The organism is Emticicia fontis (genome assembly GCF_054779675.1).
In genome coordinates this window covers 287681-749053 of the sequence record NZ_BAAGXU010000037.1, presented here as the reverse complement: position 1 = coordinate 749053, position 461373 = coordinate 287681, and the positions used below count along the sequence as shown (strand labels likewise).

At 40.0% G+C, this 461373-nt stretch carries 409 protein-coding genes, 1 tRNA gene and 1 pseudogene (1 of these 411 running past the window's edge); 199 read left to right on the top strand and 212 right to left on the bottom strand.

Annotated features, from left to right (window positions below; genetic code table 11):
- Positions 1-25: 25 nt before the first annotated feature.
- Positions 26-1156, bottom strand: a complete 1131-nt coding sequence (locus tag ACYVFA_RS19100) for a tail fiber domain-containing protein (protein ID WP_460473452.1) — start codon at positions 1154-1156, stop codon at positions 26-28.
- A gap of 617 nt (positions 1157-1773) precedes the next feature.
- Here ACYVFA_RS19100 and ACYVFA_RS19095 point away from each other — a divergent pair.
- A complete protein-coding gene (locus ACYVFA_RS19095; protein WP_460473451.1) occupies positions 1774-2271 on the top strand; it encodes a hypothetical protein in 498 nt (165 codons plus the stop codon).
- 309 nt (positions 2272-2580) lie between these two features.
- Here ACYVFA_RS19095 and ACYVFA_RS19090 read toward each other — a convergent pair whose 3' ends face one another.
- Entirely contained in the window at positions 2581-3909 is a 1329-nt protein-coding gene (locus tag ACYVFA_RS19090; RefSeq protein WP_460473450.1) for a DUF4041 domain-containing protein, read from the bottom strand.
- Between the two features lie 141 nt (positions 3910-4050).
- Positions 4051-4239 (bottom strand): hypothetical protein, encoded by a 189-nt coding sequence (locus ACYVFA_RS19085; RefSeq protein ID WP_460473449.1) that lies wholly within the window; start codon positions 4237-4239, stop codon positions 4051-4053.
- 108 nt (positions 4240-4347) lie between these two features.
- Here ACYVFA_RS19085 and ACYVFA_RS19080 point away from each other — a divergent pair, with 108 nt between their 5' ends.
- The 21 genes from ACYVFA_RS19080 (at position 4348) to ACYVFA_RS18980 (ending at position 26884) form a co-directional block, all read left to right on the top strand.
- On the top strand, positions 4348-5094 hold the full coding sequence (locus ACYVFA_RS19080; RefSeq protein WP_460473448.1) for an HK97 family phage prohead protease: 747 nt from the start codon (positions 4348-4350) through the stop codon (positions 5092-5094).
- 293 nt (positions 5095-5387) lie between these two features.
- A complete protein-coding gene (locus ACYVFA_RS19075) occupies positions 5388-6608 on the top strand; it encodes a phage major capsid protein (protein WP_460473447.1) in 1221 nt (406 codons plus the stop codon).
- 164 nt (positions 6609-6772) lie between these two features.
- Entirely contained in the window at positions 6773-7180 is a 408-nt protein-coding gene (locus tag ACYVFA_RS19070; protein ID WP_460473446.1) for a hypothetical protein, read from the top strand.
- A gap of 166 nt (positions 7181-7346) precedes the next feature.
- Positions 7347-7880: a hypothetical protein gene (locus tag ACYVFA_RS19065; protein ID WP_460473445.1), complete on the top strand. Its 534-nt coding sequence runs from the start codon at positions 7347-7349 to the stop codon at positions 7878-7880.
- Positions 7877-8065, top strand: coding sequence for a hypothetical protein (locus ACYVFA_RS19060; protein WP_460473444.1), 189 nt, complete (start codon positions 7877-7879; stop codon positions 8063-8065). Before ACYVFA_RS19065 ends, ACYVFA_RS19060 begins: the two co-directional genes overlap by 4 nt.
- A 2-nt stretch (positions 8066-8067) precedes the next feature.
- The gene (locus tag ACYVFA_RS19055) at positions 8068-8391 is read left to right on the top strand and encodes a hypothetical protein (protein ID WP_460473443.1); all 324 of its coding nucleotides are present in this window, start codon (positions 8068-8070) and stop codon (positions 8389-8391) included.
- Between the two features lie 160 nt (positions 8392-8551).
- Complete coding sequence (locus ACYVFA_RS19050; protein WP_460473442.1) at positions 8552-8995, top strand: hypothetical protein; 444 nt, start codon at positions 8552-8554, stop codon at positions 8993-8995.
- A 1-nt stretch (position 8996) separates the two neighbouring features.
- Positions 8997-9449, top strand: a complete 453-nt coding sequence (locus ACYVFA_RS19045; RefSeq protein ID WP_460473441.1) for a phage tail protein — start codon at positions 8997-8999, stop codon at positions 9447-9449.
- A 162-nt stretch (positions 9450-9611) separates the two neighbouring features.
- Positions 9612-10013, top strand: a complete 402-nt coding sequence (locus ACYVFA_RS19040) for a hypothetical protein (RefSeq protein ID WP_460473440.1) — start codon at positions 9612-9614, stop codon at positions 10011-10013.
- A 53-nt stretch (positions 10014-10066) separates the two neighbouring features.
- Entirely contained in the window at positions 10067-10315 is a 249-nt protein-coding gene (locus ACYVFA_RS19035; protein WP_460473439.1) for a hypothetical protein, read from the top strand.
- Complete coding sequence (locus ACYVFA_RS19030; RefSeq protein WP_460473438.1) at positions 10308-13010, top strand: phage tail tape measure protein; 2703 nt, start codon at positions 10308-10310, stop codon at positions 13008-13010. Before ACYVFA_RS19035 ends, ACYVFA_RS19030 begins: the two co-directional genes overlap by 8 nt.
- Positions 13011-13012: 2 nt before the next feature.
- Complete coding sequence (locus ACYVFA_RS19025; RefSeq protein WP_460473437.1) at positions 13013-15514, top strand: hypothetical protein; 2502 nt, start codon at positions 13013-13015, stop codon at positions 15512-15514.
- Positions 15515-15517: 3 nt separating this feature from the next.
- Positions 15518-16516 (top strand): hypothetical protein, encoded by a 999-nt coding sequence (locus tag ACYVFA_RS19020; RefSeq protein ID WP_460473436.1) that lies wholly within the window; start codon positions 15518-15520, stop codon positions 16514-16516.
- A 46-nt stretch (positions 16517-16562) separates the two neighbouring features.
- A complete protein-coding gene (locus ACYVFA_RS19015) occupies positions 16563-21386 on the top strand; it encodes a beta strand repeat-containing protein (RefSeq protein ID WP_460473435.1) in 4824 nt (1607 codons plus the stop codon).
- Positions 21387-21428: 42 nt separating this feature from the next.
- Complete coding sequence (locus ACYVFA_RS19010) at positions 21429-21716, top strand: hypothetical protein (RefSeq protein ID WP_460473434.1); 288 nt, start codon at positions 21429-21431, stop codon at positions 21714-21716.
- Positions 21717-21718: 2 nt separating this feature from the next.
- On the top strand, positions 21719-23983 hold the full coding sequence (locus ACYVFA_RS19005; RefSeq protein ID WP_460473433.1) for a hypothetical protein: 2265 nt from the start codon (positions 21719-21721) through the stop codon (positions 23981-23983).
- A gap of 349 nt (positions 23984-24332) precedes the next feature.
- A complete protein-coding gene (locus ACYVFA_RS19000; protein ID WP_460473432.1) occupies positions 24333-25142 on the top strand; it encodes a hypothetical protein in 810 nt (269 codons plus the stop codon).
- A gap of 4 nt (positions 25143-25146) precedes the next feature.
- Complete coding sequence (locus tag ACYVFA_RS18995) at positions 25147-25611, top strand: lysozyme (protein ID WP_460473431.1); 465 nt, start codon at positions 25147-25149, stop codon at positions 25609-25611.
- Positions 25612-25783: 172 nt separating this feature from the next.
- On the top strand, positions 25784-25906 hold the full coding sequence (locus tag ACYVFA_RS18990; protein WP_460473430.1) for a hypothetical protein: 123 nt from the start codon (positions 25784-25786) through the stop codon (positions 25904-25906).
- Positions 25907-25983: 77 nt separating this feature from the next.
- A complete protein-coding gene (locus tag ACYVFA_RS18985; RefSeq protein WP_460473429.1) occupies positions 25984-26508 on the top strand; it encodes a phage holin family protein in 525 nt (174 codons plus the stop codon).
- The gene (locus tag ACYVFA_RS18980; protein ID WP_460473428.1) at positions 26498-26884 is read left to right on the top strand and encodes a hypothetical protein; all 387 of its coding nucleotides are present in this window, start codon (positions 26498-26500) and stop codon (positions 26882-26884) included. The genes ACYVFA_RS18985 and ACYVFA_RS18980 overlap by 11 nt, the downstream gene beginning before the upstream one ends.
- A gap of 86 nt (positions 26885-26970) precedes the next feature.
- On the opposite strand, the gene ACYVFA_RS18975 is transcribed toward ACYVFA_RS18980, so the two are convergent.
- From ACYVFA_RS18975 to ACYVFA_RS18965, 3 genes are all read right to left on the bottom strand, one after another.
- On the bottom strand, positions 26971-27717 hold the full coding sequence (locus tag ACYVFA_RS18975) for a hypothetical protein (RefSeq protein ID WP_460473427.1): 747 nt from the start codon (positions 27715-27717) through the stop codon (positions 26971-26973).
- 183 nt (positions 27718-27900) lie between these two features.
- Positions 27901-28302, bottom strand: a complete 402-nt coding sequence (locus tag ACYVFA_RS18970; RefSeq protein WP_460473426.1) for a hypothetical protein — start codon at positions 28300-28302, stop codon at positions 27901-27903.
- Between the two features lie 177 nt (positions 28303-28479).
- Positions 28480-28788, bottom strand: coding sequence for a winged helix-turn-helix transcriptional regulator (locus tag ACYVFA_RS18965; protein WP_460473425.1), 309 nt, complete (start codon positions 28786-28788; stop codon positions 28480-28482).
- A 147-nt stretch (positions 28789-28935) separates the two neighbouring features.
- On the opposite strand from ACYVFA_RS18965, the gene ACYVFA_RS18960 reads away from it, so the two are divergent.
- The gene (locus ACYVFA_RS18960; protein ID WP_460473424.1) at positions 28936-29331 is read left to right on the top strand and encodes a DoxX family protein; all 396 of its coding nucleotides are present in this window, start codon (positions 28936-28938) and stop codon (positions 29329-29331) included.
- Between the two features lie 20 nt (positions 29332-29351).
- Here the strand turns inward: ACYVFA_RS18960 and ACYVFA_RS18955 are convergent, their stop codons facing one another.
- A complete protein-coding gene (locus tag ACYVFA_RS18955) occupies positions 29352-29993 on the bottom strand; it encodes a Crp/Fnr family transcriptional regulator (RefSeq protein WP_460473423.1) in 642 nt (213 codons plus the stop codon).
- A gap of 214 nt (positions 29994-30207) precedes the next feature.
- On the opposite strand from ACYVFA_RS18955, the gene add reads away from it, so the two are divergent.
- Positions 30208-31227 (top strand): adenosine deaminase, encoded by a 1020-nt coding sequence (gene add, locus ACYVFA_RS18950; RefSeq protein ID WP_460473422.1) that lies wholly within the window; start codon positions 30208-30210, stop codon positions 31225-31227.
- 153 nt (positions 31228-31380) lie between these two features.
- Here add and ACYVFA_RS18945 read toward each other — a convergent pair whose 3' ends face one another.
- The 6 genes from ACYVFA_RS18945 to ACYVFA_RS18920 form a co-directional block, all read right to left on the bottom strand.
- Positions 31381-34146: a COR domain-containing protein gene (locus ACYVFA_RS18945; RefSeq protein WP_460473421.1), complete on the bottom strand. Its 2766-nt coding sequence runs from the start codon at positions 34144-34146 to the stop codon at positions 31381-31383.
- 90 nt (positions 34147-34236) lie between these two features.
- Complete coding sequence (locus tag ACYVFA_RS18940; protein WP_460473420.1) at positions 34237-35298, bottom strand: hypothetical protein; 1062 nt, start codon at positions 35296-35298, stop codon at positions 34237-34239.
- Positions 35299-36234: 936 nt separating this feature from the next.
- The gene (locus ACYVFA_RS18935) at positions 36235-36480 is read right to left on the bottom strand and encodes a hypothetical protein (protein ID WP_460473419.1); all 246 of its coding nucleotides are present in this window, start codon (positions 36478-36480) and stop codon (positions 36235-36237) included.
- A complete protein-coding gene (locus ACYVFA_RS18930; RefSeq protein ID WP_460473418.1) occupies positions 36467-36730 on the bottom strand; it encodes a hypothetical protein in 264 nt (87 codons plus the stop codon). Before ACYVFA_RS18930 ends, ACYVFA_RS18935 begins: the two co-directional genes overlap by 14 nt.
- A gap of 223 nt (positions 36731-36953) precedes the next feature.
- Complete coding sequence (locus ACYVFA_RS18925; protein ID WP_460473417.1) at positions 36954-37172, bottom strand: hypothetical protein; 219 nt, start codon at positions 37170-37172, stop codon at positions 36954-36956.
- Positions 37173-37243: 71 nt separating this feature from the next.
- A complete protein-coding gene (locus ACYVFA_RS18920) occupies positions 37244-37513 on the bottom strand; it encodes a hypothetical protein (protein ID WP_460473416.1) in 270 nt (89 codons plus the stop codon).
- 123 nt (positions 37514-37636) lie between these two features.
- Here ACYVFA_RS18920 and ACYVFA_RS18915 point away from each other — a divergent pair, with 123 nt between their 5' ends.
- The 3 genes from ACYVFA_RS18915 to ACYVFA_RS18905 all read left to right on the top strand — a co-directional run bounded on the left by ACYVFA_RS18915 (position 37637) and on the right by ACYVFA_RS18905 (position 43695).
- Positions 37637-38422 carry a hypothetical protein gene (locus ACYVFA_RS18915; RefSeq protein ID WP_460473415.1) on the top strand — a complete coding sequence of 262 codons (786 nt, stop codon included), beginning with the start codon at positions 37637-37639 and terminating at the stop codon, positions 38420-38422.
- 245 nt (positions 38423-38667) lie between these two features.
- A complete protein-coding gene (locus ACYVFA_RS18910) occupies positions 38668-41850 on the top strand; it encodes a leucine-rich repeat domain-containing protein (RefSeq protein WP_460473414.1) in 3183 nt (1060 codons plus the stop codon).
- Between the two features lie 324 nt (positions 41851-42174).
- Positions 42175-43695 (top strand): NHL repeat-containing protein, encoded by a 1521-nt coding sequence (locus ACYVFA_RS18905; RefSeq protein ID WP_460473413.1) that lies wholly within the window; start codon positions 42175-42177, stop codon positions 43693-43695.
- Positions 43696-43854: 159 nt separating this feature from the next.
- Here ACYVFA_RS18905 and ACYVFA_RS18900 read toward each other — a convergent pair whose 3' ends face one another.
- A complete protein-coding gene (locus ACYVFA_RS18900; protein ID WP_460473412.1) occupies positions 43855-44238 on the bottom strand; it encodes a VanZ family protein in 384 nt (127 codons plus the stop codon).
- A 455-nt stretch (positions 44239-44693) separates the two neighbouring features.
- Here ACYVFA_RS18900 and ACYVFA_RS18895 point away from each other — a divergent pair, with 455 nt between their 5' ends.
- The 10 genes from ACYVFA_RS18895 to ACYVFA_RS18850 all read left to right on the top strand — a co-directional run bounded on the left by ACYVFA_RS18895 (position 44694) and on the right by ACYVFA_RS18850 (position 56547).
- A complete protein-coding gene (locus ACYVFA_RS18895) occupies positions 44694-46178 on the top strand; it encodes a hypothetical protein (protein WP_460473411.1) in 1485 nt (494 codons plus the stop codon).
- Positions 46179-46189: 11 nt separating this feature from the next.
- Positions 46190-46540: a hypothetical protein gene (locus tag ACYVFA_RS18890; protein WP_460473410.1), complete on the top strand. Its 351-nt coding sequence runs from the start codon at positions 46190-46192 to the stop codon at positions 46538-46540.
- Between the two features lie 3 nt (positions 46541-46543).
- Complete coding sequence (locus tag ACYVFA_RS18885) at positions 46544-47284, top strand: Ig-like domain-containing protein (RefSeq protein WP_460473409.1); 741 nt, start codon at positions 46544-46546, stop codon at positions 47282-47284.
- A gap of 259 nt (positions 47285-47543) precedes the next feature.
- On the top strand, positions 47544-48791 hold the full coding sequence (locus tag ACYVFA_RS18880; RefSeq protein WP_460473408.1) for an efflux RND transporter periplasmic adaptor subunit: 1248 nt from the start codon (positions 47544-47546) through the stop codon (positions 48789-48791).
- Positions 48792-48830: 39 nt separating this feature from the next.
- A complete protein-coding gene (locus ACYVFA_RS18875) occupies positions 48831-50297 on the top strand; it encodes a TolC family protein (protein WP_460473407.1) in 1467 nt (488 codons plus the stop codon).
- Between the two features lie 155 nt (positions 50298-50452).
- Positions 50453-51118: an ABC transporter ATP-binding protein gene (locus ACYVFA_RS18870; RefSeq protein WP_460473406.1), complete on the top strand. Its 666-nt coding sequence runs from the start codon at positions 50453-50455 to the stop codon at positions 51116-51118.
- Positions 51119-51296: 178 nt separating this feature from the next.
- Positions 51297-52550: an ABC transporter permease gene (locus ACYVFA_RS18865; RefSeq protein WP_460473405.1), complete on the top strand. Its 1254-nt coding sequence runs from the start codon at positions 51297-51299 to the stop codon at positions 52548-52550.
- A gap of 36 nt (positions 52551-52586) precedes the next feature.
- On the top strand, positions 52587-53744 hold the full coding sequence (locus tag ACYVFA_RS18860; RefSeq protein WP_460473404.1) for an ABC transporter permease: 1158 nt from the start codon (positions 52587-52589) through the stop codon (positions 53742-53744).
- A gap of 132 nt (positions 53745-53876) precedes the next feature.
- A complete protein-coding gene (locus tag ACYVFA_RS18855) occupies positions 53877-55250 on the top strand; it encodes a sigma-54-dependent transcriptional regulator (protein ID WP_460473403.1) in 1374 nt (457 codons plus the stop codon).
- A complete protein-coding gene (locus ACYVFA_RS18850; protein WP_460473402.1) occupies positions 55231-56547 on the top strand; it encodes a sensor histidine kinase in 1317 nt (438 codons plus the stop codon). Before ACYVFA_RS18855 ends, ACYVFA_RS18850 begins: the two co-directional genes overlap by 20 nt.
- Before the next feature lie 76 nt (positions 56548-56623).
- On the opposite strand, the gene ACYVFA_RS18845 is transcribed toward ACYVFA_RS18850, so the two are convergent.
- Entirely contained in the window at positions 56624-58510 is a 1887-nt protein-coding gene (locus tag ACYVFA_RS18845) for a 3-coathanger stack domain-containing protein (RefSeq protein ID WP_460473401.1), read from the bottom strand.
- Positions 58511-58791: 281 nt separating this feature from the next.
- Here ACYVFA_RS18845 and ACYVFA_RS18840 point away from each other — a divergent pair, with 281 nt between their 5' ends.
- Positions 58792-59568 carry a hypothetical protein gene (locus tag ACYVFA_RS18840; RefSeq protein WP_460473400.1) on the top strand — a complete coding sequence of 259 codons (777 nt, stop codon included), beginning with the start codon at positions 58792-58794 and terminating at the stop codon, positions 59566-59568.
- A 22-nt stretch (positions 59569-59590) separates the two neighbouring features.
- Here the strand turns inward: ACYVFA_RS18840 and ACYVFA_RS18835 are convergent, their stop codons facing one another.
- Both ACYVFA_RS18835 and ACYVFA_RS18830 read right to left on the bottom strand, forming a co-directional pair.
- Positions 59591-60160 carry a Crp/Fnr family transcriptional regulator gene (locus ACYVFA_RS18835; RefSeq protein WP_460473399.1) on the bottom strand — a complete coding sequence of 190 codons (570 nt, stop codon included), beginning with the start codon at positions 60158-60160 and terminating at the stop codon, positions 59591-59593.
- Positions 60161-60167: 7 nt separating this feature from the next.
- Positions 60168-60980 carry an oxidoreductase gene (locus tag ACYVFA_RS18830; protein WP_460473398.1) on the bottom strand — a complete coding sequence of 271 codons (813 nt, stop codon included), beginning with the start codon at positions 60978-60980 and terminating at the stop codon, positions 60168-60170.
- A 753-nt stretch (positions 60981-61733) separates the two neighbouring features.
- Here ACYVFA_RS18830 and ACYVFA_RS18825 point away from each other — a divergent pair.
- From ACYVFA_RS18825 to ACYVFA_RS18815, 3 genes are all read left to right on the top strand, one after another.
- A complete protein-coding gene (locus ACYVFA_RS18825; protein WP_460473397.1) occupies positions 61734-63266 on the top strand; it encodes a tyrosinase family protein in 1533 nt (510 codons plus the stop codon).
- Positions 63267-63368: 102 nt separating this feature from the next.
- On the top strand, positions 63369-64034 hold the full coding sequence (locus tag ACYVFA_RS18820; protein WP_460473396.1) for a copper chaperone: 666 nt from the start codon (positions 63369-63371) through the stop codon (positions 64032-64034).
- 284 nt (positions 64035-64318) lie between these two features.
- Positions 64319-65998 (top strand): Hint domain-containing protein, encoded by a 1680-nt coding sequence (locus tag ACYVFA_RS18815; protein ID WP_460473395.1) that lies wholly within the window; start codon positions 64319-64321, stop codon positions 65996-65998.
- 107 nt (positions 65999-66105) lie between these two features.
- Here ACYVFA_RS18815 and ACYVFA_RS18810 read toward each other — a convergent pair whose 3' ends face one another.
- Entirely contained in the window at positions 66106-67044 is a 939-nt protein-coding gene (locus ACYVFA_RS18810) for a sugar phosphate isomerase/epimerase family protein (protein ID WP_460473394.1), read from the bottom strand.
- 134 nt (positions 67045-67178) lie between these two features.
- Here ACYVFA_RS18810 and ACYVFA_RS18805 point away from each other — a divergent pair, with 134 nt between their 5' ends.
- Entirely contained in the window at positions 67179-68006 is an 828-nt protein-coding gene (locus ACYVFA_RS18805) for a hypothetical protein (protein ID WP_460473393.1), read from the top strand.
- A gap of 39 nt (positions 68007-68045) precedes the next feature.
- On the opposite strand, the gene ACYVFA_RS18800 is transcribed toward ACYVFA_RS18805, so the two are convergent.
- Positions 68046-68459, bottom strand: a complete 414-nt coding sequence (locus ACYVFA_RS18800) for a hypothetical protein (RefSeq protein ID WP_460473392.1) — start codon at positions 68457-68459, stop codon at positions 68046-68048.
- A gap of 659 nt (positions 68460-69118) precedes the next feature.
- Positions 69119-69841 carry a porin family protein gene (locus tag ACYVFA_RS18795; RefSeq protein ID WP_460473391.1) on the bottom strand — a complete coding sequence of 241 codons (723 nt, stop codon included), beginning with the start codon at positions 69839-69841 and terminating at the stop codon, positions 69119-69121.
- A gap of 478 nt (positions 69842-70319) precedes the next feature.
- Here ACYVFA_RS18795 and ACYVFA_RS18790 point away from each other — a divergent pair, with 478 nt between their 5' ends.
- On the top strand, positions 70320-71645 hold the full coding sequence (locus ACYVFA_RS18790; RefSeq protein ID WP_460473390.1) for an alpha-L-fucosidase: 1326 nt from the start codon (positions 70320-70322) through the stop codon (positions 71643-71645).
- A 103-nt stretch (positions 71646-71748) separates the two neighbouring features.
- Here ACYVFA_RS18790 and ACYVFA_RS18785 read toward each other — a convergent pair whose 3' ends face one another.
- Positions 71749-72288, bottom strand: a complete 540-nt coding sequence (locus tag ACYVFA_RS18785; RefSeq protein ID WP_460473389.1) for a YciE/YciF ferroxidase family protein — start codon at positions 72286-72288, stop codon at positions 71749-71751.
- Between the two features lie 266 nt (positions 72289-72554).
- Here ACYVFA_RS18785 and ACYVFA_RS18780 point away from each other — a divergent pair, with 266 nt between their 5' ends.
- Positions 72555-73178 (top strand): hypothetical protein, encoded by a 624-nt coding sequence (locus tag ACYVFA_RS18780; RefSeq protein ID WP_460473388.1) that lies wholly within the window; start codon positions 72555-72557, stop codon positions 73176-73178.
- Positions 73179-73369: 191 nt separating this feature from the next.
- Here the strand turns inward: ACYVFA_RS18780 and ACYVFA_RS18775 are convergent, their stop codons facing one another.
- Positions 73370-74068: a TMEM175 family protein gene (locus tag ACYVFA_RS18775; RefSeq protein WP_460473387.1), complete on the bottom strand. Its 699-nt coding sequence runs from the start codon at positions 74066-74068 to the stop codon at positions 73370-73372.
- A gap of 110 nt (positions 74069-74178) precedes the next feature.
- On the opposite strand from ACYVFA_RS18775, the gene ACYVFA_RS18770 reads away from it, so the two are divergent.
- The gene (locus tag ACYVFA_RS18770; protein ID WP_460473386.1) at positions 74179-74853 is read left to right on the top strand and encodes an SMI1/KNR4 family protein; all 675 of its coding nucleotides are present in this window, start codon (positions 74179-74181) and stop codon (positions 74851-74853) included.
- Between the two features lie 185 nt (positions 74854-75038).
- Positions 75039-75923 (top strand): hypothetical protein, encoded by an 885-nt coding sequence (locus ACYVFA_RS18765; protein ID WP_460473385.1) that lies wholly within the window; start codon positions 75039-75041, stop codon positions 75921-75923.
- 309 nt (positions 75924-76232) lie between these two features.
- On the opposite strand, the gene ACYVFA_RS18760 is transcribed toward ACYVFA_RS18765, so the two are convergent.
- Complete coding sequence (locus tag ACYVFA_RS18760; RefSeq protein ID WP_460473384.1) at positions 76233-78707, bottom strand: zinc-dependent metalloprotease; 2475 nt, start codon at positions 78705-78707, stop codon at positions 76233-76235.
- Between the two features lie 299 nt (positions 78708-79006).
- Complete coding sequence (locus tag ACYVFA_RS18755; RefSeq protein ID WP_460473383.1) at positions 79007-79597, bottom strand: DUF1684 domain-containing protein; 591 nt, start codon at positions 79595-79597, stop codon at positions 79007-79009.
- Positions 79598-79775: 178 nt separating this feature from the next.
- Here ACYVFA_RS18755 and ACYVFA_RS18750 point away from each other — a divergent pair, with 178 nt between their 5' ends.
- Both ACYVFA_RS18750 and ACYVFA_RS18745 read left to right on the top strand, forming a co-directional pair.
- Entirely contained in the window at positions 79776-80408 is a 633-nt protein-coding gene (locus tag ACYVFA_RS18750; RefSeq protein WP_460473382.1) for a riboflavin synthase, read from the top strand.
- A gap of 2 nt (positions 80409-80410) precedes the next feature.
- Positions 80411-80932: a hypothetical protein gene (locus tag ACYVFA_RS18745; RefSeq protein WP_460473381.1), complete on the top strand. Its 522-nt coding sequence runs from the start codon at positions 80411-80413 to the stop codon at positions 80930-80932.
- A 115-nt stretch (positions 80933-81047) separates the two neighbouring features.
- On the opposite strand, the gene ACYVFA_RS18740 is transcribed toward ACYVFA_RS18745, so the two are convergent.
- A complete protein-coding gene (locus ACYVFA_RS18740) occupies positions 81048-82331 on the bottom strand; it encodes a type II citrate synthase (protein ID WP_460473380.1) in 1284 nt (427 codons plus the stop codon).
- A gap of 439 nt (positions 82332-82770) precedes the next feature.
- Between ACYVFA_RS18740 and ACYVFA_RS18735 the strand changes: the two genes are divergently transcribed.
- The 4 genes from ACYVFA_RS18735 (at position 82771) to ACYVFA_RS18720 (ending at position 88286) form a co-directional block, all read left to right on the top strand.
- Positions 82771-83514 carry a LytR/AlgR family response regulator transcription factor gene (locus ACYVFA_RS18735; protein WP_460473379.1) on the top strand — a complete coding sequence of 248 codons (744 nt, stop codon included), beginning with the start codon at positions 82771-82773 and terminating at the stop codon, positions 83512-83514.
- A gap of 267 nt (positions 83515-83781) precedes the next feature.
- Positions 83782-85695 carry a histidine kinase gene (locus ACYVFA_RS18730; RefSeq protein ID WP_460473378.1) on the top strand — a complete coding sequence of 638 codons (1914 nt, stop codon included), beginning with the start codon at positions 83782-83784 and terminating at the stop codon, positions 85693-85695.
- Complete coding sequence (locus tag ACYVFA_RS18725) at positions 85696-87732, top strand: histidine kinase (RefSeq protein WP_460473377.1); 2037 nt, start codon at positions 85696-85698, stop codon at positions 87730-87732.
- A 203-nt stretch (positions 87733-87935) separates the two neighbouring features.
- Complete coding sequence (locus ACYVFA_RS18720) at positions 87936-88286, top strand: LytR/AlgR family response regulator transcription factor (protein ID WP_181841263.1); 351 nt, start codon at positions 87936-87938, stop codon at positions 88284-88286.
- A 106-nt stretch (positions 88287-88392) separates the two neighbouring features.
- Here ACYVFA_RS18720 and ACYVFA_RS18715 read toward each other — a convergent pair whose 3' ends face one another.
- From ACYVFA_RS18715 to ACYVFA_RS18685, 7 genes are all read right to left on the bottom strand, one after another.
- The gene (locus ACYVFA_RS18715; protein WP_460473376.1) at positions 88393-89016 is read right to left on the bottom strand and encodes a hypothetical protein; all 624 of its coding nucleotides are present in this window, start codon (positions 89014-89016) and stop codon (positions 88393-88395) included.
- Positions 89017-89223: 207 nt separating this feature from the next.
- Positions 89224-89379 carry a hypothetical protein gene (locus ACYVFA_RS18710; RefSeq protein ID WP_460473375.1) on the bottom strand — a complete coding sequence of 52 codons (156 nt, stop codon included), beginning with the start codon at positions 89377-89379 and terminating at the stop codon, positions 89224-89226.
- 20 nt (positions 89380-89399) lie between these two features.
- Positions 89400-89852, bottom strand: coding sequence for a nucleoside deaminase (locus tag ACYVFA_RS18705; protein ID WP_460473374.1), 453 nt, complete (start codon positions 89850-89852; stop codon positions 89400-89402).
- Positions 89853-89878: 26 nt separating this feature from the next.
- Entirely contained in the window at positions 89879-90364 is a 486-nt protein-coding gene (locus ACYVFA_RS18700; protein WP_460473373.1) for a hypothetical protein, read from the bottom strand.
- Between the two features lie 5 nt (positions 90365-90369).
- Positions 90370-91050: a hypothetical protein gene (locus ACYVFA_RS18695; RefSeq protein ID WP_460473372.1), complete on the bottom strand. Its 681-nt coding sequence runs from the start codon at positions 91048-91050 to the stop codon at positions 90370-90372.
- Between the two features lie 103 nt (positions 91051-91153).
- Positions 91154-91537, bottom strand: coding sequence for a hypothetical protein (locus ACYVFA_RS18690; RefSeq protein ID WP_460473371.1), 384 nt, complete (start codon positions 91535-91537; stop codon positions 91154-91156).
- 96 nt (positions 91538-91633) lie between these two features.
- A complete protein-coding gene (locus tag ACYVFA_RS18685; protein ID WP_460473370.1) occupies positions 91634-91936 on the bottom strand; it encodes a hypothetical protein in 303 nt (100 codons plus the stop codon).
- A 204-nt stretch (positions 91937-92140) separates the two neighbouring features.
- Here ACYVFA_RS18685 and ACYVFA_RS18680 point away from each other — a divergent pair, with 204 nt between their 5' ends.
- The 3 genes from ACYVFA_RS18680 (at position 92141) to ACYVFA_RS18670 (ending at position 93468) form a co-directional block, all read left to right on the top strand.
- Entirely contained in the window at positions 92141-92467 is a 327-nt protein-coding gene (locus ACYVFA_RS18680; protein ID WP_116982384.1) for an ArsR/SmtB family transcription factor, read from the top strand.
- Positions 92464-92970: an SRPBCC family protein gene (locus ACYVFA_RS18675; protein ID WP_460473369.1), complete on the top strand. Its 507-nt coding sequence runs from the start codon at positions 92464-92466 to the stop codon at positions 92968-92970. Before ACYVFA_RS18680 ends, ACYVFA_RS18675 begins: the two co-directional genes overlap by 4 nt.
- A 66-nt stretch (positions 92971-93036) precedes the next feature.
- Complete coding sequence (locus tag ACYVFA_RS18670) at positions 93037-93468, top strand: DUF1801 domain-containing protein (RefSeq protein WP_460473368.1); 432 nt, start codon at positions 93037-93039, stop codon at positions 93466-93468.
- A gap of 27 nt (positions 93469-93495) precedes the next feature.
- Here ACYVFA_RS18670 and ACYVFA_RS18665 read toward each other — a convergent pair whose 3' ends face one another.
- Positions 93496-94371: a LysR family transcriptional regulator gene (locus ACYVFA_RS18665; RefSeq protein WP_460473367.1), complete on the bottom strand. Its 876-nt coding sequence runs from the start codon at positions 94369-94371 to the stop codon at positions 93496-93498.
- Positions 94372-94497: 126 nt separating this feature from the next.
- Here ACYVFA_RS18665 and ACYVFA_RS18660 point away from each other — a divergent pair, with 126 nt between their 5' ends.
- On the top strand, positions 94498-94902 hold the full coding sequence (locus ACYVFA_RS18660; RefSeq protein WP_460473366.1) for an EthD domain-containing protein: 405 nt from the start codon (positions 94498-94500) through the stop codon (positions 94900-94902).
- Positions 94903-95105: 203 nt separating this feature from the next.
- Here ACYVFA_RS18660 and ACYVFA_RS18655 read toward each other — a convergent pair whose 3' ends face one another.
- The 5 genes from ACYVFA_RS18655 to ACYVFA_RS18635 form a co-directional block, all read right to left on the bottom strand.
- Positions 95106-95792: a hypothetical protein gene (locus ACYVFA_RS18655; protein WP_460473365.1), complete on the bottom strand. Its 687-nt coding sequence runs from the start codon at positions 95790-95792 to the stop codon at positions 95106-95108.
- A gap of 3 nt (positions 95793-95795) precedes the next feature.
- Positions 95796-97088 carry an AAA family ATPase gene (locus tag ACYVFA_RS18650; RefSeq protein ID WP_460473364.1) on the bottom strand — a complete coding sequence of 431 codons (1293 nt, stop codon included), beginning with the start codon at positions 97086-97088 and terminating at the stop codon, positions 95796-95798.
- Positions 97089-97320: 232 nt separating this feature from the next.
- Complete coding sequence (locus ACYVFA_RS18645; RefSeq protein WP_460473363.1) at positions 97321-99888, bottom strand: TonB-dependent receptor; 2568 nt, start codon at positions 99886-99888, stop codon at positions 97321-97323.
- A gap of 386 nt (positions 99889-100274) precedes the next feature.
- Complete coding sequence (locus ACYVFA_RS18640; RefSeq protein ID WP_460473362.1) at positions 100275-100487, bottom strand: helix-turn-helix domain-containing protein; 213 nt, start codon at positions 100485-100487, stop codon at positions 100275-100277.
- A gap of 82 nt (positions 100488-100569) precedes the next feature.
- Entirely contained in the window at positions 100570-101112 is a 543-nt protein-coding gene (locus ACYVFA_RS18635) for a DUF2975 domain-containing protein (RefSeq protein ID WP_460473361.1), read from the bottom strand.
- A gap of 367 nt (positions 101113-101479) precedes the next feature.
- Between ACYVFA_RS18635 and ACYVFA_RS18630 the strand changes: the two genes are divergently transcribed.
- The 5 genes from ACYVFA_RS18630 (at position 101480) to ACYVFA_RS18610 (ending at position 107230) form a co-directional block, all read left to right on the top strand.
- Positions 101480-102070, top strand: a complete 591-nt coding sequence (locus ACYVFA_RS18630) for a transposase (protein ID WP_460473360.1) — start codon at positions 101480-101482, stop codon at positions 102068-102070.
- A 26-nt stretch (positions 102071-102096) separates the two neighbouring features.
- Positions 102097-102720, top strand: a complete 624-nt coding sequence (locus ACYVFA_RS18625) for a hypothetical protein (RefSeq protein WP_460473359.1) — start codon at positions 102097-102099, stop codon at positions 102718-102720.
- A 38-nt stretch (positions 102721-102758) separates the two neighbouring features.
- Positions 102759-103421, top strand: coding sequence for a hypothetical protein (locus tag ACYVFA_RS18620; RefSeq protein ID WP_460473358.1), 663 nt, complete (start codon positions 102759-102761; stop codon positions 103419-103421).
- Between the two features lie 43 nt (positions 103422-103464).
- Positions 103465-105492 (top strand): glutamine-dependent NAD(+) synthetase, encoded by a 2028-nt coding sequence (gene nadE, locus ACYVFA_RS18615; RefSeq protein WP_460473357.1) that lies wholly within the window; start codon positions 103465-103467, stop codon positions 105490-105492.
- A gap of 256 nt (positions 105493-105748) precedes the next feature.
- Complete coding sequence (locus ACYVFA_RS18610) at positions 105749-107230, top strand: Kelch repeat-containing protein (protein ID WP_460473356.1); 1482 nt, start codon at positions 105749-105751, stop codon at positions 107228-107230.
- 42 nt (positions 107231-107272) lie between these two features.
- On the opposite strand, the gene ACYVFA_RS18605 is transcribed toward ACYVFA_RS18610, so the two are convergent.
- Together ACYVFA_RS18605 and ACYVFA_RS18600 are read right to left on the bottom strand one after the other, a co-directional pair.
- Positions 107273-108175, bottom strand: coding sequence for a LysR substrate-binding domain-containing protein (locus tag ACYVFA_RS18605; protein WP_460473355.1), 903 nt, complete (start codon positions 108173-108175; stop codon positions 107273-107275).
- A 61-nt stretch (positions 108176-108236) separates the two neighbouring features.
- The gene (locus ACYVFA_RS18600; RefSeq protein ID WP_460473354.1) at positions 108237-108443 is read right to left on the bottom strand and encodes a hypothetical protein; all 207 of its coding nucleotides are present in this window, start codon (positions 108441-108443) and stop codon (positions 108237-108239) included.
- A 280-nt stretch (positions 108444-108723) separates the two neighbouring features.
- Here ACYVFA_RS18600 and ACYVFA_RS18595 point away from each other — a divergent pair, with 280 nt between their 5' ends.
- From ACYVFA_RS18595 to ACYVFA_RS18565, 7 genes are all read left to right on the top strand, one after another.
- Positions 108724-109656, top strand: a complete 933-nt coding sequence (locus tag ACYVFA_RS18595) for a fatty acid desaturase family protein (RefSeq protein ID WP_460473353.1) — start codon at positions 108724-108726, stop codon at positions 109654-109656.
- Positions 109640-110269: a GNAT family N-acetyltransferase gene (locus ACYVFA_RS18590; RefSeq protein WP_460473352.1), complete on the top strand. Its 630-nt coding sequence runs from the start codon at positions 109640-109642 to the stop codon at positions 110267-110269. The genes ACYVFA_RS18595 and ACYVFA_RS18590 overlap by 17 nt, the downstream gene beginning before the upstream one ends.
- A gap of 216 nt (positions 110270-110485) precedes the next feature.
- Positions 110486-111181: a YceI family protein gene (locus ACYVFA_RS18585; protein WP_460473351.1), complete on the top strand. Its 696-nt coding sequence runs from the start codon at positions 110486-110488 to the stop codon at positions 111179-111181.
- A gap of 170 nt (positions 111182-111351) precedes the next feature.
- Entirely contained in the window at positions 111352-111774 is a 423-nt protein-coding gene (locus ACYVFA_RS18580; RefSeq protein ID WP_460473350.1) for a hypothetical protein, read from the top strand.
- A gap of 113 nt (positions 111775-111887) precedes the next feature.
- Positions 111888-112946, top strand: a complete 1059-nt coding sequence (locus ACYVFA_RS18575) for a ligand-binding sensor domain-containing protein (protein ID WP_460473349.1) — start codon at positions 111888-111890, stop codon at positions 112944-112946.
- Between the two features lie 126 nt (positions 112947-113072).
- Positions 113073-114005, top strand: coding sequence for an SDR family oxidoreductase (locus ACYVFA_RS18570; RefSeq protein ID WP_460473348.1), 933 nt, complete (start codon positions 113073-113075; stop codon positions 114003-114005).
- Positions 114006-114018: 13 nt separating this feature from the next.
- Positions 114019-114945 (top strand): helix-turn-helix domain-containing protein, encoded by a 927-nt coding sequence (locus ACYVFA_RS18565; protein WP_460473347.1) that lies wholly within the window; start codon positions 114019-114021, stop codon positions 114943-114945.
- Positions 114946-114970: 25 nt separating this feature from the next.
- Here the strand turns inward: ACYVFA_RS18565 and ACYVFA_RS18560 are convergent, their stop codons facing one another.
- A complete protein-coding gene (locus ACYVFA_RS18560; RefSeq protein ID WP_460473346.1) occupies positions 114971-115495 on the bottom strand; it encodes a hypothetical protein in 525 nt (174 codons plus the stop codon).
- Positions 115496-115754: 259 nt separating this feature from the next.
- Between ACYVFA_RS18560 and ACYVFA_RS18555 the strand changes: the two genes are divergently transcribed.
- Positions 115755-116279, top strand: coding sequence for a hypothetical protein (locus tag ACYVFA_RS18555; RefSeq protein ID WP_460473345.1), 525 nt, complete (start codon positions 115755-115757; stop codon positions 116277-116279).
- Between the two features lie 131 nt (positions 116280-116410).
- Here the strand turns inward: ACYVFA_RS18555 and ACYVFA_RS18550 are convergent, their stop codons facing one another.
- Positions 116411-116797, bottom strand: coding sequence for a VOC family protein (locus ACYVFA_RS18550; RefSeq protein WP_460473344.1), 387 nt, complete (start codon positions 116795-116797; stop codon positions 116411-116413).
- Between the two features lie 32 nt (positions 116798-116829).
- On the opposite strand from ACYVFA_RS18550, the gene ACYVFA_RS18545 reads away from it, so the two are divergent.
- A complete protein-coding gene (locus ACYVFA_RS18545) occupies positions 116830-117288 on the top strand; it encodes a hypothetical protein (RefSeq protein WP_460473343.1) in 459 nt (152 codons plus the stop codon).
- A gap of 88 nt (positions 117289-117376) precedes the next feature.
- Here the strand turns inward: ACYVFA_RS18545 and ACYVFA_RS18540 are convergent, their stop codons facing one another.
- Together ACYVFA_RS18540 and ACYVFA_RS18535 are read right to left on the bottom strand one after the other, a co-directional pair.
- A complete protein-coding gene (locus ACYVFA_RS18540) occupies positions 117377-118324 on the bottom strand; it encodes a 3-keto-disaccharide hydrolase (protein ID WP_460473342.1) in 948 nt (315 codons plus the stop codon).
- A 312-nt stretch (positions 118325-118636) separates the two neighbouring features.
- On the bottom strand, positions 118637-119062 hold the full coding sequence (locus tag ACYVFA_RS18535) for a hypothetical protein (protein WP_460473341.1): 426 nt from the start codon (positions 119060-119062) through the stop codon (positions 118637-118639).
- A 177-nt stretch (positions 119063-119239) separates the two neighbouring features.
- On the opposite strand from ACYVFA_RS18535, the gene ACYVFA_RS18530 reads away from it, so the two are divergent.
- Positions 119240-119755, top strand: a complete 516-nt coding sequence (locus ACYVFA_RS18530; RefSeq protein WP_460473340.1) for a hypothetical protein — start codon at positions 119240-119242, stop codon at positions 119753-119755.
- A gap of 79 nt (positions 119756-119834) precedes the next feature.
- On the opposite strand, the gene ACYVFA_RS18525 is transcribed toward ACYVFA_RS18530, so the two are convergent.
- The 4 genes from ACYVFA_RS18525 to ACYVFA_RS18510 form a co-directional block, all read right to left on the bottom strand.
- Positions 119835-121367: an NHL repeat-containing protein gene (locus ACYVFA_RS18525; RefSeq protein ID WP_460473339.1), complete on the bottom strand. Its 1533-nt coding sequence runs from the start codon at positions 121365-121367 to the stop codon at positions 119835-119837.
- A 214-nt stretch (positions 121368-121581) separates the two neighbouring features.
- Positions 121582-123096, bottom strand: a complete 1515-nt coding sequence (locus ACYVFA_RS18520; protein WP_460473338.1) for a porin family protein — start codon at positions 123094-123096, stop codon at positions 121582-121584.
- An 11-nt stretch (positions 123097-123107) separates the two neighbouring features.
- Positions 123108-123656, bottom strand: coding sequence for an RNA polymerase sigma factor (locus ACYVFA_RS18515; protein ID WP_460473337.1), 549 nt, complete (start codon positions 123654-123656; stop codon positions 123108-123110).
- A gap of 218 nt (positions 123657-123874) precedes the next feature.
- Positions 123875-124822, bottom strand: a complete 948-nt coding sequence (locus ACYVFA_RS18510; protein ID WP_460473336.1) for an Ig-like domain-containing protein — start codon at positions 124820-124822, stop codon at positions 123875-123877.
- 415 nt (positions 124823-125237) lie between these two features.
- Here ACYVFA_RS18510 and ACYVFA_RS18505 point away from each other — a divergent pair, with 415 nt between their 5' ends.
- The 3 genes from ACYVFA_RS18505 (at position 125238) to ACYVFA_RS18495 (ending at position 129937) form a co-directional block, all read left to right on the top strand.
- Complete coding sequence (locus tag ACYVFA_RS18505; RefSeq protein ID WP_460473335.1) at positions 125238-126719, top strand: tail fiber domain-containing protein; 1482 nt, start codon at positions 125238-125240, stop codon at positions 126717-126719.
- Between the two features lie 384 nt (positions 126720-127103).
- Positions 127104-128540 carry a tail fiber domain-containing protein gene (locus ACYVFA_RS18500; RefSeq protein ID WP_460473334.1) on the top strand — a complete coding sequence of 479 codons (1437 nt, stop codon included), beginning with the start codon at positions 127104-127106 and terminating at the stop codon, positions 128538-128540.
- 155 nt (positions 128541-128695) lie between these two features.
- Entirely contained in the window at positions 128696-129937 is a 1242-nt protein-coding gene (locus tag ACYVFA_RS18495; protein WP_460473333.1) for a hypothetical protein, read from the top strand.
- Between the two features lie 80 nt (positions 129938-130017).
- On the opposite strand, the gene ACYVFA_RS18490 is transcribed toward ACYVFA_RS18495, so the two are convergent.
- From ACYVFA_RS18490 to ACYVFA_RS18325, 34 genes and pseudogenes are all read right to left on the bottom strand, one after another.
- A complete protein-coding gene (locus tag ACYVFA_RS18490; RefSeq protein ID WP_460473332.1) occupies positions 130018-130899 on the bottom strand; it encodes a glycosyltransferase family 2 protein in 882 nt (293 codons plus the stop codon).
- A gap of 140 nt (positions 130900-131039) precedes the next feature.
- Positions 131040-132791 (bottom strand): T9SS type A sorting domain-containing protein, encoded by a 1752-nt coding sequence (locus ACYVFA_RS18485; protein ID WP_460473331.1) that lies wholly within the window; start codon positions 132789-132791, stop codon positions 131040-131042.
- A 393-nt stretch (positions 132792-133184) separates the two neighbouring features.
- Positions 133185-136268, bottom strand: a complete 3084-nt coding sequence (locus ACYVFA_RS18480) for a T9SS type A sorting domain-containing protein (protein ID WP_460473330.1) — start codon at positions 136266-136268, stop codon at positions 133185-133187.
- 33 nt (positions 136269-136301) lie between these two features.
- Positions 136302-137429, bottom strand: coding sequence for a hypothetical protein (locus ACYVFA_RS18475; protein WP_460473329.1), 1128 nt, complete (start codon positions 137427-137429; stop codon positions 136302-136304).
- A gap of 352 nt (positions 137430-137781) precedes the next feature.
- Positions 137782-138375 (bottom strand): bL17 family ribosomal protein, encoded by a 594-nt coding sequence (rplQ, locus tag ACYVFA_RS18470; protein ID WP_460473328.1) that lies wholly within the window; start codon positions 138373-138375, stop codon positions 137782-137784.
- A 157-nt stretch (positions 138376-138532) separates the two neighbouring features.
- A complete protein-coding gene (locus tag ACYVFA_RS18465) occupies positions 138533-139522 on the bottom strand; it encodes a DNA-directed RNA polymerase subunit alpha (RefSeq protein ID WP_460473327.1) in 990 nt (329 codons plus the stop codon).
- A 121-nt stretch (positions 139523-139643) separates the two neighbouring features.
- On the bottom strand, positions 139644-140249 hold the full coding sequence (rpsD, locus tag ACYVFA_RS18460) for a 30S ribosomal protein S4 (RefSeq protein ID WP_460473326.1): 606 nt from the start codon (positions 140247-140249) through the stop codon (positions 139644-139646).
- Between the two features lie 228 nt (positions 140250-140477).
- Positions 140478-140873, bottom strand: coding sequence for a 30S ribosomal protein S11 (gene rpsK / locus ACYVFA_RS18455; protein ID WP_116982355.1), 396 nt, complete (start codon positions 140871-140873; stop codon positions 140478-140480).
- A gap of 110 nt (positions 140874-140983) precedes the next feature.
- Positions 140984-141358 (bottom strand): 30S ribosomal protein S13, encoded by a 375-nt coding sequence (rpsM, locus tag ACYVFA_RS18450; RefSeq protein WP_460473325.1) that lies wholly within the window; start codon positions 141356-141358, stop codon positions 140984-140986.
- Between the two features lie 6 nt (positions 141359-141364).
- Positions 141365-141481, bottom strand: a complete 117-nt coding sequence (rpmJ, locus tag ACYVFA_RS18445) for a 50S ribosomal protein L36 (RefSeq protein ID WP_015027349.1) — start codon at positions 141479-141481, stop codon at positions 141365-141367.
- Between the two features lie 141 nt (positions 141482-141622).
- On the bottom strand, positions 141623-141841 hold the full coding sequence (infA, locus tag ACYVFA_RS18440) for a translation initiation factor IF-1 (RefSeq protein WP_460473324.1): 219 nt from the start codon (positions 141839-141841) through the stop codon (positions 141623-141625).
- 56 nt (positions 141842-141897) lie between these two features.
- Positions 141898-142719, bottom strand: a complete 822-nt coding sequence (map, locus tag ACYVFA_RS18435; protein WP_460473323.1) for a type I methionyl aminopeptidase — start codon at positions 142717-142719, stop codon at positions 141898-141900.
- Positions 142720-142735: 16 nt separating this feature from the next.
- Positions 142736-144070, bottom strand: a complete 1335-nt coding sequence (gene secY / locus ACYVFA_RS18430) for a preprotein translocase subunit SecY (protein ID WP_460473322.1) — start codon at positions 144068-144070, stop codon at positions 142736-142738.
- A 428-nt stretch (positions 144071-144498) separates the two neighbouring features.
- A pseudogene (gene rplO / locus ACYVFA_RS18425) lies at positions 144499-144936 on the bottom strand (50S ribosomal protein L15); the annotation flags it as partial.
- A gap of 151 nt (positions 144937-145087) precedes the next feature.
- Positions 145088-145267, bottom strand: coding sequence for an uL30 family ribosomal protein (gene rpmD, locus ACYVFA_RS18420; RefSeq protein ID WP_460473321.1), 180 nt, complete (start codon positions 145265-145267; stop codon positions 145088-145090).
- A gap of 71 nt (positions 145268-145338) precedes the next feature.
- Positions 145339-145842: a 30S ribosomal protein S5 gene (gene rpsE / locus ACYVFA_RS18415; RefSeq protein WP_460473320.1), complete on the bottom strand. Its 504-nt coding sequence runs from the start codon at positions 145840-145842 to the stop codon at positions 145339-145341.
- An 18-nt stretch (positions 145843-145860) separates the two neighbouring features.
- A complete protein-coding gene (gene rplR, locus ACYVFA_RS18410; protein ID WP_460473319.1) occupies positions 145861-146208 on the bottom strand; it encodes a 50S ribosomal protein L18 in 348 nt (115 codons plus the stop codon).
- A gap of 55 nt (positions 146209-146263) precedes the next feature.
- Positions 146264-146824: a 50S ribosomal protein L6 gene (gene rplF / locus ACYVFA_RS18405; RefSeq protein WP_460473318.1), complete on the bottom strand. Its 561-nt coding sequence runs from the start codon at positions 146822-146824 to the stop codon at positions 146264-146266.
- A gap of 130 nt (positions 146825-146954) precedes the next feature.
- Entirely contained in the window at positions 146955-147356 is a 402-nt protein-coding gene (gene rpsH, locus ACYVFA_RS18400) for a 30S ribosomal protein S8 (protein WP_460473317.1), read from the bottom strand.
- 193 nt (positions 147357-147549) lie between these two features.
- Positions 147550-147819: a 30S ribosomal protein S14 gene (rpsN, locus tag ACYVFA_RS18395; RefSeq protein ID WP_116982346.1), complete on the bottom strand. Its 270-nt coding sequence runs from the start codon at positions 147817-147819 to the stop codon at positions 147550-147552.
- Between the two features lie 38 nt (positions 147820-147857).
- Complete coding sequence (rplE, locus tag ACYVFA_RS18390) at positions 147858-148412, bottom strand: large ribosomal subunit protein uL5 (RefSeq protein WP_460473316.1); 555 nt, start codon at positions 148410-148412, stop codon at positions 147858-147860.
- 75 nt (positions 148413-148487) lie between these two features.
- Positions 148488-148826 carry a 50S ribosomal protein L24 gene (gene rplX, locus ACYVFA_RS18385; protein WP_460473315.1) on the bottom strand — a complete coding sequence of 113 codons (339 nt, stop codon included), beginning with the start codon at positions 148824-148826 and terminating at the stop codon, positions 148488-148490.
- A 104-nt stretch (positions 148827-148930) separates the two neighbouring features.
- The gene (gene rplN / locus ACYVFA_RS18380) at positions 148931-149299 is read right to left on the bottom strand and encodes a 50S ribosomal protein L14 (RefSeq protein ID WP_116982343.1); all 369 of its coding nucleotides are present in this window, start codon (positions 149297-149299) and stop codon (positions 148931-148933) included.
- 52 nt (positions 149300-149351) lie between these two features.
- Positions 149352-149609 carry a small ribosomal subunit protein uS17 gene (rpsQ, locus tag ACYVFA_RS18375; RefSeq protein WP_460473314.1) on the bottom strand — a complete coding sequence of 86 codons (258 nt, stop codon included), beginning with the start codon at positions 149607-149609 and terminating at the stop codon, positions 149352-149354.
- 41 nt (positions 149610-149650) lie between these two features.
- Positions 149651-149833, bottom strand: a complete 183-nt coding sequence (rpmC, locus tag ACYVFA_RS18370) for a 50S ribosomal protein L29 (RefSeq protein ID WP_253533536.1) — start codon at positions 149831-149833, stop codon at positions 149651-149653.
- Between the two features lie 75 nt (positions 149834-149908).
- A complete protein-coding gene (gene rplP, locus ACYVFA_RS18365) occupies positions 149909-150337 on the bottom strand; it encodes a large ribosomal subunit protein uL16 (RefSeq protein WP_460473313.1) in 429 nt (142 codons plus the stop codon).
- A 110-nt stretch (positions 150338-150447) separates the two neighbouring features.
- Positions 150448-151338: a small ribosomal subunit protein uS3 gene (rpsC, locus tag ACYVFA_RS18360; RefSeq protein ID WP_460473312.1), complete on the bottom strand. Its 891-nt coding sequence runs from the start codon at positions 151336-151338 to the stop codon at positions 150448-150450.
- Positions 151339-151417: 79 nt separating this feature from the next.
- Complete coding sequence (rplV, locus tag ACYVFA_RS18355) at positions 151418-151777, bottom strand: large ribosomal subunit protein uL22 (protein ID WP_460473311.1); 360 nt, start codon at positions 151775-151777, stop codon at positions 151418-151420.
- 20 nt (positions 151778-151797) lie between these two features.
- Complete coding sequence (rpsS, locus tag ACYVFA_RS18350) at positions 151798-152076, bottom strand: 30S ribosomal protein S19 (RefSeq protein ID WP_116982338.1); 279 nt, start codon at positions 152074-152076, stop codon at positions 151798-151800.
- A gap of 26 nt (positions 152077-152102) precedes the next feature.
- Positions 152103-152927 carry a large ribosomal subunit protein uL2 gene (rplB, locus tag ACYVFA_RS18345; RefSeq protein WP_460473310.1) on the bottom strand — a complete coding sequence of 275 codons (825 nt, stop codon included), beginning with the start codon at positions 152925-152927 and terminating at the stop codon, positions 152103-152105.
- 76 nt (positions 152928-153003) lie between these two features.
- Positions 153004-153291 (bottom strand): 50S ribosomal protein L23, encoded by a 288-nt coding sequence (gene rplW, locus ACYVFA_RS18340; RefSeq protein WP_460473309.1) that lies wholly within the window; start codon positions 153289-153291, stop codon positions 153004-153006.
- Positions 153292-153326: 35 nt separating this feature from the next.
- Positions 153327-153953 (bottom strand): 50S ribosomal protein L4, encoded by a 627-nt coding sequence (gene rplD, locus ACYVFA_RS18335; protein ID WP_116982335.1) that lies wholly within the window; start codon positions 153951-153953, stop codon positions 153327-153329.
- A gap of 102 nt (positions 153954-154055) precedes the next feature.
- Entirely contained in the window at positions 154056-154676 is a 621-nt protein-coding gene (gene rplC, locus ACYVFA_RS18330; protein ID WP_460473308.1) for a large ribosomal subunit protein uL3, read from the bottom strand.
- A gap of 961 nt (positions 154677-155637) precedes the next feature.
- On the bottom strand, positions 155638-156870 hold the full coding sequence (locus tag ACYVFA_RS18325; protein WP_460473307.1) for an exo-beta-N-acetylmuramidase NamZ family protein: 1233 nt from the start codon (positions 156868-156870) through the stop codon (positions 155638-155640).
- A 262-nt stretch (positions 156871-157132) separates the two neighbouring features.
- Here ACYVFA_RS18325 and ACYVFA_RS18320 point away from each other — a divergent pair, with 262 nt between their 5' ends.
- The 3 genes from ACYVFA_RS18320 to ACYVFA_RS18310 all read left to right on the top strand — a co-directional run bounded on the left by ACYVFA_RS18320 (position 157133) and on the right by ACYVFA_RS18310 (position 161445).
- Positions 157133-158026 (top strand): thioredoxin family protein, encoded by an 894-nt coding sequence (locus ACYVFA_RS18320; RefSeq protein ID WP_460473306.1) that lies wholly within the window; start codon positions 157133-157135, stop codon positions 158024-158026.
- 302 nt (positions 158027-158328) lie between these two features.
- Positions 158329-159819: a TlpA family protein disulfide reductase gene (locus ACYVFA_RS18315; protein WP_460473305.1), complete on the top strand. Its 1491-nt coding sequence runs from the start codon at positions 158329-158331 to the stop codon at positions 159817-159819.
- A 138-nt stretch (positions 159820-159957) separates the two neighbouring features.
- A complete protein-coding gene (locus ACYVFA_RS18310; RefSeq protein WP_460473304.1) occupies positions 159958-161445 on the top strand; it encodes a TlpA family protein disulfide reductase in 1488 nt (495 codons plus the stop codon).
- Between the two features lie 18 nt (positions 161446-161463).
- Here the strand turns inward: ACYVFA_RS18310 and ACYVFA_RS18305 are convergent, their stop codons facing one another.
- Positions 161464-162288 carry a DNA/RNA non-specific endonuclease gene (locus tag ACYVFA_RS18305; RefSeq protein WP_460473303.1) on the bottom strand — a complete coding sequence of 275 codons (825 nt, stop codon included), beginning with the start codon at positions 162286-162288 and terminating at the stop codon, positions 161464-161466.
- A 100-nt stretch (positions 162289-162388) separates the two neighbouring features.
- Positions 162389-165106, bottom strand: coding sequence for a hypothetical protein (locus tag ACYVFA_RS18300; RefSeq protein WP_460473302.1), 2718 nt, complete (start codon positions 165104-165106; stop codon positions 162389-162391).
- Positions 165107-165278: 172 nt separating this feature from the next.
- On the opposite strand from ACYVFA_RS18300, the gene mnmE reads away from it, so the two are divergent.
- A complete protein-coding gene (gene mnmE / locus ACYVFA_RS18295) occupies positions 165279-166649 on the top strand; it encodes a tRNA modification GTPase (protein ID WP_460473301.1) in 1371 nt (456 codons plus the stop codon).
- Positions 166650-166689: 40 nt separating this feature from the next.
- Here the strand turns inward: mnmE and ACYVFA_RS18290 are convergent, their stop codons facing one another.
- The 3 genes from ACYVFA_RS18290 to ACYVFA_RS18280 all read right to left on the bottom strand — a co-directional run bounded on the left by ACYVFA_RS18290 (position 166690) and on the right by ACYVFA_RS18280 (position 169529).
- Positions 166690-167610 carry a helix-turn-helix domain-containing protein gene (locus ACYVFA_RS18290; RefSeq protein ID WP_460473300.1) on the bottom strand — a complete coding sequence of 307 codons (921 nt, stop codon included), beginning with the start codon at positions 167608-167610 and terminating at the stop codon, positions 166690-166692.
- Between the two features lie 111 nt (positions 167611-167721).
- The gene (locus ACYVFA_RS18285; RefSeq protein WP_460473299.1) at positions 167722-168603 is read right to left on the bottom strand and encodes an SDR family oxidoreductase; all 882 of its coding nucleotides are present in this window, start codon (positions 168601-168603) and stop codon (positions 167722-167724) included.
- A gap of 317 nt (positions 168604-168920) precedes the next feature.
- Positions 168921-169529: a hypothetical protein gene (locus ACYVFA_RS18280; RefSeq protein ID WP_460473298.1), complete on the bottom strand. Its 609-nt coding sequence runs from the start codon at positions 169527-169529 to the stop codon at positions 168921-168923.
- A gap of 301 nt (positions 169530-169830) precedes the next feature.
- Between ACYVFA_RS18280 and ACYVFA_RS18275 the strand changes: the two genes are divergently transcribed.
- Complete coding sequence (locus ACYVFA_RS18275; protein ID WP_460473297.1) at positions 169831-170316, top strand: hypothetical protein; 486 nt, start codon at positions 169831-169833, stop codon at positions 170314-170316.
- A 47-nt stretch (positions 170317-170363) separates the two neighbouring features.
- Positions 170364-170807, top strand: coding sequence for a hypothetical protein (locus ACYVFA_RS18270; protein WP_460473296.1), 444 nt, complete (start codon positions 170364-170366; stop codon positions 170805-170807).
- Positions 170808-170825: 18 nt separating this feature from the next.
- Here ACYVFA_RS18270 and ACYVFA_RS18265 read toward each other — a convergent pair whose 3' ends face one another.
- The 7 genes from ACYVFA_RS18265 to ACYVFA_RS18235 form a co-directional block, all read right to left on the bottom strand.
- Entirely contained in the window at positions 170826-171248 is a 423-nt protein-coding gene (locus ACYVFA_RS18265; protein WP_460473295.1) for a cupin domain-containing protein, read from the bottom strand.
- An 84-nt stretch (positions 171249-171332) separates the two neighbouring features.
- Complete coding sequence (locus ACYVFA_RS18260; protein ID WP_460473294.1) at positions 171333-171842, bottom strand: hypothetical protein; 510 nt, start codon at positions 171840-171842, stop codon at positions 171333-171335.
- A gap of 104 nt (positions 171843-171946) precedes the next feature.
- Complete coding sequence (locus tag ACYVFA_RS18255) at positions 171947-172636, bottom strand: 3-keto-disaccharide hydrolase (protein WP_460473293.1); 690 nt, start codon at positions 172634-172636, stop codon at positions 171947-171949.
- A gap of 138 nt (positions 172637-172774) precedes the next feature.
- Positions 172775-173941 carry an FG-GAP repeat domain-containing protein gene (locus ACYVFA_RS18250; RefSeq protein ID WP_460473292.1) on the bottom strand — a complete coding sequence of 389 codons (1167 nt, stop codon included), beginning with the start codon at positions 173939-173941 and terminating at the stop codon, positions 172775-172777.
- Positions 173942-174140: 199 nt separating this feature from the next.
- Positions 174141-177023, bottom strand: coding sequence for a PVC-type heme-binding CxxCH protein (locus ACYVFA_RS18245; RefSeq protein ID WP_460473291.1), 2883 nt, complete (start codon positions 177021-177023; stop codon positions 174141-174143).
- Between the two features lie 282 nt (positions 177024-177305).
- On the bottom strand, positions 177306-177941 hold the full coding sequence (locus tag ACYVFA_RS18240; protein ID WP_460473290.1) for a 3-keto-disaccharide hydrolase: 636 nt from the start codon (positions 177939-177941) through the stop codon (positions 177306-177308).
- Positions 177942-178075: 134 nt separating this feature from the next.
- Positions 178076-179173 (bottom strand): PQQ-dependent sugar dehydrogenase, encoded by a 1098-nt coding sequence (locus ACYVFA_RS18235; protein ID WP_460473289.1) that lies wholly within the window; start codon positions 179171-179173, stop codon positions 178076-178078.
- A gap of 326 nt (positions 179174-179499) precedes the next feature.
- Between ACYVFA_RS18235 and ACYVFA_RS18230 the strand changes: the two genes are divergently transcribed.
- The 4 genes from ACYVFA_RS18230 to ACYVFA_RS18215 all read left to right on the top strand — a co-directional run bounded on the left by ACYVFA_RS18230 (position 179500) and on the right by ACYVFA_RS18215 (position 183431).
- Positions 179500-181197: a serine hydrolase gene (locus tag ACYVFA_RS18230; RefSeq protein WP_460473288.1), complete on the top strand. Its 1698-nt coding sequence runs from the start codon at positions 179500-179502 to the stop codon at positions 181195-181197.
- A 337-nt stretch (positions 181198-181534) separates the two neighbouring features.
- Positions 181535-182041, top strand: a complete 507-nt coding sequence (locus ACYVFA_RS18225) for an RNA polymerase sigma factor (RefSeq protein WP_460473287.1) — start codon at positions 181535-181537, stop codon at positions 182039-182041.
- Between the two features lie 7 nt (positions 182042-182048).
- A complete protein-coding gene (locus ACYVFA_RS18220; protein WP_460473286.1) occupies positions 182049-182711 on the top strand; it encodes a hypothetical protein in 663 nt (220 codons plus the stop codon).
- A 72-nt stretch (positions 182712-182783) separates the two neighbouring features.
- A complete protein-coding gene (locus ACYVFA_RS18215; protein WP_460473285.1) occupies positions 182784-183431 on the top strand; it encodes a hypothetical protein in 648 nt (215 codons plus the stop codon).
- Between the two features lie 268 nt (positions 183432-183699).
- Here ACYVFA_RS18215 and ACYVFA_RS18210 read toward each other — a convergent pair whose 3' ends face one another.
- The 5 genes from ACYVFA_RS18210 to ACYVFA_RS18190 all read right to left on the bottom strand — a co-directional run bounded on the left by ACYVFA_RS18210 (position 183700) and on the right by ACYVFA_RS18190 (position 189969).
- Complete coding sequence (locus ACYVFA_RS18210; RefSeq protein ID WP_460473284.1) at positions 183700-184005, bottom strand: hypothetical protein; 306 nt, start codon at positions 184003-184005, stop codon at positions 183700-183702.
- A gap of 635 nt (positions 184006-184640) precedes the next feature.
- Positions 184641-185891: a tail fiber domain-containing protein gene (locus tag ACYVFA_RS18205; protein WP_460473283.1), complete on the bottom strand. Its 1251-nt coding sequence runs from the start codon at positions 185889-185891 to the stop codon at positions 184641-184643.
- A gap of 102 nt (positions 185892-185993) precedes the next feature.
- Positions 185994-186067: transfer RNA gene (locus tag ACYVFA_RS18200), tRNA-Ala, on the bottom strand.
- A 66-nt stretch (positions 186068-186133) separates the two neighbouring features.
- A complete protein-coding gene (locus ACYVFA_RS18195) occupies positions 186134-189256 on the bottom strand; it encodes a tolB protein precursor (protein ID WP_460473282.1) in 3123 nt (1040 codons plus the stop codon).
- 134 nt (positions 189257-189390) lie between these two features.
- Positions 189391-189969 (bottom strand): C40 family peptidase, encoded by a 579-nt coding sequence (locus ACYVFA_RS18190; RefSeq protein ID WP_460473281.1) that lies wholly within the window; start codon positions 189967-189969, stop codon positions 189391-189393.
- Between the two features lie 247 nt (positions 189970-190216).
- On the opposite strand from ACYVFA_RS18190, the gene msrB reads away from it, so the two are divergent.
- From msrB to ACYVFA_RS18165, 5 genes are all read left to right on the top strand, one after another.
- Positions 190217-190723, top strand: a complete 507-nt coding sequence (gene msrB, locus ACYVFA_RS18185) for a peptide-methionine (R)-S-oxide reductase (RefSeq protein ID WP_460473280.1) — start codon at positions 190217-190219, stop codon at positions 190721-190723.
- A gap of 285 nt (positions 190724-191008) precedes the next feature.
- Complete coding sequence (recN, locus tag ACYVFA_RS18180) at positions 191009-192667, top strand: DNA repair protein RecN (RefSeq protein ID WP_460473279.1); 1659 nt, start codon at positions 191009-191011, stop codon at positions 192665-192667.
- A gap of 18 nt (positions 192668-192685) precedes the next feature.
- Complete coding sequence (locus ACYVFA_RS18175; protein ID WP_460473278.1) at positions 192686-193078, top strand: hypothetical protein; 393 nt, start codon at positions 192686-192688, stop codon at positions 193076-193078.
- A 53-nt stretch (positions 193079-193131) separates the two neighbouring features.
- The gene (locus ACYVFA_RS18170) at positions 193132-193737 is read left to right on the top strand and encodes an SCO family protein (RefSeq protein WP_460473277.1); all 606 of its coding nucleotides are present in this window, start codon (positions 193132-193134) and stop codon (positions 193735-193737) included.
- Between the two features lie 4 nt (positions 193738-193741).
- On the top strand, positions 193742-194218 hold the full coding sequence (locus tag ACYVFA_RS18165) for a c-type cytochrome (protein ID WP_460473276.1): 477 nt from the start codon (positions 193742-193744) through the stop codon (positions 194216-194218).
- Between the two features lie 185 nt (positions 194219-194403).
- Here ACYVFA_RS18165 and ACYVFA_RS18160 read toward each other — a convergent pair whose 3' ends face one another.
- From ACYVFA_RS18160 to ACYVFA_RS18095, 14 genes are all read right to left on the bottom strand, one after another.
- Positions 194404-196179: a Kelch repeat-containing protein gene (locus ACYVFA_RS18160; RefSeq protein ID WP_460473275.1), complete on the bottom strand. Its 1776-nt coding sequence runs from the start codon at positions 196177-196179 to the stop codon at positions 194404-194406.
- A 7-nt stretch (positions 196180-196186) separates the two neighbouring features.
- Positions 196187-198736, bottom strand: a complete 2550-nt coding sequence (locus ACYVFA_RS18155; RefSeq protein ID WP_460473274.1) for a hypothetical protein — start codon at positions 198734-198736, stop codon at positions 196187-196189.
- Positions 198727-200073, bottom strand: coding sequence for a hypothetical protein (locus ACYVFA_RS18150; RefSeq protein WP_460473273.1), 1347 nt, complete (start codon positions 200071-200073; stop codon positions 198727-198729). Before ACYVFA_RS18150 ends, ACYVFA_RS18155 begins: the two co-directional genes overlap by 10 nt.
- Positions 200074-200081: 8 nt before the next feature.
- On the bottom strand, positions 200082-200579 hold the full coding sequence (locus ACYVFA_RS18145; protein WP_460473272.1) for a hypothetical protein: 498 nt from the start codon (positions 200577-200579) through the stop codon (positions 200082-200084).
- 15 nt (positions 200580-200594) lie between these two features.
- On the bottom strand, positions 200595-201599 hold the full coding sequence (locus tag ACYVFA_RS18140) for a hypothetical protein (protein WP_460473271.1): 1005 nt from the start codon (positions 201597-201599) through the stop codon (positions 200595-200597).
- Positions 201600-201664: 65 nt separating this feature from the next.
- Entirely contained in the window at positions 201665-205192 is a 3528-nt protein-coding gene (locus ACYVFA_RS18135; protein ID WP_460473270.1) for a hypothetical protein, read from the bottom strand.
- 8 nt (positions 205193-205200) lie between these two features.
- The gene (locus ACYVFA_RS18130) at positions 205201-206751 is read right to left on the bottom strand and encodes a hypothetical protein (protein WP_460473269.1); all 1551 of its coding nucleotides are present in this window, start codon (positions 206749-206751) and stop codon (positions 205201-205203) included.
- Between the two features lie 32 nt (positions 206752-206783).
- Positions 206784-207218 carry a hypothetical protein gene (locus tag ACYVFA_RS18125; RefSeq protein ID WP_460473268.1) on the bottom strand — a complete coding sequence of 145 codons (435 nt, stop codon included), beginning with the start codon at positions 207216-207218 and terminating at the stop codon, positions 206784-206786.
- Positions 207219-207223: 5 nt separating this feature from the next.
- Complete coding sequence (locus ACYVFA_RS18120) at positions 207224-208735, bottom strand: hypothetical protein (protein ID WP_460473267.1); 1512 nt, start codon at positions 208733-208735, stop codon at positions 207224-207226.
- Between the two features lie 765 nt (positions 208736-209500).
- Positions 209501-210106 (bottom strand): LPS export ABC transporter periplasmic protein LptC, encoded by a 606-nt coding sequence (gene lptC / locus ACYVFA_RS18115; RefSeq protein ID WP_460473266.1) that lies wholly within the window; start codon positions 210104-210106, stop codon positions 209501-209503.
- A 5-nt stretch (positions 210107-210111) separates the two neighbouring features.
- Positions 210112-211410, bottom strand: a complete 1299-nt coding sequence (locus ACYVFA_RS18110) for a hypothetical protein (protein WP_460473265.1) — start codon at positions 211408-211410, stop codon at positions 210112-210114.
- Positions 211385-212227: a type III pantothenate kinase gene (locus tag ACYVFA_RS18105; protein ID WP_460473264.1), complete on the bottom strand. Its 843-nt coding sequence runs from the start codon at positions 212225-212227 to the stop codon at positions 211385-211387. The genes ACYVFA_RS18110 and ACYVFA_RS18105 overlap by 26 nt, the downstream gene beginning before the upstream one ends.
- Before the next feature lie 2 nt (positions 212228-212229).
- Positions 212230-213021, bottom strand: a complete 792-nt coding sequence (locus tag ACYVFA_RS18100) for a tRNA threonylcarbamoyladenosine dehydratase (protein ID WP_460473263.1) — start codon at positions 213019-213021, stop codon at positions 212230-212232.
- A gap of 64 nt (positions 213022-213085) precedes the next feature.
- Positions 213086-213391, bottom strand: a complete 306-nt coding sequence (locus ACYVFA_RS18095; RefSeq protein WP_460473262.1) for a hypothetical protein — start codon at positions 213389-213391, stop codon at positions 213086-213088.
- A gap of 250 nt (positions 213392-213641) precedes the next feature.
- Here ACYVFA_RS18095 and ACYVFA_RS18090 point away from each other — a divergent pair, with 250 nt between their 5' ends.
- Positions 213642-214652, top strand: coding sequence for a hypothetical protein (locus tag ACYVFA_RS18090; protein ID WP_460473261.1), 1011 nt, complete (start codon positions 213642-213644; stop codon positions 214650-214652).
- Positions 214653-214769: 117 nt separating this feature from the next.
- Here the strand turns inward: ACYVFA_RS18090 and ACYVFA_RS18085 are convergent, their stop codons facing one another.
- The gene (locus ACYVFA_RS18085) at positions 214770-215183 is read right to left on the bottom strand and encodes a DUF6157 family protein (protein WP_460473260.1); all 414 of its coding nucleotides are present in this window, start codon (positions 215181-215183) and stop codon (positions 214770-214772) included.
- 167 nt (positions 215184-215350) lie between these two features.
- On the opposite strand from ACYVFA_RS18085, the gene ACYVFA_RS18080 reads away from it, so the two are divergent.
- From ACYVFA_RS18080 to ACYVFA_RS18070, 3 genes are all read left to right on the top strand, one after another.
- Complete coding sequence (locus ACYVFA_RS18080; RefSeq protein ID WP_460473259.1) at positions 215351-218122, top strand: 3-coathanger stack domain-containing protein; 2772 nt, start codon at positions 215351-215353, stop codon at positions 218120-218122.
- A gap of 122 nt (positions 218123-218244) precedes the next feature.
- Positions 218245-219624 carry a DNA/RNA non-specific endonuclease gene (locus ACYVFA_RS18075; RefSeq protein ID WP_460473258.1) on the top strand — a complete coding sequence of 460 codons (1380 nt, stop codon included), beginning with the start codon at positions 218245-218247 and terminating at the stop codon, positions 219622-219624.
- 31 nt (positions 219625-219655) lie between these two features.
- Positions 219656-221296: a CotH kinase family protein gene (locus ACYVFA_RS18070; protein WP_460473257.1), complete on the top strand. Its 1641-nt coding sequence runs from the start codon at positions 219656-219658 to the stop codon at positions 221294-221296.
- Positions 221297-221299: 3 nt separating this feature from the next.
- On the opposite strand, the gene ACYVFA_RS18065 is transcribed toward ACYVFA_RS18070, so the two are convergent.
- Positions 221300-221767, bottom strand: coding sequence for a GNAT family N-acetyltransferase (locus tag ACYVFA_RS18065; protein ID WP_460473256.1), 468 nt, complete (start codon positions 221765-221767; stop codon positions 221300-221302).
- A 36-nt stretch (positions 221768-221803) separates the two neighbouring features.
- On the opposite strand from ACYVFA_RS18065, the gene ACYVFA_RS18060 reads away from it, so the two are divergent.
- From ACYVFA_RS18060 to ACYVFA_RS18020, 9 genes are all read left to right on the top strand, one after another.
- On the top strand, positions 221804-222475 hold the full coding sequence (locus tag ACYVFA_RS18060) for a TatD family hydrolase (protein WP_460473255.1): 672 nt from the start codon (positions 221804-221806) through the stop codon (positions 222473-222475).
- A 432-nt stretch (positions 222476-222907) separates the two neighbouring features.
- Positions 222908-223705 (top strand): HipA family kinase, encoded by a 798-nt coding sequence (locus tag ACYVFA_RS18055; RefSeq protein WP_460473254.1) that lies wholly within the window; start codon positions 222908-222910, stop codon positions 223703-223705.
- A complete protein-coding gene (locus ACYVFA_RS18050) occupies positions 223683-224066 on the top strand; it encodes a DUF3037 domain-containing protein (RefSeq protein WP_460473253.1) in 384 nt (127 codons plus the stop codon). Before ACYVFA_RS18055 ends, ACYVFA_RS18050 begins: the two co-directional genes overlap by 23 nt.
- Positions 224067-224263: 197 nt before the next feature.
- Positions 224264-225637 carry a Gfo/Idh/MocA family protein gene (locus tag ACYVFA_RS18045; protein ID WP_460473252.1) on the top strand — a complete coding sequence of 458 codons (1374 nt, stop codon included), beginning with the start codon at positions 224264-224266 and terminating at the stop codon, positions 225635-225637.
- Between the two features lie 159 nt (positions 225638-225796).
- Positions 225797-226024 carry a DUF3820 family protein gene (locus ACYVFA_RS18040; RefSeq protein WP_460473251.1) on the top strand — a complete coding sequence of 76 codons (228 nt, stop codon included), beginning with the start codon at positions 225797-225799 and terminating at the stop codon, positions 226022-226024.
- Between the two features lie 63 nt (positions 226025-226087).
- On the top strand, positions 226088-226813 hold the full coding sequence (locus tag ACYVFA_RS18035; RefSeq protein ID WP_460473250.1) for an SDR family oxidoreductase: 726 nt from the start codon (positions 226088-226090) through the stop codon (positions 226811-226813).
- A 267-nt stretch (positions 226814-227080) separates the two neighbouring features.
- The gene (locus tag ACYVFA_RS18030; RefSeq protein ID WP_460473249.1) at positions 227081-227890 is read left to right on the top strand and encodes a DoxX family protein; all 810 of its coding nucleotides are present in this window, start codon (positions 227081-227083) and stop codon (positions 227888-227890) included.
- Between the two features lie 64 nt (positions 227891-227954).
- A complete protein-coding gene (locus ACYVFA_RS18025) occupies positions 227955-229061 on the top strand; it encodes a hypothetical protein (protein ID WP_460473248.1) in 1107 nt (368 codons plus the stop codon).
- 2 nt (positions 229062-229063) lie between these two features.
- Complete coding sequence (locus tag ACYVFA_RS18020) at positions 229064-229930, top strand: hypothetical protein (protein WP_460473247.1); 867 nt, start codon at positions 229064-229066, stop codon at positions 229928-229930.
- A 22-nt stretch (positions 229931-229952) separates the two neighbouring features.
- Here the strand turns inward: ACYVFA_RS18020 and ACYVFA_RS18015 are convergent, their stop codons facing one another.
- Together ACYVFA_RS18015 and ACYVFA_RS18010 are read right to left on the bottom strand one after the other, a co-directional pair.
- Positions 229953-230339 carry a DUF1398 domain-containing protein gene (locus tag ACYVFA_RS18015; protein WP_460473246.1) on the bottom strand — a complete coding sequence of 129 codons (387 nt, stop codon included), beginning with the start codon at positions 230337-230339 and terminating at the stop codon, positions 229953-229955.
- 2 nt (positions 230340-230341) lie between these two features.
- Entirely contained in the window at positions 230342-231265 is a 924-nt protein-coding gene (locus ACYVFA_RS18010; RefSeq protein ID WP_460473245.1) for an SMP-30/gluconolactonase/LRE family protein, read from the bottom strand.
- Between the two features lie 120 nt (positions 231266-231385).
- Between ACYVFA_RS18010 and ACYVFA_RS18005 the strand changes: the two genes are divergently transcribed.
- The 5 genes from ACYVFA_RS18005 (at position 231386) to ACYVFA_RS17985 (ending at position 236072) form a co-directional block, all read left to right on the top strand.
- Positions 231386-232243 (top strand): helix-turn-helix domain-containing protein, encoded by an 858-nt coding sequence (locus ACYVFA_RS18005; protein ID WP_460473244.1) that lies wholly within the window; start codon positions 231386-231388, stop codon positions 232241-232243.
- 97 nt (positions 232244-232340) lie between these two features.
- Positions 232341-233513, top strand: coding sequence for a pectin acetylesterase-family hydrolase (locus ACYVFA_RS18000; RefSeq protein ID WP_460473243.1), 1173 nt, complete (start codon positions 232341-232343; stop codon positions 233511-233513).
- Between the two features lie 93 nt (positions 233514-233606).
- Positions 233607-234710: a Rossmann-fold NAD(P)-binding domain-containing protein gene (locus ACYVFA_RS17995; protein ID WP_460473242.1), complete on the top strand. Its 1104-nt coding sequence runs from the start codon at positions 233607-233609 to the stop codon at positions 234708-234710.
- Positions 234711-234874: 164 nt separating this feature from the next.
- Positions 234875-235264, top strand: a complete 390-nt coding sequence (locus ACYVFA_RS17990; RefSeq protein WP_460473241.1) for a ribosomal maturation YjgA family protein — start codon at positions 234875-234877, stop codon at positions 235262-235264.
- A gap of 13 nt (positions 235265-235277) precedes the next feature.
- The gene (locus tag ACYVFA_RS17985) at positions 235278-236072 is read left to right on the top strand and encodes an oxygenase MpaB family protein (protein ID WP_460473240.1); all 795 of its coding nucleotides are present in this window, start codon (positions 235278-235280) and stop codon (positions 236070-236072) included.
- Between the two features lie 3 nt (positions 236073-236075).
- Here the strand turns inward: ACYVFA_RS17985 and ACYVFA_RS17980 are convergent, their stop codons facing one another.
- Positions 236076-237485, bottom strand: a complete 1410-nt coding sequence (locus tag ACYVFA_RS17980; protein WP_460473239.1) for a TlpA family protein disulfide reductase — start codon at positions 237483-237485, stop codon at positions 236076-236078.
- A gap of 193 nt (positions 237486-237678) precedes the next feature.
- On the opposite strand from ACYVFA_RS17980, the gene ACYVFA_RS17975 reads away from it, so the two are divergent.
- Positions 237679-239613, top strand: a complete 1935-nt coding sequence (locus ACYVFA_RS17975; RefSeq protein ID WP_460473238.1) for a M1 family metallopeptidase — start codon at positions 237679-237681, stop codon at positions 239611-239613.
- A gap of 288 nt (positions 239614-239901) precedes the next feature.
- On the opposite strand, the gene ACYVFA_RS17970 is transcribed toward ACYVFA_RS17975, so the two are convergent.
- Both ACYVFA_RS17970 and ACYVFA_RS17965 read right to left on the bottom strand, forming a co-directional pair.
- Positions 239902-240324 carry an rRNA adenine methyltransferase gene (locus ACYVFA_RS17970; protein WP_460473237.1) on the bottom strand — a complete coding sequence of 141 codons (423 nt, stop codon included), beginning with the start codon at positions 240322-240324 and terminating at the stop codon, positions 239902-239904.
- A 73-nt stretch (positions 240325-240397) separates the two neighbouring features.
- On the bottom strand, positions 240398-240964 hold the full coding sequence (locus ACYVFA_RS17965) for a Crp/Fnr family transcriptional regulator (protein WP_460473236.1): 567 nt from the start codon (positions 240962-240964) through the stop codon (positions 240398-240400).
- A 169-nt stretch (positions 240965-241133) separates the two neighbouring features.
- On the opposite strand from ACYVFA_RS17965, the gene ACYVFA_RS17960 reads away from it, so the two are divergent.
- Positions 241134-241901, top strand: a complete 768-nt coding sequence (locus tag ACYVFA_RS17960; RefSeq protein WP_460473235.1) for a hypothetical protein — start codon at positions 241134-241136, stop codon at positions 241899-241901.
- 87 nt (positions 241902-241988) lie between these two features.
- Entirely contained in the window at positions 241989-243077 is a 1089-nt protein-coding gene (locus ACYVFA_RS17955; RefSeq protein ID WP_460473234.1) for a hypothetical protein, read from the top strand.
- On the opposite strand, the gene ACYVFA_RS17950 is transcribed toward ACYVFA_RS17955, so the two are convergent.
- A complete protein-coding gene (locus tag ACYVFA_RS17950) occupies positions 243064-245295 on the bottom strand; it encodes an ATP-binding protein (RefSeq protein ID WP_460473233.1) in 2232 nt (743 codons plus the stop codon). The two genes, ACYVFA_RS17955 and ACYVFA_RS17950, sit on opposite strands and share 14 nt — an antisense overlap.
- A 288-nt stretch (positions 245296-245583) precedes the next feature.
- Here ACYVFA_RS17950 and ACYVFA_RS17945 point away from each other — a divergent pair, with 288 nt between their 5' ends.
- From ACYVFA_RS17945 to ACYVFA_RS17935, 3 genes are read left to right on the top strand one after another with little or no spacing between them, the layout of a single operon-like run.
- Positions 245584-246360 carry an SDR family oxidoreductase gene (locus ACYVFA_RS17945; protein ID WP_460473232.1) on the top strand — a complete coding sequence of 259 codons (777 nt, stop codon included), beginning with the start codon at positions 245584-245586 and terminating at the stop codon, positions 246358-246360.
- A 16-nt stretch (positions 246361-246376) separates the two neighbouring features.
- Positions 246377-246730: a hypothetical protein gene (locus ACYVFA_RS17940; protein ID WP_460473231.1), complete on the top strand. Its 354-nt coding sequence runs from the start codon at positions 246377-246379 to the stop codon at positions 246728-246730.
- 8 nt (positions 246731-246738) lie between these two features.
- Positions 246739-247644, top strand: a complete 906-nt coding sequence (locus ACYVFA_RS17935) for a helix-turn-helix domain-containing protein (protein WP_460473230.1) — start codon at positions 246739-246741, stop codon at positions 247642-247644.
- Positions 247645-248024: 380 nt separating this feature from the next.
- On the opposite strand, the gene ACYVFA_RS17930 is transcribed toward ACYVFA_RS17935, so the two are convergent.
- The 4 genes from ACYVFA_RS17930 to ACYVFA_RS17915 all read right to left on the bottom strand — a co-directional run bounded on the left by ACYVFA_RS17930 (position 248025) and on the right by ACYVFA_RS17915 (position 255231).
- A complete protein-coding gene (locus ACYVFA_RS17930) occupies positions 248025-249305 on the bottom strand; it encodes an amidohydrolase family protein (protein WP_460473229.1) in 1281 nt (426 codons plus the stop codon).
- Between the two features lie 131 nt (positions 249306-249436).
- A complete protein-coding gene (locus ACYVFA_RS17925) occupies positions 249437-249892 on the bottom strand; it encodes a DUF4920 domain-containing protein (RefSeq protein ID WP_460473228.1) in 456 nt (151 codons plus the stop codon).
- A gap of 123 nt (positions 249893-250015) precedes the next feature.
- A complete protein-coding gene (locus tag ACYVFA_RS17920; RefSeq protein ID WP_460473227.1) occupies positions 250016-253567 on the bottom strand; it encodes a DUF7948 domain-containing protein in 3552 nt (1183 codons plus the stop codon).
- Between the two features lie 227 nt (positions 253568-253794).
- Entirely contained in the window at positions 253795-255231 is a 1437-nt protein-coding gene (locus ACYVFA_RS17915; RefSeq protein ID WP_460473226.1) for a sensor histidine kinase, read from the bottom strand.
- A gap of 19 nt (positions 255232-255250) precedes the next feature.
- On the opposite strand from ACYVFA_RS17915, the gene ACYVFA_RS17910 reads away from it, so the two are divergent.
- The 6 genes from ACYVFA_RS17910 to ACYVFA_RS17885 all read left to right on the top strand — a co-directional run bounded on the left by ACYVFA_RS17910 (position 255251) and on the right by ACYVFA_RS17885 (position 262263).
- Positions 255251-256084 carry an MBL fold metallo-hydrolase gene (locus ACYVFA_RS17910; RefSeq protein ID WP_460473225.1) on the top strand — a complete coding sequence of 278 codons (834 nt, stop codon included), beginning with the start codon at positions 255251-255253 and terminating at the stop codon, positions 256082-256084.
- 53 nt (positions 256085-256137) lie between these two features.
- Complete coding sequence (locus ACYVFA_RS17905; RefSeq protein WP_460473224.1) at positions 256138-256896, top strand: patatin-like phospholipase family protein; 759 nt, start codon at positions 256138-256140, stop codon at positions 256894-256896.
- A gap of 394 nt (positions 256897-257290) precedes the next feature.
- Positions 257291-259468, top strand: coding sequence for a type IX secretion system periplasmic lipoprotein PorW/SprE (gene porW, locus ACYVFA_RS17900; RefSeq protein WP_460473223.1), 2178 nt, complete (start codon positions 257291-257293; stop codon positions 259466-259468).
- A 277-nt stretch (positions 259469-259745) separates the two neighbouring features.
- Positions 259746-259895, top strand: a complete 150-nt coding sequence (locus tag ACYVFA_RS17895) for a hypothetical protein (RefSeq protein WP_460473222.1) — start codon at positions 259746-259748, stop codon at positions 259893-259895.
- Positions 259892-261613: a sodium:solute symporter family protein gene (locus ACYVFA_RS17890; protein WP_460473221.1), complete on the top strand. Its 1722-nt coding sequence runs from the start codon at positions 259892-259894 to the stop codon at positions 261611-261613. Before ACYVFA_RS17895 ends, ACYVFA_RS17890 begins: the two co-directional genes overlap by 4 nt.
- Positions 261568-262263 (top strand): response regulator transcription factor, encoded by a 696-nt coding sequence (locus ACYVFA_RS17885; RefSeq protein ID WP_460473220.1) that lies wholly within the window; start codon positions 261568-261570, stop codon positions 262261-262263. Before ACYVFA_RS17890 ends, ACYVFA_RS17885 begins: the two co-directional genes overlap by 46 nt.
- A gap of 68 nt (positions 262264-262331) precedes the next feature.
- Here the strand turns inward: ACYVFA_RS17885 and ACYVFA_RS17880 are convergent, their stop codons facing one another.
- Positions 262332-263018, bottom strand: coding sequence for a response regulator transcription factor (locus ACYVFA_RS17880; protein WP_460473219.1), 687 nt, complete (start codon positions 263016-263018; stop codon positions 262332-262334).
- Positions 263019-263195: 177 nt separating this feature from the next.
- A complete protein-coding gene (locus tag ACYVFA_RS17875; protein ID WP_460473218.1) occupies positions 263196-264830 on the bottom strand; it encodes a sensor histidine kinase in 1635 nt (544 codons plus the stop codon).
- 161 nt (positions 264831-264991) lie between these two features.
- On the opposite strand from ACYVFA_RS17875, the gene ACYVFA_RS17870 reads away from it, so the two are divergent.
- A complete protein-coding gene (locus tag ACYVFA_RS17870; RefSeq protein WP_460473217.1) occupies positions 264992-265741 on the top strand; it encodes a GLPGLI family protein in 750 nt (249 codons plus the stop codon).
- Positions 265742-265820: 79 nt separating this feature from the next.
- On the opposite strand, the gene nhaD is transcribed toward ACYVFA_RS17870, so the two are convergent.
- The 3 genes from nhaD to tilS form a co-directional block, all read right to left on the bottom strand.
- Positions 265821-267095, bottom strand: coding sequence for a sodium:proton antiporter NhaD (nhaD, locus tag ACYVFA_RS17865; RefSeq protein ID WP_460473216.1), 1275 nt, complete (start codon positions 267093-267095; stop codon positions 265821-265823).
- A 170-nt stretch (positions 267096-267265) separates the two neighbouring features.
- Entirely contained in the window at positions 267266-267817 is a 552-nt protein-coding gene (locus ACYVFA_RS17860; RefSeq protein ID WP_460473215.1) for a hypothetical protein, read from the bottom strand.
- 37 nt (positions 267818-267854) lie between these two features.
- Positions 267855-269222 carry a tRNA lysidine(34) synthetase TilS gene (gene tilS, locus ACYVFA_RS17855; RefSeq protein WP_460473214.1) on the bottom strand — a complete coding sequence of 456 codons (1368 nt, stop codon included), beginning with the start codon at positions 269220-269222 and terminating at the stop codon, positions 267855-267857.
- Positions 269223-269247: 25 nt separating this feature from the next.
- Between tilS and ACYVFA_RS17850 the strand changes: the two genes are divergently transcribed.
- From ACYVFA_RS17850 to ACYVFA_RS17840, 3 genes are all read left to right on the top strand, one after another.
- The gene (locus tag ACYVFA_RS17850) at positions 269248-270897 is read left to right on the top strand and encodes an OstA-like protein (RefSeq protein WP_460473213.1); all 1650 of its coding nucleotides are present in this window, start codon (positions 269248-269250) and stop codon (positions 270895-270897) included.
- Positions 270898-271104: 207 nt separating this feature from the next.
- A complete protein-coding gene (locus ACYVFA_RS17845) occupies positions 271105-271725 on the top strand; it encodes a T9SS type A sorting domain-containing protein (protein ID WP_460473212.1) in 621 nt (206 codons plus the stop codon).
- Between the two features lie 114 nt (positions 271726-271839).
- Entirely contained in the window at positions 271840-272823 is a 984-nt protein-coding gene (locus ACYVFA_RS17840; protein ID WP_460473211.1) for a glycosyltransferase family 2 protein, read from the top strand.
- Between the two features lie 118 nt (positions 272824-272941).
- Here ACYVFA_RS17840 and ACYVFA_RS17835 read toward each other — a convergent pair whose 3' ends face one another.
- The 6 genes from ACYVFA_RS17835 to ACYVFA_RS17810 form a co-directional block, all read right to left on the bottom strand.
- Positions 272942-274267 (bottom strand): spinster family MFS transporter, encoded by a 1326-nt coding sequence (locus ACYVFA_RS17835; RefSeq protein WP_460473210.1) that lies wholly within the window; start codon positions 274265-274267, stop codon positions 272942-272944.
- A 72-nt stretch (positions 274268-274339) separates the two neighbouring features.
- On the bottom strand, positions 274340-274936 hold the full coding sequence (locus ACYVFA_RS17830; RefSeq protein WP_460473209.1) for a DUF4126 domain-containing protein: 597 nt from the start codon (positions 274934-274936) through the stop codon (positions 274340-274342).
- Positions 274937-275262: 326 nt separating this feature from the next.
- Positions 275263-276510 carry an MFS transporter gene (locus ACYVFA_RS17825; protein ID WP_460473208.1) on the bottom strand — a complete coding sequence of 416 codons (1248 nt, stop codon included), beginning with the start codon at positions 276508-276510 and terminating at the stop codon, positions 275263-275265.
- A gap of 6 nt (positions 276511-276516) precedes the next feature.
- Positions 276517-276732: a hypothetical protein gene (locus tag ACYVFA_RS17820; protein ID WP_460473207.1), complete on the bottom strand. Its 216-nt coding sequence runs from the start codon at positions 276730-276732 to the stop codon at positions 276517-276519.
- A gap of 57 nt (positions 276733-276789) precedes the next feature.
- Entirely contained in the window at positions 276790-277380 is a 591-nt protein-coding gene (locus ACYVFA_RS17815; protein ID WP_460473206.1) for a TetR/AcrR family transcriptional regulator, read from the bottom strand.
- Between the two features lie 51 nt (positions 277381-277431).
- Positions 277432-277938 (bottom strand): DUF1905 domain-containing protein, encoded by a 507-nt coding sequence (locus ACYVFA_RS17810; protein ID WP_460473205.1) that lies wholly within the window; start codon positions 277936-277938, stop codon positions 277432-277434.
- A 238-nt stretch (positions 277939-278176) separates the two neighbouring features.
- On the opposite strand from ACYVFA_RS17810, the gene ACYVFA_RS17805 reads away from it, so the two are divergent.
- A complete protein-coding gene (locus tag ACYVFA_RS17805; RefSeq protein WP_460473204.1) occupies positions 278177-279937 on the top strand; it encodes an ABC transporter ATP-binding protein in 1761 nt (586 codons plus the stop codon).
- Positions 279938-280099: 162 nt separating this feature from the next.
- On the opposite strand, the gene ACYVFA_RS17800 is transcribed toward ACYVFA_RS17805, so the two are convergent.
- Positions 280100-280291: a cold-shock protein gene (locus ACYVFA_RS17800; RefSeq protein ID WP_116982241.1), complete on the bottom strand. Its 192-nt coding sequence runs from the start codon at positions 280289-280291 to the stop codon at positions 280100-280102.
- A gap of 228 nt (positions 280292-280519) precedes the next feature.
- Here ACYVFA_RS17800 and ACYVFA_RS17795 point away from each other — a divergent pair, with 228 nt between their 5' ends.
- On the top strand, positions 280520-283288 hold the full coding sequence (locus ACYVFA_RS17795; protein WP_460473203.1) for a TonB-dependent receptor domain-containing protein: 2769 nt from the start codon (positions 280520-280522) through the stop codon (positions 283286-283288).
- Between the two features lie 198 nt (positions 283289-283486).
- Here ACYVFA_RS17795 and ACYVFA_RS17790 read toward each other — a convergent pair whose 3' ends face one another.
- Genes ACYVFA_RS17790 through ACYVFA_RS17780 form a run of 3 tightly spaced genes read right to left on the bottom strand, consistent with a single transcriptional unit; the run spans position 283487 to position 285299 of the window.
- Positions 283487-283717: a VF530 family protein gene (locus tag ACYVFA_RS17790; protein ID WP_460473202.1), complete on the bottom strand. Its 231-nt coding sequence runs from the start codon at positions 283715-283717 to the stop codon at positions 283487-283489.
- Positions 283714-284958: a DEAD/DEAH box helicase gene (locus ACYVFA_RS17785; protein ID WP_460473201.1), complete on the bottom strand. Its 1245-nt coding sequence runs from the start codon at positions 284956-284958 to the stop codon at positions 283714-283716. Before ACYVFA_RS17785 ends, ACYVFA_RS17790 begins: the two co-directional genes overlap by 4 nt.
- Entirely contained in the window at positions 284955-285299 is a 345-nt protein-coding gene (locus tag ACYVFA_RS17780; protein ID WP_460473200.1) for an RNA recognition motif domain-containing protein, read from the bottom strand. The genes ACYVFA_RS17785 and ACYVFA_RS17780 overlap by 4 nt, the downstream gene beginning before the upstream one ends.
- A gap of 270 nt (positions 285300-285569) precedes the next feature.
- Here ACYVFA_RS17780 and ACYVFA_RS17775 point away from each other — a divergent pair, with 270 nt between their 5' ends.
- The 6 genes from ACYVFA_RS17775 to ACYVFA_RS17750 all read left to right on the top strand — a co-directional run bounded on the left by ACYVFA_RS17775 (position 285570) and on the right by ACYVFA_RS17750 (position 292551).
- Positions 285570-287885: a carboxypeptidase regulatory-like domain-containing protein gene (locus tag ACYVFA_RS17775; protein WP_460473199.1), complete on the top strand. Its 2316-nt coding sequence runs from the start codon at positions 285570-285572 to the stop codon at positions 287883-287885.
- Between the two features lie 226 nt (positions 287886-288111).
- On the top strand, positions 288112-288657 hold the full coding sequence (locus tag ACYVFA_RS17770; protein ID WP_460473198.1) for an RNA polymerase sigma factor: 546 nt from the start codon (positions 288112-288114) through the stop codon (positions 288655-288657).
- Positions 288647-289228, top strand: coding sequence for a hypothetical protein (locus ACYVFA_RS17765; protein ID WP_460473197.1), 582 nt, complete (start codon positions 288647-288649; stop codon positions 289226-289228). Before ACYVFA_RS17770 ends, ACYVFA_RS17765 begins: the two co-directional genes overlap by 11 nt.
- 25 nt (positions 289229-289253) lie before the next feature.
- Positions 289254-290402 (top strand): BAR domain-containing protein, encoded by a 1149-nt coding sequence (locus tag ACYVFA_RS17760; RefSeq protein ID WP_460473196.1) that lies wholly within the window; start codon positions 289254-289256, stop codon positions 290400-290402.
- A 27-nt stretch (positions 290403-290429) separates the two neighbouring features.
- Entirely contained in the window at positions 290430-291284 is an 855-nt protein-coding gene (locus tag ACYVFA_RS17755) for an alpha/beta hydrolase (RefSeq protein WP_460473195.1), read from the top strand.
- A gap of 196 nt (positions 291285-291480) precedes the next feature.
- On the top strand, positions 291481-292551 hold the full coding sequence (locus ACYVFA_RS17750; RefSeq protein WP_460473194.1) for a M42 family metallopeptidase: 1071 nt from the start codon (positions 291481-291483) through the stop codon (positions 292549-292551).
- A gap of 153 nt (positions 292552-292704) precedes the next feature.
- Here ACYVFA_RS17750 and ACYVFA_RS17745 read toward each other — a convergent pair whose 3' ends face one another.
- From ACYVFA_RS17745 to ACYVFA_RS17730, 4 genes are all read right to left on the bottom strand, one after another.
- Entirely contained in the window at positions 292705-293586 is an 882-nt protein-coding gene (locus ACYVFA_RS17745; RefSeq protein ID WP_460473193.1) for a helix-turn-helix domain-containing protein, read from the bottom strand.
- The gene (locus tag ACYVFA_RS17740; RefSeq protein ID WP_460473192.1) at positions 293579-294202 is read right to left on the bottom strand and encodes a pyridoxamine 5'-phosphate oxidase family protein; all 624 of its coding nucleotides are present in this window, start codon (positions 294200-294202) and stop codon (positions 293579-293581) included. Before ACYVFA_RS17740 ends, ACYVFA_RS17745 begins: the two co-directional genes overlap by 8 nt.
- Before the next feature lie 12 nt (positions 294203-294214).
- Positions 294215-294718, bottom strand: a complete 504-nt coding sequence (locus ACYVFA_RS17735) for a nuclear transport factor 2 family protein (protein ID WP_460473191.1) — start codon at positions 294716-294718, stop codon at positions 294215-294217.
- A 62-nt stretch (positions 294719-294780) separates the two neighbouring features.
- Complete coding sequence (locus tag ACYVFA_RS17730) at positions 294781-295311, bottom strand: carboxymuconolactone decarboxylase family protein (protein WP_460473190.1); 531 nt, start codon at positions 295309-295311, stop codon at positions 294781-294783.
- Between the two features lie 221 nt (positions 295312-295532).
- On the opposite strand from ACYVFA_RS17730, the gene ACYVFA_RS17725 reads away from it, so the two are divergent.
- Together ACYVFA_RS17725 and ACYVFA_RS17720 are read left to right on the top strand one after the other, a co-directional pair.
- On the top strand, positions 295533-297065 hold the full coding sequence (locus ACYVFA_RS17725; protein ID WP_460473189.1) for a glycosyltransferase family 39 protein: 1533 nt from the start codon (positions 295533-295535) through the stop codon (positions 297063-297065).
- A 297-nt stretch (positions 297066-297362) separates the two neighbouring features.
- Entirely contained in the window at positions 297363-297689 is a 327-nt protein-coding gene (locus ACYVFA_RS17720; protein WP_130020063.1) for a HesB/IscA family protein, read from the top strand.
- Positions 297690-297959: 270 nt separating this feature from the next.
- Here the strand turns inward: ACYVFA_RS17720 and ACYVFA_RS17715 are convergent, their stop codons facing one another.
- The 3 genes from ACYVFA_RS17715 to ACYVFA_RS17705 form a co-directional block, all read right to left on the bottom strand.
- Positions 297960-299195: a M16 family metallopeptidase gene (locus tag ACYVFA_RS17715; protein ID WP_460473188.1), complete on the bottom strand. Its 1236-nt coding sequence runs from the start codon at positions 299193-299195 to the stop codon at positions 297960-297962.
- Positions 299196-299310: 115 nt separating this feature from the next.
- On the bottom strand, positions 299311-302091 hold the full coding sequence (locus ACYVFA_RS17710; RefSeq protein ID WP_460473187.1) for a CHAT domain-containing protein: 2781 nt from the start codon (positions 302089-302091) through the stop codon (positions 299311-299313).
- 49 nt (positions 302092-302140) lie between these two features.
- Positions 302141-303283, bottom strand: coding sequence for a hypothetical protein (locus ACYVFA_RS17705; RefSeq protein ID WP_460473186.1), 1143 nt, complete (start codon positions 303281-303283; stop codon positions 302141-302143).
- A 619-nt stretch (positions 303284-303902) separates the two neighbouring features.
- Here ACYVFA_RS17705 and ACYVFA_RS17700 point away from each other — a divergent pair.
- The 3 genes from ACYVFA_RS17700 (at position 303903) to ispF (ending at position 305877) form a co-directional block, all read left to right on the top strand.
- Positions 303903-304508 carry an RNA polymerase sigma factor gene (locus tag ACYVFA_RS17700; RefSeq protein WP_460473185.1) on the top strand — a complete coding sequence of 202 codons (606 nt, stop codon included), beginning with the start codon at positions 303903-303905 and terminating at the stop codon, positions 304506-304508.
- Positions 304509-304522: 14 nt separating this feature from the next.
- Entirely contained in the window at positions 304523-305152 is a 630-nt protein-coding gene (locus ACYVFA_RS17695; protein ID WP_460473184.1) for a hypothetical protein, read from the top strand.
- A 245-nt stretch (positions 305153-305397) separates the two neighbouring features.
- Complete coding sequence (ispF, locus tag ACYVFA_RS17690; protein WP_460473183.1) at positions 305398-305877, top strand: 2-C-methyl-D-erythritol 2,4-cyclodiphosphate synthase; 480 nt, start codon at positions 305398-305400, stop codon at positions 305875-305877.
- A 56-nt stretch (positions 305878-305933) separates the two neighbouring features.
- Here ispF and ACYVFA_RS17685 read toward each other — a convergent pair whose 3' ends face one another.
- Positions 305934-306575, bottom strand: coding sequence for a SanA/YdcF family protein (locus tag ACYVFA_RS17685; protein ID WP_460473182.1), 642 nt, complete (start codon positions 306573-306575; stop codon positions 305934-305936).
- A 200-nt stretch (positions 306576-306775) separates the two neighbouring features.
- Here ACYVFA_RS17685 and ACYVFA_RS17680 point away from each other — a divergent pair, with 200 nt between their 5' ends.
- The 5 genes from ACYVFA_RS17680 (at position 306776) to ACYVFA_RS17660 (ending at position 312400) form a co-directional block, all read left to right on the top strand.
- Positions 306776-307822 (top strand): SDR family oxidoreductase, encoded by a 1047-nt coding sequence (locus tag ACYVFA_RS17680; protein ID WP_460473181.1) that lies wholly within the window; start codon positions 306776-306778, stop codon positions 307820-307822.
- Positions 307823-308072: 250 nt separating this feature from the next.
- Complete coding sequence (locus ACYVFA_RS17675; RefSeq protein ID WP_460473180.1) at positions 308073-308879, top strand: helix-turn-helix domain-containing protein; 807 nt, start codon at positions 308073-308075, stop codon at positions 308877-308879.
- A gap of 179 nt (positions 308880-309058) precedes the next feature.
- Positions 309059-310201 (top strand): amidohydrolase family protein, encoded by a 1143-nt coding sequence (locus tag ACYVFA_RS17670; RefSeq protein ID WP_460473179.1) that lies wholly within the window; start codon positions 309059-309061, stop codon positions 310199-310201.
- A gap of 26 nt (positions 310202-310227) precedes the next feature.
- The gene (locus tag ACYVFA_RS17665; RefSeq protein ID WP_460473178.1) at positions 310228-311847 is read left to right on the top strand and encodes a zinc-binding metallopeptidase family protein; all 1620 of its coding nucleotides are present in this window, start codon (positions 310228-310230) and stop codon (positions 311845-311847) included.
- 154 nt (positions 311848-312001) lie between these two features.
- Positions 312002-312400 (top strand): DUF2177 family protein, encoded by a 399-nt coding sequence (locus ACYVFA_RS17660; RefSeq protein ID WP_460473177.1) that lies wholly within the window; start codon positions 312002-312004, stop codon positions 312398-312400.
- A 3-nt stretch (positions 312401-312403) separates the two neighbouring features.
- On the opposite strand, the gene ACYVFA_RS17655 is transcribed toward ACYVFA_RS17660, so the two are convergent.
- The 3 genes from ACYVFA_RS17655 to ACYVFA_RS17645 all read right to left on the bottom strand — a co-directional run bounded on the left by ACYVFA_RS17655 (position 312404) and on the right by ACYVFA_RS17645 (position 314213).
- A complete protein-coding gene (locus ACYVFA_RS17655) occupies positions 312404-313150 on the bottom strand; it encodes an NIPSNAP family protein (RefSeq protein WP_460473176.1) in 747 nt (248 codons plus the stop codon).
- Between the two features lie 103 nt (positions 313151-313253).
- Positions 313254-313523, bottom strand: coding sequence for a hypothetical protein (locus tag ACYVFA_RS17650; protein ID WP_460473175.1), 270 nt, complete (start codon positions 313521-313523; stop codon positions 313254-313256).
- Between the two features lie 99 nt (positions 313524-313622).
- Positions 313623-314213 (bottom strand): hypothetical protein, encoded by a 591-nt coding sequence (locus ACYVFA_RS17645; RefSeq protein WP_460473174.1) that lies wholly within the window; start codon positions 314211-314213, stop codon positions 313623-313625.
- Positions 314214-314477: 264 nt separating this feature from the next.
- Between ACYVFA_RS17645 and ACYVFA_RS17640 the strand changes: the two genes are divergently transcribed.
- From ACYVFA_RS17640 to ACYVFA_RS17625, 4 genes are all read left to right on the top strand, one after another.
- The gene (locus tag ACYVFA_RS17640; RefSeq protein ID WP_460473173.1) at positions 314478-315662 is read left to right on the top strand and encodes a hypothetical protein; all 1185 of its coding nucleotides are present in this window, start codon (positions 314478-314480) and stop codon (positions 315660-315662) included.
- 311 nt (positions 315663-315973) lie between these two features.
- The gene (locus tag ACYVFA_RS17635) at positions 315974-316891 is read left to right on the top strand and encodes a carbohydrate kinase family protein (protein WP_460473172.1); all 918 of its coding nucleotides are present in this window, start codon (positions 315974-315976) and stop codon (positions 316889-316891) included.
- A gap of 118 nt (positions 316892-317009) precedes the next feature.
- On the top strand, positions 317010-317585 hold the full coding sequence (locus tag ACYVFA_RS17630) for a Crp/Fnr family transcriptional regulator (RefSeq protein ID WP_460473171.1): 576 nt from the start codon (positions 317010-317012) through the stop codon (positions 317583-317585).
- 64 nt (positions 317586-317649) lie between these two features.
- Positions 317650-318393 (top strand): SDR family oxidoreductase, encoded by a 744-nt coding sequence (locus ACYVFA_RS17625; protein ID WP_460473170.1) that lies wholly within the window; start codon positions 317650-317652, stop codon positions 318391-318393.
- 69 nt (positions 318394-318462) lie between these two features.
- Here ACYVFA_RS17625 and ACYVFA_RS17620 read toward each other — a convergent pair whose 3' ends face one another.
- Together ACYVFA_RS17620 and ald are read right to left on the bottom strand one after the other, a co-directional pair.
- On the bottom strand, positions 318463-319098 hold the full coding sequence (locus ACYVFA_RS17620; protein ID WP_460473169.1) for a ribonuclease H1 domain-containing protein: 636 nt from the start codon (positions 319096-319098) through the stop codon (positions 318463-318465).
- 136 nt (positions 319099-319234) lie between these two features.
- Complete coding sequence (gene ald, locus ACYVFA_RS17615) at positions 319235-320347, bottom strand: alanine dehydrogenase (protein WP_460473168.1); 1113 nt, start codon at positions 320345-320347, stop codon at positions 319235-319237.
- 290 nt (positions 320348-320637) lie between these two features.
- Here ald and ACYVFA_RS17610 point away from each other — a divergent pair, with 290 nt between their 5' ends.
- A complete protein-coding gene (locus ACYVFA_RS17610) occupies positions 320638-321093 on the top strand; it encodes an Lrp/AsnC family transcriptional regulator (protein ID WP_460473167.1) in 456 nt (151 codons plus the stop codon).
- A 95-nt stretch (positions 321094-321188) separates the two neighbouring features.
- Here the strand turns inward: ACYVFA_RS17610 and ACYVFA_RS17605 are convergent, their stop codons facing one another.
- On the bottom strand, positions 321189-322046 hold the full coding sequence (locus ACYVFA_RS17605) for a hypothetical protein (protein WP_460473166.1): 858 nt from the start codon (positions 322044-322046) through the stop codon (positions 321189-321191).
- An 87-nt stretch (positions 322047-322133) separates the two neighbouring features.
- Complete coding sequence (locus ACYVFA_RS17600) at positions 322134-322988, bottom strand: hypothetical protein (protein ID WP_460473165.1); 855 nt, start codon at positions 322986-322988, stop codon at positions 322134-322136.
- A 304-nt stretch (positions 322989-323292) separates the two neighbouring features.
- Here ACYVFA_RS17600 and hemL point away from each other — a divergent pair, with 304 nt between their 5' ends.
- The 3 genes from hemL to ACYVFA_RS17585 all read left to right on the top strand — a co-directional run bounded on the left by hemL (position 323293) and on the right by ACYVFA_RS17585 (position 326330).
- A complete protein-coding gene (gene hemL, locus ACYVFA_RS17595) occupies positions 323293-324588 on the top strand; it encodes a glutamate-1-semialdehyde 2,1-aminomutase (RefSeq protein WP_460473164.1) in 1296 nt (431 codons plus the stop codon).
- 165 nt (positions 324589-324753) lie between these two features.
- Positions 324754-325074, top strand: coding sequence for a hypothetical protein (locus ACYVFA_RS17590; protein WP_460473163.1), 321 nt, complete (start codon positions 324754-324756; stop codon positions 325072-325074).
- Positions 325071-326330, top strand: coding sequence for a hypothetical protein (locus ACYVFA_RS17585; RefSeq protein WP_460473162.1), 1260 nt, complete (start codon positions 325071-325073; stop codon positions 326328-326330). Before ACYVFA_RS17590 ends, ACYVFA_RS17585 begins: the two co-directional genes overlap by 4 nt.
- Before the next feature lie 15 nt (positions 326331-326345).
- Here ACYVFA_RS17585 and ACYVFA_RS17580 read toward each other — a convergent pair whose 3' ends face one another.
- A complete protein-coding gene (locus ACYVFA_RS17580; RefSeq protein ID WP_460473549.1) occupies positions 326346-326552 on the bottom strand; it encodes a terminase TerL endonuclease subunit in 207 nt (68 codons plus the stop codon).
- 172 nt (positions 326553-326724) lie between these two features.
- Between ACYVFA_RS17580 and ACYVFA_RS17575 the strand changes: the two genes are divergently transcribed.
- Positions 326725-327624, top strand: a complete 900-nt coding sequence (locus ACYVFA_RS17575; RefSeq protein ID WP_460473161.1) for an outer membrane protein assembly factor BamD — start codon at positions 326725-326727, stop codon at positions 327622-327624.
- An 89-nt stretch (positions 327625-327713) separates the two neighbouring features.
- Positions 327714-328019, top strand: coding sequence for a DNA-directed RNA polymerase subunit omega (locus ACYVFA_RS17570; RefSeq protein WP_116982195.1), 306 nt, complete (start codon positions 327714-327716; stop codon positions 328017-328019).
- Between the two features lie 116 nt (positions 328020-328135).
- Here the strand turns inward: ACYVFA_RS17570 and tamL are convergent, their stop codons facing one another.
- Together tamL and ACYVFA_RS17560 are read right to left on the bottom strand one after the other, a co-directional pair.
- A complete protein-coding gene (tamL, locus tag ACYVFA_RS17565) occupies positions 328136-330505 on the bottom strand; it encodes a BamA/TamA family outer membrane protein (protein WP_460473160.1) in 2370 nt (789 codons plus the stop codon).
- Positions 330502-335457 (bottom strand): translocation/assembly module TamB domain-containing protein, encoded by a 4956-nt coding sequence (locus ACYVFA_RS17560; RefSeq protein ID WP_460473159.1) that lies wholly within the window; start codon positions 335455-335457, stop codon positions 330502-330504. Before ACYVFA_RS17560 ends, tamL begins: the two co-directional genes overlap by 4 nt.
- A 136-nt stretch (positions 335458-335593) precedes the next feature.
- Between ACYVFA_RS17560 and coaBC the strand changes: the two genes are divergently transcribed.
- Both coaBC and porD read left to right on the top strand, forming a co-directional pair.
- On the top strand, positions 335594-336790 hold the full coding sequence (gene coaBC, locus ACYVFA_RS17555) for a bifunctional phosphopantothenoylcysteine decarboxylase/phosphopantothenate--cysteine ligase CoaBC (RefSeq protein ID WP_460473548.1): 1197 nt from the start codon (positions 335594-335596) through the stop codon (positions 336788-336790).
- 161 nt (positions 336791-336951) lie between these two features.
- Complete coding sequence (gene porD / locus ACYVFA_RS17550; RefSeq protein WP_460473158.1) at positions 336952-337857, top strand: DUF4835 family protein; 906 nt, start codon at positions 336952-336954, stop codon at positions 337855-337857.
- 74 nt (positions 337858-337931) lie between these two features.
- On the opposite strand, the gene ACYVFA_RS17545 is transcribed toward porD, so the two are convergent.
- Positions 337932-338153, bottom strand: a complete 222-nt coding sequence (locus ACYVFA_RS17545; protein ID WP_460473157.1) for a hypothetical protein — start codon at positions 338151-338153, stop codon at positions 337932-337934.
- A 1352-nt stretch (positions 338154-339505) separates the two neighbouring features.
- Positions 339506-340534, bottom strand: a complete 1029-nt coding sequence (locus ACYVFA_RS17540) for a sialidase family protein (protein ID WP_460473156.1) — start codon at positions 340532-340534, stop codon at positions 339506-339508.
- 205 nt (positions 340535-340739) lie between these two features.
- Here ACYVFA_RS17540 and ACYVFA_RS17535 point away from each other — a divergent pair, with 205 nt between their 5' ends.
- Positions 340740-342299: an FMN-binding glutamate synthase family protein gene (locus ACYVFA_RS17535; RefSeq protein ID WP_460473155.1), complete on the top strand. Its 1560-nt coding sequence runs from the start codon at positions 340740-340742 to the stop codon at positions 342297-342299.
- Between the two features lie 70 nt (positions 342300-342369).
- On the opposite strand, the gene ACYVFA_RS17530 is transcribed toward ACYVFA_RS17535, so the two are convergent.
- Together ACYVFA_RS17530 and ACYVFA_RS17525 are read right to left on the bottom strand one after the other, a co-directional pair.
- Positions 342370-342780, bottom strand: coding sequence for a Dabb family protein (locus ACYVFA_RS17530; protein ID WP_460473154.1), 411 nt, complete (start codon positions 342778-342780; stop codon positions 342370-342372).
- A 31-nt stretch (positions 342781-342811) separates the two neighbouring features.
- On the bottom strand, positions 342812-343684 hold the full coding sequence (locus ACYVFA_RS17525; protein ID WP_460473153.1) for a 3-keto-disaccharide hydrolase: 873 nt from the start codon (positions 343682-343684) through the stop codon (positions 342812-342814).
- A 115-nt stretch (positions 343685-343799) separates the two neighbouring features.
- On the opposite strand from ACYVFA_RS17525, the gene ACYVFA_RS17520 reads away from it, so the two are divergent.
- Positions 343800-344636: an AraC family transcriptional regulator gene (locus tag ACYVFA_RS17520; RefSeq protein ID WP_460473152.1), complete on the top strand. Its 837-nt coding sequence runs from the start codon at positions 343800-343802 to the stop codon at positions 344634-344636.
- An 85-nt stretch (positions 344637-344721) separates the two neighbouring features.
- Here ACYVFA_RS17520 and ACYVFA_RS17515 read toward each other — a convergent pair whose 3' ends face one another.
- On the bottom strand, positions 344722-345759 hold the full coding sequence (locus ACYVFA_RS17515) for a PKD domain-containing protein (protein WP_460473151.1): 1038 nt from the start codon (positions 345757-345759) through the stop codon (positions 344722-344724).
- Positions 345760-345969: 210 nt separating this feature from the next.
- Here ACYVFA_RS17515 and ACYVFA_RS17510 point away from each other — a divergent pair, with 210 nt between their 5' ends.
- On the top strand, positions 345970-347697 hold the full coding sequence (locus ACYVFA_RS17510) for a DUF885 domain-containing protein (protein WP_460473150.1): 1728 nt from the start codon (positions 345970-345972) through the stop codon (positions 347695-347697).
- A 198-nt stretch (positions 347698-347895) separates the two neighbouring features.
- On the opposite strand, the gene ACYVFA_RS17505 is transcribed toward ACYVFA_RS17510, so the two are convergent.
- Positions 347896-349293: a chloride channel protein gene (locus ACYVFA_RS17505; RefSeq protein WP_460473149.1), complete on the bottom strand. Its 1398-nt coding sequence runs from the start codon at positions 349291-349293 to the stop codon at positions 347896-347898.
- A gap of 125 nt (positions 349294-349418) precedes the next feature.
- Complete coding sequence (gene hemF / locus ACYVFA_RS17500) at positions 349419-350315, bottom strand: oxygen-dependent coproporphyrinogen-III oxidase (RefSeq protein ID WP_460473148.1); 897 nt, start codon at positions 350313-350315, stop codon at positions 349419-349421.
- Positions 350316-350475: 160 nt separating this feature from the next.
- On the opposite strand from hemF, the gene ACYVFA_RS17495 reads away from it, so the two are divergent.
- Together ACYVFA_RS17495 and hisC are read left to right on the top strand one after the other, a co-directional pair.
- Complete coding sequence (locus ACYVFA_RS17495; protein ID WP_460473547.1) at positions 350476-351243, top strand: 3-hydroxyacyl-CoA dehydrogenase; 768 nt, start codon at positions 350476-350478, stop codon at positions 351241-351243.
- A gap of 210 nt (positions 351244-351453) precedes the next feature.
- Positions 351454-352500, top strand: a complete 1047-nt coding sequence (gene hisC / locus ACYVFA_RS17490; RefSeq protein WP_460473147.1) for a pyridoxal phosphate-dependent aminotransferase — start codon at positions 351454-351456, stop codon at positions 352498-352500.
- A 136-nt stretch (positions 352501-352636) separates the two neighbouring features.
- Here the strand turns inward: hisC and ACYVFA_RS17485 are convergent, their stop codons facing one another.
- From ACYVFA_RS17485 to ACYVFA_RS17475, 3 genes are all read right to left on the bottom strand, one after another.
- Entirely contained in the window at positions 352637-353341 is a 705-nt protein-coding gene (locus ACYVFA_RS17485; protein WP_460473146.1) for a hypothetical protein, read from the bottom strand.
- A 189-nt stretch (positions 353342-353530) separates the two neighbouring features.
- Positions 353531-355417 (bottom strand): M61 metallopeptidase family protein, encoded by a 1887-nt coding sequence (locus tag ACYVFA_RS17480; RefSeq protein ID WP_460473145.1) that lies wholly within the window; start codon positions 355415-355417, stop codon positions 353531-353533.
- Between the two features lie 287 nt (positions 355418-355704).
- Positions 355705-356820: a DUF2911 domain-containing protein gene (locus ACYVFA_RS17475; RefSeq protein ID WP_460473144.1), complete on the bottom strand. Its 1116-nt coding sequence runs from the start codon at positions 356818-356820 to the stop codon at positions 355705-355707.
- A gap of 217 nt (positions 356821-357037) precedes the next feature.
- Here ACYVFA_RS17475 and ACYVFA_RS17470 point away from each other — a divergent pair, with 217 nt between their 5' ends.
- Together ACYVFA_RS17470 and mtgA are read left to right on the top strand one after the other, a co-directional pair.
- Positions 357038-357922, top strand: coding sequence for a PhzF family phenazine biosynthesis protein (locus ACYVFA_RS17470; protein ID WP_460473143.1), 885 nt, complete (start codon positions 357038-357040; stop codon positions 357920-357922).
- A gap of 58 nt (positions 357923-357980) precedes the next feature.
- Positions 357981-358763: a biosynthetic peptidoglycan transglycosylase gene (gene mtgA, locus ACYVFA_RS17465; protein ID WP_460473142.1), complete on the top strand. Its 783-nt coding sequence runs from the start codon at positions 357981-357983 to the stop codon at positions 358761-358763.
- A gap of 266 nt (positions 358764-359029) precedes the next feature.
- Here mtgA and ACYVFA_RS17460 read toward each other — a convergent pair whose 3' ends face one another.
- The 3 genes from ACYVFA_RS17460 to ACYVFA_RS17450 all read right to left on the bottom strand — a co-directional run bounded on the left by ACYVFA_RS17460 (position 359030) and on the right by ACYVFA_RS17450 (position 366878).
- Complete coding sequence (locus ACYVFA_RS17460) at positions 359030-360229, bottom strand: hypothetical protein (RefSeq protein WP_460473141.1); 1200 nt, start codon at positions 360227-360229, stop codon at positions 359030-359032.
- 176 nt (positions 360230-360405) lie between these two features.
- On the bottom strand, positions 360406-365961 hold the full coding sequence (locus ACYVFA_RS17455; protein ID WP_460473140.1) for an ELWxxDGT repeat protein: 5556 nt from the start codon (positions 365959-365961) through the stop codon (positions 360406-360408).
- Positions 365962-366350: 389 nt separating this feature from the next.
- A complete protein-coding gene (locus tag ACYVFA_RS17450) occupies positions 366351-366878 on the bottom strand; it encodes a DUF2911 domain-containing protein (protein ID WP_460473139.1) in 528 nt (175 codons plus the stop codon).
- A 143-nt stretch (positions 366879-367021) separates the two neighbouring features.
- Here ACYVFA_RS17450 and ACYVFA_RS17445 point away from each other — a divergent pair, with 143 nt between their 5' ends.
- The 5 genes from ACYVFA_RS17445 to ACYVFA_RS17425 all read left to right on the top strand — a co-directional run bounded on the left by ACYVFA_RS17445 (position 367022) and on the right by ACYVFA_RS17425 (position 373251).
- Positions 367022-368344 carry a hypothetical protein gene (locus ACYVFA_RS17445; RefSeq protein ID WP_460473138.1) on the top strand — a complete coding sequence of 441 codons (1323 nt, stop codon included), beginning with the start codon at positions 367022-367024 and terminating at the stop codon, positions 368342-368344.
- A 37-nt stretch (positions 368345-368381) separates the two neighbouring features.
- Complete coding sequence (locus ACYVFA_RS17440; RefSeq protein ID WP_460473137.1) at positions 368382-369503, top strand: DmpA family aminopeptidase; 1122 nt, start codon at positions 368382-368384, stop codon at positions 369501-369503.
- Between the two features lie 142 nt (positions 369504-369645).
- Positions 369646-371364, top strand: coding sequence for a GMC family oxidoreductase (locus ACYVFA_RS17435; RefSeq protein ID WP_460473136.1), 1719 nt, complete (start codon positions 369646-369648; stop codon positions 371362-371364).
- Between the two features lie 220 nt (positions 371365-371584).
- Positions 371585-372289 carry a hypothetical protein gene (locus ACYVFA_RS17430; RefSeq protein WP_460473135.1) on the top strand — a complete coding sequence of 235 codons (705 nt, stop codon included), beginning with the start codon at positions 371585-371587 and terminating at the stop codon, positions 372287-372289.
- 260 nt (positions 372290-372549) lie between these two features.
- Entirely contained in the window at positions 372550-373251 is a 702-nt protein-coding gene (locus ACYVFA_RS17425; RefSeq protein ID WP_460473134.1) for a hypothetical protein, read from the top strand.
- 60 nt (positions 373252-373311) lie between these two features.
- Here ACYVFA_RS17425 and ACYVFA_RS17420 read toward each other — a convergent pair whose 3' ends face one another.
- From ACYVFA_RS17420 to ACYVFA_RS17395, 6 genes are all read right to left on the bottom strand, one after another.
- The gene (locus tag ACYVFA_RS17420; protein ID WP_460473133.1) at positions 373312-373482 is read right to left on the bottom strand and encodes a hypothetical protein; all 171 of its coding nucleotides are present in this window, start codon (positions 373480-373482) and stop codon (positions 373312-373314) included.
- A gap of 8 nt (positions 373483-373490) precedes the next feature.
- Positions 373491-375023, bottom strand: a complete 1533-nt coding sequence (locus ACYVFA_RS17415) for an FG-GAP repeat domain-containing protein (protein ID WP_460473132.1) — start codon at positions 375021-375023, stop codon at positions 373491-373493.
- Positions 375024-375211: 188 nt separating this feature from the next.
- Complete coding sequence (locus tag ACYVFA_RS17410) at positions 375212-376930, bottom strand: GMC family oxidoreductase (protein ID WP_460473131.1); 1719 nt, start codon at positions 376928-376930, stop codon at positions 375212-375214.
- Between the two features lie 37 nt (positions 376931-376967).
- On the bottom strand, positions 376968-377498 hold the full coding sequence (locus tag ACYVFA_RS17405; RefSeq protein WP_460473130.1) for a gluconate 2-dehydrogenase subunit 3 family protein: 531 nt from the start codon (positions 377496-377498) through the stop codon (positions 376968-376970).
- A 196-nt stretch (positions 377499-377694) separates the two neighbouring features.
- Complete coding sequence (locus ACYVFA_RS17400; protein WP_460473129.1) at positions 377695-378573, bottom strand: alpha/beta hydrolase; 879 nt, start codon at positions 378571-378573, stop codon at positions 377695-377697.
- 17 nt (positions 378574-378590) lie between these two features.
- Positions 378591-379466, bottom strand: coding sequence for an alpha/beta hydrolase (locus ACYVFA_RS17395; protein ID WP_460473128.1), 876 nt, complete (start codon positions 379464-379466; stop codon positions 378591-378593).
- Positions 379467-379696: 230 nt separating this feature from the next.
- On the opposite strand from ACYVFA_RS17395, the gene ACYVFA_RS17390 reads away from it, so the two are divergent.
- The 3 genes from ACYVFA_RS17390 to ACYVFA_RS17380 all read left to right on the top strand — a co-directional run bounded on the left by ACYVFA_RS17390 (position 379697) and on the right by ACYVFA_RS17380 (position 381142).
- On the top strand, positions 379697-380059 hold the full coding sequence (locus ACYVFA_RS17390) for a VOC family protein (protein ID WP_460473127.1): 363 nt from the start codon (positions 379697-379699) through the stop codon (positions 380057-380059).
- Positions 380060-380247: 188 nt separating this feature from the next.
- Positions 380248-380685: an EVE domain-containing protein gene (locus ACYVFA_RS17385; protein ID WP_460473126.1), complete on the top strand. Its 438-nt coding sequence runs from the start codon at positions 380248-380250 to the stop codon at positions 380683-380685.
- Positions 380678-381142, top strand: a complete 465-nt coding sequence (locus ACYVFA_RS17380; protein ID WP_460473125.1) for a MarR family winged helix-turn-helix transcriptional regulator — start codon at positions 380678-380680, stop codon at positions 381140-381142. The genes ACYVFA_RS17385 and ACYVFA_RS17380 overlap by 8 nt, the downstream gene beginning before the upstream one ends.
- A 215-nt stretch (positions 381143-381357) precedes the next feature.
- Here ACYVFA_RS17380 and ACYVFA_RS17375 read toward each other — a convergent pair whose 3' ends face one another.
- Positions 381358-383019 carry a carboxylesterase/lipase family protein gene (locus ACYVFA_RS17375; RefSeq protein ID WP_460473124.1) on the bottom strand — a complete coding sequence of 554 codons (1662 nt, stop codon included), beginning with the start codon at positions 383017-383019 and terminating at the stop codon, positions 381358-381360.
- Between the two features lie 483 nt (positions 383020-383502).
- Between ACYVFA_RS17375 and ACYVFA_RS17370 the strand changes: the two genes are divergently transcribed.
- Positions 383503-384243 (top strand): NUDIX hydrolase, encoded by a 741-nt coding sequence (locus ACYVFA_RS17370; protein ID WP_460473123.1) that lies wholly within the window; start codon positions 383503-383505, stop codon positions 384241-384243.
- Positions 384244-384305: 62 nt separating this feature from the next.
- Here the strand turns inward: ACYVFA_RS17370 and ACYVFA_RS17365 are convergent, their stop codons facing one another.
- The 9 genes from ACYVFA_RS17365 to ACYVFA_RS17325 form a co-directional block, all read right to left on the bottom strand.
- Positions 384306-387911 (bottom strand): VCBS repeat-containing protein, encoded by a 3606-nt coding sequence (locus ACYVFA_RS17365; protein WP_460473122.1) that lies wholly within the window; start codon positions 387909-387911, stop codon positions 384306-384308.
- A gap of 96 nt (positions 387912-388007) precedes the next feature.
- Entirely contained in the window at positions 388008-389804 is a 1797-nt protein-coding gene (locus ACYVFA_RS17360; protein ID WP_460473121.1) for a RagB/SusD family nutrient uptake outer membrane protein, read from the bottom strand.
- A gap of 47 nt (positions 389805-389851) precedes the next feature.
- Positions 389852-393028 carry a SusC/RagA family TonB-linked outer membrane protein gene (locus tag ACYVFA_RS17355; RefSeq protein ID WP_460473120.1) on the bottom strand — a complete coding sequence of 1059 codons (3177 nt, stop codon included), beginning with the start codon at positions 393026-393028 and terminating at the stop codon, positions 389852-389854.
- Positions 393029-393987: 959 nt separating this feature from the next.
- Positions 393988-397542, bottom strand: a complete 3555-nt coding sequence (locus ACYVFA_RS17350) for a VCBS repeat-containing protein (protein ID WP_460473119.1) — start codon at positions 397540-397542, stop codon at positions 393988-393990.
- A gap of 79 nt (positions 397543-397621) precedes the next feature.
- A complete protein-coding gene (locus ACYVFA_RS17345) occupies positions 397622-399343 on the bottom strand; it encodes a RagB/SusD family nutrient uptake outer membrane protein (RefSeq protein WP_460473118.1) in 1722 nt (573 codons plus the stop codon).
- Between the two features lie 25 nt (positions 399344-399368).
- A complete protein-coding gene (locus tag ACYVFA_RS17340; protein ID WP_460473117.1) occupies positions 399369-402626 on the bottom strand; it encodes a SusC/RagA family TonB-linked outer membrane protein in 3258 nt (1085 codons plus the stop codon).
- Positions 402627-403420: 794 nt separating this feature from the next.
- Positions 403421-404647 (bottom strand): dipeptidase, encoded by a 1227-nt coding sequence (locus tag ACYVFA_RS17335; RefSeq protein ID WP_460473116.1) that lies wholly within the window; start codon positions 404645-404647, stop codon positions 403421-403423.
- Between the two features lie 32 nt (positions 404648-404679).
- Positions 404680-405786, bottom strand: a complete 1107-nt coding sequence (locus tag ACYVFA_RS17330) for a glycosyltransferase family protein (protein WP_460473115.1) — start codon at positions 405784-405786, stop codon at positions 404680-404682.
- Between the two features lie 69 nt (positions 405787-405855).
- Positions 405856-406842, bottom strand: coding sequence for a hypothetical protein (locus ACYVFA_RS17325; protein WP_460473114.1), 987 nt, complete (start codon positions 406840-406842; stop codon positions 405856-405858).
- 2 nt (positions 406843-406844) lie between these two features.
- On the opposite strand from ACYVFA_RS17325, the gene ruvC reads away from it, so the two are divergent.
- Together ruvC and ACYVFA_RS17315 are read left to right on the top strand one after the other, a co-directional pair.
- Positions 406845-407405 (top strand): crossover junction endodeoxyribonuclease RuvC, encoded by a 561-nt coding sequence (ruvC, locus tag ACYVFA_RS17320; protein ID WP_460473113.1) that lies wholly within the window; start codon positions 406845-406847, stop codon positions 407403-407405.
- Between the two features lie 52 nt (positions 407406-407457).
- Entirely contained in the window at positions 407458-408303 is an 846-nt protein-coding gene (locus tag ACYVFA_RS17315) for a hypothetical protein (RefSeq protein ID WP_460473112.1), read from the top strand.
- 257 nt (positions 408304-408560) lie between these two features.
- On the opposite strand, the gene ACYVFA_RS17310 is transcribed toward ACYVFA_RS17315, so the two are convergent.
- From ACYVFA_RS17310 to ACYVFA_RS17295, 4 genes are all read right to left on the bottom strand, one after another.
- The gene (locus tag ACYVFA_RS17310) at positions 408561-408944 is read right to left on the bottom strand and encodes a hypothetical protein (protein WP_460473111.1); all 384 of its coding nucleotides are present in this window, start codon (positions 408942-408944) and stop codon (positions 408561-408563) included.
- Positions 408945-409633: 689 nt separating this feature from the next.
- Entirely contained in the window at positions 409634-410455 is an 822-nt protein-coding gene (locus ACYVFA_RS17305) for a polysaccharide deacetylase family protein (RefSeq protein WP_460473110.1), read from the bottom strand.
- 118 nt (positions 410456-410573) lie between these two features.
- Positions 410574-411689, bottom strand: a complete 1116-nt coding sequence (gene hisB, locus ACYVFA_RS17300) for a bifunctional histidinol-phosphatase/imidazoleglycerol-phosphate dehydratase HisB (RefSeq protein WP_460473109.1) — start codon at positions 411687-411689, stop codon at positions 410574-410576.
- A gap of 277 nt (positions 411690-411966) precedes the next feature.
- Complete coding sequence (locus tag ACYVFA_RS17295; RefSeq protein WP_460473108.1) at positions 411967-412929, bottom strand: ABC transporter ATP-binding protein; 963 nt, start codon at positions 412927-412929, stop codon at positions 411967-411969.
- A gap of 144 nt (positions 412930-413073) precedes the next feature.
- Between ACYVFA_RS17295 and ACYVFA_RS17290 the strand changes: the two genes are divergently transcribed.
- Positions 413074-413781, top strand: coding sequence for an NUDIX hydrolase (locus tag ACYVFA_RS17290; protein WP_460473107.1), 708 nt, complete (start codon positions 413074-413076; stop codon positions 413779-413781).
- Between the two features lie 2 nt (positions 413782-413783).
- Here the strand turns inward: ACYVFA_RS17290 and ACYVFA_RS17285 are convergent, their stop codons facing one another.
- The 3 genes from ACYVFA_RS17285 to ACYVFA_RS17275 form a co-directional block, all read right to left on the bottom strand.
- Positions 413784-415766, bottom strand: coding sequence for a hypothetical protein (locus ACYVFA_RS17285; protein ID WP_460473106.1), 1983 nt, complete (start codon positions 415764-415766; stop codon positions 413784-413786).
- 224 nt (positions 415767-415990) lie between these two features.
- Entirely contained in the window at positions 415991-416473 is a 483-nt protein-coding gene (locus ACYVFA_RS17280; RefSeq protein WP_460473105.1) for a hypothetical protein, read from the bottom strand.
- A gap of 108 nt (positions 416474-416581) precedes the next feature.
- A complete protein-coding gene (locus ACYVFA_RS17275) occupies positions 416582-417988 on the bottom strand; it encodes an AAA family ATPase (protein ID WP_460473104.1) in 1407 nt (468 codons plus the stop codon).
- A gap of 140 nt (positions 417989-418128) precedes the next feature.
- Here ACYVFA_RS17275 and ACYVFA_RS17270 point away from each other — a divergent pair, with 140 nt between their 5' ends.
- Complete coding sequence (locus ACYVFA_RS17270) at positions 418129-418728, top strand: CDP-alcohol phosphatidyltransferase family protein (RefSeq protein WP_460473103.1); 600 nt, start codon at positions 418129-418131, stop codon at positions 418726-418728.
- 67 nt (positions 418729-418795) lie between these two features.
- Here ACYVFA_RS17270 and ACYVFA_RS17265 read toward each other — a convergent pair whose 3' ends face one another.
- Together ACYVFA_RS17265 and ACYVFA_RS17260 are read right to left on the bottom strand one after the other, a co-directional pair.
- A complete protein-coding gene (locus tag ACYVFA_RS17265) occupies positions 418796-420085 on the bottom strand; it encodes a Gfo/Idh/MocA family protein (RefSeq protein ID WP_460473102.1) in 1290 nt (429 codons plus the stop codon).
- Positions 420086-420232: 147 nt separating this feature from the next.
- Positions 420233-420673: a PBECR3 domain-containing polyvalent protein gene (locus tag ACYVFA_RS17260; protein ID WP_460473101.1), complete on the bottom strand. Its 441-nt coding sequence runs from the start codon at positions 420671-420673 to the stop codon at positions 420233-420235.
- Between the two features lie 70 nt (positions 420674-420743).
- On the opposite strand from ACYVFA_RS17260, the gene ACYVFA_RS17255 reads away from it, so the two are divergent.
- From ACYVFA_RS17255 to ACYVFA_RS17235, 5 genes are read left to right on the top strand one after another with little or no spacing between them, the layout of a single operon-like run.
- Positions 420744-422051, top strand: a complete 1308-nt coding sequence (locus ACYVFA_RS17255; protein WP_460473100.1) for an NCS2 family permease — start codon at positions 420744-420746, stop codon at positions 422049-422051.
- A 10-nt stretch (positions 422052-422061) separates the two neighbouring features.
- Complete coding sequence (locus ACYVFA_RS17250) at positions 422062-423066, top strand: 5'-methylthioadenosine/adenosylhomocysteine nucleosidase (RefSeq protein ID WP_460473099.1); 1005 nt, start codon at positions 422062-422064, stop codon at positions 423064-423066.
- Between the two features lie 13 nt (positions 423067-423079).
- On the top strand, positions 423080-424225 hold the full coding sequence (locus ACYVFA_RS17245) for a MalY/PatB family protein (protein ID WP_460473098.1): 1146 nt from the start codon (positions 423080-423082) through the stop codon (positions 424223-424225).
- 21 nt (positions 424226-424246) lie between these two features.
- Positions 424247-424453 (top strand): hypothetical protein, encoded by a 207-nt coding sequence (locus ACYVFA_RS17240; protein ID WP_460473097.1) that lies wholly within the window; start codon positions 424247-424249, stop codon positions 424451-424453.
- A 29-nt stretch (positions 424454-424482) separates the two neighbouring features.
- A complete protein-coding gene (locus ACYVFA_RS17235) occupies positions 424483-425049 on the top strand; it encodes a hypothetical protein (protein ID WP_460473096.1) in 567 nt (188 codons plus the stop codon).
- Positions 425050-425060: 11 nt separating this feature from the next.
- On the opposite strand, the gene ACYVFA_RS17230 is transcribed toward ACYVFA_RS17235, so the two are convergent.
- The 3 genes from ACYVFA_RS17230 to ACYVFA_RS17220 all read right to left on the bottom strand — a co-directional run bounded on the left by ACYVFA_RS17230 (position 425061) and on the right by ACYVFA_RS17220 (position 426630).
- Positions 425061-425354: a type II toxin-antitoxin system RelE/ParE family toxin gene (locus ACYVFA_RS17230; protein ID WP_460473095.1), complete on the bottom strand. Its 294-nt coding sequence runs from the start codon at positions 425352-425354 to the stop codon at positions 425061-425063.
- Positions 425351-425572: a hypothetical protein gene (locus ACYVFA_RS17225; RefSeq protein WP_460473094.1), complete on the bottom strand. Its 222-nt coding sequence runs from the start codon at positions 425570-425572 to the stop codon at positions 425351-425353. Before ACYVFA_RS17225 ends, ACYVFA_RS17230 begins: the two co-directional genes overlap by 4 nt.
- 140 nt (positions 425573-425712) lie before the next feature.
- The gene (locus ACYVFA_RS17220) at positions 425713-426630 is read right to left on the bottom strand and encodes an alpha/beta hydrolase (protein ID WP_460473093.1); all 918 of its coding nucleotides are present in this window, start codon (positions 426628-426630) and stop codon (positions 425713-425715) included.
- A gap of 132 nt (positions 426631-426762) precedes the next feature.
- On the opposite strand from ACYVFA_RS17220, the gene ACYVFA_RS17215 reads away from it, so the two are divergent.
- Positions 426763-427341: a Crp/Fnr family transcriptional regulator gene (locus ACYVFA_RS17215; protein ID WP_460473092.1), complete on the top strand. Its 579-nt coding sequence runs from the start codon at positions 426763-426765 to the stop codon at positions 427339-427341.
- Between the two features lie 9 nt (positions 427342-427350).
- Here the strand turns inward: ACYVFA_RS17215 and ACYVFA_RS17210 are convergent, their stop codons facing one another.
- The gene (locus ACYVFA_RS17210) at positions 427351-428442 is read right to left on the bottom strand and encodes a serine hydrolase domain-containing protein (RefSeq protein ID WP_460473091.1); all 1092 of its coding nucleotides are present in this window, start codon (positions 428440-428442) and stop codon (positions 427351-427353) included.
- Positions 428443-429148: 706 nt separating this feature from the next.
- Between ACYVFA_RS17210 and ACYVFA_RS17205 the strand changes: the two genes are divergently transcribed.
- From ACYVFA_RS17205 to ACYVFA_RS17165, 9 genes are all read left to right on the top strand, one after another.
- A complete protein-coding gene (locus tag ACYVFA_RS17205) occupies positions 429149-430330 on the top strand; it encodes a parallel beta-helix domain-containing protein (protein ID WP_460473090.1) in 1182 nt (393 codons plus the stop codon).
- Positions 430331-430399: 69 nt separating this feature from the next.
- Entirely contained in the window at positions 430400-431470 is a 1071-nt protein-coding gene (locus ACYVFA_RS17200; RefSeq protein ID WP_460473089.1) for an SO2930 family diheme c-type cytochrome, read from the top strand.
- Positions 431471-431770: 300 nt separating this feature from the next.
- The gene (locus ACYVFA_RS17195) at positions 431771-432319 is read left to right on the top strand and encodes a hypothetical protein (RefSeq protein ID WP_460473088.1); all 549 of its coding nucleotides are present in this window, start codon (positions 431771-431773) and stop codon (positions 432317-432319) included.
- Between the two features lie 25 nt (positions 432320-432344).
- Entirely contained in the window at positions 432345-432698 is a 354-nt protein-coding gene (locus tag ACYVFA_RS17190; protein ID WP_460473087.1) for a hypothetical protein, read from the top strand.
- A gap of 1 nt (position 432699) precedes the next feature.
- Complete coding sequence (locus ACYVFA_RS17185; protein ID WP_460473086.1) at positions 432700-433179, top strand: hypothetical protein; 480 nt, start codon at positions 432700-432702, stop codon at positions 433177-433179.
- A 6-nt stretch (positions 433180-433185) separates the two neighbouring features.
- Complete coding sequence (locus ACYVFA_RS17180) at positions 433186-433695, top strand: hypothetical protein (protein WP_460473085.1); 510 nt, start codon at positions 433186-433188, stop codon at positions 433693-433695.
- Positions 433692-434759, top strand: coding sequence for a sensor histidine kinase (locus tag ACYVFA_RS17175; protein WP_460473084.1), 1068 nt, complete (start codon positions 433692-433694; stop codon positions 434757-434759). The genes ACYVFA_RS17180 and ACYVFA_RS17175 overlap by 4 nt, the downstream gene beginning before the upstream one ends.
- On the top strand, positions 434756-435511 hold the full coding sequence (locus tag ACYVFA_RS17170; RefSeq protein WP_460473083.1) for a LytR/AlgR family response regulator transcription factor: 756 nt from the start codon (positions 434756-434758) through the stop codon (positions 435509-435511). Before ACYVFA_RS17175 ends, ACYVFA_RS17170 begins: the two co-directional genes overlap by 4 nt.
- Positions 435512-435683: 172 nt before the next feature.
- Positions 435684-436283 (top strand): dioxygenase family protein, encoded by a 600-nt coding sequence (locus ACYVFA_RS17165; protein WP_460473082.1) that lies wholly within the window; start codon positions 435684-435686, stop codon positions 436281-436283.
- Positions 436284-436359: 76 nt separating this feature from the next.
- Here the strand turns inward: ACYVFA_RS17165 and ACYVFA_RS17160 are convergent, their stop codons facing one another.
- From ACYVFA_RS17160 to ACYVFA_RS17140, 5 genes are all read right to left on the bottom strand, one after another.
- Positions 436360-436656 carry an Rdx family protein gene (locus tag ACYVFA_RS17160; protein ID WP_460473081.1) on the bottom strand — a complete coding sequence of 99 codons (297 nt, stop codon included), beginning with the start codon at positions 436654-436656 and terminating at the stop codon, positions 436360-436362.
- 181 nt (positions 436657-436837) lie between these two features.
- Complete coding sequence (locus ACYVFA_RS17155) at positions 436838-439846, bottom strand: PVC-type heme-binding CxxCH protein (protein ID WP_460473080.1); 3009 nt, start codon at positions 439844-439846, stop codon at positions 436838-436840.
- An 86-nt stretch (positions 439847-439932) separates the two neighbouring features.
- Positions 439933-441057, bottom strand: a complete 1125-nt coding sequence (locus ACYVFA_RS17150) for a C40 family peptidase (protein ID WP_460473079.1) — start codon at positions 441055-441057, stop codon at positions 439933-439935.
- Positions 441058-441135: 78 nt separating this feature from the next.
- Positions 441136-442158 carry a thiamine-phosphate kinase gene (gene thiL / locus ACYVFA_RS17145; RefSeq protein ID WP_460473078.1) on the bottom strand — a complete coding sequence of 341 codons (1023 nt, stop codon included), beginning with the start codon at positions 442156-442158 and terminating at the stop codon, positions 441136-441138.
- Between the two features lie 103 nt (positions 442159-442261).
- On the bottom strand, positions 442262-442699 hold the full coding sequence (locus ACYVFA_RS17140; RefSeq protein ID WP_460473077.1) for a hypothetical protein: 438 nt from the start codon (positions 442697-442699) through the stop codon (positions 442262-442264).
- Positions 442700-442946: 247 nt separating this feature from the next.
- Between ACYVFA_RS17140 and ACYVFA_RS17135 the strand changes: the two genes are divergently transcribed.
- Entirely contained in the window at positions 442947-443174 is a 228-nt protein-coding gene (locus ACYVFA_RS17135; RefSeq protein WP_460473076.1) for a cytochrome b5-like heme/steroid binding domain-containing protein, read from the top strand.
- Positions 443175-443292: 118 nt separating this feature from the next.
- On the top strand, positions 443293-443541 hold the full coding sequence (locus ACYVFA_RS17130; RefSeq protein WP_460473075.1) for a hypothetical protein: 249 nt from the start codon (positions 443293-443295) through the stop codon (positions 443539-443541).
- Here ACYVFA_RS17130 and ACYVFA_RS17125 read toward each other — a convergent pair.
- Together ACYVFA_RS17125 and ACYVFA_RS17120 are read right to left on the bottom strand one after the other, a co-directional pair.
- Positions 443528-444352, bottom strand: a complete 825-nt coding sequence (locus ACYVFA_RS17125; protein WP_460473074.1) for a hypothetical protein — start codon at positions 444350-444352, stop codon at positions 443528-443530. The genes ACYVFA_RS17130 and ACYVFA_RS17125 overlap by 14 nt on opposite strands.
- An 89-nt stretch (positions 444353-444441) precedes the next feature.
- Positions 444442-445251: an MOSC domain-containing protein gene (locus ACYVFA_RS17120; protein WP_460473073.1), complete on the bottom strand. Its 810-nt coding sequence runs from the start codon at positions 445249-445251 to the stop codon at positions 444442-444444.
- 185 nt (positions 445252-445436) lie between these two features.
- On the opposite strand from ACYVFA_RS17120, the gene ACYVFA_RS17115 reads away from it, so the two are divergent.
- A complete protein-coding gene (locus ACYVFA_RS17115; RefSeq protein WP_460473072.1) occupies positions 445437-447458 on the top strand; it encodes an OmpA family protein in 2022 nt (673 codons plus the stop codon).
- 266 nt (positions 447459-447724) lie between these two features.
- Positions 447725-448474, top strand: a complete 750-nt coding sequence (locus ACYVFA_RS17110) for a DUF5602 domain-containing protein (RefSeq protein ID WP_460473071.1) — start codon at positions 447725-447727, stop codon at positions 448472-448474.
- A 134-nt stretch (positions 448475-448608) separates the two neighbouring features.
- On the opposite strand, the gene ACYVFA_RS17105 is transcribed toward ACYVFA_RS17110, so the two are convergent.
- Positions 448609-449664: a 3-oxoacyl-ACP synthase III family protein gene (locus ACYVFA_RS17105; protein WP_460473070.1), complete on the bottom strand. Its 1056-nt coding sequence runs from the start codon at positions 449662-449664 to the stop codon at positions 448609-448611.
- A gap of 278 nt (positions 449665-449942) precedes the next feature.
- Between ACYVFA_RS17105 and ACYVFA_RS17100 the strand changes: the two genes are divergently transcribed.
- Together ACYVFA_RS17100 and ACYVFA_RS17095 are read left to right on the top strand one after the other, a co-directional pair.
- The gene (locus ACYVFA_RS17100) at positions 449943-450779 is read left to right on the top strand and encodes a helix-turn-helix domain-containing protein (RefSeq protein WP_460473069.1); all 837 of its coding nucleotides are present in this window, start codon (positions 449943-449945) and stop codon (positions 450777-450779) included.
- A 100-nt stretch (positions 450780-450879) separates the two neighbouring features.
- A complete protein-coding gene (locus ACYVFA_RS17095) occupies positions 450880-451431 on the top strand; it encodes a cupin domain-containing protein (protein ID WP_460473068.1) in 552 nt (183 codons plus the stop codon).
- A 74-nt stretch (positions 451432-451505) separates the two neighbouring features.
- Here ACYVFA_RS17095 and ACYVFA_RS17090 read toward each other — a convergent pair whose 3' ends face one another.
- The 4 genes from ACYVFA_RS17090 to ACYVFA_RS17075 form a co-directional block, all read right to left on the bottom strand.
- Positions 451506-451913 (bottom strand): hypothetical protein, encoded by a 408-nt coding sequence (locus tag ACYVFA_RS17090; RefSeq protein WP_460473066.1) that lies wholly within the window; start codon positions 451911-451913, stop codon positions 451506-451508.
- Positions 451914-451937: 24 nt separating this feature from the next.
- The gene (locus tag ACYVFA_RS17085; RefSeq protein WP_460473065.1) at positions 451938-452864 is read right to left on the bottom strand and encodes a DUF4349 domain-containing protein; all 927 of its coding nucleotides are present in this window, start codon (positions 452862-452864) and stop codon (positions 451938-451940) included.
- A 103-nt stretch (positions 452865-452967) separates the two neighbouring features.
- The gene (locus ACYVFA_RS17080) at positions 452968-454530 is read right to left on the bottom strand and encodes a hypothetical protein (RefSeq protein ID WP_460473063.1); all 1563 of its coding nucleotides are present in this window, start codon (positions 454528-454530) and stop codon (positions 452968-452970) included.
- Between the two features lie 66 nt (positions 454531-454596).
- Positions 454597-456057 (bottom strand): TonB-dependent receptor, encoded by a 1461-nt coding sequence (locus tag ACYVFA_RS17075; protein ID WP_460473062.1) that lies wholly within the window; start codon positions 456055-456057, stop codon positions 454597-454599.
- A gap of 351 nt (positions 456058-456408) precedes the next feature.
- On the opposite strand from ACYVFA_RS17075, the gene ACYVFA_RS17070 reads away from it, so the two are divergent.
- The 5 genes from ACYVFA_RS17070 to ACYVFA_RS17050 form a co-directional block, all read left to right on the top strand.
- Entirely contained in the window at positions 456409-456759 is a 351-nt protein-coding gene (locus ACYVFA_RS17070) for a hypothetical protein (RefSeq protein ID WP_460473059.1), read from the top strand.
- Between the two features lie 128 nt (positions 456760-456887).
- A complete protein-coding gene (locus ACYVFA_RS17065; protein ID WP_460473058.1) occupies positions 456888-458180 on the top strand; it encodes a TolC family protein in 1293 nt (430 codons plus the stop codon).
- Positions 458181-458214: 34 nt separating this feature from the next.
- Positions 458215-459318 (top strand): efflux RND transporter periplasmic adaptor subunit, encoded by a 1104-nt coding sequence (locus ACYVFA_RS17060; protein ID WP_460473057.1) that lies wholly within the window; start codon positions 458215-458217, stop codon positions 459316-459318.
- A gap of 31 nt (positions 459319-459349) precedes the next feature.
- A complete protein-coding gene (locus ACYVFA_RS17055; protein WP_460473055.1) occupies positions 459350-460639 on the top strand; it encodes a carbohydrate porin in 1290 nt (429 codons plus the stop codon).
- A gap of 57 nt (positions 460640-460696) precedes the next feature.
- Positions 460697-461373, top strand: the start of a protein-coding gene (locus ACYVFA_RS17050) for an efflux RND transporter permease subunit (protein WP_460473053.1). The gene runs 2434 nt beyond the window's last position; 677 of the gene's 3111 nt are visible here — the first part of the coding sequence; it begins with the start codon at positions 460697-460699; its stop codon lies off the right edge, out of view.

The window sequence follows — 461373 nt, the reverse complement described above, 5'->3', positions numbered from 1 at the left end:
TATTTACTTCTTATAAACTATCTGATTATCTTTTCCCCCCTTTCACCAACCTCTTCAATTCCTCCATTTCAGCTTTCAACGTATCAATCGCTTTTACCTGCTCTTTCAGGCTATTGATTTCTCTCTGTTGCTTCACAATAATCGTTTGCTGTTCCTGAATCGCCTTGATGGCCAGCACGCCAATCCTTGAATAATCCATGCTATAATATTGTTCGCCCCGCTCATCTTTATTACTATAAACAATTTCCGGAAAATACTGCATCGTTTGTTGCGCCATCAGACCCACTTCCGTTTTATCCGAATTCAATAGCTGATAAGCCTTTACATCAATTTTCATGATATTTTTCAGCGTACCCGCATAATTGCTGATATTCTTTTTCAGACGTACATCTGATGTAGCCGTATAAGCACCAGTAGAAGCATTAAATGAGCCTCGCTTCTCATTCTTGGCATATAAAAACAAAGCTCCGTCAATACCATTCGTATGCAATGTCCAGGCATAGTAGTTCTCATTTGTATTCATTATTCTCAAGCCGGTCATACCAAAAGTCCCTGCTGCATGCCTCACTTCAAGTTCGACATTAGGCTCTGCCGTATAGCTACCCAGATAACCATTGGTTTTCTGCACAACCAGACCTGCTCCATTCCCATTAGTATTCACTTTTCTGAAAAATGCTCCCGGCCCTGACCCGAATAGGGTAGCGTCTATTCCCGCACCATTTCCCTGGGTAGATATTTCAACAACAGCATAACCGTTATCAGGATTTAGTATCTGAAATCTCCCGGCAACATTCCCGTTGGATATGCTATAAAGCCCCAGCCCGCTTACGCCATTAGCCGAAATAGCCGTACCGCTGGTTGTTGTCCCATATACGCCCGTACCATACGGCGACTCCCCTTTCACCCCAATACCACTCGAAACATGCGAGCCATACACCCCCGCACCATTCTGACTAAAACTACTACTATGCCCCCACACGCCTTTAGAATTTGCCCCACCCACATAATTAGTGATAGTCCCTTTCAGGGCATAGGCATCTTCCTCATTAGAATGGTTAAAGAAATCAGAAGATTGTGGAAGCACAGTAGCAGATTGTGCATAAGTAAAATGAATTGAGCCTGTAATCAGACCCAGCATCAGAAGTTGTTTTTTCATAAAAAATAAATTGTTAGATTGTTTGATTATAAATAAAGATGGTTCCGGCTGGCCGGTTTTATAGCTTCACAGCGGTTTATGATGAACTGGTGATATGCGAAATGGAAGCAGCAATAAATAGCAGAAGCAGGTGTTTTTTCATGGTCATAACAGGCTAGTAATTAACTAGTCAAATATAACTAATTTCCAAAGATTTTTGACCAGAAAAATAAACTTATTTATACAACCCCGGCACACCCATAAAAACGGAGGTCAGCAACAAAACATTATGGCTTTCACAAAGCCATTCAATACACTGATAATCAAAATATTAACAAACAAAACCAGAAAAACTTCGCTCAAAAAGATCAGGCTCTCAGCCTCATGCTGCAAGGGGATTTATTTTTCAAAAATCAGGTTATTGGCAAATGGTATTCAAGACTCCATTCAACTTCTGTTTTTCATGCTCTGGCATATCCAATGATTCTATTTTCTTGGTAAGGGGACGCCCAGTCTAGGCCAAATCACGATAATATCCAACAAATATTAAACCATATAATAAATTGGCTTTGTGTAATTCAGCAATTTTATGAATCTTTGTCTGGCTACCATCATTTACTTATCCAGAAACCTGTTGTATGAAAAAGATTTTATGTTTTTTGCTTGTGCTATCCGTTTCTTCCGCTTCATTTGCTCAGTGTAAATTCATGACTACTAAAAGCGTGGTCGATAAAACAACAACCATCAAAAATCTGGAAATAAAGAAGAGTATACATGAATTTTTTGCAATTATGAGTGTAAAAGATACGGTCTATATGCTGAAAACTGCGTTTCTCATTAATTATCCCAAAAAAGCATCTTTAGAAAGCCTTGAACTAAAGCTATTAGCGAAAGACGAAGAGCTCAGACAGTTTACCTGCAAGATAAACCAGGAAAATACTTTTGGCCTTTTGATTGAATGCCCGATTAATAAACAGGATTTCCCGTTTTTAACAAAGCCTATGAGTTATGTTAAGCTAGGTGACGATAATAGATTTGAGTATTCACTAGAAAAAAAATCTAATTGGAGCGACTGGTACGATGGCATACAAAACTCTGCCAATTGCATAGCAACTGAGTTGAAATTACCGCATTAAGTCTGGCGGTTTCGGCAGAGTCTCCCGTGTGCGTGAGCCTATACCAGGCAAGGGGACTCTGCCGCTAGGGCCTATATTTTACGAAAGCGCCCCACCAATACTACCCAAAACTGCATTTGAGGTTTCGGCAGAGTCTCCCGTGTGCGCTAGCCTATACCTATCAAGGGGACTCTGCCGCAAGGGTCTTTGAGGAGGTAAAAATCGTCTATTTCGAGGAGGGTCAGTGACAGCTCTTGCCAAACTAAGCTAAGGCAGTTACCTCGCCTAATTCTTTTGCTGTTTATACTTGAAACTCTGCAAAAACAACATTTACACCAAAATATCAGGGAACTCTTCTTTAACTAAATCTTCAACTGTTTTCATTCCTGTTTTGCTTTTCATTTTTTCTAATAGCGCAAGAGTTTCTCTATACTCCATTGCCTCTGGTAGTAATGTAAATTCTGCATCAAACCCTAGTTCTTTAATTTTAGCCTCAATTTCCTCAAGTGTTACCCTAAAAAATTCCCTCCTATAATTAAGCATATTTACTTTTTTCTCAGAAAAAGCCTTATGTAGTTCATATTCTAAAGTTCTTGCTTCATCAGAATATATCATTGCATGTACATCAAATAAGAAAGGAACTGAGGCATCTCCTAATTCTCTAACTCTATCCATTGGCTCTAGTCTTCTTGTCATTCCGATTTTATATACACTCTCTCCAAAAGAACCAATATTGGAGATTATATAAACATACCCTCTTTTTGTTTGCTGAGCCATTGAAATTGCTCTTTCTTTTTTCTCTTGAGCCTCAAAAAGTTCTGATTCGAGTTTATCAATTTTTTCTTGTAGCTGCCTTTGTTTGTCTCCGGTAACTAACATGATTTCCTGATATGCCTTATGTAGCGCTTTTTGATAGTTAGCTTCAGCTTTTTCTGCCTCTTTTTGTGCTTGCTCAAATTCTCTTCTCGCTTTTTCTTCTTCTCTTAGCTCTTCTTGGATAGCACGCATTTCTTCTTTTTCTTTTTGCCTTTTAAGATGATATTCATGTTCCAAAACAAGTTCTTTTTCTTTTAAGGCTAAATATTTTTTATTTATATGTACATGAGTTGATTCACCTAACTTATTAATAGCATCGAAAGACTTTTGTGTTCTTTGTTTCATTTGCTCAATGTTGTTCCATTTTACTTTAGAAACAAAAGAATCACATTCGCCATTGAAAGCCCTAAGCATCAATTTTTTATATCTATTGACCATTGCAACCCCTTTAGCTTTACTATTTTCGACTGTCCAGCTTGTAGTGCATATGGCAGCAGTATCCTCCTTAATGAGCTGCTTTTGTTGTTCAATAATTTTAGCTTGTTCAATTCTATAATCTTCTGATTTTTCAAAATCGTATTCTGGTTGATAAAGCCCAAATTCAGACATTTCAAGTCTAGATTCATAAAGACTTATTTCTTTCTTAAGTTTTGCATAAATATCTCTAAAACTTTTATAATCAACATTTAAGGTATTTATTTCTGATTGTACAGAATCAAACTCTTTCTTTTTGTTAGAAACCTCATCCTCTATACTTATCAGATTGCTATACCGTTCTAATTTCTTCTTAAGTTCAGAGATTTCAGCAAGTTCTTTACGTTTTAAAAAATCAAGCAGCGCCATAATAATATATTCAAGTTAACAATTCTTAAAAATAATATCCAGTCCTGAAATAGGTTTGTATAAACCTATTTCAGGACTGGATAAATAAAGAAATTCTTTTGAAAAAAATCAAATAATTCTATTAAACGGTACATTTACCCCCTACAACCCAAAAACCCCCTTAACCTGCTTCAAGGTAATAGCCCCGCCGCCCTTCTTTCCATCTTTATTAACAGGCTTGCCTAAAGCCTCCCGCACCTGGCGCATTTTGATTTTGGCGGTGCGCTCTGAGCATTGAAATAGCTCCTGTACGTCTTTTACTCTTACTACCGAATTTTCTGAAAGTGTCATAAAGTGCATTATCGTGTTGTTATGTGTGGATTGGTGTTGCAAGTTAGTTTCTTACTTTTTATTGCCATAATTTAGCTGTCGCAAAGTTAAAATATCATACTTTCAGCCATGCACACACAACAGCTGCCGACTAAAATGTACACTAAAGCCATCAGCGCATCCGTCGATTTCGGAGAGGCCGATAAGACCGTCAAGGTGGTTTTCAGTACCCTCGATATGATTGATTTCGACAACGAAGTCATCCTCAGCGGGGCCTATACCAAGACCATCGCCGAGAACGGCCCAAAAAGCCGTAGCTCAAAAATATACCACCTCAAAGACCATATCTGGCGCACCGACAGCATTGTCGGTAAGCTACAGGATTTATATGTAGAAGGCTCTCAGCTCATCGGCATCACTCGTTTCGATGAGTCAGACCCTATCGAGATGCTCAATTATTCCAAATACAAACGCGGCTATTTCAATCAGCATAGCGTGGGTATAATCCCCATCAAATTTCAAGATTTCGACACCCATCGCGAAATCTCGGAAGTAAAGCTATTAGAGGGTTCGGTGGTACTTTGGGGCGCCAATCCCGAAACCCCGACCCTCGCCGTAAAAACGGCTGCCGTACAAACCGCCTATCAGGAGAATCCGCAGCTATTATACAATGAGATAATAGCCGACCTCTCGGCACTCAGATACAACCTCAGAAAAAATCTGTCGGAGCAGGATTTGCTGTTTACCACACAAAACCTCGAAGACAAAATCAGTCAGTTCAAAACCCTGCACACCAACACTCAGCCGGGCGCTCCCGCACCCACTAAGCCGTTATCTGTCAGGCAGGAAATTGATGCGTTTTTATTTGATAATTAATAGGTTATTTGGTTTCTGGGAATAAATATTGTTTCAAAATTTGCCTATACCTGCAATAATTTGGCTAAAGCCAATAGGACGTCAACAATTTATCAAACCTCCAGCTAAAGCAGGAGGCAATTGACAAAATAAACCATTCAATAGACCCCATTTTAAATCCGCAATGGAATTGGGGGGTAACAAGTAAAGAAAATCCTATTGGCTTTAGCCAAATATTACTATCAATTCTGGCATTTTTTAATATGCAATTATTCCCTGAATCCAAATTAACCAATACAACACACAACACTCAAATGGCTCAACTTTCAGAAGCAGCAGTAAAAGAAATTGGCGGATTAATTGACGAACGACTACGGGGTATCTCTTTAGACCCCGCCACCGCCACCAAAAAAGAGATAGCCGAGCAACGTCAGCTCATTGAAATGCTATCGGCACAGAACGACGATTTATCAGCAAAAATCAACGGCCAGACACAGACCAAAGCCAGCAATTATGTATCGCTGGAAGATGCACTCTGGAGCGCCGCCAAAGCCAAAAAGACCGAAATCGAGGCAATTGTGAAAGCAAACGGCCGCCAGACAGAGCCTTTGGTTTTTCAGGTAGGCACTAAAGCCGCAGTTGATCTGACAACAGCCAACACCATTGGCGCAGGTGCTACCCAATATTCACTCGTGCAGAATACCGGACAAATCTCCAAAATCCGTCAGCGTGAAGAGCGTTACCTGAGCGTAGCCGCTCCCGGTACCATCGGTGCCCCTCGCGCCTTATGGGTAGAAGAAACCGACGAACAAGGAGTGCCGGTATTCATTGCCGAGGGTGAAACCAAAACCAGAGTATCGGTCAAATACGTAGAGAAAATCGCCGAAGTACGCAAAATTGCGGTTTATGGCAAAGTAACTACCGAAATGCTGGCCGATTTACCACAGCTAATCTCCTACATTCAGAACAACATGGCCAAGCGTCTATCTGTAAAAACAGAAGACCAGTTGATTGACGGAGATGGCGCCGATGATAACCTATACGGCCTGACACACTATGCCACTCCTTTCAGCGCCGGAGACCTGGCCGCACAAATCCCGATGGCTAATGAGCTGGATGTTATCAGAGCAATCGCCTTGCAGGTAGAGCTGGCCTATGGTATCGGCAATGCCCTATTCGTAAACTCGGCGGACTGGGCAAAAATCCAGCTAATCAAAGATACCGACGGACACCCGATCTGGAAAGAATACGAAGTAGCCGGCACAGGCCGCGTAGTGATCAGTGGTCTGGAGATTATCCCAACCACAGCCATTGCCTCTGGTGAATTCGTAGGTGGCGATATGTCGGTAGTGAATGTACTCTACCGCGAGGGCTTAACGGTACAGATTGGTTTGTCGGGCGATGACTTCATCAACAACAAAAAAACCATTCTGGTCGAGCAACGTTTAGTGCAGTTCGTTAGCGGCAATGATACGCAGGTTTTAGTAAAAGGAAGTTTCGCGGCAGCGGTTGCGGCGCTGAATAAGGTAGGGTAACGAAACCCCACCCTAGCCCTCCCCAACTGTGGGGAGGGAACAAAAAACATAATACCTCCTCTTAAGATATTCTTTCCAATCTTGGAATTTATATAACCCCCTCCCCACAGTTGGGGAGGGTCGGGGCGACCGTCGCACGGTGGGGTTTAACACAAAAACAAACAATGAAAAAACTACTCACAACCATAATATTTCTGGTGATTTCGATAGGTGTGATGGCACAGGCAAAACTAAAGCCCACACCAGCCACGGGCTTGCTGACCAATGCTTCTTATGCTTATGCCAGTGTCTATGCACCTATCAAATCAACCAGTTTTAGCCCTACGGCCGTCACGATTCAGTTGAATCTGGCTAAAGGTACAGGCACTCCCGCCGGATATGCCAGTATCCACGGCAGTGTAGATGGGATCACCTACGAAAAAATAGGTACCGATAGCGTAGCCATCAGCAATACCACCACCCAGCTAAAAATCTGGAAACTGACCAGCCACACCTATCCCTATTATCGTGTCAGGCTGATAGGCTCCGGCACACAATCAACGGCATTTAATGCCTGGATTCATGTGAATTAGAAGAACCCCTCCCTAACCCTCCCCAACAGTGGGGAGGGGACAAAATCCAAAAATGTGGCGAAGAGTAAAAGTCCCTCTCCCCACTGTTGGGGAGCGGCCGCCGCTGCGGAGGGATTTAGGGAGAGGGGTCGTAGCGTAGGGAAATTTTAAATACCAAACAAAAACAATGAAATCTGAAATCACTGAAAGAATCACCCGAGGCATGTCGGTACAACTCACCGATGCCGATAGCTTTGAAGAGCCTGTAAGCCTTTCAGAAATCAAACGATTTATCAGCATGGATGCCAGCCTTGGCGTGCATGACGATACACTGAATGCCTTAAATACCGCCTGCAGAAGGCTGGTTGAAGATAAACTGGGTATATCACTGATACCGCGGTCGGTTGTAGTCTCCTGGAGAGAGTTCTACGATTTCTCAAAGCTCCCCTACCTGCCTGTGCAAGCGGCAGGTGCTATCAGCGTAACCGATTTATCGGATACCGAAATAGCCGCCGAAACCTATTCATGGGAAGGCGTGGGGGGCTTTTTTACAATCGTGGGAGATTTTGCAGAAGGCGTAAAAATCAGCTATCAGGCCGGAGGACAAGACATTGACCCAATCCACCAACAAATGATTAAAAGCATGGTGCATGAAGTATTCGTCAATAAAACACCCATGCAAAAAGCATTAGCCATGCACGTAAACGCATTACCTATATGAATGCTGAAACACTCATTGAAACCACCAGCCGCACCGGCCAAAAGCAAGCCGCCGGCACAAAGGTGAAACTCTCAGCCGAGGTATTGAAAAGCTATGTTGAGCGAGGCATCGTAAAAGAACTCAAAGGCAAGCCTCGCACCAAACAACTGAAAATGGAGGGTGTACAAACCAAAACACTTGTATAATTATGGCAGGTTTAGCATTCACCGAAGAAATACGGTTTTATACGGCAACGGTATCGACCGATAATCAGGGCGGTAAAACCCGCACAGGCGAAACCCTGATTTTAAGCACATTGGCTGATATTCAGGAGAAGACCCTGCCCAGAACAAACACCGACGGGCAGCTCACTTTCAACCAGATGCTGACAGCCGAAATATGGAAAAATCCCGCTTTTACCCCAACCGAAACCACACAGGTAGAATGGCAGAACAAGCGGTATACCATACAGACTATTGCCGAAAACGATACCCATACCAAGCAGGTATTGACTTTGGTAGCGAGAGTGTAGGGCTCAAATAAATGGCGAATTAGTGAATCCTACATTAGCGAATAACTCTTTGCCATATAGTACTTAAAGGTTCACGATATAATACAATTATTCAATACATAGTGGGCTGATTGCCAATTTACAATTCGCTAATTCGCCATTCACTAATTCGTAATTAAAAATGAAAGACGCTACTAATTATATTCTCAGCGAGTTTTTCAGCGTGCTCAACGGTGCTATCAGCTATGAAGGCACGCCTGTAAACGTATTTGCATTGGAGCAGGATGAGGCAGATACCGATACCCTTTTCGTCAGGTTATACGCGGCTAATACGACTGAGTTTAATACCAAAACCAATTTTGGCAGCAAGGTTTATATCAATCTTGAGATAGTCAACCGGCTGACAGGTGGTGAGCGCACTGAGCATAAAATAAATGATGTTGCGGATTCTATTGGCCGGTTGATTCTACCATCACCTTCTACAACCTCGTTGTCTGGCAATACTGATTTTCAGTTAGTTAATGTAAAGTCCGGTGGGCCATCCACCCATTTTAACGAGAGAAGCAACACCGACTTAATTGTCCGTAAAATTATCACATTTGAAGTAATCGTAAACCAATTATAATATGTCACAACTCATAGGTCAAAAGTACAGATTGGAAATCAACACTGGCACATCCGGCTCACCAGCCTGGAAAAAATTCAAACACGAAATCAGCTTTGATATCTCCCATTCGTCAGAAAAGGTAGAGACCTCAAGCAAAGACACAGGCAAGCATAAAGATTATATCAAAACTTTGCTTGATACGACTGTCAACTGCACAGCCAGAGAAGATACTGCGCCGGGCTCAGGCTATGTTTCTTATACCGATGTATATGGCTACTGGCTCAACACACAGGCCGATGCCAACGGTGGCAAATACGGCATGCGTATATTCACTGACGAAGAAGGCGGCTACACGCTTGCATTCGATGCATTCTTTGAGAGCATCGGCAACAAGTACGAAAACAACGGTATAGTAGAGTATACTTTCACTTTACAGGTTGTTACCTTACCTGAATTGACGCCTGTGGCGTAGAAAAATTGAGTGATTGTGTGATTTGTGATTGAGTGATTATGATATAAACTCAGATTATATAATTTACTGCATAAGGGTTCAATCACTCATTCACAAATCACGATTAATTATTCACTCAATCACTCATTCACTAAATCAATAAATCACTAAATTCCCAAAAGTATGATCATCGAACTAAAACACGGAGAACTTCAATGCAAGCTGCAGGTCTGTAACGAATCGCTGGAGCTGGCTATCCCCAAATTTGAATCTGATACCGAAACCGAAATCAGTGCTTTGTTCAGTGGCGTAGGCAGTTTTGCCGTCTTTGCCCGTTATTACGCCTATTTCTCTTATAAAATCTATTGCCAGCGCAATCCGGGTGCGCAGACACAGAAATATACCATTGGTCAATTCATGGAGCTGATTACCAAAGACGGCGTATTGACCGAAGAATCAAACATTGCCGAAGCCTATGAAAAGATGGGACAGACGATTGTAGACAGAGTTGAAAAAAAAATGAAACAGATCAAAGAGAATCCACAAATGCTGGAAGCTATGAGCGGCCCGGCCGAGACGAACTAGAGGAATTCTTTTGTGGTGAAATCGGCTTATCGCCCGATGTATTCTGGTATGAAATGACCAGGCGACAGGCCATGAATATCCGCCGGGGATACATCAGAAGAATCGATAGTGAATTCGAGCGAAATATCTGGACAATGCGGGAGATGTATGCCCTGGTTTACAACATCGTTGCCCGAAACCGTATTACTCCACAGCAGGCTTTTCCTTTAAGTTTTGATAAAAAACCGGAAACCAGAAATATGCCGTTAGCTGAGTTCGCTAAAGTTTTACAAGCAAATTTTAAAGCACGTACCGATGAATGACCAGAATAAAAACTCAGTAACAGATATTGCGGCTATTGAGCAAGATGCTAGTAAAAAAATACAGGATGGCGTTGATAAAGTAAATAAAGCACTCGAAGATTTTAAAAAACTGCTTGACTCATTCAGCACTGCGTTTATTTCTTTCGGAAACGAAGCTGTTAAATATGCTAACGAATTGAATGGGGCTTTAGGAAATGTAAATAATACCTTTGGCGAAAGCAGCGAGATTGTAAAAAACTTTGCTAAGTACTCCCTCAATTCATTTGGCATGGCCGAGACCTCTGCCTTAAAAATGGTTTCGAGCTTTGGTAATATGGGTTTAATGATGGGGCTAAACCAGAAAGAAGCTGCCAATATGGGTGCGAGTCTAACGGCACTTTCCGCAGACCTGGCTTCCTATAAAAACGTAGAAGTAGACGTGGCCGGCTCGGCACTGAAAGATATTTTTACAGGCGATGCGGATGCACTAAAAGAATTAGGCATTGCCATGACCGATGCCAATCTGCAGGATTTTGCAGAAAAATCAGGCTTTCAGGAGACTTATGCACATATGGAAGAGGCAGAAAAAGCTGCTTTACGTTATGGATTCGTGTTGAATGCAACTGCTGGTGCGCAGGGAGATTTTGCTAAAAACGGTGATGATACTGCCAGCCAGATGACTATCTTCACCGAGTCGGTTAAAGAACTATACGCTTCTTTCGGAGAGTTACTTCTACCCGTTTTAAACAGTGGGCTCAGTATCCTGAATGATGTTATTCAGTTCTTTAAAGACCTGAGTCCGAGTGTAAAAACAGCTATCCTCGCGGTGGGCGGTGTAGCAGCGTCTATTAGCCCTTTGTTAGCCGGTTTTGATAAATTAAAAACCCTCTTTGAAGGAACTATGGCTGTCTTTGGCAAGTTAGGCGGTGTCTTTCAGAGTGTAGGCAGTACTATCATTTCGGCGCTTAGCGCCACTTTTAGTTTCATTAGAACCGTTGTTGCATCCCTTATAACGACTCTAGGTCCTATTGCAGTCCCTTTGATTGCCGTTGGAGTTGCGGTGGCGGGTGTAGCCATTGCAGTTGCCTACAACTGGGATAAAATCAGTAAAGTACTAAAAGAGACAGGCATATGGGAGACAGTAACCAATATTGCCAAATATGCTTTAGGGCTTATTGTTGAAATATTTGATGCTTTCGGTAATCTTCTCTCAGGCAATTGGTCGGGTTTGTGGGGAAATATTAAAAACATTGTTGCAGGCGGCTGGAATTGGATTATTGATAAAATGGCCAGCGGAATCAAGTCTGTGCTAAAACTTCAAGTCAAAGTTTCTGATGCGCTTGGTCTGGATGGGCTCTCTATGCTTGGTAAAAAGGGCCTTGCGTCAATTGATGAATTTGCCGATGGCTACAAGATAAAATCAGAGGGTTTGGTTAAAACCGGAGAGAAGTTTGCCCAAAAACTGTCAAATCTAAGTTTTGATTTTAGCTTCGGTGGCGGGAAATCTGACAAAAAGATTTCAGGAAAAGATTATGGTCTCGACTGGCAGGGTAAAATAGATAATAATACAGATCCTAAGAAAGGAAAACCGCAAGAAAAACCGAAACCTAAACCTAGGTATCAACCAAAAGTACTTACCAAAGCTTTGGGAGACGTTGATGCCTTACAGCCTAAAAACAGCCTTTTGGGCATGGTGATAGGAAACGAGAACGAGGCGACATCACTGCAAGCAAGAGTAGATGCCCTGAAATCGACATTCAGCGATGTATTCGGAGGGAGTAAAGAAGAATTTGTCAGTATCATGTCTGATGCAGTGAATGGGTATGATTTCGGAGCTAATCTGCAAAAGAAATTCGACGGTATTCAGATAAAAATGCCAACCCATATTCTCTCCAATGCAGAAGAAATCAATCTGGAGATTAGCAATACTTTCGACCGAATCAGAGAAAAATTCGGCGAACAGAGCGATGCTACCTTTAGTCTCTTAGGTGAGCAAATGAAGCAGTCTATTGCCAATGGCATGAAGCCCGAAGAGGCTGGCCAAAGCATTTTCGAAAGTTTTCAGAAGATTGTCGAGAAGATTAAAGCAGTTTTTGGCGAAAACGCCACTATGGCCGATTTCTCGGCCTATGGAGAACAAATCTTACAATCGGTAGTAAATGGGCTAAGTCTTGAAAAAGCATCAGGCGAAGTGCTGGATAAAATCGCAACCATGAGTAAAGCACTTACAGATGCTATTCAGAATTCTCTTAAGGCTGCTGTCAGTGCCGTTGGTGATGTAATTTCAGGTTTATTTGAGCAAGCTGTCGGAGGTAAAAAATTAAATGTCAAAGCTATTGCAGGCGGCCTGCTCTCTACTTTAGGTGGTATTGCAATGGATTTAGGAAAAACCGCACTTTCAGTTGGTTTAGGTATTGAAGCCATCAAAACTTCATTAAAAACATTGAGTGGCGCGGGCGCCATTGCAGCAGGTATAGGTTTATTAGCACTGGGAGGTATTCTTAAAGGTGTTGGGGGCAAACTTTCAGGCTCTGCTTCAATGGGTTCAACAGGTGGGGCTAATGGGAGTGCTTCTTCTCCGGGTTTTAAATATGCCAATGCGCCTTCTTATGCCATGCAAACACAATCATCATCACAATCAAGCAACGAGAGCGTGCTACGCGGGGGCGATGTATTCTGGTCGGGTCAACGATACGAAGTAATCAGAGGATTTTAATTATGGCATATCAATTAAAATATTTCGCAACTGCCTACGGGCAATCGCCCGTTGAATGGAAAGTTGAACTACTCGAAAAAGATTATTCGGGCAGTACAACTGAACTCATCCTGATGGGCAACGGTATCCGTATCGGCCACGACAGGGAAGAAGACAGATATGCTCCTATTTTAAGTCGTTATGCCGAAATGAACCTGAAAGGCACCGATTCTTTTCAGCTGGATGATTTACAATTTGATGACGAGCGGAAATACCAGGTAAAAATCTATAAAGATAATGCCCTGGAATTTACGGGCTGGTTAGTGCCTTTTTATTCGTCGCAAGAATTTGAAGACATCAGCGTCATCATCATCAAGATAATGGCAAAAGACGGCATCAACCGACTGAAAGACCTCAACTTTATTGACTTCCATCCGAATGTAGCCTCAAAAAAACAATCAGTCAGAAGCCTGCTCCAGCAAGCATTAGCCCAAACCGGGCATGATTTGCCCATGCTTGTTTATTATAATAAGTATGATACAGCAATGGACCAGTCATCTGCCAGTTGTCCGTTATCGCAGTTGTATATTGATGTGCGGTCTTTATTAAGTAAAGACAATACCTATATCAATTATTATCAGGTACTTGAAAGGCTTTTAACTGCACATGATTTGAGGCTTTTTCAGTCAGGGGGTCATTGGATTGTTACTTCAGCTATCGAGGCTACTGATGGTTTTTTACAGGGAAGAGGTTTTACGGCCGATGGTACACCCACAGGTTCCACTATTTTCAATACTGAGGTAGTGATACATACCGGTGGCTTAAAGGTACTTAAAGGAGCCATTAACCGCAAAGATATTCCGTATCAGGAATTCTCTTCCTATTATGAAGTGGGTTTACAATCGAACCTGCTACCCAATGGTGATTTTGGTAGTTTTTCAGGTGTGACGACTCCATCTAACTGGACAAAAGTTGGCATATGGGGCATTACAGAAATTCAACAGGATTTTCGTGGCGGTATTATATTTGATAATACATATACCTCAAGCGACGGTCTGGACAGTAAATATCTTGAATCGGAAGCCATTGATATTACAGAATATTCGTCCTTTCAGTTTAAAGCGGAAGTCTCTGCGCAATTAGGTATTGATAAAGTTAAAATTGCTATTATCCTCTATAAATCAACTAATGCATCTATCAGATACTATATTGATACGTATGGGAGCATTAAGAAGACCGAACAGGTTTTATTAATTGATACGGCCTCAGTTGATAAAGCCATTGGCATTGATTGTAAGTTTACTACCAATAGCAATACCAAGTATTTTGATGCGGTCGACAGAATAAAAATCAGGATTTATCCCGGGGTCAAACTAGGTTCCGGTACACCCATTAATAAAAAAGTAAGATACCGCAATTTGCAGTTGTTAGGGTATCGAAGCAATTATGATGAAAACTATACGGGCAGAGAGTATAGATTGGCAAATACCAACTTACCTAATTCAAAAAAAGCACAGAAGAAAACCATTTATTATCAGGATAATATTGGCGCCGTTAGTTTAAGCTTTAAAAATAGCTTCTATGTTGGTGATACCTCTACCCTGACAACGGCCTGGAAAAGAAACTCGGAAACCTTGGCCTATACGCTGGCAGAATCGGTGTTAATAGACCGATTGGCAACAAATAGCCGATTCGGGGATATTTTTGAAGGAAAAGTAAAAGGTTTCATTAGCCTTCTGGATACACCCTTTCTGACCAATCATACCAAACGCTTCATGGTGCTTTTCTGCGAATACAGTTTGCAGACCGATATGACGGAATTGCTATTGACAGAACTGTATGTTGACGAAATAAGCATCAATAGAAAAGTACTCGACCGATTTAAAGACGACAAGACCATTGATGTAAGTAATGGTGAAATTGCCTCCAGCATCAATCTGAATAATGATTTTGATAGCCCTATCACGGCGGGTGGCGGAGGCTCGATTTTCGGCAATATATTTTCAGATGGAGGCATCGATGCCTTACCCGAAGATAGTAATAATCCTCAGGCGCAAAATAAAGGGCTTTTAAAATTAGGTTCTTCTCTGGCTAAAAAACTTCAATTAGGGAATCTGGAAAGCTTAACTGAAGTCATTGGTCGGCTCGGGCTCAAAAACACAAACAATTTCTTAGGCGAATTTCTGATTGGAGATAACACCGAAGACCGTGCTTATAGCTTCCCCGACCGCGACATTGAAGTAAACCAATGGAACGACCTAAGCGACGTACCGGAGAGTTTTCCGCCCGATGCCAGCTATTTCAAAACCGATTATGGGTTGATTGGCACGCGCAATGGGCTCAACACAGTTTTTCAGACCTCCGAGCCATTTATAACAGATACTACCAGAGTATATGTCAATGGTGTCCGGCAATTTAAAGGCATAACAGCCGATTACCAGGAACTGAGCAACCAGTCAATTGAATTGATAGTGGCTCCGGAAGCAGACGATAGATTAATCATAGATTACATAAAATTCACATAACAAATGGCAGCTTCAAAAATTAAAAAACGGCAGATAGAAAACCTGACTATCGTAGATGCCGATGTAGCAACAGGCGCAGCAATTGCTACAGCTAAACTGGCCGACGGGGCAAACTTTATTCAGCGTGATGGTAGTGTACCCTTCACGGCCAATCAGGACATGGGTGGCTTTAAAATCACTGGTCTGGGTGTACCGGCATCAGCTAATGATGCCGTTCGCCTGGTAGACCTCCAAAATACACAAGCCGGGCTCTCAGGCAAAGACAGCGTAAGAGTTGCTACTACCGCAAATATTTCTTTGTCTGGTGCACAAACTATCGACGGAATATCAGCTGTGGCAGGCGACAGAGTACTCGTAAAAAACCAGACAACTGCTACCCAGAATGGCATCTATGTATGCGCCACTGGCGCCTGGACACGCGCTACCGATGCCGATTCAGCCGGAGAATTAAAAGCAGGTTCGTTCGTATTCGTCACCGAAGGCACCACCAATGCCGATTCGGGTTGGATTTTAAGTACAGATGGTGCAATTACCATTGGTTCAACGGCCATCAACTGGACACAGTTTTCTGGTGCCGGGCAAATCATTGCAGGGGCTGGGCTGACCAAATCAGGCAATACAATTGATATTGTCTCGGCTAGTGCAGCACGTATTGTGGTCAGTGCTGATAGCATTGACCTGGCAGGTTCGGGCGTTAGTGCCGGGACTTATAACAGCGTAACAGTTGATTTATATGGCCGAGTAACGGCAGGCTCAACCAATGCTTATATAACCGTTGCCAATAATCGTGTCACCCGCGAGGCACCTGCGGGTGTAAAAAACGGCACCAATACCACATTTACACTGGCATTTACACCAACCACAGGTACAGAGGAGATATTTCTGAACGGCATCTTGCAGGAGCCGGGTGCAGGAAACGATTATACAATTTCGGGAGGTACCATCACAATGCTGACAGCCCCGGTATCAGACGATAAACTGGTGGTTTGCTACTTTAAATAAGGGTAAATCGAACAATCACTTAATCAATCACTCAATATTCTGAGTCATGGCTAGAACAAACGTCAAAGGGACACAAGTATTGGATGGCTCTGTAGGTAGAGTTGATCTGAATACAACTACTTCTGGCAATGCCGTTATTACCAGGCTTATCGCCGGAAACGGCTTTGCCATTACCAACGATACTGGCGCAGATAGTGGTACAGGCGATGTAACCGTAGCAGCCGACTTAGCTTTTTTAGACACAAAATACCCTTCTATCACTGCAAGCCGCACACAGAACTACGTCTTGGCAGCTCCGGCAGCTGGAAGTGGTACAGCAGCTTTCAGAGCATTGGTGGCAGGAGATATTCCAGCTATCGGAATTTCAGGTATCACAGGTCTACAAACCAGTTTAGATAATAAATGGACTTTAGGAGGAAACTCGCTTTCAAATACAGGTGTATTAGGAAGCACTAACGACCAGAATATTCAGTTAATACGAAACTCTGTAGTTGGTCTGACTTTAAAAGCAGATGGTATTACAGAGGTAAAGAAACTAGCCGTTGGCCGTATCAGCGGTCAGTCGGGCACTTCATGGGACAGCCTGGCAGTGTTCGGAGGAAACGTAACTATCGGTGGCAGGGATTCAGCCACACAAGGTAGCTATGACCTGAATTTAGTAGCGCATACGACAAACGATAATCCGGGCAATGCCTCTCGCAAATCCAGAATCAAATTTGGTTATTTTGATGCAACCAATCTGGTAGATAAGTTCAAACGAACTATCGAATACTGGCGTGCTACTGATGCGCTCGTTATTGGCTCACATAGCACGTTAATAACCGACACAGCCACAACAGCACCTATAGAAGGGAACTCCATTTATTTTGGCTCAGACGGTAGTGTAGGTATAGGCAGTTCTGGCCTGGCTGCTTCCTCATTAAAGATAAGTAAAATCATCACAGGTGACGGACAAGACTCCGGTTACGGGATACTCAATAATGGTATAATACAACCAGATATTTCTGTTACGGCTTATTATAATAATACATTTGCGAGTACGGCTGCTTCGGCTTCAGTTTATAACATTCCCGGGCTTATCCACTATTCAGCCAGACAATTGTCATTTGGTAATAACAGTAGTGTGAGCAATCAGTATGCTTTTTATGCTGATGCAACATTAATAAGCGCGACAAACAACTATGGATTTTATGGAGCTATTGTTGCCAGTACCGGCGATTGGAATGTTTATATGGCTGGTTCAGCTAACAACTATTTCAGTGGCAATGTCTGGATTGGAACCAATGCAGGAGCTTATAAACTGGATGTTATCGGCACGGGACATTTCAGTCAGAATGTTACTTTTGATGCTAATGCCATTTTATCAACCGCACCAACTTCAGGAAATCATCTGGTAAACAAAACCTATGCAGACACCAAACTGTCAGGAACAGGCACAACCAACTATGTGTCCAAATATACTGCAAGCGGTACTCTCGGAAATAGCAGTATTTTTGATAATGCCCAAGGAGTCGGGATAGGGTCAAGTGTTCCTGGCATCAGCACACTGAAAGTCAGCAAGGATATTTCCACTTCAGGACTAGGTGGAGGCTTGGCTATTGGAATCCGGTCAGATGGTCAGGTAGCAAATGATGTAAACGCCACCGCCTATTATTTCCGCTCTGATGCCAGCACAGCAGCAGCAGTAACGAACGTAATGCATTACTCAGCTAATCAGGGCATTTTTGGCGGAACAGTAGGAACACAGACAGGCTTTTATGCCGATGCTTTTACAGGTGGGAGTGCAAATATAGGCTTCAGAGGAAACCTTGCTGCGGCCACTAACAATTGGAATCTCTATATGTCAGGTACGGCCAACAATTACCTCTTGGGTAACCTGGGCATAGGAACGGCAGCTCCGACCACACGCTTATCCTTTGGCTCATTCTGGAACTCAAGTGCAGAAACTGTAGGAATCAATCTAAGAGAAGGTTCAATTGCAGGCACTTTACCAGCTTATGGTATCGGCTTCGGTCCATCCTCAACCGAGGGATACATAAATTATCGTTCAGGAACAAGCAGCAGCGCTCTTTATGGGCACAAGTGGTTTGTAAATGACCTAGAAGTAATGCGTATAAATGGATTGGGGAGTTTGGGGGTAGGAACGATAAACCTGTCAGGATATAATGCGAGGATAATACGAGATTTTAATACGGGAACTGGATACGGAGTTTCGAGTGAAGGTCTGGCTTCTACAGACTCAAGCACTATTACAAATTTCAACTCCGTAATAGGTACAGGAGTAGATGCGAACCCTTCTACTATTCGACATTATTACGCACAACAGAGTTCGAACTGGCAAGGATTGGCTACTACAGTAATAGGCTTTGGCGTAAGCAGTAGTTTGACTGCTTCTACAAATACTTATGCGTTTAGATCAGATTTAACAGCAGGCTCAGGCCAATGGAATATTTTTATGATAGGAACTGCCCCAAATTACATGGCTGGAAGTCTTGGAATTGGTGCAAGTTCGTTATCTAATGTTAACCTTGGTGTAGCCAAAAACATAACAGGCGGGACAACGAGTATGGGTATTTGGTCAACTGGACAGATTCAATCAGATGTTACAGGAGCCGCCTATTATTATCGTTCTGGTTCTAATGTTCAAGATGCAACGTTTACTTTAACAGATTTGTATCATTATGGAGCGTTGCAGGCCAATTTTGTAACATCCGCGACCTTGACACGCCAAACTGGATTTTTTGTTGGAAATCTTACAGCAGCACAAACAAACATTGCAGTTCGAACCCAAGTTGCCTCAGCGGTAAATTCATGGAATATATATGCAGATGGGACTGCAAATAATCACTTTGCCGGGAAGATTGGGATTGGTACAACAACTTTGTCAAGTGCAAATATTATGATAACCTTGCCAATTACTGGATCTGGGACCTATTATGGAATACAAAATTCTGGTATTGTTCAACCAGATGTATCTACCTTAGCAGTATATTTTCGTACAAATGCTATTACTGCAGCTTCAACGTCTTCTTATACAATATCAAACCTAGTGCATTTCGGAGCATACAGGGGCACGTTAGGCTCAAATAGTAATGTTACCAATCAGGTTGGTTTTTTTGTAGATAGTTCATTGGTTGGAGCTGTAACTTCTAATATTGCTTACTACTCTGGTATAGGTGCAGGCATTACAAACTGGGGATTTTACAGTGCCGGCAGCGCCAACAATTACTTCAACGGAAACGTCTGGATTGGTACTACAACCGGAAGTTATAAACTAGATGTCAATGGAACTGCCAGATTTTCAGGAGCAACTCAATTTGATGCAATTCCCTCCTGTGCAGCTGTTGCTACCTCAGGAAGCCATTTGGTAAACTTAACAACATTGCTCCAATATGCTTCCGGTATCCGTTACGACCAGAATAAGGTAAAAACCGTTGCCATGTCTAATATCTCCCTAAGTGGGCATCAGACCATTGCGGGTGTGACAACCTCTGGAAGTGACCGCGTTTTGGTGATGGGACAAACAGACCAGACCAAAAATGGCATATATCTATCAAGTAGTTCAACCTGGGTTCGAGATTCCAACTTCAACGTCGATAGCGAAATGCGTGGTGCTATTCATACCGTTGAATTAGGTACTTATGCTGGTTATAAGTTTGTAAATACAAATAACTCGGCAATGACAGTGGATGGTGCTGGTGCTTCTAATATCACTTATACCGAATTCTCTAACCTTGTTGAAACTGACCCGGTCTTTACCGCTCATGCAGCCTTTGGTGTTACCTCCGGAAGAATAGCTAACTGGGATAATGCCTACACCCTCATTTCAGGATTCACCACAACTAATAATCTGAATGAAGGTACAAACAACCTCTATTTTACCACAACACGCGTATTAGCAACCGCACTTACTGGCTATTCTGTAGGTACAAATGCAGCTCTGGCAGCAACGGATAGCATTCTGCAAGGATTTCAGAAAGTGCAAGGACAACTCAACAATCGGCTGGCTCTGGGTGGAAATTCCGTTAGTAGCGCTATCACAGTAGGTACCAACGACAACTTTGATTTTTCACTCGAAAGAAATAATACTACGCATTTATCTTTACAAAGTGGGGTCTCGAAGTTTTTCTTTGACATTGATGTAGTGGGCAAGGTAAAACTGAATGGAAATACCGGTTCTGACCACCAGTTCATCAAATTCAACGGAACAGTCAATGAATGGGCTACTTTAAATACAGGGGAGTTATCAGACAAAAACGACATTGCTCTATTCAAAGATTATGGAGGTGAAAGAGGCTTTCAGCTATATTCTGACAGCACTAATGCCTATGCCAATGCACTTGTATTCTCAAACCAGGATGCTGGTATCGCCCTGGCGTTACACGGTTTTTCTGTAGATTCTTCTGATACAATCAAAGAATTCGGACTTCAACTTGATACAGATGGTCTTCTTTATCATAAAAAACTAGATGGTTCTCGTAAACAGATTGCTACTGTTGATATGATTTCAGGAGGTGGTGGAAGTAACAGCTGGAGTGGTGGGGCAATAAGTGGTGATATATATGTTCCGTTTGGGAAAAGCATCTGGTGGGATTTTGAAAACACCGGAAGTTTTATCACTATGTATGAAGCCGGGCAATTGCCTATTTCAAGTGCAAAAACAATGTTGATTAATAGTAATAATCACCTAAGTCTCATTGCCTCGCAAACGTTGAAAATAGGCGCACAAAAAATATTATTCTACTCAACTAATTCCGCACCAGTAGAAGTTGACTTTAGCAATGCTAACTCTTTTTCTGATGGACACTACCTGAGATTTCAGAAGTCTACTTCTGGCGGCTTAACCAAATTAACAATAATATCTGCTTAATTATAACAATCGCGGCGGCGAACCGCCAAAAAATAAACAACAATGAAACTTGATTTTAATCAGCCAATCATCGGCTTAGACGGAACTGTAATCGAAGGCTCAAACATGGGCAAAATCCTGGCCGACCAGATGGCTATCAGCACCAAAGGCAATGCTCTGAAAAACTGGGAATGGGCCTTAAAACTCCATAAAGGAGAGATTATTGATCTTGATACCTCAGACCAGACTACAGTAAAAGAATTCATCGAAAAGCATGAATCTCTGCCCAATCTTACCAAAGCCCAGCTATTGCTGGTATTTATCGAAACCGAAAAGAAAACCAAGGCTTAAAAATGGCAACTTCAAAACCCGTATATCAAAATTATGTCTATCAGAATGGTAACCTGTTTTGTGCCTTGTACAATCGCAGGGTAGTAAATACCAGTGGTGTCGCTACGACTCAATGGTATTGGATGCCGAGCAACAAAAGTGGAGACATAATTGACTTCCGGGCAAATGCTTTGAATACCGGGGCAACATATAATTCAGAAGCCAGTGCGCTTCTGAATATACCCTCGGGTTATGGTACACTGGTGGTTGATAGATGGCAGAGCGACAAGTATATTTCAATTATGCCAGGGTTTCCTTTTGAAAATACTGCTTCGACACAAAAAGCCATGTCGGAATTTGTTGCGCTAGGTGCAAATAACATTTATGTACAGGTCGAATATTCTGATATATACAAATCCGCAGCTGCTCAGGCCAATCCACCCCTTAACGCCTGGGACAAGGTAGATTCGATGATTACAATTGCCAAATCATTTGGAGTGAAGGTAAGTTTGATTATCAACCTGGACATGGATGACGATTGGGTTGGCAGTTTCTGGGGATTGGCTGACAATGAAATGGATGAGTGGGGTAAGCCACTCAGAATCGGATATGGTGGCGGACACCCATCATTAGCCAATACCTCTGCAATGGCTACTATCAAGGATTTTTTCACCCAGTTTGTCACAAGGTATGCTGATAGCAGTTTTTTAGGAAATCAGTTCCTGCAGATCATTCCTACGCTCACCGTTCATAAAGAGTTTGGTTATAATTTCACGAATCAATACTATCCTGTTGGCTCCAGCGATCCGGTCAAAGAATATTTTGCGCTGAGCGGTTATTCAAGTGCAACTATATCGGGTTTCAGAACCTGGCTGAACTCACCGTCCAATCCTGATAAATATAATGATAAAGACGCTATGAATGCCGCATGGGGAACAACTTTTGGTAGCTTTTCGGTTGTGACTCCTCCAACCACTGGTAAAGGAGTGCAACAAGCAACATTGGATGACTATGCAATCATGTTCTCAACCAATAGAGGGAAAGACTGGTATAAGTACCTCTCAAGCCTGATGTACAACTTTGCCAATGATCTGAGGAATATTGTCGCCAACATAAACGCTGCAAAGAATACAAATATCAAATTTGTGCTCAAATTTGGAGGTAATTCGCCTAATGATAGTCAATGCCTTTTGAGGTTGACATGGGATGTAGTGAAATGGGGAGATTATTGCGATGGCCTGCAAACGGCTTTTGGAAAAGATAATAGAAACGGTGATGCTGCTATCACACTTGATTATATTCAGAATTATCCTAACAAAAAGCTAACCGAACTCAATCATGGAGATTTTGACAAAATCAATGATACTGTCATCCCTATTGATCAGGTAAAGACTAATATGATTGCCTCTGGAACAGCAGCTATACAGAATGGAGCCAGAGAAATTATATTTATTACTATGGAGAAGTTCAGTGACTATTACAAAATGACAAAAGAAATATTTGCTGAATTGAAACCTTTATTGGCTCAGAATAATGAAAATACCCGAACCGGAATAACGAAAAATACTTTTGTAACGCTCGGAGAATTATTGAGCACTTCAGGAAAAAAAGGAGTTGAGAGATGGACATCAGTTGGAGGCTCTTCTAATAGTAGAGCTAATATTGTACTCAATAATTCCTTAAACGCATCTACAAGCGATCTGCCTTATTCATTATCGCTCACTAATATTTCTACTTTTTATTTCAGGCAATTGGATATGAAAAATAGTGTATATGGTAGGCGATTAGATACTGACACTAGTCCTTATACAGATGTACAGGTTGACTATAATACAAACCGAGTAGGAATGATTGTCTCAACCCATGGTATCACCTATAAGGCAGGTGCTAAGACAAAAAGCACTATTACAATCAAAAGTAAAACTGTTAATCCGAATGTGGTGTGGTTGAAAATGGAACAGACGACTGGCGTTACAGATACGGAAAGTAACGGTGATTATAGAAACAATCATCCTGAGCTCAGATATATTCCGAATATCACTGAAGATTGTCGGTTCTGGTTTCCATTAGATGATTATGATATTATTATAGATGTGCAGGATGCCGGATGTCTTTTTAGTGTAATGAATCCGAATACTTTAGCGCCCAATAGGTTTGTATCAGAAAATAACGTTTCGGCAGGTTCGCAGTCAACAGTTACGGTTCTGAAATCAACTATGTTGACACAAACCAATCCGGATCATCGATTAATCAAGATTAATAATAACCGCAACAGTGATACTCCTTAGAGAGTATAGAAACAAGTTTTATCTATAAAACAGACATTTCCCCAAAACCCCTAAATCTGCCATAATCAACATTGGGTAATAAGCACAAGAAACAGGAACCGAAAAATAAAAATACCTGCTTCTGATACCGAATTATACATAAATTGGTAACGGCAGCGGAGGAATTTAGTGATTTAGCGAATTAGTGATTGAGTGATTATAGAACTCAAGTAATCAGCTGAAACAGTTACTATATTTTAATAATTATCAATTACTTATCATTCACAAGAGCAATAAATCAATTGATTAATCACTAATTCACTCAATTCTCCCCTCCCTTACATATTTATTAACTTTAAAAATTAACCCAATGCCAGACACAGATTTAGTCCGCAAAGATGCAAGTAATGCCTTTTTAGTATTCAGAAGAGGAGATGGAATTGACACCTATTACAAAATTAACAGTGTATCCGTTTTGGTTGATGTTGAAACCATCGGCCGGAATATCGAAGCTAACAGCGCAATCGACCTCGTTGGTTTTGCTCGTACTCAGCAAATCTCGCCCAATATCTTTGATTTTGTGCCACACCCTGAGAGCACTCCCTTACCAGACTTATTGCCACCGCCAGTTGAAACTGCGCCACAAGGCATGGTAAGGCTGAATATCGATGGCTATGCTGATGTTTCCGATATTTTTCTGGATAACGAAAGCTTAAAACAAAAAGATGAAAACAAACTTAATATTCAGCTGGCAACGCATAGCATCAGCCTTGGTGAAAACCTCGGCAATAAACGGAGTAGTGTTGATTATGAAATTATCGACCATGAGGGCAAAGTATGGGTGCGTGTAATACAGAAAGAAGTAACGATAGAAGGTCGATTGGGCGGTCGCTTCGGCAACAATCATCCAGATAAACAATACCTGGCAGGCCTGAACGAAGATTGCAATATCTACCTGCCACTCGATAGGGCTTATAAAATAAAAGCCACCAGCCAAGGCAATATGGACGTAGATTTCTGGATTCATCATCCCTGGAGTCTGGATGGACAGGAAAGAAGAATTTATCGGAGAGATTTAGGTGTAGGACAGTCAGACTCCTTTATCATTAATGCGAATGATTTAAGAAATATGCTTTCTTACCAGAGAGCAATCAAGATTAATATCAACGGAAAACTGTAAAAATATGGAACTATCAGAAAATGGGCTGAAAGAGCTGAAATCATCAGAGGCTTTCAGGGCAAGACCTTATCAGGACAGCGTGGGCGTCTGGACCATCGGCTATGGCAGCACTTATTATCTCGACGGCAAAAAAGTAGCTAAAACAGATAAACTCATAACCGAGCCAGAAGCTGCTCAGCTATTGCTTGATGTATTTAATACGAATTTTGCCAGACATATTCCTGCTCATCTCAATCAGAATCAGTATGATGCACTGGGTTCTTTTATATACAATGTAGGCACAAAGGGTTTCAACCTCTCGACGCTAAAGAAAAAGGTACTGGCTGATCCGAATGACCCAACAATCAAAGCAGAGTTCCTGAAATGGAACAAAGGAACTATAGATGGGAAAAAAGTAGTAATTGCCGGCCTCACCAACCGACGAAAAAGAGAAGCTAAACTCTATTTTACTGCACCCGAACAAGCCTGAGTTGAGTTTCAGCAATGACCAGTTCTGATAAGTTTCTGGCCTCATAAGCCAGGTTTTTAGGTTAAACTACTATCCACACAACTTAAACTCATGTAAACATTCAACACGCTTGCCTCACTCCGGCATTTGCTGTGAGAATCTTTTTACTCCTTATCGGCTCTATTAGGTCGCCATGCTCCAATATAAGAACGCCTGTTTTACTGACGAAATTTACGAGGTAATTGATTTAAAAGGCCCTATCTCTACTATGCGCACCATTAACGATGGTTTTATCAGAGATTGGGCCATTCATTAAATCTTTTCACACACCAAAACTACCTTTTGCTCAACAAAAACAAATCCACACAGAAACTAAAACACAATACAATATCCATGAAATCAACACTCGTAGCACTCAAAGACCAGCTCATGAACCATCCATATGTGGTTTCATTTCTGGCATTACTTTCGGCATTGCTCAAATTCATCCTGCAATCGTGGCAGGTAGATGGCGTGCTTTTTATTTTTCTGTTTGTAATGATAGCCATTGATACCTGGACGGGCTTCAAACTAGCCAAAACCCGCCAAAATTACGATTACAAAATCCTGAAAGACAAATTTCTGAAGAAAGTACTGGGTTACATTATCTTTCTGATAGCGCTCTGGATATTTACAATGATGCTCTTTCTGATGAATTTTAAAGACGGGCAGACCGTCATCCACAGTTATTATCTCAACGTACCCATGATGACCACCATCCTCTTTTTTGCCGGCATCGAATTTCTTTCTATCAAAGAAAACATAACCCAGACATTCGGCATCCGGACACCCGCCTCGGTTGTTGAAAAAGTAGAAAGTTTTATAGGCAGTGGTGGCAAAAATCCGGAAACATTAACCGAACAAAAGAATGCTGAATAAATTGAAACTAATCCTGGCAGGGATAGGCATCATAGGTGTAGTAACAGCCACACTCTGGGTCCAGCATAGCCTTAAAAAAATAAAAGAGGGCGACCAGTTTGAAAAACAGAACAAAGCCCTGCAAGCCACAAACAAGGTATTGACCGACTCGCTCCTGTTACACAAAGAATGGCTCGCCAAAAGCCTGATAGATACCCGCAATGCCACCGAGCTTTATACGCTCACCCGGGGCATGACGGCCTCGTTTCAGTCGGTAATCAAAGTGATGCGTGATAGTGTCATCAGCATCAATCAAGACCGTGTTGCCTTAGAAGCCCGCGTATTGGAATTGGAAAAAGACCTGACAAAGGCACGCAAAAAACGAAAGTTATTATAGATTTTACTTTTTGGGTTTTCAGAAAAAGCCACTTCCTTTGGAGGTGGTGTTTTTTTAGCCAAAGATTCTATTATTAAATTATTCATTCAGGAACCTGACAGATGATTGCGCTTATCCCGCCGGACAGGTCCGAAATAGTAGCCAAACAGAAATGAGTAAGCATAATATTGGTTATCTATATAGGGCTTCGAAGAAGGTTCATATATCCTATTTAATCGCATAACTAATTCCTGATAATCAGGATGCTCTAGCATATAATGATGTCGTATAAAATATTTCGATTGCCTGATACGCTCACACTCTTCTATCAATTCTTTTTTGAATTTCTCTTTATCCTTTTCAAGATGCTCAACGAAATTCAGTGCACACAAAAATTTCGGCTCCGAATATCGTTTATCACAATCAATAATAAATTTTCTTCCTTGTCTGAACAAATCTCCTAACATGACATACAATGTAGCCTTCAAGGCTTTCACAGATTTTTTGAATCGATAACTCGAATCAAATACCTGAGAAGGATCAAGTTCGGTTTGCTTATAGACTTCCGATTTGCTATTGAACAAATAAGTATGTCTATCAAAAAAACCTCCGACGTACTTATCAATTTTTTGGTCTAATCTTGATTGTAGCTCGCAAGAGATCACACCTTTAGTAAAATAAACGCAAATAACCATCAGATCTATCGCTCCGGGAAAAGGTGATTCCCGTTTGAAATAATAATAGCGACCATTTGACTTTACAAATACATATCCCGCTATATTCAGAGATAGAGTAGCTTTAATAGTTTCTGCCAACTGGCCTTTACTTAGTGCTGATTGAGTAGTAGTATTCATTTCATTATAAAGATTTTACACAAAATAATTTAATCACTATGCAGCCTACTTGCGTAGTACTAAGATTATTTGTAAAATCTATAAATTAAACGTCCATAGAATTTCAGAGCACATTTCGTAGTGGCAAAAAACAAAAAAATCCACCCCATCAGGAGTGGATTTCATCATCTATACATTTCGTTTTTAACTAATCGCGCGTTTAATAATTGAGCATTTCTCGAAAAGCTCCAGTTGCTCGAAGGCTCTCAGAAGCGCATCGGCATTTTTTCTGTTCATGGTTTTTAATTTGTGGATATTCGTCGTCAGTTCATCTTCCGGCAGATTATTCCACCATTCAATGCATCTCTCCCAACGTTTATTCGACATCGGTATCTCAACCGGAGGCAGGTAAAACCCATCTACTGAAGCCGTTTTAATAGCTATCAGTGTGCAGGTAAACAGAAAAATCAGAATCACAATTTGCAGAACTGCTTCAAAGTATATTCCTTTAAACATAAAATAAGAAGCAGCAGCACAACAGGCGCAAAGCAGATACGTATATAATATAGTATCTGAAGCTCTTTCGGTTATATAGTCTGTCTTCATGTGTGGAAATATTTACGTATCGTGAATACTAAAAAATTATACCACTTCATCTTTTTGGGTATTTAACTGGTTAGGTTATGATATTTATTTTGTGATTGAGTGAATGTGTGATTGAGTGATTAATTTATCTGACTTTTGATAATTACTCAATCGCTCATTCACTCAATCACTCAACTCTTACTTCCCAATCACCTGCTTGCGATGCGATAGACCCCAGAAATGAAGTTCTTGTAACACCCTTTCCAGCGATAATCCATGCTCGGTGATAGAGTACTCAACCGTTGGCGGAAATGTATCATATACTTCCCGCTTGATGAGGTCGTTGGCTTCCAGATTCTTCAATTCTCTCGAAAGAGTCTTGTCTGTTATCCCGATTACCTCTTTAGTTAGCTGTTTAAAGCGTTTCGGCCCTGTCGATAAAGTAAACAATATCAACAGTTTCCATTTCCCCTCGAGTGCTTCCAGTGCATCTTTAATTGAAAGCATACTCTTAGGACACGTACCATTTTTAAGCATTTCTCGTGTTTTTTGTGATACTATCATTTCTGACAGTGCTATCCATCAGGATAGTACTATCATATGGATAGTAAATATCTGTAATCTTGCACAAAAAAACAAGCAATATTGTATTTTATGAAACAGCACCAGAAACCCTCAAAAATCCTGAACATAATCACCTGGATTTGTCAGATTCTCTTAGCACTCACTTTCGTATGGGCAGCAGGCATGAAACTATTCCAGCCCATCAATCAGCTAGCCGAAATGTGGCCCTGGACAGGCGATAACCCGACACTCACCAGGGTAACAGGCATCTTTGATTTACTCGCTGGCCTGGGCTTGATTTTACCCGCAGCACTCCGCATAAAACCCGTGCTTACTACCTATGCTGCTTACGGAACCATCGTATTAATGGTAGCAGCCAGTATCTTTCATATTTCAAGAGGAGAAGCCCCGCAGATAGGCTTTAATCTATTTGTATTAGTATTAGCTATATTTATTGCGTGGGCAAGAGGCCAAAGGCAAGTATAAAGCAATGAGGCATCAATGCCTCAACCTCTGTCAAACGAGTTCAGCAATTGTAAAATCGCTTGTGGTTCTACCAGCAAATCCATCGTTTCGGTATGGATAATGTTCTGGTTAGAGAGCGACAACAAAGTGCGGTTGAGGCTACGGGTAGAGATACCCAGATAATCAGCCAGATCAACCTTTCTGAGTTTGAGCGGCTGATTGGAAAACAAATAAACCAGTTTCAATATAGAATATTCGAGCGGATAATTTTGCTGATAGGATGCCCGGCTGGCCGTTTGAATCAGGCGGGTAGCCAGGGCTTTCAACACCAGTTCGTTGAAATCCCAGTATTTTTTCAGCATTTCCATAAAATATCCGCTAGGTATTCTATACATCTTTACTTCCGTAATACTCACCACATTCGATAGGCTTGTGGTCTTTTTCAATACCTCCAATTCGCCTATAATCTCTCCTTCACCCAGAAACTCCAGTATAAAATCCTTCCCGTTGTTTTCGGTAATATAGCATTTAACCACCCCGCTCTTCAACACGTATACATAGAATATCCTTTCATCTTGCAGAATAATGGTCTCATTCGGCGCATAGGCTTTTTCAATAATCACCTGCTCTGTCTGAGCCAGTTCCGAAATCAGTTTCAGTAAATCGCTATTGTATCGTATCATTTTCTTTGTGTCGGGACAAATGTCCTTTTAATACTTTCCAAATACCAAGACCTTTGTATCATTCAAGGGCAAAGATAAAAAAAAGAGGCTTTTTTGATAGAATCCACCACAGCCTTTGATGAAGGTATACAGGAACCCTTCCGACACCAGTTCCTGATTTTTAAAGATTAAAGAATGTATGATGTTTAAAATGTTTTTTTCTATTGCGGGGTATATGATGCTCCCACTGTTCAGCGTAAAAAAGACCGATTATGCCCAATTACCCAAAGTAGAGCTGCACCTCCACCTCGATTGTTCGCTGAGCTATGAGGTAGTGCACCAGATTGCTCCCCACATAAGCTATGCCGAATATAAAGAGTCGTTTATTGCACCGGCCAAATGCCATAATCTGGCCGACTACATCAAGCGCGCCATGAAAAGCCTCGAACTGATGCAAACCAAAGAACAACTCCGTCTGGTAACGCTCGACCTGATGCAACGCCTGAAAAAAGACAACGTAATCTATGCCGAAATACGCTTTGCCCCATTGCTACACATCGAAAAAGGCTTAAGCCCCGAAGAGGTAGTGAGCGCCGTGAATGATGCCGTAAAAGAAGGCACAGCCCAGACGGGTGTCGAGGCGGGTATCATCTTGTGCACACTCAGACATTATACAGCGCAGCAAAGTATGCAGACCGTAAAACTGGTAGAGCAATTCAAAGGAACCCACGTAGTTGGCTTTGATATAGCTGCCGACGAAGCTGGTTATCCCATCGATAACCATGTGGCGGCCTTTGTATATGCCAAAGAAAATCAACTCAACGTAACCGCACATGCCGGAGAGGCCAGAGGCGCTGAGAGTGTATGGGAAACACTGAAACACCTGCATCCGTCACGCATTGGTCATGGCGTAAGAAGCGTGGAAGACCCTGACTTGCTGGCTTTCCTGAAAAAGGAAGACATTCATCTCGAAATATGCCCCACCAGCAATGTACAAACCAACGTGATTGCAGATATATCGCAGCACCCGGCCGATAAAATTTATAAAAGCGGCGTTTCGATGAGCATCAACACCGATGCCAGAGCCATATCAAATGTCACATTACAAGACGAATACGAGACCCTTGAACGCCTCTTCGGCTGGAAGAAAGCAGAGTTTCTCCGCTGCAATCTCGAAGCCGTAAAACACGCCTTTATATCAGAAGATAAAAAAGCCAAATTGCGGAAAAAATTGCTGGCGGCGTATAGTGAATAGTCTCAAAATACACCAACGTCCTCCCCACCGTCCAGATAAGCGAAGTAGTGCGTTAACAAGCACTGTGTCACCCCTATACTCGCACTAGAAAGGGGGTGGCACGGTTAGCAGGGGAAAGATGGTCAAACTCCAAAATAGCTCTACGCCCCAAGCCTACTTATCCTTCACAATAAGCCCCTTGATGGCATTTACCACCCCTACCCACATAGCATCCCTCTCTATTTCAGTATATTCTCTAGGTGCAACTCTTCCATTTGTATAATCTTCTAGCAAGCTAATGGCCATTCCTTTATTATGAGCATTAAGAGTTCCAAATGTCAAATTAGTACCTTTGATAGGTGTATTCATCCACTCGCAAGGTTTAATGATAACAGGAATTATTCTTTTACCTTGTTTAATAGCCCTAGGTATTTCATCCTCATAAATATAATCCACATTCAAAAATCCCCTACTAATCAAACAAACAAAATAATCACATTCATCAATTTTTTGTTTCAATATATCATCCCATTGAACGCCTAACTCTATTTGCCTATCATCAAAAATTTCGGCTAATCCTTGTCTTTTTAAAGTTACCATATGTTGTTTAAACTCCTCCTTATACACGTCATCAAATTTAGAATAGGAGACAAATATTTTCTTCATAGGCTTTAAATCCGATAATTCTTTACTTTCAACATTTTCTAAAAGTTCCTTTACATTTACCTCATGATATGGTGGATTGCCACATTCAATTGTCTTCTTATTTAGACTATCTCTTTCTATTAAATTTCCATAATCATAAAAAGTCAGTTTTTTGCTGTTTTTACAGGCTTCACAAATACAAGGCACATATTTTCTAGGTTTGCTACGTTCTGAAAAATAATATTTGCTGTTAATCTCATCAATTTCATCTGTAATGAGGTTAATCAGATAGGATGGTTTATACCCTTTAGCATAAATTTCAATTCGGTTTTTATTTGGCCTTGATAACCATACATTTCTTCCTTTATCTTCAAAAATTACGCCTTCTCTCCAAAGAAACTTACTTTCCTTATCAATGAGTCGATTTAATCTAACAATTAATCGGCTAATAATTCCTTTCGGCATAAAATCATACTCGTAATACAGGCAGACACTTTTTTCTTTATCCCATTCAAAACCCTTGGGTAAGTCTTTAGATAAAAGACTTGGAACTAAATATTGTTCCATCGATTCACTTGTTTTATAACATAATTCAAATTTAAGCATCAAAGCCAATAACTCATCTTGTACATCATTAAATTCTGGTCTTTCCCAAACACTTAATAATTCATCTTTAGTAAATAGTCCATTATTATGCTCACGTGTATGATCGAGCACTTTATAGATAGCATCCAAAGCCCATTGCGGATTGAGAAAAATCATTTTATTAAGTAGGGCATCGTCTCTAAAACGTAGAATAATACCTAAATCATGCAGATAATCACTTAGGAAATCCTGCTTCTCATATTCATTTAAATCTTTACTAATACATATATTTCTGAACTCCTGTAAAGAAATATAATTTTCCTCTCTCTGATGAATAACTTCCCTAATTCTAGCCCATAGTCTAGGTAGTGTTTCACCTCTTACAAACTGAGGTAACCCGCGCATATACTTTTCTATTTCGGCAATAAAATCAGCAGTATTCTGTCTTTCATTCAATAAATCAACGACGGCTAAATCACCTTTAATATTAGGATATTTCAACTGAAAGTTACGAAAAGCCATATTTGCTTGAATATTACCATGTTTGTTGAACAAAATAAGCATAGGGCTATTTTTCGCTAACAATTCCTGAGCAGGAATCCAGAAATCCGTCAAATCGTTTTCATCCGTGTCATTTCTCCCATCAGACACTAGTACATACAGACTTCTTTGTGTAAAAAATAATTGATGGAGTGGATGGTAAATTTTTTGTCCACCTAAGTCCCATATATTTACCTTAAAATGAGGTTTATTTGCTTTGGCTTCAAAAGACCAAGGACTTATCTCAATTCCAATTGTTGTTTCTGTTATTTTATCAGGTAACTTTGCGTCTAAATTTTTAAGTTTAGTAGCCAAAGAGGTCTTACCAGAACCAGCATCACCAATAATCATGAGTTTGGCTTCATAAACCATTTCTTCACCTTGTTGTTCTAAAGCTTCAAACCAGTTAATAACTGCTTCTTTTCCTTGTTTGATAATTTCTAAAGGAGGACTGGTAATTGGGTTTTTGTATAAGTGAATTTCACCAATTCCATGCTCATTTAAATTTACTTCTAATCCTTTTTTAATTAGAGGGAATAAGGGCTTAATATCCTGAATTCGATTTTGGTTAAGGTACAAGGTTCTCAACTCTGTGAGATTTTGTAAAAAATTAATATCTTGAATTTGATTATTACTAAGGTCTAAAAACTGTAATTGAGATAGTTTTTCTAGAAATCGAATACCCTGAATTTGATTAGTACCAAGGTTTAAAAACTCCAACTTGGTCAACTTTTCTAAAAAATTATAATCCTGAATTTGATTAGAACTAAGGTTTAAAAACTGTAATTGGGACAGTTTTTCCAAGCAACTATAATCTTGAATTTGATTAGAACTAAGATCTAAAAACTCCAATTGGTTCATTTTTTCTAAAAATCGAATATCCCTAATTTGATTGAAACCAATATATAAAGACTGTAATTGGCTCAAGTTCTCTAAAAAACTAATATCTTGAATTTGATTTCTGCTAAGAGTTAAAGACCTCAATTGGTGCAGGTTTGCTAAAAATTTAATATCTTGAATTTGATTGGAACCAAGGTTCAACTCTTTCAGCCATGTATGGTTTTCTATTTCTCTAAGCATATCAACTCTAAGCCGCTCAAAATTCAAGTACAAAACAGGATTCTGAGTTCTTTTATTTTCTCTAATTAACTCTAAGGCTGATTCAGACATAACAAAACAGTTTTAAGTATATAGCAATTCCCCAAAAATAAAAACTTCCCTCATTATTCGGAATAGTTTGAAAATAAATATTCATCCTCCTCAAACCAACCGATAATTCGGACTATTCTCCGGAAAAATCACTACATTAAACAACTTCAATAACCTGCTCGCTGCTGCCTCTGAATACGTTTTTACCAGATCATCATAGCTCGTGGCATTCGTAATCAGATGCACCCGCCGTGGATTCTTATAGAGCCTGAAAATATACTCTTCTATAAAATTGATATGGGTCGAGGCAAAAGACGCGCCTTTGGCTATCACGCTCCGTTCTTCCCGTCCCACTTCGTCGATACATATTTCGTACGACTCATGCCCGAACTTATTGCGCTTATCGGTGATATGAAAATAATTAAAAGCCATGTCGCCCGCTTCCTTATAGGCCTGCACCATATCCTGCGCCTCAATAATTCTGAACGACGCAAACGGATTATTCTGAAACGCCCGCATCATCGAAGTTTTCCGGCAACCCACCGGCCCCATCAGCAGAAAACCCTTGCGGGTATCAAGCCCTAAAGAACTGTTTTCAATGGTATTCTCAGAAAGGCGCTCCCCAGAAGCGCCACCTTTATGCGCGCCAGGATAGCTGTTATATTCACGGCTGCTGTGTCCATAAAAATAGTCCAGCAACCGGCTGAATTCTGTGGAGCAAAACTGGTCGATGGCAAACCCGGCGCGGGTATCTTCCTGCATCACAATCGACCGCCATTTGGCAATAATCGTCGTCTTGAAGTCCTCAAAGCTCAATTGCAGGGGTTTTAGCGCCTCCATTCGCTCTCTTTGTTCTTCCTCATAGCGGCGGCGCTCCTCCGCTTTTTTCTGCTCATCAATCGTGCAGGCTACCTGATAATAGAAGTTTCCGGCAAAATCCTGCGCCAGGGTCGCAAAGAGTTTATCCAAAAAGGTTCCCACCATAATACCCTGTGTTTTAGCTTCCGCCACAAGTATTCTTTTAAGCTCAGGCAACACCGCCTCAGCCACTTTTTTCTTCTTTTCCGAAAATATTTTTGCGTACGGGGTCTCCGCCAATAATTCGGGGTTTTTCGAGGAATGGTTTCGCCGATGCGGCGGAAGCTGAGGAAGCTCTGTTTCCTGATTTTGCATGCGTTTGAATGATTTCGTTATTCCATCTTTTCTGATTCAGATACGTTTCCAGATTTGCCCGGTATTTCTTATCGGGTGTCGACAGCACATACTTCGGAATATGCTCCCACGCCAGGTGTCTCTCTTTATCGCTCAGCAATCGCCACTTTTTCCCACATCGCTGCCTGTCGCCCAATTTTTTGTCATATAAGTTCCACACTTCCTCGAAATCAATACTACTACCCGACGCTTTCACCATTTTCGATTGTGGCGGTGACGCATTTTTCAATTCTTCAACTAATGCTTCATCAAACCCCACTTCCACAACAGCCACAGAAACGTCAGTTTCGGCCGCATTCACTTTTTCCTGATTTAATAATTCAGTAGTTTCTTCATTCTCTTGTTTATTTATAGTCACAGTGCCCTCCTGTGTGCTCTGCTCTTGCTCTATGGGGTGCTTTATCAATGCTTTGTCCAGTGCTCTATTGGGTGCCCTATCGAAATTCGATAGGGCAATTATGGTTGACGAATACTGATTCTTGCTCTCCTGAATCACCTCAATAAAGCCCCACTCCACCAGATTATTAAATACTTTCTTATAGCTCGTAATGCTATGAATACCCAATGCCTCCATCGCCTCTGACGACGGCAAACCAAATTTTTCTTTTTGTCCCAGCCGGTTCCACTTTTCTATCACCCACATAAACAGCGCGGTATGTGTAGGCGTATTGAGGTCGGGGTTTTCAAAAGCCCAGTCAAACCAGCGCCTTGAGAGAATATAACCATTCATGTGTTGAATTGAGAATTTTTAAATGGCGAATTAGTGAATGGTGAATTAGCGAATGAAGAATGAGTAGTTTGTTAGTTAAATAATACCAAGCCATGAATAAGCCTTCAATGGGTTCTAAAGTGTGGCATCCTCCAATTCACCATTCGCTAATTCACCATTCGTCCCCCCTAATACTTGTTAATCTTAAAAATACTCTCCCCGCCCACCCTTAATTCCTCATATACTGCCTTATTACACACACTCGTAAAATCAGTCTTTCGTTTGATGATGATGGTATAGTTTGACCCATGCGCTTCAAACCTCACGAATGTTCCGAAGAACTCCTTGTTCTGATTCGAGGCGTTTTTCAAAGTAGTGATGATATTCACCAGTTGCCCCTCTTTCAGCGATTTGGCAATTTTATAGTTCGACATCAGCATATTGATTAATCACAGTAATGGATTGAATATTAGCCAGCGGAAAAGTCATCGTGATTTTTCGGAAATCACGCTCCTGAAGAATCTCGATCCAGAGCGGATGCTTGTCAGATTCCGAAAACCGGTGTTGCAGAAAGTGCCCCCGTTCGGGCAGTGGTTGAGTGCCATGCACCACAATTGGTTTTGAGTGAATAATCACCTCGTCGCCTGGGGTTAAGGCGTTAATTTTTTCTTCTGTTGATTCCATTTGTTATTTATATAGGATATTTTGTTTATAAAATTTCTCCCGCGCACAGCATTCGCGGTAATCACAATTAAAAAAATGATTTGCTTCCGTAGAGACGATCGGTTCGCCGCGCGATTGCGATTCGTCTCCAAGAGACTTGCAATCAAATAAATGTATTCAGGGCAAAGCCTTAAATAAAGACATCGAAACCACACATAGAAGGAGCAAATACCCTCTATCAGTCTCACCCCAAACAAACCCCAGAAACAATAATAAAAAGCAGTAGAATAAGCCCGAAGAGCCATAAGTCGCGGAAAGAACCCTTATCAAAACCTTCGGAATAATGCTCTTTTGCGGGCATGGCATCAGGCTTGCCGAAATGCACTGCCAGCACCAGAATTAGCGCCAGCAGACATTGCAGCAATACCATCACCAACAGCAATTGTTCGTCAGGTACTTGCATGGATTTAGTTTTTGTTGTGTGGATTCAATCTCGTCAGATGCTGTGGCCCAATAGCAGAAACAGCTATCAGTCTATGTGGCTATACTCATGCACTTACTGGCTTCAGCATCAATAAATAATTTAATCACTTTCAGGTTGGCACTCACTACCCGCTGCACTGTTGAGCGCTTGGCAAGGCCGCCCCTCATCACGAGGTAATACGAATACCGACTCACACCCGAGAAAACCACAGCCTTTTCTTTGCCACCTTTGCACTTCGCTAATTGTGTATGATACATCTCCCGAACACCGGCCGGTAGCGCAATCATATTAATTGAATGATAAGGTTTTGTGTTGTCCATTTTTTTTATTTGCTTTGTATTGCGATACATATTTTCAATTGAACTGTACAAATGTACGGTACTTTTGTACAAAATTCAACAAATTGTACAATTTTTTTGTACAATTTTTCAGCATCATTACTTATGAAAACCCAAAGTATTGACAATAAGGTCGTTAGCCTTATTGAATTCCAGAAAAATGAACGCCTGAAAACCGAAGAAGTAGCTATCGGATTAGGGATTTCGACCAGCCTGTTGTACAAACTGTATAAAGGCGAACGGAATCTAACAGACGAGCTTGTGGACAAAATTCAGGCATTTATGACCGAGCTTAGTCCACAAAAGCCGGGCAGGATTCAGCGGATAAAAAAGAATACCATTGAACTGAATAAGGCAGATGCCGCCGAGGCCACTGCAGATGCGAATGAAATTTTGGAGGAGTATATCAACACACACGGAAACCGTTTTACACGCGTAGACGGCGAAATAATCATAGAAGTGCCTTTGCTGAACCATGAAGCCTATGCGCGGTATCTCGACGAAATGACCGAAGCCCGCATTTATGAAAGTGACAGGCTGGTGACATTTGTGGTCGAGAAATTTGATCCGGCGTTTCACCTGGCCTTTAAAGTGTACGGAGATTCGATGAACGGCGGTAAGCTCACCGACACCCCCGACAAAGCCATTGTTCTGGGCCGCGAAGTAGACAAAAACCTCTGGATGGATGGCGGACTCAAAATAGACCGATACGGCTACGGCTGGGTCTTACTTACCGAGCGCAACATCCTGTTTAAAGACATCGTAGCCATCGACAAATCAAAGGGCATCATCACCTGCCATTCCCGCAACCCCAGCCCCGAATACGCCGATTTCGATTTATCATTGAGAGAAGTAACCCGTATTTTCAGGGTTTTGAAGAGGATATTTTAACGGCCTCCGTGTCACACGTATACTCGTCCATAAAAGCGTGTGGCACGGATAAACTCAGCGGTCTTAAATTAACTCCAGGGCTATACTCGTCTGAAAAAAAGTAGGCCACCGCGTGCGACTCAGCTAAACTCCACAGCATTAAATTAACCTTTAATGTTATTTTTTTTATTCTACGGCACCCTTACCTATCAAATAAAATCCCTATTTTTGAAAGATCTAATCTTATCAAACCTACCTACCTTGCTATGTCTGAATTAGCTGTACGATTAATTGAAGAAAATAAAAAAACGAAAAACCCCTTTCTGGATTTGGGGAACTGCAATCTTAAAAATACTTTACCTCCGCAATTATGGGACTGCCAATGGTTAGAAAACTTAAATCTGGGGGTTCAGTATCATGATAGTAGCACAGGAACACGGCTCACAACCAAAAACATAAACTCACCGAATAGATTTAATGGAGACGAATTAAAAGATTTAATAAAGCTACCGAAATTGACATCCCTCCATTTTAGTGATTGCCAGATTGAGGATTGTAGTTTTTTAGAAAAACTTATTGACAAAGAACATTTTACTCATCTGGATCTAAGCAATAATTTAATTCGGGAGATGACTCTTTCGTTAAGACCCAGTTATTTAACGTTTTTAGACCTGAGCTATAATCAGATTCAGAAGCTTTATTTTTTAGAAAAAGCCCCTCTGTTAACTAATCTGAATCTGAGTGCTAATAAAATTCGCGATCTTGATTATATACAAAAGCCCAATCAGCTATCTAATCTAAATCTTAGCAAGAATTTAATTGAGAACATCGGGTATTTACAAAGACTGACTCAATTAGAACATTTAAATCTTTACAATAACCGGATTGATAATATTAGTTCTTTAAAAAAACTCAATCGATTAAAAACTTTAGACCTCAGTAATAACCAGATTCAGGAAATCAGCTCTTTAGAAAAACTCCCTCAATTAGAATCTTTAGATATTAGTCATAATGAGATTCAGTCGGCTAGCGCCTTGCATGGAATTGCCAGCCTTGTTAATTTAAGAATTAACAGCAACCCTTTTGTAGACAGATATAGTCTTAATCTGCCTTCTTTTGATAATCATCTGGAGATTGTTATGAATATCCTCAATCGGGAAAAAGAAAAGACTTATGCCGTAAAATTTCCTGTTAAAATAATTATTTTAGGCAATCATCGCAGTGGCAAATCCAGTCTTCTGCATTTTCTACTCGAGAATAATCTTGATTATGATGGGGATAGTACTCATATTCTGAATATTAAATCTTATAACGTAGAAGAGGGTATTCCCGGAGCATTGTTTTTCGATTTCGGAGGCCAGGATTATTACCATGGCATTTATAAAGTCTTCCTGAGCAAGGGTTCTATCTATCTTCTATTATGGAACAAACAAACCAATGCGAATGAGCGCAAGGCGGATAGTGATAAGATTCCCATTCAAAACTTTAACCTAAACTATTGGCTAGCTCAGAAAAACTATCATTTAATAAATCTAAACAAACCTCAGCAAAAAGCTTCGGAAGAGCCCTTAGCGACAGATAAACTTCCGAAAGATGTAGATACAGAGACAAAAGCCCCTAAACCAAAAGTTTCGGAAGAACACGTATCAATTGATAAAGTGTTGAAGGGTTCGGGCGAGCCCGTTTTTATCATCCAGTCTCATGCAGAAAAAGGAGAAAATGCGGACTTTCAGGCTATCCCAGTCGATAAATCGGTTGACAATCTGTTTTATGCTTCACTTCGCAAGGGCGATTATTATGAAACAGCCCAGAAAGATTTTTTTCTCAATAAAAATAAGAACATATTAGACCATCTGAAATTGTGTCTAGACGAACTCATTGAACTGATACGAAAAGAGAGAGAACGGAATGAGCCTCAATGGTATATCGATTTTTATAAATATATCTTATCAAAACAAGGTGAAGAAAGCACTACCATTGATGAATTATTGAAAATATATACTCCCAAAGAGAAGACTGAAGAAGATGAAAGGAGGGAGTCTTTAAGGACTGAGTTGAAGCAGTTTCATAGTCAGGGCTTAATTCTTTATTATGAAAAGATAGACAAAGTCTGGTTAAACCCAACCAGTCTGGTAAAGCATATTCACTCAAACATCTTAAAAAAAGAGTTGATTACTGAATTCAAAGGCAGGATTCCTAAAGAAAAATTCGATAAAGATAAAAAAACAAAAGACATATTATCGCTACTGGAAGAACAGAAAGTAATATTCGAACATGAAAAAAAGGAATATATCATCCCTAATTTCTTACCGCTTGTGAAAGACAATCAGGCGGAATACGATTTACTTACCTTTGGCTTAACCAACCCAAACTTTAAGCTGAAATTTAAGAATTTCTTGCCAATAGGTCTGATTAATCAGCTGATTTGCTTTTTTGGTAGCCAGCCTGACACCAAAAAATTCTGGAGAGACCAGTTTCTTTTTACTTTTGAGGGAACTTACAAAGTGCTCATTAATATTAATTTTGAACTATTAGAGATAAAAGTATTTATCTTATCTAAGGATAACGACGTTACCAAAGCCCAGACTGACCATTTTACCTACTATTTATTTTATGTAATTATGGCTATGTACAGGCACTTTAAGCCGGTAGCTTATAAAGAACTATTGCCTGATAAATCAGGAGTAATAAAAGTAGGCGAATGGCAAAGAAGCCAAGATGAATACCTAGAAATATTTAAAGAGGAGGGCACTACACCCGATGATTTATATATTTCGCTGGCGAATGATTATTGGGTAAAATTCACCGATCTGGCAAAGAAAAAACAATCTGAGCGGGTAGTGGTAGGATATTTTTCTGATGGACAGAAGCTAATAGAAAAAAACGATGTGCCTGTGAAACCTTTCGAGGTTTTTACCAACAAGCGTTTTGGCTCTATGAAGAAGCTGTTTATCTCTTATTCTAAATTTGATGAAGATTATAAAAATGAATTAATTGAACATCTGATAAACCTGAAAAGAGAAAATTTTGTAGAGGTCTTTGACGACCGCCAGTTAGAATTAGGTATTGAATGGGATAAAGTATTAAAGCAGAAGATAGACGAATGCGATTATTTTATCTGTTTAGTAAGTCGACACTTTCTGAATGTACATTATATATATGAAGAAGAAATCCCTAGAGCACTTAAAAGAGGCAAAAAGATTATACCAATCATCATCAAACCTTGTGACTGGATAAATACTCCCATTAATATCGCCAATAGTGCACATACTTCTGATAAAAAACTGGGTGACTTTAATGCTGACAAAGTTAAAATTATAGGGCTAAGGAGTAGTTATGTTAACTCAAAAGGTCAGGAAGAGCCTATGGATTTTTCGGAGACCGAAAGAGATCAGATGTGGCTGAATGTGATTAACCAAATCAAAACATTGATTAAGGCAGATAGCTGATATACCTGAGCAAAATCTGTCGCTTGCTCATATCTTTTCCCAATTGTGCCACGCGTTATTTCAGGCAAGTAGAGCCTATACTTCTCACGCGTGGCACAACCTCCCCCCACCCCCAACATCATCTTTCCATTAATTTACCAACCGGAACACCACCTCCAAACTCCTCCCACAAACCCTTAACCATCAATCACTTACAAGAAAACCCTTCCAATCGGTAACAAAAATTTATTTGTCGGCATTTAGTAGTAATGTTGCTTAATAATTTATTAATTTTATATCAAGATTACCTATTATCAATTCCACTCTTTCAATTCCTATTATATTATGAAAAAAATCCTCTACCTCTGCGTAGCACTTGCGCTTTGTACCACTGTTTATGCTCAGAATGTAACAATCAACCCCGGTGGCATTACACCCGCCCTGGCTTATCCACGCATAAGTTATGATGCCATTCTGGCCTTACCCAATCCACAAGAAGGAGATTTAGCTTTCGACACCACCAACAAATGCTTACGCGTCTACATTGACGGCAAATGGCTTTGCAGTTTTCAAGACCCCAAAGCCTATATTTCCAGCCTCTCGCTCCTCATTTCAGCCGGAGGAACCGGTTCTGACCTCGGGCAAGACATCGCCGTCGATAACAATGGCAATATCTATGTCACAGGCGGATATACCGGCACCACTAAATTCGATGCAACTACCAAAACATCTGCCGGATCGGTCGATATTTTCGTAGCCAAATTCAATAGCAGCGGAGCCCTGCAATGGATTCAATCGGCCGGAGGAGAAGGCGAAGACCTCGCCGAATCTGTCGCCGTAGACGCTAACGGTAATGTATATATTACAGGCTATTACCATGCTGATGCCACTTTCGGAGAAACCATTCTGAGCGGACAAGGCGGCAAAGAAGCCTTTGTAGCCAAGTACACCAGCGCTGGAGTCTTGGACTGGGTACGTGTAGGCACCGGAGAACAAGACGACGAAGGCACAGGCGTAGCTATAGATGGTAGCGGCAATGTGTACGTAACAGGCACCTACACTGATTACGCCGTATTCGGCAATCCCCCCTTCAACAAAACTGCCGCTGGCGAAAACGATATTTTCATAGTCAAATACAATACCGGCGGTGATATCCAATGGCTGGAATCGGCCGGAGGTGCCAATCAGGACAAAGGACAAGACATCGCACTCGATAATTCAGGCTATTTATACCTGACAGGCTATTATACCGCCACAGCCACCTTTGGAGGCACCAGCAAAACCGCAGTTGGACTTACCGACGTTTTTCTGGCCAAATACAATACCAGCGGTAGTTTTCAGTGGGTACAATCAGCCGGAGGAAGTGCCGATGATCACGGTCGGGGCGTGGCTGTCAATGGTACAAACGTATACATCACCGGCGATTATTACGGTACCGCCACCTTTGCCTCAACCAATATCAGCTCCGCAGGAGGCTACGACATTTTTTTAGCCCAATATAATACCAGTGGAGCCTTACAATGGGCACAATCAGCCGGAGGCTCTGGCTTTGATGGAGGTTTCAGTGTAGCCGCAAATGGCTCAAACGTCTACCTCACAGGCTATTTCACAGGATCGGCCACCTTCGGCACCACCCAACTGACCGGACAAGCAGAAACCATTTTCATAGCCAAATACAATACCAATGGCGTTTGTCAGGGAGCACAAGCAGCCGGAGGCCCTGCGCAAGACTTTGGCCTAGGCGTAGCTCTCGACACCACCGGAAAAGCCTATGCAACAGGCTACTACGCCGGCACAGCCACCTTCGGCAGCACCACCAAAACCTCCCAAGGTCTGGCAGACGTTTTTGTAGTAAGATTAGATTAATTATTCCTGTTGGCCTGCGTGGCACACTCGGGCCGCGTAGGCTATACTCGTCCGAAAAAGAGCGTGTCACGCATAAACCTAGAGAACTGAAAATAGACTAAACACCACGGCATCATGCGTGAAGCGCGTAAGCTTTACTATCAGCTGAAGACCCAACACTCAGAACAACTGAATGACATAATACATCAGCAAGCCCGCTATTACGCCCAGTCCATCGGCCAACCCATCATACCAGCTGAAAGTTCTTCTGTATTTTCCCGGCAATTTATCCTGCCATACTTCCAACAGAATACCATAGACGATACCTATCAAAAAAGTCTGCCAATAGTTTTTAAACACAAACTGCCAGCAGAACGCCCACGCAGCGAAAGCCACAAAATGCGCAACCTTATCCAGATACCCATTGACTTTAATCCCGCTGCTCACCATAGTCCTGCTAATCCCCCTGGTAGGCATAGAGAATAACAAAAATAGCAAGGTACTAATAAAAATCGCTGAATATTTACTAGAGAGCAACGTAACAAGCCCTTGTTTGATTTCCATAGTGTGTTGATAATAATACGCTCTAAGATAGTGTAAGTATTTTACTAAGGTACGAATTAATAGAATAAAACTACGCATTTAAGAGCACTTTCTTGTCTGAAATTGTCAGTGATTTAATGTATATAATTCAAAGTCGTTATACCCAATAAACGCTGTTATTCCGAATCGGGGAATAATCATTTAATGACCCTTCAATCATTCGCGATAGTAATACACTTAACAATGAATAAGCAGAGTAAGGGTAGATTTATCTCAGATTTAAAATAAAATCTCAACAATACCCAAACTATGTTTATATAGCTTTGAAGATTGTCAAAAAACAGGAACCGTTAAATAAGAACCCCTTTTGAGTATTGATAATTCCGTATATATTTAATGGTTTATTAGATGCCTTCTAAAACAGCAAAATTTCGCAAATAATTGCTCATTTATTGCCCAAGCCAAACGACCTATTTATGCTATTTAAAATTATATTGCCAATGATTTTTTCTCATATAAACAAGCCGATATTCAAAGGATTTTTATTGATTGGATTTTATCTACTTTTTGTGAATACTGGTATAGCACAAAGCGAAACAGATAATACAATCGAATTTAGTTTTTCTACAAGAAAGTTCAATAATAAACCGCTGACTTTCGACGAAGTTTTTTACATGAATCTTAAGGATATTCCAGAGAATATAAATTCAATAATTATTTCAATCAAACAGAAATCAGGAGGTAGTAAAACAACTACAACTTCTCCGGTCTTTGAAAGAAAATTAATCAGAGATATTCAATTTTCAGGCTCAACAGCTGTAGTGGCCGTTGATAAAGAATTAAAGCATAGTACTGCATATATTATTGATTTTAAGGGCGAAGGACAAACAACGCTTACCAAAGCAGAAAAAGACGCGCTAAAGAATATATTAACCGAGCAGGACATAATTGCTGATTTTGTTAACAAAGTAAGTAAAGACATCTTAGCGAGTTCAACACCCATGTTTGGCAACTTAAGTTTCGCTCAAACCGAGTTTAACAGGTCTACCGAAAGTATAGTAAAGAGCATTAATCCTAATTATCAATTAAAACCGATTGATGGTGTTCCTCAATTATTTGCACTGACCGACTTTGCCTCACAACTCTTTGAAATAAAAGATAAGATAGGTGCACTTAAGACTGATGCCAGCGTAACAGGTCATGCCAACAGTGCGAACATATTAAAAGAAATTAACAAATTCGAACAGCAACTTCAATCAATTGACTGGGGGACTGTTGTATCACCTACCAACACAGATTTTGCAGATTTGATTACAACAAAAAATAATATTTTCAGTGGATTTGGCGGTTCCCTGCCTGGGTCTGTAAGTGTAAAAAAGACTACTATTGAAACGATCCTAAACAATATACCTGGTTTGATAGATAAGTGGATTAACAAAACCGATGTTATTAATAATGTTATTGTATTACACATCAATAAAGCTTCAGCATTTGCCTTCACCTATAGTCAGGATTTTGTTGAAAATTCAAGAACACACATCAATCTGGATATAGGCCTGGCCTATGTCGGGTATATGGATAGATTTGTACCTTATAGTGGACTGAATATATATTTTCGGCCCGTTAAAAAAAGTATCCCTCCTAGAAACTATCTGAAAAAAGGATGGGAGTATGTGGGTGTAACAACTTCCTTACTTATAGGATTAACTGTCAATTCGATAGAAAAAGATAATGTCAGAAAAGGCTTAATAGGCAATCTGGGTATGCTATTAGGTGTAGGGTATCGTCCCATTAGTTTTCTGAAAATTAACGGTGGAGTTATGTGTTATTACCTCTATAACAATAACCCTTTGATTTCCAAAGACAGATACGACCCTACATTCAGACCCTTTGTTTCATTATCTTTCGATTTAGACGCAAAAGCCTTGTTCGGAGGAATCGGTGACTCACTTTTTAAATAAAATATACTATTATGGGACTTGACGTAAACACTTTGAGAGCACAGCCTTCAGTTCTTCCTAGTGGAAGAACCAAAGTTACTATGAGTTATTTTGGAATAATTGACAATCTGATTGATAACCCCGTTAAACTTACCCTATTTATTGACCCTTCGGTCAATGCTTTTTTTGTCAGAGGTCAGAGCAACGTTAAAAGCATTAGTAAACAAGAAACCTTTGGCACAACGCCACAAACTTTCCTTTGGAATGTAGAAATTGATTTTCCTATGCCAATGCCCGGTCCAATCGCTTGTAGCTTACGCCTGGAAGCAGTTGATAAAGCCGGCAATCGCTCAAGTACTAATTCATTTATTATTTTTAATTAAGGTATGAAATCCAAACCCAGATTTTTCAAGACACTATCAGTTATTCTTTTGATTTTTATCTCCGGACTTCTGGCCTGTAAAAATGAGGAAGACGACATATATGCACTCAATACTGAGGAAGGCATAAAGCTGGGTTCCATTATTTCATTAATAAATGCGACTTCTGGCACTATGGAAGCAGATGGGGTTACACCTCATACTTTCACTATCCAGATTAACAAAGAAGCGGCCGACGATGCCAAAGAAATACAGGTAAGTACAAGCTTAGGCGTTTTTGCCAACGGTAAAGATTCAGATACGGTATTAGCCAATTCTTCCGGATTGGCCACCTTTAGTTTGACAAGTATAAAGCCCGGCAAAGCAAAAATTACAGCTAAAATTAAAACTTTTAGCATCGAAAATATAGTAGAATTTATTCCGGCCTTACCAAATGACTTGGCAGCAACAGCCGATAGTTATGTAATAAAACCAACTCAATCTATTACTGTTACTACTTCTTTAACACGCAAGCCTTTTAAAGGCCAGGTCTCTGACCCTGTAGAAGTATTTTATAGGATTATTCCTGCAAGTAGCTCACCTCATTCTTTAGTCTATCCGTTAGTTAGCCGTACTGAGGATAAAAAGACCACCATTACAGTGGCCAATCCTTTTCTTCTTGAGGGAGATTTTATTTTAGAGGTAAAAACTTTTGATCCATCAGGAAAGCCAATAATAGCACCCGTTAACTTTAAGATAGAACCGTAAATGAGCTTTCATTGAAAAGCTTATTATATATGCCACGCCTTTATCTCACCCAGAAGGCGTGGCATAATTATTTATGCACCCATCCCAAAACCGCACACCCCGTCCCATTTTCGGACACTTTTCCAAAATCCAAAATCACATAAACACTTCACAATCAACCAATTACTAATTGGCACATTGATTGAAAGAGATATATTGTATTTGTTCCAAAAATGAACACATACAATAAGCCTCAACACATACAAAATTAGAAAAAGCTATGGATAAGGAAATCTCAATACAAGAGGTTCGGAAACAGAAAAGTAAAAACTGGATGATTGCCGTGGTGGCGCTTGCAGCCATTGCCCTCATTGTCTGGTGGGTGCGGCACTCGCTCTTGTCTTCTATCAGTAAATCAGAAATCAGAACGGCTGTGGCCGAAATGGGAGCCGTTGAAAACACCCTCACGGCTTCGGGAGAAGTACAGCCGGAGTTTGAGCAGGTCATTACCAGCCCTATTACCGCCGTTATTCAGCAAGTGCTACTCGATGCCGGAACCACCGTAAAAGCCGGAGAGAAGATTCTGGAACTAGACAAAGAAGCCACTCAACTGACTTTCGACAAAGAAAAAGATGAGGTCGAACTCAAGAAAAACAAAGTAGTCAAACTACGCCTTGATTTAGACAAGAGCTTCTACGACCTCAAAATCAACGACTCTATCAAGGCCATGAAAATCTCTAGCCTGAAAGCCGATGTAGAAAATGCCAAACGTCTGCAAAAGGCCGGAGGTGGTACCCGTGAAGCCATCGAAACAGCAGAAATGAACCTCCGCATTGCCGAGCTCGAGAAAAAACAACTCGAAAACGACCTCAAAATCAAGCAGCAAACCATGCGTGCTGACATTAAGGATTCGGAACTTTCGGCACAGATTCAGGAAAAACAGTTGATGGAATACCAGAGCAAACTACAAAAAGCCAATATAATCGCCAACCGTCCCGGAGTGCTGACGTATGTCAACAAAAACCTGGGTTCGAAGGTATCAGAGGGCGAAATTCTGGCACGCCTGGCCGATTTGGGCAGTTTCAAAATCATCGGCTCTATCTCTGATAATTATGCCACGCAGGTAAAAATCGGGATGCCTGTCATCATCCGCATCAACGATACCCAACTGCGCGGCAGCCTGACCAATATTCAGCCATCCGTACAAAACAATGTATTGAGTTTCGATGTGGCACTCAATAGCAAAAGCACCGACCTGCTTCGCCCCAAACTGAAAGTAGAGGTTTATCTGATTACAGCTGCTCAACAAAATGTAGTGCGTGTAGCCAATGGCCCGGCATTTAAGGGAGCATCTATGCAAGAGGTTTTTGTGCTGAGAAAAGACGGCAAAGCCGAAAAACGGACAGTTAAGGTGGGTTTAGCCAACTTCGATTACGTAGAAATCATCGAAGGTATCAAACCTGGCGAAACAGTCATTATCTCAGATTTAAGCGAATACAAAAACACCAAAGAATTAGAAATCAAGTAGACACCTATTCGCTAATTCACCATTCGCGATTACCCAATTATGAAACAGCTCATTTACATACTATTCTTATACCTCCTGACCCATACCTACACCTCGCAGGCACAAGGCATTACCCGCCTGACGCTGCCAGAAGTGGTGGAAATGGCCAAAGGACAGTCTATTGCAGCGCGGCAGGCATCCACCACCAAAGAAACCAAGTATTGGGAGTGGCGCACGTTTCAGTCGAACTATAAACCACAGTTGACTTTAAACGGAAATCTGCCGGCCTTTACCCGCTCGTTTGTGCAGGTGGTGCAGCCTGATGGCACCATTCAGTTCCAGCCTGTCCGCTATAACAATTCCTCACTCAACTTGTCTTTAAGTCAATCGGTGATGCAAACAGGTGGACAAATCTATGCCACCACCGAATTGCAACGATTCGATGATTTTGCCCGAAAAAACACCTTATATAACAGTACGCCCTTTGCCATAGGTTATTCACAACCCATTCTCCGGTTCAATTCCATGAAATGGGATAAGAGAATCGAGCCCCTGAAATACGACGAAAGCCGTCAGGTTTTTATCGAATCGCTGGAGAAAATAGCCGTAAAGTCAACCGAATATTTCTTCAATCTATTGCTGGCACAAGTGAATCTGCAAATTGCCGAAACCAATCTTGCCAACACAGAAACGATTGTAAAAATAGCCAATGAGAAATACGAAATCGGCAAAACCACCCGCAACGAAATCCTGCAATTGCAGCTCGAATCACTCAAAGCTCAAAAGGCCATTGGTACAGCCAAACGTGATTTAGAAATTGCCACCCTGAATCTAAAAGCCTATATAGGTTTACAGACAGATACCCGATTAGAACTGCAAGTCCCTGCCGAAACATCAGCCATCCCAATCTCTAACCAGATTGCCTTGGAACAGGCTTTTGAAAACCGCTCGGATGCCATTTCGTTCCGCCGCCTGATTCTGGAGGCCGACCGCGCGGTGTCTAAAGCCATCGGCGATAATGGTCTGAATATGACGCTCACGGCCACTCTTGGCTTCTCAAACACAGGTTTGCGGATACCAGAATTGTACCAGAAACCCCAGAGTCAGGAATCAGTACAATTGCAGTTAGACATCCCGATTCTTGATTGGGGACGCTCTAAATCAAGAACCAAAACAGCCGAAGCCCAGAAAAAACTGGCAGAGTATACGGTTGAGCAATTGAAACAGACGTTCAGGCAGGAAATTTACACGCAGGTAACACTTTTTGAAATGTTGAGGAATCAGCTAAGCCTGACCGCTCAGGCCGATAGTATTGCCTCCGAAAAATATCAGATAGCGCAAGACCGGTATGTATTAGGCAACCTGAGTATCACCGATTTAAGTATAGCCTTTCAGGAAAAAGACCAGGCCAAACGAGATTACATAAACGCCCTGAAAGACTATTGGTCAACACACTATCAATTAAGGTACCTGACGCTTTATGATTTTGAAAAGAATCGGAAGATATTGGGGGAAATGGCGAATTAGTGAATGGTGCATTAGCGAATAATAATTTGCCACAATATACACGATTGTGTACCACGTAATACAATGATCTATTATCTCATAATTCCCGTACTATTCACTAATTCACCATTCGCAATTCACAATTAAAGCATTAACTCATTAAATAAAATACAATTATGATCAAGTTAAAAAACATCGAAAAAGTTTATCGAACCAGTACCATCGAGACCCTCGCCCTCAATGAAATTAACCTTGAAGTAGGCAAAGGAGAATTTCTGTCTATTATGGGGCCATCGGGCTGTGGCAAAAGTACCCTGCTCAACATCATGGGTCTCTTAGATTTACCTTCCAAAGGAGAAATTACGGTAGACAACGAGACTATCAGCGGTTTTTCTGATAAAAAACTGGCGCATTTCCGCAACCAGAAACTAGGCTTTATTTTCCAGAGCTATCACCTGATTAATGATTTACCTGTGCTGGATAACGTAGAATTACCCCTGCTCTACCGTTCTTCATCAGCGAGTGAGCGCACCCAACTGGCAACAGAAGCCTTACAAAAAGTAGGCTTAAGCAACCGTATGAAACACTATCCAACCCAATTATCCGGTGGACAAAAACAACGCGTAGCCATTGCCCGTGCCATTGTTGGCAGACCTGAAATTATACTAGCCGATGAGCCTACCGGAAACCTCGACAGCGCCATGGGCAACGAAATCATGGATATCCTGATTGGTTTGAATAAGAATGACGGCACCACCATCGTAATGGTAACTCACGACGAAAACATGGCCAAGAAAACAAATAGATTGGTAAGACTATTTGATGGCACGCAGGTAATGTAAGAATTTAGTGATTGAGCGAATGAGTGATTGAGTGATTAATTATTGAACGATTGTGCGCCATTGTGCCTATTTGTGTACATCATGGCAAAAAATTCAAAGTTAAATATCCACTTTTCACTAATTCAAAATAATCACTCAATCACTAATTCACTCAATCACTCAATAAATATTATCTCTCATGTTAAAGAATTATCTAAAAATAACATTCGCTGTCTTGAAACGTCGGAAATTCTTCACGTTCATCAGCCTCTTTGGTATCAGTTTCACCTTGTTGATACTGGTTGTCATTACTTCGTTCATCGACCATCTCGTTTCGGCGGGTTATCCTGAAATGAACCGCGAACGCTCGCTTTACGTCGAAAAAATGGTATTGCAGGATACCACCCAACAGGGTATGAACAGCTCTCCGGTGAGTCTGTATTTTATCAAGAATTATGTCTTGAAAATGACAACCCCAGAGATGATTGCTTACGCAACCTATCCGAATACCTTAAACGCTTATGCCAATCAGAATAAAATAAAACTGATGTTTAAGCATACCGATGCCAATTTCTGGAATGTTACCAGTTTTGATTTTATAGAGGGAAAACCCTATACCAAGCAAAACATCGACAACAACGACTTCGTGGTGGTAATTAATGATGATACGCGTGATAAATACTTCGGCAAAGGCGTGTCGGTTGTGGGTAAAACACTAGAGTTAGACAATGTCAATTACCGCATCATTGGTGTGGTGCGTGGCTGCCCGATTACACGTATTTATGTGGCATCTGATGTATATCTACCTTATAATACAGCCAAAAGAGACCAGACGCAGGAACGTCTGGGAGGTAATTATGTGGCACTTTTATTGGCCAGAAATAAAGCTGATTTCCCGAAAATCAAAGCCGAATATCAGTCTATTATAAAAAAATTACCTTTGACAAGCCCTGATAAATGGTTTAAACCCAACAAAGTCACCTCAACAGCTGATACCTTTGTGGGTTCGTTTCTGAGTCAGTTTACGCATTCAGATGGCGACACCAAAGTACACTATCTCTATATGGCACTCATCGGTTTTGCCTTGTTGTTCATGTCGTTGCCTGCTATTAATCTGGTCAATGTCAATATCAGCCGGATTATGGAGCGCGCTTCCGAAATCGGTATCCGCAAAGCATTTGGCGCTTCTTCCAGAGTACTTACTTATCAGTTTGTTATCGAAAATATCATCCTTACACTCATAGGCGGCTTCATAGCCCTGATTCTATCGGTAGGTGTCATTTATTTTATCAATACCAGTGGAATGATTGACTATGCCGACCTCACCATTAACTGGAAGGTTTTCATGGTAGCTGTTATCGTAAGTCTGGTTTTCGGATTGCTATCCGGCGTTTATCCGGCCTGGCGTATGTCTCGTTTGCAGGTGGTCAATGCCCTGAAAGGCGGAGAATAATTGCGCATAACCAATCACATTCAAATCATTACAATTATGTTAAAACATCTTTTTAAACTAATATGGAAGAAGAAAAAGAGCAACTTTCTGATGATGCTCGAAATCTTCGTATCCTTTCTGATATTATTTGCCGTGTGGAGTCTGAGCGTGTATAATTACCGCAATTATTCCAAACCATCTGGCATCGACCACGAAAACGTATGGGCGGTATTCATCGATTTCAATACCGATAACGATAGCCTCAAAAATATCTATCGTGATCTGGTTCGCCAGAAACTCAAAACATACCCCGAAATCGAGGCCTTTTCGTTCAGTTCCAGCAATATGCCTTATAGTTTCAGTTCGTCAAACAATAAGTATAATTATAAAAAGAATGAGTCGATGACCGAAATGATGAGCGTTGACCCGACTTATCCTGCGGTGCTGAACCTAAAACTGGCAGAAGGCCGCTGGTTTACCGAAGGCGACAAAGTGCAGAAAATCAAACCGGTGATTATCACACAGTTTCTGAAAGATAAATTGTTTGGCAACGAAAATGCGTTGGGTAAGATTATCGGAGAAAATGACGGCAGACGTCAGGTAATAGGTATCATGAGTCATTTCAAATTTGAAAACGATTTCCAGCCAGAATCTGCCTGTTTGATACAACCCCTGGAAGCATGGCCGACGGATATGCTCGTGCGCGTAAAACCCGGCACAACCGTAGAAACCGAAGCCAGAATCTCAAAAGATTTAGTAAAACTGGGCAAAGACTGGTCGGTAGAAGTACAGCACCTCGATAATATGAAAGACAACAAAAACCGCCTCATCTGGGTACCCATTCTGATATTGTTCATTGTTTGCAGCTTCCTGATTTTCAATGTGGCACTCGGTCTTTTCGGTGTATTATTCCAGACTATCAGCCGTCGCAAACAGGAAATCGGTGTTCGCCGCGCCATTGGTGCCACCAAAAGCCATATCTTATGGCATTTCGTAGGCGAAACCGCTGTTATCACTACCTTTGGCATTATTCTGGGTTTGTTCTTTGCCATCCAGTTCCCATTGCTGAATGTCTTTGACATCGACGCCTTCGTGTACGTAATGGGCATTGCACTGGCGGTAGTCTCGATTTATATCCTGGTTATAGCCTGCGCCCTATTCCCAAGCAAACAAGCCTCAGAGATTTATCCGGCCGTTGCCTTGCATGAGGAATAGATAAGGGATTTTATTGGTTATATTTGTGAAAATAAAAATACCCCATCCCCAACCCTTCCCCAACTGTGGGGAAGGGGGTTTTATTCCCACCCCACTGTTGGGGAGGGTTAGGGTGGGGTTTAATACCCTAGTATGCTCCTAATCATTGACGACGACATAGCCGTACGCACCTCTCTTTCCCTTTTAATGAAAAAAGAGGGCTTCGATTTCACCGCTGTGGGTTCACAGCAGGAGGCATTGTCGTTTTTACAAATCGAGGTACCGGATTTGGTGATTCTGGATATGAATTTCTCAAACGATACCTCCGGCGACGATGGCCTGACATTGTTGGAGAAAATCAAGAAAATCAACAATAGCATTCCGGTGATATTGATTACCGGATGGGCAACCATTGATCTGGCCGTGAAAGGCATGAAACTAGGTGCCAGCGATTTCATCAATAAACCCTGGCAAAATGCGCACCTGATGCAATCTATCCGTACTATACTCGATTTATCGGAAAAGAAAACCCTGACGCTGACACGCAAAAAACTGGATGCCCAATACAATTTCAGCCAGTTGATAGGCGAAGACGCCGAGTTTCTGAAGATACTGGAGACAATAGGCAGGGTAGCTTCCACCGATGCCTCAGTGTTGATTATGGGTGAGAGCGGAACGGGTAAAGAACTCATTGCCGAGGCTATTCACCAGAATAGCCAGCGCAACAGGAAGCCCTTTGTAAAAGTCAATCTCGGAGGTATTTCTACCAGTTTATTCGAATCAGAAATGTTCGGGCACATTCGTGGAGCATTTACCGATGCCCGCTACGACCGCGTGGGTCGCTTTGAAATGGCCAACAAAGGCACCATCTTCCTCGACGAGATCGGTGATCTGGATATGAGTAGTCAGGTGAAATTACTAAGGGTTTTGCAAGACCGAACCTACGAAGTGCTGGGCAGCAGCCGCACCAAAACCCTTGATGTGCGGGTGGTATGCGCCACCAATAAGAATTTAGAAGAAAGTGTACAGAAAAACGCTTTCAGAGAAGATTTACTCTACCGCATCAACCTGATTACGATTAACCTTCCTCCTCTGCGCAAACGTCCGAATGATATTCCCTTGCTGGTGAATTTCTTTGTGCAGAATCTGAGAGAAATCTATAATCGTCCGAATCTAAGGGTGAATCAGGAAGCTATGAAATGGCTCAAACAACTACCTCTTCCGGGCAACATCCGCCAGTTGAAAAATTTGGTGGAGCGAACCATTCTGGTGAGCAATCATGATACTTTAGAAGTAAGCGATTTTCAGGCACAATGGCAACCCACAGCCCGCAAGCCAAGCTCGGTGGCATTGCCAGAAGTAGGCAGCATGACACTCGAAGAAATGGAAGTGCAGATGATTAAACGGGCGCTGGAGTTTCATAAGGGCAAGGTAATGACGGTAGCCAAGGCGCTTGGCTTGACACGCAGCGCTTTATATCGTAGATTGGAGAAATATAATATCCCGCATGATGAAGATCCGGACTAAGTTTTTGCTTTTTATGGTGGTCATTCACTCCACCATGATTGGCCTTTCTTTCTATATTTTTAAGGATAACGAGCTTGTCTTTATTGCTTCTGAGGTTCTCGTACTCATTTCCATATTCATTGCGTGGCAGTTATATAACGATTTAATTGCGCCCATCCGACTGCTCATGACAGGCATTGATGCCATGCGCGATAAGGATTTCAGCGTAAAATTCCTGAAAATTGGCAAGATTGAAATGGATATGCTGATTGATGTCTACAACGGCATGGTCGACCAGCTCAGGCACGAACGCACCCAACAGGAACAACAACATTATTTCCTTGAGAAACTAGTTCAGACCTCTCCCACTGGCATCCTGATTCTTGATTTTGATGACAAAATCGCCAACATCAACCCAAAAGTATGTGAGATATTGGGCCTGGAGGCTGAAACACTCATTGGCAAATCTATCTTTGATTTCGATAAAATATTGCTGCAAGCCATCAGCACCCTGAAAACAGGTGAGGCTAAAACCATCTCTCTCAACGGTATTCAGACCTATAAATGCCAGAAATCACATTTTATCGACAGAGGTTTCCCCAGATATTTTGTGATGATAGAAGAACTGACAGCCGAAATTCTGCAAGCCGAAAAGAAAGCCTACGGCAAGGTAATCAGGATGATGGCACACGAAGTAAACAACTCCATCGGCTCAGTTAATTCGATTCTGGACACCACCATGCAATTACAGGAAAATGAGTCAGACGTTAAATATGCCCTTGAAATAGCCATTCAGCGCAACGACCATCTCAACTATTTCATGCGCAATTTTGCCGACATGGTTCGCCTGCCCGAGCCTCGCCCTGAAAAAGTAGATTTGAATGAATTATTACAGAATTCCGTACGGTTAATGGAGTTCAGGGCATCCGCTTCGGGCATTAAACTAGCCATGAAACTCACCGAAATGCCCTTCCTGATTTCAGCAGATTTGCACCAGTTAGAGCAGGTAATCATCAATATTATCAAAAACGCGATAGAATCCATAGAAATCCGTAGGCTCCGCAACCCCGATACTTCCCCTGATGGCCTAATCACCATCCAGACCACCTTCAAACCCAAACAACTCACCATCGAAGACAATGGTTTAGGCATTTCACCGGCAGTAGAACAGCAATTATTCTCCCCATTCTTCACCACCAAAGAAAACGGCCAGGGCATCGGCCTGACCCTCATCCGTGAAGTTCTGGTAAATCACAATTTCCAATACTCTCTAAAAACCAATGAAGACAAGCTGACGGCGTTTCAGATAAGGTTTTAAGCTGGCACCGTGGCACGAGTAACAAAGGCTATTTACACACGCTGAATACATAATACCATTGAAAGGCCATTGAATTCTATTTCATCAGATACCCCAAAACTTCTTTCTCTCCCACCCGTATTTTAATGATATACTGAGCAGACGATTCTTCAACAATCCAGCTGATATTCAGTTCATTATTTTTGTTCTTCTCTGCCAGATACGCCGCCCGCAACTCGTTATTGGCAGGCTCATTCAAAAACTGAAAAAGACCAGGTTTATAAGGCTCTTTACTGGCAATATGCTGAAAAATCGGGCCGCTGCTAGTTGAAGTTGACGAAGCCACAACATTAACACAACCACTCATGGTAGCCGTAAACCGAGCTCCTTGTTGTGTCTCAAAACCCGGATTAAGTGTAATATACTTATTGGCATTATAGCTGGCCTTTACGTTGGTATTAATCTTATTACTACCTACAATATATTTCTCTACCTTCACATCCGTTTCCTCTGCGATGGCGCTGGCGATGTTCATGAATTCGGGGCAATTCAAATCCCACACCCAGAGCTCTTTTCCGTTGATGCCATCATCAGCCGCAAAATAGAGTTTATTGTTAAGATAGAAATACTCCGTAATATTCATATAAGTTCTATTCAGCTCTTTCTGGCGGATAACTTTCACCAGATTCGTGCCCGCAGATGTGCCGTCAGACGCCCACAATTCATGTCTGGCCGTATTAGGAGTTATATCAAAAACCAGTAATTTATCGTTGATATTCTTCATGATAATGGCGTTGGCATCCTGTATGCCATTGGCTAATTGCTGTACCTTAACAGGGGAAGAAACCCCATCAGTGACCCATAACCAATAAGCCGTAGTTGCGGCATCGTAAGCGATAAAAAACAGTTTATTCTTAAAAACCACAGGAACACAGGTACTTGGCACATTACCAAATACCTGCGTATTGGCACTTGACCCATCAGACTTGTATAATTGCTGAGTGCTGCCGTTATAAGCAAGAAAATAGAGATAATTATTATAAACAGCGGGGAAATAAATATAAGCTCCCATTTCCCCAGGATTTATATCTTTTACCAATACAGTGCCCGCATCTGTTCCATCCGTCTTCCATAATTCAAGCCCATATGCAGGATTCTCATAAAGAAATAGCAAAAGGCCATTGGCGGCATAAAATTTAGATTGAATAATGCCTCCTGTCAGGTCTTTTACTAAAACTGTACCGGTTTCGGTGCCATCTGTTTTCCATATCTGGGTATTGTTAAATAAGGTAAAATACAATTGCCCACCATAAATTGCAAAAGCAGTTGGTTCTGCTCCGGGCGAGTTGACTGATAATGCTTTCACTTTATTAATTGTATTGCCATCAGTTTCAAAAAGAGAAAAACCTTGACCATTAGAATTACCAGACTTATAAAAAATCTTATTATTAAAACTCATAAATACACCACCAATAGCATTATGAGAGTGTATAAAGGTAGGTGGCATGGTTTGGCTAAACTTTATTAAGTCATAACTAGCATTGGCAAGTATAATATCGTTATAGGGAACCATTGCCGAAATAATGGCCGAATAATTTACATTAGGATTGTTGCCGGCATTAATATCCATTAGCAGATTAGTATTGGCGGCAGTGCCATCTGTTTTCCATATTTCACGCCCATGTTTTATATCATCAGCCGTGAAATAAACATCATTGCCTAAACTCACAAACTGAGCGGGATTAGAAGAAGTAATAGTTTTATTGATGTTTTTCAACATCATAGTACCTTGGCTCGTACCATTACTTTTCCATAATTCAAAACCATTGGTGGCATCAAAGGCCACAAAATAATAGGTATCACCAACTACAGCCACCTGGTTATTTAAAGAGCCGGTAGAGAAATCCGGGTTCAGCGTATTAATATTCACTGTTCCGGCAGTAGTTCCATCACTCACCCAGTGCTCGGTAATGTTTTCAAACATACTATTACTGTAGCCCACTATTAAAAGAGACCCATTAATAGTAATGAATCTCACTGATATGGCCTATGAAATACCCTCGGGAGATACCGCACAGTATCAATAGTTAAGAGCCTGATTCAGACGATTATTAGAAACCACTCAAAGGTACAGAAGATTTTTTGAGACTTGATGATTATTAAATTTTTCAGAAACTCTTGAAAAAATCCCGACTTATACAATCTATTTCAATCATTCTGGCATAAAAAATGCGGGCAAATAACAAGATAATCAAAAACCTATATATGCTGCGCTATCTTCCTGTTTTAATATTCCTTTTTCTTTTATCGTGCAAAACAAGCAACGAAGTAATTGAACAAAAAAACTCGTGCTTTCTGGAAAAGTCAACACAGGAAAATGGTGAAGACGTGAACACAATAACGTATGATGCCAAACACAGACCTGTCAGTTTTTCGGCAGCTAATAAAAAAAACAATTTCACCATTACCTATAATGAGGCAAATAATACCAGCCTTATGAAAAGCTATCTTTTTGGAGAAATAGCCATTACTTATACCCCAGACAAGAAAATAGCAAATGTCAGCTCAGGCAATGGTAAATTTGAATTTAAATATGACGCTAAAAATATCTCTGAAATAAATTTCGAATCTTCAAGCACCCCGATTATCAATAGCCGAAGCAAACTTACTAATTTCAGGTTCGAATACACTGGCGAAAATGTATCTAAGGTATTTATGAACAATGGTAATGCCATTAAAAACTTTTTAGTTTTTGAAGGCATTCAATATGATAATAAGAAAAGTATTTTCCCGCAGGAGATAAAAGAATATTGGCTTATTACCACAATCCTGAACTACATTGTTATCAGTTATACCCTAGATTTTTCATCTATAAGCAAGAATAATGCCCTGTCAATAAAAGCCTATAATCCTAGTACTGCCGTTTTTGAAAATTATCAATATAACTATAGCTATAACTCGAACGATTACCCGATACAAATCCAGTATAAACTCAGTAATAACTCTATTATGAAGTATAACTATACTTACAGTTGTTTTTAATCATAAAAAACACAGGATAGCGTCACCGGATATTCTTCCTGATCCTACTCAACGAAGACTGCGTAATGCCCAGATACGAAGCCAGATAAGACAGTGGAATTCGGTTAGCCAGCTTAGGGAATTTTTCCAGAAAAGATAAATAGCGCTCGGTGGCATCTTCGGCCATCATCATGCTTATTTTATTCACTTTATCGGCTAATCCCTTCGCTGTTATTTTCGCCACAATCGCATCCCATTGGATAATCGTCATCGATAAATCCTTCATGGCACTTTTGGTCAGCACAAAGTAGCTACAATCTGTAATAGCCTGTATATACTCAGTCGAAGGGATTTCCTGATTATAGCTATTGATATCGGCCAGAAAATTGTTTTCATCAATAAAATACTTCGTAATCTCGTCGCCTTTATTATTATAATAACACACCCGCATAATGCCCTCTGTCAGAAAAATCACCTCGCGGGGTATCTTTCCTGCTTCATGGTAATATTCGTCTTTTTTGATTGCTTTCAGCACTGCTTTGCTTTTAATCAACTCAATCTGCTGCTGATTCAGATTACCAAACAGCAATAAATAATTAATCAATGCCTCCATAAAACCATTATTTCATCTGACTCATAATCAGTCTATCAAACAATTTATCCGACAGGATTTTCCTCATAAACAACATCATTTTTGCCCCTGCGGCACCCGTATATCTCGTTTTCGGATTACGGGCTTCAATGCCTTCTCTGATGAGCTTCGCAATCACAACTGGCTCGGCGGCATCTTTTTGTACCGTCTGATACATCTGATTCACACCTCTGGTCAGAGAACCATATACCGTATTGCCCGAAACCCGCATCATATATTCGCTGCCCAGCTCGGTCATTTCAGATTTTGTGCCACCCGGTTCAATCACAATCACATCAATACCAAACTGCTTTACCTCTTTGCGCAAGGCATCACTCAGGCCCTCAATGGCAAATTTACTGGCATGATACCACACACCTATGGGCAAGGTCACTTTCCCTCCCACCGACGAAATATTAACGATTTTGCCATACTGATTTTTCCGCATCATCGGCAGCACCAGTTGTATCAGACGAGCCACGCCAAAAACATTTACATCCATCTGATATTTCGCATCGCTAATAGGCATATCTTCCAGAGCCCCATAATAGCCAGACCCCGCATTATTTACCAGAATATCTACACTCCCTGCCTCTTTCAGAATCTGGTCAATGCAAGCCACCATGCTTTCTTCTTTGGTTACATCCAAAGCAATCGGGTGAATGCCATGCGCTTTCAGATCCTGCATTTTTTCTACCCTACGGGCCGCACCATAAACCTTATACCCATTTTGTGCCAGATATATAGCAGTTGCCTTACCAATCCCTGATGAAGCCCCTGTAACCAAAACCGTCTTTGCCATCTTTATATTTTTTTATTTTAATTAATGATGGCACAAAAGTGGAGCAATAAAAAACAATAATTTTTGCCATTTGGCAAAAAGTGAGTTTGGGTACTGATTATTCAAATTTCGTTTGTTCCAACTGATGGTGTTTTAAAACGCTCGTGTCAAATAGTCAAATCCTTACTCGTCACGCTTTACTCATTCAAAAAGGTTCATACCACACACTCAACCTTTTCCGGTTCTGCTTGCGTGCCAGATTCTTCCATAGCAATTTTATTATGCCCTCCACTAGCCTCCGATTGGTTCTACCCTAAATTTCCGACTTTAAAAGATGCTTTCAAAGTATTCAGAGAGTTTTTTGATAAAATCAAACTGTTAAACCTCTCAGGTCTGACCCTACCCAATAGTGTAAAGACACCCTTTACCAAAAATGAGTTTTCGGTAGCACGATACTTAATTATTTTCTATCAATTCTTAAATCAGGTAAAAATACTGATTGAAATAATATTAATTCTCCGACCTTTGTATCCGATGACACCGCAGAATAAAAATATTAAAAAATACCGAATTATAAATTTTTTTATTCTTAGATTTATCCGCAATTAATTGTCGCTTACACTTTCATCCCTTACCCATTTAGCAAATCCCAAAAGTAATTCTTAAACGCTTTAGAAACAGATAAGCCCTCTTCATCCGGCTTGTCTGATGGCTAAACATGTGCCTCAATGTAATCAATCACTAAAATATTTAACCAAAACTAAACACAAACAAATGTCTACAATCACAAGAAGGAATGCCTGGAATAATGGCGGTACGCTCGACAATCCTGACCTATTATGGTATGCAAAAGCCGTAGGCGTAATGCAATCCCGGGCTTTAAACGACCCGACAAGCTGGTGGTTTTATGCCGCCATTCACGGACAAAGCATTGCGGATAATCCCGGCTGGGGACAAATCCCGATACCACCTAAAGTACCTACCACACCATTACCGTCTCAGAGTTTAATGAGCCAGTATTGGGATCAGTGTCAGCATGGTGGCTGGTTTTTCCCTCCATGGCACCGTGGATACTTATATGCCATTGAGAATATACTTCGCGGAATCATCCAAGAACTGAATGGGCCTGATGATTGGGCGTTGCCTTACTGGAACTATTTTGGCGGTGGAGACCAGTTCAAGATACCACCTGCTTTCATACAATTGTCTTTACCTGATGGCACTACCAATCCTCTTTTAGTAAATGCCCGGTATGGCCCCAATAACAACGGAAATGTCTTTGTTCCCTTTGATCGGGGTATTAATCAGAACTGTCAGCAAAACACCGTTTATACGGGTCTTCGTACGCGTTTTTATGGGGGTCTTAAAACAGGTTTTGCGCATTTCTCTGGTGGTACCGGGTCTCTTGAAGGAAATCCGCATAACCCTGTTCATACTGCCGTAGGCGGACAAAATCCTGTTTCGGGTGTCGGTGGACTGATGTCAGACCCGGATACAGCAGGTCTTGACCCTATCTTCTACCTCCACCACTGCAACATTGACCGGATGTGGGCCGCCTGGAATGCAGCAGGTAATAGCAATCCAACTGACCCTGACTGGCTCAACGGGCCTACGGCTACCGGAGACCGCAAATTTTATATGCCGAATCCGGATAGTACTCCCTGGGAATTTACACCTGAAATGGTAGATAGCATCAGCCAGCTAAATTATACCTATGAGGACCTTTCTTTAGGGATTACACCGCCAGTTGTTAGCTTAAGTGCCTCAAGATTGCGTAACTTTGGCTTAACAGTGAATGATACTAAAACCCTCGATGAAAATATGGACCAGAATTCAGACTCAGAATTAGTAGGCGCCAGCAGTTCTCCGCTTAAAGTAGATGCCACAGGGGCGCATACAGACATTAAGCTTGATTCTTCAGGATGGAATACCGTAGCCAGAAGTCTTAAGATGAATAATATGGTGAAAAGACTGGATGCCGAGAAACTGCCAGATCAGGTATATCTGCAACTCGAAGGCATCAAAGGAAACGAAGATTCGGTAGTCTGCTCTGTTTCTGTCAATAATCAATATGCAGGGCACCTATCTCTTTTCGGGCTCAGAAAAGCCACCCAGAAAGATGGTCAGCACGGCGGTGGTGGGCTTACAGTAAGGTTCGATATCAGCGATATTGTTGACAAGCTGGAGCTAACCAATTCTATCGATGTCGACGCACTTGATGTGCATATTCAGCCGGTAAATATCATCGCTGAAGGCAATGAACTAACCATAGACCGCGTGAGTATTTACAGAGAAGGACAGGTATAATCTATGAAACCATCAGAAAAAAAACGAAGGCTGATTAGTCTTGTCATTATTGGCATAAGTGTCCTTGTATGGATTGTACTTCTGTTCAATCCGGGCCATATCATGTCGGTGCAGCATTGCCATGTCTCAGACTCAGGCCCATCAAATGCCTCACTTAAAATGCTCTTGGCAATGAATCCTTTCTCGTCTCTGCTGACAGGCTGGGGATTGATGGTAGTGGCAATGATGCTTCCGAAACTGATTTTCCCGATTCAGCTGATTTACGCAAGCAGTTTAAAGCGGCAACGTTTGCTATCTTCGCTGCTTTTCATATTCGGCTATATCGGGGTCTGGATGATCGTAGGTAGCTTCATGATTGCCATCATCCTCGGCGTGCATCTTCTGATGCCCGGCTCATACATTCCGGCAATTGTGCTAGGTATCATTGCCATTATCTGGCAGTTTTCTCCTATCAAACAACGATGCCTGAATCGTGGGCATGACCATTGGACATTAGCCGCATTCGGATGGGCAGCCAATCGTGATGCCATCCTGTTCGGCGTTATGCACGGCGTCTGGTGTGTAGGTGCCGGTTGGGCATTAATGCTATTGCCTATGCTTTTGCCGGTAGGGCACAATCTTGCCATGATTCTAGTCACCTTTATTATGCTCAGCGAGCATCTCGAGCACCCGCAATTCCCTCGTTGGCGAATAGATTTTCGCCTTAAGCTCTTCCGGATTATTGTAGCCCAGACAAAAACCAGACTTCAGGCAAGTTTCGCCAGTTAAAGGCTCTGTTCCGAAAGAAGTATCTCTCAGATTTTCATAAGCCAATCGCAGTGTTGTTTCCGGTCATATCCGGAAATAACACTACGACAAGCTGTTGCCCTGACCCTTCCTGTGTCTGCACAGGAAAGGAGTGGTTGACTATTGCCGTTGGGGTATCAGAAACACCCCTTTGAACGAGAAATTACGCAACTTTTGCTGTATTTTTTTAACTGCACATCAGTATCATTTCAGCAAAAAGAAAGAATCAGAAAACTATCTATAACTACCTAATTAAATTTAAAATCATGATTAATTTTACAGACGAAGAAATGTCGCTTTTTCATTATATCAATGAATTAATGGGCGATAACGAAGCAATCGAATTTGATTTCAACGATCCGAAACAATTTGATTTTGCGGTGATGCTGACCCAAAAAAGCTTTGACACAAAATTATATCCCGGCAAGCTTCGTGCCTTGCAGGTACAGCAAAAACAGCACCTTTCCGAAGGGTTTAAGGCAAGTGTAAGCGACGCGTCAGATTCTTTTGCTACCAATTTCAATATAGCCGGCATCGGGCTCAATCCAACTTATAATACCGTTGCGTCTAATGGCTTAGGCACCGTACCGGGGGGGTTCGGCAATATGAACCTCACACTATTGGTGATGGATAATGTCAGCCAGCAATTTGTGGCCAACGGAACCAACCAGGGGTTTGGGAATACAGTTCTTGGCGTAGAAACAACACCCAATCCGCAGGGCAGCACCAGTATCAATGTCACCTCCTATCTGCAATACAGCTACTCAAATGCGCAGACTCTGTCACAGGTTTCAGGAATGGTAAAAAGAAGCCTCAACAATGCCGTGACAAGCGACCCGACCGTAAGCACACCCGTTGTGACCCGTAACAACCCGACCCAAAAACCTAACATTGTGATAGGTCTGAACCGGCCAGTTTTCAGTCAGGGAGGGAATTCTGATATGGATTATTGCTACTATGACCCTAACATGGTCAACCAGCCATTAGGCAGAATTCCATTTGTCGGAAGCGTGTCCTTTAATCAGCCTATACGCCCCTTACAGCAGGGTAGCACACTCCAGCTCACCATCAATGTCACCAATATAAGCTCGGGCGGTGCGCTCACTACCTTGCAGGTATCCAATCTCAATCAGGTGTATGCCGCATTTTCCTTAAGTTCAGATTCAAAGACATTATTGTGGAACTTACCGCCACCACAAAGCCAGACAAACCTCGGGCAGCCGATTATGTTTCAGAACATCACCTGGCCATCCGACCTCCAGGCACTTTTCTATTGCAATATTGCCGTGATACTGCAGGATGGTACGCCGGGTTTTGCCACCATTCAGAGCCAGTTTACCGGCGACGATAATCCACTGGACGGGATGCTCTCTATCAAGCCAATCAGTTTTATCTGGCATTGCCTGGCAGAAGATACCTACATAACCATGGCTGATGGCAGTGAGAAACCGATTGCCGAGGTGATTTCAGGCGATGAAGTACTTACTGGTGCTTATGGAGAAAAAGGCACGGTGCAATGGACAACTAAAGGCGCCCATCTGGGAGGCGTTTTATTAATTGCCACAGCAAATGGCAAAAAGATTATCACCAGCCATAACCACGTTTTCATGGCAGACGGGGGTGCTGTACCTGCTGACACACTTAGAAAAGGCGACGTAGTGTCAATGCTGGAAGGAAAATCTGAAATAGTTGAGATTGAAACAATATCAGGTTATGAAGGTATGTTCTATAACCTTGCCATTGCCGAAGCACAGGAAGCCTCAGAATTCAATGGAAAAATAGACACATTCGTGGCCAATGGTTTTGTGGTAGGCGACATGAATGCACAACGGGGCATCCAATACCAGCAAAGAAACGATATAAACTGGATAAAAACACAATTGCCGGATTATATGCACGCCGATCTGGAAACTTATTTCAGAAGTAAAGAAAAGCAGGACGTTTAATCTTATTAAGATTATCCGCCTTTCTGAATTCTATGGTGTTTAGCGCTGAAAGAGGTTTGTGTCAACTTCTTTCAGCGCCAAACACCTTTGTAATCTTTATTGTGTACTCACAAATACTTTGCCAGCAAAGCCTTGGTTTTTCTTACGCCTTCTTCTTCATCCCCTTTATTCCCCTCAAATTCTATCCCGATATAGCCTTTGAAGCCTGATTTTTTTACAATGTCTATTAATCTTTTATAATCCATCAGTGGTTGCTCGCCTTTGGCATCAAAATCATAAGTTTTGGCGCTCACACCCTTGGCAAAAGGCAGCATTTCGTTTAAGCCTTTATAACGGTCATATTCTTCCTTGCAACCATCCTGCGTAGTACCCCACGGATGCGAGATACAGAAATTTCCAAAATCAGGCAATGTGCCTACGTTCGGTTTATTCACCTGTTTCATCACCGCAGCCAACCAAAAACCTTTCGACGAATCACTGCCATGGTTCTCAACTACTACATTGATATTCATCGTTTTAGCAAACTCACCTAATCTTGAGAGCGAATCTACCGACGCCGTTTTCTTGGCATTGGTTTCCCCTTCTCCATGCAGATTCACACGCACCGTCAGACAGCCCAGAAACTTGGCTGCTTCTATCCATTTCTTATGGTTCTCAACCGCTTGTAATCTTTCTTTATCATTCGGCAATGCCAGAGACCCTTCGCCGTCAACCATAATCAGATGGTTAAAAACGCCTGCGTCTTTACTCCGTTTCAATACCTCTTTCAGATAATTCTGATTCTTGGCAGCCTCCTTGAAATTCATTTTCTTGCCCCCAAAGAATCCGTTTACATATTCTACCGCATCAATGCCGAATTCCTTTCTGGCTTTGGCAGCAAAATCCAGATGATCCAGTTTGCCGGCTTCCAACATCCGGTGGAACGACCATTCGGCCAATGATAATTTCAATCCTGCCTCTTTGGCTTCAACCAATAATAAAGGATTGATTGCCAGTGACCCCGCACCTACTAAAGCCTGCTTTACAAAAAGTCTTCTTGTCGACATTGTGTTTTTTTTAGTGAGTTAAAGTATTCAGAATTGCAATATAAGTTAATATTGCATAGTCTTAAAACAGGTTCGCTAAACTTATTTTAAGACCATAACAACATCGGGTATAGATACCCTTAATATGAATTCTTATGACTTCATTGCCATTTAAAACCCATGAAGAAGCGACAGAATATTTTGGAATCAAATTTCCAAAACAGTTTGTTGACAATTTGTTGACTATCGACAGTTTCTGTCAGGCAAATCAACTTGATACCTTTGATATTTTGTTTGATGCGTTTGGATTACTCCGAATTGAGGGTGAAGATGCGAGGTATCCGCAGACACCCATTGAATTATTTCCATTTGGTAGTACCGGCTCTAATGGTATACATTATGGTTTTATCATTCATACGACTGAAGAAGACGATTATCCATCCGGAGAGTTTGGCCCTATGGATTTTACTGGTGCTTTTGCAATTGCCAATAGCACCGCAGACCTTTTCCAAAATTTGCTTCACGAAAACTCATTTTTAGAAAGCCATCCGGATTTATTTGAAAAGTTAAATCTGACGAATAAAATTATTGATAGAGAAATGTTTGACATCAATGGAAATATACAGAGCGTAACAGTTAAGCCTAAAAAAGACTGGATGTTTCTGCATACAGCAGATGGAGCCGGAGTATTTGCAGAAAACAAATATTTTAGTATTTATCATCAAACCATGCGCAATACTTTAAATCCACAAAAAAGAATAGAAGAATATCAGAACCTTGCCAATGAAATGAGAAATCTTGGTTTTTATGCCTCTCAACTATATTATCTGAAAGAGTTATATTGGGATGAGTGGACTGATTCAGTAATGGCCAAAGACCTGTTAACACAAATGCTGGAACCATACGAGAAGCTGAATCGACCACATTTATATAATAAAACTAAATGGGTAATTGAAACATTTGACCAACGATATGGCGGGTAAATAACTACCCGATTTTATTAGGTCTGGTTCTACTATCGCTTATTTTTTCACAAATACAATACTCAAAAAAGAAGCGGTAGCAGAAACAACCATTGTGCCTATCATAATTCTCATATCGGCGCTGCCCATTCTGGACAAATCCCAAGGTGCGTAGTCTTCTGAAATAAGTAAAAATAAAAGTATAGAAGTGAGAATTGCACCTATGGGCCTGAACACATACCTCAGCACCTGACGGCTAATCAATTTATTTAATACTATAAAACTCACACAATCAACTACAAAAGTTATAAACGTTGCCACAGCAAGAAGCAGAAAGCCCAAAGCCTCTGTCTTCCCGTCGCGTTCCCGTCCTCCCCCATATTCATAATCGCTTGCCAGAGCTATCACAATAAATATCAATCGCAACAACGCATCAAGGGCAAATAGGCTGATTAGCTTTTTTTTATTTAACATGAATATGTCTAATGGCAATAGTATTATTTAGAATATTTTGTTGGTCTACTGCCGAAACTGTTAAGTCTTTCATTTATGTAAGAATTCTTGTTTAGCATAGCCATCTATGTATATGTTTGCGACATCGATGTCGCAAACATTATTTAATTATCTGATTATAAGATATTTAAATTTCTGAAAAAGTTAACGCCACTGCCAACTTTAGTTTTTACTAAATAAAGCAACAACTGAGCAGAGAAAAGAATTCTTCCTCCATTATATCCTCTATTTGTAAGCGTAAATATTTTTGTTTATGCTAGCGACATTATTAGGATTCTAGAAATAAGCGTTTTGGCTAAAGCCAAAATGGATTTTAGCAATTCAGTAATCTCCAGCTAAAGCTGGAGGCAATTGAATCAATAGCCCCCATTTTTAAATGGGGTAACAAGAAAAAATTATCCATATTGGCTTTAGCCAAATCTGGCTTAATAATGTCGCTAGCATCCACATTGCAAGCAACTGCAATTTTAATTAAATAATTCTAGAGTCCGATAATATCCTAAGTAAACTTTGAAATTGAAATAGCTTTACCCAAACCCATTTCCACACCAACCAACACAAAAAAACCAGTGAAGCCATCTTCACTGGTTTTTATCTTCAAAATCAAGCTAACAATTCAATCAATCACCAATCGAAAAGAAATAAGCTACTTTAAAACCTATGGCAAAATGGCGTGAAAAATAATCCGGCTCATCTTTAGTAATAGTTGTATATTTAGTGAGCGAAGGAGAAACCATTAACGAAACCTCTAAAGGTCGGTCTTTCACTTCTATTTCTTTGGCTAATCCTAAGTTAAAACTCAAGTCAATAGGTTTAATATCATGTTTATCAGGATCACTACCAATTTTATAATTTTCAGTTTCTGAACCTTTGTCAACATCTCCATCATATTCATATCTATACGATGATGTGCCTTTTGCAGAAATCGCGAAGTTGATAGACGGCCCTGCTAATAATTTGAACCCGTTATCACCTATTTTATAAGTTACCATCAGCGGAAGTTCAAGATAGGTATATTTCATTCTGAGTTTTGCTTTTATCGACTCATCGTCTTCCTTATACTTTATTTTCATTACTTCTCCTTTAAAATCAAGAAGTAACCCTGTTCTGAAGCCTAGCTTCTCATTAGCTTCATAATCAACCCAGGCGCCAAAAGTACCTTTCAAGGCAGGTCTGTGTTTCCATTTAATATCATAATCTTCCAGCTCATCATAGATATCTTTGATGTCATCCGAATTCATAACCGAGGTTGCATTTACCCCAACAACAGGCGCAATTTTAAGTGTTTGTCCAAACGATACAACAGACAGTGATAAGGCGAGTACAACTAAAAGTGATTTCATGATTAAAAATTTTAGTAACAACTATATTTAGATTTTAAAAAAAGTTCGATTCAGTATGAAAGTCTGATGCTTTGCTTGTGATTGATTCCTTGAAACCCGGAAATTTACATTACTGGAAGAAAATTATTTTTCATTGATTGTAGTTGATATTTTTAGTCTTTAGCAAATCAATAACTCGTCCCAAAACGAGCTTTTAAAGCTGTTTTAGGATTAAACAAATAACGAATAATACAATTTCCCTAAAGAGCAGTATTGTTGTGTCAATACTAGGAAAGTCATTCATCAAATCCAAAAAAAATTATTTTACGGTACCTCATCAGAAATTTCTCAGTTATACAAATAAGCTTATTAAACCTGTTTTATGGCCACAAATACCATATTTCATTCCCTCTAAATCACTAAAATTCACTAATTTTACCCCACTAAATATTTAGCAAGCCGATACCCGTCGGCCAGCACACTCTACTACAAAACACTCATGAGAAAAATCCTCTTTTTATGCTTGCTTGCGGGCATGACAATGGCTCAGACACCGAAGCCTTATGGTGCTACTCCTTCTGCCGACCAACTCAAATGGCACAAGATGGAATACTATGCTTTTGTGCATTTCGGGCCGAATTCCTTTACAGATAAAGAATGGGGCGATGGCACAGAAAAAGAAGAAGTTTTCAACCCTACACAACTGGACTGCCGCCAATGGGCACGCATCGCCAAAGCCGCAGGCATGAAAGGCATCATCATCACAGCCAAACACCACGATGGTTTTGCGCTATATCCAAGTAAATACTCAACCCACACGGTAAGAGAATCAAAATGGAAAGGTGGCAAGGGCGATGTATTGAAAGAACTCTCAGCTGCCTGTAAAGAATATGGCCTGAAAATGGGCATCTATATCTCTCCGTGGGACAGAAACCACCCTACCTATGGCACACCCGAATACAATCAGGTATATGTAAATATGCTGAAAGAAATCACTACTCAATACGGCGATTTGTTTGAAGTATGGTTTGATGGCGCCAATGGCGAAGGCCCGAATGGCAAAAAACAGGTTTATGATTTTCCGTTATTTAATAAAACCGTAAAAACTTACCAGCCACACGCCTTGATTTTCAGCGATGCCGGCCCGGATATCCGTTGGGTAGGCAATGAAAACGGCTTTGCCGGAGAAACCTGCTGGAGCACCATCAATGGCGCGCAACTATTCCCCGCTTACGACAAACCAAAACACCTGAATGTAGGCGATGCAAACGGCACGCATTGGATTCCGGCAGAATGTGATGTATCCATCCGTCCGGGTTGGTTTTATCACAAAAACGAAGATGATAAAGTAAAATCAGCCGATAAGCTTATGGACATCTGGAATAAATCAGTTGGCAGAGGCGCTAATTTATTATTGAATATTCCGGTTGATGGCCGTGGTATTGTGAATGAAAACGACGAAAAATCGTTGATTGAATTCAAGAAAATGCGTGATGCATATTTCAAGAAGAATCTATTAGCGAAAGGCACGTTTACCAAAACCGTAGGAGAAAACAGTGTTGATTTAAAAATGAACAAGGCCCAAAACTTCAACTGTCTGGTAGTACAGGAAGACATCCGCTACGGACAACGGGTGAGCGAGTTTGCGGTACAGGTAAAAGAAAACAACGAATGGAAAACCGTAGCAACTGCCACAACCATCGGCAATAAACGTATCGTGTATTTCCCGAGAGTCAACAGCAAAGACGTTCGCGTGGCTATCCAGGGTACATTGGCTAAGCCATTGATTGCGAATGTGGAATTGTATGATACGCCTGCGAATTGAGATTGCATCTCTTTTTATTGAAAAAAAGACGCCTTATGAATTCGGATTCATAAGGCGTCTTTCACTAACCGGAACTTTAATTTGCCCATTTGTTTTGAGTATCTTATTCCTGCGCTGCTTTTACATTAATTTTTGATTCGGCGATGGCTGTTAATTTCTTATCAGTTGCACCTTCTTCATCCAGAATGCTTTGTAATACATCAGCCGCCTCATTATACCCCAATAAACGAGCGATAGTTCTCAGTGTTCCGTAAGAACCTATTTCATAATGTTCTACTTTTTGTGCCGCCATAATCAGACCACAATCACGCACAAATGTACCTTCTTTGGTAGAATCTATGATTTCTTCGCCTTCGTCAACCAGTCCTTCCATCGCATGACAATGTTTAGCTTCTGCTTCTTCACCAATGAGTGAAAACACTTGCTCAACTTTTGTTACGTGGCCCTCTGTTTCGGTCAAGTGCTTTTTAAATGCGGTTTTCAATTCTGACGAAGTAGCGGCTTCTGCCATTTTAGGCAATGCTTCTGTCAGATGTTGTTCGGCCCAGTAAATGTCTTTCAGCCCATCAACAAATAATTCTTTTAAACTATCATTTTCTTCGTTAGAGAATATACTCCAAATGCCATTTTCTGAATTCTTCATGGTTCTGCTTTTTGTTTTCTTATTTTTTAGTTATCCGAATAGGATAAAAAAATATGCCACTCATCGCTGGTCCTTAATCACCATAACGACATAGAGAAAAATACACAAACTGCTCTTCCATGGAGCTTTAAAGCAGCAGAAGAGAAAGAATTTCCTCATGTGCTGATGGTCTGATGTTTTTGCAGAACTCTTACACAAGATTTTCTCAATAGCTAAGTAGCAAATCCATTAAAAAATTTGCTGTACTTACTTAAACAACAATAATCATGAGCAAATATGCATTTTTTCTCGCTGGCATTTGTGCCATTGCTTTAATCTCCTGTAATTCTACACGCCTCGCCAGTAGCTGGAGAGAACCGGATAGAAGCGTTACTATGAATCAATTAAATAAAATATTGATAGTAGCCATGGTCAGGAATGAAACAAGCCGCCGGAAGGCCGAAGATGAGATGAAAAAGTTTCTTCAGGATAGAGGAGTTGTATCTTATAATTATCTCGACCAATATACCACCAGTATCACCGAACAGGATGAACGGGAAATAATCAATAAAATCAGAAGAGATAATTTTGATGGTGCTATTACGATGCGACTGGTAGATGTAGATAAGGACATTGACTATGTGCCCGGCACTATTTCATCCTATCCTATTTATTATCGCTCCTTTGGTGGGTTTTACCGCAGAAGCTGGATTTATTCTTCTACGCCTGACAGATACTATTCAAGCAAGACCTATCGGGTTGAGATAAATATTTATTCAATAAAAGAAGACAAGATTATCTGGACGGGCCTCACAGAAACCACTAACCCAAGCGGTGTTGATAAAATGGCTATGGAAGTAGCCAAAGTTATCTACGATAAAATGGTTGAGGAAGGATTTATCAGTAAGTAAATTAATAGGATATACTAAGAAACTGTTTGAGTTCATCTTGTTTCGTTTAAAATAAGCGTAGCGGCGCACCGCTCATTTTCATTCGAAAAATTTAACTCAAACAGTTTCTAAAATACCTTTGATATTTTTTCTTTGATAGAGGTGTCATACATTGCAAAGCAAACGAGGCCTTTCTATCAGAAACAGATACATTATTTCTTGCGCCCTCTGCGCCTTTCGCCTTGTTTTTCCAGCCCCTTTCGTCTCAGCGAAGCAATATAAATGGTTCCGAATACCATTACCGGAAGTTTCACATAAAGCAATATAAAAGCCACCATCGGCGCAAAGAAAGAAACAATCAGGGCAATCAATCCATTCAGCATATCCAGGTTAAACATAATCCTGAATCTTCGTTTATTCTCTTCATTAATCGTTCCGTCATCTACAAAATTATTTTTATCCCACGAGGCATAATCCCACAAAAAATTCTGAAACATAGAGATAAGAAAAATATTGAGCGCATAAAAGAATACAGCCGCAGGATCATTCAGATGGTCGCTCAGCACACTGGTAGAAAAAGGAAGCGTAACAATAAAAAACAACCAGAGCGTATTAAACCATTTCAGGCGCTCATCCATCCGTTTTATATGCGTAAACAAGCGATGATGAGTACTCCAGAATCCTGAAATGCTGATAAATGACAAGATAAAGCCCAGATACTTATGCCAGGGTTTCAACAAATCGGCAAACTGCAATTTTTCTCCTTCCGGCACCTCAATCTTCAGTTCCAGCGCGAGCAAAGTAATAGCAATAGCCACAATGGCATCGCTAAAAAACAAGACCCTTTCATAGGGCAGCTCATGCTTTTCTGTTTCATACTTTTCAAAGTCTCTTTTTTCATTTTCTTTCATAGGCCAGAAGTTTTAATTGTTTGCTTAAGTAGTACAAATAAATAAAGAATCTTAGACAAAACTTTACCATATTTACAAATATTAAGGTATCTCAAAGAGACCTCTAAACTATGAATCAACAACTCGAAAGGATAAAAGAAAAGCTTGAACAACTCAAAAGGCTGGACAAACGCTTCATTGTATTTGGTTCTCAAAAACATAGATATAAACTCAATCAGGTTATTTCATCAGATAAAATTCAACAATTTGAAAATACTTACAAGATAACTTTACCAGCTGAGTATGTTGCGTTTATGACAACCATTGGCAACGGTGGTGCCGGACCTTGTTATGGACTTGAACCATTTGAAAACTGTTTGTTTGACGACCTGGACTATAAAAGTCCGGACTCTTTACTCAACCCAAGTAAGCCTTTTTTACATACCCAACCCTGGAATATGGAATTTATAGCCACGGTTGATGAGAAAGCTAATGAAGCTGAATACTGGAAAGAACGTACTGCATTTGAAGAACAGTATTTTGCCAAAGAGCAAATGAATGGAACAATTGCCATTTGCAATTGCGGCTGTGCACTTAATCTGAATTTAGTAATAAATGGAGAAGAGTTTGGTAATATCTGGATAGACGATAGAGGCAGTGATAATGGGATTTTCCCATCAAGTGAGTTGGAAAATAAAGACAGAACTACATTTCTTGATTGGTATGAATTATGGCTCGATAACTCCTTGAATGAAATGAAGGAAAAACAACTGTTAAACAAAAAGCCCTGGTGGAAAATTTGGTGAAGCAAAGTAAAAGGCCAGTATAAGCTTACTTTTAAAAACTTGTTTTGCTGTGAAACACATATTGGACAATTAGCGAAAGAAATATACGCAGCGTTGACTAATTAAGCTGTCTTCATAAACACCCTAATATTTTTTCAGCTAGTTTATGGATTTTGATAACTTGAAGCATCTTGTTATAAAAAGACATGATAAAGCAATACACCCTTTTTCTTTTCACTATTTTTCTGACACTTTCTTCGTTACGTTTGTCGGCCAGCCCCCAGAGACCAGATTATATTATTTATAAGGGAGATACCATTGTTACCTATAACTTAATTCTTGAAATGTATTTTCAAAAACAAGAAAAACCAGATCAGGGCAAATTGTTTGGCTTAAGTTTTCGTGACGGTTCATCGTCTAGCTGCTGGCGAGGGTATCAGGCCATTTATCAGATTGATCATGATAGTCTTTTTCTGGTTGATATAATCAACTGTGGCGAAGGGAAAAATGGAAAAATTAACAAAGCCGCTTCTATTGGGCGAATAAAAGAAATATTCAACGACAGAATGCTCAACAACAGGGTTTATATTAACTGGTTTTCGGGAGATATAAGCTTCCCATTAAGCAATAAAGTGCTGAGATGGGATGGCGTTTTTCATACAATCTACGAAAAAGAAAAAGTTTTTAGTATCTCTGCAGGCAAAGTGCAGACAATCCAAGATGTTGAGAATTATGTTGATGACCCTAAAAGAATTGACCGTAAATACAGAAGCAAAATTTCGGACACCCTATTTTATGCACTAAAAAAAGCGAAGTGGAGAAATGGTAAAGATTTTGATTGTTCAGACCGATATGTAGTAACAATCAATGAAAATGGAAGAATTTCAAAAGTAAAAATGCTTTACGAAGATAATGAAATTGATGAATACTATGAAAGAGACCAATATAATTTTTGTATCCGAAAAATATATCGGGCACTTAAATCATTGAAGTTTGACATCATTAAAGACAAAGGCAAACCAATAGTCGAGAATATATATATTGAAATCTGGATAGAGGATGATGGTAAAATTGAAAACTGGACGCGTTAGTGACTTGAGAGGGAAAAATATACAGCTTTAAGAATCCGAATTTTCTAACCGATACATATTACTCCATGTATTTGTCTAGTCATTAAATAGTTTGAGTAAACCTATTTTAGGACTAGACAGACCTGCGCACGGCAGAGTCCCCTGCCTGGCTCTTTCCAGTCGCGCACGGGAGACTCTGCCGGGACAGTAAATTTGGTGAGTTACCGCAAAAGGCCAGTATAAGCTTACTTTTAAAAATTCATTTTTATGTCTAGTCCTGAAACAGATTCAAACAAACCCATTTCAGGACTATTAATCACTTAATTCCACCTACTTCCACTCACAATCCTCATCCAGCCACTCATAACCCGGCTCGATAGGTGCGCCATCAGGAGCAGCTAAGCTATTGGTTGGAATCGTAATATCCGGATTATCTTCAAATTGTTTGATTTTCAACAAGGCCAGGCGAGCAAAACCTGCACCATCAACCGTATTGCTTTTCAACCAGTCCTGAATATCATCAATGGCGCCATAAGCATTGGCACGTACTTCCATTGCCGCATCTTTATTATTGGCAAGCACCATCAACTGGTCAAGAAACTGCATGGCTACCAGACGGTCTATCTGGGCATAATAGCTGTTATTCTTAAACATTTCAGGCTTTTTCCACAGTTTTTGCACCATAATGCTTGATACTTCGGCCAATGTCGGTAAATCTGCTTTCATCACTTTCTGGCTCACCAGTCTGGATGCACGCTCAGGATTCAGCATTAATCTTAAAGTCATGCCTGCCGAGGCTTCTGCCGGAGCCAGTGGATCGAAGGCCAGACCTGTATGACGTTTAAACACCTCTCTCGGATTTGCCTGATAACGGAACGGTCTTGGCGGAATCATTTTCAGGATATGGTCAGGCACGGCCAGAAACTCAGGCGTAAGTGTCTGCATCAGGGCATTGAAGGCTTCACGTTGTTTTGCGGCAGGCACGGCATCATAAACCACCTGTCCATCGCCACGAAGCGCAAAGTTATAATCTGCCCCGCCCAATACTTTAGCAGTTGCCTCAGTCTGGTAGCGGTGGAACATATACATCGGCACCAATACTTCTTCTATACTTGCCATTGGCGCATCTACCCTGATTTTCTTTTCCGTAAAATCTTTCAGGGCTATTCTGCGCAGCTCCATTACACGTTTCAATTCCGTTGTGGCATCTCCGCCGTTATCCCACAAGTGAGTCAGCGGACTTACCGAGCCCTCCGGACGAGCGTCCTGATCGGTCAGGAATCTGAGTCCTTTTCTTAGGGCATTCTGCACAATTTTATCCAGTTCAGCCTTTTCATTCACATTATCAGGAAAATCCTGATAACCCCAGATGATTGAGGCTTTATCATATTCACCGATACCCATTGAATACGCGCGCGAAAGGTCAAATTTACCATTGGCATAGCTGACAAGCGGGTGCGGATAATCCATCACCGAAGCACGGCCATTGATGCTCGAAATATAGTTATGCGGCAAGCCCAGTGTATGCCCCACTTCATGCGCCGCTAACTGCTTCAATCTATCGGTCGACATACGAAGGATAGTAGCTACGTTGGTAGTATCAGTTTCATAATTACCCAGGAATCCCTGCGCAATCAGAAAATCCTGACGGACACGCAAGGAGCCCAAGCTTACTTTTCCTTTCAGAATCTCTCCTGTGCGAGGATCAATTACACTGGCACCATACGACCAGCCACGTGTACTGCGGTGCACCCATTGAATAAGGTTATAGCGCACGTCCATCGGGTCAGCATCAGCAGGTAAGAGTTTTACCTGAAAAGCATCTTTGTATCCGGCCGCTTCATACGCCTGATTCCACCACGCTGCCCCTTCCATCAAAGCCGAACGGATAGGTTCCGGTGCACCCGGATCCATGTAATAGATAATCGGTTTTACAGGCTCACTCAGAATCGAAGTCGGGTCTTTCTTTTGTAGACGATGGCGCGAAATATATCTTTTCATGATGGGCTCGCTGATAGGCGTAGCATAATCGAAATACTCGATACCCCCATAGCCGATGCGCGGGTCAAATTCTCTCGGCGTAAATGCCTTGTTCTTTTTATCAGCCTCAATATCAGGCAGTTCTACGAATGAATGGTGTTGATTCATGGTAATAATGCCCGGCGTAGGCGCCACCTCACGCAGGTATCCTCCCGGATTATCGCCTGTTAAGGTGATAATGGTTTCAAACTCGGTGTTTTTAGGAAAATTGCGGGTATACGGTAAATACATCGCACTGCGCGAAACATCCAGACGGAAAGTTCCCTGACGGGTGCGGGCAATATCCTGAATGGCACCAACGGCATCCTGTAATAGAAACGGTGTCAGGTCTACCAATACTTTACCATTGCTTTCGGCTTTAATATCAAAGCCAAAATGTACAGACTTCGCAAATGATTGTTCCACTGCGCTTTTTTCTAAAGGGTCGTTTGAAATGGCTCTGTACGAATAATTAGGCTCAACCATCAGCACCTTATTGCCACTTCTCTGGAATTTCACCACGTGTTCTTGTCCTAATCGGCCACGGTCAAGGCCAATGTCGTTTGAACCTACTCCTTGCGCCAATGACGGATAGTACAATAATTCGGTGTCAAACTTGGAAATTTCGAGGTAAACTTTGCCATCTTTGGCATTCCAGTAGAAATTCAGAAAGCCTTCTTTTTTATCCATACCTGTAGTAAAGGCATCAATCGATTTGGGGTCTTGTGCCACGGCATAAACGCTGATAATCAGCAAGGCCAGTGTTTGCATGAAGTGTTTTCTCATAGAGGATATTGTTTGTTTTTCGTTTGGTTAATTATTGTGGGGTTGGTTATTATTACTTATACTTCGAACCGACTTCAAGTCGGTTCTATATGAAAACATTCCTTTGTTATCTTAGCCAACGACCGCGACGGCGGACCGTTTCCATTCGGTGAACACAGGTCGTTGCGAATGGGTTTTTACCTTAAATATGAGTAATGCAAAGACCCTTGTTCAGCGACTAAAGTCGCCGTCTAAGATAACAAAGGTCTATTTTATTAGTTATGCCGACTAAAGTCGGCATCATGTTATTACTAATTCCCTCACTTATAAACCTTCTCCCCCACCTTAATCTCGGCCTTGATAAAATTCTCTTTCGGTGGTACAGGGCATATATAGTTTTCGTTGTAGGCACAAGGGAAATTATGCGCATTGTTGAAATCAATCTCTATTTTATCGCCTACCAGTTTATTCTTTGGAATATTAATATACCTGCCTCCTCCGTAAGTTTCTTTTCCACTTGTCAAGTCACGAAAAGGTAAAAAATAAGTACTCTCTTCATCGAAGATACTGACTGTATAGTTTTCTCCATTTAGCAAAAAAGTAGCCTCTCCGGCTTTTTTGATTTCACTTTGAGTACTATCATTCATTAACATCATGCTTTGTCCGCTATCTGAAGTACCTTTGAATTCTGCTTCTATTCGATAATCAACATTAGGCTCAAAATATTTAAAGCCTGAGAAGTTAGTTAGGTTAGCAATTGGAGAATTTTGTTGATTTGTTAAATCTTCTTGATATTTATTCCTTTGTTCGCTGATAGCCCCAATATAATCTTCCGAGCCTTGAAGCGAATAAAACAAAATGCCAATAATGGCAATAACCAGAACAAGAAGAACAATTTTGTTTTTAAACATAGTGTTATATGATTACTGAATAAATCTTTTTTATTTCAATCCCCATTATAGTTTAATTTTTCTTTACTCCCCTTTAGGGGCTGGGGGCTTTCTGCGCTAATATAGCTAATAAGAACTTTTCTTCGTTAATCTGAGTTGAAATATCGTAATTCGCAATCGAAAATCTTAAACGCAATATATGTTTACCGGAATTGTAGAGTCAATGGGGCACCTCATTGATATTCAGCCAGATGGCACAAATTTAACCTTTACTTTTGAATCTGATATTGCTCACGAGCTAAAAATAGACCAGAGTTTATCACACAACGGCGTATGCCTCACAGTTGTAGAATTGCTGAATGTAGCATATGAAACCGTGAAAGGAACAAATGGTGACGCAGCCGTAAGATATAAAGTAACAGCTATCGACGAAACCCTGAAAAAAACCAATCTGGGAAAACTAACGATTGGCGACAAAGTAAATCTGGAACGCTGTATGCCTGCCAACGGACGTTTCGACGGCCATATTGTGCAAGGCCATGTAGACCAGACAGGTATCTGCACCGCTCTTGAAGACCAGAACGGCAGCTGGCTGATTTCGTTTGAATACGATGCCGCAACCAATAATATTACGGTTGAAAAAGGCTCTGTCTGCGTAAATGGGGTGAGCCTGACGGTTGTCAACTCAAAAGACAATGGCTTTAGTGTTGCGATTATTCCGTATACCTGGGAACACACCAATTTCCATCAACTGGCCGTAGGTAGCACTGTCAATCTCGAATTTGATATTCTGGGCAAATATATGCAGCGCATCATGCAAAGAAGCCAATAGCCATGATACAAATAAATACAATTAAAGATTTTTATGGCGATACATTTATAAAAAAAGTAAATGGCTTTGAGTTTGAGGATATGTTATCGGCTGAAACTATCAGCTTTCTGGAAAATATTGGGTTGCCAAAAGAAGCTAAACCAATAATAGAGTGCAGGTTCGATGATATATTATATCAAACAAGCGAGAGATTTATACGAATAGGTAAAACTCTAGGAGGTGATGATATTTTAATTGATATACTTGACAATGAAAGTATAGGGTTTGAGAATTCTCCTACCAAACTTACGTATATCAGTAAAAATATACAAGTAATGCTTGAATGCTTTTATGAATATGAGTTTTTTTTTAAAGAGGTATTGGAAAAAGAAACTTTAGGGCATTATGGTAGAAATAAGCAAAAATATGCCGACTATTTTGCTGAAAAACTATTAAATCTGGATGAAGACACTTTAGATTACTCAAATATTTCAAAAAGTTATTTTTGGGGAAGTTTTATGGAGAGTATTGAATCAGGTATTTAGTAGGGGTTCAAAATTTTGAACCCCTAACAGCATATATCTTATTTCACCAAAAACCAAAAAGCCACAGAGACCAATCTCTGAGGCTTTTTATGTATCATCGTAAGGTTGAGAAATCTTATCTGTTTTCTAATTCTACAAACGGGCGCAAAGTAGCACCAGTGTAGATTTGACGAGGGCGGCCGATTGGCTCTTTGTTGGCTCTCATTTCTTTCCATTGTGCAATCCAACCCGGAAGGCGACCTAATGCAAACATTACGGTAAACATATTGGTCGGAATACCCAAGGCCCGGTAAATAATACCAGAATAGAAATCCACGTTTGGATATAGTTTTCTTGACACGAAATAATCATCGTGCAAGGCTGCTTCTTCCAATCCTTTGGCAATTTCTAATACAGGGTCGTTTACACCTAATTTACCTAAAATATCGTCAGCCGCTTTTTTGATGATTTTGGCACGTGGGTCGAAGTTTTTGTAAACTCTATGCCCGAAGCCCATCAGACGGAAACCTGAGTTTTTATCTTTGGCTTTGTTCACAAATTTCATCACATCACCCCCATCAGCCTTAATATCTTCCAACATTTCAATCACTTCCTGGTTTGCACCACCGTGTAGCGGGCCCCATAAGGCTGAAATACCAGCCGAGATAGACGAATAGATATTAGCTTTTGATGAACCTACCAGACGCACTGTTGAAGTTGAACAGTTTTGCTCGTGGTCGGCATGAAGAATCAATAATTTGTTCAGAGCCGCAGAAACCACAGGGTCAACTGTATATTCTTCTACCGGCAATGAGAACATCATATGTAGAAAATTCGAGCAATAATCTAATGAGTTTTTAGGATAATTGATTGGGTGTCCGTTTGATTTTTTGTAACACCAGGTAGCTAGTGTAGGGAATTTAGCTAACAAACGGATAATATGTGTTTCGGTATGGTCGGGCACTTTATCATCATACGAATCAGGATAAAACCCACTCATCGCACTCACCATCGCCGACATCACGCCCATTGGGTGCGCATTTACCGGAAAACCATCAAATATGCGACGCATATCTTCGTTTACCAGTGTATGTCTGCGAATAGCCGTATCAAATTGATCGTATTGCGCTTTATTTGGCAATTCGCCATTAATCAACAAATAAGCTACTCCTAAGAAGTTCGCTTTTTCAGCCAAATCTTCAATGGCATAGCCGCGGTAGCGTAGTATTCCTTCTTCACCATCCAGAAAAGTAATGGCGCTCTTGGTCGCTCCAGTATTTTTATAGCCGCTATCGATTGTTATGTAACCTGTTTCATCACGGAGTTTGGCGATGTCAATCGCTTTCTCTCCTTCCGAACCTTCTATGGTAGGGTATTGGTAGGATTTACCATCAATTATTAATTCTGCTGTACCAGCCATAAAAACATTAAGATTATTTTGTGGTTATCAATTATATTGATGAATTATTTCGCTAATTCCGTTGCAATAATAACAAAAAAAGCGTAAAAATAACCATCCGCCATTAAATATTTGTTAAGGCAACTAAAATTTAATCTGCGCCCTTACTATCGGGGTGTCAAATTTACAATTTCTTAAATTATAACCCCCACCTTTTCAAAAAAGTTTGTGTTTTGGCAAAAAGATACTCATTTTAAAAACTGCTTAACTTAAATTTTTCGAATCAAAATGTTTATTTTTTATCAAGACAAGGCGCTAAAACCGGAGCTTAGCAGAGCTAAGTGAGGATTTTAGTAACGCAGTATTGACAAAAAAGAAGCATTTTGAACGAAATAAGATTAAGTTAAACAGTTTTTCTAAAAAATGTTTGTAGCTTCACTTTCCGAAAATCTTAGATGTTATGCTCACAGCTATTTTAATCGACGACGAGAAAGGGTGCCTTGATACCCTTGAAATAGAGCTCCAAACCTATTGTGCCGACGTAAAAGTACTTGCCAAATTTCAGTCTGCCGAAAAAGCACTCGAAATATTAGAGACCATCCGCCCCGATATGATTTTTCTGGACATCAGCATGCCACAGATGAACGGTTTCGATTTTCTGCTGAAAATTCCGAAAATCAATTTTGAAGTCATTTTCTGTACAGCTTACGATGCCTATGCCCTCACGGCCTTCGAGTTTTGTGCCATAGATTACCTCCTGAAACCCATCTCTAAAGATAAGCTCATCAGAGCCGTAGATAAGGTTCGCCAGAAACAAAGCAAACAGGTAGATATACAGAATTTAGAGTTGCTTCTGGCCAATATGCGTGGCGGAATCCACCACAAACCAAATGTGGCCGTACCCACACCCGAGGGCCTGGAGTTTATCTCTATCAACGACATTATCTATGCCGAAGCCGATGGCAATTATTCAAGAATCATGATGGGCAATAAAGAAAAGGTATTGATTTCAAGAACATTGAAGGATCTGGAGACCTTGCTTTCTAATCACCCATTTGTGCGCATCCATCAATCATATCTGGTAAATCTGACACATATCAAAAAATATATCAAAGGCGAAGGTGGCTATGTAGTGATGAACAACGGCACCAGCCTACAGGTATCCAGAGCCAACCGGATGAAATTGATGGAATTGGTGCGGTGATGGTGTCTCAAATCGCGTGATATGAAACGCACCATTTATACAACCTCACATAAACACAAAAACACGCGAACGACAGCGACTGAAGTCGCCGTCTAAGAAAACAAAGGAATATTTTTTATGTAAGCCGGACTTAAGTCCGGCGATGTATACAGAAAAAATCCCGCGCGGCGTCCGCTTTGTTATCTTAGCCCCCGAATTCCATAACACGGGCACATCAATACCCCAAACAGCCATAATAGCCATACACAAATAACAAACTATTTCACCTTGAGATTCCTTCTCACTTTTATACTCCTACTAACCCTCTCCACCACCTGTTTTGCCCAAAAAACAGACACCATTACTATTACCAAAAAATTTATTGATAATCAGGTTATCCAATGCACCGAACAAGCCCTGCTCTATATCGATTCCAGTGGCAAAGCACCCGTTCAACAGATTGACAAACAGTTTTTTATTCCTTTAAACGCCTTTCGTTTCCAACCATTGGCTTTTGATTATTTCGGATATGTTTTCTGGATTAAACTCACAGTCACCAATCCGACCAACGTGGTGATTCCTGCCCTATTCACGGCAGGGGTACACAAGCGCACAGAGATATTTCGCAAGGTCAATGGTAAATTTGTATTGCTGCAATCAACCCAACAGGATTTGCTGCCGCATGAACGCCCCTTTCGGTATGATGAAAAATACGTTCCCTTAAAATTTGCGCCCGGCCAGACCTACGAATTACTCATTAAAGTAAGCGAGCATCCCCAGCTATACATGAGCCTGAAACCCAAACTCGTGAGCTACGGCTGGGAATATGACGATAAAATGCGGGCCTTCTTTGACGAATACCGCTACCTGATTGCCGACGGCTTCTTTGCGTCCATTCTGTTTTTTGTTTCTATTTATATCCTAGTTTTATACTTTGTAGAGCACCGGCGCTACTATGCCTATTATGCGGGCTATCTGTTTTTTATCCTGCTGTTTGCCATGTGGGGTATCGAGCACTCACCCTATATGCGGGTGTTTTTTAGTTTCATTCCTTTCCTGAAATTCTCGGCCAATAACAATACTTATGCCCTCATCTCGAATATCTTCTATTTCCTGTTTATCAGCGATTTCCTGGAATTAGAGAAAACCGCTCCACAATTCGAGAAATTTGTCAGGCTCTATATCAAGGTTCTGTATGTATTGCTCATTGCCGATACCCTGATTAATTTTGTTTTTAAGGCCTACCAGATAGGCGGCTATGTCTGGATACTCACGCAGCCAATCATCGCCTTTTTCGGAATTTACTCCACCATTATGGTGCTTAACCAGAAAGGGGCTTTTGTCAAATACATCAAATGGGGTTCTATTGCCCTCTTACTAGGTGTTATCCTCGGATTCTTAGAACAGATTCTGATGATGAAGCCCTTCGAAAACGTAATTATGCGGTTAGCCCTGAGTTTGCCTTTCAATATTGGTGTAGTGGTCGAAATCCTGTGTTTTTCTACGGCTCTGGGTTATAAAACCTGGCTGCGCCAACGCAACCGTAATTTGCTGATGAAATCGGTGAAAGAATCAGATTTACGGACCTTACGCTCGCAGATTAACCCGCATTTTATTTTCAATAGCCTCAATGCCATCAAAAGTTATATTCTCAACCACCGCTCGGTAGAGGCGGCTGAGTACCTGACAGATTTCTCAACCCTGATGCGGTCTATTCTGCAACATTCTAAAGATAAACTGATTCCACTTGCCGACGAGCTTGAAACAACACTGCTATATGTAAAACTGGAAATGCTGCGCTTTGGTGATGAATTTGAGTTCATCTATCATCTCGATAAAAAAATAGACACCGACGAAACCCTGATTCCGCCTATGCTTTTACAGCCATATATTGAAAATGCCATCAAGCACGGCCTCATGAATAAACCCAATAACAGAACCTTATCTATAAGCCTGGAAGCCTTGCCCTACAAAACCCTGATTGTGATTGAAGATAACGGTATCGGACGGGAACAGGCATCTTTGCTACGCAAAAACATTTTCAAGCACCAGTCAATGGGCATGAATATCAACGACGAACGGATAAAACTGCTGGCCATGACCAACGACTGGCATATAGACATACAGATTATTGACAAAAAAAACGCCACCGGCCAATCCGAAGGCACCAAGGTAATGATTTATTTACCGATGATTGATTAGATGAGAAAACAACCCGCAGCGGCGGCCGCCCATCCCCAACCCTTCCGCGCGGCGGACCGTCCCAACAATGGGGAAGGGAGCAAGAGTTTTCTGTGCCATAAATGGCACAGAAAACTCTCTTTGTCCCCTCCCCACTGTTGGGGAGGGCTAGGGTGGGGTCTTTTCATACTTTGCCTCATCACCCTATCACCCCCCACCCACGCGCAAGTCCGCCTATACTTTGAACTCGAAAAAAATGGTTTTCTGGATTGCGCCGATAGCACGTATCTCTTTATTGATTCTACCCGACAAGTGCCACTGCAAAGCATTCCCAGGCAGAGGTTTGTCAAACTTAAAAGTCTGGAGATACCACAGGCATTTTCCGGTGGCTACAGATACGATTACTGGCTAAGATTATCGGTACACAACCTAACAAATGATACCCTCGATTTGCTATTGACAACAGGCTTGCACCGCTCGGTAGAACTATACAGAAATATCTATAACCAGTTGATAGAACTCTATAAAACCAACGAAAATCTGCTACCCCATCAACGGATGTTCCGGTATGACGACCAGTATATTCCGATTCGGTTTCTGCCCGGCACACATTATCAGCTATACATCAAAGTAAACGATTATCCCAAGAAAGACTTTATCCTGCAACCTAAGCTGGTGAGTTATTTCTGGGAGAATCACCATAAGGTAAAGGCATTTTATGACGAATACATCTATCTCATCAATAACGGGCTCATTATCTCTATCCTGTTTTTCGTGGCCCTGTTTGTATTCATGTTTTATATACTTGACCGACAGAAATATTATCTCTATTATGGGTTTTATACGGCTTCTCTGGGCTTCTTTAATCTATGGGAATACGAACATTCGCCCTATTTCCATTTACTATTCAGCTATCTGCCTTTCCTGAAATACACAGGCAATAGCAATGTTTATATTCTGCTCACCCAGATTTCGTATTATCTATTTGTCTACGATTTTCTGGAACTGAAAGAGAAATACCCTGGTCTCGGTTTACTATTCCGCCGGGTTATCAGAACATTGCTGGTCTTTCTGGTACTCGATGTCATTGTACTCTTTGTTTTCGGACGCTTGGATTGGAGCGATTCTTTCTACTGGTTTTTTCAGGGAGTTTTCCCTATCCTGAATATTATTTTACTGGTGCTGGTCTTCCGAATCAAAGGCAGAATTGCTCGCAATATCAAGATAGGTAGTACTTTTCTGATGCTGGGCGCCTTTGCCGGATTCATGACCCAATGGCTAAGTCATGAATCTTACGTGCTCCTGCGCATCGAGCCAAGTATCGTATTTATGCTGGGCACGCTCACCGAAATCTTTTTCTTTTCGATAGCCATTGGTAGCCGGAGTTATCAGATTCAGAAAGAGCAGAATTCCCTGTTCAAAGCTATGAAAGAATCTGAACTGCGTACCCTACGCTCACAGATAAATCCGCATTTTGTATTCAATAGCCTGAACTCCATCAAGAGTTATATCCTGACCCACCGTCCGGTAGAAGCCGCCGAATATCTCACCGATTTTTCGATGCTGATGCGGTCGATTTTGCAATATTCCAAGGAACAGTTAATTTCATTGACTGATGAACTGGAAACGGCAGTGCTCTATATCAAACTGGAAAAACTACGCTTTGAAGATAATTTTGAGTTTATCTATGAATTAGACGAAACCATTGATACCGACGAAATCTTTGCCCCGCCGATGCTCTTGCAGCCCTATATCGAAAACGCCATCAAGCACGGGCTGATGAACAGACAGGAAAAGCGCATGCTGGCACTGAAAGTGAAACAACTGACCGAATCCATAGAAATCATTATTGATGATAATGGTATCGGCCGCGAACAAGCCTCTTTACTACGCAAAAACATACCGAAATACCAGTCTATGGGTATGAATATCAACGATGAGCGCATCAAACTCCTGAGCCAGGCCAACGACCTGCATATCCAGATTATGATTGAAGACAAAAAATCAAAAGACGGCACCCCACAAGGCACAAAGGTAACGATACATATACCGCTATAGCCCCCCCGCCCCTAAAGGGGTGCTTCAAATTCGCAGCCAACTATTCTACGACCAATATGTAGGGGGGGGGCGGTTCTTCCCAAATACTAACCGAAACCTACCAAATATCTTCCAAATCCGCCAAATACTAAATGCATATTGAGGGATATTCTTTTTCTTATCAAATTTGACTCACCATATTATAATCCCTTTTTTGAACAGCCATGAGAAAATTTTTTATTAAGCCATCCTATTGTGATCCTCAAATGATTTGGTTCGATCACGGAAAAACCTGTGTTCAACCAGATGAGGTCGTGTATTTAAGTAGTTTAGAGAATTACACCGAGTTTCATCTCAAATGCGGCAAGAAAGTAGTTTCTTCACGCACTTTGGGGGTTCACGAAAAACAATTGGTAGAAAAAGGGCATTTTGCCCGTATTCACCGCAAGTTCATGCTAAACCTGCAATACCTGAAACGTATAGAGTCGGTAGGTGAAGAGCACATCGCTCACCTCACAACCGGCGACAAGATTGTCGTTTCAAGAAGAAAAGCAAGAACACTCATTCATCAATAAAAGATGCCATAAACCATCTGAGACATCATTTAAAAACGCGCAAAGCCTTGAGAAATCAGGGCTTTGCGCGTTTTTGGGAGTAGACCTATTTTCAGTAATTACATTATTAATCAGGAAGACTATATAGTTCCTTTAAAGTTTTGTAAGGTGTATTAGCGCTCAACCTACCTCCTGCTGTCATTGGGACAACTACCGTTCTGAATTTATAACTTGAAGGCCCATTTTCCTTGTACCTCCATTCACTTAGAAACGTAAGACCTGAACTGCCGTAGGTTACTCGCATATCAACAACATTTATAGAAGACCCGTCAGCCTCAAAGACTGCATCATTTACAATCGGTAGAGGTTCAATTAAATTAGAACTTAGTACATAAGTTATCGCATATTCTGAATTTGGCTTGAAATTAGGAATTATGTAATCTTCGACAGGCCCCGGAAGATTTCCTGCCCATGTTAAAGTGTAATTATAATATCTTGCAGTAGACGCATTTGTCCCTGCTGGACCTTGAGGTCCTGTAGCACCTTGTCGACCTGTGGCTCCTGTAGCCCCGGCTGAACCCGTCGCCCCAGTCATTCCAGTAGCCCCAGTTGGCCCGGCAGGACCAGTATCACCTTTGGCACCAGCGGCTCCGGCAGGCCCTTGTAGCCCCTGCGGCCCTTGTGGTCCCTGGTCGCCTTTACAGGCATTGAGCATAATAATAACAGCAGAAAGAAGGAGAAGTCTTTTCATTGGAATAAGAATAAAGGTTAATAATCTAACAGTTTCGAAAAAGTAACCATTATCCACTTCATGACCAAATATTCTTATTATCCGGTATATTTTCTATTGATGGTCGAATATCCGAAGTGTGCATTTTATTTTTTGTCTTCGTGTGCAAACCCAATAAGCCTTCCTAAACATAAAAAATTACCAAAACCAAAAAATCTATTAATTCAATCAAAACCCATTCTTATCCAGAAATACCCCTAGCATCAAACAAGCCAACATACTGCTCAGCTCGGTAGAGTGGGTCATTTTTTGTTCTCTTACCAGATTTATTGCGGTTTTCAGTTGAGAAGTATCAACAAAATAGCCGTAAGTAGGATTCTTCATTGTCACTCGCGTAAGAGTCATTAATCAACCAACTCCGCACATTCTTTACCCAATATACCTTTTACAATGACTGGTGGTTCAGCCCATTTGGTAATGGTCGTGTCTATTAATAAAGGTAAGGCAGAGCTGAAACCACCAATTTCTCCTGTCCTGAGACCCATAACCACTAATGGGATTTTTGTATGTCGTATCATATATGAGCACATAATACAGGGTTCATGCGTAGTATAGAGCACACAATCTGATAAATCCTGTTTTCCCAAGTACTTGGTAGCATGACGTATGGCTTCTATTTCGGCATGATAGGTAATATCCTGATGTGCTTTTCCGCCTTCAATTCCCCGGCCTATCACCAAACCATTTTGTACGATGATTGACCCCACAGGACTTTCGCCTCGCTGCCTGGCAATTTTAGCAAGGTCAATACAAACCTTCATATAGGTTTGGTGTACTTTCATTTGTTCCCTATCCATCTGGCGTAATTATTAAAGAAGAATACTCAACGCCCCTTACCCTTTTTCGGAGGGTCGTTAAACAGAAGACCTTGGTGGACGTCTATACTGAAAGGAATAGAGATTTTGCTTAAAAGAATTCCCGCTTCATCAATGTTGAAATAGAACATTGCCCACTCATTCACACATATATTCAACTGGTCTGCTGAAAAATAATGCTCAATGTATTCCATTTGTCCATCAGCTATTATCTGTTTCAGGTCATTATGGGAAGTATTGCCATCTATCTCGGCCGAACCAAATTTAATAATAGACTCACCTTTATATTTAGGGTCGATATAGACTGAACCCAGAAAATCATTCGAATAACTCCATTGAATATTGCCTGTCCTGAAAATTCTGGAATCCGACTTGCCTGATATGAATACATCAAACGGAACCTGGATTTTCTCATAAAAAAGAGCAATTGGGCTATGCATAGGCACGCCCAAAAAGTCTCCTGGTGTAGTGGGTATGTCAATGATATCTAGCAAAGCATTTATCTTCTATAATTGGCACTATTAGCTGCCTTATTCAATTCTCCTTGAAACTCACTCATCGTATACAATTTATAATAGAGCGGCATTTCTTTTTTCCTGTCTTTATTCTTTACCCACATTTCTTTCGGCATCTCTTTATTCATTCCATAAACAACATTGTTGGAGGTATAGGTAAGAACCGAAAGCGTATTGCTTTGAATGAAGGCCATATCCTTAGGCTTTTTCCTTTCGTCTATCTTGGAGCCGGGATGTGCTCTTTCCAGCGAATCTTTCATGTTTTTAACAGATTCCTCATTTTCATGACGTTCTCGTGCCTCAGAAAGATATTTTTCCATGCTTGATTCATATACCTGTCTGCCGGCAATTAAATCCTGCGATGTTAAATTGATGACACCTAAACCTTCTGTAGGAACATTATATTTCAATACCTTCCCATCAACTTTAATGGTAAATACGGTATCTTCAATATTCTCTCCAAGAAAATAAAATTCTTTAAACACCAGGCCTTTATCCTTGTCAGATAAGGTAAAATCCTTATTCAGCAGTTCGGGAGTTGTCTCGTTGGTGATGACTAAAATTGTACTTTTTTTGGAAGAACAGGAAGCCAGGGTGATTAAAATCAGTAATAGAAAGAGTTTAGAACCAAATAGCCTTTTTTTAGCAGTAGTTAATGTTTTCATAAAGCGGTTGTTATCGGTTTTTACTTTAATAATTGGTTTTTGATTTAAAATATGAATGATCTACAAATTTACGATGATCGGGATGCAGGTGTTGTTTTACAAATCATACTTTTCCTGTCTCAATAAAATACTTTAGGTCAGTGCCATTATCCAACGAAATTTGCCCGAATGTAAATGATTGTCTATACCTAAGGCCTTTAAAATCACCATACGTTTTATCCTTTGCCTCTTCCATGCTTCCGGTAATAGTTTGTCCGTTCTCATGTGTGATGAGTCGTTGGGTTGTCAGAATACTATAATTATCGGCGTCAATCATTGTTGAGCAGATAAAGCGCTCGTTCTCTGCCAGTTCAAGTGGAAGAGCCGAATAAGGGAATTCTGTGTTAGATTCGTAGAACCTTGTCCATTTAAAGTCATAAGGTTTTATGGTATGCCTTTTAATCGCAGCAATGCATATATTATGTTTTGATTTGTCGGTTTTAGTCATTCTTAGTTACAGCTTTTATGCTTCAGATGGCAATTTAAAGATAATTTCAGTCTTTATAATCATCAATGTTATTATTATTGGCTTGTGCGAGATACTTCACTTATCAGTTATCCGAAATATATTATTGCCAATTTCTTTGCCTGATTGCCCTACCATTCTATCCCATTCTTTTTCCGGTGAAAACCACTCCCGAATCCTTGTAAAGTCCGGCACATTTTCGCCTTTTAATTCGTATAATTCTTCGATGAAATCGTTTTTAAAGTTCAGCAATTGACTATCGTTATTTTCTCTTGCCCTATCAAGCAAAAGTTTTTCAGCTTGATGTAAGTTATCAAACAATTCAAATAACTCCCATTTCTTCCAATAATCAATTTTGGATAGCTTTCCTGTAGAGGTCATTCTTTTCTTATAAAATCGTTTGAGTATTCTGAACATCCGCTGGTCTCAATCTGCTGTTAATTGGTAAATATGCGAAAACTTTACCAATTAAAATACCGTTTCTGCTTAGTTTTATTTAGCCAATAAGCCATCAATAAAACTTTTCAAAATTTAATTTGCGAAACCAGATAGTTGCACATATATTTGCAACCAGATAATTGCACAATGGAAACCAGACGAGATATATTTCAAGCGATAGTTGACCCGACGAGACGGGCGATTATCACCCTCATTGCCCTACAGGCAATGACACCAAACGCCATCGCCGAACACTTTGATACCACCCGACAGGCTGTTTCGAAACACTTACGCATTCTGACTGAGTGCGAACTGGTGACACAAAAACAGCAAGGCCGGGAAATCTTTTACCAACTGGAAATAGACAAAATGAAAGAAATCGACCAATGGCTGGCCCAATTCAGGGAGATTTGGGAAGCCCGCTTTAACCAATTAGACGAAGTATTAGCAACACTCAAAAATTTAAAAAAATGACATCAGCCTTATTATTCGACTTTATCGTTGATAAAGAGAACAGAACGATTACCATTAAACGTGAGTTTGATGCAGACCTCGCAATGGTTTGGGAGGCCTGGACAAACCCCGAAATTCTGGATAAATGGTATGCCCCGAAACCCTACCGTGCCGAGACCCAAACGATGGATTTCAGAGAGGGAGGTTTCTGGCACTACGCTATGATTAATCCACAAGGTGAAAAACAAGGTTATAGCCGATATGATTACCAGAAGATTGAGCCTCAGAAAAATATTACTGAATTAAGAGGATTCAGTGATGCAAACGGAACTATCAACCCGAATTTTGCCCGTACCACCGCCACCAACGATTTCAGCGAAGCAGATGGTAAAACATTGGTAAAGATTCATGCCCAGTATGGAAGCGCAGAAACGCTTGAATTTATAGTGAAAAACGGATTTATAGAAGGCATGTCGGCTTGTTTTGGTAATCTGGATGAATTGTTGGCTGGTTTGAAGAAATAAACAATATTTTGAATCAATTTGGCAGTCGAAAGGCTGCTAAATTGATTTACCATAATAATAGGTAGCATGAACACACAAGAACAAATCAAAGAATACATCGCCCGTCAACCAGAAAAAAAACGTAGCGAAATGCAAACCTTGCATGAACTTATACTACGCGCTTTACCAGAGGGCAAATTATGGTTTACGGACGGTAAAGACAGCGATGGGCGTGTGATTACCAACCCTACCATCGGTTATGGACTATATACCATACACTATGCCAATGGAACCACAAGAGACTTTTTTCGGATTGGTTTGCTCGCCAACTCAACCGGAATTTCGGTGCATATACTGGGTATAAAAGACAAGACCTTTTTACCCCAAACCTATGGAGTAAAACTAGGCAAGGCGAGTGTGACGGGCTATTGTATCCGATTCAAAAGCCTGCAAGATATACATATTGATGTGCTTGAAGCAGCCATCAGATATGGGGCTGAGTTGCCGAATGAGGCTTAGCAGCTTAGTTTTTTTTAGAATATAAGGCTAATTGGCGTGCATGCTTTTCAGCAGCTCATAGAATTTTTTCACGGCTTTCTTTTCATAGACTTCCTTGAGCGATAGCATCATAATCGTTCGCTTCATGTTTTTTCCATCGATGTGGATACCTACTACTTCGGGGTCGTTTACACTGGTATCGCTCAATATGGTGTGCCAATACCCTGTTTTTACGATTTCAAATAAAGTCGGAATATCATTGATTTCCATACAGATATTAGGCTCCAGATTCTCTTGTCCGAATGATTCAACAAAGAATTGAATCGTGCTATACCCACTGAAAGGCAAAGCCAAAGGTAGTTTGGCCACTTCGTCAAGCGATATACTGGTTTTTGTTGCCAACAACGATTTCTTCGCGGTTACCAAAACCATATTGGCTCTCAAAAGTGTCTGGCATTTCAGGTGTGGCTCTTTCAAGTCTTCATGGAATGTCAGGATAAAATCAAAATGGTATAAATTAAGTTTTTCGAGCAGGTCTTTGGTAGTGCCAAAAACCACCTGGATTTTGATATTGGGATATTGCCTGGCAAACTCGATTAATGTTCTGGCAAAAAGAATCCGCATGGAATAAATCACGCCTATGACTATTTTTCCGGTATTGAGATTTTTCAAATCTTTCAGCACCAATAAGCCCTCATTGGCTCTGTTGATACTTTGCAGGGCATATTCACCAAATATCTCACCGGCTTCGGTCAGGTTTATTCGTTTGCCGACACGGTTAAACAAAGGCACATTCAATTCATCTTCCAGCTGCTTGATTTGCTGCGACAGTGTACTCTGACTGATATTCAGCACCCTTGCGGCTTCTGTAAAATTTAATAATTCCTTGGCTTTTAAAAAGTATCTGAGTTGACGGAGTTCCATATTTTTAAATCGGTTTTATCGATTGATTTTATCGAAAAATAGCGTTTTGCAAATTTAGACACTATTCCGATATTTGTAGACTTCAATTACAGATAGTACATTTTAAAACTTAATTTTATATCAATCATGAAGTTTACACTTATTGCATCGCTATTAATGTTGACCATTGGATTCGCAGCATTTAGTCAGGAAAAACCATCTGCTAAACCAGAAAAAGGTTTGATTAAAATATCAGTTATGTATCCTTATGCCGAAGGCAAAACCTTTGATATGGCATACTATGAAACCAAACACATGCCGATGGTAGCAGGCTATTTAGGCACAAATCTGGTAAAATATACCATCGAAAAAGGGCTTGCGAGTGGCATTCCAAACCAACCCCTACCCTACATGGCTATTGGTACTTTCTATGTCAAAAGCCTAAGTGAGTATCAATCTGCCATTGCACCTAATAGAGATGCAATCAGAGCAGATTTTACCAATTATACGAATGTAGCTCCGGTGATTTTTGTTAGTGAGGTGGTGCGGTGAGTGGGGTAAGCATCCATTATTCAATCAATTGCCTCCTGCTTTAGCTGGAGGTACTAATATTGTATCATCATTATTGGCTTTAGCCAAATCTTCGGATTACCCCTGTTTAGGATTTGGCTAAAGTCAATAATGATTTTTTCTTTTGTTACCCCCCATTTGAAAATGGGGGCTATTGAGTCAATTGATTCTTACTTTAGTTTTATTTAATCTTCGTCCTCCTCAATAATAACAATATTTTTATCTTCAATATCTTGTATAAAAGCACCGAGACTTAGGTTAAGTGTATAATTAGCTTCTAGCACTCTTCTTTTTTTATATTCACCTACTACTTTTTCATAATGTATTCTATTCTTGTTGCTTGGGTCAATATAAAAGCCATATTGACTTGGCAATATCTCATTTAGAGTACCTATACAATTGGTTGTTTTTCTGTATTTTGCTGGTTTTGTACGAAAATATAATGGTAACAACCAACATTCAATTGAATCGACTGAAATAGCAAATATTATTCTGTCTTTATACTTTCTATATGTAGATTGACTTATAAAATCAATTAGTTTTTCTTTTATCTTGGCGACTACTTCAATGACAGTATCCTCGTTATTGAGTATATTTCTACATTCTTCAATTATACTTTCACTTCGAAATATATCTGTATCAATCTGAATTATTATATAGTCTACAGAATCAAAAGCATCAGTTAATTTAATTGACTTAATATACTCAATTACTTTGTGCCAATTTCCGTGTCTTGAACCTTCATCGGTAGCATCCAGATTTGGTTGGAGGGGTCTAATATCCAAATCCTTTTTACTAAACCATCCTGCTAGAATAAAGGTAATTATCGTCTGGTCTGTTACTCCTTCTGTGACTAATCCAAAAGATGCCATTTGTTAAAAATTATTTGGTAAGCCTCCTAAATATCCTCGTAAAAACTGTTCTGACAACTTTACAGGGTCTTTTGTTTCAGCTGTAGTTTTCTTTTTAATTCTTTTTATTGTAGTTTCTCCTTCTATGTTTCTATTTGCTACAAATAATCTCTGCTCTTCATCGTTAAGGTTTAGCCCATCCAAAATTGCTGGATTGTGAGTAGTAAAAATGACTTGTTTATCATATTTTTTTGCAAGTCTTGTTAGTATTTTTATTAGCTCACTACAAAGTTTCGGATTTAGTGCTACATCAATATTATCAATTGCAAAAAATTTAGGAGTAAATTTTGAAGTAAAAAGAGCAAAATAAAATAATAAGTAAAGAAATCCTTCGTTTGAACTTCTTTGATCAAAATATTTTAAATCTTCATCAAGATAGCGGTCTTTAATTCTAATTTTCCTATCATTAAATTTTAAGTCTTTGGGAATTTCGAATTTTTCAAACCAATCTATTATCTCCATATTTGCAACCAATTCTTCAAATTCTTCAGGAGTTTCGGAACTCATAATGGTAATTAACTTAAACAAGCCTTCTCCTTTGATTCCTAAAGGCTCGATTTGAGATTCATCCTCAAACTTTCTAAGAGAAGAATTTTCAGGAGCATAAATTAAAAAATCTGCAAAAACTTCAATATTTTCACTTATAAATTTTTGATAATACTCTTCAGTAGTTCCTTCCAATATTGACTCTCTTAGCCTATTGGCAATACTACGCCTCATTTCATCATCAAAAGCTCTAATAACTAAATCTTCTGCATTGCTACCGCTAACTTTAGACAATTCTGAAATTATCTCATCTTTTAAAGATAATTCTATTTCATTTACTTGGTTGTCAATGTTTAGATCAAATTTTTCGATAACCCAAGGTTCTATAGCCTTTTTAATTTTGTGTTTATATACTCCCGGAAATGAAGTTTCTTCTAATACTCTCCAGTCTGAAAATGGCTTATCGTCTATTATTAGTTTTATTGGAAAAGTATCATCAGTCTGTAATTTAAACACAATTGAAATTTCTTTCTTCTTTATCTCACTTTTAAAACCAGAATACATCCATTGCGATTCAGTAACTCTAATTCCTCTTGAAGTTAAAAATTCGTTACTTAATTTCCCCTCCAATCCAGCAACACCCATAGCAATCGCCTCTAAAATATTACTTTTACCACTACCATTTGCCCCAATAATCACATTCACTCTTCCTAATTTAAGAGTTAAATCCTGAATTGATTTAAAATTTTGTATATTAACTTCTTTAACCATTAATTTTATTTATTTTTCTATTAGAACAGCAATTTATAGAAAATCGTTAGATTTTTAATGTTAATTGTTTTTATTGTACTTTCTCAAAATTTCATGGAAATTATTTTCTCAGGCAGAAAAACGATTTTCTCAAAAAAATTAACATAAGGTAAATGCCATAACCCTCTACCCCAACAAAAAAAACGCCCCAGGCCAAGCCCGGAGCGTTTCCAAATTTATAGACTATTAACAATTAGTTGCCGCCTGCTCTGCGTTGTTCGGCTTCTGTGGCTGTGCTGCGGTTGCGGGCATTTTTCACGTTCTGGTTACCGAATTTGTAATTGAACGATACGCGTACCATTCTACTATCCCAACGGTTGTTTAGCGTCATATTTACCCCTGCAAACTCGGTTTTGCCACGCCAGAAGCTCGTTAAGAAAATGTCGTTTACGTTCACACGAATCGTACCTTTTTTCTTCAAGATGCTCTTTTGTAAACCTGCATTGACCGCATATTGCGCTTTACCCTGCATGATACCGTATATATTTGGCGAGTTGTACCACATCGATACTTCTGCCGACAAGTCTTTTGGTAATTTAAAGTTCTGACTTGTATAGAAGTTGTATGCCCATTGGCCTACGTTCAACTGCTGGTCTGATACTTCACCCTTAAACTTGTTATAATAGAACGAAAAGTTGTTTTGAGAATTCCACCATTTAGTAATTGGCACCGGAGCACTGAAATTGATGTTGATATTCTCAAATCTGGCAATATTGTCTGTGGTAGCAAAGGTGATTTTCTCAGGGTCAATGCCTTGAATGTTGTTATATTTTTTCAATTTCTCCAATACTTCCGGTACATTCACCGCATTCTTGATTACTTCCGACATAAAATCGTTGGTGATGCTATAGCCTACACTGGTTACAAATCCTTGTTTATACGTATGTGTCAATTCGAACGAGTTGGTGTATTGTGGCATCAGATATTCGTTACCCAACTGATACGTGTATGGGTCAAGGAAATAAATGAATGGGTTCAATGAATTATATCCCGGACGGTCGATACGGCGGCTATATGAATACGTCAACTGGTTGTCTTTGTTGATGGTTTGCGTTAAAAACACACTTGGGAACAACTTCACATAATTACGCTCGCGAGACTCATTCAAAGTTACTGATTTCCCTTCTGAGTGTGTGTGTTCTACACGTAAACCTGCCTGCAAAGTAAATTTCTTGCTTAATTGCGAATTAAAGTTGGCATAAGCCGCATTGATATTTTCGGTATAGATAAAGTAGTTCGTACGTCCTTTATCCACTTCTCCATTCTGATAGAAACGGATGTCGTTATCCGATTTCACCCAGCTGCTTTTTAGACCAAACTCCAACTTCCCTTTAATTTTTGGCAATGGGTTCACATAATCAGCTTTTACGGCAAAGATATTGTATTTATTTGGCGTATTGCTGGTGATGTTCAACGGTGTGCCATACTCAGTTTCTACTTTATCTACATATTTATAGAATCTTGAAACCATGCCGCGTTCGATACCCTGGTTGTCGTAAACCGAATAGTCAACATCGGCAGTCAACTCTTTTCCGGTCGAATCAAATGTATGTTTAAAGTTGGCGTTGAATGTGGTATTTGTCCAGGTTCTCAAAGTGCTTGAGGTTGTCACTAAACTTGAATCAGGCGTAACTTCACCAATCTTTTTCATATAAGTGATGTTGCGGTTCGGGTTTTTACTTTCCCATGAACCCACGTTTCCGGTTACCAAAACCCCTAATGTAGTCTTTTTAGTAGCATAATAATCTGCCCCTACTTTATAACTGAAATTCTGGTTAAACTGATAACGGTAGGCGTATTGCTCAAAGGTTTGTCCACCAATTTCTCTTACAAAAGCATTATTGTTGAATCGTTGGTTGTCAGAAAACGTAAGATTCGTAAAAGTATTGAATTTGCCCTGGCGATTGTTTAAATTCAAACTTGTGCTGTATTTTGGCATGGCACCGGGCTTCATTAATTCTACGGCGGTGAGTTCTTTGTTGAGCCCGGTTTTTAGAAAAGGGGGCAAACTCAACGACCCGCCTATCGATACGCTTCCGTTAGTACCAAAGTTTTTGTTTTTCTTGGTTATGATATTAATCACGGCTTTTCCGGCAGCATCATAACGTGAAGAGGGGTTCGATACAATCTCGATTTTCTCAATCTGGTCGCTGTTCATGCTTTTCAGCAAGTTAGCCAGATCACTTTGCGACATATAGGTCTGTTTGCCATCCATCAATATCAAAACGCCCTGTTTTCCTTTTACACTGATATTATCGTTGTTATCCACCGTAATACCCGGCGATTTCTGCAAAACCTCTAAAGCGGTGTTACCGTTGGCCACTATACTGCCTTCAACATTCACTACCAGTTTGTCGGCTTGTTGTTCGATAAACGGCTTTCTGGCGGTTACGGTTACCTCTTTCAGGTTTTGTGTATCCAGTTCCAATTGAACATTAGATAGCTTCACTTCCAGGTTTTCGGCACTGATTACAATCTTCGGAGAGAAATATTTTCTATATCCAACCATCGAAACCGACACGATAAACTGGTTCTGAGTTTCGCTGCTCACAAATTGTTCGAACGAGAATTTTCCTTCTATATCACTTACGCTACCTTTTACCAGGGTTGAGTCTTGTGCTTTTAGCAATAAGACACTGGCAAACGGAAGGGCTTGTTTTTTTTCGTCGTAGAGGCTTCCTGAAATCTTTCCTTTGGTAGTTTGGGCAAAAGAAAGTAAACTCGCTCCTGCCAACAGGAGTGTTAGTAATAGCTTTTTCATTAGATTTAATTATTTACTTAGTAATAGCTTTATGTAAATCGGGTGCCTTTGTTGGAGCAAATGCACTGTTGGTATTATTGTTTTATTTAATGCTCTTCATAAATTTTTCTAAAAATCTTTCAACTACCTATTAGATGGTGAAAGCGGGGTTCAGGTTACACTTTTTTTAAAAAACTGCCTCTAAAGGCTGAGACAGTTTTATCTTCAATTAACCTAAACTAAACTAAATATCGTGAGCTTTTTCATAATTTTCTGATACAAACTTATAGTACTTTGTAATGCAAGGTAACTGATATTACATAAGTGGTTTTAATCTTGGGATGAGTGGTAAAACCTTGTATTTGACTTGTAGATGCAACATTTCAAGCGACGGTTGCACGGAATTTTTATTTTTTTTCTGGCACAAATTCCAGAATATCCCCCGGCTGACAGTCAAGTGCCTCACAGATAGCCTCTAAGGTAGAGAAACGCACGGCTTTTGCCTTACCTGTTTTTAAGATAGAAAGATTGGGGAGCGTGATGTCTACTTTTTCGGCCAGATCAGAAAGAGGCATCTTTCTTTTGGCAAGCATCACATCTAAATTTACAATAATTGGCATAGCTAAATAATTTTAAGTATTGGTGAATAACTTGCAGATAACTCCCCTTTAGGGCGGTGCGCCGCTGCGACGGGGGGCTGGTCTAAACCGTCAAATCACTCTCTTCCTGCAACTCAACACCATGTCTGAAAACCTGTGCCATTACATACACAATTCCGGCCGAGAAAAAGTATTGGAATTCGCTTTTAAGCAAACCTTTATCTACGGCACTGATGGTTTTGGATAAATAGGCCGCATAACCATCTCCGGTTATATAGACGATTCCGATGCCTAGAATCAGGTAACTCATTTTTTCGAGCATCGTTGCTATTTTGATCGAAAAAGGTGAACTCAGGTTAATTTCATCCAGAATTTCTCTCAAGCTCTCCCACATCTGTACTTTCAGAATAGCAAGCGCAATAATAAAACTCATCAGCGAGAGGTAAGGCAGCAGATGTGTGTCTCTTAGTTCATCAAGACCTGTTCCGGTATCAAAAGAGGGGTTTTCGGCAACGAAACCTGCTATAAATGGGATAATAATTCTGAGTCCAGCTACGATGGCACCGATATAGCCGATTAAGGCAATAATCTTTATAACACTTAATATACTCTGGGTTCTTGTTTTCGTTATCGTATTTGTTTTCATTCTCGTATTTGTTTTTGATTGATTTGATGATGCAAATGTAGAGAGGTATTTATCGATAAACAATAAATATATACTAATAAATGGTAAATTATTTATGAATAACAGTTTTTTAGGGATGAGTGGCGTGCGTGGTTCCAAGGGTCTGCGTGCACGCATAATAAGGAGTGAATGGTATAACATAGTGTATAGTTATTATAATAAGCCTATAGAAAGTTCGCTAAGTTTATCCGTGACACGGCCGTTTACGGACGAGTATAGCGGACGCCGCGCGGCCGTGCCACTTATATAAAGAAGATTTTGGCTTTAATTAAATTAAAAGTATTTTGCAATAGTATAACCTGTGGCATATTTACAAATCCTAAAACTAATGCAATACCAGCTAAACCATATCTATCATATTTATAACCGAGGCAATAACCGACAACGACTGTTTTTTACAAGAGATAATTATTTGTTCTTTTTAGAGAAAATGCGGAGATTTCTTCAACCACACTGCGAGATTCTTTCCTATTGCCTGATGCCCAATTATTTTCATTTTCAAATCTTAGCTACTGAAAAATCGATAAAAACCGTTACGATAAAAGAAGAAAGAAATGTGATTTCTGAAGCGATAAGGTATATGCTGAGTAATTATTTATTAGCCATCAACAAGCAGCAAAGGCGAACGGGCTCTTTATTTACTCAAAATACAAAAGTAAAAGATTTAAATCCTGCGCCTGTCGACTGGGAATATCCTGCTACTTGTTTTCATTATATTCATCAGAATCCTTTAGTAGCTTTGCTGGTGCACAAAATAGAAGACTGGGAATTTTCTTCTTTCAGAGACTACCATCAACAAAGAAACGGCACCTTGTGTAATCAGGCATTAGCGAAAGAGATTTTAAGTATAGATTTTGATAATTTTCATGAAGAATCCCATACAAGTATCAACCCGGATAAAATATTAAAGATTTGGTAGCCACAGCGGCGGTAAAAAAACTCAAAATGAAAGCAACTACTCTATTAATACTAACATTCCTCCAACTATCATGCATAGATACCAGACCCGTATTTAGCATAAAAGAACGGTATCCGAGAGATGAAGTAATAGCTACACATAAAAAAATAGCTATTCTGCCAGTAAATTTTGTAGAGAATAGTGAAGATGCTTTGGATAAGATAATCAATAAAAACACCGATCCGCTTACCCGGCAGGAAGAGAAAGCCTATAAATATCAGCAGCTTATTTTTGAAGAATTGTATAGAGCTAATAGAAATACAGACTGGCTGACCGACAAAGCAACTAACCGGATACTGAAAGAAAAAAGCATCAGTTTTCAAGACCTCAGCAAATTATCAAAGCCTGAAATAGCAAAACAATTGCAGGTAGATGCCGTAATCTATTTTGATTTTCTGTTTAAAACTGAGATAGAAACAAATAAGCCTTTATCGGCAAACGGAAATGATAAAAAAAATGTAGTAGAAATAACAGTAGAGATTTACAGCGCACAAGAAGACGACCTGATCTGGAGAGGACAAAGCACTGTGAACCGACAAAGGATTTATTCTCCGACACTATTCAAAGAATTGATAGGCCGTCAGTTAGAGCCGGTTTTGCCGTTTAATTAACTGAACATTTAATAATAAGACTAAAAGTTAAACCATCGATGAACAAAGTTTTTCTAGGGCTGTTACTACTATTGAATATTTCTTGTGTAACTAAAAGAAGTTTATTTGACCAGAAAGAAATATATAGTGCTGAAGAAATTAAACCTGCTCATAAAAAAATAGCTGTTCTCCCTGTTAATTTTGCCATTAATCAGGATAGTGAATATTTGATTAATAAGATTTTCACCAATGGTAGTACCGATAAAGTAGACCCTGCCGTGAAACAGGAAGAGAACTCGCATAAAATACAACAAATGATTTATGAGGAGTTGAGTAAATCGCATCAGGAATTATTCTGGCTTAGCGATAAAAATGTAAACTATTTGTTGAAAGAAAAAGGAATTGATTTTAATAAACTCAGAGTTTTATCAAAAGCTGATATTGCAAAGGAATTAGAAGTAGATGCAGTCATTTATTGCGATGTTTTTCTGAATGCTACCATAAAATCAACAGAAGGGTTGACTGCCATAACCAGTGCCAGACCTACCCCCAAGCATACAAAAATTCAAACAGTTGAATTTACTGTAGAGTTATATAGCGGAATAGAAGAAAACCTGCTTTGGAAAGCAAAAGCTATATTTGATAGAGGAACGCTTTATATTGACAAGTCTTTCCGAAGAATGATAAAATCTGATTTGGCATCTATTATCCCATTAAATTAGCATTGAACTGCCGTGCCCCGTAGCAAGGCAAAACCAGAAAAGAATGAAACTGATAAAAGTTGCTGCCGGAACTCTGAACCAGACGCCATTGGCCTGGGAACAAAACCGCAAAAATATTATTGAATGTATCAAAGAGGCCGACAAGCAGAATGTAAGCCTGCTATGTCTGCCCGAATTATGTATTACAGGCTATGGCTGCGAAGATGCCTTTTATTCTTATGATGTAGCCGAACAAGCCAAAGAAAGCCTGCTCGAAATTGTACCTTACACCTCAGGCATGATTGTATCGGTAGGTTTGCCTATCCGTTTCAATAATAAAATCTTCAATACCTCGTGTCTGATAGCCAATAAGCGTATTCTGGGTTTTGTGTGTAAGCAACATCTGCCCAACTATGGCGTATTTTACGAAGACCGTTGGTTTCATCGTTGGGTAACAGGGATGAGGGATGAAATTGAAATCGACGAATTCAAGTATCCGATAGGTGATTTAGTTTTTGAACTGAGTGGTGTCCGCATCGGTTTCGAGATTTGTGAAGATGCCTGGGTAGCAAACCGCCCCGGCAGAATACTATTTGATAGAGGGGTAGATATTATTCTGAACCCAAGCGCCAGTCCGTTTTCATTCTCGAAATTCATGACCCGCGAGCGCTTTGTGATTGATGGCAGTCGCTCGTTTTCTTGTAGCTATATCTACACCAATCTACTGGGTAATGAATCCGGCCGTTTGATTTTTGATGGCGATGCCATGATTGCCTCTGATGGCAACCTGCTGGTTTCATCACCTCGTTTTGGTTATAACGATTTCTATGTAATAAGTGCCACCATAGACATTGAAGCCCCAAAGGTCAATCATTCTCAGGTGAAATCACCTATCCTGGGCAGCACCTGGAAAGTTGTTTCTTTGTTCGATTTTCCTGACATAAAACCGGTAGCCAATCAATCTGCCGAGTTGGAGAAGTTTGAACGCGGCGGGTATCTGAAAGAAGAAGAATTTGCCCGTGCGGTATCATTGGCTTTATTTGACTATCTGCGCAAATCGCGCTCACAAGGCTTTACGGTTTCGTTATCAGGTGGTGCAGACTCCTGCGCCTGTGTCGCTTTGAGCGGCCTGATGATTCGTCTGGCTGATGAAAGTATTGGTTTGAATGCCTTTAAAAAGAAACTATCTTACATCAAGAAAATTCAGCATTGTGATACCGTAGAAGAAATCACCAAAGAGTTGATTCATAGTATTTACCAAGGCACAGAAAACAGCTCGACTGATACCTATGAATCGGCAGAGAGTCTGGCTAAATCTATCGGAGCTACTTTTTACAATGTCAATATCAATGGGTTGGTAGAGGCTTATACAGGCTTAATAGAATCTCAGATTGGCCGTAACCTGACCTGGGAAACTGATGATTTGCCCTTACAGAATATACAGGCACGCGTACGTGCCCCAAGTGTGTGGTTATTAACTAATCTATACAATCACCTGCTTTTAGCCACCTCAAACCGCTCTGAAGTAGCCGTTGGGTATTGCACAATGGACGGCGATACCGCAGGAAGCATCAACCCGATTGCGGGCATCGATAAATTCTGGCTGAAACAATGGCTGGTATGGCTGGAAACGGTAGGTTGTGAAGTGAAAGGCAAGCATATCAGAATAGAAGGATTAAACAAGGTAAACAGCCTACAACCTACCGCAGAGCTTCGTCCGCTGGATAAGAAACAAACCGACGAAAAAGACCTGATGCCTTATGAGGTATTGAACGAGATTGAAAAAGTAGCCATCAGAGATAAAAAGCCTCCGTTGGAATGTTTACTCTTTATGGAAGCCCAATTCGCCGACCGTTTCGACCGCGATACACTGGCGGGATGGGTAGAAAGATTCTTCCGACTTTGGAGCCGCAACCAATGGAAGCGTGAGCGTTATGCCCCAAGTTTCCACCTGGATAGTCATAACCTGGACCCACGCAGCTGGTGTCGCTTCCCGATTCTGAGCGGTGGTTTTGAGAAAGAACTAGAAGATATGAAAGAATATCTGGCGAAAGGAGGACGAAAAAAGGTAAAAGGGAAAATTGGGTTTTAAATAGCCACCGTGTCACGGATAACCTCGTCCGAAAAAGGCCGTGGCACCGCGTGGGTGGCACGGTTAAACTCAGTGAATTATCTATACTCCCTCTACCATATATAATTCCACCATCAGATTTCATCGGCTTAACATTTTCATCAATAAAAACACCTACTCCCCTCATTTATACGGCAATTGCCGTATTGAATAGAAACTGTTTCGGGGCGTAATTTGTGACGAATATTATTCGCCATCAAACAAAACCCTAAAAGAAATGATCAGAATTTTACTCACTACACTATTCTTTATTTCCGGCTTTCGTGTTTTACTTGCGCAATCGGGCACTATTGCTACCGATGGAATGTATGTACCCCGAATTTCAACCATCCAGCGCAATGCCATTGCTGCGCCTGCCAATGGGCAAATGATTTATAATACCGACGATGATTGTTTTAATATCTACCAGAAAGATGTCTGGCAGAAACTCTGTGGCTATGATATGGCCGTAAGCCACTCGGATGACTGGGTAAAAAAAGGAGACTTTGGCGGCACTGCCCGACAGGGAGCTGTGGGTTTTTCAATTGGCAGCAAAGGATATATCGGCACAGGAGGTGCCAGCACAAGTCCTACCATGAGTGATTTCTGGGAATATGACCCTACTACTGATGTCTGGACTCAGAAAGCCAATTTTGGCGGAGGTGTCAGGAGAAGCGCCGTAGGTTTTTCGATAGGCAATAAAGGCTATGTAGGCACAGGCTCTGGTACGGGTTCGGTAGCCAGAGATGACTTCTGGGAATATAATCCTGCAACCAATACCTGGACTCAGAAAGCCAATGTAGGTGGAGGTACCCGCACGGATGGAGTGGGTTTTTCGATAGGCAATAAAGGTTATATTGGCACTGGCGTGAATAAAGAAGATTTCTGGGAATATGATACAACGGCTAATGTCTGGACTCAGAAAGCGAATGTAGGTGGAGGTGTCAGGAACGGGGCTGTTGGATTTACCATAGCTGGCAAAGGCTATGTGGGTACAGGAATTGCCGCAAGTATCAGGAAAACAGATTTCTGGGAGTATGACCCTACTACTAATACCTGGACTCAGAAAGCGAATTTCGGAGGCACTGCCCGATACGGTGCCGTAGGGTTTGCCCTTGCCAATAAAGGTTATATTGCTTCAGGGCACGATGGCACTCCATTGAGAGATACATGGGAATATAGCCCTACTGCCAATACCTGGACAGAAAAAAGCAGTTTCTGGCGTGATGGTCGGTCGGAAGCCGTTGGGTTTGCCATAGGGTCTAAAGGCTATGTGGGCACTGGCTTTTCGCTCGATCGTAGTGGTGACCCGTTTGCAATAAAAGATTTCTGGGATTATACGCCTAATCTGGGCAATTTAACGATTAGTGGTAATCTGACTATCAATGGAACACTAACCAGCCCCAATTTTGATGCGCCAACCTTGCTCAATAGCTGGGTGAATTTTGGTAGCCCTTATGCCACAGCAGGCTATTATAAAGATAAAGAATCAGTGGTGCATCTGAAAGGTATGATTAAAGGTGGAACCACCACCAGACCTACTATTTTATTTAACCTCCCAGCTGCTTGCTGGCCTGCTCAGACAATGGTGTTTACCGTAGCCAGTGGTGATGGTACCTTCGGACGGGTGGATGTTACTACATTAGGGCAAGTGCAATTTTATAGTGGTGTAAATACATACCTGAGCCTGGATGGAATTACTTTCAGGGCGGATAATTGAGGGTTTTGTTAATAATTTGTAGGGGTTCAGAATTCTGAACCCCTACAAATTGTATTTCTTCATCGCAAACCTTCTGAAATTTTCGGGTAACCTCCCGATAACCCCTTGCGGATGCACAAAAAAGAAGGAGCGCTCTATCTCAAAATCATTCAGTTCTACAATCTGTAACTCTTCGTTTTTCAGCTCTTTGGTAATGGCGTGTATCGACAAAAACGAAAAGCAATTGGTGGTATGCAGAAAATTCTTGATACTCTCGGTGCTGGCCAGCACCACTTTTACATGCAGCTCGTGCATACCTATGCCTATTTTCATCAAGGCTTTTCTGATAACCTCGTTTGTGCCCGAACCTTGTTCTCTCAATACAAAATCAACTTCTTTCAATAAGGTCGGATTCACCGAACCACTATCAGGCACCAATGGATTACCATGACGTGTAACCAGCACCAGTTCATCTTTCAGAAATTCTTCATATTTCATTGAGGCATTGTCGGTTAATCCCTCAACAATCCCCAGATCAATCTCTTTTTGTTGGAGCCATTCTTCTACCTGCTTCGAATTACCATGCAGAGTCTTAATCTTAATCAAAGGATATTGGGTATGAAAATCAGCCAGAATTTCAGGTATTATATAATGCGAAATGGTTGTACTTGCGCCTAATCGTAATTCTCCGGCTGCCCTTCCATCCAGAATATCCAGATTTTCGTTCAGTTGGTCGTAAATATGCTGTATTTGCTGGGCATAGCTTAGCAGCATTTGTCCGGTTTCGGTAAGCATCAATCGGTTGCCATTTCTTTCAAAAAGATTATGGCCTGTCTGCACCTCCAGTTCATGGATATTTTTACTAATGGCAGGCTGTGAGATATTGAGGTCTTGTGTGGCCTTTGTAAAATTGAGGTGTCTGGCTGCCGCCATAAAAACCGATAGTTTGAAATCAATGGCTATCATTATATGCTGTTGGTCTGAATTAGGGTTCTATTTACGGCACATCAGGCGTAGTTCCAAATAATCATTTAAAATTGGTAGATGTCAATGGCGAAAGCGTCTGTTGCTGGCTTATACCCGTCGGGATATTTTCTGCTACTGAACCCTCTTTCCAATAAATTCTTGATAGCAGAACTAAGCCTAAAATCGATAAAAATGATACTAATACAAAAAGAATAGTCATGTATCTGATAAGTAGAGTTCGTTCGCCGGTTATATTTTCGTTTTCCATTGTGCAATCGTATTTGATGCAACAAAAGTAACTTGTTTCTTTAAGCTATTAAAAGGAGAGTTTTTGAGTGTCAATAACTTTTAGTTATGGAATAGGGGTAGTTTTTGAGAATGGAATGGATAATTGATACCTGATACGTATCGCAAGAAAGAATACCTGATAATAATTTAATAAATAATCATGAGAACCTTAGCCCTACTTTCACTATATTATGATTCAATTTAACCAATCCACTTGCTTCGGTTATATTGAGGCTGTCACTATAATACAGAATTCTCCCATGCACAGAAATACTCAATTAATCATCGAAACTATCAGCGTTTTTTTACTTGTCAGCATATTGGCCGTAGTTATTCAGCAGCTTGACATTGATAAAACCCAGAAAATGATTTTATATGCACCTGTCTTATTATTTCAGGGGCTCTGGTTTTATCGTTTTTATATAGTCGGGCATGAGGCTTCTCATAAAAAACTATTTGCTGATAATCTGCCAGCCAATGATTTCTGGGGAAGTGTTATTCTTCTACCCATCATGGTACCTATTACAATTTACAGAAAAATCCACTATTTCCATCATGGTTTCAATCGTAAAGACGAGCATACCTCGGCTCTGGATACTTATGTAGTGAAGAAAGAACCAAATACGCTTCAAAAGATATATTATTATGTAGTATGGTATCTGAGCGTATTTTTCGGCGGATTCTTCATCCATTCGCTTGTATCGGTTATCTTGTTTTTGTTCATTCCGCCGCGTATCTCTGTCAAAATCTCCCCTGCTTTCAAGAACTGGACAATGCTTGACCAGCTGAAATCCATAGGCTTGTTCGCGCTGGGAGTCTTATTGCATCTATCAGTATTTTATATATTTGGCAAAGAGATTTATCTGTATACATTGGGCTATCCGATGCTGTCGTTTGCCTGGGTACTTTCGCTTCTGGTATATATTTTTCATTATGATACCACCATTGGTGACGGCGTGAGGTATAACGTGCGCTCGGTTAAAAGAGTACCCGTGATTTCGTGGATTCTGATGAATTTCAACGAGCACGCCACGCATCACCAGCACCCGAATATTCCATGGTATGAGTTACCTGAAAAAAGAAAGGCTTTACCCGAAGAATATGACGAGAAGAATCAGAATACCTGGAACTTCTTCAGAGCCATTCTCAATCAACTAAAAGGGCCACACATCAGTCATGAACACACGCATTAGAAAAGCCACACTCAACGATGCAGAAGCCTTCATGGCTATCAAAGACCAGTTACCCATCTCAATGGCAGATGGCACAACTACCAAAGGTGGCTTTTTATTGGGGACTGACATAGACACCTATCGCCAGTTTATTGAAAACGAATATTGTCTGGTAGCAGAAGTTGATACACAGGTGGTAGGCTTTGGTATTATTCTGAAAGATTCCACCCTTCGTGCCTCAGAAATATGGGAGAAAAGAAACAGTGCAGACTGGTTTATTAACCTGGCAGATTATGAATGGCAGCAATTGGCTTATTTTGAGCAACTGGCATTTTTAAAAGGCCATAAGAAAGCAGTATTGATACTCTGCTATAACCTGATGAAATGGGTGTTTGAACAAGGCTATGAAACTTTGTTTACAACAACCGTCAACAAACCAATCCTTAACCTGGCAGCGATTCCTTTTATTGAGGCTGCCGGAGGAATTCATGCAGGAAACATTGATGAATTTTATCCAAAAATAGGTCAGATAAATTCAGATATTTATCTGATTGAGCGCAAGATTTTCTCCGTTAAAGTTAAAAGTCTTCCTTTATTTCCTTTTTTTGAAGCGAATACGTTTAAGTTCAACTAATAGCGCTAATCTCTGAATCTCCTGGGTATCCACAAAGTCCTTTCAGGACACTTCTAAACGAATTTACATTCCATTTACATCTTTTTACAAGCTATTCACTAAGCCCGGCGTAAAGGCATATACTTTTGTTGAACTCTTTTCAACATAAAGAACCATGCAGAAACCTGCTTAGCTATAAGACCATGTGCGCATTTGAATTAAACAGGCTCAGCCATAATGTATATACCAGATTTTAAAATCATTATTAATCAATATCATTTCAGCAATATGAACAAAAAGCTATCAATCACTTACTTAATCTTAATGACTGCACCTCTGTTCTTCGGTTGCGGTGGAACTGTAAAAGAGGAAAATAAAACCCATACATCAGCAAGCTCCACAAACCAGGGAGAAAAATATAGAATAGATACAACGGAAAGCGTTGTCACATGGCAAGGTTCAATGTTATTTGATTTTAAAGAGGAGCATATCGGATACGTTCATCCATCAAACGGTGACCTGATGATTGACAAAGGTCAATTGGTGGGCGGTACAGTCGAAATCGATATGAATACAATGGAATATAAAGACAAGACCGATACAAATACGCCTATCAAGCACTTAAAATCTACCGATTATTTTGATGTCGAAAAATTTCCAACCTCTACATTCACCATTACCAAGGTTGAATCTGTTTCTCATGACAATATAAAAGTAACTGGCGACCTAACCATTAAAGGTATCACAAATACAGTTACTTTTCCGGCCAGAATGGAGCTGAAAGATGGAATTGTGAAGGCAAATGGCAAATTGACTTTTGACCGAACAGATTGGGGTATCCGCTACGCATCAGGTAAGTTTTATGATAATTTAGCTGATCAGGCCGTTTCGGATGATGTTGTACTCCTGATGGAAATCGTAGCTAAAAAATAGCTAATCACAGTCATTGAGAAAGATAAAAATTTACTGTCAGATTTATCATAGATGAAGTTTACTTAGATTTACGGATAAAAAGTATTATTTATTTATTTATCTAGTAAATCAAAATTATGAAAATGACTCATTTTTCCATTCTGCTAAAGACATTAGCTTTTACATTTTTTATGTCAGCTATATTAAGTTGTAATTCAAACAGTAAAAAAGAAGACAAAGCTGATTCATCAGCCATTGCTACTACTTCTGCAACAAAAGAATCAATGCCAGACTCGACCGTTCAGTTTTTAATTACTTCGGCGGCCACTGATTTTCATCATCATCAATCCCCTAAAGTGATTGATTTCCGTAATATAAAAGTGGGCTATACATTGTCATCCGGTAATGAAAAGGTATATATCTTATGTGGGGAATTTCTCTCGGAGGAAGCAAAAGAAAACTGGTTGAAATTTGCTACTATCAAGACCTCAGGCTATGAGCAATATTTAGGAAATCAGGCACGGGCATTTTGTGAAGAAGCAACAATGGTTTCGACGGGTACAACAGATTTATCGACCGAATTAAAAAATAAACTGGCAGGGCTACACGAATAAAAATGAACTAGCCTTTACATGAAACCTCTTGTCCCGAACACATTAACATTTCATTAACCATGCCTTATCGTAAAACGATGTAAGTTTGTTTAAACCCTTTAAACAACAAGAAAATGACAAAATCTGGACATATTTATGCTTTGTTGATGATTGTTTCCTGCACCTGGTGCGCAGGACAATCCCTGCCCAAAAGTTATTACCCAACCGACCCCGAAACTAAAGAAGTAGTCACTTCACACGGGCCTAGGAGTATCACTCGTAATATCAGGCAGGATAAAAAAGGCAATATCTGGATTGCTGCATTTGATGGTATTTTCCGGTACGACCCTTCTGCTATGCTCAAGGTAGGTGGCAAGGCTTTTACAAATATCACAAGTGAGGTGAGTACCGCCCGTTTTTTTGATGTGTTAGAAGATAGAAAAGGCAATTTCTGGTTCGCTAGTATAGGTTCGGGAGTGTTTTATTTTGACCCCTCCAAGGCAGGCCAAGACGCTTTTCAGCATTTTACCACTAAAGAGGGGCTTGCCAATGATCGGGTTCCTCATATTTATGAAGATAAATCAGGCAATATCTGGTTTGGTACTGAAAGCGGAGCGACACGTTACGATGGTAAGTCCTTTCAGACTTATAAGCCTAATGGAGGATTACCCGATACCAACCCTAACGATAACGATATTAACTCGATCATTGAAGACAAAACAGGAAAGTTCTGGTTTGGCACAAGAGGTAGAGTCTTTAATTTTGATGGAGAAAAATTTACTATTGTCAAGCATAACGGCGAATCTTTTACGAATATCCGCACCATAATTAAAGACAAAAAAGGCAATATCTGGTTGGCTGGCGAAGTTGGGCTTTGGCGCTACGACGGCAATACATTTACTAATTTTAATAAGAATTTTACCGGATATGTTTACGAAGATAAAGAGGGAAACATCTGGACGAGTTCACAACCGGATTATAACGGAACTGACCGTTGGGCACTTTCACGGTACGATGCAAATACCTTGTCTAGTCAAAAGCCTGCCGTAATTGATATAATGGCCCATTATGAAGACTATAAAAATATGCTTTTCGGTATTTTAGAAGCCAAGGATGGCAGCATCTGGTTTGGCGCTTTAGACGGTGTGAGGCGGTTTGACGGAAAGGCGATTACACATTTTACAAGCAAATAAAGCGCAAAATCTATCTGCTACGCTATCCTATTTTTGGGTTTTCGTTTTCGGGTACAACATTGTCAATTTCGGTTACATCGGTTTCTATGCTTCTGATGAACTTTGTATCATCAAAACATCAGACTTATGAACATTGTATTAACCGGCTCATTGGGCAATATCAGCAAACCTCTGGCTCAGGAGTTAATGGCTAAGGGACATTCGGTAACCCTTATCAGCAGCAATGCAGAGAAACAAAAAGATATTCAGGCATTAGGGGCAAAGGCGGCTATCGGCAAGATGGAAGACGTATCTTTTCTTACAAATACCTTTACAGGTGCCGATGCTGTCTATTGTATGATACCCATGAATATGAACGAAGCCCACCAGCAAGCCTATATGCGTACCATAGCCAACAACTATGTGCAGGCACTCAAACAGGCAGCAATAAAACGGGTAGTGGTTTTAAGCGGATGGTCAGCCAATTTGATTAAAGGTGAAAACGTGGAAGACCTCTTTCATTCGCTGACCAATGCTTCCATAACCATTATGCGACCGGGGTCTTTCTACACCAACTTTTATTTTTCGATGGATATGATCAGAGGCAAAGGTTTGATGGGCAAATTTCTGACCCTCCGCTATCTGGGTTTAGGCGCTTTGCTCAGCGGAAAAACAGGCTTGCTTATGGGGAATTATGGCGCCGACGATAGAATTGTTTTTGTAGCACCGAAAGATATTGCTGAGGCCGTGGCAGAAGAACTGGTTAATGTGCCTGCCGAAAAATTAAAAATCCGGTATGTAGGAAGTGAAGAAATGACTTGCAATGAAGCCGCAAAGATTATTGGCACTGCCATCGGCAAGCCTTATCTGAAATGGGTGCTGATTTCGGATAAAGAGATGTTGCAGGGATTGAAAATGGCAAAAATGCCTCAGGAACTGGCAGAAACGATGGTTGAGATGCAGTCAGTGATGCATAGCGGAATACCGCTTAAAAATTTCCATGAGAATAATCCTAAAATGGGGAAGATAAAACTGAAAGACTTTGCCAAAGAGTTTGCAGCGGTCTACCATAAACAGTAAAGATGAAAGCGGCATGGCAAATACCCAACCAATCAGAATCAAATCAATCAGCGAGTTTCATCGGCTTAGGGGTTTGGCCAAGCCTCAGCATCCATTGATTAGCCTGTTAACAATGGATGATTTTACCGGAATGCCTGACCCAAGCGCTATGAATGCGGTGTTTGATTTTTATTTTATTGCCTTGAAGCGCCTGAAAGGCGTGAGATATAAATACGGGCAACAGCACTATGATTTTGAAGACGATGGCATCCTCTTTTTCATGGCACCTAATCAGGTGCTCAACATTGAAATAATTGAAGAAGGAAATCCGGAAGAGGTATCAGGTTGGATTTTGCTCATACATCCTGATTTTATCTGGAATACCTCATTGGTCAGAAATATAAAACAATATGAGTTTTTCGATTATTCAGTCAATGAAGCCTTGCTCTTATCTGAAAAAGAAGAAGCAACGTTAAACGGCATTATCGAAAATATCAAACAGGAGTACCATTCAAATATCGATAAGTACAGCAAGCAGATTATCATTTCACATATTGAAGTTTTACTCAATTATTCTGAAAGATTCTACAATCGCCAATTTATCACCCGGGAAAAAGCCAACCACCAGATACTTGACCGTCTGGAAAAATTATTGACAGATTATTTCAATAGCGAAGATTTGGTTGAAAAAGGTTTGCCTACGGTTCAATATGTTTCAGACGAATTAAATGTATCGCTGAATTATTTGAGTCGCTTGCTTAAAGTGCTGACAGGGCAAAGTACTCAACAGCATATACACAATAAGCTGATTGAAAAAGCAAAAGAAAAACTATCTACAACCAACCTTTCCATCAGCGAAATCGCCTATGGCCTAGGCTTTGAGCATTCGCAGGCATTCAGCAGGGTATTCAAAAACAAAACGCATCAATCTCCTCTGGAATTCCGGCAGTCGTTTAATTAGGGAATAGTCATTACCTGGTATTGGATTATATCCTATACGGTTTCTCTGGCAATAATTTATACATTTCCTGAAAAGAGGACTCTAAAACAGATAAACCCAGATTTTCGTATATGCTAACAGTTTTTAGTACAGAAAAAAGATTATCAATTAGCTGCTTATCAATATGTACTATTTTAAATATTTGATTTTGGTCATTTATTAGCTCCTTTTCAATAAATAATGTTGCGTATAACCTGGTCAGTATAAAATCATTTTCATAGATACCTTTCAGACTTCCTAATGCTTCCACTATTGCATCATACAATTTAACTACCGATACTTCATAATCTACAAATTGATTAGTGTCGTCTTTATAGATTTTTTTAACAAATAATTCAATTCGTCTTTTTCGGGAATCCTGCTTTTCTTCATCTGTCAATTGATTCCATGCATAAGCTTTAGATATTCTTTTTAAATAAGCAATCTCCAGATCAATTAAACGAACGTCAGACAAAGACCTTTGCTGGTAGCTATTTAATATACTCAATAAGAATGCTTCTTTATTTTCCATAATTCTTTAGGTTCAATTGTTACCTCTCATTTAAAACCGTTGTAATCAACAATATCAACATACATTCTCTAAATATAAATTTAGTTTTCGATTTAAACAATCCCTCTCCCTCCTACCTAAGTGTTCATAAACCTTACCAGCATTAATCACCTCCGTTTTCTTCAAAGTCTCTTGGTTTTTTTGTTATTTTACTCTTCCGCATTTATTTACCACATAAGCCTTTCTTATTTTAGACCGAATAACCTTGCAATACCCTACTATGGAAGAAAACACTGAGACTAAAAACAAACAATTATTAGCAGAAGCCCAGAATAAACTCCTGGTTCAGCAATATAAGCCCGAGCAGGTGGTAAGAGATTTAATAGCCGCCGGAATAGAAGAAGACAAAGCCATCATCTGGGTTAAGCGCATTATGCGATACCAGAAAGAAGAGGGTGATAGACAAGTAGTGCATAAAGAAAAAGAGCAAAAGCGAATTGAAATAACAATCGGTATAAGCTTTATAATCTCAGTGATAGCAGCTGCTATGCAGAATCCCGCAGTGATATTGTTTGCATTGGTAGTATCTGGTATCACAGGATATTATAGTTATCCGGAAAAACCTATGGCAGGTATAATAAGCCATTTCGTTGGGGCTATTATATTTATGATAATTTCTTATGTCTATTTTGGTGATAGAAAACACTATATTAGCTTTGAACTGCTCATCCCATTCATACCTGGCATATTTGTAGCTTTCTTTGTCAGATTTGGTATAGTTGCTTTCTTTTATAAAGAGAAATAAGACCCGTTTTAGTAACGAAAAACCGAATTCTGATAACCAGAAAAACTACTCACTTTCAAAATCCAGATTTTCTGAGGTTCATCTAAATAGCCCTGCCTTAAGTTTGTCTGAAGCTTTGGCAGGGCCAGACTTTACATATGAAATACATTAAATTTATGTCCATCTGGGTCGGCAAATACAAATCCATAATACCCCTCTCCAAAGGCCTCTGGCTTTGAAACGAGCGTTCCTCCGGCTTCTTGTATTTCCTCTGCCCAGGCATCAACCTCTTCTTTCGTATCAGCCGAAATGGTAAAGATAATTTCATTACCAGCCTTTGCATCAATGAGTTTGCCCATTGTATTAGGTTCCAGTACCTCCTTCAAAAAGAAATGGATAATAAAGTCTTCTTCGCCAAAGAAAAAGCTCGTCAGTTGGTCAGAAGCTCCGTTTGATTTAAAACCAAGTTGTTTGTAGAATTGTGTGGTACGTTCTAAATCCTGTACACCGAAATTAGCCCAGATTTTTTTTGGTTTCATGCGTTTGAAGGTTTTATAATTTGTGTAAGTTTATGGAAAAGCTAAACTCCATTAACGAAATCTCAATGTACAATAAACTGATTCTAGTAATAATAGTTTATTCTCTTGTAACCCGTGGATTTGATACGAATGAACGGAATAACAGGAATAATCAGGTAAGCAATATTCAGGTAAAGGCTGAAGACTTTAATACTTTTCTGAAAAGGTTTTGCACCGAAAAAGATTTTCAGCTTTCCAGAATTAAATATCCTCTCACCAGTAAATATTATGAAATTGACACTGACAAACCAACAATCAAAATTACTCAGAAAGGAGAGTGGGAGTTTTCTGATTTAATTAGAAAGGACTACATAAAGAAAGTATCCAGAAAACACAGCAAAAAATATATTCTCAATATCACAATAGATGAAACAGGTGTGGATGTTAATTATATTTTTGAGCTAATAAATGGGAAATGGTTTCTGACGACAACCATTGATCATAGTACCTGAGATTTGCTTCCTTAAAATAGAAATCTCGTCTTAGAATAGATATATTTAAAGCTATTCTAAGACGAGACCTCCATGGAATCCACCTCAATTACTTCGCAGGCGTAATCACAATATTTCTATACTCAATCGGACCATGGTCTCCCTGGAAGAAGATTGGGCCAGGCTCGCCTTCGTTGCTATCTAAAGCGCCACCCGTAATACCCGGAATTTCGTTTTTATAGATAATCGTCTTGCCATTTAAAGCAATGGTTACTACCCTACCCACCAGCGTAATATCAAAACTCTGCCATTCTCCGGCCGATTTTGCTGGCATTTCCAACGGAGCAATAAAGCCATATACTGCACCCAGTTGGTCTTTCAATGGGTCTCTGCCTTTGCTATCAGTCACCTGTACTTCGTAACGGCCTCTCAGATAAACCCCACTATTACTTTCTTCAGGATATTTGAATTCTACGTGCAATTTAAAATCGTTGAATGTACGGGTAGTACGAAGATTAGACCCTGATTTCGGGCTTTTCAAAATACCGTTTTCTACAATCCATTGGTTGGTAGCACCTGTCGCTTCCCATCCATCCAGGTTTTTACCATTAAACAATTTGATAGGCGCTCCCCACGCTGGCTCTCTCGTGCTGTTGAGTTTCGGTGCGCGCACTGCTGTCCAGCTCAAAGTTTCACCTTTAGGCGTGTTCATCGTTCCGCTGAGTTTATCATCTTTTAGCGTACCTTCTACTACTAAATCTTTTTCAGCAGCATCCCACTGTGGCGGAATAGAAAACGACATTTTATCACCTTCGAAGTTGATACGTGAGATTGGTCTGGCACTACCGCCGTCACCCACAAAATAGCCGTTCAGGTATTTCACGCCCGAGTGATTCACTTCTAGCCATGAAGGAGAAGTTTTACCTCCTGGTTTGGTGATGGTAATATCCCAACGGCCTTCAATATGTTTGATAGGAGCCAATTGCGCAAATGCCGATTGGCCTATAAGAATAATAAAGCAGAAAATGCTGGCAAACTTTTGAAATCGAGTAGTCATTTTAAACGTTTTTTGGTTGAATTGGGTGTTAAAATAATACATTTATTGTTTGAAATGGATGATTTTAGGGAATTAAAGTTTTCGAAACAAAAATGCTCATTTTAAATCAATAATTATTCTTTATTTGCTGAAAATTGAGTTTGCTTCCATTTGCCTGGTGAGATTTTTGAAAGGATTAGATTTAATCCGGTCTATAAGCTTTACTCTTGGGGTTAAGCCTATCTTCCATATAAACTCTTGCATTGTCATAAGCATTAAAAAATGGCCGTATCCTCAAAGTCCATTATGACGAACTGAATATCATATAAAGCCCTAATCCCTCCTTTTCACAGCATAATAAAAAATATTCCTGTTCTGCTCTACGGTAATGTCAAGGTCTATTCTGATTCTTTCTTCCCGCTGAGAGGCGCTACCAAGGTACCCCTGTCTGATTTTGGCGATTTCTTTATTATTAGTTTTTTCAATAACCCGGGCATAGTATTGATAGATATTTCCGGTGGTATCAATAGGCAATATCTCACAACGAGGAAACTCCCGGGTTCGGCCTACGTTTTCATAGACTGTTACAGATACTTCTTGCTTGTTGGCCGTTCGTAACGCAACTCTTCCCAGACCCGGTGGAAAATCTCCATTTGCATCTTGCCCCGGAATCCCCCAGAATTTATCATACCCATCATAGATACCTATATATTTCTGGTTTGTCGAAATCTCTTCTTTGCAGGAGAGTAACAGCGCCATACTGCCTAATGCAGCTAGTATTATGAAAGATATTTGTTTTTCATAGGTTTAAAGATATGCGGTGCTCTCTCACTTTACCTATCAAATTTCACATAATATACTATGAATTTTCTTACATTTGAAACAGAATAAAAAAGCTACCAATGTTGTGATAGCTAATATCTATCCTTTCTTCTCATGGGTTTCATCCGGTATATAATTTTATTGGTACTATTTATAGGAATGGTATGCTGGCAAATATTTTCATATAAGGCACAACAAAAAAAGTTCGACAAATACCTGCATAATAATATCGAGTTTGAGGGTCTGGTAACAGATTTGAAACGAACAAATAACCATTCTTTTGGTATTATGCAGCTAAAATTATTGTCAACTAATGTAGAATATTTCAATGATTCAGTGCCAGAAGGTATTTTTCCATACAGAATTCAAGGCGATATAGCAGAAGTATATGGTACTGTATCATATGAAAGGAAGTTAAACGACACCTTGAAAATTGTATCAAACGAACGGAGAATTTATATTAACTCTTTTTCATCAAAAGAAACAAGTGACCTTACTATCATTTACGATTTTAATGACAGAGCATTTGTCAGAAAAAATAGTATCCTCAAAAAACTGGAAGTGCCTCTTTTCCCCTACAGCCCGTTTATAATCAAAAGAGATTCTGTTATAAAAAAGATCTTCAATTGAATTAATTTAAGGTAAAGCATATCCTCAAAAGCTGAAACGGGCTTACAAAACCTATTTCAGCATTTGACAATCCACTACCTTACTTATCAATCCTCGCCACAAAAACATCCCAGTTAGCTATTGCTGTTTTGGTGATTTTGCCAAATGTTGCTGTTCCGGCAAAATTACCGATAACATATACATTACCGCTATTGTCGACAGCAATACCGGTGCCTTCATCTTTTCCAGCGCCACCTGCTGTCTGTACCCAGGCAAAATTGCCCGTAGATTTGGTATATTTGGCTACCAGAATATCATATTGAGTGCCGTTTGGTGTAATAGTTTTTGATCCAAATGAAACCGGGCTTGAATAATGGCCTGTGATATATACCCCGGCCTCGTCTACAGCAATGCCCCATGCCCCTTCAAGCTGTGTTCCTCCTGCCGACTTTGCCCAGATAGCATTCCCGTTACCATCATATCCGGCAATAAAAATATCTCTTGACCCCTGAGAGGTAATAGAATTTGTTCCAAAACTTATCGTTTCCCAGTAGCTGCCCGTAATATAGATATTCCCTTCACTATCTACTGCCAGATCAGCTCCACTGTCATAGCTGGTTCCTCCGGCTGACTTTACCCATTGAAAAGCACCACTATTATCATATTTAGCCAGAAAAATATCAAGATTGCCGTTAGAGGTTACCTGAGTGCCTCCAAAGGTGGCAATAGCCGCATAACTCCCGGTCACATATATATTGCCGGTAGCATCTACCCCAATTCCTGCACCTGAATCACTGCCTGCACCACCTGCCGATTTTACCCACTGAAAAGCACCATTCGTATTACACTTGGCAACAAACACATCGGCACTAAAAGACTGTGAACTCACAGAGAATGTGCCGAATGTAGCAGTATTTGTATAGTAGCCTGTGAGATAGATATTACCGCTGCCATCTAAAGCAATGCTTCCGCCCACATCATCACCCGTGCTACCAGCCGATTGCACCCACTGAAAAACGCCATTGGTATTATACTTGGTCACAAAAATATCAAGACTCCCTGCGGAAGTAACGCTGCCTGTCCCAAAGGTAGCCGTCCCCTGAAAACCACCAGTGATATAAACATTGCCATTAGCGTCTACTGCTATGCCTGCACCAAGCTCTCCGCTCGCTCCACCTGCCGACTGTGCCCATTGTAAAGCTCCGCTTTTGTTATACTTTGCTATGTACATATCACTATGCCCTGAAGAGGTAAATGTATTTGTCCCGAAAGTAACTGAACCCGAATACATACCCAGAATATAGAAATTGCCAAGGGCATCTACTCCTATGCTTGGGTTATTTTCAAACATAGGCCCTTTTACCGACACCAGAGCTGTCATATTAGGCGTATAATTCGCCGGATCCTGATAAGTACAAAGCCATTTTCCATCAGAATACACCCGCAGACATTTAAAGGTAGTATCATAAGCCAGATCTCCCTCTTGCGGATTTGGCAAAGCCAGAATGGCATCATAACTGATGCGCGGATGAGTAACCACTGGCGTAATACCGTCAGGTGTAATGGTTACATTCTGCGCTTGTACCTGAATAAATAAAATAATCAGTACACAGCTATAGAAGAGTTTTTTCATAAGATAATTTTATTGGATGGAATACGATATTTGAGAAATATATCTTTTATTACGATGATTTATTGCTAAACGGGCATAGTTCATCCATCATGATGTATAGATGAATACACCTGCTATTACCCGATAATACGTTTTTGATTGAGGTTGTTTATAGCTATGCCCGACAGAAAGCTATCTATTCGCTATTCGTAATTCACAATTAGTTGTCCAATACCTATCTCAATAAACTAACCCCCATATTCAACCCTAATCCTGTGGTGCGATACATAAATAAATCGCCCAAGGCATGATGAGAAGATAGAGAAACTGAGATAGTTGGCTCCAGCCATAAAGCCCAGTGGTCGGCGATGGCTTTGCTTACACGATAACCCACACGTGCCTGTAGCAACGGTTTATTCATGGCAGAAGTCTGTATGCCGAATTTCATCCCTAATGATATTGCCTGCATTTTTCTGGTTTCATAGAGCACATCACTTTGTAGCTCAAAATACTGCCAGTTTCTGTTTTCGTTCTGTGTAGATTTACCCGGATTAATCTGCACCGAATTATCGTTCACTACCGTCACGCTCTTCTGTGCATCATCTGTTACCCCATAGCTGATTCTTGATTTACCTGAGAAGAAGCTCAGGCCCGTACGTAAATCCATTTTTCTGGCAATCGGATACACAAAGCCTAATTGTCCGGCAAAGCCTAATCGTTGCGAAGAGCTGCTAAAGTTATTCACCATTATATTGTCACCTTTATTCGGCGAAAACATATAATAACTCAAAGTTGAGGTCACATTGGCAAACACTTCCGTTGGCGGAATAAATCTTAGTCTGCGGCCTTCTTCTTCTATCATCATTGGCATCTCAGGTTCTGGTAAGGCTGGTGCTTCTAATTTCTTGCCAGTCACAGCCATCTGTTGTGCCTCTTTTCCATTCAGCGTATTGATATGAATGCTTTGAAACAAGGTATCCTTTACGCCAAACCCCTGATTATCTTCATGCGCCAACACGGTAGCTTCAGGTTGTTCAGGCGTTGGATTCACTGCTAGTTTCGTCTCATTCCCTTTCTCTTCTGCTATCGCTTTCTTTTCGGCATTTTGTGCCAGTATGGCTTTTTCTTCTTCGGCCTGTTTGTTTTCTGCTACAACCGGAATTTCTGTTTTTGGCTCAGACACTGTCGGATTCGCTGCGATAACCGGCTTGTTTTCTTCTTTTTCTATTGCTTTCTTCTCAACAGGTGTCTGTGCAATGGCTTCGTTATTCCTTACTGGTGCCAGCGTATTTCTCAGATTTGATTCTGACCCGACACGAGTGCCTTTTTTGTTCTGATTATCCTTTGTTGAGGCTAAAGTCTGAGAACCAGGATTAACAGTCTTGTTACCAGCGGCAATACCGGCTTTTTTATCTTCCTCAGTATTGGCTGTGGTTGTATTATCTTTTTGGGTTACGTCAGGTTTTTTGGGTTGCGATATGCTCGTGTCAGGTTTAGCAGGTAAATCTCCCAGCTGTTGAGTATCATCCGATTTAATAAAGAAATAGACTCCTATCAGCAAGCCGAGCAATACGGCTGCTGCCATGCCAATCGGGCCACGCATCTGTGTCCACCAGACTACAAATGGTCTTTCTTTTTCAGGCTGAATACGTGCCTGAATACTTGCCCACAGAGCATCGTCGGGCATTTCGTCAAAATTCTCGAAACGCCTCCGGTACTCATTTTCTAAGTTTTCATCAAAATTTTCCATCTTTTACTCAGCTAATCAATAGCTACTCCAATGGTCTGTAATTTTTTTTTAAGTACTTTCTTCGCAAAGAACAGTTGGGATTTAGAAGTACCTTCCGAAATCTTCATCATCTCTGCTATTTCCTGATGACTATAGCCGTCAATCACATATAAGTTAAACACCATCCGGGCGCCATCGGGCAGCTCGTTTACGGCACTTAATAATTCCTGATTACTCATCTGCGAAATCACCGATTCGCCCTGCCAGTCGGCTGGCATCGCTTCCGGTATTTCGCTTATATCTACAAAATTGACGCGTTTATGGTAGTAGTCTATGCACACGTTTACCACAACCCGCCTGATCCACGCACTCAGCTGGTCGGCACTGCGCAACTCTTTCAGGTTCAGGAAAATCTTCACGAACGCATCCTGAAAAATGTCTTCGGCATCTTCCTTATTTTGTGCATACCTTCGGCAAATACCAAAGAAGCGACCCTTATACTGATGGTAAAGAGCCGCTTGTGCTTTGGAATCTCTTCGTAAGCACCCTTCTAGGAGTTCAAGGTCACTTTTTGTTTGCACAAAAGCTGGTAAAAATCGAGGCTAATAATAATTTATTTAGATGGCCGCTGGGCGGAAATTAATTATGAATGGTGAATGGCGAATTAGTGAATAATTCAGTTATTATGAAAAACAAATAATCGTGTTTAGTAGTATTCCATGCCAACCATAGTATTCTATATTTAATTAATTAAAATGAATCGCTCCTATTCACTAATTCGCAATTCACTAATTCACAATTAATTAAAGTTCACCGTTACCTTAGCTTTAATAAAAAGCTTGTCTGACCGATACAGTGCGTATTCAAAACTTTGCTGGCCTTTGTAGGCTGCTGTTAATTTATACAAAATCATCGGCCGGGTACCCATGGTTTTGTCAATTCTGAGCGTTCCTACAGTTGGGTTTGTCACAATTTTTAACTCAGCATCCTTGTATAGTGCACATAGTTTATCGTTCTGCAAAACATCGAGTTGCAATTCGGTATTAGGTGTATAGCTGAGGATATTAATAATGTCATCAACAATACCACTGGTACATTCATTTGATTCAGTGATTTTCATATCTACCGAAGCCACAGGATTCTTTTTGGTATTAATACCCACCCGATAGAAGAAAATATCGTCGCCTACATAATCTTTGGCTGCCGTGTACACAATCTTCTGGTTCACTACTTCTACTTTCCCGTATTTAGGCGGAATCTCAATTGTCAACGAATTGCTCTCAAACGAGCTACAGGTTTTATCGTTAAGCAATACGTTAACTTCAACTACTTTTTCCGGTTCAGCCTTAGCATTATCACCTAAAGCTCCGGCATAACAAGGCAGCTCTGCTGGATTGCTGACGAAGTTGATCCTGACCTCTTCTGTGATGCTTCCTCCGGTTGAAGTTTTACCTTCAACAGAGAAAGCATCTGATGTAGCCAGTTTATCAGTAGCATGATAAAAAATAAATCCGTTCTGGATAAATTTTGCCTCACCATGCTTAGGTAACTGACTAATCGAAAGAGAAGTAGCTTCTTTTAGTTCAGCAAACGCAGTGGGGTCAATAGTCAGATTATTCTCCTGCAAAGTATAGAAGATATTGGCCGGATTCTCATCTACGATTCCCGGCGGTATGGTATCTTCCTTGGCGACATCGCAAGAAATAACTGCAAACATTAATAATAGTATATGTATTTTCCGAAGCATCTTTTTGGTTAATTACAGCCTTGACTGCCAAACATTGAAAAAGGTTGGAATAAAGTTAAAAAAATCTTTGTTTTTTTTCAGATTTATATAAATCTATTCGGGAAGGTTCTTCTTTCTCCTCAAAGAAAGCGTTTTCTGGTGAGTATCAGATGCACATATTACTTTAAAATAAATCTTTTAGAACAATTGCCTGATTGTCGCCAGAACATTATACTGGACTTTAAATGCCCTTGCACATATTCATTCCTTCCTCATCCGCCGTTCTCTTTTGCCTCTTACCACTTAGAAAGATTTGAAGATTGATTACCCGCTTATCGGGTTTTAGTGGCTACATTTCAGACTTTAATACTATAAGCAGTCAGGTAACAAAACCTGATTTACATGTTTATAACCAATTCACATCTGAAAATTAACCATGAAAAAAATCTTTTTACTCATTAGCGTCTGCTTGCTGCAAAGTCAGCTTTCTCTGGCACAATCGGTTACACTAGCTACTACTACGGCTAACCCCACCAAAGGCACTGTTGTATATAATAACACCACCAACCAACTCCAATACTGGAATGGCTCTGCCTGGATACCTGTTACCAATGCCGCCTCCGGCACAGGTTGGGCATTAAGCGGAACCAATATCTATAAATCTAATAGCGGTAATGTAGGCATCGGTATCACCAATCCTGTTAATATGTTACAAATTGGATCAATGGGTTCAAGCTATTATGCGGGTAATCATCTGGCTTTTGGTAACGGAACATCCGTTACCGGATTATATCAGTCTAATGAGGCAAGTACGATTGGTTCTAACACAAATATTATTTTAAAACCCAGCGATGGGAATGGGAATGTGGGTATTAATGTAAACCAGGCCTACAACAAATTACAAGTCGGACCAACTGGCTCATCAGGTATTTCTGGTTATGATATTGCTATTGGCAACGGAATACAAGCCACAGGGATGTACCAGTCAAGCGCTGGGTTTACCATGTATGCTTCTAAGAATATTATTCTATATCCAGCGGGTGGAAGTGGAGTAGGAATAAATACTACCTCACCAAGAGGCCCATTAGATGTCAGGAGTTATTCACTTACCGCAAACATGGCTTTTGCTTTCTTTCGCGAATACAACGGAGCAGCCACATTCACTTATACTTCTTCTAGTAACGCAGGTGTTTCAATTTATTCTCAGGAATCTGTTTTATCAAATCAGTTTATTGCAGTTTCAGATGAACGAATCAAAACTATAGTCGGCATCAGCAATTCAGCAACGGATTTAGCAACTGTCAAGGCTTTGCAAATAACCGACTACACCATGAAAGACAAGATACAGCACGGCAATAAAACTTTCAAAAAGGTAATTGCTCAACAGGTAGAAAAGGTATACCCGCAAGCGGTAAGTCAGATAACCGACGTGGTGCCTGATATATATGTACTTGCCAGGAAGGTTGTTTTTGACGAAACGCACAAGACTCTTACTTGTATTCTAGACAAGTCATACAATATAAAGACCAGTGAAAAAATACAATTAATTCACCCGCAAGAAGGAGTAGTAAAAGCCGAAGTAATTGCAGTAACTGATAGTAGCTTTACCGTAAAAGACTGGCAGCACCCAACCGATAAAATCTTTGTCTATGGGCGCGAAGTAAACGATTTCCGTAGTGTAGATTATGAAGCCATTTCGATGCTAGGCATCAGTGCTATTCAGCAGTTGGCTAAAGAGAATGAAGATATACGCGCCACAGCAGCGGAGATGAAAACAAAGAATGATGAATTAACTAAAAAACTTGAGCAACTCAAAGCCGATTTTTCTGCCAGACTAGCCACTATTGAATCAGCCCTTGAGATCACCAATAAGGCAGCCGACAAGGCGCAAACACCGAAAACCCCAACTGGAAAATAAGCATGAAAAAAAAATTCACTAGTAAAAAGACTTTTCTTTACTACTCCGTTTTTATGAATGAGGAGCTGAAAGCTAAAAAATAAGGATACAGGCAGAAAATTCGAGCAATTATCTGCCAGACTGGAACCGCTTGAAGCAGCTCTTCAAACACAATCACCTAAATTACCCACAGGTAAATAATAGCCAAGGCAAATTTCTAAGACTCTTCATCATTGGTAGAAATATAGCAATGCGATTCTCCGATTTTATATAGTCTCTGCAAGGCAGCACTTCATTACCCAATAAAATAACCACTTAGTAAATTATGTTCAATTTTATCAAAACCTAATCATTTACGCTAAAGTTTATGAGTATATTATCGTTTTAATTCCATCACTCACGCACATGAAAAAAATCACTCTACTTTTTATTACCTTAATTTATATCAATAGCGTTTCAAAAGCACAATCTGTTACTTTAGCCACTACCACAACCAATCCTACCAAAGGCACAGTTGTCTATAACAATGGCACGAATCAGCTCCAATACTGGAATGGCACATTGTGGGTATCACTTATCAATACTCCAGGAACAGGCTGGGCACAAAACGGACTGGATATTTATAAGACAAACACTGGCCACGTGGGCATTGGAACCTCCTCACCTGCGATGCCTCTAACGGTAAAATTCGATGGGCAAGGCATTGTTCAGGAAAGCCTTGATGGTAGTGTCCGGGTCGGACTTTACACAACTGAAGGTAGTGCCTATGTTCAGACCTATAGTGACCATGACCTGAATTTCTCAACCAATAATGGGCCATCTCAACTATTTATACAGAAAAATACAGGCAATATCGGTATTGGTACTTCGAGCCCTACTAATAGATTACAGATAGGAAGCTTAGGTACACCGGGGTTTCAGAACAATGCATTTGCGATAGGTAATGGCACAAAATCAACCGGAATTTCCCAGTCAAATACAGCCTTTACCATTACATCTACCACCGACATGATACTGGCACCTGGTCTCAATACAGGTATTTCTGGTCGGGTAGGTATCAATACTACTACGCCGCGAGGCCCGCTGGATGTGACGGGCTCATCAGAAGCAGCAGCCCCTTTTGCTTACTTCGTAATGAATCCCGGCAATGGTCAGCCTTTGCTTGGCAATCTTTCTAGCGGCAACGGCGATATTTCAATCTATTCACAAACTGGTGTTTTAGCCACTCAATTCATTGCAGTTTCAGATGCCCGCATTAAAAACATTGTCGGCATCAGCAATTCGGTCAAAGATTTAGAAACCCTTAAGGCTTTGCAGATAACTGATTATACCATGAAAGATCAGGTTCAGTATGGCAATAAATCATATAAAAAAGTAATAGCCCAGCAGGTAGAGCAGGTCTTCCCACAAGCTATAAACAAAGGAACTGACGTTGTACCAGATATTTATGCCTTAACTCAAAAAACTGTTTTTAATGAAACCAATAAAACCTTGCAATGCTCACTATCAAAAAGCTATCAGATAAAATCTGGAGAAAGACTTCAGTTTATTCATCCAACGGCAGGTAAAATAATAGCCGAAGTCATTGAAGTATCGGGCAATACTTTCACCGTAAAAGACTGGCCACACGCCACAGATAAAATCTTTGTCTATGGGCGCGAAGTAAACGATTTCCGTAGTGTAGATTATGAAGCCATTTCGATGCTGGGCATCAGTGCCATTCAACAATTGGCGAAAGAGAATGAGGAGTTGAATAAAAAACTGAAAGAACTTAAATCTGATTTCTCAGCAAGATTGGAAGCCCTTGAGGCACAAATGCCGAAACTGAATACAGGTAAGTAAAAATTTTGATAGTTGTGACCTTCGGTTTCGCCTAAGCTAAGCCGAAGGCTATTTATTATCTAATCTCACAATCACTCATTCACTAAATCACTCAATTCTTCTAAATGTAATATTTCCCTCGTACCTTTGCGAACCAAATAAACATTTACGCATCGATGTCTGTCGTTTTAGGGAAACTAGCTATCTCTTTGTTTTTAAGTCTTATTACTATTATTTTATTGGCTAAAAAAGAAAAAATCAATGGTTTCTTTTCAACAAACAGTCAGCTTTCCATCATTAGTGCATGGGTTGGCCTACGCCTCCTACCTTTTGGTATTGTGTATATCATCCTGAATTTTGCAGTCAAATCTGATGTCATCTTTTTCTATGATACAGCCAAACTGGCATTAGATGGTCTCATGGTCTACCGAGATTTCTGGCAACCTTATTCACCAATTTTCCCTTATCTCAATGCCATTACTCTAGCTATTGTCGATTCGCCAAAATCTATCATCTTCCTGATGATGATTTACGAACTGATAGCCATTTATATCACCAAAGCCTTATTCAGCTATAAATACACCGTTTTTTATATCGTTCTTTATCTGGCATTACCAGCACCATTTATCTTTCTGATTTTCGGTGGACAAGAGGATATTTTTCTATGGTTATTCATCGCGCTGGCTATCTGGGGTTTCAGAAAGTCAGGCAATGCCTTGCCTATTGGCCTGATACTGGGCGTTGGGATATTATGCACCAAAATCCTGTTGATTATTCCGATTGCCTTATTATTGCTATTTTCGAAACAACGCATCAAAATACTCGTTGGCTTGCTGATAGTCGGCATTCCTTCTATTGCCATTATGTTATATCTGGTAGGCGAAAAAATCCTCGCCCCACTGCAATTAGGCGATTTACCTTTTGCACCCAATCTGGTGAGTGTTCTGAGTCCGTTTATTGGGGGCGTAAAACCGCAAAGCAAGCTACTGAACTGGGGAGGTTTATTAATGATTCTGGGAGGTGGGTTCTATTATCTGAGAAATCTAAAACCTTATAGTGAAGCCAAATTGTTACTTTTTGCTTTTATACTCACCAATATGATTACCATCATCGTACATAAAAATTCATTGCCGAATTATTTATATACTATCCTGCTTCCGGTAATCTATTTCTTTGGTGAGTCTTTCAGAACCAGACAATGGACAGTGTTGATACTGCTCAATATCATCGGAGCAGTGCATCCATCACTCTGGTATTATTTAGGCGGGAAATACTACGATTCATTCAGTGGGCTTACTATGCTGAATGTGCTTGAATATCTATTGCAGATTGTGTATCTGGGGCTTTGTATCTACTTTGTATATTTCCTGAGCCAGTTATCATCAGGAGAAACTGAAACTCCTTCGCTTGGGGAATAAGATAAGACTTTACAGTTTTACGTTAGGGCCGTGAGATACTCTCGGCTTTAACATTCTCTGTTCTGCTTTCTACTTCTTTTCTATTTCTCTTTTTCCTTGTTTCTTTCTGCTTTCTCCCTCTTCTCCATTTCACTGATCTTAGCATCAACCAGAAAACGGAACCAGAAACCTTGCAGATAATGGAACGTACGGCCGGAGGTGGTTTCTAAAAAGCCCAATCGGATTACAAAACGGTAGAAGAAGTATATCATCGGCCTTACAAAGAGTGGCATATTCCACCATATCTTTTTAAAAACAGCCTTTCGTTCATCCGGGCTTCCCAAAAGATTGGGCTTCAAAGTTTGTCCACGTAACCCTTTTTTGCGCTGAAATTCCTCTTGTGCGGTCAGGTTACTATAGCGAATTTGTTTATGTAGCCAGAAATCAAGATCATGTTCTTTGAGGTTATCCTCTATCAGAATTACCTCTTTCCAGATAATCGCCTTGCCTTCAATCACAAAACGGTGATCCATGTTTTCGTTCAGATCAGACCAACCCTTGCCATTTCTGAACATCTTCAGCATATAGAAATTTCGATAACCTCCATATTTCAACCTTTCACCCTGAAAATAATTGTGTCGGTTGAGATATATCCCATTTACATCTGCCGGAACAGAAGCATCCGAAAACGTCTTAAGTTTATTAAGCAATTCGTCTGAGGGATACTGGTCAGCATCTAAACCCACTACCCAAGGTGTAGTAATACGGCAATTTCTTAAAGCAAAATCCCATTGTTTTGGGTGATTCTCAAACTTATTCACTTTCACAGTTGCTCCATATTGCTCGGCAATCGCCACAGTATCATCCGTGCTACCTGAATCCACAATAAAAACGGGCGCTTGCAATCCGGCAATTTTAGATAATAATCTTTTGATGTGTACAGATTCGTTGTAAGTCAGAATAACAATAGAAATATCACTCATGATTGATAGAATACGGAGTAGCTTTTGAAAATCAGCCGTAAAAATAGTATATATTGATGGGGTATTTGAAGAAAGACAGAAAAAATTAAAGATCTGGACACTTCGTGGGTGTCACGCATAATTGGGAAAGGAACGAACGCCTACCATTCCTTCACCACCTTCTTCACAACTTGCCTTCTCCCTATCTCAAAACTCAAAAAATACACGCCCGCAGGCATTTCCCTTAAATCCAGATTGGATTTCTTCCCCTTAACCTCCCAGCTCTTTACCAACTTCCCACCAACATCCGTCAATCTTATTTCCGTTTGTTTATTTACCCCATCAGGCAATTCAATTACAATCGTCTCATCAAATGGATTCGGAAAAACCCTTACCAATACCTCTGGTTCAGACTCAGTTGAAAGGATATTTTCAACCACAATCTTCACTGGTTCTGAAATAGCCGTGCAGCCCAGTTTCTCAATCTGCAACCGATAGATACCGCTTTGTTTAATTGCCAGATCAGCCTGATTGGCTCCCGTAATAGGTTCAGCGTCTTTCAGCCATTGAAAGTTTACGTTCGCACACCCATTGACTTTAATAAAACTTTCCTCATTTACCAATACGGTTGTTTTATCGGTCGAAACTATGGGCGGATTCAATAACAAAAACTGATTAGAATCAGGCCCTGTACATCCTGATAGTGTAACTGCATTTGTTTCCCGGCTACACCCGTCTCCCTTATTGACCATCGCTTTATAAACGCCCTTATCCTTTACAAATAGCTCGTTGCTATGGGCATTCGGAATCAATACTTCATTCCTGCTCCATGCATAGGTATAACTCTTATTATACTCTACAAAAACCTTAAAAGAATCAACCACACAACCTGAACCTGCATAGGCATAGCCCAGATTAAGGTCAGTAAGCGGTTTCTTGTTGAACTCAATAAAAGAATTATAGGTACAAGTCTCAGTCTTTGAATCAACCAGATAGTTGAGTGTAAAAGTATAATAGCCGTTTTTGGTTGCCCGATAATACGGCAAGGTTTCGTTAGGTATATCCTGCCCATCAATCCGCCAGACAATACGCTGAAACTGATATTTCTGCATAAAGGCATCATCTACTTTCAGCAAAGCAGTCCCGTTGCATAGGTCGTCAATTTTGGCTATAGGTAACGACTTCGGGAAATCAGAAGGGACTAATCTGAATTTGCCTGATAAATAGGTTCTGTTTCGGGCAGGAATATGTACACTTACCTGATACTCACCCACTGTAACCGGATTGAAGTGATTGTTGGTTGAATCTTTTACCGGAACCCCATTAAGATACCATTGATAATCTACCGGAATATCAGATAAAAAAGTAGTTCGCAGATAAGGGCCCGGCCGACAAGGGTCTCCTAACTGAAAAAAAGTATCCTTGATGACTTCTACCACTAATCCTGCATAGAAAATGACCTCATTTGACTCCTTAATAATCCCCTGATAATATTCTTTCACCTGATAAGTCCCATCGGGCTGATAATTAATAGCGGAAGCGCTTTGTCCGGCCAATACTTCGCCATTTCTCAACCATTCCAGCGTACTTCCGGGAATGGTGCGTGTAGTAGTCAACTGATTAGTCTTGTAGTCAAGAAAAAGCCCTAACGAAGATGCCGACCCGGGCGCATAAATACCAATAAAATTGGCCGAGGCCCTTGTGCATGCAGGATTTGTTTTGCTCGTTAACTGGAGTATATAATAGCCTTCTTCAGTTGTCTGGATTGTTTTTCTGGCACCATTAGGAACCTTATCTCCGTTTTTATACCACTGAAAAGTATAATCATTTTCTGATACACTCGGTTCAAGTGGCCGCAGTACATCTCCCGATTTCTCTATTCTGAACGCCTGAATAGTACAGGTATCAACCATTGTTTTTTCAATCAGAAAACGCTTAATGTTTCTATCAACATCACTAGTACGCCCAACAGCTGTCTGATACAAACAAACCAAAAAAAATATGTACAATGGTACGCTCTTCATGAAACCGAATGCTTTTTTACTTAGGGTAATAAGGTTTGGAGATTTTATTTATCATACCCGTTTCACCAATAAAATTACTCATTTTATCCGTGAATCTGGATTAAAATATTATAAGTAATGACAGCGTATAGCTAGATAGGGTTGTATTAGGGAAGAAAAATATATATACGTAATTTTGGGATTTAGTATCAATTTTATTGATTGCTCAATTATTTTCTGCTAAGAGGCCAGATTAAATCAGTGGATGTTTGGCAACACGGGGCCCTAGATTTCGCATAAGCCCTACCTCCGCACAATCTTCTTCACAAATCGCTGCCTGCCGGCTTCAATCGTCAACAGATAAACACCCTCAGGCACTCCTTTTAAATCTACAATAGTAGTATTAGTGAAAGAATCCTTTCTCAACACCTCTCCTCTACTGCTGAGCAATGTTAATGAGGCATTTCCTGTTGCAGGCAATTCAATTTGCAGTTTCTCATAAGTCGGGTTCGGAAAAGCCTTTATTCGTATCTCGGCCGTCCCTTCTTCTGACAAGATGCTTTCTACTATAATATCAATGGCATTTGAAACTGCTTTACAACCAAACTTCTCAATCTGTAAGCTATACGTTCCGGTCTGTCGCAATTCCAGACTGGCCTGTGTAGCCCCCGTTAGCGGAATTTCATCTTTTAACCATTGATAATTGACATCCGTACAGCCCTCGGCCTTTATATAGCTTTTTTCATTCGCCAGTACAGTGGTTCTTTCTGCACTAATTACTGGAGGATTCAGCAAGACAAACTGGTTAAATGCACCTGAGGCGCAACCTTCCAGACTGATTTCATCAGTTTCTTTAATACACCTGTCGCCTCTATTCACATAAGCCCTGTAAATCGATTTATCTTTGATAAATATCTCATTCGAACGCTTATTTGTGAGTGTGGTATCGTTTCTAGTCCATTCGTAAGTATAGCCCTGATTGGCTTCTACAAAGACCTTAAACGAATCTACTTTACAGCCAGAGCCTGCATAACCATAACCAATATTTACATTGAAATCAGGCTTCTTTTCAAAATGAGTAAAGGAATTATACTTACAAGAGGCTTTATCTGAATAATAACTGGTGTATCGGACAGACGAAGTATAGTCTCCACTGGCTACAGCTCTGATAAACAGATTTTTCTCGGCAGGTAATTCCTGCCCATTCAGTTTCCAGGTAATATCCTCAATCAGATACTTGTTGGCAAAGGCATCGTCTATTTTAATCACAGCTGCCGAGCCGCAGCCATTTTCAACCTTTGAGAGCGGCAATGCTTGCAGATAATCTTTGCGGTCTAGTCTATACTTGCTTGAGGCATACACTTTTCCTGTATTCAGATTGATGATACTGGCATGATAATCTCCTGAAGCCACAGCCATCAGGTGTGTTTCAGTCGAATCAGGAATGAGTTGGTCGTTTAAAAACCAGCGATACAATAAACCCTCCCCGGTAATATTGGTAGCGATTCTGAAATAAGGAAATGGCTCGCAATGATTGCCTAAGCCGTCTATGCTCTCTTTATGTAGTTCTATGCCGTAGCTATCCTGCACAATAATTTCCTTTGACTCTATGGTTATCCCGCAGCCCGGTACAACTCTTTTTATTTTATAAATCCCATCCTGTGGATTGTTCAGGATATTTCCCGGAACACTGATTAACTGGTTATTTCGATACCATTCGTCTTTATCGCCATTAGTTGACAACCTTGGGTTAAGCACATCATAATGAAATACAATATCCGTAGTTTTATTGGCATAACTTTCTTTTGAGGATACCAGAACATTATTATCAGCTTTTACTTCACAGTTTTTATCATTCTTGTTAATCAATCTTAAGCTATAATACCCCTCCTGAGAAGCCTGATAGCTTGATTGTGTAGCACGTCTGATGATTTCTCCATCTTTATACCACTGAAAGTTAAAGTCGTGTTTTGGTATAATCACATTCTCTGACAACTTCATACTTTGCCCACTACAACTTTCCTCATTGGCAATGGTTACGCTGGTGCTGGTGCAGTTTTTAGAATCCAGTTCAGTTTTTCTTTTTAAGATTGAATAAGTAAAACCACTAAACTCATAAAAATTAGTAAGATAGATATTGCGGCGGCTATCCAAAGCCATTGAGGTAGCATACCCAAACTGATCGAAAATAGGCTCTTTATCTACATAAATAACCTCACCATCAGCCGCATATTTAGCCATAAATATAAATCGCTGATTAGGCTGTGTTAACTTTATGTTCTCATTAAAGGTTAGTTCAGTACCTTCTGCAAAGCCTAATAAATAGGGTTCTCCACTTTTACTTATAGCCAGGTCATTCGCCAGAAGCCAGGTAGGAACCTGATCTGGATTAGTCGTAATTTCTTTCGACCATACCACACTCCCATCGGCCTCATTGGATTTCAGCAGAAAAAGATTTCTCTGTTCTGTATTACCTGAGCTGATACCTGATATATATACATAATTACTATTATCTACGGCTATATCATTACATTCATCATCAGCTGCTCCTCCTGTCTGTTTTAACCAGTCTATTACCCCATTCTGTTCACAGCGGGCGTAAAACACGTCTTGTTTACCATTAGATACCAAACTTAAGCCTGCACCAAAAGCACTTGTTTCAGTAAATGTGCCACTGATAAACAACTGTTGCTGCTGATTCACTTCAATTGCCTTTACCACAATTTTCGTATCGTCAAATTTGTGCATCCATACAAATTTCCCATTTCTATCCAGTTTCATTAAAAAAGATTTAGGCAAAGCATCAGGGTCAACAACTGTATTCGTTCCTTCAACCTGAAAATTCCCTTGAAATTTACCTACTAGATACAGATTTCCATCTTTATCAATCGTAGGTTTGCCAATAGATTCATCCCAATTTCCTCCATATCTTTTTATCCACTTAAAAACTCCGGTAGCAGTATATTTAGCCACAAAAATTTCTTTATCCAGCCCGCCCAGAAACGTTGATTTACCATCAAAGTTCAGAAAACGCTCAAATACTCCTACCATATACACATTGCTGCTATCGTCGCTCAGGAGTTTTATCTCTGGCTTATTATAGCTGGTAATGTAGTGAAACCATTGAATAGTCTTTTTCGGATCGAACTTCACAATAAAACTTGCACCCGCTTTAGGCACCACAAATCGCTTTGATTCAATAATCAAATCACTTTCTATATGATCTTTTGTATAACTACCACTGGTTATGAGGTTATCCTGTGCGTCAATTATAGCGTGGTCGACACTTATTTTTTCGCCTATACCAAAAGTGATATTACTTCCATCCTGTGCCAAAGAGATAGAATAGAAATTCAATAAAAGACTGACTAATAAAATTATCCTCATAAGTTCACAACAAGCCACCAAAGCAGCAATTCTCTATGGAAATGTAATAGGAATCAATAAATTAACAAAAGCAACAATCAGCACCAGCGCTTTTAACTGTATCGGATTTACGCGTTCTTTAATAATAATCAGGGCTATCAACCAGAACGAAAATGTAAACGAATAGGTCCGCACGGTATCCCATACCAGAAAGCTCACAGCGACTATGGGCAACCAACTGCCAAAGACGAGCAACATTTTGCGATATTGCTTATCATGAAACAAAATAAGATAAACAACCATAATCAGCAAGGCAAAGCCTTCTACTGCTACCGAAATCCGCTTACCATACCACCAGCTGGTCAGATTGATAAAGTACAAATATCTATCAATACTGAAATTCTCCACATCTTCCGAGGCAAGGTGGAAGGTCTTCCATAAATAGATTCTTACTACCAGATATAACAGCACATTTCCTGCCATTAGTAGAAGGACTCTCAGAGAATCCTTTTTATTAAGCTTATAGAAAAAATGATGAAACAACCACAAAGTCAGAAAAGCCACTATACTCCGCTCATCGCACCAGAAAGCCAGCTGACAAAACAGGGTTATCAACAACGGCCGCCTTACTAATAACGCACAAAGCATAAAGAAAAATGTATAGCCATCTCCATGTCCGAAACAATTGAAGAAAAAACAGGATCCTACATAGACATTCACAAAGGCAAAGAACAGATAGAAAGTCAACAGTTTATCATCAAGAATTTTGGCCAGCACATTAACCAGCATCAATAGAAAGCCTGCTCCCAGCATTACTTGCAGCATATAAAGCCCAAGGCTATTCAGGTGAAAAACATGGGCAATCATCGGAATAGTGAGCCTGAAAATACGGTTGGCTTCGTGTGAACCCGACTCGTGGTGATGGAAAACCAGCGGGGCTTTTCCTTGCTCGATGATGCTATTCCAATAAAAATTAGGTTGTGGATTATGCAGGATAACATCGGCATAGAAAAACTTGAAATTCTCAAACATATATCCCTGATTAAACACAAACAACCAGGTAAAACTAAACAGACAGGAAAAAAATACGATTCTGATTTTCCAGTATTTACTACTTAAGATTAATTTGTCTAAAAAGGACTCTAAAGGGCTAAATAACGACCATAAATTAATTGTTTCCATATTATCTTTTGTGTGTATGCACAGCTTTGCAATTCAACATACCGCATTGACTGGCTATACGTACAAAAGGTTGGATAGCAATTAGAAAAATTTTGGGGATTTTGAAAGAAATACTTTGCAGGTGTGTTTCAGTAGAGAATGTGGGTTAAACGCATAGACGTAGTTTTGAATGAATTCAATAGTTAAAATAAAGCACAAATCGTGCGGCATCCTTTTCCTGCGTTCGTTCCAATTTATGCTGCCACGCCCTTTCACGGACGAGTATAGGTGCCGCCGCGCGGGTGTGCCACACAGCCCAACAAAAAAAGCCCCTGATTGCTCAGGGGCTTTCTGTATACGTATGAAACAAATCTTATGCTTCTTTTGTACCTTCTTCTTCTGAAGCCGGAGTTGCATCTTCTGCTGGTGTAGTATCTGCTACTTCTTCAGTTGCTGGTTGAGCAGCTGCCGGAGTTTCTTCTACTACTTCTGCTGATGACTCATCCGCAGCTGCTACCGGAGTAGCTTCAGTAGTTGTTTTACCACCACCACCACGACGGCTACGACGTGTTTTGGTAGTTTTTTCTTCTACTGCTGTCAATAATGCTTCGTTGTAATCAACCAACTCAATTAAAGCTACTTCAGCGTTGTCACCGAAACGAGTACCCAATTTGATGATACGTGTGTATCCACCATTACGGGTAGCCACTTTCTCAGCAATTTCACCAAAAAGTGTTTTAACCGACTCTTTATCCTGCAAATAAGAGAATACTGTACGACGTGAGTGCGTAGTATCGTTTTTTGATTTGGTGATCAGAGGCTCAACGAATTTACGTAATTCTTTAGCTTTAGCCAAAGTAGTTTCGATTCTTTTGTATTGAATCAATGAAATCGCCAAATTTTTCAATAACGCATCTCTGTGCGAATGTGTTCTACCTAAATGATTGGTTTTGTTACCGTGTCTCATTGTAATAATTTTCGTAAGTAACGGTCAGAATAGCCTACGCAGTCTTGGTATTCCACCTATTACGATTAGTAATTTATTTTATTCGAATACTGCGGTTTCGATTATACAAAAAATTCCCCTCCTGCATGACCAGCATAAGGAGGGGAAGAACTTAATTTCAATCTTCGTCTAATTTATACTTTTGCACGTCCATTCCGAAATGCAAACCTTTATCAGCTACTAATTGCTCTAACTCTGTCAATGATTTTTTACCGAAATTGCGGAATTTCATCATGTCGGCTACCTCTAATCTGGCAAGGTCGCCTAATGTACGAATATCTGCCGACTTCAAACAGTTATAAGCACGAACTGACAAATCAAGGTCTTGAAGAGAAGTCTTCAATAGCTTACGCATATGTAAGAATTCTTCGTCAACAATATTATCTTCGTCATCTTTCTTGGTATCAAATACCATGTTTTCGTCTGTAAACTTCAAGAAGTGCTGAATCAAAATATGAGCTGCTTCCTGTAAAGCTCTTTCAGGGTGGATTGAACCATCTGTTCTGATTTCAAGCAAAAGTTTTTCGTAGTCAGTACGTTGTTCTACACGGGTATTTTCAATGCTATACTTCACATTTTTGATAGGAGTATAGATTGAGTCAACCGAAATAAAGCCGATTGGTAAATCATTTGACTTATGTTCTTCAGCCGAAACGTAACCACGACCTTTATCTACTATTATTTCAATTTCTATTTCCTTAGTATCGTCCAGACGGGCAATTACTAATTCAGGATTTAAAATTTGGAAACTCTGAGTGAATTTACCTAGGTCGCCCGCAGTCAATACACTTTGATTTTTTACTCTGACGGTGAATTTATTATCTACATAATCAGAAACTTTTTTAAAACGAACCATTTTGAGGTTCAAGATGATTTCCGTCACATCATCTACAACCCCATCAATGCTCGAAAATTCGTGTAATACCCCCGGAAATCTTACCGACGTAATTGCATAACCCTCAAGCGAAGATAGAAGAATACGACGTAGGGCGTTCCCGATGGTCACACCATACCCTCTTTCAAGTGGCTTAAACTCGAAAAAGCCATGGAAGTCGTCAGCTTTTTCCATGACGACCTTGTCAGGCATTTGAAATGCTAATATTGACATACGTATGCAGTGTGTTTGTTTTCGTTAACGAAAAAGATAGGTTAGCTATACCCACCAATAAAAAAACGTAGCTGTGCCACCACCGATTTTCGCGGCAATGGCACAACTTACTATACTAATATTATTTGTTATATAACTCGACGATTGCTTGCTCGTTGAAGTTTTCTGGAATCTGGTCACGCTCAGGGAAATTAATAAATTTACCTGCAAATTCTGCGCTATCCCACTCTAACCAGTTGTAACGTTTGGCATTACGAGCTTGTAAACTTGTGGTAATTGCTTCTAAGGCTTTCGATTTCTCACGAACACCTACGATCTGACCCGGTTTCAATACAAATGATGGGATATTTAATAATTCGCCATCAACTGTGATATGACGGTGTGTAACCAACTGACGTGCAGCACGGCGTGTTGGAGCAATACCTAAACGATATACGGTATTATCTAAGCGAGCTTCACATAATTTCAACAAGTTTTCACCAGTACGGCCTTGTTTTACCGAAGCCATGTGGAAAAAGCGAGCAAACTGGCGCTCTAATATACCATAAGTATATTTTACTTTTTGTTTTTCAATTAATTGTTGACCGTACTCTGATTTTTTACCTTTACGTCCTTTACCATGTTGGCCAGGAGCATAATTTTTTTTGCTAAGAGCTTTGCTTGGGCCCATTACCGGCTCGCCAAACTTTCTCGAAATACGTACTTTCGGACCTGTGTATCTTGCCATTTTTGTTTGAGTTAAGTGAAGTAACAAATTGATTAGCCCCAATGTCCAAACTATCAATTTATGTATAGCAATCACTGCTATGTGTTACTTCCGGTGCCTTTTTTTAAAGGACTTTCGGTTGATTTATAAAAATTAAGAAACAGAAGAATGAAAACTTTAAATGGTATTGCCTAAATAAACGAAATTTATCGGGCATTAGTTTAAATTTTTTCACTCTTCTGTTTAAAACTATACTCTTCTGCGTTTTGGAGGGCGACAACCATTGTGCGGAAGTGGAGTCACATCGGTGATTGAAGTCACTTCAATACCTGTGCTTTGTACCGTACGGATGGCTGATTCACGACCAGCGCCAGGTCCTTTTACAAAAACCTCTGCTTTACGCATACCTGCATCATAAGCAACTTGTGCGCAGTTTTGCGATGCCATCTGAGCGGCATACGGAGTGTTCTTTTTAGAACCTTTGAATCCCATTTTACCTGCCGAACCCCAAGAAATAACCTGGCCTTGGCTGTTGGTAATTGAGATAATGATATTATTGAAAGAAGCTCTGATATGTACTTGACCTACCGGCTCTACGATTACTACTCTTTTTTTGGCTTTATCTTTTCTTTTAGCTTGTGCCATTGTAACAAACAGTGTTTAATGATTGGCAATACAGAAATACCTGTATTCTGCTCGATTTTACTCCCGTAATTCGTAAAATCCACTTTAGTATCTTAATCAGATACGCGGGATTACTTAGTAGCTTTCTTTTTGTTTGCTACAGTCTTACGCTTACCTTTACGAGTACGTGAATTGTTCTTGGTACGTTGACCACGAAGTGGTAAACCTTTACGGTGACGAACGCCACGGTAACAACCAATATCCATTAATCGTTTTATGGCAAGCTGCACTTCAGAACGCAACTGACCTTCTACGGTAAATTCTTCACCAATAATACCACGAATAGCATTGGCTTCAGCGTCATTCCACTCGCCAGCTTTTTTGTCTAAGCTAATGTTAGCTTTTTCTAAAATCTTTACTGACGCGCTACGACCAATTCCGTAGATGTACGTAAGGGCGATCTCGCCTCTTTTTTTGTCCGGGATGTCAACACCTGCAATCCTCATAGATAATTAACCTTGTCTTTGTTTAAACTTCGGATTTTTTTTGTTAATAACGTAAATTTTACCCTTTCTGCGGATAACTTTACATTCAGCACTGCGCTTCTTTACTGATGCTTTAACTTTCATAATAGTAAAACACACCCCTAACCCCTGAAGGGGAATTTTGTACGAAAGTCTTCATGTTTAGGGGTTATGATTAAACATGAATTTTCTATAAATAATTCAATCGTTATAATTGTGCCTTATCTCCCCTTTAGGGGCCGGGGGCTATTTGTAACGATAAGTAATTCTTGCTTTTGATAAATCGTACGGCGACATCTCCAATCTTACCTTATCACCCGGTAGAATACGAATGTAGTTCATTCTCATTTTGCCGGAGATATGAGCGACCAGTTCATGCTTATTCTCCAGACGCACACGAAACATGGCGTTTGAAAGAGCTTCTGTAATGATGCCGTCAACTTCGATATTTGCTTGTTTTGCCATATATTATATTGCGCAGAAAAATTGTTTTTAGTTTGTTGTCTTTCAGCGCCAAACTCCTATGCAATGACTAAATTTCTTTTGGCTAATACTTCCTCGATATACTCAAAGGTAGTCAAAGGTTCGCCGCCTCCTTTTCTTACTACTATGGTGTGCTCAAAGTGAGCTGCTGCCTTGCGGTCTTCGGTGCGTATGGTCCACTGATCGTTTTCCTGTACTACACTTCTGCGCCCTAAAGTAATCATCGGTTCAATAGCCAATACCATTCCTTCCTGCAATTTCGGACCATTGCCACGTTTGCCAAAGTTTGGTACTTCCGGCGACTCATGCAGATATTTACCTACACCGTGCCCCACCAATTCGCGTACAACGCCGTAGCCGTGTTTCTCGGCATGGTCTTGCACACCAAAACTAATATCACCAATACGATTACCTGTTTTTGCTTGTTCAATACCCTTGAAAAGAGATTCATAGGTACGTTTCAATAGGTCAGCTACGTCTTTGGCTATTTCGCCTACTGCATAAGTATAAGCACTATCGGCATGATACCCGTCTTTGTAAACACCACAGTCAATTGAAACTATATCTCCGTCTTTCAATATTCTGTTACTCGGAATTCCGTGTACTACCACATCATTTACCGAGATACACAACGAAGCCGGAAACTTCAACCCTCCTACATCGTAGTTCAAAAAAGACGGGTGCCCCTTCTGGTCTTTGATATATTCGTAAGCAATTTTGTCTAATTCTTTGGTAGTAATACCCGGCGCTATTACTTTCGCAACTTCTGCCTGAGCCTTGCCTAAAATCTGGCCATTGTTTCGGATAATCTCCAGCTCCTCTTCCGATTTCAAATATATGATTCTATCCTTTTTGCTCATGGTATTACCTCCTGTATTAGATAGATACTGCTGATACTGTCTGACGTCCCTGAATACGACCTGATTGCATCAAGCCTTCATAACGTTTCATCAACAAGTAACTTTCAATTTGTTGTAATGTATCCAACACCACACCTACCAGAATCAACAATGAAGTACCACCGAAGAATGAAGCAAAGTTCTGAGTCATTCCCAACAATCCTGCAAGTGCTGGTAAGATAGCGATTACTGCTAATAACACACCACCCGGAAGTGTAATTCTGTCTAATACATTGGCGATATAATCAGAAGTTGGTTGGCCTGGTTTTACACCCGGAATGAATCCGCCACCACGTTTCATATCATCTGCAATCTGATTAGGGTTAATCGAGATAGCGGTATAGAAGAACGTGAAACCAATGATTAACACGGCATAGATTAAACAATACTGCCAAGAGGTAGGACTATTCATGATAATGGCCCAGTTCTGGAACGTATCATTCTTAGTGCTTTCTGCAAGGTAAGTCAGAATCAAACCCGGAATAAACATCAATGCTTGTCCGAAGATGATAGGCATTACCCCAGCAATATTCAGTTTTAAAGGTAAGTACTGGCGTTGACCTGTAACTACTTTATTACCTACAATTTGTTTTGCGTATTGAACCGGAATTCTACGGGTTGCTTGCGTAATAGCTACGGCAAACAATACTACCAGGAATAAAGCTACGATTTCGATAATGAAGAACAGAATCTGTCCGCTTCCACCTCTTGATTGTGCTTCACCAAAGATCGCACCCGGGAATCTTGACACGATACCAATCATAATCATCATTGATATCCCGTTTCCGATACCTTTTTCGGTCATTCTTTCACCAAGCCACATACACATCACAGTTCCGGCTACGATTAATAGTACTGAACTGATGTAGAATAAGCCCTGGCCAATCATAATCGCATCTGTTGGAATAGTTGTCTGAACGTAGGTAAATCCTTGTGCGGCAGCTACTGCAATAGTCAACCAACGCGTTATCTGATTCAATTTTCTACGACCTGACTCTCCTTCTTTCTGCAATTTGCTAAAGTACGGCAATGCTAGTGTCAATAACTGGATAGCGATAGATGCCGAGATGTACGGCATGATACCCAGAGCCATGATAGAAGCATTCTTGAACGCACCACCGACCAATGTATTCAAAAGACCCAACAAACCATTGTTAGCTGTTAAATCTTTTAATTTAGCCACATCAACACCCGGTAAAACTACGTGGGAACCGACACGAAAAATAAGAATTATCAAAAGAGTTTGAAGAATACGTTTCCTCAATTCCTCGATTGACCAAATGTTCTTGAGTGTTGTTATAAATTTGTTCATTTTGTTAGGAAAAACAAGGCTTTTGGTTGAAATTACTCAGCTCTACCTCCGTTAAGTTCATCCTGCAATACTTTTAACTCATCCCACTTGCCATCACGCGCTAATTCAGCTTGTTGTGCCCAAGTAGTTGGGTCGTGCATTGCATAACTTGAACCCGCCGCATCAAGAATTTCTTTCACTCTTTCCGCAGGTGTCGCTGCTAAATCTGCAAAGCTAACGATTCCTTCGTTAATAAGCAAATCTGCAATCTTCGGACCAATACCTTCGATTACTTTTAAATCGTCTCCTTCAGTTGTTTTTTTAGAAGCTTTTTTTGGTTTTGCTTCTGCAACTGGTTCTGCTGTTACCTCTTGTGCTACTAATTTTTCAGCTGGTTTTGCAGTTTTTACTAAACCTGCAGAAGCTGATGGGTCAAAAGTAGCATCAACAGTGGCCGAACCACCTGCTTTCTCGATAGCTGCAATAGCAGAAGCCGAGAATGCATTAGCTTTCAAATTCACTGCTGCTTTCAACTCGCCACGTCCTAAGATTTTTACAAGATCTGATTTTTGAGTCAAACCATTGTTGTATAAGAAACCTAAATCAATCGCGTTCACACCTGTTTTATCAAACAATGCCTGAATCGTATCAAGGTTGATAGCTTTATACTCTACTCTGTTAATATTTTTGAAACCAAACTTAGGTACACGACGTTGTAATGGCATCTGACCACCTTCAAAACCACGTTTTTGGCTATAACCTGAACGAGATTTTGCACCTTTATGACCACGTTTCGCAGTACCACCACCGCCAGAACCATGTCCACGGCCTACTCTATCGTTTACTTTAACTGAACCTTTAGCAGGTTGTAATGTACTCAATTTCATTGTATTCGATTATTTTAATCGGTTAAACATACGCAATTCCGACTTTCGGAATCACTCGGCTGCACTGGCGTTCTAGCCGGGCTTGTGCCTGGCTCCACCAAGCAACGCCTGGTTTTGCCTACCCATAAACCCAACAAGTGGGAGAATTGGCTTATGCTTGTTCAATAACCAACAAGTGTTTTACCTTGTTGATCATGCCTTGCATAGCAGGGTTCAATTCTTTTTCTACCGTACGGTTCATTTTGCCAAGACCCAAAGCCGCAATTGTGCGTTTTTGTACTTCTGGTCTGCCAATCGTACTTCTTACCTGAGTAATCTTTACCTTTGCCATTGTTTTATGTTAGGTATAGGCTCCGCACTGTGCCGGCAAGCATTGGGCTTGGGGCAGAGGGCATGGGGCTATTATCCGTTAAATACTTTTGTCATTTTCACACTACGTTGGAACGCCACTGTGTGTGGAGCACGCATCTGGCTCAAAGCATCGATCGTTGCTTTTACCACGTTGTGAGGGTTTGATGAACCTTTAGATTTCGCCAATACGTTGTGGATACCAGCTGCTTCAAGCACAGCACGCATCGCACCACCGGCGATAATACCAGTACCAGGGGCTGCAGGTTTTACAAACACAAAACCACCTGAGAATTTACCGTGAATTTCGTGAGGTACAGTGTCGTTGATTACCGGAACCGATACCAGGTTTTTCTTAGCATCTTCGATAGCCTTTGCAATTGCATCAGTTACTTCATTTGCTTTTCCTAGTCCTTGTCCTACCACGCCTTTACCGTCGCCTAATACAACGATTGCCGAGAAACTAAAACGACGACCACCTTTCACCACTTTGGCTACACGGTTAATGGCTACAACTCTTTCTTTAAGTTCTGCCTCGTTTACTTTTGCTTTATTCATTGATTGAGAATTGCAAGATTAGAATTTCAAACCGCCTTCTCTGGCACCGTCTGCCAAGGCTTTAATGTTACCATGATACAAATAACCGTTACGGTCAAACACACAAGCTTCGATACCTTTTTCGGTAGCAAGTTCAGCAAGTTTTTTACCAACTTCTTTCGAGTTGTCAACTTTCACACCTTTCAAACCTAATACAGTAGTTGATGCTGAAGCTAAAGTAACGCCTTTGGTGTCGTCGATTAACTGCGCGTATATGGCTGTATTTGAGCGGTATACCGTTAAGCGCGGTCTTTCAGGGGTTCCTGAAACCTTGCTACGGATGCTCCACTTAATTTTTTGTCTTCTATCAGTTTTTACACTTGACATTGCTGTAAATATTTTGAGACTTTGAAACGGATTTCGTAGTCGTTATGTCTAATGATTATTTCTTCTTACCTGAAGTTTTACCAGCTTTACGGCGAACAACTTCACCAGCAAAACGGATACCTTTACCTTTGTAAGGCTCAACTTTACGTAGTCCTTTGATTTTTGAAGCTACAAGGCCAATCAATTGTTTGTCTGTACCTTCAAGCGTAACGATCGGGTTTTTCCCTTTCTCCATCGCAGTAGTTACTTTCAACTCAGATGGAACAACAAAGTATACGTTGTGAGAGAAACCTAAGCTAAGGTCTAATACGTTTCCGTTGTTAGCGGCTTTGTAACCTACCCCTACAATCTCCATTGTAGTTTTGTAGCCTGTGCTTACACCAATAACCATATTATTGATTAAAGAACGATACAATCCGTGTAATGCTTTGTGACGCTTTTGTTCGGTTGGTCTTTCAACTTTCAATTCGTTGTTTTCAACACCTACTTTGATATCAGCATCAACTTTTTGAGAGAGTTCTCCTTTCGGGCCTTTTACAGTTACAACATTAGAATCATCCACTGTAATACTTACTCCGGCTGGAAGAGCAACTGGCTTTTTACCAATTCTTGACATTTTTTTTGAGTTTAAGGCTTCAAGACACTTTCGTGAGCACGAGTTATCAGGAGCGGTCAACAATTTATTTAATTATTGTTGCAGACAGATGCTGCAACGAGAGATTTAATCTATTAATAGGTTAGACCTATTAATAGATATAGCACAATACTTCACCACCTACTTTCAACGCACGGGCTTCTTTATCTGTCATTACTCCTTTAGAAGTAGACACGATAGCAATACCTAATCCGTTTAATACACGTGGAATTTCAGTTGTACCTGCGTATTTACGTAAACCTGGTTTAGAAACACGTTTCAATTCTACAATTGCCGATTGTTTCGTAGTTGGGTTATACTTTAACGCAATTTTGATAACACCCTGTGGCGCTGTTTCCTCAAATTTATAACTTTGAATAAAACCTTTATCGTACAGTACTTGTGTAATCGCTTTTTTGATGTTCGAAGCAGGAATTTCTACCACTCTGTGACGCGCCTTGATGGCATTTCTTATTCTGGTAAGGAAGTCTGCTATTGGATCCGTTGTAATCATTTTGCTGTTTAATTTTGGATACCTAAGCCAACATTGAGCAGTATCACGAGCGTGACTTTCTCAATTGGGCTGCAAAATTAGAAAATATTTTTAATAAATAGTGTATACATAAGCAAATATTATTTAGCAGAATTTGCAATTCTTAAATAAATCTTATCTATTCAAGGAATTCTCCTAAATAATATTACCTATCTTACCAAGATGCTTTCGTAACACCCGGAATCAGACCTTTACCTGCCATTTCGCGGAAAGTAACACGGTTGATACCGAACTTACGCATATAACCTCTCGGACGACCTGTCAGCTTACAACGATTATGTAATCTAATCGGAGAAGCATTGCGAGGTAATTTGTCCAGGCCAGCGTAATCGTTAGCTTCTTTCAAAGCGGCACGTTTAGCAGCATATCTTGCTACAGTTGCCTCTTTTTTTCTATCTCTTGCTTTTATTGATTCTTTTGCCATTGTATGACTTTGATTAAGCTGTTTTTACTTAATTCTTGTTAAGATTTCTTTTTGCTGCTAGCAAATGGAAGACCCATCGCTTTTAATAATTCGTAAGCCTCAGCATCAGTTGGTGCCGATGTTACGAAAGTTATATCCATACCCTGAATCTTAGCGATTTTATCGATTGAAATCTCAGGGAAAATAATTTGCTCCTTAATACCAAAGGTATAGTTTCCACGACCATCAAATCCTTTATCGCTGATACCTTGGAAGTCTCTCACACGTGGAAGCGCGATTGTAGTCAAACGATCCAAGAATTCGTACATTTTCTCGCCACGTAACGTTACTTTTACACCGATTGGCATATTTTCACGAAGTTTAAAGTTTGATACGGCTTTCTTTGAAAGGGTTGCTACCGCTTTCTGACCTGTGATGTTTGTAATCTCTTCTAAGCTGCTGTCGATCAATTTCTTGTCGCCGGTTGCAGCACCTACACCACGGTTCACTACGATTTTCTGTAATACAGGAACCTGCATTATCGATTTGTATCCAAACTTATCTTTCAAAGCTGGTACTACTTCTGCTGTATATTTTTCTCTTAAACGTGCCATTTTTTTAAATCGCTTTTGGGAGAGGATTTCCGACCCTCTTTAGTTGGTCCGGTTTCACAACCAGATAAATGTAAATTAGATAAATTTACCAGTTTCTTTAGAGAAACGTTGTAATTTGCCTTTGTCGTTTTCTTTACGACCAGTACGTGTAGCATTACCTGTTGCAGGGTCTACTACCATTACGTTACTGATATGGATTGCTCCGGCAAACTCACGGATCTCACCTTGTGGGTTTTGAGCCGAAGGTTTCACGTGTTTTTTCTGAATGTTCACACCTTCTACAACTACGCGTTGTTTCTCAGAGTTGATTTCAGTGATTTTACCACGTTTGCCTTTAGAGTTACCTGCAATTACCTCAACTGTATCGCCAGTGCGTACGTGTTGTTTCTTTTGCTTATTGAATTTTCTTTCCATTACTTTTAAATTTGAAAATTTTGAATTTTAAGCACCAGACAAATCTGCCCAAAGCAACTTGTCCTGATGGCGGGCGTAGATTTAACTACAAGGCCGCTTTCAAATTAAAGAACTTCAGGAGCCAAAGAAACGATTTTCATGAATTGTTTCTCACGTAATTCACGTGCAACAGGTCCGAAAATACGAGTACCACGTGGCTCGTCTTGGTTGTTTAATAATACTACTGCGTTGTCTTCAAAACGTATGTATGAACCATCTTTGCGACGAACCTCTTTAGTGGTTCTTACTACGACAGCCTTAGATACGGTACCTTTCTTCATGTTTGAAGAAGATAGTGCCGATTTTACGGATACGACAACTTTGTCACCAATAGAAGCATAACGTTTACCTGTACCGCCTAATACACGGATTACAAGCACTTCTTTTGCTCCACTATTATCGGCAACACCTGCTCTTGATTCTTGCTGTAACATTGTCTTAATTTGTTGGCTATTAGCCGATTAGCTAATAGATATTAGCTTTAAATTACTTCGCTTTTTCTACGATTTCTACTAATCTCCAATTTTTGTTCTTGCTCAATGGGCGAGTTTCCTGAATCTTTACGGTATCACCGATACCAGCTTCATTATTCTCGTCATGGAACATGAATTTCTTGGTTTTGAGCATGAACTTTCCGTATTTCGGGTGTTTCAGTTTACGAACTACAGCTACCACTCCAGATTTGTCCATCTTGTTGCTAACTACTGTTCCGATACGCTCTTTTCTAAGATTTCTTTCTTCCATTGTATTTGTCTTAATGTCCTGTTGAACAGGGTATTTAAATATTAACGGGCATTCAATTCTGTCAACATTTGAGCAATCAATCTACGAGACTGACGGATACGCATCGGATTTTCGATAGGCGTGATAGCATGCGCAAACTTCAATTTGTTGATTCTGTCTTTTTCAACAGAGATGTTTTGCTGCAACTGCTCAACTGACAATGCTTGGATTTCTGACTTTTTCATTTTGTTCTTGAATGAATGAATGAGTAAAAAAATAAAGGTCTCATTCAGGTAATTCATAAACCGTTAGGCTTATGATTATTCTGCATCTTCCTGATAATCCTTACGTACAACAAATTTTGTTTGTACTGGCAATTTTTGTGCTGCCAGACGAAGGGCTTCAGTAGCAACTGCCAAAGGCACACCTGTTGCTTCGAAAAGAATAGTACCTGGTTTTACGCTAGCTACCCAATACTCTGGGGCACCTTTACCTTTACCCATACGTACTTCGAGTGGCTTTTTAGTGATAGGTTTATCAGGGAAGATACGAATCCATACCTGACCTTCACGTTTCATTGCACGGGTAACCCCGATACGGGCTGCTTCAATCTGGCGAGCAGTGATACGACCCGGCTCTAAAGATTTGATAGCGAATGTTCCGAAAGCGATCTCGTGTCCACGTGTTGCTAGACCTTTGATCCTGCCTTTTTGCTGCTTACGGAATTTGGTTCTTCTTGGTTGTAACATGACGCTATTATATTTTCAGCACTGTTGTGCTTAGTTTCAAGTTTTAGATTCGTAAGTTTCAGGTAGAAAATTCCAACAAGGAAACCTACGAACCTGAAACTCAAAACTTATTATCTTCTATTATTATTACCTCTATTATTGTTGTTTCCACCACCACGGTTGTTATTGTTACCACCACGGTTGTTGTTGTTTCCACCACGATTGTTCGGGCCACGGTTGTCTCCGCCTCTGTTGTCACGTCCGCCACCTCTGTTATCACGTCCGCCGCCTCTGTTATCGTCACGTCCGCCACCTCTTCTATCGTCACGTCCGCCACCTTCGTTACCTCTTTCGTTACCTTGTGATTGTGCACCACCGGCTGGAGTTAAATCGCGTTTGCCAAATACCTCGCCTTTGAATACCCATACTTTGATACCGATTTTACCGTATACTGTCAACGCTTCTGAAATAGCGTAGTCAATGTCAGCACGAAGTGTATGAAGCGGGATACGTCCTTCTTTATACATCTCGTTACGTGCCATCTCGGCTCCTGCCAAACGACCACCCAATTTCACTTTGATACCTTGTGCACCTACACGAACAGCCGCTTGAATAGCTTGTTTCATGGCACGACGGTAAGAAATACGCGCTTCTAATTGTTGAGCAATAGACTCACCGATTAGTTTCGCATCTAGTTCAGGACGTTTGATTTCGTAGATATTGATCTGAACGTCTTTGCCGGTCAGTTTTTTCAACTCTTCTTTAATCTTGTCCACTTCGTTACCACCTTTTCCGATAACAACACCTGGGCGGGCTGTATGGATAGTTAAAGTGATACGTTTTAAAGTACGCTCGATAACTACTTTCGATATTGCGCCTTTTGGAATACGTGCAGCCACGTATTTACGGATTTCTTGATCTTCGACAAGTTTCTCGGCAAAAGTTTTGCCACCATACCAGTTAGATTCCCATCCTCTGATATATCCAAGTCTAAGACCGACAGGATTTACTTTTTGTCCCATTAGTTTTTAATTCTTGTTTTACGGCTTCATAGCCGTAGGTAAATTGCGGTACGAGTAGTATATCGTTCGCTATGATTGATTAAACTTCACTTGCTGTATTGGCACTATCAACTACGATAGTCAGGTGATGAGAACGTTTACGAACTCTGTATGCACGCCCTTGAGGTGCAGGTCTTAAACGCTTGATCATACGACCACCATCAACGAAGATTGATTTCACAACTAATTCTGCGTCTTCAATTTTCTGGTCTTCGTTTTTTTGTTGCCAGTTAGCTACTGCTGATAACAAGACCTTCTTGATAACAGGAGATGCGTGTTGAGGCTGAAAACTCAGGATACCCAACGCATAACTTACCTTTTTACCTCTGATCAGGTCTGCAACCAGTCTTGCCTTACGAGGCGAGGTAGGATAATCACTTAATTTTGCTACTGCTTCCATTTTTTACAAATGTACAATTATTATCTTTTTCCTTTATCTTTCTTTGCTATGTGACCACGGAAGTTACGAGTCGGAGAGAATTCGCCCAATTTGTGTCCTACCATGTTATCAGTTACATATACCGGAATAAATTTGTTTCCGTTATGCACTGCGAAAGTATGTCCAATGAAATCAGGAGAAATCATTGAGCGACGCGACCATGTTTTGATGACTGATTTTTTGCCAGAGTTGTTCATGTCAACAACTTTTTTGTCGAGGCGGTAATCAATATATGGTCCTTTTTTGAGTGAGCGTGCCATAAATACTTATATATCCTTTATTATGATTATTTACTTCTTCTTGAAACGATTAGCTTGGTTGACGGCTTAGTTTTGTCACGTGTTTTCTTGCCTTTAGCTAATAAGCCATTGCGCGAACGTGGGTGACCTCCTGAAGCACGACCTTCACCACCACCCATCGGGTGATCAACCGGGTTCATAGCAACACCTCTTACACGTGGACGAACACCTAACCAACGTTTACGACCTGCTTTACCGTAAGTTACGTTCATGTGATCTGCGTTTGATACTGTACCTACTGTAGCGATACAAGTAGCCAATACCATTCTCATTTCACCTGATGGCATTTTCAAGGTTACATATTTGCCATCTTTCGCCAACACCTGAGCGTATGTTCCTGCGCTACGTGCCATTTGAGCACCTTTACCAGGGTGTAACTCGATGTTGTGAATAATTGTACCAAGTGGCATGCTTCCTAGTGGAAGTGAGTTACCGATTTCTGGTGCAACTGATTTACCCGACATAATCGTCTGGCCTACTTTCAAGCCTTGTGGAGCAATGATGTAAGCTTTTTCGCCATCAGTATATTGTACTAAGGCAATACGAGCTGTACGGTTTGGATCGTACTCAATCGTTTTTACTTCAGCAGAAACATCTACTTTGTCTCTTCTGAAATCGATGATACGATATTTACGTTTGTGGCCACCACCGATGTAACGTGCGGTACGGTGTCCTTCGTTATTACGACCACCAGTTCTTTTGATCGAAGTAGTTAAGCTTTTCTCAGGTTTACTTGCAGTAATCTCAGAGAAATCTGGAGCTACACGATGACGTTGACCCGGGGTGATTGGTTTTAATTTCTTGATACCCATTTTACTTATTCTTTTGCAGCCTTTCAGGGGCTATACTTGAAATTTAATGATGGAACGATTCTCGAAGAACCGGTTCTTATAAATTTTCGTAGAAATCGATCATTTCTCCTTCTTTCAACGAAACAATTGCTTTCTTGAAAGTAGAAGTAACGCCAGAAGATGCTCTGCTACGAGTCATTCTTGATTTCTTTTTACCGATCTGACGGATGGTGTTTACATCAGTAACTGATACGCCATACATCTTTTCGACAGCCTTTGCGATCTCGATTTTATTCGCATCGATAGCTACCTCGAACACAAACTTACCTTTTGCAGTATGTTTTTGCGATTTCTCGGTGATGATTGGTCTTTTAAGTACACTCATTTTCTTAATTTATTAGCAAAGCTGCTGGCAGCTTCTTAGTTCAATATTGATTCAATTTTTGACAAAGCACCTTCGCTAATGATCAACTTATCAGCATTGATTAAGTCATAAGTACTTACTTCGTCAGCACTCAAAACTTTAGTTTTAGGAATGTTGCGAGCTGATAAATACACATTGCTATCGTAGTCAGGCAAAATGAAAAGTGTTTTGCTGCCAGTTAATGACAATGCACCAAGAAATGCTAAGTAAGATTTTGTCTTTGGAGAGTCGAAAGTGAAATCTTCAATAACTGAGATGTTATTTTCTTTAGCTCTTGCAGAGAATACCGATTTACGAGCTAAAACTTTTACTTTCTTATTCAATTTGAAATCGTAATCGCGTGGAACTGGTCCGAATACACGACCACCACCTACGAAGGTTGGAGCTTTGGTTGAACCGTGACGAGCACCGCCTGAACCTTTCTGACGAACAATCTTTTTAGTTGAACGTGCAATTTCAGCTCTTTGTTTTGCTTTGTGCGTACCTTGACGCTGATTAGCCAGATAGTGTTTTACATCCAGGTAAACCACGTGTTCGTTTGGCTCGATTCCAAAGATCGCGTCAGACAAACTTGCCTTACGACCTAGATCTTTTCCGTCTTTGCTTAATACTGATAATTCCATTTTGTTTGCCGCATTTTTTCGATGTCGTCCGGTTTCGACCTATCTAATTGTGAATTAGTGAATTAGTGATTGAGTGAATAACAAAACCACTAAATCCCCGACTTATTTATGTAAAGTAATGTAGCCGTTTTTCGCGCCTGGAACTGAACCGCTGATCACGATTAAGTTTTGGTCTGCTAACACTTTCAATACTTTAAGGTTTTGTACAGTGGTACGAGTGTTACCCATACGACCCGCCATACGAATACCTTTGAATACTCTTGATGGGAATGAACAGGCACCAATTGAACCTGGGTGACGTCCTCTGTTGTGCTGACCGTGAGTCTGGCCACCAACACCGGCGAATCCGTGGCGTTTTACAACCCCTTGAAAACCACGACCTTTTGAGTTACCGCTTGCATCAAGGAAATCGCCTTCTGCAAAAATATCTTCGATACGGATAGTATCGCCAAGGCTGTATTCTTTCTCAAACTCTTTGAACTCAACTAATTTACGTTTAGGCGTTGTGCCTGCTTTTTTGAAGTGACCTACCAACGGGCGGCTAGTGTTTTTTTCTTTTTTCTCGCCGTAACCTAATTGGATAGCTTTGTAGCCATCTTTCTCTTCAGTACGAACATGAGTAACAACACAAGGACCTGCTTCTATCAAAGTGCAAGGTACTGCTTGACCTTCTGCGTTGAAGATAGTTGTCATTCCAACTTTCTTTCCGATAATTCCAGACATGGTATTTTACGCTTTATTTTGCTATTATAACCTATTTTGATTCTTCTTCGGCCAAAATTGCTTTCGGCGTGCGAACGGGGGTGCAAAATTCCGAAAAATTATGCACGAAACCAAACTTCGGTCAAAAAATTATTTACTATTCCAGAGGTTAGCAAAGCCAACTTGTTCATTACACTGCAAACCGCTGAGGAATGTTCCGCCTCGGTAAGGTCAAAAAAAACTAAAGGTGCAGGACGATTCCTTGTTACCTTGCAGTGATTCCTGTAAAATTCATAGCTTTCGGAGACTGTTCTGATATTCTTTTACGAACCAGGTTCGTAGGTATGCTTACAGTCAAAGTTAAACTGGTTTCCCGAATGAGTCGAGACTTCATTTAACCAAATGAGAAGTACTCCGTTTTCAATTGAGGTGCAAAGGTACGAGTTTTTTTGATTCGTACAATAATATATCAAAAAGTTTTTTAATTATTTTTCTTGTAGTCAGGGGGTTAGCGCGGAATTAAATAAATTGTTTGGTAGTTCCTTATGCCCTTGTTCATCGAATGAATTCGGTGGCTAAGATAACAAAGGAATAATTTATTATGTACACCAGACTTAAGTCGGGCCTTTTATGAAAACTACTGCGAATTAATTTTATTATATAAGCCTAACCGCGAAGCGGCGGCCGCTTGAGTCCGGCGATGTATGCAAAAAATACCTTTGTTATCTTAGATGGCGAATTCTATTCGCTGATACTCTATATAACGATTTTAGAATTTTAAAGGATATGCAGTGCGAACACATTTTGGCTGAAGCCCGTTAGATATTTTAATTCTTTTAACCCCCATTTAAAAATGGGGGCTATTGATTCAGCCTCCAGCTTTAGCTGGAGATACATCAAATAGTATCATCCAAATAGGCTTTAGCCGAAAATTTGTTTTCTAAGACGATGCCAATTGACCGTTCTTATTGCTCATTTATAATCAATCAGGATACAAAAGATACTTAGCCCGAATAGTCTTAAAATTCGACAACCCCGGCTCCCAGCTTTTTCTGATTTCCTCTTCCGATACGCCCGCTATAATCTGTTTTCTCAACTGATCTGTACCAATACGCAGGTCAAAAGCGGATATATCCTGGCCCGGTCTCCCCGGCGTAAAGAAATGTGCTTTGTCGGGATAAGCTTTATACAATTCAATTACCCACTTTAAATTAAGCTGGCGGCTTTCCCGAAGTTGGTTAATATCATAAGTGCGAAGATCAAGGCCATAACAAACAGAATCTTTATGATTAGGCCGCTCACTCATCCCGGGAATACTCACCGGTTTGTATGAAAAGGCATACTTATCTTTCAATTTGGGTGCTCCCAATATAGTAAATGGCATATAAGTTCCCCGTCCTTCATTGATAGCCGTTCCTTCAAACATACACAAGCTCGGGAAAAGCATCACAGCCTGCTGTGTATTCAAATTCGGTGACGGATGTATTGGCAATACATAAGGCATATCATGACTATAGTTGGCAACCTTGATAATATTGAGTTTGCATGGGGTCGGCAGGTAGCCTTCACCATTAAGATACTGAGCAAATTCACCGATAGTCATGCCATGAGTCATGGGTGTATAATGGATTCCTATGGCCGATTTAAATCGATCTTCAGTCATTACAGGCCCGTCTACTACATAAGCGTTAGGATTAGGCCTGTCCAGAATCACCAGTTCTTTATTGTTTTCTGCACAGGCTTCCATGATATACTCAAGCGTATTAATATTCGTATAATAGCGGCAACCTACATCCTGTATATCAAAGACCATCAGATCCACATCGGCTAGTTGCTCTTTGGTGGGTTTCTGGTTTTTACCATACAAAGAAATAATCGGAAGCCCGGTTTTAGTGTCTGTCTCATTGCTCACCGCAGCGCCATTGCTGGCATTACCTCTGAAACCATGCTCAGGCCCAAACACCTTTACAATGTTAATACCAAGGCTCAATAAACTATCTACACTGCTTTTCTTACCGATAATAGAACTCTGATTGGCAACCAGACCAATGCGCTTTCCTTTCAGATAAGACAAATATTTCTCGGTCTGGTCTGCACCCGTGATAATCTCTGATTTTTTAGACGATTTTTGGTTAGACGATGCAATCTGAGCTGTACATCCGGTATGAGTAATCGCAAGAAGCGTTAAAAAAAGTATGGAAATAAGTTTCATCATTGTTAGAAGGTCAAATTAAGATGTTAGCTAAAACACCATTGCAATATATAGCTAATAGATGATATTTTACCAAAGAAGCAAATAAAGAAGACAACCAGCACCAAATAAATGATACCAGGCTGTTAAAAACATTTACTGAACCCATCTGATACAAGGTAATAATTCTTATTAACAAACATTCACAAATCATTAGGAAATCCTTAACACGGGCCTATACGTAATCAGGTTACTTTTGAGCCTTATTTCAACAAAATATACATTTATGAAAAAGCATTACACCTTGTTTATGTTATGCTTGAGTTTTGCCGCTTTTGCGCAAAGCTCAAGCCCTTTTATTAATCTCGAAAGTCTTGATGCCCGAGGCAATACCATGCTATTGGGCCCTTGCTCCAAAGTAGCCTTCATGCGTCTCCCCTACAACCGATGGCATGATAAGTATTATAATGAATATCAGGTCGATACTATAACCACACAAGCATTCAAGCCAGACCTGAAAGATATGGAAATACTAATCTTTGGCGCTACTTGGTGCGGAGATACCCAGCAGAACCTCCCCCGTTTCCTGAAAATCCTTGAAAAGGCAGAGTTGCCTAATGCAAAACTCAGGATGGTAATGGTAGATAATGCGCAGGAACGCTACAAACAAAGCCCGACTCACGAAGAAGCGAATTGGAATATTTTCAGAGTGCCAACTTTTATTATCTTACAAAAAGGCAAAGAAATTGGCAGAATCATTGAACGCCCTGTTGAAACCTTAGAAAAAGATTTAGCCAGAATCATCAGCCAACAACCTTATGAACCAGCCTACAAAGCACAAGCCATAGTAGCTAAGGTGGTTAATACTTATCCTGCCAAACAGCTTACTAAAGAATTAGAGAATATTAGAGAAGAGATAAAACCCTTACTCAGAAATTATAGCGAACTGAATGCCTATGGCTACGTCTTGCTCGCTCAAAAACGTTATCCGCAAGCCATTGCCGTATTAGAACTCAACACAAACGTATATCCACAAGAGGCTAATACTTTTGATAGTCTGGCAGAGGCATATCTGATAGCCGGAGATAAGAAGCAAGCCTTGTATTATTACGAAAAAGCTTTGCAGATAGATAGCAATTTAGTGAGTGCTAAGGAGAAGGTGGCGGAGTTGGGTAAATAAATATTCTAAAAATTTAAGATCCATTTTGGTAGAGACGCCATGCTGGCGTCTCCAGGAGCCTATCAAAGACAAAGAATGTGATTCTAAGAATGAAAATTATATACCTTATCTGTATATTCCTGGCTTTCTAAGACGCAAGCATCGCGGTGGGTCATCATTGAACGACGGCCACCCCCAATTCTACAATAATACCATAAAAACAAACTATGCTATAATAAGACTCTCCCGTATACGTTAAAGAAGAAAACCGCGTAATAAAACGTGACTAAATTATTTACTACTCTTCTTTAACTGTGTCTATTATGAAACAACTTTCTGTGCTTTTGCTATGCCTGTTTCTATGCAATCATTCTTTTGCGCAAACTGTCATTAAAGGCAAACTTCCTGCATTTAAATATGGGATTGTAACTATTAGCCGACCAACGAAGTGGTTGATGCATGATACCCCCAAGATTGCCCATATTAAAACAAGTATAAACGAATCAGGTGAATTCTCTTTTAATTTAGACCATCTTGATAAAGAACTCATTACTATCACAATCAATGATAGCACCCGCAACAAGACCTTTTATAACCAGTTTCTTTATCTGCAAAAAGGGTATCAGCTTACCTTGTCAGAAGATAACAACCATTCTGTTGCAATAAACGGCATTGGTGCTGAAGATAATCACTTAAAAGGTATTGAAACCTTTTATAATATAGGCATGGTAAAAGCCGATTCATTACCTGACAGAAAATATAAGGTAATACAAAATCTTTATACCCGAGATAAAGTCGTTCTTGATTCTATTTCCAAAATCTATCAACTTTCAGCCAATTTAGTAGAGACATTAAATTATCATCTCAAATATGCAAAGCTTGCTTCGTTTTACGAACAATATGGCAATATAAGACTCGATCGAATGGCTGAGATTTACAGAAATCGTCTAAAGTGGGAAAACATTCTCGAACAATTACAGAATGAAGTAGCCATGTCTGACGAAAAAGCCTTAGTATCTCCCACCTATCATAAATACCTCCAGACATTTCTTGACAGGAAATATGAAGACATTATTAGGAACTCAAATAATAAACCGGAGGAATTTTACAAAGAGTGGTTTAATGGAAATACCGTTGAAGGAAAAGCTGCCATGCGAAAAGATTTCAGCAATCAGTTAAAGCAAAAAATTATAGAAAAATACTTCACAGGCAAGGTCAAAGAACAAATGTATGCTTTACTGTTTGACACAATGACGGAAAGACAGATGTTTGCCAATGCAGAATCAATACTCAACGATTTTAAGCGACAATTTCCTGAGAGTGAATTCATTCAATACTTTGAAAACCCGTTCAAGGAGGCAATTATCCGGTCGAATAATAAGCTAACAGAAAACATGGTCTTTCTTAATGACATAAAGACCTGGGACAATATTCTTGCTAAATTCAAAGGCAAAACCGTCTTAATTGATATGTGGGGAACTTGGTGCGCTCCTTGCCGACAAGAAATAAATGAGCATGCCGCGGCATTAAAGCAACATTTTAAGGATAAGAATGTTACGTTTTTGTATATAGCTAATTTCGACAGAAACGTTGAAAAATGGAAAGAAGTGATTGCCTATTATAATCTGGAAGGCAATCATATATTGGCATCCAGAGATTTTACTATGCAAATTATGGAGAAAATCAATGGGGCTAATAGTTATCCTACTTATGCAATTATTGATAAAAATGGTAAAGTAGAATTATCGAAAACTGGCAATCCTCTGGATAGAAATGTATTGATTCAGCAGATTGAAGAGATTTTGAAGAGATAGGTTTTATAATGCGACTTAAATTCATCTTTTTGTATTTATAAAATTATCACCTAAAAACTTAGTTATAGGGAGAAGATTTTGTACTTTTAAGGCAATTACTTGTATCTTATTTTTCATCCTTTTTCTGTGTCTTAAAATATGAAACCATCTCTTATCTTTTTGCTATGCCTGTTAATACAGATTCATTCGACTGCCCAAAGAACCCTCATCAAGGGCAAAGTTCCCTCAATGAAAGGGGCATTGGTAACAATTGAACACCCAACCCACCCCTTGGTTGATAAGCCCGGAGGCGTTTCTATCAAAACCTTTGTGAGCCCAACAGGAGATTTCAGCTTCAATGCCGATTTCCTCAATAAAGAAATTATCACTATCGTTATTAAAGATGCCGCCTCTAATCAGAAGTTTTTTGAGCAATACTTCTTTATTACCAAAGGCGACAATATCCTGATTGCTGAAAATGCTGACAAGCGCATCACTATCAGTGGGATAGGTGCAAAAAATAATCAGCTAAAGGGTATTCCGACATTCTACAACTATGGCTGGATGAAACAGGATTCTCTGCCCGATAGAATCTTGCAGGTGGTGAATGGCTTTTATGAAAGAGATAAGCATCGGATTGATTCACTGATACGAACACTGAAACCTTCGTCCGAATTCATAGAAGCATGGAATTACCACCTGAAATACGCCCGCGTACAAGCCTTTTATAATACGTATGGCGGCCTCAGAATTGCCCGACGCGATGAACTGGAAAGAAACAAGCAAGCCTGGTTGGAAAAACTAGCTCAATTACAAAATGAGGTACCGCTTTCAGACGAAAAAGCATTGGTTGCACCCTCCTACCTGGCGTATCTGGATACTTTTCTTGAAAGAAGGCACACAGAAATTTGGAATGATTATTTAAAAAAATCGCCGGAGTTTTACAAGGAATGGTTTGACGGAGACAGCCTGAAAGCCAGAGAAGTAATGCAGAAAGATTTTTACAATGCTTTAAAACAAAAAATGATAGAGCGCTATTTTAGCGGAAAAGTAAAAGAACAGATGTATGCGTTTTTATTTAATGAGATGATACAATCACAGAACTTTGTAAATCTTCCCACTATTTTAGCCGACTTTAACAAACAATTCCCTGCGAGTAAGTTTAATCGTCATTTTAAACAGCCTTTGCAGGCAGCCTTAGCCCGATTTAATAATACGCTCACCGATAAAATGGTATTCTTAAGCTATATAAAAAACTGGGATAACGTTCTGGCAGAATTCAAAGGCAAAACTGTATTGCTTGATATGTGGGGTACCTGGTGCCGACCTTGTCGGGAGGAGTTGAGCTTACATGCGGCAGCACTAAAAGAACATTTCAAAACTAAAGACATCACTTTTTTATACATCACCAATCATGACATCAATACTGAAAAATGGAAACAACTGATAGCGTTTTACCAGCTGGAAGGGGTTCATGTTTTTGCCACAGAAGATTTAACAAAGGAAATCATGCGAAAAGTAAAGGGTGATGGTTTCCCAAGCTATGCGATTATTGATAAATACGGCAAAGTAGAACCCTCAAAAGCAGGATACCCATTAGATAGAAATGTGTTGATTGAGCAGATTGAAGAGGCTTTGGGGAGATAAAAGAGGTTTTTCAAATGATTAATATGTCTCCCCTTTATCAACCCGACTCTCCAACTGTTTCTGTATAGAGTTGGATACATTTGAAAGAAAATCATAACCTGTTAAGTCTTCCAAATCGTCAACACTCAACCGATATTCTCCCCAATCGCTTTTAATTGACTGGCGGTTGGGGATTTTGATAGCAATTACCCGAGTTCCGCTATTTATTCTATCTATATCATTATCACCGACAGGCAGAACCACAATTACTTTCCACAACGATTCCGGCACAACCACTTTGCCATCCAGCGTTTTGGTAGTACCACCATTACTGCCAGATCCTCCCTGACCTAAAACACCAGCTATGATATACAATTCATTTCCGGCAGATGCCAGTTTCCTGCAATAAGTCTCCAGAGCCACCCAGGTATCTCTATTGCTATTAGGCGATTGTGGAACAATATTGGTCATCAGATAAGTAGCTTCATTATCTGCTACAGAACCGTCTCTGTCAGCCGACGGACATAAATGCCCTCTATCAAAACCCGAACCTACATAATCGCTGGTTTTGACCTTATACCAGCTTTCCGGCAGAGAATCATCAGATTTGAAATTTTCTGCTCTTGCCGCATCGCCTTTCCATGCCATAGACAAATGCCATGCTACCCAGTTGGCAGTTCCTCTCGAACGATTATAGGATAAAGCATACTGAGTTTTAACCATTAAATAGTTATTCTCATTCTTGGCCGCATCAGAAGGATTCCCAATTGCCAGATGATTATCTCTTCCGGCAATTATATGCTCTTTTTCACAGGAGCATACAAGAATGCTTAGTAGAACAGGTACGAAGAGTTTTTTTAGCATAATTCAATTGTCTGGATTTTGTTTCTTTAGAATGTATCACGATTTTTCAAATCGTTGCTTTTAATGCTTTGAAAAACGATTTAAAAAATCGTAATACATATTACTTCAACTTCACCGACCAGACCTCAAACCTCGTCTTATTGGTATTATAAATAAATAATTTATTATAGGCTTCTGAATAGGAAACTGCTGGCAAAGCCGTGCCCGGAAGTGGTTTATCGCCCAGCATTCGGCCTTTGAGGTCAAATAATGTATTGTTCTTCCCATCAAAAATGCCAACAAAACGCAGGTCGTTGCCCAAATCAAAATACCGCAATTGCGATTTCATGAAATTAGTACTGCCGATTTCAATAACTGATGCCCCCTGTTTGCTCATAATCGTCAATGATGTAGGTGTACGGCGGGCTATGAGCCATTCTTTATGATTCTGGTCAAAAATCACTTCGAAAACCGTGGCCTTATCAGGTCGTTCCAATTGGATATTGCCGTCCTTCAACGAATTGCCATTCATATCTACCTTCTTGATTTCTCCGGTTTCCGAAATCAAGGTAATAATCGAATTCGTTCCCCTACTCTCTTCCACAATCATCTCTGCCGGACGCGCCGATAGAGGCACTTTCGGGAAACCTTTCAGGAATGGACCGTCTTCATAAATCACATTCAGCGTACCATCTTTTTGTAGGATAGCCAGATGGGTATTATTCTTGAACTTAACCGGGTAAATCCGCATAATATCTGTCAGGTGCACCGGAGTCCTTATCTTATTAATCTTCTGGGTTTCTTCATTGATTACATATATATCTCCACCATCATCGGCCACATAAATTTTGGTTTCACTGGCAGCCACCGCCCTTATCGACCCACTGAAATTAATATCTGCATAATTGGCTACCAAACCAGTCGGATTCTCTCTCGTGAAAAACAGAAGCTTATCGGCAGTTGTAGCCAGATAATGCAATGTACCATTCTGAAAATAATCGGTCGGTAATAAATACGCACTTGTCAGCGGTTGGCTTAATGGAATCTTGTTGATTTCCTTAGCCGCATTGCTCAGCAAGATCGCCTGATGGTCGTCTCGTTGTAGCAGAATTTCTTCTGAGGTATTATAGGCATTTTTGATAATAAAAGGCTTACCTGCAAATGCTGTATTGATACTTAAACTATCCTGTAAGAAAAAACGATTGACTAATATCTCTTTCTGTGTCTGCGGAATCTTTTCTATCAGCAATTTAGTACCGAAAGTATTGTTAATCACAAAGTTTTCAACAGCCACAAAGCGTAAAGCTTTCGCTCTTTGTTCATGTTTCATGGTGGTATTACGCCATTTCTGCGGTAACGAATAATAGAGATTATTCCAGATTCGTTGCGGGCTAATAATTGCCGTCACCTGCGCCTGTGGGCGAAGTTTCTTCACAAAATCGGTGTAGACATTTGATTTTGCCCAGGTTTGTCCAAAATTCAAGCTATTCAGATATTCCCGCATGGCATCATCATCGCTCGACAAAATCATATAATCGCCAATCTGGGTATAATAACAATCGGCAAAACCTCTGAAAATAGAGCCAAACAACAAGGCAGGCAACTGACTTATCTGGATATTGCGCACGTAGTTATTCAGATAGCTAAAAGGCTGCGGCTTGAAATACGAAGAGAGTTTTCCGGCATCATCAGCCAGATCATCAAACATATTCAGGGCTTCGGCAGGGTCTTCTGTCTTTATCAGCAATATCTTTTTCGAGGGTTCGTCTGCCGAAGTTTCCATCTCGCACAACACCACTTCATTTTTCAGAATAGTATATAAATTCGTCAGATTCACTCCCAGAAAACGATTCAGACTATCCCGCTCAGCCAGAAGAGCCTGTTCGTTGCCTCTGAAATAATTATTGAAATCCTGCGCCAGTTTGGTCTTATTCTTGAAACTGATGCGGAAGGTAATAGCAGTATTTTCAGGGATCAGATCGGTACAGGTAAACGGCTGCGGCATCTGCTGACCAAAAATGCCCAGAAACGGAATCGTATTCGTGCCCTTAGAATAGATATAGGCCGAAACCGTATTTGGTATTTTAGGTTTTTCAAAAACAATATCAGGGTTCCGGGGGGTGATATTCCCAAAAAACTCAATCAGATTAGGCGATAATTGTGAGGGAAGAATATCCGCCACATCCTGCAAATTCCGGCTCTTGAAATAGATATGGGCTATACCCCTACGACTTTCTTTAAAAGGCATCCCCTCTATCGGTGCACCCAATCTGATCCGGTTTACTACTTCTTCCAGCAATACTTTCGAGCCCGTGCAAATCAGATAATCATCATGCACCAGAAAATTAAAAAGCAGTTGGTTATTGATACTATATAATTCTTCCAGCCTGAAACCCTTATAGGTACGCCCATAGGTCTTTCTTTTGGCAGGATCAGGCGAGGCAATTTTATTCAGAAAATTGGCATCGCCAAACGAGGCCGTTGGAATATAAATGATGTATTCGAGGTTCTTTTTGGTTTCGCGGTGAAGCGAATAAGTAATGCGTTTGCGGGCCAGAAATTTTTCGGCTATCAATGAATCATCTACACTCTGAACAATCTGTTTGAGCGGTTGCAGGGCATCATAGAAGAATGGAATATCAGCCAGTTGCGTAGAGTCAAACCCTTTCTTGCTGAAAAGCGAACGTTGGATTTGCGAACTTTCGACCACCAGAAAAGCGTTGTCTGGAATATAATTCCAGGCATCTTTCCGGGGTGCAAACCAGATACGGTAAGATATGTATATCGCCACCAGTGTCAGCACGGCGTTGATATACCACAGGTACTTAGTTTTTATCATAAGAAAGCAACGTAATTCTTCGTATAAACAGCATCAACAGCATAACTACTTTTAATCAAGAAAGTTTACAAGTAGATTTGCAAAAGTAAATAAATTTAAATCAAATTTCCTTGAAATCAGACCAATTTGCCTAATTTAAGTGATTAAAAGGTCTATTTCCGGCAAAAAAAATATGGTTCAGTTAGATACTATTTGTGCCTTAGCCACACCTCAGGGCGTTGGGGCTATCGGGGTAATCAGGGTTTCGGGCGAGAAGACTTTCGAAATCGTCAATAAGATTTTTAAAGGAAAAGATTTAACAAAAGTTGAGTCTCATACCATTCATTTCGGTACTATCAGAGATTATGCTGAAAATCCGGAAGGAAAAATAATTGATGAGGTTCTGCTATCGGTTTTTAAAACGCCGCGTAGCTTTACTAAAGAAGATGTGATAGAAATCTCGTGCCACGGTAGTGATTATATCATTAAATATATCCTTAAACTGCTCATTCAGAATGGTTGCCAGATGGCTAAGCCGGGTGAGTTTACCCAAAGAGCATTCCTGAACGGGCAGTTCGACCTCGTACAAGCAGAAGCCGTAGCCGACCTGATTGCTGCCGACTCAGAAGCTGCCCATAAAGCGGCATTAAACCAGATGCGTGGAGGATTCTCAACTCAGCTAAAAGCCTTACGTGAAGAATTAGTACACTTTGCCTCACTGGTAGAACTAGAGCTCGATTTCGGCGAAGAAGATGTAGAATTTGCCGGAAGAGACGATTTAAGACAATTAATATTGAAAATTCAGAATTTTCTGAAAAAATTAATAGATTCTTTTGATGCAGGCAATGTAATCAAAGAAGGGATTCCTGTGGCTATTATTGGCCCACCTAATGCCGGGAAATCTACTTTGTTGAATATCCTGCTCAACGAAGACAAAGCCATCGTCACTGATATTGCAGGCACCACCCGCGACGTAATAGAAGATATCCTTTTCATAGGCGGCATCAAATTCCGTATCATCGACACCGCAGGTATCCGCGAAACCAAAGACGTCGTAGAAACCATCGGCATCGAACGATCGAAACAGGCCATGGAAAAAGCCGAAATCGTCATCCTACTTTTCGAAAACGAAATCGACCAGCTTTTTCTAGCCAATACTTTTGCAGATATGGTAAGAGAGAAGGAGATAATTTGGGTAAGGAATAAGATCGATTTAGCAGGCGCTTTCAATTTGGCTGAGGCTGCCTCCACCCCTATTTCAACAATTCATATATCAGCCAAAAACAACATCGGCATAGACGAACTTCAAAACGCCATAGTAGCCAAAGCCAAAATAAAAAAGCAATCAGACACAATGCTCACCAACCTACGCCACTACGAACACTTAGTGAAGGCACACAATGCCTTAGGCGAAGTGTTGAGTGGCCTAAGCCTAGGCATCACAGGAGACTTTTTGGCGCAGGACATTCGTTTATCTTTGTATCATTTGGGTGAGATTACAGGCCAAATTACAACCGATGATTTATTGGCGAATATTTTTAGTAAGTTTTGTATTGGAAAGTAAGAAAAAACAACTAAAAAACCACAATCAGCCAACAGCCAACCTAATTAAAAGAACTACGGAACTCCAATGGCGTCAGCTGAGTTTTGCTTTTGAATAATTTACTGAAAGATTGCGGATGCTCAAAGCCCAGCTCATAGGCTATTTCACCTACCGATAAATAGGTGGTAGATAGTTTTTCTTTCGCTTTTTCAATTAATTTTTCATGGATATGCTGCTGGGTATTCATCCCAGTGAGTGATTTAAGCAATGAACCAAGATAACCCGTAGATACATTCAAGCCCTCTGAAAGAGATTTTACAGTCGGTAAACCCTTTGATAAAATCATATCAGTATTGAAAGAAGCTTCCAGCAAAGCTTCCATTTTCCCAAGCAACTGATGCCCGGATTTATGACGGGTAATAAACTGTCGCTGATAAAATCGTTCAGAATAGTTCAATAAGGTTTCAATTTGTGAAATAATGATACGTTGACTGAATTTATCAATTCGATTGTGGTATTCTTCTCTGATACTACTAACCAAAGTATTGACGGTTGCCTCTTCTTTTTCTGATAAAAACAAGGCTTCGTTTACCGCATATCCAAAATAATCATATTGCTTGATGTTCTTTGCCAGCGGAGTATTCCAGATAAAATCAGGATGAATCAGCAGCATCCATCCTGCACGAGGGCCAGTAGAAGAATTTTGCCGTTCTATCTTCAACAATTGGTGCGGCGCCATAAATGACATTACCCCCTCGTCGTGGTCATATACTTGCTGTCCATACTTCAGTTTTACATCCAGACCCTTTTTTAATGAAATCAGATAAAAATCGAATAGCAATCCCCCACTCTCGTCTGTATCTGAAGCTTTTATTTTCGAGTAGTCTATTACACTTATTAGTGGATGCTCCGGGGCGGGCATTCCACGCAGCTTATGAAACTCTCTGATAGTCTTTAGTAATAATGGTTTCCTGGGTTCCATTAGCTCTAGTAAATCTGATGTTCAGCACATCCGATATATTTATTATAAAGATAAAGCTTTTATTGAAAACAATAAAGTCAGCCGAAAAACACAGCCGACTTCATGCATCAATTATTGGTTAAAATAATTTTCAGATACATCTTCCAATAATCCAAGATTTGCAGGCTTCCAACCCAGCGCTTCTTGTGTTTTCAACCCTGTTGCAGGGCTATCGAAGCCAATAAATCTACTCATCCATTCAAAGTGCGTCGTCAACTCTTCTCCTTCTAATGAAGCCACCGGCAGATTCAGTTTTTGGCCAATCAACTCTGCTATGGCTTTTACCTCAATGCCACTTTCGCCAATAGCATTATACAAAGCTCCCTTCTGAGATTTCTCCAGAGCCAGACAAAACAACCGGGCAGCATCTAAACGATGAACAGCAGGCCAATGATTAAGACCATCAGCCGGATAAGCAGATACGCCATTTTTCTGCGCCATATAAATAATAAAAGGCACAAATCCTTTATCGCCCTTGTCGTGCACAGAAGGTGGCAAACGTACCACCGAAACATTGATTCCTTGTGCCGCTAAAACCAGGGCAGTGGTCTCTGAGCTCCTCGGGCTGTTAACTGCAAGGCTTTCTTCTGTAATATATCCGCCATTTTTAGGTAATCCTAAAATACCAGCCGTTACAATCAATGGCTTGTCAGTACCCTTGATTGCCTCACCCATAGCTATGATAGCCGCTTTGTCAGTATCATTAGCTTTGGCGTATTGCGTGAAATCATGAATAAAGGCCGTATGAATAACCCCATCAGCCTCAGAAGCGCCTTTTTTGAGTATATCAATATCTTCGAGGCCACCTTGCAATACTTCTGCACCAGCTTCACCGATAGCTTTTGCTGAAGCTTCGTTGCGCGCCAGACCTTTTACTTCATGGCCTGCATTCAATAATTCTTTCACTATGGCAGAGCCAATAAAACCCGATGCTCCTGTTACAAATACTTTCATGTCTTTGTTTTTTTAGATAAATGACTCAGTGATAACTTATCTGAAAATACGCATTGACTAATCTATGACACTCTTTGCGCATCTTCATGTTTCGCTTCACTGCTTCACTGTTTAATTATTTTGTTGAGGCAAATATCTGAACAGTAGAAAACGCAATTGTAACCGAATCGGATTTTGTTGTAGCCAAAACCAATGTAAGGGGTTTTGTTGATTGGAAAGTGGAAGAATGAAGACAGAAATAATGGTAAATAGCCCCACAATCAAGCTGCCTGATAAATTATTCTAACAGGCAGCTTGGTTTTGAGGCAATGGCATGATTACTTAATCGCGCTAGCCACTTTGTTAAAGGCATAAGGCACAACCCCAATTCCCAGCGTTAAAAGAGCATTGGTTAATCCTTCGATTTTTATGTCTTCATCACCAGTAAAATTCTCCCACATATAGAATGACATCAGTACTGATGCCAGACCTACGGATACCAATCCACTGATAAATGCCAGAAGTCTGCTAACACTCTGTTGTTCAGTTTCAGTGGGCGCACCTACAGATCTTGTCTGTGTTGCGGTTGCAGCCATACTGGTCAGGTTGGCGAACGTTCTGTTAGCTTGCTCTCCTTGGTTATTATCCACTGCAAGTCGTGCCGCATCAGTTGCTTCTTTCAGTTTTTTTGCGTCAGCCTCTGTTTGTTCAACTTCTTTTTCTTTGATAGTTACCCACATATCTTTATCAAGTAGAAGTTGTTTTAAGCTCACATCCTCCTTCTTAAGTTTCAGAAAAACCGAAGAAGTAATAAACAGATAAATAATAATCGGAGAAAGAGCTATCACTTTTTCAAACAATGTAGGTGGACATTCAGGTGTAGCAGCAAAGCAAAAACCGGGTATAAATGCCAAAATAAGCGTAAGAATTTTACTATAAGATTTCATAACTGGATAAGATTAAGTATATAAAAAGGTGAGTTTAAACCATTAAAAACTTAATCAAATGTACCATACATCAATGCTCTACTTCTAAGAAATTTTATTTTACGGTTACTCTTTACTCAAGTGAATTATTCGTCTATGGCAGGAACAACAATCCGATGCAACTCAATGAAAATAACTTAATCAAGCTGAATATTAAAAATGCGGAGACGACGGAGGTTAGGTCTTTGAGCTTTTGATTTAATCGGATAAGTCATATCTTTATGAAATTCAATAATCGTTTATTCTTTAATTGTCATATATTATGTTGACAAAACTAAAATCCTTTTTCTTTCCTAAAAATCAGGCGCAAAAACAAAACTTACCTCCTGATTTCGACCATCAAGTCAGAAAAGCGATTAATCTCATTGAAAACCTGGATGAACCTGGTGAAGATGAAGAGATAATAGACTATCTGATAAGCAATGATATTGGAAAGGCCGAAGCAAATGAGATTTTATTATTCTTACCAGTTGCATTTGCAAGACAACTGCTTCTAACAGTAAAATGGGTTGAAACTTATATTAGATATGCCGAGAAAAGACCAATCAGAAAAAAATATAAAGACACAGAAACATTCCAGATAATCTGGCAGATAACGAAGGAATATTTTGAGGGTAATCCGATTAGAGAAACTGTTCTAAAAATCGCAGGGAGAAGTGCTGAATTTAAGGCAATCAATAAGCTTCTTTTAGATAATCCTACAGCAAAATTTGAAGATATTATATTTACAGAATCAATTATCAGGTGATAAAAATAAAATCCATTGACAAGCTAAAGAAGATATTAAGTTCAGAATTGAATAAGACTCTTAAGACAATTCATTCTATAGAAAAGAGTACCTATCCCGATTATTACTATAATGAAATCTTTGGTTATACCTCATCTATTCTAGCGGGTATTCTCGAACAATTATTAAATGAATCTTATAATTGGGGAACCTATACCGGCAAATGGATGGATGACGCCCTAATAGAAGATTTCAACCTGTATGAAAACAAGCTATCTATTAACGGCGTAATGATTTGGGGCATAAGACATACAACCGAGCAGTGGGTAGAACCCTTTTATTTTGATGTGACACTACGTAAAAATAAAAACTCTAAAAAAGTGAATATGAGTATCTATAATTTGTATTTTGGCAATACCGATAACCCAGCCATCCCGTATTCATATTTTACTAAAAAGCGAGAATATTGGCAACAAGATTTAAGAAACTGGGCGTATCAATTCTCTTCCTGACTGTAAATCGTCAACCTTTTACTCCAGTTTCTTATACAAATTTGCCCCTTTATTATATAGATAATACAGCAAAATCTTCGCATCATATTCCTTATCCGGATTTTGTAAAGATTCGTGTATTTCGTTAGGAAACTCATAAAAAACGTCGCCTTTATTTAAAGTTTGTGCAGGTTTACCTTTTAGTTTAGTAATAACTGTTCCTTCTACTATGTATCCTACCAAATGGCAGTTATGCTGATGAGCTATGCTATCGATTGCACCAGCAGGAACAATAAAATCAACTACCTGCACCTCTTTATTGGCAAAGCTACTATCAGTAAACGATTGTTTAAAAATAGGCACGTGCGACCATTTTTTTGTAGCCGATTTGGTTTCATGATCATGTTGGGCATAGGCCATAAACGAGCTGAAAAGGCAGGAGATAAATATAAGTTTTTTCATTTTGATGGTGGGCTAGGTTTATAATGTTATATTATTGAATCTTTTTAATAGTATTTTACTCGCTATAAGTTTTAGAAATCTATTTTACCAAAACTTCCACCAAGGTTTAGCAGTCTTCAATTTTGGATTTACTTCTTTTCTTGATTCTAGAAAATCATCATATTCATTTTTAAATTCTTCTGGTTTTGGAGTACTTACTTTTTCGATAAGGTCTTCTAGTACTTTTTTTCTTTCTTCTCTCGTTTCTATTTTCCATTCTGTCTCCTTATCAAATTTTGCAAGCACTTTCCTTAAATCAATGAGTAATTCGTCATAATCTGCTCTTATTTCCCATAGAAGATATACCATTGAGCTTAGATAATCTTCTCTATTAGTAAAATCATGCTCCTCTGACGAGTCTTCCTCAGATAACTCTATTTCATCATCATATTCTTCACCTAATTGTTTTTCCCATTCTCCCCAGTTATCAAACTCTTCTTTTATTTTGAGTTTGATTTCTTCGATATTAAAATCTTCAGCTAATAAACTATGAAACATATATTTAATATCACAGGCTGTATCATTGTCAAATAAACCGGTTCCCCACGCTCCCATAAGCTATTATTTTGTTTAAACCTTTATAAAAGCAAATGAAAAAGATAAAGGTCAGACTTCATCAATCTAACCTTTATCCATATTTTCACACAAATCAATAAATGCTATATCCTCCTCACCCGCACATTCTTAAAATACACCCGCTGCCCATGATGCTGCAACATAATATGCCCTTCCTTGTATGCCTGAAAACGAGGATTTTTACTGTATTTACTTCTGATAATGAGTTCTCTTACAGCCTGACTTCCAATTTCAAAATCCAGCACTTTAGCGCCATTCAGCCAATGCTCCACATGCCCGTCTTTCTGAATCAGGCGAGCTTTATTGAATTGTCCGATAGGCATCAGTTTCTTGTTCATTGGTCTGATTAAATCATATAATGACCCAGCCGAACGAACCGCAGCCGTATCATTAAAATACTTATCATCTAATATCTGAATCTCAAAGTTATCCAACCAGTTCGGACTATTGCCGTTGTTAGAAACCATCGCTTTATCCTCCTGCAAATGGAAGAAAATACCCGAATTAGCAGCAGTATCCACTGCCCATTCGTATTCCAGTTCAAAATTACCAAACTGCTCCTTGGTTACTAAATCGACATTTTTTACTTTCGGAATAGTTTGAAGTGACCCATCTTTAATCACCCAAACCCCATCAGGGAATTTGTCCATTTTATAACCTCTCAGGCCATCAGCACTTTTGCCATCAAATAAGGTTATCCATTTACCGGGCGTCTGAGCCGAGGATGCTATGGTGTAGCATGATATTAATAGTAGTAGTAAAGTTTTTTTCATGAATATAATAAATAATTGAGCGAATGAGCGATTGAGTGAGTTAGTGATTGAATGAGTGATTAAATAGCTACAATTGGTTTTTAAAGTATTGCAATATATTTTTTATTCACTCAATCACTAACTCGCTCAATCACTAAATTATTTTCTAAGGTTCTCAAACAAAAACACGCCGTTTTTATTCGCTATTACGATGTCTATTTTTTTGTCTTTGTTTATATCCTGGGCTACAATGTTCAATCCGGCGCCTGAATCGTTGTCGATTACGTGTTCTTTGTAGTAAGGTTCTTTGCCCGGCGTAAATTCAAAATACAATAAATACGCGGCATCAGCATCGCCCGGGTCTCTACCATGGTGGGCAAGGAATCTTTTTCCTGTAATATACTCTTTCTTGCCATCCCCATTTACATCAGCCATAATAGACGAGTGCGTTTGTGCCGTAGTTTTGCTCATGGTATGCGTGACGAAATCTATTTTGCCATCTTTCTGTACCTGCTCATGAAACCAGATACCCAAGGCATGGGCTGAGGCACTCACCACATCGTTCTTGCCATCACCATTTACATCCAGTATCTGCATGTGTGAGCAAGGCTCTCCTAAATTAGCCGGATGAAACTCCCAGTTACCCGCACTATTATCTTTGGTTCCTTTATACCAGCCCTCACGTACAACCACATCTTTAATCCCATCTTTATCAATATCTCCAAAACCAATGCCATGAGAAAATATCTCTGTTCCTGCTACATTTTCCTGGGTGATATTATGGCGTTTCCATGTGGTTTCGCCCTTCTTAGTGGGTGCTTGGAGCCATACAATCTGCTTTTTGTTTTTATCTCCGCAAAGAATATCCAAACGACCATCGCCATCAATATCAATAAACCCCGGAGACTCGTTAGATATCCCTACTGATTCATCAATAATATGTTTAGCCCATTGACCTGGTTTGTTTTTAGGGTTCTCAAACCAGAAACCCACTTTCCCCGGAAAATCAACAATCACTACATCATCCCAACCATCCAGATTTACATCCATTCCCAGATTCAGGAACGACTCGCTGTATTCTTTACGAGGGTCAAAAGTACGTGAAGGAGCCATTTCATGGCGCGTCCAGTTTGGTGCTTCAAACCAGTAATACCCCGCTACAATATCCATTTTTCCATCTTTATTCAAATCAGCCACAGCCACCCCTTCCGAAATAAAATCTCTGGTTAGAGTGGTTTTCTTCCAATCGGAAGAGGTTTGGGCAAAGGCGCTATTAACGCCTAAGCAGCTCAGGAGTATCGTTGTTAGTTTTATATTTTTGTTCATATAAGGTCTGTTTTTATATTTTTAATTGCTGATGATTTTTGTCTTGAACTTTGATTTAGCTGATTGATTTGATTTACCTGAATGATAAATCTCAATCATTCTAGATACAATTACTGAATCAATTGGATTGATTTTATCAATCCAGCGAAATCATTTAAATCAGGTAAATCAAAGTTCAAGACAAAAATCAGTAAATCACTCAATGACTTCCCTCATGTCCTTCGTGCCCTGCGTGCGCATCTTGCTTAGGTGATAATATCTTGGCAATCAATGCCTGGTTATCATGATTAGCCGGATTTGGCACTTTACCTAAACGAGCATCCAGATCTTTCAATATGCCTTTGGCTTCTGTTGTATTTAAAGCTCCTGTGCGCTGAATGGCATAGTTCATAAACTTAGGCAATTTAGCTTTTTCTGCTATTTGCATAAAGCGTTTCGCATCTACAGTAGCTAGTGGCTCTGCCGCAATCCATACCATCACAGGCAGGTTATGGTCGGCTTTATCAACTGTTTTTTGCGATAGGGCTTCTACCACCTCCCAACGCTGACTTGGGTCAATGCGTTGCATAGCAGAAGCTAAGTATAATCTTACTAATGGCGAAGCATCAGTTTTAGCCATCGTTCCAAAGCGTTTCAGAGTTTCAGCAGAAACACGCTTGTTTTCTGCCAATAGCTGAATTGCCCAGCTTCTGATGTATTCGCTTGGGTTTCCTAATAAGGCAACTAAATCTTTCTCGGTCAACCCCTTAGTTACATGTAATGTCCATAGGGCTCTTAGTTTGCGTGTTACATCAGGATTTTTAGCTAAGATTTCTTTCAATGCTTCCTGTGCTTTCGGACTTGCGCCACGCTCTTGCAAAATGGCTCTGGCTTGTCTTACATACCATTCGTTGTTATGCAATTGGTAGTTTACCAGCTCCATTTCGGTCGCCTTTGATAAATCAACCTGCACCCATTTATCGTTCTCGTGGGTAATCTTGAAGATGCGACCCATCGTTTTATTATGTACATCAGGGTTCGGGCTATGGCATTGATTTTTGTCATACCAGTCAATCACAAATACCGAACCACTTGCATCATATTTGAAATTGAGCCATTGCGACCACGAGTCGTTCATAATCACAAAATCTTTGTTATGCGATGCCACATAACCAGAGCCTGAGCGTGTCAACTGGTCAACATTCATTCTGGCACCGTTGATATTGTTCATGAAGATTTTGTTGCGGTATTCCTGCGGCCAGCTACCTCCCAGATACAACATAGCTCCTGCATGCGCGTGTCCACCACCTGCGACACCTGACCGGAAATTACCCGCGTGAGGCCCTCTCTCACCCAACCAGTGACGATGGTCGGCAATGGTTGTAATATCGTCATAAATATAAGGATTGAAATGCTTACCTGCCTGACGGAAGAAACGTCCGCCCTGAACTGTATTGTACATGTGCGGAATCACACAGGCGGTGATAAATGGATGCCCATAATCGTTGAAATCCAATCCCCAAGGATTACTTGAGCCCTCGGCGAATACTTCAAATTCACGTGTAGTCGGATGAAATCTCCAAACGCCCCCATTGATTTTAGTTCTCTGATCGTCTGGTGTCCCTGGTTTACCTACTTTTGAATGTGTAAATACACCATGCGTACCATATAACCAACCATCAGGCCCCCAACGGAAGCTGTTCAATACTTCGTGCGTATCCTGCGTTCCCCAACCATCCAGCAATATCTGCGCAGGGCCAGCAGGTTTGTCATTGGAAGCATCCAATGGTACATACATCAAGTACGGCGCCGCGCCTAACCACACACCACCCATTCCTAGCTCTATCCCACTCACCAGATTCAGGTTTTCCATGAAAACCTTTCTGCTATCCAGCGTTCCATCACCATTGGTATCTTCAAAAATCAGAATGCGGTCTCTGCCTTGTCCTTCAGGTGCAGGTACAGGATAGGTATGCCCTTCTACAACCCACAATCTACCTTTCCAGTCAATCGTAAAGCAAATCGGACGAACAATCTCAGGCTCTGCTGCTGCCAGATTAATCTTGAATCCTTTAGGTAAAGTCATAGCCTTAGCTGCTTCTGTGCCTGAAAGTCCTGCGTTAATCACAGGGTCAAGCGGAGGAAGAATGATAATATCTTTTTGTTTTAACTCATTCGGGAAGTTCGGCCGAGACGGATAAAAAAGGAAGTTATCGAAGTTGATATGCGCCCATTTATCGTTCGGAATATAAGGAATCTGTGATATACCCGTTTCATTATCTATAATGCGGATAAAGATATTTTTGTTAAGATATGGCTTTAAATCTACCACCACAGGTTGCAAAGTAGCTCGCCCCTGCCCTGTTGAATGGAAAATCACTTTCTTGGTATCAGCCTGTACAATCTCCACACGCGTATCCTGCAAAGCTCCGCCCGATACACTGAAAGCCGCATAAGGTTGGGTTACTTTGAAAGGTACCGAGGTTAGTGTACCTACCTGTTGGTAATTGGTTGTACCACCGCTACTTAAGAAGTATTTGCCCTCAAAACCGATGCTCATATCTTTCTCATGCACAGGCGATGGGTCGGTATTATATAGTGGATCGGCAAAAGCATTACCTGTAGCCGTCCAGTCTTTTAATGTACCTGTTTCGAAATTCAGGTTCAATGGCTGACCGTCTTTCATGGGTAACTTTCCTGCTACAACGGCTTCTGTAATTGGGCCGTCTACTACCTCCAGTTTACCCACCATTCCGGCAGCGCGGTGACCCGGTACAGTACAATAATAGGTATCGCTTTTTTCGGCTTTGAAAGTAATGCTGGCAGTCTGTCCTTTTTCATTGACCGCCTTACTTTTCAGACCCATTTTTTCTAAGGCAATATCATGCGTCATCAATTCGGTATCTACAATCGTAATGCGCACCGTACTACCTTTCGACGCTTTTAATGTGGGGTTACGAGCACCGTTTTTAGCAAAATAGCCGAGCATACTGGCATCTAATCGGTACTCGACATCAACTTTTTCGGCTTCCTCCTGAGCATACACATTAGGTATAGTAAAGAGTAACACCAGTAATGGTAAGAGCAAATGGGATTTTTTCATAGAAATAGGTCAAATTGATATTGGTTGAATAAATTTATTAAGTGATTGTGTGATTTAGTGAATGAGCGGCCGCCGCTGCGGTGATTAATGGTGAATTAGCAAATTGCGAATTAGTAAATCTATTAGTTTAGATTGATGAATAATTGTGTCACCTATTGTGTATTTGTCTACATTTTGGGGATTAATGAATAGCTACAATAAATTATCTTTCATTTATTCGCTAATTCGCAATTCACTATTAAACAATCACTAAATCGCTCATTCACTAAATCACTCAATTCCTTACTCCGGTAATTCCTCCAGAAACACATCTTTAAAATACACCTTAGCCTTACCACCGCCGTGAATCTGAAAGCCGATTAAACCTGATTGCGGAATGCTGGTATCAGGCTCAGTATAGTCTACGGTTTGGTTGCCGTTTATATAGAGTCTGATATGACGTTTTTCTGCCCTAATCTCGTAATCGTTCCAGTCATTGATTTTTATCCATTTCTTGATTTGTACCGAATCTGGTTTTATCAGGGTTTTGTTTCTGCGAGACTCATCGTATAAACTTGCCCAATAACCCTCTCCCCAATCGGCCTGGTAACCTTCCATTTCATGCGCAGGATTAGTCAAGCGTTTGCTACGGAACTGGATGCCCGAATTAATGAAGCCTTCGTTACCCGTCAGCTTTACTTTCACTTTCATGATAAAATTGGCATAGGTGCGGGTCGTAACCAGAAAGTCGTTATGCGGCACTGTTTTCTCGGTAGAACCACCTACCAGCATGCCATTTTCAATATGCCAGGTATTCACCGTATCGCCAGACCAGCCTTTAAAGGTTTTGCCATCAAAAATTCTGACCGATTTAGATGGAGGAATAAAGCTCATCAGCAAAAAACCGATGATAGTTGAATAGAATAATAAAGATTTCATACAAATCTGTTTAGGGGTACCACCCCATAGTGGGGAAGGGAACAATCTCTCCCCCTTCCTCATTGTTTGGGAAGGGCTGGGGATGGGGTTGAATTATATTACTTAAGAGACATCCTCTTTCAAAATGTCCTGAATTATTTCTTAGGCACGAGCTTCAACAATAAACCCGGGCTTTCGGTCAATACATAGATGTATCCATCAGGGCTTTGGGCTACATGGCGGACACGGCCTACATCTTGTAATAATTTCTCCTCTGTCACATACTTCGTTCCATCCAATTGTACACGAGCCAGATGGCGGAAAGCCAAAGCACCTACCAATAGATTCCCTTTCCAATCTGGATATTTGCTACTTGTAACAATCGTCATTCCACATGGACCAATGGATGGCACCCAATAACGCGCAGGATTCTCCACACCTTCCATTTCTTTAAACTCTGTCAGAATCGTACCGTCGTAGTTGATACCGTACGAAGTCTTAGGCCAACCATAGTTTTTACCTTTCTGAATCAGGTTCAGTTCATCACCACCTTTTGGGCCGTGCTCAACCTCCCAGATTCTATCATTGGCAGCATCATATACCATTCCTTGCGGATTACGGTGTCCAAGTGTCCAGATAGAAGCGCTGGCACCTGCCTGACCCACAAACGGATTGTCTGTCGGGATACGGCCGTCAGGATAAATGCGGTGAACCTTGCCGTGATCGTTGTCCAGTTCCTGTACTTTCGGTTGTGTACCTCTTTCGCCAACACTTACATACATGTATCCGGCTTTATCAAATACAATGCGACTACCGAAGTGGAAATCAGCTTTTAAGGCTGGTTTCGCCACAAATACATCTTTTTTCTCAATTAACTGATTGCCTTTTAGCTTGAAACGAGTGACAGCCGTAGAAGCACCGCCCTCCATTGGTTTAGAGTACGAAATATAAATCCAACCGTTTTTCTTGAAATCAGGGTCTAGCTGAATATCTAATAAGCCGCCTTGTCCTTTGTTTACTACTTCTGGTACGCCTGAGAGTTTTTCTCCTGTAAACTTATCGTTTTTAAAAACCAATATATCTCCAGCTCTTTCGGTCACCAACATTCTCCCATCTGGCAGCCATGTCATCCCCCACGGATTGTTGAAGCCTTCATGTAATTTTTCTGTGGTAAATGAGGCATTATCCTGACTGAATCCTATACTTGCAATGCTTAGAAGAAAGGTAAAAAGTAAAAGCGTCTTTTTGTTCATTTGTAAAAAAGGATAGTTTGGATTGAATAAATAGCACGGAGTACTGCCTAAAACTGGTAGGAGTTTTCAGGAAAAATTACGCTTGACAATTTTATACATACGCCGTTTGTCAAAGTTATTAATTATCCAAAGAATTTTTAGTACAAAACCCTGTTTTTTATCGGGAGGTTAGGGATGATATTTTTAACATAAAGGCAATAATTAGTTTTCATATACTCTCCTCACAAAATAACCACCTTTATTATTCGTTATCAATCAGTGACTATCATCATTCATTCAACGATTTTTTTATTTTCCACAAAAAATCTACAAACTCATTACTATCCATGAAAAACTTTCTCACGCTTGTTGCGCTATGCATCATTATTTTTTCGTGTAAAAAAGAAGCCCCAAAATCATCCGCCAAAGACATCCTGACATTCTCTTTTAAACAATCTGTTACCTCTGTGGACGTAGACGTTGAAGGGGTTATCACAGGTAATGAAATAAAAGTTTCATTACCCAGTGGCACTACTCTCAAAGGACTGAAAGCTACTTTTACTACATCTCCACTCGCCACTGTAACTGTTAATGACCGCTATCAAGTAAGCAATGCCAGTACCAACGACTTTACTAACCCTGTCACTTACAAAGTAACCGCCGAAGATGGCAGCACCAAAGATTATACGGTTAGCATCAGCAAGCTTCCTTCGTCAGAAAAACAACTAACGAGTTTCTATATTAATTTCAAGACTTTTTCAGAGGCTCCGACCATTACCAAAGCCAAAATAGCCGGCAATAATTTCACAATCTTTATGCCGCCGCACATTAATTCTAAACGAGTAAAAGTCCTTTTTACCAATTCCTTAAAAGCCAGTGTAAGTTTAAACAATAAGCCTATTGCAAGCGGAGATAGCCTTGATCTAAGTGCCCCGATTACCTTAACAGTAATAGCCGAAGACAAAAGCACCCAAAACTATACCATTACACCTAAGTCTATTAGTCAGGAAATAGATAACCAGATTAATGCTTTCATGAAAAAGTATAACGTAACTGGGTTGACCTTTGCCATTACCAATAAAGAAAAACTGGCGTATGCCAAAGGTTATGGAATTGCCAATAAAGCGAATAATACCCCTGTTACAATCAACTCCCTTTTCAGAATTGCCAGCGTTTCAAAACCCATTACTTCTATTGCTATTATGAAGTTGTTAGAGGCAGGAAAGCTATCGCTTGATGACAAAGTATTTGGCGACAATGGTATTCTGGGCAATAAGTATGGGGGCAAACCTTATAGGAACGGTTATGAAAATATTACGGTCAAACATATTCTGGAACATACTGCCGGACTAGCCACAAACGATGGCAACGACCCGATGTTTTCGGCATTTAACCTGACCCAAGACCAGATTATTGAAAATGTAGTGAAGAACAGGAATCTCTATTCTACACCCGGCACCAAGTATGCCTATTCAAATTTTGGCTATTGTGTGCTAGGCAGAATCATTGAGAAAGTATCGGGCATGGCCTATGAGCAATATGTAAGAAAAGAAATTCTGACACCTACAGGAACAGGAAAAATGCAGATAACGGGCAATACCATTGCCACCCGAAAAGAAAACGAGGTAGTTTATTATAACCCGAGCGATAGCCCCTATACTTATAACGTAGCCCGCATGGACTCGCATGGCGGTTGGATTGCTTCAAGTATTGATCTGGTAAAATTAATGAGTCAGGTAGATGGTTTCAGAATCAAGCCTGATATCCTCAAATTTGAAACGATTGATACCATGACTAAGTTTAGCCCTCTTGGCAGCAATTATTCGCTGGGCTGGCAGGTGAATCAATCTTACAATTGGTGGCACACAGGTTTGCTTACGGGTACTTCATCCGAATTAGTGAGGGCAGCTAATGGTTTTTCATGGGCAATTATTACCAATTACGGCGTATTGGGCACCAACGATGCTTATTTTACTGATCTAGACAATCTGGGCTGGAATATCATCAACGCCATCAAAGAATGGCCGGACTATGATTTGTTTTGATATAACTGATTTTCAATAGAAAAAGCTACTTCAAGGAGTTAAAACCTGAAGTAGCTTTTTTATTTACTAATTGGCTGGGCAGAATTAGTGCTAAAAAAATCTCTTGTCCTTGTGATTTTCTTCTTACACACACGAATAATTGTACAAAACAATGATTCATCAAAATGACTTATAAGAAATTACGATTAATCGCCTTTACATTGGTATTAATCACGGCACTTTCAATGAGGTGTCATATAAGTATCACCAGAAATTATTATTATAGTAGCCCAGAACATAAACTCATGCGCACCGAAACGAGCATTCATGTGCAACATCATAAACCTCTTTGTGAATTATGACAACTGACGCCAAATCGGAGAAATTCCTGCGTGTGCTGCAATCACACAAAGGCATTATCTATAAGGTGGCCAATGCCTATTGCAAAGATGCCGAAGACCGCAACGACCTCGTGCAGGAAATCATGATTCAACTCTGGAAATCGTTTGATAATTATAACGAGCAATTCAAGTACTCTACCTGGATTTATCAGATTGCTTTGAACGTAGCCATCTCAATTTATCGCAAAGAGAGTAGACGGCAACAGATAGCCAACCCGATGCACGAAGGTATTCTGAATTATACAGATACCCCTATACAAGATGAAACAGAAGAAAACATCAGTATTCTGCACCGGTTTATAGCAGAACTGAAAGAACTGGATAAAGCCCTGATGCTGCTTTATCTGGAAGAAAAAAGCTACAAGGAAATAGCCGAAATCATAGGTATTTCAGAAACCAATGTGGCAACCAGAATCGGACGCATCAAAATCATTCTCAAACAAAAATTTTCACAGGTTAATTAATAAAACAATGGAAGATAAAGAATTCATCAATCTCTGGAAAGCATACGATAAAAAACTCGAAGATAACCTTTCACTCAATCAGAAAAACGCCGAAGATATTACTAAAATCAAACTTCATTCACATTTATTGTCGATGAAACCGCTTAAAATCTTTACCATTATTATAGGTATTCTATGGGTTATTTTTGTTGACAGTTTAATTTTTATCGCTTTTAAGGTCGGCATTTCGTTTTTTCTGGTTTCAGCAATTATTCAGGTTTTATTGACCAAACTTGCCATTGGGGTATACATTTACCAGCTTATTCTTATCAATCAGGTTGATATAAGCGATTCAGTATTGGCAACTCAGCAAAAAATAGCAACCCTGAAATCATCAACTATCTGGATAACCCGGCTCCTTTTTCTACAGTTTCCGGTATGGAATACTTTTTACTGGACACAGGGTATGTGGGAAAACGGGGGAATATGGTTCTATATCATTCAGATTCCCCTCACGGCTGCCTTTGTTTATCTGGCCATCTGGATGTTTATCAATATCAAATACGAAAACCGCAACAAAAAATGGTTCCGGTTGATTTTTAAAGGCAAAGAATGGACACCACTCATGAAATCAATGGAAATTCTGGAACAGATTGAGGAGTATAAGGAGGAAAATAGCATTTTACAATAATTTTATGATTTGATATAGCAAGTAGAAAATATCTATTTGCTATCTTCACAACTGTTCAATTAAACTAAAAAAATGTTCAATTTAAAATTCTACAAAGTAGGAATGATAAGCCTGCTTTTCATTCCCGCCATCTGTATTCCCTATCTCAAGGTTGAGTACAAAAAAAGAGATTTAAGAATGTTGAAATTCAATATCCAAGATCCGACCTATGGAGAAAACAATCCTTTCAACTACACAGCGCTTGACAAAATTTTACTAAAAACGACTTTCAAAAAATTAGATTATAATGACTCTAATATAGAATCTGCTATTGACGAATTCTCACAGTTAGATAGTAATAAGGCTTTTTTGGCGAACGTCCCTGACTTTTATCATTATGGTTTGAAAATTAACTTAAATAGGCACACCAACTATAATGATTTCATCCATCTACTTAGTCTTTTTGCAAAATATAAACTTGATAGATATGCTTTTGATATGAGAGATGACAAGATGTATATAGTGGACATTTTTAACATCCCCGAAAGTAAAGAGAAGATAATAGGATGTTATAATGATTGGTCTCTCCATTATCCTGAGAAAAAGAAAACATTTTACCAAGAGTTTATTGAAACCTTCAACCAATACATCACGCCAGTCGCCAAAAGTTTTAATAAAACGATAGCTATTTATATCGGTTTTATAATCCTTATTTTTGCATCTTATAGGAACAAGAAATAAATTGTGCTAGCACTCAAAACAAACAAAGCGAGGCAACTATTCTTAATAGTTACCTCGCTCATACCTACGGCATAAGAGAAATCAATCCAAATAGGTTCAATTAAAAAAATACCAAACTGATAACAGCGCAAGCATAATTAGTGTCAGGAATAACACTTTCCGATTCTTCAAAGGCTTCATTAAAGCCATCATAACATCCTCACTCTATCTTTGTGTCTCCGAAGATTCTATCGTGGCCAGCAATGAGAGTAATTTTGTTATCATGTGTTTAATTGGCTGAAGTTTCGGCAGGTTCCTGTACAGCTAAAGCATTTAATTTCTGTTGTTTCAACATTTCTCGCTTCAATCTGCGTTGTTCTTTTCTTTTAGGCCAACGGGCAGCTTCATAAGCAGCAAGTTTTTCTTTGTTCAGTTGACGATACTCTTTGGATTTTTCTCTTAATTCTTCACGATGGTTAGTCGCGTAGTCTCTTGATCTTTGATTCAGGAGGTCACGATGTTTCTCACGGTACTTTTTATGGTATTCCCTTTGATACTCGCGACTTTTTTTGGCCTTTTCTTCTTCTGTACTCATGGTAATAAAAAAAAAGTTGGTTGATAAAAAATTACTAGACGTTTTTGCTTTTTTAGACAAAAAACATAATCGAAGAGACATCGAAATGAGACAGCGCAAGAGTTCTGGGTAGAAAATTTCTCAGGTCAAGAGACCGGAAATTTTGCCTTTTTGGTAAAGATGGAATTAAAATTACGACTTTCTGAAGGGCAGTTCATTGATCAACCATACTTTCCACCTGCAAATAAGTGCAAAAGCATTCAAATTACAAGAAAAAAACAATTTATTTTATTGGTCAATTATCAATTACTTCAATTTTTAATGGTGCATTATGCCATGCCAACCAATCATTGCCTTCATTTTTCCTTTCTTTCATTACCCACATTTCTGCCAAAACAAACCCCAGTCATCCCACTTTCCATTATCTGTTTTCAGGTCATTATGCCCCTATTCAATAGTGATTTTGTCATTTTATCCAGATACACCTCATCTACATACGTACCGTTTAAATAAGAAAAACGTTACCAGCTTTGTCTTTATTTCCCTAAAAAAAGATAATCGCCCAAAATGAGCGATTATCAAGACAAAAAGTTATTTTTTTGCGCTATCGGCGCTCCAATACATTTCATATTAATAGCATTTTAATACTAATCTGCCTACTTAGTCTCCGGTTTGCTCTTGGTATCATTCTCCATCTGAAGTAATCTTGCCTTGATTTCCTCAATAGAAGCCGCAAGCATTTCGTTTTTCTTGGTCAGATTATCTATCTGGGCTTGTTGGTTTTTGTTAGTATCATTCAATTCTTTCACGGCATTCACCAGAGGCATTACAAAATCAGAATAGGCCAATGAATAAGTACCGTTATCCGATTTCTTCAATCCACTGAACGGCAGGTTTAAATCTTTCATTACCTTTTCAATATCCTGCGCAATAAAACCATCATAGCGAACCTTGTTTCCATCAGCTATATAATTATAAGAAACAGTCTGCAATCGATTAATAAAATCTAAACCAAGGCGATTGGTGTAAAGAATATTTTCTTTCAGGCGTCGGTCTGATGGGTTTGACCAAGGGACTTGGCCTTCAATGACTGTGACAGTCGAGTCTCCAATTCTCACTTTATTAGAGGCATCAACTTTAGCGTTAGCTCCGATAGCAGTCGCATTTGATAGATCGGCGGTAGCGTCTGCGTAAAACCCAATAAATGTATTATTTTTACCTTCAATAATTGCCTGCCCAGTAAATGCACCACTAGCAGTATTCTGAATCCCAACTGTATTTGAATAAAGAGCTCTTTGTCCATCAGCTACATTAACTTTACCTGTTGTGTTTGAATAAAGTGCTTCGTTTCCATTAGCAGTGTTGCGGTATCCAGTAGTGTTTGAATAAAGCGCATGACCTCCATTAGCAGTATTATAGTAACCTGAGAAATTCGAAGCCATAGAATACACCCCAGTAGCTGTATTATAATTTCCGGTTCTATTAAAACTAAGAGCGGCTAATCCGTTAGCAGTATTATTATTGCCTTCCCTATTATTAGAAAGTGCTCCGCTACCAGTGGCAGTATTTCTAAAGCCTGTCGTGTTATTATAAAAAGCAGTATAACCAATTGCCGTATTTGAGTTTCCCCATATATTATAAGTCAGAGTAGAACTACCAATAGCTGTATTATAACTGCCAATTTCATTCCTTGACATTGAAGCATGACCAATCGCTGTATTGTTATTTCCTTGAGTATTCTCAATAAAAGACGAGGGACCCAGAACAACATTTGTAGTAATATTCTGAGGCTTACTATCCTGTATTCCTTTGGGCGTAATAGTTATAGAACCAGTAGTTTCATTCTGTACAAAAATTTGCCCGGCAACGTTAAAAGAAATCAAATAGAGAAATAGTAGTTTTTTCATCACAGTGTTATTTAAAGATTCACTCAATACAAAAAGGATTATTTCAGTCACAAAAACAAAAAGAGTGCCTATATCCAGACGATTATAAGCACTCTTTGTTTGTGGAGAAGATGGGACTCGAACCCACGACCTCTTGACTGCCAGTCAAGCGCTCTAGCCAACTGAGCTACATCCCCAGAATAAATATTTCCTGTATTTTTTACAGTATGCAAAAATGCAAATTTTTCTCAGAACTACAAACACTACCACCCCGGTATCATAAAATTAATTCCGGTAACAGCGCTTTGCATCCTGCCATTGTAGATAGGAAAGGCCAGATACGGTTCTAATATCAGGTAACCCAAGGCATTGATACGCAAGCTTAAGCCTGTACTCATTACAGGTTTTACTGTTAATGTTTGTGTCTTACCATCATTAAAGATATATTCTTTATCTTTCCCAGGCGTCTTTGCATCGTCCCACGCCATGCCGATATCAAAGAAGAAGTTCAGGTCTGTGGGTACGTAGGCAAAATCTATCAGGGCTAGTTTTTTAGGGCCTGTAAACGGTAAACGTATTTCAAAATTGGCCAGACCCATTTGCGAGCCTTTCAATTGCTCCTCACTTAATACCAGCGTAGAAGTCTGGTTAGCCAATGCCTTTCCCCAGAAACCATGCATATACCACGGATACCCCAGAAACATCGGATACAATCGGTTATAATCAGCCATATTTTTAGCATCTAACCGGCCATAGTAATAGAGTCTCGTTGCCAGCGTAAATGGCTTCATATACTTATACCTTCTATAATCAACCGTTACGGCATTGTGTGCAATCGAACCAAAATACCTCGAAAGCTCTACCCGATAGCGGTATCCGTTGAGTGGTGCCGTAGTACCAAAGGTAGTATTATCACCCACATAAGCGATATACAATTGCTGAAGGTTGAAAGGTTTGTAACCATTTTCTAATAATTCAGATTTCGAAATACGGCGAGGTGTTTCGCTGCCCCGATAATAGCTACTATTTGCGTTGGCACCATAATAATCGCTATAAACACGTCCGCTATAACTATACCAGTTGGCACTTCCTCCTACCTCAATCCTGTTGCTTCTGCTGAGTGGATAAAACGCAAAAAGCCCGACTTCGGTAATGAATAAACGATATAAATTATAGCTCGACTGAATCAAAGAATCTGTAGTCGGAATCCCCAGACTAGCTTTTACTTTAGGGTCTGTGACATACTTGTTAATGGGACTATAATCGGAAAAACGATAAGGAATACGTGAAATACTAGCGCCCCATTGCAACGGATTTTTCTGATTGAGATAAGCAAACTGCCCGCCAAAATCCTGAATCTCCCCATTCAAGGCCAACACACCCGATACCTGATTATTATTCAACATATCGCTGGCCAATCCCACTATCCCCCCACCAAGTCCGGTTCCCCAACGGCTGGTAGACATACCTACGCCCGAGCTTCCCAGATAATCCAGTTTAAATTTAGGGTTATATCTCAGGGTTTTGAGTTTATCGGTCTGTACTCTGCTTAAAATATTAGGTTTATTCAGGTTATTCTGTACAATATTTCTCCCCTCTTTCCAGTCAAAAGGTGCCAGAGTTGCTGCTGTTTTGTCTACCTTATTATCCACAGGCTTGCCCATCAATTCTCCTTCTTTCACTGCATACAAATTATATTTCCCTCCCTGAAAATACGAATACACCAGCGCTCCGGTTTTAGTAGCAATGCTCACCGCAGGCGAATACATCGTAATCCCACTGATGCCCGTATAATAATTGGTCATTTTTTCAATACTGCTTTCAGCTAGTGAATAGCGGTACAGATTTCTGAATCCATCGGCATCAGACAAAAAGTAAACGAAATTACCCGTAGGGTCAACTAAAGGATTCAGGTTATCAGCTCCCTGAAAGAAAGTAAAAGTTTCCACTTTGGAATTACTTACCTCTAACCTTGAAATCGAAAAATCAGCTTTTTCTAAACGGGCAAAGTTATTGGCCCGGTCAGAAACAAAATAAATCCATTTCCCATCCGGTGACCATGTCGGTTGCAAATCCGAATGAGCATCATTAGTCAGGTTCCTGACCGTCTGCTCTTTGATATTAAAGGCATACAAATCACTCGTGCCATTCATCAGCCCTGAAACAACTATGGTACTTCCATCCGGCGACCAGGCAGGATTCGAAAACGAATCAACCCCTTTCAGTTCAAAAGTGTGTTTGCCACCATTGGCTACATCAATAATTGATAATTTATTACGCCCTTTTGTCTGAATCACCATAGCCAGATTCCGGCTATCCGGCGACCACGCTCCAGCAGTTTCCAGAAAACTATAAGAATCTACATGCGAGCCAAAAGAGCTGCTTTCAATCTTGCGTACGATTTTGCCAGTCTGAGCTTCTGCAATAAAAATATCCAGTGAAATAACGTTTCTGGAAGAGATATAGGCCACAAAGTTCCCATCCGGACTAATGGCCGGTGATAGATTCATTTCGCCCGCATTCTTTATCGAGGCAATTTCCTTGCCCGTTGGCGTAGAAGATGTTCCCTGCCGTAGCGGTGCATAGGTATCAACCAAGGTTTTCTTCCATCGATTAGAAAACCGCTCAATATCCATTTTCATATTCCGCTTAAATGCAGCTTCAATGCCATATTTAGCCGTTTCTCTGAATAAAGGACGAATCATATCGTCGCCATACGTAGCAGCAATATAAGCCCAGAAAGCCTGTCCCCACCGATATGGAAAGTATTTATATTCTTTGATAACCAAGTCTTTAATACCAGGAATATCATCGCTTAAAACCGCATCACGCATCCACATAGCGGTGTGAGCATCAACCCTACCTAATGACATATACTCTGCCAAACCCTCTACCATAAACAGAGGTAAATTCTGGATATTAGCTAAATTCGTAGAGTCTCCGGCGGTCATCAACTGATATTGAAACGCATGCACCAGTTCATGCCCCAACACATGGTCTGTCTGGCGTTTCGAATACATTATGGGCATCACTACACGGTTTCGCAATCCTTCGGTTACACCGCCTGTGCCTTCGCCAATTTGTCCGCCAATGGCTGTTGTTTCCTGAAAATCGGGGTGATTCTGATAAATTATGAGGGGATTAGGTTTGATAAACGCGAGCTTGAATACTTCCTGATGAATTTTGTACCAATGCTCACTATTAATCATTAAGTCGTTAGGTACGGTATTATCCTTGAAATAGTGGTATAATTCAAAGTGAGGGCTTTGTAGAACTTTAAATCCAAATGACTTGTAACGAGGTTTATTTTGTCCGAAATATTGCGATTGTGAAAACGATAAGTTACTGATAATCAGCCCTATTATTACCAACAAGGTTTTTCTCATACCTGCGACGTAGTGTTATGTTCTCTCTATAACGAAATTTAAGAGAAAATAGCTTAAGAGCCTGTTTAAAAATTAAATTCCACCAACAAAGGTAAGAACGACAATAGTTAAACAGGATCAAAACAACCGAAAATTTATTTAGCGAACTCGGGACGGCAGGCACTGGCAAATCTGGCTTTCCAGTAATTGGTCATCATATTATCTTCAATCACGCCCTTGCTTGTGGAAGCATGAATAAAAATCACTTCATCTTCGCTTCTCACTTCTGTTACGATACCTGCATGGTTGACCACTTTTCCGTTGACAGAAAAGAAAACCAGGTCACCTGTACGGATATTTGGAATATCAATGGCAGGAAAAAACTCCGATTGCTGCCATGACACCCGAGGCAATTTAATACCGAACTCTTTGAAAGTATTACACAGTAAACCCGAGCAATCAAGACCGCGCTCATCATTACCACCAATGCGGTACGGTACACCCGTATAAGAGCGCGCCACTTTAATCAGATTTCGGGTATTAGCTGAAATATAGACTTCGGGTTTTCTGGCCTTGGGTTTCTCAGTCGAACGTTTTTCGTAAGTAGATTTTGGCTTATTTTTAGCGGCCAGCTCTTCTGCTTTGCTTTTGGTTCGCAAAACCTCGCAAGACGAAACGCCAGACCATATACTGATCAGGCATAGGAATTTGATTAGTTTTTTTGAGTTAAGCACGTTTGGAAAGCATTTTTTTTAATCTAACGTTAAAATTATACCAAAGTATAAAAATTCAAAACTTTTTATTTTAATTTATCGTAATTATATCATGTATCACGATTTTTCAAATCGTGCTCAACAAATTTGATAAATACTAATTCAGGCCTGATTTTGTTTATCATATTCTATACGCTTTGTTCAATTGTGCGGTACGCCGCCACCAAACGATTTGAAAAATCGTTATACATTAAAAAACATAAAACCCATGAAAAAACAGACATTCTGGAAGAGTATCACCGTAATGGTGTGTGTGTTACTGGCAGGTTGCTCTTATGCACAAAAAGATAAAACCAAAGCCACTGCCAAACCTGATTGCAAGATTGAGGTAATCCAGAAATCAGAGGCAGAATGGAAAAAACAATTGAGCCCGGTTCAATTTGCTGTAGCGCGCAAAGCAGGCACCGAGCAAGCTTTTACAGGCGAATACTGGGATAACCACGAGAAAGGCATTTATAAATGTGTGTGCTGCGATCTAGACCTTTTCAGCTCTGATACCAAATTTGAATCAGGCACAGGCTGGCCTAGTTTCTATAAGCCTCTCAACGAATGTAGTGTTGAAAACAAGGTAGATGCCAGCCACGGCATGGTGCGTACCGAGGTAGTTTGTAACCGTTGCAAAGCCCATTTAGGCCACGTTTTTGACGATGGCCCCAAACCAACCGGTTTAAGATATTGCATGAATTCGGTTTCGATGAAGTTTGTGAAGAAATAAAAACCTGATAGTCAACCGATAGTTAGCAAAAGGCGAAGGTATCAATGTTTTACAAAAAATTTATGTAAAACATTGATACCTTCGCCTTTTTACTTATAAATTTGCTCAATAAACAGAGTGAATTTTTTATAACAATTTGGCGTTGAATTTGTATAGAATAAGATGTTCAGAGTCAATTATTTTGAACATCTTTGTGCCAATAAAAGCCTTTTTCAATCGTTATTATTAGCTATTTAAAAAGCATTAGTATTCAATAGCTTAATCACTCAAACAAAGCTTTTTTTCATGCTTTCACACCTTCTGATTAAGAATTATGCCTTGATAGAGCACCTCGAATTGTCTCCTGATGCTCATCTGAATATCGTAACAGGCGAAACCGGAGCAGGAAAATCTATTATGCTTGGCGCACTAGGTTTATTGCTGGGGAATCGTGCTGACGTAAAAACATTATACAACGAAACCGAGAAATGTATCATTGAAGGTACTTTTTCTATGGAAGGTTTCTATGTGAAAAATATCTTTGACGAAGAAGAACTCGACTTCGAAAACCCTTGTCTGATCCGTCGGGAAATTGCACCAAGTGGTAAGTCGCGTGCGTTTATCAACGATACACCCGTCACGCTTGAAACGCTTCGCAAAATCACCTCACAGTTGATGGATATTCACTCGCAGCACGACTCTATCCAGTTGGGCTCAAACGAATATCAATTGACTATTGTGGATACCTATGCTCAATCATACGATAAACTGGTAGAGTATCAGGACAAGTACCGCACCTACAAGAAATTACAGGATGCCTACGAACAATTGCAGGCCGAATCAGACCAGAACAAGAAAGAATTTGAATACAATAGTTTTCAGCTGGATGAACTGTTGAAAGCCAAACTGGAAGCCAACGAGCAGGAACTACTGGAGCAGGAATTAAACATTCTGGAACACGCCGAAGAAGTAAAACAGCGCCTTCGCACAGCCCATGCTTATCTGACAGATACCGAACAATCGGTACTATCGATATTACAAAGCACAGTAGGAAATCTGAGCCCAATTGCTGGCTATTCCCCTGAATATCAACAATACAAAGACCGTATTCAATCCTGCTTGCTTGAGCTGAAAGATGTGGCCCGTGATATTGAATCAGAGGAAGAAGGCATTGAACTGGATAGCAATCAGATTGAAACCATCCAGACTCGTCTGGATTTGCTATACAAACTTCAACAAAAACACGCAGTAAAATCAAACGGGGAATTGTTGGAGATTCAGGCCATTCTGGAAGAAAAAGTCAGCAAGGTACTGAACCTTAGCGAGAATCTTGCAGCAGCGAAAGAGCGCGTAGATAAAGCCTTCGAAACAGCCACCAAATCAGCAGAAGTATTATCAAAAGCCCGCCAGAAAGTATTACCTGAAGTAGAAAGACGGGTAGTTGGCTTGCTGATAGAATTGGGCATGCCAAATGCTACGCTGAAAATCAGCCATGATACGGGCAAACTCACCAACGATGGTATTGATCAGATAAACTTCCTTTTCAGTGCCAATAAGGGTATCACTCCACGCCAGTTGAAAGACGTAGCGTCGGGTGGAGAGTTTTCTCGTCTGATGCTAGCCATTAAATACGTTTTAGGAGATAAACGCTCTTTACCAACCATCATCTTTGATGAGATTGATACAGGTATTTCAGGCGAAGTAGCTATTAAGGTAGGGAAAATGATGCGTGAAATGGCGCAAAGTTTACAGGTCATTGCCATTACTCACCTACACCAGATAGCAGGACGAGGCACCAGCCATTTCTTTGTTTATAAAGATAACAGTTCAGCAAGAACCGTTAGTAGAATGCGCGAACTGAAAGCCGACGAACGCATTGTAGAAATAGCCAAAATGATTGGTGGAGAAAACCCGTCAGAAAGTGCCATTCATAGTGCCATAGAGATTTTAGGAGTTAATATTTAAACCAACACACCAATTACAATGAAAGCTTTAGTATATGTATTTGCTATTATTTTTGCTATTTCCTGCTCTAATACTTTTGAAGATGAGGCAGCGAAGTTGAAGGAGCAGGCATTTAAATTGCATGATGAAATAATGCCTGTGAGCATGGAACTGGAAGGATTTCGTGAGAAAGTAATGGCAAAAGCCGAAACGATGGATACCACAGCCAAACAACAGGCTTTGGAAATCTCAAAATCATTGGATGAAGCTTACACGGATATGGAAGCCTGGATGCCAAAACTAGGCGATGCGGCAGACATGAAAGACAGCCAGGAAAAAGTAGATGCGCTGATTGAACTGAAAACAGCAGGCGATAAAATCAAACAAAAAACCCTCGATGCCAAGAAAAAAGCAGAGGATTTTTTGAAGTAAGTTAACACAGATTTTTACTAATATGCCCTCTCAACCGAGAGGGCTTTTTACATATGAAACACCTACTCACTATAATAGGTCTGGCGTTCATTATTGGAGCATGCCAACCTAAAAAACTCCCAATATTAGGCGAACGCGATTTTGTTGATGGCGATTCTGTTTACCATACCATCCCTGATTTTCAGTTTATAGACCAGGATAGCAATGCTGTCACCAATAAAACCTATGAAAACAAAATCTACGTAGCTGATTTCTTCTTTACTACCTGCCCTACCATTTGTCCGGTCATGAAAACTCAGTTGCTGCGTATTTATGATAAATATAAGGATAACTCAGAGGTGGGGATTCTCTCTCACACAATTGATCCTCGTCATGATTCAGTAGCGGTTCTGAGAGCCTATGCCAAAAGACTGGGAGTTACAGGCAATTTTTGGCACTTTGTGACAGGTGAAAGAGAAAAAATCTATGAAATCGGGCAAAGAGATTATCTGGTAACAGCAGGTGAAGACTCTACAGCTCCGGGAGGTATTATTCATAGCGGCGCCTTCTTATTAATTGATAAGAAACGTAGAGTAAGAGGCCAATACGATGGCACCAAAGAAGATCAGGTAAGCCGTTTACTGAAGGATATGGACATATTGTTGAAAGAGGAGGAATAGAAACATGAATGATTTAAACAGTTTTTTTACTAAAGGCGACATAACACAACACCACTCCATAACTCCCTCTCCCCTGTTGGGTCGGGTCGGGGTGGGGTTATTCTTATATATTATGCTCAATGCCTGCCAATCACCCGAAAAAGTGAAGCTGGAGCAATACTATATCGGAGGCAAAGAAATCTTCGAACAAAATTGCGCCAATTGCCACCAGAAAGACGGCAAGGGACTGCAAAATCTTTACCCTCCGATTGCCGGAAGTGATTATCTGAATGATAAATCAAAGGTAATTCTGGCTATTAAACACGGTCTTGTAGGGGAAATCAAAGTCAATGGCAAGACTTATAACCAACCGATGCCTGCCAATAGCAATTTACAGCATTTAGATATTGCCGAGGTAGTTACCTATATCTATACGGAATGGGGTAATGAACAAAAAATCACTACGGTTGAGGAAGTGGAGAAGGTTTTGAATAAAAAATAGCAGCCAGTTGTTCATACCAGAAAGATATTGACTTGACTGGTGTAAGAATCACTATTTACCAATAAATAAACCCCGAATATGCCCAAATTGGACAAATATTCGGGGTTTGCTATTTTTAAAACATTCCTTATCAGATTCCGGTATTGGCCGGCTATGTGGCTTCGGCTTCTATAAACAACAATTGCCTATAAAGAATCAGGATTATACTCCCAGAACTCATTTACATAGACTCCTGCGGCATTAAACCCGCCAATAATATATATTTTCTCGTTCTCAAGATTAAAAGTCATTTTGGTAGAGTTTCTTATCGATATCGTCCGGTTTTGTTTCTTTACCCAAGTATTTTTAGCTACATTATATTCATACCAATCGGTAAACAAAGTACTTCCGGTATATCCTAAGCCACAAAAAGCTTTGTTTCCTGTTGACATATATTGTGCATCATTTCTGATATTAAAAGGCATATTTACTCTGAATACCCATTTGTTGGTAGAAGCATTATACTGATATAGCTGGTGGGTGGCAGTAGGTATAACTAAATAGGGTAAACTATTCAGAGAATAAGAAAACTGAACACCCGGAACTGTAGGAATAGCACTAGAGAGATTCACCCAGGTATTAGTAGCAGGCGTGTACTTATAAGAAGTGGTAGCAGCTGTGTAGGTTTTTCCATCATATTTACTTCCACCTGCCACCATAACTGTAGCGCCACTCATAAATGAGCTACTGTTTACTCTTCCTCCTTCGGGCAATCCGGCTTTCTGAGTCCATTTATTGAGTGCAATATCATATTCCCACCAGTCAGATAACATACCACCGTTATAACCTAACCCGTAATAAAGTTTGTTATTTACTATAACGCTGGTCGCACCCCATCTAGTTTTACCTGGAAAAGCAGCCTTTAGTGCCCATGTATTAGCAATCGGATAATACTCCCAAACCTCGTTGGTATAAGTTTTATTAGATACAAATAGCCCACCTATGATATAGGCTTTCCCAAAAAAGGTCAAAGCTGAGTTTACCACAACAGTTGACTCGTATCTTGGTTTAAACGCTGCCGGTAATGCCCCTAATGATACCCACGAGTCTACTTGTTTAGTAGTAACCTTTATAGGAGTTCCGTACTTCACTTCACAGTTATTTGAAACGTAACTTCTAAAATAATAGACCTGATTAGGTAATAAGTTTTTGATAACCTGGCTATTATTAACAATGGTAGCGGACTCTAGTTTTGAATCAGCAATGGTAGGTGTTGCATTTTTAGTAGACCAGCAAAATCCGGTTTTGGAAAAGGGGACATTCTTCGTATTGGTGAGGATTGTTTGCAGGTAAGTAAACCTTGCCCCTGTTGAAAGCGGATTTAACGCGGTAGTGACCGTTGAAAGGCTCTGAGGCAATAAGTTCAGGATAGCCGTTTTATCAGCCGATGTTAGTTGTTTTAATGAATCGCTTAAAACCGGATACATAAAGTTGGTTTTATCATCGCTTTTTTTTAGTCCTATCATGATTCCAACCGTGTGCATGATTACCTGTTTTATTTTCAAAGCGTTCCATTCAAAATCTCTGTTTAAATAAATCGTATTCCCGGATACCAAAGATAAAGTATAAAGAGAAGCCTGATAAGCACCCTCTGTTTTAATAGATTCAAATTTTTCCTGGTCATCAAATTTTATCTGCAGGTTCGGATTAGCAGTTACAGAGGTAAACTGAAGACTGAGCCCTTGCTTATTGAAGTCGGTAAAAGCATCTTTTATTCCCTGCGAAATCACTGTATTATTTGAATTGTTTGCATCTAAAACAACTAAGTAATTTACCGAACAAACACCCTTTAGCGTGGCAGTAACATTATCTGAGGTAATTCTCATAACATTTTCAGTAACCGGATCAACCTTTAAAAAAGGATTATCACAGGAAACCAGAGAATAAACCAAAATAATAAGCAGGATTTTGAAAGATTTCATATTTGTATTATTTACCAATTCTAAAAGTTGTTTTTAAGCCATATCCAAGAAGAAAAGAACTTATAGATGAGGGAGATCTTACACCAGCATCCGAAGGATTGAGCGCCAGCAGATTAAAATTGAATTTTACAAATGCTTCTATACCCAATCGAGCCTTTCCTTTTTGAAACTCATGTCCACCTCCAACAGTACCACCAAAGGCTGCCATAGATGTAAATTCTGTTTTTTTGAAGAATGAAATGCCAGAATCATAGGCATAGTCGTTAAAATAATTATGATACTTTACTTTGAAAGGGAATAAAGCATTTGCCTCAAATCTGATATATTCTCTCGCCTTTTTTTTCTGATGAATGTGAACAGGCATTTTAGTACCCAAACTCAGATTTAATATATCAAAATCGAAAGATTCTGTATCTTTAGAATCTGTATTGACTGTTGTAAAGGCATTTTTATTATAATGTAAGCCAACCATTAGGCCAGTAAGCGGAGTAATCTTGCGTTTCAATACATTGATATTCACCCCAATATCAAAATTCACCGTCTGGCTGGTAAGTATTTTTGTTTCTGATCCTGTCTTTATCGAAGGTTTTAAAAGGTATATACCAGCGCTAAATTCAGGTATAAGGTTATCAGTAAATGTTGAATCATTTTCCTTTTCTTTTTTTCTCGAATCTTCAGGTTCTTTAAATTCATCAGGCTTTTTAGATTTATCATGATCTTTGGATTTTTTACTTTTTTTATTTTTTTCTTCTTCTGCAGCCAATACAGCTAGCTTCCTATCCATCTCAAATATTTTCGCATTCATTGCAGAACGTTGTTCATCTTTAGCACAATTTGCTGCAGCCTGATAAGATACTTTTGCAGATTTATAGTCTTTTTTATCTTCATTATTTTGTCCAATTGCAAGGTTTGTGGTATAGCAATTTCTATCTATACAAGCATCACTTAATGTCATACCACTATCATAAACTTTTTTAATCTCAGTACTATCACATCCTAACAACTTAGGTAGTAGTTTAAATTCATCTTTTGCTGCTTGGCAATTATTACTTATTAAGAAATTTCTAGCAACAGAATCAATTCTTTTTAACTCTATTCTTGCTCCGGCATACTGCTTATACTTTTCTGTGGTTTCTTTGATTCTCGTTGTTTCTTCTTCAATTGACACTTCACATCCCACACCCTCAAGAGTAATATTTTCAAACAATTTACTAGCTTCTTCTAAACGGCATGCTTTCAGCTTTAAATCAATTACTTTCAGCTTCATGTTCAAGTCTGATTTAATGATGCTACAGCCTATTTTTTGATTCAAGCCTCTTAAAAGTTTATCTGCCTCTTGCTTCTGTGAATCACCTATGGCTTGTTTATGCGCCTCAATTGCATAAATTTTTGCATTTCTTAAATCCTGGCCTTTATCATCGATTTCTTTTGCATGTGTCACAAGGTAAGGGAAATACTTATTACGAATGCAATTGGTTATAATCTGGCCAATAACAGGCATTGATGTTATCATCTTATCCTCTAATAGTATATCATAGCCCCCTTTGGCATACCTAATTTGTTGTTCCGGATCTCCAGTAATATTGAAAGTTTCAATATCTTTTAATTGTACTATCAGCGACTCTACACCGGCTTTTATAGGGATTTTATGCGTATAAATGTCGGGGACCTGCTCAATATAAGTCGCTAGATCGTTCAAAGCACACTCATTAGCATATTTCTTTAAAGTTTCTTCAATTTCTTTTGCAGTTGTAGTTGACGAAGGTTTAGGGATTTTTAAATCCCAAAAAGCTATTTCCTTTTCAAAAACTATATTTTTAAAGTTATCGATTGCCTTATATTTTTCTAAAATGGCTAGTTTCCCTGTAGTATTGGCTTTTCTATACTCTTGCATAAGATAAATAATCTCATTGCAAAGTGCAATTCTATTTACTGACTCTCTCTCTACATCCGGGTGACCTGATTTTAAGTCTCTCGCCTTTGTAAATAAATCTTTCGCTATTTCAAAGGCACTTTCATTTTTGGCTTGCCTTAGTACATCATCTCCTTTGAAAATATATTCAAACCCTAAAATCTGTTTTTCAAGTGTAGCTATTTCTGCATCTTTTCGAGTTATTTCTTTATCTTTCTCCTTAATGGTTGCTTTTAATCTGGCTTGTATTACGCTTATACATTCATTAATCTTTGCCTCAACAGGAAGTATAATCACATTCTCGCCAAAATTTTTAATAACTTCTCGATATTTTTTATATTCCTGAAGAGCCTCACCGTAATTGCGGCTATCAAATTTTTTATTCGCTGCTATTACGATTTTTCTTATTTCATCAGCTTTTTTGGCGTACTCATCTAATGGCCCTACAGAGCTAGCTGATTTTGCTATCAATAATTTGTATGAATTAAAAGTAGCAATTGCACCTTCATAATCCCCGGCACTTAATTGTTTTCTTCCCTGTTCTGCAATGGAGAAAAGGTTGATATTAGAATAAGTGGGTTGGGCACTTAATCTGGAACCAGCGACTATTAATAAGAATAGTATAGATAGGAATCTTATTGACATAATGTTGCTTTTGTTTGATTTGGTTTTAGGCATTCAGCAAATGACAGATAGGTATTAGGTATAAAGTATAGTTTTTTCGCACCTGTTTTCCTATAAGTTGCACACAAAGTATCAGCCGCGTTTTCGTACATAAGGGCAATTCTATCAACCTGAGTAGAATCTAATTGCGGGTTCTTATCTAATAATATCCTTATTTCTTTGAACTTATCTCTTGCTTTTGAAATATTTGAAGTGTCTGTAACTCCCACAGCAAGCATTTTTCCTTCATTCAATAATGAGTCTAGTTGCTTTTGTTGAACTTGTATATTATCGGTTTTAGGCTTATTAGTAGTAAATAAAAAATAGGAGATTACTCCGATAGCTATAATTACCAATGCCGGAATGACCAACTTTATATATTTCGGTTTATCATTATGATCTGGCCCTGTAGGATTACCAGTCTCTGTTGGCGGCTCTATAATAGGGGGTATGTCAATTGAAGCTTGAGATCCATTTGGATTGTCGTCATTGTCTTCATAGATTTCACTAATTCTATCTTGTCTACTATTTGTAGTATCTCTACCATCTATAGTTCCTCCATCTCTTTCAGGCATTTCATTGTTTATACCTAATCCATTATCTGAAGGCTCTCTGCCTCCTTCAGGGTCTTCACCACTTATACCCTGTCTAACGTCGGTAGTTCCTCTACCACTTATATTTTCTCCATGCTCGCTATCTTCTGCATCATTTATAGTTTCTTTATCATCTGCATTCAATCCAGCACCTGTAATCCCTGTATCCTCTGACCTCCATTTATTAGCTGCACTTTCTTCATTATTTAGAGATTCTCCATAATCTGTATTCATTCCAGAATCTAAAATTCTTGCATTGTCTACCTCCTCTTGATTGGCTGCCCTTCCTTCATCAATCTGGGGGTTTTCATCACTTAAATTCAATTCATTATGGGCATCTACAGCTTCTAAACCATTTGTATTTCTGTGATCTATACTATCTTTTTGTTCAATATAATCTTCAGGATATGATGTTGAATCTACTATATTTTCGCTTCCAGACTTTTCTCTTGGAAGTTGTTCCCTAGTTCTTCCTTCTTCATCAAATCTCTCTTCATAAGTTGTTTCTACCGACGTTATTCCGTTTTCATGCTCATATTCAATATGTCCGTTTGGGCTTGCTCCACCCTCCCAAATCACACTCAGCTCCGGAATCTCTTCTGCTATCACCCAGTCTTCTTTACTGCTATCAAAAACCAAAGTAGTTTTAGAAATCTGTCGCTTGATTAAGTCCTGCAAAGTATACGCGTGCTCACCTCCACCTTCTTGAACGGTATATTTTTCCATAGTCGCTTTTATTTATTTACAATGGTGGAATCTATTGCCACGGCAGTTGTATCTACCATGACTGTGGTATTAATCGCTCGTTCCGAACTTATTCTTGGTAATTGAGACTGTAACTGTTCTAAATCCGATACCAGTTTATTAATCATAGCAAAATCAATAATCGGATTCAATACATCATCTCTATTATCTAGTTGTAATTGCTTGGCTTTAAAATCTGTCAATAAATTTTTTGCTCTGAGCAATAACCTGGAAGTTTTTTTAGCCATTTCATTCAATTCAGAATCACTTTTTCTGCCTTGTTTATATTCTTCAACCATGGCATTATATGATTTTTCTATTTCTGAATAGGCATTGGCAAAGTCACCTGGTGTATCCAGGCGTTTTTCTGCTTGCTCTTCGTGAGCTTCTTCAAACTCACTATCACCTTCCTCTTCATTAGATTGTGCAAGGCCTGCACAACTAAGAATAATAAGTGATAGTATAAAAAGTAATACAGTTCGTTTCATAAGTATTCAAAAAATCTAGACGTATTTGATTTTTGCTTTATCTTTTGGTTCTACTTCCCATCTGTTTCCTTTCAGATAGGCTTTCCCTTCTTCTATAGTGATTATTGCTTTAGCAGACGGACTTTTCTCTCTTTCCGCATTACAAACAGGCTCAATCCATTGAGGTATCCTGCTCATGGCGGCCTCCATCATTTCTTTATTATTTACCTCAAATAAAAATCTGGCTTTTGTCGCTTCTGGTTTGTCAAGAATAAATTTGTAGAGGGTATCTTCTTTTTCATCTTCATACACCTTAAAATCATCATTAAACCAATTCTCATTATTCGCAGGCGCTTTAAAATAGAAAACGCTACTATCTGCCTCTTCGTGACTATAGGTATGAGCTACAAAAGAACTATCTACTTCTTCACTTAGATTACCAGTAGGCACGTTCTCTTCTGAATCATTAGCTGTTTCTTCTTCATTTTGCGGTTTTTCCTCTTCAACTTCTGTCGTTGTCTCTTTTTTAAGTGGTTCAGTGCCTTTACCCGCTGTGGCATCTGATTTAGGTTCATTTTTGCTTTCTGGTGCCTCCTCTCTACTACCATACTCTTTCTTGATTTTCTGTCTATAATAAACACCAGTCAAGAATACACCCGCCAGAAATGAAGCTATGCAACCAATAATTAATAGCGAATCATCATCTAAGCCTAACGGATTTGTTGGAAAATCTTCATCCAGAATCTTTTTTATTCCCTTATTTTGTCCGTAGCCCAATTCAGTCATTTTGCTTTCAATAGCTTCACGCAATTCGGTCTTATTCTTATCCTTTAAGGTAGCTTCATAACTGAGCGCAAACTCCTGTAACTTTAAGAGAGAATTATTGCTCTCTAAACCTAACTCAGTAATAGCTCCATCCCTTCTTATACTCCAATTATTTTTATTAATAATTCCTTCTTTCAAAGTATCACCCTCCACAAAATCGGATAAGATAAGCTTACTTATCTTATCCATTGAGGCATTAAATTTTCTTTGCATCATATTCTGACCAAAAGAGTTTTGAAAAAGAAAAATGACAAATAGGGCACTCAGATATTTTATAGTATTCATTTTGATTGCAAAAGACTGTAAGCTAATTTGTTAATCTGCCCCTTTAATCCATAGAAAAACAAGGTTTCTTCCAAGGGTTTATTGGGGTTATCGGTTCGATTATGTAGTTTTTCGTTAATGTCAAAATCAATATCTGTTTTCAGACTTCTCAGATTACTATCAATCAAATTAAACACAGTATAATGGATAGAGAACTTGTCTTCATAGTCATACTCTTCCAGAAACTCCTTAAAGAATTCGAAGAACAAGCCTATTTCATCAGCTATCATATCCATAGTTTCAGGTTTACTCAGGTTTTCATAACGCAAAGCTTTCTTCTCTGATAAAGGTGCAGCTCTTGTACCTTCCAGATAATAGATGAAGTCTTCATTATGATAGACAATTTTCTTCTCTTCAGGAACAATCTTTTCTTTAAGCATAACCAATGCTCCCTGACAAGTAACTTGTTTAGGATATATCAATTCGCGGTGGATAGTTATTTCAACTGGTTGATTATCTGGTCGGCCATAAACTTTGCTGAAAATTTTCTCAGCCAATTGCTGTACATGCTTACTTTGAGAAGTGCCGATAATATCAAGAATCTTAGACCCCGTTCCACTAAAGGTTATATCCAAAGGTGGGTTTGTTGGTATCACAATATTATTGCTCTTCATCAATTTGGCAATATGATACATACTCGCCCCATAAAATAGCAGAAAAACAATCTTCATCCTTTTATCCTTCAGTAATTGCTCAGCTAAAGAATAGTTTATATCTCTTTGATTGAGTGTAAACCAAAAAGAAATGATGTCTTCTGACCTGCCTGCCTCAATAATATCTCTATTATTTTTCTGGATGGTTTTTATTCTATTCTTAACCCCCTCATTACTACTGGTTGCTATTAGTTTTTCTAATAAATCTTCTATTTCAGGTTGATACTTCTGAACAAAGCCATTTGTTGACGCCCCATCAAGTTTTCCGGCGTCACCAAAAATAGCATTAGCCGCAAATCTGAAAGAACTGATAAATTTTAACTTATCCTGAGCATATACGACCACATCGGTGGTTCCTCCACCAATATCCATAGAGATCACCGGAGAAGCGTTAGTGGTGATATTTCTTGCAACTTTGAATTTGTAAAAAGGCGGAATCGACTCCGTGTATGATTTTACATTCTGTAAAACTAGTTTTCCAAAATACTTTTCAATCAGTTTATCCCATATTGACCCATAGTTTTCTTTATCGTTTGTTGACATACTAATCGGGTAAAACCAGATAATCTGGGTATTATTCAGGTTTCCTCCTTCAAACAAAACTTTGTTTCTGATGAGCAATATGAGTTCTTCAATAAATACCTCTATTCTTCTGTTAGATGAAGACTCCCCGTCTCCTGACTTATCCCATTTAAGGTTAGTGAAAATCTCATCTGAGCTGGTATTTACCGGTGATTTTTCGTAGTAAAACGGAATATTAATATTACCTAGCGTCACTAAATCATCGCCCTGGTCTCTTTTAGCTACTAAAGAAGTTCGTAACGGAAAGCCATATAGGTCGTTGTTTTTGCCAACCGAAAAAGGCACAAATTCAAAGTTGAAGATATTCTCGTAATCGCCATCCTGAACATTCTGTGATTGGAAAAGCGTGGCTACCATTCCGGAGGTATCAAAAGCTGAAGTACCCGGCTGGCCAGACTTGCTATACTCAATATGTGTATTGGTTGTTCCGAAATCAATGGCAAAATTAAAAGTAGCATTACCAGGTTGTGGCGTTATTAATTCCGGTATAATAATGCCATTGTACTCATTATTAGCTACCACAGAAATATACTCAAATGAATTTTGCAATTGAATATACTTCGAAGAAGCCGTAATGACCGATTTATTAGTATTTCTAAAAGTAATTTCTCCACTATCACTGCTAGTTTCGCTTTCAAATTTTAAATCTACCGAAGTGTTACCCATCTCCATTACCTGAATCCGGTAGTCAGGAGTAATATCAGTCGGGAATTTGATAAATGGATAAATAGAAAGACTGAACCTAGATTCTATTAAAATCCCTTTATTGATTTTTTTATCGGGTAAAGCATCTTTCTGATTAAAATAGTTCTTCTCAAAATTGATATATCTTGTAAAATTACCTCTGACACTGATAGGTATATCCAGCTGTACTTTTACTGTACCAGTAGGCGACGGTGGTTCTATTTTAATTCTGACTTTTTCTTTTCTTATATCATCTATTGAAAAGTACTCAAAGAATTCTTTTTTAAGAGGCAGTAGAAAGCCTTTATTTGAGGTATTAGAACTACTGTTGAAAAACTGGTTATTGATAGGATAATTTACCCGAACAAGGTAATCCTCCAGCAAATCTGTCACATAGATACATGGGTATCTATCGGGAAACCCCGGAATCGTCCGGTCATTTATCCTTCTTTCGTCATAGTAAGGAATACTATCTTTGGTATATCCTTTGTTTTCCCATGTGGTAGTATCTTTAATGGTTAAATCACCATGGTTGCTAAAAGATAAAGCCAAAGGTAGTGCCCCTTTATAAGTAGGTTTTGCCTGAATCTTGAAATCACTTTTTATGGGCACTATCTTGTCGCCCACAAATCTTTTTATGATTCTGATGCCCAAAACCTCAACCTTATCAGTGCCAGCTATAATAAAATGATTTTCTCTATTATTGCCTTCCTGCTGATTTTGATCATCTTTTTGAGTCCAGTAATCTGGCAAAGAATCTCTGAATCTATCGGTATAAATACCCTTTTTCTCTTGAATTTTTGCAGATTTCTGGATGTATTGGTCAAAGCCGCCATTTAAAAAATTCTGCTTATACGTATTGTTTTTTTCTAACAGGGCATACCATACCTTCTGGTATTCCAGATCTCTGTTATAAAGAGGCACTATTTCTTTGAAGGCTTTGTGCGTACCTAAATCAATATCTAATTCTTTTAACTGCGATTCGTTAGAGGATGGGAAAAAGAACGTGGAAGGAGAAGTGCCCCCAATAATCTTTCCATCAAACTTAATAATATAGAATGTATTATTATCTCTGAAATTGTAAGCCTTTCTATCTGAAGCAGAAGTCAGGAAGAGTTTTATAGTTTCTCCTAACTCACGCAAGCCATACAACTCTGACCCTGTCAGAGTAGAGAGGGTTCCCTCTACATTTTTATCTCTAAACCGGGCATTCCATACAGATATTTTGATTCTTTCCTTAAAATTGTCATAATTAAAAAGTATTTCACCAATATCAAATAGTGCCGAAACTATTCTTTCATCATTCTTGGTTGCAATGTATTTTCTTAAACTACGTTCAATCCTGGCCTCTGCCAATAGGTTTGCTGTCTTTGATAAATTTAACAAAGAAGTACCCACCAAATCTATCCTGGCAAATGGGCTTGGGATAGACGTAGGTTGCCTTTCGTTGTCACCTCCTTCGGTATCAAGTATTTTTTCAATTTCAGTAGCTTTATAGGGTATTGAAGAGAACCAATGCTCACCATCTACTTTAGATTTATGATAACTAAAAACATGCTCAGACATAATTGCAACTATTTTGAAAGTGATGGATAATACTTACTCAATAAATTATCAGTGGCTTTATCTAACAGTGTAACGAACTTGATTTCGGTAGATAAAAAATTATTACTTTTGTGCAGTTCATTTATTTCTGTATTGAATGTGTTGAAATCTATAGGGGTTTTCAACACTACGCCAACATTAGCCGAGGGGTACTTAACAATGGTTAGTTTGGGCTCTATGGCTTCGTCAAGCTCGAAAGGCTTAAATTTTCTGATATTGACTTTATTCACTCTTTCCTCTGTATCTTCAGCTGCCATTTCTTTAAGCCAATCATTAAAACCTTTAATAAAAGGCATCAATTGCTCGCCATAAAAACTGGATGTTTCTTTTAGAAAAACATCGGTTATAGGCAATTTTTCATCTACAATCCATGAAGCTTTTTTATTACGGAAACTTATTAATCCTTCTTTGTTGGTAAGGAATCTATACACAAACATCATTTTTGATAAAGGAATAGCCACAATCTCACGGGTTTTGCTGAATAAGTTCGTAAAATTGAGTTCATTACTATTCTCTTTAATCGAAAACTCCCTGAACTTGGTATTATCATTCACAATATCGCTAGCCTGAATAAAATCAATGATTGATAACGCCGATGCCAGCTCGACAAAGTGGGCAGGGTTCTGTTGGCCGTCTTTACCAGAATCATGCTTAAGATCTTCCATTACCTCATCACATATATAATACAGGCGGTCAACATCACTATTGATTACATTCGAGTAATAGCTTAATGCAGCTTTGGTTTTAGCAATGAAGTCGGCCTTTTTGATAGAAGCATTGGCTGGTGAGTTGCCATCAGGGAATATCCCAAAATAAGGCATCACTGTTAGGGCTCCTACTTTTAACTGAGGCAGTAAATCTCTGTTTTGCAGATTTGGATTATCCGACAGGTTGGCTTGCTTGATATTCTTTAAAATAATCGGAAATCCGGCAGCACCAGTTCCGCCAAAAATAGAGCTTATAATAAAGACCCTGTCATTCTTTGTAACTGATGAACTGAATGCGATAAACTCTTTAGAATTTCTGAATTGGTTAAGCACCACACTTCCGATATTAGGATTACCCACAAAGCCAATTTCCAGATCAATTTTTATATTATCTTCTGAAAATAACATATCTATAAAATCCTGATTGGGTGAATTTCTTAAAGAACCATAATTGATATACTTACCAAAGGTATTTTCATTATTGCTACTCCTTTTTTCATCCGCTTCTCCGGTTAAATCAAAAACAAAACCATCAGTAATGCTATCCGAATTACTAACCGATCGGAGAGATTTGATATCAGTACTGAAAAAACCAGTTTTAGGAAAATTTAATGATTTTCGTATAGACTGATATTGATTAATCAGGTTTTGCGTACGCAATAAATCTTTGTTGTTCATATGGGGATCCATAATAATGGGCACGATGCAACCAAAATCATCCCTTAGTTTAACCCCAGATGCCAGAAGAAACAATAACGACTTTATTACTCTGGAGCCTGTTCCCCCAATAGCAAATAAAAAAAGATTTCCCATAGTAATATCTACAATTTAATAAATACAGTATCTTAAGAAAATAAACCTACCGAGCTGGAATTAATACTTTTCCCCCGAATTAAATAAGAAAACAGAATATAGAAGATGGCAGAGAATATGGCCATTACTAATCCATAATTAGCGAAAGTAAGTATCCCTTGTTTGAACAGAATATAAGATTCCGGGTCTTTAGGATCTCTCGGTGTACCTGCCAACTGAAGACAAGTAACAACACTGATCAGGAAAGATAAACCTGATGCCATAAACAGCACTCTTACCCAATGCTTTTTCTCCCAATAGATGTCTCGCCATTTTGTTACCGGATTGTAATAAAATAGATAGCATAAAGCAGCTGTTAAAACCAGTACACTAATGGTTATTGGTGTCAATAAGGTTTGTGAGCGTAAATCAGACAAAAGACTTCTTGTTATAAATAATTTATAGACTGAAGCTAAAAAACGTTCCATATTAATTAGTCGTTAAGGTTTAAACGTATAGTAAAATAGTTATCTTTATCTTTTGTATATGAGTTGTAGGCCTCATTTATACCCTTGCTTAGCCGAAGTAAACCGAAGGTAGTAGTGCTGAATTTCGGGTTTTCAAAGTTTGTGTCATCGTCGGTATTAGATGTGGTAATCCAAGCAGGCGGAAATACTTTTTTTAGTTTGATAATGATGTCCCGCTCCTCTCTCCAGTTTGTTTTGGTGGAAAGCGTTATTTTATGTGTCCAGCCACGCGAGTGTTGCACTTTCTGGATTTTTGAAATCTTAAAGTTTTGAGGCGATTCTACAACATAAGAACTCGTATCTTCTTTCATGCCTTTAGAAAGATGAAATCCTGATAAGTCTATGTGTAAATTAATGGCAAGTTCTCCGTTCTCATCAGGCGTGATACCTTCAATTCTATGTATTTCGCTACTTGTTTCATTTGTATTCTGAGTAAATTCGCCTTTATTTTCTTTGTCATTGATAATAATAGAATATCTTACACCATCTTCTTTTGTGGCATTTGAAAACAAATAAAAATTTTCATACGAAGGCAATCTGGAAAAGTCTCTGATTTGTCTGAATTTTTCACTTTCCATGAAGACCCTCATCGTATTATTCCTGGCGAAGAAGCAGATATAATAAGGGCGGGTACCATTATACTCTTTACCCTTATTTGGAGAATTGAAAGCATAATAATTGCCTTTATAGGGAGAGTAAAGTTTTAACAATAAAAAAGAATTGTCTTCTGCATAATTTGTAAAAGCCCCTCTTGTAAGTTGTTCAGCACTTGTCAATAAAGTTTTGTTATTGATATTTTTTGTATTTCCATCGCTGGTAGAGTAAATCAGGTCTGAAAATAATATCCCCATTTCACCTTCTTTTAGATCGCTGAAGATTTTCTTAAAAACTAGGTTAAAGTCTGTGTAATTTGCATTTCCTAAATTTCTAAGCACTTCTTTTGTAAAAATATTCTGGCCATCATACAATTGTTGGAAATTTACCGGACAAGGAAACACTTCAGTATTCACAATAAACAATTGAGCCTTTGAAGAATTGGTAGCTTCAAAATCATTGATCAGTGATCCTAACGATTCTTTAAGCGTACTTGAAACCTCCGGGTTATCGTAAGGAAACATACTCCCACTTCTTTCCAGATAAATTTTGGGTTTAATGGTGATTTTCTCATTTGACCCATCAAAGCACTTTAGGCTGATATTCTGTCCGCTCTCTGATGCCACACTTTTTATCAAATCACTCAGGTTTTTCTCGTTAATACCTGATTTATTAAATAATCCGGGATTATCATCTGCTACATCTTCTTTATGAGAGTTTATATAGTTTAATATGCTCGTTTTATCTTCACAGCTAAAATCGCCATCACTGATAAGCGTGTCGATTTCATCTTTTACACTGGGTGTGCAAGAAGAAAAAAGGAACCAAAAAATCAATAAAACATAAATTTTATTAATCAGTAAAATACGATTATGAGTAACCATTCAGTAAAAAATTATAAGGTCAAACTAGTAAAGGTCAAATTATTCAATCCGGTATATTCAGTATATCTATTTTATAAACCGGAATCTGGTCAGAACGACTATTTCAATAAGCTCTAAGAAGACTTCTAATAAACACAGCATCTATTCAACTTACATTCTTTTAAGAGAGCTTCAGTATAGTCAGCATTAGTCACGGACAATTTTTCAAAAACAGTTTTAGATGCTTTAGTTAATATCTATTTTTATAAGTAGAAATAAATGACTGAATTACCCTCAATCCATCTATTTCAAAACAGAAGCAGAAACCTTTGGCCTTCAAAACCTGTTCGAAAGATATAAGTAAGAAATCTATTAAGTGAAATTTATTTATTTAACGACACCTTTTGGACAAAAAAATATTATATGCCTCGAAATCGCCCATTTTAGAGGAAGAAGTTTTTTTAGGAATACAAAAAAAAGGCTTCGTCAGAACGCTTTTTGATCGCTTTTGGCCATCAAAAAATTCTGCTCGAAAGATATATGAAGAAACCTGTTAATGGAAATTTATTTATTTTACGGTCATTTTTGGCTGAAAAAATAATTTTAGCTAAAAAAATGGCTTACTTAAGTAGAAGTGTTTGCCCGTTTGGAGCTGAATAGAAAAGCATCAATCAGACGATACCATAAAATAAGTAAAGATGCGATGGAGTTGCTTGAAATCCGAATTGAAGTATTGATAGTATAAATCTCTGAATGTCAGAACTGAAACCAATAAGCTGGAATGGTTTAATTACTCGTAGTATCCGCCTCGGCCCCACCGCCGATAGTTGTTACTGAATCAACAGCAAAAACGCCTTTGGTTTTGCGCATGGTATAGTGGGTAAAATCCTGGTCAGCTTCCATACCTATGCCATGTATCTCATCGAATCTGGTTTTGATAATAAACGGAGAATCCGTATAAATCTTCTTCTTTAGGCCGCTCCAGTTGAGCAAATCAGTAGAAAGGCTTTGTTGTTGCAAACGATTAAAGAAGAAGACATTGCCCATTACCCGATATAAGCCTTCATTTTTAAAATAACGCCCCGAATCACCCCTCAGAGAAGAGTATTCAACACCGTTTTTATCAAAAAAAGTAACGTATACCGTTTTAGGATAAATCTCGTCTTCGTTTTGTAGTTTTATTTGCTTGGCAGTTGTCACTTTTATGGTAGTCTTGCCAGAATCACTCATCAGAATAGCCAGATTGTCTGTTACCATCAAAGGGCCATTGTATTTCTGAGGGTCGCCTTTTTTCTCTTTCTCCTCGCAGGCAATTAGAAATACTGTGCCTGATACAAGCAAGCAGAGAATCAGGTATCTGATACTGAATGAAGACATACTTCTGATAGCCATAGCTATTAATCAACTCTCGATTTAAGGAACCAGCGTGTATCAACCAACGAGAAGCCTATTGACATCTTGAAATAGTTTTCTTTTACCAGCCCATTGCCTGCCACACCTCTTGTTCCGATAGATAAACCCCAATCAATATAACTTAAGTTTCTGAAACCCAGTGGTGTAGATAAGCCCAATGAGAAACTTCTGTCCATTACCTGTGTAGCATTTACTACATAAGGAGTTTTGATCTGCTGGAAACCGATACGATAAAATACCTGATCAAAATAAGCCGTAGAACTTACTTTAGGTAAAAACTCTACCCCTACTGCAATTCTCTCGCTTCCAGCCAGATTACTTTCTGCTTTCCCCTGAAAATTACGGTATTTTGTCCAGTCCTGTTTGCTATATTCTACGGCAAAAATCCATTTTAGCGGGCTTTCAACACTGATTCCCAACGAATATTGAGATGGTAAGGTATAAGATCCAGAGCCTGTGCTCAAGGTATCTGGTTTTTTCAACACACGCGGGCCATTCTGATCTTCAATTAAAGTAGTTAAACTGCGGAGCTGAGAGCCATTCAATTTGGTTTGTAAATCATACGTCCCTCCCACATTCAGATACCACTTACTGCTCAGTTTCTGATTCCAGGTAAATCCGGTTTTTAGACCAAAACCATTGCCACTTGAGCGGTCAGAATAGCGCAGATAATAATCTTCACCATCATTCAGCAATAATCTTGAAGTCGTATCACGGCTTACACTCCCGAAATAATAGTATCCTTCTGCACCGATATACAACGATTTACCAATCATATGCCCGCTACCGATAGAAGCTCTTGAAAAACCACCCGAACCTTTATAAATATACTGTACCTGATTGGTTGTGCCCTGAATAGTAGAAGTATAACGAGACTCATATTCAACACTTGATTGTGGTCTTAAACCTACCGACATTGTCCATTTAGGTTTAATCGGAAAAGCCATCATCACGTGGCTCAGGTTAGCACCGAAATCGGTTTGTGAATTGGTTCCGTCTGAGATCGTTCTGTATTGCCCACGTACACCTGCACTGAATGCCACAAAACGGGTTTTCACCAGCATCGCAGGATTGGCCGTGTTGACATAGATACCGTTACCGAAAGTTAAGCCTGTTCCTCCCATTGCATCGCTGGCAATCGCACCAGCAGGTTGAATATCGCCAAAGCCTAAAGCCGAGTAAGGCGAGTTACCTGTCAGTCTGGATTCTTTTTGAGCGTAAGTATCAGTAAATACGAAAGTGCAAACGAGAAAAAAATTAAGGAGTAGTAAGTTTTTCAACATTGTATCTTAAAATTCGGTTTAGCCCAATCAGGACTAAATTTGGTATCAATTCTATTTTTGTATGAGCTATCAGCGTGTTTTCTGCTTTGCCAATCTCAAATGAGCCCGCAAAGTTCGTCTTTTTTATTTGACTTTCAAAGAAAGAAGCATCTCCACCACATAAGATTACCTGACATTTGCCCAAATTTCTGTAATTTTCTATCATGCCACGTGCTTCGGCAATGATTCCGTTCACTACACCGCTTTGTATACAGGCCTTGGTATTCTTTCCAATCAGGGGTGGGACGTCGCCCGAGTGAAACTCATCAGCGTTCACCAAGGGCAATCTTTTTGTAAACGTATGAAGCGACTCAAATCGTATCCTCATACCAGGAGAAATTATCCCTCCTCTGAACGCCCCTCTCCTCTCGTTGTCACTTGTAGACACATCTTGTGCATCAATAGACACATAGTCGTATTTAATGGCTGTACCCATGTCAATAATCAGACAATTATCGTCAGGATACAGAAAATTAGCTCCTACTGCCGCCGCCAGTCTATCAGACCCCAGCGTCAGCGGTGTTTCATAATCCTTGTCAATCGGTAAAGGTGTCGACGGATTCAGTATGAGTTTATCAAACGCTACTCCCTCAAAGATAGCTTCTAATTCTTCCTGATTTTTAGTTACTGACGAAATCAGGACTTTTTTAACTTTTTTTAACGAAAGGAAGTCGTCCAAAGCCTCAATCTCCAGTCCTGTACTCACTTCCAGCAGCGCATCATCTTCAAAAAGTCCTACTTTGGCAAAAGTATTGCCGATGTCAACCACTCCAAACATGGCTATTCTTCCGTTTTTTTAGTGCCCTCTTTTTTCGATTTCTTCCGTATTTTCTTCGGACGCTTCACCAGTTCAATCGGATACCCCAGCAACTCTCTTATCACCACAGACGCACAAACACCGCCAAAGGCTGCGGGGATATATGAAATAGTACCATAAGCCGAGCGTTTAAAATTGCTCCCATCAGTCAGAATCAATGAATCACGCTTTACGGCCTCAGTTGAAAACACGGCCTTGATACCATAATTCACCCCTAATTTCTTGATGCGTTTGCGTACATATTGTGCAAACAAGCATTCATAAGTATCATATAAATCGGCAACAAAAAGCTTGGTTGGGTCTATCTTTCCACCTGCGCCCATCGAACTTACAATTTTCTGTTGCTGCTCGTAGGCCGTCGATAACAAGGTCAGTTTAGGCGTAATACTATCAATGCAATCCATCACATAATCATACTTCACCGTCAGAATCTCCCGGCATTTTTCAGGTGTCAGAAACTCCTTTACCACATGCAATGTCAATTCAGGATTGATCGCCAGAAGACGCTCAGCCATAATATCAGCCTTAGATACCCCATGATTAGTAGCCAGAGCAGGTAATTGTCGGTTACGGTTGCTTGGGTCAACCACATCTCCATCTACAACGGTCATTTCGCCCACACCGGCACGACAGATAAACTCGGCAGCAAAAGAGCCTACGCCGCCCAATCCGACTATTAAAACGTGTGCTTTTTGTAAGGCATCAATTCCTTCTTTTCCGACCAACAATTCGGAGCGAGACAACCAGGCAGGCATATTTTTTAAAGAGTAGTAAGTTTTAATAAGCTTCAAAGTTAAGCACAATTGATTAAATTATGTATCACGATTTTTCAAATCGTAGCGGGCTTACCATCTCCCTAGTCATAACTCTAATGATTTTTAATAAATCACTGGCTTCAGTCAAAAAGGTAGTCACCGTAGCGTATACCTTTTCAGGCTTCACTTTAATGGCTGATACATATACCAACACTGAAACTACCTGTTGGTAGGTATGGCCATTTACTCTTTTAAACAAGCTTCCGGCTACCTTTACATCGGCCAGTTCTTTTCTGGTTCTGACAGATTCAGAGATATAATTAGTGATGCCTGTGTCACTTGTATTTATGTTCTTTTCCCTTTTGATCATAGAACTCGTTGTTATATGGGCGTCTCCTAAATTTCCGACTTAACATCCTGTTTTCAAAGCATTCAGGCAGGTTTCTGATAGAATCATACTATGCGTGGATTATTATATTAAAATTCACATACAATAATCATATCTTACCTCAACATCAACTACAAACCTTTTTCAGAACCAGACATTTTATTACTTTTATACCGTGATTAATCTCAATAACCTACTTAATGCTTTGCCAGACTAAAACAGCTGTTCAACAATGAATAAAATCCTTACTACCTTACTATTAGCAGCAATACTTTTTGCCTGCAAACCTAAATCGGAAGAGATTAAACCGGCAGTAGAAACTGCCTGTAAAAAACTATCTTATACCATTATCAACACAAAAACTAATCAGCTAATAAACAAGGACACCTATATATATGATAAAACTGGTAAACTGATTGAAATACAAGGCCTGAGTAGTTATTTAAAATATGAATATGATGCCAAAGACAATCTTCTGAAAATCAGCAGCTACTTAAAGAATCAGGGCTCTGAAACAAAAACCTCAGAAACAATATATACCTATAATTCTGCGAATCAGCTAATCAGACAAGTAACAAATAAAATTACTGAAACAGGTGCATCCCAAAAACGGAAAGAATACCTATATGAATACCATGCCAATGGAAAAATGAAAAAATGGACATGGTTTGATTTCACTATGGTTTTCGATAAACCCTACATAATTGTTGAGTATGACGAGAACGGGAATGAAATTCTGGCTCAGTTTGACGATGGCAGTTCAGAAAAAAGTGAATACAATGCAGCTAATTTACTTATTAAAATAACATATTATAATCCTGCTAATAGTCCTACAGGTGAAATTCGATATGAATATAATTCACGGAATAAGAAGGTAAAAACATCTTCTTATTATAATGGTGTGCTAGTAGGTTATATTAATACTGAATACAATTCCAAAGATCAGCAAATTAGTGAGATATATTATGACGATGCTGGTAAAGTCACTCAAAAGATTATTACAGAATACACAGGAGAAAGTTATAAAACCAGTACATATGATGCTCAGAATACGCTGACAGGTTATTTCACCATCGAAATACAGAACGGCTTGAGAATGAAAGAGAGTGCTTATAATAAGGATAAACTGGTATATTCTATAGTCTACGCTTATGACACACATAAAAATATGATTAAACAAGAGGAATTCAATGATCATTTAATAACCCCTCTTCGTCAGGAATGGACTTATCAGTGTGATTAAGTCAAATTTTTGCCATTATAGATTTAATAGTAGGACTAATCCTTATATTATCAATAATCAACACGCAAAAAAATACTATCTTAAATGAGTTCAGACAAAACTATTCTGGCAAGAATATCACCTGCTTGACTTCATCGCCTTCACCACTTTCAGATTCTTATCATTCAGCAGTTTTTCATATTCCGGCGAGTCACTGGCATATAAAGCCACTTTGCCCTCGTGATTGTGATGCAAGCCCCAGCCATATCTCTTGGTTAAAGGAGAAGCTCGCAGACAAGCCTGCCCTTTTGAGAAAAACTGTTTTCGTGCTTCTTCATATTCTGCGGCTGTCAAATCATTCTTATCAGCAAAAACCTGAAACAATACATCGTCAGAGGTATACTTATAAGGGTTCTTGCTGATCATTTCAAACTGCATATTGGCTACAGTTTTCGTATCGCCTTTCATAGGAGGCACTTCGCCGTTAGCTACAGGAGAATCGGCGGCAATTTCTATAAAAGTATCATAATAGTTGGTGGTATGTGTTTTCATGCCCTTATGGTTTATGAGTTGATTCTCAAATTTAGTACAATTTCAATTGCTATCTGATTCACTCAGCGGTATTCTTTCAAGTATCTTTCTTATTGATACCGAAATTTACTTGCCATTCCACAAAATTCTTATTTATTTCAAGGTCAAAATCCGACATAAAATTTGTGATGAAAAAAGTACTGCTGTTACTAATGTTTGCTCATGTGTTATCTGCGCAACCAAGCTACCATTTTAATATCCTGAAAGATATCAATACCCAAACCAATGATTCCAGAATAGTATCAATTCAGAACGCAGGAGATATATCTGTCGCTTTTCAGCTCGATAGAAATTATAACGATGATACCTATAAACTAAGACTCTGGAAATATAACGGGGTCAAGCTGGAAAACTTCGCTTCTTCCGACCTTTTTGGCGAATACTCCAGCTTCTCCAGAATCATTACAATTGATGATTATGTGTTCTTTTATGCCACACCAAATAATGGTACTCCTAATAATGGTTTATATGTAGCCCGACTGAACTCTCCGGTAATAAAAAAAGTAGCCAGTGCGACTCAAGTAAATAAGGTCGTTAAACTGAATAATAAATTCTATTATATTGCCGGGCCTGATTATGGCAATGCAAAGCTTTTCTATTATAACGAAATCACCAATGAAAGTACCGAAATTCAGGGAGCTACTCAAAATTTCCAGTATGCTACTGGCCTCCTTGTAGTTAATAATCAATTATTTTTTACTGCTACAGTCTCCTACCCGACCTATTCAAGTACTGACCTTTGGGTTTCTGACGGTACAACGGCAGGTACACATAAAGTAAAAGAAATCCCCCAGTCAGGCACCATCTATAGAGGACCCGTTAAATTAGGGAATCGGGTTATGTATCATGGTTATATTGTTAATCGTAGCTCATTATTCATATCAGACGGGACAGAGGCAGGTACTTATGAGTTCAAAAACGTTCTGGGCTTTGATAATTCTCCCAGTCCTACGGTTATAATCGATAACCTTTATTCGTTTGGAGACAAGGTACTGATTGTATTATCTACCCACGAAGAGACACAGCTCTGGATAACAGATGGTACTGAAGCCAATACGAAATTTATAGATTCCTCTCCGGGGCTTGGCCTCCTGGATAATAGAGAATTAGCAACTATCGACGGTTTTTTCTACTATACCAATTGGTCTGGAGAATTGATAAAGACCGATGGCACTACCAGAACAGTAGTCGGAAACGGGTTTCCATCAGATGGCAGGATGGTGTATAACCCCCAGGATAATTGCCTTTACTATCTCTTGTCAGGAAAATTATATAAGACTGATGGTGTGAGCATCACAATGGTAAGTAATCAAATGATGGCCGAAACGCTCCCCATTCCCTATGCCATCAGTGCCAACAAAATCATAGCCTGGTTCAACCCTTCAAACAATAGCGCTTATGGCAGAGAGTTATATACTGTTACGGCCGATAGTGCTAAAATCGTAAAAGATTTAGATTCTACAACCAAAACCTCAAGAACAGAATTTTTGCTGAATGCCCGCGGAAAATCTTATTTTTCGGCCTACGATAATACGGCAAGCACATACAGGAAATTTTTCGAAACCGATGGCACAACCGAAGGAACCAGAGGGGCAGAAATCGGAAATCTGGGGCTCTATTATAACCTGGTTGCTTTCAGGGGTTATTTATACCTGGTAAGAAATAACCAGCTTCAGAAAATAGACTTTGCTCAGGGTAATTATCAGGTAATTGCTAATCTGACGGGGGTGGCTACCCAACAAAAAGCAGTTCAGATTAATGATAAGTTTTATTTTTTAACAGCAGACAATACTAATATTGATGGGCAATTATGGGTTTCTGATGGTACTACAGCCAATACAAAAGCAATAAGGGTATTCAACCAGACAGATTATTATTTGGGCATGGCTGTGTATAATCAGCAATTGTATGTCTTTACCAGAAGCGACGGTTCAACCAAAATCTGGAAGTATGCGAGCGATACCGATCAGCCAACTCTTGTCAAAAGCATTGAGCCCAATGCCATCAAACGTACCTATGCCAATTTTCGGGGTAAGCTTGCATTTATCGCCAGTGCCTCAGGCTATCTGGAACTCTGGACAACCGATGGTACGGATGCAGGCACCACCCGATTACAGTACCTGCCGTTTTCGACCCTTACAGACCTTGAGCGTGTATATTTTACTGATACCCATTATTATTATTCAGTATTCGACTATAACAATGTTAATGTCAAAGTTTATAAATCAGATGGCACACCTGCCGGAAAGATATTAATATCCAATCTATCGAATGCTTATTCTGATATAACAGATTTCTGCCAGTGCAACAATTCAGTCTTTTTCGGATTAAATCAGACACAGTATTCAGGAAAATCACTTTTGTATAAACATAACACTGTGAGCGGTACAACCGACCTTGTGACAGAAACCGAGGAAATGGTTGAAACCACCAAATTCAAAAACTTTTACTGCCTCAATCAGTGGTTATATTTTACTACCTATGCAGGCGAAACCTGGGAAACAAAGAAAAAACTCTACACTACCGATGGTACCCCGGCAGCAACCAAATCTATTTTATCATTAGAAACCAAACAAGAGTATTCTACGGCTTTTAGAGGTGGCTTTTTGTTTCCGCTTAATGACCAGGAATTGCTAGTGAGAACCGATGACAGGTTTTATGATGTAGAATGGTTTACATTCAGAAAATGTGATGAGTCCACCAACCTGAATGGCGCTACTACTGATTCAAAAATCCAGAATTCAGCCACAATAATCGAATCTACCGAAAAACTGACAGGTGATGGTAGAGTATATTATTTTGCGCCTAAAAGCATTACACTCAAAGCCGGATTCACTGCCGATAGCCAGAATGTATTCAAAGCCGAAATCAAAAACCGACCTTGTACTTTAAGACAATAATTAAAGACCATAGAGAGAATAAAGAAATATAGCATCCCGCATCTTTCACTTAACATCTTCTTAACATTCAGGCAGAAGCTACCGATTTTTTTGCTATTTTTGAGAAAAAATTGTAGTTTTCTATGTTTGCTTTTTCCCGGAAATCCATACTCTTCTTATTCGTTGCCGTTGCTGTGAGCTCGTGTTTACCAAGCAAAACACCTTCTAACACCACAAATACCAATACAAACAAAGTAAACTTTGCCAAAGGCTTTCCGGAGGGATTAGAGGATATTTCAAAAGGAAATTATTCAGCAGGCAACGTAAACTTATCAGGCGGCGAATGGTATTTTGAAGATGCCCTGATAGGCGGCACTACCAATGATACCCGCAATGGAGAAAAAGCCATCAGAATCAGAGAAAAGGGTTTTGTGCGAATGAACTACGATATACAGGGCGTAAGAGAGATAAAAATGGCCTATGCCGCCTATAAAGGTGACGGAGACAGCGAATGGGAATTATATATATCAAGAAATAGCGGTGCTAACTGGACAAGGCTGCAGAATCATTTCCATACAAATGGCAGCAAAATGAGTTTTATTCAGGTAATCGTCAACGAGCCTAATAAAGCCCGCTTTGAAATCAGGAAAGTATCAGGAGGAAGCAGTCGATTGAATATTGATGATATTTCCATTATCACCTCCGCCTCTCTCCCCACTCCTACTAACAATTCAACCAAAGCTACGCGTGACGACAATCTGACTTTGGGCAACCCAAGTAATGCCACACCCAAAGACGAGAACAATTATCTGATGATAAAGCCCCAATACACGTTGTCTTATAGCAAAGCCCGCAGCTCGGCCAATTGGGTAAGCTGGCATTTAAGCACAGCCTGGAAGGGCGACGTGAAAAGAGAAGACAAATTCAGACCAGATGATGCGCTGCCTTCAAACTGGTACAAAGTACAAAACAGCGATTATGTCGGCTCAGGCTTTGATAGAGGACACCTGTGCCCGTCTGATGATAGAGACAGAACCCTTGCTGATAACGAGGCTACTTTTATTTTGACCAATATCGTTCCGCAAGCACCCAATAATAACCGGGGCGCATGGGCAGACTTAGAAGCCTATTGCCGAAAAATAGCCGAGGCAGGTTATGAATTATATATTGTGGCAGGTGTATACGGCAAAGCAGGTATTGGCTCAAACGGTGGCAAAAGCTTTACCTTAGACAACGGCAAAATGGTAGTACCCGAATCAATCTGGAAAGTGATAGTGATTCTGCCGATTGGGGTAGATGATGTCAACCGGATTAATGAGCAGACACGCGTAATTGCTGTGAATATTCCAAACAAACAAACCATCAAAGATACCAAATGGGGTGAGTACCGATTGAGCGTAGATGATCTGGAGAAGATAACAGGCTACGACTTCCTGTCGAACGTACCAACGGCCATTCAGAAATCGTTAGAAAGTAGCATGGACGATGGCCCGACAGTTAAAGTTTCTGCTACCCGACCATAAGACATTTAACACCAGGAAAAATAATCGACCTATGAAAAAATTCTACTTTAACCTGATTCTATTCTGTTTTCAATCGGCCATTCTGATGGCGCAGAATTTTGATTCTTCTACTTTGCCTATCATTCTTATCAATACACAGGGTGCAACCATCGTAGACGACCCGAAGATCAGAGCCAAAATGGATATTATCTATAACGGGCCGGGCAAGGTGAATAATCTGACTGATAAGCCTAATCATTATAGTGGCTACATCGGTATTGAATACAGAGGTTCATCGTCGCAGATGTTTCCTAAAAAAAGCCTGGGTTTCGAACTCTGGGACGATAAAAATAATTCAATAGATGCCAGTTTGTTTGGTATGCCCGAAGAATCTGACTGGATTCTTTTTGCCTCTTACAACGAAAAAAGCCTGATGCACAATGTATTGACCATGAAACTGGCGCGCGAAATGGGCGTTTATGCCAGCCGCACGCAATATGCAGAGGTATTCATCAACAATCAATACATGGGGGTCTATGTATTTATGGAGAAAATCAAGCGCGCACCGGGCAGAGTAGATATTTCTAAATTAAAAGAAACCGACCTGCAAGGCGATGCTTTAACAGGTGGATACATCATAAAAGTAGATAAAACCACTGGTACGGGCTTAGGCGGCTGGACCTCCCAGTATCAGAATAATGCTCCGGCTACCAACCGGACTTATTACCAGTATGAAGCGCCTAAAACCATTACGAACGAACAAAAAAGCTATATCAGTAAGTATTTTTCTACTGCCGAATCGGCATTGAAGAGTGCCAATTTCAGAGATAAAGAAAATGGCTACCGGAAATATTTTGATACGCATTCGTTTATTACGCTGTTTCTGACAAACGAGATTTCAAAAAATGTAGATGGCTATCGTATCAGTACATTCTTCTATAAAGACAAAGACAGTAAAGGCGGCAAAATAAAAGCCGGCCCACCCTGGGACTATGACCTTACTTATGGTAATGGTAACTACTGCGAAGGCGATAGTTATAGAGGTTTCTCTTATAAATTCAACAATGTATGCCCGAATGATGGCTTTCAGGTGCCTTTCTGGTGGGAACGCATGATGGAAGACTCAGCTTTTGTACGTGAATTGGGCGAAGAATATGCCTTTCAACGCAAAAAAGGCGCTTTTCAGTTAGATAAAATCAATCAATATATTGATAGCCTGACCCTCCAATTGCAAGCACCCGCTTTCAGAAATTTTCAGAAATGGCCTATTCTGGGCGTATACGTCTGGCCGCAGCCGAGTCCCATTTCGGGTAGTTGGATGGGCGAAGTTAACGAATTAAAACAGTTTGTTGCCAATCGTCTGCTATGGCTTGATGCGAATATCAAACAACCGGTTGATTTAAGAATCACGGCGAACGAAGAAAATACTACCAATATATTATCAATGAATGCCTACCCTAATCCGTTCCTCGACCGGATTTATGTCAACATTCATTCACCCAAATCCGAGAAAGCCCATCTGGTTTTATATGATGTCAATGGCAAAGTATTGACCCAGATTCAGGAAACCTTACAGGTAGGCGAAAATCAGGTAATGATACAAGTACCATCCAGTTTGCATCTGAGTAGTATCAATCTGCTGCAACTGGAAGCAAACGGGCATAAACTCACCAAAAAGATGGTGCAGCAATAAGCACTATTTAGCCGGATAAATCATATAAGTATGCGGAATCCCATCTTCGATATAATCGTTACCAGTAGGCTCAAAGCCCAATGAATGGTAGAATTTTTCAAGGTATTTCTGTGCTCCGATTTTAATAGGTGCTTGTCCGAACAAGGCAAGCACTTTTTCTATCGATTTCTCCATCAATACTCTGCCAAGCCCACCTCCTCTGGCTTTGGGAGAAGTAACTACCCTACCAATAGAAGTATAGCCCTGATAATAGACATCCTGCGCAAAAAGCCTTGTATAAGCCACCAGATTTTCGTCCTCATCAAATATCATCAAATGCAGAGCCGACTGGTCTTTGCCATCAGCATCCAGAAACGGACAGTTTTGCTCAACCACAAAAACCTCTTGTCGAAGCGCAAGAATGGCATATAATTCGTCAAGGTTAAGTTCGTAGAAAGGTACACATTTGATAGTAATTGATAAATCGGGCATATATATTTGTGGCTAGATGATAATTCAGAGAAAAAAATGCTGCTCAATTTACATACACATCTTTTGAAAAAACAAGCCGACGAACAGATTATTTTCAACGAAATAATCCCCGATTCGGAAGAAGGCCTGGAGAATTTCAGTTTACCAGATACCGAAAACTGGCTATCAGCAGGTATTCATCCCTGGTATATCAACGAAAATTCAGCTAAGCTCCAATTAAAAAAACTGGCGGGCATTGCTTCGGATCCAGCTATAAAATTTATAGGCGAATGCGGGCTTGACCGATTAAAAGGTGCTCCCATGCCCTTGCAGGAAGAAATCTTCATCAAGCAAATCCGTATCGCAGAAGAAGTAAAAAAGCCCGTGATTATTCACTGCGTGAAATGCTATAATGAGCTGATTTCTATCAAAAAAATAGTCAGACCCCGCATACCTTTCATCGTACATGGCTTTAATACTAAAATTGAAATAGCCCGCCAATTGCTGGATAAAGGCTTCTACCTCTCATTAGGCGGTGCATTACTACACGAAGAATCCAACGCTTTAAAGGTTTTGCAGGAAATTCCTCTGGAAAGGCTCTTTCTTGAAACCGACGATAAGGATATTTCGATTGTAGATATTTATCAAAAAGCAGCTGAGGTGAAGAATTTATCGCTGGTGGTGATGGAGAAGATTTTGTTTGATAATTATTTGGGGCTGGTTGGGTGATTGCTGTATTCGTAGATATGCAATAATTGAGATTCAAAAAATAAGCGTTCTAAAAATCATTTAAAATCTATTATAGTAGAGACGACTTGTAGGCGTCTCCATGGGTCTATGCAATTCAATAAATGATATTTGAGAAGGTAAATTTATCGGCTTCCCAAACCCTTGAAGACATTTTGGCTAAAGCCAATAAGGTTGGTCATTTAGAACCTCCAGCTAAAGCTGGAGGCAATTGAATCATTAACCCTTACGTTTTGTATCAATAGCTTGAATTTTCAAATGGGGGTAACAGAAAGCAATCGTTCAAATTGGCTTTAGCCAAAACTGGTCTTTTTTGTCTTAGATGGCGATGGCGGACAAATCATCCATACCTAACTATTCCCTCAAACAATCACAATTTTTACTACTTTTGCCACACGAGTTAAAAGAAACACCATGAATACAGCTGAAATTCAACTGAGATCCGTCAAAATCAACCGCTATGTCACCCCACTGCGGGAAGGTGGTTCTTTGCCGGCCATTGCAGAGGCAGACGACGACTTCCTCTATGTTATCAAATTCCGGGGGGCAGGACAAGGCGTAAAAGCCCTGATTGCTGAACTGATTGGTGGAGAAATGGCCCGTGCATTAGGCTTACGGATGCCCGAAATGGTCTTTGCCAACCTCGACGAAGCCTTTGGCAGAACCGAACCCGACGAAGAAATACAGGATTTATTACAGGCCAGTGTTGGCTTGAATCTGGGCGTGCATTACCTCTCAGGAGCCATCACTTTCGACCCTGTTTTAAACGTTGTTAACCCCAGATTGGCTTCTCAGATTGTCTGGCTGGATTGCCTGCTCACCAATGTTGATCGCACAGCCCGCAATACAAATATGCTCATGTGGCACAAAGAATTGTGGCTGATAGACCACGGTGCCTCGCTCTATTTCCACCATTCGTGGGACAACTGGAAAGAGCAATCACTACGCCCATTTATACAGGTAAAAGACCACGTTTTACTTCCCTTTGCCACCGAGATAGAAGAAGTAGACGACGAATTCCGTCAGATGCTTACGCCGGAATTAATCAGAACTATTGTAGGCTTAGTGCCTGATGAATGGCTGCAAGACCCCTCATTGGTAGAAACAGAAGAGGAAAGACGAGCGGTATATGCCCAATTTTTAGAATCAAGAGTAGCACACTCCGAAAACTTTGTTAACGAAGCACAGAATGCAAGAAAATCACTTATATGAGTATGCAGTTGTCCGTATTGTACCACGGGTTGAAAGAGAAGAATTCCTGAATGTCGGGGTGATTCTCTATTGCCCCAAAAAAGGCTTTCTGAAAGTCAGGTATCAACTGGACGAAGCACGATTAAAAGCTTTTTCGTGCAATCTGGAAGTAGACGAACTCGCAGAATATCTACACACCTTAGAACGCATCTGCATCGGTGGCAAAAACGGTGGACCTATTGGCGTTTTACCTATTGCCTCCCGTTTCCGTTGGCTCACCGCTACCCGCAGCACCATCATCCAGACCTCAAAAATCCATCCGGGCTTTTGTATTGAGCCTGAGGAAACGTTGGAGCGGTTGTTTAATCAATTGGTACTTTGAAGAAATTTCCCTTAATTCATATGCCCTTGTCAGCGACTAAAGTGGTCCGCCGTGCGGTCGCTGATACTACATAAGGAGTTCCGACAAATTCACAAAATATCCTTTTTAATTGCTATCGCCACATTATTTATTTGCATTAAACCCCATATCCTCCTAAATTTATACCCTCACATATTTAACCCCAGCAATCATCCATTATGACACCTTCACGCAGGAAGTTTATCAAAGGGATTGGTGCGGCCTCAGTCCTGATGGCAGCCGACTCTTTTGCCAAACCATTCAATATCATTAAAAGCCTCAAAGTAAGTCCAAACGACAAAATCCGCATTGCTACCATCGGTTTGGGTATCCAGGGAAACTCTGATACCAAAGCAGCCCTTCGCAACCCGGAGGCTGAGCTGGTAGCCGCCGCTGATTTGTACGACGGCCGTTTGGTAAGAGGCAAAGAAGTATATAACAAAGACCTTTTCACGACTCGTGATTTCAGAGAAATACTTAACCGCAAAGACATTGACGCGGTTATCATTGCAACCCCAGACCATTGGCACGACCACATTTCGATTGCTGCCCTGAATGCAGGCAAAGCCGTGTATTGTGAAAAACCGATGGTACAACATATCGATGAAGGCAGAAAAGTAATAGAAACCTGGCAAAAAACAGGCAAAACCATGCAGGTTGGTAGCCAGCCTATCAGTGGAGCAGCCTATGCCGAAGCACAAAGATTATTACAATCAGGTGAAATTGGTGAGTTGAATTTCATCGAAGCTACCTACGACCGTTTCAGTGCTTTAGGTGCCTGGACATACTCTATTCCGCCGGATGCATCAGCTCAGACTATTGATTGGGATAGATTCTTAGGCGATGCCCCTAAACGTCCGTTTGATGCTACCCGTTTCTTCCGTTGGAGAAATTACAGAGACTATGGCACAGGGGTTGCCGGAGACTTATTTGTGCACTTAATCACTGGTATGCACTATGCTACCGGAGCTATCGGGCCAAACAGAATCTTCTCTTCGGGCGAGTTAAGTTACTGGAAAGATGGCCGTGATGTGCCAGATGTAATGGTAACCGTATTAGATTATCCGGAAACCGAAAAACATAAGAAATTCCAGGCGGTATTGCGTGTAAACTTTGCCAATGCCGGGGCTATTAAAAACGTAACACGTGTAGTAGGCACCGAAGGGGAAATTCAATGGAGTGCACAGGGATTAACCTTGACCAAACGTAAATTGCCTAAAGCACCGGGCTATGGCAACGGAGAAAGCTATCCGACTTTTGCAGAAGCTACACAAAAAGAATTCCTGAAAGAATATGATGCCAAATATTCAGAAGCTGACAGAAAAGCAGAGCCTGTAAAAGAGATAAAATTTGACACCCCACAAGGTGACGATGCGCATGCCAAACACTTCAAGAATTTCTTTGATAATATGCGCGCCAACAGCCAGAAAACCATCGAAGACCCAATCTTCGGTTTCCGTGCGGCTGCTCCGGCATTAGCTTGTAACCTCAGCTATTTCGATAATAAAATAGTGCATTGGGACCCGATTGAGATGAAATTGAAGAAGAAATAAACCCCATCCCCAACCCTTCCGCACGGCGGCCGCCCCAACAGTGGGGAAGGGAGCAGAATCTCTATACATAAATCAATCCCGAATAATAAGAAAAGGATTTTTAATATCCCCTCCCCACTGTTGGGGAGGGTTAGGGTGGGGTAATAATCTACCAACCAAATGAACGAAGCAAACTCAGCCATTATTAAAGAATTAGTCACTTTCCGGATGCCATTCGGGAAATATAAAGACAGGCTGATCTGCGATTTGCCAGAGCATTATTTACTCTGGTTTCAGCGGGAGGGTTTTCCGGAAGGAAAACTGGGAACACTATTGGCAACGATGTATGAAATCAAACTCAATGGACTGGAATATCTGCTGAAACCATTGAAAGAAGGAAAAATCTAGAAGCGCATCCAAACTATCTGCTATCAGTGGCTGTTATAGGCTCATAAAACTTATCATTTTCGTATGTCTGACAACACAACAATTATCCGCGTAGCCCTTGTTACCGGAGGCTCAAAAGGAATTGGCTATGGTGTAGCCGAAGTATTAATCAAAGAAGGAATCAGAGTAGCCATTACCAGCCGCACGCAGGAAGCTGCCGATGAAGCCGCTGCCGAGCTAAACAAAATCAAGGAAGGCTATGCACTTCCATTGGTATCTGATGTAAGAGATTTTGCCTCTCAACAAAAAGCGGTTGATAATATATTAGAAACCTGGGGTAGACTTGACTACGTAATTGCCAATGCAGGCGTAGGACATCTGGTTCCTTTTCAGGACATTTCATTAGAACAATGGCATAATACCATAGACATTAACCTGACGGGTGTATTCTACACAGCCAAGACAACCTTAGAAGCCCTTAAAGATTCAAAAGGTTATTTTATTACCATTGCAAGCTTGGCAGGAGCCAATTTCTTCGATAAAGGAACGGCCTACAATGCCAGCAAATTCGGTCTGGTTGGTTTTACTCAGGCATTGATGCTTGATTTGCGCAACGAAGGCATCAAAGTGTCTACTATCATGCCGGGTTCAGTGGCTACCTATTTCAACAACCACACCCCAACCGAAAAAGATGCCTGGAAAATCCAGCCGGAAGACATCGGCCAGATTGTATCAGATTTAATCAAAATGCCAGCCCGCACCCTGCCTAGCAAGGTTGAGGTAAGGCCATCGATGCCGCCCTCTAAATAATATTATTTTTCGTAGAGACGTACGGTTCGCCGCGCGATTGGAATACGTCTTCATTGGCCTATGCAATCCAATAAATGTTCATTGAGAAGAGGTTTTTCGCATAAACGATTAATTTCCCCAATTTACGGGCCAATGAAGACCCAACGCATTGCGTCTCTACGAAATGAATCTCATTTTGAATGACTTTTGCCATATTTTGACTGCCTTTTGGCTATAAAATTTCTTCTCCCTCAGCCTACCTTTATCGGAAAAACAACCCGATAAAAGATGAAAACACCTACCCGAATTGGTAACTGGTTTTATGGAATTGCCTTAGTAGTATATGGCTTACAACAATTATGGTATGCCAACTTCCGAACTGTGCAATTACCTGCCTGGCAAACCTATCTGCCCTTGCTGCCGGTATGGGCGTATCTTACCGGAATCGGATTAATTCTGGCAGGACTGGCCATTATGTTTGATAAAAAAGCCAGAGAGACTTCTTTATTACTAGGCAGCATCTTTCTCTTCCTGTTTTTACTGGTACAGATTCCTTACGAAATGTTTGGTGACCCGAATAGTAGCCTTCACCTGGGCGTGTGGACGAATGCCTTAAAAGGATTGGCATTGGCAGGTGGAGCATTTGTAATGGCTGGTACATTTACTAAAAATGACTCTCATCCATCATCATTTTTTAAACTTGCAGAAAAGCTTATTCCTTTCGGCCCACTGTTTTTTTCAATAACTATGATTAGCTTCGGGTTGGCTCATCTCCTATATGCAGAGGGGGTATCAACGCTTGTGCCTTCATGGATGCCTGACCCTGTTTTCTGGACATATCTGACTGGCGTGGTATTAATAGGTTCAGGTTTTTCCATTACGTTAAAAATAAGACGTGGCGCAATTGCGCTGCTATTCAGTATTGTCTTATTTATCTGGGTGTTTTCATTGCATCTGCCAAGAGCTATTAATGACCCTACTGCCATGAGAGGCAACGAGGTATCCAGTTGTTTTGATGCGCTGGCTTTTTGTGGCATTGCGTTGGTTATATCGTTGAAAACGGTAAAAAAAGATTTGACAGAGATATTCGAATCCTAAAATATCACGGCAAACCGTGATTGATTCCGATTTCTTTTCATGGGAGATTTGCATAAAAATGTCCATGAAAAGAATATTCACTCTACTTTTATGTAGCTTTTGCAGCCTGTCTCTCATAGGCCAGAGCGTAACTATTTCTCCGTCCAGCAGTTTGCTTCCTCCGAGTATGTCCAGAGCCCAACGGCAGGCCATTGCCAGTCCTGCTAATGGTTTACTGGTTTTTCAGCATACTACCGAGCCTAATAGCGCCAAAGGATATTATTGGTATAATGGCACGGCATGGCTTCGGCTGACAGAGGTTGATGATTTAGGCTGGACTATATTCAATGAGAATGTTCACAGTGTTAGCTCAATGAACGTAGGCATTGGCACTACTTTACCTACCGACAAACTACACCTCCGCACGCCTACTGCCTCAGCGGGCTTTACATTCGAAGGCGTGAACCCTACTTTTCAGTTTAAACAAAAAAATCCTGCGGGTTCTACTTTTGTTGAGAAAGGCTTTATCCAGTTGGCAGATAATGACCTCCGAATCGGTATAAACAGCAGTAATACTACCGGAAAATTCATCGTCCGTACCCACGGTGCCGACCAGATAGAAGTAGACGCCAGTGGCGGCGGGGGTAAAATGCTTTTTAATTATGGTGGCATCAATGTAGGATTCGTCTCCCCATCCTCTTCGGGAAATCTTCATATTGGTACCTCGTCGGGCAACAATGCTGATTTTGTAGGTTTGAATGGCGCCATGTTTGTCACCAATGGCGGAAGAATAGGTATCGGTACATCGAACCCACAGGAAAGATTAGACGTGCAGGGCAACTTGAAACTATTGGGTAGCATTGCCATGGCTGGCGAAATCACCAAAACCAATGTGGCCGAGGGGAGTTTTCTGCCACTATGCTATGGTCGGGTTGGCTTTAGTGGCGACCATCAATCAGGGTCTAGCAACTTTACCTGTGAAAACCCCTCAACAGGCAGGTATAAAATCTATAATCCCAGCATTGTCTATACTTCTACTATTATCGTAACCCTTAACAGCTCCAATGCCCAGATAGTAGCCTCAGCCGGTTGTGGTACGGGCGAATGTACCGTTTACCTGAAAGATGCCTTTAGTAACGAGAACAGGTTTGACCCGATTAATCAGGCTTTTTACTTTGTAATTTATCGATAACCATGAAAAAACTAATCCTTTTACTCAGCTTCGCTGCACCACTTTTGAGTATAGCGCAATCGGCTACTATTATGCCCAATAGCATTGGAGTGCCCAAAGTTTCTACTTTACCAACCTGCAATACCAATGCAAAAGGAAATCAGGTAATGAATACGACCGATAACAAGATGTATTACTGCAATGGCGCCAACTGGCAGGAAATGACCGGAGGAGGCTTTACATTGCCCTATAATGGCACAGTAAGTTCAACCGAACCCGCGCTATATCTGGAAAATATGGGTAGTGGAAGAGGCATCTATGTCAAAACAAATGGTTTAGCAATAAGAGCTGAATCTCAAAACAGCTATGGAATATATAGTGTAAGTAATTCAGGTGCCGGAATATACGCAGCAAGTTCGTCAGGTACTGGAGTATATGGATACAGCGAGTCATATTTTGGAGGATATTTCGAGTCGTATGGTAATGAGCCTGCATTATATGTGTATTCGTATGGGGGAAATGCAGCCAATTTCAGAGGCAATGTAAAAATCAGAGATGAGTTGGTGGTTGATGATGGCAAGGGCATTGTCAGAAGTAATTCAGGCACACAACAAAAAGTGGTGCGGATCTCAGGTAGTTTAGCTTATACTAATTTAGCTGTTGGCTCTTATGCAGATAGCAATCCGCTGAATTATGAAGATTTTGGCGGAATACCCACAGTTACAGTTGGGCAGGTGGTTAGTGCCACAGCTACGGGCGAATATTATAAGATTCATGTTATTCCTATTAACGTATCGGCCACTCAATGCCAGCTTAGAATTGTTAATCTGGCAAGCGACCCTGTTACTTTCAGCGCTACCTGGCAATTCCTGATTGTGGGGCCTGAGTGAGACCGGTGCGAGCTATTGTATTCTAATGAATCTCCTCAACCAACAAGGCATTGCCTGCTTTATCGAAGTAGGCAATGGTCATTTCTCCGGTATCAAATGTCCATTTTTCAACACCATTATCAGCTAAGCCCTGCGACATTTGCAAGTAGTCGGTTTTGCCTTGCTCATGTAGGTTTAAGTGTATCATAAGCCCTTCCAGATTGCTTATGTCGGCAATTGTCAGCGGCTCATGCACTGCCGGAGAAACCAGTTTCTGGTTGTCGGCTCCATAATATTCTGAATGCCCGTCAGTCAGAAATGAATCGTATTTCACCACACCAATCGCATTCAATGCTTGCAGGAATTCAGGCAATGATGCTCGCTTGCCTGAATTCGTGTGGATTTCGTCTATTTGAGTCAGTGTGAACATGATTATTGAATTTTATATTTCATCAAAACCAACGATTCCAGTTTCTTCTCATCTATCACTTCGCTGGTTGTATCATTAAAATTATCCAGTTGGGTGTTTTTAATGAAGTAAACCGTGTCTCCCACAATGTCAAAAGTGGTCGGTGATTTATAAGAAGTATCAAAATGAATCAGTTCTTTGATAGCTATAATCTCCGAACCATCTTTATTTAAGAAATACCGCATCAATCCTTTCTCCACCATTCCTATCAGACTATTCCTGTAAAATTTCATGCCATCAATCCCTGATGATGCTTGATTGGGTTGGTTAATAATTTTCTTCGTCTTCAGATCTACCACCCTGATTCCCCTTTTAGAAGCCAGATATAACTTCGAATAATCGTCTGAAAGAGCAATTCCATTCGAATGTTCAACCGCCACTGTATCCAGATAAACTTCCAGTTTGCCACCAGGTCTTTGGATATGATAAATCTTGTTGCTTTGTGATTCTGTGATAAAAATCTCATGCGTCTGGCTCACAGCCAGATCGTTCAGATACCCATAAGGCACAATACTGGTCTTGTATTGGGCAATCAATTGCCCCGTTTCCTTATTCAATAATACCAGTACAGAAGTATTATTCTGCTTTTCCAGACCATTACTCAGGGCATACAATGTATCGCCTTTGATGGTCATGCCGAAGCCGGAAATATAATTATACTGATTGCTTTTAATAAAATCAGCGGCATTACTTCCATCTATATTTGAGGCAACAATCTTGTTTTTTCTGAGGCTGCTCAGAAATAGTTTCCCTGATTGTACATCAATGGCTATTCCCTCAGGTATTAAATCCTTTTCGAAACTTAGGTTAACCGTATTAGATTCTGATTGGGTGCAACTGAATAAGGAGAATGTTGCCCATAAGAGTAGCGTTAGTTTCTGTAACATTTGTGCGTTTTCAAGTTTTGTCAATACTTTAAGCAAGATACATACACTGTCATTGAAATAGCTAATGATGTATAAAATTTATGTAAAGGTCTTTTATCTTTGTTCAATGAATTAAAAACGATGCGCAAAAAGAGACAATACATCCCTGTCAATACAATGAATGATGATTTCGGAACGGGGATTATTATTGATAGATTAGCTTTTACAGATTTGCCCGACTTTGCCGAATGGGGACACGCCGAAAGGCACGACCGCCACTCATTCTTTCTGATGGAGAAAGGAACAGTTTCGATGGAGATTGATTTTCAAAGGTATACATTCAAAGCCGCGACTGTTATCTATATGCACCCCAATCAGGTACATCGGATTCTGGCTTTTGAAGACGTAACGGTAGGCAGTTGGGCCATCAATAACGAAAATCTGAATCCTGAATACCTGAAATTATTAGAAAGCATTGCACCCGCAAAACCCCTATTGCTAAATGAAGAAACCGTTGTGCTGATTTCTGAAATGATAACACTGGGCATTAAATTATCAGAGCGAAAAAACGACCGACTCTATCATGCCTCCATGAAAGATAGTTGTAATGCCCTGGTGACACTTATTATTTCACAATACCTTGAACAAACGAAGTCTACCGACAAGCTCACCCGATTTGAAATAGTTACCAAAGCTTTCAGACAGCTTTTAGAACGTAATTATAGCCAACTCAAACGCCCGGCAGACTATGCCCAACAACTAAATATCTCTACGCCTTACCTCAACGAATGTATCAAAGAAACAACGGGTCACTCGGTTTCTTACCATATTCAGCAACGTATTATTCTAGAAGCCAAACGCTTGCTTTATCATTCAGATAAATCGGTTAAAGAAATTGCTGCGGATTTGGGCTTTGATGATTACCCCTATTTCTCCCGCTTATTTACTAAAGCTACGGGTATGTCTGCCCTGGCTTTCAGAAACAAAAACCTCGATTAGTCCAATACTTACCTTTATCCTGCTATTTTCTGCTCTATTGATACTTTGCAATTTTGCATCGTTAAAAACATTTGTCTTATCTACAAAAATTCAGGGTATGAAATTATTCTTGCGAGTTCTCAAATGGACGGGTTTAGGTATCAGTAGTATTCTGTTGGCTGGGTTTCTTTATCTCTACTTTATTTATTTCGGACGCCCTGACGAAGTGGTGAAAGTAGATGAAGTCAATGATACAAAATGGCATACCATTCCTTTAAAAGGGAGTACAATGTGCAGTGATGGGTCAGAATTTGTGATGTATGTCAGAAAAGGAACATCCAGCAATGTAATCATTTATTTCTCAGGCGGAGGGGCTTGCTGGGACGATTCAACTTGTGGACAACCCATTTCATTATTAAGTGCTTTTGACGGAGATTCAAGAGATTTAAAGTCATTTTACCTGCCTTCATTGATGAGGTTCTTCCCGAAAGCCATCGGTGGAATGGCTGATACTGGCAATCCGCAGAATGCTTTCCGCGATTGGAATTTTGTCTTTATCCCCTATTGTACCGGCGATTTACACATCGGCCACACAACCAATGCCTATACTTTCAATGGCAAGAAACTCAACATTCATCATAATGGCCGCAACAATAGTCTGGCTGCCTTGAACTGGGTGTTTGCTAATTTTAAAGAGGCCGATAAACTCATGGTAGCAGGTGAGAGTGCAGGCGCCTATGGCTCGGCTTTCTGGGCGCCTTATATTGCAGACCACTATGCGGGTAAAAAGATTTATCAATTATCAGATGGAGCCGCTCTTGCTTCTAATCGGTGGAAAGAAATTCTGGATACAGTCTGGCAAAGCGAGAGTAAGGATTTTCTTCATTTTCATATTAGAAAAGATATATTTGAAGATGCACTCATTCATCGCGCTGATTCGGTAAAGAGACAGATAAAGTACTTGCATAGCAATACGCTTTATGACGATGTGCTCACAAGATTCGGGGCAAAGCTGAATCATTCGTCCACGCATTCCAATCATTTCATTGACGAGTGGTCTGGCAATACCAAAGCCATGATGAAAAGACTTACTCAGGCCAACATCGACTATCATTATTTTATAACTGATTCAGGATACGACCCTACCAGACACGCTACACAGCACACCATGACCACCAACGAGTTGTATTACACCAGCAAAGCCGATGGAATTTCTTTCGCCGAATGGCTGAAACGAAACGTAATCGATGAGGAAAACCTATCTCTTGGGAAAAAACTGCTTGAGAAATAGAACCCATCTCCTAAAATAAGATAACATATTCATTAATAAATTTAAGTACAGGACATGATTAGTTAATCCATGTCTGATAAAATCGTGTAAAAAATGGAAGCAATCACAAATAAAAAAGTACTCGTTTCGGGTGCAAGTTTCGCCGGACTATCAACGGCCTACTGGATGATTCAATTGGGCTATAAAGTTACCATTGTTGAAATTGGTAATGGAATTAAAAAAGGTGGAACGCCTGTAAATATAGAGGGCAATACCGTTGACATTGTGAGAAGAATGGGGATTCTCGACCCAATCAAAGCCAACACAATAAGCATGGAATTACTGGAATTCAAAAATGCGGATGATGAGACAGAGGGGTCAATGGTAGCAGAAAAAGAGAAAGATGAATTCGAAATTGAGAGAGATGTATTATTGCATATGTTGTTCGATCAGGTAAAAAACGATACCGAGTTTATTTTCAATAATAGCATCACAGCTTTAAACGAAACAAAAGAGCATATCGAAGTGACTTTTAAAAATGGCGCTCAACAATCCTTCGATTTAGTATTGGGTTGCGATGGCATCCATTCCGCCGTCAGAAAAATCTGGTTTGGTCACGAGGCTGAGTATTCGCATTTTCTGGGTCAATGTTTCTCTATCACGATTGTCAACAAACTATTGATAAAAGAAAATACCACCCAGTTTTATAATGTGCCCAACAAAGGTATTATGCTGAATGCCTACAATGGCAAGACCGACATCATTTTCTGCTTTCGCTCAGAAACAGAAATTCCTTATGATTACCGGAACGAGGCACAACAAAGAAATATCATTCTGGAACAATTTACCGGAGGAAACTGGCGCACGCCCGAATTACTGGAAGAAATGATGCATTCAAAAACTTTTTACTTCGATAAACTCTGCCAGATAAAAATGCCTTCATGGACAAAAGGCAGAGTAGCCCTGGTAGGCGATGCAGGTTATTGTGCTTCTCCGGCTGCGGGGAAAGGCGGCTCACTCGCCATAGACGGTGCTGCCGCGTTAGCTGATGCTTTTGAAAAACATGAAGGAAATTTTGAACGGGCATTTCAGGAATATAATCAGAGTTTTCGTCCTTTTATTGAAGAAGTTCAGGCACAGGCTGCCAAAATGGGCTTAGAAAGCCTTGTACCAGCCACAGAAGAAGCCATTCGTAAGAGAAATAAGGAAGGGTTTTAAAATTTAGTCTCTTTTGTTTCCGCATTTGTAGGGGTTCAAAATTTTGAACCCCTACTGTGTTTTGAAACCTGCCAGAATATCTCAAAAAATATTCTCCCAATCTATTTGTTATTTCCAATTGGCCTATTAACTTTGCAATACAAAGTACTTTTAAATACTATTAAATGCTTACCTTTCGCCCTAAATATGGTTTACTGGCAATCGTTTTCTTCGTCATCGAAGTTTTGATTGCAGTGTATGTACACGATTCTTTCGTAAGACCAATTGTAGGCGATTATCTGGTGGTATTTCTGGTCTATTGTGCGGTTTTCACTTTCTGGAATACCCATTTCCTGACGGCCGCCATTGCCACTCTCCTATTCGCTTATCTGATTGAGACCTTGCAATATTTTCATTTTGTGCACCTGATGGGTTGGGAGAAATACAAAATCTTAGCCATTGCCTTAGGGACTGGCTTCTCATGGATTGATATGATAGCCTATACGCTAGGCTTTCTTACTATAGTATGGGTAGAGTCTCGGAGAGCCAGAACTCCACAACGACAAAGCATCTAAAAATTGAACTGTTATGAATGATTTTGTTGATAAAAATTCGATAGTGCGCAAGATTTGGGGCAATTCTGATGTCATTCTATTCATTTTTGCAGGCTCAGCGGCTGAATTTGCCTTGAACAAGGCGGTAGACTGGCTTTATTTTACAGGCAAAATCCCTTCTGACCCTCTGGGACGATTATTCTCTACGGTTCAATACGCCCAGATGATTGTTTTTGCCGATAAAGAAAATGCCCATAAAGCCATTGATAAAATCAATAGTATCCATCAGGGCGTTGAACAAAGCCGTGGTGCGCGAATTCCCGACTGGGCTTATCGGGATGTATTGTATATGTTGATTGACTATGCGATAGTTTCCTACGAATTGCTTGAACGGAAAATGAGTATAGAAGAAAAAGAAGAGGTTTTCAATGTCTTTAGTCGGATGGGCCTACGGATGGGCTTAAAAGAACTACCGGATAATTATGCTGATTGGCAACAAGACCGCCAGGCGCATCTGGAAGAAGACTTGTTGAATGGGCATTTTACAGCAGACCTCTATAAGCAATACAAAAAACATCTGGGTTCTGCCCGTTACCATATTTTATTAGAGTGTCAGAAATTGATTGTTCCTACTAAGGTATCTGAACTACTAAAATTCGGCCACTCAATCAAAGGCAAAGTACTATTGAATCTCTATTTATTAGCCCGAAAACTCAGATTAGATGGTTTGGTGAAAACCATTCTTCTTCCGGCTGAATACAGCCAGCAGATATATAATCTAAATTATAGCCATTTTTCGAAAATGAAGCGGGAGGAAGTGGTTGCGTGAATTTTATTCCTCATCCAGATATTTATCAATTATAGTCACTATTTCTTTATCATTCGGGTGCGGCGCAGCACTTGTGATAAGTACTCCTTTTTTATCAAGTAGTGCATAACGCGGAAATCCCTGGTCTATGCCAAATTTTTCATTGAAGTATTTTTCATCTTCTTTTTCTGCTTTTATATGCAGGCCCTTTAATTTTTTATCTTTAATGGCTTTCAGCCATTTTTCTTTGGTATCATAAAAATCAATAAACAAAAAAGCCACGTCTTTATCTTTGTATTTTTCCTGCAATAGCAATGAATTAGGCATCTGACTTATACAAGCTTTACACCAGCTTCCCCAGAAATCAATATACACAACCTTACCCCTGATAGATTTAATATCAAATGGTTTGCCCGACATATCTTTCAGCACAAAGTCAGGAACAGAGAAAGCGTTTTTGTGTTTCTTATCCCACTTTTGTTGAATAAGGCTGATGTATTGAGAAGCAGGAAACTCTTTCTTATAATTGCTGAATTCTGATTCTATCAACTGTGGCAGATCGACATAGTTTATCAGAAAAATCAATTGCTCACCCTTTATGCGCTCTCTGGTTAAAGGACGCTCCGCTAATACTGAGTCAATAATTTTAAACTCTATCCGGCTATATGCCTCTCTATTCCCATAATCACTAAAGATATTCAGTCGCTTTGCTGCAGTGTATCCGATATAATCAACCAAAGAATTCCTGTAAAAATCGCTTAGACAATGATCATCCAGCAACTCAAACCTGTTCCAGAAATCATAATAATCAGATGGGACGTCTTCCTTCTTGATTTTCCTTTGTCCGAATATACTCTGCAATATATACTGGTTCTTATTGAAGTTTGAATAATGCATTATTTCGCCTTTGCAATAAGAAGAAAAGGCTTTTGAGATTTCGTCCGCGCCAAAACTCTTCTTATATAAATCCCATCTTTTTTGTTCTATATTATCGAGGTGTTCCAGTTGTTTCAAAGGAGCAAAACTGTCCGAGTTCACAGTCGAAGAAACGCCCATAGGCCGCATAATACCAGATTGAAATAAAAAACTATTTTGCTTAGCCGCCTGCCCCGAAAAAACATACTCATTCTGCTTAATTTCTTCAATGGTCAGACTTGTATTAGGAATTGCCCAGAGTCTCAGAAATTGATTAGAGATAAAAAGGAGAATCGGTTGTTCGGAATCTAATTGAAATGCGCAGGATAACCCGCCGCTTTCATTTGTTTTTCCCTTATGCAGAACCTCTCCCTGAAAATCATTCAGGGCAGATTGATTAAAAACGATTCTGAAATCTGCTGATGGAAACGACTTGAAATTACCTTTGATTATCGTCTGTCCTGATGCATTGACGAAGATGAGAATATTTACCAGAATCAATAGAATAAATTTAGACATATGGAGGCAGAGCTAAAGTTTGATACTAATTGTCCTGCAAACTTGTGGATATATTACAAAAACAGGAAATTGCGCGAGTTAAAAAATGTTAATCGGTTCATGTCCACGTAGTTAAATATTGTTAATCACTTTTAACTTGGCACTTTCCCGATATTTTGTTTATTTAGGGTCTCTCTTAAACCTCAACAAACTTATGCGAGCCCTTTCAGCCGTACTATTACTCATCACTTCCTCTGTTTTTGCCCAGCAAAATACCCAGCGTTCATCTATTGAAACTACCAAGCGTAGTATCAGACAGGATGTACCCATGACCAACGCCATCCGTAAGGCTTTCGCCGCCGGAACCCGTGATTTCTCAGGCAAGCCCGGCCCGAATTATTGGCAATTCGAAGCCGATTACACCATTCAGGCCAGTATTGACCCTGCCACGCAGGTGATTACAGGTACTGAAAAAATACTGGTGCATAACAATAGCAAGGAAGACCTGAAAAACCTTGTGTTACGCCTCGACCACAATATCTTCCGCGCAGAAGTACCCCGTGGATTCTCAACACCTGCCGAAGCTACCGAAGGGATGGTGGTGACAAGCATTAAAGTAGCAGGAACAGAGGTTGAATTGAAGTCTGTCAGAGGCCTGACACGAACAATTGCGACTGTTCCGATAAAGGACTTCATCAAAGCCCAGTCAACTGCCGAGGTAGAAATTGCCTGGCATACCAAATTACCGGGCGGCCCAAATGGTGTAGGCCACCGCATGACCCAACGTTTCGACGACAGACTTTTTCAGCCTACGCAATGGTTCCCGAGACTGGCCAAATATGATGATTTAAGAGGATGGGAAACCAGCCAGTATATGGGGCCATCTGAGTTTTATAATAATTTCGGTAAGTTTGATGTAAGCATCACCGTACCGGGCGGCTGGATTGTGAGTGGCACAGGTGTATTACAAAACCCTGAACAGGTATTGAATGAAACCACCAGAAAGCGCCTCACAACGGTATTGAACAGCAATGATGAAGTAACGATTGTGAGCGAAGACGAAGCAGGAAAAGCCACTGCTCCCGGAGATAAACTCACCTGGCATTTCGTAGCCGATAAGGTAAACGATTTTGCCTGGGCTACTGCCAATAAATTTGTCTGGAAAGCCACGCGCGCCACCATTCCGGGAAAAGGTGCTATTCCTGTTTATATGTATTATCTGCCGGAAAGAGCTAAAATGTTTGCCAAAGCCGGAGAAATCACGCGCCATGCCTTAGAGTTTTATTCTGCACTCTGGACTCCGTATCCATTCCCGCAAATGACCTTGCAGGATGGCCCGAGTGCCGGCATGGAGTATCCGATGGTGATAAACTCTAACCAGGGCGCCGCCGACCACGAAACAGGGCACCAATGGTGGCCAATGGTGGTAGGCAACAACGAAACCCGCTACGGCTGGATGGACGAAGGTTTTAATCAATACATGAATATCCTGTCAGGTGCTGACAGCAAAGGTGTACCATATAAACTGGATGGCCTCGGACAAAGCTATGGCCGACAAAGCGGAGATGAAGACGAAGCCCCAATGATGTGGAGTGCCAACGATGCCGGTAGCGGGTATCGGTTCCAGACTTATGGCAAAACCCCGTTGATGCTTTCGATGCTAGGTGGTATTGTAGGTGACGAAGCAGTAATGAAAGCCATGAAAGAATATGCCCGCGTATGGAGTTTCAAACATCCTTCGCCCTGGGATTATATGTATTTCATGAACAATGCTTTGGGGCAAAATCTGGATTGGTTCTGGTATTACTGGTTATTTACTACCGAGTCGGTTAATGGTTCGATTAAAGACGTAAAAAACAATAAAGATAAAACCATTGTTTCGGTATATCAGGCAGGTGAAATGCCTTCTCCGGTGGTATTGAAAGTAGAATTTGAAGCAGATGGTCCGGCTATTAAAGCCCCTGCAAACGCCAAAATGCCGGATGCTAACACAGCAATAGTTACATGGCCTGCTTCGGTATGGTTTGATGGCAACCGCACATTTGATGCAGAATTAAACTTCGGCAAACGCAAAATCAAACAAATCACTTTAGACCCTAACGGAAGATTCCCGGATAACGATACCAAAGATAACGTTTGGCCTAGATAGGATAAACCCCACCGTGTCACCCCTATCTTCGTCCGAAAAAGGGGGTGGCACGGTTAATGCACTCAGAAATCTCTCTATCTCTAAAGGAAAAATTCTAATTAACAATAGGCTCCACCGTGTCACCCCTATCCTCGTCCGAAAAAGGGGCGGCCACCGCGTGGGTGGCACGGTTAATGCACTCAGAGATTTCTCAAATTCCAAATGAAAATCCTAAAGTAATAATAGAAAGGCTAAGCTAACCGTGCCACGGCCAATATCGGACGAGTAGTAGCCGTGACACGGTGCCTATTATTTCACCCGTTCAATGCCATTCAGAATTCCTCCTTTAATCATCTTTCCATAACCCTCATCAGGCAATAAATCAGTGAACGAAAGAGCCAATTGATAGTTTTTTCTGGCATTTCCAAAGTCATTCAGGTCTTCATAACATTTCCCGATGTTTAAATACAGAGAGGGATAAGTGGCCTTTACTGAATCATCATTGATATTCAAGGCATGCTGCAAGGCTGTTTCATCCCATTTCAATTTATCGGCTATGGATACCTGATGCCGGGCTACATAATGTGCTGCCGTGAATTTCTCAAAATCATTGCTTGCTTCATCCCACGCCTGCTGAAAAAGTCTGAAAGCCTCTTCTTTTTTGCCTTCCCCTTCCAGCATCATACCTTGTCCGCACATTTGTACTATTTTGTTGTTTGTGTCGAATTGCATTGTAATTATTAATTAATGAGCTGCAATAGTAATAGATGCGCTACCCCCAAAGCATTGACATACATCAAAAAAGCTATTTAGATTTCAATCGGCTCAAGGTTTCCTGTGTCACATCCAGATACGATGCCAGAATCCTGTTCGAAAGCCTTTGAATATAAATCGGCGTTTCAGCCATTAGTTGATCGAAGCGCTGTTTCGCCGAAAGTGTTACCAGATTTTCTATTTTCTTATTCTGATAGAGATAAGCCATTTCCAGCAGCATTCGATAAAACTCCGCCCAGGCTGGCAAGTCAGCTAGCAATTGATAGAAGTCTTTATGGCTGATGGCATATACTACTGAATCCTCCAATGCATCAACCAGTTCAAACGAGGGTTGCTGTGAGATAAAACTGGCAATAGAAGTGGCAATAGAACCCTCAAAAGCCACATATCTAGTTTTCTCATGCCCTTGTTTGGTGAGGTAATATGTACGAATGCATCCGCTATGAACAAAATACAATTCCTTACAAATCTCTCCCTCAGAAAGCAAAAAAGTATTCTTTTTAATAGTCTTTGGCTTAAAATAAGTGGCTATTGTATCGATTTGTTCATCATTAAGTTTTGTATTGATCCGAAGGTAATATCTGAGTTTTTCTTTCACGTAATTTTTTATTAAGTGATAAATAACCATGCAACTGTTAATATAAAATATATTTACTTATCAGGCAAAACTCCTTTATCGGTCAAAAAGGTAACGTAAAATAAAAATACAACGAATCAGAAATAGCTTTTAAAGTTTTTCTGGAAATTTGGTGTAAAAACATTTTTCTATGAAAACATTTACAAAAATTTACCTGAGTCTTGCGTTCTCTTTAGTTGAAAGTATCGTCTTTGCTCAGAATGTAAAAATGACTGACTCCCCAAATGGAACGGTAATCAGCAATGCAGGTGGAACAGACATTCCTCTTTCGTCTTCTATTTTAGATATCAGAAGCACTAACAAAGGCATTCTTTTACCCCGTATGACTACAACTAATCGTGATGCTATCAGTTCTCCACAGCCCGGACTACTTGTCTATAATACTTCTACTAATCAATTTAATTATTACGGTGGCTCATCATGGCAAGTAGCTTCATTAGGTAATCAATGGGGAGTAAACGGGAGTAGTCTTTATCATACCGGACAAGTAGGGATTGGTACTTCAACCATGACAAATGCAAATACTTCACTAACGGTCAAAGGGAATACTACAATTAGCGGAACTCTGACTACAAACGGCGGAAAGGGAATATTATACAATTCGGGTGGAAGCAATCAGTTAAAATATTATACATTTGAATTCACTCAACCTATGGGATTAAGCGGAGGTCACAGATCTGGAGAAATCACAATTTCGATTTCGGAAAGTTATAGCAGCCCTCCGAAAGTAATTGTAGGAGACATTGTTTCGTCAAGTTGTGATGTTGGGGAGCCCTACTTTCTTCAATTAGTTATATATGGATGTACTACAAATAGTTGCAAAGCTAGAGTAATAAATACTGGCAATAATGATATAAGTTGTACCACGACCTGGAATATTATCTGTATTGGCAATTAACCTTTCAGGTACTTTTCCTTAAAATATCACGGCATACCGTGATTGACACAAGTGAGGAATAAAAAGACATTTGTAGAAAAAACTTTTATGAAAATATCTACAAAACTTTATCTGAGCTTTACTTTTTATTTGTCGGTTAATATTGCTTTTGCTCAGACAGCAAAAGTTGTTGATACGCCCGGCGGAACAGTCATCAGTACTATTGGAGGTAATGAAATCCCACACTCTACTGCCATTCTGGATATCAGAAGCTCTAATAAAGGCGTTTTATTTCCCCGCATGACAACTGCCAACCGTGATGTCATCAGTGTGCCAACGGCAGGTTTGTTAATCTATAATACGTCCACCAATCAGTTCAATTATCACAATGGTTCTTCATGGCAGGCAGCTTCTTTCGGAAATCAATGGGGAGTAAACGGAAGTGTGCTGCATCATAGCGGGCAGGTGGGTGTGGGTACTTCGGCCATGACCAATCCTAATACGTTTCTGACAGTAAGAGGAAATCTTGGAGGCACCAATATGGAAGGTATGCATGTAGATGCCAGTAGTACTACAGGAAGAGCTTTTTATGGATACTCCGTGAATGATAGTTCAAGGGCCTATCATTATTATGATGGTAGCACCTCAAAATGGAATCTGGCTATGAATGGTACTGATAGAATAACCGTAACGAACTCAGGTCTTGTAGGAATTAACACAGCGAATCCGAACGCCCGATTAACTGTCAATGGAAGTACTTATATAAATGGTTTTACTGAAATAAATTATGATTTATCCGTAAATGGTTATTTTGATGTAGATTATAATGCTAATATTGATGGAGCACTAACCGTTAATGACTATAAAGGAGTAGCCTATAATGCCAGTAGTTCTCAAAATCTTAGAATGTTCAGGTTTACCACTGAGTATATTCCTGTCGTATTAGGCGCACATGGAGCAAGTACTACCTCAATAACATTTGAAGGAGGGTTTACCTCAACACCTATGGTTATTGTTGGGGATATTGATTTAAGCGGGGGAACAGTTGGTGAATTAGACAGAGTAATATTAGTGCTAAGAGCTTGTTCTTTAAATTCTTCAACTGGTAAAACCACTTGTCAGGGCAAATTAATCAATACAGATGATGCTTCTGTCAATTATAATGTCAAATGGAATTGCATCGCTATTGGCTATTAATCAATAGCTCATTCTGAGTCAAAGGCACTAAGATAATAAATCGGGTGCCTTTGTCTTTTTCTGAATCAATAGTCAGTTCGCCACCAATAGTTTCCAATCGGCCTTGAATATTTTTCAGGCCGATGCCTTTTTGCTGGTTTTCCTGTATACCTCTGCCATTATCTGTTACTTCTAATAGTAAGTCTTTGCCTTTTTGTGACAGATAAATAGTGGATGCGGTAGCTTTTGAATGCTTGATGATATTCTGCACTAACTCTAGACAAATCGCATAGATATTCAAATCAATATTTTTGTTGAAGTATGTCAGTTCGTCAATTGTCAGCCTAAACTGTATTCGCTGATTATGATTGATTTTCTGAATCATGCGTTTCAAAGCATTTTCCAGTCCTTCTTTCTCCAGCTCTTCCGGCATCAGGTTATGTGATAAAATCCTGACTTCTGAATACGCATTTTCGGTCATCGATAGCACATTGGCATAAATCTGCTGCTCCCTTTCAGACAGATGCTCGGGGCTGATATTATCCAGAGAGATATTAATAGCTGTCAGCAAACTCCCCAGATTATCGTGCAAATCGGCGGCCATACGCTTGCGCTCAATCGTTTGTCCACGTTGCATGGCTTCCTTTATTTCATCATACGATTTCTGTAATTCGGCTGTGCGTTCTCTTACTTTCAGTTCGAGTTGCTCATTCAGCAATTCAGTTTCTTTTTTCCGTTTCTGAATATTTCTGAAGTTCCAGGCCAACGATAAGAGTAGTAAGCCCAGCATACCCAGGCCAATCCATAAAAACTGCTGGGTCTGTTGTTTTTTTTCAGCCTCGGCCGAGAGATTACGGATACGATTCTGTTGCACCAGCCTTGTTTTTTCCGAGGAGGTTTTCAACTGCTCTATCTGAAATTTCCTAGCCAGCTCGTCCCTTTCATTTTTTTCAAAAAGTGCCAGCCTTTCGGTTTCGGCATTGCGGCTTTTCAGAAGCAATATCTCATTGGCTCTTAGAGAAGAATCGATAATAGCTTTTTGTAGCAATTCCTGCCGCTCGAATTCAGCTTTGGCTCTTTCTGTTTCCAGTTTTTTCTGCAAACCTAATACCTGTGTCAGCTTCCGTCGGTCGCTGATTGAATCGTTCATTAGATTATACTTCTCATAGGCTGAGAGCGCAAGGTCATACTTCTGTAGTTTTTTGGCAGATAGATATTTCACTTCATAGGTATCTACTTCATGTTTAATAGCCATTGCTGCCTGCGCCCATGTTTCGGCCTTTTCGGCATATTGAATCGCTAATGGATAATCACCGGATAAATAAGCGGCTTTTGCCAGATAGGTATAACAGGCAAAAGGATAAAAGCGATTATTGGTGTCTTCAAAGTATTTCAAGGCTTTTTTGACATTGCTCACCCCTTCCTCTATCCTATTCAGATGAATCTGGCAGCGGCCAATTTCCATCAGAGTAACCATTTCAATAGAGGTTGATAGTTTCCCCTCATGAATATGATTCAGTGCTTGTTGATAATACTTTATTGCCTCAGCAAATTGCTTCTGCTCGGCATAAATCACCCCAATATCATCAAATTTATAGGCATAGCTCAATGCCCATTTACTGACTTTTTCGGGCGTAATGCCTGTTTTCAAATCGTTATCCCGACAAATACTGATAATTTCCAGCGTTTTTTTATGGTAAACAAGCGAGTTTTCATAATCACGCAAGAGTTGATAACTGCTGGCAATACGGGTTAATGAATAAGTGGCTAATATCAAATCAGCGCCTTTCAGGTTACTGGCTTTTTTATTGGCTTCCAGACTAATATCTAGCGCCTTCTGGTAATCGGCTTTGATGGTATAGGCAATGCCCATATAATCATACGCCTTGAAAACCTGGGTATTATACTGAATATTAGTAGCATATTTCAGCAACCTTTCAGCATACCGCATCATCGAATCGGGGTTTTTCTGCGCTATCCGGTTATTATAATACATATAAGCCAGCCGTTCGGCGGCCAGCACCAAGAGCGTATCTTCTTTTTTGTTTCTGGCTTTATGTTCGAGCGAGTAGAATAAACCTTTGGTAGCGGCAAAAATACTATCGGCATTTACGGGTTTGCGGGCAAGATCGGCGGCTTTAAAAGTATCATTCAGATTGGGTAAACGAACAGACTGCGCATAACTATTGGAGAGAAGGATAGTCAGAATAACAGAAAAACAGAAGGTAATATTTTTCATGGCTCACAGTCGTTTGGGCATAAAATTTCCAACTGAATAGTAAATTTAAGCCATAAGCCCGCTAATTATCCTTTTGTTAGTAGATTTTTCTCAAAAATTTATTAAACGTTTTCTGTGTTTGATGATTTCCATGACGACAAACTTTCAAATCTTCACTAGATGAATATGAAATGCCTATAAAACACCCTCACCAATCCACATCCTCCCTTTTGGCTACAACCTTGCGACTTTTAGCTACATCTGTTTTCTGATTCCTCCCGAACTTTGCCTCAACAAAAAACGAAAACAATGAAACTAGAAAACAATACAATTCTAATAACAGGTGGAACAGGAGGATTTGGCTATGAATTTGCCTCTAAACTGATTGCCATGGGAAACACCGTGATCATCACAGGCAGAAATGCCCAGAAACTTCAGGAAGTAAAAAGGGCGCTTCCATCGGTGCATATCATCCAAAGTGATGTAAGCAAAGCGGAAGATATTGTCAGTTTACATGAGACAATTACACAACAATTCCCTGAGATGAATATCCTGATTAATAATGCAGGAGAGATGCGGAAAATCAGCCTGAATCAGAATCATGACCTGATGGATATTACCCGTGAAATAGAAATCAACCTGATGGGGCCAATCCGGATGGTGCAACAGTTTTTGCCACATCTGAAAACAAAGAAAAATGCAGCCATACTAAATGTTACCTCAGGTATTGCCTTAATGACGTTCCCGATATCACCCATTTATAGTGGCAGCAAATCTGGTCTTCGTGCTTATACACAAGCCTTGCGGGTACAATTAAAAAATACGGATATTAAGGTCATTGAATTGGTTGCTCCGGGTTCTTCTACCCCACTGAATGATAAATTCATGAATGAAGACGGCTTTACTGCGAGTGCCCTCATGGCGCCTGATAAAATTGTAGACGCGGCACTCAAAGGTATGCAAAACGATAAAGAGGAGATTTATCCCGGCCTTGCCAAGCTTATGCGTATCATGAGCAGACTTGCGCCTAAACTGATGCTTTCGCAGGCCGCAAAAATGGGCGCTTCAACTATGTATGGAAAATAAATAAACGCAATTGATTATGATAAAGAACATCATTTCCTTAGTCTTGTTACTGGTTTCTGCCTTCCTGTCGTTCAAGCACGGATGGGATACATTCCATATCAAAGACAACCCTGAATCGGCAAAAATGATGGCTGATTTAGGAATTACTAAACCATTTGTGCCAATTTTAGGTATATTTATTATCGTTATCGGCCTGTTGCTTTTGTTTCCCAGAACCTATTTCTTAGGCAATCTGCTGAATGCTGTATCCATCCTGACGATTATGGCATTAGCTTTGAACACCGGAAATCTAAAAATGGCATTGATAGAAATACCCTTTCTGCTTATGCCCTTGCTGATGATATGGCTGAAATATCCCTTTAAAAACTGAGCCCAACCATGGAAAATAAAAAGCCCATAAGAGTAAAAACCATTACCGAATTACACCGGCATATGGAATTTCCGAAGCCTGCACATCCCTTAATCAGTATTATTGATTATAGCAAAACAAAAGATGCACCCGGTATCAGTGTCTTATTCGATTTCTATTCTATCTCTGTTAAAAGAGGAGCTGATAAGATGTTTTACGGACAACAATCGTATGATTTCGACGAAGGCGTGATGGCTTGCATGGCGCCCAGTCAATTAATAAAATCACCCGAGCAACCCACGAATGCCGAGCGTTCGGGTTGGATTCTATTCCTTCACCCTGATTTTTTGTGGAACACACCATTAGCCAAGAAAATCAAACAATACGAATACTTCCATTATTCAGCTAATGAAGCCCTGTTTCTATCAGAAAAGGAAGAAACTGTTATTAACGGTATCGTTGATAATATCAAGCAGGAATATAATTCCAATATGGATAAGTTCAGTCAGGATGTCATCATTGCGCAATTAGAACTACTATTTACCTATGCTCAGCGTTTCTATGAGCGCCAGTTTATGACCCGAAAAATCACCAACAGCAAAATCCTTAATCGGCTGGAAGAAGTCTTGACTGATTATTTCAACAGGGATGATTTACTGTCAAAGGAACTCCCGACTGTGCAATATGTGGCAGATGCACTCAATATTTCGACTAAATATTTAAGCAGTTTACTCAAACAATTAACCGGACAAACCACGCAACAGTTGATTCATGAAAAAATGATTGAAAAAGCAAAAGAAAAACTCTCAACCACAGACCTGACCGTAAGTGAGATTGCCTATGCGCTGGGCTTTGAACATTCTCAATCATTCAGCAAAATGTTTAAAAGTAAAACGAATCAATCACCGTTGGAATTTCGGCAGTCTTTTAATTGAAGGGAATACGCTATTAGCGTGCGTTCGTAGCGACGTAACGGTTCGCCGCGCGATGCAATACGTCTCAAAGGCCTATCCAATCCAATAAACGTTATTTGGAATAAAAATAATGTTTAATTGGTCTTATATTCATAGGCCAATGAACTAGATTTGGCTAAAGCCAATATGGATGATTTTTTCTTATTACCCCATTTAAAAATGGGGGCTATTGAATCAATTGCCGCCAGCTTTAGCTGGTGGTTACTAATTACTAGCATCAAAATTGGCTTTAGCCAAACTTTTAAGAGAACGGTTATTTCTTGAAACTTAATCATTACGTCTCTACGAAAAAACCTCGGCCATATGACCGAGGTTAAATATTGCTCTTAACGTCTCAAATCCTATTTCTCCTTATAAACCTTCCCTTCTTTCATCACAAAGGCTACATTCATCATTGCTTTTGCATCTTTCAGTGGGTCGCCTTCTACGGCTACAATATCAGCTAATTTTCCTTTTTCTACTGAGCCTAATTCAGATTTCATGCCCAGAATTTCAGCATTTACAATCGTTGCTGATTTGATGGCTTCCATCATTGGCATACCACCCTCTACCATATATTGAAACTCTTTCGCATTGTAACCGTGCGGGAAAACACCCGCATCAGTACCGAATGCCACCTTTACCCCTGCTTTATACGCCTTGGCAAATGTTTCTGCAATTTGTTTAGCTGTTTCAATGGCTTTAGGCACCACTAACGGATGATAATATCCTGGTACTTTTACCGAATCACCTACTGTTTTTCCGGCGATGATGGTGGGTACATAGTATGCTCCATATTTTTTGAATAATTCAATGGCTTCGTCGTCCATAAAAGTGCCATGCTCAATGGTAGTTACACCTGCTCTGATGGCACGTTTCATTCCTTCGGCACCATGGGCATGGGCAGCTACATGGAAACCGTAATCTTTAGCGGTTGAAACAATTGCCGATATTTCGTCTTCGGTAAATTGCGGGCCTTTGCCATTTTTGGCAATACTCAATACGCCACCCGTTGCTGTAATCTTGATGCAATCCGAGCCATCTTTATAACGTTGACGCACTGCCTGACGGCCTTCTTCCGGACTATTTACTACGCCATTGGTTACATAATCCGGCACTGTGTACGTATTACTGAGCCCATTGGTTGGGTCGCCATGACCACCCGTAGTGGCAATGGTACGGCCAGCTGTAAAAATTCTCGGGCCAATCACCAGACCCTTATTAATAGCATTACGGATAGAGATATTTACCCCACTACCGCCCAGATCTCTGACAGTCGTAAAACCTGCCATCAGGGTAGTAGCCGCATATTTCTGTGATTCAAAAGCCACATCGGCCATATTGGCGCTCATGCGTTTCAGGTATTGGTCTTTGCTGGTTTCGCTTTCAATATGCACGTGCATATCAATCCAGCCGGGCATTACGGTGCGTGTTTTCATGTTTACCACTTTATCATTTGCCTGAGCAGCGGTAAAGCCATTCTGAACATCAGTGATACGATTTTTTTCAACCACAATCGTCACCTGAGACTTAGGTGTATTGCTGATGCCATCTATCAGCGTGCCGCAATGAATAAGGGTGCGTTGGGCAAATGTTGTGGATGATACGCCCAATAGAAGGGCCAACAAGTAGTTTTTCTTCATTGATGAGTTTAGTTTAGGTATGGGGTAAATATAGGCAAAAAGAAACAAAAAAGAAAGACCCCACTCCCTAAATCCCTTCTCCATTGTTGGGGAAGGGCTGGGGATGGGGTCAAAATACACTATTTTTTTTATCAGTTCTTAGGCACCAACACACCGTTGGCTACGAAGGTAAGCTCTGTTTTCGGTTCCGTAATTTTGGCTACTTCTTCCTTGCTTTTACCGCCGTCTTCTGCGTAGTGGCGAAGCTCGTCTACCGAGGTAGTTTTGGTTTTAGCATTGCCTTCAAATACTACTGTTTTGCCTGCTATATCTTTCGGTACAAAGAAACCATAGTCTTTAAAAGTAACACGCATGGTTTGTCCGTCTTCTAATTTTACTTTCATCCAGCAGCCTTTTACCTGACATACCGACTCTACTACCCCAGAAACCTTGCTTTCGAAAGCTGGTGTTTCTTTGGCTTTTTTGCTTAGTTCGGTAGCGGCAACAGCGCCATCAGCTTCGATTTTTTCGCCGAAACTATCAAATTTTTGTCCAAACGAAATGTTGGCTATTAATACGATAAGAAGAATTGAAACGAGTTTTTTCATTGTTGAGAATATTAAAAATGATGATAAAATTGATTAAACTTTTATAGAATAAACAACTGTCTCATATGCTAATTTAAAAACAGCAAATAATGATATTTATTACAAAGGTATATAAAAAATTGATTAATCAATTACCGTAACCCAACCTTTACAGCTAGTACCTGATGCGGTACTAAAGATATAATAATACGTACCTGACGGAATATCCTTGCCCCAATCATTCTGGTAATCTTTTGATTCATAAATCAGTTTCCCATAACGATTATAAATATCAATCGTTACATCCTTGAATCCGGTGATGAAATGGTCATTTTTGCCGTCATTGTTGGGCGTAATCACATTGGGTACTTTACCCTCGTTTTCTGGCACATCAATGCTTTTGGTTATTGATAACTCACAACCAATCTTATTAAAGGCTTTCAATGTTACCTGAAACGTGCCGCCCTTGTTATAACGATAGGCTTGTGGAATCAGGGCATTGAGGGTATCGGCATTGCCCATACTCCACTTAAATTCGGCTGCATTCTGTGTGTTGTTGGTAAATGTCAGCTCATAGGGCTTGGTACAATCATGTGTGACTGAATACGTAAAATCGGGCTTGAATGATTCATCAATCACCACAGTTACTGTTCGTGTGGGTTTGCATCCATCCGGATACTCACAGGAAACCGTATAGGTACTGGTTTTGGTAGGTGAAACCGTAATAATTGTGCCCGGAGAATCTTGCATCCCCGGACCCGACCAGGTAAATTTGGTAGCATAGCCAGTGGCTTTTAACTCTACACTCTGGCCTGCACATATCTCCTTACCTCCCGTTGCCAGAAAGTCCTTTTTATCATCTTCTACCTTGATAGTTACGTCTTTATTGACTGTACAACCCTCTTTTTCAATAGTAACAGTATACCTGGTAGTACTCTGTACTTTAGCAACAGGATTGGCAATGCCTGCATTATCTAAACCTGCGGCTGGCGACCACGTATATTTTACACCTCCCAGAGCCGATAATTGCACAGGCGAATTAGGGCATACCAAAGTATCGCCTTTGGCCTGTGCCACAAAGCCTTTTACCAGAAAAGTCTTTACAGTAGAATCAGTGGTACGGCAGGTAATTTTATTATATATCCGCAGTTTAATAGTATAAGTACCCGGTGTCGTGAAATTATACCCTATCATATCTTTGGTTCGGGTGATTACATTTTCATTTATCACCCATTCGTAGGTTTTAGCACCCTTGCTCAGGTCATAAAAGTTGATTTTGGCAGGTGCACAAACTTCTGTTACCGGACGATTGGCTTCGTTTTTTATCTCAAAATCAGCTTTCAACGCATCAATCTCAAACTTAAAGGCTGCCATATTGCAGTTGCTACTCTGGTGCTGAGGCTGATAGGCATTCTTAATCGGGAAAGTAGCAATATGGTCTTCACCACGTGATAAACAGGCACAGGCGCTATGGTAAATATAGCCGTGCTTATCAAAACGGCAGGTACCGCCATCCACATGGTCGCCTACTTCTCCGGTTGGGTCTTTCGGTGCGGCCGAGCCAAAAAATGTGGCATAGAGTAGTGACTTGGCGTTTTTCTCCAGAATCATCAGATAGAAATTACTGCCTGTCGTAGTTGCCTGATAGGCATCCTGCGTAACAGGCAAGCCCGTAGTAGTACTAAAGCGATTCAGGTTTTTGGTAGTTGCCGAGTTTACTTTTCCTCCCCAGCCAGCCAGATAAATATTGCCGCAATCATTCACCAGAAAAGCCGTTGGTACAATATCTATGCGCCCTCTGCCTCTGCCCGTTCCAACTACTGTTGAAAAGACTGTTTTAGACAGATTCTTGTCCAGACAATGCACAAACTGCCCGCTATTGGCATTGCGATAAACACCGTCTGATACCGGATAAGGCCCTTGGGTAAGCCCGAATACATAGACATTATCTTCGTTGTCAATCTCCAGAAAAAAATTGGCATCAGCTTCGGTAGTACCCATATAAGTCATTTGCTCAATGGCTCCCGCAGCACTGAATTTGGCAATAAACCCATCCCCACTACCTCCATAAGCCTGCCCATGCACGCCAGTTGTGACAGGCAGATTAGAACTGAATGTCTGCCCACAAACAAATATTTTCCCTGCATCATCTACTTTAATACCATAGGCTCCATCAAAATTATTACCGCCCAGATAAGTACTCCATAAAAGCTGAGAACAGTTAGGATTCAGCTTGCAAACCACCGCATCATAACCCGCTCCTTTGGTTTGCTGGCTGGCATTCACTAAAGGAAAATCAGTTGAGGCCGTAATAGAAGCCAGATAAATATTATCGTCTTTATCAACCACTACTTCCCCACGGAATTCATCGCCATAGTTTTTGATAGTCAGTGCACGGGTATCATTAAAACCATCGTTCGCCTTGCCACCTAAGTAGGTGCTACCTACCAGATTTCTACCATCCTTGCTTAATACGGCTACAAAAATATCACTTCCCCGCTCGAAACCGATTCCTGTAAAATTAGGGTCTTCATCATCTGTTGAGAAAGAGCCATATACGCCAAACAAGCTCCCTCCGGCGTGTTTTCTTTTATAAGAAGCACTGGTTGTCGGGAAATTGCTCGAAGCCGTAGTCCCAAAAATCACCAGTTCACCTTTCGAATTGGCAATGAGGCTATGCGGCACGTCAGAGGCATCGCCCCCTAAATAAGTAGCATAGAGTAATTGTGAGCCATTACCTGCTAATTTCATAATTACCACATCGGTAATGCCATAACCTTTGGTGTTAGTCATGCTATTGGGCATACTGCCAGCGTCTGCATTTACCTGAAACGAGCCATTAGTTACAGGAAATTCACCACCAAATACGGAGCCACCGGCAAAGAGATTACCGTCGGCATCATAGGTAGCGGTTTGTGCCCAGTTGTCTGATTTTGAACCGGAATAAGTAGAGAAGACCAATTCGGGGTCGATGGTGAGCGATTGTGAAGCATCATATTTTTCAGGAAATTCAAATTGTACTTCATTATTTTTCAATCTGAATCCTGATTTTACCTCAACTGTTTTGCTCCCAATTACCTGAAAAGAATAAGGTTCAAACTCGGTTGCGGTATTGACGGAGGTCTTATAATTAAGTTTTTTATTCTGAATACTCAACTCATCCAAACCTGCATATTTCATTCTGATTTTCGATACGTCAGCCTTGGGTTTGGCGATGTATTCGTATTTAAGCGATTGATCGTAACTATACAGTTTGAAATCAATATCAGGATAAATATCTTTCAGATAGATTTCGTCATAGGCTGATACATTTCCTCTCCACTTGGTTGGGTCATTGCCAATAAAATAGTTGTAGATAGTCGGGCTTTTGACTGCGGTTTCAATCCTGGGAGAAGCATTGGCTTCCTGAAAAGTCATTTCAAACGAATGCCCTTTAATAGGGCCGGGTGCTATTCTGGCACCTTTTGAGTCTGTAATACCTCCGGCGTGTAGTGCAGCTAAGGCTTTGGTATCAAAAAAGACATATTGAATACCCGTGCGCCTGACCAATAAATAGCCTCCAGGGATTTCTGCCTTAAAAAGTATCGAAGTCTCCCATTGCCCTTCGTTGCGAATAAACTTAACTGATGCATTGGGGGCAGCTGTTGAGGCAAAAATGGTAGTGATGAAGAAACAAAAAACGTAAAAATATCTCATTCCAATCCGTTTTGATAGAGTAAGGTTTTAATAGGTCAAGTTTTTCAATGAAGAAGTGGGTCTTCTGATAGCAGTAGTTTCAGCTAAATTAGATGATAATTAGTATATAACCGAATAATTATCATTAAAATTTACAGGATACTATTACCTGAAAAAGCGCAATCTTCCCAATGTTTTTCCCCTGAGTTTTGTGATTTTCCGGGAGCAATGTCTCCCACAAACATTCCCTATAAGTGTGGCAATGTCACTGTAAACACGCTTCCTTTTCCTACTTCGCTCTGTACTTCCATTTTGCCCTGATGAATATCAATTATTCTGCGGCACACCGACAAGCCAATTCCGTGTCCACGATAAGGCGAGGCATTCTGAGTGCGGTAAAACGGTTCAAAAATCTTGCTCAACTCGCTTTCCGGAATCCCGATTCCATTATCTTTTACAGCAACAATACATTGTTTTTCATTAAAACGTATTTTCACCTCCGCTTCGTGTTCGAGCGAGTATTTGCAGGCATTATCTAATAAATTGGTAAAGACCGTCAACAGAAGCGCTTCATTTCCATTCACTGTTACCCACCCGTCATCGTCGGGAATATCGTCAAAATCTACGGCAATTTTATAATCGGCATTGAGGCTCAGTATTTCTTCCTGCGCTTTAAACAATATCTCGTCGATACGGGTAGGCTTCAAAGCCATATTATTCTCCTGATTCTCCGATTTTGCCAGTTGCAGTAGCCCATTGGTCAACTGTATCAGGCGTTGCGTATCAGTCAATAATGATTTGAGTATATTTTTATATTCATCAGTCGAGCGCTCATTTTCAAGCGCAATCTGTATTTCTGATTTAAGGGCAGCTAATGGCGTGCGCAGTTCATGAGAAGCATTCGAAACAAAACTTTTCTGCATTTCGAACGAAGTTTCAAGCCGCTCGAGCATCCGGTTGAAATTATTAGCCAATTGGGCTATTTCATCTTTACCATTGCCTACATTCAGCTTCTGTTTGAGGTTATAGGCTGTAATATTGGTAATATCCTCATTGATTTCGGCAATGGGTTTGAGCGATTGCCCCGCAAAAATAATCCCCAGAATAATGGTGAGAACAATGCCAATAATAAAGCTGATAATGAGCGTATCTCTGACATTCTGGAGTTTTTCTTTCCCATAAATATCGGTAGCTTCAGCTACAACTACATAAGATTTGCCGTTTTCATCAATATACAAAGACCCAGTAGCCTGATTATCCCAATCGCTGGTTTCAATATATTTTCTTTGTCGAACCTGTTTCAGAAAAGCCGGACTATACAAAAAAGACTCGGCTTCATAACTGGCGTAAACCAACTCGTCTTTATCGTTAAACATTAATACCTTTTCCACATTCAGTTTACCCAGAATCGTTTTGTTGGCATCGCGTAGTTTTTTCTTGTCTTTTTCGGTGATTTTTAATTCTTTCAATAACTGAGCAGTCAGGATTCCTCTATCATGTAGCCGGTTATAGAATTCCTGCTTTCTGAAATTTTCGGAAGTATAATAGACCGCAATGGAGAATATAATCAATATAAAAGCGATTATTATCGTAAATTGTATGGCTATCTTGGTACGTATTTGCATATTTGGGTTGGTATTCAGGTATTTGTTACTTGCCTGATATTCGTACAGCGAACTTTTCATCTCAAATTTAATAAAGAATATGCAAATTCATGTGATTGACGCAGGAGATTTCAAATTAGATGGCGGAGCGATGTTCGGCGTAGTGCCCAAGACTATCTGGCACAAGCAGATACCTGCGGATGAAAATAATTTGTGTAGCTGGAAAATGCGCTGCCTGTTGGTCGATACCGGCCAACAGCTGATATTGATTGATAGTGGTATGGGCGATAAACAGGATGCCAAATGGCAGGGCTATTATTATAGACATGGTGACGGAGACCTGATTCAATCAATAAAAAAAGCAGGTTATTCTCCTGATGAAATTACCGATGTGCTTTGTACCCACCTGCACTTTGACCACTGTGGCGGAAGTGTGAAATGGAATACGGCTAAAGACCGTCTGGAACTGACTTTTCCGAATGCTAAGTACTGGACACACTCAGCACACTGGGAGTCAGCCACGCACCCGAACCCACGTGAAAAGGCTACTTTTCTGAAAGAAAATATCTTACCGATGCAGGAAACAGGGGCTTTGCACTTTGTAGACAAAGAAGATAAAACTTTTGGCAACGAAATTGAGTTATTATATGCTAACGGGCATACAGAAAAGATGATTATGCCTAAAATAAAACAAGGAGAAAAAACGTATTTATTTATTGCTGACACTATTCCGTCTCACGCACACATACCAATTCCTTATGTGATGGGTTATGACATACGCCCCTTGCAGACCATGGGCGAAAAAGAACAACTCTTAAAGCAAGTTGCTGATAACGATTGGACTATCATTTTCGACCATGACCCCTTGCATGATGCGGCACATATCCACCTGACCGAAAAGGGCTATCGGGTAGCAGATTTGTTTAATTTGTAAGTAGAGCAGGAAGAGGATAAGCATATTTTATTTTTCTAAAATTTATATACTGCATGAAAATAGGATTAGCACTTTCAGGGGGTGGTAGCAGAGGTTTTGCTCACTTAGGTGTCATTAAGGCATTGGAAGAAGTTGGTTTAAAACCGGATATGATTACTGGCACAAGCGCAGGCTCAATTGTTGGTGCCATGATAGCCGCAGGATATACACCTGACTATATCTTTGAAGCCATCGTCTCTGCAGGTATTTTCAGTCACATAAAATTTGCTTTCAATAGATTTGGCTTGTTCAAACTCGAAAAACTACAGGATTTATTTCTGAAATACATTCCGCATAATTCTTTTGAACAACTCAGAATGCCCCTGACCATCTGTGCCACCGACCTTGAGCGAGGTGAGGCAGTTTATTTTAAAGAGGGTGAGTTGATTAAACCAATATTAGCCTCCTGCTGCCTGCCGGGTATTTTTGAGCCTGTCCGCTTTGAGGGCAGAACCCTGATTGATGGCGGAATAGTTGATAATCTGCCAATTGGGCCATTGGAACAAAGTTGCGATTTTATCATAGGTGTCAATATCATGCCTGTTAATAACAATATGGCTATCAACTCCTTTAAGGATGTGTTGATGAAAAGCCTTTTTCTTTCTATCAGAAATAATTCAGGTGAAAAGCTAAGACGCTGCCATTTAGCGATTGAACCCGCAGAAATCTATCGCTACGACGGTCTGAATATGTCAAAAGCCAAAGAAATGTTTGATTTAGGCTATGAATGCACAATCAGAGAATGGGAAAAGAAGCTGTTGCAGGTGATGTAAGGGGTGAATGATTGAGCGGCCGCCTCTGCGGTGAGTTAGTGATTAATTGCGAATAATGAATTGTGAATTAGCGAATAATAGATTTTGTTACATAGAATACATAAACGCTTTTTATTTAATAGTTTTTAGAGCCCCTTGGTTCGGTGGCTTCGACTACGCTCAGCTACCGAACCAAGGGGCTCCTTAAGAAAAGGTACTATGATAACATCTCTCCTTCCCAATATCTAAAACCCTCCAACATTTTCCCCACCAAATAATAAAATAAACAGTATTGCATCAAATCATTTGCTATTTTTGGCACCAAATTAGATAATTTTTCAGGCAGATAATCGTTTAAAGGTGGGATATTGACTATAATCAACTCAGACGTATTACCCCAAAAACCTATTCAGAAGTGCAGAAACTATCCATCATTATACTGTTTTTAATCATCACGGCCGGGTGTTCGCAGTTTAGTAATTCGCCAACAAGCAAGGCATGGCATAACACGAACGCACTTTTTAACTCTTTGATTATCTCTCGTGAAAACATGAAAGAGGCTGAAAAGGAGTTGTTTAAAACCCGTGAAGAAAATTACAGTGCCCTGATGCCCATTCTCCTGCCGATAGACTCTACCAAAGCCCAGGCAGTAGGAACTAATCTGAAAGAGGTGATAGAGAAAACTTCTTTGATTGCCGAAAGACATTCTAACTCAAGATACTTAGCCGAAGCTTATATTTTACTAGGCAAAGCCCGCCTCATGAAAGGCGATTTACTCAATGCCATTGAGGTATTCAAATATGTAAATACCACTACCAAAGACGAAACAGGCCGCCACATGGCCTTAATCTGGCTGATGCGCGCTTATACCGAGCAAAAAGATTACGAAACGGCCTTGAAAGTATCAGAAGTAATCAGAACCCTGGACCTCAACAAAGCCAATACCCGCGATTTTTATCTGACCAAAGCCTATCTGCATCAACGAACAGGCGAATTTGCGACCTCAGCCGCCATTGCCGAAGAAGCCCTGAAACTGATGAAAAAAGGCGAAGCAACTGCCCGTGTGCATTATGCTGTGGCGCAGATGTATGATATTATCGATCAATCAGCTAAAGCTTTGCCTCATTATCTGGCTGTTTCGAAAAATCGCCCGAATTATGATATGGAGTTCTACTCCAAAATGAATGCTTTGCTAGACGAAGCCGTAGTCAAAAGAGGAAGCGCCGCAGGGGTTCAGGAGAATTTCAAAAAGATGTTGCTCGACCGCAAGAATTCTGACCTGAAAGATAAGATTTACTATACCATGGGTAATCTGGAGGCCAAGAAAGGCAATTATCCGAAAGCCATTGAGTACTATAATTCGTCTCTCAGAAATTCGTCAGGCAATAAATCACAGGATGCGTATACTTATCTCGAATTAGCCGAGATACACTATAACAAACTGGAGAAATATGATTTAGCCAGTCTGTTCTACGACAGTACTTTGACAGCCCTGCCTAAAAACTCACCTGATTACGACCGTATTTCAAGAAGAGCCTCATCGTTAAGTGATTTTGTAAAATACCAGCGTGTATTGACACTGGAAGATAGTTTACAACGCCTGGCAACCATGAACCCTGCCGCACTTGATAAGGCTTTGGAACAGGTAATTCAGCAAAAAGAAGAAGAAATTAAAAAGGCTAAACAAGCGGCAGAAGAGGCAGCTAAGAAAACCAATACTGTAGCCGTACAAAGACTTTCGGATAAAGACGAAACCTTTAAACGCTGGGAGCTTTACGACCCCGTGGTAGCTGCTAAAAACAAAAGCGATTTCTTACAATTATGGGGCAACCGACCGCTGGAAGATGACTGGCGCAGAAAAGATAAACAAGCGGGTTCGGTAAGTTTTAAAGTAGAACGTGGTGTGGTAGGCAACGAAAATACTCCGGCAACCTCACTTACCCGTCAGGAGGCTGAGCAACAAAAAGCAGAAGCCACCGCCAAAGAATTAGACTCCAAAAAGAAAGAATTATACGCCAGAATTCCGTCAAGCCCTGAAAAACTGGTGGCTTCACAGCGCAAGCAGGAAGAAGCCTATTATCAGCTCGGCAAAATCTACAAATTTCAGTTCAATGAGCCTGACAATGCCATAGCGACTTTCAAAACCTTATTGGCAAAATTCCCGAATACGGTGCATGAAGCCGAAGTATTGTATTTACTGGCACTTAGTTCTCCTAATCAGGAAACGAGCCCGTATCGTGCTACTTTGCTTAGTAAATTTCCGGCATCAACTTATGCCCGACAATTATTAAGAGGCAATGTGAGTATTACGAGCGATACCGAATCAAAAGCACAGGTGGTGTATTCGCAGGCATTTAATTTGTATAGCAATGAGAGTTACCAATCGGCACTGAAACTGGCTGAAGACGGATTGATTACCTATACAGGTACCAGTATTGAAGATAAGTTTGCCATGTTGCGCATTATGCTACTGGCCAAAACCGGACAACGGGACATATACCAGCAAGCACTCAACGAATTCATTCAGGGCTATCCATCCAGCAACCTCATGCCAAGAGCGAAAGAACTCATAGCTGTGTTGGATAAGAAATAATTGAGTGAATGAGTGAGTTAGTGAATGAGTGATTGAAGATGAAAGAGGCTTAGGAAGCTAAAAAGATAACATACCTGATTTCTCTTAGGGTCTACTCATATAAAAGATTCGTCTATTGACTCAAAAAATATCCTTTTAAAATAGAGAATATTGACAAAAATATTCTACTGAAGAAGTTATACCAAATGTAATTATTGAATGAGTAAATCATTAGTAACAAATTAATCACTAATTCACTCAATCACTAATTCACTAAATACATCTATAACCTATAATTATGACTAAGCCTAAAACCGATGCCCCTATGGAAGAGGATAGTGAGCAATCTCCTATTCTTGGTACCTGGCGAAACGTATACCTACTAGTCGCCGGAGCTTTGCTTGTTACTATTATCCTTTTCTACCTTTTCACCCGCTATTTTGCATGACCAACCTCGACTGGACACTTCTTACGGTTACATTACTTATAATCATTGTTTACGGTGTGTACAAAAGCCACCGCGACAAAAACATTGACGGCTATCTGCTTGGCAATCAATCATTACCCTGGTATCATGTAGGCCTTTCGGTAATGGCTACACAAGCCAGTGCTATTACGTTTCTCTCAACTACCGGACAGGGTTTTGATGACGGTATGCGCTTTGTGCAATTCTATTTCGGTTTGCCGCTGGCCATGATTGTGTTATGTATCACCTTTATTCCGATTTTCCATCGCCTGAAAGTATATACTGCTTACGAATACCTCGAGCATCGTTTTGATGGCAAAGTGCGCATTTTTACAGCCTTTCTGTTTCTGGTACAACGTAGCCTTTCCACGGGTATTTCTATCTATGCGCCTGCTATTATTCTTTCTACCATCTTCGGGTGGGATATTGTCTGGACCAATATCATCATGGGTGGACTGGTACTTACTTATACCGTCATTGGTGGTACAAAAGCCATTTCTTATACCCACGTGCAGCAGATGCTCGTGATTACGGTTGCTATGTTTCTGGCTGGGGTAATTGTCTTGCAGATGCTTCCTGAGAATATTGGCTTGGTAAAAGCCTTGAAAATAGCCGGTAAAGCCGGGCACATGAAACTGGTCTCTACCGAATTTAATCCGAAAGACCGTTATAATCTATGGTCTGGGCTCATTGGCGGTTTCTTCCTGCAATTATCTTATTTCGGTACTGACCAATCTCAGGTAGGGCGTTACCTGACCGGAGAATCCACCAATCAAAGCCGATTAGGCTTGGTGATGAATGGCTTGCTGAAGGTGCCTATGCAGTTTTTCATTTTGTTGGTGGGGGTTTTGGTATTTGTATTTTATCAATACAACACTACTCCTGTGTTCTTCAATAAAGTCGAGGTTGATAAACTCCGCACCAGCCAGTATGCACCGCAATTGCAGGCATTGGAGCAGGAACATGAGGCTATTTCGAAGAAAAAGCAGGCATTATTAAGCAAGATGGGAGATGTGGAGGATGAGCAGTTAATGGTGTATAAAGCCTCTTTAAAAGAATCGGATTCATTAAGTAAAAATGTAAAAGCACAGGTGGTTGACCTGATTAAGAAAAACAATCCAGGTGCCACTACCAACGACAGAGATTTTGTCTTCCTGCGCTTCGTGCTCGATTATCTGCCGCATGGTTTAATCGGTCTGTTGATAGCCGTTATTTTTGCGGCCTCTATGGGATCTATCGCCTCGGCGTATAATTCTTTAGCTGCCACCACCGTTATAGATGTATACCGCAAGTATGCCAAAACACCGCCCACCGAAAAGGCCGAATTGAATGCTTCGAAAGTTTCGACGGTTTTGTGGGGTATTTTTTGTATATTTGTTGCACAATATGCCAGCGAATTGGGCAATATGATTGAGGTTGTCAACGTATTGGGTTCCTTATTCTATGGCATTATTTTAGGTGTATTTCTGGTAGCATTCTATTTTAAAAAGATTGGCGGCACTGCCACTTTCTGGGCGGCAGTTATCAGCCAGGGTATTATCTTAGGAATCGGGATTCCGCAGTTGATACTGAAAAAAGAATGGATTGCCTATCTTTGGTTTAACCCCCTTGGCTGCGCGTTAGTCATTGGTATAGCGTGGATGATTCAAAACTTATGGAAAAAAAGCGAATTCTCATCGTCGAAGACGACCAACGCCTAGCTGAAAACATCAGCAAGGGGCTGGCCGAAAAAGATTTTGATACCTCTGTAGCATTTGATGGACAGATAGGGCTCCGATTGGGGTCTAGCGGTAAATACGACCTCATTATTCTGGATGTCAATCTGCCGGTTATGAATGGGTACGAAGTCTGTGCCAAAATCCGTGAGAAAGATAGCCAGACCCCCATTATCATGTTGACCGCGCTGGGCGAAACTGACGATAAGATATTAGGCTTTGAAAGAGGTGCCGACGATTATATCGTAAAACCTTTTGAATACCGAGAGTTGCTGGCACGTGTGAATGTATTCCTGAAAAGAGCCTATGCTGAAAACGAACCGAATGCCTCCAGTTTCCTGAGAATTGCTGATTTGGAAATCAATCTGGAAAGCAAAACGGCTTCCCGTCAGGGCACAAAAATTGAATTGACCCCCAAAGAATTTTCTTTGCTCGAATACCTGATCAGAAACAAAGGCAAAGTAGTTTCAAAAGCTGAAATTGCCGAAAAGATATGGGAAGGCAATAATGCCGAAAACAGCCTGAACGTGATTGAAGTATATATTAACTTCCTTCGCAAGAAAATAGACAAAGACTTCGAACCAAAACTGATTCATACCAAAACCGGTATGGGTTATGTATTGAAAGACGATTAGGAATAGACACCCCTGGCCGCGCGGCAGACTGCCCCTAAAGGGGGATTGTAATTTTAAGTCATTGTTGACTAAGTCGTCGGTGTTGTAAAATGGTAGCCGACGCCTTTAATTGTCATCAATTCAAGGGTTTCGTCTTCTTTCAGATAATCACGGAGTTTGGTAATATATACATCCAGATTCCGTGAGTTAAAAAACGAATCATCTCCCCATATGCGCATCAATATTTCTTTACGATTTACCGTAAAGTTTCTGTTTTCCGTAAAAATCTTCAATAATTCAGTTTCTCTGTGCGATAGCTTACGGCAATTATCATTGAGCCTTAGCTCATATTTCTGAGGTAAAAACTCGTATTTCCCTAATGAAATGCTACCCGTTGGTGTGATGCCTTTGCTATTCGATAATAACAATAAATTATTAATCCTGACAATCAGCTCTTCCATACTAAAAGGCTTGCGGATATAGTCATTCCCTCCTGACTGGAAGCCTTTCAAGACATCATCCGTCTGAGTTTTAGCAGTCAGGAATACAATAGGCAGATTAGGTTTTATCTGCCGGATTTCATTGCCCAGCGTATAACCGTCTTTATTGGGCAGCATCACATCCAGCACACAGATATCCGGTTTGAATTGCTCGAATGCCTTCAATACCAGATTGCCATCTGCCACCATTTCTACCTTGAAATTCCGGCTTTCAAGGCTTTCCTTTACTATTTTGCCCAAAAAAGGCTCGTCTTCTACGTATAATACTTTTGTCATTTGTATTCAAATTGTCTTTTTGTAGAGACGTAATGCTTTACGTCTCCATTGGCCTATCCCATCTGATAAATATTTTCTGATGCATGATTAAAAAGGATAGCTGATTATTCTAATGTAGATAGATCCTTGAGACGTAATGCATTACGTCTCTACAAACACAAACTATCAAGATTTTTATTAACCCATCAGCGGCAATCGCATAATAAACGTACTCCCCTCACCTACTCTACTATTTACTTCTATCGTGCCGTTGTGGCGTTCGATTACGTTTTTTACGTAGCTGAGCCCTAAACCATAGCCCTTGATATTATGCACATTTCCGGTTGGTACTCTGAAAAATTTATCGAATATTTTCGGTAAAAACTCTTCTTCAATCCCCATCCCGTTGTCTTCAATACTCAATTGCAGATTCTCTTCGTTCTCCTGCAAAACCACATTTATCTGCGGGTCTTTGCTATACTTCAGGGCATTTTCAAGTAGATTATAAACAACGTTCGTCAAATGAATAGAATCGCCGATAATCGTGAAAGTCTTGCCGAATAAATCAAAATTGACACTAGCCTGGCATTTCTCAAATTGGAGTTTCATCGTAGCCAGCACACTTTCTACCAAACTCCTGAAATTGACATTATCATTATTCAATACCAGTTCTTTTTGTTCAAAAACACTCATTTTCAACACCTTATCTACCAGTATCGACAATCGGTTCAGTTCATTTTTCGAGATTTCCAGATACTCTTTCGTTTGTGCAGGGTTTTGTAAAACATTGAAACTATTGAGCGCTTCAATGGCTACACTTACGGTTGAAATAGGCGTTTTCAGCTCATGGGTGATATTGCTTACAAAATCATTTTTAAGAGCCGTTAATCGCTGTTGTTGTTGCAGGTTTCTATAAATCAACCAGAACGACAAACTGGTAATCGTGATCAGAAAGAGTGAGAAAAGTATCTGTGGCGTAATTTTTCTGATAAGAAACCAATCGGGCTCTTCAAATTTAGCCTGATATACTAAACCAGCAAATGGCACTTGTGCCTTTAATTTAGCGGTAGTATCTAACTGAGCGGCTTTCCTTATTGTCACCTCAAATGGAACCGTAATCTGTTGTTTCAATAATCTGGACTGATATTTCTGTTTCAGTTCTTTAGGTTTCAGGGTGTCGGCCACTAAATTGATAACAATATTCTGAGGAAGGTCTTTTCTTTTTCTTTCGGGTTTGATATACAGATGATTGAATTCTTTTTTCTCTTCCTTCTCAATAGTGTTGAAGCTCACATTCGAAACCATCATAATTCGTCGGGGGTGCCTGGGCAGACTATCTTTAGAAAAACCGTTATTTTCTTTTAATTGTATCCTGATACTATTACGGTTAGAATCCAGACTTATAGACTGTATCATTTTTGCCAGCAAGTCTTTATTCATCGAATCAACAAAATCGAATTTGCCCGTATAAATAGTTGTTGGTCTGCCATCGATGCTATCAGGGATAATGGGCGGCGTTGGAAACTTTCTGGTGAAAAACATACTCCTCACCACTGGTTCATTTGTCTTGCTATCTCCTTTCTTTTTCGATTTTGCCTTTTTAGTTGTAACTGCTGGTTTATCTGCTTTAAACGAAGAATCAACCCGACGTTTAATCAGAGAATCCTGCATCATAGAGACCGTTTTCTCAAAATTATTAGTGATGTCTTTTTGCAGGTTTCTTTTTTGCTCACCATAGTTCTGTCGGAGCCAGAAAATATTAAACAGCGTCAGCACCAATAAGCTTACGCATATTAGTAGGAAGTGTGTCTTATTTTTTATTCCTGTTGTCAATGTCTTTTAATCAATACACCTGTTTGCTGATACGAATTTAAAAGACATTTTTGGTTTCATGGCTATTTATTAACCTTAATTAACATTATTTCAATAATGATTAACCTGCCCTCAGAGCGTAGAAACCTACTTTTGCTGAAAACATTTCAAACCAGCATCAGATGAAAAAGTTATTTTTATTTATCGCTTTAGTTATCAGCCAGTTAGCAATGGCACAAGTACAGGAGGGCATTATTGATTATGAGTTTAAGGTAAATATGCACAAAGGTCTGGGCAAAGACCAGGAGCAAATGAAAAGCATGATTCCTGAGTTCAGAACCAGTAAAAACCGCTTGTTTTTTACCCCTACCGAATCTTTCTATACCAATATTGAAGAAGACCCGGAAGATATAAATACTACGGCAGGTGGGGCTAATGTACAAATGCGTTTCACCCGTCCGCAAATGGATTTATACCGTAATTTCGAAGCTTCCAAATTTATCACCGTGACCGATTTTGCAGGCAAGAAATTCAGGATCGAAGACTCTTTGCAAACCAATCCGTGGAAATTTGTAGATGAAACTAAAAAAGTAGCAGGCTATGATTGCAAGAAAGCTACTTTTCGTAATGAAGAAACCAAGCAGGACGTAGTAGCATGGTATACCGAAGCGCTGGTGAGTCCGGCAGGCCCGCAAGGTTTCTGGGGTTTACCCGGTCTGATTCTGCAAGTTGATTTAAATGAGGGAGCTACCCTTATTACTGCTGCTAAAATAGAGCTCAAAAAACTCACCAATGAAATAAAAACGCCAACCGGAGGCAAAAAAGTAAGTAACAAAGAATTCAAGAAAATCCGGGATGATTATATGAAAGAAATGGGTATTCAGGGAGGCGGTTCAGGCCCAAGAATTATTATTAGAAATGGAGGAGAATAAGCCTATTTCACACTCCGTCAATATAAAAAGCACCAGACTGTTATCTGGTGCTTTTTATATTGATATAATGTCCAGAATTCTAGACATGAAACAACCATTGCTGACCGATAAAAACCAATACCCCAGCAATAAAACCTATTAAAGCCAGCCAGCTGATTTTCTTGAGATACCACATAAAATCGATGTTTTCGATACCCATCACAGCTACACCGGCTGCTGACCCTATGATAATAGTACTACCCCCTGTTCCGGTGGTTAGCGCTAAAAACTCCCAGAAACGATGGTCTTGTGGGAAAGCGCTCAAATCATACATACCTTGTGCCGCAGCCACCAAAGGCACATTATCAACTATGGCTGATAATAAACCTAGCGTAATTCCTATCAGGTAGTCGTTTTTAAGTGTGCCATCCAGAAAAGTAGCAAAGGTCTTGAGCATACCAAAAGATTCTAAAGCCGCTACTGCTAATAAGATACCTAAGAAAAACAGAATACTTGGCGTATCTATCTTTTGCAAAGCATTAGCCACACTCAATTTCTTTTTCTCGTGCTCATGTTTCCTGGCATGGATCCAGGTCGTTACAATCCAGATCATACTCAAGGCCAATAACATACCCATAAATGGAGGCATATGGGTAACGGTCTTGAAAACTGGCACAAATACTAATAAACTTACCCCGGTAATCAAAATTGTATTGCTTTCTTTAGATACTAAATCTTTATTGACCGACGGCTTCTTTATTTTCTTTCCTCTGAATTTATTGACAAGAATCAGAAGAGGAAGACCAGCCACCGCTAAGCTAGCCAGAAATGTTTTCGCCATGATGTTCAGGGCTGTTAACTGCCCGCCTATCCAGAGCATGGTAGTTGTTACATCACCCAGTGGCGACCATGCCCCTCCGGCATTGGCTGCAATGACTATCATGCCTGCAAACCAGAATTTATCTTCTTTTTCGTGAAGGATTTTGGCGCATAACGAGGTCATCACAATGGCAGTAGTCAGGTTATCCAAGAGTGCCGAAATAAAGAAAGTCAGAACCGAAACAATGATCAATAGCTTCCCCTTATCGGTAGTTTTTATTTTCTGGGTTATGATTTCAAATCCATTATGAGAATCTATCAACTCCACAATTGTCATTGCTCCCAGCAGAAAAAACAGAATAGAGGCGATATCACCCAGGTGGTGCATTAAGTGTTCGGAGGCTTCATCTACTGTGTGTACTTCTAAAAAATACATCAACCAGCAGAGTACTCCAGTCATGAGGGCGGTAGCGGCTTTATTAATGCCAAGAGGGTGCTCGAAAGCAATAGCGATATACCCCACTACAAAGAAAATAATCAATAATACGGCAATCATAAAACTGTTGGGATTATATAAAAAAAATTGGGAGAAATTAAGACTAATTACCGAAAGAAACGGTAGTATTTACCTTGCAAATTTACGAAAAAGCCCTCAGAATCTTTCTAAGGTAAGACATTCTTAAGGAAAAAATAATTACTCAGTCTCCTGTAAAATACTCAATCATTTTACAGCAACCCATTTGTATAATAAGTTTCGTCCTCCGAAAATTTATAATGCACTCCAGAACCGGATTCTTCATCTTTTGTATCGTAAACAAGAATTAGCTTTCCGCCCGAATTATATTCGAAAGCTTTAAACTCATCATCCTCTCCCCACTGATATTTTCTAATATTACTGATTTTGCTTCCATCAAAGTCGCTGTACGAAACCTCTTTGATCTCTATATCATCTACTGAATAATATTGGCACTTATACACAAAATCACCCTTTTGATTATAAAAGTAGGTGGTGTTTATCCGAACATTTCCTTCGTATTTAACCATGTAGTCGCTAATACTAAACTCTATATCAGGATAATTGCTTAAATGTTCAGGTATCAGCTTTTGAGATAGAATATTATGAAAAAGCGTAGTATATTTTACAAACGTAATTTTACCTAAGCGGATATGTTCTGTTTTTGACTCAAATTCGTTAAGAATCATTTTTTTCTCGTAAGAATCTGCTTTAATAGCTTCTTCATACGATACCTCTTTAAAATCTACATAGTATTTCACCATAGTTTTTCTCTCAATCTGAATGTTTAAACTTTAATGATTATAACTTGGCTTGGACTTCAATTTTCAATACCTCCCTGCTCCCCTCCGTAACCTTAAATCGCTCATCAGTTCTCAACCCGATAATCCACACAATATCGTCATCTGAGCATAAGAGAAAAGTAGTTTTTTTCAGGTGTAAAGGCACTTTTTTATCCACCAGAAAATCACTTACTTTCTTCTTTCCTTTCATTCCCAGAGGAATAAACCAGTCACCGGATTGCCACGGGCGTATACTCAAGGGATATTTGATTTTAGCCGCATCAACCCAGAGAATATTGGAGTTTCTTTCAGCGTTAAGATAGGCTTGCCAATCTTTTACGGTAGTCTGGCTTATTCTTAGTTTCAATCCATAGTACTCAATCTCTTCAATACCTTCTTCAATACATACTTCCTCAAAACTCCTTTCTTCTTTGGCCGTAATAATCAGATACTCACGGTCTTTAATAAGCGTATGAGTAGCCGATTGGAAAGTTTTACCGGAGGCTTTATTTAGTGATTGATAGATTTCTTTCGATTGAAAATAGTTAAAGCCAAACTCTTTCAATGTTTCCTCCAATAAATAAGCTGCCGATTGCCAGCTTTGAATAGATGAGATTTTTAATGATAAGACATCAGGCTCTTCCTTACTAATTGCCTTTTTAAAGTCATTCAGGTTTTGTTGAAAAATACTGTCAATCGCTTGCAATCGTTCAATATTCCGGGCAAAGGTATTTTCTACATTGGGGTTGATTTGCTTAAGCAAAGGCACCACTTCATTTCGCAATAAATTCCGCTGATAATCATTTGACGCATTACTGCTATCCTCCCGCCATTCTAATTGCTTCTCTGCCACATATTGCTCAATGTCTGTTCTGGACGCAAAAAGTAATGGCCGGATGATGGCCCCTTTCTTAGCCAAAATACCTCTCAATCCTGAAATGCCTGTGCCTTTGGTCAGATTCAGCAAAATGGTTTCAAGACTGTCGTTCAGGTGGTGGGCAGTAGCAATGTATTGGTACTCTGATTCTTGTCTCAACTGCTCAAACCATTCATAACGGAGCTGACGCGCAGCCATTTCTATGGAAATTTTGTGGGTTTTGGCATAGTCTTTTGTCTGGAAGGTGGTAGCACGGAATGGTATTCCGTTGCTCGCACATAGCTGCTCCATAAATTCAGCATCCTGCTCTGATTCTTCGCCTCTCAACTGGAAATTACAATGAGCAACCGTAAAATTAAACTTAGCCTCCCGAAACAGGTCTAATAATACAATGGAATCTTTCCCACCGCTCACCGCTAATATGATTTTATCAGTAGGCTGGAAAAGACTTTGTTCGTTAATATATGTTAAGAAAGACTGAAGCATGAGCGCAATTACGTACTTTTGCAAACAAAATTAGAATATTGCTCACAAGATGTTGACTATTGGCCTGAAAAATATAAGAATAGTACGCTTTCTCTGCTCCAACAGATTTCCGCTGATGTTGCTGACAGGCTTACTATGCTCGCTTATCTCTTATGCCCAGAAGCCCCTCAATCCGCCAGTTCCTACTGCTCCCAAGACCCGCATTAATCTATTACACGCCGATAGTTTGATTGGGAATAATCAGGAAGCCATAGCATCGCGTCAGTTTATAGGCAATGTGGCATTTCAGCATAAAGGAGCTATTCTCTACTGTAATACCGCTACCCAATACGAGCTCACCAATAATATTGAAGCCTTTGGCAATATCCGCATTGTGCAGGGCGATACTCTGACCGTAACAGGTGATACCCTCTATTATGATGGCAATACAAGATTCGCCCGTGTATTAGGTAAAAAAGTAGTGCTGACTGACTCTAAGGTAACGCTTACCACCCGTATCATAGAATACGATATGGCTCGAAACAGGGCCTACTATCCGGTAAGAGGGGTGATTGTGCAGGATTCAAGCACACTGAAAAGCGAAAAAGGTTATTATAATACGCGTTCCAAAATTTTTAATTATAAGGAAAACGTAGAAATCATCAATCCGAAATATACCATTACTACCGATAGTCTACAATACAATGCCCGTACTAAAATAGCCTTATTTAAAGCGCCCACGCTTATTAAAAGCAAAGACGGTGATATTGTAGCCAATGCCGGAAGTACTTATAATACCGAAACCCAGCAATCGAATTTCAAAGGCCGCTCCAAAGTCGTCAATGAAAACTATACGCTGGTGGGTGATACGTTGCTGTTTAATCAGAAAACAGAATCAGGCATCGCCAAAGGAAACGTAGAATTTGTTTCAAAGAAAGATAAAGTAATTCTGACCGGGCAAAGAGCTATCCGCAATGGTGATTTAGGATTGATTAAGGTAATGGGCAATGCTGTTATGCGTAATGGCTCTGAGAAAGACACACTTTATATGCGTGCTGATACCCTATATGCCTATGAAATGAAAGACAGTGTGGCTACTACTAGGGCAAAAAAAGACACGGTGAAGCGGGAGAAAAAGATGGAAAAACTGATAGCGCAGGGCAACGTGCAGGTTTACAGAATAGATATGCAAAGCAAAAGTGACTCGCTTCTCTATGACCTGAAAGACTCTGTTATCCACTTTTTCACAAAACCTATCATTTGGAATCCGCAAAACCAATCTGAAGCAGATACAATTCACGTATATATGAAAAACGGTAAGGTAAACCGGATGTACCTCGTCAATCAGGGGTTTGTGATAGCCAAAGATACCTCATCGAACTATAATCAGGTAAAAGGGCGAAAAATAACAGCTTTGCTTAATGAACAGACTCGACTCGACCAGGTGATTGTGGAGGGTAACGGCCAAAGTATTTATTATGCTTTAGACGACCATAATAAACTAATTGGTGTAAATCATGTCGAATGTAGTAGAATGAATATCAGGTTTAAAGAAAATCAGGTGAAGCGTATAGCATTTATAGGTAAGCCCGATTCGAAACTGGTGCCACCTAAAGAGCTGACCAACAGCGCAAACCGTCTGGATGGCTTTAGTTGGCGCGAAAAAGAAAAACCTACAAAAGAAGATGTTCTTGGTGTGAAATTTGCTGTAAAACAATAGGCTGGCACACTTTTTTAGTAGTATAAAATATTAAAAGCGTATTAAAAAAAATGGCTAACGATAATATTTATCACTTATTGCAACCATTTAATCATAAATAGCGTCCTTATATAAAAAATTAATTTGGTTTTTATTCTTTGTGATTTATATTTGTATAATCCCTACAAATCACATAACGAATCTTATAAAAGTTTTTTGTTTTAAAATATGGTAAAAAATTTACAAAAATATATATTGGTGTTGATTGGAATGGCTCTACTATCAAACGTAGCCTTGGCGCAAGTCGAGAAAGGCAAGTCGCGTTTGGATATAGGTAAAAAGCCAGCTACGAAAGCACAGGTTCAGAAATTAAGCTACGTAGGCAAACCAATGCCTAAAGAGGTAAAGCTGGACAAACCTACTGTGGTAAATCAATACTTCAGAAATGCCCTTTTGAATGGTTCTCCGAAACCAGCAGTTGTGAAAGCAAGCACAAATAATACTGAAACGCTTACAGCAAACACTGATAGAAACATAGGCACTACTAATAATAACAGCATTGAGCCTGATAAATTGTTCTCTAACGAAAAAATTACCGTTTCGAACATTTATCCGAATCCGGCCAATGATTTTGCGATGGTAGATTACTCGATTACAGGTAATGTAAACGATGCCAGTATGTTATTTTACAATTTATTGGGTAATGAGGTTGGTAATTTTGAGTTAGATAAAAGCGACCGCAAATTGAAAGTACAAACCACCAACTGGGATGCAGGCGTATACCTCTATCAATTGGTAGTAGATGGCAAAAAAGTAGTTACCAAAAAATTATTAGTAAGACATAACTAAGCATTTGAGCAAGATAATACCATCTGGGAAGCGACGACTCGCTTCCTTTTTTTTTGGAAAAGCCCATAAAATAGGGTTGTTTTGCAGAAAAAATCATTTGCCTATCACTACCTCATGCTAAAGTATTCAGTTATCACGCCTGTATATAACCGTCCTGACGAAGTCAGAGAATTATTAGAAAGCCTGACCAGACAGACTTACCAGAACTTTGAGGTAATTATTGTAGAAGATGGCTCAACCCTGAAATGTGAAGAAGTATGCCGGAGCTTCGAAAAACGTCTGGATCTTAAATACTTCTACAAACCCAATTCAGGACAAGGCTTTTCCCGCAATTATGGTTTCGAACGTGCCTCCGGCGATTATTTCGTGCAGCTGGATTCTGATGCCATTATCCCCGAAAGATATTTTGAGATTGTCGATAATTACCTTTCTGCAAATTGGCTGGATGCTTACGGCGGCCCTGACGCAGCGCATGAAAGCTTTACTGATACCCAGAAAGCCATCAACTATGCCATGACTTCGGTCTTTACTACCGGAGGCATCAGAGGAAAGAAAAACAATGCTGGAGGGCAATTCCATCCGCGTAGTTTCAATTTCGGTATATCCAGAAAAGTATGGGAAGCCACCCAGGGCTATACCATGACCCGCATGGCCGAAGATATAGAATTCAGTATCCGTATTATTGACAAAGGTTTCAAAGTAGGCCTGATAGAAGAAGCCTTTATTTACCATAAAAGACGTACCGATTTCAGGCAGTTTTATAAACAGCTACACTTCTTCGGCCGTGGCCGCATCAACCTATCCAGAATGTTTCCTTCTGAATTGAAATTGGTACACTTCTTCCCGATGGTGTTTACCTTAGGCGTTTTATCCATCCCTATCCAATTGCTGCTGAGTTTCATCAGCCCATTCTTCTGCTATACTTTTCTCTTTTCTGTGGGCGTAATGGTGCTCTATCAATTGATGATATTCATAGACTCCACCTTGCAAAACAAAAGCCTCAAAGTAGGCTTCCTGAGCATCATCGCCTGCTTCATTCAGTTATTTGCCTATGGTGTAGGCTTTATGCAAGAAAAACTCAGACTGATTAATACTTAAACAAGATTTGCCACAATAGACACTGAAAGCACGGGGTACGTGCACAATTCCATTGTCGCAATTAGCTTTATCTGAATTGTGAATACTTCGTATACTTTGTGGTAAAATTTAAGAGATTTCAGATTTTAGGTGTCAGATACCGCTGCAAATAAGCCACGCTTCTGCTGAAAGGCTTCAAGCCTGCAAACAGCAAACCAGCCGAAACTACACAGCCTATCAATTGGGTGATAAAGATGGAATACTGAATTTTGAGCGGGTCATGAAAAATAATATCATTCAATAAACCAACCGACAAAGGCCCTAAGCCCAAACCGATGATATTGACCACAAACAGGAAAAACGCTGAGAAAATAGCCCGCATATTATTAGGTGTTACTTCCTGAATAGCAGCCGTAGCCGAGCCGTAAGGGAAAGCTGCAAAGAAGCAGAACAGCGCAACAAAAATCAATCCGGTATTCGGGTCAGGCATTAATAAACCAATCGTGCATAAAATCGATATAGACATTCCGATAAAACCTGCTTTCATTTTGGCATTTATCACTCCTTTTTTAGACAGGTAATCGGCATACCTCCCGCCTGTAAGCACACCTAAAGTAGCAAAAACTGTGATTATCATCCCAAAAACTACCCCGGCTTTTTGTGGTTCCCAACCATGTATCCGATTCAGATAAGTAGGCACCCAATAGATGCCTGCATAAGAAGCCAGTGACATAAAAGAAATACCAAAACTCAGGTTGACGAAAGTGGATCTATTGGCCTTAAAATAAGAAAGTATCTCAGCGATTGAGGCTTTATTGATTGATTCTTTATCACTATCCAGTTCTTTCCGTTTAGGCTCTTTGATGGTTTGAAGCAGCAATACAATTAATATACCCGGAAAGCCAATATAAAAGAAAATCACCTGCCACGAGAAAATTTCTCCGACAAATGGTATCTGAATATTCTCTTTCCCGATCATCGAACTGATAGCCGCTCCAATCAGAATCGAAAGCCCTGAACCCAGATAAACTCCCAGATTATAAATACTCATGGCAGTAGCCAGTTTTCGTTTCGGAAAATAGTCTGAAATCATAGAATACGCTGCAGGAGAGAGCGCAGCTTCGCCGATACCTACCCCAACACGGGCAAAAAACAATGCCCAGAAACTTCCGGCCAGCCCGCATAGCACTGTCATTAAACTCCAGATAGCAATACCCCAGGCAATGATTTTCTTCCGGCTCATTCTATCAGCCAATAAGCCGATAGGTATCCCTAAAAGCGTATAAAACAACGCAAAACTAAGCCCCATCAGCAAGCCCATCTGGGTGTCAGTAATATCAAATGAAGCTTTTATGGGTTTAACCAATAGTGCTAAAATTTGTCTGTCGATAAACGAAGAGATATAAGCTAATAGAAGAATGCCCAATACATACCAGGCATAGCGGAGCGAGGACTGTTCTTTCATAGAAATAGTGCCCGATTATTCATCGGATAGAGGCTTAGGTCTTAGATTGAGCAGTAAGTTAGCGATTATTCTTTAAATATTGGGATTATTCTCATAAGAAATTCTACTTTTCTTATTCTGAAAACGCTTCACCACTTTCCGGATTAAGAAGAAAAATAAGAAGACACAGAGAATGGCAATAAAAACAGGAATCCAGAGGGTTAATGCAGAGAAGATGATGGATATAAAGTTTTCGATAGTAGCTACAATCGAATTACCAAAGCCCGCTGTAAACTTGGTGGAGGCTAGTCTAAGTAGGCTTGTTCCGGCTTGGATAGTGCCAGCCATGCCTCCTCCGGCAATAATACCAAGCGTCCATTTGAGTTCAGGAGAATCAATTTTGAGGAAAGAAGTTGTCAGGATAGTACCCGCCACAAACGAAGCAGGTAGAGCAATTGTATCTAAGAGATTATCGACAACAGGAATATAATAGGCCATAATTTCGGCCAAGGTAGCTGCTCCCAGAATATAAGTAGCCGCAGGGCTCCCCAACCACTCAAAACCCTGGGATAAATCAAGCACTCCGAATCGGGTAGCCAGATTACCAATCAGCATCGGCACAAAAATACGAAAACCCGAACAGGCGCTCAGGGCAATACCGATAGACAGGCTGATGAGGAATTCTTGCATAAACTGGATTGATTAGATTGGTCAATTTATGCAAAAATTATAAAAAGTGTATCACGATTTTTCAAATCGTTCAAGAGCCTGTTTAAATTTTGTTCTTCTGACCGAAAAGGATAGATTTTTTATTTAGACAAGGCGCATTTTGCAGATGTAGCCAGCAGCTACATCGAAAGAATGCAACGCAGTATAAATGAAAAATATACCTTTGAAGGTCGAACAATAATTTTTAAACAGGCTCTAAAAGCCACAAAATAAAATGGATAGATAAATATGGAAATTCATTTATCTATCCATTTCGTCGGCTAACGATTTAAAAAATCGTGATACAATTATGCCGTCTCCGATACCTGTTTCTTTGGCCCCAACTTACTCTTCACAATGATATTTACCCGATATACCAGCCAGATACACAAAATAATAACACCAATTGAGATAATACCTAAAGTCGGATAATGCTCGAGCGGGCTGTATTTATCTTTTTGCACAATGATAAACCCTGCCAGGATAGAAGCCAGTCCTCCGGCAATTTGTTGAAGCGATGAGTTGATACTCATAAAAGCCCCTCTGTCTTGCATTGCTGGGATGGCCGTCATCAATGAAGTAGCCGGAACCATTCGCGACATGATACCTGCAAACAGCAAGATATTCAGAATCATGATAATCCAGATAGGCATAGGGGTCAGGTTGGTATAAACCGCTGTCATGATTATCGCCCAGATAGACCCAAAAGCAAATACCTTAAATTTATCGAATTTATCACTCAACCGACCTACAATCGGCATAATAACCAACGATGAAATACCAGTCACCATAAATACCATCGGCAATTGTTCCTGCGTAATTTTCAAGTTATTGATAGCAAAGGCACTACCAAAAGGCATCATCAAGAACCCTCCTACTGATAGCAAAGCAGTTCCTGCAAAAGCTACCTGATAGTTGGTTGTAGCTAATACATGGCGGAAGTGTTCGAATACATTTCTTTCGGTTTTCAGTTCAAGGTGTTTGGTAACAGGTTTTAATCCCTGCATGATTGCCAGAGCAATAATAATGCTCAGCCCCACGATCATCAGGAATGGTGCATGCCAGCCCCATAGATTGGCTAAATATAAACCTATCGGAATCCCCAATACCTGACTAGCCGCAAAACCCATTTGTACTGTTCCCATTACCCGGCCTCTTTGTTCAATCGCAAAAATATCGGTGATGATAGCCATACCGATTGAGCCAATTACCCCACCAAACAAGCCTGTGACGATTCGAGCAGCAACCAGCAATTCGTAAGTTGGCGCTAAGGCACAAAATAAGGTACCTAGTATAAAGCCTACATAAAAGAACAACAAGAGTTTCTTGCGGTCATATTTATCGGCGAAACCTGCCGCCAATAAGCCCGAAATACCCGCACTAAAGGCATAGCTAGAGACAGCCAAACCAAATTGTTTAGGCACGATATCCAATGATTTCATCAGAATATCTCCTAATGGCGACATTACCATAAAGTCTAAAACCACTGTAAATTGTGTAACAGCCAGTAGTGCCACCACTAATTTCTGATACCCGGTAAATGCTTTTTTTTCCATAATATATTAATCGTTTAATTCTTCACATTCAAAACCTGATTGCTTGATTATACCAATGAGTTCGCTGATACAGATTCCCTCAGTCGATGCCCTGAGTACCCCATCACAATCGTGATAATCGACCGACCATTGAATGATTTGCGGAATGTTACTCATTTGTGCAGCCAGTGCTTCTTTCATAGCCAGGCTACGCACATTGGTTTTTAGTATAAATAACTCCATAAATAATAGCTTTTTCGCAAAAAATATCGTGTGTAAATGATGGTTTATCAGCTAAAATCAGGCTTTCAGGGCTTTTATTACTAATCCAAAAGTTTCCCACATCACTTCGTCTGAAAACTGAAAAGGTCTGCCTGCCAGGCTAGTCCCTTCTGTATGAAAACGAAGCAGGTTGTATAAGGGCGCATAAGCCAGCGACCAGAATACTTCCGGCGTAGTGGGCAGAATCTCCTCATTTTCAATGGCTTTGTGTACAAATCGGCCTAAAGCATTGGCAAACTCCATACTTAAGGTTTCAAAAACCCTTGCCCTAAGTGGAGAATGTTTCAATTGTTCAAGAAAAGTCGCTTTTACCGGACTTTCCAACCAATAATCTGCTCGGTTTCGCCATTGTATCCGCAGACCTTCTTCAAAACCCATCTCCGGGTCAAAGTCTTTCAGGATAGTATCTGCCAACCTGGTGGCTTCTTCATAGCCCAGTTGATACAGTAAATCTTCTTTATCTCTATAATAAATATAAAGTGTGGCCGGAGAAACATTCGCTTCCTTGGCCAGTTTCTGCATACTAAATCCGTCAAGGCCCTCGGTTACAATCATCTCGATTGCCTTCTCTTTCACCAGCAGTTCTTTATGTTCGTCTCTATATCTCATATTCTGATACAAATATAAATGAATGTTCGTTCATTTATCATTAAAAACCCATTAAAGTTTATTTTTGAAGTGCCTGATCATCATCCCATAGTCCATGTCATGTGCCAATCCCCACACTGCCTGCGATATGCGTTTAGTCTTTGTTTCGATGGTTTTGGCCTCTTCAATCCAGTTGGAAAAGTATCGCTGATGCCCCGGCGCTAATGAATTAAATTTCTCCAGAGCCTTCGAATCATCTTCCAGACATATCAGCAAATCTTCTGAAATCTTATGTTCGTCGGTATCCTGTTCCAGTGATACCTCAATTGTAGCGCCTTCAATTTTCCTGATGCCTTTGCGCATACCGCCATTGATGGCCATCATAAAATCACCCTCTCCTGCGGGCAATAAGGCTACCTGTTTAATCGGATGGTCATCTAATTTGCCCCGTACTCTGAAAGAAGTCTTGGTATCGGGTTTTATCTGGTTAGCAATATGGGCCGGAATGATGATGTAGGTCCAACCGGTTTTGTCTCCGTTTTTTTCAAATTTCTGAAGAGTAGTCTTAAAAGTAACCATTGTTTCTGAACGATTATGTATCTTTATGAGTTTAAAATTAGGAGATTGATTGAGATTATTTCAGAAATAAGAGGAGAATTAATTTACCCTTAATCTTTAAGAAGATAATCATTTTGCATAGATTAATTGAGCGAACGCTGCGCAGACTCAAAGAGTAAGCGTTTTGGCTAAAGCCAATTAAATGATACAGTTTTACTATTTCTCCAGCTAAAGCTGGAGGCAATTAATTCATTAGTGAATGAGCGAACAAAATCCTTCTGGTAATATTTTCGATTGGGCAGTGCTGAAAAGATTGTTTCAGTTTATACGCCCCTATCAGTTTCGTTTTTATGTGCTGGTATTTGTGATTCTGATGGGAGCAGCGCTGGCACCGGCTATTCCGCTTTTGATAAAACAGACTATCGATGGCCCAGTATCAGCAGGTGATTACGCAGGCTTAGCGCAAATGATGCTCATTATGGTGGGCATATTGGTTTTGCAATCGCTGATTCAGTTTGTAAACACCTATCTGGCAGGTTGGCTGGGGCAGAATATCATCCGTGATATTCGTATTCAGTTATATCAGAAGATTATCCATTTACGCCTGAAATTCTTTGACGATACTCCTATCGGGCGCCTAGTAACCCGCACTATTTCGGATATTGAAACCCTGGCCGATGTATTCAGTGAAGGAATTGCTGCCATTGCCGGAGATATTCTGCAACTGGTTTTGATTATTACCGTCATGTTTTATACCGACTGGAAATTATCTCTCATGAGCCTGAGTACGATTCCTTTGATGTTGATTAGTACCTATATTTTCAAAGAGAAAGTAAAGAAATCGTTCAATATTGTGCGTAACGCGGTGGCGAATCTGAATTCCTTTGTGCAGGAGCATATCACAGGTATGAGCATTGTGCAGATTTTTAACTCTGAGCAGATAGAGTATAAGAAGTTTGTAGAGATAAACAAAGAACACCGCGATGCCAATATCAAATCTATCATGTATTATTCGGTTTATTATCCGGTAGCGGAGGTTATTGCGGCTTTGGGTACAGGGCTGGTGGTATGGTTTGGCGCAAAACAGATGTTGAATAGTGAAGTGAGTTATGGTACGGTTACGGCCTTCATCATGTTTATCAATATCTTCTTCCGCCCGATACGGATGCTGGCGGATAGAATGAATACTTTGCAGATGGGAATTGTGAGCACCGACCGTATCATTAAATTATTGGATAGCGACGAATATACTTCAAACGACGGCAAATACACTACCCATCTGAAAGGTGAGGTGGAATTTAAAGATGTATGGTTTGCTTATAATGAGGAAAACTATGTATTGAAGAATATATCTTTTAAAGTCAATCAGGGAGAAACGGTGGCTTTTGTGGGAGCAACAGGTGCCGGAAAATCATCTATTATCAACCTCTTATCAAGATTCTACGAGATAAACAAGGGTGAAATATGGATTGATGGCATTGATATTAAACAATATGATTTAAAACATCTTCGTGAGCAGATTGGCGTGGTGTTGCAAGATGTATTCTTATTCTCTGATACAATAGAAAATAATATTACACTGGGTGATACCTCTATTTCAAGAGAAAATATCGTTGAGGCGGCCAAACTGGTAGGAGTTCATGATTTTATCATGCAATTGCCTAATAATTACGAGTATAATGTACAGGAACGCGGTGCAACTCTTTCGGTAGGGCAACGCCAGTTGATTTCGTTTGTACGTGCCATGGTGCAAGACCCTAAAATTATTGTATTAGACGAAGCCACTTCATCAGTAGATACCGAAACAGAAGAACTGATTCAGAATGCCATTGGTCAATTAATGAAAGGCCGCACAGCCATTGTGATTGCTCACCGCTTAAGTACCATCCAGAAAGCCCATAAGATTATTGTGTTGGATAAAGGCCAGATAATGGAAGAAGGCAACCACGAAGAATTATTGGAAAAAGATGGCTTCTACGCCAATTTGTATCGGATGCAGTATAAGGAGGCGTTGGTGTAGGGGAAGAATTTAGTGAATGTGTGATTTAGTGAATGAGTGATTGGACGGCCGCTGCCGCCGTGATTTGGTAATTAATCATAAATCGTGATACACTCATAAAAATCAAAAAAGCTCCCAAATCCATTTGAGAGCTTTTTTTGATAATTATATATATTGATATAATTATGCCAATTTCACGTTCACGGCGTTTAGACCTCTTTTACCTTCTTGGATTTCGAAAGTTACTTCGTCATCCTGACGGATTTGATCTTTTAATTCTGAAACATGAACAAAAACCTCTTGGTTTGTTCCGTTTACTTTTACAAAACCATAACCTTTGGTTTCGTTGAAAAACTTAACTATTCCTGTAGACATTTGAAAAAATTTGTATTTTGTACTTAAAGTACAAAGGTGAGATTATTAATTGACAAAACCTAGTGTATGTCTTATTAATTCTTAAAAATAGATAATTCTACCTATTTTTTGTACTATATTTTTACTCAAAAACGAACTATTAACCTTAATTAACATTATTTCAATCTCTCTTAACCTATGTTGAGAGACGTGGTTTCTACTTTTGTTCAGACAAAAATCAAACCACTTATGAAAAAGCTTTTCATTCTTCTTTTATTTTCAATCCCTGCTTTTGCTCAGAAAATCACTATTAAAGGTATGGTGACCGACTCGGCTTCTGCACCTTTGCAATATGCTACGGTACTATTGCTGAGCCCCAAAGACTCTTCTTTAGTGAATTTCGGGCGTACCAACGACAAGGGTATTTTTGAGCTAAAAAACCTGAATCCTGCCAACTATCTCTTTAAAATCACCTATGTGGGGCATCAGCCTTATTTTAAACTCATTGTGCCTGATGGTGCTACCGGGATTGATCTGGGTATCATCAAATTAGAAGCTGTCAGCAAAGAACTGGCTGAGGTAACTGTGAAAGGAGAAAAAGCTCCGGTAAGCATTAAAGGAGATACGGTAGAGTTTAACGCGGGTTCGTTCAGAGTAAAACCGAACGGCGTAGTAGAAGACCTCTTGAAAAAGCTGCCAGGAGTAGAGGTTGATAAAGATGGAACGGTAAAAGCACAAGGTGAAACCGTGCGACGGATTACGGTAGATGGCAAAGAATTCTTCGGCCGTGACCCTAAAATGGCTACTAAAAACCTACCAGCCGATGCCATTGATAAAGTACAAGTCTATGACAAACGCTCAGATCAGGCCGATTTCACAGGTATTGATGATGGCAGACGTGAGAAAAACATCAACCTGAAACTAAAAGAAGACCGTAAGAAAGGAGCCTTTGGCCAGATTACCGTTGGCGCAGGTCTTGACGAGCGCTATGCAGGCCGATTGAACATTAACAGATTCAATAAAGATAAACAGCTATCTGTATTGGCAATGGGCAACAATGTCAATCAACAAGGCTTTTCGATTGATGATTATATGAATTTCTCAGGAGGTTTGCAGCGAATGATGAGCGGTGGTCAGCTTCGTATCCAATTCAGTTCTGATAATGATGGAGGTTTGCCATTAAACTTCGGTAACCGCCAGAATGGATTTGTGAGAAACTGGGCGGGTGGGCTTAATTTCAATAACCCTATCAGCAAAAAGACCGAGATCAATGGTAGTTATATGTTCAATAATATCAATCAGATTATTAATAAAGATGTGAACCGCCAGAATTTCCTGCCAAATGGCGATAAGTATACAGCCTTACAAAACACATCGCAAAACACGATGAACGATAATCACCGACTCAATTTTACGCTCAACCAGACGATTGACTCGATGAATTCAATAAAATGGTCATCTTATATCAATTATAATCATACCCGAGCAAATACCCTAAGCATGAGCCGGTCATTGAATAATACGAATGTATTAGAAAACGAGGGCAATCGTAATTATGGTGGCAGCAGCGAGGCCTTAGGCTTAAACAGTGATTTATTGTTTCGCCATAAATTTCATAAAAAAGGGAGAACACTCTCAACAAACCTGAGTTTTCAGCTCAATAATACCGATAGCAACGGAGACCTCGCTGCCTTGAATAAATACTATACCGATGGCACCTTATCACGTACCGAAAACATTAATCAGAAAAGTACCCAGAAATCAGACCGGATGAATTATGGTTTGAATGCTTCTTATACCGAGCCTTTGGGCAAACGCAAATACCTGGAAGTAAACTATGCCATTCAGAAAAATGACTACCTGTCTGATGCTTTGGTGAATGATATTAAAGATGGGATACCGGTATATAACAGCCAGTTGAGTAATAAATTTGAAAGCAGTTTCCTTTATAATCGTCTCGGCGCTAATTTCAGATTGGTGCAGAAAAAGTATAATTTCTCTACAGGTGTGAGTTTCCAACACGCCAATCTGAGAGGGAAACTATTATTGCTGGATACTGATATTTCCAGAACATTCCAGAATGTATTGCCTAATATGCACTTCAACTATGATTTTCAGCAAAGTCAGCATTTGAGATTTGATTACGAAACGAATTTCCAGGAACCGAATATTACGCAGTTAGCACCGATTACTGATAATCGTGACCCCTTGAATATTTATGTGGGTAACCCGAATCTGAAACCGGAATATATCCATAGAGTTGGTCTGAACTATAACTCTTTCAATCAACTGAGTTTTACTAATTTCTTTGCATCGGCCAATTTAACTTATACTACCAATAAGATAAATAATGCCCAGGAAATCAGCCCGACTTTCGTACAGACCTCGCAGCCTATCAACGTAAAAGATGATTACCTCTTGGGTGGTAACCTGAATTATGGATTCAGAATCAGACCGCTAAAAATCAGGGTTGATTTAGGCCAGCGTGCATCGGCTAGCAGAGGTATCAACTTCGTGAATCAACAGGAAAACCGCACCAAGGGCTTTCTGGCCTCAAGCAGCCTGAGATTAAGCTACCAAAGAGATAATTTTGATGCATCAGTCGAAGGCCGTGTGACCTATAACCAGACGCATTATTCGGTAAACAAACAGATGAATCAGGAGTATTTTAATAATACAATGGGTGCTGACATGAATTGGACCATTACCAAGAATCTTGTTTTCGGAACCGATTTCGACTATTTTACTTATTCAGGTCTAACCGGAGGTTTCAATCAGAAGATTCCACTATGGGCGATGTCAGTATCCACTTTCTTCCTGAAAAACAGACGTGGTGAATTGAAACTATCAGTAAACGACTTGTTGAATCGTAATACAGGTATTAGTCGCTCAGCTCAGTTAAATTACGTGCAAGACGAACGCATTACCACTTTAGGAAGATATTTTTTGTTGAGTTTTACCTATTCGCTGAAAGGTATCTCTCCACAACCGAAGGGGGTTATCAGGATTGGGGGGTGATGGGGAATTGAGTGATTGAGCGGCCGCTAACTCACTCAATAAATCTTTGTTTGGTATATAATTTAGTTTAGTTTGTTGGAGATTAAGCAGTTATTTTATGGCTGCTTAATTTTTTCACCTTATCCTGTATTCAGATATATAAACCTCCTGTTTTAATCAATCACACAATCACTCATTCACTAAATCACTCAATTCTCCTCAATCCCTCAAATCATCCAACATTCTAATATACAAATCTTCTACTTTCTTTCTGGCCCAGGGCGTTTTGCGTAGAAAATTGAGGCTTGATTTAATACTTGGGTTATTGGCAAAACAATTGATACGGACATGATATTCCATCTGTTCCCAGCCGTGATAGGCTACCAGTTCATTCAGAATCATTTCGAGGGTTTTGCCGTGCAGCGGATTATTGGGTTGTTCCTGACTCATTTTTTGCCTTTACTTTTCTTGCGTTTCATTTCTTCAAATTGTTCGGCTTCTTTCAGCAAAGCCTTTAAATCAGAGCTGGTTGTATCTTTAGAGAAGTCGATGGTAGCGCTATAATCCAGTTTATCTAACTCCATTACCTGAATCGGTTTCGTCAGAAACGTTTCTATTTCGGCCAGAATCGGTTTTTCTTCGGTGCTGCAAAACGAAATGGCATGGCCTTTCTGTGTACCTCTACCCGTACGACCTACCCTATGCACATAGTTTTCAGGCACATCGGGCAAATCATAGTTTACTACATAATCTACATTGGCAATGTCAATCCCCCGGGCACTTACATCGGTAGCAATTAATAGTTTGGCTTCTCCTGTTCTGAATTTATTCAATACCAACAGGCGGTCTTGTTGTTCTTTGTCGCCATGCAGGGTTTCAGAAGCAATATTTACCCGTTCCATCGCGGCTTTCACGCGTTCGGCGCGTACTTTGGTACGTACAAAAACCAGAATCTTACTTTCCGGGTGCTCATTTACCATACGTTCCAGAAAGAAACGCTTATCATCCATTTCTACATAAAGCACTGCATGGTTGATGTTCTTGGCAACCTTATCATTCGGCGAAACCTGTATTCTGATGGCATTATGTACCAGCGAATAGGCCAGCTTCTTAATAGTTTCGTTAATGGTAGCCGAGAAAAATAAGGTCTGGTGTTTACGCGGAAGAAACCGGATTACATCCTGAATATCTTTGATAAAGCCCAGATCCAACATATGGTCGGCCTCGTCTAATATCAGAATTTCTACATGATTCAGTTTCAGGTGCCCCTGGCTTACCAGATCGAACATCCGGCCCGGTGTAGCTACCAGCACATCAATCCCTTGTTCCAGTTTCAGAATCTGAGGGTCTTGTTCAACTCCTCCAAAAAGTGAAAAGGTCTTTACCTTTGTCCCCTGCCCCAGCTTCTGAAAGACCTCAGTAATCTGAATAGCAAGTTCACGCGTTGGTACCATCACCACACAGCGAATGGCATCAGCTCTTGAACTCTTTTTGGTATCATTTATCAGATGCAAAACCGGAATGGCAAAGGCCGCTGTTTTCCCCGTGCCTGTCTGAGCAATAGCCAGCACATCTTCACCCCTTAGAATAGGTGTGATAGACTTGTACTGGATATCAGTTGGGCGTTTAAAACCCAGTTTCTCCAGATTCTGCTTGATTTCCGGTGCTATGCGGTAGTCGTCAAATTTCATTTTTTATTGCGTTTATCGTAGCCTTTTCCAATGCCTCTGAAACCGCCCGTAGCTTTCCCCTGCTGATTGATTTTGACGTCTTTCTTAGGTTTTGGCGCTTCTTTTTTCTCCGAGATACTTACTTCCAGCGTTCTTCCCATCAGCTCAGTCCCGTTCAGTTCATATATCGCATTTCTTACAGCATCTTCATCCGGCATATCTACAAAACCGAAGCCTTTGTTCTGGCGGGTGGCTTTGTCTTTCACGATTTTTACCGACGTTACTTCGCCGTATTTTTCGAATATCGCTCTTAAATCTTTTTCTTTTAGTTTGAAAGGAATACTCCCCACAAATATATCCATTGCCTTGGTGTCTATGATTGAGCCACAAAAGTACGAATTTTCTATGAAATGTTGGGGTTGGGCGTGGATATACTCATTTTAATACAAATAGCAGATAAAACAGCTCTTTATGTCTTTCGCTGTCATAAGCAAAGTCATTTATTTAAAACCATCCTTTTTAGCTGGAACAACTCTTTGCAAGTCTTCATCTGTTTTGGCACGGCTTTTGACAACCTTAATTTGTAACCCAAAATTTCTAAAATTTAACCCGTTTAATAAAAGTCAAGTCCCATGATTACAAACAGAATTGGGCTGTTGGCATTTGCTTTCCTAATAGTCCTTAATACTTTTGCTCAGAATAATAAACTAAAATCAGCAAACCGCAACTTCGATAATATCAGTTACATTGAAGCCATCCGTAACTACGAAGATTACCTGAGGTCGGCCAAAAAAGGCACGCCCGAGGTAAAAGAGGCTTTGACCAAACTGGCCTATTGCTACCGTAAAGTGCAGGATTCACGCAATGCCGAGCTTACCTATGCCCAGCTATTGGAAGCCTACGATAAAGATGTAGAAAGCGAGGTTTATCTGTATTATGCCCAGGCTCTGGCCAGTAATGGCAAATACAAAGAATCGCAGAAAATGTATAGCAAATATGGGCAGGAACAAACCGCCGATATGCGCGGACGCAAGTTTACGGTGGCTTACATGGATAATAGCCGCTTTTTTGAAGATTCTTCAACTTACCAGATAGATTATCTCTACGCACTCAATTCCCGACAATCAGATTTTAGTCCGATGTTTTACAAGAACGCCCTGGTATTTGTATCAGCGCGCGAAGAAGGGGGCATCATCAAACGGGTATTCATGCAAAACCAGACGCCCTTTCTCGACCTTTTTGTTTTTCCTGATACAACGCAGTTGAGAAAAGACAACATTGCGATGAAGAAATCAGGTGCAGGAGCGATTTCCACCTCAACAACATCGCTAAGTAATCTTGAAAAAGCAGATGAGGAAAAAGAAGAAAAACCTTTGACCAAAGTCGAGCAATTCAGTAAGACACTCAATTCAAAATATCATGAGGGGCCTGCAACGTTCTTCAAAGATTATAAGAAACTTATTTTTACCAGTAATAACCGCAGCAAAGGCAAAAATCGGGTTAGTTCAGATGGCATTACCAAGCTGAAGCTCTACATGGCCTCCGAAACCAATAAAGGCTGGGGCAATATTGTTGATTTACCCTTTAACAGCAATGAATATTCGTGCGGCCATCCGGCTCTATCACCTGACGATACCAAGCTATACTTTGTATCAGATATGCCTGGTGGATATGGCGGAACAGATATTTATGTCACCGAATACCGCGACGGACAATGGAGTTCGCCAGTCAATTTAGGTCGGGAAATCAATACCGAGGGCAATGAAATGTTTCCATTTATAGATGAAAACGGAGATATGTATTTCGCATCTGACGGGCATGAAGGACTAGGTGGTCTGGATATTTTCTATGTTGAACTCAGAGAGGGTATTCCGATGAGTGAGGTTAAAAACCTGGGTGCACCTATCAATTCACCAAAAGATGATTTCGGACTCATTACAGATGCCGGACGCAGCAGAGGCTATTTCAGTTCGAACCGGAAACGTGGATATAATGACGATAATCTATATTCGTTCATTCACGGCTGCCGCCAATTGAATGTACTGGTATACGATAACGATACCAAAAAGCCTATCGAAAGTGTAGATGTACGCTTACTGAAAGATGGACTGAATAAAGACCTGATTGTAACAGGGCCTGACGGCAAAGTCTCGGTTTGTCTGGAAGCAGGAACAGATTTTGAGTTCAAGGCCATGAAAGAGGGCTATGAACCAAATAGCATCACTTACGGCACATTTGCAACATCACTGAAAAACAGAACATCTATTACGATGTATCTGCAAAAATCTAAAACGCCGCCACCTATCATTAAAGGAACCATTGTAGCCGAAGTAAACCAGATACCTATTGAGGGAGCAACGGTAACTCTGGAAAACGAGAAAGATGGGTCAATACAAACGGTAGTAACAGGTGTTGATGGCAAATACGAGTTTCAGCCTAAAAAAGAGGGAGATTATAGCGTAACAGCTATCAAAGATAAATATGCAGTAAACACTGAGAATCTGGGCAAGGTAAAACCAACCAAGAAAGGGCCAAAGACTTTTGAACAGAACTTGGGTCTGGTAGGTGAAGGAGATATTTTCAGACTGGAAAACATTTACTATAACTACGGACAGTTCTTCATCCGCCCTGATGCGGCCAAAGAATTAGAAGCCAAACTGGTGCCATTATTAAGAAAATATCCTGAAATGCGTATCGAAATCCGGTCGCATACCGATAGCCGCTCGAGTGATGCTTTCAATGTAAAACTATCAGAAAACCGCGCCAGAGCCGTAGTTGATTATCTTATTACACGTGGCATAGAAATTGCAAGGATAGAAGCAAAGGGGTATGGGGAAAGCGAATTATTAAACAATTGTGAGAATGGCGTAAACTGCACAGAGGCCCAACATCAGGCCAATCGCAGAACAGAGTTTAAAATCTTATCGGTGGCAGTGAGCAGCCGATAATCATCAAAGAAATCAAAGAGTAGTTTTTTCATAGTTTAGGGTTAGGGTTTATTATTCCGGAAAGCATTGCTAGTTTTTAGCAATGCTTTTTTTGGTTTAACTCATATCGGCAAATTTGAAATCCCTACGGGATTTTCATAATATTCATAAAAAAATCTTAGGCCTCAGACAACTTCCCCCCAACTTTCTGCATATATACTATTGAAAGCCAAAAACATTGCTACCAATGCAGGAACTTCAGTTGATACAGGAGCTACAGAAGCAAAACCCGTTTGTGCAGAAACGCGTCTATGACCGTTTCGTGAAACGGATGTTCCGTCTATGCCTCCGCTATGTGAAGATTGAAGCCGACGCGCAGGAATTATTGATGAATGGCTTTCTGAAGTTTTTTAACTCAGTCAGTAAAATCGAGTATCGGAGTGAAAATACCTTAGAGCCTTATCTGAAAAAACTGATGGTGAACGAATGCCTGATGTTTATCAGGCAAAGAAAAATGAACTGGGTATTGATGGAAGAAATCGCCGATGAAGAGCCCATGAGTGATTTTTCGGCCCATGAATATCTGGATGAAGAAGCCATTTATCAGCTGATATTAAAACTACCCGATGGCTACCGGACGGTTTTTAACCTCTATGCTCTGGAAGGTTTTAGTCATAAAGAAATAGCGACGCAGTTGCGTATCAGCGAAAATACTTCCAAGACCCAATTGTATAAAGCCCGATTACTATTACAAGCAGAACTGACGAAATTAGGATACAGCTATGGAACATAAATTAGACGACTTCTTTCGCAGAAAGACCGAAAATATAGAAGATAATATCCCTGAAAACTCAAATTTCGATGAGCAATTATTCTGGGGAACATTACAAAAAAATCTGGACAAGCCCCAGCGCAAAGCCTGGTGGAAATGGGTTGTAGCCGCTGCCTGTTTAGGAGGTGTGGTATTATGGATAGTTTCGATTTCGAGGGTTGCAACTGAAATTCCGGTAATAAGTCATACAAAAAGAGTTGAGCCTACGCCTACTATAAAGCCAGACTGCTCTTTAGTGGTGGTACATCCTAAAAAATTAAAAGAATCAACGCATAAACCCAAGAAAAAGGAGATTATTGAATCGAAAAAAGAGTTAAAAGTTGAGGTTGAGAATCTGGCCATTAAAGCTAATCCTATACCAATCATAAGCCCTACGATCAAACAGGATTCTATCCATTTCAAACCTTTGATAGTGGCTGAAACAAAACCCCAATTCAAGACAATACACGTAAACGAGATTTCAAATACAGAACAAACACCGATACCACAGCCTAAATTCAAAATCAGATTTGCCGCAAGGAATCAGAACTAGCATACATATCTAAAACATAATCATCATGATTCGTACCATCATTGTTTTATCAATGCTCCTGACAGGCATTGCAGGCGGAGCTATTTGCCAGACCAAAGCCAAATATGATACTATGCGTGTGCTGGAAGGCACCCGCCCTCCTATCCTACTCAATACTTTCGGCAAACGTGCCGATGTATTCAACCACGAAGAGGTATTGAAAAACACTAACAAAATTACCATTGATTTCGGCGATAAGAATCGATTATTAATAGATTTCTATGGTGAGGATTTTGATTTGAAAATCAATGCAGATTCGCTTCTGCGAAACTTCTGGAATGATTACCAACTGGTAAAAGAGAGTTTCAGAAAAGATGCAGCTAAAAAAATCACCTATTTCGGAAAAAACCGCTATGTGAGTGGGAATCCATTAATTGATATAGTTTATTATCCTCAAAAAGAAGTGCTACGAATAGCCAAAGACCGGGAAGTAGAATCAGTCCTACTCTTACAAGACACGCTCGTGCTGGTTAATTATCAGGACGTGGCTGCATCCGAATTAGTTAAATCACACAACCGGGTTTTCAAAACTTACCCCCATCAGGAGTTTACATTTGTACTCAATAGCCTGGACGACATCAGGGATATTTTAACAATAAACGTTAATCAAACCATCATTGAAGCCGTAGAAAGAGCCCGAAACGAAAGAAAAGGTGCAGCAGGTTGGAAAATGGTAAAAGTAGAAAACGATGTAGCCAATCAGAAAATCAAATCTTCGGTAGTAGGTGGCCCACTCTTAGACATCTTAGAAATTCATGGAGATATTGGTTTAGGTTCTTATCAGGATAGGTTTGTCCCTTCGGCTACTCTTGCCGTTAGTCTGATTTCTGATAATTATCTAAAAAAGGGATTTTCTATAGGTGTGCAAGCTTATTTTCCGCATGAACGCAAACCAGATCATACGTTTTCATTCAACACCAAATACATGCCATTTGTGGGAATGACCTTTTTTAAGAAAACCGGAGTAATGAGTAAAAATGTAGAACTAAAAGCAGGTGTATTTGCCGGCTATGCCGAGAAATCGCTCAAACTATTTGCCTGGTATCAGATGACTCCGTGGCTCAAATTCCAACCCGAAATCAATCTTTTCAGCAAGCAATCACCAGTGGGTTTGCGTATGGCCATAGGCTTCTGATTTATCCACATTTTATCCAACCACCTTATGCAAAAACTATTTTTCATTTTTCTGCTGGCCTTAGTTGCCTATGCCTGTTCGTATTCGGGTGCTAAAAACACCGAGCCCATTCAGACACTTGATAAGAAAATCTCGCTCTATTCAGAGGCCGTTAAGGATTCATTTTATATCTCAGTGCAATTACCAAAAGCCTATCACGAAAAACCCGGCACAAAATATCCTACGGTTTATATAGTAGATGGCAATTTCTATTTCCCGATGCTGGCAGAGGTAGTGAAACAATATGAGGTGGCTGGATTATTACCCCCTTTGATTCTGGTGGGTATCGGCTACAAGTCTTTTGCTGCCATGGATTCGCTGCGTGAACGAGACTACCTCTACCCTGCCGCTATCCCTTCTGACGAAATGAAAAACTTAGGCGGAGGCAAAAACTTTAATAGTTTCATTGTCAATCAGCTTATTCCGCATATTGATACAAACTTCAGAACTGACACAAGTAATCGTTCTTTGATGGGTCATTCTTTTGGGGGATATTTCAGCTTGTATGCCCTGTTGAATCAGACCGAAAACAATCAGACTACTTTTAAGAATATCGCTTCGGCGAGTCCTTCTTTGTGGTATAATAATTATTATCTGAATCAACTGACAGAAAAGCTAAAGAATAGAAAAACGCAAAATCAATTAAATCTTTATCTGACTGTCGGAGGACTGGAAGACCCTACCTGGAATATCAATCCTACAAAAAAACTGGCTGATGCTATTTTCAACACCCATCAACCAAACCTGAATTTACATTACACTTCTTACAACGATTTAGACCACATGGATGTAGCAATGATTTCATTCACCAAAGCATTGCAGGCGTTTTATAGGAACAATTGAGTGATTTAGTGAATGAGCGATTGTGTGATTATTTCATGAATTATTTGCCACGATGTACACAAAAGCACTATGTTCCACAATTAACTAATATTTAATTAATCACTCATTCACCATTCACTAAATCTCTCAATAAATACATTTTTATCCGCAATTTCTATACCTTTGCACAAATTTTTCACCAAAGGGTAAGAGAATTATGGCTGAACCAAATATCGAATTTCTTTACAAGTATTTAAACAATGCTTCTCCTACTGGTTTTGAAGCATCAGGACAACAGATATGGCTCGATTACATTAAGCCATATATCGACACGCAACTGGTTGATGTGTATGGTACGGCAGTTGGGGTTATTAATCCCGGACAACCGTATAAGGTGGTGATTGAAGGGCACTCTGACGAAATTTCGTGGTTTGTGAATTATATCACAGAAGATGGCTACATTTATGTACGCCGCAATGGTGGTTCTGACCATCAGATTGCGCCGTCTAAAAGAGTGAATATCCACACGCGCAAGGGGATTGTAAAGGGCATATTTGGCTGGCCGGCTATTCACGTACGTGAATCTGCTACAGAAGAAAGACCAACCTTAAAAAATATCTTTATCGATGTAGGTGCAGCGAAAAAAGCAGAGGTAGAAGAGATGGGTATCCATGTAGGTTGTGTGATTACGTTCGAAGATAGCCTGATGGAATTGAATAATAAATTCTATGTAGGCCGTGCCTTAGACAACCGTATGGGTGGCTATATCATTGCCGAAGTGGCTCGTAAACTGAAAGAGAATAATATCCAGTTGCCTTATACATTGTATATAGTGAATTCGGTACAGGAAGAAATCGGATTGCGTGGCGCAGAAATGATTTCAAGAAGATTGAAACCAGATGTAGCCATCTGTTGCGATGTAACGCATGATACGCAATCGCCGATGTATAATAAAAAACTGGATGGAGATATCGCTTGTGGCAGAGGCCCGGTATTGACTTATGGCCCTGCTGTACAAAACAATCTATTAAACTTCATGATTGACGTAGCGGCTGAAAACTCAATATCTTTCCAGAGAGCAGCCGCAAGCCGCTCGACGGGTACTGATACTGATGCGTTTGCTTATTCGGCAGAGGGTGTAGCTTCGGCTTTAATCTCTTTACCGCAAAAGTATATGCATACCACAGTAGAAACATGCCACAAAGAAGATATTCAGGCTTGTATTGATTTATATTATCAGATTCTTCTAAAACTAGAAGCCGGACAGGATTTTAGTTATATTAAGTAACTTTATAGACCCCACCCTAACCCTCCCCAACAGTAGGGAGGGAACAAAAAAAGTCTCTCTCCCCACTGTTGGGGAGAGAGATTTAGAGAGTGGGGTTTTGTTCACTATTATACATATTTTGTACACGTTGCCTATCCAAATTTCCTTAAAATTCTACGCAGCTCCTTTCCCAAACCCCACAGTCTCCCGATATAGTTGCGGCGAAACATCGGCATTATTCTTAAAAAACCTGCTGAAATAATATTCATCATCATAGCCTAAATCATGGGCAATTTCTTTGACTGATTTATTGGTGAGATACAATTCGCGCTTGGCTTCAATCACAATTCTTTCTGAAATTAAATCGGTGATGGTTTTATTGAAATGCGTTTTGGTGATTTTAGCCAATGCTTTAGGCGAAATATTTAATAAATCGGCATAATCACTGGCCGAATGTTTGGTTTTAAAATGTTGCTCAATAAAATCCTTTAGGTTCTGTAAAATGAAAGGCTCTTTTTTATCGCCGAAATCCTGCTGGGCTTTTGGTTGTTGCGCTACTTTTAATCTTGATGCCGTTATCAGGAAGATTTTCAAGTAAGCTACCAATTGCTCATATTGCGCCAATGCGGGCATCTGCATCTCCAGTTTCATCTGCGCCAGCACTATTTCAAAGGTTTGTTTAGCAAGGGCATCAACCATAACAAATGGCGGATTATAGATATTATTAAACAGCACGCCATTACAAGCTATCTCCTGGTGATGCTTGTGGATACAAAAGAAACTTGGGTGGAAATTTAAAACTATCCCTTCAATCTCCTGTATTTCTTCGAGCATAAACGGCTGATAAGGGGTAAAGAAAAACATCGTGTCTTTTTCAAACGCATATTCGGTAAAATCCACTTTTACCGTACCACTGCCTTGCTGTATCCAGATGACAGAAAAATAATTGAGGCGTTGAATGTGGTCGAAATGGCTGTTTCCGGTAAAAGAAAAAAGTTTAAAGGCGAGATTTCCGTTGGTTGGGTCAACCAATGTAAAAGTATCCTGATTAAGCATTTGCTGTGTTTATCTGTGCTTTGAGTCGTTCTATTTCGGTTTCCAGTTGGGCAATATACTCTTGTTGTGGTTTCATTATGGTTTCAACTTCTTCCATTGTATATCTGGGCGTAATGTGCTGCGGGCAATTCCAGTCAAAAGATTCTACATGGAAAATAATCATCCGCTCTGCCCTGAATTTATATGCCTTCAGGTCAAGCGCTTCATATAGTTCCTCATTCCCTTCCAATTCTAGCACCTTTGCCCTGGCAAAAATCTTTAATCTGATTTTATGCGCATAATCCATCAAAAATAGAGAAACATTCGGATTACTTTCAAAATTCCCTACCGAAACATATTGTTTATTTCCACCGAAATCAATAAATCCCAGGCGTTTGGCATCCAGCACTTTCAAAAAGCCTTTTGGCCCACCCCGGTGCTGTATATAAGGGAAACCACTTTCGGTGATGCTGGCCATATAAAAGCTATCCCGCTGTGCAATGAATGAGGCTTCATAGGTGCTTATACCCTCTTTTCTGTTCTCACGCTCCAGCCTTGCATACACCGCTCTGCTTCCTGCTTCTTCCTGCAAGGCTTTGGCTGTTTCGCCAAAAGCAATTTTCCCGTAATAACTCATGGTCTTATTAATTTATAGTTTTTCTTGTGCCAGCACAGCTTCCCAAAGAGTGTCACCACATTCGTCAGGTATCACAACAGTCTCTTCTTTAGATTCAGTTCTGAACTTTCTGTCAATTTCTTCTATTGCCAAATCGTTTATACTCGCAAACCGTTTGGCCATCAACCCGTTTTCGTCAAATTCCCATAATTCATTGCCATAGCTTCTATACCATTGTCCGTTAGCATCATGCCATTCATACTCAAATCTGACAGCCATCCGGTTTTCCCGGAATCCCCACAGTTCTTTTTTAAGTTTATAATCCAGTTCTTTTTCCCATTTCTTTGTCAGAAATGCCCTTACTTCTTCTCTCCCATTAATAAACTCGGTACGGTTTCGCCACTCGGTGTCAATTGTATATGCCAACGACACTTTTTCTGGGTCTTTGGTATTCCAGGCATCTTCTGCCATTTGAACTTTTTGTTGAGCTGTTTCTAAAGTAAATGGTGGCAGCGGGTATCTTTTTTCTGTTTCCATTGTAGTATTTGTTTAATAGCAGGCCAATAAAGACTCGCCTCATCAGCCTGTCAGCTACCTTATCATAAAGCCGGAGCAACCGGAAAATCAACAGGTATCTGAGTTAGATTATGTGTATAATTCATTGCTGTTTTATCTGATATAAGCAAAATCAAATCTATCAGATTCTCATTGGTATAACCTTGTTCATAGAACTCACTTACCAGTTCTCCATTTGCCTTTCCTTTGCTTCTGGTAATATCGGCTGCCAGTTTCACAAGTGCATTCAGTTTCGGATTTTCGCTTTTCCCTCTTCTCAAATCTAATATCTGTTCATCAGTAAAACCATTCATTTTACCTATTGTAGTATGTGCGCTCAAACAGTAAATACATTCATTAACCTGACTTACTATCAGATTAACAGCCTCTTTTTCTCTATTGCTCAATGATGTTTTGGCATTCTGATAGGCAAGAAATTTTGCAAGCCCATTGGTTGAATATGCCATTGTTGCATATAGATTCGGAACAAATCCCAGTGATTTTTTAAGGTTATCAAAAATTTCCTGATTGTTTGTGGTTACTTCTTCTCTGGTTGGTACTGCGAAAGTTTTCATCTTTTTCTTTGATTTAAATTAATATTTTGATGATGCAAAGGTATAGCAGCCCTTATTGCTTTAAAATGGATGATTTCCGCAATGAGATGGACAATTTTCTCAGACACGCTACAAGCGCTCTTTTAGTAGTTAAAAGAGCCGTTTATCATAAAAATCCCGTATCCATTTTCTTCTGATTCGATTATATTGTATTTTCACCTTTAAGACTCAAAACTCCTACTATGCAAGCTAAGCACCTGAAATGGCTGATACTCTCACTCGCCCTGCTGAAAACCGTTTTTCATTTATATTTTTATAATAAGCTAGAACCTCACCGCGACGAGCTACTCTATTTTTCTTTAGGTACGCATCCAGCCAGTGGTTATGCCTCTGTGCCGCCTATGGTTGGTATATTAGCATTTCTATTGATGAAAACCATCGGTTTTTCGGCCTTTGCCATTAAAATTTTACCAGCCATCCTAGGAGGAGTCATGATCTGGTTAACTACTAAAATAACCGAAGAATTGGGTGGAAATTGGTTTGCCCAACTGCTAACAGCTCTGGGTATTTTTATAGCTCCGATTTTCGTTCGTCCCTTCTATCTATACCAACCCGTAGGTTTCGATATTTTCTTCTGGACATTGATATTTTATTTCACTATCCGCTATCTCAATACCCGCCAGCATAATTATCTGCTTTATTTAGGCATTGCCGGGGGTTTTGCTATACTCAACAAGCATCTGGTAGTATTGCAATTAGGAGCTTTAGTGATTGCTTTTCTATTGAGTTCGGAACGGAAAACGCTTGGGCAAAAATCATTCTGGTATGCCATTGGAGTCTGTATAATTATTGCTTCGCCTAATATTATCTGGCAAATAACTCATGGGCTTTCAAGTATCCGACATTTAGGTGCACTTAATAAACATCAGTTAACACACTTAAACAGGATCAATTTTCTGAAAGAACAATTATTGATGCCGGGTATTTTTCTATTACTCACCTGTGCCGGATTATGTGGCTTATTGTTTACTCAGAAACTCAGTAAGTACCGCCTCTTGGGTGTTACTATTTTGTTTGTTATCGGAATTCTCTTTGCCGTGAAAGGCAAAGGCTATTATACAGCTGGGGTATTTCCGCTGGCGCTGGCAGCAGGTTCTGTCTGGTGGGAAGGGTTGCTGAAACAATGGTATGTCAGAATGGCTTTAATCGTGTTTTTATTAGGTTTATCTATCCCCCTGCTTCCGATTGGTATACCAACCGATACACCTGAAAAACTAGCCATTCACTTCAAAAACTTCTCCGAAAAATATGGCATGAACGATATGCTAAGGCATGAAGACGGTAAAATCCACTCGCTACCGCAAGACTATGCCGATATGATCGGTTGGGAAGAATTAGCTAAAATCACTAATACTGCCTACCAACAAGTATCAGATAAAAGCAATGTATTGCTCTATTGCGAAAACTACGGGCAAGCCTCTGCCATTAATATTTTAGGCAAAAAATATGGATTACCCGAACCAGTCAGTTTTTCAGACAACTACTATTATTGGGCACCCAGAAAGATAGCGTCCACAACAAACACCTTTATTTATATAAATGATGAACTAGGCGAAGACGTCCAGAAACTTTTTGCAGATATAGGATTAGTCGGACAAATCTCTGACCCATTAGCCCGTGAATATGGCACTCAGGTATATCTATGCCGTAATCCTAAAACCAATTTTAGTGAGTTCTGGTATAAAAGGGTAGCAGGTTTAGAAAGTCCGTTTTAGAGGGAATTGTGTGATTGAGAGATTTAGTGAATGAGTGATTAAATGACAGTAAAATATTCTATGCCAACTGCGTCGAAACAGAACGGTAGAAGTACATTTAAAACTAATGGTTGAAAGAAGAGAAATAAAATCTAATCTCCGCGCGGCGTACTCTCATTCACTAAATCTCTCATTCACTCAATTTTCACCAAAAAACTGCAAAATTATTCAACCCATTTACATAATTGACTATTTGAGAAACTTTTCGGCGTGGAAAGGCGTTTTCATATCAGCATACAAATAATTATAATTAAGGTCATGGTAACAGTAACAGAAATAGCAAAGAATAAAATCATTGAATTAAGACAAAAAGATGGCTTAACAGGCGAACACGGTGTACGCGTTGCAGTTGAAGGTGGCGGTTGTTCGGGTTTGATGTATGATTTAAAATTTGATTTTGAGACTCGTCCAAACGACCATATTTTTGAAGACAACGGAATCAAGGTATTTGTAGACAAGAAAAGCCTTTTATATCTGATTGGTACTGAATTAGACTTTTCAGATGGCTTGAACGGAAAAGGATTCCAATTCAAAAATCCAAATGCCACACGCACTTGTGGTTGCGGAGAAAGTTTCGCAGTCTGATACTCTTAAAATAAATGTAAAGAGCCACGCTTTTGTTATAAAAGCGTGGCTCTTTTTTATTGGCCCGCGTGGCACGGCTATATTCGGACTATAGCGGCCGTTTCACGCTTAGGTGCTTAGTGAATGTCAATCGGTTTATAAATTTTGCGTTTATATTTCCAATGCTATGCGTGTCACGCTTAAGCGCTTAGAGAATTATCGATTATTTAACTCTTTACTGTTTTATCTGCCCCGTTATCAAAACCTCTCCGAAAATATGCCATCAAGACCCTAGTTTGCTCTATAATACATCGTTGAGCTATTTTCTTTTCTTAAGATATGCTTTGCCATTATCTGTAATGATTCGGGCGTTACAGCCGCAATTTTCTCAGCATCCTGATTACACCAGTCGGCATTGCCTGCGTTGGCAGCAAAAGCCAGATTCATAGCTCTGTTCAATAATTCAACTTCAGCGAAAGCTATGGTAGATTCGCTCTGGTTTTTTACTTTTTGCAGTTCCGATTCTTCGACTTTTGTAGTAATCAATTCACTGAGTATTTCTTCAAGAGCAGCATCAGCCTCTTCAAGGGTTACCCCTTCATTCAGATTGCCTTGAACCATCAATAAACCTGGGTCAAGCGAAGCCGTGATATAGGCAGAAACATTATTAAATAATTGCTTTTCTTTTACCAGTTTGTTATATAATCTTGATGATTTGCCTCTGCCTAATAAGTCACTCAGAAGGTCTGCATTATAGAAATCAGGATCAAAACGACCTGGCATATGATAGGCTTTATAGATACCATTGAGAGGCACTTTGGCCGAAACTTCCAGAAACTTCGGTTCTGTCTGGATGGTTTCCTGAGGCAGATTTCGCACATACTTCTCCCCTGCCGGAATCGGTTCAAACCATTTCTCGCATAAATATTTTACCTGCGCCACGGTTACATCTCCGGCTACAACTAATATCGCATTATTCGGCAGGTAATATTTAAAGAAAAAGCCCTTTACATCATCCATTGTAGCCTCTTCAATATGGCTGATTTCCTTGCCGATAGTTGCCCAGCGATAGGGATGTTTTTCATATACTAACGGGCGTAGCTTCAACCAAACATCACCATAAGGCTGATTCAGATAACGCTGTTTAAACTCTTCAATTACCACTTTTCGTTGCACTTCCAATACCTTATCATCAAAAGATAAGCTCATCATCCGGTCTGATTCCAACCAGAATGCCGTTTCAATGTTTTTAGAAGGAAGCGTAATATAATAATTGGTAATATCGGGCGAGGTAAAGGCATTGTTTTCACCGCCTACTTTCTGGAGAGGTTCGTCGTAGCTTGGGATATTTTTTGAGCCACCAAACATCAGGTGTTCAAAAAGATGGGCAAAGCCTGTTTTCTTTTCGTCTTCGTCTCTCGAACCTACATTGTATAATATATTCACGGCTGCCATCGGAGTAGTATGGTCTTCATGTACATACACCTCCAGTCCGTTTTGTAGAGTAAAATGCTCGTAGCTAATCATCAGGTTGTGATTTTGTTTTTTAGTCTATCCTTAACGCACGATTAAGCATATTCTGATATAACACCAATCACAAATGTAAGGTTTCGATGGGATTCCAAAAATGTAAGAGACAATTTTATCTCGAAAGATTAGTAAAAAAAGCAGCGATTCTGGCTCTGAATAGATACATGCAAACCATTACTACCGAAAACAAGCCCAACCAAAGATAAATAATATTGAAAGATGAAATCGGAATAACAGCAGATTTACCAATCAATACAAAGTTCGACCAATAGAATGGGTGGTCTGATTCAGTCTGAATCAAATCTATTTTCGATAAGCGGATAGCTTCGTCAGTAGCATAACCTTTTTTCAGATAATAGTAGAACTTCTCTGATAGCTTGGCAATACTTTCGTCGTGCGCGTTCCAAAGGGTTGTAATAACCGACGGACAGCCTGCAAACTGAAATGCTCTTGCCAGGCTGATAATTCCCTCCCCTTTTCTGATTTGCCCTTTACCCGTTTCGCAGGCACTTAGTACTACCAGTTGGGTATTTTCTAAAGAGAGGTTATAGAGTTCGGGGGTATATAGTTTAAAATCTTTTCCTTCAGGATATAAGGCGATGAACGATTTCAATGGCTCGGCATCATTTACCTGTGCATGCGTAGCAAAGTGAATGATTCCTTTATTGCGATAAGTTTCCTGAAAATTCAGTTTTGTAGCTTTATCATCCTGAAAAATCTGGCCGTTAATCTCGCCCATTTCATTGATAGAGGCAGGCAAAGTTTTGAAGCCCTTATCTCTGAACACACCCGATTGCTTGCCATTGCTAAATGGCGCATAGGCAATAATATCACTCTGTGGCTTGGTAACGTCGTAATCGAACTGTAAGGAAGCCGAGTTGGCATAAGAAATCGTATAATCAAACAAGAGATAGTCTGATTTTCCTTTTTTCTCTAATATCTCAAACGGCAGGAAGCCTAAAATATCATGACGGGCAATAATCAGTTTCTTCGATTTTTTCAGCATGCCTTCAACAGGTGCCAGCAATACATCGTAAGTCTCTTTTGCCAGAGTATGTCCCTTATACGCATCAATACTCGGCGGTGTATTGATTTTAGCATAAAGCTCAAGCGCCATACTATGTATAGCCGGGGCATTGTCTTTTTTGATAATATTATAAGATTCTTTATCTGCTACCAGGTAATACAAAGCATTTTCGCCTAAGAAATAGCTCACGAAAGCCGCACCGCTACCCATTTTTTGTTGGGTTTCTTTCAGCGAAATCAGGTAATTATCATACTTAAGTTTATAATAATTCTTTGATTCCTGCTCAATCTTTTTGGTTAGATGATTTAATTGTATTTTGGCATCTGATAAATCAGAGAGCGTCTTTTCATTACCCGCCTCTAATAGTCTGATTTGTAGCTTTACAATCTTCTGGCGCAACGAAATTTCCTGGTCCAGTAATCCTTCATCCAGTATTTTAGGACGTATTTTTTGCTCTTTCACTGCATCCCACAAAGCTGCCGACTTACTGGCTTCCAAAGCATAGAAGAATTTCTCTGCCCATGCTTGCGATTGGGTTGCCTTCCATTGCTCGAATATTTTCGACATCGCCTTTTCATACACAGGATACACCTTTTCGCTATAAAACAGTTTCGATTCAGGCATATCGAAAGTTTTGCGAAGATGTGTAGCAAACTTGATGGCAGTTATATAGGTATCTGCTGATAGCGCAGGGTCTGAACTTGAAAGTAAATCAGCTTTTTGATTCAAGGCAATGAATAACTCCTGCGGTGCATTTACTGCTTCAAAAGTAGGATTAGAACGTAAACTAATCTCTGCATAAGAAGTGTCGGCCGCCATCATAGCCTTTTGGCTATGTACGAGCGCTTCTTTAAAATTGCCTTTTTTCTCGTAAATCTCGCTTAACCCGTTTTCTATCTTGGCCACGTGCATGCCTTGTGAATGATGAAAACTTCTGAAAAAATCTTTTAACGCACTTTTGTAGATACTCTCAGCCTTTGACAAATCGTTCAATTGCAAATAAGATTCAGCGCGTATAGTTTGGATATTTACCCAAAGACGTGGTTGTGGCTCTTTTGATTTCCGATAAAACTTCTCAGCTTCTGCAAAGGCTTTCAGTGCATCGGCAGGCTGTTTCATCTGATTATAACAACGACCCATCGACAAATAAATGATAGCTGTTCTATCATCACTTTCAGCCAATGGCAATGCTTCTTTCAGAAAACCCAGAGCATCCTGATATTGCTTCTTTTCTCTATAATACTTAGCCATATTACTCAGAACCGCGTATTGGTTAAGCGTAATTTTCTCTTGTTTGGCTATTTGTCTGGCTTGCTGAAAATAATAGAAACTTTGCTCTGTATCGCCTAAATCATCAATCAGACGGCCATAATTACTCAGAAAAGCAATCACAAACTCGGGTAATTTCTTTTGAACTTCTTTATGTTGTAATAAAAAATCGTAGCCTTTTTTGAAATGCTTTTCAGCCAGGTTCAGTTTGCTTGGTATCCGTCTGTAATATTCTGATAGCTCTGAATTTAATTTAAAGAATGTCAAATCTTTTTTCTCTCCACTCAGGTATTTCAATGCGCCAAGGCTTTCTTCAATCACTTTTGTTGCACTTTCATAGTCATCGTTAGGCACATAGATATCAACCGTTATCAGCAAGAAAATCTGTATATAGTTTTCATAATCCTTTTGGTCAAAAAGTTTCTTCTGAAGACTCTTGAGTCTTTTCAATGCTTGCTCGGTCGTGATCTGGTGATTGCTCAGGCTTGTATATACCTCATCTCTTACTTGTTGAATCTCAGATGCATGATCTTTCGACTGCGCCCATCCATTCAGCATGCATACAGCAAATACAGCTATAAGAAGACTTTTTCTCATATTAAACTTTAGCTTTATGACTAAATACCTTAAATCCTTGATTGGCGAATCAACCACCCTCAGTACCGGCAGTTGGTGGAGGTACTTCTCTTTTTGATGGAGGATCAGTTGCTAGTCTTAAATTAGGACTCGACGTTGAGAAATTCAACGCAGCAGGCATATCAGTATTCATGGCATTATAAAAATACTTATCTATATAGTCGGCGCGGTTACGCACGTTTCCGTTCGCATCAAAATATTGATTAACGCTCTCCTGACTAGGGCGGTGTGTGAAAATCCGCATACGGAAACTCGGCAGATTATTAGACTTGGCTACAAAATAGATGAGTCCGTAATTGCTCTGCGGTTTATTGGCAGCTCTCGGAAATGTCAGCACCCCATCATTTACAGCAAACCAGGGTGAAGTACTGATGATATTATAAGCCTGCGGACTAATACCCATAGCTTTGTATAAGTCAACCGATGTATTAGCCGTAATCAACTTATCAAAAAAGCTTATGAATGGTGCATATTTCTCTGTAAATAATTTATTTTTGAATCGGTAGGCTTTCATACCAAAGATATTTCCTTCTCTTCGTTCAAAGCTTCCGGCTTCTCTTACTGTATAGGTAAGATTTGCATCATCTGCATTGGTTACCACATCAACGGGTTGGGTATACGTATAAGGATTTACCCACTGGCATTTGTTGATAATATTCAACAAATCGTATTGTGGCAGAATCTGCAATTGCCATGGAAGTGTAGATTCAAAGACAATCACATCCTGATTATCCATCAGAAAGCCATTCGGTTGTGTATCCCCATTGGTTAAAACAGTTTTCACATTACCAATGCCGTTGTCGCTTATTTTAAATGCACTCACATTACTGGCAGTGTAAACCGTACTGGTACCTACTTTTGAGTTACCCAATGTGAACGATTCAATACTTGCTAGTTGTACACCTGAATAAGAGGTTTCGGCAGCACCGCTGATACTTGACCAGGTTGAACCATTAAATACTCTGACCAGATTGAATGTCTGATCGAATACCATCATACCCACCTGTGGAGAAGGAAGCGCTCTGATGGCTTCATTAGTCAATACAGGCAGTTGAACGTTAGCAGTCTGTCCAGCAGTAATAGTTGTTGATTGAGCAAAAGCGCCGACAGTAAAAGTAAATAGTAAGATTAACGTAAAGTAAATATTTTTCATTACAACTTTATTGATTAAATAGAGTATAGATTTTGGCAAAAACTTACGTAAGCTAACAAATATCTCCAAATTTTTGTTGTAAGAAAAACTTTGTTGCCAATTTTTTTACATTTAACTTTGAACAAAGTCAATATCCCCCTATTTTTTATTCAAAAATGAGGGGGAATCTTGAGCTAATTAACCCTAACCCTAGTAAAATTTTGGGTGAGGGGTTTGTTTTATGGCTATAGAGTCAAATTGTGTGTATTAATATCTTCTGAGTAGTCATTTGTAACCACAAAGCGTATATTTTTTTTTCGTCAGGACATCGATGGCCTTTTTCAGTGAAAATAAAGTATAGGCTTTGTGTAGATTTAGTTAGCAACAAACTTCGAACATTAATATCACCCGGTATAACTTTTGTAACCTCGATTTTTTATTTTTTTTATTTTTTTTTTTTCTTATCAAAATAGTGGGTTGTTTTGCATAGTTTTTGCATAATAACATATTCAAATCTAATCCATTGGAGGCAATAATTTAAATTACCCTGAGTGATATCCTTACTAAGCAACAGCCCGCGAAAAAAAAATTAGTAGATAAGGTTACATAAAAGGGGGCTATTGATATTAATAACCGTAATATGATCCTTGGCTTATCAAAACACCCGTCAGATGAATCAATAGTTGAGGGGATTCTGGCAGGTGGACGTAAAGAACATGAGGCGTTAGTAGCTTTGTATAAGAAATTTCATGTTTCGCTGGAGAGGTTTATTATCCATCGAAGCACTGGAAGGGATTATGCAAAACAACCGGAGGATATTATTTGGGAAGCCATAGAAGCTTTTGTTGTAAATGTAAAAAAAGGCACTTTTACTCTCAAAGAGGCTACTTTAGAAACTTACCTGAAAAGTATTTGTAAAAATTTATGGTTTAGATATATATCGCAAGAGGCTTCTCGTGAGGAGCGTCAGAACAAGTATATGGCAGAGTGGGACAAGCTGGAAGACGATGTGAGCGATATGCTGATTGAAAAAGAAAATTGGGAGCATTATATAAATCTGGTGAATAAACTGGGTAAAAATTGCCGCCAGATTTTAGATATGCGGCTGGTAGAGGGCTTATCGATGCAGGAAATATCACAGAAACTGATTGCAAATGGTACTTTTGAAAACGACCAGACTGTGAGAAATGCCAAAAGTAAGTGCCTGAAACGAATAATGGAATTGATCACCTCTAATCATCAATAAATACACTTAACACTATGGATGATATTCTGCAAAATCAGATTGAAGACTATGTGGCCGGGGTAATGCCTGAACTGACTAAACTGGAATTTGAAAAACAAGTTAAAAATGATCTGAATCTACAACAACAAATAGAAGATCTTAAGCGGGTTCGTGAGGCCATGATGCGCGCCAAAGTTCGTGCCAATGTTGCTAACGCTCGTGCTTATATTCACAAACCTAAGAGAGGACTCACCTACGTGCTTGGCTCATTTGGAGCTGCTGCCGCCATGGTACTTTTCCTCCTGTCTACCTCTATCACGTTCTCTCCTAAAGAGTTTAACTATCGGGGCGATGGTGTTTCTTTAAGTGCTGAAACACAGTCACGTGCCAGCGACTACGAAAAAGCCACACGTCTGGTAGAGCAAAACGAGAATCCGACTGAAGCTATCAAAATTTTAGAACGCCTGAAAGCTGACGAAAACGTAAGTAAAAATTATCAGAACGAAGCTAAATGGATGCTGGTAGTAGCCTATCTGCAAGCCGGAGAAGCGAAAAATGCTGAAAAAGTTTTCGACGAAGTGAAATGGGAAGATACCGGCAGACCTTTCTCTACCTGGGAAATCACCAAAATTCACTGGCAACTTTTCTGGGGAAAAGTGTTCTGATTTAGCTCATAGAGGCACGGCCTTTCCCGCTATTTTATTCTGATTTTATATTTACTCTCAAGCAATCTTTTCGAACTGCTCCTTATAAACACGCGCTTACGGTACCAATATACGTTAAGAGCCTATCCCCTGCTTGCATCCCACAGCCGAATTGTTTCTATTGGATTCTTCTCAAACTGGGAATCTCATAAAAATTACTTAGTTTTACCCGATTTTCTAAGAACAGGTAAAACAACAGCACATTTATGAATATCAGAGTCGGACAAGGATATGATGTACACCAGTTAGGTGAGGGTTATGAATTATGGTTAGGCGGCGTTAAGATTCCTCACACAGTAGGTTCAGTAGGTCATTCTGATGCCGACGTACTTCTGCACGCCATGTGCGATGCCCTGCTGGGTGCTGCCGCCATGGGCGATATTGGTAAACACTTCAAAAATACCGACCCACGCTGGAAAGGCATCGATAGCAAAATCCTGTTGAAGATTGTGGTAGAAATGTTGGAAAAAGAAGGGTATAAAATTGGCAATATCGATTCAACGGTTTGTTTACAAGAGCCTAAAATCGGCAAATATATTCCGGAAATGATTAAGGCTATTGCCGAAGTAACCAAATTACCCGAAAACTGCCTTTCTATCAAAGCTACTACTACTGAGGAAATGGGCTTTGTCGGCAGAAAAGAAGGTCTGGAGGCACACGCCATTGCATTGATTTATAAGAACTAATGTATCACGATTTTTCAAATCGTCAGTTTGGACGATTTGAAAAATCGTGATACATATCAATCTGGTAATTGTATCTTCTTCCCCAAAAATTTGGGTTTGGTAAAAGTCAGGTAATCAACAAATACTTTCACTCTGGCTAGTTTTTCGCGTAGCATTACTCCATCGGTAGTATACGCATCTCTGGCATTAAAGCCATTGGCCTCAATACCTTCTTTTGAGGCAATATAGAGTGCGCGTTCATTATGAAATAATTGGGAAATAATGGTCACAGAATCCTGTCCGAAAACTTCTTTCAGCCTTACCATCGAATCAAAGGTTCTGAATCCAGCATAATCCAGATAAAGGCGGGTAGAATCAATGCCATTCTTTATTAAATCTTCACGCATCATTTCGGGCTCGTTGTATTCTTCCCGCCCGTTGTCACCACTGATAACCAGATACTTTATTTTACCTGCTTTCATTAAATCAGTAGCAGCTTTTATTCTTCTGACATAATAAGGATTAAACTTCCCCGGCTTTTTAGTGTATTTGCCCGTACCCAAGAGCAAACCCACCTTTCTATACGGAATATCGTTCACGCTTGAATAAACTTTCCCTTTGGCATTGTTTTTAATAATGGCATCGCAGACAAAGATGGAGATTACTGTTAGCACGAGTAATACCAGTAAAGAGATAATGATAAGCTTTTTCTTTTTCATAATTTAGGTTAAGACATGATTAATCAAGCGTATAAAAATAACGATAAACTCGATACAAACTAAATATCTGCTCATTAAATAATATGAATTTTATAAACCACTTATAATGGCCTGGACTTTTCAACACATAAATCTGGGCTTTTCAACAAAACAGGGAGTTGTTTTTAGCTAGTACCTTTGCAACACTAAAAACAAAAGAAATGACAGATTCAAACAAAAATAAACTGGTATTGGTAACAGGCGGTTCAGGATTTATTGCTACCCATTGTATAATTCAATTACTTAATGCAGGTTATCCGGTAAGAACAACTGTGCGCTCACTGAGTCGTGAAGCAGAAGTGCGGGCGATGTTGAAAGAAGGCGGTGCTCCATCTGACTATAACTTAACTTTTGTAGCCGCAGACCTTTCTAAAGACGATGGCTGGGCAGATGCCGTAAAAGGATGTGAATATATTTTGCATATTGCTTCCCCAACGCCTTTAAAAGACTATAAACACGAAGACGAAATGATTATTCCTGCCCGTGAGGGAGTTTTGAGAGTGCTTCGTGCCGCAAAAAAAGCTTCTGTGAAGCGTGTGGTATTAACTTCGTCTTTCGGTGCCATTGGCTTTGGTCACGACAAATCACGAAGAACACCTTTTACCGAAAAAGATTGGACAATTGTAGACGGTGATACGCCAACGTATCAGAAATCAAAAACATTGGCTGAAAAAGCAGCCTGGGATTTTATTGATAAAGAGGGGGGCAGTCTCGAACTAACAACCGTAAATCCGGTTGGGGTGTTAGGGCCGGTATTAAGTGATGACTTTTCTCACTCAATCCAGTTGATTAAGCAATGTTTAGCAGGTGAAATTGCTGCTTGCCCAAAAGTATCTTCTTGCTATATTGATGTGCGTGATGTAGCCGACTTGCATATTCGTGCCATGACAAACCCGGTAGCCAAAGGAGAAAGATTTCTGGCAACTTCCGGTGAAAATCTTACTATGCTGGATATAGCCAAAGTTTTAAAAAACAATTTCGGCGAAGCCTCCCGGAAAGTACCAACTAAAGAGATTCCTAACTGGGTATTGAGAATAGTTGGCTTATTTAATCCGACCATAAAAGTATTGATTCCGATGCTGGGCAAATACATGGATGCCAGTGGCGACAAAGCGAAGGACCTATTAGGCTGGTCGCCAAGAAGTAATGAACAAGCCATTATTGATACAGCTGAGAGTTTGCTTAGATTAGGGGTTATTAAGAAATAATAGATTTGGGGGTTCCTCATGTTCGTCAAATTATTTTGGCTAAAGCCAATTCGGATGGTATTCTATTAATAATCCTCCAGCTAAAGCAGGAGGCAATTGAATCAATTCAAATGGGTAAACACGTGTAATTTATTCAATAGACCCCATTTTCAAATGGGGCAAACTGAAAATAACTATCCTTATTTGGCTTTAGCCAAACTACTGAGATGAGGAAATATTTCCTTAACAAAACATTATACAGAATTATAGAATGAAAGAAACACCCATAGCCAATTGTTACGTAAGCCCATCGCTTTCTAACGAGCAGTTTATATCCAATCATACTTTTATGTATCTGGTAGAGGGTACAATGGTTATATATGACGGCATCAGGGAGTACTCAATTAAGTCTGGCGATTATGGACTGGGCAGACGAAATTATCTGGCAAAATATACCAAACAGCCTGATAAAGGAGCTTTCAGAAAAATCTTTATGGTGTTTGACCAGGCCTTTTTAAAAGAGTTTCAGGAAAAGTACAAATTTCCGGTTGGAGATAAAAAACCAGCCGATGCTATTCTACCATTAGAGAAAGACAAACTGGTTGAGAATTTCATCCAGTCACTACTCCCCTATTTCAATGAAAACGGGCTCATTGATGAAGCATATTTACCCATTAAAAGAACTGAATTGCTTTTGATATTGCTCAAATCAAATCCTGAGTTAGCCAATGTCTTCTTTGATTTCAGTAATCCTGAAAAAATAGACCTTGAAAAATTCATGAATACCAATTTCAGATTCAATGTCAGTTTAGAACACTTTTCCTATCTCACAGGACGAAGTTTATCTGCCTTTAAACGCGATTTTGAAAAGATATTTCACGCGAGTCCGAGCCATTGGCTGGTTCAGAAAAGATTAGAAGAAGCCTATTATCTGATTGATAAAGAACACAAAAGACCATCTGACATTTATCTCGACCTTGGGTTTGAAGACCTTTCTCATTTCTCTTTTGCCTTCCGAAAGCTCTTCGGACATGCACCAACTCAATTGACTAAAGCGAAGAAAAACGACAGTCAATAACAATGGATTCAATAATTATTCCTCTAAATAGTCTACTACATTAGTAGATTAAAAAGTTTTTATTGAACTTTATCATCAATTTGCAGCGTCTTATCCTGAAAGATGCCATTATTGTATCGGAGTTTTATCTTTTTGAGTATATTGCATAAAACATTTATAAAACTCCCTAAGATAAATTAATGAAAAAGTTTGCATTGGCCGCCACTGTTCTGCTCACTACCAGCCAGCTATACGCTCAACAAATTAAAATCGGCGATAATGCCGGAGCGGTTACTTTTGAAGAATACGAACCAAAATCTACCTTGGTTGTTCCGGGCAAGGCGATTACACGCGCTAAATTTCCCTTTATAGATATTCACAACCATCAATGGGAAATGAATGGCAAAGAAGATTTAACGAAGTTGGTTAAAGAGATGGATAAACTGAACATGGGTCTCATGGTCAATCTGAGCGGACGCGGATTTAATCAGGATGAGGCGAAAAGTACAGCAGGTTTGGTGAAGCAGATTGAAAGTGTGAAAAGCTATTATCCGACACGATTTGCTATCTTCACTAATATTGACTTCAACAATATCGGTGAACCCGGCTGGACGGAAAAAGCCGTAAAAACACTAGAAGAAGACGTAAAGGTGCGCGGTGCCAAAGGCTTGAAAATCTATAAAAGCTTAGGATTTAATGTAAAAGATAATGGCAAAATAGTAGCTGTAGATGATCCACGTATTGACCCTGTCTGGAAAAAAGCAGGTGAACTGGGTATTCCGGTATTGATTCATACGGCAGACCCTTCTTCTTTCTGGGATCCGTTGAATGCACAAAACGAACGTTGGCTGGAGTTGAAAACCCACCCGGGTCGTAAACGTGATGCTTCGGGCGGTAAAGAATATACCTGGGAACAATTGATTGAACAACAACACAATGTGTTCAGAAAAAACCCTAAAACAATCTTCATCAATGCTCACATGGGTTGGTATCCGAACAATCTGGCAAAACTGGATAGCCTGATGGATGCATTCCCGAATATGTATGCCGAAATCGGAGCCGTAATCGCCGAGTTGGGTCGTCAGCCTCGCACAGCTAAGAAATTCTTCGAAAAACGTCAGGATAGAATCCTTTTCGGTAAAGACTCATGGGTGCCTGATGAATACCAGACTTATTTCCGTGTATTAGAATCAGAAGATGAATATTTCCCTTACCACAAAAAATACCACGCGTATTGGAGAATGTATGGTCTGGGACTTTCAGATGAAGTATTGAAGAAAGTGTATTATAAAAACGCACTGAAAATCGTACCGGGTCTCGACAAGAGCCAGTTCCCCAAGTAAAACTAAACTAAACATAATACAGTATCATGAAGAAACACTTCATCTTCGCTCTTACATTACTTTTGAGCAGTGGGATTGCTTTTTCTCAAAAAAAGAAAACAGTAGCCAACCCTGCCCCCGACAAACTCGAATTGCTCAAGCAGGAAGTCATCAAAAAAATTGATGACCGCCAGAAATTCACGCAGGAAGTCAATGACCAGATTTTCAGCTTTGGTGAATTAGGCTTTCAGGAATTTGAAACTACCAAATACCTCACCAACCTATTAGAGAAAAACGGTTTCACCATCGAAAGAGGTGTAGCCGGAATGCCAACTGCATGGATTGCTAAATGGGGCTCGGGCAAACCTGTGATTGCCATTGGTTCTGATGTAGACTGTATCCCTAAGGCCTCACAAAAACCCGGGGTTGCTTATAAAGATCCGATTGTAGAAGGCGCACCAGGGCATGGCGAAGGCCATAACTCAGGCCAAGCACTTAATATCACAGCTATGCTTGCCCTAAAAGAGATTATGGAACGTGAGAAAATCTCAGGCACACTCATGCTATGGCCAGGTATCGCTGAAGAACAGGTCGGAGCCAAAGCCATTTATGTGCGTGAGGGCTATTTTAAAGATGTAGATGCTTGTATTTTCACACACGTAGGCGATAATCTGGGGGTATCATGGGGAGATGCCGGAAATACCGGATTAGTCTCAGTCAAATTCCATTTTGAGGGTTCAGCAGCCCATGCTGCCGCAGCACCCTGGCGTGGCAGAAGTGCGCTGGATGCCGTAGAACTCATGAATATCGCCTGGAACTATAAGCGCGAACACCTGGAAACTACACAACGCTCACACTACGTCATTTCAGACGGTGGCGACCAGCCAAACGTAGTGCCTTCTAAAGCCACCGTATGGTATTATTTCCGTGAACGTACTTATCCAAGAATCAAAAATCTGTTTGAGAATGGACTCAAAATGGCACAGGGTGCCGCTATTATGACCGATACCAAGTATACTTACGAAATATTGGGTAGCGCATGGCCGGGGCATTTTAATAAACCTATTGCCGAAACCATGTATACAAATATCAAACGCGTAGGTTTACCGAAATGGTCAGACGAAGATCAGTTATTAGCCAAAGCTAGTCAGAAAGAACTACAATCACCAAAGACAGAAGGCTTAGCTATCAAATTAGATACCATGTCTGAGCCTGTATATTCACCAAATATTATCCGTCAGGCAGGTTCTGATGATATTGCTGATATTTCGTGGTCATTGCCTACGGTTGTGCTTCGTTATCCATCTAATATGCCGGGGATGCCGGGGCATCATTGGGCCAATGCCATTACAATGGCTACCCCAATTGCTCACAAAGGTTGTACAGCCGGAGCAAAAGTAGAAGCCTTAACGGTATTGGATATGCTTTTCAAACCAGAAATTATCCAGAAGGCATGGGAGTATTATAACAAAGAGCAAACGAAAGAAATAAAATACACTCCATTGATTTCTAAAGATGATAAACCGGCTATTCAGTTGAATAAAGAAATTATGGAGAAATTCCGCCCGGAGATGAGCAAGTATTATTATGACCCAACCAAATACAAAACGTATCTGGAGCAATTGGGGATTAAATATCCAACGGTGAGGGAGGAGGCGAAGAAATAGTTTTTTAGTTTCGATTGCAGATTGTCGAATTGTTTGGTCATTCGACAATCTGCAGCGCAACGGCGAACTGTTCGATAATCTACAATAAAAAAAGTGTACTATAAATCTAACCCATAGTACACTTTTTTAGTTATATCGTAAACTCTCTGCTTACATGAAAATACTGCTCACCTTTGTTATTACATTGCTGATTTTTGGTGCGATAGATTTCCTTTGGTTAGGCTTGATAGCCAAAAATCTTTATCAACAAAAACTCGGCTTTATCATGGCCGACAAGTTTAACTGGGTGGCAGCACTGATTTTCTATCTGATGTATGTAGGCGGTATACTTTACTTTGTCATTTTTCCGAGTCTGAACAACGGCAACTGGCAAACGGCTCTACTGAAAGGCGCTATATTAGGTATATTATGCTATGGTACCTATGACCTGACCAATATGGCAACCCTTAAAAACTGGCCTTACGAAATCGTCATTATTGATATACTCTGGGGTGCATTTCTGACAGGGCTTACTTCTACCTTATCATTCATCATCGCACAGAAATTTCTGTAATACTTACTTGATTTCCGAAAAATCAGTAGGCTTCATATACATTGATTTTACTTCTGAAGTCAATTTACCATTTTTCTCCGATTCGTCACGGGCTTTTACCCATTTCAAATCTTTTCTGAAATCATCAAAAGATTTTTTGCCGGCTTCTTCGCTTTTATGAGCTAAGATATATACCAATTTAGGTTGAGTTGTATCTTTTTCGATGGTTGTCCAGTAAGCGATGTTTTCCATGCCGTGTTTTTTGAAAAGTTTCAGGGTATGGTCACGGAAACGGGTCTTCAAATCTTCCAACTTGCCAGGAGCTGCCGTGTAGGTTCTTAATTCGAAAACACGTTCAGGATTTTTCTTTTGCTCTTTTACTGCGGGAGAGAAATCTGTCAGAGTCATGAATACCGATACTACTTTGGCTACGATTTTACCGTTTTTCTCCGATTCTGCTGCTACTGTTTTCCATTCAGGGTCTGCACCAAAAGCTTTCCATGAAGCATCTCTGGCTTCTTTGCTTGGGTATGATAAGACATAATACAACGCATTCTCTGTATTTTCGGTAGGTATCCAGTAACCTACGTTTGTCATCCCATGACGTTCGAAAATCTTGGTGGTGTGATTACGGAAACGGGTCAATAAATCGGGTAATTTATCCGGGTGGCAATAGTAGATACGCATTTCGTAATAACGGGTATCCTGATCTTTGGCGAAAGCGGCCATAGTAAGAAATAAGGTAATAAACAGGCTGAATAATGTTTTCATAGATGAGGTTGATTAGATTACAAAGGTATTTATTACCTAGATAATTCATTCACTATCCACGCGATATTTTTATGCTGATCTATTCAATAAGGAAGCAAATGATTTATATTCCAGGTGAGTATACCTCTTCCCCCGCAAATACTTCCTCAACCAATTCCTCAATAATTTTATCAAGACCTTCATACCAATCCAGATGAGGAGAATTTTTATCGCAACCTCCGGCGTGAGGCACACATTGGGTATATTCATGCTGGTGGTGGCATGAAGGGCAACGGCCAATGGTTTCGAAAGTATTCCAGATATGGCCACAATGACATTGCCAATATTCACCTCCATCTGGTTCCCAGGAGCATTTGGGGCAACGAATTTTCATACTTACTACAGTTTTTTGTGCAATATAGCCTTTTTTTTACAAAAAAAGCCACCGACTTTACAGAAGATGGCACATGTTGTGAGGGGTTAGTGAAGTGAATTAAATAGCGTCTTTTACTAAATCGACTATTTTTCCCAGAGTTTTCTTAACAGCCGAAGCAGCGACCTTAGCACCTGCGTCTTCGTCATCTAATTTTTTAACTGGCTCAGCAGCAGCATCTAACAAAGTTCCTAATTTGTCTTGTTGCTTACTATCTAACACTGCCTTACCCGATTGCATCATTTGAATACTGGCAGTAAGTTCCTGCCCATTACCCAGCAACCCATCCTTACCTTCGCTCAGAATATTATTAATCCGATTGGCCCCTACCAATAATCTGATAGTATTGACTACTTTGCTTAAAACATCTGTTTTCAAAGTACCCGCAGTAGCCATGGGGATAAGGTTTTTTAAAGCTCCGGCCTGACCCAACAACTTGTCTTTCATGTCATTGCCTCTGGTATTCGCCTCGCTTTCCAATGCAAAACTTCCCGATTTTAGTGCATCCACTAATTCTGTATCCTTTCCATTTTCTGAAAGATTTACAGCCTGTGCCAACAAACTTTCCAAATTTACTTTTTGTGCAAAAGAGTCACGTGTCACGACAAGCAAAAATAGGGTAACAAACCCTTTAAATAGGTGTTTTTTCATTTTTTACTTTTTTACTAAAAGATTGTGTATAACTAATACTAAGACGTAAATTTTCAAAAAAAGATACGTAACGTTCAATTAACAATTGCTTAATACTGACTAAATGACTTATTTTAACTACGAGAAGTTGTATTCACAAGATGAAAAAAGGCAAAAAATTTATTGAACGGCGGGCGTATTTTAAATTTCTGAACCATCTATATCTATTTAACACATCAGGTGAACGCCTGATTTTTTGCCGGAATAAAAGATGAGAAAACCTTTATGCAGATAATTGAAGTTGGAAACGACCGGAAGCTACAAAGAGAATTTTTAGAATTTCCGGCGTCGCTTTATAAAGGAAATCCGTATTGGATTCGTCCGCTAGATGATGATATTGAAAAGGTATTTAACCCTAAGAAAAATCCGCTTCTGCAAGCTGATAATTGCATCAGATGGCTGGCTATTAATGACCAGGGACAAACCGTTGCACGTGTAGCTGCTTTTATCAATCCGCTCACAGTTATTCATAGCAACGACCAACCCACAGGCGGCATGGGCTTTTTTGAATGTATTAATGATGAAAAAGTAGCTTTTGCGATGTTCGATCAGTGTAAAGCCTGGTTGAAAGCAAGAGGTATGGAAGCCATGGATGGCCCTGTGAATTTCGGTGAGCGCGATAACTGGTGGGGGCTTTTAATTGACCCTTATGATGCAGAGCCTACGTGGTCGATGCTCTATCATCATGCCTATTACCGCAAATTCTTCGAGGATTATGGTTTTCAGGATTATTTTCAGCAATATACTTTTCTGCTTCCCCTTGCCGAGAAAGAAGCCCGAAAGGTGGTACGTCCCGCTCTTTTTGAAATCGCTAACCGGATTTATCATACGCCCGGTTATGATTTCAGGCACGTTGATAAGAAACAATTATCCAGATTTGCACAGGATTTCAGAACCATCTATAACAAAGCATGGGCTAAAAATATGGCTGCCGGAGAAATGACTGCCGAACGTGCGGAAGCCATTATGCAGATGATGAAGCCTATTCTGGAAGAAGAACTGATGTGGTTTGGGTATCATAACGACAAACCCATTGCCTTTTCAATTATGATTCCTGAGTTGAATCAGATTATCAAGCACCTGAACGGAAAGCTCAACTGGATTGGTAAGTTGAAATGGTTATATTATCAATTAAGGAAAACCAATCATAAAGCCCGCGGAGTGATTTTTGGTGTAATTCCCGAATATCAGGGTCGAGGCATAGAATCGGCTATTACGCTGGCTTTTTCAAGGGCTTGCTGGAAACCTGGCTATCAATATACCACTCTGGAACTAAACTGGATTGCCGATTTCAATCCCAAAATGCTTAAAGTTACAGAATTGCTAGGCGCAAAGAAATTCAAAACCTATATTACTTACAGGTATCTGTTTGATCATACCCGAGAGTTTAAACGGCATCCGGTGATTTAACATTGAGTGATTTAGTGAATTAGTGATTGAGTGATTAGTATTAGTATTTGTTTTTATAGTTTATTTATAAAGTAAATTTCTAATCACTCAATCGCTCATTCACTCAATTACCAATTCATAATCACTCATTCACTAAATCACTCATTCACTAAATTGCTCACTGATAATCACTAATTCACTAACTCACTCAATAACATATCTCAACATTTTTATTAATTTTGTACCGTTTTTGCTACAAAACATTACCAGATTTCAAATTTTTCATTCTAAACAATAAAATTACCTGTCGTTGATGATAGGATCCAGCACTTATGTCTTTACTTACAGTTGGTTCGGTGGCATTCGATAAACTTGAAACACCTTTCGGAAAAACGGATAAAATTATTGGCGGTGCCGCTACTTTTATTACCCTTACTGCCTCTTATTTTGTAAAAGAAAACAATCTTGTAGCCGTAGTTGGCGAAGATTTCCCGCAAAGCATGATTGATGTGCTTGAATCTCATGGAGTAAATACAGAAGGACTGGAAGTTGTGGAAGGTGGAAAAACTTTTTTCTGGCATGGTCGCTATCATAACGATATGAATTCACGCGATAGCCTCGAAACGCAGTTGAACGTAATGGGTGATTTTGACCCTAAAATCCCTGAATCTTTTCAAGATTGCCAATACCTGATGTTGGGCAATACCTCACCTGAAATCCAGATGCGTGTATTAACCCGTTTGCATAACCGACCAAAATTTGTCATGGTTGATACCATGAATCTATGGATTGATATTGCTAATGTTGATTTGAAAGCCTTATTGAAACAAGTAGATTGTATTACGATCAACGACGAAGAAGCGCGTATGCTTTCAGGAGACTACTCGATTCGCAGAGCAGCCAAAACCATTATGGCCATGGGACCTAAAACCCTGATTATCAAAAAAGGTGAACATGGTGCTTTGTTATTCCAGGACGAAAATATTTTCTTCTGCCCTGCCCTGCCATTAGAAGAAGTATTTGACCCAACCGGAGCAGGTGATACTTTTGCCGGTGGTTTTATCGGATATCTGGCGCAAACAGATGATTTAAGTTTTGAAAATATGAAACGCGCCATTATCCACGGTTCTGCTATGGCTTCGTTCTGCGTAGAGAAATTTGGTTCTGACAGAATCCAGAATCTTACCGAAGAGGAGATTAAAGGTCGTGTGAATGAATTCAAGAAACTAGCAAGTTTCGAATTGAATTAAGAATATTGTAGTACGATTCCCCGAAGTCAGGCTGTAATGGCCTGGCTTTTTTTGTTTTTATTTATGAAACATTGTCACAATTATCATTATTTGCACAAGTGATAAATAAAACATATCAATGCCCCATCCATTCATCTCATTTGTCAAGCGAATCGTCGATTTACCCGAAGCCGAAGAAGCCAAGGTTTTGCTCTTGCTGAGACCTGTCAAAATTGCCAGGGGAGAATACTATATCCGAGAAGGACAAGTCCCTAAAAAGTTTGCCTTTGTCGAAAAGGGGCTTTTCAGATATTCATATATCAATACCAAAGGCACTGAATTTACCAAGAATTTCATTCTGGAGAATAACTTCATTTCAGCGTATTCGGCTATGATCAGCCAGCAACCCTCCCGAATGTTTATCGAAGCCTTAGAAGATAGTTATGTCTACGACATCAGCTATCATGATTGGCTTGAACTGAAAAAGGGGCATCCATGTTGGAATGAGTTTCTGGTGGTGATACTGGAAAAAGCCTTTTCAACCAAAGAAATCCGGGAACGAGATTTATTGCTGCTGGAAGCACAGGAACGCTACGATATTTTTAAGAAAGAATTTCCGACACTCGAAAACCGCATTAAACAACACCTGATAGCTTCTTATCTGGGCATTTCTCCGATTTCATTGAGCCGAATCAGAAATAAACTGGCGCATTAACCTATGTTAATGTTTTTAGATGGCGCACCCTGTTGTTTTGCATCACACTAAAAACAACAAGAAGATGCTCACAAACAACACCATCCTCATTACAGGCGGAAGCTCAGGCGTAGGGCTTGAATTGGCCAGAAGACTCATAGAAAAAGGCAATAAGGTTCTCATTTGCGGCCGCTCAAAAGAGAAACTGGAAGAAGCCAAACGATTACTCCCACAAGTACAAATCTTTAGCTGTGACATATCTTCTGAGAACGAATGTGTCTTATTATATGACTGGGTAAAAAACCATTACCCCAGTTGTAATATATTAGTCAACAATGCCGCCATTGTGTATAATACTTCTTTGCTGATTGACGACCAGGCCATAGAAAAAGCAAATGACGAATTTCAGACCAATATTCTGGCTCCTATCCGCTTAAGTAAATTGTTTTTGCCTTTACTATTAAATAATCCTGATGCAAAAATCATCAACATTTCTACCGGATTAATCTATGCGCCACGGGCAGCCTATCCTTTCTATAATGCCACCAAAGCCGCTTTACACTCTTTTACTCAAACACTCAGATTACAATTGATGAACCAGCCCATCAAAATCATAGAAGTATTATTACCTGTTGTTGATACCCCTTGGCACAAGGGCAATCCACCTAAAATCGCTATTCCGGCTGAAAAAGCAGTTGCAGAAGTATTTAGGAAACTGGAAAAAGGCAATAGTCTTGAAATCAGAATTGGAGGCGTGAAGATCCTTTATTGGTTATCACGGATTGCACCTGGATTTGCGATGAGGAAGATTAATTCGTTGGGTAGATAAAACACTCTTTTCTTTCATAAAAATAGGGGTTCAACATTTTGAACCCCTACCCCAATAATTATTTTTATCCTATTTCCGCCCAAAATCCGCAGGATTTTCTCCCCAATAATCTGTCTCCCATTTCAGAACTTTGTTGGGATAGCTGTTGGTTTTCAGCCAGGCTTCTGCTCTGTCCAGAAGTTCAAAAACTTCAGGATTTCCATTTTCTTCCTCCAGTTTGGTGTTCGCTTTTTTGTTGCGTACCCAACTAATAGCTGTGCGGGAATCTGAGTAGATAGGCAGCGTAGAATTATTCTTTTTCAGATAGGCTAATGCGTGTACGATGGCCAGAAATTCCCCGATATTGTTAGTAGCTTTCGGGAAAGGCCCTTTATGGAAAATCCGGTCTTTGGTTTTCAGATAAAAACCCTGATACTCCATGTCTTTATTCACCGAGTTCCAGGCGGCATCTACTACAATTGACTCCAGAATAGGTGGTGGAAATGCCGACTTTGGAATTTTGGTCTGCTTTTGTGCGGCACTCTGGGTCTGGGTAAATTTCCAGTAATTTTCTTTCAATGCCGCTTCGGCTTCCTTCCTGCTGTCGAATGATTTATACTTGGCTCCTGCAACACCCTCTACCTGTTTTTTACACTCATCCCACGAGTCGTAAACGCCAGCTTTACGACCTTCCCATACGGTATAAAATTTTGGTTTCTTTTCCATGCCGCAAATTGCAAATTTTATGTGCAAAAGTAAAACCTATCATCCAATTAGTATTTATCTGGCAACAAAAAAACCTCTTCCCATTCAGGAAGAGGTCATATATAAAAAGCAATGACGTTTGTTACAAAACTGTTTGTTACAATACAGATTCTACACTTTCAAAAGCCAGATTCCAGGCTTCTGCTACGCCTTTATATACCACTTTTCCATCAACCACATTCAAGCCTTTTTTCAACTCTTCGTTCTCTGCACAGGCTTTCTTCCAGCCTTTGTTGGCTAATTGAATCGCATATGGTAAGGTAGCATTGGTTAAACCCAAAGTAGAAGTATAAGGTACTGCACCCGGCATATTGGCTACGCAATAATGCACTACATCGTCTATAATAAAAGTTGGGTTTTCGTGTGTAGTTGGTGTACAGGTTTCAATACAACCGCCTTGGTCAACGGCTACGTCAACCACTACTGTGCCCGGACGCATCGTTTTCAACATATCTCTCGTAATCAGATGAGGGGCTTTCGCTCCCGGAATTAATACCGCGCCTACAATCAAATCTGCCTCTGTAATAGCTTCACGGATATTATATTCGTTCGACATAATCGTTACTACGTTCTGCGGCATAATATCCGACAAATATCTCAAACGTGGTAAGCTTACATCCATAATAACTACTCTTGCACCTAATCCGGCAGCCATTTTAGCCGCTTGCGTACCCACGATTCCACCACCTAATACTAATACTTTTGCCGGAGGTACACCCGGTATACCACCTAACAGAATACCTTTTCCTTTCAATGGTTTCTCCAGATATTTCGCACCTTCCTGAATCGCCATACGTCCGGCTACTTCCGACATCGGTACCAATAGTGGCAAGCTACGGTCAGCTTTCTCTACGGTTTCATAGGCCAGACATACCGCGCCTTGCTTAATCATGGCATGCGTGAGTTCTTCTGATGAGGCAAAGTGGAAATAAGTGAATAATAACTGGTCTTTTTTGATGAGATTGTATTCAGAAGCGATAGGCTCTTTTACTTTCACAATCATCTCGGCAATGCCATATATCTCTTCTATCGTTGCCAATAGGGTAGCGCCTGCTTTGGCATATTCTTCGTCTTTAAAACCACTGCCTTCTCCGGCTGTTGACTGTACATAAACTGTATGTCCGTGTTTTTTGAATTCAGCTACCCCTGCAGGTGTAAGGGCTACTCTATTTTCGTTGTTCTTGATTTCCTTAGGTACTCCGATAATCATTCTCTCTGAAAGGTTTGTTGATGAAGTGTTTCAATACAATGAAGCATAAGCGCTTAAAGATTGAAATTGTTATAGTTTATTGATGAAGTATAATTGCACAACAAAATTAGTATATAAAGAAAATATTTTTTCTATCTCTAAAAAAATAAGAAATTATTTTCTTTAATCAATATATTTGCAGAAAGTATTTCTTTTGCCACCCTTATTTATCAGGCACTAAAGAAAATTTTTCTGCCTACACTTCTCACATTTATAATGACACCTGGCTTCATGCCCTAAACTGTATAAAAATGATAGACGAAACTGACAGAAAAATTCTGCGACTGTTGCAGAGCAATGCACATCTTACCTTCAAAGAGATTGCCCAACAGATTAATCTCTCGCTCACACCCGTTCACGACCGCATCAAACGTATGGAGCAGGACGGTATCATAGAAAAGTATGTCTCGATTCTGAATAAAAAGAAATTAGGCAAAAATCTGACTGTTTACTGTCAGGTAACACTCATCAAGCAAACCCATGATACGTCTGAAGATTTTAACCAGAATATTTTAGACCTGCCAGAGGTCATCAGTTGTGATTTTGTTTCCGGTAGTTTCGATTATCTACTCAAAATTGTAGTGCCTGATGTGGATAGTTATCATCAGTTTCACCAGCAAAAACTCTCTGTTCTACCCAGTGTATCGTTAATTCATAGTTTTTTTGTGATGTCGGAGGTGAAGAGTACTACGGTTTTGCCGATTTAATTTATAAACTATTTCTTCGGTTTATCCAGAAAAATAAAAGGCAACCTCTTTTAACTGGTTGCCTGCAATTATTATTCAATACATCTTTTCAGTGCTTAAACATATTCAATACTATGTAAATCAGCTTTTGAAACTTTCACGTTCTTTATCAAATCTGTAACGTCAGTTGATTCTCTCCCTTTTCTATCGGTTTTTATTACTACATAAGAAAAATTAATATAGCTCATCGTTTCCTCTTCATGCGTAAAGATAGTTATCTGATAATAATCAGCGCTCTCTTCTTCAAATTCAAAATAAGACAACGAACCCAATACAGAGGTCTGTCCGTTTCCCAAGGCTGCTAAAAACGCTTCAAGATTCACAGGTCGTCTGATTCTGGAAGTTAGCTTGGTTTTTTCAAACCAGGTATTGGTTTGTTCTGAAAATGGCTCCTCTACTTGCGTTGTACCGGTCATCATAGTCATTCCCACTATAATAAAAGCCTCCAAAAACCATATTAAAGCCAGAAGAAAACCTTTCACTACGTATGACTCTATATTCCATGAACCATTTTTATATAGATACGACATCGTCTCCCAGATAACAGACGGCGATACAGTAAAACTTGAATGATTCTCTTTATAGAAACTCCTCATAACCGAATCTTCTTTAAAAAGCAAGTCAATATAGCTTGTCCAGATAAAGTATATGGCAACCAGACCCGTAATCAGGGCAAAATAGCTGGCAAATTTTTTATTACGAACCTTACCGAATTTAAGCGCCTGGTTTAGAATCCAACCCAGTGCTATGCCGTATCCAATCGTAAAAAAGAAATGTAAGAAAATAAAAGGCAGACTCCAGTGTAACTGCGAGTAAACATTACTTAAAACAGGGACAATACATAAAAATAACGCACCGATAGGATAAAACAAAGGTGATATTTTACCACTTGGTTGGTAGAGGTTTGGGTTCATATAGGTTTGACTTTGAAAGTTCGTAAAGAAAATGAAACTCTTTATTGGGTTGCCAGAAAATGACAGTGTTGTGTTTGTGGGCAACATCTAAACAGACACTATGCTTTTCAGATCAGCCAATGAAACTCTTACATTTTTTATCAAATCTGTAGCATGCAAAGATTCTTTGCCTTTATCATCATAAGATGCTTTAACATTTGAAAAATTAATATAGCCCGTCGTTTCACCTGCATGGGTAAAGCTGGTAATCTGATAATACTCCAAACTACCGGAGCTATCATATTCTAATGATTTTAATACTGATGAATCTCCGTTTTTTAATGCTTCTAAAAACCCTTCAAGGTTTTCCGGACGGCTGATACGTGAAGTAGTTTTGTGTTTTTCAAACCACGAGTTACTCTCCTCTGAAAATGGTTCTTCTGCCTGATATGTTCCAGTTATCCATGGAAGAACAATGATAATTAAGGCTTCTAAAAACCAGATAGCCGCTAAGAAGAAACCTTTAACTGTAAGTGATTTTATGCTCCATGCGCCAACACTATACAAAAACGACATTACTTGCGGAATTGCACCCGGATTTAAAATTGAATGTAAATAATCATTTATATTAAAGATTCCCGCACCTACTCTTTCATCTACAATCTTAGTAACATAGCTTGCCCAGATGAAATACATTGCAAATACACCCGCAAAAAAAGCAAAATAATTGGCAATTTTTTTATTACGGACTTTACCAATATCAATCACTTTTTCAATAATATTGGCCAGAACTACAGCATACCCGATTGTAAAAAGAGAATGCAGAATAATAAACGGTACATACCAATGTAGTAATGTGTATATGGCACTTAAAATAGGCAGGCCTATAAATAAAAATAGTGCACCGATAACATAGAACAAAGGAGATACTTTACCACTTGGCTGGTAGATGTTTGGGTTCATATATTTTGATTTTAAAGTTCACAACGAGCAGAGAAGACCAGTTTAGGGTTTGTCTTTGGTTAAATACTAACAAAAATGTGTCCACACTTTTGTAGCATAAACTGATTTCAGGAAATTAGATTACCATGTCTCTTAGCCACACACGGTGTAAATCTATAAAAAAACCTTAAATCAAATACTGTGAATCTTATTTTCTATAAAAATCTCTCAAGATAAAGAACTTATCATTCCCATATTCTCATTGCATCGTTCCCATTTCTTCACGACCTTTACGGCCTATTTGAAATAAAAACTACAAAAGTCAATGATACATACAACCAGCGAAGCCCTTTTTGCTAAAGCCAAAAACTTTATTCCGGGTGGGGTAAATTCTCCTGTAAGAGCGTTTAAATCGGTAGGTGGGAATCCTATCTTTATCAAAAAAGCAAAAGGTGCCTATATTTACGACGAAGACGATAACCAATACATTGAGCTCATCAACTCATGGGGGCCAATGATTCTGGGGCATGCGTATGCACCTGTGGAGGAAGCCGTAAGGGCAGCTATTCAAAACTCTTTCTCTTTCGGCGCACCAACCCGCAAAGAAGTTGAAATGGCTGAGTTGATTATCGACATGGTGCCATCTATCGAAAAAGTGAGAATGGTAAACTCAGGCACAGAGGCTACTATGGCGGCTATCAGAGTAGCCCGTGGGTTCACAGGAAGAGATAAGATTATCAAGTTTGAAGGTTGTTATCACGGACACGGCGATTCGTTTCTGATTGCCGCAGGTAGCGGAGCCGTCACGATGGGTGTGCCGGATAGTCCAGGAGTAACTAAGGGAGTGGCTAACGATACACTTACCGCACCTTTCAACAATCTGGCAGCCGTACAACAATTGGTTGATGCCAATAAAAACCAGATTGCCGCTTTGATCTTAGAGCCAGTTGTTGGAAACATGGGTACAGTATTACCACAAGAGGGTTTTCTGGAGAGCCTTCGAGAATTGTGTACCAAAGAAGGTATTGTATTGATTTTTGATGAGGTAATGACAGGCTTCCGCTTATCAAGAGGGGGTGCTCAGGAACGTTTCAATATCATGCCTGATCTGACCACATTAGGTAAAATTATCGGTGGTGGAATGCCCGTAGGTGCTTATGGCGGACGTAAGGAAATCATGGATTGTGTGTCTCCGCAAGGCCCGGTTTATCAGGCAGGTACATTATCAGGGAATCCGATAGCGATGGCAGCTGGTTATACGATGCTGACTTATCTGAATGAACACCCGGAAGTATATACGCAACTGGAAGCTACCGGAGAGAAGATTGTTGGGGGCATCAGAGAAACGTTGAAGAAGCTGAATTTAAACTATCAGATTAACCATATCGGGTCGATGTATAGTTTGTTCTTTACCGAAACACCAGTAGTTGATTTTGAAACAGCCAAGACTTCTGATATTCCGAGATTCGGCAAGTATTTCCATGCCATGCTGAACAGAGGTATCTATCTGGCACCGTCGCAATATGAAGCATTGTTCTTATCAACTGCCCTGACTGACGAACATATTCAGGCTATTCTACAGGCAAATGAAGAAAGTTTGAAAGAGGTTGCAGGGATATAATAAGATTACAATCAGTATAATTCAGGCATAAAATGAGGAAAGGTTCGCTACTATACTGGCGAACCTTTCTTCGTTTTTTTATTTTTTTATGACCGAATAATAAGTAAATTTTATTTTGAGGATCTTATTGAATAAATTTGAACCTATTCACTCAAAAAAACTACTATGGCCCAGCGCAGAACCCCTAGACCATCTATAAGGAAAGCTTTGATAAATTATTTCAAAGGCCTTTCGACAGGAGATATTTTAGGCTACATAACATTATTTCTTGGCTTCCTTGGTACTATGATAGGTATAGGTCACGTTTTTTTGAAAATGCAAGAAGATGTTGAAGAAATAGAGGGGACACATCATTCTTATCAAGAGAATTTGAACTACATAAAAGAAATACCAAAAATCAAAGAAGAGATATATAATGTTAAAATTCAATTGACACTCCAACAGGAACAAATCAAAAATATTCAAACCACCCATTCTAAAAAGTGAAAAATTTAATACTGAAATATTTGGTATTTATGTTGTTGATTGGGCTGGCTGCTCTTCTACCCTTGCTTTACTTTCAATCCAGGATCAGAGACTTGAAAAATACTTCAAACGAAAATCTCAGGAGGTTAAAGGAAATTAACAAGTACGTAGAAGCCAAAGAAGATAGTCTTTTCAAAGTTTATAAAGACAGTTTATTTGTTCCCAAAAAAACTAGAAAAAAAACATCATTTAAAAAAAAAGAATCTAGATTTCCGCGTCATTCATCTGTTCCAGAAGCGAAACGGGATATCAAAGGAATCAATGATAGTACAGAGCATAATTACGCGACAACATACAAACCTCAAAAAGTTGATAGCCCTTATAATAAGAATTCTCTAAAAAAAACGCTGGATGACTCTTTGTTTCATAAAAAAATGATAAAAGAGAGGCTTGAAGATTCGCTTAGAGAAATTGCATTCCATGCAAAGTATGACTCAATTTATTTAGAAAACAATCCAACGGAGATAATTTTAGAAACAGAAAAGCAATCATCCTCTGAATCACTGCTTCTGCTTTGGGTTTTGATTGTTTTAGTAATTTGTGTCGGCGTATTCATATATTTTAGAACAAGAGTATTAGATTATCGTTACTTACGCACTAATATCAAGTTTTTGAAACCCTTGTTTTCAGATGAAGTAGTCAAAAATATAGTTAATGAAACTATATTTCATAATGATGAGCATCATCTTCCGTCTACTCAAACATTGTTTTTGAAATACATAAATTTTTCACTTTCTTCACTAAACAAAGAGGCTTTTGTAAGATTAATGACCTACAAGGCTAGAGTCTATGAAAATCTAAACTTTTCAGTATTTGAATCTACGCAAATCAATAGTTTCTCAGCAATCACTCCCGCAATCAATAATGTATTCAAAACACTTAACTTGGGAGATAAAAACAAAAAAAATGTTTTTAGAAGTAGTATTCCCAATGATGAAAAAATCATTCTTCATGAAAAATTTATTTGGAGTTTGTTAGTGATAATAAATGAATTCAGTGTGTTCAGAGGCCTACAAAGATTAGAATGTGATCTAAATGAACAGAAATTTGATAATAAAATAGTCGCATTTTTGCGTATTTCACATGATTATATTCCATCGAGATTGACAAGCGATAGTATCCTCAATGATATCAGAAAAATTACAGAGGATTTTGAATTACGTTTTGAAGTCCAGAAGTATGACAATCAAATTCTGATTACCTTAAGTGAGGTCTAATATTTATTTTTCTGTTTATATTATAAGATTCATGATCAGAATATGGCGCTTGCAGCCCCTTTTCTGACTCAAATCTCTTTCTGGCCGCTTCAAGTCCTCTTTGAAATCTTTTACTGGGATAGTTACACCTAAATTCGGATTTCCTTTGTACCAGGTTGCAGGCTCAAACATATCGTCGTTTTCATCCGGAGCGAAAATCAGAACAAATATGGAATCATTGATAATCTGGCCTTTAAGGCGAGATACTTATTTAATGGAATTTTGTTAAAATAAGTTAATTAATGCGGTATTTCGTATCGTATAAAATAATATCAGCCCCATTCATAGCACATTAAAAATAATTATGCAAAATATTTCGTTCTGAAAGCATATATTTTTTATTATCTTTGCACCCATGTTTTTGAAAAGACCATATACCGCCCTTTTATTTGTAGTAATTGTATTGGCTTCGGCTTGCTCGGCGAAATTTTCCCGATTGCAGAAAAAAGGTACAACTGAAGAAAAATACAAAGCGGCTAACGAATACTACAAAAAGGGAGACTATTACAAAGCTGGTCTGCTTTTTGAAGAGATTGTACCACTATTGAAGGGAGATTCATTGGCGGAACATGCGCAGTTTTATAATGCTTATGCCCAGTTTCAGCAAAAGCAATATAGCATGAGTTCTTATCTGTTTAAGAGCTTTTATGCTACTTATGCCAATAGCCCGATGGCCGAAGAAGCTTTTTATATGTATGCTTACTCAACATATAAAGATTCTCCGAACTATAACCTCGACCAGACCAATACGCTGACAGCTATTGATGCCTTGCAGACTTTTATCAATAGTTTTCCGGATAGCAAGTATGCAGCAAGTTGTACTGAGCATCTGGTTGATTTAAGACATAGACTTGAGGAAAAAGCCTACGAAAAGGCTAAATTATATTTCAAAACCAGTGGCGTAACCATTGCCAACTTTAAGGCGGCAGTAGTAACCATTGATAATTTCCAGAAAGATTTTCCGGATTCGCAATACAACGAAGAATTAGCTTATCTGAAAGTACAATCGCAATACGATTATGCGATGGTAAGTTTTGAAAACAAACAGAGAGAGCGCTTCCTGGATGTATTGAAATTCTACGAAGAATTTATAGATACTTATCCTAAGAGTAAGTATATCAAACAAGCTCAAAGAGCCTATGATGGTGCCAACAAAGGCCTTGAACATCTGGCAAAAGTAGAGCAGGAACAAAAAGAATTAAAAGCAAAACAGGCAGCCGAAGCTCAAAAAGCTGAGACTGCAACCAAAGGGTAAGTATAGTCTGAAGCCTCTAATAAGACTTGCTTATCTGCTATCATTACACATAAACACAATGCCCCTCCAGAGGCCGGGGTTTTTATATCATGGCAGTAAATCCTTCAATAGTAACAAGAGACGTAGATAAACTTGCCGCTAAAACAGGCAATGTTTATGAGTCTGTATTTATTGTTTCGCAACGTGCGAAACAGGTGGCTGTTAAGACCAAAGAAGAATTAACGCAAAAACTGGCAGAATTTGCTTCGAATATCGACAATTTAGAAGAAATTTTTGAAAACCGTGAGCAAATCGAAATCTCACGTTTCTATGAGCGTCAACCAAAACCAACTTCTATTGCACTCGACGAGTTTACTGAAGAGAAAGTAGAATACCGTTGGAAAGACGAAGAATAGTCTTCTTGAAGCCATATATAAAAGCGTTGTACTCTGATGAGTGCAACGCTTTTTTGGTATAAAGATTTTTCAAATCGTTTTCGACAAATAGAATTTTCTTTACTAAGCAGGTAAACTTAAAACGGATAATCTACTGCAATGCTTAGAATCAGGTTTTCTTGCCGCCAGGCTTTTTTGGATAGAGAGATGTCTTTAAATACCCATCGCTCACCTTCGGGCAACCACGGTTTTCTGAATGGCGTAGCTAAATCGAAACGCAGTTTGATATAATTGAAATCCAGACGCAATCCGACACCTCCACCCATTGCTATCTGTTTATAGAAGTCTTTGCCAAATTGTGCCTCTTTTGAGTAGAAAGAGGTATTAGGGTCATATTTGGTTATCCAGACATTCCCTGCATCTACAAATAGTGCCAGATTAAAAATATTGGTTGCTTTAATTCTCAGCTCGGTATTGCCTTCCAGCTTCATATCACCATAAGAGCTATACCCAAAAATTGCTACCGCTGTTGAATCGGCATTATACCCGCCAGGGCCGAGTGCTCTCGCTCTGAATGCCCGCATACTATTGCTACCTCCAACAAAATATTGCTTGATTTGTGGCAATGTGATAGAGTTTCCATAAGGAATACCGTATCCAAGCACTAATCTATTAGCCAAACGAATACTTTTGGTAATATCGAAATAGTATCTTACTTCGGCATCAAAACGTACATATTGCTCGTAGTAAACCCCAAAGAATTGTTTAGAAGTCTCTGTTGTTTTTTTCAATTTAGAGAAAAGCCCAGCCAGGTTTCCGGCCACATCTACCCCACCCGAAAAATAGAAGAAATGTCGGTTATTATTTCTTTGCTGAGGAGTATAAGTAAAGTTATATTGTCCTCCTAAAATCAGACGGGTTTCTAATATTCTTAAATATCTGAGTAAATCCTGCACATTAGAGCTTGTTTCTATCTGCTTAACAAACTCCTCACTGATGTCCTTTGGTTTTATGAGTGTAATAGAGAGTGGTGTCAAGGTATGCAATACCTTAGGATTCGACCGCCATTCATACCCCCATGACCCCGTTAAAGAAGTCAGTTTATATTGGGTATAAGAATAAGTCGTACTGTCATCGTTATACGCTACGCCTCTCTGGAGTAATCTTGAATAAGCAATACTCAGATTGGTTTTCGGAAGTGCCTGATTTTTGGCAGGATTTATCCTATAAAACGGAAACACAAACCTGGGGAAACTTAAATCGATCGTTCCGCTATATCTATAATAGTTATTCAGATTGGTTTGCTTTCTGCCGCTTATCTGCACGTCTGTTCCGATATTGAAACCGATGTTCAGCATTTCTGCGCCTCTGAACATATTTCTATTCGACCAGTTGAGTCCGAACTGAACACCAACCAAGCCATTAGATTTAGACGAACCTGTAATATCCGAACGGAGTGCTTTCTTTTTCATCGGGGTCATATCATAATGCACATCAATCAGCGCGGAGTCTGAACGCGGCACCATTTCAAAACGATTCCTGACAAATTTAAAATTGCGTAAGTTGATGATTCTCGACAAGGAAGCATCGTGCACGGTACTACTGTATATCATGCCTGTACGGAAACCGATGGCATCATTAAAGACACTCGGCCTATAAGAGCGGTTAAGGTCTGAGATTTTCAGAAACTCCTCCTGCAAATAGTTTGTGGTGGTGGTATCGGTAGCATCGGTATTCACATATATTTCATGAATACTGTATTGCTTGATGGCCGTCTGATTTACATTAGGCTTTAAATCTACGTAGAGGTTTACCTTATAAGTTGCCAGATTAGTATCTGCCCGAATAATCAGATAATCAGGCCGGAAAAAATAAAAGCCCCGGCGTTTCAGAAACTGGTCGATGCGTTCGCGTTCGAGCTTGATTACTTCAAAACGATAGGGGTCATTTTCGCGCAATAGGGTTCTTCTTTGCGAAAGTTTAAAGCTCTTCTGAAACAGGCTACTGTCTTTTATCACAAACTGCGTCTCGTTGATGGTATAGCGCGGTTTAATGTAAGCCGTATAAACTCCTTTGGCTTTTTTGCCTTTCACTACCAACTCTCCAGTAGCTGTTGAACGGAAATAACCTTCGTTCTGCAATGTATTGGCGATAATAGCCGAGCTGGTTGTAACGGCTCTTTTATTAGCCAGAACAGGGGCTTCTCCGAATCGTTTTCTGAAAAAATTCTTGAATCCTTTTTCTTTCTTAGGTTCGCCAAATAAATAGTAAAAAGAGACTTTATAAGGCCAGCCAAAAATAGTGCTGTTAGGCTTTGGGCGGATAATATCATCAATCTGCCCTTCTAAAGCTTTTGCTTCAATTTTACTGATTTTTACTGAGGAATCTGTCTTTATTTTTATCTCCGCTCCTGTATACAGGCTTTCTCCTGCCGGTATATGCTTTGTCACCGAACAGCTCCATAAGCCTACCATACTCAATAATAAAACGTATCTGGCTGTTCTCATTTTTTCTTGTTAAATAATTCCTTAAATGTTTCGTAATTTAAAGTGAGTGCAAAACTCACCCCCGTTTCCTGTACGTAACCGTCAAGAATAAAGAATTCGTTCTTACGATACGCTCTGAACATATAGCGTCCGTCTTTGGTCAGGTTATAGTTTAAGGCAATGTTATCAAAAATTTCGGTTGAGTTTTTTTGTATACCCGTCGTGTTTTCGAGCTGGAAATTACGACCTACCGATACCGTTAAACGGTCGTTCAGAAATGCCTTGCTTAAGCCTACATTCAGGTCAGTTCTGGTTCCTGTACCAGATTGTGATGGTCGGAAATCGGAGTTCACATTAAAGTTCAGTTTCACACCTTTAATCAAATCTCCAGCTAATACATTCAACTGGTCAGTTAACAGCTTACTTACACTCTGGCGGGCAATAGCCTCGGCATTGGCACCCGAGAAGAAATCAGAAGACTGCTGACCAGAAAAACGGTTTAATATCAATAAAGAGAACACCTCTTTATTCATGGCTACCTGATCATTTTTGAAATTGGCGAATAGTGAATTGGTTTCAACAAAATTCTTCACATCGCTCGAGGCCAGGGTTTCGTCCAAAGCAATCTCAAAGCTAATATCAGGGCTTGACAGATTGCCTTGCATTTTCAATAATACTTTTACAGGCACTTTACCGTATAATCTGGCGGCATCACTCAAAGAGGTTAAATCAACACTAATAGGATAGGCTGCCGTTATATCTATCTGCGCCTTCATAGGATCGCCTGTCCATAAAAGATTACTACCTTTCTCTATTATAAACTGTCTTTTCAAGACCTCAAAAGTCAAATCATATTGTCCTGAGGTTAATTCATATAAACCAAAAATATAGAACTCTCCACTTGGCGTAATACCCGTGTTCAACTGGGCATTCCCTTTGATTTTCAGTGCATCACCATTTACCTCATCAATCACAATGCTTAGCTGAGATTTGTCGTCAACCTCAATATTCAAGGTCATTTCAGAAGCTACATCGCTATAATTGGTTACGATTGCTGTGCTATCTTTGGCCGATGAATCAGCTGCCACAGGATTGTTCATGTTGATAAACTCAACTATGCCGTCAGTTTCCGTTTCACCTACTGAATCATCTGGCAGAATCACCGTAATATCACTTTTCTCTTTCAGTTTCACATTTCCGTCTATAGAGGGCTTGGCTCCTACTCCGGTTACATTCAGATCGGCATCGATAAAGCCTGTTCCATAGAAGAAATCGTTGTCTTTCCGGCTGCCATTCAATACCATAAAGTTGCGGGCATTCACATCCAGTTTATAGCTAAAATTCGGGATATTCTGAATATTCAGATTTCCGGTAACGGTCAGTTTTTGCCCTAAAGTATCGGCAATGACAAAATTATTGAACTTGATATCGCTATTATCAAATGTAAGTGTCTGATTGTTAAAAATATATTTAGACCCCAATTGTGTGAGGCTCAATGATACATCATCAAATTTAAGTGAGCCATTTATCAATGGTTTGGTGGGTTCACCTTTCAGTGTTAATGCGCCACTCAGATTACCTTTGGCGTTTTTCAACTGTCCGAAGCTGAAAGCCTGTACGGTTTCGGCACCCAGTTTCTTGATGTCTACATTAAAATCAAGCGTACCTTTTGGTTTCAGAATGTAATTCCCTGTAAGCTGAATATCATTCTTATTGCTGGTGATTGAAGCTTTGGCAGCAATTCTATCGGCGGTTTCATTATTGGCATTCACTGTTACATTCCCGACTGGTATCTGTGTCAGCGTAAAATTATTAATCACCAGATCACCCGTAAAGGCTGGCGAATCACCCATATAATTAGCGAGCTTGAAATTACCATTCAGCTTACCACCCGCCAATGTTGAGTCCATAGTAGCAATGGTCACGAAAGGCTTAATATCCAGACTGTCTATTTGTACTGTAATTGGCGAATTCGGCTCGTCGGTCGTACTGTTCACTAATAATTTTTGTCCGTTCTGCTCTAATAAAAACTGTTTTACCAAAAGCCCTTGTTTACCGTATTCGATATAACCTGTTGAGTCAGAACGCCACTCTTTATAATCAATGAGTGTCCCGTTATTGCTCAGGTTGATGCGGTATTTATCTTCTATCGATTGCACGCGGGTATTAAACGCAAAGCGGTCTTTATTCACCGAATCTTTCAGAGCTATATTGGCAGTTAATGCATTATTAGCGATTTCGCCATTGAGCGTGGTACGTTTAATGCTAAATCCAGACGTATTGATTTCGCTGATACTCCCATTATAAGTAGCCTTATTGCCTAAGGCATAGAGTTTCAGATTGGCATTTCTAACCACAGAAGAATCGTATTCAACTAAAGGCAGAATTACGGTAGCCTGTAAAGTCGTATCTTTTTTATTATCTATCTCTGCTTTCAGCGTTACGGTTCCCAGTTTGGTTAGTTCAGGCACGAAGCTCTGGATAATCGGGTGCTGGTTCACTTTGGCATCAATATGTATATCGAATGTCTCGGTGACTGGTGTGAACGGCATATCAGGAATCTTGAAGTATTTATTGACTTCCGTCAGAACCATATCCAGTATGCGTGTATAGTCAAAATTGCCTTCTACCTGAGCATTGGCAACCGGAGAGGTCAATACGATATGATGCCCATCTGCCAGATTCTGTATCGAAAGATTAGTGGTATCTATCGGAATCACCTTGCCTCCCATTTCAATCACTGCCTGATTGATTGACACTTTTCCAACCGGATTTTTAGGGTCAGTCGATGACATATCTACCTTAATATCTCCTTTTATCTTCAAATCTTCGGCATAGAGATTCAGCTTTTTCAAATCCACATTATTGATAGATACATTCCCCTGCACTGTCGGATAAGCTTGTGATAAATCAGCATGTGCCACTAGCTTAAAGTCAGCATTCGGGTCATCCAGATTGGCATTGATATTGGCAATCTGGTTATGAATATCTCCTTTCAAAATCAGATTGTTGTATTCATAGCCTTTCAATACTGCTTTTTTAGCGGTGCCGTCAATGGTAGCGTTCATGGTTTTAGGGTCAATGCCTGTGCCTTTGGCATTGACTTCTAAAGTCAGTTTACCTACGTTTTCGGGTTGCTTTATCAGTTTGCCTGCATCAAAATCATCTAAAGTCAGTTTGCCCTCGTAAGCCTGATTTTTACCCGTGACAAAGTTTTTGAGATTCCCTGTAAATATAGCTGCGCCTAAATCAGAGTTGAGCGAGGCATCTACATTCAAATCATTGGCTTTGCCTCTTAGTTTTCCCCTTACGGTTATCTTTTCAGGAAGCTCAATTGACTCCGGTATGTTTTCGGCACCTGCCAGTTTGACAATATCCTGTTTGGTGGTTGAAACCTCATCAATATCTACATTGAAGCCCATCTTATTGGCATCTGGCAAGCCTGTGATATTGCCTTTAGCTATCACTCTGGTTGCACCAAATCCGGTAATAGAGAGTTTCGGAATAGCCAGGTTATTCACCCTTCCGGTAATGATTCCATCGGCTTTGATAATATCATTCTGGTTTTCTTTAAAAGTCGGATTCTTGGCTAAATCAGGCACTAATAGCAATACATCTTTCATGGCCACCTGGCTTTGTTTGATGTTCATTTTTACCCGCACATTTCCCAGATTATTACTCAGGTCGGCAATGGTATCATATTGCATTACCACTTCGTCACGAATCACAGTTTGGGGAGTTTTGAGGAATAAATTCCTCAACCCAAGTTCTTTATTGCCATAAGTGAAGTTGGTAGTCAGGCTTTGCAGGTTCAAGCCACTCTGTTCAGTAAAGGTACTTTTCTCTAATTGACCAGAGATACTAGAAGAACTATAAACGAATTTTCTTAAGACTACCGCCAGGTTATTCACATCCAGATGCCCATAATCCAGCCCTTTCAACTGGCGTGGTGCATACTTATCGTCGTATCTGAGCCTGACTTTATTTACCTCAATGTTGCTGATCATAGCCGACCAGCCCGGGCCACTATCCGCATTTTTCTTCTCTTCTTCCGGTTTCTTGGCAGGCGATTTCGGCTGCGGTTTATTAGCCATTTCAACAAAGGCTTCGGTATTTTCTAAGGCTACTTTTTTGAAAATCACCTTTTGTCCGTTCACATAAATCTTGTCTCCTTCCAGTTCAAGCTTGCCTAGTTTTAGACCATTTCGTAAGCCATCTTCTTCACTTTCCAATAACCAGTTGAAATTAGCTAAGGTAACTGTTCCTACGTTCAAATCGAGCGTATCGGCAGCGGCTACATCGGCCGGAACAGTAGTTGGTGGAGCAATCGGACTAGGCTTCACCGATTTATATAATCTCAGCTTGGCTGAGCCTCCATTGGCATTTACATTGGCGAAGTGATATTGCGACTTGGCGATGTTAAACTCCTTAAACTCAGTGTTTAAGTCTTTCACATACATATCGGCATCGGTACCTATAATCGCATCATTATACGTAATTTTTACGTTGTTCAATTTCACTTTTTGCAGACTAATGTCAAAAGGGTCGGATGAAGAAGTCGTATCTATTTCCTTTGACATGAAGGCATCCAATATATAATTGAAATTGAAAGTAGTATCCGGTAATGTACGGTTAACTTTTACACGTATGCCTTCCAGCTCAATCTGGTTGAGTTTTACCTTGTTGCTCAACAGCCCCAGCATATCTAAATCGACATGCAGGCGCTTACCTGCCAACAGAGTATCTTTTTTGAGGTCTGGTACATATACGCCTTCCAAAGTAACCCAGTCGGGAATACGAAAGCGTACTTTATCAACAATTACGTTTGTACCTAATTTTTTTCGGAGATAAGTTACGGCCTGCTTCGTCAGATAATCTTGTCCGGTAGGTGATTGCACAAAGACAATGACCAGCCCCACCAGTGCCAAGATTCCCACAATAAACCATAAAAAGATGCGTGCAAGTCGTTTCATCAATATCTATTTGGACGTCTCGATTTCTAAAACTATATACTTTTAACGAAAATATCAAAGACTTAATCTGATGTTTTCTATTTTTGTTGTGCAATATTCTTTTAGAGTAAAAAAAATCATACCAAAGTTTAAGGCCTTGAGTTTAAAAGATAAAAAAATCCTGTTGGGCGTGAGCGGTAGCATTGCTGCTTACAAGTCTGCCATGCTTATACGTTTGCTGATAAAAGAAGGCGCAGAGGTAAAAGTAATCATGACTGAGGCAGCCAAAGAATTTATTACGCCGCTTACTTTAGCCACGCTATCCAAGAATCCGGTTTTGTCTGCATTCACCAAAAACGAAACAGGCGAATGGAACAACCATGTAGAATTGGGCTTATGGGCCGATGTGATGCTCATTGCGCCAGCATCTGCGCATACCCTTGCCAAATGTGCCAATGGCATTGCAGATAATTTATTAGTGGCCGCGTATCTCTCAGCCAGATGCCCGGTCTTTTTTGCTCCGGCGATGGATCTGGATATGTACAAACACCCGAGTACACTCGGTAATTTAGAAAAGCTCCTCTCCTACGGCAATCACCTGATCAGTGCCGAACATGGAGAACTAGCCAGTGGATTAGTTGGCGAAGGACGATTAGCTGAGCCTGAGCATATCGTGCGCGAATTGCATCGACATTTCTTGAAAAATCCTGCTTTGCAAGGCAAAAAAGTATTGATAACTGCCGGGCCAACACAAGAGCCTATCGACCCTGTGCGGTTTATTAGTAATCACTCATCAGGCAAAATGGGTTTTGCTATTGCCGAAGCCTTCCGGATGGCAGGTGCTGAAGTGCATGTGGTGAGTGGGCCTGTTTCTATCCCGACACCAATTGGCATAAAAGTTGAAAAAGTTTTCTCGGCTCAGCAAATGTATGAGGCCGTAGCCAGACAATTTGCCGAAAGTGACATTGTGATTCTGGCTGCCGCCGTAGCCGACTACACACCCATGCATGTAGCCGATAAAAAAATCAAGAAGAAAGAAGATGTTTTTAATATAGAACTCACCAAAACTATTGACATTGCGGCTACCCTGGGCAAACAGAAAAAAGAAGGTCAATTTATTGTAGGTTTTGCCTTAGAGACCGACAACGAGCTGGAAAATGCCAAAGGAAAACTGGAACGCAAAAATTTTGATTTAATCGTACTCAATTCCTTACAAGATAAAGGGGCTGGTTTTCGTTATGATACCAACAAAATCAAAATTCTGGACAGAGCTGGGAATCAATATGATTTTGACCTGAAATCAAAACAGGAAGTGGCAGAGGATATATTGAATATAATTGTTGAGAAAATATAATTAAGAGGTTTTTAACTAAAACCCCATACCCCAACGCAGCGGCCGACCGTCCCTCTCCCAACAATGTGGAGAGGGGCTTCAAATTCCCTCTCCACTGTTGGGGAGGGTTAGGGCGACCGTCGCACGGTGGGGTTCAAGGACTATCCGTGATTAAATCATATATGAAAAAAATCTTAGGTATACTATCGTTTGTTTGTTGCTCGGCGGCAGTAAATGCGCAGGAGCTGAATTGTAATGTAACCATTATCTCTGACCAGATTAATGCCCAGCAGGCTGCTGAAAAGCAGGTGTTTGTGGATATGAAGATTGCCATCAGCGATTTTATGAATAATAAGCGCTGGACAAACGATATTTACTCGCAGGAAGAGCGGATTAAGTGTAATCTGATTATTACCTTCACGAAGTCGCCACAGCAGAATGTATTTCAGGGGAATGCACAGTTCCAGGTAATCAGACCAGTGTATAATACTACCTATGAGACTATCATGCTGCAATATGTTGACAGGAACTTCAATATCTCGTTTTCGCCGGAAGACCGCCAGATGAATTTCAATGAGCAGACTTTTAGTAATAACCTGACTTCTATCTTAGGTTTTTATTCGTTGATTGCGCTGACACTTGATTATGATAGTTTTTCTAAAACAGGTGGAGCGGCCTATCTTACACGCGCCTACAATGTGGCTAATATGGCATTCAGTGCGAATGTACCAGGCTGGGAACAAAATGGTGATGTGCGTAACCGATATTGGCTAATAGAAAATTTACAGAATCAGCAGTTATTGCCATTCCGTGAGGGTTTTTATACTTATCACCGACTGGCTTTAGATAATTTTACCAGCGACCCGGGTAATGGGCGCAGACAAGTACTTGAGTTCATGAACTCAATTAAAACTTTACAGCAGTCGAGAACTAACTCGGTATTAATGAATAGTTTTTTAGATGCTAAAGGACAGGAGCTGGTGAATATTTTCTCAGAAGCAACAAAGGACGAAAAACAAAAAGCATTTCAGGTGCTATCTTCAATAGACCCCTCAAAAACCGAACTTTACCGGAAATTAGTAAAATAGAAAAAATAAAACTGTGTTTTATCCTATTCTGGTATAGTCTTTGATCGTTTAATACTAGCTTGGTATGCTTTCCGTTACAAGCTAAAGTCGGCTTGCCATACGATACTTTTGTTGAAAAGTGTCGAACTTGTATCCATAATAGTCAGATACTCATTTGACTGATAGGTGCTTGATAGATTACTGCGTTTAATAAAAATCTGCGCGTAGTCTTCTTTCTCTTTTTGGGCAATTAAATTGTTAATTTCACTTAGAACTTCCTCAATAGTATTCAAAGTATTCTTGGTAGATGTTTTCATCTGTATGTTGGGTTTATGAAGTTTATGTCACGTAAAAAAGTACAAATCAAACGTAAAAAAATGGCGCAGCACGTTAACAAATTTCATACCATTTTTTTCGAATTTTACTTTTGATACCGTTAGATAATTTTTTAATTTGGTTATAATATTTTGATAAGATGAAAACAGATTTTTTTTCAGTTTTCAAAAAACTATCAAAAGGTAGCAAAAGTTTGTCTTTGTTATTAAGCGGCATAAAATCAGCAAAAAATACAACAATTTTCGGCTCATCCTGAAGTACCTATAAACAAAAATAAATACTATTCACTTTATAAGCAAGGTTTTGGTATGATTATTTCTTAGATATAATTGGGACATCGTAATGGTCACTCCAACCCTCCCGTGAATGAGCATTTTTGCTCTCCTAGTAATGCGTAAAGATGCTCATTGTAGGGAGGTGTTGGAAGTGATTAAATAATCTAGGGGGACGGTTCGTAAGGTATAAAACTTGCGTATCAAATCTCTTCGGTGTCGGTAATATATTTTTCTGATGTTATTAGAAAAATCCTATTTCCTTTTTTTGTTTAAGACTTACAAATCGATTTATATATAATCAATATGTATTAAGAATATTCACTCAATAGCAATTGTCAGTAAAAGTGGAGTCGATTTTCAACTCCACTTTTCTTTTTTAGTAAGTTTTACTCTTTGGGTGCTTTCCTCAACGTGCTCTACTCAATTCTTCTCTTAAACTCATTTGTTACTTAAATAACAGCAGTTTGGTTTTAGTGTTAAATTCTCTCAATAGCAATTGTTTTTCTATTCAACCTCAAATTAACCATTTCTTTATAAAAACAGCAGTTTGACAATTCTGAAACTGTTTTTTTTCAATAGCAACTGTCAAATTAAAATTCCTCAATTCAAGATAAACAGCAGTGTTAAATTTTACTCTTTGGGGCTTTTCTCCTTTTAATCGTAATGATCACTACCAACCTCCTCGTTCACTTTTCAATTAATAGCAATGGTACTCTTTGTAATTTTTTCACCGCATGGCGGCCACTCAATAGCAAAATAAAAACTTTTGTACTCTAATAGCTTAAACACTTAACTCTACGGTTTTTTTTCGACTTGTTCCGTTTTGTTGATACAAATTTATATTCCTTTCAGAGATCAGGATGGTCTTTTTCGATGAACTGCAAAAAACACCCCCTGTTTGGGAGCATTTTCCAGATAATTGGCGGCATTATTCGGTTAAGTGGTATAAAATTTCAGATAAGTGGCATTATTTTTTGTTTTTTGGTAGAATGTGGAGCAAATAAAAAGCAGATATAAGTCCTTATATCTGCTTTTTATCAAGAAAAAAAACACTTCTATCACTTCACATCCAACACCACATATCTCACTTTTTTACGGTCGTTGGTATAGGTGATATGTACTAACCCGTCACTCGATTGAATGATGGCTGGATAGCTGAATTCGCCTTTAGGCTCGTCTTCCAACACACAGATGTCTTTCCAGTTTTCACCATCGGTTGAAACGGCTACATTCAGTTTCTGACGGCCATTTGACCACTGTTTGCCTCTCGTCAATGGGTTATACACAATCACCTGTTTGCCATTCTTCAAGGTCACGGCATCAGTACCTGAGTTTGGATTCAAAAGACTGGTGCTGCTTAAAGGCCCCCAGGTTTTGCCGCCGTCTTTAGACCAGGTTTGTACCACATGATTCTGCTTACTGCGGCAAAGCAATTGCATACGTCCATCAGCATATTGCAGAATACTTGGTTGAATTACACTAAAGGTGTCGTTATCTATCGGAATCTTTGTCCAGTTTTTGGCATCCTTATCCGATTTCTCTAAGTGAACATGCCAGATATTACCTTTTACGCTTTCAGTACTTGTTGGATACAGAATATCGCCATTAGCCAATTGTATCGGTTTATTCTTGATGGGTCCTAACATACCTTCAGGCAGTTTTTCAGCTTTCGACCACGTAAGGCCATTATCAGCCGAAGTTTTCATTTCTCCCCACCATTCTCTAGGGTTTTTACCTACTTTATAGAAAATAAATAGTTTGCCCTCATTAGTTTTAAACAATACCGGGTTCCACGTTGGGTATCTCAGTTTCTCGTCAATAATGCCATCAGCAATTTTTTCTGGTTGCGACCATTTGCCATCTTCATATCTCGCCAACCAGATACATACATCAGGGTTCGACTCGCGCGTACCAGCAAACCAGGCAGCCAGCATTTTGCCTTTCGATACCTCAACAATAGTAGACGCATGGCACTCGGGTGTAGGAGGAACATCGAAAATATTCTCCTTTTTCAGGATAGGGCTCTGGGAAAAACTATTTTTAAAGCACAATAAACAAATTAGAATGAATAGGTGTTGAAGTTTCATTGGATACAATAGTTTTGAGTGAATAGTATAAAGGGGAACGGTGCTGCATCAGCACGCTCAATAAATAAAAACCAATTATTTCCCAAATATCAGAGATTAATACGAATTTAATACGATATATTACTATTCATCTGACAAAAACTTATACATTCACCCGTTTTATTAGCAAACAATCACTTAAATTCATCACTAGAAATCTTGATTTATGGAGGCCGTGTTAGATTTTTTAGGCAATATTCCCTGGTGGGCATACCTTCTTCTGGTATTGGTTTTAATAGCCCTGAAAGACATTTTACAGAAAAAACATACCATTGTTCATAATTTCCCGGTTGTCGGGCATCTGCGTTATTTCATCGAGAGTGTCGGCCCCGAATTCCGCCAGTATATTGTAGCCAATAACCGCGAAGAACTTCCATTTAACCGTCGTCAACGCTCGTGGGTATATGCCTCTTCAAAGAAAGAAAACAATTTTCAGGGCTTTGGTACCGATCAGGACATTAATAGTGCAGGCTATAACTTTATAAAACCTGCTTTATTGCCTTATAAACTTCCAGCAGGACACCCAAATATAGCCAACCCGTATCTTTGTCCATCAGCCAAGGTTATCGGCGAATACCATAAGCGCAAGCATCCATATCTGCCTAAGTCGGTCATCAATGTATCTGGCATGAGCTTTGGCTCGCTATCAGCACCAGCCATTGAGGCTCTGAATGTTGGGGCTAATAAATTTGGCTGTTATCATAATACGGGCGAAGGTGGTGTATCGGCCTATCATAAAAAAGGGGCTGATGTGGTGGTAAATATCGGTACGGCCTATTTTGGTATGCGAGACGACAACGGCAATTTTGTGATGGAAAAACTGGTAAAACTTTGTCAGGATAACCCTTGCATCAAGATGATTGAGCTGAAACTCTCACAAGGAGCCAAGCCGGGCAAAGGAGGCGTATTGCCAGCCTCTAAACTAACACAGGAGCTGGCCGATATTCGCCATGTGCCTATGGGCAAAGACGTGATTTCTCCGGCCAGCCATAGTGCTTTTTCTAATATCCCCGAAATGGTTGATTTCATAGAGAAAATGGCCGCTGCTACCGGATTACCCGTGGGCATCAAATCAGCCGTTGGAAAACTGGAAATGTGGGAAGAATTAGCCGACCTGATGAAAAAAACCGGAAAAGGCCCTGACTTTATCAATATCGATGGCGGAGAGGGTGGCACAGGCGCAGCGCCGCCAAGTTTTGCCGACCACGTGGCATTGCCTTTTGTCTATGCGTTTTCGTCGGTTTATAGAATTTTCCAGAAGAGAGATTTAACTGATAAGCTTACTTTTATAGGCGCCGGAAAACTGGGCTTACCAGATACGGCTGTCATGGCTTTTTCGATGGGGGTAGATGTGATTAATGTAGCCCGTGAGGCCATGCTTTCTATCGGTTGTATTCAGGCACAGGTATGCCATAATAATACTTGTCCGACGGGAGTAGCAACCCAGAACAAATGGCTGCAATCTGGTCTTGACCCTACTTTAAAGAGCGAAAGGCTTTATAATTATATGAAGACGCTTACGAAAGAGATATTGGAGATAAGCCATGCCTGCGGATACGAACACCCATGCCAGTTTATGATGGACGATGTAGACGTGGCCATGGGCGATAATAACCGCACGCAATCGCTAAGAAGCACTTATTTATACCAGAAAACTCCGGTAAAGTTTGAGGGTTTTCAGAAATTGTTGGATAATCCTCATTTAGGGGGGAAAGGGTCTCATTGATTTAAGTAAGCACTTCTAAAAATCTCCTGCATAAATCGATTTATCCAGGAGATTTTTATTATTAACAAACCTAAACCCTCTTCGCTCCTACCGAATCATATACAATTACTTTCTCCCAAAGGTGTGAGTAGTCTTCAATAAATTTCAGATGAACTGGATGCTTCTGATAAATTTCTTCTTCTTCAAGGTTATCAAAAAACAATAACCACGAAACCGCATATCCTCGCTCAATTACGCTCCGATTAGTGCTGGCAGGAGTACCAATATGCACCATTCTGATTTCCGGTACTTTTGATAATACTTCTAGCCCTTCCAATAATTTAGCTTTATCAGCTTCATTACCCGGATTTTTCAACCAGAAGTATACATGATGAACGAAGAGTTCTTTCGATTTTATTTTTTCTGAAGCAAGAACCGGAGTAGTTGCGACCGCAGCTAATGCAGTTGTTTCCAGGAATTTTCTACGTGTTGTCTTTCTCATTGACTAAATTATTTAAATCTGTATTGATTGATTAGAGAAACAAGCCCTCATAAACTTTGGGCATGGCTGTAAGCGGTTTAATTCTAATATCACGATAGAATACTTCGGCTGCTTCACTCTGCAATTGTATTTTACCGCTTTTCATCGGAATTTCTTTTCCATCGGCTTGTATGTATCGGCTGTTTTGAAGAACCATCACTACATGCCCATTGACAATATGCAGGCTTTTGCCGTTGAAGCAAATGAGCTCAAGCGTAGTCCATTCTCCGGCAGGGCTTTCGTAGTTTCCTGAGCGCATACAATAGTAATCACCTTTACTTTTGAATGTTCCGAATGGTTGTTTCTCGTCAGCAATTCTATTCATTACTCCTTCTGCCGGAAAAGAGCGTATATCAATAGCCGAGTTGGCCTGGCACCAGAAATCACCCATGTGTCCCTCCATTACCTGAAACTCCTGCGACAGCATCCACGACCGCCAGTATTCTACACCCGCTTCTCCGATGGAATGATAGAGTATGCCCGAATCACGTAGTTTATTTATTCTGGGTTCGTATTTCTGTTTGCCCCACTTTACCTGCAATTTCAAATGGTAATTTTCATACGTTTTTTTCGTAAACAGGCACCCATATATTTCTCCACTTACGCGCAATACAGGGCCGTCCGGTTCATTCAAAACTGAAAATACGCCTGATCTATCATTATTATAACCCACAGGCTGAATAGGATTACCAGAAACATCTTTCGGTATATTTCCATTATAATCATTCTTATGAGCATAGCTCAGGTAATTTTCCCATTGGCTTAAATTTTTGTCCAGAAGCAGTGTCCATTCATCATTATTTTTCATTGAAGGAAGCAAAATAATAGAAAACACCATCATAAATGGCAGAATCAGTTGTTTCATACGTGTGTTTGTTTAAATATTACATCAGGTTAACGATGCAAAACTACTTTGAAGGCATTGCTTGCTTATTGTAAAAATCCAATATATATTAGTGCTTTTTTAGTAATAATCTATTATGAGACGATATATCCTCCATACGCCCTTTAGTATCTACCACTTTGAGGCTACCGAATGGATACACTCTGTGCATAAGCATACTTACTTTGAGATTATATTTATCTTAAAAGGCAATGGCATTCATAATATCAACGGAAACAGATTCAGCTATACAGAGGGAGATGTTTTTCTTTTAGGGCCTGAAGATTACCATCATTTTGAGATTAATGATAAAACCGAGTTTTGCTTTATTCGTTTCAATGAGACGATTTATACCAATCAGATTGAGGATAAAGACCCTAACTGGCAGCAGATAATGAAAACTTTATTGTATACTTCTTCGCAAAGCCGTGGAACGATAGTGCATGATAAGCATGAGCGGAAAAAACTGCATAATATGCTATGGGTGTTGGAAGAAGAATGTGAGAATCCGCAATCGCAATATTTTGAAACTGTCAGGAACAGTATTATGCGAAGTATGATGATTATTCTGGCCCGGAATCTGTTTGGTCAGTCTTACACCAGTCCGGTTCAGAAAGATTCGGTAGAAGCCATACTGATGTACATCAAACAACATATCTATCAGCCAGCAGAACTGACGATTGAGCATCTGGCCGATGTTTTCAATTATGCCCCTGACTATATCAGTATCTTTTTTAAAAAGCATACAGGAGAATCGCTTAAGCAATATATTACCAAACATAAGATGAAACTTATTGAAGCACGGTTGCTATTCAGCCAGTTAACAATCTCAGAAATTGCCGATGAGTTTGGTTACACGGATGAAAGTCACTTCTGCAAGCAGTTTAAGAAATTTACAGGCAGCACACCTACGGCTTTTCGGAAGAGGGATTGAATTTTATATTCTCATACGAGTAGATGAATATTATGACTTACAAAAGATTCGAATTCTATCAACCTATACGAGTTTTAGATAGACATTAATATTCTCCCTTAAACCATAAACTCTGAATTAAAATTCTGACTTTCAGTTCTCCATTTAATTGTTCGTTTTTAATTTTATACCTGACCCAAAAGGCTTTCTGAAAAAATTGATGATTGAAATTATAAAAATCAAGATTCAGATTTTCTTCGGTTACTTCAATAATATCTGGGTCGTTTTCTTTCGTAAGAAGCTTTTTAACCGTTGCATAGACTCCCTCTTTCTTCGTTTCTTCGGTAAACATACTATTCTGATTAGGAAAAGTAGAAAGTTTTAATAATACCAAAATCTCTCTGGAGCCGGTATTATCCCACAATCGTTGATGCAAACCTAAAGACTCCATTATTCCTCCTCCGATTCTCCCCGTATAACGAAACGGTGATTCGTCCAATGGCACATCTAACATTTTTCCTTGATAAAGACCTGAAAATGTCATCTGTTGTCCGGCATTTTTTATATGTACTGTATCTTGTTTTATACTGTTGTTGTATTGCCCCGGCACCTCCAATATTATCTGATATTTTCCATTCAAATCTATATCTACAATAGGATCTTGCTCTGTAGAATAAAAATATTCACTGCCACTAAAAGAAGCGTCTTTGATGTACCATTTATGCCCTTGTCTGGCATTCTGAGATAAATTCTTCAATTTTAACCTGCCATTCGCTAAAACCTCATAGCTGAAATCTGCCACATTTCCATACTTTGCTTCCACAACTTTTTGGCTCTGGTTTTTCCCATCCTTAGTATAGAGGGTTAGCGAAGCCGTAAAATTTCCATTTTTTCTGTATATATGATTATACTCTATTAACTCCTTGTCAGCTGTATAATTTTCCACAAAGTTTACTCGCTCGCCATCACCAAAATCAAAAGTATAAACATCATTCGTGTTAACAGTAAATCTAAAAGTGGCAATGTTATCAGTATCTATGCTTACCGTAAAAGAAGCATCGGGAATAGGTGGGATTTCATTCTTTTTATGCTGGCAGCCTACCACAATAAAAAGCAGACTAAAAAAGTGAAGTATTTTTTTCATGGGTCACAACACGGTTGTTAGTAGAAAGCAAATGTAAAACCTTTTTAAATCTATAAACCTGTATGAGCTCTCAATACTGATTTTACGGTCATTTTGTTATTTTATGGAGATAATTTCAGGTTGAAAAATTCAGAAAAACCACCCCGATTTCTATCAGCAATATATTTTTCCTTATCTTCGGATTCTAAAAACTACCTTAACAAACTAACCATGAAAAAATGTTTACTCCTGCTATGGGTATGCTTGAATGCTTCATTGGCTTTCTCTCAGACAAATACTGTTATCAAGGCTGTACTAGAAGATACTAAGGCATTTAATAAACAAGAATCCGCGGCTGACTCTCTTTATCCTTTTGGCAGAAACCGTGAAGAAGATTTTCTGCGCAGGTATCAGTTTCATAAAAAGGAATATGATAAACTCAATAGGCTTGATGTGAATAGTTTATCGTTTGACGATCAGATAAATTTGGCGTTGCTAAAATACAGCCTCAATGATGAATTAATCTCTTACGAATACAAAGAATACCTGAATCCGATTCTGGCTGATGCAGGTTTTCATACGGGTTTGCCGGGTATGGGTTCGCGGAATTATTCAACCAAAAAAGAGATAGAACGCTATCTTACCTCATTGAAAGGAATTCCTTTATTTGTTGATGAAAACCTGGCCTTGATGAGAAAGGGGTTATCTTTAGGTATCTCGCAACCGAGCGTTGCACTGAAAGGCTATGAGGCTACTTATAATAGTCAGATTGTGGATAGCTATGAAAAATCGGCTTTCTGGCAACCTTTTAAACAAAAACCAGCCGCTATTACAGAGGCAGACTGGAAACAATTACAGGCTGAGGGCAAGAAGCAGATTGAAGAAAGTGTGATTCCGGCTTATAAGAAAATCAGTGTTTTCTTTGAGAAAGAATATCATCCTAAAACCCGAACTACTTTGGGAGCTTCACATTTTCCGAATGGCAAGAAATTCTATGCCGAAAAGGTAAAGCATTACACCACTACCAATATGACGCCTGATGAAGTATACAACATCGGGATAAAAGAAGTAGAACGTATTAAAAAAGAAATGCAACAGGTGCTGGATGATGTGAAGTTTAAGGGTTCTATTAAAGACTTCATTAATTATCTGCGCAATGACCCTAAGTTTTATCCGACTACTGGTGAGCAATTGTTAAAAGAAGCTTCTTTTATCGCTAAAAAGATTGATGGCAAGCTTCCACTCCTATTCGGTAAATTACCCCGCCAACCTTATGGCGTAGTACCCGTACCTGATTACCTTGCCCCTACTTATACCGCAGGACGATACAGTGGGGCCAATATTAAATCTAAAAGCGCTGGAAATTATTGGGTAAATCTCTACAATCTGCCTAGCCGCACGCTTTATACGCTTGAAGCTTTGACCTTGCATGAAGCGGTGCCGGGGCATCATTTACAAATAGCCCTGACACAGGAATTAGAAAATCTGCCTGAGTTCAGAAGGAATCTTTATGTAAATGCTTATGGCGAAGGCTGGGGTTTATATGGTGAATTTCTGGGCTATGAACTAGGTTTATACAAAGACCCTTATAGCCTGTTCGGCCGCCTGACTTACGAAATGTGGCGTGCCTGCCGATTGGTGATTGATGTAGGTATCCATGATAAAGACTGGACCAGAGACCAGGCTGTTAGTTTTCTTGCTGATAATACCGCTCTTTCGTTACACGAAGTAAATACAGAAATCAATCGCTATATTTCATGGCCGGGGCAAGCGCTAGCCTATAAAATCGGAGAAATAACTATCAAGAATCAACGCAAAAAGGCAGAAACGCTTTTAAAGGATAAATTTGATGTGAGGGCTTTTCATGATCTGGTACTATCGCAAGGAACAGTAACGATGTCTATTCTGGAGAAGATGGTGGATAAGTATATTGAAGAGGAGTTGAATAAAAAACCATAGTACTTGCGTGGCACGGATATACTCGTTCTCAAACGGCCGTGTCACGCTTAGGCACTTAGAGAACTTTCTAAATTTATTAAGGACCTAACCTAGACTTAAAATTGATAATCATTAAGGTTTAAATATCTCAGGCTAACCGTGCCACCCGCGGCGGCGTCCGGGCCTTATTCGGACGAGTACTAGCCGTGGCACGGTAGGCTATTTTGTTTCGCTTTCAAGCTCCTTTAAATACTGGTCTTTCATCTGGTCGTAGAAAGAATGTTTACTGACCAATGCTGAAACTAAATTAGCCATCAAGCCTGCTATCATGAGGTAGAATATAATGCTTTCGGCGGTAGTCATTTCTAATACCAGAATAGCAGAGGTAAACGGACTGCGGGTAACACCCGTCAGGAAACTCACCATTCCGCATAAAATAATCAGATTGGCATTTGAGTCTATTAAGCTAAACCACTCAGCAACAGCAGAACCGATACTGGCTCCGGCACTTAAGGCAGGTGCAAAAACTCCACCTGCCCCGCCATTTGTAAATGAGATAATCGGGCCGAAGAATCTTAAAAGCGGCATATACCATTCTACATACTTATTTTCGGTTAATAGTGCCGTTTGCATCAGTTCTTTACCTGTACCAAAAGCCTCTTCATTAATCAAAATCCCTAGTGCTGCTACTAATAAACCTGCCACTATACAATAGATGATTTTTTTGGTATTGGTCTGCAAAACACTTTTTTTCTTCAGCACATATAAAATAATGCGCGTCATGGTACAGCCAAGATAACCTGAAATGATGGCCGAGATAATCACAGGAAAGATAATCCACCACGAAAGATGGTTTACTTTCGGATAACCGAGATAGAGATAAGGGCCCAGGATATTCAAAGCCGTAAGTCCGGCAATGATTACGCCGGTCAATAAAGCTGATTTAAAATAGCTGAAATGTGTTTTGGTTAATTCTTCAATTGCAAAGACAATTCCACCTAAAGGCGTATTAAAAGCCGCAGCCAGGCCAGAGGCAGCTCCTGTAATAAGCATATTTTTCTTTGATACTTTCGGGTACCATTCAGGTAGCCAGTCGTTAATCTTCTTGAAGATTGAGCCAGCTATCTGAATCGTCGGGCCTTCTCTACCAACTACTCCCCCACCGAAAACCATTATCAGACTTGAAATAATCTTGATTAATAACACCCTGATACTTAACAATTGATCAACCAGATAATACTTCTTTGGGTTAGCCAGTTCAATCGCAGCACTTACCTGTGGTATCCCGCTTCCTCTCGAATAAGGAGCATATTTATTAACCAGCCACCACGAAACTATGAAACACAAGGGAGTGACCGCAAAAAACAGCCATTTGTTCAGATGAAAAAGGTAGAGGGTACCTTCTTCGGCTATCAGGAATAGTTTGGCATAGATTACAGCCACTACGCCTGTTATCAAAGCACCCAACCAAAAAGGTATGGCATTGAGCAGATTTTGCTTAAGTTTAGCATTATTGATAGAATCAAACCTGTTTTTCAGATATGCTTTGATTGGTTCAATTATACGTTTTACCCATCTGATGGTGTTCAGATTTTTCCTGATAAACTTATATTTCATCGCTATAAAATTGTTTTAGGCTAAGTTGAATCAGTTACTTTTAAATCGACTGATTATTCCAATGCTATGCGCGACACGCTCATTTTCGGACGAGTACTAGCCGTGACACGGTGGGCTTTGCTGTTCTACACCCAATCAATTCCTTTTTGCAATAAACCCAAAGTCTTTTCCTCTTCGCTCCCTGCTTCTGGTTGATAATCATATACCCAATTAGCAACTGGGGGTAAACTCATTAAAATCGATTCTGTGCGACCGTTGGTCTCTAAACCGAATTTGGTACCTCTGTCCCAGGCTAGATTAAACTCGACATAGCGACCGCGACGGAGCATTTGCCAATTGGTTTCACGTTCGCCATATGGCAATGCGCTGTTCTTCGCCATCAGATGCGTATAAATTGGTGCAAAGCTTTCGCCTACCGATTGCACAAAGGCAAAAATCTCTTCTTTGGGGGTCTCGTCTTTTGGTTTCAGATAATCGAAAAATATGCCACCTACACCACGGGTTTCGTTTCTATGCGGAATAAAGAAGTAATTATCTGCCCATTCTTTATATTTCGGATAATACTCTGTCGATTGGGTATCACAAGCCGCTTTTAATTGCTGATGAAACCAACGGGCATCTTCTTCTACCACATAATGAGGCGTTAAATCAATGCCTCCACCAAACCAGCAAGTGCCATTAGATAATTCAAAATAACGTACGTTCATGTGGATAATCGGCACCATCGGGCTCACAGGATGCTGTACAATTGATACTCCGGTAGCAAAATAATCCGACTTTTCGGTGAGATTTAATTGCTTTTGCAGGGCATCTGATACTTCACCCGAAACCGCCGAGAAGTTTACCCCCCCTTTGGCAATGATGTTTCCATCTGTTATGACACGTGTCCGGCCGCCGCCGCCGCTATGGTGTTGCCATAGGTCTTCACGGAATTTTCCTTTGCCATCTGTATTTTCTATGGCCTGACAGATATTATTCTGGAGAGTCTTGAAGTATTCGGCAATATTTTCTTTGGATAACATAAGATTCTTTTCAAATTTTGTGACAAATTTAGCGACAATAAAGAGTCAGCAATAATAATTTTCTTTTTTATGTAATTAAGTGGGGTTGGAAACGATTGGTACATTAGTATGAATGCTAATCACACAATCACTCAATCGCTCATTCACTCAATATACTTATATGCAATTAAAAGGACAAACCGCTATAGTAACCGGAGGCGCATCAGGATTAGGAGAAGCCGTAGTCAGAAGATTCGTAAAAGCAGGAGCCAATGCCGTTATTGTAGATTTGAATGAGGAGAAAGGTAAGGCTCTGGCTGAAGAATTAGGCTCTGTAGCCGAGTTCGTCAAATGCGATGTTTCCTCCGAACAGGATGCACAAACCGTGATGAGTCAGGCAATAGCCAGATTTCAGGCAATTCATATTCTGGTAAATTGTGCCGGAATTGCACCACCTGCCCGCACAGTAGGCAAAGAAGGCCCACATTCACTGGCTCATTTTCAAAAGATTATCAATATCAATCTGGTAGGCTCTTTTAATATGATTCGCCTGGCGGCTTTCGAGATGTCGAACAACACACCGAACGAAGAAGGAGAAAGAGGCGTTATCATTAATACAGCCTCAGTAGCGGCCTACGACGGACAAATCGGGCAAGCGGCTTATTCTGCATCTAAAGGTGGTATTGTAGCCATGACCCTGCCAATTGCCCGCGATTTATCCAGAAATGGGATCAGAGTAATGACCATAGCACCGGGTATTTTTAAAACGCCGTTAATGGCCTCATTACCAGAAGAAGCACAGCAATCTTTAGGTCAGCAAGTACCATTCCCACCACGTTTAGGTCGCCCTGATGAATATGCCCAGTTAGCCCAAAGCATTGTCGAAAATGTTATGCTGAATGGCGAAGTAATCCGTTTGGATGGCGCAATTCGCATGGCACCGAAGTAGGGAAATTTAGTGATTTAGTGAATGAGTGATTTAGTGATTAGTCTTGAACTTTGATTTACCTGATTCAATGATTACACTGATTTCGTTTAATTAATTGTTTTTATTATCATAAATTAAACAACTTAATCATTTTGAATCATATAAATCAAAATAATCAGGTAAATCAAAGTTCAAGACATAATCACTCATTCGCTCAATCACTCAATATATATGTTCTCATTACAAAATATTATTCGTCCTCATATCCTGACATTAACGCCTTATGCTTCGGCACGTGACGAGTATACCGGAAAAGAGGGTATTTTTCTGGATGCCAACGAAAATCCTTTCGGAGCGGTTATCTCAGGTAATTATAACCGTTATCCAGACCCTTATCAGGCAGAAATCAAGGAAAAACTGGCTGTAATTAAAGGCGTTCGCCCCAGTCAGATTTTTCTGGGAAATGGTTCTGACGAAGCCATTGACTTATTGATCCGAGCTACCTGCGAGCCCAAAGAAGACAATATCATCACGATGCCGCCTACCTATGGTATGTATAAGGTTTGTGCTGATATTCAGAATACACCTGTGGTACAGGTATCGCTCACACCTGATTTTCAGATACGCGTTGCAGATGTTTTGGCCGCTGTGAATGCGCATACTAAATTGATATGGATATGTTCACCTAACAATCCGTCAGGAAATTTAGCCAAACGCGAGTCGGTCATTGAGATTCTCGACAATTTCAAAACAGGTCTGGTCATTGTTGATGAAGCCTATATTGATTTTACAGAGGCAGAATCTTTCACTAAGTTATTAGATACTTATCCGAATCTGGTGGTTTTACAGACCTTCTCTAAAGCCTGGGGCTTAGCTGCACTCCGTTTCGGGATGGCCTTTGCCTCAGAAGAATTAATCAGGATTCTGAATAAAATCAAATATCCTTATAATCTTAATGCTGTTACGCAGGCTTTGATTCTGGAGGCATTGGATAATGAAGAGAAGAAAAATAACTATGTGCAGGAGATTCTGAAAGCCCGTGCCAATCTCGTTACGCTTCTGGAAGATTTAGCAGTTGTGAAGCATATTTACCCAACAGATTCTAATCAACTATTAGTTAAATTTGAAGACGCCAAAGCCGTTTTCAAATACCTGATTGATAAAAAAATCATTACTAGAGACCGTTCAAGCGTGCAATTGTGCGAAGGTTGTATCCGTATTTCTATTGGTACTGATGCTGAGAATACTACATTGGTGGAGGCGTTGAAAGCATTCTAGTCCATAGAGAGGTATCCCGTAGGGATGATATATCGGTAGAAAATAAGAAAGGTTTAAGAGCTGAGTCCCGTAGAGACGGTATATTAATATATCGTCTCTACGGGATACATATTCGTCATTATAATTTGTCCCCATCTCACATAGGCTCCTTATTATTATTATTCAGCTTAAACTCACTGGTAGAAGGATAGATACTAATCCAATATTCTTTGGTTTCTCCGCTTAATACTTTGGTGTCAATCTGGTCTTTTCCGTTGTTGGCAATTAAGCCAAAAATCAAATCCTGTTTTACGGGCACTTTCGAGATATTCTTATACACCAATCGATACTCGCCATAACCAATTTTTCTGGTAAATTCTGGCAAGTGGTTATTGGCGTTGAAGCTATTTCCATAAACCGGATGCAGGCCGCTCACGGTATTTTTGCAATAGCAAACTAGTTCGCCCGATTTGGTGTAAAGCCAGTACTCACAGAAACTATTGGCTACCCCCTTATCGACACCGACATAAGTAACAGGCATCATAACGATACTATGCGAAGGGAAATCAAAATTAATATCTGGTGGAGTAATCGCATTAAAATTGAAGATATGCACGCCTGAATCACCAATCATTACTGGTGAATTTTTCATTACCTCGGTCGTTAGTGTATCTGGCTGAACTACCAGTATATCTTCATTATCAGGCGTTGGTTTGACAGAGGGCTTATTCGCTCCTCCTCTGGCGGCTTGTTGTTCGTTGATTGCCTCGTAGGCAACGGGTGCTGGCAAGGTGTTGGTACAGGCTACAGCAGTGATTCCTATCAGGGAATACAAAAGGCTTTTCTTAAAACTTTTACTCACAATTTCCGGGGGTGTAAAGGCAAAATACAAAAATGATTAACGGCATCTGACGATTTTAATTTTACACTCCTATGAAGTTCTTTTGATAATCCAAACTTTCGGTCAGATTCTCCTATAAACAAACAAGGGTGTAAAAATCGCTTTTACACCCTTGACTGACTATTTGATAAAAAGGTTGGAACGCCCGGATTATTTTTCAGTGCTCAACCAGTCTTTTCTTAATTTTAATTGTGCCGGAGTCGGGTTATCAACCAGTTTCAGCACGTTTTTCTCGGTTACATCCACTACCATAGCCGGAGATGATAATTTAACGATTTCCTCTTTACCATCGCTGTTTTTACGGGCAACTTCCATCGTTACTATATCTCCCTCTTTGGTATTGTTGTTATATTCATCCAACAAGTGTTGTGCTTTCTGAATATCAAATGGCTGTCCGTTCAAAGACACGATTTCGTCGTTCAATTGATAGCCCATTTTCTTACCAAAATCATTGATTTTGCTTACGTTACCAATTTTGATACGTTTGGTTTGTGCGTTGAATCCTAAGCTGATACCTCCAAGGCTGATTTTCTTGATAGTAGCTTCCGGCAAATATTCAATACCTACCAGTTGCAGTGTTTCTGTCAATGGCAATGGCTCTGGGCCTTCTACGTATTTCGCAAAGAACTGACGGATTTCCGGATAAGTCAAAGAAGTGATTTTATCGAATAATTCATCATCTTTGAATGATTGCGTTTTACCATAAGTTTTGGCCAAATCACGCATCAACGTTTGTGTACCATATTTACCATCTGATAGCTGGCGTAGTTTAATATCCAGACACAAAGCAATCAAAGCGCCTTTATTATATACATTCATGTATTGGTTTTTGTATTTGTCCAATACTTCTTTACTCATTTCAGTAAATGGCACTTTATCGTTCATCATTTTCATGGTTGTCATTTTCTGGCGCAACATATCCAGGTATTGCGGCATTTCGATCAAACCATACTTAATCTGCATATGTCCGGCAGCATATTCGGTAGCTCCTTCATACATCCACAAGTGTTTCGACATCTTTGGTGTATTGTAATCAAAATCACCGATTTCTTCGGAGTGAATGCTCAAAGGCGTAACGATATGGAAGAACTCATGTGAAGCCACATCTTTTACGGTTTGTGACAATTCTTTAGAAGTACCCTCTGGCAGATAGTAGAACGATGAATAAGAGTGTTCTAAAGCGCCATAGCTCATCAGATTAGGATTATCTGACAATACAATCAGGAAAGCATATTTCTGAATCGGTAGTTTACCACCTAAATATTCTTTTTGTGCATTCAATAAAGAATTGATATTAGCAGCAATTTCTTTCGAATTAGCTTCTTTGTTTGGCGAGAATACAGATACCAGAATATCAGCACCACCGATTTTCAGAACGGTTGTATCAGGTTGTGTATAAAGAATTGGCGCATCAGACAAATCCATGTAATTGGCAGCTTCGAATACATCTTTGGTAGCAGAGGTAGACGCAAATGTCATAGAGGTAGCTCCGTAGAAACCCGTTGGCTTGGTGAAAGATACCTGATAAGGTACTTTTTTCATACCATCGAAATAACCAAAGAAACAGAAAGTATTGACTGCATATTTCTTGTTGGCATCAATATCACTTCCGGCTGGCTCGAAAATTTTCTCTCCTTTAATCTCCGGCGAATCCCAGGTATCATCTACTTTATAAGTGATTTTGCTCAGGCTTTGCGCATTTCTGATAGTCCAGCTATTTACATCTGCTTTATCTACCGGCAATGCCTCTCCTTTGGCATTATAGGCTTTGAAGTCTGATACGAAACGGCCGAAATCATAATTGGCATAAGTACCCGGTACGATTTTAGGCAGGAAATAAGTAATCTGGTCTGAATTGATTTTCGGAGCTATAAGTGTAACCTCCAGTTTATCGTTTTCAACTTTGGTTAAATCAACAGAGAATTGATAGAGGTTATCTTTTTGTGTTTGTGTGGACGAGCTACTACTCACAGATGCTTTTCTGGTACAAGCCGACATCACGGCCATAGTCAGAAGCATATACGCTATTTTTTTCATAGATAAATATTAGTTTGTTAAAAATAAAACTCACTTAGGTCATAAAAACGTGCAAAGTTACCAATTCGTATGAGACTACGAAATAGACCGCGGAACAAAGGACACCAAAACACTTTCTTCGTCGATAACGACAGCGAATAAAATTCGCCGTCTAAGCCAACAAAGGATTAATTTTAGTTGTCAAAGCCGACTTAAGTCGGCTTATATATGCAAAAAGACCTTTGTTATTTTAGACAGCGAATTCTATTCTCTGTGTGTTCAAAAAGGTGTTATTTTCCATTTTAACATCAATTAACATCTTTCCCGTCTTCCAGTTTTTTTACCATGGCCTCTACACTGTTTTTATTCAAATCATCAGGGGCTTGGGTCAGGGCTACTTTCAGGTGTTCAAGGGCTTTTTTATAATCACCATTAGCCGAGTATCCTCTACCTAAACCAACATTGGTTGTAAATTGATTTGGATTTTTATCATAATTGGTCTTGAAAACTTTCAGGGCTTCCTGTGGTTGTTTCATACCCAAAAGGCGACGACCATACTGGTGCAATTCAATCATATTGCCCATTGGAACGGCTTCGTCCATTAATGTTTTAGCTTCTGCCATTCGGTTTAGTTTGGCTAATACCGCTGCCTTTGTGCTGAGTGTCTGAAAATTCTTTTGCCCTACAAAACGCGCATTAATGGCTTCATCAGCCCACGCCAATGCCTGTTCCAATTCTATATTATTCTGTAAACAGTAGTTAGCCGCCTGCACAAAAGACTGCCATTTAAAGCCAGGCTTGGTATGCAATTCGTTTCGGAAAGAGGCTAACTGAATTTTATGCTCATCTACTTCTATTTTAAAAGGTATCATGCGTTTTTCCCAGAGCAGCGCAATTGTAGCCGAGTTATCTGTCTGATTCATAAACTCATATTTCAGCCATTCAACACTTTTATCTAAAGGTTGGCTTTTTACGTTTACGCGTAGGGCATCCTGCGCAGGGTCATAATAAAAACTTCCCCATGAATTATTGGCTTTTGAGAAAATCAGCGTATTATCAGCTTCACCCAGAATAATATGGAAGCCATAAGTACCTGCCGCCAGGTCTTTGCCTTCTATTTTTACGTCGTTTGAGAAACTGATGGTGGTGTTTTCGTTAGCACCTGCCCGCCAGGGAGCCGCTTTGCTGGTACCGAATCCTAAATCAACCAGGCCATAATGCGCTACGGGTGTACCCCAGATTTTGCCCTCACGACCTTTCACACCCGGACGGCCATAATTAATCGTTACGTCTGTGATTCCGATTTGTTCTGATACTGATGCTTTTTTGTTTCCACCGTCAGGGGCAGATGTGAGGTCTCCTTGGGCAAAGGTCATCAGACTTGCCGCGAACAAGGTAATAATGAGTAAAAGAGTCTTTTTCATAATTTTAGAGAATGTTGATTAAATAATAGTGATAAATCCTGATGAGGCTTTTGAGAAGCATGGCAAATAACTAAAAAAAAATACGCTTGCTATCACCCATTTTTGGGGATATTTCGTCGTTAATCAGATTATACACCTTTTCTACCTTCCAAATACTCCTCAAAAACCTAATTCCCATAGAAAAATTCTATTTTTGCGAATCTTAAACAATGCAGTCATGGTATTAGATTTTTCAATTGTTGATGTATTTGCCGAGCAAAAATATCAAGGCAATCAGCTAGCCGTTTTTCACAATGCACAGGATTTAACTGACGAACAGATGCTCCGGATTGCCCGTGAAATTGCTTTCCAGGAATCAACCTTTATTCTTTCTGATAAAGAAGTGGACGGGGCTTATGATGTTAAAATCTTTACGCCCGAATATGAAGTACCTTTTGCCGGACACCCGACCTTAGGAACAGCTTTCGTGTTGATGAAGGATTCAGACACAGAAATATCGCTGAATCTGAAAGTAGGCAAAGTGCCTGTAAAAGTAGAAAATGAAAACCTCTGGCTAGAAATCAGTAATCCGGCTTTTGGTGAGACTTTTACTTCTGAAATAGCGCCATTATTAGGGATCAAACCGGAAGATATAGACGAAACCACCCCGATACAATGGGTATCAACCGGATTACCCTATATTATCATCCCGCTGAAAACACTGAGAGCCGTTCAGGAACTCAAACTGGAAGATGTGGCCGTAAAAGAATGGCTGACAGAAAATAAACTCTATAAAACTAATGCGCCGGATGGACTGACGGCGGCTTTCTTTGTTTTTACTGATGAAACCCATGCCCATGCCAATCATCTGCACGCCCGTATGTTTTGTATGGAAAACGATAAGATTGTGGAAGATGCAGCTACGGGTAGCGCCAATTCCTGTTTATTGGCGTATCTGCTCAAATACGAAATGCCGATGATTCATAAACTGGTAGAGCAGGGTTATGAAATGAAACGCCCGTCTTTAATCAGTATCAAAGGAGAATTGAATCAGGAAGGTAATTATCGATTACAGGTGGGTGGCAAGGTACAAATGGTTGCGCAAGGTAAATGGTTTGTGTAAACACAAAATTTTACGATTTTTGCATTGCCTAAACACTCTTAACAATTTAACCTGATCAATGGCTAAAAATACATTCAGAAGCAAAACACCCATACCTGCCAAACCAGCGCCTGCGCCATCCAAGTCGAGATTAGCCTCTGTGTGGGTCAGGCTTAAGCGAACGCTTATCAGGCTTATTATATTTTTCTTTACTTCAAGTATTGGAGCCGTTATCCTGTTCAAATTTGTACCTGTGCCTTTTACAGCCACCATGCTTACCAGAAAGATTGAAGCTATTGCCGACGGAAAAGACAGCGAGATTTATTATGACTGGACTTCTTACGATAAAATATCAAAAGAAGCGCCGTTGGCTGTTGTAGCCGCCGAAGATCAACTTTTTCCTGAACACTGGGGATTCGATTTTAAATCGATGAATAATGCCTTTAACCGGAATATGAAAGGTAAGAAGATACGGGGGGCCAGCACGATTTCTCAGCAGGTAGCCAAAAATGTGTTTTTGTGGCAAACCCGTAGCTATATCAGAAAAGCCATTGAGGTCTATTTTACTGCGCTGATAGAATTGATATGGGGTAAACAAAGGATTCTGGAAGTATACCTGAATGTAGCCGAAATGGGTGATATGACCTTTGGCGTAGAAGAAGCCTCAAAGCGATATTTCAAAAAACCCGCCGAAGACCTGACACGTGATCAGGCTGCCCGCATAGCCTCTGTACTACCTAATCCCAGAAAATGGTCTATCTCCAAGCCAGGGCCTTATGTGGTGCGACGCACAGGGCAAATTGCCCGCCAGATGAGGGCATTAGGTGGCCCGGCGTATCTGAGTGGGTTGCGGAGGTTTTGATGGAATTGTGTTTGTAGATGAATCTTGATTAGGATTCAAGAAGTAAGAATTCATTAAAATTTTTCGCAAATAAGCGCAGATACGTGGTTAGTTTTGGCTAAAGCCAAAATAGACTCTAGCAATTTAGTAGTCTCCAGCTAAAGCTGGAGGCAATTGATTCAATAGCCCCATTTTTAAATGGGGTAACAAGAAAAAACATCCCTATTGGCTTTAGTCAAATCTGGCTTAATCATGTCTTCTCCACGAAACAAATGAATTTCGGCACATTATTTTAATGTTGCCTCCAAGTCATTAATCTTCTTCATATCAACTTTACCCAAAGCGGCATATTTTTTCGCTTCGACTAATTCTTTTTTAGCATTTACTAAATCTCCTTTTCTCTGTTTCGCGCGGGCAGATTGGTAATAGTATTCTGTTAGTTGGCCGTTATCTTTTAATAAAGGCTTTGCTAAGGCTAAATACTTTTCGGCTTGTGGAACGTAGGTTTTATCGGTAGTGATATCCAGCACATAAGAAGCAATAAAGGTCTGGGCGGCGCCATTGGTGGCTAGTTTCTTAGCAAAATTATCTATCACAACCATTGCTTTTCCGGTTTGTCCTTCGCGAACCAGCGCCTTGGCTTCAAATTGCCACGTAGCTCCTTCGGCATATTGCCCGAAGCCTACTTTGGTCATATACTCTTTAATTTTATTGATTTTGGCAGAAGAGTAGGACTGTCCTCTCAGGCTATACAAAGAACTCTGGATAATTACGCCGAAGATGTTCTGTTCTCCACCCGGGTGTCCTCCGGCAGCTTCAAAGTTTTTGGCCTCCGCCAGATGGTCAAACCAATATAGCGCAAAACCATTATCAATATCTTCTACGACCTTTTTAGTAACCGCCCAACTAATAGGACTGTTCAAGTCTTCTTTTGGGAAAACCTCAAACACTGTTTTGGCAACAGCTAAATTAGTGGTTGTATCTCTCACAACCCTACTATAATAAGCATAGTTGATTAAGAAATTCAGGTCTCTTTCTCCGGCTTCGTAACGCTTTTTATAGCTTGATGCTCTTTTTTCAGGGTCAAGGGCCGTTCTTCCTATATTAATTACTCCGTCATCTTTTGGTTCTCCCCCTTCTGCCTGGTGCACAAGTGTAGAGTCTGGCTGGAAGAATAGAAACATAGGAAAATTAGGGAGATTGATTCCCTTTGAGTTCAGAAATTTTACCTGATCTGCTTTTTCTCCGTTCAGTTTATAGTTAATAAAATTATTATTAAAAAACTCACCAACCTTCGCCGATTTCATCACAGGTTCAAAACTCATACAAACCGGACAAGTAGGCAGATAACACTCTACAAAAACCAGTTTATTAGCCGCTTTGGCTTTTTTGAAAGCCGTTTCAATATCTGTTTCCCAGACAATGCCCTGAGCGAAAGTAAATTGAGTTAATAAGACACAGATAACTAATAAATATGTTTTCTTCATAGCGTGTTTTCATTAAAAAAGCAAAGTAAAGAAGAAAACTGAATGCCACAAAAACTTTTTCGCAAAGGGCAGAGGGCTTGGAGCATGGGGTAGTAAAAAACTTCTTTTCTTTACCCTATGCCCTTTGCCCTCAGCACATTTTATCCCCATGCCCTCTGCCCCAAGCCCCATGCTATTTAATTACACCCCTTTATCTGCGCCGTAAATACACTTTTAGAATCAGCTACGAAGCCCGGTTTTAATAGGATTGACTTACCTGCTTCGAAAGTCACCACAGGTGCAGGACTAAAATTAGGGTTACCCACTTTCTTATCAGATTCTATGCTGTTAACTGCTTTTACTTGCTCTGTGCCCGTTGTAATATGGGTACTCATCACTACCGCAGAACTCACCACTGTTATATCAACTGTAGCAGAACCACCCGCACTACATTGTACAAAATAAGTACTATTGACAGTAGGACTTATCGTAATAGATGTTCCGGTTAGGGTACTTACGCCTCCTAGCCAGCTGACCGTTCCGGTACAGCCAGCGGCAGTCAGTGTAACTGATGAGCCAGGACAAACGATTGGTTTAGCAGGGGTAATAGTAATGAAATTTTTGCCGCCGCAGTTGGTTCCTGCGGTAATCGTAATGCTTTTCTCAGCGCCTTTACAACCGGTATTAGACTCGCACCAGCCTTTATAAGTACCCGGTTCGGTTATTTGTCTGGTGCTTTTATAATATCCCACAGGAGTATCTCCATTGGTTACAGTGGCATTGCTCCAATAAAAACTATCGGTTGCACTTGGGCATTGACCTGTAAGTATCACTGTGTTTCCTTTACAGATAGTTGCATTATCGGCAGTGATGGCTGGCTGGGCTGGTACTCTGTTTACAGTAACAGTAAATATGGCTGATGAGTCGCTATTACAACCATTAAAATTGGCCACTGCTCTATAATTAGTGGTAGTTGTTGGAGACTCAGTTATTGATATATTGGTAGAACCAGTAGACCAGCTAAAGGTAGAAGACGGGTCGTTAGCCAATGCAGTTGCTGATAATATGACCGCCTCGCCCGCACAAATCGCATTTCTACCGGCAATAACAGGAGCGACAGGTTTAACCTTTACAATAACCTCATCTGTTACGACTCTTCCACTATTACAAATACCATTGATACAGGCTGCATAATACTTTGTAGCGACCGTTGGACTATGTTTGAAATTATTACCCGTTCCGATACTGGTTGTGCCGGTAGCAGAATTGTACCAGGTAATCGTACCTATCGGACAAGTAGCTGTTAAGGTAATTTCTTCGTCTTTACAGATTTCTGTACTACTGACTGATACATTGGTTGGATTAGTCGGCTGTTGAGTTACTACTACCTCAGCCGTTGCCACGCTTTCACTAAAGCATTGCACATTCCCGCAAGTAGCATGATAAACCGTGTTTACCTTTGGCTTATAGGTAAAAGCCGTATCGGGGTCCATACTGGTTTTATACCAGTGTAAGGTTCCGATTAAACATGAGCCTGATAAAGTAATAGTTTCACCGTTACAAATAGCTGTTTTGCTTACAGAAACTCCTGTTGGATTGACTGGTTGCTGATAAACCACTATCTCATTCAAAGCCACTCTTGCGCTTTTGCAATTGCCATTCTCACAGGCAACATAGTAGGTCGTCGTTGTGGTTGGTCGAGCAATAAAAAACTCTCCCGTTCCTATGGCCGTTCCTCCGGTTGCTGAGTTATACCAGGTAATGGTCCCTGTAGCGCACGAAGCATTTAAATAAACACCTGTATTATCACAAAGCTGTGTGCCGCCCTGAAACAAATCAGTCGGGTTACTTGGTTGCTCACTTACTACTACCTGAGCGGTAGGTAAATAATCACTAAAACACGTTCCATTCATGCAATAAGCATAATAAACACTATTTTCGGTAGGTGCATGCGTAGGCACAAGATCATATTGTTCCACTCCTCCGGCTGTATAGGCTCTTATCCATTTTACCTCTCCTACAGAGCAAGTAGCCGATAAAGTAACACTATCTCCAATACAGATGGCTGTTTTACTGACAGATAACCCCGTAGGATTTACAGGTGTGGTATAAACTACTACGGGTGTCATCGCTACTCTTTCGCTTTGGCAGAAATCTGTTTCGCAGGCAGCATAATAAGTAGTGTTTTCAGTCGGAAACAAAAGCGTATATGACCCTGTGGCTGCAGCAGTAGTAGCAGTGGCAGACGCATACCATTTTATAGTTCCACTGGTGCAGAACCCCGTCAGAAAAAGACCAGCTCCACCAGTACATATGGTTGTGGATCCCTGATCAAGGTCATGAGGTTTAGCAGGGGTTGGTCTTACAATTACTTCTTCCGTGGCTATTCTTTCGCTTTTGCAACTGCCATTTTCACAGGCTACATAATAGGTTGTATTTGATGCAGGAATAGGGTCAAAGTATTCTCCTGTACCTAAAGCAGTGGTGGCTGTGGCCGAGTTATACCATACTACTTCTCCAACAGCACAGTCGGCTGACAAGTTAGCCGGTTCGCCACTACAAACAGCAGCGTTATAAGATGCCACATTAATCGGATTAGTTGGTTGAGTAGTAACAGTAACCATATCGGTATTGACCATTTCGCTCTTACAATCGCCATTGATACATACAGCATAATAGGTGTATGTATCTGTTGGTGTAAGACTCAGCCCACTGCCCGTTCCGATGCTTGTATCGGCAATTGAATCATTATACCAGGTAAGCGTACCAATGGCACAGGTTGCTGTCAGGGTAATACTTGTACCACTGCAAATAGCTGTCTTATCAACTGCAACTCCGGTTGGATTGGTCGGTTGAGTAGTTACTACCACCTCACCTGCGTTTATTCTATCGCTAACACAAGAACCATTTTCACAAGCCACATAATAAGTGGTGGTAGACAATGGAGTCTGGCTGAATGGATAGTCTGAATTAATGCTTGTGCCACCTGTAGCCTGTGTATACCATATTGGGTCACCAACCTCGCAAAAAGCAGATAAACTAACAGAAGTACCACTACAAATAGCCGTTTCGCTCATTGACACATTAGTTGGAATGGTAGGCTGTGTAGTCACATATACATAACCGGTAGCAATTCTCTGGCTTATACAAATGCCATTTTCACAGGCGGCATAATAAGTATAACTATACTCTGGTGTCAGGCTCAGATTATTGCCGGTACCAATGGTTGTACCATCATATTCCTGATCATACCAGGTAAGAGTTCCTACGGCACAGTTGCCTGTTAAGTTAATACTTGTACCACTGCAAATAGCTGTTTTATCTACGGCAACGCCGGTTGGTTTGAGTGCTTGTTCAGTGATGATTACTTCACTGGTAGCTACTCTTTCACTCTTGCAATGACCATTTTCACAGGCAGCATAATAAGTAGTGTTTGAAGTCGGAGTCGGAGCTACATTGTTTCCTGTACCAATGTAATCTCCGCCGGTAGCTGCATTATACCAGACAACTGTTCCGATAGGGCAGGTGGCTGTTAAATAAACACTATACCCGCTGCAAATATTAGCATTGTCTACCATTACGCTTTCCGGAATTGTGGGCATAGTCGTAACGACTACTTCTTCGGTAGCCACTCTATTGGTGCTATTCAGGCCATATTCACAAGCGGCATAATAAGTGGTAGTGACAGTAGGAGAAAGAATCAAAGGTGAGCTTGTACCGATACTACTACCACCCGAAGCACTTGTATACCAGTTTAAAGTTCCCTGGGCACAGGTGGCTGATAGCGAAACTGTCTCATTACTGCAAATAGCGGCATTACTTACTGACACAGTCGTAGGTTCGGTCAATGTCATGCTTTTTAAAATATACCCACCCATGCCTGTGGTTTCGAAACTGACTTCCCATCGCCTGGCGGCACTATTCCAGATAATATCGGTATCTTCAGGATTAATCTCAGTCAGGCTACCGGAATAAGTAGTCGGCCAGCCTGAATCGTTGAAACTCGTCCCTCCACGTTTCTCAATTAGTATACTGCTAATACCCACTCTATCGCTACTGTCAACTGGTAGTTTGAGTGCACTTATAGGGTATGCATTGTATACATCAAAATCACCCTGGGTATAATAGAAAGTTACTTTAGCCGTAGCATCATCAGGATTATTTTCAGGATAAAGTTGATATTGACGTGGCACATAATAACTATTAACCGGCTCATAAGGCCATTCTCTGACAGCAATATTACCGCTGACAGGTGCCTCACCAGTTGCCTCAACGGTTGTGATTAACTCGTTAAAGACATTACAATAACAGGTAGTATTGGATGAACCCTGCACCTGACTATTAAACGGTATGGTTTTCTCGTTTGTATTGATAAAAGTATTGGCAGGCGTACAGGTACCCAAGCTCCATACTGTCGGGTTATAAGAGGCGTTATCTATTGTAGTGCTTGCTATAAAATATACCTTTCCGTCTACATTGGTCATATAATCGATCTGCTGGTAATCAGAACCCGTGGGTATTCTTTTTACCATCACTGTTCCTTCTGCTGTGCCATCACTTTTCCATATTTCAGGTATGTATGAACCACTGTTGGCCGTAAAATAAAATGTTCCGTTTACATTCACAAAATTACTGATCGAGGAACCCAAACTTCCTGGATTAATATCTTTTACTAACACAGTTCCTTCTGATGTTCCATCACTTTTCCAAAACTCTCTGCCATTAACTCCATCATCTATAGTAAAATACAAAGTACCATTACTATTTAAAAACAGTTGTATATAAGAAGGCAGATCCTCACTCTGATTAATATCTTTTACCAGCTTTGTGCCTTCTTCTGTGCCATCACTCTGCCACATTTCCTGTCCATAGGTATTATTATAAGCTGAAAAATATAATAGATTTCCCATCACCACCAAATTTCCTACGTTCGCCCATTCTGCACCGGGATTAATATCTTTCACCATGACTGTTCCCGACTCTGTACCATCACTTTTCCATAATTCTCTTCCGTGTACCTGGTCATCTATTGTAAGAAACAAAGTGCCATTTACATTAGTCAGATTACCTATGTCAGCGTAGGGGGTGTTAAATTGCTTTACTAATACAGTCCCTTGCTCTGTACCATCACTTTTCCATATTGACTGCGTACTATTATAAGCCGTTCTGAAATATAATGCACCATTTACATTGGTTAGGTAGAAGATAAAAGGGCTTCCTGATCCAGGGTTAATATCTTTCACCAGTTCAGTACCAGCACTTGTACCATCACTTTTCCATAATTCAGAACCATAACCAGAGGAACTACCTACAAAGTAGACAGTTCCATTCACATGGGTTAAAAACCCGACCGATGAAACATCTGTACTTACCATAACTGTGCCTGATTCAGTACCATCACTTTTCCATAATCTGGTAATATTGCTGGCATCCCTAGCTGCGAAATACAGCGTTCCGTTTACATTTACCAACTCCGTTATATCAGAACTTGATCCGCCCGGATTAATATCTTTTACCATATAGGTTCCTGCGGCCGTACCATCACTTCTCCATAACTCTTCGCCATGTACATAATCTACATCATACGCTGTAAAGAACAAAATTCCGTTTACACCAGTAAGATTATTGGGTGAAGAGAAACCACCACGATCCAGGTCTTTTACCATATAAGGCAACTGTGCCGAACCTTGCCTTACAAGGCAGAAAAATAAACTAAAAAGGAGGCAATGTTTAAGAGTAAAAATCTGTTTCATCAGCGCTTAATGTATAATTTTAGAGGGAGACACTTTACTTGCGATGGTAAAATTATACACCTTAATCAGGTAACGCCAATACTATACGTGCGTCAAAACCCAATTGTCCATATTTTGTCCATGCCCAAAAGGGTGTTTTTGGGTGTAGAGCAGGGAGCTTGGGGTATCTGTGATTTTCCTTGGCTGTGGAAGTGGCGCGGTCGAAGGCCGCAACAAGGGAATAAATCAATCGAGAAGAGGAATAAAATAAATAAGTACCAAAATTGGTCCCTCTTTAGGGCGGTGCATCGCACTGTCAAGAGTTAAAATAAATACCCGCCAGCGGCAGGTATTTATCAGACCTATGATGAATTTTATGATAATAGCATGAATAGCTTTTTCATGAAACGTTATTTTACAGCAAACGCTACTTCTGCATTTTCCCAGGCCAGACTCACCGAATTTTTATTAACGGCATATCCTAGTTTTTCGTTAAATGTCTTCGATTTCTTAGGCTTAACTGTTACACGAAGGGCATCCTGCGAAGCATCATACTTGAATGCTCCCCATTGGTTCGGCACTTTGTTGAAAATAATCGTCCACTCGTTGGTATTCGGAATCGTAAAGAAACCATATTTACCGGCCGGCAGTGCTTTGCCTTCTATGGTTACATCTTTCGAAAACTCTATGGTGGTTGCCTCGTTGGCACCTGCGCGCCATACTTCGCCATAAGGCACTAATTTGCCCCAAACTTCCCGGCCTTTTACGGATGGTTGCCCGTAATTAACCGTTACTTTTTTGCCATTAATCTCACCAGTAGCAGTAGCCGGAGGCGATGGACGTTTCGCTTTATCATCCTGTGCCGAAACGCTTAATGAAATGATTGTTAAGGCGAAAAAAATCGCCAGCAGACCCGTTTTTTTTGTGTTCTTTTGCATAGCTTTGTTAGACGTTTTTAGATTAAAATTTAATTTTATCGAATCGATGAAGCAAAGCTAAGCCAAACGTTCTGGTCAAGTTTAGTCATGACCTTTCCAAGTTCATGCAAATTTATTCATCGTTATAACTCATTAGTTACCAAGTGATTATAGAATCGGAAGAAATATTATTGGCGCATTGCAAAAAACTGATTGAAGAGAAATTAGGCTGGGGAAACAGTGAGAAATGGACAAATCAGGATTTTGAAGACCTTTCTCAACGTATTTTTGAAGCAACGGCTATTACCCTTAGCCCCACAACCTTGAAAAGAATCTGGGGAAAAGTAAAGTATGATTCTGCTCCAACGGTCACAACCTTAAATACTCTTGCCCAATTTATTGGCTTTGAGCATTGGCGGACTTTCCGTCAGAATCATTTCCCTAAAAATGGACATACCGAAGTTGAAGAGCCTGTTATTCCTGCAAATGATGAAGTACCTAATGCAGAACCAACACAAACGGCTAAGCGGCCTTACTTATTCTCTTATATCCTGCCGATTCTATTGGTTTTAGGTGCGGTGAGTTGGTATTTTCTTTCTCAAAAACAAGAAGTGCCTGTGCAGATTAACCCTGCTGATTTCTCATTCAGTAGTAAAAAGGTAGTTTCAGTAGGTGTTCCCAATTCGGTTATCTTTGATTATGACGCCACCAAAGCATCTAATGACTCTGTTTATATTCAGCAGGACTGGGATCCTTCCAGACGAACAAAAGTAGCAAAAGATCAGCATCAATATACCTCTGTTTACTATCGCCCGGGTTCATTTCTGGCAAAACTGGTGATAGGCAATCAGGTAGTAAAAGAACATAATTTGTTTATTCAGACCGATGGTTGGTTACCTCTGATTGACCAAAACCCCATTCCGGTCTATTTCAATCAGGAAGATGCGATTAAAGATGGAAAACTAGGCTTATCAGTAGAAACCATTCAGGCACAGAATATTCCGCTGAAACCGGCTGCTCCTACGGTAGAATACGCCAATCTGAAAGATTTCGGAGATATACGCACCGATAATTTTATCTTTGAAACCTCCATTAAAAATACCTTCCGTGAAGGAGCTTCTGTTTGTCAGTTCACCGAAATAGGTTTGCGTTGTGAAGGCACTGCAATCATGATTCGGCTTTCAGCCAAAGGGTGCATTTCTGATAACAATCTCTTTTTTATCGACCGGAATATCTCAGGTAAAGAACATGATTTATCGGCATTTGGCAATGATTTCAAGGATTTCGTAAAAGTCCGCTGTGAATCAGTGAATGGACAGGTAAAGATATTTGTCGATGGTAAATTAGCCTACGAACTCCCATATAAGAGCCCTGTCAGCAAAATTATGGGCATTACCTACCGTTTTCAGGGGTCTGGCTTTGTGGATGATGTGAAATTATCGAAGGGAGATGGGAAAGTGGTTTATGAGGATACATTTTCGAGATAGAAACAACTAACAATCAAATTCATCAATAAAAACACACATGAAATTTCTCCTTTGTTTCCTCACATTTCTCAGCATTATGGCACATGCACAAAATAAACGTCCACGTGAATTAGGCATTAAGATTGGTGTCATGAAAACCGGACAAAACAATGCCATTACAGATGTTGGAGGGGTAAAAGTGGGGCAAATGAGCCTGATTGAGGGAGAGAAAATCCGTACGGGTGTTACTGCTATTATTCCGCACGAGGGCAATCTGTTTCAGGAAAAAGTACCTGCGGCTATTTTTATTGCCAATGGTTTTGGCAAATTGGCAGGCATCAGTCAGGTGCAGGAATTAGGCAATATCGAAACACCTATTATTCTCACCAATACGCTTTCAGTGCCCACCGCTGCTGACGCCGTGATTGATTATACATTAGCGCAAAAAGGTAATGAGAAAGTCCGTTCAGTGAATCCGGTTGTGGGTGAAACCAATGATAGCTATCTGAATGATATTACGGGCAGACACGTAAAGAAAGAAGATGTATTGAGAGCCATAGAAATAGCCGTTCCGGGTAAAGTAGAAGAAGGCAATGTAGGCGCAGGAACGGGTACTATCTGTTTTGCCTGGAAAGGTGGCATCGGAACGGCATCGAGAGTACTACCCTCCAAATCAGGCGGGTATACAGTTGGGGTGATTGTGCAAACCAATTTCGGAGGAGTATTACAGGTAAATGGTGTTCCGGTAGGTGAAGAACTCAAACAGTATTTCCTGAACGATCAATTGAATGATCCTGCCGATGGCTCGTGCATGATAGTAGTGGCTACTGATGCCCCTTTAACCTCCCGCAACTTAGAAAGATTAGCCAAAAGAGCCATTTTCGGCTTAGCAAAAACAGGTGGGATAGCCTCTAATGGTAGTGGTGATTATGTGATTGCGTTTTCAACGGCAAAACAGTTGCGTGTGCCACATAGCAATCCAACCAAATTTTATGAAGTAACAGAGCTTCGTAACGATGATGTTTCCCCCCTATTCTTAGCTGTTATTGAAGCTACCGAAGAAGCCATTATCAATTCAATGTTCGCCGCCCAGACTACTAAAGGGGCCAATGGCGTAATTCAGGCTTTGCCTGTAGATAAGGTATTAGAGTTGAGTAAGAAGTATAATAAGCTCAAATAAGCCATCAAGTGAAGTAAATCATCTAGTGTGTCACGCCCGCGCGGGCGTGACACACTTGACCAATGATATTGGTCCTCAACTTTAATTGGCTGCTATTTATATTTTTTCTACCTTTAGCTTCTATTCTATTTTAACCTATACGATGAATTTTCAAGGAAAAACAAAACAAAACACGCAATACGATGCGATTGTGGTAGGCTCGGGTATTTCGGGCGGATGGTCGGCTAAAGAACTCTGCGAGAAAGGTTTGAAAGTATTGCTGCTTGAACGTGGACGGATGATTGAGCACGTAACAGATTATATTACTGCCAATAAAGACCCCTGGGATTTTCCGCACCATGATTTACAAATGCCCAATGATTTACTAAAAAACTATCCGGTACAAAACCGGACAGGCTTTGCCATCATGGAGTCAACCCATCATCATTTTGTGAATGATTTAGAGAACCCTTATGTGGAAGAAAAACCTTTCGACTGGATTCGTGGCTATCATGTAGGCGGGCGTTCGTTGATGTGGGGGCGCTATTCATTCCGTTTTTCAGACCTTGATTTTGAGGCCAATGCTAAAGAAGGTATCGCTACTGACTGGCCTATCCGTTATAAAGACATAGCTCCGTGGTATGATTACGTAGAGAAATTTGCAGGCATCGCTGGAGACCGTGATGGGCTACCCCACTTACCCGATGGTCAGTTTCAGCCCGCCATGCCTGATAATTGTATTGAAACGCATTTCAGAAATACAGTTAATACTAATTTTAAAGACCGAAGGGTTATATCTGCCCGCGCGGCTCACCTGACAGCCCCGACTGAAGAGCAATTGGCATTAGGCCGTGCGAGTTGTCAGTATCGTAATCGCTGTATGAGGGGTTGTCCTTTTGGGGCTTATTTCAGTACACAATCGGCTACTCTGCCCGCTGCCAGACGTACGGGCAACCTGACTTTAAGACCGCACTCGATTGTAAATTCGATTATTTATGATGAAAAATCGGGTAAGGCTACTGGAGTAAAAGTGATTGATGAGCAGACGAATGAATGGCTGGAGTTTTCGGCAAAAATCATTTTCCTGAATGCTTCTGCTTTGGGTTCTACTTTTATTCTGATGAATTCTACTTCGAACCGTTTCCCGAACGGAATGGATGATAGCGGGCAACTGGGACATAACCTGATGGATCATCATTTTCATGTAGGAGCCACGGCCGATTATCAGAAAGATCTGGATAAGGTTTATTATGGCCGGCATCCAGCGGGTTTATATGTGCCTCGTTTCAGAAATTTACCCGGTGGAGAAAAACAGGTTTTTAATCGGGGTTATGGATTTGAAGTATATACCTGGCGTGATGGCTGGCAACATTCGATGGATATGGACGGCATGGGTGCAGAATTTAAAGAAAAAGTAGCTACCTTTGGCGACTGGAAGATGATACTGGATGCTTTTGGAGAATGTATGCCTTATTATGATAATAAAGTAACATTGACCCATGAGAAAAAAGATAAATGGGGACAGCCTGTGCTAAAAATGGATGTGCATTACCGCGAAAACGAATCGCTGATGCGCAAAGATGCTAAAGAGCAAGCTGTGGCTATGATGGAAAAAGCAGGTTTCGCTAATATTGAAGCCTTTGACCAACAAGCCCATCCCGGTCTGAGTATCCACGAAATGGGCACTGCCCGTATGGGTACAGATGCCCAAAACTCTGTTTTAAACAAATACAATCAACATCATATAGTAAAGAACGTTTTCTGTACCGATGGCGCTTGCATGACCTCGTCACCATGCCAGAATCCATCGCTTACTTATATGGCACTCTCTGCCCGAGCAGCTGATTATGCAGTGGCGGAATTGAAAAGAGGAAATCTTTAATTATTTTGGAGAAAGGAACAAGGAGAAGAAAAAAAAGGAAAATTTAAATCGAACCTGGGCGTGGTGTTTCATCAGTTTGTTGCACTGGAATAAATAAAACAAAGTACTAAACCTATAAGAAATGAATTCTGGAAACGGGATAGGTATTCCTAAATACTTTCTCCGTTTTCCATCTTGCTTTTACCAACAAAAATAATAATTTAAAACCTGAATGCTTCTTATGAAAAAAATTGTATTGTTCTGCTGTTTGTCTATGAGTACTACTGCTTTTGCGCAATCGTTTATTCCTGCTTTTGATCGTTTTTCGGGCAAAGAAATCGCCTACATTAATCTGGAAGATGGTACCAAGGTTGAAGGCACCATTGATGATATTGACCGTAAAAAAGGCTTGATTGAAGAAATCGTTATTAAGCCAACAGGCGAAAAGAAAAAACGCACTATAAAGGCCGAAGACATCAAAACTATGTATCTGCCGGCTAGTGGTTATAACAAATTTGTGAATCAATCTGAGCAGGCTTTCAATGCACAGAAATGGAAAGACAATAACGTAAACATGGAAATCATCAACAAGGGATATGCTTATTTTGAGAAATCGACCGTGGGTATTAAAAAAGACATCGAAACCTTATTGATGCAGATGGTGAATCCGGCATTCAGCCAGAAAATCAAAGTATACCATGACCCACGTGCGCAGGAAAGTATGCGTTTTGGTGTAGCAGGTATTACCATGGCTGGTGGTGACGATAAATCGTACTATGTAAAAGTAGGTGACGCGGCCGCTGTAAAAATCAAAAAAGCCGACTACGATCAGGCTTATCTAGGCTTATACAAAGATTGTCCTGCTTTATTGAAAAAAATTAAAGATGATCACCGTTGGGTGAAATTCGACGAGCATCTATGGGCTTATACCACTGAATGTAATTAAAAAGCATCGGAGAATAGGGAAAGGAAAATGGAGAAAGGATAAAAAGCCTTTTTTGGTTTAACTCATTAAGCGTGCCGGGGTTCTAAACTCCGGCACGCTTTTTATATAGGGGTATTCAATGCTAGGATTGTCATACATAAAATCGTATAAAAGGTTTAACAAATATTAACAGTAGAAGAAATTCCTTTAAGACAATTCGTTTCTGCTAATTTCGTTTCAACAGACAAGCTATTATTTACAAATAAAATTTTAATACAATTATGAAAAAAATCGCATTGCTTTTATGCCTGTTTACCTACACAACCATTTCGGCTTCAGCCCAATTATTTACTCCCGCTTTTGATCTTTTTTCAGTTAAGGAAGTAGCCTATATTACTCTGGAAGACGGCACTCAGATCGAAGGTATTATCCACTCAATTAATCGTACGAACGGATTAATTAAATCAATCTCACTTACTCCTACCGGAGAGAAGAAAAAAATCAGCCTGAAATCGGGTATTATCTCAAATATGTATCTGCCTATCAGTAGTTTTAATAAATTCGACAATGCGGCTAAGCATGCCTTTGATAAACATATAAAGGGTATCAACACGGCAATACTCGACAATGGATATGCTTATTTTGAGAAAACCAAAGTAGTGAAGACTAATGAAGTGGAAGAATTATTATTACAATTGGTTAATCCTTCGTTTAGTAATAAAATCAAGGTTTATGATATTCCGCTTTCTAAAGAAACAGTAAGTACAGAAATTGGAGGCGTAACCCTGGCATTTGATGAAAACAAATCTTATTTTGTTAAAGTTGGCGAAGCAACGGCCATAAAGCTCAAAAAGAAGGACTACGATGATGCTTATACAGCCTTATATAAAGATTGCCCGGCTATGCTGACAAAATCAAAAAACGACCGCCGTTGGGCAAAATTTGATGAGCATTTGTGGGAACATGCTACCCGGTGTAATTAGTAAAAGTGTGCCACGCCTATATTTATCAGAAAAAGGGCGTGGCACACCTTGATATATTTTTCAACTCTTCTTTACTGGCCCACAGGTGGCCGGAATCCCTTTGAAAACGTTGACACCATTGCCAGAGATACCAGATACCAGACCATTTTGTGTACGGACAGTCTCGAAAGGTGCTTTTGACTGCGCCTTAGCCAAAAAGGTAATGATGCACAGAAATAAAATTTTCTTCATCGCTTATATTAAGGTTTGATTGTACGATTCTTTAGCAATAAAAAGGCGGTGTCTTTTCGGGCTGCCTCCGGATTATACTGATTAGTGAAGTCAAGACTACCGATAATCAGGTCTTCGTCACCGTCACCATCAATATCGCCTGAGTCCATTAATAGCCACTTGCCTGCATTTGCTTCTTTAATAGTATAAGGTTTGAAGTTTAATTTTCCCTGACCTTCCAGATAGACAAAGCCCTCCTGGGGTTGGTTTTTCTTATCCGGGAAATACGAAATGGTAGCAATGTCTATGTCGCCATCTTTATCAAAATCTCTTGCAATGGCTTTATAGCAACCATTAATCGGAAAGAAAAACGCCCGTTTGAATTGGTTCTTACCATTGTTAAGATAAGCATAAACCCCATGATAATTTTTCAGCACATGCCTTGTCAAATCTGCATTATCTCCGTTTACATATAAAATATCCTTATATCCATCCTGATTCAAATCTATCATTTCAAAATAACATGAGCCATAAACAGATGGAAAACGTAAAATCTCCTTCGTATCAAATTCTCCGTTGCCTTTATTCATAAACAGAAAGATTCCTTCCTGTGCCTGGGCAAACAGTACCCAGATATCTGGTAAGCCATCCTTGTTTTCATCGCTTATATAGGCTTTAATAGCCCCCGGCAATTCTCTGATTATTTTTTTGGAATAACCCTTATTCTGTAGGTTTTTATACCATGCCAACACGCCGTTTTTATTTCCAAAACTGCAAATCAACTGATCTTTATAGCCATCATTATCTAAGTCAACTGCGATGCTCTGCACAGGTCTTTGCAAACTATCTATCAATGCTTTGCTTTTATCTGTGGCGTTAAAATTCAATAGTTTACCCTTCCTTAAATCATTCGGGTGCATAATGCCAATGCTTGTCATAAAACCACTTCTTGCACCAGCCTTTTTCAAATCTTCTCCAAAATCAATATCTACAATATTTGCTTTCAGTTTTCTTGATGAAACAGGTTTCAGGTTTTTATCAAATACATTCAAAGAGCTATCAAAATGGCTGGCTTCGTATATCAGTTGATTGCCCTCGTCAATTTTCAGATAAGAGACAGCCGGAAAACCATTCTTTTGCACAGAACTGGCTGAAATATCAAATAAAGTAGTAAGTTCTTTAATAGGTGGACGATTTTGCGGGGCAATTTTCTCAGGTGCTTTTTCGGTATAATAAGCCACAATCTTATTCCAGTCTTCGATACTAATGGCTGATTTGCTAACCCAATAGGTCGAATCCCCACGTTTCTCCTGTTGAATATCAGGATATACCGCATCTCCATTTATCTGAAAACCTAGCTGCAAAGCCATATCGGGCAATACATTATTCGCCCATGAAGATTTATCTAATAACTCGGGTTCTGGGAAAAGGTGACAAGAGGCGCAATGAACTTTGGCTAGCTCTTCACCGGTCTGGTTGGTGGTTTCTTGTTTATACTGGCAGCTGACAATGAATAATAAACTTATAAACGAAACGAAGCTTATTATCCGAAATAATCTCATTGTCATAGGTTGAGTTTATTAATAAAATAAAAGACTATTCAAAGGTTTTGATACTAAATGACCCCACTCCCTAAATCCCTCTCCGCGCGGCGGCCGCCCCAACAGTGGGGAGAGGGACTTTAACCCCCTTCCCCATTGTTGGGGAAGGGTTGGGGATGGGGTCAATCTCTATTAAATAATCTATAGAACTATATATTCTTCTTCTTCATTTCTTTCACGGCAAAGTCAGCTGCACGAGCGGTCAATGCCATATAAGTCAACGATGGGTTTACGCAAGAGGCCGAAACCATCGATGCGCCATCAGTTACAAATACATTCGGCACACCCCAAACCTGATTGTTACCGTTCAATACCGAAGTTTTAGGATCACGTCCCATACGGGCAGTACCCATTTCATGAATTGCCATACCTAAGTAAGAACCGTTGTCGTAGGCACGAACATTTTTTACACCTGCGGTTTCCAACATTTCTTTAGCATCGTTCATCATATCGATACGCATTTTTCTCTCGTTTTCTTTGAACTCTGCATCGAAAACCACCAATGGCATACCCCATTTATCTTTTTCGGTGGCATGTAAATACATACGGTTTTCATGATATGGCAATGTTTCACCAAAGCCACTTAGGCCCATCGTCCATAAACCTGGTTTGGTTACTTCGTTTTTGTAGTCAGCACCGAAGCTTAGTTCTGCCACATTACGTTGCCAGCCCTGGCGACCAGAACCTGCACCACCCTGATAACCGAATCCACGAATATAATCACGTTTGTCGTTACCGATGTTACGGTAGCGTGGCACATAGATACCATTCGCACGGCGGCCATACGTATATTTATCCAGATCGCCATCCCAAACGCCCGAAGCACCTATCTTGAAGTGATGGTCCATCAGGTTATGTCCTAATTCGCCAGAATCATTACCAAAACCATTCGGGAAACGGTTTGATTTTGAGTTCAACAAGATAGCCGTAGAACCTAAGGCACTACCACAAACGAAGATAACTTTGGCAAAGTATTCAGTTTGTTTCAGCGTAACTGCATCGGTTACTTTTACACCTGTTGCGCGTTTTTTGTTTTCGTCGTAAGTAATTTCAGTTACTACCGAATCAGGACGAAGTGTCAAACGACCTGTTTTAGCCGCCGGAGGTAACGTACAGGATTGTGTACTGAAATAAGCCCCGAACGGACAACCCAACGAACATTTGTTACGATACTGACAAGACGCACGACCTACACCCAACTGAGCCTTAGCAGCCTCAGAAAGGTTAGCTACACGACCAATAGTCATATGGCGACCCGGGAAGCTTTTCTCAATGCGCTTACGAACTTCTTTCTCAACGGCATACATTTCCATCGGCGGTAAGAACTCGCTATCTGGTAATTGAGGCAGGTTCAGTTTCTCACCTGAAATACCTACGAATTTCTCAACGTAAGAATACCAGGGAGCTATATCTTTATAACGGATAGGCCAGTCAACGGCGATACCGTCTTTCAGGTTTGCTTCAAAATCTATATCACTCAAACGATACGACTGACGTCCCCACATGATTGATTTACCACCCACAATACCCGGACGGAACCAGTCGAATCTTTTATCTTCTTTATACATCGAATCTGAATCGTTCATCCAGTATTTCTCTGTCATTTCATTGTACGGATAATCGCGCGATAATTTCGGATGCGTTTCTTTTTGTTCTATTGTCAAGCGTCCGTTATATTGCATTTGCCAAGGGTCTTTCATGGCATTTTCATATCCTGTTACGTGCTCTAATTGCTTACCTTTTTCAAGCATAATTACACGTAGACCTTTTTCGGTTAATTCTTTAGCAGCCCAACCTCCGGTTACACCCGAGCCGATAATGATGGCATCGTAGGTCTGCGCTTTAATAGCATCTATATTTAAGTTCATTTTTGTCTGTAAATTTAATCTGTGAATAGGTTAACAATTAAATAGCCCAGGCTTTTTGACCTGGTTTGTATGGCGCAGAACCATCGAATCTGCCCGGAATTGGCAGATATTCCAATGCTTGTGTAGCACCTATTTCAGAAGTAAAATAACCTACGGTTGTGAGTTCCTTCATTCTCAGGAAGAAAGCCTTGTCGGTCGACATGGTTTGTTTCACCATTTCGATTTTGTCGGCCGGGCTCAAGCTAGTAAAGTCTTTGCCAAATCTGGTTTTGCTATCGGCATCCAGTTTCGCCAGACCTGCATAGAATTTATCCTGGTCTTCTTTCACATAGCAATCACGCATCACTCTCACGATAAACTTCTCTGCTCCGGCAGCTTTTGCACCCGGTGTATCAGTTGTTGGAATGATGACATCGGCCACTTCAGCTAACAATGCCTCTTGTCCGGCGGTAGTCATTACGCTTTCGCCTGTGTTCAATACTTGTCCCATTACACCAGCAAGTACCGGTGGAGACAATACCCCTCCTACTAACAGGGACAGTCTCTGAACAGCTTCTCTACGATTCATTCTTGATAAGGTTAATAAATGGATAATGTTGTTAAAAATGTATTTAGTGATTGAGTGAATGTGTGATTGAGTGATTATTTTTAATTGTGAATTATGAATGGCGAATTAGCGAATATTCTTATTTCACTAATTTGCAATTATTAATCACACAATCACTCATTCACTAAATCACCGCAGCGGCGGACCGTTCAATGGCTCATCTATGAAAGCTCTCTCCCACAAATTTCAATACTTCCGGTAGAGCTGTGCGCCAGTATGTCCAGGTGTGGCCGCCGTCTCTTACTCTGAATTCGTGTGGGATTTTCTTGTCAATCATCATGGCGTGTAGTGCCATATTGCCTTTAATCAGAAAATCATCATCCCCACAATCAATATAAAACTTTACTTTTTTCAGTTCTTCGGCATTACCAGTCTCTACAATCTTGATCGGGGCATTTTTATAATAATGGTCGGTCAAACGCTCTTTCCCTTTCAGATTTTTACCATATAAATCTCCGAAAACATAATCATAACGCGCCTGATCCTGATTTCCTGTTACTACTTCTTCATCTGTCCAAACCGCTGCACTTAAAGGTGCTGCTGCGGTAAACATATCCGGGTGCTTTGTTGCGTAAAGAAGCGTTCCAAGGCCTCCCATTGATAAACCTGCCACGGCTCTGAATTCCTTCTTAGAACGAATGCGGTAGGTGGTTTCGATATAGGGAATGAACTCTTTTATGAAGAAATCTTCAAATTTTGTCTTTCCGTCGAATGTATTCATATACCACGTTACGCCTGCATCCGGCATCACAATAATCATGGGTGGGGCCTCACCGCTGTTAATTACTTTATCAGCAATTTCCGGCGCTTGCCCGAATTGTGTCCAGCCTGTTTCATTGTCGGTATAACCATGTAATAAGTATAAAACAGGATACTGACGATTGGTTTTTTCATAGTCGGCCGGGAGATAAATATTATACTTTACTTCCTTGCCTAAAGTACTACTTTTGATGGTCAGACTTTCTTTTACAATGCCTTGTTGGGCAAAACTTAGGCTTGAAATAAGTAGCAGAACTAATACAGATATTTTTTTCATTAGAGAATCGTTAGGATTTATTTTTGATGGAAACTTTCACTTATAAATTTCAGCACTTCTGGCAAAGCGGTGCGCCAGTATGTCCAGGTATGACCTCCCTGACGAACACGGAATTCATGCGGGATTTTCTTGTCTATCATCAAGGCGTGCAAAGCCATATTGCCTTTAATCAAGAAATCATCATCGCCGCAATCAATATAATATCTTACTTTCTTAATCTCGTCGGGATTAGCCGTTTCAATGATTTTCAGGATAGAGTTTTTATTATAATGCTCATTCAGACGGGCGTTGCCTACTAAATCTTTACCATAGCGTTGAGCATAAGAGGTAGCCCATTGTGCATCGGGCATCGCAATTACTTCTTCGTCTGTACGAACGCCCGCACTTAGTGGTGCCGAAGCCGCAAATAAATCAGGATGCTTGGTTGACATGACAAGCGTTCCATAGCCTCCCATCGAAAGGCCGGCAATGGCTCTGTAACGTTTCTGGGCGCGCACTCTATAAGTTTTTTCGATATAAGGAATAAACTCTTTGATAAAGAAATCTTCGTAAGGCACTTTGCCATCGTAGCTATTGACATAGCCACTTACACCGCCGTCAGGCATAACAATAATCATGGGAGCGATTTCGCCGCTATTCGATAGTTTATCAGCAATCACATGGGCTTCACCAAACTGAACCCAGCCTGTTTCATCATCGCCAAAGCCATGTAATAAATAGAGAATCGGATACGAGCGATTGGAGGTGGTATAGTCGGCAGGTAGATAGATATTGTACTTCATATCTTTGCCCATCAGCGTGCTTTTGATAGTAAGACTTTCTTTTACAATGCCTTGTTGAGCGAACGTAGCAGACGTTACCAATAAAAACAGCACATACAAAATGCGTTTCATTGCGGATGTAGAGGTTAAAGGTGAATAAGTAGTAAATATACAATCATAAAGTCTTTAAATCCAAATTTAAAGAGGGCTTGCCACAAGAATTTAAAATATAATTCTGTCAAAACGTAGCTAAAACAGATACCTAGACACTATCAGGTAGGAGCATTTATCAAAAACAGATAATATACTTGCATATAATAGTTATGTATATTATATTTGTGACAACAAAAAAAACACAAACCATGAGAAATTTAGCATTTGCCTCTCTTCAAGTCAGGGATCTTGAAGCTTCGAAAGAATTTTATACAACAAAACTAGGGTTTGAAGAAGCAGGAATTCCTAACCCGAATGCCTGTGTTTTTAAATACAACAAGGGTGAGGCTAGTTTTGCCATCAGAACGCCCATCGGTAATATAGACGGAAAAGAGTTGGGTATCGGTGCTTCACTTTGGTTTGCCATTGATGAAGAAATAGAAGATTTGCAGACAGTTTTATTAGCCAGAAATGTAACATTGCTGGGGCCAATCCAGACAACTCCATTCGGGAAAATCATTATTGCTAAAGACCCTGATGGATATAATATCACCTTTCTGAAAGCAGACTAATCATAGAACCTATTTAAACTTATTTATTTTGCTTACGACTGGCTCTTTTTTATTCATATTTCGTCCGCGCGGCGGCCGCTATTTATTTCGTTCGTAGCGCTGCTACGCACTCTATAAATAGCCTTATCTGAACAAAAAATAGCTCAGTCTCGGCATTAAATAAAAAGTTTAAATAGGTTCATCTTGTTATGAACAGAGATACAAAATACTGGATTATCGTGGCATCGAAAGACCACGTTAAAACCGGAATTGCAGAAGGGATTGCCCAGGCCTGTCATGGAAAATCATCGCCTTTAAAAAGGATGCGTAAGAATGATTTCATTATTTATTATTCGGGCAAACAAACATTGGGAAAACCTGAACCTTGCCAGGAATTTACTGCGATAGGCAAGGTAGTAGACGATGAAACATATCAGGTTCAGATGTCGGAGGATTTTTGTCCGTCAAGGCGTAATATTGAATTCTTGCCAAGTGCGGATGTTTCCATTTTACCATTAATTTCGGGTCTGGATTTTATTCAGAACAACAAAAGCTGGGGATATCCATTCCGATTTGGTTTCTTTGAAATCAACCAGCATGATTTTGACATGATTTCTTCACAAATGTTAAAAAAAGCCTATGTCTAATAAAATTGAATTTCATTTTAAAAAGCCCGAAGACAGTCCGGGTTATCTTCTGGGGCAGCTGACCATGATATGGCAGCGGAAACTCAAGCGAGTCTTAGATCCTTTAGATCTGACACATACCCAGTTCGCACTACTTTGCGCATTAGCCTGGTTATCTAGAGAAAGTGATAAGGTTACACAGGTTGATATTGCCAATCAGGGTAATGCAGACACGATGATGGTTTCGAAGGTGTTGCGAACATTGGAGGAGAAGAAATTCATTACCCGCCAGGAGCACCCGACAGATACCAGAGCGAAGACTATAAAACTGACAGAGGATGGAGAAATAGTGCTTCAAAAAGCGATTATATCTGTTGAAAATGCCGATTTAGACTTCTTCCAAACGTTGGGAACAGAACTAGAAGCCTTTAACTCAACAATGGTGGAACTTATCAAAGAGAATACTAAAGAAATATAATTGATTGATGTCTTAATTGACAGTTCTTCGAGCGCTTAAGCGTGCCGCCGCGCGGCGTCCGCCCCTTTCTCTTTCGAGTATAGGGGCGGACATTGCGCGGTGACACGCGGGCTCTATTGTAGGGTTCGGGGTAATCTCTATTTTTTCAAAAATCCTTCTACAGACGCCAAGTATGTCGTCTCTACCAAAAAAACATCGGTTAACAATTCTTAAAATTAAACAATCGCCTTCCTTGCCTCACGATCCGGGTCATTCTTCATCACACATACATCATCCAGAATCATGGTTTCGCCGTTGGCTGTGGTATATGGTGCCCAGTTAGGTAAACCACCGCCATTCGGATTGCCTGTGCGTGCGAAATTAAGGAATGATTTGGCCATTTTTTCTGACAAACGGCGTGGTCTTGCGCCTCCGCCTGTATGAGTAAGCATCAGATCGGTATTATAGAACCAGAAACAAATATCATCACAATGAAATGCTCTCATTCTACCATCAAATAGTGGTGGTTGCCAACCGAACCATGCAAGATAGATTGGTGCTTTTTGTTTCGCTTTGGCATCAGCCGCAGCAATGGCATTTTTGCGGTTACTCATAATCATCGACCAGATTTCGACAGGCTTTTTATTAGGGAATACCTTGGCATAGGCATCTGCAATTTCGCCTGATTTCTCACCGAATCTTGGTTTGAGTTTTTCTTTTACCTCATCTAACGTTACCTTTTCAAGAGTAGCACTTGTTCGGCTTGGCGACATTTCATTAAATGTAGTACTGATAATTAGTGGTATATCCGCAGAAAAATGATTGGCATCAGAAAAGAAAGGCTTATCGCTCAGGAATTTACCATCGGCTACCGGAGCGTATCCGCCGCGTTGCAGGTTCATTCTTTTAGCTTCATCTGCTACGGCAGCTACCGCTTTATTGGCAATATCAATGTATTGTCTCCACGGAATCTGCTGTAATTTATCAATATCGTTCGGGCCTAAGCCAGCTTCTTTCAATACAGCCGCGCCCAATTTTTCAGAGTATTCTTTTGGTACACCTGTCAGTGAAGTACCGCTCAGTGCTACAGCTTTATGGAATAATCCTTTAGCCGATGGCATAGCCATAAGGGTAGTCACTTTGGCTCCCCCACCCGATTGACCGATGATGGTTACATTATTAGCATCACCACCGAAATTGGCAATATTCTCTTTTACCCACTCCAAAGCCGCGACAATATCCAACATACCCACATTGCCCGAAGCAGCAAATTTATCTCCTCCTACACCTGCCAGGTTGGTAAAACCTAAAGTACCTAATCTGTGGTTTAATGAGCAATACACTACATCGCCAAGGCGACTCAGGTTTTCGCCATTATAACCATCCTGCTCTATTCCATTCCCATTCACAAATCCACCACCGTGTAGCCATACAATTACCGGACGTTTTTTATTATCTATTGCCGGTGTCCAGACGTTGATTTTTAGGCAATCTTCGCTTACATCGTCATAGTTCCAATGGTCTACAAACGATGAATACTGGTCGGCATAGCGTTTCTCCATGATTTGTGGTGCACTGTTTCCCCACCATACTGTTGGTTTAACTTCCGACCATGATTGAGGTTTTTGTGGAGGCATAAAACGATTCGCGCCTCCGGTGTCGGCACCGTACGGAATACCCAAAAAGGTGTTGATACCTCTCAGAATATATCCACGAACCTTCCCATAGCTTGTGTTGGCTACAGCAATATTGTCTCCTACAAATAGTATCTGCTCTTCGTCTTTTTCTTTTGAACCAAAATCGTGTGCATTGGCAGTCAAAGGCATGGCGCTGCTTAAGCCGGCTCCGGCCGCACCAAGGCCCAATGTCTGAATAAAGTTACGTCTGTTAGATTTCATACTAAGTATATTTATATAAGGTTGAAAGACATGGGAAATTTAGTGATTGTGTGATTTAGTGAATGAGTGATTAAAGTTTTGATTATAAAGCCTTTATTCCTATTCACAGGAATGTGCTGAACTTATGGTTCTATTTCTCAGCTGGTTAGTAGGCGACCCTCGCCCGTGTGAAGTCGAAAACACGAGCGGGGCAACTTGAAATGGCCTATTCAAAAAATCACCACTAAATCTACAACCACATAGGGCTTTACTTTTTTAAGAGTCGACTTATTGCTCAAATTAGCCTATCTAAGGCTTTTTTGTGGCGATTTTTTGAATATTTTGATAAAGGTATTGGCTATTTTATAAATTTTCTAATATTAAATTATACCAAACACAGCCATTGTATCAAACCGTGACAATAATACAAACATTCTTGGTATATTACAAATTTTTCTTTATTTTTGTAAAAACCTAATTTTATACATTTCTCTTTAACCATTTATGATGGAGAATCCCGACTTGAAAGAGTTTTGGGAGGCAAGGCCTATGATGCTTCCTGGTGTTTCGATTGATTGCGTTATTTTCGGATACCATGACAATCAATTGAAAATACTGCTGCTAAAGTATAACAATACTGACTTTTATGCTTTACCGGGGGGATTTATTAACCAAGACGAAAACTTAGAAGATGCCGCGGCGAGGGTTCTGGAGGAAAGAACGGGGCTTGAAAACATTTACCTTGAACAGTTTTATGTGTTTGGCGACAAAAACAGACGCTTTGATGAGACTCACCACAAACTCATGGGTGTAAGTGGAATTACTCTTCAGGCAAATCATTTTTTGCTAAACCGTTTTATCTCTGTAGGGTATTATGCTTTGATTGATTTCTCGAAAGCTAATCCAATGCCCGATGCCTTTTCAGAATCTTGCGAGTGGTATGATTTAGAAAGCATCCCCTCGCTTATTTTTGACCATGATGCCATTCTGCAAAAAGCGCTTGGTATACTCAGGTCGAGTCTGGATGAAAAGTTGATAGGGCTTAATCTTCTGCCAGAAACTTTTACCATGAATGAGTTTCAGAATCTGTATGAGACGATTCTGGGAGAAAAAATTGCCCGCTCAAATTTTCAGCGAAAAGTTTTGGGAATGGATATATTGAAGAGACTGGATAAGAAGATTACAGGTGGTGCGCATAAAGCACCTTATTTATATTGCTTTGATACCAAACCAGCCAGTAAATGATGTTTACTGGCTGGTTTACTTATTTAATGGTTATTTTACCACAGAGTATTGCAGAGTACTATTTAAGGCTTCACCACTCTCTTTTTACCTGTATTATCCATCAACTCTACACTCTCCACATCAAAAGGTAAAGCCAAGCTACGTGAGGATTGGGACAGGAAAGACGTACCGTAGGTTAATTCTTCCTTTCTACTTTTACCGCCTTTTAGCTTTAGTATAGCAGTTGTTTCATTAGGTAAAACGTCAATGCTCCTCACAGGATTTTTATAAGAGAAAAATCTTAAATCACCTCTGTTTTGCGAAGTTACTACCGTTATCCCTCCCTTTGCATTTTTAAGTCTTACTAAACTTTTAGCATCGCCTGCTACACAATAGCCACTTGCTTGCGGGAGTATCGGGCTAAAGTTGCCTTTGCCGTCTCCTTTCAATAATAAGCCATTTAAGGCATCGTGTTTGCCTACTAATAGTTCTGTACCGAAGTCGTTACCGGTGAGCAATACATCCAGGTTTCCATCCTGGTCATAATCTTCTGTTACCATACCATATATTGGGGCAAACTGGGCTTGTATCGGCAGTTCTCTTACTTCAAACTGTCCGTTGCCTTTGTTTTCAAAATAGCTGCTTTTCATCCAGTTGGCTCTTAAAACAAGAGCGTCTTTCATTTCTTCCGGTTTCAGAATTTTGTCTATTGTTGCTTCTGAAAACTTGGCATAATTCTGGAACCGCTGGCGGGTCTGGATAAACTGTTTAGCCAGATCATCGCGGGTATTGAAAGGGAATTCTTTTCGTTTGCCTTCTTCATCCAGAAAATACACTGTCGGAATGGCATCAAAGAAACCATCGTTGTTGAAATCCTTGGCATAAATACTTACAGGTTGCGTATCGCTGGCTTGCAATAATGTATTTGTACCCAGATTACCCGCTATATAGTCTATATCACCATCATTATCAAAATCGCCGGAGGTAATGCTTGTCCACCAGCCAATTTTGCCTGCCAATGCCCCACTTTGGGCCATTGGCTCAAGTTTACCCTTATTGTTTTTCAGGATAGTAACAGGCATCCACTCCCCTACCATTACTAAATCCTGCCAGCCATCGTTGTCATAATCACTCCAGGTAACATCACATACCAGCCCTATATTCTGTAATTTAGGCGCTACCTGCGCAGTAACATCTGTAAATTTCACTTGTCCGTTTGCTGTATCATTTCTGAGAATATAGCTCGATACTGGTTTAGGATAGGCATTGGGTTCTACACGGCCGCCAATGAATAAATCCAGATCACTGTCATGGTCATAATCGGCGGCTTTTACGCAGGAACCACTTTTCAGAAAAGAAGGTATCGCCTGCTCATTTAAAATAAAATGCCCTTTACCATCATTCAGATAAAACTTATCCTGCAAAGCTGGCGAACCTACACTGAATTCACTACTGCCGCTTACAATATAGAGGTCTAAATCTTTGTCATTATCGGCATCAAAGAGCAATACGCCCATATCTTCTCCGATTTTTTTGAAACCATCTTCACCAGACAGTAAGTCCTGTACACCGAATTTCCCTTCCTTATCCTGAATCAGGAATTTACCTTTTCTGAATTTAGCTCCGCCTACAAATATATCTTCTATGCCATCGCCATTTACGTCTCCTACCGCAATGGCCGGACCATATTGAGACATTTTATGAGGTAAGAGTTTCTGTACATTAAAATCGATATAGTCTTCTTCTTCATGTATATAAGGCACTTTCAGTTGGTCGCTTATATCCGTGAAAAGCGTTGCGGGCTTAGGCTCTGCAATAGTATCTTGTGTTATGGCATCGCTTTCTTTCAGGTTTAATACCTGATTGGATTTGATGTTTTTTATTACCTGAGTTTTGCCACTTTGCCAGACTATTTTCAGCTGGTCTATTTTCTGAATTTTACCCAAACCGAAGTGCCCTACCGGTTCAACTGACGAGATATAACCCCGGTAGGGTGTGTGCTCATATACCTGTTTTTGCCCGTTGTTATACTGAATCTCAACTATTGCTCCCAGCCCCATGATGTTTGTCTGGTTACCTTTAAATTTCACGCGCAGGTAGTTGCTTTCCTGTGGTTTGAGTTGCATGGAATTGTTACGGTAAACAGAGGCTGAATCGTTGATATTATTAACGATATAATCGAGATCGCCATCATTATCAAGGTCAGCATAGGCAGCACCGTTAGAGAAGGATGGCTCGGCCATACCCCATTTTTCGGTGACATCTTCAAACGCAAAGTTGCCTTTATTATGAAACGCAAAGTTTTTGATTCTTACAGACGGGATAAACTCTGACAGATAAGTAGAAGTGGCCAGATTGGCTACTTCTGCCCGGTAAGCCATGAAATCGAGGTCAGTAATATCTTTCGGAAAACCATTGGTGATGATAATATCCCGCATACCGTCATTGTCAAAATCAACTACCATTGGTGTCCAGCTCCAGTCGGTTTGCGCTACACCTGCCAATAAGCCAATTTCGCTGAAAATCGGCTTGCCTGTCAGTGGGTTTTTGCCCTGATTGATTTGCAGCGTATTACGTGCATACTGGTAAGTATAGTTAAATTTATCATTATTCTGGAAGGTCTGATAATTGTTGGCCATGGTCATCATCTTTTTCCGCTTGTTGGTAAACGGCATCATGTCGACAGCAATAATATCAGCCAGACCATCATTATTAATATCTGCCACATCATTCCCCATAGCCGAGTATGAGGTATGTTTGAAATAATCGTGGGCTTGCTCTACAAAACCAATATGTTTACCATCTCTATGCTGATTAATATAGAGGAGGTCATTGGTCAGGAAATCGTTGGTTACATAAATATCTTTCCAGCCATCCTGATTAATATCGGTGATGTTTACGCCCAGGCCGAAGCCTTCTACCAGAATTCCTTCTTCTTTAGATACATTGGTGAAATAAGGATGCTTTTTTGTTTCATCCCAATCGTTGCGATAAAGCCTGTGTGTGCGTTTAGAAGTACCGTCTTTTAAAGCCTGGCGGTACATATTCGGAATATTAACATCTTCCATCTGATTGACGAGCACGTAGAGGTCTAGGTCTCCGTCGTTATCATAATCAAAAAAGACTGAGTTGGTTGTATGTGTGGTATCGGCAATGCCATAGACGGCCGCCATTTCTTTGAACGATGGAATACCATTCCGTCCAACGCCCTGATTGACATATAATAGATTAGCCCGTTGGCCAGCCACTTTTTTTACTGATGCCGATATATAAATATCCAGCAGATTATCATTGTTAATATCCACAACTGACACCCCATTACACCAGCGACCTTCGCCGCTTACATGGGCATCAGCCGTTACATCTTTGAATTTGAGTTCGTTATTTTTATCAACACCTTCGTTGAGGTAAAGCCTGTTTGAAACCTGATTTCCGGTAAAGTAGACATCTACTTTATTATCATTATTAAAATCACCCATCGCCACACCTCCGCCGTTGTAGACATACTCAAAGGCTATGATGTTCATGGTATCATTTTCGGTGATCCGGTTAGAAAACTGAATGCCTGTTTCGTCGGAAGATAATTTAGTAAATACAGTATCTGATTTTTTGCTGCACGAAAAAAGTGTAGGAATTAGCAATAGAAGCGAGAGCTTCTGAGATAAAGAATACAAAGAATTAGGTCTCATTCGTAAAAAACAGGTAGTGTTCTGAAAAAAACAGAGATGGTAAAGCTACCATCTCTGTAAAGTTAACTTTTTTTTCTAAAACAATAACTCACTATATTATTTATAAGATGGATCCTGCTGTAAAGTAGCCTTACCATCCTTCTCAGAGCGATCTATGGCCTCCTGTGGTATAGGGTAGAATTCGTTTTTACCTTTGGTAAACACGGCACCTTTTTTATACACACGTTTGGTCGATTCTACTGCGTTGTATTTGTTCAATACGTCAGCCGCTACACCCCATCTGGCCAGGTCGAAGAATCGGTGGCCTTCCATACCAAACTCCAGACGATTTTCGAAACGTACGGCTTTACGAGCCAGCGCTTTGTCTGTCCAAGGAGCAGTATAGTTTTTAATCACGTAGTTAGCCGCCGGAACAGGAGCTCCCTGGGCATCAAATACCAGCGTATAAGCATCACGGGTAGCACCTTGTGTAGCTTTTTGTACAAAACCAGCCGGATTTGCCGCACGGGTTCTGATCATATTCACTAATTCTCGTGCTCTTTCAAGGCTTCCGATTTCAACTTCACACTCAGCCAACCAAAGCAGAATCATGTCATAACGAATGATACGATAGTTGTTGCTGGTTAAGTTACCCCAACCGTTTACTCCGGTAAATGCTTTAGACGGAATATGTTTCTTTGGCGAGTATGGACCGGCATAAGTCTGATCACGGATAAAGTCTACATTATGAATTTTGTAATCAATAAACAAAATACCACGACGACCAACGGTATGGTCTAAGCGAGGGTCTAATGGAGTAGTATCTGGCGTGTAAGAGTCTTCCAGTTTCAAGCCCTGGTCGTTTTTCACATCAACATCATTGAAAGTATCCAATAATGGCAAACCATCAGCACCTGTTCTAAAGGCATTCACCAGGTTTTGTGATGGCTGGTAGAAACCACAACATCCCCAAGGAGAAGCATAAGGGTGAGCCAGACCTACCCCTTGATTGGCAGCATCGCCAGTAGCACTCGACGAAGCAAACTGCACTTCAAAGATAGACTCGGCGTTATTACGTGTGCTGGCATCAAAGTTATCACGATATAAATCAACCAGACGGTATTTACCGCTATTTACGATTTCGTCAAGAATGGCTTTGGCTGCTGTTAACTTGGCAGCATTGGCAGCACCTGTGCTCATATCAAAACCCTGAAACATCAATGCTTTTGCCTGGAAAGCCTTAGCAGCCCATTTGGTTGGGCGGCCTACCTGTGCCTGAGTTGCAGGCAAGGCTGCGGCTGCATCTGCAAAATCTTTTTCGATCTTTGCCCATGCATTGGCATCTACCGGAATCTTGGTACTTTCAAGATCATTCAGATTAAAGGTGGCATCATCAATGTAAGGAATGTTTTTCCACATTTTTTTAGCTTCAAAGTGGAACAAGCCTCTCAGGAACTTAGCTTCAGCCAGAATCTGTGTTTTTCTTGCCTCGGTAATATCTTTTACATCTTTCAATGTATTGATAACGTCGTTTGAGCGCGCTACGCCTTTAAATAAACCTCTCCATTTGTTTTTGATGTGGTTATTAGTAGGCTGAAAATCCCATTTTTCTAAGAAAGATTGTTCTGGTTGGTCACCCGCATCAGTACCCTTATAGGCGTCGTCAGAAGGAATTCCACCAAAAACCCAGTTATGAATATCATTATTCCAGGCATCTTGTCCATCCAGACCGGTTCCGTCAATCATCGCATAGGCTCCCAATAATACCCCTTCTACCCCTTTGGCAGTTTTCAAGGAAGTAGGGCTATATTGGGCTTGTGGCTCGCGAGTCAGGAATTCGTCACTACATCCAATTGCAAAGCCAATGGTGAGTCCTGAAGCCAAAAGTATTTTAACAATATTGTTACGTTTCATATTTGAATTGTATTTGTTTAAAAGTAATTGAGTCGTTGGTTCAATTATCAGAAACCAAGGTTAACTCCTAAAATAAATGTTCTTGATACTGGCATATACCCACCATCAAAGCCTAAAGTATTGTCGGTTCCTGTCTGAATTTCAGGGTTAAGACCTGTATACTTTGTAAACGTAGCCAAGTTTTGTACTTGCATATAAATCTGCGCATGGTCTAAAGCTGTTTTGCTTGCGATTTTTGCTGGCAGATTGTAGGTCAACTGAACATTTTTGATACGGAAATATGAACCATCTTCGATGAAATAACTTGAAGGGCGGCTAGATACCTGGTCGTTGGCATCCATGATAGGCACAGTACCTGAGGTATGGTTTGGCTGCCATGCATCATACAAAGCACGTTTTGAACGGTTACCCTGGAAGGTGTTGAAATCAGAGAAATAACGGGTATAGTTAAATACATCATTTCCTTGTGTTCCGTTACAGAAGATTGTTAAATCAAATGCTTTATAGCCAAGGTTAAGATTCAGACCATAAACGAAATCTGGGTGAGGATTACCGATGATGGTACGGTCAGCATCTGTGATTTTGCCATCGCCATTGATATCAGCAATTTTGAATTTACCTGGTTTGTTATAGTCTTCATATTTAGGCCATCCGTCAGCTTCTGCCTGAGTCTGGAAGATACCTACTACCTGATAACCATAGAATGAAGATACTGGTAAGCCGGCTTGAGTTAAAGTAACAGCAGGTACACGAGAGCCATATCCGAAATAACGGGTATTAGGGCTGGCATCCAGCTTATCAACATTATTTTTATAGCTTGATAAGTTACCGGCAATGCTATAACGGAAGTTATTGATATTGCCTTTATAGTTGATACCTAAATCAATACCTTTATTAGTCATCTGGCCTACGTTGAAGGCTGGTGCGTTGGCATCACCCACAGAAAAGGTTAATGGTGTAGTGAATAACATATCGGATGTTACACGTTTCCAGATATCGATTTCGAAGCCTAATTTACCTTTAAACAACGATGCATCTAAACCAACGTTGGTTGAAGTAGTAGATTCCCATTTCGCTTTAGGGTTACCAAATGCCTGCGTATCATAACCAATGGTTGGTGTAGTCTGGCTACCATCAATCGGATAACCTGCATGGTAAATATCAGAACGATAAGTAGTATAAGCGTTATAGTTACCGATTTTCTGGTTACCTGTTTTACCCCAACCGAAACGAAGTTTCAAATCGCTGATAAATGATAGATTACCTGAAATGAATTTCTCTTCTGATAAACGCCAGCCTAAGCTAAACGCAGGGAAAAGTGCATTACGGGAAGCGGACAAGAAGCGAGAAGAGGCGTCATTTCTGATGATAGCCTGTACCAGATATTTATCGTTGTAAGCATAGTTGAACTTACCGAATTGAGAAGATAAGGTGTAGTCATTACCTACTCTACCATAGTTACCTACTCTGGTTGGGTCTCCTAAGTCAAGGTAGCTGATGATTGGGAGCGTTTCGAAAGCATAGCCATTACGGGTAGCACCAAAATACTCACCGAATTGTTTGATAGCCTCAGTACCGATATAGGCATCAACTTTATGAACATTGTTGAATACTTTGCTGAACGATAGCGTATTTTGCCATACCCATTGGTAATCGTAGCTGGTGTTTGACTCAGAGCCGTTATTGAAGCTACCTTCGATATACTCAGGGTTAGCACGACCGATATACTTACCGTTTTCAGTCGTGATGTCGATACCTAAGCTGGTTTTGAAGGTCAGGAACGGAAGAATGTCATATTCGCCGTAAACATTACCAAAACCTCTCAAACGGTATCTTCTGTTATCAGCAGCACGTGCCAATGTAGCATAAGGGTTTGAGTTATTGCCTAAGTTAGCGCCACGCGAACCTGCGAAAAACCCGTTGATATCATAGATTGGTAGCAATGGGTGGTGTTTGTAAGAACCCGAAACCGCATTTTGCTCTTCGTTGTTATTGAACCCACCTTTACGGTTATCAAATGATACGGTAAAGTTTTCACCGATTCTCAATTTCTTTTTAATAGCCGAGAACTCAGTGTTTGAACGTAAAGTATAACGATCGTAACCGATAAACTTCACTACCCCATCTTGTGAGAAATAACCTACCGATAGTGCATAGCGACTATTCTCTGAACCACCACTAGCTGTTAACTGGTAGTTTTGAATAGGAGCCGCTTGTGTTAACTCTCCCCACCAGTAAGTATCTGCCGATTTGGTAATAGGATAGATATTATCAGGTGTCAATGAATATAAGGCAGGATTTGTATTAGCTGCACCAGATTTACCAGCACTTGGGAATACATAATCAGGGATAGAAACCTCACCGTTAGGGCCAAAGGTATATTGCCCGTGTGATGGTGTTTTTCCTGCATATTTATCGGCCAGATATAAGTACTCACCTAATTCTTTTGCATTCAATGATTGTACGTTTTCTGAAACTTTCTGTACGCCATAGTAAGCTGAAAAGCTGATTTTAGCCGGACCGATTTTTCCTTTTTTGGTGGTGATGATTACCACACCATTAGCCGCGCGTGAACCATAGATTGAAGAAGCCGAAGCATCTTTCAGGATCTGGATGGTTTCAATGTCATTCGGGTTAAGGTTTCCCTGGTTCTCTGTAGGAACACCATCAATAATGAATAGAGGGTCGTTATTACCGATTGTACCAAAACCACGGATACGCACGGTTGCATTACCGCCGGGAGTAGCGTCATTTACGATACTCAAACCTGAGGCACGTCCTTGTAGCTGTTGCGCAAAGGTAGTGGCAGGCACCGACTGTAAATCTTTGGCGTTTACGGTTGTTACGGCTCCGGTAATGTCTCTTTTTGATTGCGTACCGTAACCGGTTACAACTACTTCATCCAAAGCTGCTTCGTCTGATTCCAGAACTAAATTTAACGTAGATTGATTACCGACTGCTACTTCCTGAGTTTTGTAACCAATTGAACTCACTACCAAAACACCACCGGAATTCGGAACATTGATTTTGTAGTTTCCTTCGGCATCTGTGATTGTTCCGGTTGTAGTACCTTTTATGGTAATACTCGCACCAGGAATAGCCTCACCTTTTGCATCATTAACTTTACCACTAACAGATTTTTGTGCAAACGCTACAATGGACATCAGCCATAGCATACCACAAATCAGAGTACCCCTTATAGGTACAAAGTAGTTTTCTTTCATACGCTTTGTTTTAATTGGTTTTAAAAAAATTGATTGTAAAAAATCAGCATACACCGTTAAGAACCGTATACGGCGATACCGATAAGAAAGAAATTAATCTTTCATACGCTTTTGTAAAAAATTGATTTGTAAAACCAGCTTACACTGTTAAGAACCGTGCAGTGCAATACTGATGGGAAAGAAATTAATCTTTCATACGCTTTTGTAAAAAAATGGATTGTAATAAATCAGCTCGTACTGCTAACAACCGCGCAATGCAATACTGATGAGATAATCCTTCATACGCTTTTGTAAAATAGGCAACAGCAAAACATAGATATGAGCATTTGATTCATTCTGAACAAGAGCAGAGCGAGAGGTATGCCGATAAGCATCAATAAGCACATAGCATTCCGTTCGTTCTGAATTATATCAGAGTGAGGTGCGTGCCAATAAGGATAATTGGAAAATTTCTTTCATACGCTTTTTATAGTATCTAGTTTAAAATTAGGTTATATAGTAACAGAATAACCGAGGTATTCTGAGGCAAGATGTGTGAGATTTGTTAAGGGCAGTAGAACAATTTAAGGAAATGTCTCACATAGGCTTTTTATAGTATTAGTTTTAAATAGGTTTAGTATAAGTCAGAATTATATCAGTTTTTGTTATAATGCTATTAAAAGCAAAAAGCAGATATATTTCATAGATTTCTGTATATTTTGTTAATAAAAACAGAAGAAATTCTGTTTTACTAACTATAACCGACACAAATTAGAGCAATTCTTTAATTTTTCCAAATTTTTCTATTTTTTTTATAAATTTTAATCTCCACTTATACTTTTTTAATCTTTCTATCAGGAGTTTATAATTTTTTTTAAAAATAAGTAAAAAAATCAATCACTATTGCACTATACGTAAAAAGGGGAGAAGTGTATTTTTGACACTTTTCCCCTTTTTACGGATTCAATCTGCTTAGATTATTATGGTTTTATCTGCCTTTTCTTACCTGAGTTGCTGATAATCTCTACGCCTTGTGCATCAGCAGGCAATACCAGACTGTGCGACGATTGAGATAAGAATGAAGAACCATAGCCTATTTCTTCTTTGCGTTTTTTTCCGTCTTTGAGTTGCACCAGGGCTGTGGTTTCGTCAGGAGACAAAGCCACGCGTTTTACCGGATTTTTATAGGAGAAGAATTTCAGGGTATTTCTATTTTGTGAAGCCACCAAAAGCATTCCACCTCTGGCATCGGCCAGCCTTACCAGGCTCTTGGCATCACCGCCCACACAATAGCCACTATTTTCGGGTAAAACCGGAGCAAAATTTCCTTTGCCATCTCCTTTCAGCAATAGGCCATTCATGGCATCCTGGCGTCCTACTGCCAGCTCAGTTCCGAAATCATTGCCAGATATAAGTACATCCAGATTCCCATCCTGGTCAAAATCTTCTGCCACCATACCAAATATCGGGGCAAACTGGGCGTGTATCGGTAGTTCTTTTACTTCAAAAATACCTCCGCCTTTGTTTTCGATATAGCTGCTTTTCATCCAGTTGGCTTTTAATATCAAGGCATTGTTCATTTCTTCGGGCTTCAATATTTCATTGATAGTGGCTTCTGAAAATTTCGCGTAATTCTGGAATCGCTGGCGGGTCTGGATAAATTGTTTCGCCAGGTCATCACGGGTATTATACGGGAATTCTTTTCTGTTGCCGTCTTTATCAGGGAAATAGACTGTCGGAATAGCATCAAAGAAACCATCGTTGTTGAAGTCTTTGGCGTAAACACTTACTGGCTGGCCCTCGTTGGCTTGCATCAATGTGTTTAAGCCCACATTTCCGGCTATGTAGTCTATGTCTCCGTCGTTGTCAAAATCTCCTGGAGTGATGCTTGTCCACCAACCTATTTTTCCGCTTAATGCTCCGGTTTGTAAAGCTGGCTCCAGTTTGCCTTTATTATTTTTGAAGATCGTAATCGGCATCCATTCACCTACCACAATTAAATCCTGCCAGCCATCGTTGTCATAATCACTCCAGAGTGCGTCGCATATCAAGCCGATATTCTGTAGTTTTGGTGCTACCTTCGCAGTAATGTCTGTAAATTTCACCTGCCCTTTCGAAGAATCATTTCTTAGGATATAGCTTGATACCGGCGAAGGGTATTTATTGGGCTCTACTCTACCGCCTATAAATAAATCCAGGTCTCCATCATGGTCAAAATCGGCGGCTTTGATACAGGAACCACTTTTCAGGAATTGAGGAATTGCCTGTGGGCTTAAAGTAAAGTGTCCTTTGCCATCGTTCAGATAAAATTTATCCTGCAATTCAGGCGAACCGGGGTTCATCTCGTAGCTACCGCTTACAATATACAGGTCTAAATCTCCATCGTTTTCGGCATCAAATAGCAAAACGCCCATATCTTCGGTAGTTTTAGCCGGGCCATCCTGACCATCCAGTAAATCCTGTATGCTGAATTTCCCGTCTTTACTTTGTATCATGAATTTCCCCTTATGCTGGGCTGAGCCACCTACAAACATATCTTCCAGGCCATCACCATTTACATCTCCTACGGCCATAGCGGGGCCAAATTGGGAGAGTTTATGAGGCAGCAGTTTCTGCACATTGAAATCAATGAAGTCGGGTTCTTCGTGTTTATAAGGTACATTCAATTGTGTACTAATATCTGTAAATAAGGTTGTTGGGGCCGTTGGATTTGCCTTAGGTGCTTCTAGTGTTGCCTCTGTTTCTTTGACCGTTATTACCTGATTGGTTTTCACATCTTTCAATACCTGAGATTTTCCACTTTGCCAGACAATCTTCACCTGGTCAACCTTCTGCGTTTTGCCTAAACCAAAATGTGCGACAGGCTCAACGGAAGACAGGTAGCCGCGATAAGGTGTATGCTCATATACCTGCTTTTGTCCGTTATCGTATTGGATTTCAAGCCAGGTACCAATACCCATCCGGTTATTGCCTGTGCCCTGAATATTTACGCGCAGATAGTTGCTTTCCTGAGGCTTGATCTGGATAGCGTTGTTACGATAGACCGAGGCAGAATCGTTGATATTATTGACTATATAGTCAAGGTCTCCGTCGTTATCCAGATCAGCATAGGCAGCACCGTTTGATGAGGTAAGGTCAGTAATGCCCCATTTGCTGGTCACGTCTTCAAACTGGAAGTTTCCTTTGTTGCGGTATGCGTAATTGGTGAGTTTGATTACGGGTACGTACTGCAAAAGCATTGTTTTAGACATCAGGCTATATACTTCCTCCCGATAGGCCAGAAAATCATGGTCGTTAATGTCTCTCGGGAAACCATTAGTAATGATAATATCCCGCAGTCCATCATTATCAAAATCGGTTACCATCGGTGCCCAGCTCCAGTCGGTTTGGGCAATGCCTGCCAGTAAGCCTACTTCACTAAACATGGGTTCGCCCGTTGCCGGATCTTTACCCTGATTTACCTGCAAGGTATTGCGGGCATATTGATAGGTATAATTATATTTATCGTTGTTCTGATAGGTAGTATAGCTATTGGCCGGTGTCATCATCTTTTTACGATTGTTGCTCGCAGGCATCATATCTAATGCGACCATATCTACCAGCCCATCGTTATTGATGTCAGCCACATCGTTACCCATTGCCGAGTAAGAGGTATGTTTGAAGTATTTACCCGCCTGATCGGTGAATGTGCCATCGTGGTTGTTGATGTAGAGCAAATCGTTGGTCAGGAAATCGTTGGTGATATAGATATCTTTCCAGCCATCCTGATTAATATCAGTAATATTGATGCCCAGGCCAAAGCCTTCATCAAAAATCTTTGCTTGTGTGGTTACATCTGTAAAAACCGGGTGGTTCTTGGTTTTGTCAAAATCATTTCTGTACAGGCGGTCGTTGCGTTTAGATGAACCGTCTACTACTTTTTCATGAAACTGGTTAGGGAAACGGGTATCATCCATTTCGTTTACCAAAACATATAAATCTAAGTCACCGTCATTGTCATAATCAAAAAAAGCTGCGGTTGTCGTATGCGTAGTGTCGGCAATGCCATAGTCGGAGGCCATTTCCTTGAACGACGGAATACCATTCTGTCCAACGCCCTGATTCACATATAATAAATTAGCCCTTTGGCTGGCCACTTTTTTTGCTGTGGCCGTTACATACATATCTAATAAGCCATCGTTATTGATGTCTACTATTGCCACGCCCGATGTCCAGCGTCCGGCTCCATCTACACCTGCCTGTTTGGTAACCTCTTCAAATTTCATATCTCCCTTGTTGAGATATAATTTATTGGGTGTGGTATTACCGGTAAAATATACGTCTACGAGTTTATCGTTATTGAAATCGCCTAGTGCTACGCCTCCGCCATTATAGATATATTCGAAAGTAAAAATATTTAATGAGTCATTTTCGGCAATCCGGTTAGAGAACTGAATATTGGTTTTTTCGGCAGTTAGTTGAGTAAAGAGTTTTTGTTCTTTTTTGCAGGATAAAAGGAGAACATTGATAAAAATGAGGAATAATACCTTTTTCATGAGGAATCAGGGGGGTTATAAATCAGAAAAGATGGCATTGAGCCATCTCTTCTGATAGAAATATTAGACAATCTGAATATTAATATCCAGGATTTTGTTTTAATATAGAAGCACCTACTAAGTCAATCTGACCTTGTGGGATAGGGAATAAAGCTTTATTAGCTGTATAAACCGCTCCGCCAAATGCACCTGGTAATAACGCCTGGTCATATTTCAAGTAACGGTTAAGGGCTTCAACATCCTGACCCCAACGAACTAAATCATAGAAACGGTATCCTTCCATACCTAGTTCAATTCTTCTTTCAAAACGAACGGCTGATCTTGCATATTCTTTTGTGTCAAAAGAAGGGTACAATCCGATTTTGTAATTAGCAGCAGGCTTGCCATTCAACATTACGAAGTCAGAAGCGTTGGTAGCTCTACCTCTTACCATGTTTGTATATTCAAGTGCTTTTGCTAATGAACCAACCTCAATTTCACATTCTGCAGCCATCAATAAAACGTCTGCAAATCTGATAATTGTTACGTTATACGCATTGTAAGTCTGGTGTCCCCAACCACCTGTTTCTGTCAAACCAGCAGCTTTTTCTGCTTTAGTGAACAAGTATTTTTTAGGAGAGTAAGGACCGCCATTTGGCTGGTTACGAATCATACTAGCACCAGTGTGTAGACCCCAATCCATGAAAGGAATACCTCTACGACCGATTGAATGGTCTAAGCGTGGATCTAACGGACCTGCATCTAGTGTGAAAGGCTCATCAGATTTAATACCCATATCATTCTTAACAGCATTACCTGGAGCGTTATAAGAATTATCTAATAAAGGTAAACCATTTGCATCAGTACGGAATGAGTTTACGAACTCAAATGATGGTTGGAAGAATCCGCAACAAGTACCTGGGTCAACGCCTTGAATATAGTTCAATTGTAAATCACCGTTGGCATTGTTTCCGTTACCAGATTTTACAGTTGCCTGTACAGCGAAAACTGATTCTGAATTATTATCATTAGCTACTCTGTAAAGGTCAGAATATTTCGGTAACAAGGCGTATTTAGTACCACCAGTTGTTTTACCATTTGCAATTACCAGATCAAAAAGTGCTTTTGCTTCTGAGTATTTCTTCTGATACAAGTATGTTTTTGCTAAATAAACTGCTGCTGCCCATTTATTGGCACGACCAACCGAAGAAGACGTTTCTGGTAGCGCATCATAAGCAGCTTTGAAATCAGCCTCAATTTTTGGCCATAAGTCTACGTCATTTTTTACTTTCTCGATTCCGTTTGCTACACCGATGTTTTCATCAACATAAGGAACCATATTGAAGTTTCTTTTCAACTGGAAGTAGAAGTGACCTCTGATGAAACGCGCTTCAGCAGTGATTCTGGCTTTATCTGCGTCTTTCACACTTGGTTGTGCTTCTTTCAACAAAGATAAAACAGAGTTAGCTCTTGCCACACCATCAAAATAACTTTGGTAAACGTTACCGGCTACCTGGTCGGTAGAAACATACTCATATCTCTGAACAGGGATCATCTCCGTACCATCACCCGGGTCAGTTCCTTTATTAGCGTCTCCACCTCTGATACTACCGATCAACCAGTTTGACGGACCAGAGTGTGTTTGGCTTAAGGCACTTAACTGCGCATAAGCAGCGATTAGTGAGCCTTCCAGACCAGCTGTACTAGTTAACTGATCTTTAGAAAGCGACCCTGTTGGGGGAACCTCCAAAAAGCTATCTTTACAAGCATACATCCCCGCAAATAAGACGCAGCTGGAAATTAATATTTTGATTTTTTTCATTTTCTTAATTGTAATTTAACTTAGATTAGAATCCAACACTTAAACCAAATGTTACCTGACGAGTCATTGGGAAGTTACCCAAGTCTACACCAAAATTGGTATCTGCAGCACCCGCAACTTGAGGATCAAGACCACCATATTTAGTGACAGTGAACAAGTTATTAACTGCAGCATTCACGCGAACTCTACCTAGTTTCATTTTGTTTGCAATAGCCGTTGGGAAATTGTAAGCAATTGAAAGGTTTTGGAATCTTAGGTATGAACCATCTTCAACATAGAAGCTACTCGATTGAGAACCAGTACTGAAACCATCATTTTGTTCGAAACGCGGAATATCAGTATCTGTATTGGTTGGGCTCCAAGAGTCTTTAACACGCTCAGAGATAGCAGAACCAGCAAATAATGGATAGAAATCTGTAAATCTTTTAGAGATGTTAAAGATTTTGTTACCAATCGAAGTATAGAAGTAAGAAAGTACTTCAAAGTTTTTGTAAGTGATTCTGAAATTCAAACCACCTGTAAATTTAGGAACCGGGCTACCTAAATAAGTACGATCCTGATCATTGATTATACCATCGTTATTAAGGTCAGTATAACGGAAACGGCCAAGACCTGCACCTGTTTGAATAGCAGCACCATTACCAGGAGTTGGTGTTGTTTTCAAAGCCTGATCAACTTCTGCTTGTGTCTGGAACAAACCTTGTACTTTGTATCCATAGAAAGAAGATAATGAATAGCCCAATTGGTTACGGATAGGGTTTACACCTCTGAAACCAGGGTTAACATCCAATAAGTATTTAAGGCCACCACCGATTTCAGTGATTTCGTTATGAAGGAAACTACCAGTTACATCAAATTCGTAACCTACTTCGCTACCCCATTTACCTCTTGTGATCACCTGAACATCAATACCTTTGTTTACCATTGTACCTACGTTCACTGAAGGAGCAGTAGCACCACCAACTGTTTGTGTAATAGGCAATGTGTACAATAAGTCTTTAGTATCTTTTTGCCACAAGTCTAAGATCACATCCAATTTACCTTTCAGGAATGAACCATCAAAACCAATGTTTTTGGTGATACTGGTTTCCCATTTAGCATTAGGGTTACCAATTCTTGATTGTCTGAAACCACCTACGATTCCGGCGTTTGTACCGTTGATGTCATAGCCAGAAGTTCCTACGTTTTGTTCATATAGGTTGAACTGGTTGGCAGGTGCAACGTTGTTTGAGTTACCCATTGTACCGTAACCCCCTCTGATTTTCAAATCAGTAATCCAGGTAAGACCTTTCATGAATGACTCATCCGAAAGTCTCCAGGCAGCAGATACCGCAGGGAATACCCCGTATCTGTTGTTTGAACCAAATCTAGATGAACCGTCACGTCTGATAACCCCTGTAAGGATGTATTTATCTTTGAAGCCATAGATCAATCTACCAAAGTAAGAGTTAAAGTTAACACCATTATCTTTCACACTATTGGCAGGATTTCTGATATCCAAAGTAGAGATAGTGATATAGTTCATGTCACCAGAGAATGGTGCACGACCGTCAGCTGAAAGGTTTTTACCATGTCCTGTATTTAGGGCCTCTTGGCCAGCCAATAGATCTACGCTATGAGCACCAAATTTCTTTTTATAAGTGATGGTATTTGTGAAAGTCCAGCCTAATCTGAAACCACCGCTTTCGTTATAAGACCAAACTGTACCTTTGTTTTCAAGGGTTTCATAGATTGGGCGACCATATCCCCAGCCGTAGAAGTTATTGAAAGTACCACCAATAGAAGAGCGTAGGGTTAAATCTTTGATCGGGTCAATTTCAATATAGAAGTTACCTGATCCGATAGCATTATAGTTTCTGTTTAGTTTTCCTGCCATCTGGTTAGCAACAGGGTTTGAACCTTGTCCGAAACCAAGTGCAGTTGTACCAGCGTATCCACCGAATTCATCATAAACAGGGATAATGGTTGGAGATCTGAATGCACCAAGGATGTCGTTTTCATCTTGTGATGACTGCAAACCATTGTTACCACCCTGACGACCTAAGATCTGAAGGTATGTCAACTGGATATTTTCACCGATTCTTACATTTTTGAAAAGATCAAACTCTGAGTTTACACGCATTGCAATACGTTTTGCTCTCTGGCTAGGTAAGATACCTTGTTGATCTTGTAATGATAAACCAACATAGAAACGAGAAGCATCGCCACCACCTTCGAAACCTAATGAGTGTCTTTGGATTGTACCGGTTTGAGTTAATTCTTTATACCAGTCTGTACCTGCTTTATTCGCTTTAATTACCTGATAGTAATCACCGATTGTTGGGCCAGTGATATTGTATTTCAATTTCTCTGCAGCTAAATCGATAGTACCGATTACACCACTTCTGTTTCCTACTTTCAGGTAATCAGGAAGTACAGGTGTTGCGCCCGAACCATATTGTGGGTGAGTTAATGGAGCACCTGAGTTTTTAAGTGCAGTCCATGTCCAATCAGCCTGATCTTGTGGGTTCATCATTTTCTGACCTTTACCCGGATCTGTGAAACCAAATACACCATCATAAGTGATATTCAATTTTTTGGCGTTTTTCTTACCTTTCTTGGTAGTATAGATAATCACACCATTGGCAGCTCTGGCTCCATAGATAGAAGCAGCAGAAGCATCTTTCAATACGGTAGTAGACTCAATATCTTCCGGATTCAGGAAACTTGCATCACTAGGCAAACCATCTACGATAGTTAAAGGCTCGTTACCACCAAATGCACCAAAACCACGCACACGGATCTGGCTACCAGAACCTGGCTGGCTGGTTGTTACAACTGTCAAACCTGCTACACGTCCTTGTAACTGTTGTTCAACACTGGCAGAAGGAACTGTTGTAAGGTCTTTGGTTTTTACAGTTGAAATGGCACCAGTTGACTCACGTCTTTTATCAACTGAGTAACCTGTTACAACTACCTCATCAAGACTTGCCGCATCGTCTTCAAGTGTTACATCCAATGTACTTTGCGTTGTTACTTTGATTTCTGCAGTTTTGTAGCCAATTGAACTGATTACTAATGTACCACCTGCATTTGGAACGCTGATTTTGTAGTTACCCTCAGCGTCAGAGATTGTTCCCGTCGTAGTTCCTTTCACCGAAACGCTGGCTCCCGGAACGCCTTCTCCTTTTGAATCACGTACTTTACCACTGACAGACTTTTGTGCAAAAGCTACTATAGACATCATCCATAGTAGTCCACAAAACAGAGCACCCCGTATGGGCACAAAGTAGTTTTGTTTCATAGTTTTGTTTTAGTTAAAAAAAAAGTAAAAAATAAATTGTAATTAAAGTTCTTATATTATATCAAGAATTTCTTGAGATATATCAATAAGTGTATTGGGCACAATTATAAAAGCATCCTACAAATTTTCCAAATTTTTCTCGTTTTTTTTATAAACTCTCAAACACACAATAAACTTTCCTTTTATTTGTACCAAATAAAATTCTGCAAAGTCAAAAAAAACCTATTTTGTGAAAAATCTACTGCTTATTTATGAAGCTGTGTAAAAAAGAATGTTCGGAATCAAGACGCTTGCTTTAAAATTAGGTTACATTATGTCTCTATCTTACCATTTTTACTGTCAGATCTGTTACGCTGAAAAGCGCAACAAAATCAGTTTTTATAGTGGTTGCTGTGGAAGCGCTAAAATTTGAATTAATTGTTTGATGAAGTACGTTGAGCTTTTAAAGCCAAAAATCAGGTCAATAACTGAGGTCTACTCATTAATAATCATGTAAGGATAATAGTCATTTAGTTAGTCTATAAGCAATATTGTATCAATCAGATACAATATTAAACAGTTTGAATAATGCTTCCAAATTTTTCTTAGTATTTTTATATATTAACTGTTCGGAAGTCCGATTTATTATAAACATTATTAAAAATGTTATAATTTGACAAATATAAAAATTTTAGATGATATAAGTCAAATATTGAATTCTTTTTAATTTAATAATATCAGATTGTACTACTCAAAGTTAAAATTGTACTATACTAAACCGCTTTTGCAAATTTTATAAAACGTAGGCTTCTAAACTATCTGTTTTTTTTCATATCCTCTGCCACTTTTCCGGCTGCGGCCAAAACCCGCATCGTATTCTCGCCCCATATCTTACGTATATCCTTCTCCGAATAGCCTCGGCGTAAAAGCTCAATGGTTACATTCTTGATTTTACTTACATCTTCGCAGCCTACAACGTCGCTCCCGCCATCCATATCCATTCCAATCCCTACATGGTCTATACCCGCTATCTGTACTACGTGGTCAATATGGTCTACCACTGTTTTCACACTTGGGGCTTCACCGGGATATTTATATTTTAACTGACGTAATTCGGCACTGATTCGCTTTTTATCTTCGGGCGTAGCATCGGCTTTCATCGCTTGCATACGAAGGGTTCTGATAGAGATTGCCACTTCCTCTGATGGTTTCTTCAAAAAGTCAGATACAAAATTAATCTGGATAACGCCTCCTTTCGAAGCCATCAGCTTAATCATATCGTCTGTCATGTTTCTTTTCACATCACTAATGGCGCGGCAGGATGAGTGTGAGGCAAACACCGGAGCTTTGCTCAAACGCATGACATCATAAAAAGCCGAATCGGAGATGTGCGATACATCTACAATAATGCCTAGCCTATTCATTTCGGCTATGCAGGCTTCTCCCAGTTTACTTATACCACCATGCTCACCGCCCTCCGGGTCGCCCGATGAATCACTCAAATCATTATTATAGGAATGTGAGAGGGTGATATAACGCAAGCCTAAATCATAATACAATTTCAGATTGGCCAGGTCATGCCCCACAGGCCAGCCGTTTTCCATGCCTATAAATACGCCCAGCTTTCCTTTTTTGTGTGCGGCAAAGCCTTCCTTTGGGGTCGTGACCAGTTCGGCCATATCAGGGTATTTCTTCACGGCATCGTGTATAGACTGAAAAATCTTCAGTGCTTTTTCTTTGGCTTCTGCGTCTCCTTCGGGTGTACGCTTGCCTTGTGCCAGATAGACGGCAAAAAACATGGCATCCATGCCGCCTTCTTTCATGCGCGGAAAATCTATCTGCGTACCGTCTTCGGCATAGGTATGTTTAGTGCCAATATCAAAGCCTGCCATTTCCATCATATTGATTGGTACATCGGCGTGGGTATCAACCGTATAAGCACGGGCATGGATTTTATCAGCTTTTTTGAGGAGGCGTTGTTCTTTTTTGCTTTGTGCAAAAACCAGGGCAGGCAAAAGGAGGAGCAGGAATAATCGTTTCATTCAGTTTAGTTTGTTGACGTTAGGTGTTTAGTTTACCGGAGTTTTCTCCCTTTCCAGATGTACTCGTTTTTTCCTTGTGCGGTTAATCCGAAGAATGTGACGTATAAAGGATAAGCGAGTTGTACAAAAGGAATGAGCCAAATTAAACTTTTTTTGTGCAAAAAGCTAAGAATCAGGATTAAAAAAAGAAGCTCGGCTGAAAACTTCAAAGAAAAGATGAGTAGCAGATTCACCCAATCTAATTGATGAAACGAGTATAGGATTCCGGCCGCAATTAACGAAAAATTAGCTGAGAAGATAAAAACTGCCAGAGCTGTAGTAACTGGATTGTTATAGTGTTTCCATTTACTCGCCCAGCGTTTGCGTTGGTAATAAAAGGATTTGAGCGAATCATGGGCCTGTGTTTCCACAATTGCTTCCTGATTTTTCAGAAAATGCACTTTATCAGGGAAGCGTGCAGCAATCTTATGCATCAGAAATTCATCATCGCCAGATGCCAGATTTTCGTTGCCTGCAAAACCTCCTACTTCATGAAACACCGATTTCAGATAAGCCAGATTGGCCCCATTGCACATATTTGGCTTGCGTATCAGCATGGCACAAGCGCCTGAGCCTATCAGGCTGCTAAACTCAATGGTTTGTATCTGCTGCCAGAGACGTTTGAGAAAGCTATCCGAATCATTCATAAAAGTAACAGGTGCACTAATGAGATACGCCTGTTTCTGTGCCTGAAAATGCGCGATTGTTTCGAGCCATTTCTCCCCTACCCGGCAATCTCCATCGGTGGTTACAATCAACTCTCCAAGAGCCAGTTTAATAGAAGAATTAATAGCTCGTTTCTTTGGTGAAGCATTGTTTTCTTCTGGTGACAGTGAATTAATAATAAGTTTTAAAGAAGTTATTTTCTCAAAACTCTTTAGCAAGGCAAAAGTATTATCTGTCGAATCATCATCTGCCACAATTACCTCAAATCGATCTTTCGGATAAGTCTGTCTTTCTAAATCCTTTAATAGCCTGATGATATTGCTGGCTTCGTTACGAACAGGAATAATAACTGAGATAAATGGCAGGGAATCTGAATCTGCCTGTTTCTGATAAGGTCTATTGCTTAGCCAGATAATAATCAGAGCTATATTCATGCAGAAATAAAGCAGAACAATCAATATGAGAATGGTGGCAAGCAATAGGATTGAGGATTTTATAAAGACTTATTCGGCAGAAGCCTTCAGGTTTCTGGTTGAAAACTTTAAAGATAAGATAAATAAACTTCCGACAATAACAGGGACGAGTACATTCATGAGCCAGATAGTAAAAGTGGCAGTGGTAATCAATGAAAGTTTTGCACCAAAATAGCCAAAGTAATAAACGGCAGTAATGGCGCGCACGCTTAAATCGCCCAGAAAATTAAAAGCGGCTCCCAATGTTTTAGTCAGGAAGATGAGTCCGACACCAGCCATTAATATATCTAAGGGTAGATTGATGCTGAACAGTTGTAAAACCAATAAGAACTGAATACTAAAGATTATGTACCGCCCTGTGGCTATCAGAAATATATCTCTGATTTCGGCCAATGTATATTCCTTTAATATAATAAGGTATTGGCTGATATATTGAAAGAGTTTATTCTGTGCATTGAAATTAATCTTTTGAAGGTTGAAGGCCACCCAGATGCCAAATAGCAGAAGGGTCAATAATAATCCTATAATACATACATGTAAGAAGAAAGGCTTTGGTTGAGCTATCCATACAAAATAGCCATAGCTGATAGTGCCAAATAACAAGGATACATACAATTGCATCCCATTGCCTAATAGAATAGCGCCAATGCTTGCGGTGCGCTTTTGAGTTTTGAGCATCAGGATTTTTCCGGCATAATCGCCGAGCATGAGTGGGGTAAAATTGGCTAGTGCCAAGCCAGCTAATACACCTTGGTAAGCTTCGCGAAAATTGATGGGTTCTACTTTTATTGCCAGTCGTTGCCATTTCCAGGCTTCAAAAGCCCAATTGACCGGAATCAGTAAAAGGACTATATATATATAGGCATTAAAGGGTATTTGCTTGAAATAACTCATTACTTCGTCGATGCTTTCGCCTTTTTCTTTCAGCACGCGATACACGGCATACAATACCCCAGCGAAGAGGATATTTTTTGATAGCCGGAGACCATGCGCTAAGATTTTTGAGTTAATTTGCATCTATGAATAAAGAGAAAATCATTTTGGGTGTCGACCCGGGTACGAGAATCATGGGCTATGGGATTATTTCTGTTGATGGAAATACCCTGACCCTGATTCAATATGGTGTTTTAAAACTCGACAAATATACTACACACGAGCTGAAACTAAAGAAGATTTATGAAAGAATGACCCAGATCATTGAGGAGTATCTACCTGATGAAATGGCGATTGAAGCTCCCTTTTATGGCGTAAATGCTCAATCAATGCTTAAACTCGGGCGTGCACAAGGCGTAGCCATTGCGGCCGCACTCAACCGTGACGTGCCAATTGTAGAGTATATGCCCAAGACAGTGAAGCAATCGGTAACGGGTAATGGAAATGCCACCAAAGAGCAGGTAGCCTATATGCTTGAACATACCTTAAAAATGAAACTGGATACCCAGTTTTATGATGCGACCGATGCCGTTGGCGTAGCTGTGTGCCATTATATGCACGGCAAAACCAAGGCTTTGACAGGGAATGCTTCGAAGAAAAAAGGCTGGGCTGCCTTTGCCAGTGAGAATCCGGATCGGGTGAAGTGATTGTGTTTGACATCAAAAAAAACTATTTAATAATTAAAACTCACATATTGAAATGAGTAACTATGTTTTGCGAGCGACTAACTTCTTTTATGACGACCATTATACTTTCGATCCCAAATACACCCATTGGAGAATTCATTCTAAATATGACAATCTTGAATCGGCGATAAAAGCAAAAGAAGAATTAGAGGTTAAGGCAATGCGAGAATACGAACCATTTTTGTTTTTTGAATTACATGGATATAATAAATATGAAGCTACTAAAAAGCAAGTAGATGAATATTTATTAAAAGAATTTAACCTGATAGTAGATGATTCGGAAAGAAAAGAATTCAAAATCCCTCGTTCTGCAAGTAAGGCTCAGGCTTTAGCAATCAAAGCGATATTAAATGTTGATTTTTATAAATTAATTGAATTTAAGGTAGATATTATTTTCTATAAACCTATAATGAATGAATCATTCTGGGGAAAAAGCTTTATGGATTTGTGTAAGCCCAATATTTTTGAAATAGAATATAAAGGCTATGCTTTTTTCGACTCGGAAGAAGATGCTACTTTAAATACTCCAAAGATTCTCAAATACTGGTTAGGTGAATATTCAAAAAACATATATGGCCTTTGTGGGACATTAGAAGAATTATCTCAAAAACCCCTCGAGCTAAAAGAACTTCTGGAGAACTCTAAAGATTTGATGTATAACTCAGCCGACAAGAGGATAGAAATAAAAGATTATTGGATTAAGCGTAATAGCTCTGACTTGATTCAATTAATTAATTTATTGACATCAAAACCATATGAATTAGTTCCTATCTCATACGAGGCAGCCCAAAGGCTTGGTTACTTGGGGAGAGGTGAAGCGGGCTCTGGTCCTTATGGAGATGGCTATCATTATTCTTAATGATGAGGAAGGATATTATATTTAAAAACTTTATCGATTAAACTCTAAATATATTATTAGAGTTTCGATTTTAGAATTTGACAAAGATTCTCGATAAAACAACTATTCAAATTATTGCCAATCAGTTATGAAGAAGCGCAAAAGCTTTGTTAGTGAATGGGTAAAGAAAAGCAGTAGCAATCTCCTGATTACTACTGCTTAAAATGTACCTTGATTATTTAATCCTGTATCGTTTTTTCAGGACGAAACATCATCTATCAGGCGTTACCTACAGCCCATAACTCACCTTCACCTTGATAACCATTCTGAAGCCAGACTTTTCCGTTGGCATGGCTTAAGTATTTTCCTAATTCGGCTCCACGTGCAACTAATGAAGCATTTGCGCCGCCTTGTGGTAGCCAACTCCATTCTTCACCTTCTCCTTGAATTCCCGTTTGAAGCCATACTGAACCATTGGCATGGCTCAGGTATTTACCTTGTTCAGCGCCTGCGCAGGCTAAGGCCACGGATCCGTTAGCAAGGTGTTGTAAAATAAAAACCTCCCCTTCTCCCTGAACTCCGTTTTGCAACCAAACCTCATCGTTTGCGTGGCTTAAATACAAACCAGTTTCTGCTCCGAGTGCCCCTAATGTAATGTTCATGATAATAAAGTTTTAGTAGTTTAAAAAAATTGAATATATTAGTACTTCGACTAATCAACTCATAGATAAATTGCCGAATCATCTTGTCGGCGCAATTATCTTAATCACTACATAAAATTTCTACATTGAAGGGCACGGTTCAGAGAAATTAGGTTTAGGTTAATTGTTAAAAATTCATCAGTTTCAGGTACTCATCAGATTACTTTCGCCAAGAATCATCCATACCAATTTAGCACCTGTCTTCCTGTTTTATTTTTGATAGCGCGTATGACAGCAAAAACCATAAGCAACTACCTATCAATTGTTTACATTTTTTAAAAAAGCAAAAGATTAAAATTGTACTATTATTATTTTATTAAGAAAAGAGTATTTACTTGCGTAAAAAAATCCCTTCTACTAAACTTGTACAATGTTATAAAGATTATTTTTTTCTTGAAACAGCAGGGGTCGATAATTTTATCACACGGTACCATTTCGTGCAAAATCAGGTATTAATACGGGCAATAAAATTTTACTTTTATTGAGTAAGAAGGATACTTTTCGAGCTAAAAAAGTGATTCAAAATCTTGAAGATTTTATTAAGAAGAGAGTTAAAAATATAATAAATTGAAGAAGATGTTTTCTACAAAATAGTGGAATCTTATTATTTGAGTTTCAGCAGTTTTTTAGTTCCTGAAATACTTAAGGGACTATTCCGGCAAACCCAGCCTTTTCCGTTCAGCCTTTACATAACGAGTCACCTCGCCAACCGGAGCAATCCAGATGCCGTTGGCTGGGTCTTTGGCGTAGGCGCATAGTTTTCGGAGCATAGCCAGTCTGGTTGTCTGATAGCCGGAATCGTTAGTTTCATGACCTGCCAAAACCAGCCATTGGCCGTTTTTTGTGGCGTCTTCAATAATCGGGAGAATCTGCTCAAAGTCTTTGCCATCCATTTCCATGCCTGTGAGTTGTGCCATGTCGCAATAGCTGGGGTCTACTGGTGCTTCATCGAGCCAGGTTCTGCCTGAGGCAAAGAGGTCAGCAATCACAGGTACAAAACTTTGGGTATTTTTGCCTCTTCCTACAAATGTCTGTCCGCACGGATAGGCGTATGATTCAGCTTTTACGCCCAATAGTGCTTCAATCTGCTTATTGGCTTCCAGCAATTCTGCACGCATTTTCTCTATAGTATAATTCTCCAATGCACTATTTCTCGACCATACAAAATTCCCGCTACATGAATGATTCAAGGAATGATTACCAATTTCATGACCATTAGCAACCACTTTTTTCCAAGCCTCTAATTGACCTTTTACCGCTGATGGAACTACATAAAAAGTACCCTTTACTCCATATTCATCTAATAAAGGTGCTCCTTTTGAAGCATTGCTACCGCGGGCATCATCAAAAGTAAGACTAATAGCCACGCGCGCTCCATTGGGCCATTTGAATGTTTGTGTTTGAGCAAAGCTGGTTAAGCTTGCTAATACAAGCATCAAAGTTTTGAGATAGATGGAAAAGGTTGATTTCATGGAAATTGTTAGGAATTTTAGATTATTTCAGAAATCTTTTTGGACTGTTTTAGTTCAGGAGAGTCCTTGGCCACGTTTTGGCAAACCGTGGAACGATTTCACGGTTTGCCAAAACGTGTTACAATACCCCTTTGGTGCTAGGCAAGCTATCCAGTTCTTTCAAATCGCGTTTTACTGCCATTTTGATAGATTTGGCAAAAGCTTTGAAGATAGCCTCAATCTTATGGTGTTCGTTCTGCCCTTCACATTTGATGTTCAGGTTACATTTTGATGTATCGGAGAATGATTTGAAGAAGTGGTAGAACATTTCAGTTGGCATCTCCCCAACTCTCTCACGCTTGAATTCAGCATCCCACACAATCCACGGGCGACCAGAGAAATCGATGGCTACTTGTGCTAAAGCATCGTCCATTGGCAATAAGTAACCATAGCGCGAAATGCCTTTTTTATCTCCCAAAGCTTTCAGATAAGCTTCACCAAGGGCAAGAGCAGTATCTTCAATCGTATGGTGTTCATCAATATGCAAATCACCTTTTACGTGAATGGTTAAATCAGCACCTGAGTGTTTGGCAAGCTGGTCGAGCATATGGTCGTAGAAACCAAGTCCTGTATGAATATCCGATTTCCCTTTTCCATCAAGGTTCAGTTCAATCTTAATCTGGGTTTCTTTGGTATTACGTTCTATGGTAGCCGTTCTTGCAGGCAATTTCAGAAACTCATAAATACTATCCCAATCGGTTGTTACCAGTTTGGTTACGTGTTCGTGTTCAATATTCAGAATCGGATTTTCGCCGATAAAAATGGCTTTGGCCCCTAGATTCACTGCCAGCTGCACATCGGTTATTCTATCGCCAATCACATAAGAATTGGCTAAATCATAGTCTCCATTCAGGTATTCAGTCAGCAAACCTGTGCCCGGCTTGCGGGTAGGCAGATTCTCATGCGGAAAGCTACGGTCTATATGAATGGCATCAAAGTGAACGTTTTCATTCTCTAAAGCCTGTAACATTTTGTTATGCGCAGGCCAGAAAGTATCCTCCGGGAAAGCATCAGTTCCTAAACCATCCTGATTGGTAACCATTACCAGTTTATAATCAGTTTCTTCGGCTATTTTACGAAGATTGGAAAGGGCTTTAGGAAGAAAGAATAATTTTTCGAGAGAATCTATTTGAAAATCTGTTTTGGGCTCATCAATAATAGTACCGTCGCGGTCGATAAAAAGAATTTTCTGCATTGCTTTTTGAATAGTGTTTTTTTACAACAAATTTAGGGAGTAAATTTTGAAAAGTATAGATAATTATTTTGTCTATATTGTTTTTTGCCGAATGAAACAGCGGATGTAGTACTGTGTTATTCAATTGCCTCCGCGCGGCGTCCGCCAGCTTTAGCTGGGGGTAAATATATAAGATGTCCTCTTATTGGCTTTAGCCAAAATTAATTAAGAAAGTTTTGGCTAAAGCCAAATCGGATGATATCTTTTAGTATCTCCAGCTAAAGCTGGAGGCTTAAAATTACCACATCCGTCTAATATCAACCCCAATCTCCTCCCCCACAGGCAAAGCCTCAAAACTAAACATCTTCAATTCCTGTGTTCCGATTTTGATAAGCACTTCATAATAACTACCCAGAAACTTAAGGGCCAATATTTTCGCTTTTAGATTGGATGAAGACGAAACAAAAATCTGTTCAGGGCGAATAAAACCATTGGGTAGATTCGATAAACCGATACTGGCTAACCATTCTTTGCTCACAATATTCACTTCACCGGTTATCTCTGCCACGTATTGATTCATCGGATTCTGGTAGACCTTTTGTGGCGCATCCAGTTGCAGCATTTTGCCTTTGCGCATAATAGCCAGATGATCAGCCATGCCATAGGCATCGCTCACATCATGCGTCACAAAAATGCAGCTTACCTCTTCGGCTTTAATCAGTTTCAGTATTTCTGCTTTCAGTCTGCGTTTATTGACCGCATCCAGATGGCTGAAAGGTTCGTCTAATAACAAGAGTTTAGGCTGCTCGGCAATGGCTTTCACAATGACAGCCCTTTGTTGTTCACCGCCGGATACTTCGCGTGGCAAGTGTGTTTGTACTTGATCTAGCCCACTGATTCTGAGCAATTTATCAACCCGTTTATTACGATAGTTTTCTTCATAATAACGAAGCTCATAGGCAATGTTTTCTCGGATAGAGATATTGGGAAAGAGTCCGTAATCCTGTCTGACAAGCTTAATATCGGGGTGACCTGCAATGAGTTTCTGAGAGGGTGGCGTGATACGTTTATCATCCAGTAATAATTTTCCTTCATCGGGCTCCTTAAATGCCCCAATCAGGTGTAATAAGGTAGTTTTACCCGAACCACTTTCGCCCAGAATTGCCAGAATCTCTCCTTTCTCCAGAGTAAATGAAATATTGTTAACCGCTTTTTTATCTTCGAAAGACTTAGAAAGATTCTGTATTTTGAGCAATGACATCCGTTTTTTCGACAAAATTAGGGCTTTTTTATAGAAAATATGCATTTTTGTTGTGCAAGGGCATTCACTTTCCTAATATTGTTATTAAATTATTAACCAGTATTAACCTAATATCAGAAAATACCTGCAAGTTCAATAGATGAGATGTTAGAACTTTATAAACAACAAACCAAGTGCCTGGTAGCACTCGACTCGATTATTTTCGGGTTCGACGGAGAAGAATTAAAATTATTATTAGTAAAACGAGGCGTTCAGACCAATCACGATACATGGTCGTTGATGGGTGGTTGGTTGAAACCATCTGAAAGCCTTGACGAAGCTGCTAACAGAATTTTATTTGAATTAACTAACCTGACAGGTGTATTCTTAGAGCAATTAAGCGCTTTCGGTGATCCTAACCGTGACCCCGTTGAAAGAACGGTGGCAGTAGCTTATTATGCCTTAGTGAATGTAAAAGATTATGAAACCAGGATTTCGGATACGTATCATGCCCATTGGTTTTCGATGCATGATTTGCCGGAATTGCTCTTCGACCATTCGGATATGATTAAAATGGCAATTGAACGCCTGCGCTATAAAGCAGCTTTTCACCCGATTGGGTTTGAACTGATGCCCGAAACCTTTACGATTCCGCAGATACAGAATTTATATGAAGCTATTTATGGCAGTAATTTCGATAAACGGAATTTCAGCCGAAAAATCCTTTCTACCGGACTTTTAATCAAGTTAAAAGAGAAGCAAAAAGGATTTTCGAAGAAAGGCGCATTCCTCTATAAATTAGATACCGAAAAGTACCGAACACATTCAGACTCGTTCCTGAATTTTGTTCCTAATCCTGACGGTATGCTGTAAGTTTATCTGACATTTACTAAAACCTTGATTCTACCCTCGGTTCCATCAAAATCCTGTAATGCTTTTCCCAGAATCTGACCGAAACCTAGTTTGGTGAGGTCTGCTTTCATGGCGTAACCCGTTTTTGAGGATGTTACGAGTAAATCACCTCTTTTGATTTTTCCGCCTTCATTACAAACTTTAGTTGGGATAACCCCAACAACGCCCATAGGTACTTGTTTGCCCAGATCATCGGCTATATCGTCTTCTCTGAGTAATACACCCGGCTTGGTTGCGTATACACCAGCCACTAAAGTAGAATAGGCCTGGCTTGATTTTTCAACCGTACGGTCATTATTTGCTGAAATCACCAGTACATCACCGGGTTCATAGGCAGATTTCTCTCCTTCTACTTCAAAGGCTTCAGCTAAATCGGCTCCACTACCCTGCATACCTCCATTAAAAAATCCAGTTCCCTGATAGTTGATACGCGCTACATTAAAATTATCACTTTGTCCTTTAAAAACGGCTATATCTCCTGTACCTGTTTTGGTTTGAGCCATTAGCGCAGCACCACTACTGGCATTTGAAAGCACATATAAAGCCGGATTTGTAGACTGGTCGTTGTTCACCTCAAAGTAACCTGCCATGCCTCGTCCAACCGTTTTTGCATAGAGGGTGGTATTATCATTGCTTAGGTTACTGGTATAAAATTCTCCTACTTTGCCAGTACCATTGGTAGTAACATAAATACCCGAACTATTATTAGTTGTATTAGCTATCTGAAAATGCCCCGCTTTACCTGTGCCTGTGGTCTGGCTTTCAAGAACGATTCCACTACCATTCGTTTTGGCCAGAATGGCCGTTGCCGTATTGCTACTGTTATCAATCAAAAAGTATCCGGCCCGACCCACGCCAACATTCCACGCCACAAGGGTACCGCCCGTACCACTACCGCTAGCAAATAAAGTTGGCGACTGGCTGGCGGGGTTTGTAGATTGGAAATTTCCGGCTCCACCAAAGCCATTATTAAGCGACCATAAAGTGGTAGCAGAACTTGATGAATTATCAATTTGAAAAGAGCCTGCAATGCCAAAACCCTGACTAAGACCTCTGATTGCCGTACCGGTTCCAACAGCCATCGATTCTATGGTATTTCCCGTACCACCACCGAAAGCAAAGACAGCCTGCGATGCGTTCCCACCACTTACAAAAAATTCTGATGCACGCCCGGTCCCCCCGGCCGAGGCTGACAACGCAGCACCCTGCCCATTAGAAAGCGCATAGAGTGCATTGCTTGTACTTGAAGAATTATTTATCCTGAAATAACCCGCTCTGCCGCTTCCGGTAGTGATCCCGTCAATGGCATTCCCTTTGCTATTAGTAGCGGCTGCCAGAGTAGTAGAATCACTATTGACATTATTTGTCTGAAAATATCCTACTCTTCCTTTACCTATGCTAGTAGCATAAAGTGTACGTGATGTATTACCTCCTGAGTTAATCTCAAACCTGCCTGCGCCACCAGTACCTGTAGTAACCCCATTGATGGCAAAGTTCTTGCCCATAGTTGTCACATTTAATGCATAAGGCGTGGCATTGGCATTATTCTGCTGAAAATACGCACTACCGCCTGTGCCATCTGTAACCGCATACAAAACAGTACTTGTATTAGAGGGATTTGAAATCTGAAAACCTGCCCCAATACCTGTGCCGGTGTTGATACCCTGAAAAACAGTACCTGAGCCTACTGTAGTGGCATAGACAGCCGTTGAAAAATTATTGGTATTATCTATAGAAAACCACCCTGCCGGGCCAATAGACTTACTAAAAACGCCTATCGCAGGAGCGGGATTGGATGGATGATTGATCTCAAAATAACCCGCATACCCATTATTGATATTGGTTTTGAAAGTGGCTGTATTGGGCAAAATAGTAGCCGCAGAAGATTGTGCTAAAGAGTAAAAGCCCGATAAAGTGCATAATAGAAGCAAAGTATAATTTCTCATAAAACAAACGTTGGATTGTGTTTACAAAAATTTACATTGAAGCACACAAAACCAAAACATTATACTAAAGCCTATCTGAAAATTTACTGGGCGGTTTCTAAATGAAAAAGCGGTTGATAGAGATTATCAACCGCTTCTGTTAATAACATAATCGCATATAAGAATGAATATTTAGTTCTTAACTAATCACTCATTCACTAAATCATTCAATCACTAAATAATTTCTAACTCGCTGCGGCGGCTCTTCTGCGGTAGATAAAGTTCACAAAAACGCTTAGCAGTACTAACAAGCCCATTTTTTCAATGTCATTTACATTGGCAGTGATCGTGCCTTCGTCAGTCCAGAAATGTCTGGTTTGTTCAAAGTCTACCACCTCTCTGTTGGTATCATCCAGGCTCCATTGGGTACTCCAGAAATTCTTCGCTTTCATCACAAATTTCTCTCCGTTTATCAACCTGATTTCTGCTTTATTTCTCCAGACTGAAAATATGACTTCACCGATTAATTGCTGGTTATCTTCTCTGAAAATATTATAATTACTGCTCCAGAAACTCTTCTTTTTAAACAAGTATTTCTTTTGTCTGAATACCCCAGCTACATCTGTTCTGAAAGATTCAAACTGTACATACCCCACCTCTGAATCTCTCTCTAAAATATCAATTTTATTGTTGAGTGCTTTTTTTAAATAGTTGAACGTGTTTCTCATCTCATTTTCATTTACTATTTACAAAGATAAGATTTCAATTACACTATTATTCAACATTTATAACGGTGGATTAACCACAGGATAACAGGCTGTTTTTGAGGATAAAGCCTAATCTTCCATCACCGGAATATCGGCTTCTTTTATCAGACTGATATCTGCTTTTTCGATGCCTTCTTTTACCAGGCGATTGGCCTGTTTTTCATAAGTTTTCTCAAAGATATTACGCGCCAGACGTCCGTTGCCGAAAGATGAATCACGGTCTTCATAGAGTTTTTTAAAGAGCTTGTAAACCTTCTTTTTCGCCCCTTCATCTACTTTCAATTGCACTTTACTGGCCTGTATGAGATATATTTCCAGAATCTCTTCCGGCGTATAATCTTTAAAGCCGATGTACTTATTAAACCTCGAATGTAAACCCGGATTGGAGTTGATAAACTCAGTCATTTTTTCTTCATAACCCGCCACAATCACCACAAAATCATCGCGGTGGTCTTCCATATATTTCACAATCGTATTTACTGCTTCCGGGCCATAGGTATCGTCTGTATTGAGGGCATAGGCTTCGTCAATGAACAGAATGCCTCCCGATGATTTTTCGCATACCTCCCGGGTTTTCAAGGAGGTTTGTCCGGTATAACCTGCCACTAATCCGCTTCGGTCAGTTTCGTAGAGATGCCCTTTGCTCAGAACACCCAGCGCTTTGAATATCTTGGCTAATAAACGGGCGATAGTCGTTTTACCAGTACCGGGATTGCCATGAAAAACCATATGCAACGAGCGCTCAGGCACTTTAATGCCCTGCTCTTTTCTTATCTTCTCAATCTTCAATACATTGACTAGGCTGCTTACCTCATCTTTTACATTCTGTAAGCCTATCAGTGCATTCAGTTCTGCCAATAATTCATCTAACGTTTGTTCAGGTACGGCAGGCACCTGCTCGGTTGGTTTGGCAGGTGTCGTTTTTTCTTGCTGATTAACTTTTACATCGGGGTTTATCATCTTGGTCAATCCATCCAGACCTTTCAATAATACATGAAATGGATTGCTACTATAGGCTGGTTGGTTTTGTTCTGATTGTTCTTCTTGTTCCTGCTCTGCATTTTTTGAGTAAATATCTCGTTCACGATAAATCTGAGGTTCTTTACCTGCCAACCTATCGTTTACCACTTTATAAAAAGCGGCAATATATTCTTCTATGGTATTATCAACTTTTACTTTTCGTTCGGCTGTACCAAAAACCACCGAATCGGGTGTTGGGCAGCGTACGGTTACGGTTTTATCATAAGGGAATTCTATTACTTCCACATCGCCATACTGGTCGCTATCAACTAACAAGATTCTTTTGGTAGTAGCCAGCAGCAATACATGGCGGTTGTTCCAGTATCCATGCACGGAGGCATCAATGTATTCTTCTTCCTGAATAATGCTTGGCAGGGCTTTCAGTTCATTCCGAAGCATTAATAGGGCAAATGGGTTTAAATCTATCTGTCTTTTGATTTGTCCGTAAGTTGGCATTTCTATTGGCGAATTTTTGAATAAATTAAGTCGATATTTTGCTAGAATGCAAACCGATAAATGATGAGGTGTTGGAATGGGGGGAATATCATTTATATTTGTCTGATGAGTGACTAATATTTAAAACCTATTGTGACGCGATGAACTATATTCCAACTATTCTCCTCTATAGTAGACTGGTGTTTACTTTCGTGATTATCCTGCTATCATTCGTTCATGTACCTTATAGCAATATCATTGTTCTTTCATTAATGCACCTGGGCGTTATTTCGGATATTTTTGATGGAATTATTGCCAGAAAACTGAATATATCCACTCAAGATTTCCGGGTACAGGATACACTTTTTGACCTTAGTTTTTATCTGTCAATCGTCTATTTCATTTATCAATTCAAGCCGGATGCAATAGCTGATAATATGATCTTGATTAGTGGGATATTAATCCTGGAAGCATCCATGTATCTGATTAGCCTGATTCGTTTTCAGAAATTACCTTCTCCACATGATATTGTTTCAAAATTCTGGGCGCTTTATCTGCTGGTAGAGTTTTCGTTACTATTACTGAAGCAATCGGGCATTCATTTTACAATTGCGCTGAGTATAGGGCTTTTAGTACACTTCAATAGAGTTCTTATTTACATTCTACTTAAGAAGTGGGATCATGATATACCTACGGCTTATCATGCTGTTTTATTGAGGAAAGGACTGCCTATTAAGCGATTTAAGTTATTTAATGGTTGAGAGATTACATAAAAAAGTGGATTTGCTCGTCTCAAAGCAGCAAATCCACTTTTTTATGTAAAATTCATCATGCCTTCGGATACACAAAACCCTTTCTATACTGTCTGCTCAGGTATTTATTAGCCGTAGGGTCAAGGAAAATCTCTTTTTCTCTATCCCATTCAAGGCTTTTGCCTGATTTCAGGGCTGCCATGCCCAATAAGCTCATATTGGTAGCTTTATGGCCTTTCAGAATATCGGCAAATGGCAATTGTTTTGATTTGATTGATTTTAATAAATCAGCAAAAACCAGATTGATATTCTGTAAATCAGGTAAATTGAGGACAGGCTCCTGATGAATGATTTCTTTCTTCTGGTCTCTCGGGAAGAATGTCCAGCCCTTTGTCCAACCCATGTGGAAAGTCCCTTCTGTTCCATGGAAATACACGCCTACTTCTTCGGTTTTAGAAGTGGGTCTGCCATTTAGTGTGCTATGCTCCCAGGTACAGGTAAAATCTTCAAATTCATATACCACTACCTGACTTTCGGGAGAGTTATTATTGTTGGTATTAAACTTAGAACTAGCAATCGAAAATACCTTTTTAGGCGCAATTTCGTCTGTCCACCATAAAATCTGGTCGAACCAGTGCGGGCCCCAGTCGCCTACCATACCATTGGCAAACTCTAAATGGTTACGCCAGTTTCTTGGGTGGATGGTTCGGTTATAAGGCACCAATGGGCCCGGGCCGCACCACATATCCCAATCCATTTCTGCCGGTGTAGGTTCATCGGCCACCATCTGGCCTTGTCCGAAATTATAGGTTACAAAGGCACGAACCTCTTTTATTTTACCCACTTTGCCAGATTTTAAAAACTCCTGCCCACTCACATTATGTGGCGAATAGCGGCGGTGGAAACCTGTAATACAGATTTTTTGCGTATCACGGGCAGTTTTTACGATGGCTTTGCCTTCATTGATGGTATGGCCGATAGGTTTTTCAAGATATACGTGTGCACCACTTTTCATGGCATCAATGGCAATAAGTGCATGCCAGTGGTCGGGCGTAGCATTGATTACGATTTCAGGCTTTTCTTTCTGGAGTAATTCCTGATAATTTTTATAAATCTTCGGTTGGTCGTTTGTGAGTTTGCCTATTTCTCCCAGACATTGTTTGATTTGTCTGTCGTCCACATCACATACAGCCACAATCTGGCATTCGCCTGATTTGATAGCCTCTCTCACAATGTTTGTACCCCACCAGCCAGCGCCAATCAGGGCAGTTTTGTATTTAGCTTGTGTGGCATAGGTGATAAACGGACGGGAAACTAAAGCCCCTGTAGCTAAGGCAGAAGTACGAATAAAATCTTTACGATTCATGATTTATTGGGGTTGAATAATTATTATACAGTGGAACAATTTTATACTATTTTTTGTATTTTTGTATAGGAATAAAGACGTCTCGAACGTAGGAGTGAGGGGCTTTTTAAGCAACATCAGCTCGTTATTTCTTTAAAAAAGCCGACATTAATCGGCTTTTTTTATTATTCTCATCGAATTTAAAGCTAAAAGTTTCTTTCCTGAACGGACCTCTTTAATAACAATATAAAGGTCTCCGATCTTTTTCTGAAATTGAAAAACTTCACGACCTACCCGATTTGTCCCATCATAAAAGCATAAATCCGGTGAAGCTAAAACTTTTGGAATTAATAGTATATTCTCCTCTTTTATCGCTATCTGCCCTCGACTTTCTTCTTTTAATTGATTGCCATGTGCTTTGAAAATATGCTTAAGTGAATAGGCATCAATAGCAAATTTATAATTATCGAACTCCTTGTCAATTTGGTCTTCAAGTAGTTGTTTAATTGTATCAGGGATTTCAAAAGTAACGATAAAATTCTCATTCTCTTCGTTTTTTGTTTTCTCTAATAGCAGTTTTAGCTCAGCAGTTATGTCTTTCTCTAACATTTCTTTAGATTTTCAGAAAATTAAGTTTTATCCATTTATCTTGCAAAACAATTTGTAAAAGATTAGCCATATGCCACCTAAACCTCTACTAAAAACCGAAATCCTTGCGGGTGTCTCTACTTTTCTGGCTACGATGTATATCATTGTGGTAAACCCTGCTATTCTGAGCCAATCGGGTATGTCGTTCAATGGCGTGCTGACTGCCACTGTGCTACTATCATTTTTTTGTAGCCTCATGATGGGTATCTATGCCAAGAACCCGATTGTAGTAGCGCCGGGCATGGGGATGAATGCTTTCTTTACTTTTACGGCTGTAAAAGGCATGGGTATTTCGTGGCAGGTAGCATTAGGGGCGGTTTTCTGGGCGGGTGTTTTGTTCTTGTTGCTCTCTATCTTCAATATCCGTTCGCAGATTGTAAAGGCTATTCCTAAACCCTTACGCTATGCAATTTCAGCAGGAATTGGGTTATTTATTACCCTGATTGGCTTTGCTAATGCCAAATTTATTGTAGGTAATCCGGCCACAATTATTGGTGTCACTAGCCTGCACGACCCTATTGTAATTACCTTTCTGGTGGGCTTGGCTATTACCATGATTTTATTAGTGAAACGTGTGCAGGGGGGTATCATCATCGGTATTTTATTGACTACTTTACTGGCTATTCCTATCGGAAGATATTGGGGAGATGCCTCCGCTGTCAATTTCGGACAAAAAACGCTGGTGACCTGGCAAGGTGTTTTTTCAGCGCCTGATTTTAGTTTGCTGTTTCAACTGGATATTATCAATTCACTAAAAATAAGTCTGATACCTGTCATTTTTGCCTTTGTTTTTACTGATTTATTCGATAGCCTTTCGACCTTTGTAGGTGTGGCCGAAGCAGCAAATTTGTATGATAAAGACGGAGAGCCCCGCAATATCAAAGAATCATTGTTGACTGATGCAGTGGCTACCACAATGGCAGGTTTATTAGGGACTAGCCCGGGTACGGCTTATATTGAATCAGCGGTAGGGATTAGTCAGGGAGGGAGAACGGGAATTACCGCTATCACAGGCGGAATATTGTTTTTGCCTTTTATGTTTCTGTCTCCACTATTGAGCATTATTCCTGCCATTGCTACGGCTCCGGCACTGATAGTAGTAGGAGTTTTGATGATTAAACCTATTACCAAAATCAACTGGGATAAACTGGATGATGCGGTTCCGGCTTTTCTGGCTATGGTGCTGATTCCTTTTACTTATTCTATCACTCAGGGAATCATCTGGGGTTTTCTGTCCTGGACTATCATCAAAATCGCTACCAATCAATCAAAAGAAGTCTCATGGATGCTTATCATAATTGATATTTTTGCACTCTGGGCTTTGTATTTAGGACATTAAAATCTTCATCATGAAACAGATATACACTCTTTGGATGAAATTACAATATATCATCCCTACGGGATACAGATATTCAGAAAATGTTATTCCTACTACAGATATATCGTCCCTGACAGGACTAAAAATATCCCTTAGGGATGTTATATCGGTAGACAAAAAGGCTAATCTCAATTCAAAGTCCCGTAGGGACGATATATTATTGCCTTTAAATCTATTTCACTCAATTCGTATATTTTTATTATGCATTCTATTCAGTAGCTTAACCCCAACATTTGCCCAACGCATTGCGATTTTAGGCGCTATGCCCGAAGAAATTCAGTTACTGGAATCACAAATGAGCCATATCAAAACCAAAAATGTCTTAGGTTTTCAGTTCAAAACTGGCAAACTGAATGGCAAGAAAATCGTATTGACCGAAACGGGCATTGGCAAAGTAAATGCGGCAGTGGTAACAACCCTGATTATTAAAGAATTCCACCCAAAATCTGTCATTTTCACAGGCATTGCCGGGGGTATCAGTGAAGAACTGAAACAAGGAGATATTGTGATTGGCAAGCAGTTAACGTATCATGATTATGGCAGATTAACCAATGAAGGTTTAAGTACCAATGCCACCCGAAACCCCATTACCAAACAGTTGAATCCGCTTTATTTTGCTTCTGATTCACTTTTGGTTTTGCAAGCCCTGAGTGCTGCTAGAGAGGTAAAGCTGCAAAAAATGTCGGCAGAAGCTTCTCAACCGAACATAAGTGCCGGAACTATTGTTACTGGAGATACCTTTGTTACTTCAAGCACGGCTGTAAGTAATTTTGAAAAAACCTTGCACGCCAATGCTACTGAAATGGAAGGAGCAGCAGTGGCACAGGTATGTTTCCAGCAACATATCCCATTTCTGATTATCAGAAGCATCAGCGATAAGGCCAACGAAAAAGCATCAGTTGATTTTCAGACATTCAAGAAAATTGCGTCTGATAATTCAGCTACTTTGGTGAAAGAAATACTCAAAAAACTATAGAAAAATAGATTAAATGACTTACGATTTTGACGAAGTAATTGACCGCACACAAACAGACAGTGTGAAATGGAAAAGATATGCAGGCAAAGATGTGATTCCGTTATGGGTGGCTGATATGGATTTTAAAGCTTCTCCTGCCATATTGCAAGCATTAGACAAAGTAACCAAAGAAGGAATAATCGGCTATTGGCAAACGCCTGACGAACTGGTAGAAGTAACACTGAAACGCCTGGAGGAAAAACACAACTGGAAAGTACCCAAAGAATGGTTGGTTTGGCTACCAGGCATGGTTCCGGGACTTACCCTTACTTGTATGTGCGTAGGCGAAGACGATGATGAAGTGATAACCACCGTACCAGTTTACGGGCCATTTATGAAAGCCCCTATTGCTGCCAAAAAGAAATTGGTGAAAATACCAATGAAGGAAGAAAATAATCGTTGGACTTTGGATTTTGAAGCAATTAAGGCGGCCATTACGCCTCGTACCAAGGTCTTTATGTTGTGTAATCCATATAATCCGGCAGGGACAGTTTTTACGAGGGAAGAACTACAAACACTGGTGGATATTTGTGTGGCAAATAATATTATCATTTGTTCAGATGAAATCCATTGCGATTTGATTCTGGACGAAACAAAGAAGCATATTTCGATTGCGACATTAAGCCCGGAAGCAGAAAAACATACAGTGACGCTGTTAGCCCCAAGCAAAACCTTTAATATTGCGGGTCTGGGCTGTTCGTTTGCTGTTATCCCTGATGATGAATTACGGGCAAAATATGCGAGTTTGCGTTATATTCTGGAACCAATGGTTTCAGCCTATGGGTATTATGCGGCTTTGGCAGCGTATAAAGATAGTGAAGAATGGCATCAGCAATTGCTGGCCTATCTGCGCAAAAACCATGATTATATTCTGAAAGAAATGAATGCATTCAAAGGTTTTAAGATGTTGCCTTTAGAAGCTACTTATCTGGCCTGGATAGATGTGCGTGAGGCAGGCATTGAAAATCTGGCAGAAAAACTGGAAGAAGCCGGCGTAGGGATTTCGGAAGGAGAAATGTTCTTTGATGGCAAAGGGTTTATCCGCTTGAATTTTGGTACGCAAATGAGTAATCTGGTGGAGGCTGTTAGTCGGATGAAGACGGTTTTGGAATTGAAGTAGGAAACTTTAAAGCTCAATAAGATGGATGCTTATGAACTTAGTGAAAAATTTATGCTCGGTATGCGCTTGGCAACTAAACGGCTTATTGAGCAAAGAGCTAGGGAAGATAAAAGTCTCATTATGGCTGATAAAGAGGGTAATATTCAGGAAGTACCGGCAAAACAGTTATTGAACAACTATGCAACTCAGCATAATTGGTTGAACGAGGAAAACGTTATTGATGTATAAATCAGTTTAGTTTCAAAACACAACTCCACATGCACGAAATTGAACCCTTTTATAACTGGCAAAGGTATTATCTGGCAGAAGACGACGAAAGGTCGCCTTTCTATGGCAATACTTATGGTGAAGCCTATGAAGATACAATTTATGGCTATTATATAGACCCAAACTGGGATTTTATTGGCTCTGAAACGCTCTATTGTAAGCTACTGATGGTTGATTATGACCTCCGCTATGCCGTAATCGAGATTTTTGGTGAATGGAATGATACCTTACACAATGACGTGATGTTCCTGAAAAGAACTGTGATTGACCACTTGACCAAAGAGGGCATTAATCAATACATACTGATAGGAGAAAACCTTTTCCAGTTTCACGGCGGCGAAGAAGATTATTATGAAGAATGGTATGAGGATATTGAGGATGGCTGGATAGCGGCTGTCAATTTTCCGAATTTTCTTCTGGAAGAATTCAGACGGTATCACCTTGATTCTTATATCAATTTTGGTGGCACCCTACAAATGATAGACAACTGGCGAACCATGAAACCGCATTTGTTTTATGATGTAGTGAAAGGTTTGATTATGAGGCGGCTGGGGTAGACGGAAATTATCTAAAACCTGCTACTTTTAGGATCTATTCTTGTATCAGTAATTGAAAGAATATAGATTTTCTCATCATCAACTTCATAAAAACAAACCACATTTTTATGTATAACACATCTTCTCACCCTTGGATTATTAAAGGAAACAGGATACATAAAAGGCATTCTTTCTATAAGCAGTAACTTTTCAGAAAGTCTGACAAGAAAATCAAGTTTTACCTTATTGGAATAATTATTTTGAAGAAAACGTGAAACATTTTCGATGTCTTCTGTTGCAATATCTGTAATTACAACTTCCCTCATTCTGACATTAATCTATCGATTACCGATTTAGCAGGAGAATATCTTCCTGCATCTACATCAGCAAGACCTTGTTCAATACGTTTTTTGACAGAAGGAGATAAGGATTCCCAAAAATCTTCTGAAGAAGAAACTTTTTGAAACGAAATATTCATGTATTGAAGTAATCCTTCCAATACTTTCTCCTGCTCTTGATTTACATCTAATACTAATGTAGACATTGCTAAAAAATTTAATAAACAAATTTAATATTCTATAAGCAAAACAAAAATGTTCAAGCAATAATTTCATATTAATTAGTCCATATAAACCATAAAAGATTCTTGTATCCTTAGATACAAGAATCTTTTATTCTCTCCCTCTACTTCATCAACTTCCTATCTTTCAACCAATCTTCCATACGTGCTGCCCAGGTTTCTACCGGGCCTCTGCCTTTTTTCTTTAGTCCATAGCCATGGCCACCTTTTTCATAGATGTGCATTTCTACCGGTACTTTGTTTTTCTTACAGGCCAGAAAATAGGCAATGCTGTTTTCAGGTTGCACGCCATCATCTGTCGTACTCACCAGAAATGTAGGCGGGGTATCTTTGGTTACCTGCTTATCGTTTGAATACCACTCTATCTTCTCAACCGAAGGATTTTTGCCAATCAGATTATCTCTTGAACCAAAATGTGTAAATCTATCATTAAAGGTAATAACCGGATAAATCAACAAAGAGAAATCTGGTCTTACGCTAACTGATGGGTCTGTTATCTCGCCCACTTGTGTAGTAAAATGAGTAGAGGCTGTTGAGGCCAGGTGTCCACCTGCCGAGAAACCCATAATCCCTACTTTCTCAGGTGAAATGCCATATTTGGCTGCATTCTTACGCACCAGTCTGATGGCTTGTTGCGCATCTTGTAGAGGTCTGATTTCGTCGTTATCAAACAAATCTTCCTGTGGTAAACGGTATTTTAATACAAAGGCCGTCATGCCTCTTTCATTAAACCATTTGGCAATATCATACCCTTCGTGGTCGATAGCCAGAATACCATAACCACCACCCGGACAGATGATCACGGTGGCATCAGTCGTTTTTTTCTTGGCCGGGTATACAATCAAAGCCGGTTGGGTCACATCTTTTACACGGGTAATGCCATCTGAGGTTTTAGAATCTTCCGGTACTTGCTTTCCTGTCGATCCCGGTGCAGTACCTGTATAAAGCAGAATCGTTTCGTTTTGGGCATACAAATCTGACATAAGCGTCATGGCGAATAGCATTAAAAACAATTTTTTCATTCAGTAATTTTTTGAGAGGTTGAATATTAGAGTAGGCTTACACATACTCGTGGATGGTTATTTTACAAAGTTGAAAAAAAATATTGTTTCTGACACTTTTCTACTAATATTGTGTAGTTATTTCTTTTCCTTATGCCCTCTCCGATAGAAAATTACCTCCGTTTTATTGAGCAAACTTATCCACTCTCACCCGAGTGTCTTGAAGCGCTCATTCCTTTTCTATCGCAAAAAACTTTCAGCAAAAAGGAATTTCTTGTTCATCAGGGAAATGTCTCCGACGAATTGTTTTTTATTATCTCAGGCTGCGTGCGCGAATATTTTGAAGATGCCCATGCCAATGAAATCAATACCTGGTTTGGTTTCGAAAATGCCATAGCAGTTTCTACCTATAGCTTCTTTTCTCAGAAACCAAGCTTAACCAATATTCAGGCATTAGAAGATACCGAAACCATTGTTATCAGGCATGAGGATATTCAAAAACTCTTCAATCAGTTTCATGAATTAGAGCGTTTGGGGCGCCTGTTTGCCGAGCAATATCTGGTACAGATTGAAGAAATAAAGATTATCCTGCAAACGCTCACAGCCAAACAGCGTTATGAATATCTCCTCCAGAACAAACCCGAGTTCGTCAAACGCATTCCGCTGAAATATCTGGCTTCTTTCCTGGGTATCAAACTCGAAACTTTAAGCCGGGTAAGAGGGCAGAAATAAGATCAAATTTTATTCTCCGTATTGTTTCTTCAATTGTTTCATCAAAATCTGAATGCCCTCTGCCGTAGTACTTGAGGCCGCATTGGTAAAAACCATATAAGCCCTGTCTGCTTCTTTGATTATATGCACCTGAGTAATAAATGCTCCGGCATTACCTTCATTATAAGCGATAGTATGTCCGGTTGCCTGGTCAACTTCATTAAACCAGCCAAAGGCAAAAACAGGGGCACCATATAATAATTGATGAAATACTTGTTGCGGCAATACATCAGTCTGCCCTTTTAAGCCTTTCAATTGCAATTGAGCAAATTTCAGATAATCATTCATACTGACATTGATATTGCCGGCAGATAATAGCCAGTTCAATTTATAATTGTCGGATGGTGGCAAGGGTTGCAGACTGGCATCATGCCCCCATGTTTGTAGAGGATCCGTCAGATTCGGATAATCGAAACCAAAATCAATTGATAATACGTTTCCCAGGTCTTGTACCAAAGTTTTAAAAGATTTTCCACTGGCTTTTTCCAGCATCAAGCCTGCCACAATATAATCGGTGTTTGAGGGTGTCAAGCCATTCTCCTGTATGGGCATCGGCTTCTGGCTCAGGAAATATTTCGCCAATAAAAATCGCTGTTGCTGGTTATCTCCGGTAATATGTTCTTTGGTCGGTTGCTCAAAAGTATAAGTATAAGAAGGCAAAAGACCTCTGAAAGTAATGAGGTCTTGCAAGGTCACATTCGCATAGACTTTTTTACTGTTTTTCTTCAATTCAGGGAAAAGTGTCAGAAACTTTGTATCCCAACTGATTTTCTTTTGCTGTACCAATAGTGCTGCTATAAAAGCTGTAATAGCTTTGGTATTTGATCCGATATGAAATCTATCTGTTGGTTTTGCAGGAAAATTCGAATTGGCTCTCTGAACGCCTAAAGTATGAGACTCAAAAATACTATCTGAAGATACCACCGCATAAGCCAGCTCGGGAATCTGATAGGCTTTTCGGATACTATCGGCAAAAACCCTGATTGATTGTGCCTGAAGTTTTGCAATACTCAATATAATAATAATACTCAGGGCAAGGCTTCTGCTCAGATAATTGTTCATTTGCTAACGTGATAGATATGGAAAGGGTGCAAATATACGATTTCAAAATAGTATTGGAATCGAAAGTAACAGCGAATGGAAACGGTCCGCCGTCGCCGTCTAAGATAACAAAGCGGCCGCCGCGGGAAATGTCATCTTTCAAGTGCAGACTAATCAGTGTTCAAGAAATAAGCGTTCTCTAAAAGTTTGGCTAAAGCCAATATAGATGATTTTTTCTTTTTACCCCCATTTAAAAATGGGGGCTATTGAATCAATTGCCGCCAGCTTTAGCTGCGGACGCCGCGCTGGTGGTTACTAAATTGTTAAAATTCCATTTGGCTTTAGCCAAAATTTTTATAGAACGCTTATTTCTTGAATCCTAATAAGGAAATCTTGTAACAGTCTGATTTTACGAAAAACCTCTTTAAACACTTTGAAAACACAATCTTAAGTCGGAAATTTAGGAAACGTCTAGTTCCATCCACATAACAAAATATATCATGATGCAAGAAAAGGGGAGGCCCAGTCAAAAAGAGTTGCAAGCAGTGTACTGTCAAAGTACCAGCCACCCAAGGAGTATCAGAAAAGGTAGACGCTACGGTGACTACCTTTTTGAGCAAGGATAAGAAATTTAAACAATTTCATTGAATAATTTGACATTTATCAAACACATATCTCAATAAAATATAACAGTTTTGAGATCTGTTCAATCAATCCTGTAACACTCATGAAAAAAATTACTTTTTTGCTTAGCTTCCTCTTTATTAATACCATTGTTTTTGCACAGAAAGACGTGCAAAAACGCATTCAGACTCAGTTTATTATGGCTGAAAATGGCTCTACCATTCAGTTAGATGAAGGTTCTTTTACTTTCTCAGCCAGTCTTTCGATGGAGGGGAAAAAGAATATTACTATCAAAGGGAAAGGCAAAGACAAAACGATTCTATCGTTTAAAGGCCAAACCGAAGGTGCCGAAGGAATCAGGGTTTCTAATGCAGAGAACATCATCATTGAAGATATGACCGTGCAGGATAGCAAAGGTGATGCCGTGAAAACCATGAATGTGAAAGGAATTACTTTCAGAAATGTAAAAACTGAATGGACAGGCGAGCCTAAAAAAGAAAACGGTTCGTATGGTCTATATCCGGTGCAATGCGAAAAAGTTTTAATTGAGGGTTGTGAGGCCATTGGGGCTTCTGATGCTGGTATCTATGTAGGTCAGTCAAAAGATATTATCGTTCGTAAATCTCGTGCTTACCACAACGTAGCAGGTATTGAAATTGAAAACTCATTGAACGCCGATGTTTATGAAAACGAAGCCACTGAAAATACGGGTGGTATTCTGGTTTTCGATTTACCAGATTTGATTCTGAAAAAAGGAGGCTATACCCGTGTATATAAAAACAATATTCACCATAATAACCTGCCAAACTTTGCCCCTAAAGGGAATATCGTTGGCAAAGTGCCGGATGGCACCGGAATTTTGATTCTGGCAGCTAACCATGTAGAAATCTTCGATAATCAGATTGTGAATAACAAATCGGCAAGCACTGGTATTATCTCTTATTTCACTACCGAAAATCCTATTAAAGACCCGACCTATTATCCATATCCTGAGGCTATTAACATTCACGACAATGTCTATGAGCGTGAACACGTGAAAGCTACCGGAAAGGGTCGTTTCGGGCAGATGTATAAATTTAAACTGAGATTCGGCAAGAATGTGCCGCATATCCAATGGGATGGAATTGTGGATGCCAAGAATCCTACCAAAGTTTTATGCATCAAAAACAATAAAAATGTAAGTTTTGCCAATTTAGATGTAGCGAATAATTTCAAGAATGTTTCCCGCGATGCTTCAACACACGATTGTAGTCTGGAAAGTCTGAAAATGGCAAAAATTGATTAAATACGTATAACAAAATGGTACAGGGGTGCCTGGTAGTAGAAGCCTGGGCTCTGCTGTTTTTTATTTTCAATGCAAAGATTCTTATTATTATTGATAGCCTTGGGCATTTTTGGTCTGTCTTCCTTCAATCAAGAAGATTCATCAAAGGAAATACGGGCAACTATGCCTAAGGAGAAACTTTCGGAATATGCCTTTTTTGAAGGTAGTATAGCCGAACAAAAACCGATGAAGGGGGTTATGCCTTTTTCGCTCAACACGCCTTTATTCAGCGATTATGCAGAAAAGCTACGTTTTGTGAAACTACCTGAAGGAGCTAAGGCCTCTTATAACGACAAGGAAGTCTTGAATTTTCCGGTAGGCACTACGCTGATTAAAACATTCTATTACCCCATAGATTTCAGAAATACTGACAAAGGCCGCAGAATCATGGAAACCCGTTTGCTGACCCATGAAGCCGAAGGCTGGAAAGCTCTGGTCTATGTCTGGAATGAAGAACAAACTGAGGCATATCTGGAGGTAGCTGGCGATACCAAAGAAGTAAGTTATATTGACCTGAATGGCAAGAAGAAAAAACATGAATACAGTATTCCGAATCTGAATCAATGCAAAGGTTGCCATAACCGTAATGAGCAAATGTCGCCTATTGGTCCATCTGCCCGACAACTCAATGGCACTTACCATGCCTGGGGATTACCTGAGGGTACCGAAAATCAATTATTAGCGTGGCAAAAAACAGGTATTCTGCAAGATTTGCCAGCCATTGAACAAGTGCCTAAAGCTCCTATCTGGAATAAGCCCGAAACAGGAAGCATAGACGAACGAGCGCGTATCTGGCTGGATATTAATTGTGCGCATTGCCATCGTCTGGGCGGCCCTGCGCAGACCTCTGGTTTAAATCTGAGCATTCATGAAACAGACCCTCTGGCGATGGGTATTCTTAAAACTCCGGTGGCCGCAGGTCGCGGTTCGGGCAATCGTAAATTTGATATTGTACCGGGCAAACCAGAAGAGTCTATTCTGGTCTACCGCGTTGAATCAACCGACCCGGGCGAAATGATGCCCGAAGTAGGCCGCAAAACAACTCATAAAGAAGGGATTGACTTGATGAAAGAATGGATAAAACAGATGAAAAAGCCTTGATTTGAGTATACTTTTAAAATCATAGAGACGCCATGATGTCGTCTCTACAAAAAAGCACCCCTTCAGGGGCTGGGGGCCATTTCCCTCTCCCTACCCCATTATTCCATCGCCTTATCATAATCTTATTAAATAGCTTTCATAACTCTTGTAGATTTGTTCATCAAAATCAATAAGAGTTATGAAGGCTATTGCTCATTATCGTTTGTCAGAATATGCTCTTGTATAAGAGGTTTCAGCAGACGGCAAAGTAAAATCCTAAATGGCAGCATGCTCTTTTTTTTTATCAATAAATTCACTCTTATGAAATCACTCAGATTGATTGTTCAGGTATCATTTCTTTTTGCCTTTGCCTCATTTAGCGCATGGGCACAAAACTCCGGCCTGGCAGTTGGCGCAGATGCCCCTGCTTTCGACCCCTATCATGTATCAGGCAGAGACAAAGGAACCAAAACCTGCCCGATGTGTAAGTATGGTGCAAAAACCGATGGATTGATGGTCTGGATAAATGATGATTTGAAGAACTATGAAAGAATGCTGAGTTTTCTGGAAGCACAGTATCTGACAAGAAACGCCAATAACTGGAAAACCTTTATTGTTTTCATGAACCCAAAACACGAGAATGAATCTTTGCTGAAACAAAAACTGAGTGAGTACACTAAAAAACTGGATTTAAAAAACGTAGCCTTTACTTTTATCTCTTCTCCTACTGATGCCGAAACAGCCGGAGTTTATGAAATTAACCCTAAGGTAAAGAGCACCATCTTTGCTTATAAAAGGCGGGTTATCACAAAAAAAATCGTCAATTTTGATACTGACAATGAGAATTTCAGTTCACTATTGAATTTCTGATATTACAAATTAAATAGACAAAACTATGAAAAATCAACGGTTGCCCATTTTGCTTAGCGCATTCAATTTACTGTTACTCTTGTTTATTGCAGCTAAGCCAGCAGAGGAAAACTTCGATAAAATCAAGGTAAAAGAATTTGAACTGGTTGACAAGAATGGCGTTAAACGAATGTCATTCAAGACAGAAGATGATGGTACGGTCATGTTCAGAATGATGGATAAAACAGGCACGATCAGAGTAAAATTAGGTGCCGAAGAAAATGGCGCCGGATTGGTTTTGCTTAACGAAAAAACTGAGGTGGGACTACATATCTTAGCCAAGAAAGAAAAAACGGCACTCGTATTGGTAGATAAGGATGGTAAAAAAAGAGAATTGTAAGATGAAAAACCTCATTAAACTCCTTCTCCTTAATGGAATCTTTTTTGCCTCCTTTGCACAGGATTCCAGACCTTTTGTCACTTACGTAGGCACAAGCCCTTGTGGAAATATACTGAAACCATTTTTAGGAGTTGCCAATGAGCCTGACTGTGAATTTACTAAATGGACAATGACACTCTATCCGCAAAAAGCGAATGCTCCTGCGGCAGTAAAATTAGTCTATAGATATGGGGTAGGTAAACCTAATACCAGTGGTTTTATGGATGAGAAAAGGGCAGAATTTGAAGGACATTGGACAATCGAGAAAGGCATGAAAGCCAAACCTGATGCGATTGTCTATCAGGTTACGTTGCATACAATTGACAAGAATCTGCTTTTTGTTAAATTAAGCGATAATTCCATTCATTTGCTGGATAGTCAGCGGAGTCTGATGGTTGGGAATTCGGGTCATAGTTATACTTTTAACAAAGCCAAACCCTGATAGATTATGAAAAATATTATGCTGATATTTATAGGAGTTTTGGTTGGAACAGGAACCTATGCCCAAAAAAGTGGCGCAGAAAACGAGCCTTATTCGACTACATCTTCCAAACCTTTTCCATCAGGTAAAGGTGTCTATGGTGTATTTGAAGGCAGATGCGCTTGTCAGGAATTAGCTCAGGTGCTAAAGAAAGAGGTGTCGCCCGAATGCTTCAAAACCAAGTGGGGGCTTGAACTCTACCAGAATCCAGATACACAAGTACCGAGCACTTATGTATTAGCGGGTTCATTTTTCAGGCAGGCCATTCGGAAAGGCACATGGAGCATAAGCAAAGGCACTAAAACAGACCCCGATAATTTGGTAATTGCCCTGGAAGCTGATAATCAGCAAACTATTTATTTACAGAAAGGAGACGATAATGTCTTGTTTTTCCTGGATCAGAACAAAGAAATACTCACAGGTAACGACCTTTTTAACTATACACTCAACAGAGTTCAGAAGAAACCCGTAGAATGAAAATCAAACAACTGAAATACTACCTGATTCCTGCTTTCTGGATTATAGTTACGCTGCTTATGATTGGGCAAGACCTATTGTTCAGTGCATTAAAAGGCAATCCTGTAGTATGGTCAGATACGTTGATTTTCAAAATCAAGTGGTTGCTGTATATCCCTATTACATTTGTGGTATTCTGGCTGGGTGAAAAACTGCCCTTGCAGTCGCCTCAATTAGTCAGGAATCTGTTGTTCAATCTGTTTATTTCATTAGCTATCAGTTTTCTGGCAGTTATCGTTTATTCTCTGCTTGTAACCTGGTTCTGGAATCTGTTTATCGGGCAAACACAATTCCGGGCTATTTTCAAACGGAATCTGGCAGTTTCCTTATTTAATGAGTTTGTCAATTATTGGATCATTCTGGCGGCTCATAAAGCTTATACCATCTTCCGTCAGTTTCAACAGGCACAGGTTGACAAAGCGCATCTTGAGAAACAATTATCTGATGCCAAGCTGGGCTTTTTGAAAATGCAGTTGCAGCCGCATTTCCTGTTCAATACGCATCACAACATCATAGGCTTAATGCAAAAAGGAGACACTGAAAAAGCCACCCGGATGCTGATGAAACTAAGTGATTTATTGCGTCTGAGCCTGAAAGAGAACAGTGATGATTTGGTTCCGCTTAAAAACGAAGTGCATCTCTTGCAGCTATATCTGGATATTCTGAAAGTACGGTTCGAAGAGCGATTGGATTATGAGATAGCTATTAATCATGAATTGCAAACAGCCTTTGTGCCACCTATGCTTCTGCAACCTCTGGTAGAAAATGCCGTAAAATATGGGATTGAACCATTTGCCAAGCAAGGGAGAATAGAGATTTCGGCACAAAATGGACAGGATAAACTTAAGCTGCTAGTAAAAGATAATGGTATTGAGACCTTTCAGTATTTCAATTTTGGCATTGGATTGATGAACACGCAGGAACGATTAAAGAACCTTTTTGGCGAGGAAGCAACACTCGATATTACAAGCAACAAGCCTGATAATGGCATTACAGTTATGATCACTTTACCTCTTCTGAAATGACTTATAAAGTTCTGATAGCAGATGATGAATCAATAGCCCGTGAGATTCTGCAAAAGCAATTGCAGGACTACCCACAGGTGGAGATAGTAGACGTATGTAAAAATGGGAAAGAAGCCTTAACTGCCATCGAAAAACATCAACCGGATTTGCTGTTTCTGGATATTCAGATGCCAGAATTGAATGGGATAGAACTAGCTAAAAGCCTAACTACTGAAAAGCCACCGTTGATTATTTTCGTCACGGCTTTTGATAATTATGCTCTGCAAGCCTTCGAAGCCAATGCGATTGATTACCTGCTGAAACCCTTTGATAAAGAACGTTTTGATAAAACTTTTCAGAAGGCATTAAAGCAATTGCATTTAACCAATAAAGAGGATTTGAGCAATGTCTTTGATAAATACAGCCAGTTTTTTCAGCAGTTTTCGCAACCAAGCTACCCCGAAATTGTCACGGTAAAAGATGGTGGGCGTATCCAATTATTGAAAACTGCCGACTTAATATACATAGAAGCCGAAGGAAATTATATAAGCCTGCAAACCGAGAAATCGAAGCATTTGCTGTATGAGACATTATCAAGTTTTGAGCAGAAACTCAATCCTAAGACCTTTGTACGTATTCATCGATCTACGATTGTCAATATCAATTTCATCAAGGAAATCCAGTCTCACTTTAATGGCGATTATTCGGTAATACTTAAAAACACTAAGGTATTGCGTATGAGTAGGAATTATAAGGAGAATTTGATTAATTGATTTGGAAATTGAGTGATTTAGTGAATGAGCGATTGAGTGATTTTAATGATTTAACTCAACGACGAGTGTTAATTCAAAACTCATTATCAATTACAAAACATAGACTAATCACTCATTCACTCAATCGCTCATTCACTAAATTATTTTAATCACTCACTAAATCATTTATAACATGAAAAAGCTAGTTTTACTGCTGTTTTTGCCATTGGCATTGTCAGCCCAGAAAAAGGTTGGCGGCCCTTGCGAATGCTGTGAAGCAATTTATCAACGTATGCCTGCGAACCTATCATGGGAAACCCGGATTTCAGATAAAAACGAAGAAGGTGAACTTATGGAGATTACAGGTATTATCTATCAGAAAAATGGTAAGACACCTGCGCCAAATGTAATTCTTTATGTTTACCATACCGATGCAAAAGGTAAATATTCGAGAGGAACAGGGGAAGACTGTGCCAAACGCCATGGCAAGCTACGCGGCTGGATGGAAACTGATAAGATGGGCAGATACAAGTTTCTCAGTATCAGACCTGCCTCTTACCCGGATGCTACTATTCCGGCGCATATTCATCCGGTCATCAAAGAACCTGGTAAAACTGAGTATTATATTGATGAATATCGCTTCGAAGGTGATCAATTCTTAACCAAAGAAGAAATTGCCAAAGACGAAAACCGCGGCGGTAGTGGTATTATCAAACTTATTAAAAATGATAAAGGCGTTTGGGTTGGAAAAAGAGATATTATTCTTGGAAGAAATATTCCGGATTATTATTAAAGTCGGAAAAAGGAACATGGGAAAGGGAAAGCAGTGTAAACAGAAAAATGTAAACTGTTAAATGCGGCAACCTTTATCATTCTTCTGCTTTAACCGCTTTTCTATCACTATGTCCTAAAGATTTTTCCGGTGCAACCAGGTCTCTTACGAGTTGTTTAAGTTCTTTGATTTCAGGAAAATGTCCTTCACGCTTACGGTCAAAGATTACTTCTTCATTTAATATAACTTGAAACCTCCCTGCTATTTCACTCGGGCGTAGACTTACTTCTCCTAACTCTTCTTCAAAAGTTGTCAGGAGTTCCTGTGCCATCCATGCTGAGCGCATCAGCCAATGGCATTTAGGGCAATACTCTAAGGTTATTTTTGGTTTCATATCAACTACTGTTTCATTTTTAAATTACCGTGTCACCCCTATATTCGTCCGAAGAATAGGGTGGCACGGTTAGGCATTCCAAGTACTTATTTTTTTAACTTTAACGACTTATAATCTGCTCCCCAATTAACCGTGCCACGCTCTTTCTCAGACGAGTATAAGCGTGACACGGAACCAAAGATTATTTTTTCAATGTCGATAAATATTCTACTAAATCCACAAATTCCTGTTTTTGCAATGGAAATTTAGGCATTAATGATTCTGTTTGCGTTTCCATTGAAGCAATTTCCGAACGTTTGTATGTAGTTGGGGTGGCACTGCCCAAAGTTTTTACCGTTACCTCATTTTCAGTTTTGGTAAGAATCATACAGTCTATATCAGTACCATTTTTCAGTTTTACCTTAAAGCCTTCAAAGCCGAAACTAATCCCCTGGCTTGGGTTCATAATAGCTGAATACAAAGCCTCTTTTGATAATTTGCTTCCGATTTCTGTTAGGGCCGGACCAAAGTTGGTACCCTCACCTTTGCCTATATGGCAGGTAATACAATACGTTTTAAATACCTCGTGCCCTTTATTGGCGTCACCTGTCAGCTTCACTAAATCACTGATATTACCAATTGACTTATCCACATCAGCTCCAAACATTTTCATGGCTTCAGTACGGATATCTCCATGCCAGGTGCCTAATAAAAGCTTTTTAGCAATCGGCATCACATCTTCAGGTACTTTTTTGGCTTTTACCAAATCCCATAGAATCTCTTCGCTATTCCAGCCATTCATGGCTTGCATTGCTCTTTCGCGTATTGGTTGGCTCAGATTTTTGTTGCTAAATAAGGCTATGAGATAATCAGTAACAGGCTTATCGTCAACACTTCCATACATATTAATGGCTTTCAATGCCACATTTTCATCCTTACTCTTAGCCAACTTCTGGAACTCACCTATACCATTGATTCTCACCTGCATTCTGGCAGCTTCTCCACCATATACACTATCAGTCATTGCCATGTTCACCAAACGTGCTGATTGGTCTTTCAGTTGATAACGTTTAACCAAATCAAGGTAATCAGCCGGGTTTTGAATACCCTCTAATACTTTTGGTAATAAACTGGCATATAATGGATCTTTTTTGGCACTTTCAATATCCAGGTGTTTAAATACCAATGTTTTAATATCGGCAGGGGCGTTGCCTCCATCTAGCATACTGAATAATACCTTGGTTTTATCTGGACTTGTCTGGAAATCAAAGGCTCTGAAATAACGCAATTTATCAGCACCTGTTGCTGTCTTAGCCAATTCAGCCAGACGATAGATATTATCAGTTGAGCGACTTCTCCATACAATATCTTTCGAGCTGGCATCTACTTTCCATTTATCTGCAACGCGTGCTATATATTTAGCAAAAAAGGCATCCCATTGATTATCGGCAGCAATCCCAAGTGCCTCTAAATACCAACGGTCTTTGCCATCGTATTGAGTAGCTAAGGTCGTCCAGATATCAGCGGCTTCAGGGTTAGTATTATGACGCAACGCCAAAGCCACCTCTCTACGAATTTGTGGAGATGGATCTTCTGCCAATTTTTTCAGCATCGCAATATCTGCCATTTTCAACTCACGGGCTAGACGAATACCTGTTATTCTGATGTCTTCATCTTTATCAGCCAAAGCGGCATCAATATATTTCTTTTCTTCACCTTTGATATTGCCTAGCAACCACAAAGCTCTTGCACGCATTCTTGAATTGTCCGATTCCCACAAATCCACTAAAGACCCTTCCGCTTTTTTCTGTAAGCTATTGAGTTTTGTCCAGGCTAAATAACGGACAGCAATATTTGGATTCTGTAAAGCTTTTACACAGCCTTCCGGTGTTTCAAAGTCAAAAGTCGGTACTGAATAGTTTTCGCCTTTAGGGGCAATCCGGTAGATACGCCCACGTAGGCTATCGCCCATTGCATGACCACCTACACCTGGGTCGTACCAATCAGCTACGAAAATAGAACCATCAGGTGCTTGTGTTACATCTGACGGGCGAAACCATTGGTCACGTTTTGAGCCATCGAGAATATTGTTGATAGTTGCCTTAAAACCTGCACCATCTTTTTCTACAGCATACGAGCGTACAATGTTTGGTCCCGCATCGCAGTGAATCACCTGATTACGATATTTTCCTGGCAATAAATCACCTTCGTATACGATCATACCAGTTGGTGAACCTGCTCCTGTTTGCAATAAATTTGGCACTACACCCGGGTCATTCAAATGCCAGTGACGTAACGGTATTTCGCTTTCCCAGTTGGTACGGCGTTCCTGCCAGCTGGCACCCGTCATTTCGTCTTTATAACCATAGTTACCATAATCCATCACATAGTTGATACGAACGCCTTTGTTGCCATCATCATCATTATCTGACTGCCACATTCTGCCATAAGAATCAACCGCTACTTCGTAGTTATTTCTGAAATTATGAGCCAGAATCTCAACATTTGAGCCATCCGGATTACATCTATATACTTTCCCCTGCTTGTAAGTTGAGAATGGTCTACCTAAATCATCTTTTAACTCAACCCCATTTTTATCGTGTAGAGTCTCTACCTCATTTCCTCCATTGAAATATAACTTACCATCAGGCCCGAAACTAAAGGCGTGAATCGCGTGGTCGTGTTGATTTCCGGTAAGGTGGGTAAAAATCAATTCTTTTTTATCCGACTTACCGTCACCGTTTTCATCGGTAAACATAAATACATTCGGGCTACAAGAAACAACCACTTTATTGCCTAATACCGAGATACCCAATGCAGAGTTAATTTCTTCACCTTGATAGAATACGGTAGTTTTATCAGCTTTGCCGTCTTTATCGGTGTCTTCCAAAATCAGAATCCTGTCTCCTTTCTTATTATAAGGGTTCTGTGGATTCAGTTTATTGCGATAGTTGTACCCCTCACAAATCCATACTCTACCCTTGGCATCAATATCCATATTGGTAGGGTTCATCATCATGGGTTCAGAGGCAAAAAGTGTTACCTCCAGATCAGGGTCTTCTAATTGTACCCCATCAACGGCGTGTTCGGGCTTACGCTTGTCGTCGTCTGATAGTTTCGCATATTCTTCGTCAGGAAGTGTTTTGGGCGCTTGCTTACAGGCTCCGGCGAGCAACAAAACGGAGAGAGAAAAAATGATAGATTTTTTCATGAAAAATAGGTTGTATTTATAGGCTTTGAATAGATACGCTAAAAGTATAGAATAAGTGTTGATTTGACAAATAAAAATCAAGCTACTTAATTCTTCAAAGAAACCACTCCTTTTTCTGTCCCTAACCCTAAAATATGTTTCGCTCTCAGGTAACGATTGACATTTCCGGCATCATAATTTGCACAATCTTTATCAAAACTACTGATTCGCACCATACCTGATGAGTGGATAAATTCATTATTCCCCAGCCACATACCCACGTGCACTACTCTTTCTGGTTTTTCGGGAGTAGCTTTTTCGCCAAAGAATAGTAAATCGCCTACTCTTAGTTTTTCAAAAGGCACATCTTCACCTATAAATGCCTGTTGAGACGCATCTCTTGGCAATAAAATCCCATTGGTCTGATATACCATACGCATATAACCACTGCAATCAACACCTTTCCATGAGGTACCACCCCACAGATACGGTAAGCCTATCATACGAAAAGCCGTTTTAGTTAATGCTTCCGGGCTTGGAGAAGTCATTTTCTTCCAATCCTGATAAGAAATTGCTTCACGTTTTAGAATGAAACCTTTGCGGGTATCAGGGTAGACCACTTCATAAAAATCAGCCACCGTATCTTTTACTATCAATAAATCTCCCCAGGTAAGGTCAGAAACCGTCTGGGTATTTTCGTCTTCTTCAGTATATGCAAAACCAAAAGGCTTGGCAAACATGAGTTTTGTCTGGCTTTGGTAGGCTTCTACTTCATTTTTTAGTTTCCGCTTGATTGTACCGCCATCTACCCAGCCAATATAATTGTCAGGTGTTTGTACCAGATACCAGTTACGCTCTTTTTCCAGTACTTTTAGCGTTGTACCTAACAATGATTGCGTAGCCAGTTCAGCTGATTCTTTAGGCATGGTTCGGATATTCGCTACCGAAACATTCACTAGGGCATAGATTTTCCCCTCTAATTCTTCTTCTTCCGGCAAAACTCTTATTTCATCAGCCAGATTATAGCCATTGCTATGCAAACGGCTTAATAATTCTTTTTTGGCTAGAGGTAAATTAGTTTTACCTACCAGTAAATTGCTATCTAAATCTACCTGAAAAACCGCGACCCTTTTGTCGGGTGCATATTTTTTCTTTACCTGCTCAATAATGGTTTGCACTGTAGGGTGTGTAACAGGGCTTTGATTTACCTGAGCAAACAGAGAATTGCTCAAGCAGGTAATTACGATTAAAAGAAGAAGTTTGCTGCGAGTGTTTAGGGAATAATACATTGCGTTTATCACTGTATATAACTATTGTAAATGATTCCAGCCCTGGGCTTTGATACTTATCTTGCCACCACTTTTCATTACCAATTCTACTGCCTTATCTTCAGTCATATATCCAATTGGTGTGATGTCTGAGATATTCTTTATTTTATCAAAATCAGCTTGTTTTACGGTAAACAATAACTGATAATCTTCTCCACCATTCAATGCCGCTGTAATTGGACTAATATTAAATTCAGATGCCGTCAGCATCGTAATATCTTCAATCGGCAGTTTATCTTCAAAAATCAAAGCACCTACACCTGATTGCGTACTTAAATGGATGATTTCGGAAGCCAAGCCATCCGAAATATCAATCATTGCGGTTGGCACAACGCCTGCTTCTGCCAATTCGTGTATAATGTCGGCTCTGGCTTCAGGTTTTAATTGTTTGCCTACCAGGTAAGATTTCTCTTCCAGGTCTGGTTGCATGGATGGGTTTGCCAGATATTCCTGTTTCTCTCTTTCCAGAATCTGTAAGCCAAAATAAGCTGCTCCCAAGTCACCAGTTACGCATAGAATATCATTGGCTTTTGCGCCATTTCTGTACGCAATCTTGTCTTTATCAACAATACCTGTAACCGTAATTGAAAGCACCAAACCTGAGCGTGAGGCGGAAGTGTCACCTCCAATTAAATCCACTTTATAATCTTCGCAGGCAAATTTGATACCCTCATAAATTTCATCAACGGCTTCAACCGAGATTCTATTGCTTAAGCCGATACTTACTGTAATCTGTTTGGCAATGCCGTTCATGGCTGCAATGTCTGATACGTTTACAGCTACTGCCTTATACCCCAAATGACGGAGTGGTGCATAAGCAAGGTCGAAATGAACGCCTTCCAGTAGCATATCCGTCGAAACAAGCATATATTGAGTACCCATATCAATCACGGCAGCATCATCTCCTATAGCCGTTATTGTCTCCGGGTTTTGTATTGTAAATTTTGATTTTATCCGGTCAATCAGGCCGAATTCTCCTAATGCATTCAGTTCTGTTCTTTCCATACCTTCTGTTTGCTGTTCTATCAGCTAATATCTATTTTTTCGCAAAGATATACAAAAAAAGGTGGACTTTTCAGCCCACCCTTCCTCTCAAAATCTTTGTAGCTTATTGAATAGCCAAGGTATATGTATTAATAGTACCACCCGTTTTCTGGCTTGCTGTAGTCCGTGTTAATATCAATTGTGTATCGGTAATCGAATCAATCGTAAAATCTATGGTTCCACCTGTACCTGTTGGTGCAGGGCTCAGATTTTTCAAAGTCAATTTTGTATCACCAGTCAATTCATATTGTCCAGAAAATGTATTACCATCAAATTCTATTAAAGTAGCTGATGGAGCAGCGGATAATCTTAATTGGAAGCTCGAATAACCTGGTTTAGTATTGTTGGCTGCACCTTTTGTATACACAATCGCTGTTCCCTCTTTCACGGTACTGGCTACCCAGTTCTTTTTGATTTTATCAGATACTGGTACTACTTTCTCTTTTCCGCAAGAAAAAATGAAAAAACTACAAGCAAACAATAGAATGGCAATCTTTTTCATAGAATGTTTTTTTTGAATATGTAAGTTCAATCTTTTTTAATCAACATTATCGCTGTTTATCAGAACACCCGACAAATATGGCTTAAATATAAACTAAAAAAAAATCTTCTTTATCATATTGACGTATTTTTTGACTAATTGGTTGTAATAATCAGCGTTTAAATCTTATGCAAAACGAATTAATCTGAATTTTCATTGTCAGCATTCATAAATCTTTACGACCTTTGCAAAAAATATTTTGTAAGCATTGAAAGAGTACACCCGAAATCAGTTGGCGCTTCGCAATGGTCAGGATAAGGAAGAAATCTGGGTAGCCTATCAGTCAATTATCTACGATGTCACACATTCAAGATTATGGCGAAACGGCAAACATTACGAACACTGGGCCGGCCAGGATTTAACTGACGAACTGAAAGATGCCCCACATACAGAAGGAGTTTTTCAGCGGTTTAAGGCGGTAGGGAAATTGATTTAAAGGTTGTCTGAACTTTGATTTCACTGATTAAATCAAAAAATTAAAGGTTCATTTTCTAATTCTTAAATCATAGTCAATCATTAAATCAGGTAAGTCAAAGTTCAAGACATTTTTTACTATGAAACTCATCGAATCAATTATACTTTTCGCCAGTCTGGCTTTTTTAATTATGTTTATCGATCAGGCGCTTTATAAGAAAGTACCTTTGAGCGATAGCTATTTCTTTCTGATGTTCTCACTGGCTGGGTTCTTATTTTATACTTATCGTAGAGGTTTAAGAAAAATTAAGGAAAAGCAGGAGGCAGAAGCGGAGGCTAAGAAGGAAGAGAAACCTAAAAATATCGAGCAACGCCTTAAAAGAAAATAAGCAGACCTGGTAACCAGAAAACCATCTCGCCTATCCAACGATAATGCTGAGTAGTTGACAGTTTTTTAGGAAAAAGAAAAATTGCCAAGGTAACACACGCCATCAGGAATTCGATGAGAAATGCTTTTTTCATATAACCTTCAATGCTTGTAAGCAAGGTTATACCTACAAAGGCAGTAATGCCTATTACCACCAATCGGACTTGCTTCTCCCCTAATTTCTGTGCAAAGTTTTTCACTTCTGGCATTTCCTTCATTTCATACCATGAAAAAACCAGCATGCTTTGATGAACGAGCAGAATAAAATTAAAAGCTGATAAATACTGCCAGAAACCTAAAGACTTAACCACAAAAGCACTCCCGAAAATCGGCACACTATACAGCAAAGCCGTGGCTATTTCTTTATAATAATGATAGGCTGATGCAGTAGTTTTCTTTTGTAGAATACGAAAATAAAGCAGAAGAAAAACTGAAAAAGCGATGCCAAAAATAACCACAGGTTTTGGCAGAAAAAAAACCAGAAAGAGCGCCAGAAACCCCAATACAATAATAACTACCTGCAAATAGTATTGATTATCAAAATGGAATTGATGCCGAACATCCTGCGGTTCTGATTTGATATTATCCAAAAATCTGTCGAAAATATAGATAATCCAGGTACAGATGCCTAAGACTATTAATACCAGTTCATGGGGTTGGCTATGTCCATCAGGCATTTTCCAGAACATGACGCTACTCAATACTGCTCCTGTAACCACATCAAGGCTGAGGTAGTGGAGAGTTTTCAGGATGTGAGTAGGTTTGTTTTTCATAAAATAATTTAGTGAATGAGCGATTTAGTGATTGAGTGATTAATTTAGTGCCAGTAATTATTTAATCACACAATCACTCATTCACTAAATCACTCAATTGTTAAAAATATCTCATCCCCAATCTTAATCTGTCCTTTCTCAACGACCAGCAGATTCTGCCCGAATAAGATTTTATTGCCGTTTCTTCTGTATTGAGCTAAGGTTTTCAGCGGCTCTTTCCCTTTTACGGCGGTTTCGGGGTTGATTGTAGTTAATACACAACGGGCGCAGAGTTTTACACCTACCAGCTTGGCCTCTCCTACCCGAAAATACCTGAATTGGTCTTCATCATGGGCTTGTCCGCCTGAAAAAACCAGGTTAGGACGGAAGCGCTTCATTTCCATTTTTTCGTCCAGTTTATCATTCAGAAAATCCAGACTTGATTGTCCGATAATCAGAATCGGATAACCATCTGAGAAACTGGTATGTTCTTCATGCGTAATCGAATATTTAGGATCTGTTAGCCGAACAGAATCATCTGGTTGATAATATAGATGAGTTTCTTTTTCTAAAACTTCTGTAAACCAGGCATCGGCTTCATCATTTACTCTAATGCCTCTTACTATATCATCCCAGATAGTAATCATACGATTATCGTCAGTCTCGGGTTCGAAAGGTACTCTCAATGGGGCAATATCTTTCTTGCGGTGGCTTACTTTTAGTCCATCAAGTTCTATGGCAACATCAATCAAGGCCATCTGTTCATTTTCCCGCTGTGTTCTGAACATATTTTCGCCATCAGCCAATACCCATCGACGGTCATACTGGAGCCCCCGGTCTTCTACTTGTGCTGATTGGAGCGAAATTCCACCCAAAGATTTAATCGGGTAAATAGTTATTTCAGTAATAATTATTGCCATATTTACTTATATTTTTTCGGATACAACAATTCTCATTTAAAATCGTTTGAGTTATTAGGTCAAACATATAAATTGGAGGAAAATTCAAGGCGTCATAGCGAGCCTCTGTTTAGTGTCGGTGATTAACTTATAGCTACAACCTATAAAAATTGTGGGCGTGTATGATGGCCCTACCCATTTATACGATGAAAAAAATATCTTATCTCTTTACATTTCTGCTCCTTTCGAATGGTGTTTTTGCGCAACTCCAAATGTATAAACGTGGTCTGGCAAGTTTCGATAAAGGTCAGTACGATTTAGCTATCAAAGACTTAGCAAAGGTAAATAATATTGCCGAAAGTGAAAAAGCGAATCTGAATTACAAAATAGCAGAAGCCTATCGCCTATCAAATCGTTGGGTTGAGGCAATTCCTTATTACGAAAAGGCATTTGAAGCCAAATTATTGGTGCCGGAAGCGCATTTTCATTATGCCTTTGCCCTGAAAGCAGCTGAAAAATATGATATGGCGCTCAGAGAACTACAACAGTTTATTGACTCTAAAAGTACTATTAAAGCCTATAACGAGAAAGCCTATCGCGAGGTAAATACCTTGAAGATTATAGGTGAGATAAAGAAAAAACAAACAGAAATTTCGTTCAAAAATCTTTCAGCACTCAATACAGCTGGTGCAGAATTTTCTCCAATGATTCATGGCGATGAACTGGTTTTCACGGCTTCACGCAAAAGTAAAACTTACTCTAACGGCTTACCTTATGTGGGTTTGTATAAAGCCCGTTTAGCCCGCTCGATGGCTGAATTAGGCAAACCTGAAAAATTCAGCGCAGCGATTTTTGACGAAGAACGGAACGAGGGTACCCCTACGTTTTCGCCGGATGGAAAAACAATGATTTATGCCAGAGGGAATACAGGCAAAAGGAAAGACTTATCACCTGATATGGATTTGTATATCTCACGCTATGTAGATGGTAGCGGCTGGACAGAGCCTAGTTACGTGAGTGCCTCTGATTCAGCTAGCTGGGATGGCTCCCCAGCTTTCTCACGCGATGGTAAAACGATTTATTTTGCGTCTAATCGTCCGGGAGGTATGGGTGGCATTGACCTTTATCGCGTAAATATGGATGCCTCGGGCCGTTTCGGTAATCCTGTGAATCTCGGGAAAGAAGTAAATACAGCAGGTGATGAAATGTTCCCTTACGTATCGGAAGATGGCAAACTTTATTTCGCTTCTGACGGGCATCCGGGCCTTGGTAAATTAGATTTGTTTATAGCAGTTCGTTCAGGTGGTAAAATTACTGTTGAGAATATGGGGGCGCCTTACAACTCAAATATGGACGATTTTGGACTGACCATGAGTAAAAAAGGTGATATTTTCTTTACCTCAAACAGAGCTGGAGGAACAGGCGATGATGATATTTATTATTATGAAGCCCCACAAGCTGATTTAACTACTAATGACCCGAACAAATCGTCAGGTTCTCCGTTGATTCCGGTTTCAATACCTGATAGTTTGAGCAAGCCTAAGGAAATAAAAACCGTAAGGTATTATCTGGTGGGTACTGTTTATACCAAAAATGCCAATAATGAAAATGTGCCACTAGATTCAGTAAGAGTAAAGATTCTTGCAGGTGGACAAGAAGAACCAATGACAGAGGTGGTTACGAGAAAAGATGGTAAGTTTGGCCCGATTGGCTTACAGGAAGACGGCGATTATGTGATTCTGGGCAGTAAAAAGAATTATCTGGCTAAACGTGAAGACTTTTCAATGAATGGCCGGGCAATTCCTCAAATATTGCTGACAAAGGCTATTACAGATACTACTTTTTATACAAGCTTGAATCTGGAAGAAATTGCTTTGGAGAAAACTTTCCGTGTAGAGAATATCTATTATGATTTAGATAAATGGGATATCAGACCTGATGCCGCTATCGAACTTGATAAATTGGTACAGGTTTTGAATGATAACCCGACAATCAAAATCGAGTTAGGTTCACATACTGACTCCCGTGCAACTGAGGTATATAACCAACGTCTGTCGCAGAGACGTGCAGAGTCAGCCGTAAACTATATTGTTTCGAAAGGTATTGATAAAGCCCGTATATCGGCCAGAGGATATGGTGAAAGTGAGTTGTTAATCAAAAATGCTAAAACTGAAGACGAACATCAGACTAACCGCCGAACAGAATTCAAGATTATTGAAATAGAATAACAATAGACCCATATATATAACCCAATAGCCCCGGAGTTTTCGGGGCTATTTTTTGTTTTATGTATCACGATTTTTCAAATCGCTCCTTCAGATTGCCACATATATCTTTAAAAACCTACCGCTCGATAAATATGTCGAAAATGAGCTAAAGATTGTTATATTTGAGCTAACGTTTACCGTACAAATTTCACCAACTTTGCCCCATCTTGTCATCTGCCTATTACCTTTTACATAAGTTTCCAATCAACTAAATTATTTTACGTATTATGAAACACCTGTTTACCGTAACGCTTGTAGCGTTTGTATTATTGATGAGTTGCGAAAAAAACGAAGACCCGGGTAATCCGACCTACAAGGGTCCGGAACAAAATTTAGGAGATGGCAAAGCTTACTCCTGGGTAACTTTTGCTGCCGACAATAAGCCTCTATCTATCGGTATTACGCTAACCAAAGGCGCACTAGACAACATTCCTCACACGGGTGTAGCTTTAGTATTAGCATTACCTGCACAGGCAGTTGGGAAAACACCCTTTAGCCATATCATGCTTGATTATCTGCATACAGGTCATGAACCTCCCGGCACTTATGATGTAGCACATTTTGACATGCATTTTTACATTCAGTCTCAGGCTGAACGTGAGGCGATTCCGGCTTATCCGGTAGCACCTGCTAAGTTTGACAATCTGCCCCCTGCAGGTTATATCCCTAGTGGCTATATCCGCCTTCCGGCTGGTGTACCTGCGATGGGTGTTCACTGGGCCGATCCAAAATCACCTGAATTGGCCGGTACTGGCAAGTTTACTGAAACATTAATCTATGGTTCGTACGATGGGAAGATGACCTTTATCGAGCCTATGATAGCCCATGAGTTTTTGAAGGGTAGTCCGAATGTAAACAAGCTGTTGCCGTTACCGACCAAGTTTGAGAAGTCAGGGTATTACCCGATGAATTATAGCATTAAGAAGGTAGGAGATGACATTCAGGTAAGTCTCGATGCCATGATGCTTATGCAGTAAGATTTTAAAATAACTTTTGTAGAAAATATATTGAGTGATTTAGTGATTGTGTGAATGAGTGATTTTAGTTTAAAATTACTGTTCTCCATTTTTTAATCACTAATTCACTCAATCACTCATTTTCTCAATTCTTCTTACCACCTAATCAACGCCGATCCCCAGGTAAAGCCACTACCAAAGGCAGCTAAGCAAACGAGATCTCCGTCTTTTACTTTTCCTGCTTCCCAAGCTTCACATAGTGCAATTGGTATAGACGCGGCTGTAGTATTACCATATTTCATGATATTGTTATAGACTTTATCGTCGGGTAATCTCAAAGTCTTTTGTACAAACTGGGCAATACGCAAGTTGGCTTGATGAGGAACTAACATATCAATATCGGCAGGGGTTAAACCTACTTTATTTAATGCTTCCATAATTACCTCTGGGAACTTCGTTACTGCTGTTTTGAATACCAGTTGCCCGTTCATATTCGGGTAATAGGTTTTATTTTCAATCAGGTTTTCGTATACAAATATTTCTCCATACAAAGCATCCGGGAAACCGAATTGTTCTTTGCCCAGATGTTTACCTCCATGACTACCCGGACTAATCAAAGCCAGTTCTTCTGCATAAGTACCATCTGAGTGTAAATGCGTTGTCAAAATACCCTTGCCCTCTTCGGTAGTTGGTTGTAATAAGACTGCGCCGGCACCATCACCAAAAAGAACGGCTACGTTACGCCCGCGAGTGGTGAAATCAAGACCCATTGAGTGCATTTCAGAACCTACTACCAATATGTTTTTAAACATTCCGGTTTTGATAAACTGATCGGCTACCGAAAGCGAGTAAATGAAACCCGAACATTGGTTTCTGATGTCGATAGCACCCATTTCTTTGTGAGTAATACCTAACTCACGTTGTAAAAGCACACCACAACCCGGGAAATAATAGTCAGGGCTAAGGGTAGCAAATACGATAAAATCTATCTCTTCTGGTTTGATACCTGCTCTTTCGCATGCAATTCTGGCCGCATTCGCTGCCATTGTGGTCGGAGTCTCTTCGTGTTTTTTGCCGTATCTTCTTTCTTTAATACCCGAACGCTCCTGTATCCATTCGTCAGAAGTATCCATCACCTTCATTAAATCTGCATTTGTAACTACCTGCTCAGGTACATAAAAACCTATACCTGCTATTTTTGAATTGACCATATTTGTTGCTTTTTGAATTCAGCCACGAAGTTACAAGAAATTCGCTTGAATGTGCAAGAGAATCTTGGAATAGTACTTTGGATGACTGAGTATATATGATGCTCTTTTGAAATTTATTTGCGGTTATATCTTATATACCTGCTTTTAGCGAAAAAGGCCTATTAACCACTCAGTCAAAATCTCCCCGTATCTCTTTACTTATTCATTTAATTCAGTAAATTAGCAAGGTTGGTTTACAGGCAAAGATGCAAGGATTTTAAACCTGTTATTAAAACTTCATGGGACTTTATTTTTTTCCACCAAGTCTGGCATTGAGTGATATTATCCGTACTTATCGTGTGGTTGATTTCAAATTTACTGATATCAGTAATATCCCTCCTAAACCTTACCCTCCACGCCCTGAGCATTGTCTGAGTTTTTACCCAAGAGATACAGAAATCGTTGAATATGCCGATAGTAGAAAGACATTTTATAATCTAAAATCGGTTCTATTCGGACAGCAAAGTGAGGTAAGTAAACGATATGTTGGGAAAGATTTCCTGCTGTTTCAGACAGTATTTCGTCCGGGAGCTTTATATCGGCTCACCGGTATCCCTTCTTATGAATTAACCAATGGCTATATTGATGCCGAAACTATTTTTCTACCTTCTGATTTAAAAGAAATCAATGAAAAATTAGCGGGAGCTTCCAGTATTAGCTACATGATTGAATGTGTAGAATTATTTTTTTTGAAGAAAATCAGGCAAAGCAATCGAGATATGCACGCCTTAGATAAAGTCTGTAATCTGATGTTGCACACCGAGAAAAACCTGAATATTGATTGGTTAGCACAAGAGTCTTGTTTGAGTGTACGTCAATATGAGCGTAAATTCATGGAACGAATGGGTGTATCACCCAAATACTATCAGAAGATTATCCGCTTTGAAAAGGCTTTTCGATTAAGAAATCAATTTCCCAAGCTTGATTGGTTGAGCATATCCCTGCAATGTGGGTATCATGATTATCAGCACTTGGCAAAAGACTATAAAAACATTACTCGCCAAACGCCTAATGAATTTCATTTTATAGATTTATCTTCACCGGAAAGAACGTTTGGCGAGGCTGATACATACTAAGTCACATTTAATACCATCCGTATTCTACCAAAGATGTCGTGTTTTTACCACCAGACATTTACCTGCATCGCTCAACTTTGCATCATAATCATATAAAACTATGCAAAGAAGAAACTTTTTATTTACATCCGCATTGGCTGCTCCTACCCTGGCAGTAGGCAAACTATCTGAATCTACTGAAGAACGCACCGATAAAGGCTTTGTGATAAAAGCCAGCGAAAGCCGCTTTCAGGAGAAAACAATGGTTGGTGGAAAAAATCCAAACAATATCAAAGTATCAAACAAAGATACCAATGGACAATTAAGCGTTTTTGAATATATAGGAAACGAAAAAGGTGGGCCGCCTTTACACGTCCATCCGAATCAGGATGAGATATTTTTTGTAGTATCTGGTGAATATCTATTTCAGGTAGGACAAGAAAAATATCAACTAAAAGCCGGAGATACGATCTTTCTCCCACGCAAAGTGCCTCATACCTTTGCCCAGACCAGTGAAAAAGGGCAGATGTTTTTTTTATTTCAACCCTCAGGTAAAATGGAAGATTTCTTTCGTACTCTGGGAAAACTAAAAGGTGAACCATCTCCACAGGAAGGTGCTAAAATATTTGCCGACCATGATATGCAGGTAGTTGGGCCGCCTTTACAATATTAACTGACCTATTATAAAATGATTCTTATTGTAAGGGTTCAAAATTTTGAACCCTTACTGGATACATCGATATTTATTTAATCACAGCTGCCATGAGAAGTACTAACTACCTTACCTTTTGCATCAGTTGTTATCATCACATCATATGAAGCAACATCTCCTCCATACGTGACTATTATATAGGTGGTAGATTTCGCGAGCAGGATATTTTTAGAATTAATTCTTTCTTCTTCCCATCCTTTATCAATTATATATCCTTCTTGCAAATCGGCTAATTTTATAATTCTTGGTATACTTTTGAGAGTGTCTTCCCATTTAAGTATAAAATTTATTTTTTTAATGTCATTTCGGAAATTCACATATTTCAGACCTTTCGAACTACAAGCATTAATAGTCTGGTTTTCTAAATCGAAATAGAATTTATTACTGTAATTACAGGAAGTACAAATCAGTATAACAAACACGATAAAAATGCTCTTTTCCATTTCCTCCTGGTGTTTAGAATCTATTTATTTGGTTATTATACTTCCCTTTTTCTTGTATAAATAATACCATAAGCCGACCCCACCTAATAAAATAAATACCCAAAGCCTCATTAATATCACAAGCACATCTTCTAAAAACATCCACCCTATTTTAGCAGAGTCCCAGATGCGGAGGAAAACGTTTGGTCTATAATTATCAATACCCTGACGATTTTCAATCATTACTTTATTTAAGAATGTAGCCTGATATAACTTAATGGTGAGTGTACTATAATCTACCTGATCTTGCAGGTTCAGATTTTGTATTTTATGATCGTCGGCTAGCATTTGATGGTTTAACAGGGCTTCTTCTGCTTCTACAGCTGTGCCTATATTTCCCTTTCTGTTCTCATGTACAGTCTGATTACGGTCTACAAACTTCTCTTGACGTTTATTGGCTAAATCGTTTGATAACATTTGCAGCCTTACGTCTTCAGCCTTGATAGTCCGGTGGTCAACGTAAAGCATCATGCTATTGAGTTCTTTCAACACGCTTGATAAATGCTGATTGGGTACTCTGATGATAATATCGTTTTCAACACTCACCGTACTCACCTGTAACAATGAATCTTCGCTGATAACTACAGTTTTCTTTTCCTGTTCGTCTGAGTGCATGTGTGAATAGGTAATAAAGCCGCCATATTTGGTTGTCAGGTCTTCAATCTGTTCAGAGGATTTCCGGACATCTTTTACCTTGAATTGCATATCGGCCGTACGAAGGAATTTTCTCTGACGGTCAGCAGCAGTTTTAGCAGGCTCGTTGGGTGTGCCAGGCTCCTCTACCGCAACCGTATCTGCGGTGATGTAGGGTTCGTCTGATTTAAAATTAGAATCAACTTTGCTTGAACAAGCCATGAAGAAACAGCCTATTGCTCCGAATAACGCTGCTTTAGATAAAAAATAAAATCGCATAGGTTTCTTAAGGTTTTGATTATACCTCAAAAACGTATGCGATTCAACAGTATTGTATTTATTTTAAGAAAATTTTAAGAATTATTTAAGAATAATTTAAGGATTAGTTCGCTGTTGGTTGTTCCGGGTTAAAATCTTTAAAAGTTTTCTTAATATTGTTGTCAGTTGGTTTGTTTTTAGGCTCCCATCCTGCATCTAAATCAAGCACTACCAAGCCTTTCAAACTCATGGCATTCATCATATCATCAACCTTTCTGATAAAATCAGGGCTTCTGCGAGATGATTTTAAAGAGAAATCGCGGGCAAAAATATCTCCTTTACTCTGAATCTCATTTTTCTTTTCAATAATATAATTCAATCGGTCTATCAGATCTTTCATCGATTTACCAATTACCTCTGTGGCTTCCAGTGTACCAATCGTCAACACCGTTGTGCCACCCAAGGTTGATACCAATCGTTGCTGGTCAGGCTTTTCTTTAGGAATCAAAAAAGATGATAAGCTGGTTGTAGCTCCTAAAGAAGCATTCACAATCGAACGATTCTTCTTACCTTTTTTTGCCTGCGTATAGAGTTTCTTTAGCTCAGACTCTTTTTCTTTCATCTGCTCCATTAGCTCCCAACCTCTTAGCAAAGTTCCTCTGTAGAGATTATACAACTTCTGATCAGTTTCGGCTTCATTAATGGCATTTTTCACCACAAATCTTACGGTCTTTACATCTCTCTTTCTGGTTTTGTCCAATACAAAAAAATCAATTGTAAATGCCAGTGTATCTAATGGGTCTCTTACAAAATCATAACTGGGTTTAAAGATAAACTCATACTGATTTGGGGTATTCTTCACCAGCATATCTTTAGTAACTTGCGAATTGTCTGTCAGGAAATCAAAAACCTGTATATCATCATCGCCGTTTGGGTCGGAGAGATAAAAACGCAAACTAACAGTCTGATTTTCTCTCAGATAGAAATTACTCTCACGCGGCACTACCACAATTTCAGGCGATAAGTCTATCTGTGTAGCCTCTATTTTCAATCGACCTTTTACCTGTGCCTTTGAGGGCTGGTCTTCTACATAAAACTCTATATAAATAGGCTGATTTTTTATCTGCTTGAATTGCGTCAACGACGGCGTCCACGAAACCTCTCCTTGCGACGAAATCTTCATACCTTCAGGCAAAGTTTCCATTGACGGTACAACTACAATAGGGTCATTATCTTCATCAAAAACCGAGTAACGGTCAAACTTATAAATGTTTGTCGTATTATACTGTACGTAAAACGGTTTCAGGTCTCTTACCACAGGCGCACGATTCACATGCTGAATCCTGAATTCAACTTTTGCAGAAATCGCATCTGAAGTATCACATTTTGCTTCAAAAATAACCTGTTGGTACTTGAATCCGGCCAGGCGGTCAACTATATCAAAAGAAGGATTCCAATAGAATCTTCCCAATGAATCCAGTTCCATCCCATCCAGTTTTCCCTGAGGTATAGAAAATCGATACCTTTCACAATTTTTACCCTCTACTTTCAGATTAAACGAAACAGGCACTCCCTCTTTCAATTGGGTCCAATCGGTGCCAGCAGGTAAAATAATTTTTGGTGAGTCTTGTGCGAATGCTTGCTGAAAAAACACTAATAAACTAAAAATCAGTATGTTAGTTCTCATTTTAATCATACATAAATAATTAAAAAATTGGTACATAAAGTAATAACCAACCTTACAGTCTACCAATTACTTCTCTTCTGTAGCCATATCTTGCTTGCTCATACCTGGTACAACTACGCAAGGGAAGCCAAACAAACAACGGTCTTTTATCATTTTTATTACTTCATCAGGTACGTTTTCTTCCCAACCTTCCTCGCCTTGTTTGATCAATTCGAGGGTTTTATCGGTGTTAATACTGAGGTTTTTCTCATTGTAATGGTGTATATCTTCAATCTTATTATTAGCTATCAGATAACGGTATAAATCAAGCAAATGTATAGGCGGTGTAAAGCGCATACTATTCATGATATTATTGTTCTGATAGGTTGGATACACAAACAATTTCAGGTTTCTACTGAATAATGTTGCAAAAGACTCCAAAATCCCCCCAGGCAAATCCGTATAGTGTTTTTCTTCAAAAATGTATTCCAGATTCGGATAGCCGATAATCAGGCCCATCTTTAGCTTTGTGATTTTTGAGAGATAAGCTACCAGTTTATAGTATTCCTGATAGTTGGAAATCATTACCATCTGCCCCAGCGAACAGAGAATATCTACTCTATCTAAAAAGTCTTTTTCGTCAATCTCTGCCTCGTCTTGTTTCAAGCCTTGCAGGGTAATCTCAGAGAGTACCACAACCTTGTCTTTATCCACGTCAGCCTCACGCATAAACTGTTTCCTGCCAGTTTCGAGCATATCCAGATGTACGTTCACCAATGGGCGGAATCTTCCTCTCAGTACCAGTGCGTGTTTTCTGAAAAGTACTTCTGATGGCTGTAAATTCTCTCCATCTGGCCCGAAAAGAGCAATATCAGAGAAACCGTAGGTTACCAGACGCAAACTCATCAGTCGATTATCGACATGTTCAAAGTCTGGCCCTTCAAAGCGGATCATGTCAATCTGGATACGGTCTTTCGATAAGTCATCCATCAACGATAGCAATAAAGCCTCAGGATCTTTGTGATAATAGTAGCAACCATACATCAGGTTTACGCCTAAAACTCCCAATGCCTGATGCTGCAAAACGTTATCATTATCCAGCATTTTTACATGGATAATAATATCGTTGTATCCGCCTTTAGGTGTCAACTGAAATCTTACACCCATCCAACCGTGCGCATCATTGGTTTTATGATAATTCAACGCCGCTACTGTATCCGAAAATGCAAAAAACGTAGAGGTTTCTCCCCTTTTTTCCCCTAAACGTTCAATCAGCAAGCCGTACTCATGATCAAGCATACTCATCAAACGGGGCTCACATACGTATCGACCATTCTCCATCACTCCATAGATGGCATCAGAGAAGGTCATATCATAGGCAGACATGGTTTTGGCAATTGTTTTTGATGCCCCACCTGCCTTGAAAAAATTAGCCGCCACATCCTGACCTGCTCCAATTTCAGCAAAACATCCGTAAATCTGACTGTTCAGATTGATACGCAATGCCTTTTGCTTGGTTCCCAGATTTTTCTCATAGATGGTTTCCATTGCTGATGTTTTTTTGCTCATTTAATGCTTACACTCCTGTTCTTATTTCACTATGCAAAGTTAGCCTCATATTTGTACTTTTCCAAGTATAAAACTTAAAAACAAGCAAGTATGATGCCGAACAAATAGGACAATATCAATGATTTTTTGGACTGAAAATCAACTTTTAATAAAATCTTAAGGGGCATTTATCTGATTAAGTCTTCGATATGCCTTAATTTTGAATTTGAAAAGCTTTGGACAAATTATGGTATTAAAACAATTTCTGCCAAGTCCTTTCGTTGAGGCTTAAAAACCTTTTGATACTATTATAAACAAAGTACTTCCTATTATAATTACAAACTTTTAATAATGTTTAAGCGGTTTACATATCTTATACTGTTTTTAAGTCTGAGTGGGCTACTCTTTGCCAATGAGCAAAAAGCAGCTTCGCTTAAACCGTCTAAGGGCATACGTAAAACAACGGCTAATAAAGAAAAAAATATTCCGCCGAGTGCTGACGACTATATATCGATAGATTTTAACACCAATTACTACATAGTGCGCGGTGCGCACGATAAACAGGGCGATTATGGCTATATAAGCACTGATAAGTACCTCTTCTTAAATGAGAATACATTATTAGACTTATTTGTTCAAAAAACCTTAAGTTTTTTCAAGAGTGAATGCATTTATTTGCTAAACTGTATCTGGCTTATCTGATACTCTCTCTCTCACAATTATTCTCTGATCCAAAACAAATCTGAATCTATCAGACAGACTTTCATTTGATTTTCAAATGAGGGCTTGACGCTGTGTTTTAAATCGTATTTACAATAATCGCATTACCAGTGAAAAGAATACAAAATATTGTTTTTCTATGGCTTTTCTGTGCCAGGGCTTTAGCCGCCGGAGATTCTCTTAAAATCACTTTAAGAGAATTAGAAGGTACTTTTTTACAGAAAAATGCCTTATTAATGGCGCACAAATTTGATATTGAAGCCAATCGTGCTGCTATCATCCAGGCTAGATTATGGGAGAATCCCACGCTGACGTTTGAGCAGATGCTTTATAATAACAGCACACAGAGAATTCTACCAATTTTAGGTCTGAGCGATGTAAAAGGCTCGCCAACTACCCAACAGGCGGTGCAACTGCAACAACTATTTTACCTCGCCGGCAAACGTATCAAACGTACTGCTCTGGCCGAAACAAGCACCCAGATAGCAGAAGATAACTATTATGATGCGCTAAGAGGCTTGAAGTATGAATTGCGCAACAGTTTCTACGACCTCTACTATTTGCAGGGTATCTTAAGGATTTATGATGAAGAGTTTGCGTCTTTAGCCAAAACGCTGGAAGGCATGAATACACTGCTGCAAAAGGGAATTATTCCTATTAAGGATATTACCCGCATCAGAGCCTTACAGTTTTCGCTGGATACTGAGCGAAAAGATTTAAAAGTGCAGATGCTGGAGCGTCAGGTAACGCTACGCACCATTACAGGCACTCGTAATGAGGTATTCTTTGTTCCACAAACGGATAAAAATACCCTTGATGCCTTGAGTATTCAGACACTTACCTTAGATAATCTGATTACGACAGCACTGGAAAATCGCCCTGATTTACGATTGCAACAATCATCATTAAAGTATGAGCAGCAGAATTTAGTCTATCAGAAAGCACTTAAAGTACCTGATTTGCAGGCGGGGCTTACTTATGACCGCGCAGGTAGTAGCGTGCCCAATTACTTTGCGGCTACATTTCAGATAGGCCTGCCCATTTTCAATAAAAACCAAGGCAATATCAAAGCGGCAGAGTACCGCATCCAATCAGCACAGAAACAAGTGCTGAGCCAGGAAGACCGGGTGATTGGCGATATACAATTAGCTTACAGAAAAGCCCTTGAAGCCGACCAATTGTATAAAAGCTACGACAATGCCTTTATGATTGACTTCGACAAGCTTTTTGATAATGTAAAGGTCAGTTTTGACAAGCGGATTATCTCTATGCTCGACTTCATTGATTTTTATGAATCGTATAAAAGCAGTGCAGTGCAAATGAATCGTCTGCAAAACGACCGTATCAATGCCATCGAAGAAATAAATTTCATGGTAGGCAAAGAAGTAATCAGCTTACCATAAGGCAGAAACGAATTTAAGACCAAATTAAATTTTCATGAAAAATACAAAAGTAATCATTCATTTATTCAGCTTGTTGACTATCATTACACTGGTTTTCCAGAGTTGTAAGAGTGATAATAAACAGGAAGAACCAGCCAAGGGGAGTTTCGTACTGACCGATACCATGATGGTAAAGTTAGGTTTTGACGAAGTAGCTACCAAAGTACTTTTATCAGAAGTAAAACTAAGTGGAAAAGTAACCGCCAATGAAGACAAAGTAGCAAAGGTATTTCCGCGAGTAGATGGAAACATCGAAAAGCTGAATGTGCAATTAGGCGACTATGTGCAAAAAGGCCAGGTATTAGCCATTATCCGCAGCCGCCAGGTAGCTGAGATGGATAACCAGTTGAGCATGGCAGTATCGAACCTACAAATTGCGAGAAAGAACCTTGGTGTGGAAGAAGAATTATTCAAATCGGGTTTAGAGCCTGAAAGAAATGTAGTCAATGCTCGTCAGGAAGTACAAAAAGCAGAATCTGAACTGAAACGCGTCAACGAAACCCTGAAGATATATGATATAGGCAAAGAGGCCACATATCAGATAAAATCACCGATTTCAGGCTTTCTGATTGAGAAAAATGCCGTAGAAGGCATGGATTTCAATATCGAAAACATTGATAATTTCTTTACTATCTCTGATTTGAGCGATATATGGATTCTAGCCGATGTTTATGAAACCGATATCAACAAAGTGAAAATCGGTTATACATGCGACATTACAACACTGGCCGACCCTGATAAGAAAATAAAAGGCAAGATAGATAAAATCTTCAATGTGCTAGACCCTGAAAGTCGGGTAATGAAGGTCCGTATCCGCCTACCAAATCCGGGATATACCCTTAAACCACAGATGTTTGCCATTGTAAGAGTGTATCATGAAGAACCGCAATCAATGCTGGCGATTCCTGCCAAAGCGGTTATTTTTGATAAGAGCAAACAGTGGGTAATGGTATTCAAGGATCGGCAGCATATTGAAACCCGTCAGGTCATAATTTTCAAAACTGTGGGAGACTTCGCGTATATAGATTCGGGTCTGAATGCAGGGGAGAAAATCATCTCAAACCAGCAATTGCTGGTATACGATGCCCTGAACGATTAGCCAAGCTAATTTTATCAAATATATAAACGGAATGAAAAAGTTCTTGATTATCACTATCCTATTATTAAGCTACCGCGGTTTTGCACAAGAACAAAAACGTGTCAATCAAAGGTTTAATTTTCACTTTCAACAAACGGTGGTTACTCAGTATCAACCGGGCGTAAAGTCTCCTTATTCGGGTACAAATAGTTTTTCGGCCAAAGAGGAAGCGCAGACTTCGGTTACCTCAACCTTTTTTATCGGGGTGCGTTTAGGCAAAAATACGGAAGTGTATTTTAACCCAGAATTGGCAGGTGGTAGTGGTTTAAGCCGGGCAACTGGTATTGCGGGTTTCCCAAATGGTGAGACATTCAGGGTAGGCAATCCCAAACCGACGGTTTATGTAGGTAGAGCATATATCAGACAATACATTCCTTTAAGCAAAGAGACCGAGCAGGTAGAAGATACGCCCAATCAGTTGAGAGGGCTGCATCCTACCAAATACTTATCATTTGTATTTGGCAAGTTCTCTTTAGCCGATTTCTTTGATGCCAACTCTTATAGCCACGATCCACGTACCCAATTTCTGAACTGGTCGTTGATGAGCAATGGTGCCTGGGATTATGCCGCTAACGTTAGGGGCTATACACAAGGCATCATGCTCGAGTACGTGAGTCCATCCATGTCAATCCGTTATGCGGCTGCGCAAGTACCGCAGGAGGCCAATGGAGCCAAACTGGACAAAAATCTGGGCAAGGCAATTTCGCATCAGTTAGAAATCGAAAAACCTTTTGGTAAATCTAAAATACGTGTATTAGGCTTTATCAACAAAGCCGATATGGGTAATTACGCATTGGCTGCTCAGATGCAGATGCCTGACATTACAGCCACCCGAAAATACAGCCGTACCAAAACAGGCTTCGGTATTAATTTCGAACATGAATTTTCAGATGATTTAGGGCTTTTTGCCCGATATAGTTATAACGATGGCCACAACGAAACCTGGGCATTTACCGAGATTGACCGCTCGGCGAGTGTTGGGGTGGCACTTCACGGTTCTAAATGGAATCGGGAAGAAGATACAATCGGATTGGCCGTTGTCTCTAATGGTATTTCAAAAGACCATAGAAATTATCTGAATGCAGGTGGCTTGGGCTTTATGGTGGGCGATGGAAAACTGAACTATGGCAGCGAAAACGCCATAGAGCTTTACTATCGCTATTATTTACACGCAGACCATTTCTGGATTTCGCCAGATTATCAGTTCGTCATGAATCCTGCTTATAATAAAGATAGAGGCCCTGCCAATGTTTTTGCGGTAAGGGTACATGTAGAGTTCTGATAGTTGAAATCCATGAGAGAGTCTGAATATTGAGCAAGCTCATTAAGCCATTTTCTCATGAACAAATTCATTAAAAATATTATCGCGTTTTCTTTAAAGAACCGCTTTTTTACATTCTTTTTTGTGGGGGTATTATCCATTGCCGGATTAGTCAGTTACCTGAATACCCCCATTGAAGCGTTTCCCGATGTCACTAATACACAAATAATTGTTGTAACTCAATGGAATGGCCGCAGTGCTGGAGAAATTGAACGTTTTGTTACGATTCCGATTGAGGTAGCCATGAACTCTGTACAGAAGAAAACCAATGTGCGGAGTATCACGATGTTTGGCATATCTGTTATGAAAATCATCTTTGAAGATGATGTAGATGATTTTTTTGCCCGTCAGCAGGTTAATAACCAACTCCGGACAGTCAGTTTGCCAGAAGGTGTAGATCCTGAGATACAGCCTCCTTATGGCCCTACAGGTGAGATTTTCCGCTATACCCTGAAGAGTAAAAACAGAGATTCCAGAGACTTGCTGACAATCCAGAACTGGATCATAGACCGTCAGTTAAGAGCGGTTCCGGGTGTTGCCGATTTAGTAGCGTTCGGCGGTCGGGAAAAGATTTACGAAATCATGGTAAATCCACTCTTATTGCATAAGTATGATATTACACCTCTAGAAGTATACAATGCGGTTGAAAAGAGCAACGTGAACGTAGGGGGTGATATTATAGAAAAGAATGGGCA

What these genes read in the sequence shown, in the direction of transcription:
- ACYVFA_RS19100 (WP_460473452.1), bottom strand. Translation starts at nt 1,156, where the DNA reads ATGAAAAAACAACTTCTGATGCTGGGTCTGATTACAGGCTCAATTCAT.
- ACYVFA_RS19095 (WP_460473451.1), top strand. Translation starts at nt 1,774, where the DNA reads ATGAAAAAGATTTTATGTTTTTTGCTTGTGCTATCCGTTTCTTCCGCT.
- ACYVFA_RS19090 (WP_460473450.1), bottom strand. Translation starts at nt 3,909, where the DNA reads ATGGCGCTGCTTGATTTTTTAAAACGTAAAGAACTTGCTGAAATCTCT.
- ACYVFA_RS19085 (WP_460473449.1), bottom strand. Translation starts at nt 4,239, where the DNA reads ATGACACTTTCAGAAAATTCGGTAGTAAGAGTAAAAGACGTACAGGAG.
- ACYVFA_RS19080 (WP_460473448.1), top strand. Translation starts at nt 4,348, where the DNA reads ATGCACACACAACAGCTGCCGACTAAAATGTACACTAAAGCCATCAGC.
- ACYVFA_RS19075 (WP_460473447.1), top strand. Translation starts at nt 5,388, where the DNA reads ATGGCTCAACTTTCAGAAGCAGCAGTAAAAGAAATTGGCGGATTAATT.
- ACYVFA_RS19070 (WP_460473446.1), top strand. Translation starts at nt 6,773, where the DNA reads ATGAAAAAACTACTCACAACCATAATATTTCTGGTGATTTCGATAGGT.
- ACYVFA_RS19065 (WP_460473445.1), top strand. Translation starts at nt 7,347, where the DNA reads ATGAAATCTGAAATCACTGAAAGAATCACCCGAGGCATGTCGGTACAA.
- ACYVFA_RS19060 (WP_460473444.1), top strand. Translation starts at nt 7,877, where the DNA reads ATGAATGCTGAAACACTCATTGAAACCACCAGCCGCACCGGCCAAAAG.
- ACYVFA_RS19055 (WP_460473443.1), top strand. Translation starts at nt 8,068, where the DNA reads ATGGCAGGTTTAGCATTCACCGAAGAAATACGGTTTTATACGGCAACG.
- ACYVFA_RS19050 (WP_460473442.1), top strand. Translation starts at nt 8,552, where the DNA reads ATGAAAGACGCTACTAATTATATTCTCAGCGAGTTTTTCAGCGTGCTC.
- ACYVFA_RS19045 (WP_460473441.1), top strand. Translation starts at nt 8,997, where the DNA reads ATGTCACAACTCATAGGTCAAAAGTACAGATTGGAAATCAACACTGGC.
- ACYVFA_RS19040 (WP_460473440.1), top strand. Translation starts at nt 9,612, where the DNA reads ATGATCATCGAACTAAAACACGGAGAACTTCAATGCAAGCTGCAGGTC.
- ACYVFA_RS19035 (WP_460473439.1), top strand. Translation starts at nt 10,067, where the DNA reads ATGACCAGGCGACAGGCCATGAATATCCGCCGGGGATACATCAGAAGA.
- ACYVFA_RS19030 (WP_460473438.1), top strand. Translation starts at nt 10,308, where the DNA reads ATGAATGACCAGAATAAAAACTCAGTAACAGATATTGCGGCTATTGAG.
- ACYVFA_RS19025 (WP_460473437.1), top strand. Translation starts at nt 13,013, where the DNA reads ATGGCATATCAATTAAAATATTTCGCAACTGCCTACGGGCAATCGCCC.
- ACYVFA_RS19020 (WP_460473436.1), top strand. Translation starts at nt 15,518, where the DNA reads ATGGCAGCTTCAAAAATTAAAAAACGGCAGATAGAAAACCTGACTATC.
- ACYVFA_RS19015 (WP_460473435.1), top strand. Translation starts at nt 16,563, where the DNA reads ATGGCTAGAACAAACGTCAAAGGGACACAAGTATTGGATGGCTCTGTA.
- ACYVFA_RS19010 (WP_460473434.1), top strand. Translation starts at nt 21,429, where the DNA reads ATGAAACTTGATTTTAATCAGCCAATCATCGGCTTAGACGGAACTGTA.
- ACYVFA_RS19005 (WP_460473433.1), top strand. Translation starts at nt 21,719, where the DNA reads ATGGCAACTTCAAAACCCGTATATCAAAATTATGTCTATCAGAATGGT.
- ACYVFA_RS19000 (WP_460473432.1), top strand. Translation starts at nt 24,333, where the DNA reads ATGCCAGACACAGATTTAGTCCGCAAAGATGCAAGTAATGCCTTTTTA.
- ACYVFA_RS18995 (WP_460473431.1), top strand. Translation starts at nt 25,147, where the DNA reads ATGGAACTATCAGAAAATGGGCTGAAAGAGCTGAAATCATCAGAGGCT.
- ACYVFA_RS18990 (WP_460473430.1), top strand. Translation starts at nt 25,784, where the DNA reads ATGCTCCAATATAAGAACGCCTGTTTTACTGACGAAATTTACGAGGTA.
- ACYVFA_RS18985 (WP_460473429.1), top strand. Translation starts at nt 25,984, where the DNA reads ATGAAATCAACACTCGTAGCACTCAAAGACCAGCTCATGAACCATCCA.
- ACYVFA_RS18980 (WP_460473428.1), top strand. Translation starts at nt 26,498, where the DNA reads ATGCTGAATAAATTGAAACTAATCCTGGCAGGGATAGGCATCATAGGT.
- ACYVFA_RS18975 (WP_460473427.1), bottom strand. Translation starts at nt 27,717, where the DNA reads ATGAATACTACTACTCAATCAGCACTAAGTAAAGGCCAGTTGGCAGAA.
- ACYVFA_RS18970 (WP_460473426.1), bottom strand. Translation starts at nt 28,302, where the DNA reads ATGAAGACAGACTATATAACCGAAAGAGCTTCAGATACTATATTATAT.
- ACYVFA_RS18965 (WP_460473425.1), bottom strand. Translation starts at nt 28,788, where the DNA reads ATGCTTTCAATTAAAGATGCACTGGAAGCACTCGAGGGGAAATGGAAA.
- ACYVFA_RS18960 (WP_460473424.1), top strand. Translation starts at nt 28,936, where the DNA reads ATGAAACAGCACCAGAAACCCTCAAAAATCCTGAACATAATCACCTGG.
- ACYVFA_RS18955 (WP_460473423.1), bottom strand. Translation starts at nt 29,993, where the DNA reads ATGATACGATACAATAGCGATTTACTGAAACTGATTTCGGAACTGGCT.
- add (WP_460473422.1), top strand. Translation starts at nt 30,208, where the DNA reads ATGATGCTCCCACTGTTCAGCGTAAAAAAGACCGATTATGCCCAATTA.
- ACYVFA_RS18945 (WP_460473421.1), bottom strand. Translation starts at nt 34,146, where the DNA reads ATGTCTGAATCAGCCTTAGAGTTAATTAGAGAAAATAAAAGAACTCAG.
- ACYVFA_RS18940 (WP_460473420.1), bottom strand. Translation starts at nt 35,298, where the DNA reads ATGCAAAATCAGGAAACAGAGCTTCCTCAGCTTCCGCCGCATCGGCGA.
- ACYVFA_RS18935 (WP_460473419.1), bottom strand. Translation starts at nt 36,480, where the DNA reads ATGTCGAACTATAAAATTGCCAAATCGCTGAAAGAGGGGCAACTGGTG.
- ACYVFA_RS18930 (WP_460473418.1), bottom strand. Translation starts at nt 36,730, where the DNA reads ATGGAATCAACAGAAGAAAAAATTAACGCCTTAACCCCAGGCGACGAG.
- ACYVFA_RS18925 (WP_460473417.1), bottom strand. Translation starts at nt 37,172, where the DNA reads ATGCAAGTACCTGACGAACAATTGCTGTTGGTGATGGTATTGCTGCAA.
- ACYVFA_RS18920 (WP_460473416.1), bottom strand. Translation starts at nt 37,513, where the DNA reads ATGGACAACACAAAACCTTATCATTCAATTAATATGATTGCGCTACCG.
- ACYVFA_RS18915 (WP_460473415.1), top strand. Translation starts at nt 37,637, where the DNA reads ATGAAAACCCAAAGTATTGACAATAAGGTCGTTAGCCTTATTGAATTC.
- ACYVFA_RS18910 (WP_460473414.1), top strand. Translation starts at nt 38,668, where the DNA reads ATGTCTGAATTAGCTGTACGATTAATTGAAGAAAATAAAAAAACGAAA.
- ACYVFA_RS18905 (WP_460473413.1), top strand. Translation starts at nt 42,175, where the DNA reads ATGAAAAAAATCCTCTACCTCTGCGTAGCACTTGCGCTTTGTACCACT.
- ACYVFA_RS18900 (WP_460473412.1), bottom strand. Translation starts at nt 44,238, where the DNA reads ATGGAAATCAAACAAGGGCTTGTTACGTTGCTCTCTAGTAAATATTCA.
- ACYVFA_RS18895 (WP_460473411.1), top strand. Translation starts at nt 44,694, where the DNA reads ATGCTATTTAAAATTATATTGCCAATGATTTTTTCTCATATAAACAAG.
- ACYVFA_RS18890 (WP_460473410.1), top strand. Translation starts at nt 46,190, where the DNA reads ATGGGACTTGACGTAAACACTTTGAGAGCACAGCCTTCAGTTCTTCCT.
- ACYVFA_RS18885 (WP_460473409.1), top strand. Translation starts at nt 46,544, where the DNA reads ATGAAATCCAAACCCAGATTTTTCAAGACACTATCAGTTATTCTTTTG.
- ACYVFA_RS18880 (WP_460473408.1), top strand. Translation starts at nt 47,544, where the DNA reads ATGGATAAGGAAATCTCAATACAAGAGGTTCGGAAACAGAAAAGTAAA.
- ACYVFA_RS18875 (WP_460473407.1), top strand. Translation starts at nt 48,831, where the DNA reads ATGAAACAGCTCATTTACATACTATTCTTATACCTCCTGACCCATACC.
- ACYVFA_RS18870 (WP_460473406.1), top strand. Translation starts at nt 50,453, where the DNA reads ATGATCAAGTTAAAAAACATCGAAAAAGTTTATCGAACCAGTACCATC.
- ACYVFA_RS18865 (WP_460473405.1), top strand. Translation starts at nt 51,297, where the DNA reads ATGTTAAAGAATTATCTAAAAATAACATTCGCTGTCTTGAAACGTCGG.
- ACYVFA_RS18860 (WP_460473404.1), top strand. Translation starts at nt 52,587, where the DNA reads ATGTTAAAACATCTTTTTAAACTAATATGGAAGAAGAAAAAGAGCAAC.
- ACYVFA_RS18855 (WP_460473403.1), top strand. Translation starts at nt 53,877, where the DNA reads ATGCTCCTAATCATTGACGACGACATAGCCGTACGCACCTCTCTTTCC.
- ACYVFA_RS18850 (WP_460473402.1), top strand. Translation starts at nt 55,231, where the DNA reads ATGATGAAGATCCGGACTAAGTTTTTGCTTTTTATGGTGGTCATTCAC.
- ACYVFA_RS18845 (WP_460473401.1), bottom strand. Translation starts at nt 58,510, where the DNA reads ATGTTTGAAAACATTACCGAGCACTGGGTGAGTGATGGAACTACTGCC.
- ACYVFA_RS18840 (WP_460473400.1), top strand. Translation starts at nt 58,792, where the DNA reads ATGCTGCGCTATCTTCCTGTTTTAATATTCCTTTTTCTTTTATCGTGC.
- ACYVFA_RS18835 (WP_460473399.1), bottom strand. Translation starts at nt 60,160, where the DNA reads ATGGAGGCATTGATTAATTATTTATTGCTGTTTGGTAATCTGAATCAG.
- ACYVFA_RS18830 (WP_460473398.1), bottom strand. Translation starts at nt 60,980, where the DNA reads ATGGCAAAGACGGTTTTGGTTACAGGGGCTTCATCAGGGATTGGTAAG.
- ACYVFA_RS18825 (WP_460473397.1), top strand. Translation starts at nt 61,734, where the DNA reads ATGTCTACAATCACAAGAAGGAATGCCTGGAATAATGGCGGTACGCTC.
- ACYVFA_RS18820 (WP_460473396.1), top strand. Translation starts at nt 63,369, where the DNA reads ATGTCGGTGCAGCATTGCCATGTCTCAGACTCAGGCCCATCAAATGCC.
- ACYVFA_RS18815 (WP_460473395.1), top strand. Translation starts at nt 64,319, where the DNA reads ATGATTAATTTTACAGACGAAGAAATGTCGCTTTTTCATTATATCAAT.
- ACYVFA_RS18810 (WP_460473394.1), bottom strand. Translation starts at nt 67,044, where the DNA reads ATGTCGACAAGAAGACTTTTTGTAAAGCAGGCTTTAGTAGGTGCGGGG.
- ACYVFA_RS18805 (WP_460473393.1), top strand. Translation starts at nt 67,179, where the DNA reads ATGACTTCATTGCCATTTAAAACCCATGAAGAAGCGACAGAATATTTT.
- ACYVFA_RS18800 (WP_460473392.1), bottom strand. Translation starts at nt 68,459, where the DNA reads ATGTTAAATAAAAAAAAGCTAATCAGCCTATTTGCCCTTGATGCGTTG.
- ACYVFA_RS18795 (WP_460473391.1), bottom strand. Translation starts at nt 69,841, where the DNA reads ATGAAATCACTTTTAGTTGTACTCGCCTTATCACTGTCTGTTGTATCG.
- ACYVFA_RS18790 (WP_460473390.1), top strand. Translation starts at nt 70,320, where the DNA reads ATGAGAAAAATCCTCTTTTTATGCTTGCTTGCGGGCATGACAATGGCT.
- ACYVFA_RS18785 (WP_460473389.1), bottom strand. Translation starts at nt 72,288, where the DNA reads ATGAAGAATTCAGAAAATGGCATTTGGAGTATATTCTCTAACGAAGAA.
- ACYVFA_RS18780 (WP_460473388.1), top strand. Translation starts at nt 72,555, where the DNA reads ATGAGCAAATATGCATTTTTTCTCGCTGGCATTTGTGCCATTGCTTTA.
- ACYVFA_RS18775 (WP_460473387.1), bottom strand. Translation starts at nt 74,068, where the DNA reads ATGAAAGAAAATGAAAAAAGAGACTTTGAAAAGTATGAAACAGAAAAG.
- ACYVFA_RS18770 (WP_460473386.1), top strand. Translation starts at nt 74,179, where the DNA reads ATGAATCAACAACTCGAAAGGATAAAAGAAAAGCTTGAACAACTCAAA.
- ACYVFA_RS18765 (WP_460473385.1), top strand. Translation starts at nt 75,039, where the DNA reads ATGATAAAGCAATACACCCTTTTTCTTTTCACTATTTTTCTGACACTT.
- ACYVFA_RS18760 (WP_460473384.1), bottom strand. Translation starts at nt 78,707, where the DNA reads ATGAGAAAACACTTCATGCAAACACTGGCCTTGCTGATTATCAGCGTT.
- ACYVFA_RS18755 (WP_460473383.1), bottom strand. Translation starts at nt 79,597, where the DNA reads ATGTTTAAAAACAAAATTGTTCTTCTTGTTCTGGTTATTGCCATTATT.
- ACYVFA_RS18750 (WP_460473382.1), top strand. Translation starts at nt 79,776, where the DNA reads ATGTTTACCGGAATTGTAGAGTCAATGGGGCACCTCATTGATATTCAG.
- ACYVFA_RS18745 (WP_460473381.1), top strand. Translation starts at nt 80,411, where the DNA reads ATGATACAAATAAATACAATTAAAGATTTTTATGGCGATACATTTATA.
- ACYVFA_RS18740 (WP_460473380.1), bottom strand. Translation starts at nt 82,331, where the DNA reads ATGGCTGGTACAGCAGAATTAATAATTGATGGTAAATCCTACCAATAC.
- ACYVFA_RS18735 (WP_460473379.1), top strand. Translation starts at nt 82,771, where the DNA reads ATGCTCACAGCTATTTTAATCGACGACGAGAAAGGGTGCCTTGATACC.
- ACYVFA_RS18725 (WP_460473377.1), top strand. Translation starts at nt 85,696, where the DNA reads ATGAGAAAACAACCCGCAGCGGCGGCCGCCCATCCCCAACCCTTCCGC.
- ACYVFA_RS18720 (WP_181841263.1), top strand. Translation starts at nt 87,936, where the DNA reads ATGAGAAAATTTTTTATTAAGCCATCCTATTGTGATCCTCAAATGATT.
- ACYVFA_RS18715 (WP_460473376.1), bottom strand. Translation starts at nt 89,016, where the DNA reads ATGAAAAGACTTCTCCTTCTTTCTGCTGTTATTATTATGCTCAATGCC.
- ACYVFA_RS18710 (WP_460473375.1), bottom strand. Translation starts at nt 89,379, where the DNA reads ATGAAGAATCCTACTTACGGCTATTTTGTTGATACTTCTCAACTGAAA.
- ACYVFA_RS18705 (WP_460473374.1), bottom strand. Translation starts at nt 89,852, where the DNA reads ATGGATAGGGAACAAATGAAAGTACACCAAACCTATATGAAGGTTTGT.
- ACYVFA_RS18695 (WP_460473372.1), bottom strand. Translation starts at nt 91,050, where the DNA reads ATGAAAACATTAACTACTGCTAAAAAAAGGCTATTTGGTTCTAAACTC.
- ACYVFA_RS18690 (WP_460473371.1), bottom strand. Translation starts at nt 91,537, where the DNA reads ATGACTAAAACCGACAAATCAAAACATAATATATGCATTGCTGCGATT.
- ACYVFA_RS18685 (WP_460473370.1), bottom strand. Translation starts at nt 91,936, where the DNA reads ATGACCTCTACAGGAAAGCTATCCAAAATTGATTATTGGAAGAAATGG.
- ACYVFA_RS18680 (WP_116982384.1), top strand. Translation starts at nt 92,141, where the DNA reads ATGGAAACCAGACGAGATATATTTCAAGCGATAGTTGACCCGACGAGA.
- ACYVFA_RS18675 (WP_460473369.1), top strand. Translation starts at nt 92,464, where the DNA reads ATGACATCAGCCTTATTATTCGACTTTATCGTTGATAAAGAGAACAGA.
- ACYVFA_RS18670 (WP_460473368.1), top strand. Translation starts at nt 93,037, where the DNA reads ATGAACACACAAGAACAAATCAAAGAATACATCGCCCGTCAACCAGAA.
- ACYVFA_RS18665 (WP_460473367.1), bottom strand. Translation starts at nt 94,371, where the DNA reads ATGGAACTCCGTCAACTCAGATACTTTTTAAAAGCCAAGGAATTATTA.
- ACYVFA_RS18660 (WP_460473366.1), top strand. Translation starts at nt 94,498, where the DNA reads ATGAAGTTTACACTTATTGCATCGCTATTAATGTTGACCATTGGATTC.
- ACYVFA_RS18655 (WP_460473365.1), bottom strand. Translation starts at nt 95,792, where the DNA reads ATGGCATCTTTTGGATTAGTCACAGAAGGAGTAACAGACCAGACGATA.
- ACYVFA_RS18650 (WP_460473364.1), bottom strand. Translation starts at nt 97,088, where the DNA reads ATGGTTAAAGAAGTTAATATACAAAATTTTAAATCAATTCAGGATTTA.
- ACYVFA_RS18645 (WP_460473363.1), bottom strand. Translation starts at nt 99,888, where the DNA reads ATGAAAAAGCTATTACTAACACTCCTGTTGGCAGGAGCGAGTTTACTT.
- ACYVFA_RS18640 (WP_460473362.1), bottom strand. Translation starts at nt 100,487, where the DNA reads ATGCCAATTATTGTAAATTTAGATGTGATGCTTGCCAAAAGAAAGATG.
- ACYVFA_RS18635 (WP_460473361.1), bottom strand. Translation starts at nt 101,112, where the DNA reads ATGAAAACAAATACGATAACGAAAACAAGAACCCAGAGTATATTAAGT.
- ACYVFA_RS18630 (WP_460473360.1), top strand. Translation starts at nt 101,480, where the DNA reads ATGCAATACCAGCTAAACCATATCTATCATATTTATAACCGAGGCAAT.
- ACYVFA_RS18625 (WP_460473359.1), top strand. Translation starts at nt 102,097, where the DNA reads ATGAAAGCAACTACTCTATTAATACTAACATTCCTCCAACTATCATGC.
- ACYVFA_RS18620 (WP_460473358.1), top strand. Translation starts at nt 102,759, where the DNA reads ATGAACAAAGTTTTTCTAGGGCTGTTACTACTATTGAATATTTCTTGT.
- nadE (WP_460473357.1), top strand. Translation starts at nt 103,465, where the DNA reads ATGAAACTGATAAAAGTTGCTGCCGGAACTCTGAACCAGACGCCATTG.
- ACYVFA_RS18610 (WP_460473356.1), top strand. Translation starts at nt 105,749, where the DNA reads ATGATCAGAATTTTACTCACTACACTATTCTTTATTTCCGGCTTTCGT.
- ACYVFA_RS18605 (WP_460473355.1), bottom strand. Translation starts at nt 108,175, where the DNA reads ATGATAGCCATTGATTTCAAACTATCGGTTTTTATGGCGGCAGCCAGA.
- ACYVFA_RS18600 (WP_460473354.1), bottom strand. Translation starts at nt 108,443, where the DNA reads ATGGAAAACGAAAATATAACCGGCGAACGAACTCTACTTATCAGATAC.
- ACYVFA_RS18595 (WP_460473353.1), top strand. Translation starts at nt 108,724, where the DNA reads ATGCACAGAAATACTCAATTAATCATCGAAACTATCAGCGTTTTTTTA.
- ACYVFA_RS18590 (WP_460473352.1), top strand. Translation starts at nt 109,640, where the DNA reads ATGAACACACGCATTAGAAAAGCCACACTCAACGATGCAGAAGCCTTC.
- ACYVFA_RS18585 (WP_460473351.1), top strand. Translation starts at nt 110,486, where the DNA reads ATGTATATACCAGATTTTAAAATCATTATTAATCAATATCATTTCAGC.
- ACYVFA_RS18580 (WP_460473350.1), top strand. Translation starts at nt 111,352, where the DNA reads ATGTCAGCTATATTAAGTTGTAATTCAAACAGTAAAAAAGAAGACAAA.
- ACYVFA_RS18575 (WP_460473349.1), top strand. Translation starts at nt 111,888, where the DNA reads ATGACAAAATCTGGACATATTTATGCTTTGTTGATGATTGTTTCCTGC.
- ACYVFA_RS18570 (WP_460473348.1), top strand. Translation starts at nt 113,073, where the DNA reads ATGAACATTGTATTAACCGGCTCATTGGGCAATATCAGCAAACCTCTG.
- ACYVFA_RS18565 (WP_460473347.1), top strand. Translation starts at nt 114,019, where the DNA reads ATGGCAAATACCCAACCAATCAGAATCAAATCAATCAGCGAGTTTCAT.
- ACYVFA_RS18560 (WP_460473346.1), bottom strand. Translation starts at nt 115,495, where the DNA reads ATGGAAAATAAAGAAGCATTCTTATTGAGTATATTAAATAGCTACCAG.
- ACYVFA_RS18555 (WP_460473345.1), top strand. Translation starts at nt 115,755, where the DNA reads ATGGAAGAAAACACTGAGACTAAAAACAAACAATTATTAGCAGAAGCC.
- ACYVFA_RS18550 (WP_460473344.1), bottom strand. Translation starts at nt 116,797, where the DNA reads ATGAAACCAAAAAAAATCTGGGCTAATTTCGGTGTACAGGATTTAGAA.
- ACYVFA_RS18545 (WP_460473343.1), top strand. Translation starts at nt 116,830, where the DNA reads ATGGAAAAGCTAAACTCCATTAACGAAATCTCAATGTACAATAAACTG.
- ACYVFA_RS18540 (WP_460473342.1), bottom strand. Translation starts at nt 118,324, where the DNA reads ATGACTACTCGATTTCAAAAGTTTGCCAGCATTTTCTGCTTTATTATT.
- ACYVFA_RS18535 (WP_460473341.1), bottom strand. Translation starts at nt 119,062, where the DNA reads ATGGCGCTGTTACTCTCCTGCAAAGAAGAGATTTCGACAAACCAGAAA.
- ACYVFA_RS18530 (WP_460473340.1), top strand. Translation starts at nt 119,240, where the DNA reads ATGGGTTTCATCCGGTATATAATTTTATTGGTACTATTTATAGGAATG.
- ACYVFA_RS18525 (WP_460473339.1), bottom strand. Translation starts at nt 121,367, where the DNA reads ATGAAAAAACTCTTCTATAGCTGTGTACTGATTATTTTATTTATTCAG.
- ACYVFA_RS18520 (WP_460473338.1), bottom strand. Translation starts at nt 123,096, where the DNA reads ATGGAAAATTTTGATGAAAACTTAGAAAATGAGTACCGGAGGCGTTTC.
- ACYVFA_RS18510 (WP_460473336.1), bottom strand. Translation starts at nt 124,822, where the DNA reads ATGCTTCGGAAAATACATATACTATTATTAATGTTTGCAGTTATTTCT.
- ACYVFA_RS18505 (WP_460473335.1), top strand. Translation starts at nt 125,238, where the DNA reads ATGAAAAAAATCTTTTTACTCATTAGCGTCTGCTTGCTGCAAAGTCAG.
- ACYVFA_RS18500 (WP_460473334.1), top strand. Translation starts at nt 127,104, where the DNA reads ATGAAAAAAATCACTCTACTTTTTATTACCTTAATTTATATCAATAGC.
- ACYVFA_RS18495 (WP_460473333.1), top strand. Translation starts at nt 128,696, where the DNA reads ATGTCTGTCGTTTTAGGGAAACTAGCTATCTCTTTGTTTTTAAGTCTT.
- ACYVFA_RS18490 (WP_460473332.1), bottom strand. Translation starts at nt 130,899, where the DNA reads ATGAGTGATATTTCTATTGTTATTCTGACTTACAACGAATCTGTACAC.
- ACYVFA_RS18485 (WP_460473331.1), bottom strand. Translation starts at nt 132,791, where the DNA reads ATGGTTGATACCTGTACTATTCAGGCGTTCAGAATAGAGAAATCGGGA.
- ACYVFA_RS18480 (WP_460473330.1), bottom strand. Translation starts at nt 136,268, where the DNA reads ATGAGGATAATTTTATTAGTCAGTCTTTTATTGAATTTCTATTCTATC.
- ACYVFA_RS18475 (WP_460473329.1), bottom strand. Translation starts at nt 137,429, where the DNA reads ATGGAAACAATTAATTTATGGTCGTTATTTAGCCCTTTAGAGTCCTTT.
- rplQ (WP_460473328.1), bottom strand. Translation starts at nt 138,375, where the DNA reads ATGAGACACGGTAACAAAACCAATCATTTAGGTAGAACACATTCGCAC.
- ACYVFA_RS18465 (WP_460473327.1), bottom strand. Translation starts at nt 139,522, where the DNA reads ATGTCAATATTAGCATTTCAAATGCCTGACAAGGTCGTCATGGAAAAA.
- rpsD (WP_460473326.1), bottom strand. Translation starts at nt 140,249, where the DNA reads ATGGCAAGATACACAGGTCCGAAAGTACGTATTTCGAGAAAGTTTGGC.
- rpsK (WP_116982355.1), bottom strand. Translation starts at nt 140,873, where the DNA reads ATGGCACAAGCTAAAAGAAAAGATAAAGCCAAAAAAAGAGTAGTAATC.
- rpsM (WP_460473325.1), bottom strand. Translation starts at nt 141,358, where the DNA reads ATGAGGATTGCAGGTGTTGACATCCCGGACAAAAAAAGAGGCGAGATC.
- rpmJ (WP_015027349.1), bottom strand. Translation starts at nt 141,481, where the DNA reads ATGAAAGTTAAAGCATCAGTAAAGAAGCGCAGTGCTGAATGTAAAGTT.
- infA (WP_460473324.1), bottom strand. Translation starts at nt 141,841, where the DNA reads ATGGCAAAACAAGCAAATATCGAAGTTGACGGCATCATTACAGAAGCT.
- map (WP_460473323.1), bottom strand. Translation starts at nt 142,719, where the DNA reads ATGAGCAAAAAGGATAGAATCATATATTTGAAATCGGAAGAGGAGCTG.
- secY (WP_460473322.1), bottom strand. Translation starts at nt 144,070, where the DNA reads ATGAACAAATTTATAACAACACTCAAGAACATTTGGTCAATCGAGGAA.
- rpmD (WP_460473321.1), bottom strand. Translation starts at nt 145,267, where the DNA reads ATGGCAAAGGTAAAGATTACTCAGGTAAGAAGTACGATTGGCAGACCA.
- rpsE (WP_460473320.1), bottom strand. Translation starts at nt 145,842, where the DNA reads ATGAATAAAGCAAAAGTAAACGAGGCAGAACTTAAAGAAAGAGTTGTA.
- rplR (WP_460473319.1), bottom strand. Translation starts at nt 146,208, where the DNA reads ATGTCAAGTGTAAAAACTGATAGAAGACAAAAAATTAAGTGGAGCATC.
- rplF (WP_460473318.1), bottom strand. Translation starts at nt 146,824, where the DNA reads ATGTCAAGAATTGGTAAAAAGCCAGTTGCTCTTCCAGCCGGAGTAAGT.
- rpsH (WP_460473317.1), bottom strand. Translation starts at nt 147,356, where the DNA reads ATGATTACAACGGATCCAATAGCAGACTTCCTTACCAGAATAAGAAAT.
- rpsN (WP_116982346.1), bottom strand. Translation starts at nt 147,819, where the DNA reads ATGGCAAAAGAATCAATAAAAGCAAGAGATAGAAAAAAAGAGGCAACT.
- rplE (WP_460473316.1), bottom strand. Translation starts at nt 148,412, where the DNA reads ATGGCACGTTTAAGAGAAAAATATACAGCAGAAGTAGTACCAGCTTTG.
- rplX (WP_460473315.1), bottom strand. Translation starts at nt 148,826, where the DNA reads ATGGAAAGAAAATTCAATAAGCAAAAGAAACAACACGTACGCACTGGC.
- rplN (WP_116982343.1), bottom strand. Translation starts at nt 149,299, where the DNA reads ATGTTACAGCAAGAATCAAGAGCAGGTGTTGCCGATAATAGTGGAGCA.
- rpsQ (WP_460473314.1), bottom strand. Translation starts at nt 149,609, where the DNA reads ATGGAAGAAAGAAATCTTAGAAAAGAGCGTATCGGAACAGTAGTTAGC.
- rpmC (WP_253533536.1), bottom strand. Translation starts at nt 149,833, where the DNA reads ATGAAAAAGTCAGAAATCCAAGCATTGTCAGTTGAGCAGTTGCAGCAA.
- rplP (WP_460473313.1), bottom strand. Translation starts at nt 150,337, where the DNA reads ATGTTACAACCAAGAAGAACCAAATTCCGTAAGCAGCAAAAAGGCAGG.
- rpsC (WP_460473312.1), bottom strand. Translation starts at nt 151,338, where the DNA reads ATGGGACAAAAAGTAAATCCTGTCGGTCTTAGACTTGGATATATCAGA.
- rplV (WP_460473311.1), bottom strand. Translation starts at nt 151,777, where the DNA reads ATGGAAGCAGTAGCAAAATTAAGTGATTATCCTACCTCGCCTCGTAAG.
- rpsS (WP_116982338.1), bottom strand. Translation starts at nt 152,076, where the DNA reads ATGGCACGCTCACTCAAAAAAGGACCATATATTGATTACCGCCTCGAC.
- rplB (WP_460473310.1), bottom strand. Translation starts at nt 152,927, where the DNA reads ATGGGTATCAAGAAATTAAAACCAATCACCCCGGGTCAACGTCATCGT.
- rplW (WP_460473309.1), bottom strand. Translation starts at nt 153,291, where the DNA reads ATGAGTGTACTTAAAAGACCAATCATCACCGAGAAATCGCAAAAACAT.
- rplD (WP_116982335.1), bottom strand. Translation starts at nt 153,953, where the DNA reads ATGGAATTATCAGTATTAAGCAAAGACGGAAAAGATCTAGGTCGTAAG.
- rplC (WP_460473308.1), bottom strand. Translation starts at nt 154,676, where the DNA reads ATGTCTGGAATTATCGGAAAGAAAGTTGGAATGACAACTATCTTCAAC.
- ACYVFA_RS18325 (WP_460473307.1), bottom strand. Translation starts at nt 156,870, where the DNA reads ATGATGAAACTTATTTCCATACTTTTTTTAACGCTTCTTGCGATTACT.
- ACYVFA_RS18320 (WP_460473306.1), top strand. Translation starts at nt 157,133, where the DNA reads ATGAAAAAGCATTACACCTTGTTTATGTTATGCTTGAGTTTTGCCGCT.
- ACYVFA_RS18315 (WP_460473305.1), top strand. Translation starts at nt 158,329, where the DNA reads ATGAAACAACTTTCTGTGCTTTTGCTATGCCTGTTTCTATGCAATCAT.
- ACYVFA_RS18310 (WP_460473304.1), top strand. Translation starts at nt 159,958, where the DNA reads ATGAAACCATCTCTTATCTTTTTGCTATGCCTGTTAATACAGATTCAT.
- ACYVFA_RS18305 (WP_460473303.1), bottom strand. Translation starts at nt 162,288, where the DNA reads ATGCTAAAAAAACTCTTCGTACCTGTTCTACTAAGCATTCTTGTATGC.
- ACYVFA_RS18300 (WP_460473302.1), bottom strand. Translation starts at nt 165,106, where the DNA reads ATGATAAAAACTAAGTACCTGTGGTATATCAACGCCGTGCTGACACTG.
- mnmE (WP_460473301.1), top strand. Translation starts at nt 165,279, where the DNA reads ATGGTTCAGTTAGATACTATTTGTGCCTTAGCCACACCTCAGGGCGTT.
- ACYVFA_RS18290 (WP_460473300.1), bottom strand. Translation starts at nt 167,610, where the DNA reads ATGGAACCCAGGAAACCATTATTACTAAAGACTATCAGAGAGTTTCAT.
- ACYVFA_RS18285 (WP_460473299.1), bottom strand. Translation starts at nt 168,603, where the DNA reads ATGAAAGTATTTGTAACAGGAGCATCGGGTTTTATTGGCTCTGCCATA.
- ACYVFA_RS18280 (WP_460473298.1), bottom strand. Translation starts at nt 169,529, where the DNA reads ATGAAATCTTATAGTAAAATTCTTACGCTTATTTTGGCATTTATACCC.
- ACYVFA_RS18275 (WP_460473297.1), top strand. Translation starts at nt 169,831, where the DNA reads ATGTTGACAAAACTAAAATCCTTTTTCTTTCCTAAAAATCAGGCGCAA.
- ACYVFA_RS18265 (WP_460473295.1), bottom strand. Translation starts at nt 171,248, where the DNA reads ATGAAAAAACTTATATTTATCTCCTGCCTTTTCAGCTCGTTTATGGCC.
- ACYVFA_RS18260 (WP_460473294.1), bottom strand. Translation starts at nt 171,842, where the DNA reads ATGGGAGCGTGGGGAACCGGTTTATTTGACAATGATACAGCCTGTGAT.
- ACYVFA_RS18255 (WP_460473293.1), bottom strand. Translation starts at nt 172,636, where the DNA reads ATGAAAAAAACTTTACTACTACTATTAATATCATGCTACACCATAGCA.
- ACYVFA_RS18250 (WP_460473292.1), bottom strand. Translation starts at nt 173,941, where the DNA reads ATGAACAAAAATATAAAACTAACAACGATACTCCTGAGCTGCTTAGGC.
- ACYVFA_RS18245 (WP_460473291.1), bottom strand. Translation starts at nt 177,023, where the DNA reads ATGAAAAAATCCCATTTGCTCTTACCATTACTGGTGTTACTCTTTACT.
- ACYVFA_RS18240 (WP_460473290.1), bottom strand. Translation starts at nt 177,941, where the DNA reads ATGAAATCTTTATTATTCTATTCAACTATCATCGGTTTTTTGCTGATG.
- ACYVFA_RS18235 (WP_460473289.1), bottom strand. Translation starts at nt 179,173, where the DNA reads ATGAACAAAAAGACGCTTTTACTTTTTACCTTTCTTCTAAGCATTGCA.
- ACYVFA_RS18230 (WP_460473288.1), top strand. Translation starts at nt 179,500, where the DNA reads ATGAAAAACTTTCTCACGCTTGTTGCGCTATGCATCATTATTTTTTCG.
- ACYVFA_RS18225 (WP_460473287.1), top strand. Translation starts at nt 181,535, where the DNA reads ATGACAACTGACGCCAAATCGGAGAAATTCCTGCGTGTGCTGCAATCA.
- ACYVFA_RS18220 (WP_460473286.1), top strand. Translation starts at nt 182,049, where the DNA reads ATGGAAGATAAAGAATTCATCAATCTCTGGAAAGCATACGATAAAAAA.
- ACYVFA_RS18215 (WP_460473285.1), top strand. Translation starts at nt 182,784, where the DNA reads ATGTTCAATTTAAAATTCTACAAAGTAGGAATGATAAGCCTGCTTTTC.
- ACYVFA_RS18210 (WP_460473284.1), bottom strand. Translation starts at nt 184,005, where the DNA reads ATGAGTACAGAAGAAGAAAAGGCCAAAAAAAGTCGCGAGTATCAAAGG.
- ACYVFA_RS18205 (WP_460473283.1), bottom strand. Translation starts at nt 185,891, where the DNA reads ATGAAAAAACTACTATTTCTCTATTTGATTTCTTTTAACGTTGCCGGG.
- ACYVFA_RS18195 (WP_460473282.1), bottom strand. Translation starts at nt 189,256, where the DNA reads ATGAGAAAAACCTTGTTGGTAATAATAGGGCTGATTATCAGTAACTTA.
- msrB (WP_460473280.1), top strand. Translation starts at nt 190,217, where the DNA reads ATGAAAAAACAGACATTCTGGAAGAGTATCACCGTAATGGTGTGTGTG.
- recN (WP_460473279.1), top strand. Translation starts at nt 191,009, where the DNA reads ATGCTTTCACACCTTCTGATTAAGAATTATGCCTTGATAGAGCACCTC.
- ACYVFA_RS18175 (WP_460473278.1), top strand. Translation starts at nt 192,686, where the DNA reads ATGAAAGCTTTAGTATATGTATTTGCTATTATTTTTGCTATTTCCTGC.
- ACYVFA_RS18170 (WP_460473277.1), top strand. Translation starts at nt 193,132, where the DNA reads ATGAAACACCTACTCACTATAATAGGTCTGGCGTTCATTATTGGAGCA.
- ACYVFA_RS18165 (WP_460473276.1), top strand. Translation starts at nt 193,742, where the DNA reads ATGAATGATTTAAACAGTTTTTTTACTAAAGGCGACATAACACAACAC.
- ACYVFA_RS18160 (WP_460473275.1), bottom strand. Translation starts at nt 196,179, where the DNA reads ATGAAATCTTTCAAAATCCTGCTTATTATTTTGGTTTATTCTCTGGTT.
- ACYVFA_RS18155 (WP_460473274.1), bottom strand. Translation starts at nt 198,736, where the DNA reads ATGTCAATAAGATTCCTATCTATACTATTCTTATTAATAGTCGCTGGT.
- ACYVFA_RS18150 (WP_460473273.1), bottom strand. Translation starts at nt 200,073, where the DNA reads ATGGAAAAATATACCGTTCAAGAAGGTGGAGGTGAGCACGCGTATACT.
- ACYVFA_RS18145 (WP_460473272.1), bottom strand. Translation starts at nt 200,579, where the DNA reads ATGAAACGAACTGTATTACTTTTTATACTATCACTTATTATTCTTAGT.
- ACYVFA_RS18140 (WP_460473271.1), bottom strand. Translation starts at nt 201,599, where the DNA reads ATGATGCAAAGAAAATTTAATGCCTCAATGGATAAGATAAGTAAGCTT.
- ACYVFA_RS18135 (WP_460473270.1), bottom strand. Translation starts at nt 205,192, where the DNA reads ATGTCTGAGCATGTTTTTAGTTATCATAAATCTAAAGTAGATGGTGAG.
- ACYVFA_RS18130 (WP_460473269.1), bottom strand. Translation starts at nt 206,751, where the DNA reads ATGGGAAATCTTTTTTTATTTGCTATTGGGGGAACAGGCTCCAGAGTA.
- ACYVFA_RS18125 (WP_460473268.1), bottom strand. Translation starts at nt 207,218, where the DNA reads ATGGAACGTTTTTTAGCTTCAGTCTATAAATTATTTATAACAAGAAGT.
- ACYVFA_RS18120 (WP_460473267.1), bottom strand. Translation starts at nt 208,735, where the DNA reads ATGGTTACTCATAATCGTATTTTACTGATTAATAAAATTTATGTTTTA.
- lptC (WP_460473266.1), bottom strand. Translation starts at nt 210,106, where the DNA reads ATGGCTATCAGAAGTATGTCTTCATTCAGTATCAGATACCTGATTCTC.
- ACYVFA_RS18110 (WP_460473265.1), bottom strand. Translation starts at nt 211,410, where the DNA reads ATGTTGAAAAACTTACTACTCCTTAATTTTTTTCTCGTTTGCACTTTC.
- ACYVFA_RS18105 (WP_460473264.1), bottom strand. Translation starts at nt 212,227, where the DNA reads ATGTTTGGAGTGGTTGACATCGGCAATACTTTTGCCAAAGTAGGACTT.
- ACYVFA_RS18100 (WP_460473263.1), bottom strand. Translation starts at nt 213,021, where the DNA reads ATGCCTGCCTGGTTGTCTCGCTCCGAATTGTTGGTCGGAAAAGAAGGA.
- ACYVFA_RS18095 (WP_460473262.1), bottom strand. Translation starts at nt 213,391, where the DNA reads ATGATCAAAAGGGAAAAGAACATAAATACAAGTGACACAGGCATCACT.
- ACYVFA_RS18090 (WP_460473261.1), top strand. Translation starts at nt 213,642, where the DNA reads ATGAATAAAATCCTTACTACCTTACTATTAGCAGCAATACTTTTTGCC.
- ACYVFA_RS18085 (WP_460473260.1), bottom strand. Translation starts at nt 215,183, where the DNA reads ATGAAAACACATACCACCAACTATTATGATACTTTTATAGAAATTGCC.
- ACYVFA_RS18080 (WP_460473259.1), top strand. Translation starts at nt 215,351, where the DNA reads ATGAAAAAAGTACTGCTGTTACTAATGTTTGCTCATGTGTTATCTGCG.
- ACYVFA_RS18075 (WP_460473258.1), top strand. Translation starts at nt 218,245, where the DNA reads ATGTTTGCTTTTTCCCGGAAATCCATACTCTTCTTATTCGTTGCCGTT.
- ACYVFA_RS18070 (WP_460473257.1), top strand. Translation starts at nt 219,656, where the DNA reads ATGAAAAAATTCTACTTTAACCTGATTCTATTCTGTTTTCAATCGGCC.
- ACYVFA_RS18065 (WP_460473256.1), bottom strand. Translation starts at nt 221,767, where the DNA reads ATGCCCGATTTATCAATTACTATCAAATGTGTACCTTTCTACGAACTT.
- ACYVFA_RS18060 (WP_460473255.1), top strand. Translation starts at nt 221,804, where the DNA reads ATGCTGCTCAATTTACATACACATCTTTTGAAAAAACAAGCCGACGAA.
- ACYVFA_RS18055 (WP_460473254.1), top strand. Translation starts at nt 222,908, where the DNA reads ATGAATACAGCTGAAATTCAACTGAGATCCGTCAAAATCAACCGCTAT.
- ACYVFA_RS18050 (WP_460473253.1), top strand. Translation starts at nt 223,683, where the DNA reads ATGCAAGAAAATCACTTATATGAGTATGCAGTTGTCCGTATTGTACCA.
- ACYVFA_RS18045 (WP_460473252.1), top strand. Translation starts at nt 224,264, where the DNA reads ATGACACCTTCACGCAGGAAGTTTATCAAAGGGATTGGTGCGGCCTCA.
- ACYVFA_RS18040 (WP_460473251.1), top strand. Translation starts at nt 225,797, where the DNA reads ATGAACGAAGCAAACTCAGCCATTATTAAAGAATTAGTCACTTTCCGG.
- ACYVFA_RS18035 (WP_460473250.1), top strand. Translation starts at nt 226,088, where the DNA reads ATGTCTGACAACACAACAATTATCCGCGTAGCCCTTGTTACCGGAGGC.
- ACYVFA_RS18030 (WP_460473249.1), top strand. Translation starts at nt 227,081, where the DNA reads ATGAAAACACCTACCCGAATTGGTAACTGGTTTTATGGAATTGCCTTA.
- ACYVFA_RS18025 (WP_460473248.1), top strand. Translation starts at nt 227,955, where the DNA reads ATGAAAAGAATATTCACTCTACTTTTATGTAGCTTTTGCAGCCTGTCT.
- ACYVFA_RS18020 (WP_460473247.1), top strand. Translation starts at nt 229,064, where the DNA reads ATGAAAAAACTAATCCTTTTACTCAGCTTCGCTGCACCACTTTTGAGT.
- ACYVFA_RS18015 (WP_460473246.1), bottom strand. Translation starts at nt 230,339, where the DNA reads ATGTTCACACTGACTCAAATAGACGAAATCCACACGAATTCAGGCAAG.
- ACYVFA_RS18010 (WP_460473245.1), bottom strand. Translation starts at nt 231,265, where the DNA reads ATGTTACAGAAACTAACGCTACTCTTATGGGCAACATTCTCCTTATTC.
- ACYVFA_RS18005 (WP_460473244.1), top strand. Translation starts at nt 231,386, where the DNA reads ATGCGCAAAAAGAGACAATACATCCCTGTCAATACAATGAATGATGAT.
- ACYVFA_RS18000 (WP_460473243.1), top strand. Translation starts at nt 232,341, where the DNA reads ATGAAATTATTCTTGCGAGTTCTCAAATGGACGGGTTTAGGTATCAGT.
- ACYVFA_RS17995 (WP_460473242.1), top strand. Translation starts at nt 233,607, where the DNA reads ATGGAAGCAATCACAAATAAAAAAGTACTCGTTTCGGGTGCAAGTTTC.
- ACYVFA_RS17990 (WP_460473241.1), top strand. Translation starts at nt 234,875, where the DNA reads ATGCTTACCTTTCGCCCTAAATATGGTTTACTGGCAATCGTTTTCTTC.
- ACYVFA_RS17985 (WP_460473240.1), top strand. Translation starts at nt 235,278, where the DNA reads ATGAATGATTTTGTTGATAAAAATTCGATAGTGCGCAAGATTTGGGGC.
- ACYVFA_RS17980 (WP_460473239.1), bottom strand. Translation starts at nt 237,485, where the DNA reads ATGTCTAAATTTATTCTATTGATTCTGGTAAATATTCTCATCTTCGTC.
- ACYVFA_RS17975 (WP_460473238.1), top strand. Translation starts at nt 237,679, where the DNA reads ATGCGAGCCCTTTCAGCCGTACTATTACTCATCACTTCCTCTGTTTTT.
- ACYVFA_RS17970 (WP_460473237.1), bottom strand. Translation starts at nt 240,324, where the DNA reads ATGCAATTCGACACAAACAACAAAATAGTACAAATGTGCGGACAAGGT.
- ACYVFA_RS17960 (WP_460473235.1), top strand. Translation starts at nt 241,134, where the DNA reads ATGAAAACATTTACAAAAATTTACCTGAGTCTTGCGTTCTCTTTAGTT.
- ACYVFA_RS17955 (WP_460473234.1), top strand. Translation starts at nt 241,989, where the DNA reads ATGAAAATATCTACAAAACTTTATCTGAGCTTTACTTTTTATTTGTCG.
- ACYVFA_RS17950 (WP_460473233.1), bottom strand. Translation starts at nt 245,295, where the DNA reads ATGAAAAATATTACCTTCTGTTTTTCTGTTATTCTGACTATCCTTCTC.
- ACYVFA_RS17945 (WP_460473232.1), top strand. Translation starts at nt 245,584, where the DNA reads ATGAAACTAGAAAACAATACAATTCTAATAACAGGTGGAACAGGAGGA.
- ACYVFA_RS17940 (WP_460473231.1), top strand. Translation starts at nt 246,377, where the DNA reads ATGATAAAGAACATCATTTCCTTAGTCTTGTTACTGGTTTCTGCCTTC.
- ACYVFA_RS17935 (WP_460473230.1), top strand. Translation starts at nt 246,739, where the DNA reads ATGGAAAATAAAAAGCCCATAAGAGTAAAAACCATTACCGAATTACAC.
- ACYVFA_RS17930 (WP_460473229.1), bottom strand. Translation starts at nt 249,305, where the DNA reads ATGAAGAAAAACTACTTGTTGGCCCTTCTATTGGGCGTATCATCCACA.
- ACYVFA_RS17925 (WP_460473228.1), bottom strand. Translation starts at nt 249,892, where the DNA reads ATGAAAAAACTCGTTTCAATTCTTCTTATCGTATTAATAGCCAACATT.
- ACYVFA_RS17920 (WP_460473227.1), bottom strand. Translation starts at nt 253,567, where the DNA reads ATGAGATATTTTTACGTTTTTTGTTTCTTCATCACTACCATTTTTGCC.
- ACYVFA_RS17915 (WP_460473226.1), bottom strand. Translation starts at nt 255,231, where the DNA reads ATGAAAAGTTCGCTGTACGAATATCAGGCAAGTAACAAATACCTGAAT.
- ACYVFA_RS17910 (WP_460473225.1), top strand. Translation starts at nt 255,251, where the DNA reads ATGCAAATTCATGTGATTGACGCAGGAGATTTCAAATTAGATGGCGGA.
- ACYVFA_RS17905 (WP_460473224.1), top strand. Translation starts at nt 256,138, where the DNA reads ATGAAAATAGGATTAGCACTTTCAGGGGGTGGTAGCAGAGGTTTTGCT.
- ACYVFA_RS17895 (WP_460473222.1), top strand. Translation starts at nt 259,746, where the DNA reads ATGACTAAGCCTAAAACCGATGCCCCTATGGAAGAGGATAGTGAGCAA.
- ACYVFA_RS17890 (WP_460473221.1), top strand. Translation starts at nt 259,892, where the DNA reads ATGACCAACCTCGACTGGACACTTCTTACGGTTACATTACTTATAATC.
- ACYVFA_RS17885 (WP_460473220.1), top strand. Translation starts at nt 261,568, where the DNA reads ATGGAAAAAAAGCGAATTCTCATCGTCGAAGACGACCAACGCCTAGCT.
- ACYVFA_RS17880 (WP_460473219.1), bottom strand. Translation starts at nt 263,018, where the DNA reads ATGACAAAAGTATTATACGTAGAAGACGAGCCTTTTTTGGGCAAAATA.
- ACYVFA_RS17870 (WP_460473217.1), top strand. Translation starts at nt 264,992, where the DNA reads ATGAAAAAGTTATTTTTATTTATCGCTTTAGTTATCAGCCAGTTAGCA.
- nhaD (WP_460473216.1), bottom strand. Translation starts at nt 267,095, where the DNA reads ATGATTGCCGTATTATTGATTATTTTCTTTGTAGTGGGGTATATCGCT.
- ACYVFA_RS17860 (WP_460473215.1), bottom strand. Translation starts at nt 267,817, where the DNA reads ATGGTGAAATACTATGTAGATTTTAAAGAGGTATCGTATGAAGAAGCT.
- ACYVFA_RS17850 (WP_460473213.1), top strand. Translation starts at nt 269,248, where the DNA reads ATGTTGACTATTGGCCTGAAAAATATAAGAATAGTACGCTTTCTCTGC.
- ACYVFA_RS17845 (WP_460473212.1), top strand. Translation starts at nt 271,105, where the DNA reads ATGGTAAAAAATTTACAAAAATATATATTGGTGTTGATTGGAATGGCT.
- ACYVFA_RS17840 (WP_460473211.1), top strand. Translation starts at nt 271,840, where the DNA reads ATGCTAAAGTATTCAGTTATCACGCCTGTATATAACCGTCCTGACGAA.
- ACYVFA_RS17835 (WP_460473210.1), bottom strand. Translation starts at nt 274,267, where the DNA reads ATGAAAGAACAGTCCTCGCTCCGCTATGCCTGGTATGTATTGGGCATT.
- ACYVFA_RS17830 (WP_460473209.1), bottom strand. Translation starts at nt 274,936, where the DNA reads ATGCAAGAATTCCTCATCAGCCTGTCTATCGGTATTGCCCTGAGCGCC.
- ACYVFA_RS17825 (WP_460473208.1), bottom strand. Translation starts at nt 276,510, where the DNA reads ATGGAAAAAAAAGCATTTACCGGGTATCAGAAATTAGTGGTGGCACTA.
- ACYVFA_RS17820 (WP_460473207.1), bottom strand. Translation starts at nt 276,732, where the DNA reads ATGGAGTTATTTATACTAAAAACCAATGTGCGTAGCCTGGCTATGAAA.
- ACYVFA_RS17815 (WP_460473206.1), bottom strand. Translation starts at nt 277,380, where the DNA reads ATGAGATATAGAGACGAACATAAAGAACTGCTGGTGAAAGAGAAGGCA.
- ACYVFA_RS17810 (WP_460473205.1), bottom strand. Translation starts at nt 277,938, where the DNA reads ATGGTTACTTTTAAGACTACTCTTCAGAAATTTGAAAAAAACGGAGAC.
- ACYVFA_RS17805 (WP_460473204.1), top strand. Translation starts at nt 278,177, where the DNA reads ATGAGCGAACAAAATCCTTCTGGTAATATTTTCGATTGGGCAGTGCTG.
- ACYVFA_RS17800 (WP_116982241.1), bottom strand. Translation starts at nt 280,291, where the DNA reads ATGTCTACAGGAATAGTTAAGTTTTTCAACGAAACCAAAGGTTATGGT.
- ACYVFA_RS17795 (WP_460473203.1), top strand. Translation starts at nt 280,520, where the DNA reads ATGAAAAAGCTTTTCATTCTTCTTTTATTTTCAATCCCTGCTTTTGCT.
- ACYVFA_RS17790 (WP_460473202.1), bottom strand. Translation starts at nt 283,717, where the DNA reads ATGAGTCAGGAACAACCCAATAATCCGCTGCACGGCAAAACCCTCGAA.
- ACYVFA_RS17785 (WP_460473201.1), bottom strand. Translation starts at nt 284,958, where the DNA reads ATGAAATTTGACGACTACCGCATAGCACCGGAAATCAAGCAGAATCTG.
- ACYVFA_RS17780 (WP_460473200.1), bottom strand. Translation starts at nt 285,299, where the DNA reads ATGGATATATTTGTGGGGAGTATTCCTTTCAAACTAAAAGAAAAAGAT.
- ACYVFA_RS17775 (WP_460473199.1), top strand. Translation starts at nt 285,570, where the DNA reads ATGATTACAAACAGAATTGGGCTGTTGGCATTTGCTTTCCTAATAGTC.
- ACYVFA_RS17770 (WP_460473198.1), top strand. Translation starts at nt 288,112, where the DNA reads ATGCAGGAACTTCAGTTGATACAGGAGCTACAGAAGCAAAACCCGTTT.
- ACYVFA_RS17765 (WP_460473197.1), top strand. Translation starts at nt 288,647, where the DNA reads ATGGAACATAAATTAGACGACTTCTTTCGCAGAAAGACCGAAAATATA.
- ACYVFA_RS17760 (WP_460473196.1), top strand. Translation starts at nt 289,254, where the DNA reads ATGATTCGTACCATCATTGTTTTATCAATGCTCCTGACAGGCATTGCA.
- ACYVFA_RS17755 (WP_460473195.1), top strand. Translation starts at nt 290,430, where the DNA reads ATGCAAAAACTATTTTTCATTTTTCTGCTGGCCTTAGTTGCCTATGCC.
- ACYVFA_RS17750 (WP_460473194.1), top strand. Translation starts at nt 291,481, where the DNA reads ATGGCTGAACCAAATATCGAATTTCTTTACAAGTATTTAAACAATGCT.
- ACYVFA_RS17745 (WP_460473193.1), bottom strand. Translation starts at nt 293,586, where the DNA reads ATGCTTAATCAGGATACTTTTACATTGGTTGACCCAACCAACGGAAAT.
- ACYVFA_RS17740 (WP_460473192.1), bottom strand. Translation starts at nt 294,202, where the DNA reads ATGAGTTATTACGGGAAAATTGCTTTTGGCGAAACAGCCAAAGCCTTG.
- ACYVFA_RS17735 (WP_460473191.1), bottom strand. Translation starts at nt 294,718, where the DNA reads ATGGAAACAGAAAAAAGATACCCGCTGCCACCATTTACTTTAGAAACA.
- ACYVFA_RS17730 (WP_460473190.1), bottom strand. Translation starts at nt 295,311, where the DNA reads ATGAAAACTTTCGCAGTACCAACCAGAGAAGAAGTAACCACAAACAAT.
- ACYVFA_RS17725 (WP_460473189.1), top strand. Translation starts at nt 295,533, where the DNA reads ATGCAAGCTAAGCACCTGAAATGGCTGATACTCTCACTCGCCCTGCTG.
- ACYVFA_RS17720 (WP_130020063.1), top strand. Translation starts at nt 297,363, where the DNA reads ATGGTAACAGTAACAGAAATAGCAAAGAATAAAATCATTGAATTAAGA.
- ACYVFA_RS17715 (WP_460473188.1), bottom strand. Translation starts at nt 299,195, where the DNA reads ATGATTAGCTACGAGCATTTTACTCTACAAAACGGACTGGAGGTGTAT.
- ACYVFA_RS17710 (WP_460473187.1), bottom strand. Translation starts at nt 302,091, where the DNA reads ATGAGAAAAAGTCTTCTTATAGCTGTATTTGCTGTATGCATGCTGAAT.
- ACYVFA_RS17705 (WP_460473186.1), bottom strand. Translation starts at nt 303,283, where the DNA reads ATGAAAAATATTTACTTTACGTTAATCTTACTATTTACTTTTACTGTC.
- ACYVFA_RS17700 (WP_460473185.1), top strand. Translation starts at nt 303,903, where the DNA reads ATGATCCTTGGCTTATCAAAACACCCGTCAGATGAATCAATAGTTGAG.
- ACYVFA_RS17695 (WP_460473184.1), top strand. Translation starts at nt 304,523, where the DNA reads ATGGATGATATTCTGCAAAATCAGATTGAAGACTATGTGGCCGGGGTA.
- ispF (WP_460473183.1), top strand. Translation starts at nt 305,398, where the DNA reads ATGAATATCAGAGTCGGACAAGGATATGATGTACACCAGTTAGGTGAG.
- ACYVFA_RS17685 (WP_460473182.1), bottom strand. Translation starts at nt 306,575, where the DNA reads ATGAAAAAGAAAAAGCTTATCATTATCTCTTTACTGGTATTACTCGTG.
- ACYVFA_RS17680 (WP_460473181.1), top strand. Translation starts at nt 306,776, where the DNA reads ATGACAGATTCAAACAAAAATAAACTGGTATTGGTAACAGGCGGTTCA.
- ACYVFA_RS17675 (WP_460473180.1), top strand. Translation starts at nt 308,073, where the DNA reads ATGAAAGAAACACCCATAGCCAATTGTTACGTAAGCCCATCGCTTTCT.
- ACYVFA_RS17670 (WP_460473179.1), top strand. Translation starts at nt 309,059, where the DNA reads ATGAAAAAGTTTGCATTGGCCGCCACTGTTCTGCTCACTACCAGCCAG.
- ACYVFA_RS17665 (WP_460473178.1), top strand. Translation starts at nt 310,228, where the DNA reads ATGAAGAAACACTTCATCTTCGCTCTTACATTACTTTTGAGCAGTGGG.
- ACYVFA_RS17660 (WP_460473177.1), top strand. Translation starts at nt 312,002, where the DNA reads ATGAAAATACTGCTCACCTTTGTTATTACATTGCTGATTTTTGGTGCG.
- ACYVFA_RS17655 (WP_460473176.1), bottom strand. Translation starts at nt 313,150, where the DNA reads ATGAAAACATTATTCAGCCTGTTTATTACCTTATTTCTTACTATGGCC.
- ACYVFA_RS17650 (WP_460473175.1), bottom strand. Translation starts at nt 313,523, where the DNA reads ATGAAAATTCGTTGCCCCAAATGCTCCTGGGAACCAGATGGAGGTGAA.
- ACYVFA_RS17645 (WP_460473174.1), bottom strand. Translation starts at nt 314,213, where the DNA reads ATGAAAAAACACCTATTTAAAGGGTTTGTTACCCTATTTTTGCTTGTC.
- ACYVFA_RS17640 (WP_460473173.1), top strand. Translation starts at nt 314,478, where the DNA reads ATGCAGATAATTGAAGTTGGAAACGACCGGAAGCTACAAAGAGAATTT.
- ACYVFA_RS17635 (WP_460473172.1), top strand. Translation starts at nt 315,974, where the DNA reads ATGTCTTTACTTACAGTTGGTTCGGTGGCATTCGATAAACTTGAAACA.
- ACYVFA_RS17630 (WP_460473171.1), top strand. Translation starts at nt 317,010, where the DNA reads ATGCCCCATCCATTCATCTCATTTGTCAAGCGAATCGTCGATTTACCC.
- ACYVFA_RS17625 (WP_460473170.1), top strand. Translation starts at nt 317,650, where the DNA reads ATGCTCACAAACAACACCATCCTCATTACAGGCGGAAGCTCAGGCGTA.
- ACYVFA_RS17620 (WP_460473169.1), bottom strand. Translation starts at nt 319,098, where the DNA reads ATGGAAAAGAAACCAAAATTTTATACCGTATGGGAAGGTCGTAAAGCT.
- ald (WP_460473168.1), bottom strand. Translation starts at nt 320,347, where the DNA reads ATGATTATCGGAGTACCTAAGGAAATCAAGAACAACGAAAATAGAGTA.
- ACYVFA_RS17610 (WP_460473167.1), top strand. Translation starts at nt 320,638, where the DNA reads ATGATAGACGAAACTGACAGAAAAATTCTGCGACTGTTGCAGAGCAAT.
- ACYVFA_RS17605 (WP_460473166.1), bottom strand. Translation starts at nt 322,046, where the DNA reads ATGAACCCAAACCTCTACCAACCAAGTGGTAAAATATCACCTTTGTTT.
- ACYVFA_RS17600 (WP_460473165.1), bottom strand. Translation starts at nt 322,988, where the DNA reads ATGAACCCAAACATCTACCAGCCAAGTGGTAAAGTATCTCCTTTGTTC.
- hemL (WP_460473164.1), top strand. Translation starts at nt 323,293, where the DNA reads ATGATACATACAACCAGCGAAGCCCTTTTTGCTAAAGCCAAAAACTTT.
- ACYVFA_RS17590 (WP_460473163.1), top strand. Translation starts at nt 324,754, where the DNA reads ATGGCCCAGCGCAGAACCCCTAGACCATCTATAAGGAAAGCTTTGATA.
- ACYVFA_RS17575 (WP_460473161.1), top strand. Translation starts at nt 326,725, where the DNA reads ATGTTTTTGAAAAGACCATATACCGCCCTTTTATTTGTAGTAATTGTA.
- ACYVFA_RS17570 (WP_116982195.1), top strand. Translation starts at nt 327,714, where the DNA reads ATGGCAGTAAATCCTTCAATAGTAACAAGAGACGTAGATAAACTTGCC.
- tamL (WP_460473160.1), bottom strand. Translation starts at nt 330,505, where the DNA reads ATGAGAACAGCCAGATACGTTTTATTATTGAGTATGGTAGGCTTATGG.
- ACYVFA_RS17560 (WP_460473159.1), bottom strand. Translation starts at nt 335,457, where the DNA reads ATGAAACGACTTGCACGCATCTTTTTATGGTTTATTGTGGGAATCTTG.
- porD (WP_460473158.1), top strand. Translation starts at nt 336,952, where the DNA reads ATGAAAAAAATCTTAGGTATACTATCGTTTGTTTGTTGCTCGGCGGCA.
- ACYVFA_RS17545 (WP_460473157.1), bottom strand. Translation starts at nt 338,153, where the DNA reads ATGAAAACATCTACCAAGAATACTTTGAATACTATTGAGGAAGTTCTA.
- ACYVFA_RS17540 (WP_460473156.1), bottom strand. Translation starts at nt 340,534, where the DNA reads ATGAAACTTCAACACCTATTCATTCTAATTTGTTTATTGTGCTTTAAA.
- ACYVFA_RS17535 (WP_460473155.1), top strand. Translation starts at nt 340,740, where the DNA reads ATGGAGGCCGTGTTAGATTTTTTAGGCAATATTCCCTGGTGGGCATAC.
- ACYVFA_RS17530 (WP_460473154.1), bottom strand. Translation starts at nt 342,780, where the DNA reads ATGAGAAAGACAACACGTAGAAAATTCCTGGAAACAACTGCATTAGCT.
- ACYVFA_RS17525 (WP_460473153.1), bottom strand. Translation starts at nt 343,684, where the DNA reads ATGAAACAACTGATTCTGCCATTTATGATGGTGTTTTCTATTATTTTG.
- ACYVFA_RS17520 (WP_460473152.1), top strand. Translation starts at nt 343,800, where the DNA reads ATGAGACGATATATCCTCCATACGCCCTTTAGTATCTACCACTTTGAG.
- ACYVFA_RS17515 (WP_460473151.1), bottom strand. Translation starts at nt 345,759, where the DNA reads ATGAAAAAAATACTTCACTTTTTTAGTCTGCTTTTTATTGTGGTAGGC.
- ACYVFA_RS17510 (WP_460473150.1), top strand. Translation starts at nt 345,970, where the DNA reads ATGAAAAAATGTTTACTCCTGCTATGGGTATGCTTGAATGCTTCATTG.
- ACYVFA_RS17505 (WP_460473149.1), bottom strand. Translation starts at nt 349,293, where the DNA reads ATGAAATATAAGTTTATCAGGAAAAATCTGAACACCATCAGATGGGTA.
- hemF (WP_460473148.1), bottom strand. Translation starts at nt 350,315, where the DNA reads ATGTTATCCAAAGAAAATATTGCCGAATACTTCAAGACTCTCCAGAAT.
- ACYVFA_RS17495 (WP_460473547.1), top strand. Translation starts at nt 350,476, where the DNA reads ATGCAATTAAAAGGACAAACCGCTATAGTAACCGGAGGCGCATCAGGA.
- hisC (WP_460473147.1), top strand. Translation starts at nt 351,454, where the DNA reads ATGTTCTCATTACAAAATATTATTCGTCCTCATATCCTGACATTAACG.
- ACYVFA_RS17480 (WP_460473145.1), bottom strand. Translation starts at nt 355,417, where the DNA reads ATGAAAAAAATAGCGTATATGCTTCTGACTATGGCCGTGATGTCGGCT.
- ACYVFA_RS17475 (WP_460473144.1), bottom strand. Translation starts at nt 356,820, where the DNA reads ATGAAAAAGACTCTTTTACTCATTATTACCTTGTTCGCGGCAAGTCTG.
- ACYVFA_RS17470 (WP_460473143.1), top strand. Translation starts at nt 357,038, where the DNA reads ATGGTATTAGATTTTTCAATTGTTGATGTATTTGCCGAGCAAAAATAT.
- mtgA (WP_460473142.1), top strand. Translation starts at nt 357,981, where the DNA reads ATGGCTAAAAATACATTCAGAAGCAAAACACCCATACCTGCCAAACCA.
- ACYVFA_RS17460 (WP_460473141.1), bottom strand. Translation starts at nt 360,229, where the DNA reads ATGAAGAAAACATATTTATTAGTTATCTGTGTCTTATTAACTCAATTT.
- ACYVFA_RS17455 (WP_460473140.1), bottom strand. Translation starts at nt 365,961, where the DNA reads ATGAAACAGATTTTTACTCTTAAACATTGCCTCCTTTTTAGTTTATTT.
- ACYVFA_RS17450 (WP_460473139.1), bottom strand. Translation starts at nt 366,878, where the DNA reads ATGCAAAAGAACACAAAAAAAACGGGTCTGCTGGCGATTTTTTTCGCC.
- ACYVFA_RS17440 (WP_460473137.1), top strand. Translation starts at nt 368,382, where the DNA reads ATGAAATTTCTCCTTTGTTTCCTCACATTTCTCAGCATTATGGCACAT.
- ACYVFA_RS17435 (WP_460473136.1), top strand. Translation starts at nt 369,646, where the DNA reads ATGAATTTTCAAGGAAAAACAAAACAAAACACGCAATACGATGCGATT.
- ACYVFA_RS17430 (WP_460473135.1), top strand. Translation starts at nt 371,585, where the DNA reads ATGAAAAAAATTGTATTGTTCTGCTGTTTGTCTATGAGTACTACTGCT.
- ACYVFA_RS17425 (WP_460473134.1), top strand. Translation starts at nt 372,550, where the DNA reads ATGAAAAAAATCGCATTGCTTTTATGCCTGTTTACCTACACAACCATT.
- ACYVFA_RS17420 (WP_460473133.1), bottom strand. Translation starts at nt 373,482, where the DNA reads ATGAAGAAAATTTTATTTCTGTGCATCATTACCTTTTTGGCTAAGGCG.
- ACYVFA_RS17415 (WP_460473132.1), bottom strand. Translation starts at nt 375,023, where the DNA reads ATGAGATTATTTCGGATAATAAGCTTCGTTTCGTTTATAAGTTTATTA.
- ACYVFA_RS17410 (WP_460473131.1), bottom strand. Translation starts at nt 376,930, where the DNA reads ATGAACTTAAATATAGATGCTATTAAAGCGCAGACCTACGATGCCATC.
- ACYVFA_RS17405 (WP_460473130.1), bottom strand. Translation starts at nt 377,498, where the DNA reads ATGAATCGTAGAGAAGCTGTTCAGAGACTGTCCCTGTTAGTAGGAGGG.
- ACYVFA_RS17400 (WP_460473129.1), bottom strand. Translation starts at nt 378,573, where the DNA reads ATGAAAAAAATATCTGTATTAGTTCTGCTACTTATTTCAAGCCTAAGT.
- ACYVFA_RS17395 (WP_460473128.1), bottom strand. Translation starts at nt 379,466, where the DNA reads ATGAAACGCATTTTGTATGTGCTGTTTTTATTGGTAACGTCTGCTACG.
- ACYVFA_RS17390 (WP_460473127.1), top strand. Translation starts at nt 379,697, where the DNA reads ATGAGAAATTTAGCATTTGCCTCTCTTCAAGTCAGGGATCTTGAAGCT.
- ACYVFA_RS17385 (WP_460473126.1), top strand. Translation starts at nt 380,248, where the DNA reads ATGAACAGAGATACAAAATACTGGATTATCGTGGCATCGAAAGACCAC.
- ACYVFA_RS17380 (WP_460473125.1), top strand. Translation starts at nt 380,678, where the DNA reads ATGTCTAATAAAATTGAATTTCATTTTAAAAAGCCCGAAGACAGTCCG.
- ACYVFA_RS17375 (WP_460473124.1), bottom strand. Translation starts at nt 383,019, where the DNA reads ATGAAATCTAACAGACGTAACTTTATTCAGACATTGGGCCTTGGTGCG.
- ACYVFA_RS17370 (WP_460473123.1), top strand. Translation starts at nt 383,503, where the DNA reads ATGATGGAGAATCCCGACTTGAAAGAGTTTTGGGAGGCAAGGCCTATG.
- ACYVFA_RS17365 (WP_460473122.1), bottom strand. Translation starts at nt 387,911, where the DNA reads ATGAGACCTAATTCTTTGTATTCTTTATCTCAGAAGCTCTCGCTTCTA.
- ACYVFA_RS17360 (WP_460473121.1), bottom strand. Translation starts at nt 389,804, where the DNA reads ATGAAACGTAACAATATTGTTAAAATACTTTTGGCTTCAGGACTCACC.
- ACYVFA_RS17355 (WP_460473120.1), bottom strand. Translation starts at nt 393,028, where the DNA reads ATGAAAGAAAACTACTTTGTACCTATAAGGGGTACTCTGATTTGTGGT.
- ACYVFA_RS17350 (WP_460473119.1), bottom strand. Translation starts at nt 397,542, where the DNA reads ATGAAAAAGGTATTATTCCTCATTTTTATCAATGTTCTCCTTTTATCC.
- ACYVFA_RS17345 (WP_460473118.1), bottom strand. Translation starts at nt 399,343, where the DNA reads ATGAAAAAAATCAAAATATTAATTTCCAGCTGCGTCTTATTTGCGGGG.
- ACYVFA_RS17340 (WP_460473117.1), bottom strand. Translation starts at nt 402,626, where the DNA reads ATGAAACAAAACTACTTTGTGCCCATACGGGGTGCTCTGTTTTGTGGA.
- ACYVFA_RS17335 (WP_460473116.1), bottom strand. Translation starts at nt 404,647, where the DNA reads ATGAAACGATTATTCCTGCTCCTCCTTTTGCCTGCCCTGGTTTTTGCA.
- ACYVFA_RS17330 (WP_460473115.1), bottom strand. Translation starts at nt 405,786, where the DNA reads ATGAATATAGCTCTGATTATTATCTGGCTAAGCAATAGACCTTATCAG.
- ACYVFA_RS17325 (WP_460473114.1), bottom strand. Translation starts at nt 406,842, where the DNA reads ATGCAAATTAACTCAAAAATCTTAGCGCATGGTCTCCGGCTATCAAAA.
- ruvC (WP_460473113.1), top strand. Translation starts at nt 406,845, where the DNA reads ATGAATAAAGAGAAAATCATTTTGGGTGTCGACCCGGGTACGAGAATC.
- ACYVFA_RS17315 (WP_460473112.1), top strand. Translation starts at nt 407,458, where the DNA reads ATGAGTAACTATGTTTTGCGAGCGACTAACTTCTTTTATGACGACCAT.
- ACYVFA_RS17310 (WP_460473111.1), bottom strand. Translation starts at nt 408,944, where the DNA reads ATGAACATTACATTAGGGGCACTCGGAGCAGAAACTGGTTTGTATTTA.
- ACYVFA_RS17305 (WP_460473110.1), bottom strand. Translation starts at nt 410,455, where the DNA reads ATGAAATCAACCTTTTCCATCTATCTCAAAACTTTGATGCTTGTATTA.
- hisB (WP_460473109.1), bottom strand. Translation starts at nt 411,689, where the DNA reads ATGCAGAAAATTCTTTTTATCGACCGCGACGGTACTATTATTGATGAG.
- ACYVFA_RS17295 (WP_460473108.1), bottom strand. Translation starts at nt 412,929, where the DNA reads ATGTCATTGCTCAAAATACAGAATCTTTCTAAGTCTTTCGAAGATAAA.
- ACYVFA_RS17290 (WP_460473107.1), top strand. Translation starts at nt 413,074, where the DNA reads ATGTTAGAACTTTATAAACAACAAACCAAGTGCCTGGTAGCACTCGAC.
- ACYVFA_RS17285 (WP_460473106.1), bottom strand. Translation starts at nt 415,766, where the DNA reads ATGAGAAATTATACTTTGCTTCTATTATGCACTTTATCGGGCTTTTAC.
- ACYVFA_RS17280 (WP_460473105.1), bottom strand. Translation starts at nt 416,473, where the DNA reads ATGAGAAACACGTTCAACTATTTAAAAAAAGCACTCAACAATAAAATT.
- ACYVFA_RS17275 (WP_460473104.1), bottom strand. Translation starts at nt 417,988, where the DNA reads ATGCCAACTTACGGACAAATCAAAAGACAGATAGATTTAAACCCATTT.
- ACYVFA_RS17270 (WP_460473103.1), top strand. Translation starts at nt 418,129, where the DNA reads ATGAACTATATTCCAACTATTCTCCTCTATAGTAGACTGGTGTTTACT.
- ACYVFA_RS17265 (WP_460473102.1), bottom strand. Translation starts at nt 420,085, where the DNA reads ATGAATCGTAAAGATTTTATTCGTACTTCTGCCTTAGCTACAGGGGCT.
- ACYVFA_RS17260 (WP_460473101.1), bottom strand. Translation starts at nt 420,673, where the DNA reads ATGTTAGAGAAAGACATAACTGCTGAGCTAAAACTGCTATTAGAGAAA.
- ACYVFA_RS17255 (WP_460473100.1), top strand. Translation starts at nt 420,744, where the DNA reads ATGCCACCTAAACCTCTACTAAAAACCGAAATCCTTGCGGGTGTCTCT.
- ACYVFA_RS17250 (WP_460473099.1), top strand. Translation starts at nt 422,062, where the DNA reads ATGAAACAGATATACACTCTTTGGATGAAATTACAATATATCATCCCT.
- ACYVFA_RS17245 (WP_460473098.1), top strand. Translation starts at nt 423,080, where the DNA reads ATGACTTACGATTTTGACGAAGTAATTGACCGCACACAAACAGACAGT.
- ACYVFA_RS17240 (WP_460473097.1), top strand. Translation starts at nt 424,247, where the DNA reads ATGGATGCTTATGAACTTAGTGAAAAATTTATGCTCGGTATGCGCTTG.
- ACYVFA_RS17235 (WP_460473096.1), top strand. Translation starts at nt 424,483, where the DNA reads ATGCACGAAATTGAACCCTTTTATAACTGGCAAAGGTATTATCTGGCA.
- ACYVFA_RS17230 (WP_460473095.1), bottom strand. Translation starts at nt 425,354, where the DNA reads ATGAGGGAAGTTGTAATTACAGATATTGCAACAGAAGACATCGAAAAT.
- ACYVFA_RS17225 (WP_460473094.1), bottom strand. Translation starts at nt 425,572, where the DNA reads ATGTCTACATTAGTATTAGATGTAAATCAAGAGCAGGAGAAAGTATTG.
- ACYVFA_RS17220 (WP_460473093.1), bottom strand. Translation starts at nt 426,630, where the DNA reads ATGAAAAAATTGTTTTTAATGCTATTCGCCATGACGCTTATGTCAGAT.
- ACYVFA_RS17215 (WP_460473092.1), top strand. Translation starts at nt 426,763, where the DNA reads ATGCCCTCTCCGATAGAAAATTACCTCCGTTTTATTGAGCAAACTTAT.
- ACYVFA_RS17210 (WP_460473091.1), bottom strand. Translation starts at nt 428,442, where the DNA reads ATGAACAATTATCTGAGCAGAAGCCTTGCCCTGAGTATTATTATTATA.
- ACYVFA_RS17205 (WP_460473090.1), top strand. Translation starts at nt 429,149, where the DNA reads ATGAAAAAAATTACTTTTTTGCTTAGCTTCCTCTTTATTAATACCATT.
- ACYVFA_RS17200 (WP_460473089.1), top strand. Translation starts at nt 430,400, where the DNA reads ATGCAAAGATTCTTATTATTATTGATAGCCTTGGGCATTTTTGGTCTG.
- ACYVFA_RS17195 (WP_460473088.1), top strand. Translation starts at nt 431,771, where the DNA reads ATGAAATCACTCAGATTGATTGTTCAGGTATCATTTCTTTTTGCCTTT.
- ACYVFA_RS17190 (WP_460473087.1), top strand. Translation starts at nt 432,345, where the DNA reads ATGAAAAATCAACGGTTGCCCATTTTGCTTAGCGCATTCAATTTACTG.
- ACYVFA_RS17185 (WP_460473086.1), top strand. Translation starts at nt 432,700, where the DNA reads ATGAAAAACCTCATTAAACTCCTTCTCCTTAATGGAATCTTTTTTGCC.
- ACYVFA_RS17180 (WP_460473085.1), top strand. Translation starts at nt 433,186, where the DNA reads ATGAAAAATATTATGCTGATATTTATAGGAGTTTTGGTTGGAACAGGA.
- ACYVFA_RS17175 (WP_460473084.1), top strand. Translation starts at nt 433,692, where the DNA reads ATGAAAATCAAACAACTGAAATACTACCTGATTCCTGCTTTCTGGATT.
- ACYVFA_RS17170 (WP_460473083.1), top strand. Translation starts at nt 434,756, where the DNA reads ATGACTTATAAAGTTCTGATAGCAGATGATGAATCAATAGCCCGTGAG.
- ACYVFA_RS17165 (WP_460473082.1), top strand. Translation starts at nt 435,684, where the DNA reads ATGAAAAAGCTAGTTTTACTGCTGTTTTTGCCATTGGCATTGTCAGCC.
- ACYVFA_RS17160 (WP_460473081.1), bottom strand. Translation starts at nt 436,656, where the DNA reads ATGAAACCAAAAATAACCTTAGAGTATTGCCCTAAATGCCATTGGCTG.
- ACYVFA_RS17155 (WP_460473080.1), bottom strand. Translation starts at nt 439,846, where the DNA reads ATGAAAAAATCTATCATTTTTTCTCTCTCCGTTTTGTTGCTCGCCGGA.
- thiL (WP_460473078.1), bottom strand. Translation starts at nt 442,158, where the DNA reads ATGGAAAGAACAGAACTGAATGCATTAGGAGAATTCGGCCTGATTGAC.
- ACYVFA_RS17140 (WP_460473077.1), bottom strand. Translation starts at nt 442,699, where the DNA reads ATGAAAAAGATTGCCATTCTATTGTTTGCTTGTAGTTTTTTCATTTTT.
- ACYVFA_RS17130 (WP_460473075.1), top strand. Translation starts at nt 443,293, where the DNA reads ATGAAACTCATCGAATCAATTATACTTTTCGCCAGTCTGGCTTTTTTA.
- ACYVFA_RS17125 (WP_460473074.1), bottom strand. Translation starts at nt 444,352, where the DNA reads ATGAAAAACAAACCTACTCACATCCTGAAAACTCTCCACTACCTCAGC.
- ACYVFA_RS17120 (WP_460473073.1), bottom strand. Translation starts at nt 445,251, where the DNA reads ATGGCAATAATTATTACTGAAATAACTATTTACCCGATTAAATCTTTG.
- ACYVFA_RS17115 (WP_460473072.1), top strand. Translation starts at nt 445,437, where the DNA reads ATGAAAAAAATATCTTATCTCTTTACATTTCTGCTCCTTTCGAATGGT.
- ACYVFA_RS17110 (WP_460473071.1), top strand. Translation starts at nt 447,725, where the DNA reads ATGAAACACCTGTTTACCGTAACGCTTGTAGCGTTTGTATTATTGATG.
- ACYVFA_RS17105 (WP_460473070.1), bottom strand. Translation starts at nt 449,664, where the DNA reads ATGGTCAATTCAAAAATAGCAGGTATAGGTTTTTATGTACCTGAGCAG.
- ACYVFA_RS17100 (WP_460473069.1), top strand. Translation starts at nt 449,943, where the DNA reads ATGGGACTTTATTTTTTTCCACCAAGTCTGGCATTGAGTGATATTATC.
- ACYVFA_RS17095 (WP_460473068.1), top strand. Translation starts at nt 450,880, where the DNA reads ATGCAAAGAAGAAACTTTTTATTTACATCCGCATTGGCTGCTCCTACC.
- ACYVFA_RS17090 (WP_460473066.1), bottom strand. Translation starts at nt 451,913, where the DNA reads ATGGAAAAGAGCATTTTTATCGTGTTTGTTATACTGATTTGTACTTCC.
- ACYVFA_RS17085 (WP_460473065.1), bottom strand. Translation starts at nt 452,864, where the DNA reads ATGCGATTTTATTTTTTATCTAAAGCAGCGTTATTCGGAGCAATAGGC.
- ACYVFA_RS17080 (WP_460473063.1), bottom strand. Translation starts at nt 454,530, where the DNA reads ATGAGAACTAACATACTGATTTTTAGTTTATTAGTGTTTTTTCAGCAA.
- ACYVFA_RS17075 (WP_460473062.1), bottom strand. Translation starts at nt 456,057, where the DNA reads ATGGAAACCATCTATGAGAAAAATCTGGGAACCAAGCAAAAGGCATTG.
- ACYVFA_RS17070 (WP_460473059.1), top strand. Translation starts at nt 456,409, where the DNA reads ATGTTTAAGCGGTTTACATATCTTATACTGTTTTTAAGTCTGAGTGGG.
- ACYVFA_RS17060 (WP_460473057.1), top strand. Translation starts at nt 458,215, where the DNA reads ATGAAAAATACAAAAGTAATCATTCATTTATTCAGCTTGTTGACTATC.
- ACYVFA_RS17055 (WP_460473055.1), top strand. Translation starts at nt 459,350, where the DNA reads ATGAAAAAGTTCTTGATTATCACTATCCTATTATTAAGCTACCGCGGT.